Source organism: Shinella sp. GW821-FHT10F02 (assembly GCF_058809275.1).
This window is the reverse complement of sequence record NZ_JBXASL010000003.1, coordinates 279,655-726,001: the sequence shown is the minus strand read 5'-3', so window position 1 is coordinate 726,001 and position 446,347 is coordinate 279,655. Positions and strand designations below refer to the sequence as shown.

The window sequence follows — 446,347 nt, the reverse complement described above, 5'->3', positions numbered from 1 at the left end:
GCCTCCAGGCCGAAGCCGAAGCCATCCTTCGCAAGTCGAACTGGGTGGATCCGGAGCAGCGGCGCGCGGCCTATGCCAAGGGCGGCTGGACGCGCTTCGATGACACGCAGGAACCTTATGGTCCGGCCGAAATCGAGCAGGAACGTCTGCGCTACAGGCGTTAAAGCGATCCAGGAGGAGGCCGGCATTTGCCGGCCTTTTTCATTAAGTAAGGAGCTTAGGCTCCATTTGTGATTAGGGCGCCTCGACCAATGGGGGCACAATGATGTCAAAATGAGCCTGCACGGGAGCCTTAGCATCAGCGAGGTCGTTGCCGCACGGCTTGAATTTCGGGTTTTGTTTGCGCGCGAGCTTTGGAAGTTGGAGGTGGAGAAGGGAAGGTCCGAGGACAAGGCGCGATGCTCTTTAGGCCCAGACAAACATACCTGCCTCTTCGGCAGCCTTCAGGAACGCGGCCCGCGCGAATTCCGGTGCTTCCAATCCTTCTAAGACCGAAAGGCAAGCTGATTCGGCTGCTGTCAGGGCTTTGCCCCTCTTTCGCGGCCAATGCTCAAGCAGAAGCCGCGCCGCTTCGGCGGTTGACGATATCGTCAGACAACCGTCCGCTATATCTTGGTTGTCAACTCGATCGACCCGCGGCCGCCAACCCCGTGTGAACTCGGCTCCCGTCGCCCGGCTGGCAAGTTCTGGCTGCCAGCGCAGATATGCGCAATCAGCCAGCAGACGGCCACGACAGGCCCCGCTCGCACTTTCTCATCCAGGTGCGTTCGGGCAGGGGACGTGGACTTCTGCCAGTTCTGAAGTAACTTATTAGTCCGATCGGCGGTACGTAACAAAAACGGGTATTTCTCCACCCACACGACGCTAAATCAACTATTTGGCACCAATAGCTGCCTGCCACCTCTTCCGCCATCCCCCTGCTATTTTTCCCGACTTGTTGCTGACGCATTGTCATCCTAGAATTCCCGTGCAGCCAAAAGCGATTTGTCGGCTTGATGCGAGATAAGGGGAGGCAGCGATGGACGTGCTTCGAGACCCCACGCATATCGGCATGTTTGAACCGCAGGATCTCGATATCCTGAAAGGTGTTTTCACCCGGTTGACGGCAGCCAAGAGCCCCGGGCTCGACGAGGCGCGGGAGCGATCGCTGGCGCGCTCGATCATCACGCTGTACCGGCACGGCGTGCGCGATCCCGAACAGCTCTTCGACGTGTTGCATATCCAGACATCCTGAAGGTTTGAACCGCGTCGATGCGGCCAACGCTCGCTGACAGTAAAGCGGGCGTTTTAACCATATGGAAACCATAATTCATCGAAGCTGGCCGCGGGCTTCCTATCCATTCGCAATTTTGCCATGTTATTGGCATGATTAACGTACTGTTATTTACTGAGTGGCATTGACGGCCGGCTTGCAGGGGCAAGGCAGGTTGGCTGGCGCACCGTCGGGGACAATAGCGGCGTGGGACATAAAAACTTCGAGAAGAACGTGACCCGGTTTGGCATGGGCCTGCGGTTGCTGGCTATTCCGCTGGTCTGCGCGGGCCTTGCGGCCTGTGCCACGACGACACCGGCGCCCACCAAGAAGAAGGTGCGCGGCAAGGAATATTTCTCCGAATCCGAATATGGCGTGAAGGCGAGCCCGCGCGTCGTGGAGGACGGGCAGGCCGTGCCGAAGGGCGGCGGCCGCTACCAGCTCGGCAAGGCCTATCAGGTCCGCGGCAAGTGGTACAAGCCGCGCGAAGAGCCCGGCTACAACAAGACCGGCCTCGCATCCTGGTACGGCTCCGCCTTCCACGGCCGCCGGACGGCGAATGGCGAGGTCTACGACCGCTACCATCTTTCCGCTGCGCATCCGACATTCCCGCTGCCGAGTTATGCCCGTGTCACGAACATGGAGAACGGCACGTCGGTCGTCGTTCGCGTCAACGATCGCGGTCCGTTCCATGAAGGCCGGGTGATCGACGTTTCCTCGAAGACCGCCGACCTGCTCGACATGAAGCGCACCGGCACGGCCAAGGTGCGCGTGCAATATGTCGGCAAGGCGCCGCTCGAGGGCAACGACATGCCCTATCTGATGGCTTCTTATGTCACCAAGGGCTCGCGCGTGCCGGCGGTCGATCCGGGCGGGCAGATCGCGACGGGCGTCATGGTGGCTTCCGCCGACGACAGCGCGCTGCCGGGTGTGGGTGAGGGCACGCTTACCGTTCCCGAACAGAGCACGATGACGGCGCTCGCCAAGACGACGCCGACGACGGACGCCTTCCAGGCGATGGAACAGTTCGTCATGCTGCCGGAAATCGGCCCGCTGCCGATGGAACGGCCGAATTTCGTGCCCGACCTTTCGACCGAGCCGAGCTATGCCGCGGCTTACGCGGACGAGCGCGTGCGCGATGCCGCAGGCGCCTTCGACGCCATCCTGACGATCGACGGAAAACTCACGCCGCTCTCCGCACTCGCCGACAACGCGGGCTGATGGCCCGCGTCCCCAAAGCCGTTTGCGCAATGCAGGCGGCTGTGGGAGTGTGACGACATCCCGGAGTCGCCATGCATCGCCGCCTTTTCGCCGCCGTCGTTTTTTCCTTGTTCTTCATCAGCGTTGCGCACGCCCAGTCCGCGGCGCCGCAAGCCGGCTTCGACGTCAAGGCGAAGCAGGTCTATCTCATCGAGGCGCAAACCGGCACGGTGCTGTTCGCCCGCGCCGAGGACGATGCGGTCCCGGCCGCTTCGCTCGCCAAGCTTATGACCATGGCAACGGTGTTCAAGGCGCTTGCCGAGGGCGGAATCACGCTTGAGACGCAATATCCGGTGACCGAATATGCCTGGCGCACCGGCGGCGCGCCGTCGCGCACCTCCACCATGTTTGCGGCGCTGAAATCGAATGTGCGCGTGGAGGATCTGATCCGCGGCGTCACGGTGCAGTTCGCCAACGATGCCTGCATCATCCTGGGCGAGGGCATTGCCGGCTCGGAGAGCGCGTTCGCCGAACGCATGACGGAGGAGGCGCGGGCGCTCGGGCTGGTGAAATCGAACTTCGCCAATTCCACCGGCCTACCGAACCCGGAAAACCGGGTGACGATGCGCGAGATGGTGCTGCTCGCGCGCCACCTGCAGACGACCTACCCGCAGCACATGCGCTACTATCTCGAACCGGAATTCGAGTGGAACAAGATCAAGCAGCGCAACCGCAATCCGCTGCTGGCGCTGAATATCGGCGTGACGGGCTTCGTCACCGGCTTTTCGGAGGAGGGCGGATATTCGATCGTCGCGGCGGTGAACCGGGATGGCAAGCACCTGCTGCTCGCCATGGGCGGCCTGGAAAACGAAAAGACGCGCATCGAGGAATCCCGCCGCATCATCGAATGGGCGCTCTCTTCCTTTGAACGGCGCACGCTGTTCAAGGAGGGCGAGGCCATTGCGGATGCGAGCGTCTATGGCGGCGATGCCTCGACGGTGCCGCTGGTGGCCGGCGAGCAGGTGGACGTGTTTCTGCCGAAGGACAATTCGCAGCGCCTCGTCGCACGCGTCGTCTATAGCTGGCCGGTGCGTGCGCCGGTCACGCCGGGGCAGGCGGTCGGCACGCTGAAAATCTGGAACGACAAGCAGCTTTTACGCGAGGTGCCGGTGAAGACGGCGGGCACGGTGGGCGAGGGCACGTTGCGGGCGCGCGCGCTCGATGCGCTGATCGAACTCTTCTTCTTCTGGATTTGAAAGGGCGAAGCGGGGCGAAAAGCGTTTCGCCGGCCGGAAACATGGGTTAGTAGTGATCCCGAGTCATCCCGGCCTTTGCCGGATATTGCCAGGGAAATGGAAGTAGGATTTGTCTGCCGCACCGGGTTTGTTTGTCACGTTCGAAGGCGGCGAGGGCGCCGGAAAGTCGACGCAGATCCGGCTTCTGGCGGCAGCCTTGCGTGAACGCGGCCTCACCGTGCTGATGACGCGCGAGCCCGGCGGCTCCAAGGGGGCGGAGGCCGTGCGCCACGTTCTGCTTTCCGGGGCCGCTGAACCCTACGGCATCCGCATGGAAGCAGTGCTCTTTGCCGCCGCGCGCAGCGATCATGTCGAGCAGGTCATCCGCCCGGCGCTTGCGGCGGGCACGGTCGTGCTGTGCGACCGCTTCATGGATTCCTCCCGCGTATACCAGGGCATCACCGGCAATCTGGAGCAGCCCTTCGTCGAGGCGCTGGAGCGCGTGGCCATCAACGGCGTCGTGCCGGATTGCACGATCATATTCGACCTGCCGGCCACCATCGGCCTGGAACGCGCCCGCAAGCGCAGCACCGGGTCGGGCGAGAGCGCCGAGCCCGACCGCTTCGAGAAGGAAGAGCTGGAAACGCACGAAAAACGCCGCGAGGCCTTCCTCGACATCGCCGAGCGCGAGCCGCTGCGCTGCCGCGTGGTGGATGCGACGGAAACGCAGGAGGTGGTCGCAGCGCAGGTGCTTTCCATCGTCGAGACGCTGCTGCCGATCACGGCCGAGGGTCGTCCGGAGCATGTCTCGTGAGCGACGAGCGGCCGGGCATTCTCGATGGGGCGGTCCATCCCGCCGAGCAGACGAAGCTTTTCGGCCACGCCGAGGCCGAAGCCTTCCTGGCGCGCTCCTACCGCTCCGGCAAGGGGCACCATGCCATCCTGATCGAGGGACCGCAGGGTATCGGCAAGGCGACGCTCGCCTTCCGCTTCGCAAACCACGTTCTGCACCACCCGGAGCCCGCCGAGGCGCCGGAGACCATGGCAGACCCATCGCCCGCAGCCCCCATCACCCGTCAGCTGGCGGCCGGCGCTTCGCACAACCTGCTGCATCTCTCCCGCCCGGTCGATGAGAAAACCGGCAAGATGAAATCGGCGATCACGGTGGACGAGGTGCGCAAGGCCGGCAAATTCCTGGCGCAGACATCGGGAACCGGCAACTGGCGCATCATCATCATCGACCCGGCGGACGACCTGAACCGCAACGCCGCCAATGCAATCCTGAAAATCCTCGAAGAGCCGCCCAAACGCTCGCTCTTCCTCGTCTTGACCCACGCGCCGGGAAAGCTGCTGCCGACGATCCGCTCGCGCTGCCTGCCGCTGACGCTGTCGCCGCTTTCGGAAAACGACCTTGCTGCCGCGCTGGAAAGCCTCGGCGCTGCACCTTCGGGCCCGCGGGCAGGGGATGTGCTCTCCGCCGCCCGGGGCAGTGTTTCCGAGGCGCTGAAGCTGGTGAACTACGGCGGCTTCGACATCGTCGAGGCTTTTCACACCATCGTCGCGGCCCCCACCGAGCCGCCGCGCCGCGACGTGCACAAGCTCGCCGACGTGCTCTCGGCAAAGGACAGCGACACGGTTTTCTCCTTCTTCTGCCAGCACGCGACCGACTTCGTGACCGACGCCGCCCGCACCGCCGCCCTTACCGGCGACATTTCCCGTGCCGACCGCCTCGCCCAGCTCGCCTCGCTGCTCAACGAGCGCATCACCGTCGCGCAAGCCTATAATCTCGATCGAAAACAGACGATCATCAGCGTGCTCGACGACATCCGCGCCTCGCTTTAAGTCAACTTGCTGTTTCCCTCTCCGCCCGCATGGTCTAATACCTTGCGGCATTGCACAACCGAAGACAGAACGCACCCATGACCGACACGTCCCGTTTCTACATCACGACCGCCATTTCCTATCCGAACGGCAAGCCGCATATCGGCCATGCCTACGAGCTGATCGCGACGGATGCCATGGCGCGTTACCAGCGGCTCGACGGACGCGATGTGTTCTTCCTGACGGGAACGGACGAACACGGCCAGAAGATGCAGCAGACGGCGCGCAAGGAGGGCATTTCTCCGCGGGAGCTCGCTGATCGGAATTCGAAAGAATTCAAGGATATGGCCGTTCTTCTTAATGCATCGAACGATGACTTCATCCGCACCACCGAAGAGCGCCATTACGAGGCCTGCGCCGAGATCTGGCGCCGCATGGCCGCCAATGGCGACATCTACAAGGATAGCTATGCCGGCTGGTATTCCGTGCGCGACGAGGCCTATTACCAGGAAAACGAGACGGAGAAGCGCGACGATGGCGTGCGCTACGGACCCCAGGGCACGCCTGTCGAATGGGTGGAGGAGGAGAGCTATTTCTTCCGCCTCTCCGCCTACCAGGACAAGCTCCTCAAGCACTACGAGGACAAACCGGACTTCATCGGCCCGGCCGAACGCCGCAACGAGGTGATCTCCTTCGTGAAGTCCGGCCTCAAGGACCTCTCCATGTCGCGCACGACCTTCGACTGGGGCATCCCGGTGCCGGGCGATCCGGCGCATGTCATGTATGTCTGGGTCGACGCGCTAACCAACTATATCACCGCGACCGGCTACCTGACCGACCCGGAAGGCCCGCTGGCAAAATACTGGCCGGCGAACATCCACATCATCGGCAAGGACATCATCCGCTTCCACGCCGTCTATTGGCCGGCCTTCCTGATGTCGGCCGGCGTGCCGCTGCCCGAACGCGTCTTCGCGCATGGCTTCCTGCTCAACAAGGGCGAGAAGATGTCGAAGTCGCTCGGCAACGTGGTCGACCCGGTCAACCTGGTAAACCATTTCGGCCTCGACCCGATCCGCTACTTCTTCCTGCGCGAAGTCTCCTTCGGCCAGGACGGCAGCTATAGCGAGGAGGGCATTGCGACCCGCATCAATTCCGACCTCGCCAACGGCATCGGCAACCTCGCCAGCCGCTCGCTGTCGATGATCGTGAAGAACTGCGACGGCAAGGTGCCGGACTGCGGCGAACTCAGCGATGCCGACCGCGCGATGCTCGCCTCCGTCGATGCGCTCTATGCGCTGACCCGCGAGGAAATGGGCCGGCAGCAGATCCACAAGGCGCTGGCCGCGATCATCGCCATCGTCTCGGAGGCTGACCGCTATTTCGCCGGCGAGGCGCCCTGGGCGCTGAAGAAGACCGATCCGGTCCGCATGGGCACCGTGCTTTATGTGACGGCGGAAGTCGTGCGACAGATCGCGATCCTGCTGCAGCCGTTCATGCCGAAATCCAGCCGCAAGATGCTCGATCTCGTCGCGGCCCCCGTCGAAATGCGCGATTTCGCGGCGCTCGGCGAGGCCGGCCGTCTTGCCAGCGGCACGCCGCTGGAAGCGCCGACGCCGGTCTTCCCGCGCTACGTGGCGCCTGAGGCCTGACGCGGCGATGCTGATCGACACCCATTGCCATCTGGATTTTCCGGATTTCGAAGCGGAGCGCGACGACATCGTCGCGCGGGCGCACGCGGCCGGCGTGAAGCAGATGATCACGATTTCGACGCGGGTGCGGAAATTTCCGACGATCCTGGCGATCGCCGAAAAATACCCGTCGGTTTTCTGCTCGGTCGGGACGCATCCGCACAATGCGGACGAGGAGCTGGATGTCTCCGTGGCGGAGCTCGTCGAGCTCTCGAAGCATCCGCGTGTCGTGGCGATCGGCGAGGCGGGTCTCGACTATTTCTACGACAATGCCCCGCGCGACGCGCAGGCGACCGGCCTCGTCAACCACATCGCCGCCGCGCGCGAAACCGGCCTGCCGCTCGTCATCCACAGCCGTTCGGCGGATGAGGACATGGCGGCGATCCTGACGGCTGAAACGGGGAAGGGCGCCTTCCCCTTCCTGCTGCATTGTTTCTCTTCCGGCCCGGACCTGGCGCGCATCGGCGTCGAGCTCGGCGGCTATGTCTCTTTCTCCGGCATCCTGACCTTCCCTAAATCGGAAGAGCTGCGCGAGATCGCCAAGACCGTGCCGCTGGAGCGCATGCTCGTGGAAACCGATGCGCCCTATCTCGCACCAAAACCGTTCCGGGGAAAGCGCAACGAGCCGGCCTATGTGGCGCACACCGCCGCCGTGCTAGCCGAGACCATCGGCGTCAGCGCGGAAGAGATCGCCCGCATCACGACCGAAAACGCCTTCCGCGTCTTCTCGAAGATGCCGCGGGTGTAGCGGTGGTCTACCGGCGGCGCTTCACCATTCTCGGCTGCGGCTCGTCGCCCGGCGTGCCGCGCATCACCGGCGACTGGGGAGCCTGCGATCCCGCCAACCCGAAGAACCGCCGCACCCGCGCGGCCTTCCTCGTCGAGCAGTTCGGACCGCTCGGCTGCACCACGGTCGTCATCGATACGGGGCCGGATTTCCGCACGCAGATGATCGCGGCCGGCGTCGAAAACATCGATGCGGTGCTCTACACCCACGCCCACGCCGACCATATCCACGGCATCGACGATATCCGCGGTTTCGTGCTGCTCAATCGCAAGCAGGTGCCGATCTGGGCGGATGTCATCACGATGGAGCGCATCCGCGAGGGTTTCGGTTATTGCCTGAAGACGCCGGCGGGCAGCATGTATCCGCCGATCGTGACGGAAAACCTGATCGAGCCGATGGACGCGCCGGTGACGATAACGGGAGCAGGGGGCTCGATCGTGTTCCAGCCCCTGCTCCAGGTGCACGGCTCGATCCATTCGCTGGGCTTTCGCATCGGTGACATCGCCTATTGCAGCGATATCAGCGACTTTCCGGACGAGACGGTCCCACGGCTGCAAGGCCTCGACGTGCTGATCGTCGACGCGCTGCAATATCGCTTCCATTCGAGCCATCTGTCGCTCAGCCAGGCACTCGAATGGATCGAACGCCTGAAGCCGGCGCGCGCCATCCTGACTCATATGCATGTGCCGCTCGACTACGACACCGTGCAAAAGGAAACGCCGGCCCATGTGGAACCGGCGTTTGATGGCTTGAGTTTCGAGGTCGAACTCGCCGACGATCAGGCGAAGTAAGGCGCGAGATTTTTGCGGATACGGTCCAGCACGGTCGCGCCGGAGAGATCCGGCACAAACGTCTTTCCGGTAATCTGTTCAAAGGCCTGGATGTAGACCTTCGACGTCTGCTCGACCAGGTCGCGCGGGATTTCCGGGATCGGATCCTTGTAGGGATCGCAGCGCTCGGTGACCCAGGCGCGCACGAAATCCTTGTCGAAACTCGCCGGGCGGCCGCCCTTGGCAAAACTCTCTTCGTAGCTCTCGGCGATCCAGTAGCGGCTGGAATCCGGCGTGTGGATCTCGTCGGCCAGCACGATGCGGCCATCCTTGTCCGTGCCGAATTCGTATTTGGTGTCGACGAGGATCAGGCCGCGCTCGGCCGCGCGGGCCTGGCCGCGCGCAAAGAGCGACAGCGCATAACGCGACACCGTTTCCCATTGCTCGGCCGTCAGCAGGCCCTGGGCGAGGATTTCTTCGCCGGAAAGCGGCTCGTCATGCCCGCCGTCAAAGGCCTTGCTGGTGGGCGTGATGATCGGCGCGGGCAGTTTTTCGTTGTCGCGAAGACCGTCCGGCAGCGTGATGCCGTACATCTGGCGTTCGCCCTTGCGGTACTTCGTCAGGATCGAGGTGCTGGTGGTTCCAGCGAGATAACCGCGCACGACGACCTCGACCGGCAGGATATCGAGCCGCGTGCCGATGACGACGTTTGGGTCCGGATAGGCCAGAACATGGTTCGGGCAGATGTCGGCGGTTTCCTCGAACCAGTAGCGCGCCGTCTGCGTCAGAACCTGGCCCTTGAAGGGAATGGCCGTCAGGATGACGTCGAAGGCGCTGAGCCGATCCGTCGCGATGATGATGCGGCTGCCATCGGCCAGGTCGTAATTCTCGCGGACCTTGCCGTTGTAGCGGTTCGGCAGTTCCGGGATATGGGCGTCGGAGAGAATGCGCAACTCGCTCATCGGTGCAGGCTTTCGCTGTTGGTTCCGTCTGCCGTTTCGCTTAAGGCTGTGAGAGGTGCCGGGTCAAGGCGGAAACCGGATTTCCAGCGTCTTTGGGCATTTCGGCATATCATTTAGTTCCATAATCTATCTTATCCGACTTATGGATAGGGTCTTCTGGCAACCCACCATGCCCGCTCCCAGGCCACAATCCCACGTTTCAGATGTCGACTGTCCCACGCGTTCGAGAGTAGATTGCCTTCAGATTCGGCGCGCCGACCTTGAGCTTCTTCACCGCGATATCCAGATGCCCGACATTCCTCTGCTCGAAACCGATCGCCTCGTCTTGCGCGGCTTTCAAATTGACGACCTCGACGCGACGGCGGCGATGTGGGCCATGCCGGAGGTCGTGCGCTACATTGGCGGAACGCCCTTGTCGCGCGAGCAGTCCTGGGCCCGCATGCTTCGCCATATCGGCATGTGGAGCGTCATGGGCTTCGGGTTCTGGGCGATCACGGACAAGCTCTCCGGCCAGCTCATCGGAGAAGCCGGGTTCCATGAGATGCGCAGAGCCCTCACGCCCAGCATCGAGAACACCATGGAAGCCGGCTGGGGACTGATCCCCGACGTCCAGGGCCGCGGTTATGCCAGCGAAGCCCTCGATGCGATGTGGTCCTGGGCGAAAGTGAACAAGGCCGGCGTTCCCGTCACCTGCATCATCGACGCGCAGAATGCGGCCTCCATACGCCTTGCCGAGCGGCACGGGTTCCGGGCGTTTGCCCGGTCGACATATCAGGGGTCCGAAATCGTAATCTTCCACAAGGACGTGATTGCTTCATCAGAAAGCACTTAAAAGCCACCCTGCCCGCGCCGTCACGAATTAGTGATACTATATATTTACTTTAAGTAATAATACTATTATATTGCTTTTTAAAAGAAAAACTATATAAAATCTCCACGAAAAGCAGCCGCGCGCATCGCATGCGGCTCTTTGCAAGTTCCCGTGCTACTCTAGCTTTCGCCGAAAAGGAGTGTGCGCCATGAAATTGCCTGCCGCCGTGTTCCTTTGCGTTTCCCTCTGTCTCCTTCCGCTGGAAGCCGTGCGGGCCGACGAGCCTGTCGACACGGCGCAGACCGTTATCCAGAGCCAAATCACCGCCTTCCTAAACGACGATGCCAAGGCGGCCTATTCCTTCGCCTCGCCGACCATCCGGGGAAAATTCCCGAGCGAAGACGTCTTCTTCGACATGGTGAAGAAGGGTTATGCCCCGGTGTACCGGCCGGGCAATTTCGCCTTCGGCCGTTCCAAGGTGACCGGCGACATGGTGGTGCAGGAGGTGCTGATCTCCGCGCCGGATGGCAAGGACTGGACGGCGCTCTACCAGGTCGTGAAGCAGCCGGACGGCAGCTACAAGATCAATGGCGTGCACATGGTGCGTTCGGCGCCGGGGCCGGAAATCTAAGCCCGAAACATCAGAGCGGGGCGATATCGCCCCCCGCCCAGCCTTCCTGCGTTTCCGCCATGAAATCGGCGAAGCGGCCCTCCTCGATCGCCTTGCGGATGCCGGCCATCAGGTCCTGGTAATAGGCAAGGTTGTTCCAGGTCAGCAGCATGCCGCCGAGCGATTCATTGGCGCGCACGAGATGGTGCAGGTAGGCGCGCGAATAGTCGCGGGCGGCAGGGCAGTTCGATTCTTCGTCGAGCGGGCGCATGTCTTCGGCGTGGCGGGCGTTGCGCAGGTTGATGCGGCCGCGGCGGGTGAAGGCCAGGCCGTGGCGGCCGGAGCGGGTCGGCATCACGCAATCGAACATGTCGATGCCGCGGGCGACGGATTTCAGCATGTCGTCCGGCGTGCCAACGCCCATCAGGTAACGCGGCTTCTCGGTCGGCAGGTGCGGCACGGTCGTCTCGATCATGTCGAGCATGACCTCCTGCGGCTCACCAACCGCGAGGCCGCCGATGGCGTAGCCCTTGAGGCCGAGGCCGGACAAGGCGTCCGCCGAGCGCACGCGAAGCTCCGGGATGTCGCCGCCCTGCACGATGCCGAACATCGCCTTGCCGGGCTGGTCGCCGAACGCCACCTTGCAGCGCTCGGCCCAGCGCAGCGACATTTCCATGGCGCGCTCGATTTCCTTGGGCGACGCGGGCAGCGCCACGCATTCGTCGAGCTGCATCTGGATATCGCTACCGAGCAGGCCCTGGATCTCGATCGATCGTTCCGGCGACATGTGGTGCAGCGCGCCGTCGACATGGCTCTTGAAGGTGACGCCCTGCTCGTCGAGCTTGCGCAGGCCCGAGAGCGACATGACCTGGAAACCGCCGCTGTCGGTGAGGATCGGATATTGCCAGCGGATGAGTTCGTGCAGGCCGCCGAGGCGCGCGACGCGTTCGGCACCGGGGCGCAGCATCAGGTGGTAGGTGTTGCCGAGGATGATGTCGGCGCCGAGATCGCGCACCTGGTCGAGATACATCGCCTTGACGGTGCCGGCCGTGCCGACGGGCATGAAGGCCGGCGTGCGGATAGTGCCGCGCGGCATGGAGACCTCGCCGCGCCGCGCCTTGCCGTCGGTCGCCAGCAGTTTGAACTCAAAGTTTTCGGTCATCGGTCGTTCCGGAAAAGCAGGCTGGAGTCGCCGTAGGAATAGAAGCGGTAGCCGGTCGCGATCGCATGCGCATAGGCGCCGCGCATCGTCTCCAGGCCGGAAAAGGCGGAGACGAGCATGAACAGCGTCGACTTCGGCAGGTGGAAGTTGGTCATCAGCATGTCGGCGGTGCGAAAGCGGTAACCGGGCGTGATGAAGATGCCCGTGGCACCCGACCACGGCTTGATCGTGCCATCCGCATCCGCCGCACTTTCGAGGAGGCGCAGCGACGTCGTGCCGACGGAGACGATGCGCCCGCCCCTCGCCCTGACGGCGTTGAGCGCGGCGGCCGTCTCTTGCGAGACGTAGCCGATCTCCTCGTGCATGACGTGCTCGGTCGTGTCGTCGGCCTTGACCGGCAGGAAGGTGCCGGCGCCGACATGCAGCGTCACGAAATGGCGCTCGACGCCGAGCGCGTCGAGCTTTTCGAAGAGCGCGTCGGTGAAGTGGAGGCCGGCGGTCGGGGCGGCGACGGCGCCATCCTCGCGGGCATAGATCGTCTGGTAATCGCGGCGGTCCGCCTCGTCGTCCTCGCGCTTGGAAGCTATGTAGGGCGGCAGCGGGATATGGCCGACGGTGGCGATGGCGCGGTCGAGTTCGGGGCCGGAGGCCTCGAAATGCAGGGTGATATCCCCGCCCTCGCCCTTCGCCTCGACGATCGCCGCGAGACTGTCGCCGAATGTGATGCGGTCGCCCAGCTTGATGCGTTTTCCGGGCTTGGCAAAAGCCTTCCAGCGGTCGGCGGCGATGCGCATGTGCAGCGTCGCGGACACTTTCTGGCCGCCGGCGCCGTCGCGGTGGCGGATGCCTTCGAGCTGGGCGGGAATGACTCGGGTGTCGTTGAAGACCAGCGCGTCGCCGGCCCGCAGCAAGGAGGGGAGATCGCCGACGGTGCAGTCCTCGTAGGGAGCCTCGTTTGCCGGGCGCACGACGAGCAGCCGTGCGGCCTCGCGCGGGCTGACCGGGCGCAGCGCGATGTTGTCTTCCGGCAGATCGAAATCGAAGAGGTCGACGCGCATGGCAGGCCTCAGTACAAACGGATCATCAGCGCGCCGACGACCAAAAGCATGGCGCCGGCGATGCGGCCGACGGACAGTTCCCGCACTGCCATGCCGAGAAAGCCGATGCGGTCGAGCAGGATGCCGGCGAGAAGCTGGCCGGAGACGGCAAAGGCCATCACGGCGGCCGTCCCGATGCGCGGCGTCAGGAAAATCGCGGTCGTGACATAGACCGTGCCGAGCGCACCACCGGCGATATAGAGCCAGAAGGCCGGTCCGCGCCAGTCCGGCGCCCGTCCCTCAAACGATGAAGTGGCCAGCACCACGATGGCAAGGATGAGCGCGCCGGAGAGGAACGAGACGCAGGCCGCCGCAACCGGCATGCCGAGCCCGCGGCCGAGCAGCGCATTGATCGGAGCCTGGATAGCGATGCACGCGCCGGCCGCGATGCCGAGCAGCGCCCAGAGAAAAGCAGCCATGTCGGGTGTCTCTTGAAAAGCGCACAAAGAAAAACCGCGCCCGCCGGGGCGAGCGCGGTCGAAATCGATCGTTGTCTATCAGGCGGCCGCGTCGGCGGCAACCTTCATCGAAACGATGGTGTCGGGATCGCGCACGGGCTCGCCGCGCTTGATCTTGTCGATATTGTCCATGCCCTCGATGACCTGGCCCCAGACGGAATATTGCTTGTTGAGCCAGGGGGCATCCGTGAAGCAGATGAAGAACTGCGCGTTGGCGGAGTTCGGCATCTGGCTGCGGGCCATCGAGCACGTGCCGCGCACGTGGTTCGTGTTGGAGAATTCGGCCTTCAGGTCCGGCTTTTCCGAGCCACCCATGCCGGCGCGGGCCGGGTTGAAGTCCTTGCCGCCGGTCTTGCCGTACTGCACGTCGCCGGTCTGCGCCATGAAGTCCTCGATGACGCGGTGGAACACAACGCCGTCATAAGCGCCTTCGCGCGTCAGTTCCTTGATGCGCGCGACATGTCCCGGAGCGAGATCCGGAAGAAGCTGGATGACCACCTTGCCCTTGGTGGTTTCCATGATGATGGTGTTTTCCGGATCCTTGATCTCGGCCATGGTCTTTCTCCTTCAAAAGCGTGTTGCGCAAAAGTGTGAAGCGATTTTGCGATTACAACAGGCAGAAAATAAAAGGTGGGATTATTTGCCGACCGTAACCTTGACCATGCGGTCAGGGTCGGTCACGGAACCGTTGTTGGCGTCGTCGCCGCGCTTGATCTTGTCGACGTTTTCCATGCCCGAGACCACCTTGCCGACGACCGTATACTGGCCGTTCAGGAAGTCGCCGGGCGCGAACATGATGAAGAACTGCGAGTTGGCGGAGTTCGGGTCCTGCGACCGCGCCATGCCGACCGTGCCGCGCTCGAAGGGCACGTTGGAGAATTCCGCCGGCAGGTCCGCCTGGCTGGAGCCGCCCGTGCCGGCCGCCTGCGCCTGGTAGCCGTCAGCCAGATCGCCGTACTGCACGTCGCCGGTCTGCGCCATGAAGCCTTCGATCACGCGGTGGAAGGCGACGTTGTCGTATTCACCGGCGGCGGCGAGCGCCTTCATGCGCTCGACATGCTTCGGCGCGACCTGCGAATTGAGTTCGATGACGACCGGGCCGTCCTTCAGCTGGATCGTGAGGAAATCGGCGGCCTGGGCAAGGGTTGCGCCCGCGAGGAAAAGGGCTCCTGCAAAGGCGAGACGAAGGATTTTCATGATAGCTCCCTTGAGAGTTCAGGGTGATTGCGCTCAGCCCTTGCGGGCTTTCAGAGCCTGGAAGACGGGCACCGGCACGAAGGCACTGACATCGCCGCCCATGGCCGCGATCTGGCGGACCAATGTGGCGGTAATGGGCCGCGAGGCAACGCCCGCCGGCAGAAAGATCGTCTGCACGTCCGGCGCCATCTGGCGGTTCATGCCGGCCATCTGCATTTCATAATCGAGATCGGTGCCGTCGCGCAGGCCCCGGATCAACAGGTGCGCACCGTGCGTGCGCGCGGCATCGACGACGAGGTTCGAGAAGGAAACGACGCTGACATCCCCTGCCCGCGCCGGCATCGCCTCGGTGATCGACTGGCGGATGAGGTCCGAGCGCTCCTCGAAGGAGAAGATCGGCGTCTTGCCGGGGTGGATGCCGATCGCGACGATGACCTTGGGCGCCACGTTCAGCGCCTGCACCAGCACGTCGATATGGCCGTTCGTGATCGGATCGAAAGAGCCAGGGTAGAAGGCGACTGTCATCGGCAGGGTCCCGTTTGCCGCCTTTTGTCACGGACCGCCCGTTTTCGCAAGGGCGCAGCCCGTCGCATCCCGAACTGTCCCCTGCAAGAACGTGAACCCGGTATGAATTGCCCGTTCAAGACCATTTCAGGCAGAGCATGTTTAAATGACAGCATACGGGTCTGGAACAAAGGTCGCGCTCGCGCATTCTCCAGATCGAACACAGCGAAACAAGTAATGCGTTTCCTTAGGCTTGAAGGAACACAAAAATGGCACTCGCTCTACTCTGCATGACGATGTTCATCGCGCTCACCGCAGCGACGATCCACGCGCTGCGCGAAGAGGATCGCCCGGCCTCCGATAAGCTCGCCGCTCGCGGCAAGTGGCTGCGCTGAGGACCTGTGATGGCTGCGCTCACAATCCTTTCCACCATCTTCATCGCCACCGTCTTCACCTTCGATTTCGCCCGCACCATTCATGAACTGAAAAGGGATCGTGCGGAAATGAAGGCGGTGAAGGTGAAAACAGAAGCAGGCGGCTTTGGCGTCTAGCACGCCCCCCTATGGCGCCCGCGCGTTCGACGCGCACATGACGCCGTAGCACGTATGTCGCCGTAACGCGGGTGGCCTTCCCTCCGGGCCGCCCGCACCAAATGAAAAGCTGGACGGTCGTTCCCTGCCCGTCCGGCTTTTCCATTTCTACAAGGATGCGAGGGGCTTATTCCTCGCTGGGTGCTGACGCATCCCCGGCGTCGATTTCGCCTTCGACCTCAACATCAACCGCTTCCACATCATCCTCGCCTTCCGGCTCGCTGATGCGCTCGACCGACACAACCTTCTCGTCCTTGGCGGTCGAGAAGATCGTGACGCCCTTCGTCGCGCGGCTGGCGATGCGGATGCCATCGACCGGCACGCGGATGAGCTGGCCACCATCGGAGACGAGCATCAACTGGTCCTTGTCCTCGACCGGGAAGGCCGCGACAAGTTCGCCGATCTCGTTGGTCTTCGACGTGTCCGTGGCGCGAATGCCCTTGCCGCCGCGGCCAGAGGTGCGGAAGTCGTAGGAGGACGACCGCTTGCCAAAGCCCTTCTGCGAGATTGTGAGCACGAACTGTTCGCGGGCGCGGAGCTCCTGGTAGCGATCTTCCGGAAGATCGCCGACCTCGCCGACATCCTCGCCGACCAGCGCGATATCCTCCTCGTCGACGCCGCTCGCGCGGCGTTCGGCTGCGGAGCGCTTCAGATAGGCGGCGCGTTCCCACGGCTCGGCATTCACATGGCTGACGATCGTCATCGAGATGATCCGGTCGCCGGCGCCGAGCGAAATGCCGCGCACGCCGACCGAATTGCGGCCGGCGAAGACGCGCACGTCATCGACGGGGAAGCGGATGCACTGGCCGAGCGCGGTGGTCAGCAGCACGTCGTCGTTCTCGGTGCAGGTCTCGACGTTGAGAATCTCGTCGCCCTCTTCCTCGAGCTTCATCGCGATCTTGCCGTTCCGATTGACCTGGACGAAGTCCGACAGCTTGTTGCGGCGAACCGTGCCGCGGGTCGTCGTGAACATCACGTCGAGGTTTTCCCACGTCGTTTCGTCCTCGGGCAGCGGCATGATGGTCGTGATGCGTTCGCCGGACTCGATCGGCAGCATGTTGATGAGCGCCTTGCCCTTCGACTGCGGCGTACCGATCGGCAGGCGCCAGACCTTCTCCTTGTAGACGATTCCACGCGAGGAGAAGAACAGCACCGGTGTATGCGTGTTGGCGACGAACAGGCGGGTCGCGAAATCCTCGTCCTTCATGGCCATGCCGGAGCGGCCTTTGCCGCCGCGGCGCTGCGCACGGTAGGTGGCGAGCGGCACGCGCTTGACGTAACCGGCATGCGACACGGTCACCACCATGTCCTCGCGGGCTATGAGATCCTCGTCGTCCATGTCCGGACCGCCTTCGAGGATCTCGGTACGGCGCGGCGTGCCGAACTCGTCGCGCACGGAGGCGAGCTCGTTCTTGACGATGTCCATCATGCGCACGCGCGACGACAGGATATCGAGGTAGTCCTTGATCTCCTCGCCGATCTTGTTGAGTTCCTCGTCGATTTCCTCGCGGCCAAGCGCCGTCAGGCGGGCAAGGCGCAGTTCGAGGATCGCGCGGGCCTGCTCTTCCGAGAGATTGTAGGTGAGGTCCTCGTTGATGCGGTGGCGCGGGTCGTCGATGAGCTTGATCAGCACGTCGACGTCCTTGGCCGGCCAGCGGCGCTCCATCAACTGCTCGCGCGCCGTCTGCGGGTCGGGCGCGCGGCGGATGAGGCCGATCACCTCGTCGATATTGGCGACGGCGATGGCGAGGCCCACCAAGACATGGGCGCGGTCGCGCGCCTTGCGCAGCAGGTATTTCGTGCGGCGGCTGACGACTTCCTCGCGGAAAGAGACGAAGGCGCGCAGCATGTCGAGCAGCGTCATCAGCTCCGGCTTGCCGCCGTTCAGCGCCACCATGTTGCAGCCGAAGGAGGTCTGCAAAGGCGTGTAGCGGTAGAGCTGGTTGAGGATAACTTCGGCATTGGCATCGCGCTTCAGCTCGATGACGACGCGGTAGCCCTGGCGGTCGGATTCGTCACGAAGGTCCGAAATGCCCTCGATGCGCTTGTCGCGCACCAGTTCGGCCATCTTCTCGATCATCGACGACTTGTTCACCTGGAAGGGAACTTCCGTGACGATGATCTGCTCGCGGTCGCCGCGCATTGGCTCGATATGGGCACGGCCGCGCATGATGACAGAGCCGCGGCCGGTCTCGTAGGCCTGGCGGATGCCGGCGCGGCCGAGGATCAGAGCCCCCGTCGGGAAGTCCGGCCCGGGAATATGCTGCATCAGGTCGAGCAGTTCGATCGCCGGATTGTCGATCAGCGCGATACAGCCGTTGATGACTTCGGAGAGGTTGTGCGGCGGAATGTTCGTCGCCATGCCGACGGCGATGCCGCCTGCCCCGTTGACCAGCAGGTTCGGAAACTTTGCCGGCACGACGACCGGCTCGCTCATCGTGCCGTCGTAGTTGTCGCGGAAATTGACGGTTTCCTTGTCGAGGTCGTCGAGCAGCGAATGCGCTGCCTTTTCCAGGCGGCATTCCGTGTAACGCTGGGCTGCCGGCGGGTCGCCGTCGATGGAGCCGAAGTTGCCCTGGCCGTCGATCAGCGGCAGGCGGAGCGACCAGTCCTGCGCCATGCGGGCAAGGGCGTCGTAGATCGCCGAGTCGCCGTGCGGATGGTATTTACCCATCACGTCACCGGTGACGCGGGCCGACTTGACGTATTTCTTGTTCCAGTCGACGCCCATCTCGCTCATCGAGTAGAGGATACGCCGGTGCACGGGCTTCAGGCCGTCGCGCACATCGGGCAGCGCGCGCGACACGATCACGCTCATGGCGTAGTCGAGATACGACCGCTGCATTTCCTCGATGATGGAAATAGGCTCAATGCCGGGTGGGTTTTTGCCGCCGGGTGTCGATTGCTCTGTCAATTTTGATCACGATCGTTGTTCAGAATCAGTCTTGTTTTATAGCCTACCGGCGCCTGCCGCGCCAATTTTGCGGAGGGTTTTGAACAGGCTTTTGCGAGGTAAATCCGGTAATTTGCGCATTTTCGTGGCATCGCCGTCGCAAGGCTGCGACCACCCTTCCCTTGCGGGCCGCCCTCACCTAACAATAGGCCCACAAGGCCGGGAAAATCGGCCGCGAAACGGCGAGGGGAACGCCTTCATGCTCACTGTCGATCTTCTGGTCAATGCGATCACGACCCTGCTCGTGACCATCGACCCGCCGGGTCTCGCGCCGATCTTTCTGGGGCTGACCGTCGGCATGACGCGGCCGCAGCGCAAGCAGGTGGCGCTGCGCGGATCGCTCATTGCCTTCTGCATCCTCGCCGTCTTCGCGCTGACGGGGGCCGGCGTGCTGTCGCTGCTCGGCATCTCGATCGGCGCCTTCCGCATCGCAGGCGGCCTGCTCCTGTTCTGGATCGCCTTCGAGATGATCTTCGAGCGCCGCAACGAGCGCAAGGAAAAGACCAGCGAAGTGGCGATCACCCGCGACCACATCCACAACATCGCCGTCTTCCCGCTGGCGCTGCCGCTGATTGCCGGCCCCGGCGCCATCTCAGCGACGATCCTGCTCTCCGGCTCCTTCCCCTCCGCGCTCGAACGCACGGCACTGATCGGCGTGCTGGCGCTCTGTCTCGTCATCCTCTTCCTGTCGCTCGTCATCGCCGAACGCATCGACCGGTTCCTCGGCGCAACCGGCCGCGCGATCCTCACGCGCCTGCTCGGCGTGATCCTCGCGGCACTGGCGGTGCAGTTCGTGGTGGACGGCGTGAAATCGGCCTTCGCCGGGTAAAAGCCAGCCCTCTATTCACCAGCTTGGCTCAAGCGTCGCTGCCTAGCGTTGCGGCAACTTGAACCAGGGCCCTCCATATGATTCCCGCACCCCATGTGAATGCGTCTCCCATCACGATCGACCAGCTGACCTCCAGAACGTTCACCTTCCGTGCGGAGCCGAGGGGCGAGGAGATCAGCGACCGGTTCATCTTCCAGAAAAACGGCTTCATCGCCGGCTACAGCCATCCGAACGAATCCTTCTGGCGGCTGAACGGCGAGGCGGTGGAAATCGTCGACAAGCTCGGCAAGGCGACCTGCGTGATGCTTCCGGTGGCCGATGGCACCGGCCGGCTGGCCTTCTCCGGCAATTTCCTCAATCCGAACGGGGATTACGCCAAGACCGAGATCCTTCACACGCTGGAAGAAAACGCCTCCGACCTCCACACGCACATCCAGAGCTTCGACCTTTTCGATACGCTGGTCGCGCGCCGCTGCAACGATCCGCTGCAAGTCTTCCGCTCGGTCGAGGCGAAATGCGGCATTGCCGGCTTTGCGACGCGTCGCCATGCGGTCGAGATGGCCATGTTCGGCCGCCGCACCTACGGCCTGGACGACATCTACGCCGCGCTCATCGCCGAAGCGACGCTGACGGAGGCGCAGGCCGAAAGCACGCGCCTGCTGGAGCTCGAGGAAGAGTGGGACATGCTGTTCCCCATCCAGGAGGTCGTCGCGCGCGTCGATGCCCACGACATCATCATCTCCGACATGTACCTGCCCTACGCCTTCGTCAGCCGCATCCTCAAGGAGAAATGCGGCCTGGACAATAAGCTCTACCTCAGCAACTACGGCAAGCACCACCGCGTCATCTGGCCGAGCATCCTGGCGGAGCATACGATCCGCACGCATTTCGGCGACAACATCCACGCGGATATCGTCGGCGCCGCCGCCGCCGGCATCAACCCGACGCTCGTCAGCATTTCGAAATGGGACCGCACGGAAGAGATTTTGCACAGCGCGGGCCTTGCGCCCTACGCCCATGCGCTGCGGGAAACGCGGCTCAAGACCTTCCATCGCGATCCCGCCATCCACAACGTGCTGAAGGCGCAGGCGGCGGTCAACATTCCGCTCATGGTCGTCGGCGCCTTCTGGGCGCTGCATTGCGCCGAACGTTTCGGTGCGGACAAGATCCTGGCGGCATCGCGCGATTGCAACCTGTGGCACCAGATGCTGGCCTCGACCCATTTCGCGCGCGCCGGCATGCCGCCGGTTTCCTATTTCCAGGTGTCGCGCACGCTGTGCTACGACAAGTCCACCGAATACGAGGCCTATCTGCGTGGCCGCCTCGGCGCGCGGACCCTGCTGATCGACGTCGTGGGAACCGGCAATTCGCTGACCCATCTCATCGATCGCCTGGAGCTTCAGGACAGGCTGCGGCCCAGCATCCTCGTGACCGACCCGACCGTTTCGCCGGACGAGTCCAAATACGACACCCTGGTACGGCGGGATTTCTTCCAGTACCGCGTGTTCCTGGAGGGCCTGAACGCCTCGCTCGACGGCTCGGCCGTCGCCGCGCATGCCGAGAACGGCTCGGTCACGATCACCGCCCAGCCGAACGAATTCGACGTCGACATGCACCAGGCGATCATCGCGTCGCGCGCCGTCTTCGAGCAATTCCTGGGCAGCCTCGAGCGCTTCACGTCGCCGCGCGAAAAGCCGGCGCCCGCCATGCTGCAGGCGGCAGCAGAAGCGCTGATCGAACTCCTGCCGGCCCACGCGCCAAAACTGCAGACGATCCATCGCGAGCAACTGAGCAATCTCGCGCGCGGAAGCCTGCGCAACGTCGCAAGCTAAAAACGCGGACGGCGGCTTTTGGGTCTGCCCCAAAGCCGCCGCCATCATCTATCCGGTGTTCCCGGAACGGCCAGCGTTCTCAGAACGGAATGTCGTCATCCATGTCGCGCGAGAGCGGCGAACCGCTCGAACGGTTGCCGCCGGAGGCGCCGCTGCCACTGCCACCGCCCGAAGAGGGGCGCGAACCGTAATCGTCGTAGCTCTGTGCGCCGCCGAAGTCGCTGCCGCCCCGGCTTGCGCCGCCGCCTTCGCCGCGGCCGTCCAGCATGGTCAGCGTCGAGTTGAAGCCCTGCAGCACGATTTCCGTCGAATAGCGGTCGTTGCCGGTCTGGTCCTGCCACTTGCGGGTCTGCAGCGCGCCCTCGATATAGAGCTTGGCGCCCTTCTTCACATATTGTTCGATGACCTTGCAGAGCGGTTCGCTGAAGACGACGACCGTGTGCCATTCGGTCTTCTCGCGGCGCTCGCCGCTGTTGCGGTCCTTCCAGGATTCGGAGGTGGCGATGCGCAGGTTGGCGATCGGCCGACCGTCCTGCGTGCGCCGGATTTCCGGGTCCGCCCCGACGTTCCCGATCAAGATCACCTTGTTGACGCTTCCAGCCATACCCGTCTTTCCCGTTTCGCTCCGGGCCTCGGCCCGACATCACTTCACACCATGAATGCGGCATCTTACCGGCTGTCGTCTGCCAGCGCCGCCCCGCATAAGTGGTAATCCACAGATCAATTGCGAATTTTTGTTCTTTTTTTGTTCTAATAATTCCCTACACTCTTGTCAACCGAATCGGAAACGGGCACGGAATCTTCTGATCGCGCATGGACAGGCCCAAACCTATCCCTACATAGGGGCCAACCCCTATTAGAACGCGCAACGACTTCTGACGCTGGATACCATGAGCGAACTCAAGACAATTTCCATCCGCGGCGCACGCGAACACAATCTCAAGGGCATCGATCTCGACCTGCCCCGCAACAAGCTGATCGTCATGACCGGGCTTTCGGGCTCCGGAAAGTCGTCGCTCGCCTTCGACACGATCTATGCCGAGGGCCAGCGCCGGTATGTCGAGAGCCTCTCGGCCTATGCGCGCCAGTTCCTGGAGATGATGCAGAAGCCGGATGTCGACCAGATCGACGGGCTTTCGCCGGCCATCTCCATCGAGCAGAAGACGACCTCGAAGAACCCGCGCTCGACCGTCGGGACGGTCACAGAAATCTACGACTATATGCGCCTTCTGTTTGCGCGCGTCGGCATTCCCTATTCGCCGGCGACAGGGCTGCCGATCGAGAGCCAGACGGTCAGCCAGATGGTCGACCGCGTGCTGGAATTCGGCGAAGGCACGCGCCTCTACATCCTCGCGCCCGTCGTGCGCGGCCGCAAGGGCGAGTACAAGAAGGAACTCGCCGAGCTGATGAAGAAGGGTTTTCAGCGCGTCAAGGTCGACGGCCAGTTCTACGAGATCGCCGACGTGCCGGCGCTCGACAAGAAATACAAGCATGACATCGACGTTGTGGTCGACCGCGTCGTCGTGCGGCCGGACCTCGCCGCGCGTCTGGCGGACAGTCTCGAAACCAGCCTCAAGCTCGCCGACGGCCTTGCAATCGCAGAATTCGCCGACAAGCCGCTGCCGGTCGAGGAAACCTCCGCCGGCGGCTCCGCCAACAAGTCGCTGAACGAGACGCATGAGCGCGTGCTGTTTTCGGAAAAATTCGCCTGCCCGGTTTCCGGCTTCACCATCTCGGAAATCGAACCGCGGCTCTTCTCCTTCAACAATCCCTTCGGCGCCTGCCCCATCTGCGACGGCCTCGGCAGCCAGCAGAAGATCGACCCGGACCTGATCGTGCCGGAAACGGAGCGCACGCTGCGCGACGGCGCCGTGGCGCCTTGGGCAAAATCCTCCTCGCCCTACTACAACCAGACGCTGGAAGCACTCGGCGCCGCCTATGGCTTCAAGCTCTCCAACCGCTGGTCGGAACTTTCGGAGGAGGCGCAGGACGCCATCCTGCACGGCACGAAGGAGAAGATCGAGTTCAACTACAAGGACGGCGCGCGCTCCTACAAGACGGTAAAAACCTTCGAAGGCATCGTGCCGAACCTCGAACGCCGCTGGAAGGAGACGGATTCCGCTTGGTCGCGCGAAGAGATCGAGCGCTACATGTCCGCCGCCCCCTGCCCGGCCTGTAACGGTTTTCGCCTGAAGCCCGAGGCGCTGGCGGTGAAGATCAACAAGCTGCATATCGGCGAAGTGACGCAGATGTCGATCCGCGTCGCGCGCGACTGGTTCGACGTTTTGCCGGAAAACCTGAACACCAAGCAGAACGAAATCGCGGTGCGCATCCTCAAGGAGATCCGCGAGCGCCTGCGCTTCCTCAACGATGTCGGCCTCGAATATCTCTCGCTCTCGCGCAATTCCGGCACGCTGTCCGGCGGTGAGAGCCAGCGTATCCGGCTCGCTTCGCAGATCGGCTCGGGCCTCACGGGCGTGCTCTACGTGCTGGACGAGCCCTCGATCGGCCTGCACCAGCGCGACAATGCCCGCCTGCTCGATACGCTGCGGCATCTGCGCGATATCGGCAACACCGTCATCGTCGTCGAACACGACGAGGACGCGATCCTGACGGCCGACTACGTGGTCGATATCGGCCCCGCCGCCGGCATCCATGGTGGCGAAGTGATTGCCCAGGGCACGCCCGAGCAGGTGATCGCCAACCCCGCCTCGCTCACCGGCAAATATCTCTCCGGCGAGCTCTCGGTCGCCATTCCGGGCGAGCGTCGCAAGCCGAAGAAGAAAAAGGAAATCAAGGTCGTCGGCGCGAAGGCCAACAACCTGAAGAATGTCACGGCTGCCATTCCGCTCGGCGTCTTCACGGCGGTCACCGGTGTTTCCGGCGGCGGCAAGTCGACCTTCCTGATCGAGACGCTCTACAAATCCGCGGCGCGGCGCATCATGGGCGCGCGCGAAATCCCGGCAGAACACGAGCGCATCGACGGCTTCGAATTCATCGACAAGGTCATCGACATCGACCAGTCGCCGATCGGCCGCACGCCGCGCTCCAACCCCGCCACCTATACCGGCGCCTTCACGCCGATCCGTGACTGGTTTTCCGGCCTGCCGGAGGCGAAGGCGCGCGGCTACCAGCCGGGCCGCTTCTCCTTCAACGTCAAGGGCGGGCGCTGCGAGGCCTGCCAGGGCGATGGCGTCATCAAGATCGAGATGCACTTCCTGCCGGACGTCTACGTCACCTGCGACGTCTGCCACGGCAAGCGCTACAATCGCGAGACGCTCGACGTGACCTTCAAGGGCAAGTCGATCGCCGACGTGCTGGACATGACGGTGGAGGAAGGCGTCGAGTTCTTCGCAGCCGTGCCCGCCGTGCGCGACAAGCTGGTGACGCTGAACCAGGTCGGCCTCGGCTATATCAAGGTCGGCCAGCAGGCGAACACCTTGTCCGGCGGCGAGGCGCAGCGCGTCAAGCTCGCCAAGGAGCTTTCGAAACGCTCGACCGGCCGCACGCTCTACATCCTCGACGAACCGACCACTGGCCTGCACTTCCATGACGTGGCAAAGCTCTTGGAAGTGCTGCACGAACTGGTCAACCAGGGCAATTCGGTCGTGGTCATCGAGCACAATCTGGAAGTCATCAAGACCGCCGACTGGGTCATCGATTTCGGCCCCGAGGGCGGCGACGGCGGCGGAGAGGTGATCGCGGAAGGCACGCCGGAGGATATCGTCAAGGTGAAGCGCTCCTATACCGGCCATTTCCTCAAGGAACTGCTGGAGCGCCGGCCGATGAAAAAGGCGGCGGCGGAGTAACGGATGATCCTGATCGGCCAGTACGACTCGTCCTATGTACGCCGTGTGGGCATCGCCCTGCGGCTCTACGATCTGCCGTTCGAGCACCGGCCGTGGTCGGTGTTCAGCGAGGGCGAGAAGGTGCAGGCGCTCAACCCGCTGATGCGCGTGCCGACGCTGGTGCTCGACGACGGCGACGTGGTGGCCGACAGCAACTCCATCCTCGACCATCTCGACAGCCTCATGCCGCCGGAAAGACGCCTGCTGCAACAGGCGGGGCCGGAGCGGCGGCAGGTGCTGAAGGTCATGACCCTCGCCACCGGTTTCGCCGACAAGGGCGTCAGCCTGTTTTACGAGCTGCACCTGCACGAAACGCCGTCCGCCTATTTCGTCGAGCGCTGCCGCTCGCAGATCGCCACCGTGCTCGCCGCGCTGGAGGCTGAGCGTGCGGCGCGCCCGGGCGACTTCTGGTTCGGCCGCATCACCCATGCCGACATCGCTGTCGCCTGTGCCTGGCGGCATGTGAGCGAGGCCCATCCCGGCCTCATCGATCAGTCGGCCTATCCGGCGCTTTCCGCCCATTGCGCCGGCACGGAGGCCCTGCCGGTTTTCCAGGAAATTTCGCAAGCCTTCATCGCGCCCGCTTGAGGCGCGCCGCCATCCTGTCTGTCGAGGAGAGCATGACATGAGCACATCCGGCACCATTCGCACCGGCATCGGCGGCTGGACCTTCGATCCGTGGGAGGGCACCTTCTATCCGGAAAAGCTGACGAAGAAGCGGCAGCTCGAATTCGCCAGCCGTGAACTGAGGGCGATCGAGGTCAACGGCACCTATTACGGCTCGCAAAAGCCGGAAACCTTCGCCAAATGGGCCTCCGAAGTGCCGGACGGTTTTATCTTCTCGCTGAAGGCCAGCCGCTTCACGACCAACCGCAAGGTTTTGGCCGACGGCGGGGAGTCGGTCGAGAAATTCCTGACCCAGGGGCTCACCGAACTCGGCGATCATCTCGGCCCGATCCTCTGGCAATTCCCGCCGACGAAGAAATTCGAGCCGGAGGATTTCGAGGGCTTTTTGAAGCTCCTGCCGGAAAAGCTGGACGGGCTTACGCTCAAACATGCCTTGGAAGTGCGCAACGACACGTTCCTGGTGCCGGAATTCGCCGCACTTGCCCGCAAATACAAGACGGCGATCGTCTATGCGCAGCACGAGGACTATCCGGAGATCGCCGACGTGACGGCCGATTTCGTTTATGCGCGCCTGCAAAAAGGCTCCGACGACATCAAGACCTGCTATCCGCCGAAGGCGCTCGACGAATGGGCGGCAAGGCTGAAGGACTGGGCCGCCGGCGGCGAGCCGGGCGACTTGCCGAAGATCGACCCGGACACCAAGCCCGCCAAGAAAGCCCGCGACGTCTTCGCCTTCTTCATCACCTCCGGTAAGGTGAACGCACCAAACGGCGCGCGTGAACTTCAGAAGCTAACCGGCTGAGGTTTTTGCGTAATTTCATGTAGGCGGCGGTTTAATCGGTCCCGGTCGGAAAGTTCGAGTCTTCTCGACCGCACCAAAAGCCCTCAAGCAACCGGCCAAGGTTGAATGGCGTCGGGCAAATCCTCCGCCGTAAGCCCCTCGCCAGCAATGCGGCCCGCCTCGCCATGGCGCCAGACGGCGCTGGCGGCGGCTTCGAAGGCGGGCATGCCCTGGGTCAGGTGCGCACCGACCATGCCGGCGAGCACGTCGCCGGAACCCGCGGTCGCAAGCCAGGGCGGCGCGTTTTCGTTGACGAGCGCGCGGCCGTCGGGTGCGGCGATCACGGTGTCAGCGCCCTTGAGGACGACGGCGCCATTGCTGCGGCTTGCGGCCTTTTGGGCGCGCTCGATCTTCGACAGGGTCTTGTCCGCCGCGAGGTCCGGGAAAAGCCGGGCGAACTCGCCGTCATGCGGCGTCAGCACGAGCCTTGGCCGCCCGCCGGCGAAGAGGGAAAAGAGGACGGCCGGATCGTCGCGGAAGGCGCTGATGCCGTCGGCGTCCAGCACGAGATGGCGATCCCGTTCCGCAAGCAGTTTTACGTAGGCTCTTATCTTCCCGGCATCGCCGAAGCCGGGGCCGAGTACGAAGGTTTTCAGGCGCTCGTCGTCGAGCAATGCGGCGAGATCGGCCTCGTTGTCGATGGCCTTTAGCATCACCGCCGTCAGGTGCGCGGCGTTGGCTGGCAGCGCATCATGGGGCGAGAGCACCGTGACCAGACCCGCGCCGGCGCGGAGGCCGGCCATGGCGGAGAGGCGCGCGGCGCCTGTCGCCGTTGCCGGGCCGGAGAAGACGGCCAGGTGACCACGGACATATTTATGTGTGGCGCCGGTCTGCGCCGGCAGAGCGAGGCGCCAGATCGCGGGCGTGTTCACGCGCATATGGTCGGCATGCCGGGTAAGGATGCGCGTGGGGATGCCGATATCGAAGACCTCCAGCGCACCGGCCAGGGTTTTGCCGGGCAGAAGAAGGTGGCCGGGCTTGCGGCACATGAAGGTGACGGTGGCGGCGGCCTCGAAGGCCGCGCCCCTCACTTGCCCCGTCCGGCCATCGACGCCGGACGGCAGGTCCACCGCCAGCACGGGAAGCACGGCCCTGCGGACCGCCTCGATGGTTTTTGCGACCTCGTCCGGCACATCGCGCGCCAGGCCGGCGCCGAAGAGCGCGTCGATCACCACGTCGCCAGGCCGGGGCGCGTAACTCGCGAGCGGCGCGACCGGGCCGTGGAAGGCCGCGAAGGCGGTTGCAGCATCGCCTTTCAGGGCGCCAATGTCTCCAAGCGCATGAACCGCCAAAGAGGCGCCTGCTTCCTGCAAGGCGCGCGCCGCGACATAGCCGTCGCCACCATTGTTACCGGGGCCGCAGAGCACGGCGAAACGCAACGCGCCGGGAAAACGGCGAAGCGCCGTCGCGGCGACGGCCTGGCCGGCCCGCTCCATCAGGCCGTAGCTCGAAAGGCCCGAGGCAGCGGCGGCCTGGTCGATATGGCCCATATCGGCGGGCGTGATGATGAGCGTGTCGATTTCCTGGTGCATGCCCCACCATGCCCGCAAAGGCATGATCGAGACAAGCGGCACGCTCGATGCGGTGTAAAGCCTATTTTTTCATCATATGCATATTCGATATGCTCAAATTTGCAGCTTCGCGCCCCGAGACGGCAAGGCATGCCCCTCACGCGGGCTGAGCGGCACAGAAAGTGACAAATTTTAGGCAGAATTCGCTAGAACTTTTGCCCGGAAAGCCGCATCATCCCGGCGTGATGACGAGCGGGATTGCGAAAGAAACGGATTTCATCCGATTTGGCAGACATTCCGCATCAAGTTGGCATGCTACGTGCATTTGAAGTGGTCAGCAGGCGCAATCCTGCGCAAACGGGAGAAGCGGAGAGACATTTTCTCATGAAAAAGATCGAAGCGATCATCAAGCCTTTCAAGCTCGATGAGGTGAAGGAAGCCCTTCAGGAAGTTGGCCTGCAGGGGATTACCGTCACCGAGGCGAAAGGCTTTGGACGCCAAAAGGGGCACACGGAACTTTACCGTGGCGCCGAATACGTCGTCGATTTTCTGCCCAAGGTGAAGGTCGAAGTCGTGCTGGCGGACGAAAACGCGGAGGCCGTCATCGAGGCCATCCGCAATGCGGCCCAGACCGGCCGTATCGGCGATGGCAAGATCTTTGTCTCCAACGTCGAAGAAGTCATCCGCATCCGCACCGGTGAAACCGGCGTCGACGCCATCTAATCCCGCCTTGCCGTTCGGCCAAGGCTTCCACCTCGTCATCACACACAGGGACTATAAAAAATGACGACTGCCAATGATATCCTCAAGCAAATCAAGGAAAACGACGTCAAGTTTGTCGACCTGCGCTTTACCGATCCCAAGGGTAAGATGCATCACGTCACGATGGACGTCGGCGTCGTCGACGAAGACATGTTCGCCGATGGCGTCATGTTCGACGGCTCCTCGATCGGCGGCTGGAAGGCGATCAACGAGTCCGACATGGTGCTGATGCCGGATACGGCAACGGTTCACATGGACCCGTTCTTCGCGCAGTCCACCATGGTCATCATGTGCGACATCCTCGACCCGGTCTCGGGCGAATCCTACAACCGCGATCCGCGCGGCACGGCCAAGAAGGCCGAAGCCTACCTCAAGGCCTCGGGCATCGGCGACACCGTCTATGCCGGCCCGGAACCGGAATTCTTCGTGTTCGACGACGTCAAGTACAAGGCCGACCCGTACAACACGGGCTTCAAGCTCGACTCGTCCGAACTGCCGTCGAACGACGACACCGACTACGAGACCGGCAACCTCGGCCACCGCCCGCGCGTCAAGGGCGGCTATTTCCCGGTTCCCCCGGTCGATTCCTGCCAGGACATGCGTTCCGAAATGCTGACGGTGCTCACCGAGATGGGCGTCACCGTCGAAAAGCAGCACCATGAAGTGGCTGCCGCCCAGCACGAGCTCGGCGTCAAGTTCGACACGCTGGTTCGCAGCGCCGACAAGGTGCAGATCTACAAGTACGTCGTGCACCAGGTCGCCAATGCCTATGGCAAGACGGCAACCTTCATGCCGAAGCCGATCTTCGGCGACAACGGCTCGGGCATGCACGTCCACCTGTCGATCTGGAAGGACTCGAAGCCGCAGTTCGCCGGCGACGAATATGCCGGCCTGTCGGAATCCTGCCTTTACTTCATCGGCGGCATCATCAAGCATGCCAAGGCGATCAACGCCTTCACCAACCCGACGACGAACTCCTACAAGCGTCTCGTCCCGGGCTATGAAGCGCCGGTCCTGCTCGCCTACTCGGCCCGCAACCGTTCGGCTTCGTGCCGCATTCCGTTCGGCACCGGTCCGAAGTCCAAGCGCGTCGAAATCCGCTTCCCCGATCCGCTGGGCAACCCGTATCTCGGCTTCGCTTCCATGCTGATGGCCGGCCTCGACGGCATCAAGAACAAGATCCATCCCGGCAAGGCCATGGACAAGGATCTGTACGACCTGCCGCCGAAGGAACTTAAGAAGATCCCGACGGTCTGCGGCTCTCTGCGCGAAGCGCTGGAAAGCCTCGACAAGGATCGCAAGTTCCTGACCGCTGGCGGCGTGTTCGACGACGACCAGATCGATTCCTACATCGAACTGAAGATGGTCGAAGTCATGCGCTACGAAATGACGCCGCACCCGGTCGAGTTCGACATGTACTATTCCGCCTGATCGGCACAAGAATTCCTCCCGTCTTCGGACGGGAGGTTTTCAAATGAAAAACCCGGCCACTGGCCGGGTTTTTTTGTTGCCGTATCGTCGAAAAGTTACGGCTGGAGCCGCTGCTTGAGCAGGTTGAGATATTCTTCGTTGCTATCGTCGCCGCCGCTTGTGGAGGTTGCGGCACCCGCCTTGCAGGCGGGCTTGTAGTCCAGCGCCATGCCGGCCTTGACGCAGACGCCGACCTGCCAGCCCGGCGGCAGCGCCGTCAGGTCCACCGTCTTCCATTTCGGATGGCCGGTCGTCTTCAGCTTGTCGAGCCCGGAGACGATGAGGTTGGAAAAATCCGCCACCGTCTTGCAGCTGTCGCGGTGATAGGCGTTGCGCTTGGTGTCGTAGTCGTAGGTCATCATCACGGCCTTGACCGCGATCAGGTCGACCGGCTGGTCCTGAAAGGCATAGGTGCCGGCATCGATGCGCGAGGGCGTGTAGGTCGCCAGCAGTGGCGCTTCGGTGATCGGCACGAGGTGGAATTTCGCCTTGTCGATCGTGTTGCCGGAGAAGAGCGATGCGGGCGCGCCCGCCACGTAGAAGAAGGCGTCAATTTCGCCGGAAAGCAGCTTTGGCAACGCCTCCTCCGGGTTGATGTCCATGCGCTGGCCGGCCTTCACCTGCAGGATGTCCATGATCAGTGTCGCGGTGAGGAAGGTGCCGGAATCCTTCTTGCCGACGGCGACCTTCCGGCCGGCAAGATCCTTCATGCTGCCGATGTCCTTGCGGGCGAGCACGTGGATCTCTTCATTGTAGAGCGGGAACATGATGCGCACGCCCTTTACCGCCTTCTGCACCTCCGGATCGTTCGCTTCGAAGGTCTTCAGGTATTCGAGCACGTCGCTCTGCACGATGCCGAACTGCGTGTTGCGGCGGTTGCGTACCCCCACGAAATTTTCCAGCGAGCCGGCGCTTTCCACGACATTCAGCTTCAGTCCGCATTCCGCGCCGAGGGCCGCAATGTCGCGGCCGACCTTGATATAGGTGCCCTGCGCGCCGCCGGTCATGATGTTGCGTTCGAATTCCTGTGCCGAGGCCCCGCCCACGAAAAGTGCAAGGCCAAGCGCTGCCGCCAGAACGGATCGCTTCATCGAAAATCTCCTTCCCAAATCCGGCGGTCGAGCCGCCGCATGAATTTAGCAATCGCTGTCGAGGTCACGCATCAGGTTGCGCAGCGCCAGCACCGGCACGCGCTTCAGGGCGCTGTCGAGCGCCTTTGTCACGCACTCGCCGGAGACCAGCGTTTGTTCGAGCTGTTCGCGCTGGGTGCTGCTCAGGCGGTCGAGGCCGGGCGTGTTGTCGATCGCCAGCGCGACCAGCACGGCGCTGCGCGGATTGCGCACCTGCGTCGGCTTCTTGTTGTCGAGCACCGGCTTCTCGCCACCGTCATCCGGCTTGCCCGGAACAGTGACCGAGCGCGCGGCAGTCTCAAGCGCGCTGATCCGCGACGTCAGGGATGCGTTGCCTGCCTTCAGCGCCGCGATCTCCTTGTCCTTCCGGGCAATCTCGTCGCGCAGCGCCGGCAGGTCGGTTGTCTCGATCGCATCCTTGGCGCGCTGCGCCGCTTCGAGTTCACGGCGGAGTGCCGCTTCGGCCTCCTGGCGTTCTGTCTCGGCGCTCTTCGTCATGTTTTGCTCGCTACGAGCCTCGGCCAGCGCCTTCTCCAGCCGGGCAACCTCGTCGCGCAACGCCGGCAGGTCGGTGGTCTGGATCGTGTCCTTGGCGCGCTGGGCCTCTTCGAGCTCACGGCGGAGTGCCGCTTCGGCTTCCTGGCGTTGCGCCTCGGCACCTTGTGTCGTGCTCTGCTGGCTGCGGGCCTCGGCCAGCGCTTTTTCCAGCCGGGCGATATCGTCCCTGCGCAGCGAGAGCTGGCGGTCGCGATCGCGGACCGTTTCCTCCGCCCGCTTCTTCAGCGCCTCGGCATCGGCGACGAGTTGCGAGGCCAGTTCCAGCTGGTTCTTGAGTTCGGGCACTTCCTGGTTCAGCCGCACGTTTTCGGCCAGGGCCGCGGCGGCATCGGATGTGCCGGAATTCTTGCGCAGGGTCTCGATCTGGCGCTTGAGGCTGCCATTCTCCTCAGTGAGCGCCTGCGCCTTCTGGCTGCTGTCCTCGACCTGGGCGACGCGGGCGTCGAGTTCCCGGGCGAGGTCGCTAATGCGCTGGTCGCGCTGTTCGATTTCGTTCGTGGGAACGGCGCCGTCCATCGTCCGGAACGCGCCGTAACCGCCGGCCGCCCCCAATGCCAGGCTCACCACCGAGGCAAACAGGATGCCGCCTATGCCGCCGCCGCTTGCCGCCGTTCCGCCACTGCTCCTGCCCCATTGATTGTTCATGCCATCCGACCCGCCTGAGACGTTGACTTTCGAGGTACGCTGAAACGGCTGGAGGCGCAAGCGCCGCAAGCCTCTGCATGAAGGACGTATGACGAGGTCTAACTATTGATGTTTTGGCGTAATTACCCAAATATGGGGAGAAAGGTAGGTACGCCATGAAGATGCGTAACGCAAAATTTGCCATCGGCGATATCGTCCGCCACCGGGTCTTCCCTTTCCGTGGCGTGATCTTCGATGTCGACCCCGAATTCGCCAACACCGAAGAGTGGTGGAACGCCATTCCGGCTGAAATACGCCCGTCGCGCGATCAGCCCTTCTACCATCTGTTCGCGGAAAACGAGGATACGGAATACGTCGCCTATGTCTCCGAGCAGAACCTTGTGCCGGACGAAAGCGGCAAGCCGATCCGCCACCCGCAGGTCCGCGCCCTTATGGACGTGGAACAGGGGCATTATCGCTGGAAAGAGGAAAGCGGTATCTTCCACTAGCCGCTTGCCACCAGCATGAAAGCAATAAAAAACCCGGCCGATGGCCGGGTTTTTCGTATCTGATGAAGCGAAACGCTTACTGGCTCTTGGCAGCCTTCTGGGCGTCTTCGAGCTTCTTGCGGGCTTCCTCGGCCTTCTTCTGCATTTCTTCCTGCAGCAGGCGCTGGCGCTCTTCGAGCTGCGACTGTTCGATCGGCTCGCCGTCGAACACGCCGGTGAAGCCTTCGAGCGAGATCTTGATCGGGTTCGGCGCGCGCTGGAAGTTGACCGAGGTCAGGACCAGTTCGCCGCCCTTCTTGAGGCTAGCGATCATCTGGTCCGTCAGCGGCACTTCGGCGACGCACTTGTCGGGCATGCAGATGGCGTAGTCGAGCTTGAGGCCCTTGCCGCCGTCGATCTGCATCTGGACGCCCGGGATCACCAGGCGCGCGCTCGGCACGGAGACCTGCATGATCTTGCGGTTCGTCTTGCCGGCGACCGTGATGAGGCCGACGGCCGTGATGAGCTGACCGCTATTGGCCGTCAGCAGGTTCTGTACGATGCAGACGTCGTTGTCTTCCTGCTTGGTGCAGACCTTGAACCAGCCCTTCGGCGGCAGGGCCTGCTGCTGCGCAAGCGATGCGGACGGCACAGCCGCCACGGCAACGGAAGCAGCGAAGGCGGAAAGCACGGTCCGCTTGATGAGGTGCGATGTGAAGATCATAACGATTTCGGTCTCCTGAAAATCCGGTGCCGGAGCGAAAAAGCCCCTCCTGGACCCGTCGTGGGTCACTCTCGGGCGATTTGGTCAGCCGTGCGCTCTCCTGTCGGCGAATTGAGGCATTTGCATGACCCGCTTCGGGGAACCCTGTTACAATGGGCGGCGCCGGATATCCAGCTTTTCTTGCGAAAATCCTGCCTGCTTTCGATTTACAGCACCCGCCACGCTGCCGTCCCCATTTGCAGGAGTATAATGGGCGAGAATCATCCGTATCGCAACGAGGAGACACCCTTGCGACCACTCCTGATGGCCCTTGCGGCCTCGCTGCTCGGCCTCACCGCGCCCCTCGGCCACGCCGCCCCCCTGCACGGCATCGCCATGCACGGCGACCCTGCCCTTCCCCCGGACTACAAACATTTCAGTTATGTCAATCCGGACGTGAAGAAGGGTGGCCGCATCGCCTATGGCGTGGTCGGCACCTTCGATAGCCTGAACCCGTTCATTCTCAAGAGCATGCGCACGACGGCGCGCGGCATGTGGGATCCGGAATTCGGCAATCTCGTCTACGAATCGCTGATGGTGCGCTCGCGTGACGAGGCCTTCACCATGTACGGCCTGCTCGCCGAAAGCGTGGAATGGGACGACGACCGGAGCTTCATCGAATTCCACATCAATCCGAAGGCGCGCTGGGCGGATGGTCAGCCGGTCACGCCCGAGGACGTGATCTTTACCTTCGAGCTCATGCGCGACAAGGGCCGCGCGCCCTTCAGCATCCGCCTGAACACGGTAGAAAAGCTGGAAAAAACCGGCGAGCATAGCGTCCGCTTCACCTTCAACGACAAGGGTGACCGCGAGGCGCCCCTGCTGATCGCCTTCTCGCCGATCCTGCCGAAACACGCGATCGACGTGGAGACCTTCGACCGGTCGTCGCTCGCTCTGCCGCTCGGCTCCGGTCCCTACAAGGTAAAGGCTGTCAAACCCGGCGAACGCATCGTCTACGAGCGCGACCCGAACTACTGGGGCAAGGACATCCCCTCGAAGGTCGGCTTCGACAATTACGACGAGATCTCCGTCGAATATTTCCTGCAGGACAATTCGCTGTTCGAGGCCTTCAAGAAAGGCGTGATCGACGTCTATCAGGAAGGCAACCCGACGAAGTGGGCACGCGGCTACGATTTTCCCGCCGTGCAGTCCGGCACGGTCATCAAGGACGCCGTGAAATCGAAGCTTCCGCCGGTCATGTTCGGCTTCGTCTTCAACACACGCAGGCCCGTCTTCCAGAATGCGGAACTGCGCAAGGCGCTCTCGCTCGCCTTCGATTTCGAATGGGTCAACCGCACCCTGTTTGAAAACGCCTACACGCGCACGGAAAGTTTCTGGCAAAACTCCGAGCTGTCGTCGCTCAATGTGCCGATCGATGCGCGCGAGCGCGAGATCATCGGCGAGGCTGCGAGCCGAATCGATCCTGCCGTGCTCGCCGGAACCTACCGCCTGCCGGTAACCGACGGCTCGGGCCGCGACCGCGCGGTGCTCCGCCAGGCGATGGACCATTTCAAGAAGGCGGGTTATTCGATCCAGAACGGCCGCATGGTCGGCGCGTCCGGCGAGCCGCTCGCCTTTGAAATCATGACGCAGAACGCCGACCAGGAGAAGCTCGCGCTCGCCTACCAGCGCTTCCTTGCGGCTCTTGGCGTGCGTGTCAGCCTCCGGACCGTCGACGATTCGCAGTATCAGAGCCGCAGCCAGACCTTCGACTACGATGTGATCATGAAGGCGTTCCTGTCGTCCTTGTCGCCCGGTCTCGAACAGGTGCGGCGTTGGGGAACGGATGCGCGCGATCGCGAGGGCAGCGAGAATTTCGCCGGTGTCGCTGACCCCGACCTCGACCGTGTCATGACCGCAATCCTTTCCGCCCGCTCGGCGGAGGATTTCCGCTCGGCCGTGCGGCTGCAGGACAGGATGCTGCTTTCCGGCAACTATATCGTTCCGCTCTATCACCTCAGCGAGCAATGGATCGCCCGCAACAAGCACATCGGGCGGCCGCAGATGACGCCGCTCTGGGGCTTCCAGCTTCCCGCATGGTGGGACGAGAGGGCGCAATAAAGAGGGTATCCCCAGAATTGGGGTTACCTTGAGGTAAGCAGTTGAAAGCCGTGGCCGGTAAGCTTATCTCGGCGGTAACGTTGAAGTGACGACGCAGTGCCTTGAAAGGATTGCGTCGCAGCCGGAAGCTTCCGGCGTCTCGAAAGGAAACCCGGATGGAAGCGATCACGATCGACGTCGTCTCTGACGTCGTCTGCCCCTGGTGCTACCTCGGCAAGAAGCGGCTCGAACAGGCGATCGAGAACGTCAAGGACGAGCTTGCCGTCGCCGTGACGTTCCGTCCCTACCAACTCAATCCGGACCTGCCGCCCGAAGGCGTCGACCACAAGAAGCACCTCGCCGAAAAGCTCGGCGGGATCGACGCCGTCGACCGCGCGCATCAGATGCTGACGGACCTCGGCCATGCCGCCGGCATCGACTTCGATTTCCCCGCGGTGAAAATCAGCCCGAACACGCTCGATGCCCATCGCCTGCTGCGCTGGGCGATGATCGAAGGTCCGCTCGTGCAGGAGCGCGCGGCGATCGCGCTCTTCAAGGCCTATTTCGAGGAAGGCCGCAATGTCGGCGACCGCGCGGTGCTGCTCGATATCGCTGAGGCCTCCGGCATGGACCGCGCGGTGGTGACCGCCCTATTTTCCGCCGGCGCCGACGTCGATTCCGTCAAGGAAGAGATCGGCATGGCCCGCGACATGGGTGTCACCGGCGTGCCCTGCTTCATCATCGACAACAAATATGCCGTGATGGGCGCCCAGTCTCCCGACGTGCTGGTGAACGCCTTCCGCGAGATCGCGACGATGAAGGCGCAGGAGCGCAACGGCGCGGCGTAAGCCTTACTTTGCCAAGCCGGCAAGCTGCGTCATCACCTGCGCGGCGCCCGTCAGGCGCTTTTCCGGCGTGGGATAGTCGCGCGCGAGGAAGACGCTGTGGTCCGGCCGGATCTTCGCGAGCGTGCCCTGCTTCGCGATGTAGCCGACCAGGGCTGCCGGGTTCGGGAACTGCTTGTTGCGGAACTGCACCACGACACCCTTCGGGCCGGCATCGAGCTTCTCGACATTCGCCGTGCGGCAGAGCGACTTGATGTAGACGATCTTCAGCAGATGCTGCACCTCGATCGGGAGGGGACCGAAACGGTCGATCAGTTCCGCGCCGAAGGCGTCGATATCGCCGAGTTCGTTGATCTCGCCGAGGCGACGATAGAGGCCTAGGCGCAGATGCAGGTCCGGCACGTAATCGTCCGGGATCATGACCGGCGTGCCGACGGAGATCTGCGGCGACCAGCCGCTGTCTGCCACTTCCTCGTCACCCTTGATTTCGGCGACGGCCTCTTCCAGCATCTGCTGGTAGAGCTCGAAGCCGACTTCCTTGATATGGCCGGACTGTTCCTCGCCGAGCAGGTTGCCGGCGCCACGGATATCGAGGTCGTGGCTCGCAAGCTGGAAGCCCGCGCCGAGCGTGTCGAGCGATTGCAGCACCTTGAGGCGGCGTTCCGCCATGCCGGTCAGCGTGCGGTTGACCGGCAGCGTCAGAAGCGCGAAGGCGCGCACCTTCGACCGGCCGACACGGCCGCGCAACTGGTAGAGCTGGGCGAGGCCGAACATGTCGGCGCGATGGATGATCATCGTGTTCGCCGTCGGCACGTCGAGGCCGGATTCAACGATCGTCGTCGAGAGCAGCACGTCGTAGCGGCCCTCGTAGAAGGCGTTCATGATGTCTTCGAGTTCGGTGGCCGGCATCTGGCCATGTGCGACGGCGACCTTCAGCTCTGGCACGTCTTGGCGCAGGAAATCATGGATTTCCGAAAGGTCGCTGAGCCGCGGGCAGACGTAGAAACTCTGGCCACCGCGATAGTGCTCGCGCATCAGGGTCTCGCGGATGACCAAGGGATCGAAGGGCGAGATGAAGGTGCGCACGGCCATGCGGTCGACCGGCGGCGTGGTGATAAGCGAGAGTTCGCGCACGCCCGTCATGGCGAGCTGCAAGGTGCGCGGGATTGGCGTCGCCGAAAGCGTCAGTACATGCACGTCGCTCTTCAGCTCCTTCAACCGCTCCTTGTGCTTCACGCCGAAATGCTGCTCCTCGTCGATGATCAGCAAACCGAGATTGGCGAATTTGATCGACGAGCCAAGCAGCGCATGAGTGCCGACGACGATATCCGTCTTGCCCTCGGTCAGTTCCTTCTTCGTCAGCGCCAGCTCCTTCGAGCCGACGAGGCGGGAGGCCTGCTGCACGCGGATCGGCAGGCCGCGGAAACGGTCCGAAAACGTCTTGAAGTGCTGGCGGGACAGCAGCGTGGTCGGCACGACGACCGCGACCTGCACGCCGTTCATCGCCGCGATGAAGGCGGCGCGCAACGCCACCTCCGTCTTGCCGAAGCCGACGTCGCCGCAGACGAGGCGGTCCATCGGCCGGCCGGCGCCGAGATCCTCGCGCACGGCGTCGATGGCGGACGCCTGGTCGTCGGTCTCGTCATAGGGGAAGCGGGCGGCGAATTCGTCGTAGACGCCCTCGGGCGCCGCCAGCACCGGCGCATGGCGCACGAGGCGCGCGGCGGCGATCTGGATGAGGCCGTTCGCCATGTCGAGCAGGCGTTTTTTCAGCTTGGCCTTGCGCGCCTGCCAGGCAACGCCGCCGAGCTTGTCGAGCATCGCATCGCTGCCCTCGCCGCCATAGCGCGAGAGCAGGTCGATGTTTTCGACCGGCAGAAAGAGCTTTGCCTCGTCCGCATAGACGAGTTCGAGGCAGGCATGCGGCGCGCCGGCCGCCTCGATGGTGCGCAGGCCGACGAAACGGCCGATGCCGTGTTCGGCGTGCACGACGATCGAGCCTTCATCGAGACCGGCGACCTCGGTGATGAAATCCGCGCCGCGCTTGCGCCGCTTCGAGCGCCGCACCATGCGGTCGCCCAGAATGTCCTGCTCGCCGATGACGACGATGTCGCCGGTCTCGAAGCCGCTTTCGAGGCTGAGAACGGCAGACCCTGCCTCGCCCGGCTTCAGCTTGCCGAGATCGGCAAATTTCTCGACCGGCACGACATTGCCGAGCCCGTGTTCGGAAAGCACCTGCAACAGGCGGTCGAGCGAACCTTCCGACCAGCCCGTCACCAGCACCTTCGCGCCGGACGCCCGCTTGTCGGCAATGTGTTTCGTCGCCTGGTCGAAGACGTTGACGCGGGCACCCTCGGCATCCTCGCTGCCCGATGGCCGCGCCCAGCGCATGCCCGGCCGTGCCGCGATGCTCTCGACGTGACGCGCCTCGCCCTCATGTTCGTTGAAGGGCGACAGGCGGATGGCGTTGCGCGCATCTAGTTCCTGCGCGAAGCGCTCGCCATCGAGATAGAGCTGGCCCGGCGGCACCGGCTTGTAGGGCGTCGCCTGCGCCACCTGCCCCTTGCCGGGCGTCGCGGATGCCATGCGGGCATCGTAATAATCCCGCACCAGGCGCGCGCGCTCGATGGCCGATTCCCGCACCGTATGGTCCGTGACGATGCGAAACCCCTGCAGGTAGTCGAAGGCCGTTTCCAGCCCGTCGTAGAACAGCGCCAGCCAGTGCTCCATGCCGGGATAACGCCGGCCTTCGGAGACCGCCTGGTAGAGCGCGTCGTCGCGCGTCGCAGCGCCGAAGGCCGCGAGATAATGCTTGCGAAAATGCGAGATCGTCTCCGGCGTCAGCGTCACCTCGCTCATCGGGTTGAGGCTGAGGCTGCGCGCCTGGCCGGTCGTGCGCTGGCTGGCCGGGTCGAAGGAGCGGATGCTCTCCAGCGTATCGCCGAAGAAATCGAGGCGCAGCGGCTCGCCGCTGCCGGGCACGAAGACGTCGAGAATGCCGCCGCGCACGGCATATTCGCCGACCTCGCGCACCGTCGCGACCCGCTCGAAGCCGTTGCGCTCCAGCCGGGCGGCGACGTCGTCCATGCGGATCTGGTTGCCGGGCTTGGCCGAAAAGGCGAGGCTCTCGATGACGTCGCGCGGCGCCGTCTTCTGCAGCATGGCGTTGACGGTGACGAGCACGATCGCCGGATGCGGCTTCTTCTGGTGGGCGATCAGCGCCGACAGCGCGGACAGTCTTCGCGCTGACACTTCGGCGCTCGGCGAGACGCGGTCATAGGGCAGACAGTCCCAGCCGGGCAGCGTCAGCACAGGAATATCGGGCGCGACGAAGCCGAGCATCTGTTCGAGATCGGGAATGCGCTGGCCATCCGACAGCACGAAGGCGATGGGGCCGGTCTTGCGGGCGAGATCGGCGAGAATCAGCGGCTCGATGCCCGACGGCACGGCGCCGATCGTCAGCGGACGGCCGGCCGCCGCGATGCGTTCTGGGGAAAAACCGGGGATCATGCGCGGTCGTCTTTAAAGAGCGGCGAAAAATCGGGGCGATAGGCGGCGATGCGCGGGAAGAGGCCGTCGCGAAAGGCGTCCGGCACCGGCTTTTCGCCGGTCACCCACTTTACGAGGTCGTTGTCCTCCTCGGCCATGATGCGCTCCAGCTCGTCGAGCTCAGCCTCGTCGAGGGTCTCGATCTCCGCATCGGCGAAGCTGCCGAGCACCAGGTCCATCTCGCGGATGCCGCGATGCCAGCAGCGGAACAGGATGCGCTTGCGGCGCGGGTCGATCTCGGCGCTCGAGCGTGTCGTTCCCGTCATGATCGTCCTGCCTTTTCCAACAACCTCAACCATCCGGCGCTTCTATAGACCGGCAAAAGCCACTTGTCAGCCTTGCCAAAGCGTCCTTCTCCGGCGATTTTGCCGGTCATGCGCCCCGCCCTGCTCGATCCGCTCTTCGCACCCCTCTCCTCGCTTCCCGGCATCGGCCCGAAGCTCGGGGACCTGTTCGCGCGCCTGCTGAACCACGAAAGCATAGAGGATTGCCGGGTCATCGACCTGGTCTTCCACTTTCCGCACTCGATCGTCGACCGGCGCAACCAGCCGGGCATCGCCCATGCGCAGCCGGGCGTCATCGTCACGATCACCGGCCGGGTCGACCGCCACCAGCCGCCGCCGCCCGGCAAATCGAACCAGCCCTACCGCGTGTTCCTGCATGATGAGACCGGGGAACTGGCCCTGACCTTCTTCCGGGTCAAGGGCAACTGGCTGGAGAAGGCGCTGCCGGTGGACGAGACCGTCGTCGTCAGCGGCAAGGTCGACTGGTTCAACGGCCGTGCCTCGATGGTGCATCCAGACTACATGGTCCGGCTCGGCGAGGCGGACAATCTGCCGCTGGTGGAGCCGGTGCATGGGCTGACCGCCGGGCTCACGTCGCGCGTGCTGCGCAAGGTCGTCGAGGCGGCGATCGCGCGGGTGCCCCACCTGCCGGAATGGATCGAGGCGACGCTGTTGCAGCGGCAGGATTTCCCCTCCGCCTTCGATGCCTTCCACCGCCTGCACGACCCGCGCGACGAGACGGACCTCGACCCGCAGGCCCCGGCCCGCCGCCGGCTCGCCTATGACGAGTTCCTGGCGGGCCAGATTTCGCTGGCCCTGGTGCGCCAGCGCTTGCGCAAGGTCGCCGGCCGGCCGGTCGTTGCGACCGGAAAGCTCAGCCGCCCGGTCATCGACGCCCTGCCCTTTTCGCTGACCAACAGCCAGCAGGCGGCGATCGCCGAAGTGCTCAAGGACATGACCGCCGAACAGCGCATGCTGCGACTGCTGCAAGGCGATGTCGGCGCGGGCAAGACGGCGGTGGCGCTTATGGCCATGCTGGCTGCGGTCGAATCCGGCGGACAGGCGGTGCTAATGGCACCGACGGAAATCCTCGCCCGGCAGCATTTTGCCACGCTGTCGCGCATGGCAGCACCGGCGGGCGTCACCATCGATGTCCTGACCGGCCGCACGAAGGGACGCGAGCGCGAAGCCATTCTCGACCGTATAGCCTCCGGCGAAACGCAGATCGTCATCGGCACCCATGCGCTGTTCCAGGACAATGTCGCCTACAAGGACCTCGTGCTCGCCGTCGTCGACGAGCAGCACCGGTTCGGCGTGCATCAGCGCCTGCGGCTGACGGCGAAGGGTATCTCGCCGCATATGCTGGTGATGACGGCAACGCCGATCCCGCGCACGCTGGTGCTGGCCGCCTTCGGCGACATGGACGTCTCGAAGCTTACGGAAAAGCCGGCAGGCCGCAAGCCAATCCAGACCGTCGTGGTGGCGCAGGAGCGCGTTGGCGAAATCGTCGAGCGCCTGCGCGCCGCCCTTGCCGAGGGCAAGAAGGCCTATTGGATCTGCCCGCTGGTAGAGGAATCGGAGGAAAGCGACCTGATGTCCGTCGAGGAGCGGCACGCGACGCTCGCCAGCGTCTTCGGCCCGGCGGCAGGGCTGGTGCACGGGCGGATGAGCGGGCCGGACAAGGATGCCGCCATGCTCGCCTTCAAGAGTGGCGAAACGCGGCTGCTTGTCGCGACGACGGTGGTGGAGGTCGGCGTGGACGTGCCGGATGCATCCATCATGGTGATCGAGCATGCCGAACGATTCGGCCTCGCCCAGCTTCACCAGCTGCGCGGGCGCGTCGGGCGCGGCGAGGAAGCGTCGAGCTGCATCCTGCTCTACAAGGGTCCGCTCAGCGAAAACGGCCGCGCGCGACTGTCCATCCTGCGCGAGACGGAGGACGGTTTTCGCATTGCCGAGGAGGATTTGAAGCTGCGCGGCGAAGGCGAGCTCCTGGGCACCCGGCAATCCGGCACGCCGGGTTTCCTGGTGGCGAGCCTCGAAGCGCATGGCGACCTCCTGGAGATCGCCCGCAAGGACGCCGCCTACATGCTGGAGCGCGATCCGGAGCTGACGGGCGAACGCGGCGAAGCAATACGCACGCTGCTCTATCTCTACCGTCGCGACGAGGCGATCCGGTTCCTGCGCGCAGGGTGACCACAAAATCGTGATTTCGCCGAGACCGGCCGTGAAGGCATACTGGCCGTGCACCAGCGAAGAAGGAGAAATGCCATGAAGACAGTTCTCGTAGTCGCAGCAGCGTTTGGCCTTTCGGCATCCGCCGCCTTTGCGGATTGCGCCTATCACACCAAGGGCTCGGCCGAAGCGGACGTCGACAGGACGATCACGACGGCAAGCGTCAACACCATCGAAAAACAATCCCGCCTGCCGGCAGAAGCCGATGCGCTGATTCTGGAAGACCAGAAAGACGCGACCGCCGCGAAATAAGGTCGTCCATGACCTGTGCGCATGATCGCGCCGGTCAGGAGAATTCGACCAGTGCCAAGGCGAGGCTGCGCGTCAACCAGCTCGCCTTGGCATTCCCGTTGCCTAATGGCCGGCCCCTGGTATCACCTCCGGCGGGATGGGGCAGACATAGGGTTGGCCGTCCGTCTTTTCCGCCCATTCCGCCTTGGCGGCAGCCAGCAATTGCGGCGACGTCATCAATGAAAATCCGGTCGTGGCGATCACCTTGGCGGCATGCGCCATCGCCTTGTGGGCGGCCGGGCTCTTGCCCTGCGCGACCACCTGCCAGGTATGCGGGTTGGTGCCGATCGCCCAGGCGGGCGTCCAGCACTGGGCTGTCGGCGTCACCCAGCTGACGTCGCCGACATCGGTCGAGCCGGCGCGGAAATGCGACTGGCCTTCGAATTCCCGTAGGCCGAGATGCAGCGGTGTCGAACCATCGATCTTCGCATTGGAAAAGACGTCGCCCTTGATCTGGTAGAGGCGAAGGCTGCTCCGGATCGCCTCGTCCGTGAAAGTCTGCTGGATCGAGCGCGCGAAGGAAAGGTCGGCTTCGTCGAACGCGATCGGGCCGAGCGCCACCATGTTCTCGTGCATGGCGGTTTCCAGCGTGATGTTGGGCAGGAGATTGGTGGATGCCGTATCGAAGACGGTCTCCACCCGGGTTTCCGTCATCATGGCAGCCCCCTGCGCCACCTTCCCGACCCGCGCCGCAAGGTCGAGCGCCTGGCGCATTTCCGGCGCGCGGATGAGATACAGCACCTCCGCCTGTGCCTGCACGACATTCGCCGCCCGCCCGCCGGTATCGGTGATGGCATAGTGCACGCGGCAATCCTGCGGCATGTGTTCGCGCAGGAAATTGACGCCGACATTCATCAACTCGACGGCATCGAGCGCGGAGCGGCCGAGATGCGCGGCGTTTGCGGCATGGGCGGCGATGCCCTTGAAACGATAGTAATATTCGAGCACGGCGAGATTGTTGGTCGAGCGAACGCCGTTGAAGGGTGCGGGATGCCAGGTCAACGCCGCATCGACATCCGCAAACAGCCCTGCCCGCACCATGAAGGTCTTGCCGGAACCGCCCTCCTCGCCGGGGCAGCCATAGTAGCGCACCGTGCCCGGCAGGCCGCCGTCCTTCAGGTGCCGCGCGAGCGCAATGGCCGCCATGAGCGAACCCACGCCAAGCAGATTGTGGCCGCAGCCATGGCCCGTGCCGCCCGAGGCAAGCGGCCGCGGCTCGGCGAGGCCCGCAGCCTGGCTCATCCCGGCCAGCGCATCGAACTCGCCGAGAAACGCGATGACGGGCTTGCCGCTGCCGAACTCCCCGATGAACGCCGTGTCCATGCCCGCCACGCCGCGCCGCACGGCAAAGCCGTTGTCTTCGAGTGCCTTCGCCAGCAGAGCCGAAGAGCGCCGCTCCTCGAATTTCAGCTCGGCATGATCCCAGATGCTGTCGCTCAACGCCGCGAAATCCGGCCTCATGCTGTCGATTGCCGCGGCAATCTTCGTCAGGGCGTCGCTGTCCATGGCATGTCCTCGTTTATGCTTGCAGGCCCTCGAAGGGCACAGAAATCCTGCCGGCGTCGTGTCGCCGGGGTCGATGTTGATCGATGATGGAAAAGCCGCGCCGGGGTCCGCTGCCGGCGCGGCGTTGGTCCTCAGTCCTCGACGGACACTTCCCAGAGGCGCGTGTTCGACTGCCAGACCGGCTGGCCCTTCAGCTTCTTCGTGGCGCCCCAGACGTCGACCATGTCATAGAGGAAGATGCCGGGCATTTCCTTGAGCATCAGTTCATGAAACTCGTCGAAGATCTTCTGGCGCTTGGCAGAATCGGCTTCGACATAGGCGGCCTTCATCAGCTCGACGGCCTTGGGATCGTCCCACATCAGCGAGGCGTTCTTGTCCTTGTCACCGACATAGAAGGCGTACATCAGCGCCGGGTCGAGGCGCGGCGCGACCGACTGCGAGATCACCTGGTAATTGCCGGAACGGCGGCGGTCGACCTGCGTCGCATAGTCGAGCACCTCGATCTCCACGTTGAGACCGATCTGCTGCATCATCGCCTGCGCCATGACGGCGACCGGGAAGCTCGGCACGTTGCCGCGCTTGTTGGCGATGATCGAGATCGGCTCGCCATTATAGCCCGCATCCGCCAGTTCCTTCTTGGCGGCTTCGAGGTCGTAGGGCAGACGCTTCTTCTGGGTCTCGTCGAAATAGACGGAGTCCTGCGAGACCATCGAACCGTTCGCCTCGCCGGTGCCGTTGGAGGCGGCCGCGACGAGTTCGTCGAGATCGAGCGCCATCGCCATGGCGCGGCGCACGCCGGGCTTGCTCAGCACCTTGTCGCGGGTCTGGATGTAGAACAGGTTCTTGCCGTTGTTGCGCGAGACGATGAGCTGCGTCTTGTCGCTGGACTTGAATTCCGGAATGAGGTCCGGCGAAATTTCAGCCGTGTCGAGCACGCCCGACTGAAGGCCCGCCTTCACCGTCGAGGCGTCCGGGATGACCATGAACTTGATGCCGTCGGCGAGCGGCCGCTTGGAGCCGACCATGCCATCCGGCTTTCCATCATTCTCCGGCGACACGTAATCCGCGAACTTGGCGAGGTGGATGTATTCGCCCTTCTTCCACTCGTCCCACTGGAACGGGCCGGTGCCGATCGGCTTGTCGAAGCTGCCGTCGGCGGCAAGCGAATCGGGCGAGATCATGCCGGTATAGCCGCATTCAGGGCGCGACATCAGGCCGAGGAAAACGGCCGAGGGTTTGGCGAGCGTGATCGCGACCGTCGACGCATCCACCGCCTTGACGCCGGTGACGGCGGCGGCACCCCCTTCGGCGAAATCCGACAGGCAGGTCCATTTCGTTTCCGGCTTGAGGTAGCGCGTCCAGTTCCACACGACATCGTCCGCCGTCAACGGCTTGCCATTGTGGAACTTGACGTCGGTGCGCAGCTTGAACGTATAGGTGAGGCCGTCGGCCGAGGTCTCGAAGCTCTTGGCGAGCAGCGGCTTGACTTCGCCGCTGTTGTTGTACCCGACAAGTCCCTCGACGATGTGCAGGATCACGCCGTCGGTGTTGCCGTCGCGGTTGACGCCGGGATTGTTGCTGCGCAGGTCGGAGCTCTGCGCGACGGTGATGTCGCGCGCGGCGGCGGCATGGGCCAAGGCAAGCAGGGCGGTGCCTGCCAGAAGAAGCGTTTTCATTGTTCTACCCTCTTTTCTCTTGTTGATCATTGGGGCTGGAACTCGTCCCAGCAGGCGCGCGAGAGCCTGCCGATGGTTTCCAGCGATAGCGTGTAGCCCGGCGTGCCGTCGGGCATGGCCTGCGGCACTTCGTCGGTGAAGGCGCAGAGGATGTAGAAGGGGTTTGCGTCGCGGTAGACAATGCCGCAGTTCATGCGGCCGCGCTTGCCCGTGCCGCCCTTGTGCGCCACGACTGCGCCGAAAGGCAGCCTGGAGGGGATCGCGTAGCGCAGGATCTGGTTCTTCAGGGTTTGCAGCGCAAAGGCACAGAGCACCTGCGAACATCCAAGCACGCGCGCACTTTCCTCAGAAGTCTGCGCATCGAGGATCGCCTGCAGCAGGAACGCCTGATCGCGCGCCGTCGTGGTGGTAACGGAGGTCAGCGTGTGATCCGGCGAGAGCGCAAGCGGCGGAATGAGGAAGCGGTGGTGCGTGCCGACCATGCCGATCGCCTTGCAATAGCCGTCGACCTCTTCCAGCGTCAGCCGCTCGAACACCATCTTGGTGCAGACATTGTCGCTCAGCACCATCATGCCGGTGATCGCATCGCGCAGCGAAATGACGATGCCGGGCGTGAGGTAGCGGAACATGCCGCTCGCCACCTCCTCGGCATAGCGCGCCTCGTAGGTGATCTTTTCGTCGAGATCGAGCCGGCCGTCCTCGGCCGCCTTCAGCGCCGCCATCATGATCGACGTCTTGCGGGTGCTGGCGGACGGCGTCTCCTCGTCGGCACCGCGCTCATAGGTCTCGCCCGTCAGGAGGTTGCGCGCCAGGAAGCGCGTCACGAAGGGCTGGGCGTCGCAAATGGCGGTGAGCCGTTCGGCCGCGCCTCCAGAATTCATCAGCCTGTCCACGTCAGTTCTCCAGGCGCCATTTGAGGGACACGCCGCCCCGCGCGTTTTGGTCGAGGGCGGGAATGGCCGAGAGGAGACGGCGCGTATAGGCCTCCTTCGGGTTGTCGAAAATCGTGTCGCGGTCGCCCTCTTCGATGATGCGGCCGTCCTGCATGACGACGACGCGGTCGGCAACCTGCTCGACGACGCCGAGATCGTGGCTGATGAACAGGCACGAGAAGCCGTAGTGTTTCTGCAGGTCGGAAAAGAGCGCGAGCACCTGCGCCCGCACCGTCACATCGAGCGCGGAGACCGGCTCGTCGGCGATCAGGAAACGCGGCCGGCGCGCGATGGCGCGGGCGATCGCCACGCGCTGGCGCTGGCCGCCGGAGAGTTCATGCGGGTAGCGGCTGGCATAATCGGCGTTGAGGCCGACCTCCTCCAGCGTTTCCAGCGCGCGTTTGCGTTTTGCGGCTGCATCGAGGCCGGGCACCAGCCTTAACGCCTCCTCGACCAGCGCCAGGATCGTCATGCGCGGATCGAGCGAGGAATAGGGATCCTGGAACACCATCTGGCAATTCAGGCGGTAATCCTGCCAGTCCTCATCGCGCGAGCGTCCCTGGAACTGAATGCGGCCGCCGCTTTCCTTCACCAGGCCGGCAATGGTGCGGCCAAGCGTGGTCTTGCCGGAACCCGATCCGCCGACCAGCGCGACGACCTCACCCTCATGGATATCGATGCTGACGCCATGCAGCGCCCGTTTGGCCGCCGCTTTCTTCAACAGCGATTTACGGCCGGCATAATCGACGACGATGTCGCGGGCCGAGACCATCGGTGCCTTCGCCGTGTCGATCGACCGCGGCTCGCCGCGGAACGGCAGCGAGGAGAGAAGTTTTTTCGTATAGGGATGCTGCGGGGCCTCCAGCAGGTCTTCGGTGCGGCCCTGCTCGACGATCGCGCCCTTCTCCATCACGACGATGCGGCTCGTGTAACGCGCCACCATCGGCAGGTCGTGGCTGATCAGCAGGACGGCGGTGCCTTCGGCCCGCGTCAGTTCCACCATCAGTTCCATGACGTCGCGCTGGATGACTGCATCGAGTGCCGTCGTCGGCTCGTCCGCGATCAACAAGGCGGGCTTCAGCAGCATGACCGAGGCCAGCATGATGCGCTGGCGCATGCCGCCGGAAAACTCGTGCGGATAGCAGGCGAGCGCGCCTTCCGGATCGCGGATGCCGACCCGGCGCAGCATGTCGAGGATGCGCGCACGACGCTCGTCCGGCGACAGTTTCGTGTGGAGGATCAGGCCCTCCTCAAGCTGGCGGCCGATGGTCATAGACGGGTTGAGCGACGTCATCGGCTCCTGGAAAACGACGCCGACCTCCGCTCCGCGCAGGCGCCGCAGGTCTCTGTCCTTCATCGTCAGCACGTCGCGGCCCTTGTATCGGACCGCTCCGCCGACGACCTTGATGGCCGGAGGCAGCAGCGAGATGATCGCGCGCGTCGCGAGCGTCTTGCCCGATCCGCTTTCACCGACGATGCCGAAGATTTCGCCGGCGGCGATGTCGAAGGAGATGTCGTTGACCACCTTGTGGTTGGACCGGGCGACCTCCAGCGTGAGGCCGCGAACCGTCAGAAGCGTGTCCACCGTCATTTCAGACCTCTCATGCGCGGGTCGAGCCTGTCGCGAAGGGCATCGCCCAGAAGATTGATGCCGAGCAGCGTCAGCGCGATGCAGAGGCCGGGAAACAGGCCGAGCCAGACGGCTTGCTCGATGAACGGCCGGCCGGCGGCCAGCATGTTGCCCCAGGTGGGTGCTGGTGGCGGCACGCCGAGGCCGAGGAAGGAGAGCGCGCTTTCCGACAGGATCGCCCAGCCGAACATCGAGGTGGCAAGCACGGTGATCGGCGCCAGGCAATTCGGCAGGATGTGGCGGAACATGGTGAAGAGCTCGCCATTGCCCATCACCCGCGAGGCCTCGACGAATTCGCGTTCGCGCAACGACAGCACGGCGCCGCGTACCACGCGGGCCATGGAGGGCGTGTAAGCAATGCCGAGCGCGAAAATGATGCCGTACTGGTTGGCGCCGAAGACGGCGAGCAGGCCGAGCGCCAGCAGAATGCCCGGGAAGGCCAGCAGCGCATTGTTGACCGCCATGATGACGCCATCCACCCAGCCGCGGGCATAGCCGCTGACGAGGCCGATGAGCGTGCCGCAGATCGTCGCGAAACCGACGGTCAAGACGCCGATCCACACGCTGGCGCGGGCACCGATCATCAGGCGGCTGAGCACGTCGCGGCCGAATTCGTCGGTGCCGAGCAGGTGCGCGTCGCTCGGTGCGGCAAGCCTTGCCGTGAAGGACAGCTTCATCGGATCGAACGGCGTCCAGACGAGGCCGATGGCGGCGGTGATGAGCAGGATGGCGATCAGCGTGCCGCCGATGAGCCCGTTGAGAGAGACCTTTTTCATTCGGCAACAACCCGCGGATCAAAGAGGGGATACAGCAGGTCGACGACGAGGTTGACGAGCACGTAGGACAGCGACACGAACAGCAGGCAGCCCTGGATGACCGGGTAATCGCGGGCAAAGATGCTATCGACCATCAGCCGGCCGAGGCCCGGAATGGTGAACACCGTCTCGATGACAGCGATGCCGCCGAGGAGGTTGCCGAGGATCAGGCCGATCATCGTCCAGGTCGGGCCGAAGGCGTTCTTGAACGCATGCCGCCACAACACCGCGCTTTCCGAAAGGCCCTTGGCACGGGCATGGGTAATGTAGTCGAGGCGCAGCACTTCCAGCGTCGAGGCGCGCGCCATGCGGATGAGCACGCCCATTTCGTGGATGACGAGCGTCATCACCGGCAGCACGAGATAAAGCAGGCCGCCGACGACGTTGTCGCCGATCGAGACATAACCGAGCACCGGCAGCCAGCCGAGCTTGAGGCCGAAGAACAGCAGCAGAAGAAGACCGAGCCAGAAGGTCGGGATCGACAGAAGCACGGTCGCGGTGCCGACCAGCGCCAGGTCCGTCAAACTGTTCTGGCGCCAGGCGGCGATCACGCCGGCCGGCACGGCGATGAGGCTCGCGAGCAGCACGGCGACCACAACGATCTCGGCGCTGACCAGGAAGCGCGAGACCACCAGCGGCAGCACCGCCTCGTCGTTGACGATCGACCGGCCGAAATCACCATGCAGGACGTTGCCGGCCCAGATCAGGAACTGCTGCGGCATCGACTTGTCGAGGCCGAGCTCGACGCGCATGGCCGCGATCTGGTCGGGCTGCGCCATATCGCCCAGCATGAGGGCGGCGGGATCACCGGGAATGAAGCGGATCAGCGCGAAGACCGTGATCGACACGAGCACGATCGTCGGAAGCGCCATCACGAGGCGATTGAGGATAAAACGTAACATGGGTTCCCCACGATTGGCGGCCGGACTTGCATCCGCCGTCATCGGTTTCGTTGCGCAAGACTATGAGGGAATGAGCAAAGACGCGCAATATTATGCGTTTTCGTCATATGTTTATGCAGACTTCGGAAGGAATACCGGCGGGAAAAACGCCGGTTCCCGAAGCTCATGCGATTGATTTCACTCGCCTCTTTGGGAGAGCTGGATCTGTCTCTTCAAGGCGTCGCTCAGCCCTTGGGCCGCGATGGACAGCGGCACGCCGTCCGCACGCGCCAGGCCGAATTCCTGCGTCGCCGTCGGTATGAAGGGGCGCTGCACGAGGTTCAGGTGCCGGTAGAGATTCGCATAGAAGCTGCTGATGATCGTGATGCCCAGCCCGTGCGCGACGTAGGAGCAGGCCGAGCTGTTGGTATGGGTCTCGATCTTCACCATCTGCTTCACCCCTGCCCGCTTGAAGGCTTGGTCGAGCGCCATGCGGTTCGGCCTCTGCTTGCCGATCAGGATCAGCGGCACGTTCTTCAGATGCTTGATGGTGATTTCGTCGAGCTCTGCGAGCGGATGGTCCTTCGGAAGGACGCAGACGCTCTGGCCGCTCGCCACCTTGTCGACGACGATGCCCGGCCCCGTCTCGCCCTCCATGCGCAGGAAGCCGAGGTCGATAACCCGGTCGCCGACCAGCTTGCTGATCAGCGTTGTCGTCTCGAAGAAGGTCTCGATGCGCACGCCCGGAAAATCGCGCACATAGTCGATCAGCATGGCGGGCGCAAAGTTCTCCCACATGCTGCTCGGCAGCGCGATGCGGACGATTTCCGGGCCGGAGGCCCCGCTGCGCAGGTCTTCGGCGTGGCCGGACATGCGCTCGACGGCAAGCAACACGTTTTCGGCGTCGCGGCCAAGCACCACCGCCTCAGGCGTCGGGATCAGCCGCCCCTTGTCGCGGGCAAAAAGCGTGATGGCGAGATCGCTTTCGAGCTGTTGCAGCATCCGGCTCACGCCCGACTGGCTGAGGCCCATGGCCTTGGCGGTCGCAATCGTCGAGCCGGTCGCGAGCAGCGTGCGCAGGACTTCGAGCAAGCGGATGTTCATGGCAACGGCACCTTCGGCTTATGCATGGTCAGGCCGCCCAGCCGGCAATGTTTTGCAGGAAAAGGCCAGCCGTCTTGGGCAGCGGGTGTTTTTCGCCGCTGATAAGGCAATAGGTGACCGGCAGCTCCGGCTCAAGGTCGATGAAGCGCAGCGGCAGGTTGGCAAATTCCCGGGCGATCAGATCACCGACCAGCGCAATGCCGAGCCCTTCCGCGGCCAGCGCACAGGCACTCGCCACCGAATGGGCCTCCAGAAGCGGCCGCTGCCGAAGGCCATGCTGGTAGAACAGCGCTTCGAGCTGGTGGCGAACCGGTCGTTCCCGGTTGAGCACAATGAGATCCTGCCCCTTCAGATCCGCAATCGAAAGCGACGCGCGATCGGCAAAGGGATGATCCGTATGGAGCGCGCAGACGACGCGGGACGGCAGGAGCCTCTCCTGCCGCAAGGCGGGGGTTGCAAACGGCAGGCGTGCAAAGCCGATATCCGCTTCGCCATCGGCGACCATGCGTTCGATCGCCAGATAGCTTCCCGACGCGATCTCCACCCGCATCGGCCCATTGGCCGACAGGAAGGCGCGGATCATCTTCGGCACTGCCGTCGAGGACAGGCTGGCCGGAAAGGCGAGCCGCAGCAGCATGTCGCGCGAGCGGCCGTTTTCCAGCTCGATCGCCGCGGTCTTCAGCGCGCGCAGCCGGTCTGAAATGGCACGGATCTCAGGCCCAAGCTGCAAGCCTTCGCGCGTCGGCGACAGGCGGTTCTTGTCGCGGTCGAACAGGCGCACGCCGAGATAGTCTTCGAGCTGCTGGAGGAGGCGGCTGGCATTGGACTGCGAAATGCCGATCTCGGCCGCCGCCGCAATGGTCGAGCCGGTCGCGGCAATGGCGTCATAGGCTTCGATATGCTTCAGGCTGATCGCCGCATTCTCCGCTTTCGCCATGAAGACCCCCATTCCTCGGTAGACCTACCGCAAAACCGCATAAGATTGTGGCTTGCCGAAAAGTCGAACACTTTCGCCCGCGAACCAAGCCTAGCGAGAGACATTCGTCAATGACCAGCCTTCTTCCCGAAATCGCACGCCGCCTTTCCCTGCGAACTACATTTTCCGAGACCGCGATGGAGCGTGCCCGCGATGCCGTCATCGACACGCTCGGCTGCATGATTGCCGGCGCCCACGATCCGGCCGTGCAGGCCGTCGTCAATGCTTTTGGGGACGAACTGTCCAGCGGCGGCGATTGCTGGCTGGTCACCGGCGGCGCGGCACCGTCCTCGCTGGCCGCCCTGGTGAATGGGACGGCGGCGCATGCGCTGGACTTCGACGACAATTTCCACCCCGCCCGGGCGCACGCCTCCGCCGTCCTCGTCCCGGCCCTTCTTGCCGTAGCCAGCGCGGGCCGCGCAAGCGGTCGGCACTTTCTGGAAGCCTACCTGACCGGTCTGGAAGCGCAGGCGGCCGTCGGCGTCGGCGTCAACCCCTCGCATTACAACAGAGGTTGGCATGGCACATCGACCGTCGGCGCGATCGGCGCTGCTGCCGGCGTTGCCCGCCTGCTGGGCGCCGGCATCGCACAGACCGCGCAGGCGATGAGCCTTGCGACCTCCATGGCCTGCGGCCCAAAGGGCCAATTCGGCACGCCGGCCAAACCGCTTCATGCCGGCATCGCCGCGCGCAACGCCGTCGAGGCCGCCCGCCTTGCGCTTGCCGGAAGCGCCGGCCGGCTCGATATTCTGGAGAGACCGCAAGGTTTTCTCGATCTCTTCGGCGGCGACGAACCGCGAGGCTGGGCAGATTGGCCGATGGAGGACGCGCATGTCATCGAGACACGCGGCCTCGTCACCAAACGCCACCCTTGCTGCGCCTCGACCCATCGCGCGATCGATGCGCTTCTCGACCTGAAGCGCGAGCACGATCTGACAGCGGCGGACATCGTGCGTATCGAAACGAAGGTCGGACTCTCCGCCGTGCGAAACCTTGTTTATCGCGAACCGGAGAACGGCATGCAGGCCCGGTTCTCGATGCACTATTGCCTGGCGACGGCCTTGGTGAATGACGGGCTCAGCTTGAAGGATTTCGAACCCTCCGCCCTGCATCGCCCACAGATCCAGGCGCTCATGAGCCGGATTGAAATGACCTCCTACACGGCGGAAGAGGAGCGCGGCCACGAGCGCCTGCCCCACCACGTCACCGTCACCTTGAAAAATGGAAGCGTCCTGCGCCACGCGCGCCTGCATGCCAAAGGCTCGCGCGAGGATGCGCTGGACGCGGATCAAAGGCGGCGAAAGTTTGCCGACTGCCTGGAATGGGGCGGGTATCGTGCAGATGACCGTCTTTATGATCGGCTTCTTGCGCTTCCAAACCTGTCGTCGATGAGCGAGGCACTCCCGCCAATGTAACCAAAATTGGACATTCGTGCTGCCTCGCCGCTGTTGCCATGTCGCTAGCCGGCTCTATGTATCGCCCGACGCGATAGAGGAAGATGCATGGGCGAAAGCACACAAACAAAGGCACTTACGGGCGTTGAAGGACTTGATGATGTTCTGGCCGGCGGCCTGACGCGACGTCACGTTTTTCTTCTCGAAGGATCGCCCGGCACGGGCAAGACGACGATTGCGCTGCAATTTCTGCAGGAGGGCGCGGCGCGTGGAGAGAAGTGTCTCTACATCACGCTGTCCGAGACCGAAGAGGAGCTGCGCGACAGCGCGGCATCGCACGGCATGGTCATCGCGGATGCGATCAAGATCTTCGAGCTCGTGCCGCCGGAAAGCCTGCTGGACGAGGACCAGCGCCAGAGCCTGCTCTACTCCTCGGATCTGGAACTCGGCGAGACCACGAGGATGATCTTCGAGGCCTTCGAGACGCTGCAACCGAACCGGGTCGTGCTCGACAGCCTTTCCGAAATCAGGCTTCTGGCGCAAAGTTCGCTGCGCTATCGACGGCAGATCCTGGCCCTGAAACACTTCTTCTCGAAGACCGGTGCCACCGTCCTGCTGCTCGACGACATGACGTCGGACAACCTCGACAAGACGGTCCATAGCATCGTGCATGGCGTGATCCACCTGGAGCAGCTCGCGCCGAGCTACGGCTCCGAAAGGCGCCGTCTGCGGGTGACGAAATACCGTGGGCAGGCCTTTCGCGGCGGATACCATGACTTCGTCATCAAGACCGGCGGCGTGGCCGTTTTCCCGCGTCTGCGCGCCGTGGAACACCGGGCGAGCTTCGAGCGCGACACGCTGAAAAGCGGAATTCCCCAGTTCGACCAGTTGCTTGGCGGCGGCATCGAACGCGGATCGAGCACGCTCCTCATCGGGCCGGCCGGAACAGGCAAGAGCCTCTTTACGCTGCAATTCGTCAAGGCTGCGGTGCAACGGGGAGAAAAGGCGGCAATCTTCATCTTCGACGAAGAACTGGGACTGCTGTTTTCCCGCACGAAAGCCATGAACCTCGATCTGGAACAATACCAGCGGGATGGGCTCATCCATATCGAGCAGCTCGATGCCGCCGAGCTGTCACCCGGGGAATTCACCCAACGCGTCCGCGACCGCGTCGCGAGTTTTGATGCGAAGACGGTCGTCATCGACAGCGTCAATGGCTACCAGGCATCGATGCCGGAGGAAAACGCGCTCATTCTGCACATGCACGAGCTGCTGCAGTACCTCAATCGCCAGGGCACCAACACCTTCGTCACGGTCGCCCAACATGGTCTTGTCGGGGACATGAAATCGCCCGTAGATGTGACCTATCTTGCAGATACCGTTATTCTTTTGCGCTATTTCGAAGCGCTGGGAAAAGTCAGGCGCGCCGTCTCGGTCATCAAGAAGCGGACCGGCTGGCACGAAGATACCATCCGCGAATTCCGCATCGGCAATACCGGGCTGGTGTTGGGCGAACCGCTTTCCGGCTTCCAGGGCGTTTTGCGCGGCGTACCGACCTTCGTCGGCGAAAGACAGCCGTTGCTGACATCCGCAAACGAGGGCCAGGACGATTCCCAGTAGACACGCCTTCGCCCTTATCCACGCGCCGATGGGACGCGATGCCCAGATCGCCGCCTCGCTCCTGGCCGAAGCCGGGATCCCGTCGAAGACGGCTGGCGATCTCCAAACGTTCATTGACGCGCTCGATGAAGACATCGCCTTTGCGATCATCACCGAAGAGGCGCTTCGCTCCTCCGACCTTCGGCAGATTTCAAGCTGGATCGAGGCGCAGCCGAGCTGGTCCGACCTCCCCTTCATCATCCTCACGCATCGCGGCGGCGGACCGGAGCGTAACCCTGCCGCCGCAAGGGTTCTGGAGACGCTTGGCAATGTCAGCTTCATCGAGCGGCCGTTCCACGCCACGACATTCGTGAGCGTCGCGCGCTCGGCGCTGCGCGGTCGCAGGCGGCAATATGAAGCCCGGCTGCGCATCGAGGCCCTGGATGAAGGGGAACGACGGCTTCAGACGGCCCTGGAAGCGGGCCGGCTGGGTGCCTGGGAACTCGACCTCGCCACCAGTGCCTTGACGACATCACCGACCTGCCGCGCCGTCTTCGGGCACGATCCGGAGGACACGTTCACCTATGCGCAACTCCTCGCCAGCATTCATCCGGACGATCTGGAGCGAATGAAGGCCGCGGTAAAGGCGACCATCGAGACGGGAGCGGACTACGCGATCGAGTATCGCACGATCTGGCCGGATGGCTCCGCGCATTGGGCGGAAATCAGGGCGCAGCTCTACCGGGACCGAAGCGGCAAAGCCGTGAAAATGGTCGGCGTGTCCTCCGATATCACCGCCCGGATGCGATCGGAGGAGCATCAGCGCCAGCTCAACGAGGTGCTGGAGGAACGGGTGGCGGAGCGCACGGCCGAACTACACGAAGCCCATGCGGTCGTGATGGCGGAAGTGGCACAGCGCGAACATGCCGAGGAACAGCTCCGCCAGGCCCAGAAGATGGAGGCGATCGGCCAGCTCACAGGCGGCGTCGCGCATGACTTCAACAATCTGCTGATGGCCGTGCTGGCCAATCTGGAATTGCTGCGAAAACACGCCGGCGACAATCCGAACGCCATCAGGCTGATCGACGGCGCCCTCCAGGGCGCCCGGCGGGGCGCATCATTGACGCAGCGGCTTCTGGCCTTCGCCCGGCGCCAGGACCTTCACATCGGTTCGGTCGATCTTGCCGGACTGGTGCGGGAAATGGCCGACCTGATGAAGCGCTCCGTGGGTACCAGCGTCGTGATCGAAACCGCCATCCCCGACGACCTGGATCCGGTGCTCGCCGATTCCAACCAACTGGAACTGGCGCTGCTCAACCTCGTCGTCAATGCGCGCGATGCCATGCCGGACGGCGGCACGATCCGCATCGGCCTGACCGAGCAAGAGCTGGCGCACCGCGAAGACGAGCTCGCACCGGGGCGCTACGGCGTTCTTTCGGTGACCGACCAGGGCCATGGCATGGACGAGGAAACCTTGCAGAAGGCGATCGAGCCGTTCTTCTCGACGAAGGAACTCGGCAAGGGCACGGGGCTGGGATTGTCGATGATCCATGGCCTGGCGCTACAGCTGAAGGGCCGATTGCGGCTCATCAGTGCGCCTGGAAAAGGCACGACCGCCGAACTCTGGGTTCCCGTCTCGAAACAGGCGCCCGCCCAGCCCAGCGAACCGGCGCCCTCCCCGCAAGGCCGCAATTCCGGCCCCAAGCGCATCCTGCTGGTTGACGACGACTTCCTGATCGCGATGAGTTCGGTCGACATGCTGGCTGATCTCGGCCATGAGGTCGTCGAAGCGCATTCCGGCAGGGACGCGCTCGAACGCCTCAAGCAGGATGGCCCCATCGACCTCCTGATAACGGACTATTCCATGCCGGAAATGAATGGCGGCGAGCTCGCAAAGGCCGCCCGCGCGCTGTTCCCGGACCTGCCCATCCTGATCGCATCGGGATATTCCGAACTGCCGGCCGAACTCGGTTTCGAAGTCGCCCGCCTCGGCAAACCCTACACGCAGCAGCAGCTCGCGCTGGAAATCTCCAAGGTGCTCGATACCGCATAGGACAATGCCGAAGCGGCGCGAGCGTGCCCGGATGGGGCAGGCTCGCGCCGCTCGCAGGCGTGTTCGGGGCGCCGGTTATGTCAGCTCATTCTCCGGCAGGCTTGGCCACTGTTGCCAGGCTCTCGTCGCGCTGGTTGAGATATTGCTTGAGCGCGAAGATGCCGGCGATCATGCAATAGCCGTAGACCAGCGGCATGGCCTGGGCTTGCGCGATACCGACCGTGGGGGCGTGGATCACGCCCAGGAAGGTCAGCACGGCGCCGACCAGGGCCGCCAGCACGCCGGCCATCGGGCGGTCGGTGATGGCGAAGATCGCGATGCAGCCCCAGGTCATGCTGCTCAGCGGCGCGCCGTTGCCGAGGTTCGAAAGCCCCTGGTAGTAGACGCCTTTGTGCGCAAGTGCTTCCACGCCGACCGTCTTGGCATTGGTTCCGGCCGCCGCCAGCGTGTTGTTCAGAAGTGTCAACGCCCAGTTCGCGATCCATGGGAACATGGTGATGAAGATCACCGGCACTTCGTTCTTGGGCGATTCACGAACCACCTGGTTGCAGGTCACCACGCCGATATAGACGAGGATCGGCAGCACCGCGACCATCGGGATGACCGCCAGCAGGAAGGCGCCGAGCCCGAACAGCGTGATCAGGAACATGCTGATGCCGGTGAAGAGCGTATAGCCAGTGCTGGCGCCGATGGATTTCCAGCCGGCATGGCCGATATAGACCGTCACCGGGAACGGATTGCCGAACATGGCGCCGATCGTCGAGGACAGGCCGTTCGCCAGCATCACCTGGCGGGTCGGATAGGGATCGCCGGCGGCATGCGCGCTCTCGATATTCTCAAGGTCGAACACGTAGTTGGCGAGGCCCAGCGGCACGGCCGAGGCCAGATAGGGCAGCGCATGCGGCAGGCCCTGGAGGAAGCTGCCGACATGCAGCGTCGGCGGGTTGAAGCCGAAGGTGCCGAGCGATTCCGCCACCGACGCCGGGTTTTGCAGCCCGAAGGCCCAGGCCAGCACCGTGCCGGTTGCAAGCAGCAGGAAGCCGGTCGGAACCTTCGGCAGGAGCGGCTTCTTGCCGAACCAGTTGAGGAAGATCAGCACGAGGACGACGAAGGCGATGGTCGGCGTTTCGAAGGATTGCAGCATCGGGTTCATCGCCAGCAGCAGCAGGCCAAGCCCGGCAAGGCACGACAGCAGCACGGTGCGAGGAATGATCTGCCGGATCTTTTCGCCGAAGAAGGAGCCGCCGGCGAGGATCAGCGCCTCGACGACGCACCAGACCAAAGCAATCTGCAGGGCGAATTCAGCGTCCTTGGTCTGCAGGTAGACCGGCAGGATGACGAGGAACGTCACCGTGAAGATCGACGGCGAACTCGGCCCCGAAGGCAGCGCCGTGACATCCGTGCGCCCGGTGGATTTCACCAGACGATAGGCGAAATAGGTGTACCAGAGGCTTGCGGCGAGAATTGCCAGGCCGAAGGCCGGCGCGATCCGTCCGTAGACCATGTCCTTGGGAAAACCGACGACGAAGACCAGAAGCGCGATCATCGTCAGAAGATTGGTCAGGTTGTTGGCAAGAAGGCCGAAGTAGCCGCCCCAGTCTCCCTTGCGCCAAATGAAGTTTCTATCCATGTTTCTCCTCCCCATATGCGCAGGTATCCGGCAGCCATGCGGACATGGCCACGCAAACCCGTTCGCGCGGTGAATACGGCCGGTGCTCCCCCCAGAGCGCAGGCCAATGCCGATTTGTGGTGTCCTGCTGGCCTTAGCCGGCGAGGTCGATTTCCATGCCGACGCCCTTTTCGCGCGCCCTTGCGACAAGAAGCGCGCCAATCGCCAGGTCCTGGACGGCGAGGCCGACAGAGTTGAACAGGGTGATTTCCTCAGCCGAGGTTCGGCCAGAAGCAGCGCCTGTGATGACGTCGCCGATCTCGGTGGACGCCTGTTCCTTGGTGATCGCGCCCTCGGCGATGGCCATCAGCAGGTCGCCCGAATCGTGCATCGCCATGGACAGGCTGTCGAGGAAGACCCGCGCCCGCGCCATGCCGGCGGAATCGATCTCGCGATGGTCCGGCCGCGGCGGCGCGCCGACCGCGTTGATATGCTGGCCCGGCTTGAACCAGGCGCCCTCCACATGGGCCTCGCGCGACGGGGTCAGCGTGCAGACGATATCTGACTGCGCAAACACATCCTGCGGCGAGGCGGCGGCCTCCAGCACGAGATTGGGGAAATCCTTGCCGACCCGTTCGATGAAACCGGCAACGGTGGCGGCCGATCGCGACCACACCAGAACGCGCTCGATGGAGCGCACCTGACAGATGGCGCGCACATGCTCGACGGCAAGGGCGCCTGCGCCGATCAGCCCCAGCACGCGGCTATCGGGGCGCGACAGATGCCGCGTGGCGACGGCGCTCGCCGCCGCCGTCCGGATACGGGTCGGGATCTGGCCGTGGAAGATCGCCACCGGCGCGCCCGTCTCCTGCGACACCAGCAGGGCCACGGACCGCTGCATCGGCAGGCTGCGCGCCGTATTGTCGGGAATATCGGCCAGCAGCTTGACGACGGCGAGACCCTGGCGGTCAGCAAGCGCCGGCATCGCCAGGAAGACACCCGTGCCGGAAGGAAGCTTCATCGCGGTGGCCGCCGGCTGCGCGGCCGTGCCGTTGGACATATCGGCATGCGCGGCTTCCACCACTTCGATCACCTCGGCCATGGTCACCAATCCTTCGATTTCGGATCGGGACAACACGAGGGTCGTGCGTGGAGTGAGGTGACGGTCGGCTCTGATATCGACATCCATCGGCGTTCTCGCTGGCTTCGAGTTATGTTGGGAATTCGGATCGCCCCGAAGGATTTTCCAACCTTTGGGAATTTCAGGCTACGGCGTTTGTATGCAATGTCAAGAAATTTTGCTTACAAATTTTTGAATTTAAGCATACGATTATTGAGATCCAAAATCCGCAACACCCTCACGCACGCGCCGTTGCCGCGGCGCGCGTCGACACGCGATATTGTATACAGTCCGGATCATGAAACGGCCTGCGACACAGGGCACGCGCGTTAAAGCGTGTCGCGATGAATGGGAGGAAGAGAAAACGCGTTGCTTCTCTTCAGGCGGCCCCCATCCAGCTTACGGCGACCCAGAGATCGTCGATCGCCCGGCTTTCGGGATAGAGCCGAAGGGTCGTGATCGGGCTGTCCGGCAAAACGAGGCCGTCCTGGCCGCCGGTGAAACGACCCGCCGCCATGCGGCTCGGCTCGCGCACCAGCGTCTCGCGGCGCGATGGCACCGGGTTGCCATTGGCGTCGACCGTCTCGGCGCGGTCGTGGATCACGAGGTCGCCATTGCCGGGCGCACGCGCGATGAGGTCGATGCGCGCCATGGCGCCGAGTTTGCCCTGCGCCCAGTAGGGATAGTGGGTGGGCGTCAGTTCCAGCACGATTTCCGGCCGTTGTCCGTTGGCGAGCGGCCCGCTCTTGAAGGCCGCCCAGGCCGTCGGGAAATCCTGCCGCACCGACAGGAGCCGGACCATGGAGGCCGCCTCGCCCATGTCGATAGCCTCGCGCAGCGAGGACATCGCCGCCCGGCGCAGCACGTCGCCGCCCTCGCGCGCGGTGTAGCGCAGGTGCAGGATGACATCGCTGATCGACTGGTAGTCGAAGGCCGCCGGCTCGCCGTTCGCCGGATTGGCGGGCAGCGTGATCTGCCACTCGCTGACGGCGCCGGCATATTCGAAGGGCAGCACCCGCTCGGGATGGGCATTGACGTCGAATAGGCCGGCATCGGCCTGGCCGGACGAAGCGACGATCGATTGCGTCGAGCCAAAGATATCGCTGAAACGCCCATCTTCCGCGCCCTGCCGCGCATATCCCTCGCCAAGGGCCGGGGACCGGCGGATTGAGCTCTTCAGCAGCGTCAGCGTGCAGTTGACGCTGGAATAAGGCCCGGTCACGCAGGGCAGCGTCAGCGAAACGCTGCGCAGGCGTCGATAATAGTGGCCCGGCCCGTCGAGGTCGAAGACCTGTTCGGGGATTTTGACCGTGCAGCGGCCGGTGGCGCGCAGCTGGACGAGCGCCATCGGCGCGATCTGGAACAGGCTGATATGGCGCGTCAGCTCATATTCCTGGCGGTTGGCCTCGTGCCAGGCCATCTCCATGCGGCGCAGGTCGAAGACCAGCCGCTCGCCGGCCAGCAACCCTTCCTTGCCCGCCATGTAGCCGAGCTGCACGAAGCTTGCCGGGCGCTCCTCCGCCAATTCGCGCTGGAAGGCCCGTTCGGTCTTGCGGGCGATGTCGAAGGCGAACTGGAAGGCCTGGTTGTAGAGGCCGCGCGTCTCCCGCTTGAGCCAGGTATAGAGCGCCTTGTTGGAAACCTTGCCGTCCTTCGACACACCTTCGCCGTTGAGGAAGATCTCCACCTCCTCGGCCTGTTTCATCTGCGTGCGGTGGTTCTTCAGTTCGGCATCGGCGATCGCTTCGCGAAGCTGGGCGGCGCGCAGCTGCTTCAGGATCTGGTTGATCTCGGCCGCCGCCAGATTGCTCTGGAAGGCCCAGTCGAGTTCACGCCGCGCATAGGTATCGATGCGCAGTGCCCGGGCCGCCTCAAAGGAGAGCCGGCTTGCCAGCGCATTGGCAGCACCCGCCGAAGCGCCGAGCGCATTGGAGAGATTCTTGCCGCCGTAGCTGACCGATGCGCCGCCGCCCATCGGCTCGGCATTCGCCTCGAAATCCGGCACCTGGCTGACGCCCGCGCCGATGGCGCTCAGGATGTTGGCGACATCGGCCGAAACCTGCGCCATCTCCATAAAAAGGGTGGCGCGCACCTCGTTCGAGCTCTGGATATGGCCGCCGGAGAGAGCGCCGGAAACATCGGAGAAGACATCGGTGGCGATGTCGACTTCCAAGTCACGGCCGGCGACCTCGGGCTCCATCATGGCAAAAGCCTGGTTGGCGAGCGCCACACGATCCAGGTCGTCGATCGCTGGGATCGACGCGATGGCCTCGTCCTTCGAGCGGCCAAGCTGCTGCTCGAAGAATACGTAGCGCACGGCGGCTATCTGGAGGCTGGAAAGCAGCGCCTCGCGCGACTTGATGGCTTCCTGCAACTGCGCATAACGGACCTGCTCGGCCGCCTGCAATATCTTGCGTTCATGCCCCGCGCGAAGCAATGCCATCGCCTCGCCGTCTTCTTTTTCGATGGCCGACAACAGGTTGGAGCCGAGCGAGCGGGTCTCGCCTGCCGCATCCAGCGCCTTCTGGATGAGGAAGGTGAAGCGCAGGCCGGGCAGCGGCTGGTTCACGCCGTTCACCACCGAGGCGATATCGAGCCCGGCGGCAGCGGCGCGGGCGAGCGCGCCCGGATCGATCGGCGGCTCGAACAGCGCGAGTTGACGGAAGATGCCCTCGAAATTCAGGCTGTTGCGGATCTTGAAAAGCCGGTCGGCGACCGTATCCCAATAGCCGAGAAGCTGCGGATTGCCCGGCACGCAGAAATAGAGCCCTTGCCCGATCGAGCGCAGGCTCGCCATCTGGCTGGCGGCGGGCGAACCTTCTCCGGGGAACGGCATGAGGTCGAAGGGCAGTTCCGCCTCCACGTCGCGCAGCACCGTGCCGAACTCTTTGAGGTCAGCGCGCAGGTTGGCATAGGTCTGGGTGCGCACGCTCGCCTTGCGCGGCACGGCCTGCGGACGGGGGCCGAGAATGTTGGCGGCCAGCACATAGATCTGGAACGCCTCGTCGATCGCCTCGCCGGTATCCTGCCGAAAGAGCGAATCCCCCCAGGCGATCAGGTTGTCGAGATAGGCCATCACCGTCTTGAACATGTAGGCCTGCTGGCGGAAGCGTGCCACGGCATGCGGCCGGAACGGCGCGTCCTTCCAGGCCTCGATCGCCGCAACGGTCTCGCGGCGCAGCGTCTCGTCGGCGCCGGTGGCGAGGTTGGTGATGATCTCCTCCACCTGCCGCACCTCCAGCGTCTGGAACGGAAGGACCTTCCAGAACCGTTCCGGCGTCGGCCCGTCGCTGTCGTCGGTCGGGTCGAAGAGATAGTGGAACCAGCGCTGGGCCTCGGCATAGCGGCCATTGCGGCTGAGATGGACCGCCATCGTCATGGGGACGTGGAAGAAAAGCTCCCAGTTGTAAATCGAATAGGCGCCGCCGGAGGTGAAATCCAGCTCCAGCGCCGGATAGGGCAGCGAGACACGCGCCGAATCCGGCTGATACGCTGCCTCGAAAGGCTCAGCAAAGAGCGCCGGCTTCAGATTGCGCTTCAGCAGGGTGACCGAAAGGCCGGTCGGCAGTGTCAGTTTCAGGGCGGCGGCGAGCACCACGGCGGTGCCCGCCGGCAGGTCGGCTTGCACACCCGCCGGCGTACTGATGCCGGTCGCCTGCGAAAGCACGAAGCTCGTCACCGACAGGAGCCGCGCCGGCTTGGCGCCGGCCAGCGGAAAGACCGCACCGACCGCGGGCGCCGGCGTCATGCCGCCTTCCAGCACGGCCCTGGCGCCTTCGTTCAGCCTGCCGCCGGCGGCGGCCCTGAGCGTCACCTCCAGCCCGGCCGAAAGCGTCAGCGGCACGCCGCCGGCTTGCACCGTCAGCTCAATGGGCAATCTCAGACGCGTGCCCGCCGCAAGCGTGATCTGCGCTGCGGGCTCGATGGCGACGCGCAGGCTTCCCGCGAGAGCCGCGCCATCCCCCGTCGTCTCGGTGTCGGCGGCCTCCAGCCCCGCGGCGCCGCCCTTGAGCAGCCGGCGCGTCAGCGCGTCAACATAGGGATGCTGGTGCAGGAAGGCGCCGTAGGTCACCGTCCGGTCCTGAAGGATGGTGTGCTTGCGCACCACCTTGCGCGGGCCGATCAGCGTCGCGATCTCGGGGTGCAGGTCCATCGTGGCGTGAAAAGCGCCGGCTTTGAATATCAGGGCGTCCATGATCAATCCTCCACGATCAGAGGCCGGGGCCGCGAAGGCCCGCACCGGCGATGGTTTCCGTTAGGTTTGTCTTCAGGAGCCGGTTGAAACCGCCCGCCCCCACCACGTTGAGCCCGCCGATCCCGGCGGTGAGGCCGCTCGCAGCCAGCACCTCGACCTGCGCCGTGCTGCCGGGGCTTGCTGCAAGCGGGCCTTGCGCCAGCGCGCCGGGCACCGTCGTCGCGGCCTGGACAACCGCGGTGCCGAGCTGGCCCGCCGGGCCGAGCAGCGCGCCGTCGAACTCCACCGCTGTATGCGGATTGAGCAGCCAGTCGACGGGCCGCGGGTCGACGGTCGGGTCAACGAGCGCGAAGGGCCGCTCCAGGGCCTCCACCACCACCCAGGGTTCCTTCTTCTTCGGCAGCCCGTTCAAAAGCCCGCCATCGAATGTGTCGTCATCGGGCACGAAGATCGGCGGCTCGACCCATTCCTCCCATTCCTCGACCGTGGTCTCCGTCACCTCCGGGCGCAGGAAGAAGGTCATGCGGTCGTCCTGGTAGAAGACCGGCCGCGACAGGGCCATGATGTCCCTGAAGGATTCTTCGAGCTCGGCCGCCACGGCGGACGGGTTTTGCGCGCCGGAGGCGGCATAGTCCGGAACGCCCCAGGGGAGCAGCGTGCTGTTGAGCGGCAACAGGCTGTAGCCGCTCGGCGTTCGCCCGAAGATCGTCTCGACATTGTACTCGACGGTGGTGGCGCCATCGACCGTCTTGCGGTCGGGCACCACGACGCGCAGCGGCCCGCTGCCGACGAGGCGGCCGGCGAATTCGCTCGCGGCCGAGAACATGCTGACGGGTCGCGCCTCCCGCGCCACGACCGCGACGGGGCTGTTGCGCCCGGCGAGGTAGAAGGCGCGGTTGATCTCGCCGCCGACATGGATGAAGACGCCGCCTTCCCCCTCGGCAGTCAATTCGCGCGAAACATGCACGAAGGTGCGGATCGGCTGGAAGCTTGCGGAAACGCCGACCGTGATGCTCGATCCCGGCGGGCTGCCCTCCGGCTGGCTCCAGCTGCCGCTCGAAAACTCGGCCCAGTGCAGATCGACCGCCATCCGCCGCCGGCTGGCCGCCTGGGCCATGACATTGGCCATCACCTGCTTGACCTTGATCTCGCCGAGGGTCGATTCGCCGTTGGATGGCGCGGGGCCGGAGGAGCGGACATCCGCCTCCTCGCGAAACGTGATCCAGAAGAGATAGAGCCGGCCGCGCCAGACGACGGGCGCGAGATGATCGCCGGCAATATCCAGCGGCACCGGCTCCCAGGCGGTCCATGTTTCGTGCACGAAGCGCCGGTAGAAATAGGCATATGGCTGGCCATAGCTGCGGCCGATGACGTGCAGGATGCGTGCGGCCGGGTCGGCACCGTCCTCCAGATGCATGGCGACGATGTCGAGGCGGGCGATCTGGTCGAGCTTGCGCAGATAGGTGAGGAAGGCATCCTCGACCATGTCGGCGGAAACGTCGTCGGACAGCAGCGTTCCCTCCAGTTCGCGGAAAAGCGGGGTCTTGTCGTCGCGGAACTCTGGCTCCAGCCAGTTTTCCGGAAAGAGGAAGATTTTTCGATTGGCCTCCCAGACCCGGTAGCGCTTCATCCATTCCCATTGTTCGGCATCGATGGCCGAAGCCGGGACCTTCTTCTCCAGATTGAGCAGGCAGCGCTGGATGAACAGTTGCACTGAGGCGGAAGCCAGCCGGATGCGCGAGGTCTCGACCACCGGCTCCATGCCCGGATCGATGAGGAAATACTCGTAGATCTCCTCCATGCTGCGCAGCCCGAGCGCCTCCCCGACATGGCCGACCAGCGCGTCGCGCTGGCGCTGGCGCAGGCCGTCGAAGATCGGCTTGGCGAGGCGTTGCCAGCCCTCGGCGTCGAGCCGGGCGCGGATCGTCTCGCGCAGCCGGCGCGAGAGGTCGAAGCGGCGGGCGAAGGGCGCACCCCGGGCGATGATGCCCGTCCAGGCGACGAGATCGCCGGGCGCCGCACCCAGCAGGCGCACCGCCGAGAGTGCGCGCGCCAGGCGCAGGACCGGCACCTCGTTGCGGAAGGCGGGGGCCGTGAAGAGTGCACGCGCTGTCGCCTTCACCTCTTCCGGCTTGCGGCCAGTCAGCCGGGCGATCAGCGGATAGATCGTCTTGTCGAGCCGGTCGGGCGCACCTGCGTCCTCCGCCTCAAAGAGCGTGATGAGCGCGTCGGTGCCTCCCGCAATGTCGCGCTTTGCACGCGCATAGTCGACGAGGCGCAGGATGCGCTGGAGCCGTGCCGCCGCTGCCACACGTTCCGCCGGGCTGTCGTCGATGGGTGCGGTCGGCAGGTCGGACAAGGTGAGTCCGCCGAAATCGGCGGGATGGGTCAGGAGATGCGCAAGGTCGCGACGATCAAGGCCGAGCCGGGTGGCGAGACCTGCCGCCTTTTCAAGCAGGATCGTGGCAGAATCGGCCGCGGCCATGGCGGCGGCGGGGGTCAGCCGCAGGCGCTCGACCGGGCCGCGCGGTAGCAATTCGCCCTGGATGAGCAGTCGCGCCTCCCCGCCGCCAAGATCGGCGAGGTCGAGCACGACGCGATAGGTCCGGCCGGGTTGCAGGAAGACGAGTTCTCCCGGTGCCATGGCGAGCGTATCGCCATCGGCCGCAGCCGTGCCGGAGAGGATCACCGGCCGGGCGAGATCGGGCAGGAGAAGCTGCGCCCTGGCGCCGCCCTTGTCCAGCTCGACCATCAGGCGATAGGCGCCAAGAGAGGGGGCTTCGAGAAGACCTTCAAGCTTCACGGTGTCGCCGGCCGGCCGGAGTTTTGCCCCGTCCGGACCTTTCGCCCCCGTATCGCCGCCCGGCACGGTGACGGGCGCACCGCCATCGACGCTGAGGCTGAACCCCGAAAGGGCCACGCGCTCCAGCGCGGCGGCGATCGTCTGCGCGGGATCGGCGGCGAGAAGCCGCTTGTCGCCCACAAGCGCGAGGGTGAGCGCCGGATCGGCAGGGATCGCCGCAAGCAGCGTCTCCTCCACCGCCTGCCGGACCAGTCTCTCCTGCAGGAAGGGCAGGAAACTCGCCGCCAGCCGCGAGCGCCGTTGCAGGTCGCGCGCCGCGCGCTCGGCATCGCCGAGGGCGGGGTCCGGGCGCTGCGACAGGAGGGGGAAATCGGCCGAATCGAGAAAACCGGAAGCGACCGCCGGGTCGAGCGCGTTGCGTTCGAGATTTGCCTTGAAGAAGGTGTTCGCCTCCACCCGCCCCGCGGCCTGCACGGCGTCGAGCAGCGCGGCAAAGGTGGCCTTCGCCGGTGCGGGAAGGCGCGCCCCTTCCGTCGCCAGCAGGGCGGCTTTTTCCGCATCGGTGATGACGCCGCGCACCGTCAGGCGCTGTTCCTGGCGCAGGGCGTCATAGCCAAGCGCCGAGACGATGTCGCTGGCCGAGATCAAGGCCGGGTCGACCCGGTCGTCAGGTGCGACCGGCAGGACCGCGCTTACCTCCGCCGCGCCCGACAGCACGGCGAGAAACCGCCCGGCGACATTGGCCGGCAGCACCAGCCCGAGCTTTTCGGCCAGCACCGCATCCGTGAAGGCGGCTGGATCCTCCGGGATGGCGTGGTCGGCGCGGATGCGGGCGATGCGCAGCGATAGATCGCGCAGCATGGCGGCACGATCCTCGGCCGCGGCGCGCGCCCTCTCGGGCGCTTGCCTGTGCAGCAACAGCTCTTCCAGGTCCTCGCCATCGAGGCCAGCCGTCTTCAGCCGGCCGGCAACATCGAGGAAGGCCAACGTCGCGGAGAAAGGCGGGTCGGCGGCGAGGTCGGCGATCGGCTCGGGACCGAGGGCCGCGAAGGAATCGATACCGGAAAGCCGACGCAGCGTCAGCAGCTCCGCGACCGGCCGTTTCATCAGCCGCGCGAGCATGCGCGTCCGGTAGAGCAGCGACAGGGTGGCAAGCGACAGGGGAGCGTTTGCAGGGTCGAGCCCGGCCTCGGTGAGGATCGCGTCGACCTCGGCGGCCGTAAGCCCTAGAGCGCTCTGGATCGCCACCCGATGGCCGGCGACGAGGCCCCATGCGGCCGCCTCGGCGGCGATGCGGTCGAGCAGTGGTGCAAGCGCCGGCGAGGCCGACAGGGCTTCGATCGCCACCCGGTCGCCCGGCGTCATCAGGCCGCGGAAGCTCAGGTGCTGCACCTGCCCGAGCGCGTCGTATTCCGCGCCGATGCGGGGGTCCGTCGCAAACGCGGCCGGATCGAGCGCATCGGCGGCGGAAACCCCGGCCAGTTCGGCGGAGAAGACGTGGGATGCGCCATGGGCGGCGATCGACGCCGTCGAAAGATAGTCGCCGAGCGGCGCATCGAAGACCGGGTCGATGGCCAGCACCGACGGCGCGAGGAAGACCGCGGAATAGGGCGACGCCGCGCCCGTCAGCGCAAGATCGCTCCAGAAGGAGAGGATCGGCAGCCGGCCCAGTCGTCCGGGCTGGAGACGTTCGGCGATCTCGGCAAGATGGGCGATCTGGATGAGCACGCCGACGAGCGGGCGCTGTGCGAAATGCGCAGCATCATAGGGCGCGTTGGCTGGCAGGAAGGTGGTGAGCGCCCGATCGGTCTCCTCCAGCGTCCAGCCGAGCTTGCGCCACAGCCGCACGAGAAGGTTGATACGCAGGAAGTCGATATCGCCGGCCGCGCCGCCGTCGGCATGGCGCACAAGCGTGCGGTCGAAATTGCCGCCGGCATTGTCGTCGGCCAGCACCAGCACCTCGCCGAAGGGAATTGCCTCGACGGCCGCCGTGAGCGCATCGGCTGCCATGCCGTAACGCGCGGCGAGCGCCGCGATGCGGTCTGCGACAGCTTGGACGTCGGCCCGCACCAGCTTGTCGGCGGGCGACAGTGTGGCGGGATCGGCATCGAGCAGCGCCTTGCGGGTCACGTAGGTCCGCGCGTCGCCGATCGAGATGCCGAGCTTGTAGAGCAGCGCGAGCCGGCCAAGCGCGGGATTGACGAAACCCGTCTGGAGGACCTGCGTCAGTTCCTTGTAGGTCAGCTTCAGCCGGCGGGAGAGCGCCTTGGCCGAATTGAGGTCGATCCTCTGGCCGCTTTCGGCATCCTCGGCCTCGGTGACGGCGGCGTCGCGGTTGGCAAAACCGTAGAGCCGGAACCAGCTCGCCAGCGGATCGGGATTGGCATAGATCGCGACCTCGGCTGGCGAGAGCGCGAGGCGTTCCAGAAAGACGGCCGCCCGGTCATAGGCCGCCGCCGTGTCAAACAGCGCCTCGGTGGGACGGAAGATGTGGAGCAATTCGGCAAGCGGCAGGCCCATGCGGGAGAGGAACGCCCGCATCTGCTCCAGCGGCTGGTCGAACGGCAGGACGAGCGGATAGACCGCGTTGCGCAGCCGGGCATAGGCTTCGGAAAGCACATGCTGCGGCTCGGCCAGCAATGTCGCGCTGTCGAGGCCGCCGCCATCGTATGCCGCCGCCGCGTCGAGCCCGCCCTTGGCGACGAAATATTCCAATACCTCGTTGACCACGTCGACATAAGGCAGCGCCGTCGTGGTGTTTTCGCAGGACAGCGGCACATGCGGCAGGTCGGGCCGGCGCTCGATCAGCGCGTCATAGGGCGTCATCGCACGGCCGTCAGGCATCGTGTGCGGATAGGGCTTTCCGGTCCGCGCCTCCCATTGCGCGACGAAATTCGCCCATATGGCCGGGTCCTTGTCGACGAATTGCAGGAGGTCCACGAAATAGGCAGCTGGGCTCAGCACCGAGCCGCAATGCTCGCATTCGCTGAAATCGAGCGAGCCGAACAGCGATTCGAGTGTCGGCAGGTGGCGGATGAGTTCGTCGCGCGCCGCCTCGTGCACCGCCACGGGGCCGGATATGCCGGCAACCGCGGGCTGGGTGTTGATCTTCTGCGCCGTGGCGAAAAGCGAATAGACGATGGAGGAGACCTGCTGCGCCTTTCGATGGACGAGGCGCGGCAGATACCAGGTGATCTGCCCGCCATAGAGTTCGAGATGCTTGGCCTGGTAGGCCGTGACGAAGGCCGTCTCCGACATGGCCGTGACGTCCTGTGCCGAGGTCATGCCCATGGCGCGCAGCACCGGGATGGCATCGTCCTCCGGCGTGATCTGGTGAAGGCGCTGCAACGTCTTCATCTCCGTCGTGGCGACGGCGCGATCCGCCGGCTCCAGTTCGGCGACGAGATCCGGCTTGGCCTTGAGGAAGGTGGTGACGGGGGTCTTGCCCATGACGAAGCCGCTGTCACCCGCCGCCCGCAAGAGCTTCGCCACCGCGCCGGCGGCGGGTTGCGGGGTAAAACCTCCGATCTCCACCTTGCGCGCCAAAGTCTCGGTCGGATAGGCGATGCGGATGCGCCGTGCCATATCCTCGCTATAGGCTTCGAGCCGGGCGAGCGGCGTTTCCCCGGCATAGGAGGCCGGAACGACGGCGTCGATGCGCTTCAACGCTTCCGCGCCGGGCTGGTCGCGTTCGCCCGCCGGCACCTCGGCCGCGTCGAGGATGCGTGTGGACCAGGCGGCGGGTGCATGCAGGTCGCGCGCAACGAGTTCGCGGGGGCTGTCCTTCACCTCGCCCATCAGCCGGCCGACCAACGGTGCCGAATTGCCGGCGAGCAGGGCGAGCTTGCCCTGAAGCTGCAGCCGGCCGATCGCGGCATCGTCGAGGCCGGCGGTGCGGGCCGCCTGCCACAGGCCCTTGCCGCCCGGCGCGGCCAGGAAAGCATCGGCAAAGGCTTTCTGCGCCGTACCGTCGAGACCGGAGGCCTCGATCATGCTCTGGTAGCTTGACGCGCCGCCGGGGGCACGCACCGCCAGCCGCGCCTTGCGCGAGAAGATGGAAAAGCTGTCGAGCGCGACCTTGGCCTCATCGTCGCTCAAAGCCACGAGGCCCGCCTTGCGCGCGGCCGCAAGGGCCGTCTCCGCCTTTGCGACGGGAATGCGGGCGAGCGCCTCCCGATCACCGGGCAGGCCGGCGCGAAGCAGGGCGTAGAGCGGCTCTGCGCCGACGCCGACAGAAGGGTCGGCCGCCAGGCGCTGGGCGCGGGCGGCGGTGGCGAGCAGGCGCGCATCCCAGCCCGTCCCGCGGGCAAGCACCGTGAGATCGGCGCGCCCGCCATCCTCCCGCGCGCCGGCGAGTGCGGCGATATTGCCGATGCGCGGCGCGAGGTCCTCGGCGATGCGGCGATATTCCGGCGGGGCAGCGATCAGTGTTGAGGGTGCGATGAGGTCGACCCGCGCCCGATCGGCCTCGCTGAGCCCGCTCAGCGGGCGCGAAAGCTTGATCTCCTCGTCGCGCCCGACAAGGCCGCGCACTTCGAGCACCGGTTGGCCGGCGCCGCGATCATAGGTAAAGGCGTAGCGGCCCTCCGCACCGGAAACCGTTTCTGCCAGCCGGTCGTCCTTGCCGGCGAACCCTAGGCGGTAGAGCCGCATCGAGATGCCGGCCAGACCGTCGCCGTCGGCAGTCAGCAGCTGCCCGCCAAGCGTGTCACCCTCCAGCAGACGGACGACAAAGGGCTCGCGACGCGGACGCAGGTCGCGCACCACGCCGTCCTGCGCGCCCTCCACCTCATGGGCGAGCGACAGCCCGGCGCGACTCAGCCGCAGTGCGAGCACCAGGCCGGGCTCGCCCTGCCCTCCGTAGTCCGAGCGGCGGAACAGGATGGTGACACGCCCGCCGGCATCGGTGAGCGCGGGCTCGCCGAGTGGCAGGTCGGGCGCATCCGCCGGGCGGTGGAAGGCCTGCACCAGCACGCCCTCGACCGGCTCCTCATGCGGATCCTCAACGCGCAGGAGCAGCACCTGCCTGGCGTCGATGGCGGGCGTCGCCTCCTGCCCGTCGATGAGCCCGAGTTCCTCCAACAACGCGCTCAGGGCCGTCGCGGTCCTGGCATCCACCTCGCCCGAGGCCCCGATGCCGGCGCTGTCCTGGAAGATGGAGACCGCCTTGGTCGTGGCGTCGCCGTAACGGCTGAGCTCGCGTCGCACCAGCGCGAGGAATTCCCGGTTCTCGCCGGGCGATGGCAGGAGACGATCCCGCTCCATAAGCGCGATGAGCGCCTCTTGCAGGGTCCTGACCTGGCGCTCGGCGGACTGGCGGCCGATCGGCGGAATTATCTTCTCCATCTTCGTCTCCTCTGCTCGTGTCCCCGCGGGGCACGCCCTGGTGAAACCGGCCGGAGCGGCCTCCGGCTCACGTCAGGCGAACACGAAAGCTTTTCTCGGTTTCGTTCTCGCGGCCCTCGAAATGATCGAGCAACCGCTCCTCGACATGATGCGGATCCCACACCGCCGACCGCTCCAGCCCCACGCATTCCTCCGGCGCGGCGGCGCGGTAGAGGCCGGCAGTGTCGTAGATCGTGCATTTCTGGATGTTGTCGTCGTCCTGGGTGAAGAAGGTGACGGGCTCGGCCACCTCGCCTTCGAGCTTCGCCTTGCCCAGCGCCGGCCACCGGTCATGGCCACCCAGAAGCCGCACGGAAAGCCGGAACAGCAGCGGCCGTGCGCCCACCGCCTTGATGTCGGAAAGTGGTTCGGCGCTCCTCAGGTCGTAGAAGGCGACGTAGGGATATTGCAGCGCCCTCCCATAACCGAAGGTGCTGTCGCTAAGCGGTATGCGCATGAAGGTGCCGAGTGCGATCTTGGGTGCTTTTACCATCGTATGCCCTTGTTTTTCATGATGTTTACTGTCTCTGGGAACGAAAATTATTTCACGGGATCACCGGTGAACGGCCCTTTCTCGCCGAAAGCAAGATTGGACGCATCGTGGAAGAGCTTTCTCAAAGGATTGTCCTTCCCGATGCCGCGTACGCCGTTCTCGGTCAGTTGAGTACCGGGCCTCGTGTCGGAAATGGCGCCGCCCGAAAAACTCTTGATGCCGAGTTCATCGGCCTTCTGTTTACCGTGATAGTCGATCAATTGCTGCTCCCTGCCCCGGATGGCGAGATAACCGGCGTCGCGGTAACGCTGATCATAGTTGACGGCATAGCCCACGGCGAATTCATCCCGCTTGGCGGGGCCGAAATCGGGATCCTGGGGTTCGGGCTGCTCGTCGTCGATATGGTGGTTGCGGTCGCGCGCGGCGACGGCGGCGTCCGCCTGCGGCGCCCAAGGCTTGTTCAGGTCGATCACCATGCTGGTCCTGCCGGAATAGGTGCGCTTCGTCTTCTTGTTGTACTTGGTATAGGTCACGTAGATGCGGCCGGGGTTCGGCTTGCGCTCTTCCTTGTCCTTGTCCTTCGGGTTGGGCTCAGGGCCGGGCTTTGGCGCCGGCAGCGGCTGGGGCACCGGGAACGGCTGGTTGCGCATCTCCCGCGCGAGCCGCATGACGGGGAAGGCTGTGTCCGTGCGCGGCACGCCCCAGGGATTGCCGTAGCGCACGATGTTTGCCGAGCGCACCATGTAATTCTGCACCGCCAGCGCCAAAGCGGCGGCCGTGACAACTGCCGCGGCCGCAATCAGGGCAACGCCGGCCCCGGCCGCCGCGCCTGCTCCCGCGCCGGCAGCGGGCGCGGTGGCGCCCATCGCCCCCGCCGCCGTGGTGGTAAGGGCGGCCCCCGTGGTCCCGGCCGCCGCCGCGCCCTGCACGATGCTCGCCGCCTGCGCCAGCGCCGCAGCCGCCACAGCAATAGCTTGCGGATTGAAATCGCCGCCCGAAAGCGCGCCGTCCGGATCTGTAAAGGTCACCGGGTTGGCGCGGGCATAGACATAGGGGTTCGGCCCGTCCGCGAGGCCCGAGGGATCGGGCGATATCCAGCGCCCGAGCCGCGGCGCATAATAACGCGCGCCAAAATAGACGAGCCCGGTCTCCTCGTCCTTTTCCTTGGCGGCGTAGCGGTAGCGCCGGGGCAACTCCGTCAGGTTGCGGGCCGCCTGGTAGGTCGAGCCGCCATAGGGCGAATATTCCTCGTAGGAGATGATCCGCGCCGCCTCGTCGAGCTCGACCGCAACATTGCCCAGCCGGTCCCCCAACTGGTGACGGATCAATTGGCGGGGCGCGGGATCATTTCCGGCCGCATCGCGCCGGCGGGTCTCGACCAGAGATATAAGACGCGTACCATCCAGCACATGCAGCGTCTCCCGCTCCAGCACCGGATCGGCGGCGCCGATGGCTCCGGCATGCCGGCGGAAGATCTCGATCCCGCCGAGATAGATCCGCTCCTCGACGAGGTTGCCGCTCTTCTCCCAGACTTTTCGAACGCGCTCGCCGGACTGGTCGTAGGTGAAGAAGGCGCGCCCGCCGCCGCCAAGATCGGCTTCGGATAAGCATCCGTCCGGGTGCCAGAAGAGGTTGGCCTCCCCATCAGCGCCGCCCAGATGCGGCAGGCGGCGAACCTGCCCCTGGACGTCGTGCAGCAGCCGTTCTTCCACCTCGGCCCCGGCATCGGCAGCAATCGCGCTATGGCTGAGGCCGTTGCCGCGCGTCGCGGCATGGCCCGCGATGCGGCCCGGCTCCGCCATGACGAAACGGCGCGTCCAGCTTGCGGGCGTCGTGCCGAGTGTCCGGTGGACGATCTCGGAAAGGCCTCCGGTCGGGTCGAGCAGATAGCGTTCGACATAGGGCGACAGCGCCTGCCCGTCGCCGGGATGGGGCAGACGGAGCACGTCATTGCCGAAGGATGGCCCGCCGCCCTGGCCGAGATGTTCGCGCCCGCGCGCCTCGATCAGTCTGTAGAGCGCGTCATGGACGAAATCGCCGTCCGGCGTGACACGGCGATTGCGGAAGAAGACGGCCTGCTGGGCCTCGTCGCGCACATGGGTAACGTTGCCGATCGGATCGTAGGTATAGGTCAGGTCCTGCACGCCCCGCCCTGGCCAGTCCGGCGCGGGAGCGTCCTCCGCGAAGGCGGCGGGGCGGCGCGTGAACAGGCGCGCCAGGCGGAAGGTCAGCGGATCGTAGCGATATTCGGTCACCGCGCCATTGGCGAGATGGATCGCCTCGTGCTGGCTGCGAGCATTGTAGACGATGCCGCTGACGCCGGCCGCCGACGGGGCCTCGACCGAAGGATCGAGCCGGTCGTCCGGCACGGCATCCCGGTCGAGCCAGACATCGAGACGCGCGAGGCGATCGACGTCATCATAATTCATCTGGACGACGGTCAGCGGCGTGCCGGCGGCGGCAGCGCGCGGCGGCACGGACAGGACGGCGCGGTTAAGCGCATCGTAGCGATTGCGCGTCTCGTAGCGCTCCGGCGCGAGCGCAACCGGCTGCGACCAGTCCGGCAGGCCGCGGTAGTCGGCGACGAGTTGCCGCGTCGTGGCGAGGGCATTCCCCTTGAAATCAAAGGCCTCGACGGGTTCGCCACCAGGCCCGAGCCGCGCATGGTTGAAAACACCCGCGCCGTCGAAGCTGCGCCACGGCCGCGTGCGCAGGTTGAGCCGTTCCGCATCCGGCGCCGCCTCGCCATAATCCGTGCGCTCCAGCAGCACGGTGCGCCCGAGCGTGCGCGGATCGGCGAGCGCGCCTTCGCCGCTGACCTCCCGCGAGACAAGGCGGCGCAACGCGTCAAAACGCTCCGTGAAGGCATGGCCGCGCGCATCCCAGCTGCGGATCATGCCACCCGCGGCGTCGGGCAGTTGCCAGCGCGTGCCCGCGTCGAGGCTTTCCTGCCGCAACGGCCGCCCCAAGAGATCGAAGGCAGTGCGCAGGATGAGGCGGCCGTGCGGGGCATCCACACCGACGACCGGATCACGGGTTTCGAGCGCATTGCCCTCAATGTCGAGATCGGTGCGGGAAAACAGCACCTCCTCCGTGCCGTCGCGCGGGTGGCCGGCGCAGACGGTGCGATTGCGGCTGACAAGCAGGAAGGGGCGGCCGAGCACGTCGAAATGCTGCGTTCCGGGCGTATCGGCATGGGCCGAGGCCCTGGCGGCGGCAATGGCCTCGTCCGGCCCGAGCGCGCCGTCGCGGCGCATGTCGACCCAGCTCCGCCAGGGCGAACCGGCGGCGGCGAGCGCGGCGAGATAGGCGGCGACCTGGCCGGCCGTATCCGGATCGGTCCCCGGATGGCCGGTCTCAGCGCCACGCGCCGCGGCGGTGTCGTTCGTATCGTATTGCGTTTCCGACCAGGCGTCGAAGACGGCCTTGTCATAGGAGCCGTTCGGGTAAAGCGTGACGGTGTTGCGGCCCAGCGGATCGTAGAACAGGACAGGGCTCACCCCTATCGTCGCTGCGAACTGGAAGGCCTGCACGGCGCTGAAGAAGGGTTCGTAATGGCGGACGGGACGGCCTTTGTTGTCGAAGACGGTCCAGCCGCTCGTCAGCCAGCGCGGGTCGACGTCCGGCCCACCCTCCTCGACCGGCCCGGGGCCGACGCGGCTCTTGCGCTGCACCTCCTGGCCGAAACCGTCGCAGTAGGCGATGGCGAATTTGATACGGGTCGGCGGCGGCGCGCCGCCCGGCGCACGCGGGGCAGTATGCGTCTCCCGCTCCAGCACGCCGACCGCCGAGGGTTGCCAGGCGGCCGGGTCCAGCGGTGCGGCACCGCGGCTGCGTTCGAAACGGTCGAGGTCATGTAGCACCCGCGAGGTCGCCTTGCTGAGCAACTGCGCCGCCGCAGCCGGGCTTGCGGCGTCGAGAAAGCCCGATAGGTCGGCGTCCGGATCGAAGCCCTCCAGGCTGTCGCCCTCCACCAGCGCCGGTGCCGCCTTGCCCATGCGGGCCGTGCCCGTGACGCGGCCCAGCGCATCGAAGGCGGCCTCGCTGCGGTTGCCGTTCGCATCGCGCATGCGCCGCACGGAGAGCACGCGGTAGTCGTTAACTTCGGCGACGGTGCTGTTGCCCAGCGCATCGCGCCATTCGACCGGCAAGAGGTCATAGGCGTCATAGGTGACCGTGACGTCCTCGCCGAACGGATCGCGGATGCGGCGCGGCAGGAAGAAATGCGCCCGCGCCTCGGCCAGTTCCGCGGCCGACGTCGCGCCCGGATCGGGAGAGAAGAAGCTGCGGCTGTAGGGAAGCCACCATTGTCCGGGCGGTTCGCCCGGCGGCAAAAGTCCCGCCGCGACCAGCGCCTCACCGGAAACATAACCGCCGCGGTCGGCGCCCGCACCGTCGAGCACGGCGGCCGGATCGGGCACCAGCGCCACATCGCCGGCAGGCCCGGGACGCTGCAACACGGAGGCGATGAGGCCTGGCGTGAAGGTCAGCCGGTAGCCCTGCCCGGGCAGCGCCCGCATGCCGACCTCGCCCAGCGGCGACAGGCCGGACAGATCATCGGCGCGGTAGAGCGTTCGCAGCCATTCGATCGGCCGGCGGCAGGGGCCGGCCAGGGGCGATGCCTCATAGGCCACCGCAGCGCCGGGACGCAGCCGCAGGCGTGCGGGTGAAGCGGGATCCCGCTCCACCAGATCGCGGGCGAGATAGCGACCGCCGGGGCCAGTGGCGGCATATCCGGTCAGTTCCCAGGTGATGTTTTCGCAAGGTAGCGGTGTGCGATAGGTGTCGGCCGCCGCCGGCGGACTGGCGACGCGCATCTCGCTATAGGTCACGAGGGTCGTTGTCTGGCGCGCGCGGTCGCGCGGATCGAGCACGGCAAGCGCCGGGTTCGCCACCGTCCGCACCGCGCCGTCATCCTGGACGACCCGAAGCGTCGCGCGCCGGGCATAGCCGATCGTCGCTTCCTTCAGCACATTGCCATGGTCGTCGGCTTCCAGCACCATGCGGTGCGTGCAGCGCGGATCGGCCGGATCGCGCTCGTAAAGCCAGTCGATCGTCTCGGCCGGATGGACGAGGAAGGCGGCATGGCGATTGCCCGCCCGCGGCTGGAGGAGGCGCAGCGCAAAACCCTGCTCCGTCACGCTATAGGGCACGCGGGTGCGTGCCTGCCGCTCCGGCGCATCGGCGGGGCCTGCATCCTCCGCAAAAACCTCCTGCCGCAGCATGACGCCCTTCAGGGCGCGCATCGCCTCGCGCTTCTCCTCCGGCGACAGGCCGGGCGGCGGGATCGCCTGCACGGCAAACATGCCGGCCGCCTCCCCGTCGCTCAGTCCGGGCTCGCGAAAAGCCCCTGCCCGCCCGGCGTCCGCATCCTCGCCGAAGCCGCCGAGATGGAACCAACGCCGTGTCAGCACCGGCGGCACATGCGAGGCGGGATCGATATTAGCCGGCAGTCCGGCCTCATCCTCCAGCACGCCTGCCAGCGGCGCGCCGTCGGCGAGCACGGCGAACTCTTCCGTGTCCCACTGGTCGACGACGCCAAAACCGCGGAATTCCCGCTCAGCGCCGTCGAAATAGCCGTCATGATAGGCATAGCGGCTGATGAAGCGCGTGCGGCCGATATGGTCGAGATTCTCGACCCGCTCCACGACATGCACCGGAAAGGGCAGCTTATGCTGCCAATCGCGGCCGGCCTTGCGGTCTTCGAGATAGAAGCGGGTGGACGGGGCGTAGCTGATCCGCGTCTCGGCGCCCATATGGTTGGAGAGCCGCGTCAGGAGGTAGGGCTTGCCCTCCGCCATCAGCTTCACGTAGCGGATCGGGTGCTCCCGGTCGCCCGGCAGGGAGGACGACCAGACCAGGCAGCCGGTGCCGTTTCCCAGCAGGTCGACCACCGCGACCCGCGCCGGATCGACCGCCGGAACGGGAACCGACAGCGTGATCGGCTCGCTCCAGCCATTGCCGGACCGATTGAAGGCGAGCTTGACCCCTTCGCGATGCAGATAGACGAGGTCGGCCGTGCCGCTGCCGTCGATATCGGCGAGCCGCAGGCGGGCCGGATCGAACTGGTCGGTCTCGTCGAACGACGGCGCATCGCGCATGACGATTCGGGCGCCGAAGCGGCCGTAGCCGAGATTGGGCCAATAGGAAACCGCGCCATCCGAAAGCCAGACGAGGTCGGACAGGCCGTCGCCGTCCATGTCGGCGAAATGCAGGCTGCCCGTACCGCCGCCGGTGAACAGCTGCGGCGCGAGCTCAGCATCCGAGCCGAGGAAGACGCGCCGGGCGGGGCCGAAGCCCGCCTCGCCCAGCGATTCATGCCAGACCAGCGCATCGTTGTCGGCGAGCATGACATCCGCCAGCCCGTCGCCGGTGAGATCGACGAAACGCAGGCTGGGATCGGCAAGGTTGCGGCGCAGCGGCGCGGCGAAGGGCTGGAAGGGCGCCCAGCCCCCCGAACCGTCCTGCTCGTAAAAACCCTGGACGGGCGGATCGAGCAGCGCGAGGTCGGGTAGCCCGTCACCGGCGAGGTCGAGGAAACGCTCGCCCTCCCCCGCCACGGGCCGCGGCATCTCGTGAACCGGTTCGGCGTGGGCGAAATGGGCGGTGGGCTGAACGTCACCGTCGCGCGAGCCCGAGAGCGGGCTGAGATTACGCTGGTAGTACCAGCCCTGCCCGTCATCGTAGAGGCATCCGGAAAGACCTTCGCCAAAAAGATCGATCCACCGACCCTTGATGCCGGGCGCCGACACCGGCATGCCTTCCAGCTCCTGCGCGGACGGTTCCTCCACCCGCGCGCCGATCACCGCGCGGCTGTAGCGAAAGGTGACCGGCGGCAGGGCACGGGCGACGCGGCCGGCTGCGGCCCGGCGATAGCCGGTGATTTTCGCGGCCGCGAGGAGCGAATAGCCCGGCCCACCGGCCCCGCTGTCGCCCGCATAGGAAAAATCCATGGACCGCACGAGCGTCGGCGCGCCCATCTCGCCATCGCCCGGCATGTGATGGAAGCAGAGCACGCGCCGGCAGAGGCGTAGCGTGCGGACCTCGAAGCCCGACCGGCAGCCGGAGAAAGGATCGGGCCGGAGCGGCCAGGCGAACCGTGGCGTCCCATCGGCGTTGCGGGCCTCGTCATCGCGCGGCGCCGGGTCCGCCGGATCGTGGTCGCCATAATCAAAGACGATCTCGAACATCCACTGCGTCGCCGCAAGCTCGGCGACGCCAAGCCGTGAGGGGCGAGCGCCCTCGGCGTCGAGCAACGGGGTTCGGTTGCCGTAGCGGATACGCTTGAGGTAGCGGTTGACCCTGCGTGCTGGACCGGCGGCAGGCCCGCGATTGGCCTCCTCGGGGGCGGCAAGATCAAGTCCCTCCGCATCTTCCGCCCGATAGTCATAGAGGACAGCGTTGCCGCGATCGTCACGGCTTTCCGAGATCAGCCAGCGGAAGATACGGCGGGGATCAGCCGGATCGGCGATGCGCGAACGGGCGTCGGCACCGTAGAGCGACAGGATGTTGTCGCTGGAGATCGTCCGCCAGTGGATGTCGCCATCGCTGCGGGTCCAGCGCTCGATCCGGGAAAAATTGCCTTCGATGCGCGGACGATAGCGGCGCACCACATAGTCGGCCGGCCCCTCCGGCGTGTCGATCCGGCGCGGCGCCTCATGGATTGCGGAAACACTGTTCGCTTCGCTGGTGAGTTCCGGCACCAGGTCCTCGGCGCCGGAGAGCACGAAGACATCCGATTCCCCGCCGTCGTCATATTCCGGCAGGCCCTTGTCGGTCTTCCGGGCGATGGCGGCAAGGCCAAGCGACCAGCCGAAGCCGAACGGCCCGTTGCCGGCGCCGGAATCGTAGGAAAGCGCCAGCGCCGGCGTAAAACCCGCCCGGCCGGTGCTGGTCGGGATGTTGAGCGAAAGCGAGCCGGTGCCATTGGAAGAGTTGACCGAGAATTTTTCGTCGATACCGCGGATCGCCCCGCCCCCGCGCGGCAGCGAGATGCCCGGCAGAGCCGGCTGCCCGCCGGAACCCCCGCCACCTCCGCCTTCTGGGCGTGAAGGATCCCGTGAAGCATCTTTCACGACGAAACCTCCCGGCACATAAATGCCAGATCAAATTTTCAGATCATGAATGCACGAGGCCGCAATGCTGAAAGATAACACAGCATCTCTCAGGCGAAAATGGGATTATTCTAAAATATAACCGTGCTTTATATTGAATTAAGCGACAAGAAATGGGGAATGTAATTTCGGGATTACCAATAAATCGCATAAACGATAATTCAAATTAACCTCAACCATGAGTTACGTTGCCTTATTTATGCGAGTAATTAAACATGATATATTATATTCTCTCGACTCACTGACGGCTAGGACCTGTCATCCGACGATGGCCGAAGCCATGCTGGAAAATCCTCTTCGCCAGAATCAAATTTTCCGAAAGCCGCGAAAGCGCTTGACGTTTACAGAAATTGCATACGATAAAATATAATTATTGCGTACAATATGGCGCATTTCATGGAGAGGATAAAATGGATCGTTCACAATTCGGACTGTCGCGACGCGGTTTCATGGGAGGCGTTGGTGCGGGAAGCCTGGCGCTGGGGGTCGGTCTGCCGGGAAACGCCGGTGCCGCGGAAACGGTGTCGGCGATCGACGTCAGCGTCGTCACGACCCCGGTCATCGACGTGGAAAAGCTGCCGGACACCTACTATCTGCTCAACGTGCGTCTGGAGACCGGTTTCGTTGAGGAGAAGAAGCCGTGGCTCGATGCGCCGGTCATCACGCACACCAGCACCGAGCTGAAGACGCTGCACATCACCGGCGGCAAGATTGCCGGGATTCTCGACGCGAAGGCGGCAGTTCCTCCGGGTGCCGCGGCCTATGACGCGCAGGGCCAGCTGATGCTGCCGACCTTCCGCGACATGCACACCCATATCGACAAGACCTTCTACGGCGGCCCCTGGGAGGCGACGATCCCGACGCAGAACTTTCGGGTTGATCGTGTCGCGCAGGAGCGTGAGCTTCTGCTAAAACTCCTGCCGACTGCCGAGGAGCGCACGGCCGCGATCATCCGCCTGATGCATTCACGCGGCACCACCGTCTGCCGCACCCATTGCAACGTCGATCCCGTCAGCAAGCTGGCGAACCTTGAGCATCTCAAGACCTCGCTTGCGCGGTTCAAGGATACGCTCACGTCGGAGATCGCCATCTTCCCGCAGCATGGCCTCCTGGTTTCCGATAGCGTTGGCCTGATGCGCGAGGCGCTGCAATCGGGTGGTGTCAGCTATGTCGGCGGCGTCGACCCGGCCTCCTTCGACAACGACATGGAGAAATCGGTCGACACGACGGTTCAGCTCGCGATCGATTTCAACGTCGGCATCGACATCCATGTCCACGATCCGCGCGACACCGCCATTCCCACGTTCAACCGCATCATGGATCACATGGAGCAGAACAAGCAGTTGCAGGGCAACGTGACGTTCAGCCACGCCTACTCGCTGGCCGAGCTCTCCAAGCCGGAACTCAAGGATTTCGCCGCCCGCATGAAGGCCCTGGGCGTCACCTTCGCCACCGCGGTTCCGCTCGGTCGCTACGCCATGCCGATCCGCGACCTGCACGAGGCCGGCGTCGACGTCATCTGCGGCACGGACAGCGTGATCGACTGGTGGGATTCCTTCGGCAATTGCGACATGTTGCAAAAGGCCAACGAAATCGCCCGGATCGACTATTCCAGCGTGGAGTACGAGATCAACCGCACGCTGGGCTATGCGACCGGCTTCGTCACGCCGCTCAACGACAAGGGCGAGCAGGTGTGGCCGAAGACCGGCGATGACGCAAGCTTCAACCTCGTGCCCGCCAGTTGCTCGGCCGAGGCGGTCGCGCGCCTGCCCAACCGGAATGCCGTCGTCCACAAGGGCAAGCTCGCCTACGGCGCAATTCCCAAAGCCGGCTAACCTCGCGCAGAGTTGGCCTTGCGCCGGCTATCGGAATCCGCCCTTCAGATCGATTCGGTCTGAAGGGTCTCCCCCGGTGAAAATCCGTTGTTTCTCAATATTTCCTGTCCGTCCTGAGAAAGTACGAAATCTCGTAGCTGGCGGATGTTTTCCTCGGCGCCATGGCGCAACGCCAGGCCATATTCGATCTTCGGCGAGAATTCAGGCGGAATGTCCACGATGCTGAAGGCGGGATCGCTTTTCAGAAGACGGGCATTGGAGACGTAGCCGAGAAAGAGATCGGCGTCGCCATCGGCAATCAGGCAGGCGGTGCTCTTGTCGGTCGGCGAATGGCGGCCGCCGACCAGTTGGCGGGCGCGGAATTTCAGGGCCTCGCCGATGCCCGGATGTCTTGTCTCGATGTGCTCGAACATCTCGAAGGCGTAGTCGCCAGAAGGATCGTCGCCAGGTGTGGAGGTGCCGATCTTGACCGACGGGTCGGACAGGACGTCGACGAAATTGGTTGTCGTCAGCCCCAGGTCGGCGCGGGCGAGCGCGCAGAGCCGGTTGCGGGCAAAGCAGATGGGCTCTTCCGCCAGGCCGAGCGAAGCGAGACGTTTCGGATGCGCCATGTTGGCCGAGGCGAAGAGCTCGAAGGGTTCGCCCGCTTCGATCCGCTCGCGCAGAAGCCCGGCAGGCCCGAGCGACAGGGAAACCGCAATACCGGTCTCTCGCCCGAAAGCGGCGATGATTTCCGGAAATGCATGTCGCAAGCTGCCGGCGGACAGGACTTTGATGGGCTCAGCCATGGCTCGCTCCTCTGCGATCTCGTTGCCGGAAGAGCGGCACGAAGGCGGTGTCGTTGCTGAACCGTGTGGCACGCACCGGAATGCCGTAGAGCGCTTCGAGATTGGCTTCCGTCATCACGGCCTCCGTGGCGCCGAACAAGGTTTGCGCACCGTCCAGCATGAGCAGCACCTTGTCGGCCACCGCTGTGGCGTGGTTCGGCTGGTGGGTCGTGAAGGCGATGGCGAGTTTCTGGCTGTCGGCCAGCCGCCCGAGCAGGGAGAGCACGATATCCTGGTTCTTCAGGTCGAGCGCCGAGGCCGGTTCGTCGAGCAGCAGCACTGCATTTTCGCCGGCAAGTGCGCGGGCGATCAGCACGAGCTGGCGCTCGCCGCCGGACAGGGCCGAGATGCTGCGTGCCGCGTAACCGGCCATGCCGGTAGCATCGAGCGCCTCCATCGCCTTCTCGACATCCACCTTGCCCGGCGTGCCGAACAGCGCGACATGCCGGGCACGCCCCATCAGCACCACGTCCAGCACCGAATAGGGAAAAGAGCCGGAAAACTCTTGCGGCACGAAGCCGGTGCGCGGGTTGCTCTCGACGGTGCCGGCGGTCGGCTTCAACAGCCCGGCCAGCACGCGCAGCAGGGTGGATTTGCCGCGGCCGTTCGGGCCAAGGATGGCAGTGATCTCGCCTGCCCTGAGGTCGAAATCGAGCGCGCAAAATTGCCAGCGTTCGCCGTCATAAGACTGGCTCGCGCCTTTGAGGCGCAACATGGTTGGATCAGAGGCCATGCGCACCCCGCTGGGTTTGCCGCAGCACCAGCGCGAAGACCGGCGTGCCGATCAGCGCGGTCAGGATGCCGAGCGGGATTTCCGTGGCCGTAACGGTGCGGGCCACCGTGTCGATCACCAGCAGGTAGAGCGCGCCGATGATCAGCGAGGCCGGCATCATCACCCGGTGATCGGGACCGACGAGCATGCGCGCCATATGGGGCACGACGAGGCCGACCCAGCCGATGATGCCGCTGACCGCCACCTGCGCGGCGACGATGCAGGAGACGACCACGAGCACCAGCCAGCGCAATGGCTCGACGGTAACGCCCAGCGCGCGGGCATCCTCGTCGCCCATCGACAACAGGTTGACCCGCCAGCGCAGGCCGAGGAGCAGCAGGCTGCCGACCGCCACGGGCGCGGCGACCAGGAAGAGCTTGTCCCAGTTCGCGGTGGCGAAACTGCCGAGCAGCCAGAAGACCATGGCCGGCAGCTTGTCCTCCGTGTCGGCGAGATATTGCAGCAGACTCACCAGCGCGCTGAAAAAGCCGGTGACGACGACGCCGGCCAGCACCAGCGCCAGAATGTTGCGACGCGCGACGATGCCGTTCAGCGCATAGACGAGGATCAGCGCCGACAGCCCGAAGGCGAAGGCCGAACCGAGCAGGCCATAACGCGGCAGGCTCAGCAGGATCGCCAACGTGCCGCCGAACGCCGCGCCGGACGACACGCCGATGACCTGCGGCCCGACCAGCGGATTGCGGAACACGCCTTGCAGCGCCGCCCCCGACAGAGCGAGCCCCGCCCCCGTCAGGAGCGCCAGCAGGATGCGCGGCAGGCGCACCGTGAACACGACATTCGCCTCGCTCGGCGTGATCGCGACCAAAGGCGCACGCACGGGCGCCAGCAGGATATCGATCACCCGCACAAAGGGAATGTCGTAACGGCCGATGCCGAGGCTGGCGACCGCGACGACCGCCAACAGGGCCGCGAGCGCGGCGATGACCACCCGCGGCGAGCGGCGCGGAAGACCGTCGTCGCTCATTGCGCCGCGCGGTAATCGGTGCGGTAGAATTCCTTGTAATAGGCGTCCGCCTGGCTCTGCATGTCGATATCGGCAAAACGCTCGGGATAGAGCTCCTTCGCCATCCAGAGTTCGCCGAGCGCCATGGCTTCCGGCATCGGATAGCCCCAGGCCTTGGCATATTCCGGCATCAGGTAGATGCGGCCGTTCCTGACGGCGTCGATCGTCTGCCAGGAGGCGGTCGCCTTGATCTCGTCGACGACGGCCGGATAGCGCTCCTGCACGAAGATGACGGCGGGGTTCCAGGTCAGCACGTCCTCCATCGTCACCTGCTTGAAGCCGGAAATCGAATTGGCGACGTTGCGGGCGCCGGCGCGCTCCATCATCAGGCCGGTATATTTGCCGCGGCCATAGGTCGAAAGCTCCGGGTTGGCGATGTAGACCGCGACGCGCTTGTCTTCCGGAATATCGGCAAGGCGATCGGCGACGAGCTGGCGGGTCTTCTTGGTGACCGCGATCATCGCCTCGCCCTGCGCCTTGCGGTCGAGCACGTCGGCGATCAGCCGCACGCCCGTGGCGAACCCGGCATCGATCGCCGCCGGCTCGTCCTTGACGGACGGGTTCATCTTGACCGCCTCTTCCGGCGGCACGTCGAGCAGCGAGATGGCGATGACGGCAAGGCCGGCATCCTCGATCTGCTTGACCATGTCGGCCGGTGCGTAATTGGTGACGAACACAACATCGGGCTTCAGCGTCAGCAGTTCCTCGATGTTCACCTTGGTGAGGCCGCCCGGCATGGGGAGGTCCGGAAGCTGCGGCGCAAGCCGCACATAGCGCGCGCCAAGCTGCTTCTTCCATTCGTCCATCACGCCGACGACCTTGTCCATGGCGTCGAGCTGGACGGCGATGTTGAGGGTCTGGTGTTGCAGGATGACGACGCGGTTCACCTGATCGGGAACATGGACTTCGCGGCCGATCTGGTCGGTGACGACCCGGTCCGCCCAGGCGGGCGTGGCGAGCAGCAGGCCACTGACGGCCAGGGCGATCTTCGTGGCGAGGGCGAGACGTGCGAGCATGAAGGGGTCCTCCGTTTGTGGCCGACGGATAGCAGGAATACCGCGCCGGCAACAACGTTATATTTTTGAGAATATTTCGCTACCGGCCATGGTGATATCCGGCCCGGCTTTTTGCGCGAATGCCCTCAAATCCGGAAGCTGTTCTCCGGGTTTGCGCTATATTCTCACAGCAGCCCGCCGTGATATGGCGGGGCCTCGAACACATCCGCCAGGGAGAACTCAATGAAGATCAGCGCGCGCAACCGCCTCAAGGGCAAGATCGTCGAAGTGACGAAGGGGGCGACGACCGCCCATGTCCGCATCGAGGTCGCCGGCGGTGCCATCGTCACCGCCTCCATCACCAACGAGGCCGTGGACGAGCTCGGCCTTGCCGTCGGTGGCGAAGCCTATGCCGTCGTCAAGGCGTCCGACGTGATGGTCGCGATCGACTGAACCGCCTTTAGACATAGCCTGCCGCGACATGGTGCGCGGCAGGCGCCGTTCAGATCGACAGGATCTCGACGAGGTCGCCCTCCCCGATCTCGACCTCATCGGGATGAAGGATGATCATGACCTCGGCGAGCGCCAGCGTGCGAAGGCTGGCCGAGCCCTCATAGGGCAGCGGATCGACCATCGTGGGCCGGCCGGGCTCGGAGCGAAGCCGCCCCAGGAAAACCCGCGTTTCCCCCGGACGCTTGGAAAGCGGACGGGCGGCCGGAAGCAGCCAGGCCCGCCGCTCGGCCGGCCTTCCTTCGAGCCGGGCGATGATGGCGCGGCCCATCAGGGCGAAGCCGGCCGCCGCGGCGAGCGGGTTTCCGGGCAGGAGCAGCATCGGGCAATCGTCGATATCGCCGAAACCGATCGGCTTACCCGGCCGCATGGCCAGCTTCCAGAATTCGAGATAACCGCGGCGCGAGACGATCCGCGTCAGGTGATCGGCAAAACCGACGGAGGCGCCGCCGGAGGATATCAGCAGATCGTGATTGCCGGCGGCGTCGACGAGCCTTTTGAGGATCGTTTCCGGATCGTCGGCGGCAATGCCGAGATCCGTGACCTCGGCGCCCGCATCCTGGAGCATGCGCGACAGCATCGGCCTGTTCGTATCGTAGATCTGGCCGGCCTCCAGCGATCCGGGGCTCTGCACGAGTTCGTCTCCGGTTGAAAGCAGCGCCACCTTCGGCCGTGGTGCCACCAGAACAGACCGCAGGCCGAGGGCCGTCAGCAAGGCAAGCTGGCCGGGGCCGATGCGGGTGCCGGCCTCCAGTACGAGCGCACCGCGGGAAACGTCCTCGCCCACCCGGCGGATATGCGGCTTGGCGCCGGCTTGCGGGTTGAGAAAAACCGCGTCGCCGACGATCTCGGCCGCTTCCTGCACGACGACCCGGTCGGCGCCTGGCGGCAAGGGCGCGCCTGTCATGATGCGTGCCGCCTCGCCCGGCCGCAATTCGCGGACCGCCGTCCGGCCCGCGGTGATTGTCTGCGCGATCTTCAGGCTAGTAGGGCCGGTCGGCGGGATATCCTCGGATCGAATGGCAAAACCGTCCATCGCGGCATTGTCGAACCGCGGCAGGGAAACTGGCGCGGCGATATCTTCCGCCAGCACATGGCCGAGCGCCGCCGACAATGCCAGCCGCACCGGCGGCAACGGCGCCTCGACATAGCTGGTGATGAACGCCAGCGCGTCCCGAAGCGATGTGGGCGCCTGCTTTTTCATCGGCTCCTCTCCGCGATTCAGGCCTTCACGAATACCCAGGCGCGCCGGCCCGACTTCAGCAGGACCTCCACGCGCTTGTAATCCGACACCTCGTAGGCATCCGCAGCCGCCAGTTCCGGCGCGGTGATGCGAAATACCTTGCCCGGAACCTCGTCGCTTGGCCGGTCCGATGGCAGGACGAGCGGGTGAAAGCGCTGCCCGCTCTGGCTGATGACGTCGGGATCGGTGATCTCGATCATCTCGGTGCGATAGCCCGTCATCGCATCGTCCTCGCCGTCGAGCAGCCGGCCGAACGAGGACATCTGGACGCTTGCCAGTTGAAGCGTGCCATAGGAGAACAGCAGGATATCGGCGGGTTCGCTCATGCCGGGTCGTCACTCCTCTGCGGGTGTGGGGGCGTTGTATTGAATACGATATAGCGATGGCAATGCTTCGACAAACCGAATTCGACCCACAGCTTAGGCGGTCGCCCTGGTTTCCCAGCCGGAGACATTCAGAGCGGGTGATTTGCGCAGCGTGATCTTGACCGCCGATTTGCCGAAAAAATGATAACCCGAGCCGCCCTCGGCGATGACGGCGAGAAAGGCATCGGGATCGGTGACCTTGATGCCGCCGAGAATGTGGCAGCCCCGCTCGAAGAAGGCGTCGGGGATCATCGTAACGGTCGGACCGACGACGACGATGCGGGCCGACGGCTTTGCCAGGGCGATCAGTGAACCAAGGGTGTCGTTCGCCAGCGTCGTGCCGGTGATGATCAGCACGTCCGCCTCGGGAACCACGTCCGGCGCCCTTTCGGCTTCTTTGAAATAGGGCATCTCGTGTGGCTTGAGGGTGGACGGGTCCTTCTCCAGCACCCAGTGCCGTGCGCCGATCTTCCGCAGCTCGCGCAGGAACGGCACGAAAGCACCGACCACGACCACGGTCTCGTCCGCTCCGACCTCCGCGCCTGCGAAAGCGTCCAGCCCCTCGACGATCTCAAAACCCTGCGGCACGCGGTTCTCATTGACGATCTGCGCCAGCGCATTGAGCGTGGCGATGCCGACGCTGCGCCTGATTCCGACCTGTTCGACGGCCTCGTCGAGAAGATCTGCGGCGCGGCGGCCGCGCAGCTTGCCGGGAAACGGCATCGCCATCGCGGAACTGGGGCAGCAGACGGCCTCTGGCATGTCCTTGACCGGGGTGGCGCAAGCCCCCGCATGCCCGGTCGACAGCTTCACGCCGGTGAAGAACAGCCCGATGGCGACACGGTCGATGGTAATATCGTCGAGTACGGGGCCGAGGCTGCTACGCACGATCTCGACCGTTCTCCTGAGGATGGCATTCGCCATGCTGGCCTCCTGCATCGGACGGCCGCAAGTGAGGTCCGCCGTCGTCGTTATATCTCTGTATAACCAACGCAGTCGGATAGGAACAGGGTCCAGACCGCTCAGCGGCTCGCTGGTGCACGACCGTAAAGCAGCAGCATGAGGACGATCACCAGGCCGTAGATGATCTGGCGCCCCGCCTCCGGCATCTGCATGACCGAGAGGATCGATTGCAGCAGCGTGATGAGGATGACGCCGGCCACGGTGCCGAGATAGGTGCCTCGGCCGCCGAGGATCGAGGTTCCGCCCAAGACGACCGCGGCGATGGCCGGCAGCAGATAGACGTCGCCCATGGATTGCGCGGCTTTGGAGGCATAGCCGGCCAGCAACACGCCGCCGAAGGCCGAAAGGCCGCCCGAGACGGCAAAGGCGATCATGACGATGCGCCGGGTGTTGATGCCGGAGAGATAGGCGGCGCGCTCGCGGTTGCCGATGCCGTAGACGGCGCGGCCGAAGCCGGTACGGCCGAGCACGAAGACCATGGCCCCGCCGATCAGCGCCCAGATGAAGACGACGTTCGGGATGCCGGGGACGAGGCCGCCGGTGGCGAGGTAACGCATCGCCGCCGTGGCGGAATCCTGCGGCGAGAAGCCGCCCGTATAGACCACCATCACGCCCTGGGCGACGGCATTGGTGGCGAGCGTCACGATCATCGAGGGGATACGCAGATAGGCGACCCCGATGCCGTTGACGACGCCGATGGCGACGCCGCAGAGAATGCCGAACGGGATGGCGAGCGCCACGCCGAAGGGACCATAGGCGGCAGCCGCGCAGGCCATCATCGCGCCCGTCGCCACGGCCCAGGGAACGGAAAGGTCGATCTGCCCGAGCAGGATGACGAGCATCATGCCCGTGGCGATGACGCCGAGGAAGGACGCCACCTTCAACTGCTGCAACAGATAATCCGGCGACAGGAAGTTGCGGGAGTACAAGCTGCCCAGCACAAGAAGCAGGATGATGCAGCCGAAGGCCGTCAGGACCGCCGGATCGAAGCGGTGTATAAAGCCCGGCTTGCGCCCCGTTGCACGCGTCATTGCCGTCTCGCTCACAGGAACCACTCCAACCGATTGCGCACCCTAAACAGCGCGAAAGCCCCGAGGCTGACCGCCGCAAGCAGGATGAGACCCTGGAACAGCGGCTGCCAGAGCGGATCGAGATCGAACACGAACAGCAGGTCGCCGATCGTGCGGAACGCTAGCGCGCCGAAGACGGCGCCGATCGCGCTGCCCTTGCCGCCGAACAGCGACACACCGCCCAAAACCACGGCCGCAATCGAGAACAGCGTATAGGCGTTGCCGCTCGCATAGGCCGCGTCGCCGGTATAGGTGAAGAAGGTGAGGAATAGCCCGCCGATGGCCGCCACAAAGCCCGCGAGCGTATAGGCGAGGAACTTGCCGCGCCGGATCGGCATGCCGGACATGTAGGCCGCGGTTTCGGAAGAGCCGGCGGCATAGGCGGCGCGGCCATAGACCGACCGGCTGAACGGCACCCAGACCAGCACGACCACCGCCGCAAGCGCGACGAGGCTTGCCGGAACGCTGCCGAAGATCCGCCCCGTCAGGGCGTCTGCGAGGTCTTCGTTGACGGACCCGCCGGGGAACGGCCGCAGCAACAGCGCAATGCCGAAATAGACGGCACCTGTCGCGATCGTCGCCACGATGGGCTGGAGCCGGCCGTAGATGACGATCGCGCCGTTGATCGCCCCGCAGAGCGCGCCGACGGCCAACACGACGACCACGCCGAAGGCCGTCTCCAGCGGCGTGCCGACCACCAACCAGGAGGCCAGGCAATTGGTGAGCAGTAAGATCATGCCGATCGACAGGTCGATGCCGGCGGTAATGACCACCAGCGTCTGCGCCATGGCGATAAAGGCGAGGAGCACGCCCTTGTTGGCCGCGGTCTGCACGACATTGGCCGTAAAGCCCGCCGGGTGGTTCGCCGTATAGATCACGAACATCACCACGAAAATCGTGAGCGCCGTCAGCGTGCCGCGTTGCTCGGCCAGCCGGTATTGCCAGTCCTTCATGACGCGGCTCCCTCGTGCATGCTCTCGACGGAGCGGATGTTGAGCGCGCTGGCGATCAGGGCATGTTCGGTTATCTCCGCCCCAACGAGCTCCCGTTTCACGGCGCCGTCGTAGAGCACGAGGACGCGGTCGCAGCAGCCGATGAGTTCGGCATAGTCGGTCGAATAGAACAGGATCGCCGCGCCCTCGTCGGCCAGCCGGCGCAGGAGCTGGTAGATCTCCTGCTTGGTCCCGACGTCGATGCCGCGCGTCGGATCGTTGAGCAGGATGATGCGCGGCTGGCGCATCAGCCATTTCGCGATGACGACCTTCTGCTGGTTGCCGCCGGAAAGCGCGCCGACCGGCGCGTCGATGCTGCCGGCCTTGATGGCAAGCAGCGTCATCATGCGGTCGATGAAGTCCTGCTCCTTGGCGCTGTCGATGATGCCGCCGCTGGTCAAGCGGTCGAGAGAGGCGAAGGAAAGGTTGTCGCGCACCGTCATCGGCAGCATCAGGCCCTCGGTCTTGCGGTCCTCCGGAATAAGCGCCATGCCGATGCCCTGCGCGCGGGCCTGTGCCGGGCTGCCGATGCCGACCGGCTTGCCGTCCACATGCACCGTGCCGCGCAGCCCGCGCAGCACGCCGAACAGCGCCAGCAGAAGGTCGCGCTGCCCCTGCCCGTCCAGCCCGCCGAGGCCGAGGATTTCGCCGGCATGCAGGGAAAAGGAAATGTCCTGAAGACGGTCCGTCCAGGAAAGATTGCGCGCTTCCAGAACAGGCACCCCCTGCAGGGCGCGCTCCGGCTTCGGCGGATAGACGCTGTGATATTCGCGGCCGATCATCATTTCGATGACCTCCTCGTCGCTCTTCGAGCCCGCCGGATAGCTCGCGACCTTGCTGCCGTTGCGAAAGACCGTGCAGTCGTCGGCCAGCTCGGCGATCTCGTTCATGCGGTGCGAGATGTAGAGCAGCGCCAGCCCTTCCGCGCGCAGGCGCTTCAGCACCGCGAAGACCTTCGACACGTCGGCGGCCGTCAGCGCCGAGGTCGCCTCGTCGAGGATGAGGATGCGCGGCTTGCGCGCCAGCGCCTTGGCGATCTCCACCATCTGCCGGCGCGACAGCGGCAGGTCCTTGACCAGCGCGAGCGGATGGATGTCGGCAGCCCCGGCCCGCGCCAGCGCCTCTTCCGCCAGGCGCCGCTGCGCCTTGCGGTCGATCATGCCGAAGCGCGTCGGCGGATTGGAGATGATGATATTGTCGGCGACGCTGAGTTCCGGGATCAGCGACAGTTCCTGGAAGACGCAGACGATGCCGGCATCATTCGCGGCTGCCGGCGAGGCGAAATCCACCGCCCGGCCGTCGAGCATCATCTGCCCCTCGTCCGGCGCCACCACGCCCGCCATGATCTTGATCAGCGTCGATTTTCCCGCGCCGTTCTCGCCCAGGATGGCATGGATCGCCCCTGCCCTTACCGACAGGTCGGCCTTTTCAAGCGCCCGGACGCCGCCATAGCGTTTCGATATGCCTTCCATGCGAAAGAGCGGTGCGGCACTTTCCATTACTCTCCCCGAAAACCGTTTTGCCGAAGGGGGCATCGCGCGATTGCGCGATGCCCGATCTTGCCAAGGCCTACTGGTTTTCCTTGCTCTGCCCCATGATCTCCTGCGCGGTGAAATTGATGCCGCAGCTCGGGAAGGCATTGCCGACGAAGAAGTTGTCGGATTCCGCCGGGAAATAGTCCTGGCCGTCCTTGAAGTCCGGATCGGATGTGATGGCCAGCGGCAGCTTGACCTCCTGCGGCACGACCTGGCCTTCCAGTGCGGCGATCGCGGTCTTGATCGCAACCGCTACCTGCGCCGGGCCGGAGCCCGCCGAGGTGCATTTCAGCCCTTCGGCAGCGAACTTGGCGCAGAACTTGCGGAAACCGTTTTCCGTCTCGCCGCCAAAGGGCACGAAGGGATGCTTGGCATCGATCATCGCCTGCACGATGCCAGTATCGCCGCCCTGGCCGGTAATGCCATCGAACGGGCCGCTGGTCGCAATGGCGTCCGCCGTCACCTTCTGGGCGACGCCGTCATCCCACTTGCCCATGACCTCGGTGACGTCGAAGGTCTTGCCCGATGCCTTGAGCTTTTCATGGATGCCTTCATGCCGGTCGGTATCGACCGACGTGCCGGCGACGCCGCGCACCTCCAGCACCTTGCCGCCTTCCGGCAGGTGCTTGACCAGCCAGTCGCCCCACAGTTCGCCGAGACCCTTCTGGTCGACGTTGACGTTGATGGCGTCTTCGGTGTCCAGAATGTTGTCGAAGGCGACCAGCACGACGCCGGCTTCCTTCGCCCGCTTGATGACGGGCGCAAACGCGGTCGGGTTCTGGGCGTTGACGACGATGGCGTCGTAGCCGGAATCGATGAAGTTGTTGATCGCCGAGATCTGGGCGGGCACGTCCTCACCCGTCGAGACGACCTTGAACTCCTTCAGCTTGGCCGCGACATCGGATTGCGCGGCATAGGCCTTGGCGGTCTGCACCATCTGGATGCGCCAGGTGTTGGCGATGTAGCCGTTCGCCAAGGCTATGCGATAAGGCCCGTCCTTCTTCGGAAATTTGAGAAATTTGGTCTCCGCGGACCAGGGTGCAAAACACTCCGGCTCGGCGGACGGTCCCGTAACGATCTCGGGTTCGGCATAGGCCGCGGATCCGAGCATCAGGAATGCAGTAGCGGCAACGATGCCGCCAGCGAGTGACTTCACCATCGACATTTCCTCCCTTTTGGCGCGCGCCTTTTTCGGCCGTCGGTCCGAAGGCGGAAACAGCACGAATAGCACCGGCATCGGCACGCTGGATGCCCGGCTCAACCCTTGACGAAGCGTCCTGGTTCTCCTCCCGAAAACGCCGCTGTCCTTCATTTGGTTAGCGCTACCATGATAAATTGTAAAGGAATTTTTGTGGGTCGAAAAGCGTGGCGTATCGGCCATTATCAGTGAATATTCGCATTCAAATAGCGTAGGCGCAAAAAAGCTATTCACTTCCCATATGATAGCGCTATCATAAATCCATGAGGGGGAGATACCATGTCTGACGATTTCGAAATTCTGGACCGGCGCTTCGCCCGTCTGGTCAATCACAGCGCCCGGGTGGAGCAGCTTTACACCGGATGCCGCTGGGCCGAAGGCCCGGCCTACTTTGCCGCCGGGCGCTACGTCGTCTGGTCGGACATCCCCAACGACCGCATGCTGCGCTATGACGAGACCGACGGCCACGTCAGCGTCTTCCGCCAGCCGTCGAACTTCTCCAACGGCAACACCACGGACCGGCAGGGCCGGCTTTTGACCTGCGAGCACGGCGGGCGGCGCGTGAGCCGTACCGAGCATGACGGCAGCATCACCACGATCGCCGAGCGCTGGAACGGCAAGCGGTTGAATTCGCCCAACGACGTGGTCGTGCGCTCGGACGGCTCGATCTGGTTCACCGATCCCGCCTACGGCATCGAGACCGACTATGAAGGCCACAAGGCCGAAAGCGAGATCGGCGGCTGCCACGTCTACCGCGTCGACCCGGCGACCGGCGAGATCGCCGCGGTCATCACCGACATGGTGCGGCCGAACGGCCTTGCCTTCTCGCTCGATGAAAAACAGCTCTACGTCGTCGATACCGGCCGCACGCACGGCCCGGAAAACCCCGCGCATATGCGCGTCTTCGACGTCGACGCCGCCGGCACGGTTTCCGGCGGGCGCGTCTTTGCCGATTGCACCGTCGGCCTGTTCGACGGTTTCCGGCTGGATGACGAAGGCCGGATCTGGACCAGCGCCCGCGACGGCATCCATTGTTACGATCCCGACGGCACGCTGATCGGCAAGGTGCGGGTTCCCGAAATCACCGCCAACTGCGTCTTCGGCGGGCCCAAACGCAACATCCTCTACATCTGCGCGACGAGTTCGCTCTATGCGGTGCGGCTCATGGTCAACGGCGCAAAACTCTATTGAGGCGGGAGGCTCGCAATGCCATTTGTGCGCATCACCATCGTGCGCGAGACCCTCGCGGATGATCCTTCAGGCAAGAAAGCTGCGATCAGCAGCAAGGTCGCGGCGGCGATTGCCGAGGCAACCGGGCTTCCCGAGCGCGAGATCTCCATCGTCTTCGATGAGGTCGACGCCAGGAACTGGTATGTCGGCAGCACGGATGTCGAGACCATGCGTTTCCGAAGTTAGAGCCGTCAATGCGCAGCGGTTTTTTGTTCGGAATGGCGCAGAAACAAAGAGATAGAGCACTCTGCTAATCCTGTTTCACCGGGAGTGCTCTGGCAGGAGACGACGTGGCAGACGACATCATCTCCAAGGACCGGGGCCGCAGGGCGAGCCGGCGCGGCAGCGGCCGGCCGACCATCGCCGACGTCGCCAAGCTCGCCGGCGTCGCCGCGATCACGGTGTCGCGCGCGCTGCGCGATCCGTCGCTCGTCTCTGCCGAACTGCGCGCCCAGATCGACACCGCGGTCGTGCAGCTCGGATATGCGCCCGATCCCAATGCCCGCGCGCTCGCCTCCTCGCGCGCCGACGTGATCGGCGTCCTCGTGCCGTCGCTGACCAACATCGTCTTCGCCGATACGGTGCGCGGCATCTATGACGAGCTCGGCGAAAGCCCCCTGCAGATCCAGATGGGCAACACGCACTATTCTCCCCGGGAAGAGGAGCGCCTCGTCCGCATGTTCCTGAGCCAGCGGCCATCGGCGCTGATCGTGTCGGGCATCGACCAGACGCAGACCACGCGAAAGCTGCTGGAAACCGCCGGCTGCCCGGTCGTGCAGATCATGGAACATGGCGAGGATCCGGTCGATATGCTGATCGGCTTTTCCCATTTCGAGGGCGGCAAGATGGCGACCAACCATCTGCTGGAGGCTGGCTATCGCCGCATCGGCTTCATCGGCGCCCGCATGGACCCGCGCTCGCAGCGCCGCCTTGCCGGCTATCGCTGGGCGCTGGAGGAAGCGCAGCTCTTCGACCCCAGGCTGGTCACCACGACACTGACCCCGTCGAGCGTGTCGCTGGGCGGGCAGTTGCTGGCCGATGCGCTGGCCAAGGCCCACGACCTCGACGCCGTCTTCTGCAACAATGACGACCTGGCCATGGGCGTGCTGTTCGAATGCCAGCGGGCGGCGATCGCCGTGCCGCATCGCATGGGCATCTGCGGCTTCAACGACCTCGACATGATGCGCGTCGCCTATCCGCCGCTGACCAGCGTGCGCACGCCCCGCTACGAGATTGGCCGGCGCTCCGTGCAGATGGTGCTCGACCGCCTGGCAAACCGCCCGGTTTCCCCGTCGATCATCGACCTCGGCTTCGAGCTCCAGGTGCGCGAAAGCACGATGCGGTAGAATAGCCGCTCGCACGATCAGGCGAAGATGGCCGTTGCGCCGATGACGAACAGGATGGCGGATGCAACGACGATGATCACGACCTTCTTGCTCTTCGCCAAGGCGGCGGTGCAAAGCAGTGCATAATAGATCAGGTTCATGCTGGCCCAGATCGCGATGTCCGATAGTGGCCACGGCGTGGTGAATGCGGAGATCGCATTCGGGATTTGGGTTATCAGGTTGCTGGCCAGCACGCAGAAGACCACGACATGCCGGTGCTCCATGATGTGGTTGTCGAGCGTGTCCTTCTCCGTAGCCTTCGGAAAAACCTGGGTGGCGGCGAAATAGTAGAGCAACGCGACCAATGCGACGACATATGCCAACATATAGTTGACCTCGGCCAGCTCACGATAGGCCCAGGCATTCATCCAGAACGTGATCAAATCGAGGAGAAGAAGGATGCCGAAAAGGGGCGCGACGAAGCCCATTCCCCGGGTTTGGCGTTCGTCATAAGCGCGTGAAAAGCCGGACGCGACCTCGGCAACGGCGAGGCCGAGCAACAGGCCGTAAAAGCCGAACATGAAGGCGAATGCTTCGCTCACCGAATACTCCCGAGTAGGTCACAAGGCTTATAGCCGATCGATCGCGTCGACCTTTACAGGCGGGGAAATGCGTTGGAAAGTCCGTTTGGGGCCGCCAGGAAAGAGAGGGCGAGCCCCTTCAGGATAGATTTCTGATCCACGGCCGCAGATCGAAGCTCGATCCGCTGTCGAAACTCGACGGTGCAGTTCGTCCCTGTTTGCGGAACTCGGCGGGCGTCATTCCGAACCGGCGGCGGAAGACGCGGCTGAAATGGGACGGGTCGGTAAACCCGCAGGCGGCGGCGATGATGCCGATATGCCTAGTATCGTCCGCGTCTCCCAAAGCCTTGCGGGCATAGGCCAGACGGCGATCGAGGATGAAGCTGGTGATGCCCTGATAGGGTTCAAAAAGGCGATACAGCGTCGCGCGCGACAATGCCATGTCCGAGGCGAGCGTTTCTGCTCCCAGCTTTGTATCGCCGAGGCGATTTTCGATGATGCGGCGCGCGCGCTGGAACTGCGCGTCTTTGAAGGGCACCGGCGCCAGATCCCCCATTTCGTCCATCGGCTCAAGGGCTGCGTGGTAGAGCGCCAGCGTTGCATTGGCCACCGCGGCACCGATGGAGCGATGCATATCCGGCAGCCTGTCACGCAGGGACACAAGATGATCAACCATCAGCCCGCCGAGAATGGCGCCGCGTGGTCCCTGCGACATGTGCCCATGGGGTATGTCTCTCACCTTGAGCAGGTCGCGCGGGATCATGACCGTGATATTGTCCGACGCGACCGAAGCCGTGCGGGTTTCGCGCGCCATGTCGAGCGTCACGAGATCCCCGCGCCTCACCGTAATGGGACGATCGTCCAGCAGGCCGGTGTAGCCGCCCGCCGTGTAGACCTGAACCAGGGCATGATCGACGCCATCAGTCAGCGCCTTCTGGCGATCCCGCGTGAACAGGGTCGCATCGAAACTGCCGATGCCGATGAGAATGTCGCCGAGGTGATAGGTGTCGTACTTCGCCGCGAACTTGGCCGCCGGGTTCACAGGCGCGACATCGAACACAGGAGCGACCACCTGTTGCCATCCGGGAAAGGATTGCTGCGGATCCACTTCAGATGAATCGAAATGCTGGCGGAGCAGCAACGGTTCGTCCGTTTCAGTCATCTTGCAGTCCCGTATCCCCTACCCTAAAGCCTAGATGAGACAGCTATACCAGAGATGAGATCGTACGCTCATCACGAATGCGTCGGGCTGGGCTAAATACAGAGAATTCATTGACGATCTGGGATTCGGGAAACCACATGATGAAAACCTATGCGTTCTGGCGAACGGCGGTCAGTGTCTTGCCGTTCAGCCTGCTGGGCTTCATCACGAACGGCGCCTTTGCACAGAGCGCCTGGGAAACACAGGAATACAAGAACGGCTGGCAGCTGGACGCCGTCAATGCCGCTGACGCCTATGCACTCGGTTATACCGGACGTGGCGTCAATGTCGGCGTGCTCGATAGCGGCCTGGACACGCGGCACAAGGAATTCGACGGCCGGGTGCTGGACGGCTACGACTTCACCAACGACCAGAAAATCACCGGCAAGGCGAATTTCGATACCGACACCCATGGCACGCATGTCACCGGCATCATCGCCGCCGACCGGGACGGCGTCGGCATGCATGGCGTGGCGTTCGATGCGAAGATCACGCCGGCAATCGTAGACCAGAACACCAGGAACCAGGACGCCGTCTATGCCGGTTCGTGGCGCTTCCTGGCGGACCAGGGCGTATCCATCATCAACAACAGCCTTGGCATCAATGATTGCGCAGCGGTGAACACGCCGCCTTGCAACGTCACGGACTACAAGCCGGGCGAACTCGAAAGAAATTACGCAGACACCATCGCGGCCATGAAATATACGGCCGAAAAGGATATCCTGATGGTCTTCGCGACCGGCAACGAGGGGCAACCCTCGCCGGACGCACTGGGCGGAATGCCCTACTGGATTCCGGAACTGCGCGACAACTGGCTTGTCGTGGGCGCCGTCAATTCCGATGGCGAGCTTGCGGATTTCAGCAACCGATGCGGCGTCGCGGCCGAATGGTGCCTCGTCGCGCCTGGCGTGGATGTCTATTCGACCATGCCGCTCGGCACCGGTTGGGAGCTGGATCCCGACTATGCGCTGGAGGATGGCACGTCGATGGCGACACCCGTCGTTTCCGGCATCGCCGCCCTGGTCAAGGAGGCTTTTCCGTTCTTCAGCGCAAAGGATCTGCAGCAGACGCTGCTGACGACCGCGACCTATATGGGTGACCCGGAACTCTTCGGCTGGGGCATGGTCAACGCAGGGAAAGCGGTCAAGGGCTATGGCAGGTTCGTGTCCGACGTGGTCATCGATACGAAGGGATATGACGGCACGTTCGCAAACGATATCGACGGCGCGGGATCGCTCACGAAAACCGGTGACGGAATTCTGGCCCTGACCGGTAAGAACACCTACCTCGGCGGCACGCTCGTTCATGGCGGCACCCTGTCGGTCAACGGCACATTGAGTTCGCTGGTGGTCGTGGGTGTCGATGGAACACTGCGCGGTACGGGCACGATCGACGCGCCGCTAAGCGTTGCCGGCCTGCTGGCACCTGGCGATTCGCCGGGTACGCTGACGGTAAACGGTCCCGTGGGGCTACAGGAAACAGCCGTGTCCCGGTTCGACCTCGACGGCACGGGAACCGAAACGGGCGTCGGCAACTATTCCCGCCTCGTCACCACGGGCGACGCCGGCGTGATCGGCCTTGCAGGCAGGCTCGACCCGGTCCTGCGCGGAATTTCGGGCGATGCGACGAACACCTACGTGGCATCACTGGGCACACGCTTCAACATCATCCATTCGAGCGTCGGGATCATCGGCAGCTTTGACGCCTTCACGCAGCCCGGCACGGACGAACTGGCAAAGGGAACCCGCCTCGATATCCTCTACCAGACCACGGACGTTTCGCTGGCCGTGACGCCGCAGGCCTATGGCGATCTGGCATCGCACGGCCTCAGCACCACGCGCAACGCGAATGCCGTCGGCAGAGCGCTGGACGCGATCCGCCCCGACCCCGGCCCGCGCACAAACGCGCTGTTCGCAGGTCTTTACGGGACGGATGCAGACCGGCTCGCCAATGCGCTCGGCCAGCTCTCGGGTGAGGCGCACGCATCGGCAAACACATTGCATATCACCCATGCCAACGCGACGCAGGACGCGATAGCACAACGTATTCGCGTCGCCTTTGCAGCGGACGGACTCGATGATCGCGCGACGTTCTGGTCATCGGCCAACGGCGGTTGGGGCGCGGCAGATGGCGGGGACGCCGAAACATTCGACTGGGGAATGGCAAACATGCTGTACGGCCTGGATGCAGGCATTGGCGATATCGGCCGTTTTGGCCTTGCCGCCGGCTTGGGTCACAGCAACGGCGATGTCGGAAGCCAGAACGCCTCCGTCAAAGCCACCCATTACGACATCGTGACCTATGGTTCGACCGCGTTCGGGTCCTTCGACGCCAGCATTGGCGCGTCCTATACCTGGTCCGACGTGACGACCCAGCGCACGCCGGCATTCGGAGATTTTACCGAGACGCTGACGGCCTCCTACGACACCAGGACCGCGCAGGTTTTTGGCGAAATCGGTTACAGGGCAACGGTCGGAGAGTTTGATCTCAATCCCTTCGTTTCGGGTGCTTATCTGAGTGTAAAGGGGAGCAGCTTCAAGGAAAGCGGCGGTTCCGCAGCGCTCTCCGGAGCCGTCTCGTCGAGCGATATCGGCGTAACCCTCATCGGCACGCGCATCTCAACCGATTTCGAGGTCGACGCCGCCACGTTCTCGGCAAGCGCCCTGCTCGGCTGGCAACATCTTTATGGCGACGTGCAAGGCACGGCCGATGTTGGGTTCCCGGGTGCCACACCGTTCAAGGTTGTGGGTGCAGCCCTCGCGCGCGACGCCGCCCGTCTCGACCTCAATGTAGACTACATTCTGGACCCGAAAACGAAAGTGGGCCTCGGCTATCGCGGCGTGTTCGCGGACACATCGCATTTCTCATCGATCAAGGCTTATCTCAGCGTGGCATTCTAGCTTGCGTGCCCAGGGCCAGACACCCCGGGCACGATAGAGGTCAGAAGGACCGTGTCACCCGCACATAGCCGGACAAGACGCCGTCCATGCCGGCCACGTCGTCGTACTGGATTTCGGAACGGATCTCGAAATCGGTGACGGGCGTGAAGGCCACGGCAAGCTCGGCGCTCCAGCCGTCGATATTGGTGGCGGTGTCGCTGTTGGGGCGATAGAAGCCGCTGAAATACTGGGCCGCGATCGAGGCGCCGAAGGTCTCTGTTGCCTGATGGTAATAGGATGCGAGGATCGACCATTCGGCATTGCCGAGACCACCTGCAATATAGGTTGGTCCGCCTGTGCCGTAGGCATGATCGCCGTCCGCATAATAGCCGATAAGGCGGAACGAGGAGCCGTTCGAGCCTATATTGATGTGGCTTCCCGCCGACAGGCCGAAGCCGCGACGATCGGCACCGTAGCTGTCGTCATAGCCGGCCCGCAGCCAGAACGCGCCCCAATCCTGTTCGTAGCCGAGCAGGCCGACGGCGTCAGGCACACGTCCCTCGCCCGCTGAACCGTCATCCTCCAGCGATAGGGCGCCGAAGACGCCCGTCGCCTCGCCAAAATTATACTGGACGAGATCGCGCAGGTGGTAGCCGGTCCACATGCCGTTCCAGGAGTGCGAGCCGTAGCTCGACACTTCCTTGAAGGTTTCGGCCCAGGCGGATTCGGTATGGCCGACCCGGAACCCGCCCAGCCGGATATATCCCTGGTCGAGCACCGTCACGCCTTCGTAGCCAGATCCTGCATCCGTCTGGAGACGCGTATAGGTTCGAAGCGTGCCGAGCTCGGTTTCCGACCGCACATCGACGTTGATCTGCGCCCGGCTGGAACTGTTCCAGCGGCGCGCGAACCCGTTGTAGTTGCCGGCGTCCCCGAGGAATTTGTCGGCGCCACTGTCGTATGTGCCGGAGCCATCGTCGGTGGTCGAACCGGCCTGGAACCAGACATAACCCGAAACCTTCAGGCATGTCTGGGTGCCGGGAAGGTAGAAGAAGCCGGCACCGTACTCGTCGCAAACCCGCATATATTCAACGGGTTCCGCCTCGATCGTGCCGACTGCGTCGCCTCCCCACGCGTTGCTCACGGTCGCCAGAACGCCTGTCGTACCGATCAATAGTCCTTTCATGCTCATCCAAAGTCCCCCATTTTTGGAATTCCCCTCGTTGCAATCTGCTGCCCTTGGATGCCGGGCGGCCTATCCGGGCGGCATCAGTTCAACGGATCGTGTCCGGGCCGCTGCGACCGCATCGGCCAGAAGTTTTTTCAGCCGGTCGTCTTCGGTCAGGACTGCCAGCGCAGCGGCCGTGGTCCCGTTCGGGCTGGTGACCTGGCGGCGCAGTTCGCCGGGATCGGCTTGTGGTTCGGCGGCAAGGCAGGCGGCGCCGTAAACCGTCTGCCTGGCAAGCCGCATCGCGAGATCGGGCGGGAGGCCGAGATCCTTCCCGGCCGCCGCTAGGCACTCGATGAAATGGAACAGATAGGCCGGCCCGGAGCCTGACACCGCCGTGACGGCATCCATCAGACACTCGTCGTCGATCGCCTCGACCTTGCCGCCGGCAGAGAGCAGCCGGGCGACGAAGTCCTTGGATTTCGCGGAGACCCGGGCATTCGACGCCATCACCGTGATGCCCTTGCCGATTGCGGCAGGCATATTCGGCATGCAGCGAAGGATCGGCGCGGCACGCCCCAGCATGCTTTCGAGTGCGGCGAGCGGCACGCCGGCCGCGATGCTGAGGAACGTCGTTCCCCCTCCGGCAAAACCTTCATAGGAAGCAACCACCTCGCCGATCGATTGGGGCTTCACGGCAAGGACGATCAGTTCCGGATGGACGGCGTCGGCAATCTGGGCTGCACTCGGTACGGCGGCGACGCCGAGGTCTTCGGCATGCCGGCGCAGATCCGCAACCGGTTCGACGACCAGAACCTCGCGGGCATTCAGCATCCCCGACTTCAGCCAGCCCGACAGCATGGAAAACCCCATATTGCCGCAGCCGACCAGAATGACGTTCAGGCGCATGCGTCCTCCCATCCGCCCGCGTCGTGGACATGGCCGGTCGTTGAAATCTTCGTTTTTCGGGAGACGGCATCGGCAGGGGCCGATGCCGTCAGGACATGTCAGTCTTTAAATTCGGGCATGATGCCGCGCTCGCAGATCGTCTTGCCATCGAGCTGGATGGTGGGGCGCATCACGATGAAGTCCCAGTGCACGTCCGATACGACCGGCTCAAGCCCGGCGCCGTTCCACATCCGGGTCAGCAGGCTGCTGTCGCCGATGCCCATGGTGATGGTTCCGCGCAGCTTCTCGAATTCCGGGTGCTCGTTCAGGCGGGCCTTGGAATTGATGCCGAGGTTGAAATGCACGGGGCCAAAGCGGCCGGTATCGCCTTCGATGCCATCCAGCCAGCGGTTCAATCGTGACACCAGCAGGCGATCCTCGCCCCTGATGTCGACGATCTTGCCCTTCTCGAAGGTCAGGAAGACCGGGCTTTTCGGGAACTGATGCAGGTCCGAGTAGAGGAAGAAGCCATCGGCCGCCACAACGCCGTCCCCGCGGAATTTCGGCAGGACGATGCCGGGGGCGGCCGGCGGCAGGGCCGACCAGTCGAGGATCTTCGTCTGCGTGTCCGGATCCCACAGGAATTCGTGCGAGGCGATGCCCTTGAGGCCCTCGATGTTCATCGTGAAGTCCGTGCCCTCTTCGGAGGTCATCCGCACTTCGCTGGCGCTGGTGAACAGGCGCTCGATGGCGATCGCCTCCCTGCGCATCTGGTAGAGATCGACGTCGAGCATGGTTCGGATCAGCGATTCTTCGATATGGTGTCCGCCGGTTCCGTCACCGGGCGATATGATCTGCGCGCCCCGCTCGATCGCCTCCGCCATGAAGGACGCGTAGCCGACGGCGAGATCGACGATCAGGTCGGCCTCGCGGGAGGCGGCGACAACCATGGGGTTCCATTCGAAGCCGGGCTGGTCCGCCGGCGGCGGTGCCAGGAAATTCTCGGAGACCGAGACGACGGCCCCCATCGCCATCGCCATGCCCATGAACACCGTCACCACATGGCGGGGGGTGCGCGAGTCCGTTATGATCAATACCCTGGTGCCGGCCTGGAGGTTGCACATCTGGCGGTAGATCTTGTCGACGACGGCGATGAACTCCGGTTTCAGGCCGGTCGTGGTTTCAGGTACACTCAGCATGCATGCGCTCCATCAAGAATGCGGGAAGGAAAATTTGAGATGCGGTCCGTAGTCCGCCAATGGCATGGGCCCCTCGGCCGTGCCGCCGGCGGCATATGCGAGCCGGATCGCTTCTTGGTTGTCGGGATGGATGAAGCTTTGGATCGCCTCATCCGGGAAGGACGCTCGCACGCCGCCGAGCGCCAGTTGCACCGCCTGACCCGCCAGCCCGGCGGCATAGGCATGCGGCGTGAACCAGTAGACGAACTCGCGGCAGGGCCAGCCGAACGGCTCCCATAGCCCGACGCATCCCTGCGGCCTGCCGCTCTGCACGTCCTCCACGGCATAGACACCGAACCCGTTCAGGCTCCAGTGACCGATGAGGCTGGCGAGATGGCGCCAAGCCTTCTGCCTGTCGAGCACGCCGCCATAGAAACGCGCCGTGTCTTCGTTGCCGACAAAGCCTGCGTAGAATTCGAAGTCGGCCGCCTTCCATTGCCGCAGCAGAACCGCGTCGCGCTTGAGTTCGATGGGAAAGGTGCCGGTCATGCCGAGTGCTCGGAACGGGCGTGGCTGCCGGGAGCGCGGTAGCCGCGCAGTCTTGCCGAAAGCATGTAGATGCTGAGCAGCACCATGCTGATGGCAAGCAGGCCCAGCGTCGCGTTGATGGCAGCGGCGAAGGAATCGTCCCCCACCGTGTAGCCGAGCAGCAGCGGCCCCAGGGTAAAGCCCACCATCACCGCGATATTGCCGGAGACGACAGCCTTGGCCGGCTGGTAGATCCGGGCGAGCAGGATGAAATAGAACGGCGTCACGAACGTCGTCATGATGTTGATGAGCGAGATCGCCGAGACATAGACAGGCAGGCTTTGCGAAAAGTGCAGCATGACGACGCTCCCCGCCATCAGCAGGGTGCCGAGCACGATACCGCTGAACGGCCTGAGCTTAGTGGCCAGGACCGTCGCCAAAGCGACGCCGATCAGGGCAATGCCCGTGCCAAGGCCCACGACATTGGCGGCCGTCTGCGCATCGTGTCCCGAGACGACGCCGATCCGCTCGAAATAGAGCCACAGCCCGGAATTGGCGATGTATTGCAGGAGGAGTGCCACGACCACGACAAGCAGCGCCGGCAGGGACTGCCGCCCCGTCGCGGGGCTCTTTTCACCGGCTTCGACATGGCCGTTGGCATGCCGGGGAAAGTAGAAATAGGTGACCAGAGCAGCGGCGGCCAGCAGGCCCATGAGCCTGAACGAGGCATCGAATCCCCAATGGGCGAAGACGCTCGGCAGGAGAGGCTGCAGCACCGCGCCCGTGATATAGGCCGAGCCGTAGAAGACGGGAACAAGCCGGTTCGCATGCTTCTGCCCCGGAATGACGGCGGCGGAGATGACGTAGGTGATGCCGCTGCTGAAGCCGCAGACGAAGCGCAGCATCTCCAGCCATGTCGCATCATGCATGACGGTGGGCGTCAGGAAATTTCCCGCCGCGTAAACGGCAAGCGCGATGTAAGTGATCTTTCGAAGGTCGACCGTCGGTCGGTGGACGAAAAACAGGCCGGTGATCGTGGCGAGCGTCGCTCCGGAATATTCCGCCGACATGACCTGCCCGATCAGGGCGTCGCTCAGCCCAAGGTACTCGCTGAAACCGCCCCAAAAAATGGGCGATGCCGCGGTAAAGAGGTTGCCGAATATCGCGACGGCAAGGATCGCGCTCCATAATCCCCACGGGTTTGCGCCAGCGTCCTGCGCCGACGGCAATCCCCCTGTCGAGGTTTCGTTCTTCTGCATTCGTTTCCTCCCCCTATCCTTATCAATAGTCTTTTTCGGCGTGCACGATTTCGCCCTCTTTCATGACGAGCGCGATCCGGCTTCCTTTCCCCCAGAACAGGGACAGGTCCTCCAGCGGATTGCCGTCCACCACGATCAGGTCGGCGATCGCCCCTGCCCGGATGCAGCCGAGCTCGCCCTTTCGCTGGACGAGTTCGGCATTCACCGCGGTCGCCGAATGCAGCACTTCGAAAGGCGTGTTCACCTCGCCCCGCAGCCGGAATTCATGGGACTGGAAGTCATGCATCAGCCCGAAAAGATCGGTGCCGAAGCCAAGCTTCACGCCGGCCGCCCGGCAATGTTCGATCGCTTCCATGCCGTTTCGAAGCAGCGTCCTGAGCCCGCCCATTTCCGTGGCCGAGCTTTCGAGTTCGGACACATTGCCTTCGAGGTCGTCATAGGTGATGAGCGTCGGGACCACGAAGGCCTCCGCTTCCGCGATGAGCCGGGCCGTCTCGGCATCGATAAGGTTGCCGTGCTCAATGGAGCGCACGCCGCATTTCACCGCGCGCTCGATCGTATCGGCGCCATAGGCATGCGCCATGACATAACCGCGCCAGCGCGCCGCCTCGGCCACGACCGCCCGGATTTCCTCCTCGGTATACTGGGACATCCAGACGGGATCGGACGGAGAGGACAGGCCGCCCGACGCCATGATCTTGATGTGATGCGCGCCGCGGCGCATGATGTCCCGCGAGGCCTTTCGGACGGCCTCCACGCCGTCGGCCACCTGAACGAGGCTTCCGCGCGCGGCAATGCATCGACATCCACCCTCCAGATGCTGGGGCCGCACATCGCCGTGGCCGCCGGTCTGGCTCAGCGCCTTGTCGCCGAAGAACAGGCGCGGCGCGGCGAACTGGCGCTCCTCGATGGCGCGCCAGAGGCCATAGTCCGCGCCGGCCGCATCGCGCACGCTGGTAAAGCCGCGGCGCAGCGACGCCTTCAGCATGTTGCGCGCCCGATGCGCCAGATAAGTCAGCGGAAGCTGCTCGATCTCGGCGAAACTGCCGACGCCCGCATAGGCGTGATAGTGCGCGTCGATGAGCCCGGGCATCAGCATGCGGCCCTTCAGGTCGATCTCCCGGTCCGGCCTGACAGGCCAGGGCTCCTTCGAAAAATGTACGATGCGCCCTTGCGCTGTGCCGACGATGTGGTCCGCGATCGGCGCGGGGCTGTGGCCATCAAAGACGAGGCCGTTCTTGAAGCAGATGTTCATGGTCGAGTATCTCGCGACACCGCTTGAAGCGATGGTCTGTTGCAGGCATGGATGCGCGAGCGCGCCCGGCCGGCACGTTGCGTTCGAAACTGCGTTATTGGATGAGTGGTTGGCCTAGAGCCGGGCGGCTATCAGCGGATCCTGCTCTTTCGCCAGCATATAGTCGCGCGCGATCTTCCGCATTCTGTCCGCGCCAAAACTGCCGCAATGGCCGGGATGTACGATCTGGACAGGCAATTCCATGATCCTCGCCATCGTGGCCTGGTAAGAAACGGGATCCGAATCCGGCAAATCGTCCAGCAAGATGTCGTCGTAGATCGCATCGCCGCTGAAGAAGACGCCGTTCTTCTCGTCAAGCAGGCCGATCGAGCCGGGCGAATGCCCCGGCAGGTGCAACACGCGAAACTGGCGATCGCCCGTCTCCACGATGTCGCCCTCGGAAAGCTGCCAGGTCAGCGGCGCTGGACGCGGCCTGTAGCGTTCGACCGACCAGCCCGGCTCGGGCGCTTCCGACACCGGCTCTTCGCGCTGGCGGTAGAGGTCGGCATAGGTATAGCGGTCCTCCATGCATTCGAACGCGTGGGCTTCCACCTTCGGCCCCGCGCGGTCGGCAAATTCATGAAGGGAGCCGACATGGTCGGCATGCGCATGGGTGGCGATCGCCAGCACGGGTTTGCCGGGCGTCAGGTCGAGGCGAGCGGTCAGGTTCGCAAGGCCCATGCCGGTGTCGATGACCAGATCCCGGTCCCTGCCCTTCAGATGCCAGATATTGGCGCGGAAGAAATCGTCGACATAGGGCTCGATCAGCATCGTCAGATCGGACGCGACCTGCGATTTCGTGAACCAGTCATGTCTCTTGTCCAACACATATTCCTCCACAAACCCCTGCCGCCCCGTTCGGCAATCGCACTATGTCTCGGGACCGTGACCGTGTCAGTTGATTAATAATCACCTGACTTGGGAGGAATCATCATCTTGGAGCGGCGGGCGGCTAGGAGATTTTCATCTCCCGCTTATGGCGGCTGATTTCCGCGAGCAGCCATTCCCGAAACAGCCGGGCACCGAGCTTGCGCCGCCCGGCGCCCGGCTTCTGCCTCAGGTAATAGCCGGTGGCGATATGCTGGCGCCACGGGAAGGGGGTCGTCAGGAGCCCCCTCGCCAGGAGGTCCTGCGACGTGATCGTATCGGCGAGCGCCACCCCACCACCGTTCACCGCCTCGCGGATCACCAGAGTCGGATCGTGGAAGATGGCACCGCTTCTTGCGTTGATGTCGGTCAGCCCCTCGTGGGAAAACCACTCTTCCCACCAGGTCGTGGTGCTCTCGTGCAGAAGCCGATACTGCGCCAGATCCGCCGGTGTGTTGAGCGGCGGTCCCTTGGCCAGGAGCGACGGCGCGCAGACCGGCGCAATATGGACGGGTAGCAGCAATTCGAGCGACGGCTCGACGGGGTCTTCATCCCCGACCACGATGGAAAAATCGGCGCGCGGATTTTCGCCGGCAGCCTCGGTCGAAACGTCGAACTCGACATCGGGATGCAGCCGACGAAAATCCGACAGGCGATCGGCCAGCCACAAGCTCATGAAGGCCGGCTCGCTCGACAGCGTCACACGCTGCCCCTTGCCCTGCCGCACGATGCTTTCGACGGCCGTTTCCTCCGTGGCGGTTTCGATCACCCGGAACGCTTCGGAGAGGCGCCTCGCATAATAGGCGCCCCTTGGGCTCAGCGTGACTTCGCGGAACCCCCGCACGAACAATTGCGTGCCCAGGGCGTCTTCCAGCGAACGGATATGACGGCTGACCGCCGAGGGCGTCAGCCCCAGTTCCTCCGCGGCATCCTTCAAGCTCCCCAGCCGGGCAGCCGTCTCGAAGACGCGAATGGCATTGAGTGAGGGTAAGATCATCAACGAATACAATCGATCAGATGAGTTTTCGTCAAGTGAAGGGATTGTTACCGGTGATCTTTTCGCTTTCGGCTTTTGGGCTTGCGCAACACGGAAGGCTCACTATATACCTTTAGTAAGTTACCAAAGGTACATAGTGTGAAGTTTCACCTGCTGCCCGCGGTCACGCTGACGATATCGATATTCAGAGGATTTCCATGCACGCGCTCATCGTCGTTTCACACCCCAAACCGGGCTCCTTCACCCACGCCGTCGCAAACCAGGTCGCACAGGGCATTGCCGCCTCCGGCACGCATTCCTTCGAGATTGCGGACCTTGCCGCGGAGGGGTTCGACCCGCGTTTCTCCGCGCAGGATCACGGCTTTTTTGTCGGTGAAGGCAAGCTCCCCGCCGACATAGAAGCCGAACAGGCGCGGCTTGACCGGACCGATGCTCTGGTTCTGGTCTATCCGGTCTATTGGTGGTCCTTTCCCGGGTTGCTCAAGGGCTGGATCGACCGGGTTTTCACGAACGGCTGGGCCTATGTGGAAGAACCGGATGGCAAGATCGTGCGAAAACTCGGCCGGCTTCCGGTCCACCTGATCGCCGTCGCCGGAGCCAACATGCGGACCTATGCGCGGCATGGCTATTTCGGCGCGATGAAGACGCAGATCGACCATGGCATCTTCGACTATTGCGGCGCACCGGTCGCTAGGTCGGAACTGCTGGTGCCGGATGAGAGGTCCCCCGAAGCCCACCTCGATACGGTGCGCGCCATCGGCCGGACCCTTTTCGCGGGCTGAGGCCGGGCTTCTCAGCTCTTTTTCTTGCTCTTCGCCTTGGCCTTGCGCTGCTCCTCGCTCTCGATGAGTTGCAGCGTCTTTTCCGGTGGCGTGACGAGGCCGACGGAGATGATGAGCTTGGCGGCGTCCTCGGCGCTCATGTCGAGCGGCACCAGCTTTTCACGCGGCACATAGACAAGGAAACCGGCCGTCGGGAAGGGCGTCGGCGGCAGGAAGCAGGCGACCATGTCCTTGCCCATCGACTTGAATTTCGCGGCGATCTCGCCACGCGCATCTGTCGCCACGAAGACGATCGCCCAGAGGCCGGGGCTCGGATATTCGATCATCGCCGCCTTGTTGAAGGAGGTGCCCTTGTCCTTCAGCACGGTCTCGAAGATCTGCTTCAGGCTCTTGTGCACCGTGCGCACCAGCGGCGTGCGGTTGAACAGGGAATCGCCGAACTCGACGATCGTGCGGCCGATAAGGTTCTTGCCGAGGAAACCGACGAGCGTGATCAGGATCAGCGCGGTCAGCAGACCAAAGCCAGGAATGGCGAACTGGAGGTAGTTTTCCGGATTGTATTGCGCCGGAATATAGGGTTTCACCCAGCTGTCCGCCCAGCGGATGAAGGTCCAGGTCAGCCATATGGTGATGGCGATCGGCGCGCAGATCACGAGGCCGGTCAGGAAATTGTTGCGCAGCCGCGTGGCAAGCGACTGTCTCGGGACGAGTTCGGTCATCGGGTATCCAGGGTCTGGCAAGCGTGGGAGGGCGCTCAGCCGTAGAAACCCGGATGATAGGAAACGGTTCCGCCGCCGTAAACCGGTGAAAACGCCACACGCATGAAATACTCCGGGGGCACCCCGTCCAGCGTCAGTTTGGGGTCCGGCGCAAAACCGAAACGGCCGTAATAGGCGGGATTGCCCAAAAGCACGCAGCCGCTCGCCCCGAGCGCCTGCAATTGCGCGAGCCCTTCGCGCACCAGCTTGCTGCCGATACCCTCGCGCTGGCGGGTGGGATCGACGGAAATCGGGCCGAGGCCGTACCAGTCCGTACTACCATCGGAGACCGTGACCGGCGAGAAGGCGACATGGCCGACGACCACGCCATCCGCCTCCGCGACGAGCGAAAGCGTCAAAGCGCCGACCGCGCGCAGGCGATCGATGATGATATGTTCCGTGCCGTCGGCGTAGGGTGCGGTCTTGAAGGCGGTTTCCGTCAGCGTGCGGATCACATCCACATCATCGGGTCGTTCCGGGCGCAAGACAATCATTCGACCGTCACGGATTTTGCGAGGTTGCGCGGCTGGTCGACATCCGTGCCCATGAAGACGGCGGTGTGATAGGCGAGAAGCTGGATCGGCAGCGAGTAGATCATCGGCGCGATGATCTCGTCGACATTCGGCAGCACGATCGTCGCCATGGTTTCGAGCTTCGAGGCGGCCGCACCCTTCTCGTCGGTGATGAAGATGATCCGGCCGCCCCGCGCCGCCACTTCCTGCATGTTCGACACGGTCTTGTCGAAGAAGCGGTCGTGCGGCGCAATGACGATGACCGGCATGTTCTCGTCGATCAGCGCGATCGGCCCGTGCTTCAGCTCGCCGGCGGCATAACCTTCCGCGTGGATATAGGAAATTTCCTTGAGCTTCAGCGCGCCTTCCATCGCCAGCGGATAGCTGGTGCCGCGGCCGAGATAGAGCACGTCCTTGCACTTCGAAAGCTCGCGCGAAAGCTGCTCGATCGACGGTTGGATGGTGTTGAGCACGCCCGCCATGATACGCGGCATTTCGGCAAGGTTGCGCACCAGCGCTTTCTCCTCGGCCTCGCTGATCGTGCCGCGCGCCCTGCCCGCGCCGACGGCGAGTGCCGCCAGCACCGCAAGCTGGCAGGTGAAGGCCTTGGTGGAGGCGACGCCGATTTCAGGACCTGCGAGGATCGGGAAGACGGCATCCGATTCGCGGGCGATCGACGATTCGCGCGTGTTGACCACGGCGCCGATCTTCAGGCCGTTTTCCTTGCAGTAGCGCAGCGACGCCAGCGTATCTGCCGTTTCGCCGGACTGCGAGATGAAGAGCGCGGCCGAGGCCGGGTTCAGCGGGATCTCGCGATAGCGGAATTCCGAGGCGACGTCGATCTCGACCGGCAGGCGGGCATAGCGCTCGAACCAGTATTTGCCGACGAGGCCGGCGAGATAAGCCGTGCCGCAGGCGGAAATGGCGAGGCTCGGCACCTTGGCGAAATCGATCGCCGAGGCGATGGGGCGCACCGTATGCGCGAGGAAATCGACATAATGGCTGAGCGCGTGCGAAATCGCCTCCGGCTGTTCATGGATTTCCTTTTCCATGAAGTGCCGGTGGTTGCCCTTGTCGATGAGATAGGCGGCGGCGGAGGAAACCTGTCGCGGACGCTCGACGCGGTTGCCGTCGAGGCCGAAGATGTGCGCGCCGTCGCGGCCGATCACCGCCCAGTCGCCATCGACGAGATAGGTGATTTCGTTGGTGAAGGGCGCAAGCGCGATCGCGTCGGAGCCGAGGAACATCTCGCCCCGGCCATAGCCGATGGCGAGCGGCGGGCCGCTGCGGGCGGCCATGATGGTCGACGGGTCGTCTTCGAAGATCACGGCGAGCGCATAGGCGCCGGTGACGCGGCGCAGCATGGCATGCATCGCCTCGCGTCGGCCGAGACCATCGCGGCGGTATTTCGCCACGAGCTGCGCGACGACCTCTGTATCTGTCTGCGTGGCGAAGGTGGCGCCCTCGGTGATCAGTTCGTCCTTCAACTCGGAAAAATTCTCGATGATGCCATTGTGCACGACGGCGACGCCATCGACGAAATGCGGGTGGGCATTGGCTTCCGTCGGCGCACCGTGCGTCGCCCAGCGCGTGTGGGCGATGCCGAGGGTGCCGGCAAGCGGCTCCTCGGAAAGGCGCTTTTCCAGGTTGAAGAGTTTGCCTTCAGCGCGGCGGCGCGCGAGCTTGCCATCAACGATGGTGGCCACGCCGGCGGAATCGTAGCCGCGGTATTCAAGGCGCTTCAGCGCATCGACAAGCCGGCCGGCGACAGGCTGGTTTCCGACGATACCGACAATTCCGCACATGGCCCGCTCCGCGCTTTCGAAAAGTTTCTACTGCGTTCTTTTCGTAGTGGTTTTTTGCTGCGGCGCAACTCGCCGGCACTCACTTTCGATTGCAAGCGTTAATGCTGGTGGGGCCTATTCGGCGGCCTTCTTCTTGGCATCCTTGATCGCCTGGTTGCGCTCGCGGATGAGGACCGCCCGGCCCTCCTTGTTCTCCTGCCGGGCACGGGCAAAGGCGACGGCATCGTCCGGCACGTCCATGGTGACGACGCTGCCTGACGCGATATAGGCACCGTTGCCGATCGAAACCGGGGCGACGAGCGACGAGTTGGAGCCGATGAACGCATGGGCGCCGATCTGCGTCAGGTGCTTGTTGATGCCGTCATAGTTACACGTAATGGTGCCGGCGCCGATATTCGTCTTTTCGCCGATGATGGCATCACCGATATAGGTAAGGTGGTTGACCTTGGCGCCCCGGCCGATCTCCGCCTTCTTCACCTCGCAGAAATTGCCGACCTTCGAGCCTTCGCCGAGATTGGCGCCGGGCCTGAGGCGCGCATAGGGGCCGACTTCGGCATCCGCCGCGATATGCGCGCCCTCGATATGCGAGAAGGAATGGATGAGCGCGCCGCTTTCGATCGTCACGCCCGGGCCGAAGAAGACGTTCGGCTCGATCGTCACGTCGCGCTCGATCTTCGTGTCATAGGCGAGGAAGACGGTTTCGGGTGCGATCATCGACACGCCGTCCAGCATCATCTCCAGCCGGCGGCGCTGCTGCCAGAGGCGCTCGATGACGGCGAGTTCGGCGCGGGTGTTGCAGCCGGTCAGCTCCTCCTCGGGCGCCTCGACGGCGATGGCATGGCCGCCGGAGGCGCGCACCACCTCGACGATGTCCGTGAGATAATATTCGCCCTTGGCATTGTCGTTGCCGATGCGGTCGATGAGGTCGAGCGCCTTGCGACCGTCGATCGCCATCAGGCCGCCGTTGCAATAGGTGATGGCGCGCTCGGCCTCGCTCGCGTCCTTCTGCTCGCGGATCGCGACCAGCTCGCCATCTTCCACGATCAGGCGGCCGTAACCCGTGGGATCCGCCGTCTCGAAGCCGATGACGACGACGTCGATGCCCTTGGCAAGACCGTCGCGCGCGGCCTTCAGCGGTGTCTCGGTGATGAGCGGCGTATCGCCGAAGACGACGAGCACGTCGTCGTACCCTTTCGCGATCGCGTCGCGGGCCGCGAGCACGGCATGGGCCGTGCCGAGGCGTTCGGTCTGGATGTGCACGGAGTTTTTCACGGCGGCATTCTTCGCTGCCGCCTCGACCTTGTCCGCATCGCGGCCGAGCACCAGCGCGATATCGGAAATGCCGGCCTTCGCCAGCGCATCCACCACATGGGCGATCATCGGTCGGCCGGCGACGGGATGCAGCACCTTCGACCGCGAGGACTTCATCCGCGTGCTTTCGCCGGCGGCCAGGATCACGGCCAGGCAGTTGCGCTTCGTCCGGTCTGCAGTCATGGGAATCCCTCGTTCACGCCAAATCGTCGCCGATCCTTAGCAAAAAGCCTTGGGGGCAGACAAAGGGATTTAATTGGCGCTGCGCAGGCGGCTTTCCGTCAGCAGCCCGCTTTCGTCGAGGATCGGATAGGCGACGGAGACGAGATGCGCGTTGACACGCTTCAGGTCGCGCAGCATGTCGAGATGCAGCGAGCTCGTCTGGAGGCTGTCGAGCCGCCCGTCGCGCAGGCGCTCCAGGTGCCGCTCGGAGGACTGTTTCTCCATGCGCCGCACATCGACCTTCACCTCGACGAGCTGGCGCGCCAGCCCCTCGTCGCGCGTGACGAAGATCGTCTGGGCGATGCGCAGGTTCTCGATCGTCAGGTTGAACAGGTTGGAGAGCTCCTTGTAGCCGTCGTCGGAGAATTTCAGCCCGTTGACGATCTTCTTGCGCACCTGCTCCTGCAAGCCCTTCTCGATGATGTCGCCCACATGTTCGAGGTTGATCGCATAGTCGATGATGACGATGGAGCGCGCGGCACTTTCACCGGTGATACCCTGCCGACCGAGCCGGGAGAGGTAGATCTTCACCTCCTGCTGCAAGGCATCGACCTGCCGCTCCAGTTCGACGATCTCGCCGAGCGGCGCGAGATTGTTGTCGTTGAAGGCCCGCATCGAGCGGATCAGCATGGATTCGATGAGATCGCCGACGCGCAGCACCTCCCGCGTCGCGCCGGACAGCGCGATGAGCGGGGTGGAAAGCGCCGAATCGTCGAGATATTTCGGCCCCGTCTCCGGCTGCTTTTCCTCCGGAACGAGCTTTTCCATCAGCCGCGACACGAGCCCGGACAGCGGCCAGAGCACGAGCGCCACCACCAGGTTGAAGGCGAGATGTACGTCGACCGGCAGCTTGGAGGCCGGGATCGGCAGCAGCGCGAGCAGGTCGGCGACCTGCCCCGCGAAGGGCAGCACGGCGAGGCAACCGACGCCCCGCACGAGCAGATTGCCAAGCGTCACGCGCCGGGCGGAGGCCGCCGCCTTCAGCGTCGCGATGACCGGCGGCACGGCGCCGCCAAGATTGGCGCCGAGCACGAGGATAACCGTCAGCGCCGGCGACAGGATGCCCATCGCCGTCAACGACAGGATGAGCACGACCACCGCAAGACTAGACGATGCGATGATGGCCAGCACCGTCGAGAAGGCGAGCGCGACCGGCCAGGCGCCGTCGAGCAGCGTCAGGAAGGCGGCGAGTGCCGGCGACTGGCGCATCGGCTCGGTCGCAAGGCTCAGCAGATGCAGCGACAGCAGCATCAGCCCGATGCCGACCAGCGCGGAGCCGAGGCCCTGGCGCGCGGTCGAACCGCTCGACTTGTAGAGCACGACGCCGACGAGGATGACGAGCGGCGAGACCGATTCGATGCCCGTCGCCACCAGCCAGGCGGTGACGGCCGTGCCGACATTGGCGCCGAGCAGCACGATCTGCGCCATGCGGGCCTGCACGAGCTTGCGCTCGACGAAGGAGGCAGTCATCAGCGCTGTCGCCGTGGAGCTCTGGAGGGCGATCGTCGCGACGAAACCGGCGAAGAAAGAGCGGAACGGCCCGCGCGTGCCGAGCGCCAGCCCGGAGCGCAACCGCACGCCGAAAGCCCGCGTCATGCCGTCCTTCACCTGTGCGAGACCGAACAGGAGCAGCGCGACAGCGCCGAAAAGGTTGATCATGACAACAGTGGATTCCACGTCGGTGCACCTCTATCATACCGGTAAAACACCGGACTCACCGGCTTAATCCCGCATCCGATCACGAAGTCTCGCATTCGGATAGGGCAAAACAGCGAAATTCCGCCAATAATTTCAGAAAACTTTCGTTTGCCGGCAAAGGAAATCGGCAGCCACTGACACATTTGCGTCAGAGGCCGTTTTCCCATGCATTGCGAAGCGCCAGCATACTTCAATTCCCGCGAACTTTCCGATAAGAGACGGTTTCCGGCCGCATGGCCGCCGATATTGAGGAAATTTAGACGATGCTCGAAGCCCTGAGACGCTCCTCCCAGACCTGGGTGGCAAAAGCCCTGCTGATCCTGCTGGTCGGCTCCTTCGCTGTCTGGGGCGTTTCGAGCTCTCTGGTCACCGGCACGGCGAACTCCGTCGTGACCGTCGGCGATGTCAGCGTTTCGCCGACGGATTTCCGCCTCGCCTATGAGCGCCAGGTCGCCACCATGTCGCAGCGCTTCGGCATGCGGCTGAATGCCGAGCAGGCGCGCGCCTTCGGCATCGAGAACCAGGTCTTCGCCGAACTCGTCGCGGGCGCCGCCCTCGACCAGCTGTCGCGCGACATGAACCTCGGCCTGTCGGAAGGCCGCCTCGCCCAGCTGATCGCCGACGATCCGGCCTTCCGCGGCGTCAACGGCCAGTTCGATCGCCTCGCCTTCTCCTCGGTGCTGCGCAATGCGGGCCTGCGCGAAAACGACTATATCAATAACCGCAGCCAGGTGGCGATCCGCACCCAGGTCGTCGAGGCGGTTTCGGACGGCTACAAGGCGCCGGACGTGCTGACGGAGGCGCTGCGCCAATACCGCAACGAAGCGCGCACCATCGATTACCTCATCCTCAGCAACGCCAATATCGACCCGGTCAAGGCGCCGGGCGACGACGTGCTCGCCCCCTGGTTCGAACAGAACAAGGCGAGATACCGCGCGCCGGAATACCGCAAGGTCGTCTATGTCGCGCTGGAGCCGAAGGACATCATGGACGCGGCCGCGATCACCGACGAGGCGCTGCAGGCCGACTATGACAAGACCAAGGAAAAGTACCGCACGCCGGCAACGCGCACGATCGAGCAGCTGACCTTCCCCGACCGTGCCGCGGCCGATGCCGCCGCCGCCAAGCTCGCCTCCGGCACGACCTTCGACGCGCTCGTCGCCGAACAGGGCAAGACGGCGACCGACGTGCTGCTCGGCGACTTTACGCAGGCGAATGTGCCGGACCAGAAGTTCGCCGAACCCGCTTTCGCCGTTGCCACCGACGGCGGCACGACGCCGGTCATCGACGGCACCTTCGGCCCGATCATCCTGCGCGTGACCAACATCCGCCCGGAAAACCTGAAGACCTTCGACGAGGTGAAGGAAGAGCTGCGCAGCGAACTGGCACTGAGCGAAGCCGCCGACGGCATTCTCGCGGTGCATGACCGCATGGAAGACAGCCGCGCCGAGGGCCTTGGCCTTGCGGAGGCGGCCGCCAAGAACAACCTGAAGGCCGTGACAATCGACGGGATCGACGCCCAGGGCAACGACCAGAAGGGCGAAGAGGTCAACGGCCTGCCGGAGAAAGCCGCCCTTCTCGGCGAAATCTTCAAGACGGATGTCGGCACGGAAACCCAGCCGATCAATGTCGGCCGCGAGGGCTACGCCTGGTTCGAAGTGCTCGACGTGATCCCGGATCGCGACCGCACGCTCGACGAGGTGCGCGACCGCGTGGTGGCCGACTGGACCGCCGAGCAGCAGCGCCAGACGCTCGCCAAGAAGGCGGAAGAGCTGGCCGAGCGCGTGCGCAAGGGCGGCGATCTCGCCGCGATTGCCGGCGAACTCGGCATGGCGGTCGAAAACAAGGCGGGCCTGCACCGCAGCGCGCAGGACCCCGTGCTGAGCCCGGCCGCCGTTGCCGCCGCCTTCGCCGGCCCGGTCGGCCATGTCGCCAACACGCCTGGCGTGGATGGCGAGGGCCAGATCCTCCTGAAGGTCGCGGATGTCGCAACCGATTCGGCAACCGATGCGCTCTCCAACGAGGACCAGCAGATCGCTGCCGTCGCGCGCGCCAGCGGCGACGACATCCTCGACCAGATGGTGAGCTCGCTGCAGACCGCCTATGGCGTCTCGATCAACCGCACGCTCGCCGAACAGAGCATCGCTCGATAGAGGAAGACGGGAACCGCATGTCCGACCTGAAATCCTATATCGCCAAGGTCGCCGCCGGAAACGCGCTCGACCGCGAGGACGCCCGCGGCGCCTTCGAGATCATCATGTCGGGCGCCGCCACGCCCTCGCAGATCGGCGGCTTCCTGATGGCACTGCGCGTGCGCGGCGAGACCGTCGACGAGATCTACGGCGCCGTCGGGTCGATGCGCGCCCGCATGCTGCCGGTCACGGTGCCGGCGGATGCCATCGACATCGTCGGCACGGGCGGCGACGGCACGGGCACTTACAATATCTCGACGCTCGCCGCGATCATCACCGCCGGCGCCGGCGTGCCGGTCGCCAAGCATGGCAATCGGGCGCTGAGCTCCAAGGCGGGCACGGCGGATGCGCTCTCCTGCCTCGGCGTGAAGCTCGATATCGGGCCGACGGAAATCGCCCGCTGCGTGCACGATGCCGGCCTCGGCTTCATGTTCGCGCAACTGCACCACCCGGCGATGAAACATGTCGGCCCGTCACGCGTCGAACTCGGCACGCGCACCATCTTCAACCTGCTCGGGCCGCTCTCGAACCCCGGCGGCGTCAAGCGCCAGCTCCTCGGCGTCTTCGCGCCGCAATGGCTGGTGCCGCTCGCCGAAGTGTTGCGCGATCTCGGCTCCGAGAGCATCTGGGTCGTGCACGGCTCCGGCCTCGATGAAATCACCACGACCGGCACGACGCAGGTCGCGGCGCTGGAAGACGGCAAGATCCGCACCTTCGAGCTGACGCCCGCCGATTTCGGCCTTCCCCAGGTGACGCTCGACGATATCCGCGGCGGCGATGGCGCGCACAATGCCGCAGCCCTGCTTTCGGTGCTCGGCGGCGCGCACATGCCCTATCGCGACGTCTCGCTCGCCAATGCCGCGGCCGCTCTTCTCATCGCCGGCAAGGCGGAAACGCTGAAGGACGCCATGGCGAAGGCAACCGAAGCGTTGGAAAGCGGGCGCGCCCGCACGGTGCTCGAACGCCTCGTTTCGGTTTCCAACGAAGGCCATGCGGAGTAGGATTGGCCATGACCGATATCCTGAAGACGATCGAAGCGTACAAGCTGCAAGAAATTGCCGCCGCCAAGGCGCGCGTGGCCCCCGCCGAGCTTCGCGCCCAGATCCGCGACCAGGAGCCGCCGCGCGGCTTCTTCGCCAGCCTCAAGGCCAGAAAAGCCGCCGGCAATTTCGGCCTGATCGCCGAAATCAAGAAGGCAAGTCCCTCCAAAGGCCTCATCCGCCCGGATTTCGATCCGCCGGCGCTCGCCAAGGCCTATGAGGCCGGGGGCGCCGCCTGCCTCTCGGTGCTGACGGACACGCCGAGCTTCCAGGGCGCACCCGAATTCCTCACCGCCGCGCGCCAGGCCTGCGCGCTGCCGGCGCTGCGCAAGGATTTCATGTTCGACAGCTACCAGGTGCTGGAAGCCCGCGCCTGGGGCGCTGACTGCATCCTCATCATCATGGCCTCGCTCAGCGACGACGATGCGAAGATGCTGGAGGACGCCGCCTTTGCGCTCGGCATGGACGTGCTGATCGAAGTGCATGACGAGCCGGAAATGGAACGGGCGCTCAGGCTGAAATCCAAGCTCGTCGGCATCAACAACCGCAACCTGCGCACCTTCGAGGTCGACCTCGCGGTGTCGGAAAAGCTCGCCGGCATGGTGCCCGACGACCGCCTGCTCGTCGGCGAAAGCGGCATCTTCACCCATGCGGATTGTGAACGCCTCGCCGAGGTGGGCATCTCCACCTTCCTCGTCGGCGAGAGCCTGATGCGCAAGGACGACGTGGCCGCCGCCACCCGCGAATTGCTGACCGGCTCCGCCGGCATGCTGGCGGCCGAATGATGGCCGAAAAGGCCGCCATGCTGACCCATATCGATGCCTCCGGCGAAGCCAACATGGTGGATGTCGGCGACAAGGCGGAAACGGTGCGTATCGCCGTTGCCGAAGGTTTCATCCGCATGGCGCCTGCGACGCTCGACCTGATCCTCAAGGGCGACGCCAAGAAGGGCGACGTGATCGGCACGGCCCGCCTTGCCGGCATCATGGCCGCCAAGCAGACGTCGAGCCTCATTCCGCTCTGCCACCCGCTGATGCTGACCAAGGTCGCCGTCGAAATCCGCGAAGACCGCGCGCTGCCCGGCCTGCGCGTCGAGGCCATGGCGAAGCTCACCGGCCGCACCGGCGTGGAAATGGAGGCGCTCACCGCCGTCAGCGTCGCCTGCCTCACCATCTACGACATGGCGAAAGCCGCCGACCGCGAAATGGAGATCGGCGGCATCCGGCTCGTCGAAAAATCCGGCGGCCGCTCCGGCGATTACAAGCGGGCAAACGCCTGATGTCGCTCCTGCCCGTCGCCGACGCCCTCGACCGCCTGCTTTCCCGGGCCAAGCCGACACAGCGGACGGAGACGGTTTCCCTGCATGACGCGCAAGGCCGCGTTCTCGCCGAAGACATCGCCGCGCGCCTGACCCAGCCGCCCTTCACCAATTCCGCCATGGACGGCTACGCCGTCCGCCATGCGGACATCGCGACACTCGGCGCCGTCCTCAAGGTCGTCGGCCTCTCCTCCGCCGGCCATGCTTTCGAAGGCTCCGCTGGCCCCGGCGAGGCCGTGCGCATTTTCACCGGCGCGCCCTTGCCCTCCTTCGCCGATACCGTGCTTCTTCAGGAAGACGCGGAAAAGCTGGGTGACGGCCGTATCCGCACGACCTTCCTCACGCCGAAAGGCCGGCATGTGCGCCCGCGCGGGCAGGATTTTTCCGAAGGCGAGACCGTGCTGAAGGCCGGGGCGGTGCTCGACGCCGGCCGCCTGACCGTCGCCGCCGCGATGAACCACTCGACACTTGTCGTCTACGCCCGCCCCCGCATCGCGGTGCTTGCGACCGGCGACGAGCTCGTCCCGCCCGGAACGCCGCCCGGCGCCAGCCAGATCATCGCCTCCAACACCTACGGCGTCTCGGCGCTCGCGCGGGTGGCCGGCGCGGAGGTGATCGACCTCGGCATCGTCGGCGACGACAAGCAGGCGATCCTGGAGGCCGTGCGCAACGCGCTGGCGCTTGATATCGACGTGCTCGTGACGCTCGGCGGCGCCTCCGTCGGCGATTTCGACCTCGTGCAGCCGGTGCTCGGCGAGGCCGGCATGGAGCTCGATTTCTGGCGCATCGCCATGCGCCCGGGGAAACCGCTGATGGTCGGCCGGCTGGGAGATATCCAGGTGCTGGGCCTCCCCGGCAACCCGGTCTCCAGCCTCGTCTGCTCGCTGCTCTTCCTGGAGCCGTTGGTGCGCCGCCTCGCCCGCCTGCCCGCAAAAAACCGCCGGCACCCGGCCATCGCCGCCGTGCCGCTCAAGGAAAACGACCAGCGGCAGGACTATGTCCGCGCCCGCATCGTCCGGGGACCGGCCGGCGACCTGTACGTGACACCCTTCGGCAAGCAGGATTCCTCGATGATGAAGGTCTTCGCCGAATCGGAAGGCCTGCTCATCCGCCCGCCGCACGCCCCGGCCGTGCCCGAAGGCGATCCCTGCGAAGTACTCCTCCTGCGCGAACCCTCCGCCTGAACAATATTATTATTTCCAAGGCCTTGCGGAACACATATGGAACAGATAGTGTCTGTTCTGGATTTGTTTCACGATTCTGGATTGTTTCAAGATTCTCGGTGGAGGGGCCATGCTCACGCGGAAACAACAGGAACTTCTCCTGTTCATTCATGAACGGATGAAGGAGTCCGGTATTCCTCCCTCCTTCGACGAGATGAAGGATGCGCTCGATCTCGCGTCCAAGTCCGGCATCCACCGCCTCATCACCGCGCTGGAAGAGCGCGGCTTCATTCGCCGCCTGCCCAACCGGGCGCGGGCGCTGGAAGTGATCAAGCTTCCCGAAGCCTATTCGCCAAGCCTCCAGCCGCGTCGTGGTTTTTCGCCGGCCGTCATTGAGGGCAGCCGCGGCAAGCAGCCGGTGCCGGCCGCCCCCGTGCAGCGCACGCCGCAGGCGGACATGTCGTCTTCGGTCTCGGTACCGGTCATGGGACGCATCGCCGCCGGCGTGCCGATCTCCGCCATCCAGAACAACACCCATGAAATCATGGTACCGGCCGAGATGGTCGGCAACGGCGATCATTATGCCCTGGAGGTCAAGGGCGACTCGATGATCGAGGCCGGCATCCTCGACGGCGACACGGTGATCATCCGCAACGCCACCACCGCCAATCCGGGCGAGATCATCGTGGCGCTCGTCGACGACGAGGAGGCGACGCTGAAGCGCTTCCGCCGCAAGGGCGCCTCCATCGCGCTCGAAGCCGCAAACCCGGCCTACGAGACCCGCATCTTCGGCCCGGACCGCGTGAAGATTCAAGGCAAGCTCGTCGGCCTCATTCGCCGCTATCATTGAGCGCCGTCTCGGCCTCGAAGGTGCCGCTGCGCCAATCATAGGTGCGGTGGCGGGACCAGGGCCGGTCGAGGGTTTCGACGGCGGATGTGATCTCGGCTTCGGAAAGCGGTGGAGCGGCCTTTTCGGCGCCGGGCTGGATTTCCAGGGCGCCAGTACGCCGCAGATGGCGAGCCGTCATCAGCCGGGCACCGGAGCGGCATGTTTCCAGCCGCAGGGCCTGGGACACGACGACGAGGTCGGCGGCATCGCAGGCGGTTCCGAGGAAGGCGAGGTCTTCCAGCGTGACGATCCGCCAGCCGCTCGGCGAAACCGCGGCGCAGAATGCCTTTGTTTCGCAGATGAAGCCCGTACCCTTTCCCGCCGCCTCCAGGGCGGATACCATGGCGGCCTTCGCCCTCTGCCGATCCGCCTTGTGGCGCGGTTTCCTCTGCTTTTCAGTTCCTTCAGCGGGTGCGGCGGCATCTTCTACCGTCAGGCCTTCGCTCTTGCGCATCTCCGGCTTGACGAGATCGCCGAGCCGTAGCGCGCGCCGCCATTGCGCATAAATGAAATCCGGCGGCCTTGCGCGGTTGGTCGCAACGGTGTCGCCGCGCCGGATCGCCACGAGGCGGCCGTCTTCCGAGACCAGCACTTCCGGCGCACGGCGTTCGTCCGGCCAGCAGGCGATGATGATGCCAAGCGCGACGAGCAGCGTGCCGGCATGGCGCAGCCGGGTGCGCAAAATGCAGGCCAGGCCGCCGCCGAGGCCGACCAGCAGGAAGGCGGACTGCGGAATCTGACCGGTGACGATTTCGCCTTTCCAGCTCGCGACCCAGGTCGAAAGCGCGATCATCCATTCGATGCCCTTGCCCATGATCGCGAAGGGAATGGCGTCGAGGCCGAACGGCATCAGCAGCACGGCGATGAGGCCGAAGGGCATGACGATCGTGCTGATCACCGGCATCGCCAGAAGATTGCCGGCGAGGCCATAGGCGGGAATGCGGTGAAAGTGGCCGATGGAATAGATCAGCGTGGAAAAACCACCGATCAGCGAGGAGAGCATGAGCCCGCCGAAGAAACGGCCGAGCGAACCGCCGAACAGTTGCAACGGCCCTCCCCGGCTTTCCCGCCGCATCGGCCGCTCGCGCCAGGCCGCGTAGCCCGCGACAAGCCCGAGCGTTGCCGCATAGGACATCTGGAAGCCGGGATTGGTGACGGCGGATGGTGTCACCAGCAGGATGAGGATCGCCGAGAGCGCGACATTGCGCAGGCTGATGGCCGATCGCCCGAAGAGCACGGCCACAAGCATGACGCAGATCATGATCCACGATCGCACGGCAGAGAGCGCGCCGCCCGAGACGAGAATATAGAGCGTCACCATGATGAGCGCGCCGACGGCGGCAATCTTCTTGGCCGGATAGCGCTCGGAAAAGCCCGGAATCAGCGCCATCAGCATGCGCGCACCGACGAGAAAGGTGCCGGCGGCGAGCACCATGTTAAGCCCGGAAATGGCCAATACATGGGCAAGCCCCGCCTGCCGCAGCGCCTCGACCGTGTCCGCGCCGATCGCCCGCTGTTCCGCCGTTACCAGTGCCGCGGCGATCGCCCCGGCATCGCCGCCGATGCGCCCCCGAATATGCTCGGTCAGGTTGTTGCGCCAGCGCGCGATCTCCTGCCTGATCCGCCCTTCCAGCCCCGCCTCGCCGGTCACAACACCTTTGGGCGCGCTGTAAAAATAGCCGACGGCGCCGGTGCCGGCGAAATAGGCATCGAAGGCGAAATCGTTGAGGCCGGCCAAGGCCGGGCCGGACGGCGGCCCGAGGCGCGCGCGCCCCGTTATGCCCGCGCCGATCGCGATCGGTTCATGACGGCTGCGGGCAAGCAGCGTGACGATGCCGGGCGGGCGCTTCAGCACCGGATCGCGCGTCGCCTCCAGTGCGATACGGTAGCGGATCGCCCCGCGCTCGTCGCTTTCACGCGACAGTACCCGACCACTGATTTCCGTGGTGACCGGCGTATCCAGGATGACAGTATCGAGCCGGGCGCTTTCCATGGCTGCAAGCAGCATGCCCACGGGAACGAGAAAAGCGGCACCCGCGGCGAGCGCCACCCAGTCCTCCCGGTGCCGCAGCCGCCAGGCGGGCCAGAACGTAACGCAGGCGAGAAGCAGCAGGGCATAAATTGGCGGATCGGTAGCGGCGGCAAACCACAGGGCGGCGCCGATGCCAAGGAAGACCGGCACGAACAGGAAGAAGTGGCCGTGCGCCCGCTCCTCGGCGAAGGCGGCATCAATTCTCTGGCCGGCAAGGCTTTCTCGAAACCGGCCGACGGCGCGCGCATAGGCGGCAAGCGTGGCCCTGCGACGGCGCGCGGGCAAAGCCGGTATCGGCAGCGAATCGCCAGCCGGCGCGACGCCCCAGGCCTCTGCCTCGCGCGCCGCCTGCTTCTCCGCGATGTCGATCCTGGCCATGCACTCGGCCCCACCGGTTCCCCTGGCGATTATGCAACCCGGCGCGAGAATCTTCAATCAAAAGTAGGGTGAATTAATACTAAGCCAAACAGAAAGCATGCGCCCTCCGCAACGTGAAAACCACCCTCAGAAGTTGCTTGCAACTTGCCGGAAAGGGTAGATATTGCGTTGCCGGAAAGCCCGTTATCGCAATGCACAATTTGCCTTTGGTATCGCTTGGCAGCGCATCGTAAATGGGCTAGCAAAACGAGCATGTTCATGGTTGCGGCACGAAACTGTGCCACCATTTGAAACAACGGAGGATCGTTATGACAGGAACAATCGCGGATGTATCGTTCGGTGGCAAGTCGGTCGAGCTGCCGACGCGATCCGGCACGATCGGTCCCGATGTGATCGACATCGGCACGCTGTACAAGAATACCGGCGCCTTCACCTACGATCCCGGCTTCACCTCCACCGCCTCGTGCGAATCGAAGATCACCTATATCGACGGCGACGAAGGCGTGCTCCTGCACCGCGGCTACCCGATCGAACAGCTTGCCGAACACGGCGACTTCCTCGAAGTCTGCTACCTTCTGTTGTACGGCGAACTGCCGACCAAGACCCAGAAGGACGACTTCGACTACCGCGTCACGCACCACACCATGGTGCACGAACAGATGAGCCGCTTCTTCACCGGCTTCCGCCGCGATGCGCATCCGATGGCCGTCATGTGCGGCTGCGTCGGCGCGCTGTCGGCCTTCTACCACGACTCGACCGACATCACCGATCCGCACCAGCGCATGGTCGCCTCGCTGCGCATGATCGCCAAGATGCCGACAATCGCCGCCATGGCCTACAAGTACCATATCGGCCAGCCCTTCGTTTACCCGAAGAACGACCTCGACTACGCGTCGAACTTCCTGCGCATGTGTTTTGCCGTGCCCTGCGAGGACTATGTGGTGAACCCGGTTCTGGCCCGGGCCATGGACCGCATCTTCATCCTGCATGCCGACCATGAGCAGAATGCCTCGACCTCGACCGTTCGCCTCGCAGGCTCTTCGGGCGCCAACCCGTTCGCCTGCATCGCGGCCGGCATCGCCTGCCTCTGGGGCCCGGCGCACGGCGGCGCCAACGAAGCGGCGCTCAACATGCTGGCCGAAATCGGCTCGGTCGAACGCATTCCGGAATATGTCGCCAAGGCCAAGGACAAGAACGATCCGTTCCGCCTGATGGGCTTCGGCCACCGCGTCTACAAGAACTACGACCCGCGCGCGCGCATCATGCAGAAGACGACGCACGAGGTTCTCGGCGAGCTCGGCATCAAGGACGATCCGATGCTGGAAGTCGCGATGGAACTCGAGCGCATCGCGCTGACCGACGAATACTTCATCGAGAAGAAGCTCTATCCGAACATCGACTTCTACTCCGGCATCACGCTGAAGGCGCTGGGCTTCCCCACCACCATGTTCACCGTGCTTTTCGCGCTCGCCCGCACGGTCGGCTGGATCGCCCAGTGGAACGAGATGATCGAAGACCCGGAACAGCGCATCGGCCGCCCGCGCCAGCTCTATATCGGCGAACCGAAGCGCGATTACCTGCCGGTTTCCAAGCGCTGATTTTTCGGCAGAACGACATGAAAAAGCCCGGTCAGTTTCGACCGGGCTTTTTTGTTGCGAGGAGATCGAGGATGACGGCCGCGCCGGTCTCGCCGGGCGGGCGCTCGGTCTGCATGCGCTCGTAGACGAGGTCATATCCCTCCAGCATGGCGCGGCGCTCGATCGTGTCGGCGGAAAGCCGCTCGAACCAGCGCGTGAGCGCACCGGGGCGCACCATGTCGTTCAGGTATTCCGGCACGACGGCATAGTCGGCAATGATATTGGGGATCGCCGCGGTCCAGACCCGGATCCGGCCGAGATAGAGGTTCGCCAGCCAGTCGAGCCGATAGGTGGAGATGACCGGCACGCGGGCGAGCGCCAGCTCCAGGATGACCGTGCCGGACGCCGCAATCGCGGCATCGGCCTCGGCAAAGGCCTGCCATTTTTCGGCGGTGGAGAGTGTGATCTGCGGCTTCACCGGCCAGTCGGCCGTCAGCTTGCGCACGAGCGCCTCCTGCCGTGGCAGGGTCGGCAGCAGGAAACGCGTGCCAGGCCTGCGGGCGGTCAGCTCCCGGGCGGCCTCGCCGAAGGCCGGCAGCAGGCGGCTGATCTCGGTGCTGCGCGAGCCGGGAAGCAGCAGGCAGACGGGTACGCTTCGCTCCGGCCGGGCGAGCCTTGCAGCGCGCACGCGCTGGATATCGGGATCGCCGATCAGCCGATGGCCGACATAGGTGGTTGCGGGGCCGCCGAGGCGCGCCATCACGGCCGGCTCGAAAGGCAGCAGCGCGAGCACATGGTCGACATAGGCGCGCATGCGCGGCGCGCGCTCTTCCTTCCAGGCCCACACACTCGGGCAGACATAGTTGACGACCGGCAGGTCCGGCAGCGCCTTGCGCACGCGGCGCGCGACGCGGTGGGTGAAATCCGGGCTGTCGATGATGACGAGCACGTCCGGGCGCGCGGCGATGATGGCCTCCGCCGTCTGGCGGATGCGGCGCAGCAGCAACGGCAGGCGCTTCAGCACCTGCGAAATGCCCATGATGGAAAGTTCGGAGAAGTCGAACAGCGATTGAAGCCCCTGCCCCTGCAGCGCCTCGCCGCCGACACCGATGAGGTCGATTTCGCCGGCATGGGCCTTGCGCAGGGCCGCGATGAGGTCGCCGCCAAGCAGGTCGCCGGACACCTCGCCGGCGATGATGCCGATTTTCAAGGGCCTTTCCGTCATCGCCGCGCCTCCGTCCGTTCCGGCACGATGCCGGTGACGAAGAGGCCATGCGCATCCGCCTCGGCCACCAGCGCCGCGCGCTCCAGCACCAGCGAGCGCCCGGCCTCCACCGCAATGCCGGCAAGCCCGGCGGCATGGGCGCGGCGCAGGGTTTCGACGCCAATCGACGGCAGGTCGGCGCGCAGGTCCTGTTCCGGCTTGCAGAGCTTTACAAGCACACCCTTGCGGCGGGTGGAGATTCGGCCCGCGGCGCGAAGGCCAGCGACCCGCTCCAGCATCGCATCCGTGCCCTCCGCGCCCTCCAGCGCCACCACGCGGCCGCCAAGCGCGACGGCGCCCTGCCCCACATCGAGCCGACCAAGCGCGAGCGCGGCGGCAGCGGCGGCGGCAATGTCGGCTCCAGCGGCTTCGTCCGGCGCGACGGCCCCGAGCGGGCCTTCGCTGCCGAGAAGATCTGGTACAATGTCCTGCGCGCCGACGACACGTACACCCTCGGCCTCGATCAGGCGGATGACCATCTTCAGCACGGTATCGTCGCCGCCCTTCAGCAGCGTACGCACGACGGACGGCAGGGCTGTAAGCGCCTTCAGCGGCGCGCGGATATCGCGCCATTCCGGGCGGCGGCGCACGGAGCCGGACAGCACGGCGCGGCCGATGCCCTCAGCGCGGAAGGCCGCGCCGATGCCGGCATAGTTGCCGATCGAGATCACCTGATGGTCGAAGCCGGACCAGTCCTGCACGGACTCGTCGGTGAGGGCGAGAATGTAGGGATTTTCACCGCGCCCGCGCGCCGCGTCCGCGACGTAGCGCGGCAGCAGGCCGCCGCCGGCGATGATGGCCAGCCGGTCGCGCGCGAGGGGCCGGCCGTCCGCCATCTCGCTCAGCCCTTGCCGCGGTTCGGCGAGGAGAGCGCGCGATCGCTGTCGGCAGCAATGAAATCGAGGATGTGCATGACCGGCACGCAATCGGCATACTCATCGCGGATAGCGGCGGCATTGACGCGGATGGAACCCTCGCCGTCAAAAATCTGCTTGAAGGCGCGGCGGACCTGGTGGATCGTCGCCTTCTCCATGCCGGCGCGGCTCATGCCGACGACGTTGAGGCCGCCGAGCACGCCGGGATTGCCGTTCAGCATGCCGTAGGGAATGACGTCGTAAGAGACCGCCGAAAGGCCGCCGATGAAGGCCTGGCGGCCGATGCGGGTGAACTGGTGCACGGCCGAGCCGCCGCCGAGAATGACGCGATCCTCCACCGTCACATGGCCGGCGAGCATGACATTGTTCGACAGGATGATGTGGTTGCCGAGCTGGCAATCATGCGCGACATGCGAATTGGCGAGGAACAGGTTGTTGTCGCCGACGACCGTCCTGCCGCCGCCCTCGGTAGTGCCGGCATTCATCGTCACGCCTTCGCGGATGACGCAGTTCGCACCCACGGTCAGCGTCGTCTCGGCGCCGTCGTGGTGTATGCTCTGCGGATCACCGCCGACGACGGCATTGGCGAAGATGCGGGTGCCGCGGCCGATATCCGTGCGGCCGGTGACGACCACATGCGTCAGAAGCTCCACGTCATCGCCGAGAACGACCTTGGCCCCGACATGGCAGAAGGGGCCGACGACGACGTTCTCACCGACGACCGCCCCGTCCTCGATGACGGAGAGCGGATGGATCTTCGCGCTGGCGGCAATCATTTTCAGGCGTCTTCCTTCTTCACGATCATCGCGCCGATATCAGCTTCGGCGACAAGTTGCCCATCAACTTTTGCATCGCAATGAAACTTCCAGATATTGCCGCGCTGCTTCTGCTTCACGACATGGAACTCGACGCGGTCGCCGGGCACGACGGGCTTGCGGAAGCGGGCATTGTCGATGGTCATGAAGTAGACGAGGTTGGAGCCGGAGCGCGATTTGCGCGCGCAGATGGCGCCTGCGGTCTGCGCCATGCCTTCGATCAGCAGCACGCCGGGCATGATCGGATGATCGGGGAAGTGGCCCATGAAATGGGGCTCGTTCACCGTCACGTTCTTGATGCCGATCGCCCGTTCGTCGCCGTCGATCTCGATGATCTTGTCGACGAGGAGGAAGGGGTAGCGGTGAGGAAGTAGCGTCAGGATTTCACGCAGGTCAGCCACGCCAAGCGTTGCCTTGGTCTCTTCACTCATCATTGCCCCCCTTCTTCTGGACTCGAGTGCTGGAACGCATGGCGATCTCCGCCATGTCGCGTAGGAAGTCGCGCATCGGCCGAGCCGGAACGCCACCATATTTCTCGCCTGCCGGGATATCGGCAACGACGCCGCTCATCGCGGCGATCTGTGCGCCGTCACCGATGGTGATATGGCCGTTGATGCCGGCCGCCCCCCCGATCATCACGCCATCGCCGATGCGCGCGCTGCCGGCAATGCCGACGCCGCTGACGATGCCGCAATGGCGGCCGATGCGCACGTTGTGGCCGACCTGGACCTGGTTGTCGATCTTGGTCCCCTCGCCGATCACCGTATCGTCCATCGTGCCGCGGTCGATCGTGGTGTTCGCGCCGATCTCCACATTGTCCTGGATGATGACGCGGCCGATCTGCACGATCTTGATCATGCCGGGCTTCAGGCCCGGCGCATAGCCGAAACCATCCTGGCCGACGCGCACGCCGGGATGCAGGATGACATTGTTGCCGACGAGCGCGCACTGCACCGTGGTGCCGGCGGCAATCGAGCAATTGCGGCCGATCCGGACACCCGCACCGATGATCGCGCCGGGGCCGATATGCGTGCCCTCGCCGATCTCCGCGCCCTTGCCGATCACCGCCATCGGTTCGATGGACACGCCGGGCTCGATGCGCGCTTCAGGATCGACATAGGCGCCGGGCGCAATGCCCACCGCGGACGTCATCGGTTCCGGCCGCATGGCAGAGCCGTGCAGCAACTCGCCGGCGAGCGCGAAAGCGGTGTGCGGGCGCGTGGAAAGCAGGACAGCGACATGCGACGGAACGAGCGCCGCAAGCGATCGGTCGCAGAGGATGGCCGAGGCCGCACAGGTCGCGAGCTCGCCGCGGAATTTACGGGAGAGGATGTAACAGAGGTCGCCCTCTTTCGCCCGGTTGACGGGCGAAACGCTGCTCACGACGCGGTCGGCATGCGCAACATCGGCAAGTTCCGCCCCAAGCGTCGCCGCAAGATCACCCAGACGAATGCCGTCATGGGGCGGAAAAAACCAGTTATGCTCCATCGGCATGACTCCAGAACGTCCGTTTTCTCGCAGTTCTGGACTGCCTATATCAGAACTGCGTCGCGATGCCGAACTTGAAGCGCTGCACCTCGTCGAAGTTTTCCTTCTTGACCGGAACCGCGTAGTCGAGACGCAGCGGACCGAACGGCGAAGCCCAGATCACGCTAGCGCCGACAGAGGCGCGGATGCTCATGCTTTCGCCACGCACCCGGTCGGCTGCGACCGTCTTGACGTCGTTGCCGTAAAGCGTGCCGGCATCGGCAAAGAAGGCGCCGCGCAGGCCCGAATCCCGAGAGATGAACGGCAGCGGGAAGGATGCTTCGGCAGACGCCGTGAAGTAGGTCTTGCCGCCGAGAGCATCGTCCGTCGACGTCGCGCGCGGGCCGATGCCGCCCGATTCGAAGCCGCGAATGTCGCTGGCCGAAAGCGTGAACTGGTCGAACACCTTCGTGTCGCCGCGGCCCCACATGTGGCCACCGCTGACCGAGAGCGAGCCGATGACATCGGCATCTTCGAGCAGCATGTGGAAGTAACGTGCCTTGCCCGAAATCTTGTAGTAGTCCGAATCGCCGCCGAGGCCGGCAAATTCCTGGGTGATCTGGGCAAACATACCTTCACGCGGCAGCGTGCGGTCGTCGATCGTGTCATAGGTCACGCTGTGCGAAACCGAGGAGCGAACCCAAGGACCTTCGGTGACCACGTAACGGTAAGGCGACGACAGTTCGTCGAGATCGCCGGAATTGTAGTCGAGCTTCGTGTAGCTGTAGCGCAGCGACGTCGACAGGTCTTCCGTGATCGGCGCCGTCACGCGCAGCGTGAAGCCCTCCGTGTTGACGCTGTAGTAATCTTCGCTCTCGTCTTCGTTCTTGAAGACATCGAAGCCGGCAGCCAGGCGGTAGCCGAGGAAATAGGGCTCCGTGAACGACAAGCTGTAATCGCGCGAGTTCTCGCCGCCACCGGCAGCCACGCGGATATACTGGCCGCGACCGAGGAAGTTCTTTTCTTCGACCGACGCTTCAAGCTTGATGCCGCCGTTCTTGCCCGTTTCGTAACCGGCGCCGATACCGAACGAACCGGTCGACTGATCCTGAACATCGACCACCAGGACGACGCGGTCGGACTGGCTGCCCGGCGCGGTCGTGATGTTGACCGTAGAGAAGTAACCGAGAGCCTCCAGGCGGCGCTTTGCGCGCGTGATGACTTCCTGGTTGAAGGCGTCGCCTTCACCGATATCAAACTCGCGGCGAATGACGTAGTCGCGTGTGCGGGTGTTGCCGCGGATTTCGATGCGCTCGACATAGGCGCGCTCGCCCTGGTCGACGAGATAGTCGACGGCGATGGTGCCGTTGCCGAGGTCGCGGTTGCCGCGCGGCGTCACGCGGGCAAACGGATAGCCATTAGCCGCAACGCGCTTGGAGATTTCCGACATCGTGTCCTGCACGTCGCGGGCGCGGTAGGTGCTGCCAGGGCGCGATTCGACGAGGCCCTGAAGCTCCGCGCCATCGATGCCTTCGACCGTCGATTCGACGTTCACCTGACCGAAGTCGTAGCGCTGGCCTTCCTCGACCGTGAAGGTCACAACATATTCGTTGGAGGATTCGTCAAGCACGGCTTCCGACGAAATCACGCGGAAGTCGGCATAGCCGTTGTTGAAGTAGAACTGGCGCAGCGACTCCTCGTCAGCGCGCAGCTTGTCTTCGCTATAAACGTCCTTGCGGGTAAGGAAGGACAGAAAGTTCGACTTCTTGGTGACGATGACGGCGCGCAGACGGCTGTTGCTGTAGGCTTCGTTGCCGACGAAATTGATCTGCGAGATCTTCGTGCGGTCACCTTCGTCGACGATATAGGCGAGGTTCACGCGGCCGTTGCCGAGCGGGTAGACCTGCGTCGTGACGGTGGCGTCACTGCGGCCGATCGCGGCATAGGCATCGCGGATCGCCTGCTTGTCGGCTTCGACGGCGGTTTCGCTGTACGGACCGAGCGACTGCGAGCGCAGGACGCCCTGCAGCTTGTCGTCCTTGATTTTGCGGTTGCCGTTGATGACGACCTGGTTGATGAGCTGGTTTTCATCGACGACGACGACGAGCGTGCTGCCGGAAACCGAGATCTTCACATCGGAGAAGTAGCCGGTGGCAAACAGGCGGCGCACGGAGGCGTCGATATCGGCGTTGGAAAAGGCCTTGCCGGGCACAATGGTGACATTGGCCTTGACCGTATCGGCGCTGACGCGGTCAGCGCCATTCACCTGGATGCTGCGGATGACGGCGGCCTCGGCGGCCGTGGCGGAGACAAGCGTGGCAAAAGAGCCGCCCGTGACAACCATCGTGGCCGACAATGCAACGGCCGACACGGCGTTCAAAAATTTTGAACCAGCTTTCATCTTCACTACTTACCTTCGTTTCAACGTCCCGGCAGGCGCGTACGCCCGATTCCGGTCACGTTTGCCGTTTTAACCGCTTTTGCCATCTAAGCAAGGTCACGCGTTAATTTCTGTTTACTTCAATTCCAACCGTGGCCCGAAGGTCACTACATCCGTTTCATTACGGTAAACAGAGCGTTAGCACGACTGCGTCGGCGAGAGCGGCACCCCTTTTGATTCCCTGCCGGCAACGCCGGCATTCACTGCCGGTAGCCCGGCAAACCTCAGCCGAGAAGCATGGATATGTCGTTCCAGGTCGCAAAGACCATCAGCATGAGCACCAGCGCCATGCCGATGCGAAATGCGATCTCCTGCGCCCCGGGCCCGACAGGCCTGCCCCGGATAGCCTCCACCGCATAGAACATCAGATGGCCGCCATCAAGTACCGGAACCGGCATCAGGTTCAAAAGTCCAATGGAAACAGAGAGAACGGCAGCCAGCTGCAGCAGAGCGGCAACACCCAGCGTCGCCATCTGGCCGGAAGCCTGCGCCACGCGGATGGGCCCGCCGAGCTGATCGGCCTTCATGCGGCCGGTGACGAGGTTCGCGAGATAGTCGAACGTGCCCGTCACGATGTGCCAGCTTTGCAGCACGCCCTGCCCCACGGCCTCGACCGGGCCATATTCCACGACGCGGAAATTGCCGGTTTCCTGGTTGGTAACGATGCCGATCAGGCCGAGCTCGATCTTGTTGCCGAACTGATCGGTGATCTCGGTGCGCTTGGGCACCATCGGCAGGACGAGATCCTGGCCATCGCGGCGCACCGTGACGTTGATCGTCAGTTCCGGGCGCACGCTGACATAGCGGCGTACGTCGTCGAATGTGGTGACCGGATTGCCGTCAAGCGCCACGAGCAGGTCGCCGGGGAGCACGCCCGCCTCTGAGGCGGCGCTGTCCGGGCGCACTTCCGCGACGATCGGATCGGCGATCTGGCGGCCGTAGATGGTGAACATCACGGCGAAGATGGCGATGGCGAGCACGAAATTGGCGATCGGGCCGGCAGCGACCGTCACCGCCCTTTTCCACAGGGCAGCACCGAGGAACGTGCGCTTGCGCACCGCCTCCGGAAGTGCTGCGACCGCGTCATAGTCCGGAATGGAGGCCGGGTCGTCGTCACCGAGGAACTTGACATAGCCGCCGAGCGGGATGGCAGAAAGCTTCCAGCGCGTGCCGTGCCGGTCGTTGAACCCGAAAAGTTCCGGGCCGAAGCCGACGGAAAAGGCGGTGATGCCGATGCCGGACCAGCGGCCCGCCAGGTAGTGGCCCATCTCGTGCACGAAGACGATGAGCGTCAGCACGACCAGGAAGGGAATGATATAGCCCGTCACGAACCCAACGGAGCCAGCCAGCATTTCCATGAGCAATCCCCAATGTGTCGCGATTACGGGCCGAAAAGGAACACGCCGGCCGGCGTGTTCGCGGTGCCCGACACGATCGCATCGCCAAGGGCAATGAGGAACGCGGCGAAGCAGGCAAAAACAAGGCCGTCAACCCGGTCCATGACGCCGCCATGTCCCGGAATGAGACGGCTTGAGTCCTTCACGCCGAAACGGCGCTTGATGAAGGACTCGAAAAGATCACCAACCTGGCTGAAAACCGAGAGCACGAGCGCCATGACGGGCACCCAGAGACCGTTCAGCGAAAAGAACGCCATGTGAACCAGCGTGCCGGCGATGACGGCGGAAATCGCCCCGCCGATCGCCCCCGACCAGGTCTTTCCCGGCGAGATCGGCGGCGCGAGTTTTGGCCCGCCGATGGCGCGTCCCACGAAATAGGCGAGAATATCCGTCGCCCAGACGACGGCGAAGATGAACAGCATGGCGGCAAAGCCATGCGCGGTATCGCCGCGGATGGCGGCCAGCGAAATCGCCGTCAGGCCGGCATAGACGATGCCGCCGGCAAGCCAGCCGCTGCCCTGCAGGGCGAAGGCATAGACGATGCCGATCAGCGTCGCGCCGATCAGCGCGGGCATGGCGAATTCGTCGATGCCGAAGACCACCAGAAGCGCGATGACGCCGACCGACAGCCAGCCGAAGGCATTGGCGCGGAAATCCGTCTCCGGCAGGCGCGTGATCGTCGACCATTCATAATAGATGAGGAGCGCTATGGCCGAGGCGAGCACGCGGAAGGCGAAACCGCCGAGCCAGGTCGCGACGAGCACGACGATGGCCAGCACGATGCCGGAGAGGATGCGCAGACGCAGTTCACTCCGCATCAGGAGCCCACCGCAAGCGTCTTTGCGGCCTGCAAGCCGCCGAACCGGCGCTCGCGCATGGAATAGCGCGACAGCGCGGCAAGAAAGGTCTCGCGCGAAAAGTCGGGCCAGAAATCGGGAACGAACATCAGTTCGGCATAGGCCGCCTGCCAGAGCAGGAAATTCGACAGCCGCTCCTCGCCGCTGGTGCGGATGATGAGGTCGGGGTCGGGAATGCCGGCGGTATCGAGCGAGGCGCCGATGCGCTCCGAGGTGATCTCGGCCGGATCGAGACGGCCGGCGGCAACCTCGACGGCGAGCATGCGCACCGCCCGGGCGATCTCGTCGCGCGAGCCGTAGTTGAAGGCGATGACCAGCGTGATGCCGCTGTTCGCCCGCGTCGTGTCTTCCGCTTCCAGAAGCAGCGGCAGGATGTCGCTCGACAGGTTCGATTTGTCGCCGATGACGCGGATGCGCACGTTCTCCCGGTGCAGAACCGCAAGGTCGCGCCGGATGAAGGTCTTCAGGAGGCCCATGAGATCGGTGATCTCGCTCTCGGGCCGGCTCCAGTTTTCCGAGGAGAAGGCGAAGAGCGTGAGGTAGCGCACGCCGCTTTCGGCGGCCGTGCGCACAGCCTCACGCACGGATTCGACACCCTTGCGGTGTCCCATGGCACGCGGCAGGCCGCGCGCACTCGCCCAGCGTCCGTTGCCATCCATGATGATGGCGACGTGTGCCGGTACGGTGCTGGGCGAGAGTTGGTTCATGAGCGATCCGGAATGGAGAAAAGATGCGAGGCGGGCGCCTCAAACCTGCATGATTTCCTTTTCCTTCTCGGCAAGCAAGCGATCGACGTCCAAAATCGTCTCGTCGGTCATCTTCTGCACCCTTTCGGATTGGCTGCGGCTCAGATCCTGGCCGATATCGCCATCCTTTTCGGCTTTCTTGAGGTCGTCCATGCCGTCACGGCGCACATGGCGGATCGCGACCTTGGCCTTTTCGGCATAGTCATGCGCGACCTTCACAAGCGACTTGCGGCGCTCTTCGTTGAGCTCCGGCAGCGGGATGCGCAGGTTCTGGCCGTCGATGATCGGGTTGAGGCCGAGATTCGATTCGCGGATGCCGCGCTCGACGGCGCCGACCATGCTCTTGTCCCAGACGGAAACCGACAGCATGCGGGGTTCCGGAACGGAGATGTTGGCGACCTGGTTCAGCGGCACGCGCGAGCCGTAGGCTTCGACCTGCACCGGATCGAGCACGTTGGCCGAGGCGCGGCCGGTGCGCAGCGACGCAATGTCGTTCTTGTAAGCGGAAATCGCGCCATCCATGCGGCGTTTCAGTTCCTTCAGGTCAATACCTTCACTCATCGGAATACTCCCATTTTCACGGAACGGCTGCACGCATCGGGCGTGCTCGCCTCTTGAGAATCAGTTGTCGGTTACGATGGTACCGCGCCCGCCACCCGTCAATATTTCGGCGAAACCGCCCTTTTCATGGATGGAGAACACGATGATCGGGATGTGGTTTTCCCGCGCCAGCGCAACGGCGGCGACGTCCATGACGGCAAGGCCCCGTTCCAGCACTTCGCTGTGGGTCAGGCGGTCGAAGCGGGTGGCGTGCGGGTCCTTTTTCGGATCGGCGGAATAGATGCCGTCGACCTGCGTGCCCTTGAAGATCGCCTCGGCGCCCATTTCGGCGGCGCGGAGCGCTGCGGCAGAATCGGTCGTGAAGAACGGGTTGCCGGTGCCGCCGGCGAAGATCACCACGCGGCCGAGCGACAGATGATAGAGCGTGGCGCGCTGCGAAAAGCTCTCGCAGATTTCCGGCATGGCGATCGCCGAGAGAACGACGGTGTCGATATCGAGCTTGCGCAGCGAGGTCGCGAGCGCAAGCGCGTTGATGACGGTCGCCAGCATGCCCATGTGGTCGCCGGTCACCCGGTCGCCACCCTTGGAGGCCACCGCCACCCCGCGAAAGATATTGCCGCCGCCGACGACGACACCCACTTCCACGCCGAGCGCGCGGGCTTCGGCGATGTCGGAGGCGATGCGATCGGCGACCGCGACATCGATGCCGAAGCCTTGCGAGCCCATCAGGGCCTCGCCGGAGGCTTTCAGCAGAACACGTTTATAGATTGGGTTGGCCGTCATGGTCGCTCCTGAACTCGTGAACCTGCTCACCCGATCGGGCAGCCGGCCAGAACCGGGAGCGGTTCGGCACAGGGCAACCCTCGCCGCAGAAGAAAATTCGGGGCAGGCATTTCGGCAAGCCGGATACACGAAGGGCGCCGCGTTGTCACGCGGCGCCCTGTTCTTTTCCCGATTGGGATTAAGAAAATCAGCCCTTGGCCACAGCCGCGACTTCGGCAGCGAAGTCCGTCTCTTCCTTCTCGACGCCTTCGCCGAGCAGGAGACGGGCCATGCCGACGACTTCGATCGGCGCGCCGACGGTCTTTTCAGCTTCCTTGACGGCAGCGCCGACGGTGATGTCGGGGTTCATGACGAAGGCCTGCGACAGCAGGGCGACTTCTTCGAAGAACTTGCGCATGCGGCCTTCAACCATCTTCTCGATGATGTTGTCCGGCTTGCCGGAAGCGCGCGACTGCTCGATGAAGACGTTGCGTTCGCGTTCGGCGACGGCAGCATCGACTTCTTCGGCGCGGATGGCGAGCGGAGCCGTTGCGGCAACGTGCATGGCGACCTGGCGGCCGATGGCGTTGAGGGCTTCCTTGTCGCCGGTCGACTTCAGCGCCACGAGAACGCCGAGCTTGCCGAGACGGTCAGCGGCAGCGTTGTGGATGTAGGTCGCAACGACGCCGTCTTCGACCGACAGCAGGACCGAGCGGCGCAGGTTCATGTTCTCGCCGATGGTGGCGATGGCGTCCTTGATCGTGTCGGTGACCGACTTGCCGGTTGCCGGGTAGGTGGCGGCGCCAACGGCTTCAACGGTGCCGTCGGTGGTCAGCGCCACGTCGGCAACGCCGCGCACGATCGTCTGGAAGGCATCGTTGCGGGCAACGAAGTCGGTTTCCGAGTTGACTTCGACGACGACGGCCTTGGTGCCGGAGGTGGCGACGCCGATGAGGCCTTCAGCGGCGGTGCGGCCCGACTTCTTGTCGGCCTTGGCGATGCCCTTGGCGCGCAGCCAGTCGATTGCTGCTTCGATGTCGCCGTCGTTTTCAGCCAGCGCCTTCTTGCAGTCCATCATGCCTGCGCCGGACTTTTCGCGCAGTTCCTTCACCAGTGCAGCGGTGATTTCAGCCATTGTGAGCCTCTTGTCGGTTCTTGTTGCGTGCCGCCGAGAAACCCCGGCGAACTCAAGGTTTTGGGAACGAATGTACCCGGAAATATGACAGGGTGATGAAGATCACCTCCGACCTGCCGCCTTAACCACGACCCCGGGGATCGCCGGCAGACAGGGTCTTCAAACAAGCCGAGGCCAGGGATCGTCTCTCTGGCCTCGGTTATCTCAGATAAGCGGGAGCGAATGTTTCGCTCCGACCTCGGCCTTACGCTTCGGCTTCGAGTTCCGGCTCGACCGGAGCCTCGGCGGAGGCGCCGAGGTCACGGCCCGATGCACCCTGCTGGCGCGCGATGCCGTCGATGGCGGCGCGGGCGATCAGGTCGCAGTAAAGGGCGATGGCGCGCGAGGCGTCGTCGTTGCCGGGGATCGGGAAATCGATCGGGTCCGGATCGCAGTTGGAGTCGATAACGGCGACGACCGGGATGCCGAGACGCTTGGCTTCCTGGATCGCGATCGATTCCTTGTTGGTGTCGATGATGAACATCAGGTCCGGCGTGCCGCCCATGTCGCGGATACCGCCGAGGGCCTTTTCAAGCTTCTCGCGTTCGCGCTCGAGGGTCAGGCGCTCCTTCTTGGAATAGCCGGAGCCTTCCGAGTTCAGGATCTCGTCGAGCTTGCGCAGGCGCTGGATCGAGTTGGAGATCGTCTTCCAGTTCGTCAGCATGCCGCCGAGCCAGCGAGCGTTGACGTAGTACTGGGCCGAACGCTTGGCAGCGTCGGCGATGATGTCGGACGCCTGGCGCTTGGTGCCGACGAACAGAACGCGGCCGCCGCCGGCGACGGTGTCGGACACGACCTGAAGGGCGCGCGACAGGAGCGGAACGGTCTGTGCCAGGTCGATGATGTGAACGTTGTTACGATCGCCGAAGATGTACGGCTTCATCTTCGGGTTCCAGCGGTGGGTCTGGTGGCCGAAGTGAATACCAGCTTCGAGAAGCTGGCGCATAGAGAAATCGGGCAATGCCATGCCTTGTTATCCTTTTCCGGTTGAACCTCCGCAAGGCGAACAGCATCCCCTTGGGGAATGCCACCGGGCGGAACGGTCCGGATTTCTCCCGGACGATCCCATGCCTTACGTGTGGAATGGCTGCCCCATACCCTCAGTTTCCGGGCAAATCAAGGGCAGCGGGTTAAAAAATGCGATCGCGGGGCGCTTACTTGCACTCCTGCTGCTTGAACATCTCAAGCTTGGCGAGCTTTCCGGTCAGCGAGAACTCGCCATAATCCATGGTGAGGTCGCGGGTGATGCCGTTCTCGTAGAGCTTGAAGGACATGCGGTAGACCGGCAGCGCGTCGCCCTCGCTGGTGTCGTTGTAATAGGCGATCGACACCGGCCAGAACGCATCCTTGGAAAAATCGCCGGCCTTGGCGGCGTCGAGGTCGCCGGCCTTCGGCGTTTCCTTCTTGCCGACCACGGCAGTGGTCAGCAGCGTCTTGTCGCCCGCATCCGAGCCATCGTAGATGCGCGATTCGAAGAAGCGGTCGCCCTTCTTGGCGTGATCGATGACTTCCAGCATGTGTTCGGTCGGAAAGCGGCTGGCGGCGAGCTCCACCTGGCGGTTGTCGGGCGCCGTCAGGTCGACGCTGACGCCCTGCTTCTCCTCACGGGCGGAGCCGCGCACTTCCTTGTCCAGCTTCTCGTCGGTAAAGGAGCGGGTCAGGAAACGGAAGCTGCCGTTCTTCAGGTCCTCGTAGGTGGTCGTCTGCTGGTCGGTGAGGCGCGTCTCCTCGCCGGTATTGACCTGCGTGACGAAGCGGAAGCTCACGGTATAGCCGTCGCAGGGACTGCCGTTGAACTCGTAGACCATGCGGCCATACATGCCGGCGATGCCCGAGCGCTCGGTCGCATCCTTGAGCTGGAGGTCGTAGACGGCACGGTGCGGCGCAAGCCCGGTCGCCGGCGTGGCAAAGGCGCTCGAGACGCCGCTGCCGGCGAAGCATGCCCCGGCCATGGCGGCCGCGACAAAGGCTGAACGAAACATCCGTTTCCTCCTGTTGAAGTCGGTCGCGATGTTATAAGAACTCTTCCGGCAAAAGCGAGGCAATATCCGCGCGCTGCCCTATTCATTTCGATATCGCGCCGGCAGGCCCGAACGCGAGCAACGACGGAGACCGCAATGTCCGCTGAAATCGAGAATCGCGTCAAGGAACTGGGCTACGAAATCCCCGTGGCAGCGGCCCCCGCGGCCAATTATGTGCCCTTCGTCATCAGCGGCAACGTCCTCCACATTTCCGGCCAGTTGCCGATGCTCGACGGCAAGCTCGCCGTGACGGGCCATCTCGGCAAGAATGTGGATGTCGCGGGCGGCCAGAAAGCGGCGGAATTGTGCGCACTCGGCCTGCTCGCCCAGGCGAAGGCAGCCCTCGGCGACCTGTCGCGCATCAAGCGCATCATCAAGATCAACGGCTTCGTCGCCTCCGCCCCGGACTTCGTCGAGCAGCACCTCGTCATCAACGGCGCGTCCAACTTCCTCGTCGGCGCGCTGGGTGAGGCCGGCAAACATGCCCGCGCCGCCGTCGGCATGGCCGCGCTGCCGCTCAACGCCGCCGTCGAGATCGACGCCATCATGGAAATCGCCTGATGCATAAATTCAACTGGCTGACCGAGAGGCCGATCGCCCATCGCGGCTATCACGACCTCAACCGGGCCGTCTGGGAAAACACGCTTTCCGCATTTTCGCGCGCGGCCGATGCCGGTTTCGCCATCGAATGCGACCTGCAATATACCGCCGATGCCATTCCCGTGGTCTTCCATGACGACGACCTGAAGCGCCTGTGCGGCATCGAGGGCGACGTGCGGGCGCGCACCGCCGGCGAACTCGGCCTGCTGCCGGTCGGCGGTACGGCGGACCGCATTCCGACGCTCAACCAGTTGCTTCACCTCGTGAAGGGCCGCGTGCCGCTGGTGCTGGAACTCAAGGGCCGCAAGGGCGACGACGAAGGTTTCGCCATGGCGGTGCTCGACGCGCTGGAGGACTATGAAGCCCCCGTCGCGCTGATGAGCTTCGATCACTGGCTTTTGAAGGATCTCAAGGCTCTCGGCACCAGCCGCCCCGTCGGCCTCACGGCGGAAGGCGCGCGGCCGGAGAATTTTGCGGTGCACGAGGAGGCGATGCAGCTCGGTCTGGATTTCATATCCTATCATTACGGCCACCTGCCGAATGCCTTCATCAGCAAGGAGCGAGACCTCGGCAAGCAGATCATCACCTGGACCGTGCGCGACGACGAAGCGCGCACGATCACGGCGCTCAACGCGGACCAGATGACCTTCGAAGGTTTCGACCCGCGTGAGGCATTGACGGCCTGACATGGTCGAGCCCGTGCGCATCCGCGTCGAAACGAGCTTCGCCGATATTGCGGCGGACCAATGGGGGCGCCTTGCCGGCGCCTCCAGAGGCGCCGCGCACATGCCCTACAACCCCTTCGTCAGCCACGCTTTTCTGTCGTCGCTCGAAGAGTCCGGCTGCGCCACCGCCGAGACGGGCTGGCTCGGCCAGCATCTCCTGCTGGAAGGTGACGACGGCGCTATCCTCGGCGCCCTGCCCGCCTATCTCAAGAGCCACAGCCAGGGCGAATATGTCTTCGACCACGGCTGGGCCGATGCCTTCGAGCGCGCCGGCGGGCGCTATTATCCGAAGCTGCAGGCCGCGATCCCGTTTACGCCCGCGACCGGCCCGCGGCTGCTGCACCGCCCCGACCAGCCGCTGATCGAAACGCAATCCGGGCTCGCCGAAGGCCTGAAGGAGCTCGCCCGTCGGCACGGCGCCTCCTCCGCGCATGTCACCTTCGTGCCGGAACAGGAAATGCCGATCTTCGAGGCGGCGGGCTACCTGCACCGCACGGACCAGCAGTTCCACTTCCTCAATGCCGGCTACGGCTCGCATGACGATTTTCTGGAAACGCTCGCCTCACGCAAGCGCAAGGCGCTGAAGAAGGAGCGCCGGGCGGCGCTGGAGCATGGGATTTCGATCGACTGGCTGACCGGGGCCGACCTGACGGAAGAAATCTGGGACCAGTTCTTCACCTTCTATATGGATACCGGCAGCCGCAAATGGGGCCGGCCCTACCTCAACCGCGAATTCTACAGCCTGATCGGCGAGCGCATGGCCGACGATATCCTGCTCGTCATGGCGAAGCGCAACGGCCGCTACGTTGCCGGTGCGATCAATTTCATCGGCGGCGATGCGCTCTATGGCCGGCACTGGGGCTGCATCGAGGACCATCCCTTCCTGCATTTCGAGGTCTGCTACCACCAGGCGATCGATTTCGCGATCGAGAAGCGGCTGGCGCGGGTCGAGGCGGGCGCCCAGGGCGAACACAAGCTCGCGCGCGGCTATCTGCCGGCCATCACCCACTCGGCCCATTTCATCACCCATCCGGGCCTGCGCCGCGCCGTCGCCGACTATCTGGAACGCGAGCGCCGCGATGTGGAAATGATGGGCGAATATCTTGCCGAACACGGCCCCTTCCGCCACGGCGAAAACGAAAGCGACTAGAGCAATTCCAGCAAAAGTGCGTAGCGGTTTTGCGTGAAAACAAAGAGATAGAGCGTTTTCGTGCTTCGAAGAAAAGCGAAAATGCTCCAAGCATCATCGGGAGACGATCATGAGCGCCTACGACACCAACAACATCTTTGCCAAGATCCTGCGCGGCGAAATCCCCTCGCACCGCGTCTACGAGGATGAGCATACGGTCGCCTTCATGGATGTGATGCCGCAGGCGAACGGGCACACGCTCGTCATCCCCAAGGCGCCCTCGCGCAACATCCTCGATGCCGATCCTGAGACGCTTTCGCGGCTTTTCCCGGTCGTGCAGAAGGTTGCCGTGGCGGCCAAGGAGGCTTTCGAGGCGGACGGCGTGACGGTGATCCAGTTCAACGAGCCGGCCGCCGGCCAGACCGTCTACCACCTGCATGTGCACATCATCCCGCGCGTCGAGGGCGTGGCCCTGAAGCCGCATTCGGGCACGATGGAAGACCAGGGCGTGCTGGCGGCGAATGCCGAGAAGCTCCGGGTGGCGCTGGCGAAGGGCTGATCAGACCCCGAGAATGGCAAGACCCGCGGCCAGGAAACCGATGGCCGCGGCGATGCCGGCGATCTGGCGGAAGCGGCCGCCGACGAAGAAACACAGGCCACCGAACACCACGGAGCCCAGCCGCAGCCAGAGCGGCGAGGCCTCCAGCGTGCCGGTCGGGAAGAAGATCAGCTTGGCGATGACCGCGGCGACGAGCGCGGTCGCGACCGCCTTCACCCAGTTCAGCACCTCCGACTTCTCGTCGATGCGATTGCCGGCGAGAACACCCGCCCAGCGCCACAGATCGGTCGCAAGCCATCCGGCGACGGCGATGAAGACATAGGGCCAGAGGCCATCGAAACTCATGAACGCGCCTCCCGCTGGCGCAGCATCCGCTCACCCCACCAGGCGAGCGTGCCGCCGATCACGCCGGCAAGCAGGATATCGTATTCCGGCGCGACGATGGCGAAGAACCAGCCGAGCGCCAGCCCAATGCCGAGCGCCCAGTAGATCACCCGGTGGCGCGCGGAAATCCAGATCGAGGTCAAAAAATAGACCGGCGTCAGGAAGAACAGGCAGCCGGAGACGATCGGCGGAAATTCCGAGACCGCGCCGTAGACCAGCCCGACCAGCAGGATGTTGAGCAGCGTCAGCGTGATGCCGAAGCCGGCGAAGAAGGCGACGCGGCCGTCGCGCGGCACGCCGTTCACCCGCTCGATGGCGAAGACCCAGGCGGTGATGGCCACGAAATGCGAGAGGAACAGCAGCAGCCAGGTCGGCGTGCGGCTGGTCCGGATTTCCGGGATCAACGCCGCCACCATCGGCATCATGCGCACGGAGGAGAGCGTCACCGCGATGAAGGCGGTGAGAATGTGGGCGCCCGACAGCATGGAGCCGACGAGGATCACCTTGGCCGGCAGCGCCCAGACCATGCCGGTCATGAACATCACCTGCTCGACCGGAATTTTCGCCTCTGCCGTAAACGCCGCAAAGCCGACGAAGGACAGCATGAGGATGATCGCCGGCAGGCTGAAGATGCCGCGCATGCCAAGCAGGAACCAGTGGGTCTGGGATTGAGGGTCTGGCGCAGTCTCGGCCGTCATAAACGTCTCGGGTCTTCAACATAAAGAAAGCCGGGCAGTTACCTGCCCGGCTCATGGGATTTGTAAAGCCGTTATTTCTTGCGCGGCACCTTCGGCACGGCGCTGGAGGCCTTGCGCGGCGGCTCGTCCTTCGGCTCCTCGGCCTTGGGCTCAGCCGCCTTCCTGGACGACTTGGCCTTGGCGGGAGCAGCCTCGGCGGCAACCGTTTCCTTGGCCTTGCGCGGCTTGGCCTTCTTGGCCGCCGCTTCCTCGATTTCGGCCTTCGGCTTGATCGGCGCGGTTTCCGGCACGGCATCGAGGATCAGGCCGTTCGAGCCATCTTCCTTGGTGCCGACGGAGACGCGCACGACGCCGCCCTTCTTGAGCTTGCCGAAGAGGATTTCGTCGGCGAGCTTCTTCTTGATGTTTTCCTGGATGACGCGCGCCAGCGGCCGCGCACCCATCTTCTCGTCGTAACCCTTCTCCGCCAGCCAGGCGATTGCTTCCTGCTTGAGGTCGAAGGTGACGTTGCGTTCGGCAAGCTGCGTTTCGAGCTGCATGACGAACTTCTGCACGACCTGATGGATGACCGGCGTCGGCAGCGAGCCGAACGGGATGATCGCATCGAGACGGTTGCGGAATTCCGGCGTGAACAGGCGGTTGATCGCCTCCATGTCCTCGCCTTCGCGCTTCGACGAGCCAAAGCCAATGGCGGCCTTGGCCATGTCGGATGCGCCCGCATTGGTCGTCATGATCAGGATGACGTTGCGGAAGTCGATCTTCTTGCCGTTATGGTCGGTCAGCGAGCCGTGATCCATGACCTGCAACAGGATGTTGTAGAGGTCCGGATGCGCCTTCTCGATTTCGTCAAGCAGCAGCACGCAATGCGGATGCTGGTCGACGCCGTCGGTCAGGAGGCCGCCCTGATCGAAGCCGACATAGCCGGGAGGTGCACCGAGCAGACGGGAAACCGTGTGCCGCTCCATGTATTCCGACATGTCGAAGCGCAGCAGTTCCACGCCGAGCGAACCGGCGAGCTGCTTGGCCACTTCGGTCTTGCCGACGCCCGTGGGGCCGGAGAACAGGTAGCAGCCGATCGGCTTGTTCGGCTCGCGCAGGCCCGCACGGGCGAGCTTGATCGCCGACGCCAGAGCCTCGATCGCCAGATCCTGGCCGTAGACCACGGAACGCAGTTCCCGCTCCAGGTTGGCGAGCACCTGCTCGTCGTCCTTCGACACGGTCTTGGGTGGAATGCGGGCCATCGTCGCAACGGTCGCCTCGATCTCCTTCTCGGTGATCAGCTTGCGGCGCTTGCTAACGGGCAGCAGCATCTGGGCCGCACCGGTCTCGTCGATCACGTCGATCGCCTTGTCCGGCAGCTTGCGGTCGTTGATGTAGCGCGCCGACAGTTCCACGGCCGACTTGATCGCCTCGTTGGAATACCGGAGCTTGTGATATTCCTCGAAATAGGGCTTGAGGCCCTTCATGATCTCGATCGTGTCGTCGATGGTCGGCTCGTTGACGTCGATCTTCTGGAAGCGGCGCACGAGCGCCCGGTCCTTCTCGAAGAACTGGCGGTATTCCTTGTAGGTCGTCGAGCCGATGCAACGGATCGCGCCGGAGGAAAGCGCCGGCTTCAGGAGGTTCGATGCATCCATCGCGCCGCCGGACGTGGCGCCTGCACCGATCACCGTATGGATCTCGTCGATGAAAAGCACGGCGCCCGGATAGTCTTCCAGCTCCTTGACGACCTGCTTCAGTCGCTCTTCGAAATCACCGCGATAACGCGTGCCGGCAAGCAGCGTGCCCATGTCGAGCGAGAAGATAGTCGCGTCGGCGAGCGCTTCCGGCACCTTGCCTTCGACGATGCGCTTGGCGAGGCCTTCGGCGATGGCCGTCTTGCCGACGCCCGGATCGCCCACGTAAAGCGGGTTGTTCTTGGAGCGGCGGCAGAGCACCTGGATCGTGCGATTGACCTCGGCGTGGCGGCCGATCAGCGGATCGATCTTGCCGTTCTTGGCCTTCTCGTTGAGGTTGACGCAGTAGGCGGTGAGCGCGTCCTGCTTCTTGGCAGCCTCTTCCTGTTCGCCGCCGCCATTGCCGCGCTGCTGCTTCGGCTCGCTCTCGGCGTCATCCGAGCCGCGCACCGGGCGCTGCTCGGTGGAGCCGGGGCGCTTGCCGATGCCATGCGAGATGAAGTTGACGGCGTCGTACCGCGTCATCTCCTGCTCCTGCAGGAAATAGGCGGCATGGCTCTCGCGCTCGGCGAAGATCGCGACGAGCACGTTGGCGCCGGTCACTTCTTCGCGACCGGACGACTGGACATGGATCACCGCGCGCTGGATGACGCGCTGGAAGCCGGAGGTCGGCTTGGAATCTTCTTCGTAACCCGTCACCAGGTTGGCAAGGTCGTGGTCGACATAGTCGGTGACGGTCTTGCGCAGCACGTCGAGGTTTACATTGCAGGCACCCATCACGGCAGCCGCGTCGGCGTCGTCGATGAGGGCGAGCAGCAGGTGCTCGAGCGTCGCATATTCGTGGTGGCGCTCGTTCGCGTAGGTCAGTGCCTGGTGGAGCGCCTTTTCAAGGCTTGCAGAAAATGTTGGCACGTTCGTTCCTCATTTCTTTTCCATGACACATTGCAGGGGATGCTGGTGCTGGCGGGAGAAATCCATCACCTGTGTCACTTTGGTTTCGGCAACCTCGTAGGTGAACACGCCACACTCGCCTACGCCATGATTGTGCACATGCAGCATGATCCGCGTGGCCGCTTCGCGGTCCTTCTGGAAGAAACGTTCCAGAATGTGAATCACAAACTCCATGGGCGTATAATCATCGTTGAGAAGCAGGACGCGATAAAGGCTCGGCTTCTTCGTTTTAGGTTTCGTGCGGGTAATGACGGAGGTGCTGCGATCGGGAGTGTCGCCGCCGCCTTCCCCATCCTGCATTCGAACCCGTCTCACATCCATTCGTGTTCATTCCCTTGATTTCGGTCGCTTCCTTTGGGCGAACCGTTCAGCCGAGGCTGCCTTCTGGACCTGTTATCTAATGTCTCGTCACACGATTGTAAGAGCCTCGCTTCGCACTGCAATCATAATCGCCGGTCATCCGAAGGAAATAGCGAAATTTGCGCCCGCTCCATCAGCCTCGCGCAATCTCCGCAACGCGCAAAGGCCGGCTGCGGTTGCCCGCAGCCGGCCTCTAAACGCTATACGCGTACGCAGTACTGAAAAAATCAGGCGGCGACAGCGGCCTTGGCAGCAGCCGTGGTCTTGGCGACCGGCGCTTCGTAGGATTTGTAGGCGCCCTTGGCGAGGTCGGCGTACATTTCGGTGAGCTTCGTGGCTTCGGCGACGAAGCCTTCATAGGCGGACTTCACGAAGGCCGTCTGCAGTTCGAGAGCGGCTTCGACGCTCTTGACGCCCGAGAGCTTTTCGAAATGGGCGACGTTGTTTTCGAAGGACTTCTTCGAGTAGTCGGCCGTTTCGGTGGCAATCGCCTGGAAACCCTGCGCAACGGTCGTGTAGCTCTTTACGAACGTGTCCACGGCTTCCTTGCTCTTCTTGTTTGCGTCGTCGAGATTGAACATCGAAGTCTCCTTTGGATCCCGGTTTAGGCCCGAAATCTATATGCGCCGCACAAAAAAGTCAATAATCATGCTGCAATGCAATATTTCACAAACAAAGCAAGACCTTGCGCAATAGGTATGATCATTGGGACAGAAAAAGACGAATTTGTCGCAAAACGATAATAAAAAAGCCCGGCGCAGAGGCAGCCGGGCTTTTTTCTGAAAATAATACCGACGATCAGAGATCGATGTCGAGGATCGCCATGGAGAAGTTGTAGGAGAGCTCCCCATCTTCGTCATCGCGGAAGATGACGCCCAGGAATTCGTCCGCGAGATAGACTTCCGCCGATTCATCCTTGCGCGGACGGGCCTTCACGACAATCTCCTTGTTGATATTGCGCTTGAAGTAGGCCTCGAGCTTCCTGATTTCTTCCGGCTTCACGATATGTCTCCGTCGTCGATTGATTTGCCGCGCTTCTCGCACCTGCTCCGGGGCGTGTAAACCCTCGATTTCCACGAGAAAGCGACTTTCCCCGCGTTGGAGTCTTTCCCGCAACGCCGCATGCAAACCGCCTCGCGCTTTTGCCGGCGCCGCTTACAGATCGTAGTCGAAGGCCGCGAGAAGCTGGTCCATGGCGCGCGAGGGCTCGTTGCAACCGGCTTCGCCGATGACCTTGGCCGGCACGCCGGCGACCGTCGATTTCGGCGGCACGGGCTTCAGCACGACCGAGCCGGCGGCGATGCGCGAGCAATGGCCGATATGGATATTGCCGAGGATCTTTGCGCCGGCGCCGATCATCACGCCGTCGCCGATCTTCGGATGGCGGTCGCCGCCTTCCTTGCCGGTGCCGCCGAGCGTGACGTTGTGGAGGATCGAGACATTGTCGCCGATCGTCGCCGTCTCGCCGACGACAAAGCCGGTGGCATGATCGAGGAAGATGCCCTTGCCGATGCGCGCGGCCGGGTTGATGTCCGTCTGGAAGACGCTGGAGGAGCGGCTTTGCAGATAGAGCGCGAGATCGCGCCGGCCCTTGTTATAGAGCCAGTGCGCGACGCGATGGGTCTGGATGGCGTGGAAACCCTTGAAATAGAGCACGGCATCCAGGAACCGTAGGCATGCGGGGTCGCGGTCGTAGACGGCCTGGATGTCGACGCGCAGGATGCCGCCCCATTCCGGCCAGTCTTCCAGCATCTCGTCAAAGATCTGGTGCAGGAGGTTGGCCTGCAGGTCCGGATGGTCGAGGCGCTCGCAGACGCGGTGGATCACGCTTTCTTCCAGCGAGCGGTGGTTCAGCACCGTTGAATAGAGGAAGGCCGCCAGCAGCGGCTCGGCCTGGGCGGCAACGCGCGCTTCCTCGCGCAGGCTGTCCCAGATCGGATCCATGGCCTTGAGATTCTCGCCGGCCCGCAGTTCGTTCGTCGCGACCATCGCCGCACTCCTTATGGTCATTCCCGTCCATATATAAAGCAAAGGGCGCCGGAGCGAAATGGCCCGGCGGCCGTTGTCGTAAACGCCGCGTCAGCGGCCGTCGGTCTCCGCATAGAAATCCAGAACGGCGCGTTTGAAAACCTTGTCGCCGACGGCGAGCATATGGTCGCGGCCGAGGATGTCGAGCGCGCGCGCGTTCGGCATCAGGTCGGCCAGCGGCTGCGGCGCGCCCGCGATGTCGTCCTTCGTGCCGACGCCGATCAGCGCTGGCACGTCGATGCGACCCATATCCTGCGGCGTCAAAAGGTCACGCGAGGTCATGATACAGGCGGCGAGCGCCTGTCGGTCGGATTTCGTCTGGTCGGCGAAGGCGCGGAACATGCGGCCGCGCTCGTGGGTCACCACATCGAGCGACGGCGCAAGCAACGCGTCGGCGATCGGATCCCAGTCGCCTACCCCCGTCACCATGCCGATTCCGAGGCCGCCGAAGACCACGGAACGCACGCGGTGGGGATGCGCCAGCGCCATGAAGGCGGTGATGCGGGCGCCCATAGAATAACCGAAGACATGCGCCTCGGGGATGGCCAGGTGATCGAGCAGTGCTGCCGCATCGCCTGCCATCAGCGGCGGCGTGTAGACCGCCGGATCGTGCGGCTTGGCGCTTGCGCCATGGCCGCGGTTGTCGAGCGCGATGACGCGGTAGCCGGCGTCCCCCAGCGTCTTCAGCCAGCCGGGAAACACCCAGTTGACGTTGGCGCTGGAGGCAAAGCCGTGGATCAGCAGCACCGGATCGCCCGACGGGTCGCCCTCGTCGAAGAAGGCAAGCTCGAGGCCGTCATGCGCGAAACTGGAAAAAGACGGAGCATCGAGGTTCATCGCGGGCCTTCTTTCGTTTTCATGCCCTGCTCTTAATGCCGTTTGATCGTCGAGAAAACGGTGGCCACGCAGATTTCTCGCCGGGCGCGACGGTTTTGCATCTACACATTCGCCCGGAAGGCGATTATGGTCCGGCGCAGAAAACAGGCATTCCCACGGAGCATGACATGGCTGGACACGGCATTCCTCATTTCCAGAACGACGGCGGCCATCGCACGATCGAGATCGGCGTGAAGGAATTCATGTGCGTCGGCGCCTCCGTGCCCTACGACCATCCGCACGTCTTCCTCGACATGGGCGACGACAACGAGAAGGTCTGCCCGTACTGCTCGACGCTGTTCCGCTATAACGCGACCTTCAAGGCCACCCAGACCGACCCGGTCGGCTGCACCTTCACCAACCAGGTCGCGGCGTAACGGCCGAAAGGCCGGCACCAGCATGTCCTCGACAAAATCCGCAACCATCGTCGGTGCCGGCATTGCCGGCCTGACGGCGGCCCTGGCGCTCGCCCAGAAGGGCGTCGTCTCGAACATCCTGGAGCAGGCCCCCGCCCTCGAAGAGGTCGGCGCCGGCCTGCAAATCTCCCCGAACGCCTCCCGCATCCTTTCGGATCTCGGCTTGCTGGACGCGCTCAGCGCCCGCTGGAGCGAACCGGACCACATCCTGCTCTCCTCCGGAAGCTCGCTTTCCCCCCTCACCTCGGTTCCCGCCGGCAAGGCGGCGCGCACCAGCTGGCGCGCGCCTTACGGCGTGCTGCACCGTGCCTCGCTGCACGCCGTGCTGCTGGAGGCCGTGCGCCGCGAGCCGCTCTGCACGCTGACGACGGGCCAGCGGATGGAGACCGCGCAGGATGCTCTCGCCATAGCGCCCGCGGACGTGCTGATCGGCGCGGACGGCGTCTGGTCGCGCCTGCGGCAGGCGGTGCCCGGCGCCCTGCCCGCACACTATTCCGGCAATGTCGCCTGGCGCTTCCTCGTGCCCTACGCTATCGCCCCGCCCTTCCTCAACCCGCGCACCGTGACTGCCTTCCTCGGCCCGCAGGCGCACCTCGTCGCCTATCCGCTCACGCAAACCCAGTCATTCAACATCGTCGCCATTCATCAATCGGCCGAAGCGCCGCCGGAAGGCTGGTCGCGGACCGGCGATGCCGCCGCGCGAGCGCGCCTGCTCGGCGCCTTTTCCGGCTGGCACAAGGATATAAGACGCCTGCTGGACGACGCGCGCGAGCCGCTGATGTGGCCGCTCTTCGAATGCCCGGATGGCGCCTGGACGGATGGCCGAAAGACCGTGCTGATCGGCGATGCCGCGCACGCCATGACGCCCTTCGCGGCCCAGGGCGCCGCAATGGCCATCGAGGACGCCGCGCTGCTGGCAAACCGGCTCGCCGGCGCGACCGACGTCGGGCAGGCGCTCCGGCAATTCGAGACGACCCGCCGCGAACGCGTCGCCCGCGTGCGCAGCCGCGGCGCCTTCAACCGCTTCGCCTACCACGCGCGCGGACCGATCGCGCTTGGCCGCAATATCGTGCTTTCACTGCGCCGGCCCGAAAGCCTCGCCGCGGATCTCGACTGGCTCTACGGCTACCGCACGCCGGACTGAGCCGTTAAATCGCCCGCGCCGCGGCAAGCCCGCGTTCGATATCGGCCTTGATGTCCTTGACGTCCTCAAGGCCGATCTGCAGACGCAGCACCGGGCCTTCCTCCGGGGCCTTGGCGACGCGGCGGTCGTTGAGATTGACGTGCACCGCGAGGCATTCAAAACCGCCCCAGGAATAGCCGAGGCCGAAGATCCCCAGTGCATCGAGGAAAGCGTGCGCCTTGGCCTTGTATCGATCCGGCGAACCGCCGTTGAGGACGATCGAGAAAATGCCGCTGGATCCCTTGAAATCGCGCTTCCAGAGATCGTGGCCAGGAAAACTCGGCAGTGCTGGATGCAGCACGCGCGACACATTGTCGACGCCTTCCAGCCAGCGCGCCAGTTCCAAGGCGCTTTCCTGGTGGCGCTCCAGCCGCACGCCCATGGTGCGCAGGCCGCGCAGCACCTGATAGGCGTCGTCCGGCGAGGCACAGGTGCCGAGCGCAATCTGCGTGTCGTGCAGTTGCTCCCAATGGGCGGCATTGGCCGAAACGGTGCCGAACAGCACGTCCGAATGGCCGGCCGGATATTTCGTCGCCGCATGGATGGAGACGTCGACACCGAAATCCAGCGGGCGGAAATAGAGCGGCGTCGCCCAGGTATTGTCCATGGTCACGACCGCGCCGTGCTTGTGGACGACGGCGGAAATAGCTGGGATATCCTGCATTTCGAAGGTGTTGGAGCCAGGCGCCTCGGTGTGCACCAGCCTGGTGTTCGGCCGGATCAGCGTCTCGATGCCGGCGCCGATCATCGGATCGTAATATTCGACGGTGACGCCGAGGCGCTTCAGCATGGTGTCGCAGAAATGGCGGGTCGGGTGATAGACCGAATCGACGATCAGCGCGTGATCGCCGGACGACAGATAGGCGAGGAACGGCACGGTGACGGCCGCAAGGCCCGAGGGCAAGAGGATCGTGCCGGCCGAGCCTTCCAGCTCGTCGATCGCGGCACATAGCGCGTCGGTCGTCGGCGTGCCGCGCGTGCCATAGGTGTATTTCTGCGCGCGGCTTTCCATCGTCGCGGCATCGGGGAAGAGCACGGTGGAGGCATGCACGACGGGCGGATTGACGAAACCATAGTAGTCGGCCGGGTCGTTTCCGGCATGGGCAAGGCGCGTGTTCACGCCGGCGCCAGCGAGGATTTCGTCTCTGTTTTTCATGGATCTGTCCGAAGCAATGCGAGGGGTTTTGTGACGCTGACTTTTCGCCAGCGGGACCGGCAGGTCAACCCCCATACGAAAGGATGAGCAAGCGTCCAAAGCGCTTCAAGTCCTCATTGCGCGGAAATTTTGTGCGATTTACTGCACACGTCCACGGTTTTTTGCCCAAAAACCCGTCAACTGCCGACAAATTTAGGTTACCGAACGGAAAATGGTTCGGATCACTTGACCCTGCGAAATTTTGAGCATGAGATAAGCAACCTCGCGCCGGGAGGGTGGCGAGTTTTCGTGGGCGCGCCCGTCAGGGGTGCGGGGCCTGCGGACAAAACAAAGACAACAGAAAAAGGTTGTAAAAAAATGGCAAAAAAAATCATGGCTGCGCTCGTCGGCGCTGCCGTATTGGGGCTTGGCGCACATGCAGCACAGGCGGACACGCTGACTGACGTGAAGGCAAAGGGCTTCGTGCAGTGCGGCGTGAACGGCTCGAACCTCGCCGGTTTCGGCGCACAGGATTCGGCCGGCAACTGGTCCGGTCTCGACATCGACCTGTGCAAGGCCGTGGCCGCTGCCGTCTTTGGCGACGCCACCAAGGTGAAATACACGCCGCTCTCGGCCAAGGACCGCTTCCCGGCCCTGCAGTCCGGCGAAATCGACATTCTCGCCCGCAACACCACCTGGAGCATCAGCCGCGATTCGCAGCTCGGCTTCGATTTCCGCGCCGTGAACTATTATGACGGCCAGGGCTTCATGGTGAAGAAGGAGCTCGGCGTGAAGTCGGCGCTCGAACTGTCCGGCGCCTCCGTCTGCGTTCAGTCCGGCACGACGACCGAACTCAACCTCGCCGACTTCTTCCGCTCGAACAACATGGACTTCAAGCCGGTCGTCTTCGAAGCGCAGGATGAAGCCGACGCCGCCTACAATGCCGGCCGTTGCGACGTCTACACGACGGACGCCTCGGGCCTCTACTCGATCCGCCTGAAGATGGCCAACCCGGACGACCACATGGTTCTGCCGGAAATCATCTCCAAGGAGCCGCTCGGCCCGGCCGTTCGCCAGAACGACTCCAAGTGGTTCGACATCGTGACCTGGTCGCACTACGCGATGGTGGCCGCCGAAGAATTCGGCATCACCCAGGCGAATGTCGAAGAGATGAAGAAGTCGGCCAACCCGGACATCAAGCGCTTCCTCGGCGAAGAAGCTGACAGCACCATCGGCGCCGACCTCGGCGTGCCGAAGGACTGGGCCGTGCAGATCATCAAGGCGGTCGGCAACTATGGCGAATCCTTCGAGCGCAATGTCGGCGAAGGTTCCCCGCTCAAGATCGCCCGCGGCCTGAACGGCCTGTGGACGAAGGGCGGCCTGCAGTACGCACCGCCGGTTCGCTAAGCGATCATCCGCACCACTCCGGGAGGGCAAGCGATTGCCCTCCCTTTCAAACAAAACGCCCGGAAAACAGGGCGACAACAATGTCAGGGGAAATGCATGGCTCTTGCGGATGCCCGAACAGGGTCCGGCGAACCGCCGAAGGTATCTCTTCTCTACAATCCGGCGCTGAGAAGCACTGTCTACCAGGTCGTGACGATCATCGTGATCGTGTCCGCCGTCTGGTATGCGTGGAACAACGTCGTCCAGAACCTTGCCCGCGCCAACATGTCGGCGGGCTTCGGCTTTCTGAACAGCCGCGCCGGCTTCGACGTCGCGCAATCGTTGATCGCCTATAGCAGCGACTCGACCTATTTCCGCGCCCTTCAGGTCGGCCTTATCAACACGCTCGTCGTCGCCGCCGCCGGTATCGTCACCGCGACGATCGTCGGCCTGCTCGTCGGCATAGGGCGCCTGTCGCACAACTGGCTGATCGCGCGGCTTTGCACGATCTATGTGGAGATCTTCCGCAATATTCCGCCGCTGCTCGTCATCTTCTTCTGGTATCTCGGCGTTCTCGCCCTTCTGCCGTCGATCCGCACCATCTTCCAGCATGTGAAGGACAATCCGGACGCGATCTTCTTCATATCGAACCGCGGCATCTACATGCCGGCACCGGTCTTCGGCGAGGGATTTGGCGTGGTGCTGGTCGCCTTCCTGATCGGCGTCGCCGCGGCGATCGCCTTCACGGTCTGGGCCAATGCCCGCCAGCGCGCCACGGGCATCCGCCCGCCTGTGCTCTGGATCAATCTCGGGCTGATCTTGCTGTTCCCGCTGCTGGTCTTCATCGTGATGGGCAGCCCGCTTTCGCTCGATTATGCGGTGCCGGGCTCGTTCAACATGAACGGCGGCATGGTGATCGGGCCGGAATTCCTGGCGCTCTACCTCGCGCTTTCGCTCTATACGGCCTCGTTCATCGCCGAGATCGTACGCGCCGGCATCCGCGGCGTTTCGAAGGGCCAGTCGGAAGCCTCCTATGCGCTAGGGCTGCGCCCCGGCCAGGCGACGCGCCTCGTCGTGCTGCCGCAGGCGCTGCGCATCATCATTCCGCCGCTCACCTCGCAGTATCTCAACCTCATCAAGAATTCCTCGCTCGCGGTGGCCGTCGGTTATGCCGATCTCGTCGCGGTCGGCGGCACCATCCTCAACCAGTCTGGCAAGTCGATCGAGATCATCTCGATCTGGATGCTGATCTACGTCTCGATCAGCCTCATCACCTCGCTGTTCATGAACTGGTTCAACGCCAAGATGGCATTGGTGGAGCGCTGATATGGCTGAAAGCATTACCTACGTCCGCAGCCAGTTCCTTGAGCCGGAGAAGGCGCCGATGTCGGATTCCTCCGCCATCGGCTGGGTCCGCAAGAACCTCTTCGCCTCGTGGAAGGACAGCATCCTGTCCCTCGTCGCGCTGGCGGCCATCCTCTACTTCATACCGGGCCTCCTCAACTGGCTGTTCGTATCGGCCGTCTGGACCGGCGCAGACCGCACGGCGTGCCTCACCGTCGATCAGGGCGGCCAGCTTCCGGCCGGCTGGAACGGCGCCTGCTGGGCCTATGTCGGCGACCGCTTCGTCCAGTTCATGTTCGGCTCCTATCCGCGCGACGAACTCTGGCGGCCGCTCTTGGTCGTCGTCATGTTCGTTGGCCTGCTCATCCCCTTCCTCATTCCGAAGGTGCCGCGCAAGGGCCTGAACGCGCTCCTGCTCCTGATCGTGCTGCCGGTCGTCGCCTTCTTCCTGCTGCTTGGCGGCGTGTTCGGCCTGCGGCACGTCGAGACCTCGCTCTGGGGCGGGCTGATGGTGACGCTCATCATCTCCTTCGTCGGCATCGTCGTCTCGCTGCCGGCCGGCATCCTGCTGGCGCTCGGCCGCCGGTCGACCATGCCGGTGCTGAAGACGGCCTGCGTCGTCTTCATCGAGTTGATCCGCGGCGTCCCGCTGATCACGGTGCTTTTCATGGCGAGCGTGCTGCTGCCGCTGTTCCTCGAACCCGGCAACAACATCGACAAGTTCCTGCGCGCGCTGATCGGCGTTTCGATCTTCGCGTCCGCCTATATGGCGGAGGTTATTCGCGGCGGTCTCCAAGCCATTCCAAAAGGACAATATGAAGCAGCCGACGCTCTTGGTCTAAACTACTTCCACAAAATGACCTTCGTCGTGCTTCCGCAGGCCATCAAGCTCGTGATCCCCGGCATCGTGAACACCTTCATCGGCATGTTCAAGGATACCTCCCTCGTCACGATCATTTCGATGTACGATCTGCTCGGCATCGTGAAGGCAAGTTTTGGGGATTCGGCCTGGATCACGCCGGTCACGCCGCTGACGGGCCTGATCTTCGCCGGTTTCGTGTTCTGGATTTTCTGCTTCGGCATGTCGCGCTATTCGGCCTTCGTGGAACGCCGGCTCGACAAGGGCCACAAACGATAAAAGAGAGGAAACAAGAATGGCCAACCAAGCCCAGGCGCAAAAGCTGGCGGTCTCCACGACGGATGTCGCCGTCGAGATCACCAACATGAACAAGTGGTACGGCGATTTCCACGTGCTGCGCGACGTCAATCTCAAGGTCATGAAGGGCGAGCGCATCGTCATCGCCGGCCCCTCGGGCTCCGGCAAGTCGACGATGATCCGCTGCATCAACCGCCTTGAAGAGCACCAGAAGGGCCAGATCGTCGTCGACGGCATCGAGCTCACCAACGACCTCAAGAAGATCGACGAAGTGCGCCGCGAAGTCGGCATGGTGTTCCAGCACTTCAACCTCTTCCCGCACCTGACGATCCTGGAAAACTGCACGCTGGCGCCGATCTGGGTGCGCAAGATGCCGAAGAAGGACGCCGAGGAAGTGGCGATGCACTACCTGAAGCGCGTCAAGATCCCCGAACAGGCCCACAAATATCCGGGCCAGCTCTCCGGCGGCCAGCAGCAGCGCGTGGCGATCGCCCGCTCGCTCTGCATGAAGCCGAAGATCATGCTGTTCGACGAGCCGACCTCGGCGCTCGACCCGGAAATGGTCAAGGAAGTGCTCGACACCATGGTGTCGCTCGCCGAAGAAGGCATGACCATGCTGTGCGTGACGCACGAAATGGGCTTCGCCCGCCAGGTCGCCAACCGCGTCATCTTCATGGACCAGGGCCAGATCGTCGAGCAGAACTCGCCGGCCGAGTTCTTCGACAACCCGCAGCACGAGCGCACCAAACTCTTCCTCAGCCAGATCCTGCACTAAGCGGATCCGGGCGGCACAGCGAAAAGGCGGGCCAAAAGCCCGCCTTTTTCATTTGACGCGCAGCTCCGCCCTGAGCTTCAGCGGGCTTGCGCCAAAATGGTTGCGAAAGGCGCGCGAGAAGGCGGAAAGACTGTCGAAGCCGCTGCGCAGCGCCACATCCTGGATCGACAGCGGCGTATCGCGCACCATCCGCTGCGCGGCCGTCAGGCGCAGGCGCAGGTAATATTTTCCCGGCCCGATGCCGAGGCCCGTTGCGAACAGCGTCTCCAGCTTGCGCGTCGAAAAACCGAGCCGCCGGGCAAGTGCTGCGATCGTCAGCGGCCGGTCGATCGTACGCTCCATCAGCCGGATGGCGGCGGCCAGCTCCGGCTGGTGCTCCCCGAGCCGCCCGAGCGAGACGAGCGGCTGTGCGTCCGTCGCCGCATGGGTCTCGTCATAGACGAAGACGCTCGCCACATCGAGCGCCACCGCCGAGCCGAAACGCTCGCGCACCAGATGCAGCATCATGTCGAAGGTCGGCGAAGCGCCGCCGGACGTCCAGAGCGGCCCGTCGGTGACAAAGCGGTCGGCGCGCACATTGAGCGCCGGAAAAGCCGCCGCGAAATCCTCCAGTTCCTCCCAATGCGCCGTCGCATCGCGCCCGTCGAGCAGGCCCGACCGCGCCAGCAGCCAGCAGCCCGATTCGATGCCGGCGACCACCCCGAAGCGGCGTGCCACCTTCTTTAGCCGGGCAACGAAATTGCGGTCTGCATGGCGATCCTGGTTGAAGCCGGCGATCAGCAGCAGCGCGTCGCCGCTTGTGACATCGGCAAAATCCCCATCCACCCGGATCTCCACGCCGCAGGTCAACAGGACCGGCCTGCCCTGCGGCGACAGGATCGTCCAGCGGAACACCGGCTCCGGCACGACGCGGTTTGCCGCGCGCATCGGGTCGAGCACCGAGGCGAGCGACATGATGGACGACTCGGGCAGAAGGACGATCGTCACCTCGAGCGGCCCCTGCCGCAGCTCTTTCTTACGCATGTGGAAATTGTCAAAAAAGATGCGGGTTATGTCAATCGAGAAAAGCGCATTCGGGCATGATCCGCCTTACAGGAGATCTGGAGATGCAGCCGGATTGTGGTGAGAGCCCCTGTAACCCCGAACACCCTGATCCGCATTTTACCGGAACGGGTTGGCGAGCCGAATAGGCGGACCAACCCGTTTTTTTTTCATATGCGCCATGGCCTTTCGAGATGGCGCGGAACAACCGCGGCACTGTCGCGTTCCTCTGTCGATCAAGCACGAAAGGTTCTATCATGTTGAAGCTCAAGACCGGTTTTGCCGCGGGCGCATTGTCCATCGCCATTGCGCTCACCTCCATCGTCCCGGCCCAGGCCGTGACATTCGCGAGGGTTCCGGTTCCGGAAGCCTCGAATGTCGAGCAGGTCCAGTACCGCTACGAGCGCCGCCGCGACCGCTATGAACGCCGTGCGGAACGCCGCTGGCACGGCCACCGCGGCTATCGTGACCGCCGCGCAGGCTATCGCCGCCATTCCGACGGCTGGTGGTATCCGCTGGCGGCGTTCGGTGCGGGTGCCATCATCGGCGGCGCGATTTCCAACCAGCCGCAGGCCGGCAGCGGATCGCACACAAGCTGGTGCGCCAACCGCTACCGCTCTTACCGGTCCTACGACAACACGTTCCAGCCCTACGGCGGCCCGCGCCAGCAGTGCATTTCGCCCTATTCGTGATAGGTCGTTATTCCCAAACAAAAGGGCAGCCCATTGGCTGCCCTTTTTGTATGAAAAGGCTTGGCGACCCCTGCAGGGCTCGAACCTGCGACATTCTGCTTAGAAGGCAGATGCTCTATCCAGCTGAGCTAAGGGGCCGGGACTGGCGGCGCCAGTAGAACCTCAGTGGGTCCAGGGCTGCATGCGGTTGAAGCGGAAGTTATCCGGATAGGCGACGCGCTTGCGGGTCGCTTCCTTCGGCTCGATCACGCGATATTCGATGCCGTTGCGTTCCGCGTAAGCAATCGCCTCTTCGCTCGTCTCGAAGGTAAGCTTGACCTGCTGGTACATGTCGCCCGAGCTCGTAAAGCCCATGATGGGGTCGATCGTCCGTGGCTTTTCGGCATCGAATTCCAGAACCCAGAGGTGGGTCTTGGCCTTGCCGGATTGCATGGCGGTCTTGGCAGGACGATAGATCTTCGCGGTCATCGAAGCGGCTCCAGAATTCTCGCAGACAAGCACACCGTTCCGCCGGCGCGCGTTCGAGCATGCATAACCCAGATTCCGTAAAGGGGGAATGACCGGCCGCGCATTTGCTATCGAAACGCCCGCCGGAAGTGGTCGGAATGGAGAGATTCGAAATCACACATACCGTTGAACACCAACGATAATTTCCACTCGTTGCAACCTTGGCCAGCTTGCCTTTTGTCGCTAATTTTCTGTGTCCCTATAGCTGTGAAGAGAGCGGCTTGCAATATGCCGCGTCATAGCGCCTCAATGCTTGAGCACGCGTGCAAGGAAGGAACGGGCGCGGTCGTTCTTTGGGTTGTCGAAGAAGTCGTCCGGTTTGCCGATTTCGAGGATCGCGCCCTGGTCGATATAGACGATGCGGTCGGCGACTTCGCGGGCAAAACCCATTTCGTGGGTGACGATCATCATCGTCATGCCGTCGGCGGCGAGTTCGCGCATGACGTCGAGCACTTCGCCGATCATTTCGGGGTCGAGCGCCGAGGTTGGTTCGTCGAACAGCATGAGGTGCGGTTCCATGGCGAGCGAGCGGGCGATGGCGACGCGCTGCTGCTGGCCGCCGGAAAGCTGGCCCGGATATTTGTAGGCATGCGCCTTCAAGCCGACGCGCTCCAGGAGCTTCAATGCGGTCGCCTCGGCCTCGTCCTTTGATTTCTTTCGCACGCGCATCGGCGCGATGGTGATGTTTTCGACCACCGTCTTGTGCGGGAACAGGTTGAACTGCTGGAAAACCATGCCGACGCCCTTGCGGATGGCGACAAGCTCCTTCTCGCCGCCCAGCAGCCGATCCTCCTCGACAGGCATCTGGTAGCCGTCGACCAGCAGGCTGCCGTTCTGGTACATTTCAAGCCCGTTGACGCAGCGGATGAGCGTGGATTTGCCCGATCCGCTCGCGCCGATCACCACCACCACCTCGCCGCGCGCCACCGATAGGTCGACGTTCTTCAGAACGTGGTGGCTGCCGTAGAACTTGTTGAGGCTTTTCATGTCGACGATGGCGTTCATCGGAGCGGCTCCTGGAGAATTGGCGTCGGTCATCGGCTGCCTCGTGCGAGATGGGCCTCAAGCTTGCGGGCGACGAAGGTGATGAGCGAACCGACGAGGAAATAGGTGAAGAACAGGAACGAATAGACTTCGTAGGTGCGGTCGCCATATTGCGGATTAGCGAGGATCATCTGGCCGGCCCGCAGGAAATCCGTAAGGCCGATGATGAAGACCAGCGGCGCGGCGTTGAAGATATCGAGCACGTTGCCGACGAGCGGCGGCACGACGACGCGCAGCGCCTGCGGCAGGACGATCGACCGGTTGATGTCGAATTCGCTCATGCCGAGCGAACGGGCGGCTTCGGTCTGGCCGCGCGGCACGGCCTGTAAGCCGCTGCGCACATATTCGGCCACATAGGCGGAATAGAACAGGGTGAAGCCGACCATGCCGCGCACGACATCCGCCAGATTGAGTTTGGGCGTCAGCACCGGCATCAGAATCCAGATCCAGTAGACGACCAGGATCAGCGGAACCGAGCGCATCACCTCGATATAGGCCGTGCAGATCACGCGAAGGCTGGAGAAGCGGCTGCGCCGTCCGAAGGCGAGCAGGATGCCGATGGGTAGGGACAGGACTGCGGTCACCAGAGTGAGCAGGACGCTGAGCAGAAGGCCGCCCCAGAGCCCGGCGCCGGGCGGCGACATGACCGCGAAGATGGCGATCAGCCCGGTAAAACTCGCCGGTATCAGCACCCTGCGCGACATCGGCACATGCGACGTCAGGCTCCAGGCGCCGGCGAAGATGACCAGAATGAAGGCGAGCATTACAGGATTGCCCAGGCCCGTCATCGATACCAGGACGGCAAGAATCAGCGCCAGGAACCCGGCATGGCGGGTCCGGAAGGCGAAAACGCAACCAAGTGCGGCACCCAGCAGCGCCGCGATGATGGCAACCGCCACCCAGGACCGCCAGGCCTGGTCCGCCGGGAAAATCCCGATCATCAGCACACGAAGGCTCTGCGGGATGATATCCCACTGTGCCGTCGCCAAGGCCCAGGTCGCAGCCTGGTAGATCAGCCAGAGAGTGCCCGGAATGACCGTGAGGGACAGCAGTACATCGAAAGGCTTGCCGAAAAGGTTGTGGCGGGACCACGTCAGGGATCGTGCGATCATCGCATTGCTCCGGGATTGCTCAGGCGGCGGTCGGCCCAGCTGACGGCCGCGCTGATGATCCAGCTTAGGATCAGGTAGGACACCATGACGATGACGATGCCTTCGAGGCTGTGGCCCGTCTGGTTGGCGATGGTGCCGTAGATGTTGAACAGTTCCGGATAGCCGATCGCGATGCCGAGCGCCGTGTTCTTCGTGAGGCTGATATACTGGTTGCCGAAGGACGGCAGCACGACCCGGAAGACCTGCGGAAGGATGATGTCGTTGACGGTATCGCGCCGGCCAAGGCCGAGCGATGCCGCCGCCTCCCATTGGCCTTTCGGCAGGGCATCGATGGAGCCGCGCACGATCTCGGCAATATAGGACGCGCTGTTGAAGACGATCGCCAGAAGCAGCGCCGCCATTTCCGGGCTGATGCTCGTGCCGCCGCTCGCCTGGAATTTCGAGGCGACGGGGAAGTCCAGCGCCAGGATGCCGGTGGCGAACATCAAAGACGGAAGTGCGACGAGCGCGCCGAGACAAATCAAGCGGGTCGTCCTGTGCCTGTCGAAAACCAGCCCGAGCACGGCGACCCAGCAGGCGCTTGCAAGCGCAATCGCCACAGCAGAGCCCTCGCCCTGCCATGTGAGCGCCGGAACATAGAGGCCCTGCTGGCTGATGATGATGCCGTAGAATTTCGCGGCGGCGGCGATCGGCGGGAAATGCAGGACGACGGCGAAATACCAGAAGACGAGTTGGATGAGGAGCGGCGTGTTGCGGATGAACTCGACGCACCAGAAGGAGAGGTTGCGAACCACCCAATTGGTCGAGAGGCGGCCGACGCCGAGCAAGGTCCCGAGCACCGTGCTGAGCATGATCGCAAGCACCGCGACCTTGATCGTGTTCACGATGCCCGCGACGAAGGCCTGGGCGATCGAGCGGTCCGATGTGAAATCGCTGAAACCACGCCAGAACCCGCTATCGAAGACGAAGGTCTTGCCCTCGCTGATGTCGAAGCCGGCCGCATCCCAGAGGAACGAGAAGCTGAACTTGATACCATGCCGCGCCAGCCCCTCCTTGACCGCGACGGCGAAGAGCACGACCAGGGCCAGTGCCGCAGCAACCACGGCAAGCTGCGTGGCGTGATACCGGATCCGGTTGCGCCGCCGGCGCGCGACTGTGAGGTCACGCTCGACCGTCAGACCGGGCGCGTTCGTGTGTTCCAGGGTCATATCGCAGTTCCAGACGCTCGAAAGATAGCCGAGGCAGAAGAGGCCCCGCCTCGGCTCACGCGGCAAACTGATCAGTTCCAGAGGGGTGAATAGATGGCGCCGCCCTCGGTCCAGAGCGCGTTCGGCGTGCCCTTACGATCGAGGAACATCTTGGTGTCCGGGCCGAGATTGCGCGCGTAGATTTCGCCATAGTTTCCGACGGCTTTGATCGCCTGCGCCACGAAGTCGTCGGGCAGGCCGAAATCCTTGCCGTAACCGCCGCCCACGCCCAGGAATTTCTGGACGAAGGGGTCCTCGCTCTTCAGCTTCTCATCGAGATTGGCTTGCGAGATCCCGGATTCTTCCGCCTGGAACAGGCCGTAGGACGTCCAGCGCAGCGCGTTGCGCCACTTGGAATCATTCGCCACGACGAACCCGCCGAAGGGCGACTTGTCGAGCGTGTCGGGCAGGATCAGGTAATCGGCAGGCTTGAGCGAATTGCCGGCCCAGGCGGCGAGCGCCGACTTGTCCGTGCTCATGGCGTTGCAGCGGCCGGAATTCAGCGCGGCAAAAAGCTTTTCGAGGTTCTCGTAGGTCAGCACCTTGGAGGCCGTCCAGCCGCGCGCCTTGAAGGCGCTGGTCAGCACCGTCTCGGTCACCGAGCCCTGCGTCGTGCAGAAGGTGGCGCCGTCGAGGTCGTCGAATTTCGCGACGCCCGAGTCCGTCTTCACCATGACGCCAGTGCCGTCGTAGAAATTAATCGGCAGGAAATCGATGGCGATCGAGGATTCGCGGGCGGGCTTGATGGTCGTGTGGGCGAAGACGACATCGACCTGGTTGGTCAGAACTGCGTCGAAGCGGCTCTTGTCGGTCACCGTGACGAACTTGACCTTGGACGCGTCGCCGAGAACGGCGGCGGCGATCGCCTTGCAGAAATCGACGTCGAGCCCTTCCATCTGGCCCGTGGTGGTGTTGAGGTACCCGAAGCCGGGCGCCGTGTTGTCGGTGCCGCAATTCAGCGTCCCGCGCTGCTTGACGGTATCGAGCACGGAGGCCGAGGCGTGGCTCGCCAAGAGGGCTGCGCCGGCAAAGGTGCCGGCCATCAGTATGTGTTTGAAATTCATCGTATTCCCCTGTTCTATCGCGAGTTGGCCTGCGTGAACGCGCAGGACAGCCGGTGTTGCCGAGACGTGCTTGGGCGATAGGGCAACAGCGGCTCTTGCCGTTCTGAAGCTGATGTTCCGTCGTTGGCCTAAGGTCGCTGCGGCTATCCGATGCGCGGCCCATATCAATCGACAGGGGAACGATAGGAGGGGCGTTTATACAGGTCTACTTAATTCTACTTTACATACCACTTAGAAAAACTGTTGATTTATTCATGCTTCGGTGCCGTCAACCGCCCTCCCCATTCGCCGCTTGCTCCGCGACGGAGGTCGGCCGGCGGCGCCCGCCGACCCGCTGGTTGACCTCGGCGATGAAGGCCTGCACGGCCGGGCTTTTCTTCTCACCCTTCCGGAAAGCGAGAGAGATCTTGCGCCGGATTTCCGGCACCACCTTGCAGACCCAGACGTCCTCCAGGTCATAGCTTGCCCGCAGGCCGGGCAGGATGGAGATGCCGTATCCCTCGCGGATGAGCGCGATCGTCACCTCGAAGCCCTTGCAGCGCGCCACGATATTCGGCGTGAAACCCGCTTCCTGGCAGGCATCGGAAATCATCCGGTTGTAGGTCGACGACGCCGTGTCGAGCGCCCAGCGCTCGTCCCGCAGCTGGTGCAGCATGACGGTCGGCTGGTTGGCGAGCGCGTGCGTCTGGGAGACCATCACGTTGAAGACGTCCTCCATCAGCGGGATCGTTTCGATGTTGGGGTCCAGCGCGCCGGGGGGCACATTGAGATCGTCGATGAAGGCGAGATCGGTCTGCCAGCTGCGAAGGGCGGCCAGGCTTTCCGCGGGCTCCATTTCATCAAACTGCACGGTAAGGCGGGGGTGGAGACGGTGCAGGTCCTGGATCGCGCCCGCCACCAGCGCCGCCGCGATGGAGGGAAAGGCGGCAACGCGCAACTCACCGGCAATGACCTTCTTCAGCTCCGCAATATCGGCCCGCGCCGATTCCAGCTCGATGAGGATGCGCTCGGCCCGCTCGACGAGCTGCTTGCCGGCCGGCGTCAGCTCGACGCCGCGCCCGCGGCGTTCGATCAGGTCGATGCCGACCTCCTGTTCGAGGAGCGCGATCTGCTGCGACACGGCGGAGGGCGAGACGTAGAGCGCTTCGGCAACCGCGGCCATCGTCTTGCGGATCGACAATTCTCTGAGTGCGCGCAACCGAGCGAGGTCCATCATTCGTCTCCCTGACGTGAGATTAAATGATTAGCAAATCAGAACGTATGTGCAAATATTATTAACTTTTTCTGGAATGAGCGTCCGACTAGCTTTCCGGCGAACCCAATACAGCGGTATTCGCCCGGAGACAGGTCATGACCGAACAGACACAAGCCTATTTCAACGCCTCGGTTCACGAGCGCGACCCCCTCGTGGCCGAGGCGCTCGACAATGAGCGCCGGCGCCAGCAGGACCAGATCGAACTCATTGCTTCGGAAAACATCGTCAGCCGCGCCGTGCTCGACGCGCTGGCGCATGAAATGACCAACAAGACACTGGAAGGTTATCCGGGCAACCGCTTCCATGGCGGCGGCCAGTTCGTCGATGTCGTCGAGCAGGCGGCGATCGACCGCGCGAAAGAACTGTTCGGCTGCGCTTACGCAAACGTCCAGCCCCATTCCGGCACGCAGGCAAACCTCGCGGTGTTCTTCCTGCTGCTGAAGCCGGGCGACAAGGTTCTCTCGCTCGATCTCGCCGCCGGCGGCCACCTGTCGCATGGCATGAAGGGCAACCTGTCCGGCCGCTGGTTCGAATCGCACAATTACAATGTCGACCCGCAAACCGAAGTCATTGACTACGATGCGCTGGAGCGCATTGCCGAAAAAGTCCGCCCCACCCTCCTCATCACCGGCGGTTCGGCCTATCCGCGTGAACTGGATTTCGAGCGCATGGGCAGGATCGCCAGGAAGGTCGGCGCCTGGTTCCTCGTCGATATGGCCCATATCGCCGGCCTCGTCGCCGGCGGCGCGCACCCCTCGCCCTTCCCCCACGCCGACATCGTCACCTGCACGACGACCAAGACGCTGCGCGGCCCGCGCGGCGGCCTGATCCTCACCAACAACCCGGACTGGTTCAAGAAGCTGCAAGCCGCGGTGTTTCCCGGCGTCCAGGGCTCGCTGCACAGCAATGTGCTCGCCGCCAAGGCGATCTGCCTCGGCGAGGCGCTGCGCGACGACTTCAAGGTCTATGCCCAACAGGTGAAGGCCAATGCGCGCGCGCTTGCCGAAACCCTGATCGAGCGCGGCATCCGCATCGTCTCCGGCGGAACCGACACGCATATCGTCCTGGTCGATCTGTCGAGCAAGGCGCTCAACGGCAAGCAGGCGGAAGACCTGCTCGCGCGCGCCAACATCACGGCGAACAAGAACCCGATCCCGAACGACAGCCCGCGCCCGCCCGAATGGGTCGGCATGCGCCTCGGCGTCTCCGCCGCCACCACGCGCGGCATGAAGGAGGACGAGTTGCGCACGCTTGGCACCATCATCGCCGACCTCATCGAGGCGGAAGCCGCCGGCAAGGCCAATGACATCGTGCCCGGAGCCAAGGCGAAGGTCGCAGACCTGACCCGGGCCTTCCCGGTCTACGCCCACTGATCATCGGGGAACAATGATGGGAATGGACAGGATCGCCGGCACCGCCATCATCGATGGCAAACGGTTCGCTGCAGGGCTGCTCGAAGACATCAAGCTGCGGGTGGAAAACGCCAGGCAGAAGATCGGCAAGGTTCCGGGGCTCGCCGTCGTGCTCGTCGGTTCCGATCCCGCAAGTGCCGTCTATGTCGGCGCGAAGCATCGCCAGACGGTGGCTGCGGGCATGCATTCGTTCAAATACGAGCTGCCCGCCGACACCGGACAGGCCGAGCTGATGGCGTTGATCGGCAGGCTCAATGTCGATCCGGACGTGCACGGCATTCTGGTCCAGCTGCCGCTGCCGGCGCATCTCGATGCGGCGGCGGTCATCCAGGAGATAAACCCCGACAAGGATGTCGACGGCTTCCACATTTCCAATGCCGGCCGTCTCTCGACAGGTCAGCCCGCGCTGGTGCCCTGCACGCCGCTCGGCTGCCTGCTGCTGCTGAAGGATCGACTCGGTCCAAACCTTTCCGGCCTGCACGCCGTCGTCATCGGCAAGTCGAACATAGTCGGCAAGCCCATGGCACAGCTTCTCCTTGCGGAAAACTGCACCGTGACGATTGCCCATTCACGCACCAGAAATACGCCGGAGCTCTGCCGGACCGCCGATATCCTGGTCGTCGCGGTCGGACGCCCCGGCTTGGTTCGCGGCGACTGGATCAAGCCCGGCGCTGTAGTCATCGACGTCGGCATCAACCGCATCGAGGTGGACGGCAAAGCGCGCATCGTCGGCGACGTCGCTTTCGAGGAAGCCGGCCAGGCGGCCGCGATCACGCCCGTGCCCGGCGGCGTCGGCCCCATGACGATCGCCTGCCTGCTCTCCAACACCCTGACGGCCTTCTGCCGCCTGAACGCTATCAGCGCCGATTGACCGGCGCAGCCAGAGGATTTCCAGCCATGTCCACCCACCGATATGCGCTTCGTGTCGCCTGCCCTTCGATCCGGGGCGTGACGGCAGCGATCGCGAATTACCTTTCCACGAACGGCTGCAACATCTCCGATAGCGCCCAGTTCGACGACAAGAGCACCGGTCGGTATTTCATGCGCGTCAGCTTCCATTCGGAAGAAGGGCGCACGCTCGCGCAACTGCGCGAGGGTTTCGCGGAGATCGTCGAAAGATATGAGGCCGACGCCGAGTTCTTCGACGAGACTGCCAAGCGCAAGGTCGTGCTGATGGTCTCGCGCTTCGGCCATTGCCTGAACGACCTGCTCTATCGCTGGCGCATCGGCGCGCTGCCGATCGATATCGTCGGCGTCATCTCCAACCATACGGATTACCAGAAGCTTGTGGTGAACCACGATATTCCGTTCCACTGCATCAAGGTTACGAAGGACAACAAGCCCGTCGCCGAAGCCGAACAGATGCGGATCGTCGAGGAGTCTGGCGCGGAGCTCATCGTGCTCGCGCGCTACATGCAGGTCCTGTCCGACGAGATGTGCCGCAGCATGTCCGGCCGCATCATCAACATCCACCACTCCTTCCTGCCCTCGTTCAAGGGTGCCAATCCCTACAAGCAGGCCTTCGAGCGCGGCGTCAAACTCATTGGCGCAACGTCCCACTATGTCACCGCCGATCTCGACGAAGGCCCGATCATCGAGCAGGACACCGTTCGCGTCACACACGCGCAGAGCGCCGACGACTATGTCAGCCTCGGCCGCGACGTGGAGAGCCAGGTCTTGGCGCGCGCCATTCATGCCCATATCCATGGCCGGGTCTTCGTGAACGGCAACAAGACGATCGTCTTCCCGCCATCGCCGGGTTCCTATGTCTCCGAACGCATGGGCTGAGTCGGTAAGATCAGCCACTACGACTAAGCCGCAACCAGAATGGAAGCCGCGATGACATTTCAACTGCCGAACGACCCCGCCCGCGCGGATGTACTTGCCGCCCGCCCGACGCTCTGGACCAATTCGCTGTACCGCGACAACGCGATCGGCGACGCTTCCCTGCCGCTCAACCCCGACCAGGTCGACGAGGCGCAGGCGAACTGGATCCGGCTGGCACCGCTGCTTGAAACCCGCTTTCCCGAATTGAAGGCGACGGCGGGTGCAATCCGCTCGAACCTGATCGAGCTGGAGGCCCTTCGTGATGCCCTCGGCTATAGCGGCGCCGAATTCGGCCGCGTCTTCGTGAAGGCGGATAGCGCGCTGCCGGTCGCCGGGTCGATCAAGGCGCGCGGCGGCGTCTATGAGGTCTTCGTTTTCGCCGAGGCGCTCGCCAGGCGCGAAGGCCTCCTGACGGACGGTCAGGATATCCGCGACCTGGCCGGCGCCGCGGCGAAAGCTCTGTTCTCCCGCCACACGATCGCCGTCGGCAGCACGGGAAACCTCGGCCTTAGCGTCGGCGTCGCCGCCCGCGCCCTCGGCTTCAACGCCACTGTCCATATGTCGTCCGACGCCAAGACCTGGAAGGTGGAGCGGCTGCGGAGGCTCGGCGTGGAGGTCGTGCAGCACGAGGCGGACTACACCACCGCCGTCGAGAACGCCCGCCTCCTCGCGGAAAGCGACCCGTCCATCTATTTCGTCGACGACGAACAATCCCGGCAGCTGTTCCTCGGTTACAGCGTCGCGGCGCTGGAACTCGCAGAACAGCTCCGTGCGCAGGGCATCGTCGTCGATGCCGACCATCCGCTGTTTCTCTATCTACCATGCGGCATCGGCGGCGCGCCCGGCGGCGTCACCTATGGCGCCAAGAAAGTCTTCGGCGACTTTGTCCATTGTTTCTTCGTCGAGCCCGTCCAGTCGCCCTGCGCGCTCGTCCATATGATGAGCGGCTCGGACGACCTCGTCTCGGTCTACGATGTGGGCCTCAGCAACAGGACCGAAGCCGACGGCATGGCCGTCGCGCGCATGTCGGCCTTCGTGGCGCGCGTCATGCGCAACATGCTCGCCGGCGTCTTCACGGTCTATGACATATCGCTCTTTCGTTGGCTGCTTCTCGCCCATGAGACCCAGGGCTTGCGCTTGGAACCCTCTGCGACCGCAGGCTTCGCCGGGCCGGAATTCGTCGTGAAACATCCGCAGGGCCGTGCATTCTGCGAGCGACTGAACATCGCCGATCACCTGTCGCAGGCGACCCACATCGTCTGGACGACCGGCGGATCCTTCGTGCCGCAGGAACAGTTCGAGGCCTTTCTGGAAACCGCCAGAAAGCTCTGATCACCCGACCGCGCATCTGCGCCGGATCATTCCGGCGTGGAAATCCGCGCCGTGCAGGAGCCCTTCATCGTTGAAATCGTAGTTGGGATTGTGCAGCGGCGGCGACTCCCGGCCGTTGCCAAGGAAGACGAAGCAGCCAGGTACGTGGGCGAGGAAATGTGCAAAGTCCTCCGACCCCGTCATCGGCTCGGCCGCGAGCCGGACGTCATCCGGCCGCAGAATACTGCGTGCGACGGCGAAGGCTTCCTCAACGAGCGTGGTATCGTTCAAAAGCGGCACGAACTCCCTCGTATAGGCAACCGTCGCGGTGACGTTGTGCGCCAGCGCCGTGCCCTCCGCGATGACGCGCATCTGCTTTTCGATGGAAGCGCTCACCTCCGGCCGGAAGCTTCGGGCATCGCCCAGCACGCGCGCCAGGCCCGGAAGCGCGTTACGCGTGCCGTCGGTGATCAGTTCCGTGACCGAAACGACGCCCACATCCGTCGGGCTCAGCCGGCGCGAGACGATGGTCTGGAGACTGGTCACCAGCGCGCAGGCCGCGACGAGCACCTCGCTGCCCCAATGCGGCCGCGCCGCATGGCCGCCCACACCTTGAAGCACGATCTCGAAATTGTCTTCCGCGGACATGAAAGGGCCGGGCCGCGTCTCGAAATGCCCGACCGGCAGGCCCGGCATGTTATGAATGCCGTAAATCTCATCGAAGGGAAACCGCTGCATGAGGCCATCGTCGAGCATGGCGAGCGCGCCCTTGCCCCACTCCTCTGCCGGCTGGAAAATGAAGCGCACCGTGCCATCGAAACCGCCCTCCTCCGCCAGCATCTTCGCGGCGCCGAGCAGCATCGACGTGTGTCCATCATGACCGCAGGCATGCATGACGCCCGGGTTCTGCGAGCGATAGGCCCTGTCGCCCTGCTCGGGAATCCTCAGCGCATCCATATCCGCCCTGAGCGCGACGACGCGATTGCCCGCTCCGCACTTCAGCGTTCCGACGACACCCGTGCCTCCGACGCCTTCGACGACCTCGTCGAGGCCGAATTCGCGAAGCTTCGCCGCCACGAAGGCCGCGGTCCGTTTCTCCTCGAAGCCGAATTCGGGATGGGCGTGCAGGTCCTGCCGCCAGGCGATCATTTCTGCGTGAAGCGCGTTTCTGTCGATGGTCATGCCAATTCTCCTTCCGCGGCCAGGCGGCGAACGACATCGAGCAGGATGTTGGCCCCGGCGACAAGGTCGTCGTCTGCGGTATATTCCTTCGGATTGTGGCTGATGCCACCAGCGCTCGGCACGAAGATCATCGCAGCCGGTGCGATGCGGGCGATCATCTGCGCATCATGGCCGGCGCCGGATGTCATGCGCTTGCAGGAAAGGCCGCGCTCCCTCGCCGCCGCCTCGATGTGCTCGACAATCCCTCGGTCGAACGTGACCGGTTCGAACCGGGCCAGCCGCTCGACGCAAACCGAAACCCGCTCTTCCATCGCCAAGACGTCGAGGAATGCGGCAAGGGCCGCCTCCTCCTGCGTCAAACGCCCCTCGTCCGGATCGCGCAGGTCGACCGTGAAGGTCGCGCGCGACGGGATCACGTTGATGGCGTTGGGCTCGAAGCGCATGCAGCCGACGGTGGCGACGGTCGGCGTGTTGGCGGCCACCGCGCGCTCCCGCAGGAATGTGATGACGCGTGCGGCCGCATGGCCGGCATCGCGGCGCATCGACATCGGCGTGGTGCCGGCATGATTGGCGTCGCCGTCGATCGTCACCCGCTGCCAGGAAATCCCCTGCAGGTTCTCGACCGCACCGATCGAGACACCTTCGCGCTCCAGCACAGGGCCTTGTTCTATATGCAGTTCGACATAGGCATACGGCTTCAGGAAACCGGGTTCATAGCTGCCGGCGTAACCGATGCGGGCGAGTTCGTCGCCGAGCACCGTTCCATCCGTCCCGACCGAGGCGAGCGCCGCATCGACATCGAGCCCGCCCGCATAGACCAGCGAGCCCATCATGTCGGGCGCGTAACGCACACCTTCCTCGTTGGTGAAGGCAGCGACGACCACGGGGTACGATGGCCGAAAAGCCTCGGCTTTCAAGGTCTCGATCACCTCCAGCGCCGCAAGAACGCCGTAACATCCGTCATAGATGCCGGCATCGATGACCGTGTCGATATGGGAGCCGAGCATCAGCGGTGCCGCATCGTCCAGGCCTTCCGGCCGCCAGATGCCAAAAATGTTGCCGATGCGGTCCACGGCGACGTCGAGTCCCGCTCCCTCCAGCCAGGCCACGAACTGATCACGCCCCAGCTTTTCCGTATCGGAGACGGCAAGGCGAACAAGCCGCCCTTCGCCATCACGCCCGATGGAGCCAAGGGTCCGGATACGCCCGAGAAGTCGCCCCGCATTGATCGATGGATGGCTCATGCACCGGCGCCCTTATTGCTACGTGCCGCGACGACCGCAGGCGAAAACCCGACGATTTCCTCGTATTTGCCGGGGTCCGTGGCCCCCTCCGTGTTCACGAGGAAGATGCGCGAGCGGGCGTCGAGGCACAGCGCGGCCTTGACCGCCGGATCGGCGATCACACGCATCAGGCCCGCAAGCCCGACACCACCGCTTTCGCCCGCAACGATGGCGGGATCGCCGGCCACCGGATTGGCGAGTTGCCGCATGATCGCAACCGCATCCTCCTCGTCGACGGTCATAAACGCATCCGCGACGCGGGACAGGATACGCCAGGCGATGAGCGACGGCTCGTAACATTCGAGCATGGCCATGACGGTCGGCGCACCATGCGCGATCGTCACCGGATGGCCGGCCCGCGCCGTCTCGAAGAGGCAGGCGGCGCGGGCCGGATCGACGACGGTGAAGACCGGGCGGGCTTCGCCGAATTCGAGCGCGAGATGGCCGGCAACGGCAGCGGCGATGCCGCCCACGCCCGACTGGATGAAGACATGGGTCGGAGGCTCCGGCAGTTTCCGCAGCGCCTCGCGCACGAGCGCGGTATAGCCCTGCATCACCAGACCGGGAATGCGCTCATAGCCGGGCCAGGACGTGTCCGAGACGATGGTCCAGCCCCTTTCGGCCGCCACGCGCGCCGCCTGCCGCACGGAATCGTCATAGGTGCCCTCGACGCGGACCATCTCCGCACCGAAGCGGGCAATGGCGGCCACACGCTCATCGCTGACGCCGGAATGTACGAAGATCGCCGCCCGCGCACCCACGAGCTCGGCGCCCTGCGCAACCGAGCGGCCGTGATTGCCATCCGTCGCGCAAGCGACCGTCATGCTGCTCGCAACGGCCTGCACCTCCGGCGCATGAAGCTCGGATATGTCGATGACCCGGTCGAGCCGCCTGCTGGCCTCCTCCAGAACGAGCCGGATCACCGCATAGGCCCCGCCAAGCGCCTTGAAACTGCCGAGCCCCAGACGATGCCCTTCATCCTTGATGTGGACCGCATCGACACTGAATTTTTCCGCCAGCCCCGGCAAGGCGACGAGCGGCGTCTCCGCATGGTTGTCACGGAAGGAGAGATAACGTTCGACCTCTGCGGCGGCGGCGATGCCAAGGGTATCGGCATCGCGCGGATCGAGCGGAGCGCGATAGTCGACATGGGAATTCTTGAGAAACATGGGCGGCCTCCTTCGATGTGACTGCTGAAAGATATTGCAACCCCATCGAAATGAGCGCTGATATTCGGCCTCCGTTTTGCAAGTTTGTTTCGTCCGGAGACCCATTCGTGCGCCTTGATGCCTTCGACCGAAAAATCCTCGCGATCCTGCAAAAGGACAACACGACGCCGCAGCGCACCATCGGCGAGGCCGTCAATCTCTCCGCACCGGCCATCCAGCGCCGCATCAAGCGCATGACCGAAGAGGGCGTCATCCGGGCGAATGTCGCTATCGTCGATCCGGTCGCCGTCGGGCAATCCATCACCATTTTCGTGGAGGTGGAGGTGATCAGCGAGACGGCGGCGCAGATCGAGGCGGCCAAGCGCGAATTCGCCGCCGCCCCGGAAATCCAGCAATGCTACTACGTCACCGGCGAAGCCGATTTCATCCTCGTCGTCGTCGTTCCGGCGATGGCCGACTACGAAGCCCTGACCCACCGCCTCTTCTTCGGCAACAACAATGTCAAACGCTTCCGCACCTTCGTTGCGATGGATCGCGTGAAAGTGGGCCTGGGCGTCCCGGTCGAGGGCTAGGCGCCAGGCCGTATCTCATTGCCTTCATCAGGCCGCCCTTGCCGCCGGGCCTAGACGTCCGATGCGCGCATCAGGGGATCGCCGTGGATGGCTTCGGTCAGGAATTCCAGCACCGCCTTCGTGCGCAGCGGCATGTTGCGCCGTGACGGATAGACCACGCTGATCGGTAGCCGCGTGGGCCGGAAATCGGGCATGACCTCGACAAGCCTGCCGCTTTGCATGTCCGGCAGGGCGAGAATGTGGGAGAGCACCGAGAGGCCTGCGCCCGCGACGGTCGCGCGATGCACCGCGACGGCATTGTGCGCGATCAGCCGCGGCGTGATGCGAACCGCGACGTCGCACGCTCCATCGGAAAAAGACCAGGCGCGACTGTCGCCCGCCCGCTGGTAGCAGATGCAGGCGTGGTCGGTGAGGTCTTCGAGCGCGGTCGGGGGACAGCATGTCGCAAGATAAGCGGGAGAGGCGACGAGAAACGCCGTCGTCCATCCGATCCGCCGACAGATCAGGCCATTGTCCGACACCGGGCCGATCCGCACCTCAAGATCGATCCCGTCCTGCACGAGATCGGAGGCGTCCTCCTTGAAGATCAGCTCGACCGAAAGCCCGGGATGGCGCGCGAGCAGGCTTTCCACCCGGTCGGCGAGAAAAAGCCCGAGCGGCGCCGGGACGCTGAGCTTCACATTCCCCATCGCCGTTGCGGCATCCTGACCGAGGCTGTCGCCAAGGTCGTCCACGGCTTCCAGCACGCGCAGCGCCATCGGGATGATGCGCTCCCCCTCGGCCGTCAGTGCCAGAGCACTGGTCGTGCGGTGGAGAAGGCGGACGTTGAGACGCGCCTCCAGGGCGGAAATCTGCCGCGATACCGCCGGCTGCGTCAGGTGGAGATCCTGCGCGGCGGCCGAGAAGGAAGAGGTCTCCGCCACACGCAGGAACGTGCGCAACGCCGATACGATGTCCATCGCCCGCCTCATACTCTTCGACATAAGCCTTATGCGCGAAGCTTATGCCGTTTCGGCTTTACAGTCCAGCAATTAAGGATATCTTGTATCCATAAGGATATTAAACATCCTTAATTAAGGAGAGCGAATATGACCCAACGCCTGAACTACGCCCAGCAATCCCCCGAACTGTTCAAGAAGATTTCCGATCTGAGCATGGCGCTCGCGGGCAGCGTCATCGAACAGAAGATCCGCGACCTGGTGAACATCCGGGCCTCGCAGATGAATGGCTGCGCCTTCTGCCTCGACATGCATGTGAAGGAAGCCAAGATCCACGGCGAAAGCGAACTGCGCGTCCATCACGTCGCCATCTGGCGCGAATCGACCCTTTTCATCCCGCGTGAGCGCGCGGCGCTTGCCTGGACCGAAGCCCTGACGAAGCTGCCCGAGGGTGGCATTCCGGACGAGCTTTACGAGCGCGTGCGCGGTCAGCTTTCCGAGAAGGAAATTTCCGACCTCACCTTCGCGATCATGGCGATCAACGCCTGGAACCGCGCCAGCATCGCCTTCAAGTCCGTGCCGGGCTCGGCCGACAAGGTCTACGGCCTCGACAAGGCCGGCCTCAGCTAATCCGCAGCGATCATCACGAACACTGGAACCGTGGCGCTACCCAGCGCCGCGACGGGAGACCTATCATGAAAATCGTCATCATCGGCGGCACCGGCCTCATCGGCTCGAAGACCGTGGACCGTCTGCGCAAAAATGGCCACGAGGTCATTGCCGCCTCGCCCAACACCGGCGTCAACACGATCACCGGCGAAGGCCTGGCCGAGGCGCTTGCCGGCGCTGACGTCGTGCTCGACCTCGCAAACTCCCCCTCCTTCGCCGACGCGGATGTGATGGCGTTCTTCGAGACCTCCGGTCGCAACCTGCTGGCCGCCGAAAAGGTGGCGGGCGTGAAGCACCATATCGCGCTCTCCGTCGTCGGCACGGAGCGCTTGCAGGAAAGCGGCTATTTCCGCGCCAAGCTCGCACAGGAAAAGCTGATCAAGGCGTCCGGCATTCCCTACACGATCGTGCATTCGACGCAGTTCATGGAGTTTGTCAGCGGCATCGCGCAGTCGGGAACGATCGGCGATACCGTCCATCTCTCCGCCGCCTACGTCCAACCGATCGCCTCGGACGACGTCGCGGATGCGATGGCGGACGTGGCGCAGGCCGCGCCGATCAACGGCACGATCGAAATTGCCGGCCCGGAGCGCTTTCGGCTTCACGAACTGGTCGCGCTCTACCTCCAGGCCATGAACGATCCCCGCAAGGTCGCAGCCGATCCCGAAGCCCGCTATTTCGGCGCCCAGCTCGAAGACGGCTCGCTCGTCTCGGACGAAAACCCGCGCCTTGGCAAAAACACTTTCAAGCAGTGGTTCGCTACCGCCCCGCGCCGGTAACCGCGTGCCGCCATGGCGCGGCACTCCCTTCCTTCCCACCATAAAGAGCATCGACATGACCAGAACATCCCTCCTCTTCGCAGCACTCGCCGCCGCAATCGCCACCGCCAGCCCTTCGCTTGCCAGCGAGGCCGCGAAGGTGACGCTCGTCTACGAACACGAGCTGCCGAACGTACCGGGCAAGAGCATCCGCGGCGTGCTTGTCGAATATGGGCCGGGCGGCTTTTCCGAAGGCCATACCCACCCGACCTCGGCCTTCATCTACGCGACGGTCCTCGAAGGCGCGATCCGCAGCCAGGTCAATGATGGCCCGGTCAAGGTCTACAAGGCAGGCGAGAACTTTTCCGAACTGCCCGGCGACCGCCACGGCGTCAGCGCCAATGACAGCACGACGGACCCCGCCAAGCTGCTCGCGGTCTTCGTAGTCGATACGGCGGAGAAGGAACTCGTCTATCCGATGAAATAAGGTTTTCAGGCGGCGGCTCCACAAGGGAGGCCGCCGTCGGCCGCACACTCGACAATGCGGAGCACGCCGAAATCGTCTGCAATGAGCGAATCAACCAGATTCAACTGATTCGCGCGATCGGGGAACGAATTATGAACCCCGGCAGGGTACCGGGGTATTTTTTGAGTTGAGACTAAAAGCAGTAAAATATTTTGCTCGGCTATCTTACAATTACTCAATCAAAGGTTGCTTAAATTAACACACAGCAATCCTAAGAAAATCCTCAAGACATGCCAAAAAACTACAATCTTTCGCACATTTTTGCAACTTGGCGATCCACTAACTCGCCTTAGGTTGTATTTTTGATTTCTGGACAACCCAAAAATAGTGCCTACCCTTGCGAGCATGTCTCAAAGGGAGGAAATCATGAGGCGTGGGGGCAAACGGACAATCGGCGACAGGTGGAAAATTCATAGAGTGGAAACGGGCTGGCACTGGGAACATAGAGCGGCAAATGGGCACCTGATCGGGGCCTCCATCAAAGCCTATGCCAGCCGCCGCTCCTGCATTCAAAATGCGATCAGCAATGGGCTGCAAATGCACCACAGTATTGAAGGGTTAGTGGGAGAAATACACGACGTTCCGCAAAAGAGGCGATGCCCATCTGGTGCGCGGCGAAAGCCGCGGAATCGGCTGAAAGACATGCGGACGAATTGCGATTGGCTATACCCGGTTTATTGGCCCAAACCGAAACGGGAACGTCACACTTCGGGATTTCGGGAACCGTGCTATGCGTCTGGGTTCCATTCCAAACCTGCGCGACGGATCTGCGTCTATATTTTGGAATCGAGCCGCAACGGAGCGCTCTACGTTCGTGTCGCGCACGATCTGACGAGCCACGCTCTGGGATGGCCTGATAGTCGTATTTCCAAAGCCATGTCGGTCGACGGCGCGACAAGGGTCGTATGGTTCGAGTTTCACAACACGATTGAAAAAGCCGTCGCGCGCCAGGAATCGATCAGGAACTTGCCGCGTCAGTGCAAGGTAAATCTCATCGCGGCGGCGAATCCGAACTGGATGGATCTGTCGGGGCATGTGCGCAGAACGTGATGCGCAAGCACGATCCCAAGCCTCACGCGTCGAGCATTTCCCGCACTGCTTCCGCAAGTTGCTTCAACGAGAACGGTTTTGGCAGGAAGCCGAATTTGGCGTCGGCGGGGAGGTTGCGGGCGAAGGCGTCTTCGGCGTAGCCGGAGACGAAGATGAACTTCATGTCGGGATAGGTCTTGCGCAATTCGCGCAGCAGCGTCGGGCCGTCCATTTCCGGCATCACAACGTCGGAGACGACGATGTCGACGGCGCCGTTCAGCTCTTCCATGATGTCGAGCGCCTCGACGCCGGAGCCGGCCTCGTGCACGGTATAGCCGCGGGTTTCCAGCATGCGTTTTCCGCCGCGGCGCACCGCCTCCTCGTCCTCGACGAGCAGCACGACCGCCGAGCCGCCGGTAAGGTCGCGCGGTTCCTTCTCCACGGCCGGCACGGCGGCGACCGGCTGCTTTTCGCCGGCTTGCAGTACTGTCGCATCGACCGGCAACTCTTCCTCGGTGTGGCGCGGCATGAGGATGCGGAAGGTCGTGCCCTTGCCGACTTCGGAATCGAGATAGATGTAGCCGCCGGACTGTTTGACGATGCCGTAGACCATGGAAAGGCCGAGGCCCGTGCCCTTGCCGACTTCCTTGGTGGTGAAGAAGGGCTCGAAGATCTTGTCGATGATTTCCGGCGGGATACCGGTGCCCTGGTCGGCGACTTCGACTTCTACGTAGTCACCCTCCGGCAGGTCGCGCAGATTGCGGGCGGCGGCCTCCTCGGCCTCCACGTTGCGGGTGCGGAAGGTGATCGTGCCGCCCTCCGGCATCGCATCGCGCGCATTGACGGCGAGGTTGATCAGCACCTGCTCGAACTGGCCGAGATCGGTCTTCACCGCCCAGAGGTCGCGACCGTACTCGACCTCGATCTTGACGTTCGTGCCGGTCATGCGGTCGACGAGCATGCGCAGGTCGCCGATGACGTCGGTGAGGTTCAGGACGGTCGGGCGCATCGTCTGCTTGCGCGAGAAGGCGAGCAGTTGCCGTACGAGCACGGCGGCGCGGTTGGCGTTGCGCTTGATCTCCATGAGATCGGCAAAACTCGCGTCCGACGGGCGGGCGGAGAGCAGCAGGTGGTCAGAGGACAGCAGGATCGCCGTCAGCACGTTGTTGAAATCGTGCGCGATGCCGCCGGCGAGCGTGCCGACCGCATTCATCTTCTGCGTCTGCGCCATCTGGGTTTCGAGCGCCTTCTGCTCGGTGCTCTCGACGGCATAGACGATGGCCGCCTCCTCCGGCGCCTCGTCGCTCTGGTCGATGACGGCGTTCACGTAGAAGCGGAAATGCCGGGTGTCGTCGGCCGGGTGCAGCGAATCGAGCGGCGCGATGTCGCCCTGCCGGTCCTTCGCCGCATCGAGTGCGGATTGCAGCCGCAGCCGGTCCGTCTCGTGCACGATGGTTTCAAGCTTGGCGCCGTGGTCGATATCGTCGCGCGAGACGACGGTGGAAAAGAGTTTCAGGAACGGCGCGTTGGTGCGCAGGATCCGGCCGTTGCCATCGACGGAGGCGATCGCCATCGGCGTGTTGTTGAAGAAGCGCGTGAAGCGCATCGAGGCGATCGAGGCGGACTGGTCGCCCTCGCCGCCTTCTTCGCGGGCCAGAACGATGGTGCGGCTTTCGCCCGGCGCGCCATCACGCATCGAGGTAACGCGGTGCACGATGCGGACCGGAAGGCTCTGGCCATTGGTCTTGCGCAGGTCGAGGTCGAGCATCTCGGTGCGCTTCAGGCCGGGCTCGGCCTGCACGGACTGGATGAGGGCCAGCCCCTCGCCCGCCACGACATCGGCGATGGAGAGCGCGCCGGGATGGAATTTCGCGAGATCGATGCCGAGCCATTCGGCAAGCGTGGCGTTCAGGTAGACGATCTCGCCCTTGCGGCCAGCGGAGAAGAAGCCGGCCGGCGCATGGTCGAGATAGTCGATCGCGTTCTGCAATTCCTTGAAGAAGCGCTCCTGGTCGTCGCGCTCGGAGGTGATGTTGGAGACCTGCCAGATATAGAGCGGCTGCTTGGCCTTCTCGCGGTTCGGCAGCACGCGGGCCTTGAGGCGATACCACTGCGCGCCGGAACCGTTGGCGGCAGACGGGTTGAGCGGCTTCTGGACGCGGAATTCCTCCGCCCCCTCCTTGCCCTCGTGCAGGCCGTTCGTCAGGCGGTAGACGGCCTCGGTGGCGTCGCGGTTGCGCGACAGCAGCGTTTCGAGCGTCTGCACCTCCGCCTCGCCGTTTGCCCCCGTCAGCGCGCCATAGGCGGCGTTGGCATAGACGATGCGGCCCTTGCGATCGGTGATGACGGTGCCGTCCGGGTGCGAATCGAGGAAGGCGCGGGCAAGGTCGTCGGAGCGCGTGGCCTGCGGCATGATCTCGATGAAGCCGATCAGCGCCGAGACGACGAAGAAGATGCCGGCCATGGCGAGCACGCCGAGAACGCCGAGCACGAGCTCGTTGTCGAGTTGGTTCTTGAACACGATGAACGCGCCGGCGGATGCCGCGAGCACGATCGCCAGCAGCACGACGCGAAGCGCCACCGCCGGCCGCACACCGCGGTCCACGATCGGCAGATTGTCCTCGCCCGGCCGCTTCATCGTCGTCATCAGTCCCTCGTCTGCATCCGTCCGGCCTTGCGCTTGGCCGGGACCCGATGCGAGAATCATGTTTATCCGCACGAGGGAAGCGCAAAAAGCCATCGAGGGGAAGCAAGGCCGCGAATTCACAGGGAATATTCCCGGCTCAAACATCGCAATTTTCGTAACCTGCCATACTTACGCGACGATGACGACGGCATTCGGTGCTGGACAAGCGCGGCGAAGCGCTTGTAGGACCCCGTAAAAAGCCGTCAAATGCAGCAATCTGCCCAAAAAGGGCAAATGCCCGAAGGAGTGACCGCGCCATGTTCCAGGAGATTCTCGCAGAGAACGGCACGAAGTTCGTCATCGCCGCCGTGGTGGTGCTGCTCGGCCTGCTCTGCCTTGCACTGGTGCTGTGGATCATCCGGGGCCGTCCCTCCTCGCCCTTCATTCGCGGCGGGCGCAACCGCACGCCGCGGCTTGCCGTGCTCGATGCCGCGGCGATCGACACGCGCCGCCGCCTCGTGCTGGTGCGCCGCGACGACGTGGAACATCTCCTGATGATTGGCGGCCCGACCGACATCGTCATCGAAACCCGCATCGCAACCGCCTCGACCGAAACCGCCCAGCCCGTCGACAAGGCAACCCTGGCCGTCGAAAAGGCGACCCAGACCATCGAACGCGCCGAACCCGCGCCCGTCCTGCGCGAAACGCCGGTCAAGGCCGTCGAGACCGCCGCCGCCGCACGCTCGGCAGCGTCCTCCAGCTCCGCCACCACGACGGCAGGCGCCGTGGAACGCCGCGCGGTCGCGACGCCGGATGGCGTCTCTGCCATGGCCAAGGTGCTCTATGCCGGCGACGACGAGGGCGCCGCACGCGCCGTGCCGGTGCGCACCGTCACCCAGCCGGTGACGACAAACCAGCAGGCGCAGGTGAATGCCGAGCAGCGCTCGTCGGAACGCCGCATCGAGGACGTGCTGGAACAGAGCCGCCAGCGCGTGCTGAGCCCGCAATCCGTAACGACGACGAGTGCCCAATCCACCACCGGCCAGGTTGTACAGCGCCCGGTGACGACAGCGGTGCTCGCCAAGCCGACGACCAACATCGCCGACAATCCCGCGCTCGTCAGCGAATTCGAAAAGATCCTCGAAGCTGAAATGGCCAGCAACGCCGCAGCGAGCAGCGCTGCCCGCACCAGCGTCCAGCCCACCTCGAACCCCACGCAGACCGCGGCGATGAGCGGACAGGCGAGCGCCAAGAGCCGCGAAGAAACCGAAGCCGAAATGGCCCGCCTGCTCGGTGAAATCGCCGCCAACCGCAAGGCCTGAGTCGACTTACGTTGCGTGAGGACAGAAAAAAACCGTTGGAAGGGATGCTTCCAACGGCTTCAATTTTTGGCCCTCTCGATGCCGCGCAGTAAAAAAGCTGCCGGCACCGGAGATCTCCGGTGTTCGATCGTCGTCAACGCCGCCTGCGGGAATTCTGCAGAAAACGCTTACTCGTCGCGATACACCTTTTCCCGACGCTCATGGCGCTCCTGCGCCTCGATCGAAAGCGTGGCGATCGGTCGGGCGTCGAGACGCTTGAGGCCGATCGGTTCGCCCGTTTCCTCGCAATAGCCGTAGGTGCCTTCGTCTAGACGTTGCAGCGCCGCATCGATCTTGGAGATCAGCTTGCGCTGGCGGTCGCGTGCCCGAAGTTCAATGGCACGATCGGTTTCCGAAGAAGCCCGATCCGCGAGGTCCGGATGATTTGCGCTTTCTTCTGCCAGGTGGTCGAGGGTTTCGCGCGCTTCGCGCAGGATGTCGTTTTTCCAGGCGTTCAGCTTCGCTCGGAAGTAAGCCCGCTGGTTGGCACTCATGAATTCATCGTCCTCATTGAGGACGAGATTGCTAAGATCGATCTTCTCACTCAACGCGATTCTCCTGAAGAACATCTCAAGGCGCGCTGTATATCCCCACGGGTTGCGTGATTCAAGCCTGCCGGGACTTACCCACGGATTTTCGCGCCTGCCTTTGTTTTGAACCTTGCCAGACTAATATTTCATCAAGATTACAACGAGATGGCAAAACCGGCCGGTAAAGGCCCGCAAACCATTCCGCACTTAGGGGCCGCAATGGCCCGCCCGCCATGCCATCCTGCCGCAAATATAGGCACAAGCATTCGGTATGCGAGGAATAGTAGGAGAATTTTCTTTCGCGAAACTGTCTCGCCTGTGGATTCAGACTTATTTTAGCAACTCGTGCTTTTCTTCCCGTAAGGGCAGGAGCACGCATTGATGTTCAGCAGGGCAAAGGCCGTTCTCACGATCGAATCCGGCAATCCGGAACTCGTACAGGCGCAGCTTGCCGCTTTTACGAAGCAGGTGCCGCTGCTTTACTTCATGCTGGTCACCAATACCGTTGCCCTTACGGTCACGCATTTCCAGGCAGCGCCCGCCCTTCTCACCCTCTATATTCCGTCCATGCTGTATGCCGTCAGCGTGTTCCGCCTGGTGCACTGGTGGTTCAGCCGCAACCGGACCTATACGCATGAGGAAGCGACCGGCCGGCTGCGCTCGACCTATCGGCTCACCGCGCTGCTCGGCGCCGGCTTCTGCGCCTGGTCGCTGAGCCTGTTTTCCTACGGCGACGCCTACCAGCAGTCCCATGTCGCCTTCTACATCGCCAACACGGTGATCGGCTGCATCTTCTGCCTGATGCATCTGCGCGCCGCCGCCCTTGCGCTGACGGCGATCGTGCTCGGGCCGTTCACGATATTCTTCGGCACCTCGGGCAACCCGGTCTTCACGGCGCTGGCGCTCAACGTTGCGCTCGTCACCGTCGCCATGGTGTTCATCCTGCTGACCTATTACCGGGATTTCGGCGCGCTCATCCAGTCGCAGAAGGATTTGACCGAGCGCCAGGCGGAAACCCAAAGGCTCAGCGACGAAAACCATCGCCTCGCCAATCTCGACAGCCTGACCAACCTGCCGAACCGCCGCCAGTTCCGCGCCGAGCTGGAGAAGCGCATCGCCGAGGCGGAGAAGAACGGCGCCGGCCTCGCCCTCGGCCTCATCGACCTCGATGGCTTCAAGCCGGTCAACGACGCGTTCGGCCATGGCATCGGCGACAAGCTGTTGATCGAGGTCGGCGAGCGACTTTCCGGCTTTTCCGGCGAGGGCGTGTTTCCCGCCCGGCTCGGCGGCGATGAATTCGGCATCGTCTTCGAGGGCAGCCCCTGCCCCGACCGGCTGCACGGACTGGGCGAAGAAATCTGCGCGGCACTCCAGGAATCCTATGTCTTCAACGGCCAGACGGCGCGGGTTTCCGGCTCGCTCGGCATCTCGATCCTCGGCGACGCCGGCACGACGGCCGACCGGCTGTTCGACCGCGCCGATTTCGCCCTCTACCTCGCCAAGCAGAATTTCCGCGGCACGGCGGTGGTCTTCTCCGCAGAGCATGAGGCCGAGATCAACGAGCAGGGCCGCATCCAGCAGGCGCTACGCGCCGCCGACTTCGAGAGCGAAATGTACCTCGTCTTCCAGCCGATGGTCGATGCGGACACCAATGGCATCTCCGCCTATGAGGCGCTCGCGCGCTGGGAGAGCCCCACGCTCGGCCTCGTACCCCCGGCCGTCTTCATCCGCGCCGCCGAGCGCGCCGGCATCATCGGCCGCCTGACGGAGACCTTGATGCGCAAGGCGCTTGTGGCGGCGAAAAGCTGGCCGGACCACATCCGCCTCTCCGTCAACCTCTCGACCCGCGACGTCGTCTCCAACAAGACCGTCGACGCCCTGCTCGACATCATCGCCGAAAGCGGGGTCGATCCCGCCCGCCTCGACATCGAGGTGACGGAAACCGCCGTCATGCGCAATTTTGCGCTCGCCGCCGAAAACATCCGCCGCCTTGCCGAGCGCGGCATCGGCATTGCGCTCGATGATTTCGGCACGGGCCATTCCAGCCTCAGCTACGTGCACAAGCTGCCGCTCACCAAGATCAAGATCGACCGCGGCTTCATCGTCGACATCGCGACGAACGAACTCAGCCGCAGCATCGTCAAGACCATCGTCGACCTGTCGCGCAATATCGGCTGCGTCTGCGTCGTCGAGGGCATGGAAACCCACGAGCAGATGGTGGCGCTCCGGGCGCTCGGCTGCCGCATGATGCAGGGCTATTACTTCGCAAGGCCGCAGCGGCTGGAAGACACGCTCGCCTACCGGGCGGTTTCCGACACGATCGTGAATGCCCCCATTCGCAAAACCGGTTGATCTTTCCGGCGAGGAAAGACATGAAGTCGGAAGCGGCGCGGATCATCGGCCGCGAGGCGGATGGAGGACAGACTTGGCATCTCTTGGTACGCCGGCATTCCGGCTTTATCTGCTTCGCCACGCCCGCGCCGCCTGGGCCGAGCCCGGTCAGTCGGATTTCGACCGCTCGCTCGACGATGACGGCTTTGCCGAAGCCGAGGTCATCGCCGAGGAAGCCGCCGACCAGGGCTACAAGCCGTCCCTCATCTTTTCCTCCACCGCGGCGCGCTGCCGGCAGACCGCCGAACCGTTCCACCGCTCGGTCAGCCAGGATTTGACGATCGAGCATGTCGACCAGCTCTATTCCGGCACGATCGACGCCTATGCAGAGCTCGCCTTCGCCAGCCGTCAGGAAACATCCGTGATGATCGTCGGCCACAATCCGATGATCGAGGAATTCTTCCACCGCCTGGTCGGCAAGGAGATCGCGGAGGCCGCCGCCCCGTTCGGCTACCCGACCGCGGGCCTCGCCATCCTCGATTTCGACGAGCGGCCGAGCGAGGATGCCTATGCCGGAGCCTGCCTCGCCGGCTTCATGACGCCACGGCCGGCGCGCTGATCATAGGGCAACCTCTTTTCCCGCCGGATTTCGTTTCCTATATCGCCTTCGATGCTGGAAAGAGACCTTGCCCCCTAGCCTGACCACCCTCACCGACGAAGCCCTGCTCGCGCTCGACGCCTTGACGGGCCGCGCCACCAATCTCGTCAACCCGTCGATCCGCCTCGGCGTGACGGGTCTTTCGCGCGCCGGCAAGACGGTCTTCATCTCCTCCCTCGTGCACAATCTGCTGAATGGCGGCCGCCTGCCGCTGTTCGAGGCCGGCCGCTCGGGCCGCGTGTCGAAAATCCGGCTGGAGCCGCAGCCGGACGACGCGGTGCCGCGTTTCCAATACGAGGACCATATCCGCGCGCTCGTCGCCGATCGCGTCTGGCCGGATTCGACCCGCGCCATCTCGCAGCTTCGTATCACGCTCGATTATGAGAGCGCATCCGGCTGGGGCCGGCTGTTCTCGCCCGGCAAACTATCGATCGACATCGTCGACTATCCCGGCGAATGGCTGCTCGACCTGCCGCTGCTGGCGCAGGATTTTCGCGCCTTCAGCGAAAACACCGTGGCGCTCGCCGGCTCGGGCATCCGCGCGGAACTGGCGCGCGACTGGCTGGCGCTGTCCGCCACGGTCGATCCGGCCGCGAGCGGAGAAGAGGCAACCGCCCGCGCGCTCGCCGACGCTTTCACCGCCTATCTCAAGGCCTGCAAATCCGACGAACGCTCGCTCTCGACGCTGCCGCCCGGCCGCTTCCTGATGCCCGGTGATCTCGAAGGTTCGCCCGCGCTCACCTTCGCGCCACTGGCGAACCTTCCCAAGGGCAGCCCCGCCAAGGGCTCGCTGCATGCCATGATGGAACGGCGCTACGAGGCCTACAAGACGCATGTGGTGCGCCCTTTCTTCCGCGAGCATTTCGCCCGGCTCGACCGGCAGATCGTGCTGATCGACGCGCTGCAAGCGATCAACCGCGGTGCCGAGGCCGTGCATGACCTGGAGCGCGCGCTCGGCGACGTGCTCGACTGTTTTCGCGCCGGCTCCAACAACTTTCTCTCCTCCTTCGTGACGCGCCGCATCGACCGCATCGTGATCGCCGCCACCAAGGCAGACCACCTGCACCATGAGAGCCATGCGCGGCTCGAAGCGGTCACCCGCCGCCTGGTCGAGCGGGCGATCGAGCGCATCGGCATGAGCGGCGCCGGCATCGAGGTGATGGCGCTCGCCTCCGTGCGCGCCACCCGCGAGGCGACCGTGCCGCATGACGGACAGGTGCTGCCGGTCATCGTCGGCACGCCGATGGCGGGCGAGCGGATCAATGGCGAGGTCTTCGACGGCGAACGCAAAACAGCGATATTTCCCGGGGACTTGCCGGAGAATCCGGATTCACTTTTCAAAGCGCTTGATGCCGCTCCCGAAGGCGAGCCGCCGCATCTCCTGAACTTCGTGCGCTTCCGCCCGCCGCATATCGAGGAGACCGGCGGCGGCCTGAAATTGTCCGTGCCGCACATCCGGCTCGACCGGGCGCTGCAATATCTGATCGGAGACCGGCTCGCATGAACGACCGTCCGCGCAAGCCCGCCGCCTTCTCGCTGCCCGCCGATACCACGCCGGAACGCGCCAAACCCCGCGCACCCGCCGCCTTCGACGAAGCCGTCCGGCTGACGCCGGATGCCGAGGACCCCTTCATTGCAACGACGGCCGACGTGCCAGAACTGATCCCGCCGGTCGCCACCCCGCGCCGGCGCCGCCTGACGCTCGGCCGCATCGCCTTCGGCGCGCTCGGCCTGCTCGTCTCGCTTGCGATCGGCCTGTGGGTCGATTCGCTGATCCGCGATCTGTTCAGCCGCAATGACTGGCTCGGCTATCTGGCGATCGGTGCCGCGGCCGTCGCCGTCCTCGCCGTGCTCGGCCTCGTGCTGCGCGAACTGATCGGCCTGCGGCGGCTCGCGGCCGTACAGGATCTGAAGCGCGACGTCGTCGACGCCACCCTGTCGCCGACCCCGTCGGTCGGCCGCGCCATCGTTGCCCGGCTGGTGCATCTGCTCTCCGCCCGCCCGCAGACGGCGCGCGGCCGGGCACGGCTTGCCGAGACGGAGGGCGAGATCATCGACGCGGCCCATCTTGTCGACCTTGCCGAACGCGAACTGATGGCGCCGCTCGACCGCGAGGCGCGCGCGCTGATTCTCGGCGCCGCCAAACGCGTCTCCATCGTCACGGCGGTGAGCCCCCGCGCGCTGGTCGATCTCGGCTACGTCATCTACGAAAGCAGCCGGCTGGTGCGCGGCATGGCCGAACTCTACGGCGGAAGGCCCGGGAAGATCGGCATGCTGCGCCTGATGCGCGACGTCATCGCGCACCTCGCCGTCACCGGCTCCATCGCCATGGGCGACAGCCTGGTGCAGCAGGTGCTGGGCCATGGGCTTGCCTCAAAACTCTCCGCCCGGCTCGGTGAGGGCGTCATCAACGGCCTCATGACGGCACGAATCGGCATTGCCGCCATGGACCTCTGCCGCCCGATGCCCTTCCGCGCGCTGAAACGGCCCGGCATCGGCGATTTCATCGGCGATCTGACGCCGGGCACTGGGAGCAGCCGGCGCGACGAGGCGTGACCCTGCTGCAACAACCCGGTTTTCCGGGGGTGCGATCCGATCAAATGACGAAGGGCAAGGCGGTCGGAAACCGTCCATTAACCATTTTCACGCAAATCTCATCGCACAACAGCAGGCCAGATGGCCGTCGCCCATCAAGGATCGTTCATGTTTTCGCGCACCTCTTTGATCGCCCGCGCCTCCGTAGCGGCCTTCCTCGCAGCCACCACCGTCGCTCTGCCAGCATCCGCCGGATCGCGCGACAAGGCCTTCTTTGAACAGGTCACCGGCAACTGGCAGGGCAAGGGCGAAATCGTCGCCGGCAAGTACAAGGGCACAAAATTCTCCTGCGACCTGACGGGCGACACGGCACCCGCAAAGGGCGCCGGCATCCAGCTCGACGGCTTCTGCCGCGTCGGCGTCTTCAAGCAGCCGATGTCGGCGCTGATCAGCAAGGCGGGCAGCACCTACAAGGGCAAGTTCCTCGACGGCGCGGCCGGCAAGGGCCTCGACATCACCTCGGGCCAGGTCAACGGCAACAAGGTCGTCATGGGCATCAACCGCCAGAAGCTGAACGGCGCGATGATCGCGCGCCTCGAAAGCGACAACAAGCTGAACATCACCATCTCGGTGAAGGTCGAAAACAAGATGATCCCGGTCATCGGCGTCTCGCTCGACCGCAACCTCGACGACATCGCCGTCGGTTCGATCAAGTAATCTTCCACCAGTCGGCGGCGGCGCTCGCCGGCTCGATGCCCGCGACATCCGCATCCTTCAGCCAGGATTCGACCGTGCGCCCCTGCACCTCCAGCGTGGGTGCCACGTCGGCGAGCGGCATCAGCACGAAGCCGCGGCCCGTCATGCGCGGATGCGGCAGTTCCAGCCGCCCGCCGGTCTGCGCGACACCCTCAAAAGTCAGAACGTCGATATCGATGGTGCGCGGACCCCAGCGTTCCTTGCGCTCACGCTTCATGTCGCGCTCGATACCGAGGCAGGTATCGAGCAGCGGTTCGGGCTCCAGCAGCGTCTCGACCAGCGCGCAGGCGTTGAAGAACCAGTCCTGGTCCGTCTTGCCCCAGGGCGGCGTGCGGTAGAGCCTGGACACGGCCGTGACACGGCAATCGGGCCGCGCATCGAGCGCCTGGAGCGCTTGCGCCATCGCCCGCACCGGATCGCCTATATTGCCGCCGAGGCCGAGCGAGGCCTGGCGGAAGCGTTCAGACGGCATGGTCGACCGTGACCTGCACATAATCGAGCACGCCGGGCACCGGCGCATTCGGCTTGCGCACCGTGATGCGGGCGCGCGAAATCTGCGGGAAGCGGGCACAAAGCACGGTGGCGATCTCCTGCGCCAGGGCCTCGATGAGGTAGCGGCGCTGGCCGGTGACGATCTTCTCGATCTCCTGGAAGGCCACGCCATAGTCGACGGTCGATTCGATCGCGTCGTCGGAAAGCGGGCGCAGCGGCCGCACCTCCAGCTCCGCATCGACGAAGAAACGCTGGCCTAAAAATTCTTCCGCATCGTGCAGGCCGTGGCGGGCGAAGAAGGCGCAGTTCTTGAGCGTGATCGTGTAGGTGGTGGTCATGATCTTTCCTGTCTGGCCGGCTCTGCGGCGCGCGCCTCGCGCGCCTTCACCGTGCGCCCTGCGGCGAGCATAGCATCGGCAATGGCGAGCGCATCCCTGTTGATTGCGACATCGTGCACTCTGAAGACCGCAGCCCCTGCGACCCGCAGCAGCGCGGTCGTCGCGGCGGTGCCGACATCCCTATCGGCCGCATCGCGCCCCGTGACCGCGCCGACGAAGCGTTTTCGCGAGGTGCCGGCGAGAATAGGCAGCGCAAAACCGTAAAGCTCGCCGAAACGCGCCATCAGTTCGAGATTTTCGTCGGTATCCTTGGCAAAGCCGAAGCCCGGATCGAGCACCATCGCCTCGCGCGGCACGCCGGCCTCGCGGGCAATCTCCAGCGAACGGCCGAGGAAGAGATACTGGTCCTCCACCACATCCGGCCGTTTTTCGCGGTCGCGGCCCGTATGCATGATGCAGAGGCCGGCGCCGGTTTCCGCGGCCACCCGGGCAACGTCGGGCTCGCGCTGCAGGCCGTGCACGTCGTTGACGATATGCGCACCGGCGGCAATGGCGAGGCGGGCCGTCTCGGCGCGAAAGGTATCGACGGAGAGGATGGCGTCCGTCGTGCCGGCCAGCGCCTCGATGACCGGAAGGATGCGATCCTGCTCCTCGGCCGCCGTCACGGGGGCAGCACCCGGCCTCGTCGATTCGCCGCCGATATCGACGATTTCGGCGCCCTGTTCCAGACAGAGGATCGCCTGCGCCACCGCCGCATCCGCGCTGTCGAATTTTCCGCCGTCAGAAAAAGAATCGGGCGTCACGTTGACGATCGCCATCAGGATGCCGCGCGGGCCGAGCTCCAGAAACCGGCCATGGGCGAGCGCCCAGCGGAAGGGATCGAACGGCGAGAACATGGCGGTTTCCTTCCGCAATTAACCAGCGCCGGGGAAAGAGTGTTGCGCTTGCCGAGCCTATGCCCCAAGCTTAAGGGAAGTTCAACCGGCGCCGTCCGCCGGCACTGCATCGGGCACACCCGATGGCGAAAGGAATACGGAACCGAATGAAGACCATCGCTCGCCTGATGGCCGTTGCCGCCCTCACCTGCCTCGCTCTTCAGCCGGCCGCCGCCCAGACGATCACGTCGAAGACCTTCGCCTATTTCTCCGTCGGCGGCCACACCGCGGCGGAACTCGATGCGGAACTGTCGAAGCGCGGCCCGATGATGAAGCACAGCGGCGCGCGCCATCCCGGCGCCACCAAGATCAAATGGGGTGGCTCGGTCACCTATGTGCGCCGCGGCAGCCGCTGTGCAGTCGGCGAGGCGAAGGTGACGCTGTCCACCCAGATCATCCTGCCGCGCTGGAAGAACCGCAACCGCACGACCGCCTCGCTCGCCCTCATCTGGGATACGCTGGCAGGCGACATCCGCCGCCACGAGGAGCGCCATGCCGAGATCGCCCGCCAGCATGCCCGCGGCCTGGAGCGCGATCTGAAAAAGCTGCGCCCCGAATCCGATTGCGAGCGCATGCAGGCGCGGGTCGACCGGGTGACCGCCGATGCCGTGACAAAACACGATGCCGACCAGGCACGATTCGACCGCGTCGAATCGAAGAACTTCAACGACCGCATGATGCGCCTCCTGGTGCACCGGCTGAAGAACCGCGGCGAATAAAAGCCGGCGGCGCATGTATTTCTTGAAAGAGTTTTAATGGATTCGGACCGGGGCAAGGCCCGGGTGCCTGCGCATGCATGAAATTAATGGTTAGTTTTAGCGATAGCGCAAATCCGCAAATCACCGTATCTTCATTTCAACAGTGAACGGGAAGACGATTTTCCTTCCCGAAGTTGCATGAAACGGTTTGTAACAGGTTCTCCTGGCGCGTCCTTATCTTAGCAGCAGGTGTCTCCTCCCTCTCCTGTCTGCGATGCGCCCTCCTGGCCTCGCTCGTCCTTATCGACAGGCGAGGCTCTTTTTTTGTCCCTCTATTCTTGTCCGCCGGCAGAACAACCGATTCTCTTCTTCAAGTGTGTAGAAGACATCGCATAGTCGCGCGCCGTCCGCCTGCCGGATGGGCAGAGGCGCGAAAACAACTCCAGCGAAAATGGGAGATGTCAGGCCTGGCGTTCCGGGACGTGAACCACGAGCCCGTCAAACGCATCCGACATCTTGATCTGACAGGAGAGCCGCGAGGTCGGGCGGACGTCGTAGGCGAAGTCCAGCATGTCCTCTTCCATCGCTTCCGGCGGGCCGACGGTGCCGCTCCAGGCATCGTCGACATAGACATGACAGGTCGCGCAGGCGCAGGCGCCGCCGCATTCCGCCTCGATGCCGGGCACGGAGTTGCGCACGGCATTCTCCATGACCGTGGAGCCGTTGGCGACATCCAGTTCGTGGCGCGTGCCGTCGAAGGCGACGATGGTGAGTTTGCTCATGATGGGTCCGGATCCTGTAGGCTGCCCGAGAAGGCGAAAGACTGGCCGGCGAAGGGACGGTGCCGAACCGCCGGTTTTCCGGCGGTTGTTTCCAACAAAACCCCTTCCCAGTCAACATCGCGCGCCCGGCAGGGCCGTGGCAGGTCCGGACGCGCCATCGGCTTTGCCCACCGCGCCACGTCCGGGGCGGCGAGCCTGCGACGATCAGCGGCAGAGTTTGAGGATGAAATTTTCCGCTTCGACGACGGCGGCGGCGACGGCGGCAAGGGCGATCGCATCGGCCGGATCTGCCTCCAGCGCCTCGGCAGCCTTGCTGACGACGGTGGCGCCGACCGACTGGGCGGATCCCTTCAGGCGATGCGCGACGGCAGCGCGGGCCTCGCCTTCGGATGCGGCAAGCTCCTTCATGCTCTCGCGGGCAGCCCGCGCGAACATCTGCAAGACTTCCAGTTCCAGTGCCTTGTCGCCCATGGTCTGGCGCGCAAGGTGTATCAGATCGATCGGCCGTCCCCCGGAATGGGACATGCCGCCTGCATTGTCGGGCGCCTCGAATGCAATGTTGAGCGCTGCCATTTGCCAATATCCTTATATACGCTACGTACGCTTGTTTCGTTGTGATGCACGCAGATGTCGAAGCGGTCCGGGCGCCTGGCCTGCAACCGGCTGGGACATGGACCGCCATTCTGCGTGGCCGGCGCGCCTATCCGATTAAAACGCGGCGCAAAAGGGGCATGAATCGCAAACTATGGTTAACGGCTGAAAAATTGCCTTTTTCATAACTATTCCATCGCGATACAAATCTGTGGAATGTTAACTTCCTGTTAAGTTTCGACCTAAGGGAGATGGCAATGAATTGTGTGATACAGGCTAATGTGTCACTACGATACGACCGGATAGTGCCGGTGGATAAGCCGTGGGCGGAGATACACCGCTTCGCCTTTTCGGTCTATCGAGCGAATTGGAATGAACGGCGGTCCGGACGCTGCTTGCCATGAGGGTAAGCAGCAAGACCGGCCACCAACCGGACGGTTCGAATGCGCCTGAGCAGCGGCAGCGCGTATGAAGCCCGATCCCGGACATGGTAACGAGGCGTAACCGCATGGCGACGAACAAGTCCACCGAGTCGATCGACGACAAGGCCTTCCAGGCCCTCGAAGAGGCACTTAAAATCGACTTTGACGATCTAGCGCCGGAGACGCCCTCGAAGAAGGACGCTTCGGAGGCCCATGTGTCTGAACCAGCAAGTCGCATTCCGAACAAGACGCAGGAAAAGCCCGCCACGCGCCCGGCCTCCGGCGAGACGGCACGCAGCCTGACGCCCGATCCCGCACCGAAGACACCGACCTTCCAGCCGGCTAATGACGGTTCGCGCAAGACGCCCGCCGCGATTCTCAAGTCGCTCGACGTGCGCTCGGGCCGCACCTCGATCCGCATGGCCATCCTGATGTCCGTTCTCTGGGTCATCGGCGGCCTCGGCGTCGCGAACCTGCTTTATGCACCGCAGATCTGGCAGATCCGCTCGGTCGCCGATCTCGTGGCGCTGCCCGGCGCCATCGGCATGCTGGTCGCCATCGTCATGCCGATCATGCTGTTCTTCGCCTTCGCCATCATGATTTCGCGCGCCCATGAGCTGCGCAGTGCCGCCCGTTCCATGGCGGAAGTCGCCCTTCGCCTGTCCGAACCGGAAACCGTCGCCACCGACCGTATCATGACCGTCGGCCAGGCCGTGCGCCGCGAAGTCTCGGCCATGAACGAAGGCATCGAGCGCACCATCGCGCGCGCCACCGAACTCGAAACCCTCGTGCATTCCGAAGTGAACGCGCTGGAACGCAGCTATGCCGACAATGAAATGCGCGTGCGCACGCTCGTGCAGGAGCTCGGCTCCGAGCGCGAGGCGATCGTCAGCCATGCAGAACGCGTCCGTTCGTCGATTTCCGGCGCACACGAACAGTTGAAGGATGAACTGGCAAGCGCCGGCGAGAGCATCACGAACCGGCTTGCGACGTCGGGCGAAGCCTTCGCCTCCATGCTCGACACCCGCGCAGCCATGCTGATGGAAAAGTCCGACAGCGCGACGCAGACGATCGGCGCCATGCTTTCGGCCCGCACCGACAGCCTGCTGTCCACCCTCTCCTCCTCCGGCCTGGCGCTCGCCCAGGAGTTCGACACCCGCCTGGACCACCTGACCAAGAGCCTCGATTCGCGCGGCCGGGACCTGCTGAACCAGTTCGAGACCCGCGCCACCTCGCTCGACACCAACACGGAAAAGCTGAACGCAGCGCTGAACGAGCGCGCCAAGCAGCTCAACGAGACGCTGATCGCCCGCACCCGCGAGATCAGCGAAAGCCTGTCGATCGGCCAGCAGGCCGTTACCGGCGGCCTCGACCATGTCCTCGAATCGATGAACGCGGCCCTCGACGAAAAGGGCGCGCAGTTCCGCCAGAGCCTGAAGAACGCCGCCGACGACACGGTCATGGATCTCGACCTGCGCTCCGGCTTCTTCGACGAGCGCATGCAGGCGACCGTCGGCCAGATCGCCAGCGCCTTCGACCAGCGCGTCGAGGAATTCGCCACCGCCTTCGACCAGCGTGCCGGCTCGCTCGATTCCAAGCTGATGGAAAGCCTCGCCCGCATCAACGAGACGGTCGCCAGCGGCCATGAGGCGATCGACGGCATCCTCACCTCCAGCATCGACCGCCTCGGCAACACGCTGACCGACCAGTCCTTCGCGCTGGCGACGACGCTTGGCACCGGCCAGGAAGTCTTCGAAAGCGCCGTGACCGGCCACGCCGACGCCATTACGAATGCCGTCACCGGCGCGCATGAGCGCATGAACTCGGTGCTCTCCGAAAAGTCCGCAGCCCTGCTCGGGGGCCTCGCCGACGTGCAGAACCGCATCGAAACCGGTTTTGGCGCCCGCGCCGAGGCGCTTGCCGAGAGCGTTTCGGGCAGCGAGCGCCGCCTGACGGAAGCGCTCGACAGCCGCGGCACGGCCATCGCCACCGATATCGAGGCCGCCCAAGCCCGCATGGAAAATGCGCTCGGTGCGCGCGCCGAAGCGCTGGTCGAGAGCATTTCCAGCAGCGAACGCCGCCTGACGCAGGCGCTCGACAGCCGCGGCACGGCCATTGCCACTGATATCGAGGCCGCCCAGGCCCGCATGGAAGACGCGCTCGGTGCGCGCGCCGACCAGATCACCTCCACCATCGCCGCCAGCCACGGCCGCATCGACAACGCGCTTTCCGAGCGCACCGCCGCCCTCTCCTCCATGCTGAACGAGACCGGCAGCCAGCTCGAACAGTCGGTCGGCTCGGCCGCCAGCCGCGTCGAGAACGCGCTGACCGGCGCCGCCCGCCAGATCGACGAGGTCATCACCGGCCGCACGGCCAACCTCGCCTCGGTGCTCTCCAACAGCGCAGGCTCCATGCAGTCGTCGATCGACGCCGCAGCGAACCGTGTCGAAACCGTTCTGTCCGAAGGCACGCAGCAGCTCGGCGGCGTGTTGCACGGCCAGGCGGCCGAATTCGCCGAAGCCTTTTCCGGCCGCGCCGCCAATATCGCGGAAGCCTTGTCCGGCCGCGCCTCGGAGCTTGCCGGCTCGCTCGTCTCCACCCAGGAGCAGATCCGCGCGACGCTCGACGACCGCATCAACGCCATCAACCTCGCGATCACCGAGGGCCGCAACCAGCTGACCGAGACGCTGAACGACCAGGTCACCTCGATCGGCACCTCCATTGCCACCAGCGCCGGCATGCTGGAAATGTCGATGGAGCAGCTTTCCGGCCGCGCCTCGGAGCTGACGGGTTCGCTCGTCTCCACCCACGACCAGATCCGCGCGACGCTCGACGACCGCATCGACGCAATCAACGCCGCGATCACCGACGGCCGCAACCACCTCAACGAGACGCTGAACGACCAGGTCACCTCGATCGGCACCTCCATTGCCACCAGCGCCGGCATGTTGGAAATGTCGATGGAACAGCTTTCCGGCCGCGCCTCCGAGCTCGCCGGTTCGCTCACCTCCACCCATGAGGAGATTCGCGCGACGCTGGACGACCGCATCAACGCGATCAACCTTGCGATCACCGAGGGCCGCAACCACCTCACCGAGACACTGAACGACCAGGTCACCACGATCGGCACCTCGATCGCCACCAGCGCCGGCATGCTGGAACTGACGATGGAGCAGCACGAGGAAGCGCTGCGCCGCACCATCGACGGCAGCGCCGCCGTGCTCGACCAGCGCGTGCGCGAAAGCGCCGGTGTCGTCGCCGAGCGCCTCATTGAGAGCTCTTCGAAGATCGCCGAGGCAGCCGTCACCTTCGGCAACCGCATGGAGCAGACCGTCGACAGCGTCGCCACCCGCTTCGACACGACGGGCAGCCGGCTGGAGGAAAACCTCGGCAAGCTCGAAGCCCGCATCGAACACAGCGTCGACAACGTCTCCGGCATCGTCGACACGGCCGCGCTGCGCATCTCCGACACGCTGTCGGAGCGCCTTTCCGATCTCGACCGCGTCGGCAGCGATGTGTCGCTGCGCGTCTCCGACGCCCTCTCCCGCCCGATGGCTGAGGTCGACCGCATCGGCGACGAGACGACGGCGCGCATCGCCGCGACGCTTGCCGGCCGCGTTACCGACATCGAACGCGTCAGCGCTGATGCCGCATTGCGCATCGAAGGTGCGCTGTCGGGCCGCATCACGGATATCGAACGGGTGACCGGCGAAGCCGCCGACCGTATCGATGGTTCGCTCGCCAACCGTGCCGAACAGATCGCCCGCGTCACCGGCGAAGCCGCCGACCGCATCGACGGCACGCTTGCCAGCCGCGCCGAGCAGCTCACCCGCGTTGCCGGACAGGCAGCAGACCGCCTTGAGGAGACCCTCAACGGCCGTGCAGACCAGATTGAGCGCAGCGTCAACGAAGCTGCCGAACGCATGGATGGCGCCCTCGTCACCCGCGCCAGCGAAATCCAGCGCGCTGTCGGCGAGGCCACCTCGCTGATCGACGGCACGCTTGCCGCACGCGGCAGCGAGATCGCCCGCCTCGCCGGCGAAGCCGCCGAACGCATCGATGGAACGCTCGCCGAACGCACCAGCCAGATCGAGCGCGTCACGGATGAAGCCGCCACGCGCATCGGCGTCACCATCGACGAGAAGACCGGCCGCATCGAGGAACGCCTCGGCACCATGGACCGGGCGCTCACCATCGGTCTCGACAGCGTCAACCGCACGATCGACGGCAAGGCCGCAGGCCTCGCCCACACGCTGCGCGAGGCCGTCTCGCAGGCCGCGCAGGACATGGACGCCGAAGCAATCCGCTCGGCCCAGTCGCTCGCCAAGACCGGCGAGGAATTCGCCAGCCTCAGCTCGACGCTGCGCGGCGCGGTTTCCCGCGCGGCACAGGACATGGGTGCAGAAGCCCAGCGCGCCGCCGAAACCATCGCCCGCACGGGTGAGGAATTCGCCGGCAACCTCTCGGCCCGCAACGAAGCCTTCACGCGCGCCGTGGACGAAACCACCACGGCCGCCGTCGCCCGCTTCGCCGAGACCGAAAACCGCCTTGCCGGCCAGGCGCAGTCGCTGCGCACCGGCCTCGGCGAGGTCGAGAAGGCGCTGGAAGCCCGCGGCGCGTCGATCCGCTCGACGCTCGACGAGCGCACGCGCGAACTCAACTCCATGCTGGCCAGCCGCACGGAAGAACTGTCGCGCCTGATCAACGAGGAAGCCCGTCCGGTCATCGACGACTATGCCGCCGTCGGCCGCGAGGCTGCGGAAAGCATCACCGGTGTCGCCCGCGAGGCCGCCGAACGCTTGAGCGGCGTCGCGCAGGAGAGTGCAGAACGTCTGAGCGGTGTCACCCGCGAGGGTGCAGAGCGCCTAAGCGGCGTCGCCCGCGAAAGTGCCGACCGCATGCGCAACGAGAACGCCGCGCTGATCAACGCGATCTCCGCCCGCACCGCCGATACGCTTGCCGCCATCTCCAGCCGCACGGAAGAAGCCGCCGGCCAGATGCGCGAGATCGAAAGCGGCCTGCAGGCGAATGTCCTGAGCCTGATCGCCCGCCTCTCGGAAAGCAATGGTGCCATCGCCGGCCTCGTCGATGCCGCAAGCGAGACGCTCGGCGCCGTCGACCAGCAGCTGACCACGACCACCGAGCGCTTCTCCGCCTCCGCCGACCGCGCGGCCGACATGGTCTCCACCACGTCGCGCCTGCTCGAAGGCAAGGTCGATCGCCTTTCCGACATCTCCTCCGGCACGCTGTCGCAGATCGGCGGCATCGTCGGACGCTTCGAGGATCACTCGAAGATCCTGTCGCAGGCCTCCGATCTGCTCGCCGCCGCCCAGTCGAACCTCGTCTCGACGCTGGAAGAACGCCAGGACGCGCTACGCTCGCTCTCCGTCGGCCTCGTGCAGCGCTCCGAAGAGATCGAAAAGACCATGCAGTCGCTCGAAGGCATGGTCGAGGGCGTGTTCAGCCGCGCCGAGGAACGCTCCGGCCTCATTGCCAGCAACCTGCGCGGCGGCATCCAGAGTTCGTTTGCCGATGTCGGCCGCATTCTCGGCGAAACCGAAAAGCGCGCGGAAGCCACGGCCGCAGCACTGCGCGATTCGATGGTGAAGGCCGGCGAGGAAGCAAGCCAGTCGGTCGAGGGCGCATTCAACCGCGCCGAGGAACGCACCAAGGAAGTGGCGAACCGCCTGCGCGGCAGCGTCGGCGCTTCGCTCTCCGATGTCGATCGCCTGCTCACCGAATCCGGCAAGAAATCCGACGCCGCCACGACCGTCATGCGCGAAACGCTGCGCCAGGCCGTCGAGGAAGCCGTCGGCAAGTTCTCCGGCGCCACCGAGGAAATCCGCCGCGCCGCCACCGATATCCGCAAGGAACTCGACCAGACCCGCGGCGAACTGAAGCGCGGCGCGTTCGACCTGCCGGAAGAAGCCAAGGAAAACGCTGCGCAGATGCGCCGCGCCGTCAGCGAGCAGATCAAGGCGCTGCAGGACCTTTCCGACATCATCGGCAAGTCTTCGTCGGCGCTGGAAGTCTCGCGCCCGGCCGCGGTCCAGGCCAAGGCCGTGCAGCAGCCGGTGCAGGAAACCCGCGCAGAACCGCGCCGCGAGGAGAGCGTGCCGCTGCGCGGCAGCCTCGGCCTCGAGCGTGCGGCGACCGCCACCGTGCCGCAGCGCGCCCAGCCCCTGCCCGCCGCAGAGGCAGAAAACAAGACCGCCGGCGAAGGCGGCTGGATGCGCGACCTGCTGCGCGGCGCCGTCTCGCGCGAGGAAGCCCAGTTCGCCCAGCCGCGCGGTGACGCCCAGGCGGCCCGCCCGGCCGACACCCGCAACCCGCGCCACGTCGTCGAATCGCTGAACTCGCTCTCGGTCGATATCGCCCGCGCCATCGACCACGATGCCTCGGTCGACCTGTGGCGGCGCTACCAGCGCGGCGAGCGCGACGTCTTCACGCGCCGCCTCTACACGCTGAAGGGCCAGCAGACCTTCGACGAGATCAAGCGCAAATACGAGCGCGAGCCGGAATTCCGCACCGCGGTCGACCGCTACATCTCGGATTTTGAAAAGCTGCTCGCCGACGTCGCCCGCAACGACCGCGACAAGGTGATGACGCAGACCTATCTCACCTCCGACACCGGCAAGGTCTACACCATGCTGGCGCATGCGGCAGGCCGCTTCAGCTAAGCATTTCCGGCCGAAGCGCATCGCTTTGGCGAAAAATCGAACAGAGACGGCCGCCTCCGGGCGGCCGTCTCGTTTTTGTGAACGATCGCGGCGTCTTTTCGCGGCCAAAACCCTTAAATTCCGCGCTCTTACCCTCTATATGCGTTTCGACGCGCCGGTCGGCGCATGGGAAGAGAGACGGAAATGATCTTGATACAGGGCTTTGCACGGTTTCTGGCGACGATCGCAGTGGCGGTCATGGTGATGATGACGATGGTCGACTTTGCGGAAGCACGCCGCGCCGGCGGCGGTTTCGGCAGCCGCGGCACTCGCACCTTCCAGACCCCCTCGACGACGCGCACCGCGCCGCTGGATGCCCAGCCTATCGACCGCACCATGACGCGCCAGCAGTCCGCCCAGCCCTCGGCAAACCGCACCACGACGGCCAACGGCCAGCGCCCCGGCCTGTTCGGCGGCTTCGGCGGCTCGCTCATCGGCGGCCTGATGCTCGGCGGCCTCGTCGGCATGCTGCTCGGACAGGGACTCGGAGGCGGCATCGGCTTCCTCGGCCTGATCCTCCAGGTGCTCCTGATCGCCGGTGTCTTCTTGTTCCTGCGCCGAATGTTCGCGCAGAAGAGCGCCCCCGCCTATGCCGGCCCCGGCAATGCGCAGGCCCGCAACGCCTACCAGACCGGCGGTTCGGACTTCGAAATCCCGCGCATCGGCGGCGGCAATCGCCAGGCGGCAGCAGCGGCCGTACAGCCGAAAGCCGGCGGCGACGAGATCGGCGTCAAGCCGGAAGACCTCGAACAGTTCGAGGGCCTGCTGAAAGAACTGCAGGCGGCCTATGCCGCGGAAGATTTCCGCACGCTGCGCCAGATCACCACGCCGGAGGCCATGTCCTATCTCGCCGAAGAACTCAGCGACAACGCCACGCAGGGCCTGAAAAACGAGGTGCGCGACATTCATCTCGTGCAGGGCGACGTCGCGGAAGCCTGGAGCGAAGGCACGGATGATTATGCGACGGTCGCCATGCGCTACGAGAGCATCGACGTGATGCGCGACCGCGCGACCGGCACGCTCGTTTCCGGCGATCCCGACAACCTGACGGAAGCCGTCGAGATCTGGACCTTCGTGCGCCGCAACGGCGCCGAGTGGAAGGTCTCGGCCATCCAGGGCGTGCAGGGCGCCTGATGTGACAAGGCCGTGCGCTGCGATCCGCAGCGCACGGCCTTTTTGATTCTCACGTATGCCGGATCAAATCGCGGCGAGCGTCCAGCCGACGATATCTGCGGTGACCGTGGCGAAGGCCGCGTCGAGCGCCTTCACGAAGGCTGTATTTCCCGTCCCGCCAACCGGCACTGCCGCGCGAAAAACCTTTTGCGCCCGGACGGTGCCGTTGCGGTCATTGAGCAGCTTTGCGGAAATTTCCACCACGGCGGTATCCGCGCCGGCGGTATCCACCTCGAAGGTGCGAATGTCGGTCGCGACCTGATAATCGATCGCCAGGCCCTCGCCCGGCTTGCCGACACCGCCGACAAGGCCGGTATTTTCAAACGCCTGCACGAGCTTCGCCTGCACCATCTTGGTCAGGCTGTCGCTCCATTGCGCGCCGGCGAGATACTGGATTTCCGAGGCGGACGGGCGGATGACGATCTGCCCGCTGTCGAGCGCCTTCAGCGCGGACGGCTGCGGCACGAGGATCTGCCTGTTCTTCGCCGAAGGGCCTTCCACCGAGGCGGTGGAGGAGAGCGCGTAGGTATCGTTCTTGGCCTGTGTGCTGCCGCAGGCGGCAAGCGTGGCAGCCAGAACGGCGATCAGCGCGGCGCGCGCCGCAGTCCCGTTCCGCAACAAACCCATACCCGATACCGTCATGTCGTCCTCAAACCCTTACGCCACGAATCTGTATCAGGGGCATGGCACGCTGTCACGGTTGCGGAGGCGGACAAAATCGCGTCCGGCATCCGGCTGTTAACCATTGTGGAGATAGGGCCACACTTGCGGGCGAAATCAACGCCTTGTGCGGCCGTCATACTGCTTGACCGTCTCGCCGCCGAAGAGCAGGCGCTGCGGATCGCGCTCGAAACCGGAAATCGCGCTGTCGAGATTCTGGATCGTGCGCCGCGTATCGAGCACCAGCGCCTCGACGTCGCGCAGGCCGGAGCCGGAGAAGCGTTGCAGCCCGTCGGCGATCGGGCCGATACGGCCGTTCAGCGTATCCGCCGCCTGCTTGATCGATTGCAGCGTCGCCTTGGCTTCCGCGAAGAGCGATTCGGAATCGCCCTCGCCCAGGAAGCCATCGAGCTTGGCGAGCACGCCGTCGACGCGCGTGGAGGCGGCGTTCAGCTTGTTCGACATCTGCTGCACGTCGGTGATGATCTGGTCGATATCCTCTTTGCGCGCGCCGATGCGGTCGGCGACACCCGTCACAGAGGCGATGGCCTTGCGCGCATCCGCGGTCGCGACCGAGATATTGTCGATCGCGCCGCCGACCTTCTGCGGGTCGACCGCGGCGACCAGACCATCGACCTTGTCGAGCGTCGTCGTCGCCCGCTTGCCGAAGGCGTCGAAGGTCTCGGCCGTCTTGCGGAAGCCTTCGACGGTCGTCTTGATGTCGCCGGAGGCGTCCGCGATGTCCTTGCTGATCTTGTCGACATTGCCGACGAAGTCTTCGACCTTCTTGGGATCGACCGCCTTGATCAGGTCGTCGACGGAGGCGAGCGTCGAATCGAGCCGGGTCGAGAGATTGCGGAACGTGTCCGACAGGCCGCCGACGCTTTGCAGGAATTCGTCGATCTTCTCGCCGTTGCGGGCAAGCGAGCCAGAAAACTGCTCGGCATTGCGGATCGTCGTGGTGAGCGGCCCGCGCGCATCGGCGACGAAACCCTGGATATCGGTGATTGCCGTGTCGGCGCGTTTCAGGATCTTGTCGGCGGTCGACAGGATGTTCGTCACGCTCGACTGTTCGGCCTGCAAAACGGCAGCCGTTTCGGTGTCGAAGGCCTGGCGAAGGATGTTCTCGTCGCCGCCATTGCCGCCCGAAAGCTCGATGTAAGCCGCACCGGTCAGCCCCTGTACCTCCAGAACCGCCGTCGTGGACTTTTTGACCGGCGCGCTGGTCGAGACTTCCGTCATCGCGACGGAGAAACGCGGGTCTTCGGCATCGATCGCGAGGCTGCGCACGGAACCGACGGGAATACCGTTGAAGCGCACCGGGGAGCCGATGCTGAGGCCGTTCGCCGAGCCCGGAATGCGGATCGCAAGCTGCGCCATCTCGCCGCCGCGGCCATATTGCGACATCCAGTAGACGAAGGCGAAGGCGGCGGCCATGACGAGCACGGTGAAGAAACCGACAAGGGCGTAGTTGGCTTTCGTTTCCATGCGTTCCGGTTATCCTGCTCGCAAATCCATCCACCGGAGCGAAAAAGCCCCGGACACTCCTTCACGCATTGCGGACGATCGACCGCGCGCGTTTGCCCTGGAAATAGGACTGCACCCACGCATCGTCAAAGGCCAGCATGTCCTCGATCGTGCCTTCGACCATGACTTTCTTGTTCCCGAGAACAGCAATGCGGTCGCAGACCGAAAACAGGCTGTCGAGATCGTGAGTCACCATATACACGGTGAGGCCCAGGGTGTCGCGCAGTTTGGCGATCAGCTCATCGAATTCGGCCGCGCCGATCGGGTCGAGACCGGAGGTCGGCTCGTCGAGGAAAACGAGGGCCGGGTCGAGCGCCAGCGCGCGCGCCAGTGCCGCACGCTTGATCATGCCGCCGGAAAGTTCAGACGGATATTTGTCCGCCGCTTCCGGCGCGAGGCCCACCAGCTCGATCTTCAGCCGCGCCAGCTCGTCCATCATCGCCTGCGGCAGGTCGAGATATTCGCGCATCGGCACCTGGATATTCTCCTTGACCGTCAGCGCGGAAAACAGCGCACCATGCTGGAACAGCACGCCGAGCTTCATGTCGAGCTTCAGCCGCTCCTCTTCCGTCGCCTTGTCGAAATCCACGCCGAAGATGCGGATGGCGCCGGAGCGGCGCGGCAGCAGGCGCAGGACCGTGCGCATCAGCACCGACTTGCCGGTGCCGGACGCACCCACGAAGCCGAGGATCTCGCCGCGATAGATGTCGAGGTTGAGCTCGTCGAGCACGACATTGCTGCCGAAGCCGACGGTCAGATCCTTGACCGAGAGCACGACGTCGTCCTGTTTTGCCGAAACCTGATCCATCAGCGTCCTCAGAAGTCGATTGCGGCGTAGAACATGGCGAAGAGGCCGTCGACGAGGATGACCACGAAAATGGACTTCACCACGGCAGCCGTGACGTGGCGGCCGAGCGATTCGGCGCTGCCGCCGACCTTCAAGCCTTCCACGGAGGCGACGATGCCGATGATCAGCGCCATGAAGGGCGCCTTGATCATGCCGGAAACGATCGTCGAAAGGTCGATCGCCTCGCGCAGCCGCGACAGGAACGTATCGAAGGTGATGCCGGAATAGGACCAGGAGACGAAGGCGGCGCCGAGCAGTGCGGCGAAATTGGCGATGATGGTGAGGAGCGGCAGTGCGATCGTCAGCGCCACGAGCCGCGGGAAGACCAGCACGCCGATCGGGCTGAGGCCCATGACCTTCAGCGCGTCGATCTCTTCGCGCATCTTCATCGAGCCGATTTCGGCGGTGATCGCGCTGCCGGAGCGGCCGGCGATCATGATGGCGGTGAGCAGCACGCCGATTTCGCGCAACTGGAGAATGCCGACGAGGTCGACGACGAAGACTTCCGCGCCGAAATAGCGAAGCTGGAAGGCCCCCTGCTGCGCGATGATCGCGCCGATCAGGAAGGACATAAGCAGGATGATCGGCACGGCGCGAACGCCCATGCGGTCGATCTGGTGGACGATCGCCGCCGGCGACAGGCCGCTTTGCCGGCCGAGCTTCAGCTGCGCGCCGCGCACCGCCGAGCCGAGGATGAACATGGCGGCGACGGTGTCGTCCCAGACCTCCACCATGACGCGGCCGACGGGTTCGAAAACGCGCTCGAACAGCGTCTTGCGCTCGCCGTCACCGTCGCCGGGCTCGGCGAGCTTTTCCGGCAGGGCGGAGATCAGGTCGGCGTAGTTGGCGCCCTCGCGGTCGGTGAGGCTCACATCGGCGCCGCCGGCCTGCCGCTCGGTGATCGCGCGGCGCAGCAGCCAGGCGCCGGCGGTATCCATGGCCGCGACACCACTCAGGTCGATTTCCAGCGCGCCGCCCTGCCCGCGGCCGAGTTCCGCAAGCCGCTTGCTGGCGGCAACCGCGGACGCGTTCACCCATTCGCCGGTGAGACGCCAGATCTCCCCGCCATTGCCGGGCAGGCTTTCGGTCGCGATGTCGAGTGAGGTACGGGCAGCGGCGGTCAAGTCTCTTGCATCTTCCCGTGTGCTGGGGACAACATGCGCCTGTCTTATCGGCTCGCCGCCCCTCTGTCACCGAACGAACCGGCAAAAGCCGCGCCACGCCTCGATTTTTTCGGGGACCATGCCAGGATCGACACAATGCACCGCACCTTGCTCGCCACGCCGGAAACCTTCCCGATTGCCGGAACCTTCACCATTTCGCGTGGCGCGAAGACGATGGCAGAGGTGGTGACCTGCACGATCGGCGCTTCCGGCCTCCTCGGCCGGGGCGAATGCGTGCCCTATGCGCGTTACGGCGAATCGGTCGCCGGCGTGCTGGCGGCCATCGAAGAGATGCGTGGCGCAGTCGAGGACGGCGTCGGCCGCGAGGAACTTGCCCGGGTCATGCCAGCCGGCGCGGCGCGCAACGCGCTCGACTGCGCGCTCTGGGACCTCGAAGCCAAAATCTCCGGCGTGCCGACCTGGCAGGTGATCAACACGAGCGCCCCGCAAAAGCTCGTCACCGCCTATACGCTCTCGCTTGGCGAGCCCGACGCCATGCAGCGGCAGGCGGCGGAACAGGCCTGGCGGGCGCTGCTGAAGGTCAAGGTCGGGACAGTGGACGATGCCGCGCGCATCCGCGCCGTGCGCGCCGGTGCGCCCGAAAGCGCCATCATCCTCGATGCCAACGAGGGCTGGACGGCGGAAAACCTCGCCCATCATTTTTCGATCTGCGCCGAGGCGCGCATCGCCCTCGTGGAGCAGCCGCTTCCGGCCGGCGATGATTCGGCCCTGCGCGGCCTCGCCCGCCCCATTCCCGTCTGCGCCGACGAGAGCGTGCACCGCACCGAGGACGTGGCAAGCCTCGTCGACCGCTATGACGCGATCAACATCAAGCTCGACAAGGCGGGCGGGCTGACGGAGGCGCTGGCACTGCGCGAGGCGGCAAAGCGGCATGGCCTCAAGATCATGGTCGGCTGTATGGTCGGCACATCGCTCGGCATGGCGCCGGCCGTTCTCTTGGCGCAGGGCGCCGATTTCGTCGATCTCGACGGCCCCTTGCTGCTCGCGCGCGACCGGGAACCCGGCCTGCACTACGAGGGCTCCTCCGTCTATCCGCCGGAAGCGACGCTCTGGGGCTGAGCGCTTGGCGCGACCAGCCGACCGGCAATGACCGAGACGAGGCCGGCCGCCGCGACGACCGACATCAGGTAGAAACCCTGCACGCCATACCAGCTGAAGGCATAGCCAGACAGGAAGGTGGCGAGCGCCGTGAAGATGCCGGTGTAGAAGAAATAGAGCCCCTGCGCGGCCGCCTCCTGCTCCTCCGCCACGCGCTCCACCAGCCGGCTCTGCACGCTCATGTGTATGATCGCGTAGGTGAAGGCGTGCAGACATTGCAGCATGAAGTAGCCGGCGAAGGACATTTCCATCGGAAAGAGGATCCAGCGGGCGACGGCGACCGTGCTGCCGAAGATCATCATCGACCACAAATTGAAGCGCCGCCGGAGCTGGACGGCAAACAGGAAGAAAACCACCTCCGCCAGCACGCCGGCGCTCCACAGGATGCCGACATCCACGCCGCTGAAACCCATCTTCTGCCAGTAGATCGCCGAAAAGGCGAAGAGCATGGCGTGGCTGGCATTGACGAGGGAGACGCCGATCAGCATGAGCTGCACATCCCTTTGGCGCAGCGTGCTCGTTCGCGGCACTTCGGCAATCGCAGTGATGGGCGAAGGCCGGCGCGGCTTGCCGATCCTGGGCGCGATCACGGCGCCCATCACCGTCAGCACGAAGGCGGCCGCCATCGCCGGCAGCACCATGGCGCCGCCATGAAGGCCCGCAAGCCAGCCACCGATCATCGTCGCGACGATGAAGGCGAGCGAGCCCCAGAGCCGCATCTTGCCATAGTCGAAATTCCAGCGCCGCACGCCGGACAGCATGATCGCCTCGGTAATCGGCACATAGGGCGAATAGACGGCCCCTTGCAACGTGTAGAGCAACAGCACCGGCCAGAAGGAGCCGGTGGCAAAGAGCGCGATCGCGGTTGCGAGCGAAAGCAGCGCCGACCAGATGAGCACGATCGAGCGCTCGCCAATCCGGTCAGCGATGATACCGGCCACCGGCGCCGTGAAGACGCGCACGAACAAAGGCACGGCCAGCACGATGCCGATCTGGAAATCGCTCATCGACAGGGTTTCGAGCCAGACCGGAAAGAACGGCAGCGCAATGCCGTTGACCATCATCGGCGCACAGAAAACGAGGGCGATGCGCGCGGCGAAGAACGGCGGCGCGCCTGAGGTCACGGTAAACCCGGAAGGGGCAGTCATTGGCGGGAAACCTGCGTTGGGAGACGCTCCGGGCTCTAGCACGCCGATGTACGTACGCCAATCCGCTATTTCTACCGGACGCCATTGCCGCCGAAATCGGCGGCAATGTTCGAAGGCCGCGTCAGGCGGCCTCCGCCCCGGCAGGCTCGACGGCGCCGATGCTGCGCGACGCGAGCGCGACCGGCACAGTCGAGGTCGAAATCTTCTGCCAGGTGATCAGTTCCATCTCGCCGTCATGATGCTCGGCGATCGCCGTGCAGCTTTCCACCCAGTCGCCGCTGTTGATGTAGCGGATGCCGTCGATCTCGGTGATGACCGCATGGTGGATATGGCCGCAGATCACGCCGTCGGCATTGTTGCGCCGCGCCTCTTCGGCCACCACCTTCTGGAACTCGCCGATGAAGTTGACGGCTGATTTCACCTGCTGCTTGGCCCAGGAGGAGAACGACCAGTAGGGCAGCCCCAGCCTGCGGCGCACCGCGGCGAACACGACGTTGATGGCGATGGCGGCGTCATAGGCCCAGTCGCCGAGATAGGCGACGACGCGGGCATGGCGCACCACGACGTCGAACTCGTCGCCATGCAGCACGAGGTAGCGCTTGCCGTCAGCGCCTTCATGGATGATGCGCTGCGCCACCTCGACGCCGCCGAAATGCGTGCCGGGGAATTCGCGCAGGAATTCGTCGTGGTTGCCGGGAATATAGATGATGCGCGTGCCCTTGCGCGCCTTGCGCAGGAACTTCTGCGTGACGTCGTTGAAGGCCTGCGGCCAGTACCAGTTGCGCTTGAGGCGCCAGCCGTCGACGATGTCGCCGACGAGCACGATCGTCTCCGCTTCATGGTGACGCAGGAAATCGATCAGGAAATCCGCCTTGGCCGCTTTCGATCCCAGATGCACATCCGAGATGAACAGCGTGCGGAAATGACGGACATTCGGGTCGGCGAGGGTCGCAGTCATGCCTTGGTCTCCGGGTGGCCGGCCGCCGCAAACATCTTCATAACGGGCGGCTTTGGCTCCGTTGAAAACCAGACTCCTGTTTCAAATTGATGACACACCTATGCATTTCCGGTCCGCAAATAGGCATTGCACAGGTCGCTGATTGCGGCTTTATGGAATGTTCCGGAAACTTCACGTAGCGGCGGTTTCATGGCAGAAAGAGCCGCAACGAAAACAGCATATGACAGGGAGCACCATGAGTACGGGCGATAAATCGAGGACGCAGGACGGACCCGCAAGCGGCGATATCGATCAGCAGGCTCTCTTCTTCCACCGCCATCCCCGCCCCGGCAAGCTCGAGATCACCCCTACCAAGCCGCTCGGCAACCAGCGCGACCTCGCGCTCGCCTATTCGCCGGGCGTTGCCGCCCCCTGTCTCGCCATCCGCGACGACCCGAGCACCGCCGCCGACTATACGGCCCGCGCCAACCTCGTCGCCGTCGTCTCGAACGGCACGGCCGTGCTCGGCCTCGGCAATATCGGTCCGCTCGCCTCCAAGCCCGTGATGGAGGGCAAGGCTGTTCTCTTCAAGAAATTCGCCGGCATCGACGTCTTCGACATCGAGATCGACGCGCCGACCGTCGACGAGATGGTCAATGTCGTCTCGGCGCTTGAGCCGACCTTCGGCGGCATCAACCTGGAAGACATCAAGGCGCCGGAATGTTTCGAGGTCGAGCGCCAGTTGCGCGAGAAGATGGACATCCCGGTCTTCCACGACGACCAGCACGGCACGGCGATCATCGTCGCGGCCGCGGTGCTGAACGGCCTGGAGCTTGCGGGCAAATCCCTGCATGAGGCGAAGATCGTCGCCTCGGGTGCCGGCGCTGCCGCACTCGCCTGCCTCAACCAGCTCGTCGTGCTCGGCGCAAAGGTGGAAAACATCTGGGTGCACGACATCGAGGGCCTCGTCTACAAGGGCCGCGAAGCGCTGATGGACCAGTGGAAATCCGTCTACGCACAGGAGACGGACAAGCGCCAGCTCTCCGAATCGATCGACGGTGCCGACGTCTTCCTCGGCCTTTCCGCCGCTGGCGTGCTGAAGCCGGAACTGCTCGCCCGCATGGCCGAGCGCCCGCTCATCATGGCGCTCGCCAACCCGACGCCGGAAATCATGCCGGAAGAGGCGCGCGCCGCGCGTCCCGACGCGATGATCTGCACCGGCCGTTCGGACTTCCCCAACCAGGTCAACAACGTCCTCTGCTTCCCCTACATCTTCCGCGGCGCGCTCGATTGCGGCGCGCGTACGATCAACGAGGAAATGAAGATGGCGGCGGTGCGCGCCATCGCAGCGCTCGCCCGCGAGGAAGTGTCTGATGTCGCCGCGCGCGCCTATTCCGGCGACACGCCGAGTTTCGGCCCGAACTACCTGATCCCCTCGCCCTTCGACCAGCGCCTCATCCTGCGCATCGCGCCGGCCGTGGCGCGCGCGGCGGCGGAAACCGGCGTCGCGACACGCCCGATCACCGATTTCGACGCTTATCTCGACCAGCTCAACCGCTTCGTCTGGCGCTCCGGCTTCATCATGAAGCCGATCTTCGCCGCAGCAAAGAACGCCGCCAAGAAGCGCGTGATCTTCGCCGAAGGCGAGGACGAACGCGTGCTGCGCGCCGCCCAGGTGCTGCTGGAAGAGGAAATCGCCAAGCCGATCCTCATCGGCCGCCCGCACATCATCGAGACGCGCCTCAAGCGCTACGGCCTGCGCGTGCGCCCGCATGTGGATTTCGAAGTGGTGAACCCGGAAGACGATCCGCGGTTCCGTGACTATGTCGACGACTATTTCCGCATCGTCGGCCGCAAGGGCGTGATACCCGAAGCCGCCCGCACCATCGTACGCACGAACCAGACGGTCATCGGCGCGCTCGCCGTCAAGCGCGGCGAGGCCGATGCGCTGATCTGCGGCGTCGAAGGCCGTTATGCCCGCCACATGCGCGATGTCAGCCAGATCATCGGCAAGAAGGGCGGCGTGCTGAATTTCTCCGCCCTCAGCCTGCTGATCTCGCAGCGCGGCGCGACCTTCTTCACCGACACCTACGTCACCTGCGAGCCGACCGCCGCGGAAGTGGCGCAGATGACCGTGATGGCCGCGCAGGAAATCCGCCGCTTCGGCATCACGCCGCGCGCCGCCCTCGTCTCGCATTCGAATTTCGGTTCACGCGATTCGGAAAGCGCCTTCAAGATGCGCAAGGCGATGGCATTGGTGCGCGACATGGACCCGACGCTGGAGGCAGACGGCGAAATGCACGGCGATGCCGCGATCTCCGAGGCACTGCGCCAGCGCGTCATGCCGGATTCGACGCTGACCGGCGAAGCCAACCTGCTCGTCTTCCCGAACCTCGACGCCGCCAACATCGCGCTCGGCGTGGTCAAGACCATGACGGACTCACTGCATGTCGGCCCGATCCTGCTCGGCGCTGCGCTTCCCGCCCATATCCTGTCGCCGTCCGCCACCTCGCGCGGCGTCGTCAACATGGCGGCGCTTGCCGTGGTGGAAGCCTCCTACCCGGTCTGATCGGAAATCCTTGCGCTTTACGAAACGGCCGCCGCCTCGGCGGCCGTTTTCGTTTGCGCGGCCGGACGCGCCGCGTCGTGCGCCTCCCACCAGTCGCCCAGCGCATCGACCAGCGGCATCAGCGTGTGGCCGGCGGGCGTGAGGTCGTATTCGACACGCAGCGGATAGCCGTCGAAGACGGTGCGCTCGACGATTCCGGCCTGTTCCAGCTTGCGCAGTTCGAGCGTCAGGATGCGGTGCGAGACCGTGGGATTGTCGCGGCGCAGGTCGCTGAACCGCTTCGTGCCGTCCTTCAGATAGTAGATCAAGAGCGTCGGCCAGCGGCCGCCGAGCACCTGCATGACCTCCTCGATCGGGCAACGGGAAACGAGATCCTTCATGGCGGGCTCCGGCGTGGTGACAAAAATGTGCGTAATTTACATGGGGGCGGAGAGCGCTTAGGTCCAGTGTCGCTGCGCAGCGTGGTCAACAGAAATCACGGAGAACACCATTGGAACCGATCCTCATCTACGGCTTCCCCGCCGGAAGCTCCATGGGTCTCGTCTCGTCCCTCGAATGGCTCGGCAAGCCCTACAGGCTCTGCCGCGTCGACATGCTGGGCGAGATGCGCGACCCGTCCTATGCCAGCCTCAACGCCCGGCACGAGACGCCGGCGCTCGTCACCGACGACGGCCGGGTCATCACCGAAACCATGGCGATCGCCCACTGGTTCGCCGCCCGCGATACGGAACAGCGCATCAGCTTCGATCCCACGTCACCCGAGGCCGATCGCATGCACCAGTTGATGGCCTACCTCAACACCGGCTTCACCGGCGCCTTCAGCCCGCTCTGGTCGGCGCTCGAAATGGAGACGCCGGACCCGGTGTTGCAGCAATCGCTGCGCACATGGGGCCGCAAGGCCGTCATCGAGCGGCATGACAAGCTGGAAGCCATGCTCGGCGACACACCCTACCTCGTCGGCGACCGTCCAACGCTGGCGGATGGCGTGCTAATCGGCGTCGCCCGCTGGCTGGACTACCACGAGGTGGCACCGGCAAGCCGCTGGCCCCGCATCGAAGCCATCCGCCGCCGGCTGGAGGCAGACCCGGCGGTGCGCTTTGCAACGTCGCTGGAGGACGGCGAAACCCCGGCCAACTCCAGCGCGTTCAAGGGGCATGTGCCGCTCGCCGAGGTCATCGAACGCTTCGGCCGCGCCTGACGGTGGAGGGCCAGGTCGTGCACTCGGTTCAGATCGCCGCCGGAACCTCGCCCCACTCTCGACGTCATCCTCGGGCTCGACCCGAGGATCCAAGCGGCGCCCGCTGCGTGGATGGTCGGGTCAAGCTCGACCATGACGGAGGAGAGGTGCAATCAAAAGCTCCAGCCGCCGCGTGATGCCGATCGCCTCCAGGAACGGTTCGTCATGGCTGACGACCAGCAACGCGCCGTCATAGGCGCGCAGGCCCGCCTCCACCGCCTCGATCGCGTCGATGTCCAGATGGTTCGTCGGCTCGTCGAGGATGAGGAGCGGCGGCGGTGTGGCACCGCCGAGCACGCATGCGAGGCCGGCGCGCAGCAGTTGCCCGCCGCTGAGGCTGCCGACGTCCTGCAAGGCAGCGTCGGCGCGAAACATGAAGCGCGCCAGCGCCGCCCGGCAAGCGTTTTCATCGGCATCCGGGTTGATCCGGCGAAAATTGTCGCGGATCGACAGGGCCGGATCGAGCAGGCTGACGCGCTGGTCGAGCATGGCGAAGTCGGTGAAGCGGCGCACGCTTCCCTGCCATGGCTGGATGTCTCCGGTGACGAGCCCCAGTAAGGTCGTCTTGCCGGAACCGTTCGGCCCTGTCACGGCAACCCGCTCGGGGCCGGTCATGGCGAAGGAGAGGTCACGGATAACGGGCCGCTCCGGCAGATAGCCGGCCATGACGCCCTCCATCTTCAGCACGGCCTTGCCCGCGGCGAGATGGGTCGGCGGCACACTGACGGTGAGCGGCTGGAGGATTTCGATGCGCTCGCGCGCCGCCGCCACGGCCTCCGCCGCCTGCCCCTGCCGGCTTTCGGCAAGCCGGGCGTTCGCGCCGCTGGTCAGTTCGCTGCGCTCCTTCATCGCGCCCAGCATGATGCGCGGGATGTCGCCCCTCGCCTTCTTGCGGCGTCCGGCACTGTCCTTGCGCGCCTTGCGCTCGGCGATGGTCTGCATGGTGCGCGCCACCTCCGCGGCCTGCTTTTCCGCATCCGCGAGGTCGCGATGCGCGGCGGCAAGCTCCTGCGCCTTGCGGGCACGATAAGCGCTCCAGTTGCCGCCATAGCGGGTGGCGCCAAGCGTGGTGAGCTCGACGATTGCGTCCATGGTTTCGAGCAGCTCGCGGTCGTGGCTGACGACGATCGCGCCGGCCCGCCAGCCGGCCAGCATGTCGATGACCGCCCGCCGCCCGTCGCGATCGAGATTGTTCGTCGGCTCGTCGAGCAGCAGGAAATCCGGTTCCGCGAAGATGAGCGCGGCAAGTGCTGCCCGCGTGCGCTGCCCGCCGGAGAGCGACGCGAGCGGCGTTTCCGGCGCGGCCTCGAGCCCAACACGCGCCAGCGCCGCGCTGAGCCGCGTCTCCAGCGTCCAGTCGGCATCGGCGAGTTCATGCGCCTCCGCTTCGCCGCGCTCGGCGCGGGCGAGCAGATCGAGGGCATCGACGATGCCGAACAGGCTGGCGATGGTCTCGTTGGCAAAGACTTGCACGCTCTGGCGCAACAGGCCGAGCGTGCCATCGACGGTGACGGTGCCGGCCTGCGGGGCCAAATCGCCGGTAACGAGTTTCAGCAGCGTCGTCTTGCCGACGCCGTTGCGACCGATGAGGCCGGCGCGCTCGGCGCCGAAGGTCAGGTCAAGATCGGAAAGGAGGGTGTGGCCGTCAGGCGTGGACCAGGTGATTTTGGAAAGCGTGATGGAATGCGGCATGGATGGAAAATTCCCCGAGGACAAAACGACGTCGATTTGTGGTCGGGTTGAAATCCATGGTGCACCATCCGGTCGGCATTGACGATGCCGGATATTTAGGGCCGGACCGGCCGCCTTGCAAGGGCAGCACGGCCGATCCGGCAATTCGTGAGGGTCAGGCCGAAGGCTGCTTCAGCCGCTTCGACCATTCATCGGCCTTGCCCTTGCCGGCATCCTTCCAGGGCGAGCCCTTGAGGCCGAGCTTGGCGCGGAAACCCATCGCATTGATGATCAGCCGGTTCATGCCGGACGCGATGAAGGGCAGCGAGGCGATGTGCAGGCCGGTAAACGGCAGGAACGGATTGCGGCGCAGCGACCCGTAGATCTCGATGCGCGTCGTCGTCTTGTAGCTCGGGCTGCGGGCATGGAAACCATGCGTATCGGCAACGATCAGCGTGTTGGCCTTGACCGTCATCTTGACCGGCTGGACGTAACCCAGCGCCGAAAGCTCGTCCGGCATGATGCGCAGCGAGCCGCGGGCGGAATATTTGTTCTCGATCGAATCGGCGTTCTCGCTGATGCGGCGCTCCCACGCGAGGCGCTGCGGCGTCATCTCGTGCGAGCCCGGCACGTAGGAGAACGGGCCGTCCTCCTCGCCGACATCGCGCAGGAACAGCCAGGCCTTGGCGGTCGGCTGGAACGTATCGCTGTGCAGCGCGGTCTGCGGGTCCGTCGAGCCCTGCGTGATGACCGACGGCAGCGCCATGACCACCTGCACGACGAGCAGCGGCTGGCCGTCATGCGAAGAGACGTAGCGCAGGAGATTGGTGACGCGCGGATCGTTGCGCGCGGCCTTGAAGCCCGGCAGGCTTTCCAGGTCGCTGTCGTCGATGATGGCGCGGCGTGTGACGGTTTCGCCCTGCAGCATGTCGTAGCGCTCGAAATCACGCTCGGCGATCTCGCGGGTCACCGCGGCAAAAACCTCGGGCGACAAAAAGTCTTCGATTTTCACGAAGCCGTTTTCGGCATATTGCCGGCGATATTCCGGGGCGACGAGCTTTTCCAGCTTGGTGCGGCGCCAGGCGGCCATGCGCATGGCGAGCGAGACGCGCTTCTCGTGCAATCCCTTGCGGTTCAGCCACTTGCTGCCGATGACGGGATTGTCGGCGAAGGATTTTGCGCCGGATGCGAGCTGGAGCGCGTAGAAAGGGCTCAACAAAACTGACGAAATCCGCATGTTCACCTGCCTGTGACGGGCCGGTCTTCCGCCAAACGGCGGCTGCGCGGCGACGGGCGCATAACCGGCTGTTGTATGTGCGCAGAGTGCTACACCAAGCCCCCGGCGAGATCAATTGCGGGCAGCTGGCAAAAAGATGAATACGCAACTCATATTTTCCGCCGCGCATTAATCACAAATGCGGGAGCACGTTGCGCTTCCCTTCATGCAGCCTATGATAGGATATGCTTATGCGGCCGGACCACGGCCCCGACAGTTTCACAGGATCGATGATTTGAAAGGTTTGACCCGCCTTCTGTTTGCCGTTGCGACCGGCTTGCCGCTCCTGTTTTCGGGCGGCACGGCGGCAGCGGCGGTGTGCGAGCAGATCCAGGCGGAGCTTGCGAACCTGCCCAAGGTGGTGGTGGATACGGCAAGCGCGCGCAAATATGCCGGCGCCATCGCCCGCCAGAACATCCAGTTGCGCAAGGCCAAGAGCGACCAGCGCCGGCTCGGCTGCTCCGGCGGCAGCATCATCGTCGTCGGCGGCGCCAATGCGGCGGCCTGCGACACGCTCTCCACGGTCATCGGCAAGATGGCGCGCAACCTCGACATCCTCGACAAGAAACGCCGCGAATTCGCCGGCGGCACCTCGTCGCAGGGCAAGCGCACCCGCCTGACCGCGCTGCTCGCAAGCAACGGCTGCAATGACGAGGCGAAGGTGGTGCCGATCGCGGCGACCGAAACGCTGCGCACGCTCGATGAAAAACGCACGCTCCCGCTCGGCACCACGCCGGAGGGCAGCGAGCGCCTGCAACTGCGCTCGCTCGGCGGCGGCTCCGGCCATGGCAACCTGCGCACCGTCTGCGTGCGCACCTGCGACGGCGGCTTCTTCCCGATCTCGTCGGGCGCAACCCCGCTCGATTTCCGCCGCGACCAGCAAGTCTGCGCGATGATGTGCCCTGAGACGCAGACCGAACTTTTCTACCAGTCGATGACCAGCGGCCAGGAGACCGACCAGATGACCTCGACGGTCACCGGCCGGCCCTATTACGAAATGCCGAACGCCTTCTCCTACCGCACGCGCGACCTCTCCAAGCCCGGCGCCTGCGGCTGCAATCTCTCGGCCTATTACCAGGAGATGATCAAGCGCGAGAAGGCGCTGAAGGGCAGCGAGACGGCGAGCACCGGCAGGGATGATGACGTGGAAGGTGGCTCGATCACCACCATCCACACGCTGCCGAAGAAGGACGAGACGCCGGCCAAGCTGCCGGTGAAGGTCGAGGAACGCGACTACGACCCCGCGAAGAGCAAGGTGCGCACGGTCGGCCCGGTCTTCCTGCCGGCCAACGAATCCGCCATCGATCTCGGCCGCCCGGCCGATGCCGGCGTCAACTAACGCCCGCGTCCGGCCAGCGCTCCTCGAACACCAGGTCCTCCAGCGGCAGGCGCTGCCGCCACCCCTTCACCGCAAGCTCCGGCTCGGCATAGAGGCGATCGACAAGGCCGACGCAAAGCCAGGCAACGATCTCGACATGCTCGGGAATGCCGAGGACGTTCCGGATGTCGCTGTCGTGGAAGATGCTGACCCAGCCGACGCCCACCCCTTCCGCCCGCGCCGCAAGCCAGAGGTTCTGCACAGCACAGACCGTGGAATAGACATCCATGCGCGGATTGTGCGTGCGCCCCAGAACGACGGTCCCGCCGCGCGTCGGGTCGCAGGTGACGCAGATCGACAGCGGCGCCTTCAGGATGCCTTCGAGCTTCAGGGCGCGATACTGCGCCTGACGGTCGGCGTCGAACATCGCCGCCGCTTCCGCGTTCGCCTTGAGGAAGGCGGCATGCACCGCGCGCCGGGTCGCCTCGCTGCGCACCAGCAAAAAATTCCACGGCTGCATGAAGCCGACCGAGGGCGCGCTATGGGCGGCGTGCAGCAGGCGCCCCACGAGATCGTCCGGCAAGGGATCGGGCAGAAACTGGTCGCGCACGTCGCGGCGCGTTTCGATGGCATGATAGACGGCGGCCTTGTCCTCGCTGGAAAAGGCGCCCGCCTGGACCAGACGGTCGCACGGTTCGGCTCGCATCGTCATCTCCCCAACAATGCGTAAAACCTTCCGCCGTCCGCGCGGTTCGGTCTATCTTGCCAGGCCGGTCTTCTGACTTCGGGTCACGCGGCCCGCACCTGCCTTCCCGGTTGAACAACCAGTGGCAAAAGCCTGAATCGATTCAAGCTTTTACGATGCGATCCATCCCCGTCACAGCGCTGGGCACGTTCCGGACTTGAGGCTCTTGCCCGCACCGGATTCCCGATTCTCCTGCGAAACGCAGGCACCTGACGGAAACGATATGCGCATGGCTTGGCGGCGCGATCAAGCCTGCCCGCGCCGCGCATCGGCCTGTCAGCGCCTCAAAGCGGCGCGACCGGATGCGGCGAGCCGTCATAGGCACCCCAGATCGACTGGTCGAAGCAGATCACCGAGCCCGTCATCAGGCCGGACTCCTCCGAAGACAGATAGGCACAGGCACGCGCCACCTCCGCCGGATCGACCAGCCGGCCGAAGGGCTGGCTTGCCGCCGCCTTCGCCAGCCAGTCATCGGCCGCACCGTGGAATTCACGCTGGATGCGGTCTTCGCCCTCCGAGGCCATCCAGCCGATATTGAGGCCGTTAACGCGGATGCGGTTGCGAAGCACGGCATAGGCCGTGTTCTTGGTCAGCGTCTCCAGCGCACCCTTGGAGGCGCAATAGGCGGAGATGAACGGCTGGCCGGCCTTGGCGGACATCGAGCCTATATTGACGATGGTGCCCTCGGTCTTCTCACGCCGCATCACCGAAATCGCCTCCTGCATCAGGAAGAAGGGTGCGCGCACATTGACCGCGAACATGCGGTCGAACAGTTCCGGGCTGGTATCGAGGATCGTGCCGCGGTCGGTGATGGCGGCGGCGTTCACCAGCGCATCGATGCGGCCGAAGGCCTTGTCGCAGGCAGCGATCACCGCGCGCGCATCCTCGACCTTTTCGAGGTCCGCCTGCACATAGAGCGTCTTGACGCCCGTCGCGCCTGAAATTTCCTGCGCCTTCGCCTCGCCCTTGGCGGCGTTGCGGCCGCAGATGACCAGCCCCGCCGCACCCCGCTCGGCAAAAAGCCGGGCGATCGTCGCACCCAGCCCCTGCGTTCCGCCCGTCACGACGGCGATCCTGCCGTCCAGCCGTGCTCCATTGCTCATTTGCGCGCCTCCCAGAAAGATGTGACTCAATCTCTCAAAGAGTGCATCCAGCCGCTTGTTCCGCAAGCATTTTCGGCATGGTCAGGCCGCGCGGGCCTCGCCGGCCTCGATGATCATCTCCTGGCCGATATGATCCGCATGGACGGCGCGGTTGCGGCCGGCGTTCTTGGCGGCATAGAGCGCGGCATCCGCCATCACCATCACGTCGTGCACGGAGCCGCCATGCTGCGGGAACTGCGCGATGCCGGCACTACCGCCGATGACGAGCAACTGGCCATCATAGGCGATGGGCACCTGCGTATCGCGCACGAGGCTGCCGGCAAGCTCCAGCAGCGCCTCGCAACTCCGCTCGCCCGTGAGCAGCACCGAGAATTCGTCGCCGCCAAGACGGGCGACGCAGCCCTGCTTGCCGATGCGATCGGAAAAACGCCGAGCCACGGCCTGCAACACGGCGTCGCCTGCGGCATGGCCATGCCGGTCGTTGACCGCCTTGAACTTGTCGAGGTCGAGCGCGAGGATGGCGAAGGGCTTGTTCTCGCCCTTGCGGATGGCGCGGCGCACCTCCTCGTCGAAACCGCTGCGGTTCTTCAGCCCCGTCAGCGTATCGTGCCGTGCGAGGAAAGCGTTTTTCGCCTCGCTGCGCTGGAGCGCCTTGATAAGGGCGGAGAAGCGCAGCGTGACAAAGAGCATGACGCCGGCGAAGACCAGTACGAACATCGCGATCTGCGGCAGCGCCGAGCGCCAGACGAAGGAGCCCGGCATGTTCGGCCGCCAGGAGGCGACCATCGGATTGTAGGCATCGGCGCCAACCGGCGTCATCACCAGCCCCGGCTCCTGCGTCACGATGGGGGTAAAGCCGAGATCATGCACGCCGAGCCGCCGCTCGGTGTTCGCCAGCATCTTTTGCGAGACCGGCTTGACGGTGATGAGCAGCGTCGGCTCCAGCCGGTGGGCCGGGATATAGAGCGACTTCGGAACGACGGCCTGCACGACGACGATGCTCATCACGCGGTCGATGAGGCGCATGCCGGTGACGTGGATTTCGGGCAGCGCCGGCGTCAGGAGGTCGGGGTCCTCCTTGGCGCGCGCGACCTGCCAGCCGCCGCGATCCGGCGAGAGCGCCTCTCGGTACTTGCGCTCGGCCTTGTGGGTGAGGTCGCTCACCCAATGCAGCTTCTCGCGCGCCTTGCTCTCGGAAACCTTTTCCCCGCGATAGACGCCGAGCACCTTCTCGCCGTCCGGCGAGGCGAAGATCATCCAGGAAAAACCGAAGTCGGACCACATCCAGTCACGCAGCTGGTCGCGCACGAAGGCATCGCCCGGCATGCCGTCGGCAAGCTCGTTGAAGCTCTTGTCCCAGAAGGAAAGCTGGCTCTGGTACTGCACCACCTGGTCGATCTGGTGGCCGAACTCGTTGCGCACCAGCGTGCGCTCGGTCTCGGCGACGAAACTGTCGGCCCGCTCGATCGCGTAGTCGAGCACGAGGTAATTGGCGGCGCCGAACAGCAGCACGATCATCACGGCCGCCGTCCGGATCACCAAACCAACCCCGCGTCGCCGTGTCGCGCGGCTTTCTTCAGCCTTGCCCGTCATCTCTGCCCCTGCCTGTCCCCCGCCCGGTTTTCCGGACATTGTTGAACAAAGGCTACAGGGAAGACGGCAAAAATCGCTTAAGCGGGCTGGTGAGTGAAAACTTAACTTGCGCTCACCGGATATGGGGAGATCAGGCGGCCGGCGCGTAGCGCACGAAGGCGAATTTTTCGCCGTCCGGCGCCCAGTTCGGCACGTTCATCGTGCCCTGCCCGCCGAAGAGCGGAAAGAGTTCGCGCGCATTGCCGCCATCCATGTCCATCAGGCGCAAGCGCACGTTGAGATCGCGCGGATGGTCGAAGACATCGCCATCATAGGAGAGCACCAGCAGGTGCCGGCCATCGGGCGATGGATGCGGGAACCAGTCGCCATAGGGGCTGTCGGTGATGCGCATCGGCTCGCTGCCGTCCGGCCGCACCCGCCAGATCTGCATGCGGCCCGTGCGGCTGGAGTTGAAATAGATCCATTCGCCATCCGCCGAATAATCCGGCCCGTCATTGCGCCCCTCGCCAAAAGTCAGCCGCCGCTCCTCGCCGCCCGCGACCGGGATCGTGTAGATATCGAAGAGATCGCCGCGGATGCCGCAATAGGCGAATGTCGCCCCATCCGGCGACCAGCCATGCCAGTAGGACGGCAGGTTCGGCGTCACCAGCCGCGGCGCGCCGCCCTCCGCCGCCAGCACATAGATCGCCGACTTGCCGAACTCCACCTTGTCGCTGATTGCCAGCAACGTGCCGTCGGGCGAAAGCCCGTGGTCGTTGTTGCAGAGCGTCGCAAACCCCGTGTCGATCTGCACCAGCTCGCCGCCATCAAGCGACAAGCGATAGAGCAACCCATCACCGTTGATGACCAGGAAACGCCCATCCCGCGAAAAATTCGGCGCTTCGACCAATCGCTCCGTTTGCCAGACAATCCGCGTTTCGGCAGTGACAATGTTGTGGATCTCGACGGAACTGCGCATGGAAAATGCCTGCGGATTTTGACGACTCTGACTGTCTATCCGTTATCGACCACCTTCTGCAATGCCGGTGCCTTCAACCGCGCCTGCTTGTGATCCGCCGTCAGTTCGACGCCGGAAAAAGCAAGCAGCTTGTGGAACTGGCTATGTCCATAGGCTTTGACGCTGAAGGACGGCGCGCATGCCTGCAAGCCCTTCATGAGGACCGGCAACGCGACCCAGCCGCCCTGAGGCGACGCCGTGGCGAGCATGGCGCGCTGCAGCAGAACCGGCTCCAGCTTCCGCGTCCCCGGCACCTTTGCTGCGTCGCTTGCCGGTTTCTTTTGCGCCGGTGCCGCGACTGCCACAGGCTTCTTTTCGGGGTTTGCCGTCGGCAACGCCCTGAAAAGATCGCACACTTCGCGAAAACGGGCAGAGGCTGCGGCCCGGCCAATGCCCACGGCAATCTTGCCCCGCTGGCGTATGCGCATTGCCAGTTGTGTGAAGTCGCCATCGGACGTCGCCAGGCAGAACACATCCACACTATCGTCGCAGAGCATTTCCGTAGCGTCGATGACCAGCGCGATATCCGCACCATTCTTGCCGATTGCACCACCCGCCGTCTGAAACGGCGAAAGCGCATGACGCGGCAGGACACCGAGCCAAGGTGCTAGGGCCGGCAGGGAAAAATCGCCATATATGCGACGCTCGCTCAGTTTTCCGTGCCGCATGGCCTCTTCAACAATGATGGATGATGCCGATGCCGGCAGGTTTTCCGCATCGATGAAAAGCGCGACTCTTCGTTCCGTCATGGCCACCGCTCTCGCAAATCTGCGATAACAGTAGCAAAAGCCGGTCTCGCGGCAATCGCCGGGACCGACTTTTGCGTGCAGCGGTTAATGCAACACTACCCCCGATCCCGGAACCGGTTGGTGATCGGGTAGCGGCGGTCGCGGCCGAAGTTCTTTTTGGTGATCTTGACGCCCGGTGCCGACTGGCGGCGCTTGTATTCGGCGATGTAGAGCAGGTGCTCGATGCGATGCACCGTCGCCACGTCATGGCCGCGCGAAACGATCTCCTCAGTGCTCATCTCCTTTTCGACGAGGCATTCGAGGATGTCGTCGAGCACCGGATAGGGCGGCAGCGAATCCTGGTCCGTCTGGTTGGGGCGCAGTTCGGCGGACGGCGCCTTGTCGATGATGTTCTTCGGGATCACCTCGCCCGTCGGGCCGAGCGCGCCCGGGGGCGTATGCGCGTTGCGCCAACGCGACAGCGCGTAAACCTGCATCTTGTAGAGGTCCTTGATCGGGTTGAAGCCGCCGTTCATGTCGCCGTAGAGCGTGGCGTAACCGACCGACATTTCCGACTTGTTGCCGGTGGTGACGACCATCGAGCCGAACTTGTTGGAGACGGCCATCAGGATCGTGCCGCGCGTGCGGCTCTGCAGGTTTTCTTCCGTGATGCCCTCTTCCGTGCCTTCGAAAAGTTCCGAAAGCGAGGAGAGGAAGCCGCTCACCGGCGCCTCGATCGGCACGATGTCATAGCGGCAGCCGAGCAGCTTGGCGCAATCGGCCGCGTCCTTCAGCGAATCCTTCGAGGTATAGCGGTAGGGCAGCATGATGCAGCGCACCCGTTCCTCGCCCAGCGCATCCACGGCAATCGCCGCGCAGATCGCCGAATCGATGCCGCCGGACAGGCCGAGCACGACATTCTTGAAGCCGTTCTTGTTGACGTAGTCTCGGAAGCCGAGCAGGCAGGCGCGGTAATCCGCCTCCTCGTGCTCGGGAATGCGCGACATCGGCCCGCCGTCGCAGACCCAGCCGTCGCCGCGCTTCTTCCAGGTGGTGAGCGCGATCGTCTCCTCGAACTGGCTCATCTGGAAGGCGAGCGACTTGTCCGTGTTGAAGGCGAAGCTCGCGCCATCGAACACCAGCTCGTCCTGGCCGCCGAGCTGGTTGGCGTAGATGAGCGGCAGCCCGGTCTCGATGACCTGCTTCAGCACCACCTGGTGGCGCACGTCGACCTTGGCGCGATAATAGGGTGAACCGTTCGGCGACAGCAGGATTTCGGCGCCGCTTTCGGCCAGCGTCTCGCAGACGCCGAGCTCGCCCCAGATATCCTCGCAAATCGGAATACCGAGGCGCACGCCGCGGAAATTGACCGGTCCAGGCATGGCGCCCTGGTCGAAGACGCGCTTCTCGTCGAACTCGCCGTAGTTCGGCAGGTCGACCTTGTCGCGCACCGCGATCACCTTGCCGCCATCGAGCACGGCGACGGCGTTGTAGCGCCCGGTCTCGTCCTGCCGCGGGAAGCCAATGATGACGCCGGGGCCGCCGTCGGCGGTGTCGTTGGCGAGGTCGTCCACCGCGCGGCGGCAGGCCTTCAGGAAGGCGGGTTTCAGCACGAGGTCTTCCGGCGGATAGCCGGAAATGAACAGCTCCGTCAGAAGCAGCAGGTCGGCGCCCTGGCGGGCGGCGTCCTCGCGCGCGGCGCGCGCCTTGGCGAGATTGCCGGCAATGTCGCCGACGGTCGGGTTCAATTGCGCAATAGCGATGCGCAGCGTCGCCTTTTCAGTCTCGGAAGTCATGTCTGCGGACCCGTTTCCTCATGGTGTCCGATCCTGCGGCCGCGCCTCGCTGCCGCACTCTCGAACGGTCGACAAGCTCTTTAGAGCATGCCGAGCGCTTTGGGAATGAAGGGCGGTGGGGTTTGCGTGCGGTTTGCGCGCGCTTTCGGCGCAAGCCCCGGTTTTTCAGCGTCTCGCGCCGAACATTGCCGCAGTGCAACAGGGGGAACCAAAGCACTGGATGAACGTTGCAGAAACCGTTCATCTCCTGTTCAAGATGACATCCATATGACAATGGTACGAAAGTTTTATGAAGTTTGGAGATGGCCTTGGCCCTGTTCACTCCCACTGCCGTGGCTATCGAAGCCGCCGAAGGCCTTGCCGTTGAAGCAGGCTTTTTCGCGCGTCATATCAAGGCGCTGGCGGTCCTGCGTTCGCTCGCCGTCTCCCTGCTTCTCGCCCTCCTTACCGTCGTTGCCGTCGAGCTTATCACGCGCGGCTCCGTTGACCAGACCTGGCTTTATTTCACCAACCCCGAACAGCCCGCCTGGACCACCACGGGCGTGTTCTTCCTGCTCTACCTCGCCATCGATGCCCTGATCGGCCGGCAGCACAAGGCCGTGCTGCTCGTTTCGCCGCTCGTCGTGCTGATGGGTGTCATCTCGCAGCAGAAGCAGGTCTTTCTCACCGACCCGCTCTATCCGACCGACCTGCTCTTCGGGCGCCAAATCATGGAGCTGATGCCGGTGCTGGTGCAGGACCGGCCGTGGACGGCCGCAGCCCTTGCGCTCGCCGTCGTCGCATCCGTCGCCGCCCTCATCAGCCTGTGGGTCTTCGCCTGGCGCCGCTTCCGCCCGCTGACGAAGAAGGAGCGCCTGACGCGGCTCGCCGTCGCACTGCCGCTCATCGCCGGCTTCGTCTCCATCATGGACTACAACGAGTTCTCCTGGGTCCGCGATCGGCTGAAGGTCTTCCCGATCATGTGGGACCAGGCGGAGAACTATCGCCACAACGGCTTCGTCATGGCCTTCGCCATCAACCTGCCGATGGCCAACGTGCAGGCGCCTGCCGGCTACATGGTCGATGCGATCGACAAGATCCCGTCGAAGCCGCTGCCGGCCGGCACGACGCACCGCTCCAAGCCCGACGTCATCGTGGTGATGAGTGAATCGCTGTGGGATCCGACGCGCATCCAGAGCGTAAAGCTCTCGGCGGATCCGATGCCGGTGATCCGCGAAAGCCAGAGCGGCAACGTCTTCTCGCCGGAATTCGGCGGGCTCACCGCCAATGTCGAATTCGAGGCGCTGACCGGCTTTTCCAACGCCTTCCTTCCCACGGGCAGCATTCCCTACCAGCAATATGTGCGCAAGCCGATCCCCTCGCTTGCCACCTTCTTCCGGGCGGAAGGTTATACGGCGCGCGCCATCCATCCGTTCTCCGGCTGGTTCTGGAACCGCTCCAGCGTCTACAAGGCCTTCGGCTTCCAGACCTTCAAGGACGTCGATAAGATGCCGCCGCTGGCAAAACGCGGCAACTTCACCTCGGACGAGGCGCTGATCAAGGAAATCATCCGCCAGGCGGATGCGCAGGAAGACCCGTTCTTCTTCTTCACCGTCACGCTCCAGGGCCACGGCCCCTATGACGACGGGCGCTATGCGAAGACGGACATTGCCGTGGACGGCAAGCTCGATGCGCGCGACAACCGCATGCTCGCCAGCTACGCGCAGGGCGTGAAGGAAGCGGACCAGAGCCTGAAGATGCTGATGGACTGGGCGAAGACGCGCGACCGCGAGACGATCATCGTCGTCTTCGGCGATCACCTGCCGCCGCTCAACACGGTCTACCAGAACTCCGGCTACATGAAGGGCATCACCGCCTCGCGCAAGGGCTCGCCCGAGCAGATGCAGAAGGAGCACGAGACCCCGCTCGTCATCTGGTCGAACAAGACCGGCACGGAAAAGGAGATCGGCACGATCAGCCCGGCCTTCCTGTCCTACTACATCCTCAAGGAAGCCGGCTTCGAGCATCCCTACTATACCGGCTTCCTCGGCGCGGTGCACGACAAGCTGCGTGTCATCGACCGCTACATGCTGATCGACGCCAAGGGCAAGGGCACGGCCGGCTGGGCGCGCAAGAAGACGATCGACCCGCTGGTGCGCGACTTCCGCTTCCTGCAGCACGACATCATGTTCGGCAAGCAGTACGGTCTCGAGCGCTTCTTCAATTCCCACGCAGAACTGATGGCGGCGGGCTTCTAAACAGCGCTAGGCTAGGGCTCCGATTCCCTTCTCCGGAGCCCGGCCCATGAGACCCTTCGACGACGCAGCCCAGATCCTCTTCGGCAAAGCCGCCAGCGAACTCGACGAGACCGAGCGGGAAGTGCTGCTGCACTCCCGCGAAGGCCGCATCCTGTCGGAAGACAGGAACGTCGCCTATGAGGCCAAACAGTCGTTCGGCGAACGCATCGCCGACGACATCGCCCGCATCGGCGGTTCGTGGGGCTTCATCATCGGCTTTTTTATCTTCCTGGTTGTCTGGACGGTTTCCAATACGATCCTGCTCACGCGCGACGCCTTCGACCCCTACCCTTTCATCTTCCTGAACCTCGTTTTGTCCATGCTCGCGGCCATCCAGGCGCCAATCATCATGATGTCGCAGAACCGGCAGGCCGCCCGCGACCGCTTCGAGGCCTCCAAGGACTATGAGGTCAACCTCAAGGCGGAGATCGAGTTGATCGCTCTACACCACAAGATTGATACGCACTTCATCGAAGAGATCGCAGGGCTCAAGCGCGAAGTTCTGCGCTTGCACAACATATTAGAAGGGCGAAACTAAATAGCGCACAATCAAAAAGTGCTTCATAATAAAACAACGCAATTTAAAGGGGAACTTAAGATTCAGGGTGCACCATGACCTCAGCATCCATTGGTGGATGCGGACAGCCTCGTCACAATCCTAAGGAGGAGATGTCATGTATGCTCTGTCCCGCCTTTGCAAGGATCGCGCTGGCACGTCGGCAATCGAGTTTGCGATCATCGCGCCACTCTTCTTTCTCGTGCTCTTCACGATCATTGCCTACGGCATCTACCTGAGCGTCGCGAGTTCCGTGCAACAGATCGCCGCCGATGCAGCCCGTACGGCGGTCGCGGGTATTAATTCGACGGAACGGGTCACGCTGGTAAACCGCTATCTCGAAGCGTCGCGGTTTGATTACTCCTTTATAAATCGCTCGAAGATGCAGGTGGTGATTGGGGACGATCCTGGTAATTCGGATCAATTCACGGTCGTCATCTCCTACGATTCAAGCGATTTGCCCATCTGGGGCCTCTTCACCTTCGTGCTCCCCGGGAAAAAGATCGAGCGCTATGCCACTGTTCGCGTAGGAGGGCTTTGACGCATGAAGGCGCCCAAAACACTCCTCAAGGATCGCGCAGGCAACATCGGCACCCTCGCAGCCCTGAGCCTGCCCCTCCTGATTTTTTCGATCGCGCTCGGCGTTGACTATAGCTACCTCACGCTGCAACAGCGCCAATTGCAGACGGAAGCGGATCTTGCCGCCATCGCCGCCGCTGCAAGCGTCGGCGATGCCGAACAATCGGCCGCCACCTACTTTGCACTCAACAACCTGCCGATCTCCGTGACCGGTAAGGACGGCAAGGTCATCCCCGCGGTGATCACGCCCAGCAACGCCAAGTTGACGCAGGGAACGGCGCTTGTCGAGCGCGGGCGCTATATTGCTGACCCCGCTATCGCGCCGGAAGCGCGATTCAAGACTGCCACCACGGATGCGGACGCCGCCCGCGTGATGCTTTCAAGGAAAGCCGACCTCTTTGTCTCCTCGCTCTTCATGCAGAACTCGCTGAAGCTTTCGGCCACGGGCTCCGCCGCCCGCTCCAAGACAGCCTCCTTCTCCATCGGCACGCGTCTTGCCAGCCTCAATGGCGGCATCCTGAATGCGCTGCTCGGGAAACTCCTCGGCACGAACCTCTCACTCAACGTCATGGACTACCGGGCGCTGGTCGATACCGACATTTCGGTCCAGCCGTTCCTGAAGGCGATTGCGACGAACCTCAACCTGACGGCCGGCACCTATGAGGATGTGCTGAATGCCGGCGTAACCATGCCGCAACTTCTCACCTCGATGGGCGCCGTCGAGGGGCTTTCCGGCCCCGTACGGTCAGCCCTGCGGCTGCTGGAGCAGGCAACGGCCGGCAGCAAGGTGAAACTGCCGCTGTCGCGCATCCTTAACCTCGATCCGAAGAAAGGCCTAACGATTGGAACCGGCGGCGACTGGAAGATGTCGATCAACGCCTTGCAGATGATCTCTTCCGCGGCCGCGCTGGCGAATGGAACGAACCAGGTCGCCCTCGACCTCGGCACGGTTGTGCCCGGCCTTGGCGCCGTTACCGTGGACCTCGCAATCGGCGAACCGCCGGTGGAGACCCCGTCGAATAGGCTTGGCGCGCCGGGCACCGCGGTGCGCAGCGCCCAGACGCGGCTTGCGGTCGAGGTGAACATTGATGGCCTCGCAGTGCTTGCTGGCCTGCGTGTCAAGCTGCCGCTTTATATCGAGGTCGCCGCGTCGGAGGCAAAGCTTGCCGATATCCGCTGTCTTGGCGGTTCGGCCAGCAATGCCAGTGTGGCCATCGACGCAGTGGCGGGCGTTGCGGAAATCGCGCTTGGCAAGGTCAACCCCTCGGTGCTGTCGCATTTCTCCGATGAGCCCCGCGTGGAAAAGGCCCGCATTGTCGATTCGGCGCTTTTAAGCGTCGATGCGCGAGCACCCGGCGAGGCGATGAATCTGACAAAAACTCACCTCACCTATACATCGGCAGAAATCGCCGCCGGAACGACGAAATCCGTATCGACCCGCGACACGCTCTCCTCCACCATCCAGACCATGCTGGGGGACATGGAGCTGGAGATCAACGTGAAGCTGCTCGGCCTGCCGATCAACGCGTCGATCCTCACGTCGGCGCTCGCCACCACGCTCGGCACCGTGACGCCGGCGCTCGACCAGCTTCTCTACAACCTGCTGCTGGTCGCCGGCATCCGGATCGGCGAGGCCGACATCCGCGTCACCGGCGTCTCCTGCAAACGCCCAGCCCTCGTCCAGTAGCCCTCAGTGCCCCTGGGCGAAGCGTGGTGCGTCGTCGTTGATCTCGTAATAGTCGCCCTTGTCGGCGCAGAAGATATGCACGCCGATCCTGAGCCCGGTCGGCTGGTCGAAGGCGCCGGCCATGATCGATGTATAGTCGGAACCGTCGCCCTTCCAGAACAGGGCGGAACCGCAGACGCGGCAGAAGCCGCGGCTTGCCGTGTCGCTTGCCCTGTACCAGGTGACGTTCTCGCCGCCCTCTACGGCAAGCGCATCGTCGCGTACATTGGTCGCCGCATAAAAATGCCCGGTCTGCCGGCGGCACTGGCTGCAATGGCAGGCGACCACCTCGCGCAACGCGCCGTGCGTGCGAAAGCGCACTGCGCCGCACAGGCAATGCCCCGAATGTTCTTCGCTCATATGTCCTCCCAAACGAAACCGGGCCAGCTTTGCGAGCCGGCCCGGTTCCTGTCAAATTCACGTTTCTGAATGCATGCATCAGCCCCGCTAATTTACGGAGACGAAGCACGAACGAAAGGCGATCAGCCGTTCACGACCATGCGCTTTTCGTCCCGGCCGCCCTTCATGCGCTCGGCAAGAAGGAAGGCGAGCTCCAGTGCCTGGTCGGCATTGAGACGCGGATCGCAATGCGTGTGGTAGCGGTCGGCGAGGTCGTCGCCCGACAGCGCCCGCGCGCCACCCGTGCATTCCGTCACGTCGTTGCCGGTCATCTCGATATGGATGCCGCCCGGATGCGTGCCTTCCGCGCGGTGGATCTGGAAGAAGCTTTCGACTTCCGACAGGATCCGCTCGAACGGACGGGTCTTGTAGTTGTTGAGCGTGATCGTGTTGCCGTGCATCGGGTCGCAGGACCAGACGACCTTCTTGCCTTCCCGCTCGACGGCGCGGATGAGGCGCGGCAGGTTGTCGGCGACCTTGTCGTGGCCGAAGCGGCAGATCAGCGTCAGGCGGCCGGCCTCGTTTGCCGGGTTCAGGAGGTCGATCAGCTCCAGCAGGCCGTCGCTGGTCAGCGTCGGGCCGCACTTGAGGCCGAGCGGGTTCTTGATACCGCGGCAATATTCGACATGCGCATGGTCGGCCTGGCGCGTGCGGTCGCCGATCCAGATCATGTGGCCGGACGTCGCATACCAGTCGCCAGAGGTCGAATCGACGCGGGTGAGCGCCTGCTCGTAGCCGAGCAGCAGGGCCTCGTGGCTGGTGAAGAAATCGGTCTCGCGCAGGTTCGGATGGTTTTCCGAGGTGATGCCGATCGCCTTCATGAAGTCCATCGTCTCGGAAATCCGGTCGGCGAGCTTGCGGTAGCGCTCGGCCTGCGGGCTATCCTTGACGAAGCCGAGCATCCACTGGTTGACGTTCTCGAGATTGGCGTAACCGCCCATCGCGAAAGCGCGCAGCAGGTTCAGCGTCGCGGCCGACTGGCGGTAGGCCATCAGCTGGCGTTCCGGGTTCGGAATGCGCTCTTCCTCGGTGAACTCGATGCCGTTGATGATGTCGCCGCGGTAGGACGGCAGCGACACGTCACCCTGCTTCTCGATGCCCGAGGAGCGGGGCTTGGCGAACTGGCCGGCAATACGGCCGACTTTCACGACGGGCTGCTGGGCGCCAAAAGTCAGCACCACGGCCATCTGGAGGAAGGCGCGGAAGAAGTCGCGGATCGTATCGGCGCCGTGTTCGGCGAAGCTTTCGGCACAGTCGCCGCCCTGGAGCAGGAAGCCCTTGCCCTCGGAAACGTTGGCCAGCGCCGACTTCAGGCGGCGTGCCTCGCCGGCGAAAACGAGCGGCGGAAACTTCGCGAGGCGCTCTTCAGTCGCCGCCAATGCGGCGAGATCCGGATAATCCGGAACCTGCTGGATGGGCTTCTGCCGCCAGCTGGTCGGGGTCCAATTCTGTGCCATGATACTCACCTGTCCTGAAGCGCCCGCGAAAGCCTGCGAACGCCCCTCCGTTTTGAAGATGCGGGCTTATAAACCGTTAGATGGTTCTTGCATAGCCGAAGTTCCAGCCGAGGCTGGCCGATTTGCGTCACCGTGAGCGGCGGGCTTTCAGACCCGCTGGCCGCCGCGCACGCGATAGCTCGGCTGGTACATGGTGACGAGCTCTTCGGATGCCGTCGGGTGCACCGCCATCGTGCGGTCGAAGTCGTCCTTGGTGACGCCGGCCTTCAGCGAAATGCCGAGAAGCTGCGCCATCTCGCCTGCATCGTGGCCGAGGATATGGGCGCCCAGCACCTTGCGGTCGGCGGCGTTGACGACGAGCTTCATGATCGTCTTTTCCTGCCGGCCAGAGAGCGTCGCCTTCATCGGGCGGAATTCGGCACGGTAGATTTCGAGATCGTCGAAGGCCTTTGCCGCCTCCTCCTCGCTCATGCCGACGGTGCCGATCTCGGGCTGCGAGAACACGGCGGTGGCGATCATGTCATGGTCCGGCGAGACCGGGTTGCCGCGGAACTCCGTCTCGATGAAGCACATGGCCTCATGGATCGCGACAGGGGTAAGCTGCACGCGGTCCGTCACGTCGCCGAGCGCAAAAATGCTCTCGACATTGGTGCGCGAAAAATCGTCGACGATGATCGCGCCCTTCTCGTTCGTCGCCACGCCCGCCGTTTCCAATCCGAGACTGCCGGTGTTCGGCACGCGGCCGAGCGCCAGCATGACCTGGTCGACGACAAGCGTCTCGCCCGACTTGGTGGTGACGGAGCGGCGACCGTCGTCGGTCTCGGACACGTCGGTGATGATATCCTCGCAGATCACGCGGATGCCCTTGGCGATCATCGCGGATTGCAGGCCATGGCGCATGTCCTGGTCGAAGCGCGACAGGATCTGCTTGCCGCGGTAGATCAGCGTCGTCTCGACGCCGAGGCCATGGAAGATGTTGGCAAATTCGACCGCGATATAGCCGCCACCGGCGATCAGGATGGCTTTCGGCAGCGCCGGCAGGTCGAATGCCTCGTTCGAGGAGATGCACAGCTCGAAGCCGGGAAGCCCGGGATGCGGCGTCGGATGGCCGCCGACGGCGATCAGGATGCGCTCCGCCGTCACCAGCTCGTCGGTCGCGGTGAGCCGGATGGTGTTCGGCCCGACCAGCACGGCACGCGTCGCAAGGATCGTGGCGCCCGCATTGTCGAGCCCCTTGCGGTAAAGCCCTTCGAGGCGGGTGATTTCCTTCTCCTTGGCGGCAACGAGCGCCTGCCAGTCGAAGCGCGTCTCCCCGACCTGCCAGCCGAACCCGGCCGCATCCTCGAAATGCTCGTGGAACTGCGAGGCGTAGACGTAGAGCTTCTTCGGCACGCAGCCGCGGATGACGCAGGTGCCGCCGAAGCGGAATTCTTCCGCGATCGCCACCTTCTTGCCCATGCTGGCGGCCAGCCGCGCACTACGCACGCCGCCGGAACCTCCGCCGATGACGAAGAGGTCGTAGTCGAAAGTCGCCATGGGTAGATCTCCTGCGGGCAAGCGTGGCCGTCTGACGGGGCCGGCAGCGCGAATCCGTCACCGGGCCGAAGAACATATAGGAGCAGGTGGTGCAAAAGAAAAAGGCGGCTGACGCCGCCTTTTTTGGAAAATCGATTACTGCTGCGGCTGCTGCGCTTCGCCACCCTCGGTGGCCGCACCATCGGTGGCCGGCACGCTGCCGAGGATCGGGTTGAGTTTCTTGGCGCTTTCAGCCCGCAGGTCGCGATCGACGCCGACAGCCCAGATCTCGGCGGCCTTCATGACTTCGCGCGTGGCGATCGGGCCATCCGATAGCAGCTTCTTGCCGACCGGCGATGTATAGAAATCGGCGATCGCCTTCAGCTCATCCTGGGTGAAGGTCTTGGCGTAGATCGACGCGGCCTCGCGCTCCAGATCGGCGCGGCGCGGCGCAAGCGCAAGCGCCTGCTCGTCGACGGTTGCATTGATTTCCGATTCGTGGTTCGGCGAGGCCTGAACCAGCGTGCTCTTGATGCGCACGGCAAGGCCCGGCAGGATGTTGTCGAAACCGTTCGTCGCGCCGATGGCGTCGATGGCAGAGCGGGCGGTCTTGATCTGTTCGTCCGTGACGTCCTGCGCCGTGGCAGCGCCTGCAAGGCTTGCCGAAACGATAAGGGTCACCGCGAGGGTCCGGCCGAAACCAGCAAATTTGATCATATCGGTCTGTGCTCCTGTCTATTCTTTTGCCGTCAGCGTGCGCGCACCAGCGGGTCCCGCGATGATGGCCAGCGACGCCATATTGATGAAGAGTCCGTGTTCGACGACACCGGGTATGTCATTGAGGCTGCTTGCGAGCGCATCTGCATCAGGAATGCGGCCAAAAGATGCGTCGAGAATGTAGTGTCCACCGTCGGTCATGAAGGTGCCGTCGCCCGACGCACGCAGCACGATGGCGCCCGAAAGGCCAAGCCGGGCGGCCGCCTTCTCGATGGCAATGCGCGTGGCGGCAAGCCCGAACGGGTTGACCTCGATCGGCAGCTTGAAGGCGCCGAGCGTCTCGACCACCTTGCTCTCGTCGGCAATCACGATCATGCGCGTCGAGGCACTGGCGACGATCTTTTCGCGCAGCAGCGCACCGCCGCCGCCCTTGATGAGGCTCAGGCGGCCGTCGACTTCGTCGGCGCCGTCAATGGTGAGGTCGAGTTCCGGCAGCTCGTCGAGCGACTTCAGCGGCACGCCGAGTTCGACGCAGAGCCGCGCCGTGCGCTCGGATGTGGGCACGCCCTCGACCTTCAGGCCGCCAGCGACCCTCTCCGCCAGAAGCCGTACGAACTCTTCCGCAGTCGAGCCGGTGCCGATGCCGAGGCGCATGCCGTCTTCCACATGGGAAAGTGCAGCCTCGGCGGCCTTGATCTTCATTTCCCGGGCGTCCATGCCCCAAAACTCCCTGAATACGCGTCAGCCGGCGCCCGAAGCGGCCGGAATTCCGGTGAGACACTTACACGCCCTGAATGGCAAACGAAAGCCAAAATCGCCGCATCCCCCTGGGCGAGAAGCCGATTGCAAATGCCGACGCCATCGCATACCGGAGAGGCCTGCCCTCGCTCTCCTCACAAGGTTTCCCGCATGTCCGCATCTCTCGTTGTCTTCGATCTCGACGGAACGCTCATCGATACCGCGCACGACCTCGTGGCAAGCCTCAACCACACGATCGGTCTCGAAGGCCTGGACCCCATCACCTATGACGACCTCACCTATCTCGTCGGCCATGGCGGGACGGTGATGATCAAGCGCGCCTTCTCGCTGCGCGGCCGCGAGATCAGCGAGGAGGAGCTGGCCCGCATGCTCGGCGTCTTCGTCAACCATTATGCGGAAGCCATGCCCGGCGTCTCGGTGCCCTATCCGGGCCTCGTCGATGCGATGGACCGCCTTTCCGGCGCCGGCTACCGCCTCGCCGTCTGCACCAACAAGATGGAAGGCCTCGCCCGCCGCCTCGTCGACGGCCTCGGGCTGACCGCGCGTTTCGCGGCGATCACCGGCGGCGACACATTCGCGGTCCGCAAGCCGGATGCCGAACACCTGCTCGGCACGGTCCGCCTCGCCGAAGCCGATCCGCTGCGCACCGTGATGATCGGCGACAGCCTCAACGACATGCTCGTCGCGCGCAATGCCGGCGTCCCCTCGATCGGCGTGCCCTTCGGCTATTCCGACGTGCCGGTCGCCGAGTTGGAGCCGACCCATGTCATCGCCCATTTCGACGAATTGACGCCCGACCTCGTCGAGCGCCTCATCGCCCGCTGAGCGGCCCCATGGACTGGGCCGGGACGCTTCTGGATATCCGCGCCGGCTGGGTGCCGGCGCATCAAGGCGAATCCGGCGACCGGGTTTTTCGCAGCCCGGACGGGCGCAGCTACGCGAAGCTCGCGGCCGGACCGCGTGCTGCGGAACTTGCCGGCGAACGCGACAGGCTCGGCTGGCTGGCGGACAAGGGCATCGCCTGCCCCGCACTTCTGGATTGGTACGAGAACGAACAAGGCGCCTGCCTCGTCATGAGCGCCGTGACGGGCGTGCCGGCGGTGACGCTTTCGGGCGCCGACCTCCTCAAGGCCTGGCCGTCCATGGCGGAACAGCTCGCCGCGTTCCACGCCCTTCCGATCGAAAACTGCCCGTTCGAGAAAAACCTTGCCGGCATGTTCGCCCGCGCCGCCGATGTCGTGGCGCGCGACGCCGTCAATCCGGATTTTTTGCCCGATGAGGACAAGGAGCGGCCGGCAGGCGAGTTGCTCGCCCGCGTCGAGGCAGAACTGCCGCTGCGGCTGGCACAGGAACGGCAGGATCGCGTGGTCTGCCACGGCGATCCCTGCATGCCGAATTTCATGGTGGACCCGCAGACGTTGCGCTGCACGGGCCTGATCGATCTCGGCCGCCTCGGCACGGCGGATCGCTACGCCGACCTCACGCTCATGCTCGCCAATGCCGGGGAAAACTGGACGACGGAAGCGGAGGCCAAAAAAGCCTTCGACATCCTCTTCGCTGCCCTAAAAATCGAGGCGCCCGACCGGGAGCGCCTCGCCTTTTATCTGCGGCTAGACCCGCTGACCTGGGGCTGAACCGATCAGCCCTGGACCTGCCGCGCCTTCTGCGTCGCGGCAAAAGCCTTGCGCATATAGTCGTCACGGCCATAGACGTCGTCGAAGAATTCGACCACGCCGTCCTTGTTCGGCCAGGCGGTGAAATAGGCGATGTAGATCGGGATATCCGCTTTGACCGGCAGCGCCTTGTTGTGGCCGGCGGCGATCTCCTTGCCGACCTCGTCCTCGCTCACGCCGAGCACGGCGGCTGCCATCTTGCGCGGTTCGGCGAGGCGTACGCAGCCATGGCTGAGTGCGCGCATGTCCTTCTTGAAGAAGCTCTTCGACGGCGTGTCGTGCATGTAGATGGCGTGGCTGTTCGGGAACAGGATCTTGAGTTCGCCCAGCGCATTGTCGCCGCTCGGCGGCTGGCGCACGGAAACGCCCGAGGTCGAGCCGTACCAGTTGACCGACGAGGACGGCACCGCGCGGCCACCAACGGCGACCTCGTAGCCCATGCGGTCGAGATAGGACGGATCGCTGCGAAGCTTAGGCAGCATCTCGTTGATGATGATCGACTGCGGCACGCCCCAATAGGGGTTGACCTCGACGGTCTGCACCTTGTCCTCGAAGAAATAGGTCTGGTTCGACTTCGAGCCGACGACCGTGCGCATCGAGAACTTTTCCGCGCCGTCCTCGTAATAATAGACCTGGAAGGCCGGCTGGTTGATGAAGACGTGGCGGGCGCCGAGATCGACCGGCAGCCAGCGCGCCTGCTCCAGCGCCACCTCGACCTTGGCGACCTTGTCGGCGACGCTGTCGCCGCCCGTCATCTTGCGGATCGAGGCCTTGCCGACGACGCCGTCCGGCTTCAGGCCGTTTTCCTTCTGGAAGGCTTCCACGAGGGCGACCAGTTCCGGCGTATATTCGGGCGTGCCGGCATAGGTGGCGATCGTCACCGAATGATCGGTCTTCAGCGCGTCGGAACCGTGCTTGACGATGCCCTTGACGACATTAGCAAGTTCCGGATTGCTCTGACCGGGCTTCAACAGCGTGCCTTCGGCGATGACCACGCGGTCTTCGCCCGCGGTTTCAGCCTTCAGCTTGGCAAGCTCCGCCTTCAGTGCCTGGAAATCGGCGCTCGAAGGCGAGCGGCTCTCGAGATAGCCCTTGACGTTGCTGCTCATCGCCACGTTCTTCAGCGCCGCGACAAGATTGACGTCCTTGCGCTTGAAATCGTGGTAGCCGGAAATCTTGTTCGGATCGATGCGGCCGCGCACGGCGTCCTGCACATAGGTCGCGACGGCGGCCGAAAGTGCCACCTCGAAGGTCGCAAGCTCGCCGTAGCGCTTGTTCATGTCGGCGCTGTCGAAGGCGTCCGACGGGATCTTGACCGCATAGTCCCAGGGATCGAGGCCGACCGAAGCGGCATCGGCCAGCACCGCGATGGCGGTCTTCGCCTTCTCATTGATGCCCGTGCCGTCGATCCAGACGAATTTCTTCTGCTGGCCGTAAAAACTCTCGACCGCCTTGGCAGGCCCCTCGGTCGTGCGCACATCGACGGTGGCGAAAGCGGCGCGGATACCCGCATCGCCGGCCGGCTGGACGGAGGCAGAAATAGAGCTCGTGATGACGGGATCGGCCAGCTTGTCGACGGCGACGCGCTTCAGCGCATCGGCCTTGTAGGTATAGTAGCGCGGACCGGTGACGCGGGGCAGCGGCTTGGCTTCCTGCTTCGCCGTGGCGCCCGGCAGCGCAAAACCGGTGTCGACGCCTGGAAGCGGCTCGGCCTTCTGCTTTTTCTTGCCGTTCAGCCATTCCATGACGGTCAGGGCGTTGGCGGGCGTCGCGTTGAGCGAAACAGTGGCGCAGGAGAGAGCCAGCGCGGCGGCCAGCACGGCAGTCTTGGTAAGCTTCATTGTATTCCATTCCCCGATTGACCCGCGCGTGTCGCGGTCTCTGGTGGCGCCCGAACCAGCAGGCCGGTAAGTTATAGGAAAGGATGGTGAATGAAAAGGAAACGCCCCTCCCCGCCAGCCTTGCTAGACCTCACGAAACCGTCATTTCGGACCTCGGCAAGCGAGACGGATGGGGAGGCGTAAAAATTTGAATTGGCGTCGAATTTTCCCGCTGGAAACGAAAATTCCGCTTGGAACGCCAGCAAGACGCGAAAAACAAGCCGGCGATTGTGATGGAAAAAGCACAGCGTCGCGAGCGCTCTGCGCGCCCTCATCCTGCCCGTTCGCGGCCTAATCGATTTTAACCGAAAGTCTCGTCCCGCGCGGCCATTCCGCCCCTTGCAACCGGGTCGCAGATGAGCCAGAGATTTTCGCGATTTTTTCGCGCCAGCGCGGCCTTTCATGAAACGGCCCGCGCTCGCCCGGCCTGCCGCGCCCCATGCGGCGGCATCGCCGGCGGCAGGACGAAGCGCATGGGTTTTTAGCGGGAAGCACAATGACATCGACGCGCACGGAAACGGATACATTCGGCCCCATCGAAGTGGACAACAGCCGCTACTGGGGCGCGCAGGCCCAGCGCTCGCTCGGCAATTTCAAGATCGGCTGGGAAAAGCAGCCGCTTTCGGTCGTGCGTGCGCTCGGCATCGTCAAGCAGGCCGCCGCCCGAGCCAATGCCGAACTCGGCCGTCTCGACCCGGCACTCGCCAAGGCCATCACGGAAGCCGCGCAGGAAGTCATCGACGGCAAGCTCAACGACCATTTCCCGCTCGTCGTCTGGCAGACGGGCTCGGGCACTCAGTCGAACATGAACGCCAATGAGGTGATCTCCAACCGGGCAATCGAAATGCTCGGCGGCGTCATGGGCTCGAAGAAGCCGGTGCACCCGAACGACCACGTCAACATGAGCCAGTCGTCGAACGACACCTATCCGACGGCCATGCACATCGCCTGCGCCGAGCGCATCGTGCACGACCTGCTGCCGGCGCTGAAGCACCTGCACGCCGCCCTTGAAGCGAAGGTGAAGGCCTTCGACCACATCATCAAGATCGGCCGCACGCACACGCAGGACGCGACCCCACTGACGCTCGGCCAGGAATTTTCGGGCTACGCCGCGCAGGTCGCCTCCTCGATCAAGCGCATCGAGCTGACGCTGCCAGGCCTGTGCGAACTCGCCCAGGGCGGCACCGCCGTCGGCACGGGCCTCAACGCGCCGGTCGGCTTTGCCGAAAAGGTCGCCGACCACATTGCGCAGATCACCGGCATCGCCTTCAAGACCGCGCCGAACAAGTTCGAGGCGCTCGCCGCCCACGATTCGATGGTCTTCTCGCACGGCGCGATCAACGCGGCCGCCGCCGCGCTCTTCAAGATCGCCAACGACATCCGCTTCCTCGGCTCCGGCCCGCGCTCCGGCCTCGGCGAACTGGCGCTGCCGGAAAACGAGCCGGGCTCGTCCATCATGCCCGGCAAGGTCAACCCGACCCAGTGCGAGGCCCTCACCCAGGTCTGCGCCCAGGTCTTCGGCAACCATGCCTCTCTCACCTTCGCCGGCAGCCAGGGCCATTTCGAGCTCAACGTCTTCAACCCGCTGATGGCCTACAACTTCCTGCAATCGGTCCAGCTTCTTTCGGACGCCGCAATCTCGTTTACCGACAATTGCGTCACCGGCATCGAGGCGCGCGAGGACAACATCAAGGCGGCACTCGACCGCTCGCTGATGCTCGTCACAGCACTCGCCCCGAAGATCGGCTACGACAGTGCCGCAAAAATCGCGAAAACCGCCCATAAAAACGGGACGACGCTGCGCGAAGAAGCGGTCGGCGGCGGATACGTCACGAACGAAGAATTTGACGCGGTTGTACGCCCTGAGAAAATGATTATGCCGGGTTGATATAGAAAATTCGAATATTCTACCTGGAAAGGCCGTAGATCATTGGATTTGCGGCCTTTTTTGCTGCCAGGATTCCGTAAGGGGAGTTCACAACCGTTAATCATTCCCAAAGCATTTTCGCTTTATTTTGCGGGTCGGGAGCCAACCAACGAAATTCAGGAGCAGCCGACATGAACACGGCAGTTGCGCAGAAGGTCCAGGTGCCGGATATCGCGGCCCAGGTGACCTATGCCATGCGCATAATGGGCGTCGCGCCCATCCCGCGGAACTACGAGTTGTTCTACGAGGCCTATATCGGTTCCAATCCCAAGCTGACGCGCGAACTCGCCGCCCTCGGCAGCAAGGCCTCACAGGAAGAGCTGGACGAGATCGGCGCGAAGTATTTCGGCCATCACCACGGCGCGACCGCCATCGACGGCGCGCACACCAAGATCGTCGGCGAGCTGGAAGGGCTGCTGCGCCTGCTGAAGCAGGAGCAGACCTCGCTCGAAAGCTACAACAAGCTGCTCGACGAAACATTCGGGCGCATCACCGGCAAGAACGCCACCAGCGTCGAGATCATCAAGAGCGTCGTCGGCGTGCTGACGCAGGCGACCGGCGACACCATCAACCAGGGCAAGGAGATGGTGGAGAACGTCGCGCAGAAGTCGATCGAGATGGACAATGTGCGCAAGGAACTCGACGAGTACAAGCGCATCGCCAACACGGATTCGCTGACGCAGCTCTCCAACCGCCGCGCCTTCGACGACAAGCTCTCCGCCATCTACAATTCGACGATGTCGCGCGGCGTGACCGCGCTGATCCTCGCCGATATCGACCATTTCAAGAAGATCAACGACACCTACGGCCACCCGGTCGGCGACAAGATCCTCGCCTCCGTCGGCAGCCTGATCCGCGCAAATGTGCGCAAGGACATTCTCGTTGCCCGCACCGGCGGCGAGGAATTCGCGATGATCGTCGAGGGCAACACCGAGGAAGAGGCGATGGCGATCGCCGAGCGCATCCGCGTCGCGCTCGAGCACACGCCCTTCAAGAATTCCAAGACCGGCGTCAATTACGGCCCGATCACCATCTCGCTCGGCTTCTGCATGGCCTCCTGGGCGGAAGGCCCGGGCGAGCTCTACTCCAAGGCCGACATCGCCCTCTATTGCGCCAAGAACGGCGGCCGCAACCGCACCATGCCGTTCGAGGACGGCATGAAGAAGGATTTCGCCAAGAGCTGGCTGATCTACCGCAAATAAGCGGGCTACTACCCTCTTCGAAACGGCGCCTTCGGGCGCCGCTTTGCGTTTGGCACGAAATTTTTCCTCGCCCGCCAAATCCGGCGGAACCGCGGCGGGAGTCGCGCGTTTTTGCGGCACGGGAGGAACGTGCCATGCAAACCGGATTTTTCGAACTGACGATGATCGCCGCCCTGATGCTGAGCAGCCTCGTCTGGATCCAGCCCTTCTAGGGGCTTGGAAAAGCCGGCGGGAGGCCTGTTCCCGCCGGAACATCGTGGCGCGCGCCGCTGTCCTAGAAAGTCCCCATCAAAACAAAGCGCCGGGCATGAAGCCAACGGCCGCAAACAGGGACCAGGACAATGAAAAAGCTCGCCATCGCTCTTCTCGCAGGTCTTCTTTCCACCGCAGGCGCGGCCTTCGCCGCCGACAATGCCGTCGACCCGATCGAGGTCGCCTCGCTCTCCTCCTCGGCCCAGAAGACGGGCTGGCTGCAGGTGCTGTCGGGCGGCAAGCCGGTCAAGTCGGAAAGGAAGATCGCCGCCGTCTCCCGCGCGCCGATCGCCCGCGAACTCGTCGCCTTTAACGAGAAGGTCGCACCCGGCACAATCATCGTCGACAATTCCGAACGCCGCCTCTACCACGTCCTCGGTTCGGGCCTTGCCATGAAATATGCCGTCAGCGTCGGCCGCGAGGGGTTCATCTGGACGGGTGCGGAAAAGGTCACCCGCAAGACCGAATGGCCGACCTGGACGCCACCGGAAGACATGCGTGCCCGCGAAGCCAAGAAGGGCAAGATCCTGCCGGTCTCGATGAAGGGCGGCCTCGACAACCCGCTCGGCTCGCGCGCCATCTATCTCGGCTCGACCATCTACCGCATCCACGGCACCAACCAGCCGTCCTCGCTCGGCAAGGCGCAGTCCTCCGGCTGCATCCGCATGGCGAACGAAGACGTCGAACACCTCTATGCCCAGGTCACGGCGGGCGTGACGGTCATCGTTCGCGATTGATCAAAAAGCTGAAACCGATCAGCGGCAGACGGAAACGCCCTGCCGCCCCAACCACTCCGTCATCCTCGGGCTTGACCCGAGGATCCATTATTTTCAAAGGGTTATGGATCCTCGGGTCAAGCCCGAGGATGACGGAGGAGAGGTTTGGGGACTATTTCGTCTCAGCGGCAGGCGGCATCGCCTGCCGCTTTTGCTATGGCGATGAGATCGGGGCGATACTCGAAATGCATGGTGTCGTAGTGATACCAGCGTCCGCCCCAGACATAGCCGTGCCGCTCGAAGATATCGACGATCTCCAGCGGGTACTTGTTGGCATATTTCGGCACCTTGCCCGGCTTGCCGCCTGACCAGATCCAATAGTCCGCAAACTTGGTGTTGAGATCGATCGCCGCGCCGAAACTGTGCACCGACATGTTGGGCGCGCCGGAAACCTTGCGCCAGTTGAAGGTGCCGGCCGACGGCGCCAGGTAGCGCTTCAGCTCGGGTTTTGCCGCAAGCTCGTCGCGCACCTTCTCCAGAGCCGCAGCCGCGCCCTGCCGCTTGGTCACGCGCACCGTCGCGCCGAACCATTTGACCGGCACGAGATCGGCCTGCACCGCCTTCGCCGATTTTCCGTAAAGCCGCATCATCAGCGCGTCGCTGCGAATGCGGCCGGGATCGAAATTCACCACCGGTTTCACGTCGCAGGCGCCGAGCGGATAAATTTGCTGGAGGCTGTCCTCGACGTCGCCGGCGGCGAGCGCCGCCTGATGGTCCTTCGTCTTGCCGTCGTCGATTTCGAGCGGCGGTCCGCCGTCCTTGAAGACGAGGCTGTTGCCCTCGATGCCGGCGAGGCTTTCGGGATAGGCCGCGACGAGCAGTTTCAGGCGGGCCGCAAGATTGGGCTCCGCAGCGCCCGCCACTGAGGCGGCGAGCACGAAGAGCGCTGCACCCGCAAGCGCGTGCTTAGTCCACGGAAATGTTGATATAATCGCCTCCTCCGCCGCGCCAGATTTCGACGTGGATCTGCACGTCGCCGTTCAGCAGGCGGCGTGCGGCGCTGCCGTCTATGCGGCCGCTGCGGATCATGCGCTCGGCGAGCTCGCGATTGCGCGCCGAGGCGAAGAAGTTGTCGAAATCGTCGCCGGGCTGGCTGACGCCGAAGCGATGCACATTGGCGCGGTCCTGGCGGATGACCTGCCAGGGCTGCGTCAGGCGCTCGTTGCTGGAGTTGTAGAGATCGTCCTGGCCGATATAGGCGCCGTAGCTTTCGATCAGCTCATCCGCCTTGGCCGCTCCGGCCGAAGCCGCGAGCACTGCGGCGATCGCCGCCGCAAAAATTCCTATCCGCATTCCCAACTCCACCTGTCGGCCGTGGCCGCTTGCAATCGCTAACAAGACGGGTCGGGAGGGCAAGATATTCGCCGTCCCTCACCACATGGTCTTGGCGGCCCGGCCGGGCCATTCCCGATCATAGGCGGTGCCGTCGAAACCCTTCTTGGCCGAGGCGAGCATCTGGCCCACGGTCGGCAGGCAAGAGGTATCGCGGAATTTCTCCGGGTTCCAGAGGTCGGCGCGCAGAACGGCGCGCGCGCATTGCGAATAGACCTCTTCGATCGAGATCACGACGACGGAGCGGGGGTGTTTGCCATCCATCACGAAGCGCTCGGTGATCGCCTGGTCGATACGCACCACGGCGCGGCCGTTGAGGCGCATGGTCGTGTTGGAGCCGGGAATGAGGAACATCAGCGCCACGCGCGGATCGCGCACGATGTTGGAGAGCGAATCGATGCGGTTGTTGCCGCGCCAGTCCGGCAGCATCAGCGTGCGCTCGTCCTCGATGTGGATGACGGCGCCGGCATCGCCGCGCGGCGAGCAATCGAGCCCTTCCGGCCCGACGGTGGCGAGCGCCATGAAGGGCGAGGCCTCGATCATCGCGCGATATTCCGGCAGCAGGAAGTCCGTCACCTTGACGAGCGAGGCTTCGCCGGGTTCGCCGTAAAGCGCGTTCAACTGATCGACCGAGGTGACGATGGTCATGCTTGCCTCCTGTGCCGCGTGCCGTTTCCGGCGCATCGCACCCTGGCATGACAGGTTCATGACAAAAAGGCCGTCAGGCGGCGATGCGTTGTCCGTCCTCGGCAAGGAAGCGCACGATGCGGTCGATCACCGGCTCTGCGGAGACGATGCGGCGATGACCAAAGCCGTTCGCCCATTCGAGCGTGACATTCGGCCCCGAAGCGGCGTAGCGCCGGGCATGCAGCGCCGGCACCTCCTTGTCGTCTTCCGCATGCAGAACGAGCATCGGCACCTTCAGCCGCCCCGCCCCGTTCGCGGCGTCGAAGGCCGAAAGCGGCGCGCCGGCAATCTTTTCCACATGACTTTCCAGCGCCACCTGGGCCTTGGCCCCGAGCTTCAGGAACCGGCCGAGATCCTTGAACAGCCACGTCATTTCGCTGGGCGAGCCTATGGTGACCAGCCGGCGCGGCCGGTGCGCGGGAACCGACGGCACGAGGCCGCTCGCCGCGCAGGCAAGCGACGCCCCGCCAAAAGAATGGCCGCAAAAATAATCGAACCCGCCAAAACGCTGCCAGGCCGCGTCGATCGCCCGCACCGCCATCGGCAGCGTCAGCGTGCGCCCGCGCGAGACGCCGTGGCCCGGCAGGTCGAGCGCCACGACCTCGTGGCCAGCGGCGACCAGGGCCTCCGTCAGCGTCGAGAGATAGGCCGCGCGCGAGCCCCAGCCATGCACCACCAGCACCCGGCCGGAAAAGGCCTGGCAAGGCCGTGCGGCAAAGCGGTGCGCGACGGCAGTGCCGCCGGCAAAGGCAAGCGTCACGCGCTCAGCCTGCCGCATCCAACCCTCGGAGCGGGCGAAAAGTTCCTTCTCCTTCGCCGTGCGCGGCCGGCGGCCCGGCGTCGTCGCAAACAGCCGGAACGCCGCGCGGCCGGCAGCAGTGGGAGAGACGGCGGCAGCACCCTGGAGCGCCAGCCGGATGACCGTCAAGCCAAAGGATGCCATAGTGGGAATCCATAAAAAATGTTCAATGCTGAACAATAAAGTACAACGATGAACAAAAATCAAGCCTTCCCCTGGGATCATCCGCGCTTTCGCAGCTGGATCGGCGTGGCGCGCGCCTGCCAGCTCATGCAGCAGGCGGTGACAAGGGCGATCGCCGATCTCGGCATCAAGCCGCCGCATCTCGATATCCTGGTCAACCTCTACCGTTTCGACGGCATCTCCCAGCAGGAGCTGGCGCGAAAACTGCTCGTCGGCCGCTCGAACATGAGCATGCTGCTGCCGCAACTCGAAAAGCGCGACCTCATCCTGCGCAAGGCCGACGCCAAGGACAAGCGCGTGCTGCGCTTGTCGCTGACCCAGGCCGGCCGCAGCCTCACCGAACAGGCGATGATCATCCAGACCGGCCTGATCGACCGCATCCTGTCGCAGACCCCGGAAGACCGTTGCCTTCAGGTCGCCGAATCGATGGAGGACATCATCCGCATCCTCCAGACGATGGATGCGGACGAGGTGGCCGAAGGCGCCTAGGCCGGATCGACATTTGAGCGATGAACCCTTATCGGCGAGGCTGGACAGGACTCTGCTAGGTTTTCGTTGCCCCAGCTTCCGCTACGTACTCTGTGTAAGATTTTAAACAAGATATTCGCCTGTAGCAAAAGCTGTCCCCTCGATATGATAGACCGTCGGTTCTTCCGAAAAATACCGCTGCAAGCCCATCATGAACATCCGATGGTCTTCACTCGCTTCGAAGCCCGGCGTGTGATCCTCAAGGGACTTCCAGCGCACGATTAGGTGGAACAGTTCGGGTGTTTCGATCCCCTGTGCGAGAACGTGACCGCAATAACCCTCTGCGCGGCTGAGCAACGGAGCGACCTCGGCAAATGCGGCTCTGAACGTTTCAATTTGCGCTCTGTGGACGGGGAGTTGAGCGATTTCATAAATCATGGCGTTCCCATAAAGTGAGTTCAACGGTTAAAAGCCCGCACTTGCGAGATGAGCCGAAGGCCCGACTGCTATCGCGATTTTCCCTCGAACACCGTTGTTAGGGGTCTCCAGCCGGGCATGGGCGAGTGGAATGTCGGCAAGCGAGTAGACGGCGCCGACGTGTGGCCGCAACTGACCGCGCTCTATCAAAGCGCTCAACTCATCGAGCTTGCCGCGGTTTTGTCTCGTGAAAACGAAGTGATAACTCGCGTTCTTGCCCCAGGCCTGAACGACGTTTTGTGGCTGTGCAATGTCCACGATCGTGACAACGCGGCCAAGTTGTGCGAGCGCGTCGGGGCTGCGCGACAATGTGTTACCGCCGATGGTGTCGAACACGACATCGATTCCGCGGCCACTCGTTTCCCGCAGGACGGCGTCGACATAATCTTCCTTTTGGTAGTCGATGACCACATCGGCACCCAGACTATGTGCAAACTCAAAGTTTGCTTCACGCACGGTGGTGAACACTCTTGCTCCCATGGCCTTTGCGATTTGAATCGCCACATGACCGACCCCTCCCGCGCCGCCATGTACCAGAATGCTTTCCCCCACTCGCAGCCCCGCACGCACGACAAGTGCTTCCCACACCGTACCGCCAACCAGGGTCAAGCTTGCGGCCTCAAGGTGGCTCAGCGAGGGAGGCTTCTTCCCGATAATGCTTTCGGCAGCAACGTGGTACTCGGCATAACTTCCTGGCCCGTCAAATATTTGCGGGGTGTACCAAACTTCGTCTCCTGGCGAGAAGGCCGTCACACCCGGCCCGACCGCTTCGACAACGCCAGATACGTCGTGTCCGGTAATAGCCGGCAGTGGCACCAAATCGCGATAATCGCCACGTCGGACTTGGTAATCCAACGGATTGATGGAGGTTGCATGTACCTGGACCAACACCTGTCCGGCACGCGGCACTGGCTTGGGCACGTCGCTAAGCGCGAACGAATCCGGGCGTCCAAATGATTTGAGTGTCATCGCTTTCATTGCACATCCTCGTTTCGGTAAAAAGGAATATGGAGAATTCCCGATATTCTGAGGCAAAAAATCACAGTTCCTTCCCGATGATCTCGGCAAGAGCACTGATGGTGGCTTCGTTCCGCTTGTAGTAGGTCCACTGGCCGATGCGCCTGACTTCCACCAAGCCTGCTCGTTGCAGGGTTGCCAGATAATCAGACACCGTCGACTGCGACAGTCCCACGCCTTCTTGAATGCTACTGACGCAGACCCCTACCGTTAGAACGTCGCCTTCATCCTGCGGAGGGAAGTTCTTCGCGGGGTCCTTCAAACCTTTCAAGATTTCAAGGCGGGTCCGGTTTGAGAGGGCTTTGAATATTTCAAGCAATTCCATAGCCTGATAATATCGAGATTTACCGATATGTCAATACGGCCAATGGCGGTCGTGTTTGCAGCTTTTGTAACGGGATACCGGATGGCAGCGCAGCGACGGGCTGGCGTCGATGTCGTCCTCTGTGACGGCGCGGACGGCTGCCATCGGCCGGAACCAGCGAAAGGCAGGTCAACCTCCGCGGCGGTCGCGGGGACTGCGGCTCAGTTCAACCTAAATGTCGATCCGATCTAGACCTTGGCGACCGCATCCGCCCGCGTCGACTTCAGTGACTGGAACTCCCAGAGCGCCACGCCGAACAGCACTGCGGACGCCGCCATGAAGAGCTGGTAGGGCTCGACGAAGGGCACGGCAGCAGCGAGCGCGAGAAGCGCGCCGATGCCGGCGAGATGCGATAGCGGCGCCCGTCCGCGCACCGCCCGCTTGAACCAGGTATTGCCCGAGAGGAAGACGATCGGACCGCCGAGGATGGCGCTCGCGGTCTTGAAATCGACGTGCCCATGCGGATGGGCGAGCGCGAATTCCTCCGCCACGGCCGACAGGATGATGCCGCCGACGATCGGGATATGAGCATAGGTGAAGGCAAGCCGGGCGACGCGACCGGGCGTCGCCGAATGCTCGATCAGGTGCGCCGCCTCGCCATGGCCGAAGCGGAAGTAGATCCACCACATGGTGGCGGTCGAGAAGAAGGCGGTGGCGAGCAGGAGGATGGTGAAGCCGTCGAGCAGCTCCATGCCGGCGACCGTGCGGCCGGTAACGAGGATCGTCTCACCGAGGCAGATGATGACGAAGAGTGCGCAGCGCTCCGAAATATGCTCGCCGGAGACCTGCCAGTCGCTGACCGACGATCGCCCGATGCCGGGCGTGACGAAGCCGAGCGCCGGCGCGCTGTATTCGATGACGAGCGCCAGCAGCCAGAGCGCCAGCCGCGCCTCCTCCTCGACGAAGGCGCCGGCGATCCAGAACACGGCGGCAAAGGCCGACCAGGCGGTGATGCGGATGAAGTTGCGGCTGTTTTCCGGCCAGTCGCGCCGCATCACATAGGCGGTGAAGGCCGAGCGGCCGACCTGCATGGCGACATAGGTGAGCGCGAAGAGCAGGCCGCCGGTGCTAAAGGCGACCGGAATGGCGACCGACAGCATCAGGCCGAGGAACATCAGCACGAAGAGCAGGATGCGCACCGGCGCCTTGTCGGGATCGAGCCAGTTGGTCGCCCAGGTGGTGTAGATCCACACCCACCAGACCGCGAGCGTCAGCATCGCCGCTTCGACGAGGCCGAGCGCCGAATAATGCCCCGCCAGCGAATGGGAAAGCTGGATGATGGTCAGCACGAAGACGAGGTCGAAGAAGAGTTCAGCGAAGCCGACCTTGCCTTCCTGTGCTGTTCCCCGGGCACGCAGAAAGGCGGAATGGGCGAAGCGTTCGTCGTTCGTCGCCGTCATGCGGGCGGGTCCTTCTCCAAGTGTGATGTCCAAGTGTGGTCGAGCCGGGCGGCGTCGACCCCATGGGAAACCACCCGGCGCGCGAAGGCAAGCCCGATCCGCGGTCAGCCGGCCTCTTCCTGCTGTTCCCTTTCGCGGCGCTCGCGCTCCTCTTCCGCTGCCGCGCGCTCGCGGGCGGTGCGCGCCGCAACGAGATCGGCCGGCTGCGCATTGCCGCGCACGAGCTGGCGGCCGGCATAGATGCCGCCGACGGTTTCGAGCGCCAGGCGCTCGCGGTCGACATCGCGGAATTCCTCGACCACTTCGATGGCCAGATCCTCGTCCTCGCCGAGCACCTTCAGCGTCTCGCGGCTGAAGACCGTGGCAGATTCGAAGGTCTCGCGGATCTGGTAGTCGACGCCGGCATGGATGAGGTCGATCGCGTGGCCGCGGTCGTAGGCGCGCGCCAGAAGCGGCACCAGCGGAAACTCCTCGTGCACGATCTGCGCGATCTTCACCGCTGCTTCCTTGTCGTCGACGCAGATGAGGATCGCCTTGGCGGTCGCCGCACCCGCGGCATGCAGGATGTCGATGCGCGAGCCGTCGCCGTAATAGACCTTGAAGCCGAACTCCGCGGCATCGCGCACGAATTCCGCGTCCTTGTCGATCAGCGAGAGCGTATAGCCGCGGGCAAGCAGCGGCTGGCTGACGATCTGGCCGAAGCGGCCGAAACCGATCATCAGCACCGTGCCCTCGACATTCTCCGGCAGCGTCAGCCCCTCGGTGGAGGGCTGCTGCTTCGGCACGACGCGGTCGTGCAGGATGACCATCAGCGGCGTCAGCACCATCGAGATGATGATGGTCGCCGTCAGGATCGCATTGTCCTCGCCGTCGAAAATGCCGGCGGACACGGCGGCCGCATAGAGCACGAAGGCGAATTCGCCGCCCTGCGCCATCAGCACGGCGCGTTCCAGGCTTTCGGCGTGGCAGGTGCCGAGCACGCGGGCGACGAGATAGATGATCAGGATCTTGGCGATCATGTAGCCGACGACGCTTGCCACCACGAGCTGCCAGTTGGCCGCGATGACCGAAAGGTCGATCGCCATGCCGACGCCGAGGAAGAACAGGCCGAGCAGGATGCCGCGGAACGGCTCGATATCGGCTTCGAGCTGGTGGCGGAAGGACGATTCGGAGAGCAGCACGCCGGCGAGGAAGGCGCCCATCGCCATCGACAGCCCGGAGACCTGCATGGCGAGCGCCGAGCCGAGCACCACGAGAAGGGCTGCGGCCGTCATCACCTCGCGCGCACCGGACGCCGCCAGCACGCGAAACAGCGGATTGAGCAGGTAGCGCCCCGCCAGCACCAGCGCCACGATGGCGCCGATGGCGATGCCGACCGAAAGCCAGCGGTCGGAGGTATCCGTGGCCGCCCCGCCCGTGCCGAGCAGCACGACGATGGCGAGCAGCGGCACGATGGCGAGGTCCTCGAAGAGCAGGATCGCGATGATGCGCTGGCCCTTCAGCGTCGACATGGTGCCGCGCTCCTGCAGCATCTGCATGACGATGGCGGTCGAGGTCAGGACGAAGCCGGTGCCGGCGACGAAGGAGGGAATGAGCGGGAAACCGAAGGAAAGCCCGATGCAGGCCAGCGCCGCCATGGCGCCCATCACCTGGATGGCGCCGAGCCCGAAAATGTCCTTGCGCATGCCCCAGAGCCGCGAAGGCTGCATTTCGAGGCCGATGATGAAGAGGAACATCACCACGCCGAGTTCGGCGACATGGATGATCGCCTGCGGATCGGCGAAGAAACCGAGCCCGAAAGGACCGATCGCCAGCCCCGCCGCCAGATAGCCGAGCACGGAGCCGAGCCCGATCTTCTTGAAGACCGGCACCGCCGCCACGCCCGCCGCCAAGAGGACGACGACCTGGGTGAGATCATTTGCATTCGCTTCTGCCAAAAGGGCATCTCCCGTTGGTTGTCGGTGGACGCTACCTTCTTGGAGGCAGTCCGAAATGTTACCGCGGTTTCTCCGACATATCGCGGCTCATGCCTTTCTCCGCAAGGTCGCGTTCGTAGTCGGCGAAGAGCTCCGCGCCCTTTTCCCCGAGTTCGCGCAGATAGGACCACGTGAAGATACCAGTATCGTGAAGGTCGTCGAAGCCGATGCGCACGGCATAATTGCCGGTCGGGATCATGGAGATGATCGCCACGTTGCGCTTGCCCGGCACCGTCACCTTCTGGCCCGGCCCGTGGCCCTGCACTTCTGCAGACGGCGAGAGCACGCGCAAAAGCTCCGCCGAGAGGTCGAAACTCTGATTGTCGTTGAACGTCACGACGAGGCGCTGGCGGTCCTTGGAGACCCGCAGTTCCGTCGGCCACAGATCGCTCATGCCATTCCCTTTCCATCGCCTTTGCGCGAAGGACTATGCCGCAAGCCGGGGATGTGCAAGGCGGAAAATGCTGTCATAATCGCCGCACCGGCTTGACGGTGCGCCCCGCGCGCACGACATATCCGGGAACGGAGGCTGTGTTTTGAATTCGTTTGCAGGACCATGGGATGGCGCGGGCCGCATCGCGCAGTCCGACGCACCGATGATCGACCCCTTCGGGCGGGCGATCACCTATCTGCGTGTCTCGGTGACGGATCGCTGCGATTTCCGCTGTACCTATTGCATGGCGGAAAACATGACCTTCCTGCCGAAGAAGGACCTGCTGACGCTGGAAGAGCTCACCCGGCTCTGTTCCGCCTTCATCGCCAAGGGCGTGCGCAAGCTGCGGCTGACCGGCGGCGAGCCGCTGGTGCGCAAGAACATCATGCATCTCGTGCGCGAACTCGGCCACCAGGTGCAGGACGGCCGCCTCGACGAACTGACGCTGACCACCAACGGCTCCCAGCTCGCCAAACACGCGGCCGAGCTTGCCGATTGCGGCGTGCGCCGCATCAATGTATCGCTCGATACGCTCGATCCGCAGAAATTCAAGGCGATCACCCGCTGGGGCGAACTTTCGAAGGTCATGGACGGCATCGACGCGGCACAGGCTGCCGGCCTGAAGATCAAGATCAACGCCGTCGCGCTCAAGGATTTCAACGACCGCGAGATCCCCGAGCTGATGCGCTGGGCGCATGGCCGCGGCATGGACCTCACCCTCATCGAAACCATGCCGATGGGCGAGATCGAGGAAGACCGCACCGACCGCTACCTGCCGCTGTCCGAAATGCGCGAACGGCTCGCAGAGGAGTTCACGCTCACCGAAAACGCCTACCGCACCGGCGGGCCGGCGCGTTACGTCACCGTCGCCGAGACCGGTGGCCGCCTCGGCTTCATCACGCCGATGACGCATAATTTCTGCGAAAGCTGCAATCGGGTGCGCCTCACCTGCACGGGCACGCTCTATATGTGCCTCGGCCAGAACGATGCGGCCGACCTGCGCCTGCCGCTGCGCGCCTCCGAGGATGACGCCCTGCTCTCGCAGGCGATCGACGAGGCGATCGGCCGCAAGCCGAAGGGCCATGATTTCATCATCGACCGCCGCAACCGCCCGGCCGTCGCCCGCCACATGAGCGTCACCGGCGGCTGAGCGCTGCCCAACAGCGAGGTTTCGGTGAAAACCCTTCTGGCCGCCCTCCTCTGCGCCGCCCTTCCGTCCATGACCTTCGCCGCCGAACGCCCGGAAGGTCTCACCGCCGCGGAAGCCGTCGTGAAGGCCGCCTTCGGCACGGATTGCGACATGAACGGCATGACGGAAGTGCCGATGGCCGCGCCGGACGGCGAAGGCTTCGGCCATTCCGTCTACCGCTTCTCCTATCGCGCCAGCTACCAGTCGGCGGCTGATCCGGAAATCCAGGCGGAGCTCTACCAGTTGTTCTGCGGCTCCGGCGCCTACAATATCCGCCACGCCTTCGTGCTGAAGGTGAGCGACACGGAATCTCCAAAACTCGTCGCCTTCGCCACGCCCGATCTCGACTATGCCTATACCGACGACGAGATGGGCAAGCTCAAGGCCGACCCGAAAGTGCGCGGCTTCCGCGCCACGGGCCTGCTGGTGAACGCGACCTACGACGCGGAAAAACGCACCATCACCAGCCACACCGCCTGGCGCGGCATCGGCGATGCCTGGGACAGCGGCACCTGGACCTTCATCAACGGCGACTTCGTGCTGACCCGCTTCGAAGTCGACCCGACCTATGGCGAACAGGACCCGGCAGCGCCGGAGAGCTACGTCGTCTACGAAGCCGGCAAATAGGCGACCCGCTTGCCGTCGAATAACAGACAAAATGCCGTGCCCTCCTCCGTCATGGTCGGGCCCGACCCGACCATCCATGCTCCGAGCACGCCGCTGGATCCTCGGCTCAGGGCCGAGGATGACGTCGGGGGCGAGGTCGCGTTGTTAACAAACGAAAAAGGCCGGGCTTTCGCCCGGCCTTTTCAATTCCAGCTAAGCCGATGCTCAGGCCGCGTAATGCTGACGCCCGAAACCATCCCGGGTATCGAGATCGCGTGTCTTGAAGTGGTCGATCTTCTCGTTGAGGTTTTCGACGCGGCGGCGCAGGCCGTGGATTTCCGCGGTGTTTTCCTCCACCATCGCCGCGTTCTGCTGCGTGATGAGCTCGACCTGGTGCACCGCTTGATTCACCTCGTTAATGCCCTCGTACTGTGCCGCGGCGGCGGCCTCGATCTTGCCGACCAGCGTGTGGATCGACGAGATGTGCTCGTTGATAACAGTCAGCGCCTCGCCGGTCTCGGTGACGAGCGAGACCCCGTTCCTGACCTGCGCCGAGCTGTCGGAGATCAGGCCCTTGATCTCGCGGGCCGCACCCGCGCAACGCTGGGCAAGCTCGCGCACTTCCTGCGCGACGACCGCGAAGCCGCGGCCGGCCTCGCCGGCGCGCGCCGCTTCCACCCCGGCATTCAGCGCGAGCAGGTTGGTCTGGAAGGCGATCTCATCGATCACGCCGATGATCGTGCTGATCTTCTCCGAGGATTTCTTGATCTGGTCCATGGCGTCGACCGCCTTGGACACGACTTCGCCGGAGCGCTTGGCATAGCTGTGCGTTTCGTCGACCGAAACCGCCGTCTTCTGTGCGCTTTCGGCGGTGGAGCGGACGATTTCGGTCAGCTGGCGCAATGCCCGCGAGCTTTCCTCAAGCGCTGCCGCCTGCTGCTCGGTGCGGCGTGCAAGGTCGTCGGCAGAGGTGGCAAGGTTGCTGGTGCCGCCGTTGATCTCGACCGTCGTCGCACGAACGTCCGACAGCGTGACGCGCAGCGCCTCGACGGCATTGTTGTAGGTGCGGGCCATCGCGACATATTCGGCGGCAAGCGCCTCCGTCATGCTCTCTTCGAGATTGCCGGCGGCAAGCTGGCCGAGCACGTCGGACAGGGCAGTGAGCGCCTCTGTCTGGTCGGCTTCGATACGGGCCTGCTCGCTGGCGCGGCGCGCCTGCTCCTCGGCCGTCAGCTGGCGCTGGGTTTCCGCTTCCTGTTCGAGGCGCACGTTTTCGCGCGCGGCATCGCGGAAGACGGCGACCGAGCGCACCATGTCCCCGATCTCGTCGCCGCGGTTGCGGCCATCGATGCTGATGTCGAGATCGCCGCTCGCCAGCCGCGACATGGCTTCGTTGACGCGCCGCAGCGGTCCACGCAACGTTTCGACGAGCATCAGGCCGCCGATGATGGCGAGCAGCGTGCCGGCGACCATCGCGATGATCGAGACATTGGCCGAGCGCTGGCTGTCCTTCTTGCCGGCCTCCTGCGCGCTCGACACGAACTGTTCGAGCGTCTGGCTGGAATCCGCCACGGAAGCGGAGGCGGCGACACGCGCAGCCTGCCACTTCTCGCCGACAGAAATGAGATCCTGCGTGCCCTTCTCGATCTTGACGAGCGAGGGCGCGAGCTTGTCGGAGAGATCGCGCAGCGCCGCATTCTTCGTGCCGAGCTTTGCGAGTTCAGCGGCACTCGCGGCCACTGCCTTCACGTCCGCAAGCACGGCGTCGCGGCTCGGCTGGTCGAGCTTGCGGTGCAGTTCGCTGATATGCAGGCGGGTTTCGTCGATGCCCTTGAAGGTATCGCCCATCAGCGTAATCAACGTCTTGAGCAGCACGATCTCCGCATCCATGCCGACGAAGCGCTTGGCGGCGGTGTCGGAGTTCTTGCCGGCTTCCTTCAGGAAATCGGCATCGAACTTCGCGAGCTTGGACAGCACCGGCACAAACTTCGCCTTCTTGGCCTCGGCGTCGTCGGTGCCTGCAAGGATTGCCTGTACCGCGGCGACTTCCACCTCAAAGACCTTGATCTGTTCCAGCGCCTTCGGCGAGGCGATCGCCTTGGATTCGGCAAGTTGCTTGAGGAGCTGCGGCAGGTAGGTCTCGGCCGCCTTCACCTTGTCCTCCGGCTTCATCGCCAGCGCGACGGGCTTGCGGAACTTGCCGATGCGTTCGGCAAGGCCCTGATAGGCGGCAGCATCGAACAGCAGCGCCTTGGCGAAGGCTTCCTTCTCGCCCGATTCGCTGCGGATGACGCCGATCTGCTTTTCGGCAAAGGCGCCGTCCTTGGCCATCGCCGCAAGCGAGCCTTCGAGCTCCGCGGTCACGGCGTTGCGCTCCTGGTCGATCGCCCAGAGCGTCTCGGTCTGGGCGCGCATGGTGCCGGCCAGCGTCACGACGGAGGCGATCTTGGCCTTTTCGGCGGCATCGGGCAGCAGCGCGTCGAGATCGTGGATGCCGGCATCCTGCTCGTCGATCCGCGCGGAGAGCGCGTCGCGCGTCTCCTGGGCGGGCTTGTCGACGAAATCCTGCAATCCGCTGCGCAGGTTCTGGAAATGCGACAGGCTGTTGATCGTCTCGCGGGTGACCGTCATGTGGCCGTTCAGCGTGCTCGCGGTGAAATAACCGACAAGGCCGATACCGGCGATCAGCGCGACGAGAGGAATGACGAACAGCAGCACCTTTGTAACGATGCGGCGCTGCTGGAGCAGGCGGTCAATGAAGGACATGGGTTCCCCGACGTTTTTATGACGACCAAGATCCCGTCGGGTGTCTGTCAAAGCCGAAGGGGCCGCTCGGCTCACCATCGGGAGCGCGGCCGGCACTTCATGTCGGGGCATTCGGCCGATCTTCCACCAGGCGGCCTGCCCTCACCCGTCGCATCATGCGATCGTTCATTGGGATGACGCAACGATAGGTGGGGAAGCTTAATGAAATGCTTCGCCAAAGCAGCAGAAATTCAAGCTGTTGCGCCGAAATCGTCATCGTTTCCTGCCCAAAACACGCTCATTCGCCGCTTCCTTCGGCAACCATCCCGTTTGTTCCAGTGGATCTAGTGATGGCACCCGGCCGACAATGTGCCTATGAGGGAGAGACAATCGCCTGGAATCACCCGCATGAACTCCACCGCAAATGCCAAGGGCGCCCTCTTCATGGTGGTCGCCATGGCCGGCTTCACCTGCAACGACGCACTGGTCAAATCCGTCACCGATGCCATGAATGTCGGACAGATCATGTTCGTGCGCGGGCTGATGACGACCGTGCTCGTCGTCGCCATCGGCTGGTGGATGGGCGCGCTCGGCTCCTGGCGTGTCATGCTGCAGCCGGCGCTCCTGCTGCGGCTCGTCGCCGAAATCCTCGCCTCGCTCGCCTATATTTCCGCGCTCGGCGCCATGCCGCTCGCCAACACCGCCTCGATCCTCCAGGCGCTGCCGCTCGCCGTCACCCTCGGCGCCGCGCTCTTCCTCGGCGAACAGGTCGGCTGGCGGCGCTGGCTGGCCATCATCGCCGGTTTTGCCGGCGTGCTCATCGTCATCCGACCCGGCCCGGAAGGGTTTTCGATGGCGGCGGTCTATGTCATCGCCTCGGTCGTCGGCGCTGCCGCGCGCGATCTCGCAACCCGCCGCATCGACCCGAACGTTTCCACCCTCTTCATCAGCGTCATCACCGCAACCTCGATCACGGTCGTCGGCGGGGCGCTGATCGTGCCGATGGGCGGCTGGCAGCCGATGTCGGGCGATGTGCTTAGCCGGCTAGCGATTGCCAGCGTGCTGCTGCTCGTCGGCTACCAGGCCATCATCCTTGCCATGCGCACCGGCGAAATCTCCTTCATCGCCCCCTTTCGCTATACGAGCCTCATCTGGGCGATCGCCATCGGCTTCCTGTTCTTCGGCGAGATACCGGATATCTGGATGACAGTGGGCGTGGCTATCATCGTCGCCTCCGGCCTCTACACCTTCTATCGCGAGAACCGCCGCCAGGTGCCGGCCGTCGCACAGGAGTCGAAGCCGGAATCGCCCTGACAGGGTTGCGAGCCAGAGCCGCACCGACTAGATCGGATGGGAACCAACCTGCCGATGGGAGCGAGATGGCACCGGCACAAGCGATATTGGGCGTGATCCTCGCCGGCGGGCTTTCCTCCCGCATGGGGCAGGACAAGGCGCGCATCCGTCTCGGCGGCGCCGCGCTCATCGATCGCGCCGCCCGGCGGCTGCGCCCGCAGGTCTCCACCGTCGCCGTCAACGCCAATGGCCCCGTGCTGTTCGAACGCGGCGAGGAACTGCCGGTCTTTGCCGATCTCGACGCCGCGCGCGCCGGCCCGCTCGGCGGCGTGCTCGCCGCCCTCGACTATGCCAAGCGCCACCACCCGCAAGCGAGCCACGTCGCCACGGTGCCCACGGACAGCCCGTTCTTCCCGACCGACCTCGTCGCCCGGCTCGCCCGCGTCGTCGATACGCCGGAGCGCATGGCCGTCGCCCGCTCGGTCAGCGGCCTGCATCCCGTCTTCGCGCTATGGCCGGTGACACTCGCCACCGACCTCTCGGAATGGCTTGCCGGCGGCGGGGCGTTGCGGGTGCGCAGCTACCTCGAACGCCACCAGGCGCGCGACATCACCTTCCCGTTGATCGAGACGCCGCGCGGCGAGTTCGACCCGTTCTTCAACATCAACACGCCGGACGATCTCGACGAGGCGGAAAACTGGCTCTGGGTGCTGGAGCGATGACGCGTCCAAAAATCTTCGGCATTGCCGGATGGAAGAATTCCGGCAAGACCGGGCTTGCCGTGCGGCTGGTGACGGAACTCGTCGCCCGCGGCTACCTCGTCTCGACGATCAAACACGCCCACCACGATTTCGACATCGACAAGGTCGGCGCCGACAGCTACCGCCACCGCCAGGCCGGGGCGCATGAGGTGACCATCGTCTCCGGCACGCGCTATGCCATCATGCATGAGTTGCGCGGCGCGCCGGAACCGAGTTTCGAAGAAATCCTCGCCCGCCTCGCCCCCTGCGACCTCGTGCTGATCGAAGGCTACAAGCGCGAGCCGATCCCGAAAATCGAGGCCCGCCGGCTGGAAGCTGCCAACAGCATCCCGCTTGCACCGGAAGACCCGCATATCGCAGCCATCGCCGCCGATCACCCGGTCAACGACACCACGCTGCCCGTCTTCGATCTCGACGACACCAAAAGCATCGCCGATTTCGTGGTGGCAGTAACCGGCCTCGCAAGCCCCTCAACTGTCTGAAGCGAACCGCCGTCAGGCGGCAGACTGAACGTCCGCGAAGGCTTTGGCGATGCGCTGCGGCGCCTCGGGACGCGCATACATCCGCTCAAGATAGGCCTGGAGACCGGGACAACCGTCCAGAAGCTCGCATTCATTGGCCCAGTCGAGCACATAGGCGGTCACGCAATCGGCGACGCTCATCCGGTCGCCGACGATGAACGTGCGCCCCTCCATGTGGCGCTCCAGCACCTTCGCCATGGCCGTAAACTCTTCCCGGGCGAGCGCGATATCGCCGGGCAGGCGCTTGTCCTCATCATACAACATCGTGTGCTTGGTGATACGCCACACCGGCTGCTCCAGCTCGGTGACGGCGAACAAAGCCCAGCGATAGGCCTGCGCCCGCTCCTTCAGGTCGGCCGGCATCAGGCCCTTGGCGCCGTACTTCTCGGCGAGATAGAAGACGATCGCCGCGGATTCCGTCAGGACGAGATCGCCATCCACCAGGACCGGGATTTTCCCGGCCGGATTGAGGCGCAGGAAATCAGGCTGGTAGTTTTCGCCAGCCATGACGTTGACGGGTACGAATTCGAATTCGGCATCCAGCGTCTGAAGTGCCCACAGGGCGCGAAGCGAACGCGTCGGGCCAAATCCATAGAGTTTCATCATCGCGGTTCTCCTGCTTCTCACGGTTTCCAAAGGACGCCGGAAGAATGCCCGAGCCGACAGCCGGCGCCAGAAAAACTTTCCGCACCAAATAAGAAGGCCGCGGAATTTCTCCCGCGGCCTTCTTCATCTCATCGGCTAACGCCGATTATTCGGCCATCGCCACCGGCTTCACCAGCGGCGTGACGCGGCGGATGGTGACGCGGCGGTTGAGCTGTTCCGAAGCATCGGTGTCGATCTTCAGGAAGCGCTCGCCGTAGCCCTGCGTCGCCAGGTTCTCCGGCGCGATGTCGTAGACGTCGGTCAGGATGTTGGCGACGGCCTCGGCGCGTTCGTCGGAAAGCACGAGGTTCGATTCATCCGAACCGACGGCATCCGTATGGCCCTCGATCAGGAAGGTCTCGCCCGGATCCTTGTCAAGGATCTCGTTCATCGCGTCCGCCACCCGCTTCAGCGTCGAGGCCTGGTTCATCGAAATATCCGCCGAGCCGGTCGCAAAGGTGATCGTATCGAGGTCGATACGGCGCACCTTGTCGCGGATACGGGCGGAATATTTCACCTCATCGAGCGAGTAGACGCGCTCGACCGGCTCCACCGGCGGGCGATCGAGGAAGGCACGATAGTCCGTGTCGTCTTCCGCCGACGTGTCGATGATATATTCATCGACCGGGATCGTCAGGCGCATCGGCGGCAGGCGTTCGCCGGGATCGACGAAGGTCGGCCGGCTGTCGCGGTCGATTTCCGGGGCGTAGTACATGACATATTCGCGGCCACCGCCATCGATGCGCGAGCGCTGGATGATGTCGCCGTAGCGGTTGCGGATGGTGACGACGCGGTCGCCGTTCGGCCGCACGATGACCTCACGGGTGCGGCCGTTCGGCAGATCCTCGTAATAGGTCTCCGTGGCGCGGCGCGACAGGCGGCGCCCGTCGTCGGATCGCACGATGATGCCGCCGTCGAAATTGATCACGGTGCGATCATCGATTTCGCGCTCGACGCGCCAGCCGTCCCGGTCGTCGTAGCGCGGACGGCGGTCACGGCGCTCGCCGCGCTCGCGGTCACCCGATTCGTAGCGAACCCGGTCGCCTTCCCAGCCGACCTGCGCATCGCGGTCGGATTCGGGAACGCGCACGCGCACGTCACGGCGCTTTTCCTTGCGCTCGCGACGCAGCTCGTCGCGCGAGCGGTCGCGGCGGTTGTCCCAGTCCTTGTCACTGTCGAGCACGGCGGCACCGTCGGTGAACGGCAGCTCGATCGTGTCCGTCGTGCCGGACGGGTCGCGCGCGATGCGCTCGCGGTCCTTGTCGCGCTCGCGGCGCGGACGGCCGGCCGTCTCGTCCGGACGCTTGCCTTCCCGCTCGGCCTCGCGCTGCTTTTCGCGGCGTTCCTGGCGCGCCTTCTGGTCGTCCTGCTTCTGGTTGGCTTCCGCCTCGCGCTGCTTCTTGCGGCGTTCCTCGCGGGCACGCTGCTGGTCCGCATCCTGACGCTTCTGATCCGCCTCGGCATCACGCTGTTTCTGACGCCGCTCTTCACGGGTCTTCTGCGTGTTTTCCTGCTTTTGGCGATCGGCTTCCCGTTGACGCTGATCCTTGCGGTCCTCAGCGCGCCAGGTTCCCTGGTTTTGGTTTTGCTCCTGCTGCTGCTGATCCGCTTCGGCTTCACGCTGCTTCTTGCGGCGTTCCTGGCGATTTTCCTGCTGCTGCTGGTCCGCCTCGGCCTCGCGCTGCTTCTTGCGGCGCTCCTGGCGGTTCTCCTGCTGCTGCAGGTCGCCTTCAGCCTCACGCTGCTTCTTGCGACGCTCCTGGCGGTTTTCCTGCTGCTGCAGGTCGCCTTCAGCTTCGCGCTGCTTCTTGCGGCGTTCCTGGCGGTTCTCCTGCTGCTGCTGGTCACCTTCAGCTTCGCGCTGCTTCTTGCGGCGCTCCTGGCGGTTTTCCTGCTGCTGCTGGTCGCCCTCGGCCTCACGCTGCTTCTTGCGGCGCTCCTGGCGATTGTCCTGCTGTTGTTCAGCCTCGCGGTTGCGTTCGCGCTTGTTCTGGCCGCCGCCCTGCTCCTCGCGATTGCGCTTCTTGCGAATGATTTCCTCTTCTTCGCTCTGCACCGTCGTCACGTCGGATTTTTCGACTTGCGGCAGCACCGGCCGCACCATGGCCGCTTCGACCGGCTGCCAGACCAGCGAAAAGATGGGCAGGGCCACCGTCGCCAGAAGTGTTGTTCTCTTAGCCATTGGCGTTTCCTCGTTTGCCAGCGTTTGACGCACTTGCTTCAGGGTTTGGGGCGATTTTGTGTTTCAATGCAAGCCGCCACTGTTCAAAAAGACGCTAAATCATCGCAGATGAATCCGCGCTGAATGCGACATGGCCGCCGGCAATATACCGGCGGCCATGTTAGAACGCTTGAAAGCGCGATCAGTTCGCCCGCGCCATCGGGCGCACCAGTGTCGTCACCCGGCGGATGGTGACGCGGCGGTTCTGCTGCTCGGCAATGCTCGTCTTCACCTTCAGGAACCGCTCGCCATAACCCTGCGTCTGGAGATTTTCCGGCGGAATGCCGTAAACGTCCGTCAAGAGGCTCGCGACCGATTCGGCACGCTCGTCGGAGAGCACGAGGTTCGACTTGTCCGAACCCACCGCGTCGGTATGGCCCTCGATCAGGAAGGTCTCGCCCGGATCCTTGTCGAGCACCTTCTGCATCGCGTCGGCGACGCTGCGCAGCGTGCGGGCCTGGGACATCGGCACTTCCGCGCTCGCCGTGGCGAAGGTGATCGTGTCGAGGTCGATACGGCGGACCTTGTCGCGCAGGCGGGCCGAGTGCTTCACCTCGTCGATCGTGTAGACGCGCTCGACGCGCTCGACCGGCGGCTCGGACAGGAACTCGTAATAGTCACGGTCCGGATTGCTCGACGTGTCGATGATATAGTCGCTGACCGGAATGCGCAGGCGCATCGGCGGCAGCTCGTAGCCGACATCGACGAGGCCCGGACGCGGCGAATCGTCCTCCAGCTCCGGCGCATAGACGAGGATATATTCCCGCCCGTCCCGGCCGACGCGCGAGCGCTGGATGATATCGCCGTAACGATTGTAGATCGTCACGATCTGCACGCCGCCGGGGCGCACGATCGTCTCGCGCACGCGGCCGCGGGCGAGGTTGTCGTAATAGACCTCCTCCGAATCGCGGCGGAGGCGCGGCCGGTCGTCGCCGCGCACGATCAGCTGGTCGCCGACCTCCAGCACCGTGCGGTTCTCGACGCGCTCGATGACGTTGACCTGCGTGACGCTGTTGTCGATCGTCGTGTTGTTGTTGATGACCGTATTGTTGATCACGGTGTTGTTGATGATGTTGGTCGTCTCCGGCACCTCGAAGTCCGGCGCGCGCTTGACACGCCTGCCCTCTTCCCTGTTGCCGGCCTCGATCTTGCCCGAGACGGCCTCGCGAACCTCTTCGGAAATCGCCGTCTGGGCGGAATCGTCCGAATCGGGAACCGGGACCTCTTCTTCCTGGGCGCGCAGTTCCTCGCGCTGCTTGCGGCGCTGGTCGCGGCTCTTCTGGCCACCGGAATTGTCGGCGTCCTTGTCGCTGTCGAGCACGGCGGCACCGTTCTCAACCGGCAGTACGACGGTGTCGTCGCTCTTGCCCGGATCTTCGGCGATCTCCTGCTTCTGTTCTTCCGTCAGCGTGTCGACCACCTCCGGCACCGGCTCGGTGGCGGGCGTTTCGCCGGTCTCGGCCGTTGCCGGCTGCTCCGTACCGCTCTCGGCCGGGGTTTCCTCGCCGGCAACCGCGGGCTGCTCGCCCTCGCCGGTGGTCGGCTGCTGTTCGCTTTCGCCGGTCGTGGTCGCCGGCTGCTCGTCGCCCGTCGTCGTTTCGGCAGCGCTGCCATCCGGCTGTTCCACCGGCTGCTCGGCCTGCTGGTCCTCGGCCGGCTTCTGCTCTTCCGCGGCCTTCTGTTCTTCCGCCTGGCGCTGCTCCTCAGCCGCGCGCTGGGCCTCGTCCTCGGCGGCCTTCTGTTCGGAAGCAGCCTGCTGGGCCTCTTCAGCGGCTTTCTGCTCTTCGGCTTGGCGTTGCTGCTCTTCCGCGGCGGCACGCTGTGCTTCGTCTTCCGCAGCCTTCTGCTCGGAAGCAGCCTTTTCGGCCTCTTCGGCGGCCTGCTGTTGTTCCGCAGCGGCGCGCTGCGCTTCTTCCTCGGCAGCCTTCTGTTCGGCAGCGGCGCGCTCCACCTCCTCGGCGGCCTTCTGCTCGTCCGCAGCGGCGCGCTGGGCTTCCTCTTCGGCAGCCTTCTGCTCGGCGGCGGCGCGCTCGGCCTCTTCGGCAGCCTTCTGTTCCTCGGCCTGGCCCTGCTGTTCCTCTTCCGCCGCGGGCTGGCTATCCTGCTGTTGCTGCAGCAGTTCTTCCTCGCTCGGCTGGCCCTGGTCAGTGCTCTCCTGCGCAACCTCGAACGGCTTCATCAGCGCATCGGCGAGCGTCGGCGTAGCGATCAGCGCGCTCGACAGCACCGGCAGTGCCACGGTTGCGAATAGTCTGGAGCGGAAACTCATTTTTCTGTCCTCACGGTGTCCCGTCTGTTGCATCGAGAGGGGTGCATCCGGCTCTTTCGGCCGGTGGGTGAACCCGTCATGGTCTTCCAAAGGCCTAGCCATCGGCGCCTTAACCCTGCCTGAACGGCTTCGGTTGACGCAGGAGATAGGTCGCGCCGCCGGCCCGGCCAGTGGAGGGGCCGTGAAATTGTCGGGGAAACCGGGCGGAAAGACGGCGGAAAACCAGTTGATTTTTTGGCGAAAATTGGTCGATTATCCGACCCAAGCGGGCAGCCCTGCCCGCTTCACATCAAGGCCCGGACAACAAGAAGAACCCGAGAGCCTATAATAGAGAGGATCAAAATGCGTATTTCCAAACGTTTCACGCTTGCAGCTTCGGCTGCGGTCATCGCCCTCTTCGCCTCCTCCGCGATGGCTGAAGGCGAGAAGATCGTGATCGGAACGGAAGGCGCCTACCCGCCCTTCAACAACCTCGAATCCGACGGCACGCTGACCGGCTTCGACATCGATATCGCCAAGGCGATGTGCGAGGAAATGAAGGCCGAATGCACCTTCGTGACGCAGGACTGGGACGGCATCATTCCGGCACTCATCGCCAAGAAGTTCGACGCGATCATCGCCTCCATGTCGATCACCGAAGAGCGCAAGCAGCAGGTCGACTTCTCCAAGAAGTACTACAACACGCCGCCGGCCATCGTCGTGCCGAAGGATAGCGAGATCACGGAAGCCACCCCGGAAGCGCTCGCCGGCAAGCTGCTCGGCGCCCAGGGTTCGACGACCCATTCCAACTATGCCGAAGCGCATATGAAGGATTCCGAGGTCAAGCTCTATCCGACGGCTGACGAGTACAAGCTCGACATCGCCAACGGCCGCATCGACGCCGTGATCGACGACGTGGTCGTGCTTTCCGAATGGCTGAAGTCCGAGGATGGCGCCTGCTGCAAGCTGCTCGGCACGCTGCCGATCGACCCGGTCATCAATGGCGAAGGCGCAGGCGTGGCCGTTCGCAAGGGCGACACGGCGCTTGCCGACAAGTTCACGGCAGCGGTCGCGGCAATCCGCGCCAATGGCAAGTATCAGGAAATCAACGCCAAGTACTTCCCCTTCGACGTCTACGGCGACTGATCGCGGCACGTACTGCTTCATGCGGGTTTTTTCTGACCCCATCAGCAGAATGCACGGGCGGGAGGGCTTGCTCTCCCGCCCCTTTTGTTTGAGAACTTGTACATAAAGAAAAGACGGGCGCATAAGGCGCCTTAACAAGAAGCGCGAAGCGCGCATCGGGGGTTCTTCTGGCATGAGCGGGTTTTTCGCCGCCATCGTCGAGGCGGTATCCGCATTTCTCGGGATCATCGATCCCCTCTGCGGACCGATCGGCATCTTCAATCTATTCGCGGGCAATACGCTCCTGGCATGCGGCGACGCCGGCTGGGGCGACGAGATTGCGCTGGGCTTCCTGGTGACCGCCAGCCTCGCCATCGCGACCCTGCCCGTCGGCCTGTTCTTCGGCTTCTTCATCGCGCTGGCCAAACAATCGGAAGAACGCTCGCTGCGGCTTTCGGCAAACATCTACACCACGCTCTTCCGCGGCCTGCCGGAGCTTCTGACGCTCTTCATCGTCTATTACGGCCTGCAGATCCTCGTGCAGAACCTCATGGCCGCGGTCGGCTATGACGGCGCGGTGGAAATCAACGCCTTCTTCGCCGGCATGATCGCGCTCGGCGTGGTCTTCTCCGCCTATTGTTCGGAAGTTTTGCTGTCGGCCTTCAAGGCGATCCCGCGCGGCCAGTACGAGGCGGGGTATGCGCTCGGCTTGCACAAAGGCCGCACCATGCGCCTCATCGTCCTTCCACAGTTGATCCGCGTGGCCCTTCCCGGCCTCGGCAATCTCTGGATGGCGCTCCTGAAGGACACCGCGCTGGTCTCTGTAATCGGCCTGCCGGACATCCTGCGCCAGACGAGTGTGGCCGCACGCGTCACCAAGGAAGCCTTCGAGTTCTACGCCATCGCCTGCCTGCTCTTCCTGGTGCTCGCCTTCCTCTCCTCGCTGGTCTTTTCCTCGATCGAAAGCTGGGCCAAACGGTCGGAGGCCGCACGATGAGCTACGTCACCACCCTCATCCCGCCGCAGGCTCCGCCGCCGGCCCCGCCGAAAACCTTCACCGCCGGCCGCTTCTTCGGCAACATCTTCATGGGCGTCTGGCTGGCGCTGACCGTCGGCATCTTCCTGATGATCGTTGGCGGCTGGGATCCGGAAAAATTCACGAAATACGGCCCGAGCTACCTGTCTGGCCTCGGCGTCACGCTGCTGCTCGTGGCGCTTTCGGTGGTGCTTGGCGGCCTCATCTCGCTGCCGCTCGCCTTTGCGCGCATGTCGAAGAACCCGGTCTTCTCGTGGATCGCCTACGGCTACGTCTATTTCTTCCGCGGCACGCCGCTGCTCACCCAGCTCTTCCTCGTCTATTACGGCCTCGGCAGTTTCTCCGCCGAACTGAAGTCGCTCGGCCTCTGGTGGTTCTTCCGCGACGCCTGGAACTGCGCCCTCCTGACCTTCACGCTCAACACCGCCGCCTACCAGGCCGAAATCCTGCGCGGCGCCATCGAGAGCGTGGCGCGTGGCCAGCATGAGGGCGCCGCCGCCCTCGGCCTGCCCAAGAAGGTCGCCTTCTTCAAGGTGATCCTGCCGCAGGCGCTGATCGTCGCGCTGCGTCCCTATGGCAACGAGATCATTTTGATGATCAAGGGCTCGGCCATCGTCGCCATCGTCACGGTCTTCGACCTGATGGGCGAGACCCGCCGCGCCTTCTCGCGCACCTTCGACTACCAGGCCTATCTCTGGGCAGCACTTATGTATCTCCTGATCGTGGAGCTGCTGCGCAATCTCTGGGCCTGGCTGGAACTGCGCCTGACGCGCCACCTGAAGCGGTGAGACCCTTGGCAGCACTCGCAGGTGAGAGCTGCCAAGATCCTGTTTTCAAAGAAAAATTCTCACTATCCATCAAAAATCAATATTTCATTAACCCTGTAAGCGCTCAATCATAGGGACCATCATTCACCACGCAATGAGGTCCCTATGACGAACGACATGGCAATGCAGCTCAAGGGCTATGGCATGACCACGGCCCAGATCCTCTATCGCATGCCGGATCACCAGCAGTTCCTGCAGACCTATATCTGGCAGCACTACGATCTCGCCCCGGATTTCCCGGAGATGAAGCGCTTTCTCAAATTCTGGCAGGAGAAGCTGGACGGTCCGCTGCATTCGGTGCGCTACGTCCACCGCCGGCTGATCTCGGCCTCCGAATGGCGCGCACTGAAGGGCGAGTTCATCATTCACTGACGAACCTGCGCGGACGGCGATCGCCATTGCAAAAGTCCTGTGCGGACCGTAAGAGACCGCGCATGACCAAGATCGACGAAGACGCGCTCGCGGACGCCTACAACCGCGCCCTTTCGCTGGAAAAATCCGGCGATTTCGATGCCGCCGCCAAGGCCTATGCCGAAGTGCTGGCGCTCGACCCCGAGGACCATGGCGGGGCCGCCGTGCGGCTTGCCTCGATGGGCCGCGGCGAGACGCCGGAAAAGGCGCCCGACGCCTATGTCACCACCCTCTTCGATCAGCATGCCGAAGTCTTCGACAATGTGCTGGTCGAGCAACTCGGCTATTGCGTGCCGCTGCTCGTGCGCCAGCGGTTTCAGGCGCTCGGCCTCGGCCCTTTCAAGCGCGTGCTCGACCTCGGCTGCGGCACCGGCTTGACCGGCGGGGCGCTGCGCGACATGGCGGAAGACATCACCGGCGTCGACCTTTCGGAGAACATGGTCGAGATCGCGCATGACAAGGAGCTCTACGAAACGCTCTACGTCGCCGAAGCGATCGATTTTCTCGAAGACAACGACGACGAGCCCTTCGATCTCATCACCGCGACCGACGTGCTGCCCTATCTAGGCGCGCTCGAACCGCTGTTCTTCGGCGTTGGCGAAAACCTCGTTGCCGGCGGCCATTTCATCTTCTCCTCCGAGACGCTGCCGGAAGACACATTTGCCGGTCGCCCCTTCATGGTCGGCCCGCACCAGCGTTTCGCGCATGGCGCCGGCTATGTCCGCCAGCGCCTCGATGAGACCGGCTTCGACCTCGTCGAGATGACCGACATCACCGTTCGCATGGAGGAAGGCGAGCCCATCCCCGGCCATCTGGTGCTCGCCAAGTATCGCGGCTGACGAAACACTTTCGCTGAAATCAATGATCCGCTACACCTCCTGCCAAAGATTGCAGGAGGTTACGGCATGGCAAAGGTTGCATTCATCGGTCTCGGCGTCATGGGCTATCCCATGGCAGGCCACCTGAAGGTCAAGGGTGGGCATGAGGTGGCGGTCTACAACCGCACCTTTGCCAAGGCGGAAAAATGGGCAGCTGAGTTCGGCGGCCAGGCCTTCGCGACGCCGGCCGAGGCCGCCAAGGATGCCGATTTCGTCTTCACCTGCGTCGGCAACGACGACGACCTGCGTTCCGTCACGACGGCCAAGGACGGTGTGCTCGACGGCATGAAACCCGGCGCCATCCTCATCGACAACACCACCGCCTCGGCTGAAGTCGCCCGTGAACTCGACGCCGCCACCCGAGCCAAGGGTCTCGGCTTCGTCGATGCCCCCGTTTCCGGCGGCCAGGCCGGTGCGGAAAACGGCGTGCTCACCGTCATGTGCGGCGGCGAGGAAGCAACCTTCGAAAAGGCGAGACCGGTCATCGACGCCTATGCCCGCATGGTCGGCCTGATGGGCCCGGCCGGCGCCGGCCAGCTTGCCAAGATGGTCAACCAGATTTGCGTCGCCGGCGTCGTGCAGGGCCTTGCCGAAGGCATCCATTTCGGCAAGCAGGCCGGGCTCGACATGGAGAAGGTCATCGAGGTCATCTCCAAGGGCGCTGCCGGCTCCTGGCAGATGGACAACCGCCACAAGACGATGATCGCCGGCAAATATGATTTCGGCTTCGCCATCGACTGGATGCGCAAGGACCTCGGCATCGTGCTGTCCGAAGCCCGGCTCAACGGCGCCAAGCTCCCGGTCAGCGCCCTCATCGACCAGTTCTACGGCGACGTGCAGGACATGGGCGGCAACCGCTGGGACACGTCCTCCCTGCTCGCCCGACTGGAGAAGAAATAACATGGTGCGCCACCGCGCCATGATCGCCTTCGCGGCACTGGCGAGCATCGCTGCGCCGGCCCGGGCAGACGATGCCGCCGCGCTGGCGCTCGCCACCGCGCTGCACCAGAAGATCGCGCAATGCTGGAACGTCCCGGCGGACCTGCCCGCTCATGTGGATGCCGTCCGGGTGGGATTTTCGCTGACGGAAGCGGGCGAGCTCGACGGCTCGCCGAAGGTGGACGGCCCCGTCGCCGGCGATCCGGCGACGAAGACCTTCGTGGCGAGCGCCGTCCGCGCCGTCGTGCGCTGCGCGCCGTTCACGGGCCTCGAAAAGCTCGCGCCCTACGACACCTGGAAGTCGGTGTCGGTGACCTTCAGGCGGCCGGAGATGTAGGCGCCTTACTCTTCGCCGCTCTTCTGGTTGTCCACCATCATGTAGTCGAGCGGCAGCTCCGTCGTGTACTTGATCTGCTCCATCGCGAAGGCGGAGGAGACGTCGCGGATCTCGATGCGGGCGATCATGCGCTTGTAGAAGGCGTCGTAGGCGCCGATATCCGGCACGACGACGCGCAGCAGGTAATCCACCTCGCCGCTCATGCGGTAGAACTCGACGACCTCGGGAAACTCGACGATCACCTCGGAAAAGCGCTTCAGCCATTCCGTCGAGTGCGAATTGGTGCGGATCGAGACGAAGACCGTGACCTTGGTGTTGATCTTGATCGGATCGAGCAGCGCGACGCGCTTGCGGATCACGCCGTCCTCTTCCATCTTCTGGATGCGCCGCCAGCACGGCGTGGTCGACAGACCCACCTTCTTGGCGAGGTCCGCCACTGCCAGCGTGGAATCTTCCTGCAAAAGGCGCAGGATCTTGCGGTCCAGACGATCCATCGATTTCCCCTAACGAAATTTAATTCCCTCATATACCGTGATAGCGGCAAAATGAAAGAAATGCATTTCATTCCGTAAGAGTTTTCACCCGATTTCGCAACTCCGGAAGAACCTCTTGCTCAAACCACGGATTGCGTTTCAGCCAGCCGGTGTTGCGCCAGCTCGGATGCGGCAGCGGCAGCACCGCCGGTCCCTCGTTGCGACCGAGATGCCGCCGCCACTCGCGCATCGTCTCGGTCATGCTCGCGGCTTTCGCCGCCCCCAGGTGCCAGGCTTGCGCATATTGGCCGATCGCCAGCACCAGCTCGACCTGCGGCATGGCGCCGATCACCCGGGCACGCCAGAGCGGCGCGCATTCGCGCCGCGGCGGCAGGTCGCTGCCATGAGCGTCATAGCCAGGAAAACAGAAGCCCATCGGCACGATGGCGAATTTTGCCGGATCGTAGAAGTCCTCGCGCGTCATGCCGAGCCAAGTGCGCAGCCGATCGCCCGAGGCATCGTTGAACGGCAGGCCGCTGCCATGCACCCGCAGCCCCGGCGCCTGGCCGGCGATCAGGATGCGCGCGGTGCTGGAGATAACCGCGACCGGCCGCGGCTCGTGCGGCAGGCGATAGGCCGGTCCCCTCGCCGGCGCGTCGCGACAGAGCCGACAGGCCGCGATCGCGGCGCGAAGTTCTGCCAATCCCGCATCATCCATCGCGTCGTCCGTTCAAAGCAGTCCCAATGCGCCCAGAATGCTGCCGAGCACGCCCGGTTCCGCAGCGTGCACGTCTTCCTGCGGCCGCCCGTTCGTCCGGCGCCACTGCTGCGGCATGTCGAACTCGGAGCCCCAGAGCCCCTTGCGCTCGGCCTTGGCAAACTGTTCCTCGTCCTCGTAGCCGCCATAGGCAACCGCCAGCCCCTCCCGCACCATGCGCTCGCCGAGGTCGCCCTCCAGCGTCTCGCAGCGCGCGAGCCAGCGGTTGTACTTGTCGGTGCCCTCGGTGCGGCAGGTAATAGCACCGCCGCGCAGCAGCTCGGCGAGCCGCGAGCGCGCGGCAACGCCGCAGCGCCAGTCGGCGCCGTCGCGCTTGCAGACCTGCGTCAGTTCCGGCGTATCGATGCCGACGAGGCGGATGCGGTGGCCATCGAGCGTCAGCGTGTCGCCGTCCGCCGCCCGCGCCGCACCTGTGATCGTCTCGCCGGTTTCGCCGCTCACGCGCGCCACGACCAGCGCCGTCAGCGCCAGGATCGCCATCGCCACGCCGACATCACGCGCGCGCCTCGTAAGTCCCATGCAACCCCGTTCCTGTCCTAGAGTCCTGACGTTTCGTCATATGGCGGCGCGAGGCCCAATTCACGTTACGGAAAATGCCGGAATGGTTCGCAAATGGTTTATGCGCGGCAGCATCTTCTTAAGGATTCGACCCTAGAATTCAACGCTGTCCGTAACAGTTGCAAGTGTGATGAGTACCGGCGTCAGTACCTCGACCGACAAGATCATCGTCGACAAGTCGCGCAGCCACCGAAACAAGGCTGTCTCGCGGGCTGTCCGCACGACTCGCGAGCGGTTGCAGACGGCGACGGGGCTGGCGCCCGGCTTCGAGCGCGAAATGCTGCAACTCCACATCGCCTCGGCGGCACAGAGCGCGCTCGCCGTGCCCGTCGTCGTGGTGCTGATCGCGGCCGGCGGCATCTATCTCACGCAGGAAATCGGCCTGATCGCCTGGGCGATCCTGGCGCTCAGCGTGCATGCGCTCGGCATGATCGTGGCGCGCCGCGCCCGCAAGCAGGAAATCACCGCCGACAATACGCGCCGCTGGCAGCAGATCTTTCTCATTGCCCAGGTCTTCATGGGCCTCACCTGGGCCGCCTTCGCGTTGCAGACCTGCGGCCAGTGCTCGGGCGTCACCTTCGATTTCTACAAGGGTTCCTCCCTGCTCGTGGCGCTCGCCGTCACCGCCATCAGCACGCTGATGCTGCGCCATGCCGTGCTCTATGCCTTCCTGCCGACGGTCGGCGCGCTTTCGATTTCCGCCCTGCTGCGCCCGGATCCCGCAACGGTCGGCATGGCCGCGATCATCGCCGCCGCCATGATGTTCCTCGTCTTCATGACGCATCGCCTGCGCCATACGAGCGCGCAACTCCTCTCCTCGCAATCGGAAAAGGACGACCTGATCGCCGAGCTGGAAGTGGCGAAATCCATGTCCGACGAGGCCCGCCGCCGGGCGGAAGAGGCGAACCTCGCGAAATCCCGTTTCCTCGCATCCATGTCGCACGAGCTGCGCACGCCGCTCAACGCCATCCTCGGTTTCTCCGAGGTCATGTCCACGGAAGTGCTCGGGCCGCTCAACAACCCGGTCTACAAGGAATACACCTCCGATATCCACCGGTCCGGCCAGCATCTCCTTAACCTCATCAACGAGATCCTCGACCTGTCGCGCATCGAGGCCGGGAAATACGACCTGTCGGAGGATTCGGTGCACCTCGTCGACATTGCCGAGGATTGCATCGGCATGGTCCAGCTGCGCGCTCGCGCCAAGAACATCACCATTGCCGAGCAGGTCGAGGGCGACATGCCGGCGGTCTGGGCGGATGAGAAGGCGCTGCGCCAAGTCATCCTGAACCTTCTGTCCAATGCGGTGAAATTTACGCCCCAGGGCGGCGAAATCCTCGTCAAGGCCGGCTGGACGGCCGGCGGCGGGCAATATGTCTCGATCAAGGATAACGGCCCGGGCATTCCGGAAGAGGAAATCCCGGTCGTGCTTTCGGCCTTCGGCCAGGGCTCCATCGCCATCAAGAGCGCCGAACAGGGCACCGGCCTCGGCCTGCCGATCGTCCAGGCCATCCTTGCCAAGCACAATGGCGAGTTCATCCTGAAATCGAAGCTGCGCGAGGGCACCGAGGCGATCGCCATTCTGCCGGCAAAACGCGTGCTCCAGAGCCTGCCCGCCGTCACCGAGACGCAGGCCGTCGCCCCGCGCAAGAAGAGCTTTGCCTGAGTTCAGATGAACTTGGAGGCGACGACGTAGCCGGCGTAAACCGCATTCGAGATGATCAGGCAGAAGACGGCGAAGGAGCCGAGGTCCTTCGAATGTTTGCCCATCTCGGAAATTTCCGGCGAGACCCGGTCGACGATCTCCTCGATGGCGGTGTTGAGCGCCTCGAAGGCGACCATCAGCAGGAAGAGGATCGCCATTGCGACATATTGGAAGAAGGATGCACCGACGACGGTGAAGAGCACCATGGCGACGCCGAAAGCGATCAGCTCGTGGCGGAAGGCGGATTCGCTGAGCAGACGCCGCGCGCCATCGGCAGAATAGGTCGCAGCCGCGATGAGATGGCTGAAGCCCGTCTTTTTCTTGATTGGTGCCTGACCCATTCCAACATCCTGATTCTGCCGCGCCCATAAAGCATGCCCGTATGACGGGAATGCCCTGGGTCTCATTCATACCATTTGGGGCTTTTTGCCGACCGCGCTTTAGGAACGGTTACTGACGCCCGCCTGAACGAAAGTCGCCATGCCGGAATGGCAGGCCGCCGCCGCCTTGACGATGCCTGCGGCGAGCGCCGCGCCCGTGCCTTCGCCCAGCCGCATGCCGAGCGCCAGGAGCGGCGTCTTGCCGAGCTTCTCGATCGACTTCAGGTGGCCGGGCTCGGCCGAAACATGGCCGATCAGGCAATGATCGAGCGCCGAGGGATTGGCGGCGCGCAGGATGGCACCGGCGGCGGTCGCGACATAGCCGTCGAGGATGACCGGAATCTTCTGCATGCGCGCGGCAAGGATAGCGCCGGCCATCGCCGCGATTTCGCGGCCACCGAGGCGGCGCAGCACTTCGAGCGGATCGGACAGATGCGCGCGGTGCAGATCGACAGCCTTCTTGACGGCCGCAACCTTGCGCTTCAGCACCTCGCCTTCCGAACCCGTGCCGGGGCCGACCCATTCTTCCGCCGTGCCGCCGTAGAGCGCGAGGTTGATCGCCGCGGCGATCGTCGTGTTGCCGATGCCCATCTCGCCGATGCAGATGAGGTCCGTGCCGCCGGCAACCGCTTCCATGCCGAAGGCCATGGTGGCCGCGCAGTCGCGCTCGGAAAGCGCCGCCTCTTCGGTGATATCGGCGGTCGGGTAATCCAGCGCGAGGTCGAAAACCTTCAGGCCGAGGTCATAGGCGACGCAGATCTGGTTGATCGCCGCACCGCCGGCCGCAAAGTTTTCCACCATCTGCGCCGTCACCGAGGACGGATAGGGCGTGATGCCCTGCTTTGTGACGCCGTGATTGCCGGCGAAGATCGCGACGAGCGGGCGCGTCACGGCGGGCGGACGGCCGGTCCAGGCGGCGAGCCAGAAGGCGATTTCCTCCATGCGGCCGAGCGCGCCCGGCGGCTTGGTGAGCTGCTTGTCGCGTTCGCGCGCAGCCACGAGCGCTGCCGAATCGGGACCGGGCAGGTTGCGCAGCAAATCACGAAAATCATCGAACGGCAGGCCGCTGGCACTCATCTTGGGGAATTCCTTGCTTTGGGCTTTCGAAGGCGGGTTTGGTGGCGTCTGAAGCAATCAATTTTACGCAGTTCCGGCACGCAAAACGCTCACGCACTTTTGCTGGAACTGCTCTAATAGAGGCAGGGCGCGAATCCGACAACCGCATTTGCAGCGGCTTGCCTCGCCCTTTTGCCGGGAGGGGCTCTTCGACGTGGATATCCGGGATTTCATTGACGACACGGCTCGCTCGGTCGCCTTCCTGTCGCGCGTGCCGGTGCCGCAGCGCCATTTTGCCGGCCATGACGGGCGGCTGTCGCGCGCGGTGCGTGCCTTTCCCCTCGCCGGCCTGCTGGTGGTGCTGCCGTCCGCGGCACTCGCAGCCGTCCTTTCGGCAATCGACGCCCCGCCGCTCCTCCTCGCCTTCGCCACGCTGGCGCTCCAGGTGCTCGTCACCGGCGCGCTGCACGAGGACGGACTTTCCGACAGCGCCGACGGCATCGGCGGCGGGCGGGACCGGGAAAACGCGCTCGCCATCATGAAGGACAGCCGCGTCGGCTCCTATGGCGCCGTCGCCCTTGTGCTCTCCTTCGGGCTACGCGCCGCGGCGATTGCTGCCCTTGCCGCCGTGCTCACGCCCTCGGGCCTCGGCATGGTGCTGCTTGCCGTGGCCGCCGCCAGCCGCACTGCCATGGTCTGGCACTGGTCGCTTCTGCCGCCCGCGCGCCGCGACGGCGTCGCCGCATCTGTCGGCGAGCCGGACAAGGGTGCGACGACTATGGCGCTCGCCAGCGGCATCCTGCTCGCCGCCCTGCTGCTCCTGCCGCATGGCACGCTGCTCTCGCTCGTCCTTACCCTCATCGCCGCGGCCGCCGCCGTTTTGGTCTTCAACCGCATCGCGATGCGCAAGATCGGCGGGCATACGGGCGATACGATCGGCGCGACCGAGCAGCTCGCGGAAATGTCAGTGCTCTTCGCTCTTGCCCTCACGCTCTGACCCACCGATATAGGAGGGGCAAACACCCGGAGACGCGATGGAATCGCCCTGCATTCTCGTCTGTTCGATCGATATGGTGACCGGCTACTGTTTCGGCTGCGGCCGCACGCGTGACGAGATCGGCGCCTGGACGCTCTATAGCGCGGAGGAGCGGCGCGCCATCATGGCGGCGCTGCCGGCGCGGCTTGCCACCGTCGAACGCAAACCCCGGCGCGAAACGCGCCGCACCCGCATGGCCAGGGAGCGCGGCGACGCATGAGGTTCTATTTTCTTCTCGCCATCCTCGCCGTCGGCCTCGCCTTCCTGATTCTCAACCATGACAGCGGCCGCACGATGGGCATGGACAACAACGATTTCGGCCGTCTCGTCACGCTGTCGGCCATCGCCACGATGATGGCGGCGGGCATTCTGGCCGGCAGGCGGCAGATCGGCGAAAGCGTGCGCCAGGCCGGCATCTGGCTGCTGATCATCCTCATGCTCGTCGCCGGCTATCTCTACCGCTTCGACCTGCAGGACTTCGGCAATCGCCTGACCGCCGGCCTCATCCCCGGCCGCGCAATCCTGACGACGAGCGCCAGCGGCGAACAGATCATGGTGATCCACAAGGGCGTCTCCGGCCATTTCGAGGCCGACGTGTCGATCGACGGCACACCGCTGCGCATGCTGGTGGATACCGGCGCAAGCTCCGTCGTGCTCTCCTACGAGGATGCCATGCGCCTCGGCATCAATCCGGACAACCTGGTCTTCTCGATCGACGTCTCCACCGCCAACGGCCGCGCGCTCGCCGCCCCCGTGACGTTGCGCGAAGTCGCGATCGGCCCGATCCTGCGCGGCACCATCCGCGGTATGGTCACCGAACAGGGCCGCCTCGACCAGAGCCTGCTCGGCATGAGTTTCCTGGAAACGCTGGGCTCGATCGAGATCGCGCGCGACGAGCTGCGGCTGAAGGACTGAAGGGCTTAAAGCAGCGTGTGGCCGGCGGCCGTCAGCAGATCGCGCGCCTTCTCAAGATCGGCTGACTTCACCAGCAGATGATCCCCGTCGAAGGTGGAGACGACGAAAATCCCGATCCCGTTCTCGGAAAGCGGCCCGATCACGGAGAGCACGATTCCGGTCTCGTCGAAGGCGAACGGCCCCACGAGTTTGAAGCAGGACCAGTCGCCGTCCCGGCGCACATCGTGCGGCACGCGCTCCTCGCGGCAGACGATGGAAAGCTCGTCATCCGTCCGGCTGATGCTGACGAAGCCGGCGCCATCCGCCCAGGCCGGAATGGCATCGGACGCGTCAAGCCGTGCCACACTATAGGCGCCGTCCAGGCCCTTGAGTTTTACGCGTGCAGCCATGGCAACAGGACCCTTCTCAGTTCTTAAGCTTGTAGCCCGTCTTGAAGATCCACGCCGTGATCCCGAGGCAGACGACGAGGAAGCCGAGCACCGTGACGAGGCTGACGACCGGGTTCACGTCGGCGATCTCGTAAAAGCTCCATCGGAAACCGGAGACGAGGTAGAGAACGGGGTTGAAGTGGCTAACCGTCTGCCAGAAGGGCGGCAGCATGTCGATCGAGTAGAAGCTGCCGCCGAGGAAGACGAGCGGCGGCACAATGAGCATCGGGAACAGGTTCAACTGCTCGAAATCCTTCGCCCAGATGCCGATCATGAAACCGAACAGGCTGAAGCTGACGGCGGTCAGTACGAAGAACAGGATCATCATCAGCGGATGCTTGATGGAGATGTCGACGAAGAGCGAGGCGGTGATGAGGATGATCGTGCCGACGATCAGCCCCTTGGTCGCCGCCGCCCCGACATAGCCGATGACGATCTCGATCATCGAGACGGGCGCGGAGAGGATTTCGTAGATCGTGCCGGTGAATTTGGGGAAATAGATGCCGAAGGAACCGTTGCCGATACACTGGTTCAAGAGCGTCAGCATGATGAGGCCAGGCGCGATGAAGGCGCCGTAGGGCACGCCCTCCACCTCCTGCATGCGCGAGCCGATCGCGGCGCCGAAGACGATGAAATAGAGCGAGGTGGTGATGACGGGCGACACGACGCTTTGCAGCAGCGTGCGGCGCGTGCGCGCCATCTCGAAGGCATAGATGGATTTGATCGCCTCGAAGTTCATTTGCTTGCCCCCACCAGTTCCACGAAAATGTCTTCCAGCGAACTCTGCTCGGTGGAGATGTCCTTGACCCGGAGGCCGGCCTGCGACAGCGCGGAGAGCAGCGAGGAAATGCCCGTGCGCTCGCCGGATGTGTTGAATTCATAGGTAAGCCGCGTGCCCGCCTCGCCGAGCGTCAGCCCGAAGGGCGAAAGCGTGTCGGGAATGGCACCGACCGGCTCGCCAAGCTCCACGGTGAGCTGCTTGCGCCCGAGCTTCGCCATCAGCGCCTTCTTGTCCTCGACCAGCAGGATTTCCCCGTGGTTGATGACGCCGATGCGGTCGGCGATCTCTTCGGCCTCCTCGATATAGTGCGTCGTCAGGATGATGGTGACGCCGGCCGCGCGCAGCTTTTCCACGAGCAGCCACATGTCCTTGCGGAGATTCACGTCGACGCCCGCCGTCGGTTCGTCGAGGAACAGCACCTTCGGCTCGTAGGACAGCGCCTTGGCGATCAGCACGCGCCGCCGCATGCCGCCCGAAAGGTGGCGCAGCATCGTGTCCTTCTTGTCGAAGAGCGAGAGGTCGCGCAGGATGCGCTCGATCAGCGCCGGGTCCGGCGCACAGCCGTGCAGGCCGCGCGAGAAGGCGACGGTGTTCCACACCGTCTCGAAGGCGTCGAGCGTCAGCTCCTGCGGAACGAGGCCGATGATCGAGCGGGTCTGACGGTAGTCGCGCAGGATGTCGTGGCCGGCAACAGTGACGCTGCCGCCGCTCGGCGTGACGATGCCGCAGATGATCGAGATCATCGTCGTCTTGCCGGCGCCGTTCGGCCCGAGCAGCGCGAGGATCTCGCCCTCCTCGATATCGAGATCGACGCCTTTCAGCGCCTTGAACCCCGATGCGTAGCTCTTGGTGAGATTGCGAATGGAAACGATGGGCGCCATGAGATGGTCCGGAATGGAGGAAATTCATGCGGAAGGACACCCTATATGGCGTGTCCCTTGCCAAGTTTCACCCGTGCAGCGCAAAAAATTCGCTCAGCCATCGATGCTGACGAGTAAGCTCGGCAAGCAGTGCCAGCGCGAACGGGACAGGATCGGCAATGGGCGGCATGGCGGGCTCCGAGGGAGACCACCGTGGGGCGGCAGCAGGCGAAAATTTCGCTTGGGACGGGTGCCCAATTGTCATCAAACCGTGACCCATTTCAACCATCGTCTGCGCGAGGCCGACGGGGACGATCCTGCACCCCGCTCACCCCAACGTCCCCACTGCCCCTGGCAGCGGCCTTGCTCCCGGACCCTGAGGGAGCCCCATCGGCGGTCCCCATCCGCCCGCTTCCCCCGCGGAAGCCCCGCATGCATCCTCGCCGACGCACCGGCGCGGGTGATGGAATGTGACGTTCCAGGCAGGCGCCCTCCAAGCGTGCTGCCGCCCCTTTTCGACCGGCGCCCCGCCGGTCTTTTTTTGTCCGCTCGTCATCGAAAAGCGTTCTTCGGGAACTTGTCCGCGCCGCACCCATTTCGTCCCGCAGGAGCAACCACTTCGGGAGATGAGACGATGACGTTGCGCAAGGTCTATGCCCATCTGAGCTGTTCGGATCTCGACCAAAGCATCCGCTGGTTCTCCGCCATCTTCAACCGCGGACCGGATGCCCGTCCCATGGAGGGGCTCGCCGAGTGGCACCATCAGGATACGGCCGGTTTCCAACTCTTCCAGAATGCCAAGGATGCCGGTCACGGCACCCTCACCCTGATCGTGGGCGAGTTGGAGGCAGAACGGGAGCGGCTGGCCGGCGCCGGCCTCTCACCGGGCGATGTGGAGGCCGCCAGCTACGTCAAGCTGATCCGATTGCGAGACCCCGACAAGAACCTCGTCGTGCTTGCCCAGGAGACCGCGCAGCCGGAATCAGAGACTGCAATGCCGGTAGCCGGATTTGCGGGCCCGTAGGTCGAAGTGGAAATGGTCCTTGTGGTAGCGGTCGCTGCCCGGGCCGAGCACGGTGGAGAAATACTTGCAGCTATCGCTGCGAACCGATTTCAGCAGCCCTTTCTCGCGGAAGGCGAAGAAGCCCTTCTTCTCGATGGCGATCGCCTTGCCGTTCTTCAGCACGATCTTGCCGACGTCGATGGCGTTGCCTTTGGAATGTTCCGACATGGCGGCACCGCGCTGCGAATTCATGGTGCGGCAGGAATAGGACGACATCTGGTGGATGGCCGCGACGCCCGAAAGGTAGCGCGTGCGCGACGACGGGACGAGCTCCTGCTTCACCCAGCGCGCAAAGGCCTCGGTGATCTGGCAATTGACGTTCGCCGCCGGCTTGATCTGGATGCCGCCGGAAAGGCCCGACAGTTCGACCGGCCATGCGATGCCGCAGGAACGCCCCTTCGAAATCCGCGGCACGTCACGAAACTTCACGCCGAGTTTCTGCAGCCGCTGCCGGCAGGCCTTTTCCGAGGCCGGCATGCCGCCCATGGTTTCGGGTATCTGCATCGGATTGTTGAGCCGCGGCAGGAAGGCGACCTGCTGCTCTTCCTCTGCCGCTGGCATGCGGCGCGTCGAGCCCTTGGCCGGCACGCGCACATAATCGCCGCTCTCTGCCGGCGTTCCGAGCTCCATACCCGCTTCCGACATCGGCAGCGTCTCCGGCTCGCCGAGCTGCTGCGGCGTGTCCGTGCCGATGCCGTCAACGACGACCTGCGTGGCATTGCCCTCCGCGATCTCGTTGGCCTGCGCTTCCGCCAGCCCCTCGACGCGCTGGACGCCGAGCCCCTCGTCCATGTTGACGCCGCCTTCGGGAACCGTCAGCACACCCGAGGAGGCCTGGACGGGCTCGTTGATGCCCATGGCCTCATCGCTGTCGATCATCGGCAGGCGCTTCTTCTCGGCGACCGGTTCGGGCATGACCGTATCGGCCGCGCCAAAATCGTCGGCCGGATAGGAAGAGACGTCGTTGCCGGTATCGCCCATTTCCCGGGCCGGGCGCCGGTTGCCATTGTCCGCCGGCATGATCGCGCTGACACCGGCACCGTCGATATCGTCGGGCGGGGTCAGGCCGCCCGAACAGGCGGCGAGCATGGCCGGGATGAGGAGCAGGCCAAGTGTTCTGCGAAGACGAGCTACAAACGCAATACCCATTGTCACTTCCGCCTGGCAGCCGCCTCGCCCTATCGCGAAGTCCCGGTTGCGCACACCTTTGTCCGGTGATGGTGCAGGCCGCTTTTGTCCGCATTCCGGACGACGGGGCCTCAAACCGGACGCGCAGGCCGATCCGCCTGCATTTCCAGCCAATTTTGTCGCAACAGGGTAAAGGAACCGTTGTCAACCGACCCGCGACATTAACGGGTGCAACGAAAAACCCCGGCGCTTGTGGCGCCGGGGCAAGGTCGTCCGGAGATCGTCTTTTGCTTTATGCAGCGCGGCGCCTGTGGTCTGCCGCTCCGGCCGGGTTCAGCCGGAAGTTTCCGAGCAGCGTCTTCAGCTGCTCGCTTTCCTGGGTCAGCGTCTGGCCGGCGGCGTTGGTTTCCTCCACCATCGCGGCGTTCTGCTGGGTCATCTGGTCCATCTGGTTGACCGCGGTGTTGACCTCGGCAAGGCCGGTGGCCTGCTCGCGGGCGGCGGTCGCAATCGACGTCACCTGGTCGTTCACCTTGTTGACGAGCACCTCGATCTCGGTCAGCGCATCGCCCGTCGAGCGCACCAGCGCCACGCCGGTGCCGACTTCCGTGGCCGAGTTGCTGATGAGGCCTTTGATCTCCTTCGCCGCATTGGCCGAACGCTGGGCAAGTTCACGCACTTCCTGCGCCACGACTGCAAAACCGCGACCCGCCTCACCCGCACGCGCGGCCTCGACGCCGGCGTTCAGCGCCAGCAGGTTGGTCTGGAAGGCAATCTCGTCGATCACGCCGATGATCTGGCTGATACGGCTGGAGGCGTCCTCGATACGGCTCATCGCGGCGACGGCGTCGCGCACGATCGTGCCGGAGCGGCCGGTCGACTGCTTGGTCTCGGCCACCATGCGGCTGGCTTCCGCTGCACGTTCGGAGGCATTGCGCACCGTCGCGGTAATCTCGTCGAGCGCCGCTGCGGTTTCCTCCAACGAGGCCGCCTGCTGTTCCGTGCGGTGCGAAAGGTTGTTGGCCGCCTCCGCAATGCCGCCGGCGCTGCCGTGCACGATCTCGGTGGAATGCGCGATGGCATTGATGACGCTGGACAGCGCATCGACGGCGCGGTTGAAGTCGTCGCGCAGTTTCGCATATTCCGGTGCGATCGCGCCGATGGAGACAGTCAGGTCGCCATTGGCAAGGCGTTCCAGCGCACCGCCGACGACATGCATGGCATCCGCCTGGCTCTGGCTCACTTGGCGCTGGCGGCGCTCGCCCTCGCTGCGCTCCTCGTCGAGGCGAACCTGCTGCTCGCCCTCGCGGACCCGAAGCTGTGCGCGCTCGGCCACCGACTGGCGCAGCACCGAAACCACCTTCGCCATCTCGCCGATCTCGTCCTTGCGGTCGGTTTCCGGCACCTCGCCGGACACATCCTCGTCGGCAATCGCCTGCATCGACGCCTGGAGGCGGCGCACGGGGTTCGTCACGCTCTTCACGATGCCATAGGCCGCAAGCATGATGACGATGCCGCCGATGCCGAGGATCATCGCCGTCTCGATCGCGTTGCGGCGGAACATGGCGGCGAGGTCGTCTGCATAGACGCCCGTGCCGACGATCCAGCCCCAGGGCGCAAAGCCTGCGACATGCGAATATTTCAGCACAGGCTCCTCGAAGCCCGGCTTCGGCCAGTAATAGTCGACGAAATCCTGGCCGGTCGGGCTCGACTTCACGGCCTTCACGAATTCGGTGAAGATGTGCTTGCCGGTCGGGTCGGCCATGCCGGTCTGGTCGGTGCCGTCGAGTGCCGGCTTGATCGGATGCATGACGATCACGGCATTCATGTCGTTGATCCAGAAGTAGCCGCTGTCCTCGTAGCGAAGCGCGCGCACGGCGTCCTTCGCCCGGGTCTGGGCCTCTTCGCGCGTCAGCTTGCCGGCCGTCTCAAGCTCGTGGTAGTGCTTGAACAGCGTCAGCATGCTCTGGTCCATCGCCGCAAGTTTCGACTTGCGCTCCACGACCATCGCATCCTGATAGTGATAAAGGCTGTAGACGAGCGCCGCCGCGAAGATGGTCAAGGCAAGACCGACAAGCAATGAAAGACGCGTGGATATTCTGAAATTCTTCACCGGGCTCTCCTCGACATTCCAGGGCGCAATGCTCCTCATACCGAAACTCCGGGAAACCCTTTAAAATCATCTAAAATTGCAATCATCAATTCTTAGAGTCTGAGCATACTCGAAAATGCGCTTTCCCCGCTCCGACGCGACGCGCGTCCCTCTTTCTCCCTCGCGCGCATTCCGCTAGACCGGAGGAAAGTGGAGACGACCGATGACCCTGACGCCGAACGGACAGCTCACCCTTCGCACGCTCGCCATGCCGGGCGACGCCAATGCCGCGGGCGATATTTTCGGCGGCTGGGTCATGGCACAGATGGATTTGGCATCCGGCATCCGCGCCGCCGAGCGCGCGCAGGGCCGCGTCGTCACGGCCGCCGTCAAGGAAATGGCCTTCGACCTGCCGGTGAAGATCGGCGACACGCTCAGCATCTACACGCATATCGCCCGCGTCGGCCGCACCTCCATCACGCTGTCGGTGGAAGCCTGGGCACAGCGCTACCTCACCACGACGCTGGAAAAGGTGACGGGCGCCACCTTCGTCATGGTCGCGCTCGACAAGGACGGCCACCCGACCCCCGTTCCCATCGAATAAACGCCGCCCGGAGGCTGAGCATGGAGCACACGACCCCGGATCCCGCCATCTTCAGCCATGTGCGCGTCGTCATCGGCATGGTGGTCAGCCTCAGCCTCGCCCGCGTGCTGACGGGCGTCGCCCTCTTCATCCAGCATCCCGGCAAGATGAAGGTCTACCCCGTCCACCTCGCCTGGGCCGGCTTCCTGCTGATCTTCCTCCTGCATTTCTGGTGGTGGGAATTCCGCCTGCAGGCGCTGACGACGATCGGCTTCGGCGTCTATCTCTTCCTGATCAGCTATTGCTGCCTGTTCTTCATGCTCGCCGTACTGCTCTTCCCGACGACACTCGACGACTACGCCGGCTACGAGGACTATTTCTATTCCCGCCGCAAATGGTTCTTCGGCGTGCTGGCCCTGGTCTTCGCCGTCGACCTGCTCGATACGGCCTTGAAGGGCGAAGCCTATTTCGGGTCCTTCGGCTACGAATACCCGATCCGCAACATCACCTTCATTGCCCTCTGCCTCATCGCCGCCGGCACGCGCAACCGCACCTTCCACACAACCTTCGTTAGCCTCGGCATCATCTATCAACTAAGCTGGATCTTTCGCGCGTTCGATGTGCTGGAATGAGCTATCCGCGCAAGTAGGCCGCGGATTTGTCGAACGACAGGCCCGGAAAAACCGCGCTTTCCAGGTCGCGGGTGGACACGCCGAACTGCTGGCGCAGCATGGCGGCTGCGAGCTGGCGAAGATCCACGGTCGGCTTGAGGTCGCGGCCGTCCAGCAGGTCGCCATCGGAGAGCGACGGCCAGTTGCGATAGATCTTGCCACCCGCAACCGCACCGCCGGCAAGAATGGCAACGCCGCCCGTGCCATGGTCCGTGCCTTCAGAGCCGTTTTCGCGCGCCGTCCGCCCGAATTCGGTGATCGCGAGGATCGCCGTCCTGCGCCAGATCGCCGGAGACAGGTTCGCCTTCAGCGTCGTGATTGCGGTGGCGAGGTCCGTGACGGGCCGCTTGAAGGTCCGTGCCTGGCTCAGATGCGTGTCCCATCCGTTGATGGAGAAACTTGCAATGCGGTGGTCGGCCGACAGCATGCCCGCAGTCAGCTTCGCAACCGACCGGATGCCCGCGTTTCGCTTCTTGTCCGTGCCGTGGATCGTGTCCGACAGCATGTCCGTCGCCGCCGCCTCCCGCATTGCGGCCGCGAAGGCCGGATCGTTGCGATAAAGCCGCACGAAGAAGGCCTGCTCGTCCTCGGCCAGCGCCAGATCAGCGCGCGTCGACCAGACATCGACGGGGTTCGTGCCCGAAAGGATGAGCTCGGCAGTCGTGGTGATGTCGATTGCCTTGCGGTCGGCAGCCCGCGGGATGCTGGCAATGGCGCGGTTGAGCCAGCCCGTGCGCTCGTCCTTCACCGCGGCCCCGCCGCTTTCCAGCATGTCCTGCCCGTCGAAATGGCTGCGGCCGGCACGGTAGGGCGTCGAGGTCGCATGCACGAAGCCGAGTTCGCCGGCTGTCCAAAGCGGCATCAGGTCCCTCGCAAGCGGATGCAGGCCGAAGAAGCCATCGAGATCGATGAGGCCGTCCTCCGGTGTCAGCGCCAGCTTGGGCCGCAAAAGCGGCAGCGCCGGGTCGCCATAGGGCTGCACCAGCGCCAGCCCGTCCATCGCACCGCGCAATACGATGGTCACCAGCCGGTTTTCGCCCGGCATGGCGGCAAAACTGACGGGCGTCACGAGCGGCGATGCGGCGAGGCAGCAGGCGCCTGAGAGGAAAGTACGGCGGTTGATGTCGCTCGTCATCGCGTTCCTCCTAACGCCGGTTAAATTCAGGAGAGGCCAGCACCATTGCCAACCCCACCGCGCGGTTCGGCGCGCGCGAAACAGTCTCGATCGTGTCCGCCCGCGCCGCATCCGCCATCGTCGTTTCCAGCAGCATACGCGGATCGTCGCTGCCGCCGAAACGCGCGACAAGCCGGCGCGCCCAGGCGATGCGCTCGGTGAGCTGGCTTCCAGTGACCCAGGCCGAAAGGTTTTCCTCCCAGCCTGCCGGGCTCGGCGCCGACCAGATCGGCTGGCCGAGCCGGTCGATGATGCCAACAGAGAGCGGATTGGCCCCAAGCGCCGGCTTGCCCGCCGCAGTCATCATCGCAACATCCTGCAATGCCGCTACGTCGGTCGCAGGCCGCACCCCCGCCTTCTTCGCCCCCTCGCCCGGATCAAGCGCCTCCGCCGGCACGTTCATTGCCCGAAGCGCGGCAACGACGAAATCGAACGGCTGCCGGGCTTTCCGGCCCTCCTCTTCGAAACTCAGCGGATGCTCCAGCATCGCCCGGTAGACGTCGACCAGTTGCCCGCCGCTTCTGCCCCAGGCCTTCACCATCGCGTCCACCACCGGCTGCGGCGGATCATCGGCGATGAAATGCACGACGAGCTTGCGACAGATATGCTGGCGCGTCTCCTTGCGGTCGGCGAGATCGTCAAGCAGGGCGTAGACGTGCTCGATCTGCCGCGCCCGCCCGCCATAATTCTTCCCAAGCACTCGGTAGGTGCCGGGTTCGGCCGAGCGCGTGCGATAGACCGTCTCGTAGACCGGATTGCGGAACCAGAGCCCGGTCAACACGAAGGCCGTCGAGCGCACGTCCTTCTGGCTGTAGCCGCTCCCCGCCCCCATCGTGTGCAGTTCGATGAGTTCGCGCGCCAGGTTCTCGTTGAGCCCCCGCCCCGACTTCAGGCCAACCGGCGAATTGGGCCCGATGGAACGCGTCTGGTCGAGATAGGCAAGCATGGCCGGATGCAGTACCGCAGCCTTCAGCAGGTCCGAAAAAGATCCGCCGAGATTCGGCCTTATAGCCTCCGCCTCGTGCAGGCCTGCGAGAATGCGCATGGCACCGCCCTTGCGCGCATCGATCGCGAAATGATCGCACCAGAATGCCGCCAGCCGCTCGAAAAAACTGTTCGGCGAAAAGACCGCCTGGCGAACCTTCAAGTGCTGGTCGCGCCGGAAGGCGTTGGCCATGACGATGTTGTAGGGATTGACGCTTTGCTCGCCGACCATCACGAGCATGTTGGCATCGCGCGCCGCATTATAGGCTTGCTGAACCTCGCGAAAGGCGGAAAAGCGCGCCCGGCGCCCGGCAATGCCCTCGAAGGGGAAAAGACAGGTCTCGCGGGTTCCGCGCTCGACCTGCCGGATCAGCGTCTCGACGCTCTCCGGCGGCGTCTCGCCCGGCCGCCGGCCGTAACCGAAACGTATGGCGGCCATGGTAGAGAAAGATGTCGTCACGCGAACCTCATCTTATCCGTCTTCCATGCTTGCGCCCGATTGCGACCGTTTTGGGAACGTCTGCTCTATCCCTTGAACACGAAAGCCGCCCCCGCGGCGATCAGCACGAAGCCGATGGCGTGGTTCCAGGTGAGGCTTTCCTTCAGCCAGAACACCGAGAAGCCGGCGAAGACGATCAGCGTAATCACCTCCTGCATCGTCTTCAATTGCGCGGCGGAATAGACTGCGGAGCCGAAGCGGTTTGCCGGCACCGCCAGGCAATATTCAAAGAAGGCGATGCCCCAGCTTGCCAGAATCGCGATGAACAGCGGCGAGGATTTGAACTTCAGGTGGCCGTACCAGGCGAAGGTCATGAAGACGTTGGAGAGGCAAAGCAGCACGATCGGCCAGACGGCCGCGGGGGTGAGGCTGAAGGGCATCGACGAATCCTGAAACCGAGAGCATTTCCAGCCGAAGCGACATTGCTTCGGCGTTGGATAATGCGGCCAAACAAAAATCTAGAACATTTCCGGTGAATCAAAGTTCACCGGACATGGTCTAGGGCGATCTGCGACCGGCATAACCGAGCCGCCGCCGCCGTCAAGTCCGCGCCGTCATGGATTCTCGCGATCCCCTGTTAAGACAATCTTATGCCCACCACCACACCATCCGCTCGGACGGCACAGTTTTAAAACCGGGAACCCAAATGACGGATGCGACCCGGTTGATGCCGGTGGATGAACCGACTAGACGCCAGATCATGTCCGCACAGGCCCTGTCCGTGCTGGACAGCATCGTGCTGTCGCTCTCCGCCAACAGTTTTCTCGCCGCAACGACGGCGGCCGTGCTCTGGCTCGACGGGCCAAGTGTCGAAATCCTGTTGTGGCTCGCCGCCGTGCTGGCGATCAACCTGGCGCGTTATGTCGGCGTGCGCATCGTCAAGCGGCTGAACTGCGCGGTCGAACGGCCGCAGCGGGCGCTGAAGGTATTGTCGCTCGGAGCGCTCGGCGGCGGCATCGCCTGGAGCCTGCCGCCCTTCATCGGCGCCGTGCATGGGGCGAACGGCCTCAACCCCTATCTCATCTTCATCATCGGCGGCATCTGCGCGGGATCGCTGATGCAGAGCACCGCCTATTCCCGCACGGCGCTGTTCTTCGCCGGCCCGCCGCTCGCCTCCGCCTTCATATCGCTGCTCGTCTCCGGCACGACGGAGGCGCTCGTCATCGCCGCCGATGCGCTGCTGCTCGCCGTCATGATGGTGCGCGCCAGCCAGCTCAGCGAAGCGGGCTTCATCCGCAGCCAGATCGACCGGCTGAAGGCCGTTGCGCTCGCCTCGTCGCTCTCCGATGCCAATGCCGAAATCCGCCAGTCCTACCATCAGCTCGCCTCGCTCGCGAACCGCGACCCGCTGACTGGGCTGGGCAACCGCGCGCTCTTCAACCAGCGCCTGCGTGACCTGCTCGACAGCGGCGTGCCTTCGGGCACGCTCGCCCTGCTTGCCATCGACCTCGACCGCTTCAAGGCGATCAACGACACGATGGGCCACGGTGCGGGCGACGCCGTGCTCGTCGAGATCGCTGGCCGGCTGACCGGGCTCACTGGCCCCACCGACACGGTCGTGCGCCTCGGCGGCGACGAATTCGCCGTCATCATCGAGGGGGAAGAGGCGGAAATGCGCGGCCGGGAGATCGGAGAAGGCATCGTGCGGCTGGCCGGCGATCCCATCCATATCGACGACCGGCCCGTAACCGTCGGCGCCAGTGCGGGCCTGGCGCTCCATCCGCAGCACGGCGAAACGGCCGACCACCTTTTCGCCAGCGCCGATATCGCGCTCTACGCCGCCAAGGAAGGCGGACGCCGCCGGCTCGGCCTGTTCAATCCGGAGCTGAAGGCCCGCATCGAGCGGCAGCGCCTGATCGAGGCGACGCTGACCGAGGCGATCGACACGCGGCAATTGATGGTGGTCTTCCAGCCGCAGGTGGAGCTTGCCACCGGCCGCGTCACTGGTTTCGAGGCACTGCTGCGCTGGGCGCATCCCGAGCTTGGCCCCGTCAGCCCGCCGGATATCGTGCGCGCCGCCCATGCGCTGCATATTTCATCGGCACTGACCGGCTATGTCGCGACGCGTGCCGCCGAGCTGCTGCGCACCCTGCCCCGCCTCGGCCTGCCGGAAGCGGCCGTGGCAGTGAACGTGTCGCCGCGCGAATTTTCCGGCGACACGCTGTCGCGCCTGCTGATCGCCATCGCCAGCGAGCACGAGGTCTCTCCCGCGCTTATGGAGATCGAGATCACCGAAGAAGCGACGCTCGACACGCAGGCGGCTGGCGCGGAGCTCGCCCGGCTAGAGGCGGCCGGTTTCCGCCTCGCGGTCGACGATTTCGGCATGGGCCATTCCTCGCTCGCCTATCTCGTCAGCCTGCATATCGACCGGCTGAAGATCGACCGCAGCTTCGTCAAGGGCATCGCCACCAGCCGTGAGAACCAGGCGCTGATCGCCGCGCTCATCGGCATCGGCCGGGCGCTTTCCATCGATATCGTGGTGGAAGGCGTGGAGGAGGAAGAGGAAGCCGAGGTGCTGCGCATGCTCGGCTGCCGCCATGCCCAGGGCTACCATTTCGCCCGCCCCATGCCGGCGGCGGAAATTCCGCGCTGGCTGGATCAGCATGCCGTGCGCTTCGGCCGCAGCACGGCCGGCGCGCCGTAAGGTTTCATCACGCCGACCGCGCCCGCTTGCGCTCGACCTTCGCCACGAGGACGAGCGAGGCGACGAGCATCAGGCCGCCATTGAAGGGATGCAGCGCCTGCAACAGGCCGGAGCCAAAATTCTGGCCGCTGACGATCAGGACGACCTGGAGGACATAAAGCACCACCAGCAGCCCCGTCCACCAGCGCAAGGCCCGCGCCGGGCGTGCAAGCCATTCCGTCAAAGCCATCGCGGCAATCGGCAGGAAGAGGGCAAGGCCAAGCCCGCCGTGCCACGCCCAGAACAGGCCATCCTGGAAGAGCGCCAGCCCTGCCAGCAGATATTGCAGGAGAATACCGACCGGCACGGCGCGTGCAGCCTGTAAAAACCAGACCGGCACAACGGGCCGCGGCACCGCCGCAGAAACGATCGTCGTCATGACTCACCCCCACGCTTCCACGAGATAACGGCGGGGATCCTCCTGCGGCTCGCTCGCTTTACGCCATTCTTCGAGCAGGGCCATGTATTGCAGCCCGGCCCTGCGCAGCGACAGGTCGTCGAGCTTGTCCGCCCGGTAGGTGAGGTGCGGCGGCTGCCACGGCAGGCCGCAGCGGTGTGCGGTCGCCTCCAGCGGGCGCAGCAATTCGGCCATGGTGAACCTGTTGGCGCCGGCCGGAGCATAGGCTTCCGGCACATTGCCGGCCGTCGCGACCACGAGCAGCGGCTTGCCTTCCATGAGGCGGCCCTCGGTCTCGTAGGCCATGTAAAACATGCGGGTCAGCACGACATCCTGCCAGGCCTTCAGCAGCGGTGGCGTGGAGTACCACTGGATCGGGAACTGGAAGACGATGCGGTCGGCCGAAAGCAGCCGGGCCACTTCCTGGTCAGTGTCGATCTCGCCATCCGGATAGAGCGAATAGAGGTCGATGACCTCGACTTCCGGCAGGCGCAGGGCGGCGCCGGCGAGCGCGGCATTGGCGCGCGAACGGCCGAGATCGGGGTGGAAAAGAAGGATCAATGTCTTGCTCATCATGGCATCTCCGTGTTGACGCCCACAGAATGCCGAGAACAAAGAAATCACTCCAATGGATGATTTGTATATGATATTATCTGTGGCATGAATTTAAGATCGATCGACCTCAACCTTCTCGTCGTGCTCGACGCCCTGCTGGACGAGGCGCATGTTTCACGCGCCGCCGCCAAGCTGAACCTCTCGCAGCCGGCGACCTCCAGCGCGCTGGAGCGCTGCCGCCACCTCTTCGGCGATCCCCTGCTGGAGCGCGGCAAGGGCGGCATGCGGCTGACGCCGAAGGCGGAGGCGCTGCGCGATCCGTTGAAAAACCTGCTCGTCGGCATCGCCGCCGTCGTCGATGCGCCGGAAGAGCCGCTGCGCGAGATCCGGCAATGCGTGCGCGTCGTCACAGCGGATCATCCCGGCATCCTTATTACCGGCCCGCTGCATCGCGCACTCTCCCGCTCCGCCCCCGGCATCGATATCGTCATCCAGCCCTGGCACGGCGCGCCGGCGGCGCTCGAATCGCTGGCGCGCGGCGCGAGCGACATCGCCGTCTCGGTCTTCCCGAGCCTGGACGAAGCCGCCTTTCACTGCGAAACGCTGCTCGACGAAGACTATGTCGTGGCCATGCGCAACGACCATCCGGCCGCCGTCGGCTTCTCGCTCGATCGCTGGCTCGACTATCCGCACATCATCGTCTCCGGCCGCGGCGAGACGCGCAGCGGGCTCGACGACCAGCTCGCCGCGCTTGGAAAATTCCGCCGCGTCGGCATCGTCGTCCCCAGCTTCCTGATGGTGCCGCCGCTGCTGGAAGAGAGCGAGCTCATCGTCATGATGCCGCGCCATTGCCTGCCGCCGGATGCCGCAAGCCGCTTCCACATCGTGGAGCCGCCCATTCCCGTGCCGGGCTTTCCGCTGCACCTCGCCTGGCATCGCCGCGGGGACAAGGATCGCGCCGTGCAGCACGTCGCCGATCATCTGCGCGCTATTCTCACCAGCGCCATCTGAGCCGCGGCCTCATTCCTGGATCAGGCCGTCGCGCACCACGCGCAGATAGGTGCGGCCGACCTTGACCTCGCTTTCATCGCGCAGCACGACATGCAGCACGCCGAGCGGCCCGCGCTTCACCCGCGTCACCTGGTCCCGTCGCACGATCGCGCTGCGACTCACCCGCAAAAAGTCCTCGGCCGGCAGGCGCCGCTCCAGCCCGGCGAGGCTCTCATTGTAGAGAAACGTGCCCTGCTCGGCATGCAGCTGCACATAGTCGCCATCCGCCTGGAACCGCGTCACCTTTTCCGCCGGAATGCGGATCGTCTCGCGCCGTGACTTCACCCAGAACTGCGTCGGTCGGGCGGATTGCTCGCGCAGCGCCTTGCGAAGCGCCGCCACGGTCTCGCGCAGCTCCTCCACCGTGTCCCGGTTCTCGCGCGCCGCGATTGCCGCCTGCGCGCGGCCGAGCGCCTGGCGCAGGCGCTCCGGCGTCACCGGCTTGGTCAGGTAGTCCACCGCATTGCATTCGAAGGCACGGATGGCGTGGTGGTCGAAGGCGGTGACGAAGATCGGCAGCGGCGTCTGCGGTGCCATCTGCTCCAGCACGTCGAAGCCGCTGCCGCCGGGCATCTGGATGTCGAGCAGCAGCACATCCGGCGAAAGCGCCGCGATCTGCGCAATCGCCTGCGGCACGTCGCCCGCCTCACCGGCATGGATCACGCCGTCGATGGTTGCAAGCATACGGGCCATGCGACGGCGCGCGATGGGTTCGTCATCGATGATAAGAACGGAAATTTCGGTCATGCGGTCCTGAAAGGCATTGTCAACGTGACGCGGAAGCGGCCGTCGTCGGTGCGGCCATAATCCAGGCCGCTGACGCCCGGAAAGCGCCGCGACAGCCGCTCTCCGACATTCTTCAAGCCGATGCCGAAGCTCTCGTTGCCCGGCAGCGGATCGCCGCCCGCCATGTCGTTCTCGACGTCGAGCCGCAGCCGGCCCGCCTCCGCCCTGGCGCGGATGACGATCGCCACGCTGCCCGTCTTGCGGCCGGCACCATGCTTGACGGCATTTTCCACCAGCGGCTGGAGAATGAGGCTCGGCACCAGCACCTCGCGCAGCGCCTCCGGCACGTCGATCTCCACCCGCATGCGATCGGAAAAGCGCCGCCGCTCGATGGCGAGATAGCCGGCCTGCAACGCGATCTCCTCCTCCAGCAGCAGGTCCTGCAGCGGATCAAGCGCCAGCGTCGTGCGCAGATAGGCCGACAGCGACAGCACCATGTCCCGCGCATCGTCGCGCTCGCCCTCCTCGATCAGCCCGGCCATGGAATTCAGCGTGTTGAACAGGAAATGCGGGTTGAGCTGGTAGCGCAGCGCCCGCATCTGCGCCGCCATCGCCTCCTCCCGCATTTGCGCCAGCCGCCGCTCGCGATCGCGCAGCTCGAAACTGTAGGAAAGCGCGAGGAACAGGCAGCTCCAGCCGAAATAGACCGATGTTCCGTACACGAGATTATAGGCGTTGGCCGTGGTATCCCAAATCGCAGGCTCCGGATAAACGCAAAAAACATAGATCGCATGGTCGATGAGGCAGTAGAGCACGCCGCCGACAAGCGACAGCACGAAGCAGAGCACAGTCTTCATCGGCAAAGACAATGTCTTGAGCCGGATCAACAGGGCTGTCAGCAGGACCGCCACGATCGCGGCGCCGGATAGCAGGAAAACCTTGCCGCGCGCCGAGTCGATCGGGTCCGTGCCCGCCAGTCCCCACAGAAGGCTGGAACTCAGGAAGACGACAACAAGGTAAAGCCCGCCGAACCGCACGGCCGCCCGTTGCAGGTCCGAATCGGCACGCTCAATGTAGGGAAGGATCGGCGCGATGGTCATCCCATCGATAATCCGTTTTACGCTTGAGGTTGTCGAGTGCCGTTCGGCGACGAAAAACGGCGGTTCGTCGAAAGAGCAGCAGTTCGCCTGCCCCTAAAGCCGCTTCATCGCGCCCATGCTTCACAGATCACGACACGCGCGACCATTGATGTGAACCGGCTGGTCGCAGGACCGCCGTCTATTTCATGATACCGGAGACATTCTATGGCTACGTTAAAAGGCGACAACAAGAACAACTTTCTCCTCGCAGATCCGCTGAACAGCGACTCCGTCTACAAGATCTATGGCTACGGCGGAAACGACCAGATCTTCGGTAACGATCGCGCGCACAACATTATCGACGGCGGTACCGGCAACGACGAAATCTACGGCGGCGGCTTCAAGAACACCATCAACGGCGGCAAGGGTAACGACAAGATCAATGGTGGCGACGGTCGTGATGTGATCACCGGTGGTGCTGGCGCCGACAAGATGTGGGGCGGCGGAAGCGGTGACCGTTTCGTCTTCAAGAGCGCAGCCGAGATCGGCCGGTCCGAAGGACGCCGCGATGTGATCGAGCAGTTCAAGGCAGACAGCTTCGACGGCCGCGACAAGATCGACTTCTCCGCGATCGACGCCATCGCCGGCACGAAGAAGAACGACGCCTTCACCTGGGTCGCCAAGGAAGGCGCCGCCTTCAGCGGCAAGAAAGGCGAACTGACGTGGACGGAAACTGAACTCAGCAACGGCCACTACACGAAGCTCGTCATGGGCGACATCAACGGTGACAAGAAAGCCGACTTCATCCTGGAAGTCGAAGCATTCGGCAATCTCTACAAGGGCGACTTCATCCTCTAACCATCCTCCCAGGACGGACTCGAAGCGCCGGCCCTGCCGGCGTTTCGTTTGCTACCCGATCTTGCGCACCAGCTGCGCCGTCGCCAGCAACAGCACGAGATCGCGGATCATCGGCCTGATATGCCGCTCGAAGTCGATGGTCGTGTCCACGGACGGCAATTCGAAAAAGTCCTTCTTCGTCGGCACCAGCAGGTAACATTGCCTCTGGTTGAGGGCGATGCGCACCACGTCGTCCCGCCATTCGCTGGCGAGATAATCCAGCGCCTTGGCGAGCGTGCCCTGCACGAGGGGCGTGGCGGCCTCGGGCCGGTCGGTGCGGAATTCGTGCGAAGCGTCCACCTCCGGATTGCCGCTCGTGACGAGCGCGAGCGCGGTGCCGCCGAACAGGTTTCGCATGAAGCGGTGCACCGCGTTCGGCTTGCGCGCCGCCAGCAGCAGGCCGGGAAAGGCATCCTCGCGCTCGAAGTGGAAGATCACGCCCTTGAACGTCGTCTCGCGGCTTTTCCCGCTGCCGGTACTCAGCTCCGTTTCCGAGAGCGTGAAGGCGAGCCCGTCATGTTTTCCCGCGATCATGTCGCCGTGTTCGCTGCGGCTGCGCCTGACGAAATCCTTGTCCGGCATGCCGGAGAGGAAATGCGGCGTCGCGCCGTGCACATACTGCACCTGGTCGACGAAGCCGAAGACGATCGGCAGCATGCGGTCGCGCAGGTTCTGCTGGAACTCCCGGGCCGGCGCGAGGGCGAAGCGCCAGACGAAGCCACCCGCCACGAACAGCAGGCCGAGCACGATGCCCACGACATCCGACTCGATCTCCGTCACGGCCAGATAGCTGGCAAAGCCCGCGAACACCAGAAAGCCGCCGAAAATCAGCACCACGCGGATATACATGTGATGGGTCACCCCGCCCCGCGAGGCATTGTAGGCCGCCACCGCAGCGTGCAGGTCCTCCAGCGCCGCTTCCCTCGGCATCAGTGCCCCTTCATCCACCCTGTCCATGATCGCCCCCCGCCAACCTTGGAAGATAACGCACGGGGATGGCTGCAAATTCGTTTCCCTTTTGTACTCATGCCCTCTTTTCTTTCCGGATGACTCTCTCCATATTCCCCGCATGGCCAGATCACCGAAGAAACCCTCGCCCTCGAACCCCGGTTTCGAGGAAGCCCCGCAATCGCCTTTCGAGGGAGAACCCCTTTCGGGCAGCGTCTCCGATTGGGTGAAGCAGCTCGAAGCCGAGGCGGAAGCCGCGAGCATCGAGAGCCGGCGCGAGGTCGCCTCCAAGGCCGGCAAACACCGCAAGACCGTGGAGAACGCCGCGCGCCGCCACACGGAAAACGTGACTGTCTCCAAAACCTCCCGCGGCGTGTCGATCGGCGGCTCGTCCGATCCGAAGACGCGCGCCGCCGCCGGCCTCAACCCGGTCTCCGGCATGGACACCTCGCTGGAGGACGCTGTCTCTTCCAACGCCGGCACGGCCGTTACCGCGACGGTGGAAGCGCTCTCGGCGCTCATCGAGAGCGGCAACCCGCTGTTCAAGGACGGCAAGCTGTGGACGCCGCACCGCCCGGCCCGGCCGGAAAAGTCTGAGGGCGGCATCCCCATTCGCATGATCAGCGAATACCAGCCCGCCGGCGACCAGCCGACCGCCATCCGCGACCTCGTCGAAGGCCTCGATTCCGGCGAGCGCAGCCAGGTGCTGCTCGGCGTCACCGGCTCCGGCAAAACCTTCACCATGGCCAAGGTGATCGAGGCGACGCAGCGCCCCGCCGTCATCCTCGCGCCGAACAAGACGCTGGCCGCGCAGCTCTATTCCGAATTCAAGAACTTCTTCCCGGAAAACGCGGTCGAATATTTCGTCTCCTACTACGATTATTACCAGCCGGAAGCCTATGTGCCGCGCTCGGATACGTTCATCGAGAAGGAATCCTCGATCAACGAGCAGATCGACCGCATGCGCCACTCGGCCACCCGCTCGCTGATCGAGCGCGACGACTGCATCATCGTCGCCTCCGTCTCCTGCATCTACGGTATCGGCTCGGTCGAGACCTATACGGCGATGACCTTCCAGATGCAGGTCGGCGACCGGCTGGACCAGCGCCAGCTCCTCGCCGACCTTGTCGCCCAGCAATACAAGCGCCGCGAGATGGATTTTCAGCGCGGCAGTTTTCGCGTGCGCGGGGATACGATCGAGATCTTCCCCGCCCACCTTGAAGATGCCGCCTGGCGCATCTCGATGTTCGGCGACGAGATCGACGCGATCACCGAGTTCGACCCGCTGACCGGCCAGAAGACCGGCGACCTGAAGTCGGTGAAGATCTACGCCAATTCGCACTACGTCACCCCCCGCCCGACGCTGAACGGCGCCATCAAGGCGATCAAGGAGGAGCTGAAGCACCGCCTCGTCGAGCTGGAAAAGGCCGGCCGCCTGCTGGAAGCGCAGCGCCTCGAACAGCGCACGCGCTATGATATCGAGATGCTGGAGGCCACCGGCTCCTGCGCCGGCATCGAGAACTATTCGCGCTATCTCACGGGCCGCAAGCCCGGCGAGCCGCCGCCGACGCTCTTCGAATATATCCCGGACAACGCGCTGATCTTCATCGACGAAAGCCACGTCACCATCCCGCAGATCGGCGGCATGTATCGCGGCGACTTTCGACGCAAGGCGACGCTGGCCGAATACGGCTTCCGCCTGCCCTCCTGCATGGACAACCGCCCGCTGCGCTTCGAGGAATGGGACGCCATGCGCCCCGACACGATCGCCGTGTCCGCCACGCCGGGCGGATGGGAAATGGACCAGTCCGGCGGCGTCTTCGCCGAACAGGTCATCCGCCCGACCGGCCTCATCGACCCGCCGGTCGAGGTGCGTCCGGCGAAAAGCCAGGTGGACGACGTGCTGGGCGAAATCCGCGAGACCAGCCAGGCCGGTTACCGCACGCTCGTCACCGTGCTCACCAAGCGCATGGCGGAGGACCTGACCGAATACCTGCACGAACAGGGTGTTCGCGTGCGCTATATGCACTCGGATATCGACACGCTGGAGCGCATCGAGATCATCCGCGATCTTCGTCTGGGTGCTTTCGACGTGCTGGTCGGCATCAACCTGCTGCGTGAAGGCCTCGACATTCCGGAATGCGGCTTCGTCGCCATCCTCGACGCCGACAAGGAAGGCTTTTTGCGCTCCGAAACCTCCCTCGTCCAGACCATCGGCCGTGCGGCGCGTAACGTCGACGGCAAGGTCATCCTCTATGCCGACCAGATCACCGGCTCCATGCAGCGCGCCATGGAGGAGACGACCCGGCGCCGCGAAAAGCAGGTCGCCTACAACGAGGCTCATGGCATCACCCCGGAATCGGTGAAAGCAAAGATCTCCGACATCCTCGACTCGGTCTACGAGCGCGACCACGTCCGCGCCGACATTTCCGGCGTTTCCGGCAAGGGTTTTGCGGATGGCGGCAACCTCGTCGGCAACAACCTTCAGACCCATCTCAACGCGCTGGAAAAAGCCATGCGCGACGCCGCCGCCGATCTCGACTTCGAAAAGGCCGCGCGCCTGCGCGACGAGATCAAGCGCCTCAAGGCCGCCGAACTGGCCGTCATGGACGACCCGATGGCACGCGAAGAGGCGAAGGCCCAGGAAAAAGGCGGGGCAAAAACCCCATCATCCTCGGCCGCCACGCGCGCATCCAAGACCAAGGACGCCGCCGCCGGCAGCCTCTTCCAAAAACCCTCGCTCGACGACATGGGCCCGGGCACCGACACCGAACGCCCGCTCTTCCGCAAGCCCGAGCTGAATGAAATGGGCCGCGACATCGCCGAACCCGCCGGAAAATCGCTGTTCCGCAAGAACAGCCTCGACGAAATGACCGTCGGCCGCACCGAAAAACCCATCGCCGGCAGCACCCCCGCCCGCCCGGACGAAACCCTCGCCAGCAAGAAGCGCACCGGCCCCTTGCTGGAAGGCCAACCGGAACGCGTCAGCAGTGCGGAGGATGCCAAGCCCGTTCGCCGCGGGAAGATCGGCGCCGGAAGTTATGAGGATCCGGGTGAGGAGAAGCGCAAGGGGCGTACCAAGGGTAAAACGGGTCGGCCTGGACGGTGAAAAGATACAAACTCACTACATACCGAAGCTTTTCATTTCAGCATAAAGCTCGCTACGACGCCGATTAACCTGCTCCACAAGGTCATCAATATGCTTTGAAAGTTTCTCATGGTGATTTGACGCATCGTACGTAATAGAGACGAGCTTCCTTAAACGCTTATTAATATCTATAATTCTCTGGGATTTTCCGTCGGGCACAAATATATAATGCGGCCGTGCTTTTGAATATTTAAATGCGTAATTTTCCATTAACGACGTTATAGCCGGATCATCCATGGAAAATCCAACAAACAAAAATGTATAATTTAACAGAAGACTATCCAGAAAACCCAAATAAGCTGGGTTTGCGAAGGCAGATTTAACATACTGCGATCTGGAGAATACGACATTCTCCGCATCGTCTATGCTTCCGTGTATCTTTATTATATACTTTCTGCCATAGTCCTTCAGTATTCCAAAAGCTTTTTCCGGTATACCGGTAATAACAATTGGATAATGACTTGCACTTCCAAATTTATTCTCCCAAGCCACTTCTAGAATCTTATCAAAATTTGTTGTAAGAATAATCCTCTGATCAAGAAGAACCAACGCACGATGCAACGGCGATGGTTCAGCGCTTTGCCCATATTCGGCCATAATCAAGTTGGGCCATTCATCGGCGTGAGCTAGCTGAAGTATCTCACACGCCAAGAGATAATCTTTATCCAACACTAATTGCTTGACTTCTGCCGCAACACCCGGATCAATTCCTCGGCACGCATCGATCAGAAAAGTAGGCCACCCCTTCATACTCGGGCCTGCCCGGGTAGCAGCACTAGACGAGACTCCAGCCCCCAAAAACAAGACCACTTTTTGTCTAGCAAGATCATCAATTAGATCAGCATTGAACAACATTAATTTGATGCCACAATATTAGAGAGAAATTTCACTGCAATATTACGATATATCTCTCTGGCTTGCCTTCTTAGTTGGATGTACCCGCCTCCAACAGCGACATTAAATAAAGGCGCATTTTGGCTTTGCGAAGTCGGCGCAAGTCCACCAAGATGCCTAACTTCACCAAGATGCGGATCCAATTTTGAAACATCATAAAATGACGCCAAACTTTTCTTCACTTCGTCAGGTATAGTCTTATTAATTTCCTGATAAGCGAGGACGATCTTACGAGCAGGAGCGAGGTCAGTTCCGTCGGATTTATCTACGTCAGCGCCGCCAACTCTTTCCTTATGTTGCTGTGTAACATAACCTAGAAATTTAAGTTGTTGTCGTCTATCGAAATTCGGCAGTTCTGTGGGGTCCTCAGCGATATTTATTCCAGACCGCAAATCGCGTTGCCACACCGCTACGGTCTGTCCAATATTTCGGATCGCCCAGATCGAGAAGATATCTACCGCCATGGGAACAACGAAATAGTCTACCGCAAGTAATATCGATCTATTGATAGCACCCAATGCTGGACCCATATCGAAAAATACAAAATCATAATCTAGAGACTTTGCTTTACTAAGAAGATCCAAGAATACAAACGTAGTCTGGATACCTCTCATTCCGCCAGCTTTCGCATCACGCCAATCTTGAGCAAGCAAATCCTCCTGAAGGGCCAGTCTTGGATCCCCGATAACTAGGTCAAATCCGAATTTCTCTGGGCGCACTATTGGAAGACTCGAACTATATCCTTTCCCCAAAGCAAGGGGTTTTATTATACTATAAACCGAACTCGGATCGGAATTAGAATAAATATCAACAGACTTCTCATCCCCAAGCGTGTATTGAGTAAGGTTGCACTGAGGATCACAATCGACAATAAGTACTTTCGCGCCAAAGTTGAGAGATAATTCAGCGGCCAAATTTGCAACCAAAGTTGTTTTTCCGACTCCCCCCTTGTTGTTAAAAAAGCAAATCGCCTTTGGCCCCTTTCCTCTGGCTTCCTCAAAAAGATTTTTTTGCTCAACCGTTAACGGCAATCCAGCTGCAACGCTCCGCGATCTCTTAGCCATGTTCACTCCAAAATAATTCTCGGAACAGTTGCACAATGACAGATTCACGGCAACGCTAAATTCCTTAATTCTTCCGAGGCCCCGCCTAATCAATTTAAAACGGGCCTAAGCGTTTTCCTTGCCCCGCCCCCACGCCATACTCCCTTCATCACGCAGCGGGTACATCGCAAGGCGTTGCGACGAGGCGGGGCGGGGCGGGATGTAATTTTGCGTAAAAAAGGGCCTGCGGAGCGGCGGGGCGTCACTCGAAATCGATACCAAGCAAGGTGAGGTAGTTTTCGCTCAGAAATATTAATGGAGTGGAAACAGTGATAGCGTTGAGAACGCAGCGATCGCCGCGAGCCTTCCAACCAAAAAACGGCAAGAGCCCGGCTGTTGGGCCGGGCTGCTTGTCCGATGCACGTCGTATAGGGCCGAAGCCCCGTTCGACAGGTCTGTTACTTGCGCTTCTTGGTCGTCGGCAGGGGGGCGGGTTGGGCCGCCTCCTGCGCGATGCGCATCGCCCGCAACTTTTCCGTCTTCTTGTCGCGGGCGGCGGCTTCCTGCGCCACGATGGTCTTGGCGGCGGAATCGGTTTCCGCGGCCTTCGTCGCAGCGCTGACCTTCGTCGGCTTGAAAAACTGTTGTCGGGTCGCTGTCATCGCTTGCTCCTCTGCCGTCATCGTGACGTCGTGCCGATCAACCGGCTACGCGGCCCGGACCCGGGAGCGGCTTGCGCTTGGGACCAGGGATGAGGCCTTCGCGCTGGGCCTTCTTGCGGGCGAGCTTGCGGGCGCGCCGAACGGCTTCGGCCTTTTCGCGTGCGCGCTTTTCAGACGGCTTTTCATAGGCGCTGCGGGCCTTCATTTCGCGGAAGACGCCTTCGCGCTGCAGCTTCTTCTTCAGAACGCGGATGGCCTGTTCGATGTTGTTGTCGCGGACGAGTACCTGCAAAACATATCCTTTCCATCGCGGCCGTGCGGCCGCCGCTGATTGTGATTATTTGTTGACGCGAATGCTGGATGGCTTGAACCAGGGTTCGCTTCCCTTGGAGGAAGCGGACGCACTGCCGCCACTGCGTATTTCCACCGTATCCGTCGCTTCGATGTCGCTCGCGACGATCCGGCGTTCACACGTCTCGTTGCCGAGACGCACACGATATTGTGCCTCGCCGTGGTCGGACGGCAAGACCCCGACCACCCGGCAGACCCGTTCGCTGTCGGCCGATCGAAACAGATCGGCCTTGAGGGTGACCGTGTCGCCGATCGCAAATCGTTTCCGGCTCATGGACAACTCTCCGAACGTGATCAAAGGCGTGCATTCGAAACAAAAAGGCCGGGCTTTACCCCGACCTCTTCCTGTCGCTCGCCGTCTCGACTGCCGGTACATCCGTGGTCAGCCAAGAGGAACGACAATTCTTATGCGGCGCGCAGGTTGTCGGCCGAGCTCTTGCCCGACTTGCGGTCCTGAACGATGTCGTAGCTGACCTTCTGGCCTTCGGCGAGCGAGCGCAAGCCCGCACGTTCGACGGCGGAAATGTGAACGAACACGTCGTTGGCGCCATCATCAGGAGCGATAAAGCCAAAACCCTTGGTGCTGTTGAACCACTTCACAGTGCCTGAATTCATAACGATATCCTTTCAATCGTTGGAGAAAGCGACAAAACAGTCGCATGTAAATCGACGATGAGAGGAGATCTGACCGTGCCAAGAGGCGAGAGACAAAGGTCACAAGCAAAGTTCGATATGTGGGATGTAGGCTTTTATTCTGCCTTTCGCAAGGGAATTTTATCCGTTTAACCGGGCAAAGCACGGAAAATATTTGATAATCCCTCGTTTAATCAGGGAGATAGGCATCGAAATCATGGGCACGGAGTGCGGGTAAAGTGTCGGCCGCAACCGCCGTTCCGGCCACGATCACGCTACTCGGCCGCCTCCCCCTTGAGCGCCTCCACGGCGGTCGCGAGTTCGTAGGAATAGTCCTCCAGCATGGCATAGGCCTGCTCGATGGCGGCGATCTGGCCCTCGGCATTGCGAATCGCCTCGGCGATCGATTGCGAGCGGGCGCGCAGCATGGAGCCGAGGAAATCCGTGCCGGCCTTGCGGCCGAGCCGGTCGATGTGCTGGCGCACGCGGTTGCGGTGGCGTTCGAGCTCCAGGATGTGGAAGCGGCTCTTGACGATGTCGTCGGAGAGCTTGCGCCGCATGGCGGCCAGCGGATCGAAGCTGCCGGGCTCGCGCTCGTCGAGAATGACGTCGTTGACGAGCGGTTCCAAGAGCATCAGGCCCTTCAGGTCGCGCGGATCGGCGAGCTGCGGGTCGAAGCCGGTATCGTCGAAAACCTTGCGACGCACGGGATCGCGCAGCAGGTCGTAGCAGGCTTGGAGGCGGGAGAACTGGTCGGCATCGCCGCCCGAATCCGGGTGCACGCCCTTGGCGGCCCTGCGATAGGCGGTCTTGACCGCATTGTCGTCGGCATCGCGCTCTATACCGAGCATGGCGTAGGGATCGATCACGCGGCCACCTGTCCGTCTCTTAGCATTCGTCGTCTGTCCTAGTCCCGCATCCCTCGGCCATCAAGGGCGAAGCGGGAGGAAGTTTCCGACCCCGAGGGGACGAAATTGTGGTCGCGCCGGGGCGATGCACAGAAAGCGCTATTCCGCCGCCGCAGCCGTCGTCGCGCGGGCGGCGAGAACCGCGGAAAAGGCGGCCGAAATCACCTCCGGCCCCGCGCCCGGCTTGGTCGCATCGGTGGAAAGGATCTGCCGGTAACGCCGCACGCCCGGAAAACCCTGGAACAGGCCGACCATGTGGCGCGTCACATGCGCCACCCGCCCGCCATTTGCCACGACACGCGCGGCATAGGCCATCATCGCGTCGCGCACGGCTTCCCAATAGTCCGCCGGAAGGTCCTGCGGGCTGACAATCGTTTCAGAGGGCTGGTGGCCTTCCGGCGACAGCGGATGCGGGAAAAGCCCGTCCACGCCCGTCAGGACGCCACTGTCCTGATAGGCGGCGCGGCCAAGCATGACGCCGTCGAGGTTTTGCATCTCCTCGACGGCTTGATTCAATGTGTGAAGCCCGCCGTTGAGCCCGATGAAAAGATGCGGATTTTCCGCCTTCAGCCGGTGCACGAGACCATAGTCGAGTGGCGGAATATCGCGGTTCTCCTTCGGCGACAGGCCCTGCAACCAGGCTTTTCGCGCGTGGACCCAGACGGCATCCGTGCCGGCGTCCTGGATGCGCGAAACGAGGTCGCGCAGCGCCACCTCCGGGTCCTGGTCGTCGACGCCGATGCGGCACTTGACGGTGACGGGGATCGACACCGCCGCCTTCATCGCCGCCACGCAATCGGCGACGAGCTGCGGCTCGCGCATCAGGCAGGCGCCGAACGTGCCGGATTGCACCCGGTCCGAGGGGCAGCCGACATTGAGGTTGATCTCGGCATAACCGAACCCCTCGCCGATCCGCGCCGCCTCGGCGAGCTTTTGCGGATCGTTGCCACCGAGCTGGAGGGCGACGGGATGTTCTTGTGCATCGAAGCCGAGCAGCCGGTCGCGATTGCCGCGCAGGATCGCGTCGGCGACGATCATTTCGGTGTAGAGCAGCGCATTCTTCGTCATCTGCCGCGCGAACACGCGGTAGTGCCGGTCCGACCAGTCGATCATCGGCGCGGTGGCGAAAATCTTCGTCCCCGTGCTGACGGCCTGGTGGTACATCGTGCTGGCGCTGGCTCTTTCTGTCATGGCCGAGCTCATACTTCAAACGCGACGGAAAAACCACCCTCGGCCCTTTGCCTGCGCGGCCGGGCGGGTGCAGTATCGCCGGGAATCATCTTGGAGGAGAATGCCGATGCCGCTCTATGCCCTGGACGACGACCAGCCGACGCTGCCCGCGGGCGACCGCTACTGGGTGGCGCCGGATGCCAATGTCATCGGCAGGGTCGTTCTCGGCGAGGATGTCGGCATCTGGTTCGGCGCGACGCTGCGTGGCGACAACGAGCCGATCACGGTGGGCGCGCGCTCGAACATCCAGGAAGGCGTCGTCGTGCACACCGATCCCGGCAAGCCGGTGACGATCGGCGAAGGCTGCACGATCGGCCACAGCGCCATCATCCACGGCTGCACCATCGGCGACAATTCGCTGATCGGCATGGGCGCGACGGTGCTCAACGGCGCGGTGATCGGCAACAACTGCCTCGTCGGCGCCAATGCGCTGGTGACGGAGGGAAAGGTCTTTCCGGACAATTCGCTGATCGTCGGCGCGCCCGCCAAGGCGATCCGCACGCTGGACGAGGCGGCGCTTGCCGGCCTGAAGCGCTCCGCCGACAGCTATGTACGCAACTGGCAGCGCTTCAAGAAGGGGCTGAAGCCGGTCGGCTGAATAATCCGCCTTCCCCGACCGTCAGACGTGCAGCATGATAGGGTAGCCTCCGGGTTTTCAGGGGAGCATGGACATGCTTCTGCGCGCCGTCGTTTTCGTCCTTGCGGTCCTGCTGCTGGCGCCGGCACAGGCGGCGGTCAAGGTCGCGCTGCTCATCGGCAACGCGGCCTATGCCGACAGCGCATCGGCCCTTCGCAATCCGCCGAATGATGTCGCCGCGCTCAGAAGCGTGCTGGAAGCGGCGGATTTCGAGGTGACAGTGGTGGAGAATGCGGGGCGGGCCGCCATGTCGCGCGCGCTCTCCGAATTCTCGACAACTGCGGCGCAAGCGGAAATCGGCCTCATCTATTATTCCGGTCACGGCATCGAAATGAACGGCGAGAACTTTCTCATGCCCGTCGATGCGACGCTCGAATCCGATGTCGACGTGGAATATGAGACCGTGGCGCTCGGCAAGCTCGTTGATGCCCTTTCCGGCGTTAAAAAATTCAAGCTCGTGCTCGTGGATGCCTGCCGCGACAACCCGCTCTTCAGCAAGATGAAACGCCCCCTGACGAGGGGCGGCGCGACCAAGGGCCTCGCCCGGATCGAGAGCACGCAAAGCAACCTCCTCATCGGCTTTGCCACCTCGCCCGGCGAAATCGCGCTCGATGGCGAGGGAGACAGCAGTCCCTATGCCAGCGCGCTTGCCCGCCATCTCGTGACGCCGGGGCGCGAGGTCGAAGTGGTGCTGCGCTCCGTGGCCAAGGACGTCTTCGAAGCGACCAAGGGCAAGCAGCGCCCGTACATCACGGGCTCGCTCTTCGAAACGGTGATCCTCGGTCGTGAGGCCGAAGAGGCGCCGGCGGCCGTCGACCCCTGCCGCGACGCCGTGGTGCACTGGCAGGCGGTCAGTTCACGCGGCAACATGGCCCTGCTGGAAGAACATGTCCGGCTGTTTCCCTCCTGCGCGTTCGCGTCGCTGGCAAAGGTGGAGATCGAGGACCTCAAGAAATCCAGCGCAGACCAGGCAACGACTGAAAGCATCTCCATTGCGGCCGGCCTGACCGTGAAACAGGCCTTCGATCAACTGGCGCAGGATGCGCGGCTCAAAGGCAACCTGCCGGCGGAACTGCCGGCGGAGGGCGCGCTGATGCCCGGCACCTATGGGCTTGCGCGCGGCGCGACGCGCGCCGATGTCGTGCGGCAGATGCAGGCAGCGCAGGCCGAGCTCATCGGCCGGATATGGGCGGGTCGGCAGAAGGACCTGCCGCTCGAAAATTCCGAACAGCTCGTCATCCTCGCCTCGATCATCGAGCGGGAGACCGGCTTGCCGGCCGACATGCCGAAATTCGCCGCGGTCTTCGTCAACCGCCTCAACAAGGGTATGCGGCTGCAATCCGACGCGACGATGATCTATGGCCTCTTCGGCGGCGACGGAAAGCCCGTCGGCCGTGCGATCCGCCGGGCCGACCTCGAAACGAAGACGCCCTACAACACCTACCAGATCCCCGGCCTGCCGCCGACGCCGATCGCGCTTCCGGGGCAGGCCTCGCTTGAGGCGGCCGCACATCCCGCAGCGACGGATGATCTCTATTTCGTGCCGGACGGCAATGGCGGCCATGCTTTTGCGGCCACGCTGGCGGAGCATAACGTCAATGTCGGCCGCTGGCGCAAGCTTGCCGCCGAAACGCGGGTGAAGGCTGAATGAACCGGAGGCTCACGCGCAGCCGGCGCAGGTGCCGCGGATCTCGATCGTCGTCTTGCCGGTCTTGAAGTTGCGGTCCTTGGCAAACCCCTTCAGCCGGTCCTCGATCACATGGTCGTGGAATTCGTCGACCTTGCCGCAGGTCTCGCAGATCGTGAAAGCGGTAAGTCCGTGGGCGTGGCAGCCATCTTCCGGATGCGCGCAGGCGACGAAGGCATTGATGCTTTCGAGGCGATGCACGAGGCCGAATTCCAACAGCTTGTCGAGCGCGCGATAGACCTGCAAGGGCGCGCGAAAACCGCTGTCGCGCAGCTTGTCGAGGATCGAATAGGCGCTGAGCGGGCTGCCGGAATGCGAGAGCACATCGAAGACCAGGCCCTGGTTGCGCGTCAGTTGCTGTGTGGTCATGTGTTGCGTGGTCATGCCTGACCTCCCAGGCCCACGGCCGGCTGTTGGGTTGTGCCCGTCCTGGGCTTCGTCAGCAGGCTCAGGACGAACAGGCCGAGCGCTGCGACGACGATCGAGGGACCGGAGGGCGTATCGAATTTCAGGGAGCCGAACAGCCCGCCGACGACCGCAAGCGCGCCGATGACGGAGGCGAGCACGGCCATGATTTCCGGGCTGGTGGAAAAGCGGCGGGCGGTGGCGGCCGGGATGATCAGCAGCGAGGTGATCAGCAGGATGCCGACGATCTTCATGGCGATGGCGATGACCAGCGCCATCAGCAGCATGAAGGCGAGGCGCGCCCGTTCCGGCTGCAGGCCTTCGGCCTCCGCCAGTTCCGGGTTGACCGTCGAGGCGATCAGCGGGCGCCACATCCAGACGATGGCAAAGATGACGAGGATGCCGCCGCCCCAGACGAGGTCCACGTCGGCGCGCGTCACGGCCAGAATGTCGCCGAACAGGAAGCCGACGAGGTCGATGCGCACCCAGGTCATGAAGGAGACCAGGACGAGGCCGATCGCCAGCGTGGCATGCGACAGGATGCCGAGCAGCGCATCGGTGGAGAGCGTGCCGCGCTTCTGCAACAGCAGCATCAGCAGCGACACCGCCGCGGCGACGAGGAAGACGCTGATCAGCAGGTTGAAATCCAAGAGCAGCGACAGCGCAACGCCGAGCAGCGCCGAGTGCGCCATCGTATCGCCGAAATAGGCCATGCGCCGCCAGACGACGAAACAGCCGAGCGGCCCGGCGGTGATGGCAAGCCCCACGCCCGCGACCAGCGCGCGCACAAAGAAGTCGTCAAGCATCGCGGGCCTCCCCGGCCTGGCCAGAAGACGCCGGGCCGTGGTCGTGGCCGCAGCCGCAGTTCGGCCCGTGCGTGTGCACGATGCGCATCGGCCCCGCCTTGCCGCTCGGCAGAACTTGCGTGTGATGCCCGTCGCCCGGCCGGCAATCGTCGGTGATAGAGCCGTCGGCATGCTGCACGCGGCCGTCCGGCAGGTGCGTATGGTCGTGGTCGTGATTGTAGAAGGCGAGCGTCTGGCCGGCGCGGGCGCCGAAGAGGCGCAGATATTCCGGGCTCTGGCTGACGGCCTCCGGCGTGCCGCGGCAACAGACATGGCCATTCAGGCAGATGACGGTATCCGTCTCGGCCATCACGACATGCAGGTCGTGCGAGATCAGCAGGATGCCGCAGCCGGTCGTGTTGCGGATCGTCTTGATGAGATCGTAGAGGGCGATCTCGCCGGAAAAGTCGACGCCCTGCACCGGCTCGTCGAGAACCAGCAGGTCGGGCTTGCGGGCGATGGCGCGGGCGAGCAGCGCGCGCTGGAACTCACCGCCGGACAGGTGCTGCACCTCGGCGCGCACAAGATGGCGGATGCCGGTGGCGGAAAGCGCTGCGTCGATCTCGGCGCCCTTCAGCGGCGAGGTCAGCGTCATCAGCCGGTCGACGGTGAGCGGCATGGTCCAGTCGATCGCGAGTTTCTGCGGCACGTAGCCGACCTTCAGGCCGGCCTTGCGCTCCACCCTGCCCTCGTCGGCCTTCAAAACGCCGATCGCCGCCTTGGCGGTCGTCGACTTGCCGGAGCCGTTGGGGCCGATCAGCGTGACGATCTCGCCGGGTGCAATGGAAAATTCAACGCCGCGCACGAGCCAGCGGCCCTGGCGGCGCACGCCGACGCCGCCAAGCGAGACGAGCGGCGGGACGGTCTTGGTTGGGGTCTGCAGCATCACTTTTTTCCAAAGGCCTGTTGCCACCGGATATGGCACACGTTATAGCATAACGCAATTGATGTAATAACATTACATTCACAATCAAGACGGAGATCCCCATGCAAAAGGCCGTTCGCGCCCTCTTCCTCTCGACCGCGCTCCTCGCCGCCGGCCCCCTTGCCGCACGGGCGGAGGTGCCGAATGTGGTCGTGTCCATCAAGCCGATCCATTCGCTCGTCGCCGCGATCATGCAGGGGGTCGGCGAGCCGAACCTGATCGTCGAGGGGGCGGCCTCCCCGCATACCTATTCGCTAAAACCCTCCAACGCGGCGGCCTTGCAGGATGCGGACGTGGTCTTCTGGGTCGGCCACGGGCTGGAAGCCTTCCTGGAAAAGCCGCTGGAAGCGCTCGGCGGCAACGCGACGGTCGTCGAGCTGGAGGACGCACCGGGCCTCGAAAAGCTGCATTTTCGCGAAGGCGGGCCGTTCGAGGCGCATGAGGACGAGGGCGAGGAAGGCCACGAGCACGCCGCGGAAGGTCACGACCATAGCAAGGAGGCCGAAGAGGCGCATGCCCATGGCGAGGAAGCCGGGCACGAGGGCCATGAACATGGCGAATTCGACATGCATCTCTGGCTGAGCCCGGACAATGCCCGCGCCATCGCCGCGGAGACGGCAAAGGTGCTTTCCGAAAAGGACCCGGCCAATGCCGAGGCCTACAAGGCGAACCTCGCGAGCCTGAACGACAAGCTCGCCGCCCTCGACAAGGAGGTCGCCGAGACCGTGGCGCCGGTGAAGGACAAGCCCTTCATCGTCTTCCACGACGCCTACCAGTATTTCGAGCATCACTACGGCGTGCACGCCGCCGGCTCCATCACCGTCAGCCCGGAAACCCTGCCCGGCGCCGAGCGCCTGACGCAGATCCGCGACAAGGTAAAGACGCTGGGCGCAACCTGCGTCTTCGCCGAGCCGCAGTTCGAGCCGAAGCTCGTCAACGTGGTGATCGAGGGCACGCCGGCAAAGTCCGGCACGCTCGACCCGGAAGCCGCAACGCTGGAACCCGGCCCGGACCTCTATTTCACCCTGATGAGGAGCATCGCCACGTCTCTGCGCGATTGCCTCGGGCAGGCTAGCTGAGAGCGCGTTTGCAGGCCCTGAAACCGCGGGTTTCCAGGCTTTAGCTGGAGCGCAACGCCCGCCGCACTCTCCACGTCATCCTCGGGCTTGACCCGAGGATCCAGACGGCACACGCGGCGGTGGATGCTCGGGTCAAGCCCGAGCATGACGAAGGAGAGGCTGGCGGGCGTTGCCAAGCCCGGCAGTTTCTCTCCAGAAGAGCTACGGCGGGATCACCCCGCCTTTTTCAGCGCACCAAATGTAATAGTATAACATAAAAGGCAAACCGCATGGACAATCGCCTCCCCGTCACCGTGCTTTCCGGTTTTCTCGGCGCCGGCAAGACGACACTTCTCAACCATGTGCTCACCAACCGCAGCGGCCTGCGCGTCGCGGTCATCGTCAACGACATGAGCGAGGTCAACATCGACGCCGCCCTCATCCGCGATGGCGGGGCGGACCTGTCGCGCACCGGCGAACAGCTTGTCGAAATGACCAATGGCTGCATCTGTTGCACGCTGCGCGACGACCTGCTGAACGAGGTGCGCCGCCTCGCCGAGATGAACCGCTTCGACTACCTGCTGATCGAATCGAGCGGCATTTCCGAGCCGCTGCCCGTCGCCACCACGTTCGATTTCCGCGACGAGAACGGCCGAAGCCTGTCCGACGTCGCACGGCTCGACACCATGGTCACGGTGGTCGATGCGGCCAACCTGCTCAAGGACTACGGCTCGCAGGATTTTCTGGCAGAGCGCGGCGAGACGGCCGGCGAAGGCGACACGCGCACGCTGGTGGAACTGCTGGTCGAGCAGATCGAATTCGCCGACGTCGTCGTGCTCAACAAGGCCGGGGCGGCGAAACTCGACACCCTGCTCGCCGCCCGCCAGATCGTCGGCGGCCTCAATTCTTCGGCCCGCGTCATCGAGACGGATTTCGGCCGCGTCGAGCTTGCCGACATCCTCGGCACCGGCCGCTTCGACTTCGAGAAGGCGAGCGAACATCCGCTCTGGTTCAAGGAACTGCACGGTTTCAAGGACCATGTGCCGGAGACCGAAGAATACGGCATCCGCTCCTTCGTCTACCGCGCGAAAAAACCGTTCCACCCGGCCCGCTTCAAGACCTTCCTCGATGAAAGCTGGCCCGGCGTCATCCGCGCCAAGGGCTTTTTCTGGCTGGCGACACGCCCGCACCATGTCGGCGAGATGAGCCAGGCAGGCGCGCTGGTGCGCAGCGGCCGCCTCGGCCTCTGGTGGGCCGCCGTGCCTCAACAGCACTGGCCAGAGGACCAGGCGGCGCGCGAGGGTATCACCCGTGCCAGCGATCCGGTCTGGGGGGACCGCCGGCAGGAACTCGTCTTCATCGGCGCCGACCCGATGGATGAAGCCGCACTCCGCCGCAGGCTCGACGCCTGTCTCGTCGAGACCGAGACATTCGAGCCGGCGCGCTGGGCAAACCTGCCGGACCCCTTCCCCCTGTGGCTCCGGCAGGCCGGCTGATCAGGCGGCCACGCTCAGTCCCGTTCGGCCGATCTCGCCCAGAGATTGACGTCCGCCTCCCGGGCATGGACGTCGATCTCGGCCAGTTCCTCGGCCGTGAAATCCCGCTTTTCCAGCGCCTTGACGCAATCGACGATCTGCGACGAGCGGCTGGCGCCGATCAGCGCCGAGGTGATGCGCCCGCCGCGCAGCACCCAGGCAAGTGCCATCTGCGCCAGCGTCTGGCCGCGCCGTTCGGCGATCTCGTTCAGCTTGCGGATATTGTCGATGATCTCGGGACGGATGAAATCCTTCTTGAGGAAGTGGTTCAACGCCGCGCGGCTGTCGCCCGGAATACCGCCGAGATATTTCGTCGTCAGCATGCCCTGCGCCAAGGGCGAGAAGACGATCGAGCCGATGCCGAGTTCTTCCAGCGTGTCCACCAGCCCGTCGTCCTCGACCCAGCGGTTGAGCATGGAATAGCTCGGCTGGTGGATGATGCAGGGCGTGCCCAGATCCTTCAGGATCGCCGCCGCCTCGCGGGTTCGCTGCGAATTGTAGGAGGAGATGCCGACGTAAAGCGCGCGCCCGGAGCGCACGATATGGTCGAGCGCGCCGCAGGTCTCCTCCAGCGGTGTATCGGGATCGAAGCGGTGCGAATAGAAGATATCGACATAGTCGAGGCCCATGCGCTTCAGGCTCTGGTCGCAGGAGGCGATCAGGTACTTGCGGCTGCCCCACTCGCCATAGGGACCCGGCCACATATTGTAGCCGGCCTTCGACGAGATGATCAGCTCGTCGCGCAGATGCGCGAAATCGGTGCGCAGAATTTCGCCAAAGGCGGTTTCCGCCGTGCCGGCCGGCGGGCCGTAATTGTTGGCAAGGTCGAAATGGGTGATGCCGAGGTCGAAGGCCGTGCGGCACATGTCGACCTTGCGGTCATGCGGCGTGTCGTCGCCGAAATTGTGCCACAACCCCAGCGAAATCGCCGGCAGCTTCAGGCCGGAGCGCCCGACGCGGTTGTAGGTCATCGTATCGTAGCGGTTGTCCGCAGGCTGCCAGGCCATGGTACGTTCCTTTGCATGAATTGAGATGTGTGTCGTACCCCTGGCCGGGGCGCGTTCACAAGAGGCAAGGTCCCCATTTCCCCCAGACGGTGCCCCCATCGATCTCCCCCCTTGAGGGGGAGATGCCCGGCAGGGTAGAGGGGGGTAACGTTTCGGCAAAAGTCGCCGGTGCCAACTATGCCGCGCCGTCGCCACCCCCCTCTGTCGCTTCGCGACATCTCCCCCTCAAGGGGGGAGATCAACGGGAGCAAGCGGGACGGACAAAAAAATCCGTCTACCGCAGCAACGCCCGCGCCTCTTCGATACCCAGCGCCTCCGGCTGCGTGCAAGTCGTCACGATATCCACCGCCCCGCCCTCGTCGGCGGAGCGCAGGATCGCCGTTAGCACGTCGATCGTGTGCAGCGAGCGGTCGAGCGAGCAGCGATAGTCGCGGCCGGTCGTTACCGCTTCCATCATGTCGGCAAGACCGATGCCGCGGTAGTTGGCCTGTGTGCCCCAGTCGAACTGGTAGTTCTGGGCTGTCAGCGGGTGATCCCAGACCTCCACTTCCTTCGGCTCGCGGTCATTGCCCGCCACTTCCACCGTGCCGCCAAAAAAGTTCGGGTCCGGCACGAAGACGGCGCCGTCGGTGCCGTAGAGCTCCATGTTCTGATGGCGGTGCGCCCAGACATCCCAGCTCGACATCAGCGAGATCTGCGCCCCGCTGACGAATTCCAGGATGGCGTGGATGTTGGTCGCGACGACCACCGGCAACGCCTCGCCCAGACGCGGGCCATTGCCGATGATGCGCTCCTCGCGCGCCCTGTTGGCGAGCGCCACGACGCGCTTCACCGGCCCGACGAGGTTGACGAGGTTGTTGACGTAATACGGCCCCATGTCGAGGATCGGCCCGCCGCCGGGCGCGAAAAAGAAGTCCGGGTTCGGATGCCAGCTCTCCATGCCCGGCCCGAGCACATGCGCCGTGCCGGACATGATCTTTCCGACGCGCCCGCTATCGATGAGATGGCGCACGAACTGGTGCGAGCCGCCGAGATAGGTATCCGGCGCCGAGCCGACCTTGAGGCCCTTGGCATCGGCGATGCGGCGCAGGTCCTCGCCCTGTTCGAGCGACAGCACGAAGGGCTTTTCCGAATAGACATGTTTGCCGGCTTCGAGCACCTTCTTCGACACCGGATAATGCGCCTCCGGCACCGTCAGGTTGACGACGACGTCGACGGCGGGATTGGCGAGAAGCGCGTCAATCTCCTGCGCCTCCACGCCGAACTCCTCCGAGCGCGCCCGGGATGCGGCCGGGTTGATGTCGGCGCAGGCGACGAGCTTCAGGTTCCTGAAGGTCGGGATCAGTTTGAAATAGGCGCCCGAAATGTTGCCGCAGCCGATGATGCCGACTCCGTATTCCTTTGTCATATGCTCAGTCCTCAGAATGCCTTGATGGTGGCGATCGAGCGGGTGGCAAGCCGGGTAATGTCCTTCGGATTGTCATGCTCGACGATGAAATGTTTTACCGGCGTGCCGGCGAGCGCCTTGGCGAGATCGGTCCAGGCAACGGTGCCGTGGCCCACATCCGCCCAGCCGTCTTCATCGGCATTCTCGCCCTTCGGCGCGATGTCCTTAACGTGCACGGCGGTGATGCGGTCGCCGTATTTCTGGATCCAGGCGAAGGGATCGGCACCGCCGCGGATGATCCAGGCGATATCCGCCTCCCAGGTGAGGTCCGGCCCGCCGGCAAAGAGGTGATCCTGCGGCACGGTGCCGTCTTCAAGCGCGAAAAACTCGAAATCGTGGTTGTGCCAGCCGAAGGTAAGCCCCGCCTTGCGGATCGGTTCACCGGCCTTCTGCAGGCGTTCGCCGAGCGCGCGCCAGCCGGCGGCATCGGTCGGGCGGTGCTCCGGCAGGAGATAGGGGCAATAGACCGCCTCGATGCCGAGCGTGCGGCAGATCTCCAGCACGCGACCGGGCTCAGCCTCCAGCATGTCGAGGCTGAAATGGGCCGTCGGCATGGTGAGGCCGTTGCGGTCGAGATCGGCCTTCACCCGCTGGATCGCCGCATCGTCGAGCTCGGCATAGAGGGCGCTGTAACCCTCGACTTCCTTGTAGCCGGCATCGCCGAGAATGCGGAACACTTCGGCGAAGGGCTGGAAATTGCGGGCGCTGTAGAGCTGGAAGCTGACCGTCTGCATGAATGTCTCCTCGTATTATGCTTGAAGGGTCTGGCAGGAATGAAGATCGAGCCAGTGGAATTGGGGAACCGCGCCGCTTGTCGCCGGCGTGAAGATCACAGTCTTCTGTTCGCCCGCCGTGAGGTCGAAGGCATTGTCGGACCAGCGGCCGGCGACGTCCGCCTCGATCATGACGTGCAATGCAAGGCCGCTCGCCGATGCGGTGACGGCAAAGCGGCCGTCGTCGCGCGGCGACACGTCGAGCGTCAGGCCGGAGGCTTCGAGGTCGAGCGCCTTGTAGTTGACCGCGACGTGATGCCCCTCGCCCGTCATGCCGTTCGAGGCCGTGAAGGACCAGAAGAGCAGCGTGTCTTCCGGCAGGTCGGCGGCGAAGACGGAGAACAGCATTTCTGCCTTGTCCGGTCCGCATTGGCCTTCGGCGCGGCGATAGGGCCGGCGCTCGCCGGAAAGCGAGAGGAGCCAGGTATCGAGCGTCACCGTCACCGGCTCCGAGGTGTCGTTGACGACGGAAAAGCCGATGGTCTCGCCGTCCCTGGACGGGATCGCGGCGACCGCCACGGGCTGGAAGAAGCGGCGCACCATATAGTGCATCGCCTTCCAGCTGCCGCCATAATCGAGGCTCGACCAGGAGGCGACCGGCCAGGTGTCGTTGAGCTGCCAATAGAGCGTGCCCATGCAATGGGGTTTCAGCGAGCGCCAGTATTCGACAGCGGTGCGGATGGCGAGGCCCTGCTGGATCTGGCTCAGATAGACGAAGCTCGCGAAATCCTTCGGGAAGCGGAAGTAGCGGAACATGGTGCCGGCAATGCGCTCGTTGCCGCCGGCATTCTTCTGGTGGCTCTCCATCACCGGCGAGGCGATGTTCATGTCCTTGGGCTCCGCAAAGGTATTCATGACGGGCATGGAGGTGTAGGACTGGAAGCCGAATTCCGAGCAGAAGCGCGGGCGCACGGTGCGGTAATTGTCGAACGATTTATTCTCGTGCCAGACGGACCAGTAATGCATGTCGCCGGAACCGTCGGCATGCCAGGCGTCGCCGAAGTCGAGATAGCCCGATGCCGGGCTCGACGGCCACCAGAGGGCGCCGGGGGCGGCCTTCTTCATCGCCACTTCGATGGTGCGGTTGAGGCGATCGTAGGACACGAGGTAGCGGTCGCGGTTCTCGCGGCTGACATCGAACCAGGTGAGCGCACCGACGAGCTCGTTGTCTCCACACCACAGCACGATGGAGGGATGCGAGGCGAGCCGCTTGACCTGGTAATCCACCTCGGCCGTGACATTGTCGAGGAAATCGACGGTCGAGGGATAGAGGTTGCAGGCGAACATGAAGTCCTGCCAGACCATCAGGCCCATCTCGTCGCAAAGATCGTAGAACCAGTCCGGCTCATAGAACCCGCCGCCCCACACGCGCAGCATGTTCATGTTGGCGTCGACGGCCGATTGCAGCAGGTCGCGCACGCCGGCGGGCGTGATGCGCGAGGGTAGAGCGTCGGCGGGAATCCAGTTGGCGCCGCGGCAGAAGATTTCGCGGCCGTTGACCTTCAGCGCAAAGCGGCTGCCGGCCTCGTCCTTGTCGGTGATCAGCTCGACCTGCCGCAGGCCGACGCGGCGCACGACGGTCTCAGTGGGCGTCTCGACGCGCACCGCATAGATCGCCTGCTCGCCATGCCCCGCCGGCCACCAGAGCGCTGGCTTCTCGATACGGAACATGTGGGTGAGCTGCGTCTCGCCGGCGCTGATGCCGATATCGAGACGGACGCGCTCCTCGCCGAGCGCGAAATGCACCGGCAGGATGCCCGGCTCCTCGGCATGGAACGTGGCGGTCACGTAGAGGTCAACCGCGCCACCGGCATGGTGGAACTGCCGCGTCGTGACATGCTCGATGCGCGCCACCTCCAGCTTGCGCAAAAAAATCTCGCCGTAGATGCCGAGCGGCGCGATCGCGATGTTCCAGTCCCAGCCGAAATGGCTTTGCGGCTTCCGCAGCATGTTGCCGTTCGGGATCGGCGAATTGCCGGTCGACCAGGGAATGAAGAACGGCTGTTCCGCCTGCCGTGCGGCACCCGCCGTTATACTCGAATGGATGACCACCTTCAGCCTGTTCTCGCCGGCTTTCAACGCGTCGGTTACGTCTGGCCGGTAGCGGCGGAAGCAATTGTCGGTGTCCTGCACCAGCACCCCGTTGACGTAGACGGACGCGACCGTGTCGATGCTGCCGATATCGAGATACCAGCCGCCCTCCAGCATTTCGGGCGCGACCTCGAACGTGCGCTCGATCGCCCAGCCCTTCTCCGCCACCCACTGCACGTCCCGCTCGTTGCGGCCGGCATAGGGATCGGGGATCAGGCCGGCGGCCAGAAGCGCGCTGTGCACGTCGCCGGGGACACGCATCGGTGCTGCGTGTGCGGCGTCGGTGCTGGCGAGCTGCCAGGTGCCGGAGAGGTCGATGGCGGTGATGTCGGATGCTTGGGTCATCGTGTGTCTCTAGTGTCTGTCCTTGGGGTGCTACCCCCCTCTGGCCTGCCGGCCATCTCCCCCTCAAGGGGGGAGATTGGATGGGGTGAACGCCCCACTCCTCTCTAGCGTTGCACCGGGGATACCGCCCTGTCCTCCTGCCTATCTCCCCCCGGGGGAGATGGCCGGCAGGCCAGAGGGGGAGCCTCAAACGCAACGCCCTAAATCCGCTCCTCCGTCCCCGCATCGAACAGCGACGCTAGTCCCATGTCGAAGGACAGCGTCACCGCCGTGCCCGGCGCAAAACGCCGCGCCCCGCCAACGCGGACCGACATCGTGTGGCCGGCATGTTTCAGCCAGAGCAGGTTGTCGGCACCCATCGGCTCCTCGATGTCCACCGTCGCCTGATGGGTCTCGGCACCGGCGGCATCCTCGTTGACCTTCACATGCTCGGGCCGCACGCCGAGCACGACCTTGCGGCCCGGCTGGAGCCGCTCGGCCGCCTTGTAGCCATCGAGCGAGAAGTCAACGCCGTTCACCAGGAACACCGGCTTGCCGCCCCGCTCCGCGATCTCGCCGCGCAGAAAATTCATCGACGGCGAACCGATGAAGCCGGCGACGAACATGTTGCGCGGCTCGTTGTAGATCGTGTTCGGATCGGCAAGCTGCTGGATGACGCCGCTCTTCATGATGGCGATGCGGTCGGCAAGCGTCAGGGCCTCGATCTGGTCATGGGTGACGTAGATCATCGTGTTCTTCAGAGACTGATGCAGCCGCTTGATTTCCACGCGCAGCTCCGAGCGCAACTTGGCATCGAGGTTGGAGAGCGGCTCGTCGAACAGGAAAACATCGACGTCGCGCACCAGCGCCCGGCCGATCGCCACGCGCTGGCGCTGGCCGCCCGAGAGTTCCGAGGGTTTACGCTTCAAGAGCGGGCCGATCTGGAGGATTTCGGCAGCGCGGGCGATGCGCTTCTCGATCTCCGGCTTCGCCATCTTGGCGACCTGGAGGCCGAAGGAGAGGTTCTTCTCCACCGTCATCTGCGGATAGAGCGCGTAGGACTGGAACACCATGCCGATACCGCGGTCCTTCGGTTCCTCCCAGGTGACGTTCTTGTTCTTGATGAAGATCTGCCCGCCGGTCGGCTCCAGCAGGCCGGCAATGCAGTTGAGCAGGGTCGACTTCCCGCAGCCGGACGAGCCGAGCAGCACGAGGAACTCGCCGTCGCCGATATCGAGATTGAGGTTTTCGAGCACGTTGACCGCGCCGAAACTCAAAGACAGGTCCTTGATGGAGACTGATTTCTGCATGGCTTAACCCTTGACTGCGCCGGCGGCGATGCCGCGGACGAAGAGCCGTCCCGACACGAAATAAACGATGAGCGGAACCGCGCCGGTGAGCAGCGTTGCGGCCATGTTGACGTTGTATTCCTTCACCCCCTGGACGGAGTTGACGATGTTGTTGAGCTGCACGGTCATCGGGTAATATTCCGGCCGGGTGAACACGACGCCGAACAGGAAGTCGTTCCAGATGCCGGTGATCTGCAGGATCATCGCCACGACGAAGATCGGCAGCGACATGGGCAGCATGATACGGAAATAGATCTGCCAGAATCCTGCCCCATCGATGCGCGCCGCCTTGAACAGCTCTTCCGGCAGCGACGAGAAGTAGTTGCGGAAGAGCAGCGTCAGGATCGGCATGCCGAAGATGGTATGCACGATGACGAGTCCAGTCAGCGTGCCGTAGATGCCCATTTCGCGCAGCACGATGACGATCGGGTAGATCATCACCTGATAGGGAATGAATGCGCCGACGATGAGGATGGTGAAGAAGACATCCGCGCCCTTGAACTTCCAGTTGGCAAGCGCATAGCCGTTGACCGAGGCGACGAGGATCGAGATCAGCGTCGAGGGAATGGTGATGCGCACCGAATTCCAGAAGCCGCGCGAAAGGCCGTCGCAGTTGAGGCCCGTACAGGCACTCGCCCAGGCCTTGGCCCAGGGCTCGAAGGTGATTTCCAGCGGCGGCGAGAAGATGTTGCCGAGGCGGATTTCCGGCATGCCCTTCATCGAGGTGACGACCATCACGTAGAGCGGCAGCAGATAATAGAGCGCGGCAATGGTGAGCGTGCCGTACAGCATGATGTTGCGGCCCGAGAGCACGCGGCGGGGTTTTGCCCCGTAGGGTTCGATACCGGCCTTGGTGGCGGCGGCAAGCGCCGGGCCGGCCTTGAGAACAACGCTGTCAGACACGCTTGCGCCCTCCGAATTCGAGATAGGCCCAGGGCACGATGATGATGGCGACCGTGACGAGCATCATGGTGGAGGCGGCAAAGCCCTGCCCCAGGTTCTGCGCCTGGAACATGTAGTCGTAGACGTATTTTGCCGGCACTTCCGACGAGATACCCGGGCCGCCGCTCGTCTGCGCCACCACGAGGTCGTAGACCTTGACGATGCCGCTCGCGATGATGACGAGCGTGGTGATGAAGACGGGGCGCATCATCGGGATGATGATGAAGAGATAGGTCTTCCACATCGGGATGCCGTCGACGCGCGAGGCCTTCCAGATGTCCTCGTCGATGCCGCGAAGGCCCGCGAGCAGCAGGCACATGACGAGGCCCGTGCCCTGCCAGAGGCCGGCGATCAGCACGCCATAGATGACGATATCGGAATTGTAGAGCGGATCGAAGGCGAACGTCTCCCAGCCGAGCGAGCGCACGACCGACTGCACGCCGAATTCCGGGTTCAAGATCCACTGCCAGACGAGGCCGGTGACGATGAAGGACAGCGCGAAAGGATAGAGGAAGATCGTACGAAAGGTGTTTTCGAAGCGGATCTTCTGGTCCATCAGCGCGGCGAGCAAAAAGCCCATCACCAGGCTGAAGATGAGCGTCAGGACGCCATAGATCGCGAGATTCTGGATCGACATGATCCAGCGCGGCGCATCCCACAGGCGCTCGTACTGGTCGAGGCCGACGAAATTCGCCCGCGGCAGCAGCTTCGAATTGGTGAACGAATAGACGACCGTCCACACCGTGCCGCCGAGAAAGATGACGATGGCGGTGAGCACCATGGGAATGGAAGCAATCTTGGCACTGAGATTTCGCAGCAATTTACGGGGTCGACCGGTGTGTACCTGGCCCGTCATGGGTCACTCCTCCTTGGTCTTCGATCAGGGGTGAACGACGCCTGCCAACAGCAGGCGCCGGCGTCACGCGACCCTGGTCAATCCGCCGAAGCGATGATGTCGGCGAAACGCTTCTGGGCGTCTTCCGGCGTCATCGATGCATTGGCGAAGAATTCGGAGAAGAGGTCTTCCTTCTGCTTCTGGCTGTCAGCCGAAAGCAGCTGGTCGACCCATTCGACCACATTGCCCTTGGCAAGGATGTCGAGACCCTTCTTCATGCAGTCGTTGGCGGCGGCGAGGTCGACGTCGCCGCGCACCGGCAGCGAGCCCTTCTTCAGGTTGAAGGCGACCTGCGCCGTCGGGCTGACGAGCGTGGAGGCAAGCACCTCCTGCGCCTTCGATTTCTCCTCATCCTCAAGGACCGGGAAATAGAAGGCATCGCCACCCGTCGCGATCACTTCGTTCACGCCAAGGCCCGGAAGGCAGGAATAATCCTTGCCGGCAACCTTGCCCGCAAGCGCGAACTCGCCCTGCGCCCAGTCGCCCATGATCTGGCCGCCGGCCTTGCCGGTGATGACCATGTTGGTCGCCTGGTTCCAGTCCTGCACATTCGTGCCCTTGGACAGGCGACGAGCATCGTCGGCCGCCTTGAAGACCTTGGCCACATCCGCACCGGCCGCCACCTCGGCGTCCTTGTCCTTGTAGACCTTGTAGAACGTGTCCTTGCCGCCAAGCGCCAGCATCAGCACGTCGAAGGCGCCAGCCGCCTGCCATGCCTGACCGCCGACGGCGAGCGGAACGATCCCGGCCTTTTCAAGCGCCGGCCCAGCGGCGACGAACTCGTCCCAGTTCTTCGGAACGGCGACGCCGGCCGCCTCGAAGGCGCCGTTGGACAGCCACAGCCACTGCCAGGAATGGATGTTGACGGGCACGCAATAGATCTTGCCGTCGATCGTGCAGCTGTCGAGCAGGCCCGCCGGCTTGATGATATCCTTCCAGTTCTCGCGCGTCGCGACGTCGGTCAGGTCACGCATCAGGCCGGCTTCCACCAGCTCCTCGGCCTGGCGGCCGTGGTTGAACTGGGTTGCGGCCATCGGGTCGCCGCCGGTGATGCGGCTCACCATGATCGGACGCGCCGTGCCGCCGGCGCCGGCGATGGCGCCATCGACCCATTTGTTGCCCGTGGCGTCGAAGGCCTTGGCGAATTCAGCGACCGCCGCGGCCTCCCCGCCGGACGTCCACCAATGGGTCACTTCCAGATCGGTCGCATGGGCTGCGGCGAACGGCAGGATCACGGTTGCTGCCAGCATGGCAGCCAAAGAACGGATTTTCATGAGTCTCCTCCCTCACTGAAACGTTGCAGTAAAAACGTAACCCAATCGATTTAATCGCGCAACCGGGCAGCGATCACAAAAACAAGGTTTCTTGTGAAGCAGGGATTTTTGACTCCGAAGAGCATCATTTTGCTCTGCACAAACTGCCGCCTCGCAAAGCATCAATGCCAGATCAAATATTTGTTTTTATTTATATAATTCTAAAATCAAAGTAACGAACCAGGAGCGCAATTTCGCAACCGCATAAATTATCGCTTTGCGGCGCAACGCGGGCTCAAGCGCGGGTTGCCGACAGCCCGTCGAAAAAATCCCCTCGACAAAAGACCTGTATCGTTACAGTTTTACAGGCACTCCCGGTAAGGAGTGGCGGGGCGGGTTAAAAAATGTATAACCGGCCCACGGGGCACAGGCGTGGCAGGCAGGGGATGGACAGACGATGAGCGAGGGCCAGGCGACAGCGCTTCCGCCACCGAACGAACGGCCGACGCTGAAGACGATCGCCTTCATGACCGGCCTCGGCATCACCACCGTGTCGCGCGCGCTCAAGGATGCGCCTGATATCAGCGCCGAGACGAAGGAGCGCGTGCGCCTCGTCGCCCGCCAGATCGGCTACCAGCCGAACCGCGCCGGCGTGCGGCTTCGCACCGGCAAGACCAATGTCATCAGCCTGATCCTCAGCCTGGAAGAAGAGATCATGGGCCTGTCGAGCCCGATGGTCATCGGCATCTCGGAAATCCTTGCCACCACGCAGTACCATCTCGTGGTGACGCCCTACCGCGCACAGGGCAATGCGCTGGATCCCGTGCGCTACGTGCTGGAGACGGGGGCCGCGGACGGCGTGATCATCTCGCGCACCGAGCCGAAGGACCCGCGCGTCGCGCTGATGATGGAGCGCAACTTTCCCTTCGTCACCCATGGCCGCACGGAAATGGGGCTGACCCACCCCTACCACGATTTCGACAATGAACGCTTCGCCTACGAGGCCGTGCGAAAACTCGTGGAGCGCGGGCGCAAGCGCCTCGTGTTGCTGCAACCCCCGCCGTACCTGACCTTCTACCTGCACATGCGCGCCGGCTTCGAAAAGGGCATTCGCGATTTCGGCGCGACCGCGCTGCCGTTCAGCCAGGTGAACCTCGATACCAGCCTCGTCGACATCCGCAAGGCGGCGGAGACGATGCTCGACGGCCCCGACGCGCCGGACGGCATCGTGTCGGGCAGCGGCTCCGGTGCTGTCGCGCTCGTCGCAGCGCTGGAGGCGAGCGGCCGCAGGCTCGGCCACGACATAGACCTCGTCTCCAAGGAATCGCACATGCTGCTGCAATGGCTGCGGCCCGAGGTCGTGACCATGCGCGAAGACATCCGCCTCGCCGGTCGCGAACTGGCAAAAGCCGTGATCGCCCGCATCGAGGGCAAGCCGCCGGCCGAGCTCCAGACGCTGAGCTATCCGATCCCGACGGACGCGGCCTGACGCATCGTCATTTCTTGCTGTTGCGGATTGCCCGTTTTTTGGGCACCGCAAAGCCGTCGCTTGAATCGAAACGCTCGCGACTGGCAGACGAGGAGCGATGATGCCCGACGAAAAACAAAGATTGAACTACGTGCTGTTTCTCGTTGCAGGCGCCGGCCTTGTGAACGTCGCGAGAGCGATGACGCTCTCCTTCCTTGCCATAAAATTGCACCAGGCCTTCGGCCTTGGGCCGGCGATGATCGGCATGCTGCTGGGCATCGGCCCGCTCGTCGGGGCGGTTGCGGCTCCGTTTGCGGGATCGCTGTCGGATAAGGTGGGACGCAAGACCGTGCTGACGCTGACGCTGCTTTCCATGGCGCTTGCCTTGGTTGGCATGGGGCTCGCCGAGACGGTCATCGCCTTCTGTATCGCCCAGGTCGTCGCGGCCGTCGCCATTGCGATCAACGAGCCGATTTCCCGCGCGCTGATGAGCGACGTCTGCCCTGAACCGATGCGGCTCAAATATTTCTCCTGGCGCTACATGGCAATCAATTTCGGCTTTGCTGTCGGCCCGCTGATCGGCATTGCGGCCGGTGCTGCTTCTACGACGCTCTTCATTATTGCCGGCATTGTCTATGCGCTGTTCGCGCTTGCCCTGCACCTGCTGAACGTGCCGCTGCACCGCAGTGCAGCCGAGCAGGCTTCCTCGCAGAGAATATCGATACTTCAGAGCATCAAAACAGCGATCCGCGATCCACGCCTCGCCTTCTTCGTCGGTGGCGGTACGCTGTTGGTCGCCGTATACGGCCAATGGTCGGCAACGCTCGCTCCCTATCTTTCCGGCAGCATTCCGGGCGGCGTGGAGATCTTCGCCTATATCGTCTCCATCAACGGCGCGGTCGTCCTGATTGGAAACCCATTTGCCCGCCGATTCATCGAACGTGCCGGCGCACTCAATGCTCGCATTGTCGGCTGCCTGCTTTTTCTTGTCGGCGAGTTGGGCTTCCTCGCGTCAAGCGGCCTTTGGGGCCTCGCCATCGCAATGGTCATCTTCACGATAGGAGAAATTCTGGTCGTGCCATCCGAATACATGCTGGTCGACGGCATCTCGAACGACCACAACAGGGGCAGCTATTTCGGCGCCCATTCTTTCTCGACCGTTGGCAACTTCGTTGGCCCGACCTTCGGCGGCCTCATGCTCGGCGCTTTCGGCGGTCCCGGCATGTTCCTTCTTTTCGCAGGCTTCTCGATTGTGAGCGCCATCCTTTTTGCGATCGGCACGAGAATGCCGCCGCCCAAGGGCTCGGCCCAATCTACTTTGGCGGCCGCATCCGGCCTCGTAGTCGGACCCCGTCTTCGCGGCGTCTACGCCTGACGCCGTCAAAAAACACCCGTCACGCAAAAAGGCCCGGTCTCTCGACCGGGCCTTTTCTCATGCTTCCGTCAAATCTCAGCCGTTGAGGCCGGAGCCCCATGGGCCGTGGTGACTGTCGGCACCGTCGGTGCGGTCGAAGCCGTGGGCGCCGAAGAAGTCGCGCTGGGCCTGGATGACGTTTGCTGTGCCGCGGCCGCGGCGGTAGCTGTCGAAATAGCCAAGCGCGGAAGCGAGTGCGGGCGCCGGCTGGCCATGGAGGGCGGCGGCGGAGACGACGCGGCGCAGCGCACCGTCGGTGTCCTTGACCATCGTCGCGAAGGCGGGGGTGACGATCAGGTTGGCGGCATCCGGTGCCTTGGTGAAGGCGCTGGTGATTTCGTCGAGGAACTGCGAGCGGATGATGCAGCCGGCGCGCCAGATCTTGGCGATCGTCGGCATCGGCAGGTTCCAGCTATATTCCTTGGAGGCGGCGGACATCACCGCGAAACCCTGCGCATAGGCGCCGATCTTGCCGGCGAGCAGCGCGCTTTCGAGGTCCTTGAGGAAGGCGGCCTTGTCGGCGACGGTGAGCGCAGGCACGTCCGGCAGGCCGAGGATTTTTTCGGCGGCTTCACGCTCGGTCTTGAACGAGGAGATGGAGCGGGCGGCGACGGCTGCCTCGATGCCGGTTGCCGGCACGCCCATGTTCTGCGCCTCGATGGCGGACCATTTTCCGGTGCCCTTCTGGCCGGCCTTGTCGAGGATCATGTCGACGATCGGGTTGCCGCTGATCGGGTCCTTGGCGGCCAGCACCTTTGCCGAAATCTCGATGAGGTAGGATTCGAGGCGGCCCTTGTTCCACTCGGCAAAGACGTCGGCAATCTCGGGCGCGCTCATCTTCAGGCCGTCGCGCAGGATGCCGTAGATTTCGGCGATCATCTGCATGTCGGCATATTCGATGCCGTTGTGGATGGTCTTGACGAAGTGGCCGGCGCCGTTTTCGCCGAGCCAGGCGACGCAGGGATCGTCGTTGTATTTGGCGGCAATCGAGGTCAGCACCTTCTCGACGCGCTTCCACGAATCTTCCGTGCCGCCGACCATGATGGACGGGCCGTGGCGCGCGCCCTCTTCACCGCCGGAAACACCCATACCGATGAAGGTGAGGCCCGAATCCTTCAGCGCATCGAAGCGACGCATCGTGTCGCGGAAGTTCGCGTTGCCGGCATCGATCATGATGTCGTTCTTTTCGAGGTAGGGGCGCAGCAGTTCCATCTGCTGGTCCACCGCGGCACCCGCCTGGATCATGATGATGATCGGGCGCGGCGGGCGAATGGCGGCGACAAACTCTTCGATCGTGTCGCAGGGCACGATCTGGCCTTGGAGGTCGCCGGCCTCCTCGTAGAATTCCTTCGTGCGCGCCACCGTGCGGTTGAAAACCGCGATCTTGTTGCCTTTTTCGGCAATGTTGAGCGCGAGGTTCGACCCCATCACACCGAGACCGATAAGCCCGATTTCCGCCTGTGCCACGTTCATACCTCCGTAGGATGGCGCGGCGTGGGATTGGTCCGGACCCAGCCGGAAACGCCGCGCAGAAAGAGATTTTGGAGCTCCGCTCCAGCCGACGTGTTTTGGCATTCAAATCGATTTACGACAAGCAAATGTTTGGTGAAGCAACGCTTTTAGAACCAGTTGAAACTAGCCCGCAGGCCTGTCATCACCATCGTCCAGAACACGCCAGGCGGCGCCCTCCACGTCGTCATATTGCCCGCTCTTCAGCGACCAGAGAAAGGCGGCGAGCCCGAGCCCGCCAAGGAAAAGCGCGATGGGAATGAGGAAAACCAGCGTGTTCATGCGGCTTGCACCATGGGCTCGGCCGGGCGCGCCTCGCCGGCCGCCCGTGCCGCGAAAGCCGGCATCTTTCCGCGCAGCCGCAACGAGTTGACCACCACGATGATCGACGACGTGGACATGGCGATGGCGGCGATCAGCGGCGTGGCATGGCCGAGAATCGCAACCGGCACGGCAATGACATTGTAACCGATGGCGAGCGCGAAATTCTGGCGGATCAGGCAACCGGCGCGGCGGGCGGTCTCAAGGGCAAAGGGGACGGCTTCGAGGCTTTCATGCAGGAAGACGAAATCCGCCGCCTGCCGGCCGACATCCGCCGCCGTCGCGGGCGCCATGGAGACGTGGGCGGCGGCCAGTGCCGGCGCATCGTTGATGCCGTCGCCGACCATCAGCACACGATGGCCATCGGCCGCGCGTTCGGCCACGGCTTGCGTCTTTTCCCGCGGCGAAAGGGCGGCACGCCACCGGCCGACGCCGAGCGCCCCGGCAATGCGGGCGACGGCGGGCGCGCGGTCGCCGGAAAGGATGGCCATCTCGATTCCCTCCCGCTTCAGGGCGTGAATCGTTTCGGCGGCGCCGGCGCGCAGGGCATCCTCGAAACGGAAGGTTTCGAGCTCCGCGCCGTCGCGCGACAGCACGACCTCGGATAGCCCGTGCTCCTCCGCACCTGTCACCGCCTTGCCGCAGGCGAAGGCACGGTTGCCGAGGCGGAGCAGGCCCTGCCGTGTCGTGGCTTCGAGACCGCCGCCGGCAATCTCCGTTACCCCGTCGATGACGGGCATCGGGCCGGCATTGGCACCCGCAAGCGCCACCGAAAGCGGATGGCGCGAATGGGCGGCGAGCGCTGCGGCTAGGGCCAGATGGCTGCGGTTGACCTTGTCGCGATCGACGAGGCGCGGCTTGCCGAGCGTCAGCGTGCCGGTCTTGTCGAAGACGGCGGTGTCGATTTCGGCGAGGCGCTCCATGGCCGAGCCGTCCTTCACCATGACGCCACCGGCAAAGAGCCGCCCCGCCGCGACGACCTGCACGACAGGCACCGCAAGGCCGAGTGCGCAGGGGCAGGTGATTATCAGCACGGCGATGGCGACGAGCATGGCATGTTTCCAGTCGCCATCGTAAAGGCCCCAGCCGAGGAAGGCGGTGAGCGCCAGCAGATGCACCGCCGGCGAATAGATCTGCGCCGCACGATCCGCGATGCGGCGATAACGCGCCCTGCCCCCTTCGGCGGCCTCCATGAGGCCGATGACCTCAGACAGGAACGAGTTGCGCGCCGTGGCGACCGCCTCGACCGTGAGCGAACCCGTGAGGTTCATCGCGCCGGCTTCGAGCCGCGTACCGGGCGTGGCGGCGAGCGGATCGCTCTCGCCGTTGACGATCGAGCGGTCGACATCGCTGGCACCGGACAGCACGCGGCAATCGACGGGGATGCGCTCGCCGGCGGCAATCGAGAGGTGCTCGCCGATGGCGATCTCCTCAACCGGCCGATAGTCGCGTGTGCCATCCGCCCGCACCACCATGGCGCCGCGCGGCGAGAGACGCGCCAGCCCGGTGATCGCCGAGCGCGCACGGTCGCGCATGACATGGTCGAGCGTGCGGCCAATGAGCAGGAAGAACAGCAGGCTCACCGTCGCATCGAACCAGGCATGTTCCGCGCTGTGCAACGTTTCCCACAGCGAGACCACGTAGGAGAGCGTGATGGCAAGCGCGATCGGCACGTCCATGTTGGTGCGGCCGTGGCGCAGCGCCTTCCATGCCGACTGGTAGAAAAAGCGGCCGGCATAGACCAGCGTCGGGCCGGCGATGAAGGCGGAAATCCAATGGAACAGGTCGCGCGTCGCGGCCTCCGCACCTGCCCAGACGGAAACCGAGAGCAGCATGATGTTCGTCGCGGCAAACCCGGCGACGGCGACGGCGCGGATCAGCTGGTTGCGCAGATGGTCGTCGCCCTCGGCGGCAAGCGAGAAGAGATTCGCGTCATAGCCGGTAGCCTTGATCGCGGCGGCGATCGCCTGCGGATCGGTCCGCAGCCCCTCGACCTCCTCTTTCCAGACCACGGAAACACGGCGCGTGGACAGGTTCACGCGCGAGCGTTCCACTTCGGGCAGTGCATTCAGCGCGCCCTCGATGGTCGTGATGCAGGCGCCGCAAAACACGCCGGGCACGCTGAGATCGCTCTGGCGCAGTCCCTCGCCGACAGGGCGGCTGGCGAGCAACAACTCCTCCGAGGAGGGCAAAGCCGCACGCGCCGCCTCGACGGCGCCTTCCGTGCCGGGTGCACAGCAACTCATTGCACGCCCCCTCCGGCCACAGTGCGGAGCGTCTGGTGGAAGACCTTCGCGCCGCCGCGCTTCGTGCTGATATCGACGATCCATTGGCCGGCCGGCACGGCGTACTCCGCCACGAAAAGCCCCTGCCCGGCCGGCTGGAGATCGACGGAAAAGTCCTTGCGTTCGTCGACCGGCCGCTTGAACACGGCCAGAACGTCGTCGGCGATGATCGCCCCGCCCTTCGCATCGAGGACCTTGTAGGTGATGCGGTTGCCCTCGATCGCCAGGCTGCCATCGATACCGCTCGCCGCAAGCGCCTTGGCTTCCGCCACCTTGCCGTTGAACTGCTGGCTGGCGACATAGGTGTTCGGCACGACGAGGCCGCTCCAGCTGTGCGAGGCGTTCCAGGCCATAATCAGGTTGACGGTGATGATGGTGCCGAAGAACAGCACCATGACGCCGAGCATATGCCAGCCGGTGAAGACGAAACCTTGCTTGTGTTGCGTAGCCATCATTTCGCTCCCGGCGTGTTGAAATTGGCGGAATAGACGTCGCGTTCGTGGCCCTGCCGGTCCTCGGCGATGATGCGGAACCCATTGGCCGCCTCCGCGAGGCGATCCTTCGGCAGCGTCACGAAGACCCGGACGGCCGTGACCTTGTCCGGATCGGCGGGGATATCGACGCTCCTGCTATCGGCGCTGTCATGGCCCGCGACCTTCATCATGGCGCCCGGCATGCCCTCGATCGACACGGTGATGACGCGCGGCTCGGGGATCATGTTGAGCAGCTTCACGGCATAGCCGTTGCGCACCGAGCCATCCGATTCGAGCACGAATTGCGGGTTGCGGTCGTGGATGACGTTGAGATCCAGCCGGTCGCGCGACAGGAGCGCGAAGACCAGCGCAAGGCCGGCGAGCGACCAGATTCCGAAATAGAGCAGCGTGCGCGGGCGAAAGATGATGCGCCAGTCGAAATGGCGGATCTTGTCGCTGAAACGCCCTCTAGCGTCCCGCACGCGCCTGGGATCGATCGCCGTCGTGCCGCCCGCGGTGGCGAGCGCCATGTTGCTCGAATAGTCCGACAGCGTGGCATAGGCGATCAGGCCGCGTTCCCGGCCGAGCTTGTCCATCACATTGTCGCAGGCATCGATGCAGAGCGCACAGGTGATGCATTCCATCTGCTGGCCGTCGCGGATGTCGATGCCCATGGGACAGACGACGACGCAGGCATTGCAGTCCACGCAGTCGCCGACGCTCTCGCCGGCCGCGATCGCCTTCTTGGCATGGCGCGTGCGCGGCTCGCCGCGCCAATCGTTGTAGGTGACGACCAGCGAGCTTTCATCCAGCATTGCCGCCTGGATGCGCGGCCACGGGCACATATAGGTGCAGACCTGCTCGCGCATCAGCCCGCCGAAAATGTAGGTGGTGACCGTCAGGATGGCGACGGTCATGTAGGCGACGGGCGGCGCCTGGAGCGTCGCGAAATTGACGAGCAGGGTCGGCGCATCGGCGAAATAGAATATCCACGCGCCGCCGGTCGCGACCGCGATCACCAGCCAGATGGCGTGTTTGCTGACGCGTTTCCAGACCTTGTCCAGCGTCCACGGCCCGGTGTCGAGCTTGATGCGCGCATTGCGGTCGCCCTCGATCGCCCGTTCCACGACGAGGAAGAGATCGACCCAGACGGTCTGCGGACAGGCATAACCGCACCACGCACGCCCGACGGCGGAGGTGACGAGGAAGAGCCCGAAACCCGCCATGACGAGCAGCCCCGCCACGAAGAAGAATTCCTGCGGCCATATCTCGATGAAGAAGACGTAGAAGCGCCGGCCGGCGAGATCGACGAGCACGGCCTGGTCCGGCGCATGCGGGCCGCGATCCCAGCGGATCCAGGGCGTCAGGTAGTAGATGCCGAGCGTCACCAGCATGACCAGCCATTTGAACTGCCGGAACCGGCCCTCCGCACGCTTCGGGAAGATCTTCTTGCGCTTCTCGTAAAGCGGCTTGCGGACCTTCGCCGAATTGACGGGTTCGGCGTCGTGGCGCTCGACGGAATTGTAGATCGTGGTGGTATTCTGTTGCATGGCTTCTGCGGCACCTGTCGTTGTGCCACCACAATGACGCCAACAACCGCCGCCATCGTTGATGTAAGTCAAGTTTGCGGCGTGGCATGGCGTGGCGGGTTGCCGCACAGAAAGGACGCGATGACGGAGACGATCCTGGCGAAACGCTACGGCGATTACCGCGAATATGCCGCCGCCGGCGCGCTTTCGGCCGTGCTTCGCTGCGCCTGGATGCACCGGGCGCCGGAGGGAGAGCCGGCCCCGCGCGTCGCCGTCGTGCCGGATGGCTGCGTCGACCTGCTGTGGACGGAGCACGGCTTTCTCATCGCCGGACCCGACCGGACAGCCGCATTTCCGAGGCTGCGGCCGGGTGAGACGATCCTGGGCCTGCGCTTCTGGCCGGGCATCGCGCGCCACCTCCTGCGCTGCGATCTCGATGCCCTGACCGGCCAGATCGTGCCCTTCGCCGATATCCGCCCAGGCGGATTGAGCGCGCACCATGAGCGCCTGCTCGCGGCTGGCGATCCCCTGAAAAGGCTCCGGCTCCTGCAAGCGGTTTTTGCCTCGGAGATGCGGGACCTGCCCGCCATGCGGCCCGATGCCGCGGCGCTTCATGCGCTGAGCATGCGACTGCCGGCAGAATCGATCGCCGCCGAAATCGGCGTGACCGAACGCACCCTGCGGCGGCTGAGTGTGGCGGAATTCGGCTACGGCCCCAAGACGCTCGCCCGCATCCTGCGGCTGCAAAAGCTGCTCGACCGCATTGAAACCCCGGAAACATCGCTGGCCGGGCTCGCCGCCGATTCCGGCTTTGCCGACCAGGCGCATATGAACCGCGACGTGCTGGCGCTGACCAGCCTGACGCCGGGTGAAATCCTGCGACAGATGCGCGGCTGACTGTCCGTTTCGTTCAAGACTTCGCTCGCCGATCGCGTATGGTCGCGCCGAAGGAGACAACCGATGACGACCATGCCCGCCCGCATCATCCACCTGAGCATTCAGCGCGACTGGCGCGCCGTCTATGACTTTGCCGCCAAGCCGGAAAACATGCCGCTCTGGGCATCCGGCCTCGCCTCCGGCCTGACGCGCGACGGCGAGGAGTGGATCGCCGATGGCGGGCCGATCGGCAATGTATGCGTACGCTTTGCACCGCCGAACGATTTTGGCGTGGTCGACCACACGGTGACGCTCCCTAACGGGCTGGTGGTGGAAAACGCGCTGCGCATCGTGCCGAATGGCGATGGATGCGAAGTGATGTTCACGCTGCTGCGGCAGCCGGATATGGACGATGCAGCCTTCGAGTCGGACGCGGCGCATGTGACGCGCGACCTCGAAGCGCTCGCAAAACTCATGGAACAGGAGACGCCGCGATGAGCAGCAGGGGCGCAGATCGCAAGATCGACTATATTGAGTTCAACGTCGCGGATATCGCCCGGAGCAAGGCCTTCTATGGCGACGCCTTCGGCTGGACCTTCACCGATTACGGCCCGCAATATTGCGAGTTCCAGGACGGCCGCCTCACCGGCGGCTTCACGACGACGGCGCCGGTCAAGGCCAGTGGCGGCCCGCTGGTCATTCTCTTTGCGGATGATCTTCAAGCCATCTTCGGCCGTGTGGAAAAGGCGGGCGGCACGATCGTCAAGCCGATCTTCGACTTTCCCGGCGGCCGGCGTTTCCAGTTCACCGATCCGGATGGCTACGAGCTTGCGGTCTGGTCCGACCGCTAGAGTGCCTTCCCTTACGTCAATGTGATCGCCCGGAAGACTTTTATCGAAGCAATTCAGGCTTTTTCAATCAGACGCTCCTAGTGAGGAGCCCGCGATCAACAATCGGCGCGGGCTCCTCATGTACAAAATCCTGGGCAAGGCATTGGTGGTGGGCGTGCTCTCCACGCTGGCATCGCTGATGATCAGCTTCGCCTTCGTTCCCATGATGGGGGGCGAGGTGGCAGGCGCCGGGCTCGTCATGACGATCGTCTGCCCGATCGCCATCTCCATCCCGGCTTCGCTGGTGCATTTCTACCTGGCGGAAAAGGTGCGCTCGGCCAATGCCGCGCTGGCGCAGGCGAAAGACGAACTCGCCGACGCCTACGCCCGCCTGCAACACCAGGCACAGCGCGATGCCCTGACCGGCGTCTTCACCCGCGCGACCTTCATGGCAGCGCTCGATGAACGCAGCCGCGCCGGCGCGCATGGCGGCCTGCTCTTCCTCGATGTGGATCATTTCAAGTCGGTCAACGACCGTTTCGGCCATGCGGCCGGCGACGAGGCGCTCATCCGCATCGGTACCCTGCTGTCCCGGCTGGTCGCGGAAGACGATCTGGTCGGCCGGCTCGGCGGCGAGGAGTTCGCCGTCTTCCTGCACGCGGCCTCGCCGGGACGCATGCTCGACCGTTCCCAGGCGATCCGCGAGGCGGTGGAAGCCATCGACCTGCGCACCGCCTCGGGCGTACGGATCGCGCTCGGCATCAGCATCGGCGCCTTCCATTGCGCGCCGCGCTTCGATCCCGCCGAGGCGCTCGCCGCATCCGACCGCAATCTCTACCGCGCCAAATCCATGGGCCGGAACATGGTCGTCGCCTGAAGAAAAAGGCCGCGGACACCGCGGCCTTCGTGTTTGTGGCGCTTATTCGCCGCCACCGAGCGAATGCACGAAGACGGCGAGCTGCTTGACCGCGGGGTCGCCGAGGCGGGGCAGCCAGGCGGGCATGACGCCGTGTTTCGGCGACTTGACCTGCGCGGCGATGGCGGCCTCGCCCTCGCCCTTCAGCCAGATGGCGTCGGCAAGGTCGGGCGCGCCCATCTCGCGGTTGCCCTTGGCATCGTCGCCATGGCAGGCGGCGCAGTTGTCAGCGAAAATCTGCTTGCCGGGCTCGATCAGGCTCGCATTTGACGGCGTGCCTGTCAGGCTGACCACATAGGCCGCGACCTGCTTGATCTCGTCGGGCTGGAGGATGTCGCCATAGGCGGGCATTTCCGAGATGCGGGTGTCGTCGTCGCCCGGATGGCGGATGCCGTGGGCGATCGTCTGGTAGATGTCGTCCACCGTGCCACCCCAGACCCAGTCGTCGTCGTTGAGGTTCGGGAAGCCGGCGGCACCCGCCGCACCCGAGCCGTGGCACTGGGCACAGTTGACCTTGAAGGCCGAGGCGCCGCCGGCAATGGCGAATTGCGAGAGTTGGGGGTCGGCCAGGATTTCCTGCAAGGACGATTTTGCGATGCGGTCGACGAAGCCCGCCTGGGCTTCCTTGGCGCTCGCCAGTTCCGTCGCGATATTGGCGCGGCTCGACCAGCCGAGCATGCCCTTCGTCGTGTCGGAGATCAGCGGCCAGGCAGGGAAGGCGATCGTGTAGCCGATCGCCCAGAGGATCGTCGCGTAGAACGTCCAGACCCACCAGCGCGGCATCGGGTTGTTCAGTTCGCGAATACCGTCCCATTCGTGGCCGGTGGTTTCGACGCCCGAGATTTCGTCAATGTGTTTCTCGGCCATGATCAGTCCTCCTTGAGGGGGATTTCGGCGGCCCGTTCGGCGGCCTTGCGGGCGCCGGGGCGAAGGGTGAAGACGACGACGGCAAGGAAGAACAGCGTCATGGCGAGCAGCCCCCAGCTGTCGGCGAAGTGGCGCATGGCGGTATAGGCTTCCATGGCGGCCTCCTCAGCGGTAACCGGCGGCATCGTCATAGGTGGAGAAGTCCACCAGCGTGCCGAGCATTTGCAGATAGGCGACGAGCGCATCCATTTCGGTGAGCTTCTTAGGATCGCCGTCGAAATCGCCGAACTTCGCCTTCGGATAGCGGGCCTCGACGCCGGATGTATCGGCGTTCGGATCGGCCTGCGCCTTCAGGTCGGCCTCGGCGTTTTCCAGCATCTCGTCCGTATAGGGCACGCCGACGGCGCGGTTGGCCGAGAGGTGCATGGAGACGTTCTTCACCTCCAGCGGCGTTTCCTTGAGGAAGGCGTAGCTCGGCATCACCGATTCCGGCACGACCGAGCGTGGCTCGATCAGGTGCTGGACATGCCACTCGTTCGAGTAGCGATCGCCGACGCGGGCAAGGTCCGGCCCGGTGCGCTTCGAGCCCCATTGGAACGGATGGTCGTACATCGATTCCGCGGCCAGCGAATAATGCCCGTAGCGCTCGACCTCGTCGCGGAAGGGCCGGATCATCTGGCTATGACAGACGTAGCAGCCCTCGCGGACATAGATGTCGCGCCCGGCAAGCTCCAGCGGCGAATAGGGCCGCATGCCCTCCACCTTCTCGATGGTGTTTTCCAGGTAGAACAGCGGCGCGATCTCGACGATGCCGCCGATGGTGACCACGAGGAGCGAGCCGACGAGGAGAAGCGTCGCGTTGCGTTCGAGGATGGCGTGTTTATCAAGAATGGACATCGGATCCCTCCTATTCGGCCGGCTGGAGCGCGGGCGCAGCCCCCGGAATCGGGGCCTCGTCACGCTGGTAGCCGAGGATTGTCATGGTCACGTTGTAGGCCATGATGAGCGCACCCAAGAGGAACAGCCCACCGCCGACGGCGCGCAGCACATAGTAGGGGAACATGGCCGCCACCGTTTCGGCGAACGAGTAGACCAGGAACCCCTGCTCGTCGTATTCGCGCCACATCAGGCCCTGCTGGATGCCGGCGACCCACATGACGGCCGCGTAGACGACGATGCCGAGGGTGGCGAGCCAGAAGTGCCAGTTGACCATGCGGATCGAATAGAGCCGTTCGCGCTTCCACAGTTTCGGCACGAGGAAGTAGATCGCGCCGAAGGTGATGAGGCCGTTCCAGCCGAGGGCGCCGGAATGTACGTGGCCGATCGTCCAGTCCGTATAGTGGCTGAGCGAGTTGACCGACTTGATCGACATCATCGGGCCTTCGAAGGTCGCCATGCCGTAGAAGGCGACGGCCATGACCATCATGCGCACGATCGGGTCGGTGCGGATCTTGTCCCAGGCGCCCGACAGCGTCATCAGGCCGTTGATCATACCACCCCACGAGGGCATCCAGAGCATGATCGAGAAGACCATGCCGAGCGTCTGCGCCCAGTCGGGCAGCGCCGTGTAATGCAGGTGGTGGGGACCGGCCCAGATATACATGAAGATCAGCGCCCAGAAGTGGATGATCGACAGGCGGTAGGAATAGACCGGGCGGTTCACCTGCTTCGGGATGAAGTAGTACATCATGCCGAGGAAGCCGGCCGTCAGGAAGAAGCCCACGGCGTTGTGGCCGTACCACCATTGCGTCAGCGCATCCTGCACGCCGGAGAAGGCCGAGTAGCTCTTCACGCCGAGGAACGAGACGGGGACCGCCAGGTTGTTGACGATGTGCAGCATGGCGATCGTCACGATGAACGACAGGAAGAACCAGTTCGCCACGTAGATATGCGGTTCCTTGCGGGTCATGATCGTGCCCAGGAACGCGATGAGATAACAGACCCAGACGACGGTCAGCCACAGGTCGACATACCATTCCGGCTCGGCATATTCCCTGCCCTGCGTGACGCCGAGCAGATAGCCGGTGGCGGCCATCACGATGAAGAGCTGGTAACCCCAGAACACGAACCAGCCGAGATTGCCGCCGAACAGCCGGGCGCGCGAGGTGCGCTGCACGACATAGAAGGAGGTCGCGATCAGCGCATTACCGCCGAAGGCGAAGATGACCGCCGAGGTGTGCAGCGGGCGCGTGCGGCCGAAATTCAGCCAGGGCTCGATGTTGAGATCCGGAAAGGCCAGCTGCAGCGCCACGACGACGCCGACCAGGAAGCCGACGACACCCCAGAACACCGTTGCGATGACGCCGTACTTGATGACCTCGTCGAAATAGCCGTCGTCATCCGAAGACGACGTGGCGGCGACGGCGGGCGCAAAGGAAATGCGCTGCACCATGAAGAGCGTGCTGGCCAGCAGCACGAAGAAGAGGACCCACATATGGGCCTCGAAGAGCGTGTCCTGGGCAAAGGCCGCGCCGAGCAGCGCGATGAACGCTCCCACGGCCAGGACGATCGTTTCCGTCATGAATTTCATCGTTGGCATCCCCCAACCGGTCAATTTCCCGCTCAAGCCGGCTCCCTCGCGGAGCAGGCCCTTGCGCTCGATTGAGGCTTCGCAGATGCGCAGGCGAGCATCCTTGACATGGATCAAGGCAGCGGACGGAAGCCGGCGGCATCAAAGGGACAGGTTGACGCAGCCGCGCGCCGAATGCGCAGCGGCCCTTCCCAAACGAGGAAGCACGAGATGACGGATTACGCAGATATCGCCCGGCTGCTTTCGGACCGCCCGACGGACACGGTCTCGCTGGACTGGCTGAAGAAGGCCCACGACACGCAGCTGACGCTGTGCGAAGCACTCGAGGAGATCGCCGACAGCCTGCCGGCGAACATCAACCGGCAGAAATGCATGTATGCCGCGAAATCGCTGATTCCGCTGGTCAACGGCGTGCATCGCTATGAGGAGGAAGCAGTCTTCCCGCTCTTGGAGCAGGCGGCGACCGGCAACCGCGATCTCACCGAGACTATCGTCCGGCTGAAGTTCGAGCATGTCGAGGACGAGTGTTTCGCGGAGGAACTGACCGACACGCTGACGCGGCTTGGCAGCGGCGACGGCACCGTCAACGCGGAAGCCGCGGGCTACATGCTCCGCGGCTTCTTCGAATCGATCCGGCGCCACATCGCCTTCGAACAGCAGTTCATGCTGCGCGGCACCGGACTGGCGTCCTGAAACTCAGGCCGCGATCGGCCCGCGCGTCTCCAGCGTTTCCTGGAGCACGAGGATGGCGCCGAGCACGTTTCCGGCGGCCGACATGCAGGGTGTCATGCGGCAGCGCGTGATGGAATTGCCCCGCCGTGGCGAGATATAGTCGTACTCCACCACCTCGCCCGAAAAACAACGGTCCAGATGCCGCTTCACGCGGCCGTCGAAGCGCTGCATGCCGATGAACTCCACGATGTGGCGTCCCACGAGGTCGATGGGTTTCTCGCTGAAGCGCTGGGCGTTCAGCGGATTGGAATAGAGATAGCGGTAATCCGTCGTGATGACCGCCACGCGATCCGGCAGGCTGTCGAGGATCGCCTCGTTCAACAAGCCATCCTCCACCACCCGCGGCGCGGCGACAGGCCGCGCGACATCCTGCATGTCCACGCGGAAGGGCCTGGCGGCCTCGTCGGTGCCGAAATAACGATCCAGCAGGAGCTTGAAATTATGCGCCTGCCGGAGCACGCAGGCCCTGTCTTCGGATTCCTCGCGCAGGAGGTCCACCACGAACTGGAACTGGGAGCGGAGTTCGGAGACGTCGCTCGCCTCCCGCTGCAACACGGCCACCAGGGCCGGCTCGATTTCCTTGTCCAGCATGGAAACCAGTCGTTCGTTTCCGATCTTGACTGCATGCTGAAGTTGCGAATACTTAAACCAGAACAACTCTACAAGAGCTTTCAATTGTTGCTCCCTGAATTGCTGAAATCTACAGCAATTGCATCATTACACTACTTAAATTGTCCGGAAACAGGATATAGCTTTGATCTTTCCTCCCGCAAATATGCTGTCCAAAGCGCTTCTATTAGCAAAATGGTAACAGCGTACGGAAGGATGTCAAACCCTTAATTAGCCTAAAGTCGTATAATTCGGAATAATGAATACGTTCAGATTTAGAATAGAAAGAAAGAAATCGTAAGCACTCAAGTAATAAGGCTGCGCTTGATATTCCAGCGGTCGTGATACCACAGCCACTGGCCGGGATACTCCCGCACCCACTGCTCCACCTTGTCGTTCAGCATCTGCGCGGTCGCATCGACATCGACGGCGCCGTTCTCCTTGCGGGGCACCGCCATTGCCGGTTCCAGCTCCAGGCGGTAGCGGTTGCCGGGCAGGCGGATGCAGCGGGCGGGATAGACCTCGCAGTCGAACTGGCGGACGAGCTTTGCAAGGAGCGGGTTGGTCTGCACGTCGCGGCCGAAGAATTTGGTGTGCAGCCCCTTGTTGAACTTCTGGTCGACCAGCACGCCGACCGGGCCGCCGGAATCCAGCTTGCGGGCGAGCGTGAAGGACGAACCGGCATGGGACGGCACCAGGTGGCCCATGCGCTCGCGGCGGAATTCGAACACCTTTTCCGCGACATAGGGGTTGTTCGGCGGCCGGAAGAGCACCGTCACGTCGAGCCCGAAGGCAGCGCCCGCCACCGGCAGCAGCTCAAAATTGCCGGTATGCGCGGTGAAGACGATGAAGGGCCGCGGATTATCGCGCAGGTCCACGAACAGCGGAATGCCGGAAACCTCGATGCGGCCGGGCGTCGGGCGCGCGGGGTCGAAATCGAAAAGCCGGTCGAGGAAGACATATTCGGCGGCAAGCCGGCCCATATTGCCCCAGGCATCGAGCGCGATCGCCTCGATCTCCGCCTCCGGCTTTTCCGGAAAGGCGTTGCGCAGGTTGGTGAGCGTCAACTTGTGGCGGCTGGTCTTCGGGCCGATCCAGCGCGCGAAACGGTCGGCGAAGTTGATGGCGCCATCCGCCGGCAGCAGCTTCAGGAGGTTGAGCAGGCCGAAGGCGAACTGCGCCACCAGCCATTGCTTGGTGTTCCTTGCCGCGAGAACCAGGCGTGTGACGACCATCCGCACCGGCGTCAGTCCAGCCTCAGGACGATCTTGCCGAAGATCTGGCGCGATTCCATGCGTTCCAAAGCGGTCGCAATGCCGTCGAAGGTGATTTCGGTGTCGATGACCGGGTGCACGAGGCCGCGCGCCATCTTCTGCATGGCGTTCGCCATGTTCTCCATGCGGCAGCCGAAGGAGCCGAGCAGCTTCAACTGCTGCTGGAAGAGCATCATCAGGTTCATGTCGGTCGAGATGCCCGAGGTGGAGCCGCAGGTGACGAGACGCCCGCCGCGCTTCATGCAGAGCATCGAGCCCGCCCAGGTGTCCTTGCCGACATGTTCGAAGACGACGTCGACACCCTTCTTCTTGGTGAGCTTGCGCACCACGCCTTCAAAACGGTCTTCGCGGTAGTTGATGACGTGGTCGGCGCCGAGCGCCTTCGCCCGTTCGATCTTGTCGTTCGAGCCGACGGTGGTGATGACGGTGCAGCCGATCTTCTTGGCGAGCTGGATGGCGGCCGAGCCGATGCCGGAGCCGCCGGCATGCACGAGGATCGTCTCACCCGGTTCGAGCTTGGCATTGTCGAACAGCATGTGCTCGACCGTGCCGAAGGTGACGGGCGCAAGCGCGGCCGCGACCGCATCCACGCCGGGAGGAGCCGGCACGAGCAGGCGGGCGGGAAGGTTCACCTTTTCCTGCGCGAAACCGTCGAGGTGGAAGCCATGCACGCCGCCGACATGTTCGCAGAGATTGTCGCGGCCTTCGCGGCAGGATTTGCAAAGCCCGCAGGTCCGCGCGCCGTAAATCGAGACGAGCTGGCCGGGCAGCACGCTGGAGACGCCGGGGCCGAGCGTCTCGACGACGCCGGCGGCTTCCGCGCCGATGACGAGCGGCATCTTGCGCTTGGCAAACGCCATGCCGCGCCAGCCCCAGACGTCGATATGGTTGAGCGCTACGGCTTTCACGCGCAACGTGACCTCGCCGGGGCCGGGAGCATCCGGTTCCGGGATATCGGTCAGTTCGAGCTTGCGGTCGTCGAGAAGCTGCAGGGCGCGCATGGCAAAATTCCTATCAGGCCGGTTCGGCCGTCATGACGAGGCTGGCGTTCTGGCCGCCGAAGCCGAAGGAGTTGGAGAGAACCGCGGTGACGCGCGCATCGCGCTTCACGTTCGGCACGACGTCGAGAACGATCGCCGGGTCGGGGTTCGTGTAGTTGATGGTCGGCGGAAGCGTGCCGGTCAGCATGGTCTGGATGGAGAACACCGCCTCGACGGCACCCGCCGCCGTCAGCGTATGGCCGATCATCGACTTGTTGGAGGAGACTGGAATGCCCGCCAGCTTTTCGCCGAAGACGGTCGACATGGAGAGATATTCCATCTTGTCGTTTTCCGGCGTCGACGTGCCATGCGCATTGATATAGCCGATGCCGCTCTCGTCGATGCCGGCGTCTTCCAGCGCCGCGCGGATCGTCGCAATCGCCGGGCCGCCATCCGGCGAGGAGCGCGTGCGGTGGAAATGATCCGCCTTCTCGCCGCAGCCCTTGAGGATGCCGAGAACCTTCGCGCCGCGGGCGATGGCGGATTCCAGCGATTCCAGCACGAGCGTCGCAGCGCCCTCGGCGATGACGAAGCCGTCGCGATCTTTGCTGAAGGGTTTTGAGGCCCTGGTCGGCGGGTCGTTTTGCGTCGACAGCGCGGAAAGCAGCGCGAAGCGGATCAGCGCCTCGGCCGTTACCGAGCCATCGGTGCCGACGGTGAGCGCCCGGTCGGTGCGGCCCTGGCGGATGGCTTCGACGCCGAGCTGGATGGCGGTGGCGCCGGAGGCACATGCCGTGGAGAGCGTCACGGGCAGCCCGCGCGTGCCAAAACGATCGGCAAGGCGCTCGGAGATCGCGCCGAAAGCCCAGGCCTCGTGCAGGGCCGGTTCGGGCTTTGCGCGCAGCACGGCGAGGAAACGGTCATAGGCGTCACCCGGACGCTGCGACGGCGGCGCGCGGTCGGCGAGCGCGAAGCGGTCGCTCCAGTCCGGCTCGATCGGCGGCGCGGCCAGGAAGAGCGGGCCGCCGAAGTCGCCGGACAGGCCGGCCTGCGCCAAAGCCTCATCCGTCGTCTCGCGGGCATAGGCGAAGGAACGCTCGACCGGGTTTTCGACGGGAAGGTCGATGAAATCGACGGTGCCCGAAATGCGGGTGTTGAGCCCTTCGACGGGAAAACGCGTGATGCCGTGGATGCCGGACACGCCGCCGGTCAGCGCTGCCCAGTTGTCTTGGAGACCCTGCCCGAGCGAGGTGATGACGCCCATGCCGGTAATGGCGACGATCGGGCGACCGAGATGATCCCTGTAAGCGGCTTTCGTCATGGCCGTAACCTCACTTCTCTGCGACAAGAATTGCGACGCCCTCGCCGCGCGAATGCCCAACCGTCGTGACGACGGCAGCGCGCGCCGGCGCGCTCATCGCCGCCTCGGCCGCCGCATCGAACGGGGCGACCTTGAGACCGGCGCCAAGCGTCAGCGCGGCAAGCGCCAGGCCGAGCGGGAACTGCGCTTCGAGCGCCTGGCCGGTGACGGCGCTGAAGCCGCGCACCGGGCTGCCGGGAAAACGTTGGTCGAGCCAGGCCCGTTCCCGCGCCGTCGGGCCATGCTGGCCGGAAGCGCCGGAGAAGACGACCGTTGCCGTGGGTTCGACTTCCACCTCTTCCGTCAATCCGTCGAGGCGGGCTTCGAGCCGGCCCTCGTCGCGCGCGCCGCGGTCGCCGCCGATCGCGTCAATCGTCGCATAGATGCGCGCGTTGCGGGCCTCGGCATGCGCGCGGGATTCGAGGATCAGGAAGGCCGCCGCCGTGCCGGTGATGATGCCGCCGCCGGCATCCTCGTCGCGCGACCAGAGCGGCGCCCAACCGCCGGTCGCATGCGCACCGATCGCCTCATAGAGCAGGATGACGTCCTGCCGCTCGGCAACCAGTGCACTGCCGACGAGCGTATGCGTCGACTGGCCGGAGCGGATGCGGTGGAAGGCGGTCTCGACCGCGCTGATGCCGGCCGCCTCTTCGCCCATGAAGGTGCGCGACGAGCCGGTGACCTTGTGCACGATGGAAATATTGCCGGCGAGCAGGTTGGAAAGCTGGGCGAGGAACAGCGTCGGACGCAGCTCGGTGGTCAGCTTCTCGTTGAGCAGCCGCTCGCGATCGTTGCGCTTCAGGCCCTCGTCGACGATCAGGGAATCGACCGCGATGTCGCGCTCGCCGCCGCCAGCCGCGACGATCATGTCCATCGTGCCGCAGGCGTCCGCATCATCCTTGAAGCCGGCATCGTCCAGCGCGAGGCCGGCGGTGAAGACGCCGAGGCGCTGCCAGTTCTCCATCTGGCGCTGGTCGCCGCGCTTGGGGATCTGCTGGTTCCAGTCGATCTCCGGCATCGGATGCACCGGATAGGGCGCGAACCGTTCCGTCTCGATCTTCAGGTCCGGCGCCGTCGCGGCACCGAGGATCGCCACATGCGCCTCTGCCCCGACACCCTGACAGGTGACGATGCCGACGCCGGTGATCACCACATCGTTGTTCGCCATGCTCACTTTCCTTCCGCAGACGCCTCGAGCGCCTCGAACAAACCCACCTCGCCCGCGCGCTTGCGCACGATATCGCCGAGCGGCACCTCGGCAAACGGCACGGTGCGCAGCTTCAGCTGCGCGTCGCAGACCTTCTTGCCGGCCGAGGTGATCTTCGCCTTGGTCACGGCATAACCCGACCCGTCATGCTCCAGCACGGCCTCGATGTCGAGCACGGCATCGGGCTCGACGAAGGCGCGCATCTTGGCGCCGTCGACGGTCATCAGAAAGGGCATGGCGGCAAAATCCGTCGCCGCCAGCACCAGGAAGCCGGACGCCTGCGCCATCGTCTCGATGAGAAGCACGCCCGGAACGAGCGGCATGCCGGGGAAATGGCCTTCGAAGACGGGGCTTTGCGCGGGCACGACCGAGCGGGCCGTAAGCCTGCGGCGCGCGCCATCGACGGCTTCCACGCGATCGATCATCTGGAAATATTCGAGCAGCATCGGGATATCACCTACGGCGGGGTCCGGAAATCGAAAGGCCTGCCGAAGTCGGCAGGCCGCGAGCCAAAGGCACCGGGATCGTCCAGTCAATCCCGCCGAGGCGGGCGCCGTAACCTCAAGCCTTGGCGGCGCGAAGCTCGTCGATCTTGGCGCAGAGGTTCTTCAGGACGAAATACTCTTCCGTCGCGACCTTGCCTTCGTTGACTTCCTGCGTCCACTGTTCCAGCGGGATCTTGATGCCGAATTCCTTGTCAATCGCGAAGACGATGTCGAGGAAGTCCAGGCTGTCGATGCCGAGATCGTCGATCGTGTGGCTGTCAGGCGTGATCGTCTCGCGATCGATCTCGCTGGTCTCAGCAATGATGTCGGCAACCTTGTCGAATGTAGCAGTCACGCCCATACCTCATGAATCTATAGTCGCGCGATCCTATAGGGAAAACGGACGCAATTGCCAATGGGGTTTAATGAGGGACCAGCGCAGTCGGCGCTGCTGTGTTGCGCAAACAGCATGGCGCAACCGCCGGTCAGACAGCGATGGAATGCCGCCCGCGGCCGCTGGCGAGATGCGCGTCGAAGACGGCGGCGACCGTGCGGGCAAAGGGTCGGCCCGCTGGCGTCAGCAGGAAGCGCTCCTCCTCGATGCGGCAGAGGCTATCCCTGTCGGTGGCCGCAAAGCCGGTCGCCGCCGCGCGGATCGTGCGGCGAAACGCCGGCGGGACGTCCGCGAAGGAAAAGCCGAAATCACACATGACCCGCTCGATGACGAAGGCGCGGGCGCGATCCTCCGCCGTCAGCGCATAGCCCCGCACCGCCGCGAGACCACCCTCCTCTACCCGGCGCAGATATTCGCCCGTCGCCGGCATGTTCTGGATATAGCCCTGCGGCAGCTGGCCGATGGAGGAGGCGCCAAGCCCGATCAGCGCATCCGCCTGGTCGTCGGTATAGCCCTGGAAATTGCGCCGCAGCGTGCCTTGCCGCGCCGCAAGGGCAAGCCGGTCCGCCGGCAGCGCGAAGTGGTCGATGCCGATCGCCTCGTAGCCCGCCGCCGCCAGCATCTCCGCAGCCATCGTCATCTGATGGAACCGCGCGAGGATGCCCGGCAGGACCGCCTCGTCGATCATCGTCTGGTGCTTCTTCATCCACGGCACATGGGCATAGCCGAAGAGCGCGATACGATCGGGCGCCAGCGAGATGACCGCGCGCACCGTTTCCGCCAGCGTTTCCGTCGTCTGGTACGGCAACCCATAAAGAATGTCGCAATTGACCGAGCGCACGCCCCGCGCCCGCGCCGCCTCCACCACGCCGCGCGTCTGTTCGAAGGTCTGGATGCGGTTGATCGCTTTCTGCACCTTGGGATCGAAATCTTGGATGCCGAGGCTGGCACGCGTCATGCCGATTTCGGCAAGCGCGTCGTGGCGGGCCTCGTCGAGATCGTTCGGGTCCATCTCGACGGAGATTTCCGCATCGCTCGCGAAGGCGAAGTTTTGCGCCAGACAGTACTTGAGCGCGATCATGTCCTCGGGCCGCAGCAGGGTCGGCGAGCCGCCGCCGAAATGCAGCGCGGTGACGGGTGCATCGCGCGAAACTCGGGCGCCGACCGCGGCGATTTCGGCGTGGAGCCCCTTCAGATAGGCCTCGACCGGCTCGTAGCGCAGCGTCTGCTTCGTGTGGCAGGCACAGAACCAGCAGAGCCGGTCGCAATAGGGAATATGCATATAGAGCGACAGGCGATTGTCCCGCCCGAGCAGGCCGAGCCAGTCCGCATAGGCCTCCGTGCCGATACTATCGTTGAAATGCGGCGCGGTCGGATAGCTTGTATAACGCGGCACCGGCGACGAAAGGCGTTTCACGAGTTCGTCCTGCATGGTCATCTCCTTGCTCGCCAAGGCAAATAAACCTGAAATGACCGCCGCCATTTGATTTTGATCAAGTGAAAGCGGGAATGACTGGTCTAGGATTTGACAATAGTCAGGAAGCGCCATTTTGCCGCGAGGCGGCACGCTTTATGTTGCTGTCTGCGTGCGGTAGCACCGCGATATGCGCCGCAAGGCGAAAGGAAACCGATATGGAAATTCGCCGCCAAGATATCCATAATTCCGATATCCCGCTCGTCTGCCGCGCCTGCGAGGCGCGCCATGGCGGCGTGTGCGGCGTGCTGACCGCCGAGCAACTGACCGAGCTCAACAAGCACTCCTCCCGCCACCGGCTGGACAGCGGCGCCGAGGTGATCGGCCAGGGCGAGACGGTGGTGAACTATTCCAACATCATGCGCGGCGTGGTGAAGCTGACGAAGGTAATGGCGGACGGCCGCCAACAGATCGTCGGCCTGCAGTTCGCACCCGATTTCCTCGGCCGCCCGTTCCTCGCCGAAAGCGCGATATCCGCGGAAGCGGCGACCGAAAGCGAGATCTGCAATTTTCCGCGCAACGTGCTCGACCGGCTGGTCAAGAGGACGCCGGAGCTGGAGCACCGGCTGCACCAGCAGGCGCTGAAGGAGCTGGACGAGGCGCGCGACTGGATGCTGACGCTCGGCCGCAAGTCGGCGCAGGAGAAGGTCGCGAGCTTCCTCTACCTCATCGCCACCCATATCGACCCGGAAAGCGTCGACATGTCTTCGTTCGACCTGCCGCTGTCACGCGCCGACATCGCCGATTTCCTCGGGCTGACGATCGAGACCGTCAGCCGCCAGTTCACCAAGCTGCGCAAGGAAAACGTCATCCGCATCGAGAACAACCGCCACGTCACGGTTCCCGACATGGACCGGCTGATGCGCCACGCCGGCAACGATTAAGGCTTCCCCTCGCCTCAGCGCGTGATGACGATGCGCGTGTTCGAAAGCCCGCTGCGGTTCGCCATCTGGTAGAACGTCGCCGCATTGTCCGGCGAGAGCCGCACGCAGCCATGCGAGGCCGGCCGGCCCAGGCGCTTGGTCTCGTAGGTCGCGTGCACCGCATATCCCCCCTTGAAGAAGATCGCGAAGGGCATGGGCGCGTTGTTGTATTTGCGCGAACGGTGGTTGCGCGACGCCCATTTCGCGCTCCAGGCGCCCGTCGGCGTGCCATAGCCCTTGCGGCCGGTGGAGACGCGCCAGCGGTGCTTTACCACGCCGTTCTGAGTAACGGTCATGGTTTGCGAAGAAAGGCTGATCTGTGCGGTAATGTTGGCGGCAAGTGCGGTCTGGGTTTGAAACAGTACAAGAAGGAATGCGACTGCGGTCGCAAATAACTTACGCATGACTTCCCCTCAAAACGATTGGGCATGGCTTGAACGCCATGTCTCACAGCGAGACAGAATATAGACGTTTCAGCCTTCCGCAATATTGACGGGGGTGGCGAAAAGAAAACGAAGTTAGGCTGTAAAATTTTAGTGAAGTGCGGCCCGGCCACTCAAAGCAGAGCGGAAACAAGCGCCGCCAGCAATACAACGCTCGCAAGAGCAGCGCAGGCCGCGGAAAATATCCGCAAGGACAGATCGATATCCGCGATCGTCGCCACCGTGCGGCCGCTCGCATTCATCATCGGCTCGTCGACGCGCGTGCCGCCGTAGATGCGCGGGCCGGCGAGGCCGATGCCGAGCGCCCCGGCCATGGCGGCTTCCGGCCAGCCTGAATTCGGCGAGCGGTGCAGGCCGCTGTCGCGCAGCGCCGTGCCGATTGCCGCCCGCGCCGCCGCCCGGCTTTTGCGCAGCCATGCGCCGGCGGCGATGAAGGCGATCGACAGGCGTGCGGCTGGCCAGTTGGCGAGGTCGTCCAGCCGGGCGGAGGCCCAGCCGAAATCGAGATATTTTGCGTTCTTGTGGCCGATCATCGAATCGGCCGTGTTCAGCATCTTGTAGGCGAAGAGGCCCGGCAGGCCGAACAGCGCATACCAGAGGGCCGGCGCCACGACGCCGTCCGAAAAATTCTCCGCGAGGCTTTCGATGCCCGCCCGGCAGACCGCCGGTTCGTCGAGCGTCGCCGGATCGCGCCCGACGATCATCGACACCGCGTGCCGCCCGCCTTCCAGCCCGCCGCGCTTGAGGCCGCTGGAGACGGCGCGCACATGGTCGTAGAGGCTTTTCTGGGCGAGGAAGATCGCGACGACGACGATCTCAACGATGGCGCCGACGAGCCCGAGGGGGCCGAGAAGCCGATGCACGAGGACGCCGAGGAAGACGCTTGCCGCAAGCAGCACGGCAATCCCGACAGCGCCATTGAAACGCTTGGTATCGGCAGAGAGGCGTTTTCCGTTGAAGAGCTTGTCCATCAGCCCGATCGCGCGGCCGAACAGCACGACGGGATGCGGCACGCGCCGCCAGAGCTTTTCCGGGTCGCCGACAAGACGATCCAGCACGAGGGCGAAGAACAGCAGGAAAAGCGTCTCCGTCATCGACCGGCCATCCCCTCCGCCAGCGCCGCGGCAAGCCGGGCATCCCCTGCGGCATCGGTCGTCAGGCCGAAGCGCAGCCAGCGCGGATTGTAGTCGAACGGCCTGACAAGGATATGGCGGCGGCAGAGCGCTTCGTGGAGGGCTGTGGCGTCTGCATGTTCGACCAGCGAGAAGAGCCCGGTGCCGCCCACGACATCAAGGCCCGCGCCGGTCAGCACCGCGTCGAGCGCGGCCTTGCGCGCCGCAATGGAGCGGCCGATGACGGCGGTGTCGGGCCCCATCAGGCGGGTCGCGATGGTGAGCGCCGGGCCGGACACGGCCCAGGGACCGAGCCCGTCCTCGATACGCTCGACCACCGCCGTCTCGCCGATCACGAAGCCGAGGCGCAGGCCCGCGAGGCCGAAAAACTTGCCGAAAGAACGGAAGACGAGAAGACCGGGCCTGCCATCGCCGGCGAGCGGCGCGATGCAGCTTTCCGGGCACATGTCGCCAAAGGCCTCGTCGACCACCAGCAGACCGCCCTCGCCCGCGACGCGGACATGCAGGTCGAGCAGCGTCTCGCGCGAAAACAGGCGACCGTCCGGATTATTCGGGTTGACGACGATAACGACGCCGTGCGCGCCCGTCACCTCAGCGAGGCTTGCGACACGATCCACCGGCACGCCGGCATTGCCGAGCACGCGGGCATATTCGCCATAGGTCGGAGAAAACACAGCAGCGCGGCGGCCGACGGCGACAAGGCGCGGCAGCAGCTGAATGACGGATTGCGTGCCGGGAACGGGGAGCGGCAGCGCATTGGGCGTGCCGTAGTAGCGGGCGGCGGCGGCGCGGGTTTCGTCCTGCCGGTGGCGATCCGGCAGGCGATGCCAGGCGGCGACATCGACCTCGGGAAGCACGGCGGGAATGGGGTTGATGCCGGTGGAAAGGTCGAGCCAGTCCTCCGGCCGGCCACCGAAGCGTGCCGCCGCCGCGGCAATGCCGCCGCCGTGCACGATACGCGGCGCGGTCATGGCGCCTCCGACGCGAGGTCGATCAGGTGCATATAGGAGCCACTGACGGCGCCACGCCGCAGACCCGCTTCGCCGAGGTCGTCGCCCATCGCATCCGTCACGGCAAACAGGCGCTCCGCCTCCCCTTCATGCACGACAGTCGAATAATGGAATTCATGCGCCGTCATCGGCGCCGCAAACCCACTGCCTGCAAGCGGCGTGACGCGGCGATAGCCGAGATGGCGGCGGCGTTCGGCAAAGCTGGTGACGAGCGGCAACAGGCCGAGCATCTCGTAGCGCGCGCCATCCGCCGCAACCAGAGCCTCCCCCAATGCCATGTACCCCCCGCATTCACCATAGATCCGCGCGCCCCGCCGCGCGGCCGCCTGCATGCCTAGGCGGAAATGGCCGGCATTGGCAAGAGCCGGCCCATGCAGTTCCGGATAGCCGCCGGGCAGATAGACCGCATCCGCATCGGCGGCCGGCGCCTCTTCGGCCAGCGGCGAGAAGAAGGAGAGGCTTGCGCCGGCCCCGCGCCAGCCGATCAGCAGGTGCTCATAGGTGAAGGCGAAAGCGACGTCCTGGGCGATGGCGATGCGCTGGCCGAGCGGCGGCAGGCTTGAGACGGACGGCGCCGGAGCCTGCAAAGTACGGGTCGCCGCCACCGAAACCAGCCGGTCGAGATCGCAGCAGCGCGTTACCACGTCAGCCGCATGCGCGATAAAACTTTCGAGCCTGCCATGCTCGCCGGCCTGCACGAGGCCGAGATGGCGCTCCGGCAGGGCGAGCGCCGGATCGCGCTCCAGCACGCCGAAAATCTCGATGCCGCTCGCCTCCAGCGCGCCGCGCAGCATCGCCTCGTGCCTGATGCTGCCAACCTTGTTGAGGATGACGCCGGCAACGCGGATATCGCGGCGGAAATCCCGGTAGCCCAGCACCATAGCCGCGACGGACTGGGACAGGCGGCTGCAATCCACGACGAGCACGACCGGCAGGCCGAGCGTCGCCGCAAGGTCGGCCGGCGCGCCGGTGCCGTCGGCAGCGCCGTCGAAAAGGCCCATCATCGCCTCGATCAGCAGGAAATCGCCCGCGCCGGCCTGCGTGGCGGCATTGTCCCGGATCAGTTCCGGGCGCATTGCCCAGGGATCGTAGTTGAGGCAGGGCTTGCGGCTGGCGGCGGCGTGGAAGGCCGGGTCGATATAGTCCGGTCCCGCCTTGCCGGAGACGAGGCTGAGGCCGGCATCGGCCAGCGCGCGCGCCAGTCCCAGCGTCACCGTCGTCTTGCCGGAGCCGGACGCGGGCGCGGCGATGAGCAATCCGCTCATGCCTGGTCCTTCATCTCGTGCGAGCGAAACGGATCGGGCGCCAAATTGCGGCCCGCCGTCAGCGCGCCGAGCCAGTCGAGCGAGGGCCGCAGTCGCACGACCTCGCCGACGACGACGATGGCAGGTGGCTCGATGCCGGCAGCGGCGACATCGGCCTCGGCGCGGGCGAGCGTGGTTTCCAGCACCTGCTGCTCGGGGGTCGCGGCATTGCAGACAAAGGCGACCGGCTCGTCCGGCGCGCGTCCTCCGGAAATGAGGTTGGCAGCGATCTGGCCGATATGTTTCATCGCCATGTACATGACGATGACGGGAGAGCCCTTGGCGATGCCTTCCCAGTTGATGCGGTCCGGCACGAGGCCGGAGGAATCATGGCCGGTCAGGAAGGTGACGGCGTGGTTGACCTCCCGGTGGGTGACCGGGATGCCGGCATAGGCAAGCCCGCCGATGCCCGCCGTGATGCCCGGCACGATGCGGAAGGGAATGCCGTGTTCGACCAGCGTCAGCGCCTCCTCGCCACCACGCCCAAAGACGAAGGGATCGCCGCCCTTCAGCCGCAGCACACGGTGGCCGGCGCGGGCAAGCTCGACGAGCCGAAGAGAAATGTCCCGCTGCTTGTGCGAGGGTTTGCCCCCGCGTTTTCCGGCGAATTCCAGCACGGCGCCGGGGCGTGCGAGCGACAGGCACTCGGCATTGACCAGCGCATCATGCACGATGACATCCGCCTGCTGGAGCGCATTGGCGGCATGCAGCGTCAGCAGGCCCGGATCCCCCGGCCCGGCGCCGACGAGCCAGACGCTGCCTTTTTCCATCGACGGGAGGGCGGAAAACAGGGTCTGCATCAGGCGTGGTCCCGGCTTGAATCAAGGGAAGAGGAGACGGAATCACTTCGAGAAGAATCCCCCGCAAAGGATTGGAAAGATTCCGCAATCGCCACGGTCGCATGCGCCGATTTCGTTTTCTCCACGATCAGCCGGCCGCCTGCCCCGGCCTGCGCCAGCGCCGCCGCCTCGGCAACGCCGTGGCAGCCCGTATGGGCGAAGACGATCGTCGATGGATTGGCAAGCCGCGGCGTCTCTGCCTCAAGACGTGCGGCCGGGAAGGTCACGAGCGGCGCAAAAAAATGCCGGGCAACGGCGTGCATGGCCGGCTCATCAGCCCGCACATCCAGCGTCGCAACAAAGGCGACGTCCGAGGGGCGCGCGACGACCGACATGGCAAGATCGATGAGTTCGGCGGGGGGCGTGCCGCGTTCGCAGCCGAGGCCGAGCACGAGCGATCGTCGTCTGGCGTCCCGTGATGTGGCCTCTTGGCGCATTGGCGGTCTCTCGCAAAATTCCACGCGAAAGGGCCCGGCCATGCCGTCTCCGACAGTTCCGGATGAAGCCCCGTATTGGTCGGCCGCACCGGACACCGCTCGGCCCGCCAGGCGGGCACCGTCGCACCCTCCTTAGTACCGGAGGGCGCAAGGCCGGTCAAACCGGATTGCGCCAGCGACGATGCCGGATGCGGCATGCCTCAGATGGTTCGCAAGTTGGCGAGCACGATCTCCCGCCAGATGCGCGTCGGCGACACCCAGGCGTCCGGCGCGTTGTAATTGCCGGAGAAAATGACGCAGGCGAGATCCGCATCCGGCATCAGCCACAGCCGCTGGCCGCCATTGCCGAAGCCGGCCACCCAAGGCCGCACCTCGCCGAAGGCCGGCACGAATGCCGCGTCGGTGAACCAGAAGCGGCCATAACCGAGCCCGTCATCGGTCGAGACAGTCCGGGCACATGATTTCTCGATCCAGTCTCGCGAAACGATCTGCCGGCCGCCGGCAATACCATGGTCCAGCACCATCTGGCCGATCCGCAGCAGATCCCCCGGCCGCAGACGAAGGCCGGATGCGGGGGACGCAACGCCGTCCCGCCCGCTCATCCATTCGAAATCCAGGATGCCGAGCGGCGCAAACAGCGCGTCGCGGGCAAAATCCTCGATCCGGAGACCTGTCCAACGCTCGATAACCGCGCCCACCAGCGCCGTCGCGCCGCCCGAATAGACCCAGCGGGTGCCGGGCGCATGCAAAACCGGCTGCGCCAGCACGAAACGATAGCGGTCCGGCGCGTTTTCCATCGCGATCTCGCTGTTCAGCGGATCGGCATAGGAGCGGTACTCGTCCCATTCGAGCCCGAGCGTCATGGTCAATGCATGGTCGATCGTCAGGCCGGCGCGCGCCGGATCGGCTGCAAGGTCGGAATATTCCGGAAACTGCGCAAGAAGAGATGCCTCCGGCGGCGGAACGAGGCCGCGATCGAGCGCAATGCCGTAAAGCAGGCCGACGACGCTCTTCGTCACCGAACGCAGGTCATGCAGCGTCCCGGCATCGAAGGCAACGGTGCCGAGCGGCATGCCCCAGCTCTCATCCGGCGCCTCGCGATAATGCTCCAGCACCAGCTTGCCGCGGCGGCTGACCAGCACGGCATGCACATCGCGGATCAGGCCCGATTCGATGCCGGCCAGAAGTTTCCGCTCCAGCCCGGCGGAAAATCCGAGTTCTTCTGCCGCAGCGCTTTCCAACGCGCCCATCGATCCGTTCATATCCACCCTCTCTTTCGCCAAGCAGCAGTCTACGCACCCACCACCAGCATGTTTGATCCGCGTTGCGCGAAACGCACAAGAGGCCTGGCGACGGGAGGCTTTGCTTTTGCCGCGCAGTCTGACAGAAGACCAGCCACGTCTCTCCCTCGCGCCCACCGAGTCCCGTCTTGGCCGATATCGCCCCTCAGATCCTGTTCTTCCTGTTTCTTGCCGCCTTCCTCGCCGGCTTCATCGATTCCATTGCGGGCGGCGGCGGCATGATCACCATTCCCGCCATGCTGATCGCCGGCATTCCGCCGCTCGAATCGCTCGGCACGAACAAGCTGCAATCGCTGTTCGGCTCCGGCTCGGCGACGCTCGCCTATGCCCGCGCCGGCCATGTGCGGCTCAGCGAACAGTTGCCGATGGCGGCCCTTTCGGCGTTCGGCGCGGTCTTCGGTGCGCTGCTTGCCACGATCGTTCCCGGCGACGTGCTGAAGGCGGTGCTGCCCTTCCTGCTGGTGGCGATCGCCGTCTATTTCGGGCTGAAGCCGAATATCGGCGATGTCGACAAACACCGCCGCATGGGCGTCTTCCTGTTCACCGTCACCATCGTGCCGCTGATCGGCTTCTATGACGGCGTGTTCGGCCCGGGCACCGGCTCGTTCTTCATGCTGGCCTTCGTAACGCTCGCCGGCTTCGGCGTGCTGAAGGCGACCGCGCACACGAAACTCCTGAACTTCGGCTCGAATGTCGGTGCCTTCGTCGTCTTCCTGTTTTACGGCGTCGTGCTGTGGAAGGTCGGCCTCGTCATGGGTGCCGGCCAGTTCCTCGGCGCGCAGGTCGGCTCGCGCGTGGCGATGAAGGTCGGCGCGAAGGTCATCAAGCCCCTCCTCGTCGTTACCTCCGTGGCGCTCGCCATACGCCTCATGGCCGATCCAAGCCATCCGATCCGCGTCTGGCTCGGCTGGTAAGCGCTTAGTATTCCACGCCCTGCTGCGCCTTGATGCCCGAGCGGAAGGGGTGCTTCAGAAGCTCCATCTCGGTCGCAAGATCGGCGATCTCGATCAGCTCTTCCTTGGCGTTGCGGCCGGTCAGCACCACATGGGTCATATGCGGCTTTTCGGCCTGCAGGAACGCGATCACGTCCTTCACGTCGATATAGTCGTAGCGCAACGCGATGTTGATCTCGTCGAGCAGCACCATGGAGTTGCGCTCGTCGCGGATCAGCTCCTTCGCCTTCTCCCAGGCCTTTTCCGCCATCGCGATATCGCGGGCGCGGTCCTGCGTTTCCCAGGTAAAGCCTTCGCCGAGCGTGTAGAACTGGCAGATATCGGAGAAATGCGCCTCGATCAGGTCACGCTCGCCCGTCGCCCAGGCGCCCTTGATGAACTGCACGACGGCGCAGGGTTTCTTGTGCGCGATATGGCGGAAGATCATGCCGAAGCCGGCGGTCGACTTGCCCTTGCCCTTGCCGGTATGGACGATGACCAGGCCTTTCTCGTCCGTCTTCGTCGCCATGATCTTTTCGCGCGCGTGCTTCTTCTTCGCCATCTTCTCCGAGTGGCGGGCGAGTTCGGCTTCGCTCATGCCGGCGGTTTCGTCATGGTTCTCGGTCATAGCTCTTCCCTTTGCATCGATTGTCTTCACGAGGCCTTGCGCCGGCCCAGCCTGTCGAGATCATAGCGCGCCGAATTCGACCGCGGTGTCCAGAGCCGCCGGTCGATCGCCTCGGCAAAACGCGCCGCCATTTCGGCGAGCGCCGCCGGGTTCTTCTCCATCAGGAAATCGCGCACCCGCTCGTCGAGCACATAGGCCTGGTAGGCGGCCTCGAAATGATGGTCCTTCACGGCACCCGTCGTGGCAGCGAAGGCGAACATGAAATCGACCGTCGCGGCGATCTCGAAGGCACCCTTGTAGCCATGGCGCATGACGCCGTCGATCCATTTCGGATTGACCACGCGGGCGCGCACGACACGGCCGATCTCGTCTTCCAGCGTGCGCACCACCGGCTTTTCCGGCCGCGACAGGTCGTTGTGGTAGATCACGGGCTGCTTGCCGGAGAGATGCTCGGCGGCGGCGGCCATGCCGCCCTCGAACTGGTAATATTCGTCGCTGTCCAGCAGGTCGTGCTCGCGGCTGTCCTGGTTCTGCACGACGGCTTGCAGGCTCGTCATGCGCGCCTCCAGCCGCTCGCGCATCGGCACGCCGTCGCTTGTCCCGTCATAGGCATGCGCACCCCATTCGAGCCACGCCTCGGCAAGATCGCCCCGCTCGGTCCACAGGCCCTCGTCCATCATTGTCTGGAGCCCGGCGCCATAACCGCCGGATTTCGCGCCAAAAATGCGGAAACCCGCCTGCTTCATCGCCTCGGCCTCCGACGCACCCTTCGCCGCAAGGGCAGCCGCCTCGGTGCGCATGCGCGCGGCAATCGGATTGTCCGCATCGTCTTCGTCGAGCGCACCCACGGCCCGCACGGCCCGGTCGAACAACGCGATCTGCTCCGGGAAAGCATCGCGGAAGAAGCCAGAAATGCGCAGCGTCACATCGACGCGCGGATGACGCAGCATGGCAGGCGGGATGATCTCAAAGCCGGTGACGCGGCGCGAGGCCATGTCCCAGGTCGGCTTCACGCCGATCAGCGCCATGGCCTGCGCGATATCGTCGCCGCCGGTGCGCATGTTGGAGGTGCCCCAGGCGGTGATGCCGAAGGCCGTCGGCCATTCGCCATGGTCCTGCGCATAGCGGGTGACCAGCAGTTCTGCGGACTTTTTGCCGAGCTCCCAGGCCGCCGGCGTCGGCACGGCGCGGCTGTCGACCGAGTAGAAATTGCGCCCCGTCGGCAACACATCCGGCCGCCCGCGCGTCGGCGCGCCGGAAGGGCCGGGCTCGATGAAGCGGCCGTCGAGACCCCGCATCAGCGCCGTGATCTCCGCCGCGCCGCAGGCGGCGATGGCCGGGCCGATGGTGCTTTCGATCGTGTCGAGCACGGCGCGGGTGGCGTACCAATTTTCCGGGCAGGCCAGCGTGCCGTCCACGAGCTTCGCGGCGAGCAGCTCGATGCGCTCCACGGTGTCGCCCTTGCTGCGCCATGGAGCGTCGGATTGGGCTTCGAGGATTTGCGGGCGCGGGCCGGTCCACGGGTCGGAGGGGATGCAGTCGAGCGGGTCAAAGGCGTGCCGTGGGATACCCCCCTCTGCCCTGCCGGGCATCTCCCCCTCAAGGGGGGAGATCGATGGAGGAGGGGTCTCCTTCCCATCCGACGTAGGGGGGGCGGCAGATGCAGCCGGTGCTGAAGAAACAGGGCGTGGCTTCCAGCCGATCTCCCCCCTTGAGGGGGAGATGCCCGGCAGGGCAGAGGGGGGTATCGCAAATGCATCCGCCGCGATCGCCCGTTGCAGGCTCGCCTCGCCGCCTTCGCCCAGGCTACGCGGCACACGGGCGAGCGCCACCGTCAGGTCGGTGAGGAGCCGCCCCTCCGGCGAGACGCCGAAGACGTGCAGGCCGTCGCGGATCTGCATTTCCTTGAGGTCGCAGAGATAGGCGTCGAGTTTTTGCAGCGCCGCCTCTTCGCCGTCCGAGCGGGCGATGCCGGCGTCGCGGTCGAGGCCGATGTCGCGGACGAGGTCGAGGATCTGCTTGGTCAGCAGCTTGATGCGCCGCGGATCGCCCCCCGATGCCTCGTAATATTCGTCGACCAGCGCTTCGAGATCCTTCAGCGGGCCGTAGGTCTCGGCGCGGGTCAGCGGCGGCGTCAGGTGGTCGATGATGACGGCGGCGGAGCGGCGCTTGGCCTGCGTGCCCTCGCCCGGATCGTTGACGATGAAGGGATAGAGATGCGGCACGGGGCCGAGCACCGCTTCCGGATAGCAGCCTTCCGACAGCGCCAGCGCCTTGCCCGGCAGCCATTCGAGATTGCCATGTTTGCCCATGTGCACGATGGCATGTGCGCCATAGTGCTGGCGCAGGAACGCATAGAAGGCCAGATAGCCATGCGGCGGCACGAGATCCGGCGAATGATACGTGTCCTTCGGATCGATATTGTAGCCCCGCGCCGGCTGGATGCCGACAAGCGTCTCGCCGAAGCGGGCGAGCGGCAGGGCGAAGACGTCGCCGGTGACGAAGGGATCGTCTTCCGGCAGACCCCAGCGATCGGTCATCTCGGCTTGAATCTGCGCGGGAAGCGAGGCGAAGAACGCCTTGTATTGATTCAATGAAAGCGTTTCGCGGATTTCCCGGCCGTCGCTTGCCGCATTGGTCGGCCCGGCCATCAGGTGGGCGATCAGCGCGTCGCCATCGGTCGGCAGCTCGGCGATCGCATAACCCTCCGCCGCCATGGCGCGCAGCACTTCCATCGTGCCGGCGGGCGTATCGAGCCCGACGCCGTTGCCGAGGCGGCCGTCACGGTTCGGATAGTTGGCCATGACGATGGCGATGCGCCGCTCGGCCGGTTTCGCACGTCTCAGTCGCGCCCAGCCGGCGGCAAGCCGCGCAACGAAACGGATGCGATCCTCTACCGGATCAAGACTGACAATATTCGTTTCGACACGCTCGTCATACTGCGCTGCCGCCTTGAAGGAGACGGCGCGGCTGAGCACGCGGCCATCCACCTCCGGCAGCGAGACGTTCATGCCGAGATCCCGCGCCGTCAGCCCCTGCCCCGACGCCTCCCAGGCCGCCCGCGACGACCCGGAGAAAATGGCTTGCAGCACCGGCGCGCCGGTCTCGTCGAGCACCGTCGGCTTGCGCCCGGCGCCCGGCGCGGAGACGGCGAAGCTCGTGGCGTTCAGCACGACATCCGGCCGGATTTCGGCGAAGGCCGTGCGCACCGTCTCGATGGAGGCCGGCTCCTTGAGGCTGGAGACGAAGAGCGGCAAGGCGCGCACGCCCTCGGCCGCAAGCGCCTCGATCAGCATTTCGACGGGGCGTGTCTCGCCGCTCTGGACGTAGGCGCGGTAGAAGCTGATGGCGGCGGTCGAGGGTTCGAGTCCCTCCTCCGCTACCACCTTTCGGCCTGCCTCCTCACGCCATGTCTCGATATCAACGACACCCCGCCCCGGCCACCAGATACCGGCCTTTTCCAGCGGCGTCGCGACGTCCGGCTTCTCACCACCGAAGACCAGGGCATCGGCATAGGCGAGGAAGCGCTCGGCATTGTCCGCCCCGCCCTCATTCAGATAGGCCCAGAGATGTTGTCGGTCCGCGTCATCCACGCGGTTGAACGGCACGATGCCCTCGTCCGGCCGGTCGTCGCCAGGCAACGCAACGAGCTTGATGCCGTTGGCCACCGCCGTCGCCAGCAGGGCTTCGAGCACATAGCGAAAATAGCTGGCGCCGCCGAGGGCACGGATGACAATGAGCTTGGCGTGGCGTGCGGTGCGCTCGATATAGGTATCGACCGACATCGGATGCGAAAGCGTCGCAAGGCTCGCGAGGCGCAGCTGCGTTTGCGTATCCCGCCCGCGATGGGCGGCGGCGATGGCGGCGAGTTCGGTGTCGGCGGCGGAGAGGAAGAGGATGTCGCCCGGCGTCTGGCCGAGATCGATCGCCTCCTTGCCGTCGGCGATGGTTCCCTTCTGGGCTAGCAGGAGGTGCATGCGGCGCCTCCCGATTGCCGGCGTGCCGTGCCGATGGATCCTCGGGTCAAGCCCGAGGATGACGGAGGGTGTGGAGACGACATGCCCGAATGGAGACGTCTCTTCCGCAAGCACAGGGAACCATCCCTTGGAAGACGAGCCCCACGATTGGCCGAAACCCTCCCCTCCCCACCGTCATCCTCGGGCTTGACCCGAGGATCCACCGGCACGGCAAACCGCGCCCGAAGCGCCGAAGAGAGGGACTGCCGCATCGTCATGCCGAAATCACACCGCCGCGGCGATGGCGGCGCGCACGGCCTGTTCGTCCATGTCGTGCAGGCCGATGACCACGAAGCGGGTGCCGCGGTTTTCGCCCGGCGTCCAGGCGCGTTCGAAATAGCTGTCGATGCGGCTGCCGACGGCCTGGACGAGCAGGCGCAGCGGCTTGCCGGGCACGTCTGCAAAACCCTTGAGGCGCAGCACGTCGTGTTCGGCGATCACGCCCTTGAGGCGCTCGATGAAGGCGGCCGGGTCGGCGATGGCACCGAGTTCCACGACAAAACTGTCGAACTCGTCGTGGTCATGCTCCTCGCCGTTCTCGTGCTCCAGCTCGTGGTGCGACTTGCGGTTGGCGATGTCGTCTTCCGTGCCGACGCCGAGGCCGAGCAGCACGGCGGCGGCGACTTCGCCGTTCTTCGCCTCGATCATCGTCGGCTTGCGGACGGTGCGCGAGGCGACCTCGTCGCGCACGATCTTGAGGCCCGCGGCGTCGATCAGGTCCGTCTTGTTGAGAATGATAAGGTCGGCAGCCGTGAGCTGGTCCTCGAACAGTTCTTCCAGCGGGCTCTCGTGGTCGAGATTGTCGTCCTCGACGCGCAGAGCATCCACCTTGTCATGATCGTCGGCAAAGCGGCCGGCGGCGACGGCGGCGCTGTCCACCACGGTGATGACCCCGTCGACCGTCACCTGCGTCTTGATTTCCGGCCAGTTGAAGGCCGCGACAAGCGGCTGCGGCAAAGCGAGGCCGGAGGTCTCGATGACGATGTGGTCCGGGCGGTTTTCGCGCTCCAGCAGCTTCGACATGGTCGGGATGAAATCGTCCGCGACGGTGCAGCAGATGCAGCCATTGGTGAGCTCGATGATGTCGTCCTCGCTACAGGCTTCCGCACCGCAGCCCTTCAGCACGTCGCCATCGACGCCGAGATCGCCGAACTCGTTGATGATGAGCGCGATGCGCTTGCCGCCGGCATTCTGGAGCAGGTTGCGGATCAGCGTCGTCTTGCCCGCGCCGAGGAAGCCGGTGATGACGGTGGCGGGGATTTTCTGTTGCAGCATAGGCTCAACCCTTCATTTTCAGCGGCAGTCCGGCCGCGACGAAATAGACTTCTGGCACGAGGGCGGCGATCTGCTGATGCAGCCGCCCGGCATGGTCGCGGAATTCGCGCGCCATGCGGTTTTCCGGCACGATGCCGAGGCCGACCTCGTTGGAGACGAAGACCAGCCGGCCCGGCGCGCCCTCGATCGCATCCGCGAGGCCGGCAAATTCCGCGGCCATGTCGCGCTCCTCCAGCATCAGGTTGGTGACCCAGAGCGTCAGGCAATCGACGAGCACCGCCCGATCCTCGCGCGCGACATCTTTTATGCGCGCGGCGAGCGCAAGCGGCTCTTCATGGGTTTCCCATCCCTCGCCGCGATCCTCGCGGTGTTTGGCGATGCGCTGGCGCATCTCGTCGTCCCACGCTCGGCCGGTGGCAATGTAATGACGCGAAAGGCCGGTCTCGGCGACCAGCCTTTCGGCAAAAGCGGATTTTCCGGAACGCGCACCGCCCAGAACCAGGACGGCTCCGGGCGATGTCTGTGCCATATCAGGCGGCCTTGGCGATCTTCTCGTTGGCAAAACCCAGCGAGAGGCCGAGCACGATCCAGAAGAACAGCGTCGTGGCCAGCGCCGCGACGGCGAACTCCGCGCCGAGAACGGCCGGAACATTGCTGGAAATGTCGCCCGGCTGCGGCGCGCCGTAGACCTGCGGCGCCGCAATCAGCACGATGCCGGCAATCTTGGCGACGATGCCGTCCTTGAGGAAGAGCAGGTAGAGCCCTGCGGCCGAAAGCACGATGGTCGCGACCCACCAGACCTGACGATCGCCGAGATCGGCGGCCGGGAAGCCCGGAAGCTCAGGCGGCAGGCCGATGGCCGGCAGCATGTGCACGGCAAGCCAGCCGGCAGCACCCCACAGCGCGCCGTTCGCCACCGTGATCGGATGGCCGGAAACGAGGCTGAAGCCGGCGAGCAGCAGGGCAAAGCCCGAGCCGGTCACCAGGTTTGCGAGCAGCGTGCCGGAGAACCGGCTCATGCCGAACATGATGCCGCCCTCCTCGTGCTCTTCGCCCTCATGGGCGTAGGCAACGGAGATCGGCGAGAAGGACGAAGCCACATCCAGAAGGACGGCGCCGAGCGACGAATGCTCCTGCGTTTGCGTGGCGCCATCGGTGGAGGGCGTGGTGCCTTCGGTGGCCGGCGCGGTTTCGCCGCCGCCCTCGAATTCCTCCGCATGGAGAATGAGCGGCACGACTCGCGCCTCCTGGGCGGCTGTCATCAGCACGCCGGAGAACAGCCCGGCCACCAAGGCGGCCAGGAGATAACGAACGATCATGTCAAAAACTCCTTAGTGGCAGGGAAAGCCGTAGGAGTGACGGGTGTCGTGCGCCGTGTCGTGCAGCACGGCCGAATTCGCGAGGCCCGCGCCGAACACCAGGAAGGCGCCGATCAGAAGCGCGAAAACGCCGGCAACAAGGCGGTCGTTTGCGGAAAGGGTAACAGAAGACGTTGAAGAAACAGCCATGACAACCTCCGTGCAGGCGTTGGGGAAGCCCCTCCCCAGGTCGGGCGAAATGCCCTCATCGGCTGGCAGGTCTCCTGGCTCGCGGCGTCCGGCGTTTTTCAACGCCTGCGGAACATTCTCACCTTCCCGGGTAGACGCATCGCAAAAGGGTGGACGATTCGTAGACTAAGAGGCGTCCGGCCCCGGCTTATCGCAATGCCACCCAGTGGCTTTTCCGGCTGGTTTTCCCAGGCACGGCCTGAAGCACCATTGCTTCGTCCCGCACACAGATCCTGCCCTCCGGATGAACGTCCCTCGCCACTCTACAGTCGCGGGGTCGGCCGTGATTGCAGCGCCCTATTTGGGTCCGCCGCGTCACATTCCCATTTACTCCCCGATCCGTTTCCGGATCCGGGAACCATCCAATAATCCGGATGATTATGCTTCCGCATCGCGCAAGTCAATCGATCGGCAGCGCCATCGCCTGTGCTGAAACCGCCGTTGGCATCTCAATAGCCCGGAATGATCACCAGACCGCCGCCATCGTTGTAGTAGCTGTCGCCGCGGTACTCGCGCTCTTCGTAGTATCCGTCGACCGGGCCTTCGAGCACGTCGTAGTCCTGCTGGTAGCGGCGCTGGCGGTTCTGCCGGGCCTCGGCATATTGCGCAGCCTGGCGCAGCGCGCGGTATTGCGGACGCGACAGGTAGCCATCGGCGCGATAGCCGGAGGAACCCTGCCAGGCGGCGATCGCCGAGCGGGTGCGCGGACCGAAGACGCCGTCGACGCCGTAGGTATTGTAGCCGAGCGCGCTCAGGAAACGCTGGGCCTGCACGCGAAGCGACCGATCCATGTAGGCCTCGCGGGCATCGACGATCGGCCGCTCCTCGACGGCCTGGCGCTCGGTGTCGATGATGGCCGTCTCGGTTTCCTGCTTCGGCGTCACCGCCTCCTCGCGCTTGGTATCGGCCAGCGCTGCGAGCCGTTCGCGGGCATCCCCGACGAAACGACCATTCGGATATTCGTCGAGATAAGCCTGGAAGGATTCCTGCGTGCCGCCGAGCACGGCCTTCTCGAAGGTCTCTTCCTCGCGCTTCTTCGCGTCGTCTGCCCGCTCGATGGCGAGGCCGCGGTCCTTGCGCTCGGCATCCTGCGTCTCGGTTTCGCGGGTGGCGGTCGCTGCTTCGCCGGTGTCGGCCCCGTCGGTTTCGGCATTGTCGGTGTCCGCCTGCTTTGCGGCTTGCGCAGCCTCTTCGGCGCGTTTTTCAGCTTCTTCGGCAAAGCGGGCGGCTTCCGCTGCCTTGGCTTCGGCATCCGCCGCAGCGCGTGCTGCTTCGGCCTTCAGTTTCTCCACTTCGGCCGCCTTCTCTTCCGCGAGCTTGCGCGCGGCAGCGGCCTCTTCCTGGATGCGCGCCTTTTCTTCGGCGGCGGCCTTCTCGGTTTCGATGCGCTTGGCCTCGGCCTCGCGACGGGCGGCGGCTTCTTCTTCGGCCCGCGCCTTCTGCTCGGCCGCGGCCTCTTCGGCCTTCTGGCGTTCGGCTTCGGCCTTCAGGCGCGCCGTTTCTTCCGCCTTCGCCTTGTCCGCAGCCGCCTGGGCCTCTGCCTTGAGGCGCTCGGCCTCGGCGGCCTGTTCATCGGCCAGCTTGCGTGCAGCCGCTTCCTTCTGTTCCGCTTCCGCCTTCAGGCGGGCGTCCTCTTCGGTGCGGGCTTTTTCCGCGGCCGCGGCTTCCGCCTTTGCCTTCTCCTCGGCGGCGGCCTTTTCCGCGGCCAGCGCACGGGCGGCGGTTTCTTCTTCCGCCTTCTTCGCCTCGGCTTCCGCCTTCAGGCGGGCTTCTTCCGCAGCCTTGGCCTTCTCCGCCTCGGCAGCCTTCTGCGCTTCCTCTTCAGCCTTCTTGGCTTCGGCTTCGGCCTTCAGGCGTGCCGTTTCGGCCTCCGCCTTGGCTTTCTCGGCCTCGGCGGCCTTCTGTGCCTCTTCTTCAGCCTTCTTCGTCTCGGCCTCCGCCTTCAGGCGCGCCGCTTCCGCATCGGCCTTGGCCTTCTCGGCTTCCGCGGTTTTCCGGGCTTCTTCCTCGGCCTTGGCCTTTTCCGCAGCCGCCTGCTCTTCCGCCTTGGCCTTTTCGGCAGCGGCCGCCTGTTCCGCCTTGGCCTTGGCGTCCGCCTCGGCCTGCTCGGTGGAGGTGCCGCTCGCCTGCTTCACCTTGGCGGCGGCCTGCAATTCGGCGATGCGCAGGCGCGCCATCGAGGCGAAGGTGCCGTTCGGATATTGTTTCAGATAGGTTTCGTACTGCGTGAGGTCGCTGCCGGCAGAAACCTTTTGCCAGAGCGAAAATTCCTCTTCCCAGCGTTTTCCGGCACTTCCGGCTTCCTTGCCGGTTGTGGCCTGGGCGAAGGCGATTGCCGGCTGGCCTGCGAGCGTCAGCCCGACGAGGCTTGCAAGGCCGATCCTCACCAGAACGGATCGTGCGAGAGGTCCAGAACCCATAGTCGTCTCACCCTTTCGAAGGCGCTGCGCCCGGCAACCGGGCGGATTTCCATCTGTCCTCGCACCGAATTCTGGCGCAACTTTGGTGCGGCAGGCCGGTCGTCACAGGAACCCGATGGCTGAACGTTTCAGGGGCGCGATTTAATCAGCGCTGCCTAAAAGGCGGTCGAGCCAGGCCGGGTCGAGAACGGCCTCCAGCTCCGCCGCCACACCATCCAGCGCCACGTCGACGCCTGCCCGATAATCGAAGCCGCCACCCTCGATGCCGAAGTCGGCGAGCAGCCGCGCCCGGTAGGCGTCGCTCGAAAGCAGGCCGTGCAGATAGGTGCCCATCACCCGGCCATCCGGCGAGACCGCGCCGTCCGCCCGCCCGTCGATGCTGACGGCGGGCTTGAGCACATCCGGCCCGGTGGTGCGGCCGAGATGGATTTCGTAGCCCTCCAGCGGCACGTCATATTGCAGCGAGCGGGCCGTGCTGTTGCGCACGGTCTTTTCCGGCGCCATTTCCGTTTCGACCGCCAGCAGCCCGAGGCCTTCGACCTCGCGCTCGCTGCCCTCGATGCCGAGCGGATCGGTAACGCTCTGGCCCAGCATCTGGTAACCGCCGCAAATGCCGATAACGCGGCCGCCGCGGCGCATATGCATCGCGAGGTCCCTGTCCCAGCCGGCCGCGCGAAAATCGCCGAGGTCGGAAATGGTGGATTTCGAGCCGGGCAGCACGACCAGCCCGGCATCGGCCGGAAAACGCTCGCCCGGCCGCACGAACACGAGGTCGACCTGGGGCTCGGCCTTCAGCGGGTCTAGATCGTCGAAATTGGCAATGCGCGGCAGCACCGGCACAGCCACTTTCAAGGCCCCGCCACCGCCCTTGGCCAAGCGTTCCAGCACGACCGAATCCTCGGCCGGCAGGCGCGCGGCGTCCTTCAGCCACGGCACGACGCCGAAACAGCGCCAGCCGGTGAAGCGGCCGATCTCGGCGATCCCGTCGTCGAACAGCGTCACGTCCCCGCGGAACTTGTTGATGAGATAGCCGGTCACCATGCGCCGGTCCTCCTCCGGCAATATGGCATGCGTGCCGACCAGCGAGGCGATCACGCCGCCGCGGTCGATGTCGCCGACGAGCACGACGGGCACATTGGCGCGCGTCGCAAAGCCCATATTGGCGATGTCGCCGGCCCTGAGGTTGATTTCCGCCGGCGAGCCCGCGCCTTCGACGACGACGAGATCGGCACCGTCCGAAACGATCCCGAAACTTTCCAGCACCGCATCCATCAGCTTGGGTTTGAGCGCCTGGTAGTCCCGCCCCTTCGCCTGCCCGAACACTTTTCCCTGCACGATGATCTGGCTGCCGACGTCGGATTGCGGCTTCAGCAGCACCGGGTTCATATGCACAGAGGACGGTACGCGGGCGGCGAGCGATTGCAGCCATTGTGCGCGGCCGATCTCGCCGCCATCGGCGGAAACGGCGGCGTTGTTCGACATGTTCTGCGGCTTGAACGGGCGCACCTTGAGCCCGCGGTTTGCGGCGATGCGGCAGAGCCCCGCCACCAATACCGTTTTTCCGACATCGGAGCCGGTTCCCTGCAGCATGATCGTTCTTGTCATGCCTTCCCCCTAGCATTCCGCCCCGTCGCCGAAAAGCCCTGATTTACCGCAATTCTGCCCCAATTCCGGGGCGGCAGGAGATGCATTTCCGCAACAGAAAGTCATGCAATTGGAGCATGGCAGATCTGCTGTTCATTCTGCGACATTTTGCGCCGTGAACGATCGTGACTTTCGCCCCGGACATGCCTATATCAACGTCATCACACAGCCGAGGCGAGTGGCTTCGGGTTTCAAGGACAAAGACCATGCTGTTCATCTTCAGCAAGCCGAATTTCGTACAGATCGCCTGGAACGGCGAAGCCCCCCAGAGCCAGTCCCGCGTGCGCAACGTCGTCATGGACGCCCCGCTCGGTCCGCTTGGCTTCATCCGCACGCGCTCCGTCGGCTGATTGTTTCGAGCGCGACGTCAGGTCCGCTCGCATGGAACGTCGCCTCTCTCCGGGAGGCGGCGTTTTTTTATGGATTTTTGTTTTCTGAAGGTGCGCCGGAACGGCGAAAGCCGTGCATCCCGTTAAGTGATGCACGGCTTGCCAGATACGCATGGCGGCTTCCGACAAAAACGCATCGGAGCCCAAGGCACTCCGGTACGCTAGACCTTTCCGGAGCGGACGGCGGTGTCCCCCGCCATGTCCAAAGCAATAGCGGCACATCCTTACCGGACCGTTATCGGGAGCTTAAGCAAAGATGAATCGCGATTTTTTTTGAAAAATCGCGAAATATTTTTCGCGAGCGCAAAGCGGCGCATACGGAACAGGATATGTCCGCATTCAACGACCATCCTGCGCTGCCAGTCTATCGGCCCCGCGGACATTTGCCCCGATGCGAGCAAACGCCCATTTTTTCCACCGTATGGTTGCCGGTTTTTCAGCATCTTGCCCTCCCGCCTGGCCGCAACTGACAGAGGAAGGGCGCGCAGGAGGTTGATTTCTCAATGAGAACCCGTAGGCTACCCCTGTGACGTACGAGAAGACGACGCCGGTGACAGGGTTCCGCCGGCGGACCAGAAAAAAGCTCGGCGTCGTTGCAGCAGGGGGATTTGGCTCGCCTCACCTGGCATCGAACCTCCATGGCTGCCGTAAAACTTTCGGGCAGACGGGACAACGCAGTAGCCTGCGCTGCCTTCCGGGTTGATCGCTGCATCCAAGACTGGGAGGTCTTAAAACTCATGAAGAAGCTCCTTGCTTCCACTATCCTCGCTGCCGGCCTCTATGGCTTTGCCGGTGCCGCCCAGGCGGCCGACTGCGGTGAAGTCTCGATAGCCGAAATGAACTGGGCGTCTGCCGGCGTTGCCGCGCATGTCGACAAGCTCATTCTCGAAAACGGCTACGGCTGCACGGTCACGCTGGTGACCGGCGACACCATGCCGACCTTCACCTCGATGAACGAAAAGGGCGAGCCGGACGTCGCACCCGAAATGTGGGTGAACGCTGTGCGCACACCGCTCGACGCGGCCATCGCCGAAGGCCGGCTGATCCAGCTCGCTCCCCTTCTCTCGGAAGGCGGCGTGGAAGGCTGGTGGATTCCGAAATTCTTTGCCGACGCCCATCCGGACATCAAGACCGTTCAGGACGCGCTGAAGCATCCCGACCTCTTCCCGGCGCCGGAAGACGCCTCGAAGGGCGCCGTGCACAATTGCCCGTCGGGCTGGAACTGCCAGGTCTCGACCGCCAACCTCTACAAGGCGCTGAACGCCGATGCCGACGGCTTCGAGCTGGTCGACACGGGCTCGGCGGCCGGCCTCGACGGCTCGATCGCCAACGCCTTCGAAAAGCAGACCGGCTGGCTCGGCTACTACTGGGCGCCGACCGCCATTCTCGGCAAGTACGAGATGACGCGCCTGTCCTTCGGCGTCGAGCACAACAAGGCCGACTGGGACGCCTGCACGGCGGTTCCGGACTGCGCCGATCCGAAGGTAAACTCCTACCCGACCTCGGACGTCTTCACCGTCGTGACCAAGTCCTTCTCCGAGAAGGCCGGCGTCGCCATGGACTACATGAAGACCCGCCAGTGGGACAACGGCACCGTCGGCAAGGTTCTCGCCTGGATGACCGACAACCAGGGCACGAACGAGGATGCTGCGAAGTACTTCCTCGAAAACTATCCGGACATGTGGACCAAGTGGGTCGCCCCGGACGTCGCAGAGAAGGTCAAGGCCGCCCTCTGACGCACTCTCGCCGGCAGCCTTCCCCGGCTGCCGGCCTTTCGCGACCTGAAAGAGGACGCTGGCTTTTTGCCTGACGCCCGCCCAAGAAACTGCAGAGGTCGCAAACAGCACAGTATCAAGCGGCAGTTCGTGCGAAGACGAACTGCAAGCCGGGAACCAGAACAAGAATATCCCTGTGCGCACCGTTCCGTTCGCAATTGCAAACTCGTTTCTTTGCGATGCGGGACAATAACTTCCGGTAGAAAGAGGGGAAAAGGATGGCAGGCATATGCGAATTGTTGCCAGGCTTTCTATGCAAGTTTCCGGCCTTCAGTGACGCCAGCGTCCGCGCGGCACGAAAAGTCATCGACGACGGCTTCAAGGGCCTCGTCAGAGAATATGTGAACATCATCGATGCAATGGTGCAGCCATTGCAGTGGTTCCTGAACTATCTCGAACGGCTGTTTGTCAGTTCACCCTGGCCGATCATCCTGATCATCATGGTGGCGATCGTCTATTTCGGCAGCCGCAACATGAAGATTACCATCGGCACCGCACTCTCGATGCTCGCCATCGGCCTTCTCGGCCTGTGGAACGACACGATGGTGACGCTCGCCATGGTGACGGTCTGTACGATGATCGCGATCATCGTCGGCATACCGATCGGCATCGTCATGGCGCGCTCCGACCGGGTGCAGTCCTTCGTCAACCCCGTGCTCGACGTGATGCAGACGATGCCGAGCTTCGTCTATCTCATTCCCGTCGTCATGATCTTCGGCATTGGCAAGGTGCCCGGGCTGATCGCGGTCGTCATCTATGCGGTGCCGCCGATGATCCGCCTTACCAACCTGGGCATCCGGCTCGTCGACAAGGAAGTGCTGGAGGCGGCGGATGCCTTCGGTTCCTCCGGCTGGCAGAAGCTCAAGAACGTGCAGATGCCGCTCGCACTTCCCACCATCATGGCCGGCATCAACCAGACCATCATGATGTCGCTCGCCATGGTGGTCGTCGCCTCGATGGTCGGTGTGGGCGGTCTCGGCAAGAACGTGCTGCAGGCCATCAACAACCAGTTCTTCACGGTCGGGTTCCTCAACGGGTTCGCGCTCGTGGCCATCGCCATCATTTTCGACCGTACGAGCCAGGCCTATGGCAGACGGCTGCAGAAGCATTCGGAGGTAATTCATGGTTAGTCATGCAATCGAGGTCCGCAATCTCTACAAGATCTTCGGACCCCGCGGCGGCGACTATGTCGATGCAGTCAAGAAGGGTCTCGGCAAGGCGGAACTGAACCAGAAATACGGCCATGTGCTGGGCCTGCGCGACATCAACATCTCGATGCCTGCGGGCGGCATCATGGTGGTGATGGGCCTCTCCGGCTCCGGCAAGTCGACGCTGATCCGCCACATCAACCGGCTGATCGACCCGACCGCCGGCGAAGTGCTCTACGATGGCGTCGACGTCTGCAAGATGAGCGAGAACGATCTTCGCGAATTCCGCCGCCACAAGACGGCGATGGTGTTCCAGAAGTTCGCGCTGCTGCCGCACCGCACGGTTCTGGAAAACACCGTCTACGGCCTGGAAATCCAGGGCGTCGGCGCCGCGGATCGTGAAAAGCGTGCCAAGCAGTGGATCGAGCGCGTCGGCCTTGCCGGCTTCGAGAACCACTACCCGAACCAGCTTTCGGGCGGCATGCAGCAGCGCGTGGGCCTTGCCCGTGCGCTGACCAACGATGCCGACATCCTCCTGATGGACGAAGCCTATTCGGCGCTCGACCCTCTGATCCGCGTCGACATGCAGACCGTTCTTCTCGATCTCCAGAAGGAGCTTCGCAAGACCGTCGTCTTCATCACGCACGATCTCGACGAGGCGCTGCGCCTCGGCGACAAGATCGCCATCCTGCGCGACGGCCTGGTCGTGCAGCAGGGCACGGGCCAGGAAATTGTGCTGAACCCGGCCGACGAATACATCACCGCCTTCGTCAAGGAAGTGAATCGCGGCCGCGTGGTGAATGTCGAGACGATCATGGCGCCGCTGTCCGGCAACCCGGAAGGCATGCCGATCGTCAAGGGCACCGTGCTGGAAGTCGCGGCCCGCGCCATGACCGCCGTCAACCAGACGCTGGCCCATGTCGTCGACGAATCCGGCAAGCCGATCGGCGCCCTCAGCCTCAGCGCCATCATCTCCAGCATGGTGACGCCGACGAGCCACGAGGCGAAGGCGGCCTGAAGCACGCCCTCTCCTCCGTCATCCTCGGGCTTGACCCGAGGATCCACATCCGCGGCGTGCCGGTGGATGGATGGTCGGGTCAAGCCCGACCATGACGAGGGGAGGTATTGTTTTTTGAGCGCCCTCGCGGGCGCTCTTTTCTTTTACCGATGGCACACGATTGCAATCACATAAAGAAATCTTTATATGATGCGAGAAACAGAAGGATATGCCGATGACCGCGACGAACCCCCTTGCTGAGCTGCTTGCCGAAAAGCCCTTCCTGCTTGCCGATGGCGCAACCGGGACCTCGCTCTTCGCCATGGGCCTCGAAGCCGGGGAAGCGCCGGAGCTTTGGAACGAGGCGAAGCCGGAAAACATCACCAAGCTCCACCAGGACTTCGTCGATGCCGGCGCGGACATCATCCTCACCAACACGTTTGGCGGCACGCGCCATCGCCTGAAGCTGCACCATGCGCAGGACCGCGTCTTCGACCTCAACAAGAAGGCCGCCGAGATCGCCCGCGCCGTCGCCGACAAGGCCGATCGCAAGGTCATCGTCGCCGGCTCCGTCGGCCCGACGGGGGAACTGCTCGTGCCGCTCGGCGCGATGACCTATGACGACGCCGTCGCCGCCTTCGTCGAGCAGATCGAGGGCCTGAAGGCCGGCGGCGCCGATGTTGCCTGGATCGAGACGATGTCGTCGCCGGAAGAAATCCGTGCCGCTGCCGAAGGTGCCGCCAAGGTCGGCTTGCCCTTCGTCTATACCGGCTCGTTCGACACTGCCGGCAAGACCATGATGGGCCTGCACCCGCGGGACATCCACGGCGTTGCCGGCGATATCGGCGAAGGCCCGCTCGCGGTCGGCGCGAACTGCGGCGTCGGCGCGTCCGATATCCTCTCCTCGCTGCTCGACATGACCGGCGCCGACCCGTCGGCGACCGTGGTCGTCAAGGGCAATTGCGGCATCCCGGAATATCGCGGCGCGGAAATCTACTATTCCGGCACACCGCCGCTGATGGCCGAATATGCGCGCCTCGCCCGCGATGCAGGCGCGCGCATCATCGGCGGCTGCTGCGGCACCTCCTGCGAGCACCTCGCCGCCATGCGCGTGGCGCTCGACGCCCACGAGCCGCGCGAACGCCCGGCGCTTGCGACGATCATCGAGCGGATCGGCCCGCTGCGCAACAAGACCGCCGACGAAAGCGCCGCCCAGCCGGCCCGCGAACGCAGCAGCCGCCGCCGCGGCTGAGCCTTTTCGATGGATCCTGCATCAGCCGCCCCGGCCAGCGCCGCGGGCGGCTTTTTGTCGACATAGGGGCGGCCATTACCTGCAAGGTAATCGATCCGCCGCATCCGACCGCTTAGGTTGCCTGTCAACGAAACCCGTTCACAGGAGAAACCCGATGACCACCTACGCCCTCGCCCACCTGCACAATGTCACGATGGGTCCGCAGATTGTCGCCTATCTGGAGGCGATCGACGCCACGATGGCGCCCTTCGGCGGCAAGTTCGTGATCCATGGCGACGGCAACAAGCGCGTGCTGGAAGGCAGCTTCCCCGGCGACGTGATCATGCTGTCCTTCCCGACGCGCAAGGACGCCGAGGGCTGGTACGCCTCGGAGGCCTATCGCGCGATCCTGCCGCTGCGCACGCTGAATTCGGTCGGCGACGTGCTGCTGATCGACGGCGTCGACGATGATCATAAAGCGACTGACATTCTGAAGAAGGAACCCGCTTCCAGCAGCACAGCAATTGGTGAGGGAGAACCCCATTAATTCATAATGATGCTGGTTCCGTCGTCATAGGTGAAAGATCGATGACATACCCACGCCTCCAGCTCCTTGGCCGGAATCGCCAGGAGCCTCTCTCGATAGGCTCTGTGCTTTACCGCGATGCGGAGTTTTGTGGGGACCGTAGCGGTAATCGACTGGTTCGAAAGCGATATTCCGACACCGTAAACGCCGTCCTCGGGCAACGCAAATTGGAACGTGCCGTTGAATTGCGTTACCGCACCGGGCCGCACCTTCATATCCCGGACGAAGGAAGAATCCGGATTTATTGTCACCCAGACATCTGCATAGACTTGGCCGGAAGAATCCCTTCCAAGCACCTTGTCGACAATCCGCAGCACCGGCACATGGCGCCCGACGCCGCATCGCTTAAATTCCTTGGCTGACGCAGATGAGAGCAACCCCAAGAGCGCGAGCAAAACAATAGCTGATGAGAGGAAACATGCTTTTGTGGCCAATCCCTGCCTCCATTTGGGCTGTGGCGAAGCTTATCCTGCGGTAACTGCCGCACTCAAGCCCCCGCTAGAAACGCCCGCCAAGCGTCAAGCCCCGCATCGATGTTGCGCCGCCCGACGCCGACGCGAAAGCGATCCATCGGTACGGGCAGGAGGTCGGAGACGTAGAGGGTGGAGGGCAGGAGAAGCACACCCTTCTCTTCAACCAGCCTCCGGCAATGTTCCTCCACGCCGTCCTTGCCGAGATAACGCGGAAAGGCGACGCAGCCGCCGTCCGGCGCAGCCCAGTCGTAGAGATGCGGAAAATCGGCAAAGAAGGCGCCGATCTTGACCATGTTTTCCGCGCAGAGCGCGCGGTTGCGGGCGAAAATCGTCTTGCGCGCCTTGATCGCGATGCCGGCCAGCACCTCGGAAGGCCGCGCATTGCAGATAGAGAGGTAGTGTTTCATTTTCTCCATGCGCGACAGCAGCGCGTGATCGCGGCAGGCGATCCAGCCGATGCGCAGGCCCGGCAGGCCATAGGCCTTCGACATCACGTTGAGCGAAATGCCCTTGTCGAACAGGTCCGCCGCCTGCGGCAGGCGCTTTTCCGCATCGATCTCCAGCCCGCGATAGACCTCGTCGGAGAAGAGATGGATGCCGCGCTCGGCGCAGAGGTCGGCGAGGTCGCGGAAAATGTCCCGGTCGGCAATGGCGCCGGTGGGATTGTTCGGGAAATTGACGGCGATGAGCCTGGTTTCCGGCCTCAGCGCCGCCCGCACCTCGTCGAGATCGAGCTGCCAGCGGTTCTCCGGCCGCAGCGCCACGCCGGTGACATTGCCGGTGATCGTCACCGGCATGGTCTCCATCGACTGGTAGTTCGGCACGGTGACGATGGCGTGGTCGCCCGGCGAAAGCAAAGCCAGCATGGCACAGTAAAGCCCCTCCTCCGCCCCGGCGAAGGTCAGGATATCGGCGCCCGAAAGCGTATCGTAAGTGGTGGCGATGGTGTCGCGCAGCGCCGGTGCGCCCCAGGTCTCCGTATAACCGAGCGAGACGCGCTCCCACGCCTCTCGGTCTTCCGGGCCGGCGAGAGCCAGCAGTTCGGACATGGTCATCGTCTCGGCATCGCTCGCCGTCATGTGGTGGCGCGCCTTGAACTCCCAGCGCGAAAAATGGGTTTCGAGGCGGAAATCCGGCAGCGTGGTCATGGTGTCCTGTCTTTCTGGCTGCGCCGGGCATCGGCGAGATAATTGTAGATCGAGGCGCGCGAGGCGCCGAGGAGCGAGGCCAGGTGATCGACAGCGTTGCGCGTCTGGAACAGGCCGCGGCTGTCGAGGGCCGCGACGAGCGCCACGCGGTCGCCTTTCTTGAGCGCCGTCAGCGCCAGGCCGCGGGTGCGCAGCCAGTCGTGCAGCGCCGTGTTGATCTCCTCCCGCCAGTCGCCGGCAAAAAGCGAGGGCGGGCGTGGCGAGACGGCACCGGTGAAGGCGGCGAGAAGTTTTGCGGCCGCGTCGAAATGCGAAACATCCATGTTGATGCAGAGGAGGCCGATCGCCTGGCCGTGATCGTCCTTCAGCACGGCCGTCACCGATTTCAGCCGCCGCCCGTCCTCGCCGGTCTTTTCATAGGGGCCGTAGACGCCCGCTACCCCCGCCCCTTCCAGCGCGTCCTCGACGAGCGATTCCACGCCCGCCTTGCGGCCGGAAAAGGCATTCCAGATGCCGGCGATCAGGCCCGTTTCGAGATCGTGCAGCACGATCTCGGCATGCGGATAGAACAGGGTCGAGATGGCCGCAGCCGTGGCAGTGTGCTGGCGAAGCAGCGTATCGGCGTTTGATGATTCGAACATGGCGGCAAACAATCCGATCGTGGATATTTTGTCAATATTGGATTTTTCATCCAAACATACCCGACAGGCTTGCGACCGGTTTTTCGGCGGCCTATCCAGAGGCGACACGATTCTCTGGGGGATGACGATGAGCGCGGACCTTGCAGCCTTTCCGGACCGGCAGACCGTCGCCGACAAGCTTGCGGCGCTGGGCGAGGCCGACCAGGCCTATTTCCGCCTGCTGATGGAAAATGCCAAGCAGGACGAGAACCTGCTGGAAGGGCTGGCGCTGCATCTCGACCGCGCCGCAGACGCCCGTTTCCTCAATGCGCTGAAGCTGGAAAAGCTCGGCGAATGGCTTGGAACCGTAGCCCCGGCGCGCCTGCAAGTGCGGCTCACCGAAACCGCCCGCTCCAGCCAGCATGCCGCCTATGCCGCCTTCCGCGCCGGGCTCACCCGCTCCGGCGGCCTGGAACGGGCCTATCCGAAAGCCTGATCTGCCGCGGCCGCGACCGGACCGAAGGATTTGCGCAGCATATCCGCCATGCCGTCGATCGCCGGCCCGCCGCGCCGCGGATTGCGCTTCAGCACGACACGCGAGGAATCGATCTGCGGAAAGCCATCCACAATGGTGAGTTCGCGTGCGCCAGGCGGGATATTGCTGCGCGACAGCGGCGCGATGGTAAGGCCGCTCGCGACGGCGGAGCGCAGGCCCCCGCTCGTATCGCAGGTATAGGCGATGCGGTACGGGATCGTGTGGCGCTCCAACGAGCGGAGCGCAAAATCCCGGCACCAGCTCGACCGCCAGTAGACGGCGACCGGCACCGGGCGCTCCAGATGCCGGTTATGTGCCACCGCGCCCACCCAGACGGTCGGGTCGATCGCCAGAAGCTCGCCGGAAACCCCGTCGCACCAGTCGAAGATGATGGCGAGGTCGAGTTCGTCCGCCTCCAGCGCCGCCAGTTGCTGGGAGGTGTAGCCGCAGAGCACCGTCACCTCGATATTCGGGTGGATTTCCGCGAAGGCGGCGAGCGCATTGGGCAGGACCGTCTGGTTGTATTCTTCCGGTATGCCAACCCGCACCGGCCCGTCGAGCGGCGCCGTGCGCATCGCCGCCGTCGTCTCGTCGACCAGGCCGACGATGCGCCGCGCATAGGGCAACAGCCGCTTGCCCTCCATCGTCAGCGCAACACCGCGCGGGCCACGCTCGAAAAGCGTCGCGCCGACCGATTCCTCCAGCTTGCGCACCTGCATGCTGATGGCCGATTGCGTGCGCGCGAGCCGTTCGGCCGCATGGGTGACATTGCCGGCCTGGGCCACGGCGACGAAAATTCTGAGCAGATCGCTTTCGAGAGGAGGATACATGGCGCCATCGCTTTTTCTGATGCCAGCCATAATCGCTATTCGTTTGTGAAATGTCTACCGCTTTGCTTGGCTCTGTCCGGAAATGGAAGGGCAAGGGCGATGAGCATTTTCCGAAGATGGATGAAGACGCTGAGAATGGCGGTGGCGCGGCGACGTCAGGCCCGGGCGGAACGGGAGGCGTTCCAATTGATTCTCGCGCGCGGAGACGACCACCTGTTGCGTGACATTGGCTTGACGCTGCACGAGGCACAAACGATCGACCCTTCCCGCCTGGGGAAGGGTCGAAACGATACGGGGAACGGCCGGAGGGACTAAAGGCGGTCATTCCCCGCCATCGAGAGGAAGGACGTTATTGCGCCTTCTCCCCCGAAAGACCGCCGGCAAGCTGCACGAGCTTCAGGAATTCCGCCCGGTAACCGAACGGGTCTTCGCCCTTGGCCGCCTGCGCAAGCCCGAGGATCGAGCCGTAGGCGTAATCCTGGAGGGCGGAGACGCCCTTCAGCTTCTGCCCGAATGCCGCGACGGCGACCGAGAAGCGCACATCCGTGGTGGCCGCGTTCACATCGGCGACCGCATTGGCATCCGTCACCGGCATGGTGACGAGTTCACTCGTGTCGCTGTCCGGCTTCTTCCAGCGCATCTTGAGGAAGGCCAGCTCCGAACTGCCGGCGACCGGCGTCGCGGCCGCCTGCTCGTTGCCATAGCGCAGCGCATCGTTCAGCACGGCGGGGCTGCCCTTCGGCGTCACCTCGTAGATCGCGGTCACCCGGTGGCCGGAGCCGATATCGCCGGCATCCACCTTGTCGTTGTTGAAATCCTCGCGGTTGAGCACGCGGGTCTCGTAGCCGACCAGCCGATATTCGGCGATGCGCGCCGGGTTGAACTCGATCTGGAACTTGACGTCCTTGGCGATCGGGAAGAGCGAGGACCCCGCCTCCTCCACCAGCGTCTTCTGGGCTTCCGCGAGCGTGTCGATATAAGCGGCGGTGCCGTTGCCGTTCTGCGCCAGCGTCTGCATCATGCCGTCATTATAGTTGCCGTGGCCGAAACCCAGCACCGACAGGAAGATGCCGCTCTTGCGACGCTCCTCGATGATGCGCTTCAGGTCCTCGTCGCTCGCCGGGCCGACATTGAAGTCACCGTCCGTCGCCAGCATGACGCGGTTGACGCCATCCTTCTTGAAGGCCTTCTGCGCCAGCCGGTAGGCCGCCTCGATGCCCTCCGCGCCGGCCGTCGAGCCGCCCGGCTGGAGATTGTCGATGGCCGACAGGATCTTGTCGCGCTCCTTCGCCTCCGTCGGCTCCAGCACCACGCCGGCATTGCCGGCATAGGTGACGATCGAGACCGTATCCTTATCCTTCAGCTTGCCGACGAGCAGGCGGAAGGCGCTCTTCAGCAGCGGCAGCTTGTCGGCTTCGTCCATCGAGCCGGACACGTCGATGAGGAAGACGAGGTTGGCGGAAGGCTGCGCCGTCGCCACCGTCTCGAAGCCCTTGATACCGACATGGAGAAGCTGCGTGTCCTTGTTCCACGGCGTCGGCATGACGGTGACGGTGGCGTTGAACGGCTTGTCCGCCGTCTCCGGCCCCTTCCAGTCATAGGGGAAATAGTTGACCATCTCCTCGACGCGCACGGACTCCTGGTCCGGCAGGCTGCCGCCGAGCAGCGCGCTGCGCACATAGGAATAGGACGCCGTATCGACATCCGCCGAGAAGGTCGAGACCGGATCGGTCGCAACGCTCTTCACCGGGTTCGGATCGGCGGAGGCGAAGCGCTCGCGGTCTTCCGCCGGCATCGGCATGGCAATGCCATCCGCAACGATGGAGGGCTGCGCGATCGACCGGCTCAGCACGTCGACATTGGCGGCACCGCCGAGCGCGAAGGATTCCGGCGCGGCCGCTGCCGCCTCCTTCTCCTCGCGCAGTTCGGCGACCGGCGCCTGCTCGGTGGCGAGCGTGCTGGTGGCCTGGGCCGTGTCGGCAGCCGTGGCCGCGGCGCCGTTTTCTGCAGTGGCCTCAAGTTCACCCTGAACCTTCTTGGCTTCCTGCTTGCGAAGGCGCACGTCCTGATCCACGGGCTTTGCCGCAATCTCCGTCTCGGTGGTGAGCGGCACGGTGCCGTTGCGCACCATTTCATAGGTGACGAGGCCGGCGACGGGCACGACGAGAAGCGTGGCAAGGGCCGAGCCGGCGAGAAGTCTGCGGTTCATGATAGGGCTCCAAATTCGGTTGAACATGGAGCTTCGACGCCCGCCACCGGCAGAACCTTGGGGGGCGGTCACATTTTTTTCCGCATCGTCGAAAGCCTGCATGGCGGAGGCGAACGCGCGGGCGCGGGCCTCCGCATCCGGAGCCGGCGGTCTGCGGCGGGCGAGTTTGTCGAGGTCGAGGTCGGTCATCGTCTATCCTTCCGTCACGCAGCCGCATCGCGCAAAAGCACCTTCAGGCGCTTGCGGGCCTCGTGCACATGCCAGGAAATCGTCGTTTCGGCGCAGCCGAGCACGTCTGCCGCGGCGGCATGGCTCAATCCTTCGCCGTAGATCAGCAGCACGGCGTCGCGCTGCTTGTCGGGAAGCTGGCGCACGGCGTGCCATAGCTCTTCGCTGCCATCGTCGTCAGGCCGGCTGTCGAGTACCGCCTGTTCGCGCAGATAGGCCGCATCGCGCCATTCGGCCCGGCGGCGCTTGCGCATCTGGTCGCGCGCAGCATTCAGCGTCACCGTATAGAGCCAGGTGCCGAAGCGGCTGGCGCCCTTGAAACCGCGGATCGCGGCGGCGAGGCGTATGCACACCTCCTGCGCCACGTCCTCGGCATCCTGCCGGTCGCCGCACCATCGCCAGGCGACGGCATGGATGAAATCATAGCGGCCTTCGACAAGCGCGGCGAAAGCCTGCCTGTCGCCCAAAGCCGCCTTTTCGACGAGTTCTGTTTCCACGGGTCCATCCCGATTCCGGTGCACTATCCTTTCAGACGTGCGTCAAGCGGCAATCCTTGGGTGGCGGCGCAAGATTTTTTCTCAGCCCGGCAGATTTTTTACGACGGCGATGATCGTGCCCATCACGGCACGCCGGTCGTGACGCCGGATTTCCGGGGAATAGAGGCTGGAAATGCTGCCGTCGAGGAAGAGCGCATTCCTGCATTGCAGGCGATCGCGAAACAACGTCGCGAAATCGTGGAAGCGCACCGGATTCTTCGAAATCGCAAAGGCAACGCGGCCGTCCGGCAGGATGCCGACGCCGTTGCGGATCTGGAAACTCGTGCCGTCCGCCAGGAATTTCGGGTGGATATTCCCCTCCACCACCAGCATCGGCCCGGATTGCGTCGCCTCCTGCGGAGAAAGCCCGGCCTTCAGGTAAGCCTCCGTCTCCATCACGCCGGCCTTCCCCTCGCCCACCCAGAAAACGCCGTTCGGCTTCAGGAAGAAATTGCCGAAGGCATCGTCGCGATTCAGCGCACCGGTCTCACGGCCATGCTCCACCAGAAGCCCGACCGGCCCATAATCCGGATGATACATGCCGCCATTCATGGCGAAGCTCATGTGCTGCCGATTGCGCAGGAGATGCGTGTTCAGCTGGTCATAACTCGCCCCGCGCTTGCCGAGCGTCGCCGCGCCATAGAGGCGGATCGCCTCCTTGGCCGGGTCGAAGGTGCAGACGGTGTAGCGGCCGGAGAGGTGTTCGATCTCGGCGCATTTCGGCGGTTCGGCCATGGCGGTGCTCCGCAAGACGAAAGCGGCAAACAGGGTGAAAAGAAACAGAATTGCGCGCATAAGCTACTGGCTCGGATGGCAATGCGGCGAATTTAGCAGCGAACACTCAAAGCGACAGCGCCGCCATGTGGAAACGAAGCTGGGCGTCATCGTAACGGTAGCTAGCACCGACGGGACAGGCGGCGCGGGCGAGACAGCCGGAGACCATGCACCCGCCCTGTCCTTGCGGCGAGCGCAGATGGCTGCGGCAGGCCGGCACGTCAAAGGCCTCCGGCCGCACGGCGCCGGCGGGACAGGTTGTTAGACAAGGCTTGTCAGGACAGTGGTCGCAGGGATGCGGCGCCCTCGATGCCGGTACATCCTCGATCGGCTCCGCAAAACCGAACGCACCACGATAGCCATGCCAGAGGCCGTAGACGGGGTGGATGAGGATGCCGAGTGGCGAGGCCTTCAGGCCTTCCGCGCGCATCGCCCATTGCTGGAAGGGTTGCCAGGGTGGGTCGGAAGGGAACCAGCTGGTCGCATCGGCAGAATCGGCAACGTTGCGGATGACAGCCTTCGACCAGCTGTCGAGCGGGTCGTCGCCACCGCGGTCGGGCTGCTCCTCCCGCCAGCGGGAAAAGGCCAGCCAGATCGAGCTGCCGACATTGCCGACGAGTACGACGCTGGCAGCGGGGCGACCATCCATCAATGCCGGCGCCGCCTCGACTTCCCCGAAATTCACGACACCGCGCAAAAAAAGACCGTGCGGCGCAAGCGCCGCACGGATGGTGTCGAGATCGGGGCGACGCGCCCTCACCGGGTCACGTCCCCTTTAAGTTCATAATGCGGACGCCAGACCTCTTTTTGAATCATGTCGGCCACCCGCGTCGCTCCGCCTTGCTCCCTGGCGCGATCGGGACCCTTTCAGGTGAAGGCGTCCGGCATGGAGTTCTTGCGCTCGGCAACGTAGGCAAGCAACGCATCGTCGATCGCCGGGTCGAGATAGGGCGCCTCGTAGCTTTCGAGCCAGGTACGGCAAAGCGCGTTGGCCCGCTCCTCGATGCGCTTCTGGCCCTCGATTTCCCACTGCTCGAACGAATTGTTGTCGGCGAGCGGCGAGCGGTAGAAGGCGGTCTGGAAGTTGGCCTGGGTGTGGGCGCAGCCGAGATAGTGGCTGCCGGGACCGACTTCGCGGATGGCATCGAGCGCCTGCGCGTTTTCGGAAAGGTCCACGCCCTCGGCCAGCTTCTGCATCATGCCGAGCTGGTCCTGGTCGATCATGAACTTCTCATAGGACGAAACGAGGCCGCCCTCGAGCCAGCCCGCCGCATGCAGCACGAAATTCGTGCCGGCGAGCAGCGTCATGTTGATGGTGTTGGCCGATTCGTGCGCCGCCTGTGCATCCGGAACCTTGGAGCCGCAGAGCGAGCCGCCGGTGCGGAACGGAATGCCGAGACGGCGGGCAAGCTGGGCCGCACCGTAGGAAACCAGCGACGGCTCCGGCGAACCAAAGGTCGGCGCGCCCGACTGCATGGAGATCGAGGCCGCGAACGTGCCGAACAGCACCGGCGCGCCCTTGCGGATGAGCTGGGTGAAGGAGGCGCCGGCCAGAACTTCGGCAAGGATCTGCGTCAGCGTGCCGGCGACCGTGACCGGGCTCATGGCGCCCGACAGGATGAACGGCGAGACGACGCAGGCCTGATTGTGACGGGCATAGACCTTCAGCGCGCCCACCATGGTTTCGTCGAAAACCATCGGCGAGTTGGCATTGATAAGGTTCAGCGTGACGCAATTGTTCTCGACGAACTCGTCGCCGAAGACGAGCTTCGCCATGGCGATCGTGTCTTCCGCGCGCTCAGGCGCGGTGACCGAGCCCATGAACGGCTTGTCGGAATATTTGATATGGCTGTAGACCATGTCGAGGTGACGCTTGTTCACCGGCACGTCCACCGGCTCGCAGACCGTACCGCCCGACGAATGCATCGACGGCGCGAGATAGGCGAGCTTCACGAAGTTGCGGAAGTCCTCGATCGTCGCATAACGACGGTTGCCTTCGAGGTCGCGCACGAACGGAGGGCCGTAGACCGGCGCGAAGACGGTGGCCTTGCCGCCGATCTGGACATTGCGCTCGGGATTGCGGGCATGCCAGGTGAACTGCGACGGCGCGGTCTTCAGGAGCTCGCGGCAGAGGCCCTTGGGGAAATGCACGCGCTCGCCGCGCACGTCGGCGCCGGCTTCCTTCCACAGCGCCAGCGCTTCCGGGTCCTCGCGGAATTCGATGCCGATCTCTTCCAGCACGCGATCGGCATTGTTCTCGATCAGCTGCAGGCCTTCTTCGTCGAGGACCTCGTATTCCTTGATCTTGCGGGTGATGTAGGGCAGCGACGGGCCTGGACCGCCACCCGTGCGCGATGCACGCCGCGCGGCGGCACCACGTCCCTCACCACGCGAACGGCGGCCGCCGCCTTCGCTTGCGCCCTCGGCTGCCACCTGCTGGATTTCCTCGCTCATGATCCGTCTTTCCTTGTTATCGCGGCGCATCGCGACGCCTCTTTTCCTATGCTAGCAAGCCGCCGGGGCGGGACGGTTCTCAATGCGCCAAGCCGTGGCGCACGCTGGATACCGGCTTGGCGCGGACTATAGCGGGAATGCCACGGCGATCGTAGCGCCATTCGCTTGTTTGCGCTGTCAATTCACGGCTTTGCGGGCTATGGATGGAACAAGAGTTCGGCGGGTCGCTTTTCACTGTATGCGACGTCGCTTTCAATATCAGGTTCGCGCAACAGGCAGGATATTTCTGTGTAACGGGCCTGCTGCGTGGCAAGCGCCAATGGAGACGAGGAAACACCATGGCTGACGACGATATCATTCTCGCCGACCTTTCCGACGAAGAGCTCGTGCAGCAGATGCACGACGACCTCTACGACGGCCTGAAGGAGGAAATCGAAGAGGGCACGAACATCCTGCTCGAACGCGGCTGGGCACCCTACGACATCCTCACTCAGGCGCTCGTCGAAGGCATGCGCATCGTCGGCGTCGACTTCCGCGACGGCATCCTGTTCGTGCCGGAAGTGCTGCTCTCCGCCAATGCGATGAAGGCCGGCATGTTCATCCTGCGTCCGCTTCTCGCCGCCACCGGCGCGCCGAAGCAGGGCAAGATGGTCATCGGCACCGTCAAGGGCGACATCCACGACATCGGCAAGAACCTCGTCGGCATGATGATGGAAGGGGCTGGCTTCGACGTCGTCGACCTCGGCATCAACAACCCTGTCGAAAACTACCTGGAAGCCATCGAGCGCGAACAGCCGGACATCCTCGGCATGTCGGCGCTGTTGACGACCACCATGCCTTACATGAAGGTCGTCATCGACACGATGAAGGAAAAGGGCCTGCGCGACGACTACGTCGTTCTCGTCGGCGGCGCGCCGCTGAACGAGGAATTCGGCAAGGCCGTCGGTGCGGACGCCTATTGCCGCGACGCGGCCGTGGCGGTCGAAACGGCCAAGGAATTCATGAAGCGCAAGCACAACATGCTGGCTGGCGCCTGAAACCCGAATTGCGACGGCGCCGGTCTTGAATCGGCGCCATTCGCTCACGACGTTTAGTTTGCGGCGTTGTCGATGTCGTTGCCGGCGGCCTGCGTCGCATCCACGGCATTGGCCGTATCCCGTCCCATGCCGCGAATGGTGTTGCCGCAGGCGCTGAGTGCCAGGAGTGCGGCGAGAACGATGCTGATGCGGGTCAGGTGTGTCCCAGTCATGGTCGGAGTCCCTCTACATGGATGCGGTTGACGTAGAACTTCAGCTCGGAAGTCCGAGCGATGAACGCACGAAAGCCGAAAAGGTTCGCGTGATCGCCTGCGGCGCCATCGCGCGCGAAGTTCTGGCCATCCGCGATGCCAACGGGCTCGACCATATCGACCTTCTCTGTCTGCCAGCCATCTGGCATGCCCACCCCGAAAAAATCGCCCCCGGCGTCGAAAAGGCCGTCGAGGAAGCCCGCGCGGCCGGTTTCGAGCGCGTCTTCGTCGGTTATGCCGATTGCGGCACCGGCGGCCTGCTCGACAAAGTCTGTGAAAGGCTGGGCGTCGAGCGCATCGCCGGCCCGCACTGTTATTCCTTCTTCGCAGGCAACGAGGCCTTTGCGGCGGCGGAGGACGACGTCACCGCCTTCTTCCTCACGGACTTCCTCGCCCGCCAGTTCCGCGCCTTCGTCATCGAGCCGCTCGGGCTCGATCGCTATCCGCAGCTGAAGGACATGTATTTCGGCAATTACACCAAGCTCGTCTATCTCTCGCAGGTCGAGGACGAAGGCTTGCAGAAGAAGGCGCAGGAGGCCGCCGACTACCTCGGCCTAGCCTACGAATACCGCTTCACCGGCTATGGCGATCTCGGCGCCGAGTTACTGCGCGCCCGCTAACCAATCCTTAGCCCTGCCGGGCAAATCCGCCGCCGCGGTTACCGCTTCCTAAGCCCTCGCGAGGATGATGCCGCCCAAACGAAGGCGGGGCTTGGGCATGACGGAACGCGAAACACGGACGGAAGCGGTGGCGATGCTCATCCAGCCCGGTCCCAACCCGGAAATCGTCGTCAATTTCGTGAAGGCCGCCTTCCCGAACCTCGTGGTGATCGAGGAACAGCCTGAATCGAAAAAGCTCTTCATCCGCCGGCGTGCGAAAAAGCTCGGCTGGGTGCAGGCGCTCGGCCAGCTCGCCACCATGATGGTCTCCAAATTCGGCAAACGCTTCACCACCGCCCGCGCTCAGGAAATCCTTGAAGAGTTCGGTGTAAGCACGGCTATCGACTCGCGAATCCGCCGTGTCGCAGTTCCGTCTGCCAACAGCCCGGAACTCTTGAAGGCCGTCAGCGAGATCAAGCCGGCCGCATTGCTTCTCGTCAGCTGCCGCATGATGAAGGCGGAGACGCTTGCCGCCATTTCCTGCCCCGTGCTCAATTTCCATGCCGGAATCAACCCGCAATATCGCGGCCTGCAGGGCGGCTACTGGTCGCGCATCCAGTCCGACGAGGCGAATTTCGGGGCGACCGTGCACCTCGTCGATCCCGGCGTGGACACCGGCGACGTGCTCTACCAGCAGCGGACGAAACCTTCCAAACGCGACACGATGCACACCTATCCGCTGCTCCAGACCGCGGCCTCCACGGGCATCGTCGTGCAGGCATTGCACGACGCCGTCGCCGGCAAGCTCAAGCCTTTGAAAATAGCGGCGCCCTCGCGGCAATGGTATCATCCGCCGATCTGGACCTGGCTCTGGAACGGCGTGACCCGCGGCATCTGGTAAAACCTCTGGACAGTCGAATCCGACGTCGTTTTTGAGCATGGGGCAGTCGTGGCGAAAGAAGCCCGCGACGCGGCCAGACCGCATTGTCAGCGCTAGAGCAATCCGGGGAAAACTGTGCGACGGTTTTTCGTCCGGAGTTGCGAAAAATATGAGGAAGAGCGTTTTCGCGACCCGAAGAAACGCTCTGGGAGAATTTCGACATGGCAGACCGCATCATCGTCTACTGGCGCGACATCCCCGCCCAGGTCATCATCAAGAAGGGCCGCGCGACGGCCAAGCGCGAACTGTCGCTGCGCTTCACCGAGGCGATCGACATGTGCGCCATGCGCACCGGCGCCGCCGAGACCGACGATTACCTCGCCGAATGGCGCAAGGCCGATCCGGTGCCCGTCTCCGACGACCTCGAAGCCGAAGCCGACAAGGCCGCGGCCGAATTCGAGGAGGCCTATGACCGCGAGCGCCTCGTCGCGCTCGTCAAAGCCGGAGGCCGTGAAAATGGCTGAATCAAAGTCGGGGGCTGATCCAAAACCGGGGGCTGATCCGAAACCCGGCAACGCCGCGCCCGCCAAGAAGGCTGCCACCGGCGCCTTCACGCCGGCCGGCGTGTCGCCGAGCCGCCGTGCACGGCGCAAATACACGGTCCGCCTCTGGGCCGTGCGCAATTCCCGCTTCCTGGAATGGTTCTACCACCGCTTCGCCGATCTCTTCCTGCTGCTGCACCCGGTCTGGAAACTCTTCGGCTACCAGCGCGTTGAGCGTCCGATCACCTTCGTCGAAAAACATGTGAAGGGTTTCCTCTTCGACTGTCGCATGTGCGGCCAGTGCGCGCTGTCGTCTACAGGCATGTCCTGCCCGATGAACTGTCCCAAGCAGCTTCGCAACGGGCCGTGCGGCGGCGTTCGCGCCAATGGCAATTGCGAAGTGGAACCGGATATGCCCTGCGTCTGGGTCCAGGCGTGGAAGGGCTCGCAGAACATGGTGAAGGGGAATGCCATCATGAACGTGCAGAAGCCGGTGAACCAGTCGCTGCGCGAGACATCCTCGTGGCTGCGCGTCACCGCCGAAGCCGCCGCCGCCAAGGAAGCCGCTGCCGCAGCCGGAAAGGACGCCTGATCCATGGCGCATATCGACGAAAATCCGCTCGGCCCCCACCTGCCGCTCGATCCGCTGCCCGGCCACTCCTCGCTCGGTCGGCTGGAGCGCGTGCTGCGCCGCGGCGAATTCGCGGTCACCACCGAACTCAACCCGCCCGACAGCGCCAATCCGGAAGACGTCTATGAGCGCGCCGCGATCTTCGACGGCTGGGTGGACGGCATCAACGCGGTCGATGCGTCGGGCGCCAACTGCCACATGTCCTCCGTCGGCATCTGCGCGCTTTTGACCCGCATGGGCTATGCGCCGATCATGCAGATCGCCTGCCGCGACAAGAACCGCATCGCCATCCAGGGCGACGTCCTCGGCGGCGCCGCCATGGGGGTCACCAATATGATGTGCCTGACCGGCGACGGCGTGCAGGCCGGCGACCAGCCGGGCGCCAAGCCCGTCTTCGACCTCGATTGCATGTCGCTGCTCGAAACCGTGCGCATCATGCGCGACAACGGAAAATTCCTGTCCGGCCGCAAGCTGACGACGCCGCCGAAGGTTTTCCTGGGTGCTGCGATCAACCCCTTCGCCCCGCCCTACGATTTCCGCCCCTACCGGCTTGGCAAGAAGATCGAGGCGGGCGCGCAGTTCGTCCAGAGCCAGTATTGCTTCGACGTGCCGATGTTCCGGGAATACATGAAGAAGGTGCGCGATCTCGGCCTGCACGAAAAATGCTTCATCCTCGTCGGCGTCGGCCCGATGGCGTCGGCCAAGACCGCCAAGTGGATCCGCTCCAACGTGCCCGGCATCCATATTCCGGATTCCATCGTTGCACGGCTCGAAGGCGCACAGGACCAGAAGAAGGAAGGCAAGCAGCTCTGCATCGACATCATCAACGAGGTGAAGGAGATCGAGGGCGTTTCCGGCGTGCACGTCATGGCCTACCGCCAGGAAGAATATGTCGCAGAGATCGTGCATGATTCCGGCGTGCTGAAGGGCCGCCAGCCCTGGAAGCGCGAGCCGAACCCGGTCGACCAGATGGTGGCCGAGCGCATCGAGAGAACTCGCGAGGGCGTCGAACAGAACCAGCAGCAGATGGCGGAAATCGCCTCCCATCACCCCCATTGACCGCGGGCCGGTCGCCACCGGCCGGCACGCTTGTAACACGAAAAATCGCGCGCTAGACGTGGTCGAGCGCCCTGCCCCAGAGGATCCTATATGACACGCACCATCGTCGCCTCGGCCACCCGCGAAATCATCATCGGTTTCGACCAGCCCTTCTGCGTCATCGGCGAACGCATCAACCCGACGGGCCGCAAGAAGCTGGCCGCGGAAATGGCCGCCGGCAACTTCGAGACGGTCATCAAGGATGCGCTGGAACAGGTCGCTGCGGGCGCCACCATGCTCGACATCAATGCGGGCGTCACCTCCGTCAACCCGAACGAAACCGAGCCGGGCCTGCTGGTCCAGACGCTGGAAATCGTCCAGGGCCTCGTCGATATCCCGCTCGCAATCGACAGCTCCGTCACGGCCGCGATCGAAGCGGCGCTGAAGGTCGCCAAGGGCCGCCCGCTGGTGAACTCCGTCACCGGCGAGGAAGAAAAGCTCGAAGCCATCCTGCCGCTCGTTAAGAAGTACGACGTGCCGGTCGTCGCGATCTCGAACGACGAGACCGGCATCTCCATGGACCCGGACGTGCGCTTCGCCGTCGCCAAGAAGATCGTCGAGCGCGCCATGGACCACGGCATCAAGCCGCATGACATCGTCGTCGACCCGCTCGTCATGCCGATCGGCGCGCTGGGCGATGCCGGCCGCCAGGTCTTCCAGCTGCTCTATCGCCTGCGCAACGAACTGAAGGTCAACACGACCTGCGGCCTTTCCAACATCTCCTTCGGCCTGCCGCACCGCCACGGCATCAATGCCGGCTTTATCCCGATGGTCATCGGCGCCGGCATGACGTCGGCCATCATGAACCCCTGCCGTCCGCAGGAAATGGAAGCCGTGCGCGCCGCCAACGTGCTGAACGGCACCGACCCGAACTGCACCAACTGGATCATGACCTACCGCGACCACAAGCCGGCCGAAGGCGGCGCAGTGGCTGCCGCCGCTTCAGGCCAAGCCGCCGGTGGCCGCCGCGGCGGTCGTGCAGCCCGCGCCGGTGCCGGCGCGGTGCGTGAATAGGATGGCAGGCGGGCGCCAGTTTCGTCGCGATGCCTTCAGCCTCTGGCTGGAGGCGCCGCTCGTCATCGCCATGCGCTGCCACGAGATGGGCTTTGCGGCGCTGACGGGATCGACACAGAACACCGCGGAAATGACCAAGATGGTCACCGAAAAAATGGCTGCCACGGCGGAGAGCGTCGTGGCGGCCAATTTTGCTGTTGCAAAGGCCATGATGACGGCCGCGTCGCCCTCCGCCACGGCCCGCGCCGTCTCCGAGGCCGCGATAAAACCCTATGGCAAGCGGGTGCGGCGCAACGTAAAGCGCCTTGCCGCCAAGAAACGCTGACGGGCATTTTTTGCCCACAGGAAAGTACGACTGATGCGCTACGAAGGTGAGACCGAGACCAACATGACCGAAGCTTCGGCAAAAGAACCGCTGGTCCTCTTCATGCCCTCGGGCAAACGCGGCCGTTTCCCGGTCGGCACGCCCGTGCTCGAAGCCGCGCGCAAACTCGGCGTCTATGTCGAGAGCGTGTGCGGCGGGCGCGCGACCTGCGGGCGCTGTCAGATCGAGGTGCAGGAAGGCAATTTCGCCAAGCACAAGATCGTCTCCTCGCTCGACCACATTTCCGAAAAAGGGCCGAAGGAAGAGCGCTACGAAAAGATCCGCGGCCTGCCGGATGGCCGCCGCCTCTCCTGCTCCGCCCAGATCCTCGGCGACCTCGTCGTCGACGTGCCGCAGGACACGGTGATCAACGCACAGGTCGTGCGCAAGGCCGCCTCGGACCGAGTCATCGAGCGCAATGCCGCGATCCAGCTATGTTATGTCGAGGTGGACGAGCCCGACATGCACAAACCGCTCGGCGATCTCGACCGTCTCAAGGTGATGCTCGAAAAGGACTGGGGCTGGAAGGATCTCCTGATCGCGCCGCACCTCATTCCGCAGGTCCAGTCGATCCTGCGCAAGGGCAACTGGGGCGTCACCGCCGCCATCCACCGCGACATGGATTCATCGCGCCCCTTCATCGTCGGCCTGTGGCCGGGCCTCAAGAACGAGGCCTACGGTGTTGCCTGCGACATCGGCTCGACGACCATAGCCATGCATCTCGTCTCGCTGCTCTCCGGCCGCATCGTCGCCTCCTCCGGCACGTCCAACCCGCAGATCCGCTTCGGCGAAGACCTGATGAGCCGCGTCTCCTATGTCATGATGAACCCGGACGGCCGGGAAGCCATGACCAAGGCGGTGCGCGAAGCCGTCAACGGGCTGATCGGCAAGGTTTGCGCCGAGGGCGAGGTCGATCGGCACGACATCCTCGACATGGTTTTTGTCGCCAACCCCATCATGCACCACCTGTTCCTCGGCATCGACCCGACGGAACTCGGCCAGGCGCCCTTCGCGCTCGCCGTCTCGGGCGCCCTGCAATACTGGGCGCACGAGCTGGAGATCGACGTCAACCGCGGCGCCCGGCTCTACACGCTGCCCTGCATCGCCGGCCATGTCGGCGCGGATGCGGCGGGCGCGACGCTGGCCGAAGGTCCGTACCGGCAGGATCGCATGATGCTGCTCGTCGACGTCGGCACCAATGCGGAAATTGTGCTCGGCAACCGCCAGCGCGTCGTCGCCGCCTCTTCCCCGACAGGCCCTGCCTTCGAGGGCGCCGAAATCTCCTCCGGCCAGCGCGCCGCCCCCGGTGCGATCGAGCGCGTTCGCATCGACCCGCTGACACTGGAGCCGAAATTCCGCGTCATCGGCGTGGAAAAATGGTCGGACGAAGACGGTTTTGCCGAAGCCGCCGCCAGCGTCGGCGTCACCGGCATCTGCGGCTCGGCGATCATTGAGGTCGTGGCCGAAATGTACCTCTCCGGCCTCATCTCGGAAGACGGCGTGGTCGATGGGGCGATGGCGGAGAGGAGCCCCCGCATCCTCCAGAACGGCCGTACCTTCTCCTACCTGCTGCACGACGGCGAGCAGCGCATCACGGTGACGCAGAACGACATCCGCGCCATCCAACTCGCCAAGTCCGCGCTCTATGCCGGCATCAAGCTGCTGATGGAAAAGCAGGGCGTCGACCATGTCGATACGATCCGCTTCGCCGGCGCCTTCGGCTCCTTCATCGATCCGAAATACGCCATGGTGCTCGGCCTCATTCCCGATTGCGACCTCAACGAGGTAAAGGCGGTCGGCAATGCCGCCGGCACGGGCGCGCTCATGGCGCTGCTCAACCGCGACCATCGCCGCGAGATCGAGCAAACGGTCAACCGCATCGAGAAGATCGAGACCGCGCTGGAGCCGAACTTCCAGCAGCTCTTCGTCAATGCCATGGCGCTGCCGAACAAGGTCGATCCCTTCCCGGAACTCGCCAAGGTCGTGACGCTGCCCGAGCGCAAGGCGCCTGCCGACGATGGCGGCGGCGACGGTGGCGGACGCCGCAGGCGCCGCAGCCGCGAGTAAGGGGCGGCCGCAGTTACCATACGGATAAACCACCTCCAAAAAATTCCGTTTTGTTTTCTGCGGTTTATCGGCATGGTGGGAGAATAGGATGGGGTCGTGGCGCGTTGATGGTGCAGCGATCCGCGCGCCCCTCTGCTCCCCTCCCGCTCAAGAAAGTCCCGCCATGCTTTTTGCCCGCCTTGCAGCGCTCACCCTGATGCTTCTTTCCACCAGCGGCCTGACGGTGCACGCCCAGGAAGACTATCCCTTCACCGGCGAATGGGAATGCGACGGCGCGCCCTTCGTCTTCACCTCGACGACCTACAGCATCGGCGACGACACCTATAACGTCCAGGAGGTACAGGAGGGAACGGACGGCTCCTACTCGCTCTTCCTGTCGGACGAGGTCTATATCTACCTTTCCGGCATCACGGCGGACACGCTCGACTTCTCCTCCTCTGAAAGCGACCGCACGCTTAGCTGCCGCCGCTACTGATGTTGAAAGATATTTTGATGAACCGCGCCCGCATTCTCGCCTTCGCTCTTTCGTTCGCCATCACCTCACCCGCCCTCGCCGACACCTATGCGGCGATCAGCAAGACGGCGATGGCGATCACCGGCGACATCGAGTTCGACGACTTCGGCATCACCTTCGAAAACGGCAAGCAGATCGTGTTCGACGAGCTTGTCGGCGATACGTTCGTGGTGGGCGGAGAGACGGTGAATGGCTCGGTCTACAGCGTCTCCGAGCCGAAGGATCCGGTGCTGCTGAATGGCAACCGCCTGTGCGGCGCACCCGTCACCTATGTCGCCTCCTGGGGCGATGCCGACACGACGACGGTGGCCGTCTTCTCGACGCAGGACGTGCCGCAGAGCGACGCGGACATGTGCGCGTCCTATACCTACGAATAACGGGCAAGGCCGGGCTCACGCCCGGCCCGCCAAGCTTCAGCATGCGACCTGCAGAATCTCCATCGGCCGGCGCTCGATGCGGGCGAAGGCGGCGCGGATATAGTCCGCCACGGCCAAAGCCGGCGTATCGGCTTCCTCGTTGACGACGAGGCCGATCAGGTAATGGCCGAGATCCGGCAGGCCATCCTTCGGGCTGAGCGCCACCATGTCGTCGCCGACCAGAAAGCGTGCCAGCGGAGCCACGGCAAGGTCGGCACGGATCGCGGCACGCTGGCCCATATGGTGGGCGCAGAAATAGGCGACGCGGAAATCGCGGCCCGAACGGCTCAGTTCCTCCAGCGCCCGCTCGCGCCAGATGCAGCCCTCTTCCCAGACGGAGACCGGCAGCGGGTTCTTCAGATGCGCGTTGCCGCAGCTCTTGCCGGCCCAGACGAGCTGTTCCTTCAGGAGGATTTCGCCGGGGATCGGGATCGTGCCGTCGGTGGCGTTGAAGATTGCAAGGTCGAGCCGGCGCTCGGCGACGGCCCGGCGCAGGCGGCCGCTCGTCTCGATCGACACATTGACCGCGATCGACGGATAGGTCTCGGCAAAACGCTTCAGCACTTCCGGCAGGATGAGCTCGCCGACATCGTCGGGCGCGCCCAGCCGAACGACGCCGTTCATCTCCGGCATCATGAAACGTGACACGGCCTCGTTGCTGAGCGCGATCAGCCGGCGCGCATAGGACAGCAGCACCTCGCCATGATGCGTCAGCACGACCGAGCGCGCATCGCGCCGGAACAGCGAGCAGCCGAGCAGTTCTTCCAGCTTCTTGATCTGCATGGAGACGGCGGACGGCGTGCGGTGCACCGTCTCGGCCGCGGTGGTGAAGTTGCCGGTCTCGGCGATCGCCACGAAGGTCTTGAGAATGTCGAGCTCCAAGAGGGGGAGCGTCTGGCGCATCAGCAGGTTCATGCTTGCCTCCATGGATCAGAATTTCTGAAGCATAACGTCACTTCATTTCGTTTGATTGAAAACCGAGACGGGCGGATAGTCAACCTATCAGAACGGAGAACAGAAGGAAAAACGCCATGAAAACGCAGAAATCGTACGCTGACGGCGCCGATCTCGCCGTTCGTGCCCGCGGAAACGGATTTTACTATGCAATACGGCGCTTCGTAGGCGACGCCATCGAAGCCCGCCGCCGGCGCAACGTTGCCCGTCACACGGCCGATGAACTCGCCCAGTTGCCGGACTACCTGCAGCAGGACATCAACTGGCCTGGCATCATCAAACATGAAGAACGCTGATCTATCCAATCAAATATATTCGTTTGATTGATGCATAAGGTTGCGACATAGTCACGATCAAGGTCGCGACCTTTCGAAACCTCCCAAGCTCGAAAGGAACCCTGAAATGGCACTTGCATTGGAACATCGCCCGGTACGGCGCGCCTCTGGCGCCCATCACGCCGGCAGCCTGTCTTATACCCTACGCCACATCGCCGAACGGATCGTCTCCGCCTGGGAGCGTCACCGCGCCGAACGCGAACTGGAAAGCATGCCTTACGACCTGCGCAAGGACATCGGCTTCCGTTCGAAGAACACGCGATGATGAATGACTGTTGCGGCGCACCGCCGAAAGAAGACGACGCCAAAAGCCGCCGGAGCTGACCCTCAAAAGTCTCTCCGGCGGTTTTCGTTTATGCCCGGATGATCGGCACCACGGGAGCTGCGGTCTCCGGCAGGATGCCCGCCAGCCGCGGGTCGTCGAAAACCTCGACCTGGCGCTTCACCGGCGTGAAGCCCGAGCGGATGTAGAAATTCAGCGCCTGCGGCGAATCGAGCGTGCAGGTGTGCACCCAGAAGCGTTGCAATGCCTCCCGCGACCAGGCGCGCGCGATCGCCCTGTTCATCAGCCAGCGGCCCGTGCCCCCACCTATCGTCGTCGGCGTCAGGCCGAAGAAGGCGAGCTCGCAGACCCCCTCCTCGCGAAAATCGAGTTCCAGCAGCCCCTCGGCCCGGCCCTCTTTCATTACGCCATAGACCTCGACATCGGGATGATGGAGGACCGCCGTGAGATCGGCATCGGCCATGGCGAGGCGCGAGGCCCAGAGCCATTCGGTGCCGATGCGGCTGTAGAGGTCGCGATACCAGGCGAGATCAGGCGTCGCCATGCGGTCAAGCGTGACGCCGGGCTGCTCGGGATCGTCGCGCCGGGCCGGCGGCGCCCGCATTTCGAGACAGGTCACCACGGCGGCAAGTTTTCCCGCCGGTACATCCGAATATCCGTCTGGCAGCATCGATCATTCCCTCACAAATCCGCGACCGTATGTGGCCGGAGCGCGCCCGCTTGTCAAACCGGAACCGCCGGATTTCATGCCGCAAAAACCGCCTGTCGCAATCGGACAATGCTTTTGGCCGGGTCGCAAATGTGCAAGTGCGAAGGAAATGTCATAATTCCGCCGGAAGGCACTGACATTCCAGTGATGCGCGGCCTGTTTCAGTCGTAACCATCCTTTTCAGTGTCGCAAAAATGCTAGCATCGCCGCCACTCTCCCTGCGACCATTGCGACATTCCGCCCCCAGCATGGACACTCCGATGAACAAGCAGAACGTCAAGAAGCGCTCCCTCGTTTTCTTCCTCGTGCCCAACTTCTCCATGCTGCCCTTCTCGGCGGCAATCGAGACGCTCCGCATCGCCAACCGCATGCTCGGTTACGAGGCCTATACCTGGCGCCTCTCCTCGACGGACGGCCAGCAGGTGCTCTCCTCCAGCGGCATCGGCATCGAGGTGAACTCGTCGCTCGCCGACGAGCGCAAATATCTCGGCGGCGAGAACCGCCCTTCCATGGTGCTGGTCTGTTCCGGCATCTATGTCGAGGACTTTTCCAACAAGTCGGTCAATGCCTGGCTGCGCGAGGTCTATAACCGGGGCATCGCGGTCGGCTCGCTCTGTACCGGCGCCCATGTGCTCGCCCAGGCCGGCCTGCTCTCCGGCAAGCGCTGCGCCATCCACTGGGAGAACCTGCCCGGCTTCGCCGAGGCCTTCCCACAGGCCGATGTCTATGCCGATCTCTACGAAATCGACAGCAACATCTATACCTGCGCCGGCGGCACCGCCTCGCTCGACATGATGCTGAACCTGATCGACCAGGATTTCGGCGAGAACCTCGTCAACCGCGTCTGCGAACAGGCACTGACCGACCGCGTGCGCGGCCCGCACGACCGCCAGCGCTTGCCGCTGCGCGCGCGCCTCGGCGTGCAGAACGCAAAGGTGCTGTCGATCATCGAGTTGATGGAAGGCAACCTCTCCGAGCCGCTGTCGCTCTTGGAGATCGCCGATGGCGCCGACCTCTCGCGCCGCCAGATCGAACGGCTGTTCCGCCAGGAAATGGGCCGCTCGCCCGCCCGCTATTATCTCGAAATCCGGCTCGACCGGGCGCGCCACCTGCTTGTGCAGTCCTCCATGCCGGTGGTGGAAGTGGCCGTCGCCTGCGGCTTCGTCTCCGCCTCGCACTTCTCCAAGTGCTACCGCGAACTCTACAACCGCTCGCCCCAGCAGGAGCGCGCCGAACGCAAGCTGACGCTTTCGGCCATCGCGCGCTGATCAAATTCTGAGAGACGATGAAAATCCCCGTCCCTGTGGCGGGGATTTTTTAGCTCGCGAGCGCGCTCATCAGCGAAAGCTCTGAGAAGACCCGGTTCCGGCCGGCATGTTTGGCCATGTAGAGGAACTGGTCGGCGGCGTTCAGGTAGTTGTCGAAGGTTTCCCGGCCGGCAATGACCGCAAGGCCAACGGAGACCGTGACGGTCAGCGCCTCGCCGTCCGCGTCGATCGGCTGGGCGGCCAGTTCGCTGCGCAGCCGTTCGCAATAATCGAGCGCCTCGTCCAGCGAGAGACCGTTGAAGATGATGCCGAATTCCTCGCCGCCCAGGCGCGCGAGCAGGTGCTTGTCGTTGACCCGGTGTTTCAGCCGCCGGGAGATCGCCTTCAGCACCACGTCGCCGACCTCGTGGCCGTAGGTGTCGTTCAAGCGCTTGAAATGGTCGATATCGAGGATGGCGATCGACATCGGGTCGCCACGGCGCACCGCCTGGTCGACGAGCCGCGGGCCGGCCTCGAAAAAGTAACGGCGGTTGTAGATGTCGGTGAGATAATCCCGCGCCGCGATGCGGTGCAGCGACTGCACGCGCTTCTGGATCGCCGCAACGTGAAAGATGCGGCTGTTGAACTCTTCGACGAGGAAGGGCTTCTGGATATATTCGTCGCCGCCGGCGCGCAGGAAGCGGGCCGCGACCATGCGATCTTCCGAGGTCGAAAGGCCGACGACGCGCACCGCATCGTCGCCATGGCGCTGGCGGATTTCGTCGAGCAGCGCAAAACCGTCCATGTCGGCGAGGGCCAGATCGCAGACCACCATGTCGATGCCACCATGCGCATCGAGCGCGTCGAGGGCGGCGGTACCGCTTTCGACGGCGATGATCTGGAAACGCTGCTTGGCGATCAGGCTCACCTGGCGCTGCAGGCTCTCCGGGTCCGAATCGACGACAAGCACCTGGGTCTTGCCGCTCGTGAGGATGCGGTCGACGGCGAGCACGAGCTGTTGGATCGCTGCCGGATTGTCCTTGACGACATAGTCGAGCACGTTCTTGGCAAGGATCTGGTCGCGGGTGGCATCGCTGAAGGAGCCGGTGAAGACCAGCGGCGCAATGCCCTTGGAGATCACATAGTCGAGCGCCTCGCAGTTCGGCGCATCCGGCAGGTTGAGGTCGAGAACGGCAAGCGCGAATTCCGCCGCGTCGGACTGGAAGATCGCCCGCACCGCCGCCATGCTGGAACAATGGGTAACGATAAGGCCGAGTTCCTTCTCCAGCCGATACTTAAGGGCGGTGGAGAACATGCGAGAGTCTTCCACGAGCAAAACCTGCTGGCCGGAGTGGCGCAGAAATGCAGGCCCTCGTTGCGGATTTGAATCCACTCCCACGTCTTCCAGTACCCTCGATGATGTTCCCGTCTGGCACGCATTACAAACCACCGGTTTTACCAAGTGGTTAATCCGCCGAGAAATATCTCACGTTACGTAAGGGACATATCCGGGTGGATCGTGAAAATCGCTGAAAAGTCAGGCAGAAAGCCGTCGCTGCGCCGTCCTGATCTGGGTCAGCGTGTCGAGGTTCTGGTTAACACGGCAATAGAACTCCTCGTCGATGAACGGCCGCATGATGAAGTCGTTGCCGCCCGCCTTGAGGAAGCGCGCCGACAGCAGCCGGTCCGTCGAGGACGAGACGCCGATAATGCGCAGCTGGTGCGATCCGACCGTGCCGCGAATGCGCCGCGTCAGCTCGAAACCGTCGATATCAGGCATGTTGTAGTCGGTGATCATCAGCGCGATATCGGGGTTGGCCTTGAGGAGTTCGAGCGCGCTCCTGCCGTTCTCTGCAACGCTGACGCGGAAATTGTAGCGCTTGAGGCGGGTCGTGAGCAAAGCGCGCGCCGTCGCGCTGTCATCGACAATCAGGACATGGTGCTGGTGATTGGTCAAAAAGCGGCAGACAGACTCCGCCAGCATGTCGACCGCAAAAATATTGTCCTTCAGGATATAGTCGACGATTTCCTTGGAAAGAAGCTGGTCGCGCGTCGTCTGCTGGAAGGTTCCGGTGAAGACGATCGTCGGAATGCTGAGGTCGACGAGATAGTTCAACGCCTCGCCATTCTCGGCGCCGGGCAGGTTGATGTTGGAAATCGCCAGCGTGATCTTGTCGCTGGACTTGTCATAGGCAAGTTCCAGCTCCTCGAAACTCCGGCATATCTCGACATTGAGGTCGAAAAGCTCTTTCAGCCGCTTCGAAATCATGGAGGTGAAGACATTCGAGTCCTCGGCAACAAGAATACGGTGATGCGAGAGAGACGCGCCGGAATACTGCATTCCGGAAATGCCGATAAACGCCATGATCTGCCTTCGTTGAAAAGATGTTTCCCCAGCTTAATGGGTAACGGCAACCCTTTGCGAAAGCGTTAAATTTAGAAGGCATGAAAACGCGGTAGGCGCACGCAAAGAACAACGGCGCGGTTGTTCTTCCGCGCCGTCACAAATCCTCAACAGAAACTTACTTGACCGAGGCAGCGCCACCCTGGATTTCGACTTCCTCGCCGCCGTTGAGCGCGATGCGGTCGCCGTTCGGCAGGGTGACGAAGCAGCCGGAGGGGCAGATCGTCTCGGTGGAGCCGGGCTCCAGCGCGACCTCCATGCGGCTGCCGTCCTCGACGATGACGAGAACCTGGGTATCGCCGTCCTTGTTGGTGACGGAGGCAGCCATTGCCGGGGCGGACATCGCGACCGACACCAGCAGCATCATGATCATTCGCTTCATCTTCGCCCGGCGCCTGAACGCCGCCCCTCTTGCAAGCCCTGAGGAACACTATCGTTCCTCGATCGGATTTGCATCACGTTTTATGCGGGGACGGCTGAATGGAGCGTGAATGCGGCGTTCATGTGCCGCAAATCAGGCGGCGGGGTCGGCTTCGGGCGCCTCGTCGGCCGGCTTGCGACGCCGGCTGGTGGTCGGCGGGCGCAGTTTTTCCGTCGCCTGGTCGAGAAGCGCGGAGATGAGCTCCGCCCCTTCCGGCGAAATCTTGACCGGCACTTCGGGCGCCGCCGGCCCGCCGATGGCGATTTCCTCCTGGCGGAACCGTTCGAGGATGGCGGCCCGCAATTCCGATTTCACGGTCGTGCCGTTCAGGATATCGGCGAGGAAGGCGCGGATCTCGAAATCCAGCGACGAGGCCGAGAAGGCCAGGAAGACCACCATCGGCTCGGGATTGCGCAAGAGGCCCTGCTGCCCGCGCACGACCTCGACTAGCATCTCCTGCACCTGCCGCGGATCGTTGCTGCCATGCACGCTGATCGCGAGGTCGACGCGGCCGAGCTTGTTGCGGTGCGTCCAGTTGCCGACCTGGCCGTTGATCAGCAGGGAATTCGGCACGATCACGGTCTGTCGCTGGAAGGTCTCGATCTCGGTGGCGCGCACGGAGATGCGGCGCACGAAGCCTTCCGTCGTGCCGGCCACCACCCAGTCGCCCACCTTGAAGGGCCGCTCGGCGAGCAGGATGAGGCCGGAGACGAAATTCGACACGATGTTCTGGAGGCCGAAACCGATACCGAGCGAGAGGGCACCGGCGACAAGCGCGAGGCTGGAAAGGTTGATGCCCGCCGCCGATATGCCGACGAGGCCGGCAAGCGCCACGCCCGCATAACCCACCGCCGTGCGAACGGAATTGCGCACGCCCGCATCCACCTGGCTTCGCGCCAGAACGTTGCCGTCCACCCACTTCTGGAACCAGCGCGTGATGACGAGGCCGGCGGCAAAGAGCAGGATGCCCGCAAGGATGCCGACCAGCGAGATGGTGATGCTGCCGATGCGGATCTCGGTGAAGATGCGGTAGGCCCAGGATTCGATATCGGCGACCTGGAAACCCCATTGCAGCAGGATCAGCGGCACGAAGCAGACGAAGATCAGGAGATAGACGCCGAGCCCCGCCGCAAGCCCGACCTGGTCGAGCGCCACCTGGCCGAGGCCGAACCGCTCCTCCAGCCGCTTGCCGACCGTGGTTTCCGCAAAGGCATTCGGGGCCGAGACTGCGCGGCCGGAGAGGAAGCCGATATACATGGTCACCACGACGGCGCCAGTGACGACGATCTGCGTGGCGATGAAGCGCGCCATGCCGACATAACCGAGCAGCGAGGCGAAGACGAGGCCGAGCCCCGTCAGCACCAGCAGGATGAACACCGAGCGCGGCCAGGGACGCCCCTGCGTATCCGGCTTTTCGCCCTGGCGCAGCACAGGCTTGATGAAGGCGGTGACGACGAGCAGCGCGCCGATGATGATCGAGGCGATGAAGCTCTTCACCACGGTCAGCACCACCGGCGAACCCAGCACTTCACTGATCGTGCCGAGGAAATAGTCGCCGCCGTTGACGATCGCCATGCCGAAGATCAGCAGCCACAGAAGCTGCGCGCCACGATCGGACACCCGTACCAGCCGCCAGTGCCCGTCGACCGGCGACAGGACCGCATTGGCCAGCTGAGCGACGAAATAGATCGCCACCATCACGCCGAGCGCCACCGTGACGATGGGCGCAATATCGGCGCGCAGCACGTTGAACGTATCGAGGAAGAAATAGCTGGCGCCCGCAAAGGCCGCCGCCGCCATGGTGGGCAGGATCGTCGACCAGAAGGCCACGGACAGGCGCGTGATATAGTGCGGCTTCTCCTCCTGAACCCCACGCGTGATGAAGGGCGCGAAGAGGCGGTAGCTGCCGGTATGCAGAACGAGGGCTGCCAAAAGCGACAACCCGACGGCGCCCAGAAGCTGCATGCGCTTGAACTTCCAGACGAATTGCAGCCACGCCGCCACCGTGCGGTTCAGCGTCTGCGTCTCTTCGACAAGCGCGCCGGACGCCTCGGTGAAGAGCTCCGTGTTGATCTCGGTGCGTTTCAGGATGGCATCGCTGAAGAGCCGCCGGCGGATTTCCGTGATGCGGTTGGAGAGCTTCGTCGCCTCGATCGAGAGGTTTTCCGCCTCCCCCGTCAGCGCGTTGATCTCGTTGCGCTCCGTGGCAAGCTTCTTGCGCTCCTCGACGACGACGGCGGCCTCGGCCGGCGCACCTTCCGCCGGCGGGTCGCCGAGTTCGGTCTGGCGCGCCTTGATGGCCTCCAGCCGCGGCCGTGTGGCGACCGAAATGGACAGGATCGTCCGGTTCAGCGCCTCCGCCTCGACCTTCAGATCGACGAGGCGCGCGTCATCGTCCTTGTCGCGCTCCACGCGCTCGCGGATGGCGTTGAGCTGGCCGCTCGCGCGGTCGAGGTCGCTGTTGGCCTGTTCGAGCTGGGTGACGTCGGCGGTGGCCGGCACGGCCGCCGTCTGCGCCCGGACGGGCGGAGCCGCGACGAGAAGAAGGACCAGAAGGACGGGCAGAAGGCGGAAGATCGACAACAGGCCATCCTCGTTGAACAGAGACAGACGACGACGCATCGCAAACATGCGATTCCGCACCCCTTCTAGCCATGAATGCGGCCATTTTAAACCGGCATCGCCGTTCAGCTAGAGCATTTCCAGCCGAAGCGGCATCGCTTCGGCGTCGGACAATGCGGCAAAGACAAAAGGATTAGAGCATTTCCGGTTCACCGGAAATGCTCTAAAATCCGGCGCCGGGTTCGGCGAGATAGGCCTGCTCTTTCAGCGTCGAAACCCGGCCGAGAAAGACGTTGCGATGCGGGAATCGGCCGTAATCGACGATGACGTCGCGATGCCGCTGCGCATAACCAAGATACATTTCATCGTCATGCGCCTCAAAAAGCGAGACTGAGAGGTCCTGGTCGGCAAGATCCTCGGAATGTTCGAGCGGCATGTAGAAGAAATGGCGCCGGCCGTAATCGACCAGCTTGTCGGCGCCCGCGTCCAGCGCCAGGCGTGCCTCGCGCCGCGCAATCCAGTCCGTCGCGAAGGCCATAGGCGACGCGCGGTACATGTTGCGGGGGAACTGGTCGAGCACGATGATCGCCGCAAGCCGCGCCTCGGGGCTTGCGCGCCATTCCGGCGTGACGTCCTGCGACAGCGCGAAATGCGTCGCCGCGAATTGCTGGCGGATGCGGGCATCGAGCTCTGGCGTCGGCTGCCACCAGTCCCTGGCCGACAGCGTCTCGCACCAATAGGTGACGACCTCTTCCGGTGTCCTGATCCTGTCCTCGCTCATGCGCTCCCTCCATTCGTCTGAGCCGCAATATGGCGGGGTGCGACCGGGTTGCAAGGGGGACGTTAGCAAAGCTTTACCCCGCCTGCGCTAGGCTCTCCGCGATCGAGGGACATGCCATGCTGAAATTCACCGGACTGTCGACGTCAGCCTATCGCAAGACCGGTTTCGACCTGCTGCTCAACCTGGAGGGCTCGACGCGGCGCGCCTATCTTGACACCGCCGCCGACCCCGCCCCGACGATCGGCATCGGCTTCAATCTGCGCTACAATCTCGAACCCGTGCTGAAGGCGATCGCCGGCAGCGGCTGGAATGCGACGCTGCAAGCGCGGCTGAAGACGGTCATCGACGACAGCTATGCCAAGGGCGAGACAGCGCTGCTCAACAGCCGGCTGGACAAGGTGATGGCCGACTGGAACGCAACGCGCGATCCGAGCGTGCCGAAAACCTTCGGCTTCACCTCCGACACACAGATCCAGGCCGCCCTCACCGCCATATCGCCCCGCTACGAGGCGGTCATCGACAAATGGCTCTCCGGCATCCCGAACTCCACGGAACGCGCCGTGCTGTTCAGCATGGCCTATAACGCGCCCGCGCTGCTCGGCCCGAAGCTGAAGGCCGCGATCCTAGACGGCGACCGGGCGGAGGCCTGGTACGAAATCCGCTACAATTCCAACGGCAGCGGCCATGCCGGCATCGCCAACCGGCGTTATGTGGAAGCCGAACATTTCAAGCTCTTCGCCAAGGAGGGCACGGCGACGACGGCGGAAGCGCTGGATGCCGGCCTGATGTACACCGCGCACCGGGAAAAGATCCTGTCCTACGAAAGCCGCTTCGACGCCGACGATGCCGGCCGCATCAAGGGTTTTGCCGGCATCGATGCGATCTTCGAGGAATATGCCCCGGCCATCGCCCGCCTGAAGGCCGCCTACGGCATCAGCAAGGGAATGGTGCTGGAAGAACTCCAGGTCGCCTCCGCCACCACCCGCACTCTCACCGGGGACGGCACGGCGCATGATTCGAGCGAGAACGACGCGGACCTGCTCATTGGTTCGTCCCACGCCAACACGCTGTCCGGCGGTGCCGGCAATGACGCGCTTATTGGCCTTGCCGGCAAGGACAGGCTCAATGGCGGCGCGGGCAACGACTGGCTCGACGGCGGCAACGGCGCCGACATCCTGACCGGCGGCAGCGGCGCCGACACCTTCGTCTTCCGCAGCGCCGGCGACATTGGCCTAGCCGCCGGCACGCGCGACCGCATCACGGATTTCGAGCCCGGCCGCGACCGGATCGACCTCTCCGCCATCGACGCCAACGGCCCCGAGACCGGCCACAGCTTCACCCTTCTCGCCAAGGCGAAAGCCTTCACCGGCGATGCCGGCGATCTGCGCTGGTACACGACGACGACGAGCGGCAAGGCCATCACCGTGGTCGAGGGCGATATCGACGGCGACAAGGCGGCCGACTTCCGCCTGGAGCTGGACGGCAAGATGGCACTGAGCAAGGGCGACTTCTTGCTCTAGGCGCGCGGCTGTTCCCCAGGGAACAGCACGGGGTGGTTGGTTTATTAGAACAGCGGTTCGCCCCGCCGTTTGCATGGATCCCAGCCTCCGGCGGCATGACGATAACGCGCAACCGGCACCGTTCATTCGATGATCCATGACATTCTGACGATGGGGCTTCTGTTGTGCGGCGCGCACTGGCTGGCTGACTATCCCCTGCAACCGGACTTCCTGGTGAAAGCGAAGATCGAGGGTCCGCTACGCGTCTATCACCTGATCGCGCATGCCGGCATCCACGCCACCATGGTGCTGCTCATCACAAAAAGCCCCGTCCTCGCGTTTGCCGAGTGGGTGCTTCATGCCGTGATCGACGAAGGCAAAACGAAGGGAAAGATCAGCTTTGCCCAGGACCAGGCGCTGCATCTCCTGTGCAAACTTCTATGGCTGGTCGCAAGCTTCAGCATCCTGAAAACCTGACGGGGAAACGCCCTCGGCGCCCCGGCGACGCCGCCTGGCGTCGACCATCAAGTCTTTGTATAATCAGCGGAATTTAGGAAGGATTTGGTGGGTGATCACGGGCTCGAACCGTGGACCCGCTGATTAAGAGTCAGCTGCTCTACCAACTGAGCTAATCACCCACAAGACCGTTTGTGCGGTCTGGAGGGGCGTATAATGGCGTTCTCCGGGCTTGTCTATACCCGCCCCGAAAAAAGATGCTTTCCGGGGCGAATTTCTTTCGCAGCGCAAAATAAGCGTCACAAATCCAGCATTCCCGCAGCAAGCCGCACGGCCTGTCCACCGATGCGCGCGCGGGCGATGGCGCCGCCGGAAATATCGAGATGCAGGTGGATCGAGGACGGCCGGCCCATTTCGACGCCCTGCTCGATCAGGAACGGGTGGTGGCCATCCACCAGCTTGTCGAAGAAATGGATGGCGCCGGAGAGCGCTGCGACCGCCGCCCCCGTCGCCGGGTCTTCGGAAATACCCATGTCGGGCGCGAACATGCGGGTGTGGAAGCGCGCATTGTGGTTCACGCCGCCGCGGCAATAGAGATAGGCGGAGGCGAGCCGGCCCTCGGCGAAGGGCGCGCAGCGCTCCCAGAGCGTCGGGTCGAACTCCACCGCGGTCGCCGCCGCAACGTCATGCACCGGGATCATCACGAAGGCGACGCCGGCGCTCCACAACGAGGGCACGTGGTTCTCGAAGCCGACCTGACCGGGTTTCAGGCTGAAGGCATCGGCCAGCGCCTGCCGGTCGAAGGTCGCCTCCAGGCGCGCCGATTTGCGCGGCACGTCGAACTCGGCAAAGGCGGCCTCGCGCACGCCGAGCTTCACCGCACAGCGCACCGGGCCGACATTCTCCTCCAGCATGCTCACCAGGTCGCGCGGCTGTGTTGCGACATCCTCGGCCGCTTCGGCGATCGCAATCGCCGCTCCCACCGTGGGGTGGCCGGCGAAGGGCAGCTCGCGGCCCGGCGTGAAGATGCGCAGGCGCGCGGTATGCGCCGGGTTTTCCGGCCGCTTCACGAAGACCGTTTCGGAGAGATTGAACTCGCGGGCGATGCGCTGCATCGTGCCGTCGTCGAGACCATCGGCATCGAAGACGACGGCCAACGGATTGCCGGCGAGCCGCGTGTCGGTGAAGACGTCATAGATGGCATAGCGACGGGACAAGGTATTCTCCGTATTCAGCTTTTGCCTAAACCTGCCCGAGCGCTCCGCCGCGGGCAAGCGGAAATGAAACCGCCCACGTATTAGAGATCCAAGCTCATCACGACGGGGCAATGGTCGGAGGCCTTCGGCCGGTCCCAGCCGACACGCGGATAGCGCTCCACCTCCTGCCCCGGCGGAAAGATCGTGCGGAAAGGCTGGCCGGCGCGAATGATCTCCGGCACCTGATGGGCGTTGCGCTCGGCAAGCGAGGGCGACAGCCAGATATAGTCGAGCTGGCAGAGATGGCGCTCCTCAGGCCCGCGGCTGTGGTAGAGCGTCCAGCGGTCGTCGACCGGCCGGCGCAGCATCGGGTTGACCGCAAATCCATCCGCGCTGAACACGTCGAGCGCGCTCGCCGCCTCCTCCTGCGGCACGAAGCGATAGCCGGTGCGCCGGTCGCCCTCGATCGCCAGCTTCTCCTGGTAGTCGTTCATGTCGCCGCAGATGGCGAAGGCCTTGTTCGCCGTGCGGCCGACGCCGAAGCGGTTCTCGATGATCCGGCGCACCGCGCGCGCCTCGGCGGTGCGAACCGGCATGGTCGACTGGCGGCCGTCCATGCCTTCTCGCCCCGGCCCCATCGACTTGAAATGCACGACATAGAGCGTCAGCGGCCGCCCGCCGATGCGCAGGTCCATCTCCAGGCAATCGCGCTTGAAGACCCTGTCATCCGCCTTGAGGCCCTGGCCGAGATCCGGCGTGAAGAGGTCGAAGTCGCGATAGGTGACGGCGGCATGGCTGCGGATATCGACGCATTCGATGCGCTGGCCGTCGCGGGTCTCCTCGCGCATCAGCACCGAGACATCGATGCCGCGGCTGTCATTGCCCTCGATCAGGTACTTTTGGCGGTAGCCGTTGCCGACCATGCGGAAGAGATAGCCATATTCGAAGGCCTGCAGCGCCGCCATGTTGTCGGTCTCCTGCAGGCAGAGGATATCGGCATCGGCATCCGCGATGGCGAGCGCGGAATGCTGGCGGGCGTCGTCCGTATACGCGATGGCGCGCGCCTCCTCCAGCCGCTGGTATTCCGCCTCGTTGCGGATTTCGAAGAGGCGCAGCACGCGATCCTGGCGAACCTGGTTGCGAAAACCCGTGAAGTCGAAACGGGTCATGAGGTTTTCGATGTTGAACGTGGCGAGGCGCAGCGACATGGGGCACTTTCGGCAGGAATGCGTATGGGCAGGCGGAGTGTAACCGGCTGACCGGCAATGGAAAGCGCCTTTTCGCCATGCCCGCCGCCGCGACCGGAATAAACCGGCTTGCCATGCCGTTACCCACCACGGATGATAGGTGTTCCGAGGCGGGCGGAGGGATCGCTCATGGGATTTTTATCCGGTAGATGGCGGGCGTTTCTGGCGGCATGGCTGGCCTTGAGCTTCCTCGCCTGCGTGCCCGCCCGCGCCGCTGAAAGCTACATTACCAGCCCGGGCGAAGCCGCGCGGGCCGCCGGCCGCGTCAGCGAAGCGCTCGGCAGGACGCCGGAAGCGCACACAATCCGCATCACCGAGAAGGAGGTGAACCTCATCCTGCGCGGCGCGAAAGCGGGCGACGTGGACGAATGGCGGGTGCGCCAGGCGACCCGCCTGCTCTTCTTCGAATCGGAAGTCGTCAGCGGCCCCGCGGCGCGCTCCGCGCCGGCCATGGTCGCAGATATAACGAGCGGCCTCTTCCCGCTGGATGCGATCCCGCTGGCAAAGGTCGACCAGATCGCCACCCGCGCCATCGGCTATGCCCGGCTGGAAGGCGGCGGCACGGTGCAGTCGATCGAGATCTCCAAGCGCGTGAACCTGCTGCCAACGCCGTCCTACGGCCCGATCCGCTGGACGATCTACGTCGCCTCGCCGCGCGAAAGCGCCACCGTCTATGCGGATGCCGAGGGTACGATCATCGGCGGCGACCTTTCCAACACCGCCCGCGCGCGGCTGATGGATTTCTTCAAGGACGACGACTGGCCGAAGGAGCAGGCGCTGGAAAGCCTCACCTCCGTCATCGGCAGCAAGCCGATCATCCGCGACCTCACGGTCTATCCGAAATCCGTGCAGGTAAAGGCCGACCACCCCAGCATGGCGGAAACCACGGTCGGCTATTCCTGGGATATTTCCGGCGTCTCACGCTCGCCCATCACCTCGCCCATGTTCCCCGGCACGTCGGCGCTGCCCGGCTTTTCGCTCGCCGATGTCGATCTGTCGCGGCTTGCCATGATCCGCGACAAGGCGAAGGAAGCCTGGCAGAACGACAAGTCGACGATGAGCTACATGATGCTGAAGCTCTCCACCGACGGGCCGGGAAAACCGGAGCTGCGCTGGGTGGTGCATTTCACGGATCTCGGCGAGCCGGGGGAAATGACGCTGTTCACCGCCAGCGGAACCGTGGAAGTGACGACGGACGGCACGGTGCGCGTCGCCAACCTGCCCGATGCGCGCAAGCCGAAGCGCAACTGGCTCGATCCCGACATGACCGAGAAGACGCTGGGCGTCATGGCCGAGCAATTCGGCAAGAACGCCCGCTTCGCCGAAATCAGCGTCAGCCGGGATTCGATGCGCATCCTCGCCGAAGTGCCGGATACGCCCGGCACCATGCGCGACTACAATGTCAACGACCGCGGGGTCACGGCGTCGAGCATGATGATGCCCTGGGATTCGGAATTCCGGCCGGAACGGCTTTTCCGCATGAGCGACATCGCCTTCTTCTCCGCAGCCAAGCTCAACGAACTGACGGCGAGGACCTTCTCACGGCTTCAGGTCGGCTCGGAAATGCCGCTCTCGCGCTATACCTTCTCGATCGGCCAGTTGATGTCGCCCGACGGCAGCTTCATGGTGCCCTCGCCGGACGGCAAGGTGACGCTGGAGATCCGGCTGGAAAGCCCGGACGGCTGGAAGGGCGGCCGCGTCACCTATTCCTCGACGGGCGAGGAAATCGATATCGTGATGCCTTAGCTTAGAGCGTCGTCAGAAGCAGGCTCGTTTCGGATTTCGAAACACCATCCATGGCACGGATGCCGCGCAGCACCCGCTCGAATTCCACGAGGTTTTCCGTGTGGATTTCCGCGACGAGGTCCCAGGCGCCATTCGTCGTGTGCAGCGCCCGCACTTCCGGAATGCCGCGCAGGGTCTGGATCGCGGCGAGCGTCTTCTGGCCGGTGATCTCGATCATCGTGATGGCGCGCACGGCATGCGGGTCGTCGGCCTCCGTCACGCGCACGGAAAAGCCGGCGATGACGCCGTCGCGCGTCAGGCGCTCGATGCGGTTTTGCACCGTGCCGCGCGAGACCTTCAGCTCCGCCGCAAGCGCGGAAAGCGAGGCGCGGCCGTCCTTGCGCAGCAAGGCGAGAAGTTTGCGGTCGATCGTGTCCATGGCCCTGCCGAAATGTCAGTTTGTGATGACAAAATGGCAATCGGCCCTGCAATTTTCCCAAAAGATTGCCGTTTCGCTTGCCATCGTCCTTGGCTAGCCTTGCGCATCCTTCAACGCAACCGCTTTCGGCAGGCCCATGTCCCCTACGAATGAAATCTCCGCTCGACGCACCCGCGAACTTTCCCTGCTGATGACCCGCTGGCCGAGCGTGACGGGATCGCCGGACGAGGCGCACTTCTCCGAAAAACTCCGGGCGCATCTGGCCGAAACGCCCTATTTCCGCCAGCACCCCGACCAGCTTTTCACCGTGGACAGCCATGGCGAACCGATGACCGAGAACGTCGTGGCGCTGGTGCGCGGCGGTGGGCGCAGGACGATCGTGCTGGCCGGCCATTTCGACACCGTGTCCATCGCCAATTACGGCACGCTCGCGCCGCTCGCCTGCGATCCGGAACCGCTGACGGAGGCGCTGCTGAAGGAACTGCGCAGCCGTCCGCTGAACGCCGCGGAGACTAAAGCGCTGGCGGATTTCGAGAGCGGCGATTTCATTGCCGGCCGCGGCTTGCTCGACATGAAAAGCGGCCTTGCGGCGGGCATCGCGGTGCTGGAACGTTTTGCCGGGCTGGAGGCGCGGGAGGGCAACCTCCTCTTCGTCGCGACGCCGGACGAGGAAAACCGCTCGCGGGGCATGCGCAGCCTGCGCAACGCCCTGCCGGAGATCGCCCGCCGCTTCGACCTCGATATCGTCGGCGGCATCAATCTCGACGCATCGAGCTGCGAGCGCGACGGCGAAGAAGGCCGCGCGATCTATCTCGGCTCGATCGGCAAATTCGCCCCCTTCGCCTTCGTCATCGGCCGGCCGACCCATGCCGGTTATCCCTTCAACGGCACCAGCGCCCACCGCATCAGCGCCGAGATCACGCGGGCCATGGATACGGTGCCGGAACTCAGCGACGAAGCCTTCGGCGAGCGCTCCCCGCCGCCGGTCTGCCTGGAAGCCCGCGACATCCGCGACGGCTATGACGTGACAACGCCGGACCGCGTCTGGCTCTCCTTCAACTGGCTGACGCACAGCCGCAGCGCCAGCACCGTCCTCGGCGATTTCCGCACCATCGTCGCGGGCGCGCTGCAAACCGCGCTCGACACCCAGGAGGCGCACGCCGCTCGCTACCGCAAGCGCGATGCGGCGAAAACGCAGGGCACCGTCCTCACCTACGCGGAACTGCTCGCACGGCTCGATGCCGCGGCCCTTGCGCGGCTGGAGGCGCTGTACCGCTCGCTTTCGGGAGGCACGGACCCCTTGAAAGTCAGCCGCGAGATCGTTGCGGCAGCAGCGACCGAGGCGGGCATCGAAGGCCCGGCCGTGATCATCGGCTTCGGCAGCCTGCACTATCCGCTGGTGCATCTGGCGCAGGCAGAGGCCGGACGGCAGATGCAGGAGCGGCTGCAGCGCGTGATGGACGAGGCCGCAAACCGGCACGGCACGTCGATCAAGTTCAAGCAGATTTTCGCGGGGATTTCCGACATGAGCTTCTTCGGCCACCGGCCGGAAGCGGGCGAGACCGGTTTACTTGCCACCAACACGCCATCGGCAGCCTTCACCGACCATGCGCCGGAGGGCCTGCTGTCGTTCCCGACGGTCAATATCGGACCATGGGGGCGCGATTATCATCAGAAATGGGAGCGCGTGCACGCGCCCTATACGTTCGAGGTCTTGCCGGATCTGGTCTTCGAATCGGCTATGGCCTGCCTCGCCGAATAGGCGAATGGCCCCTCATCCGGCTGTCGCCACCTTCTCCCCGCAAGCGGGGCGAAGGGATATGCCGCACCGCTTTCCCAGACCGCGACCATTCTGCGGGGCAAGTCCCCTCTCCCCGCTTGCGGGGAGAGGGTTAGGGTGAGGGGCCAACCAATACGCCAATCAAGCCGCAAGGCGTTCCTTCCCGAGCAGGCGGCCGAGGCGGGAGATGCCTTCCTCGATCGTCGCGGCGTCGGCGCAGGAGAAGCTGAGGCGCAGCGTGTTGGCGCCGCTGCCATCGGCGTGAAACGCCTGGCCGGGCACGAAGGCGACCTTTTCGGTCTCGATGGAACGCGCGAGCAGCGCCGCGCCGTCCATGCCGGCCGGCAGCGTGACCCAGACGAACATGCCGCCCTCGGGCTTGGTCCAGCTGACACCTTCCGGCATGTATTTCTGAAGGGCGGCGAGCATGGCGTTGCGGCGCACGCTATAGGCGGCACGGATCTTTTCGACCTGGGCGTCGAAACCGCGCTCGGCGACATGGGCGATCGCCATCTGGTTGATGGTCGAGGAATGCAGGTCCGCCGCCTGCTTCATCAAGACAAGCTTGCGAATGACGGGCGCCGCCGCGACGATGTAGCCGACCCGCAGGCCGGGAGCCAGCGTCTTGGAAAAGCTGCCGCAATAGATGGTGCGGGCGGCGTCGATATCGCCCTTGGCGGCGATTTCCAGCGCCAGGATCGGCGGCACGGCCTCGCCGTCATAACGCAGCGACTGATAGGCGGCATCCTCGATGATCGGGATATCCAGCTCTTCGGCAAGCGTCAGCAGCTTTTCACGACCGGCACGGTCGACCGTTTCGCCGGTCGGGTTGGCGAAGTCGGCGGAGAGATAGGCGAATTTCACCCGCCCGCCGGCGTCCGCCGCCGTCGCGCGATAGGCATCCGGCGTGCGGTTGCCGGAAAGGTTCAGCCGGTCATAGGTCGGCTCATAGGCATTGAAGGCCTGGAGCGCGCCGAGATAGGTCGGCCAGGTGACGAGCGCCGTGTCGTTCGGCGACAGGAAGAGCTTTCCGAGATAATCGAGGCCCTGCTGCGAGCCGGAGACGATGAAGACATTGTCGGCCGAACAGGGAATGCCGAGCTTGCCCATTTCGCCGGCGAGCCAGTCGCGCAGCGGCCGGTAGCCTTCGCTGACGGAATATTGCAAGCCGGCCGCGGCCCCCTCGCCCGAAAGCACGTCCGTATAGGCGGCGGAGAACGCTTCTTTTGGGAACAGCGCCGGGTCCGGAATGCCGCCGGCGAACGAGATGATGTCGGGCCGTTCGAGCAGTTTCAGCAGCTCACGGATTTCGGACGCCTTCATGCGCGACGCACGCGTCGCGAAGGCCTGTTCCCATTTGAACATAGGGGTTTCCTCGGTCTGTTGTTTGAACGCACCTCATCACGGCGCCGTTTTTATGTCAATAATGCTGACCTAAATATTCGCACCAAGAAGACATGCGCACGCGACCGAGGTTTCGTGCGGATTTAATCTCGCCGGAGCGGCGTCACCCCGGCTGCCTTTTCACGCGCCGGACGCGCTCAGGTCGCCCGGTCGCTGTAGAGGCTGAGCAGCACCAGCGTGGCTATACTGCCCAGGATCAAGAGATCGAACCAAGCGAAGTATTGGATAATCGTGGTCATCGCACTATCCTCCTGACAGCGGAACGAAACACTACTGTATTTTGTTCCTGTTCGGCGCTTCGCGCAAGTTTATTACTTGCTGCACCGCAGCGTCACGGAAGGATGCACTGCATTATTTCAGTTCACCTGAAATAAAAAGGCCGGGCGGAGAACCGCCCGGCCTTGCGCGCCCGAACGGGCAAATGCGCTTAGTTGACGGCCTTGTCGACAAGCTTGTTCTTGCCGATCCACGGCATCATGCCGCGCAGCTTCGCGCCGACTTCTTCGATCTGGTGCGAGTCGTTGTTGCGGCGGATGCCCTTGAAGCGTGCGCCGCCGGCCTTCCATTCCTGCATCCACTCGGAGGTGAACTTGCCGGTCTGGATGTCCGTCAGGACGCGCTTCATCTCGGCCTTCGTTTCGGCAGTGATGATGCGCGGGCCGGAGACGTATTCGCCCCACTCGGCAGTGTTGGAGATCGAGTAGTTCATGTTGGCGATGCCGCCTTCATAGATCAGGTCGACGATCAGCTTCACTTCGTGCAGGCATTCGAAATAGGCCATTTCCGGCGCATAGCCGCCTTCGACCAGCGTTTCGAAACCGGCGCGGATGAGTTCGACGAGGCCGCCGCACAGAACGACCTGTTCGCCGAAGAGGTCGGTTTCGCACTCTTCCTTGAAGTTGGTCTCGATGATGCCCGAACGGCCGCCGCCGACGCCGCAGGCGTAGGAGAGCGCGAGGTCAAGCGCGTTGCCCGAAGCGTTCTGGTGAACGGCAACGAGGCAGGGAACGCCGCCGCCCTTCTGGTATTCGCCGCGAACCGTGTGGCCCGGGCCCTTCGGCGCGATCATGACGACGTCGACCGAGGACTTCGGCTCGATGAGGCCGAAATGCACGTTGAGGCCGTGCGCGAAGGCGATGGCAGCGCCGTCGCGGATGTTGCCGGCAATGTCGGCCTTGTAGATGTCGGCCTGGAGCTCGTCCGGCGTCGCCATCATCAGAAGGTCGCCCCACTTGGCGGCGTCGGCGACGGTCATGACCTTGAAGCCGTCGGCTTCGGCCTTCTTGACGGTCGGCGAACCGGCCTTGAGCGCGATCACGACGTTCTTGGCGCCGGAATCCTTGAGGTTGAGAGCGTGGGCGCGGCCCTGGGAGCCGTAGCCGACGATGACGACATTCTTCGCCTTGATGAGGTTGAGATCGGCATCACGATCGTAATAGACGCGCATCGATGTTTCCTTCCCTTGCTGTCTGTTAAATTGAACCGGCGGTTCGTCCGGCCGGTCTTACCCTTTCGCGCCGTAGAGCGTCAGGAAAGCATCCACCGCCTTCTCCGCGCGCGGCGAGAATTCCTTTTTCAATGCCCCGGCATCTTCCCCGAGCAGCATGCGCAGATGCATGTCGGAGACGATCAGCCCGTAGAGCGTGCCGTATGCCTCGTCTGCACTGTCGAAGGCAAGCAGCTTCGCCTTGCGGCCGGCTTCGAGCAGCGCTGCGGCGCGCTTGCCGATCTGCCGGCGGCCGCGCTCCTGCAACAGGCGGCCAAGCCCGGCGCCCTCGCGGCTCGCCTGGCCGATGGCGAGGCGGTTCAGCGCGAGAGACACATCGCCCGAAAGCACGTCGATCAGGTCGCAGGCAAAGGCGAAGAGATGCTTGCGCAGCGTCTCCGCCGTCAGCGCAGCGGCGCTCACCTCGACCGTGCGCACCTTGCCGGCCTGGTAGGTGATCATCGCGGAGATCAGCCCGTCGCGGTCGCCGAACCATTTATAGAGGCTTTCTTTCGAGCAATTCGCCGCCCGCGCCACACCGGCGGTCGTCAGCGCCCGCTCGCCGCCTTCGACCAGCAGGCCGAGCGCACGCTCCAGCACCGCGCCCTGACGTTCCGTCAGTCCCGCGGCGGCTGCGCCCGCTCTGCCCTGCTCCACGAAATGCACGATGATCCCCTGTCGAATTCTTGCGTACCGTACCGTACGGTTCGGCATCTTCTAGCGATCTCCGCCGGCCCGGTCAACACACTTCTTGCAAGGGAGGGAAAGCGGGTGATTTGCATGGCCAAATCCTGCTTCCCAAGCCTACTGCACCACGCGATAATCGCTGCAATGCACAACGATGAAGAAATTTTTATTCCGCTATGTCGCTGATTTGAAACAGAAGTCCTTCCAAATCGTTCAGGCACCACAGCCCGCACAAAATTTTTCGCTTCCCAAGACGTTTCCGATTGTTAAGATTTGTGAGACCTGCGGTGCAGCAGGCCGTTCTGGACAAGCACGGCCATGCCGGCATCGAGGCCTGAGTATCAGGAGTACGAAGCGAAACGCCCTTACGCCAAGGAGACAGAAAATGTTGAATTTCCTGCCAGACCTTCACGAAGGACATGCTCCCATCACTCTGCAGCAAGTGTTCGGCGACGCCCTGGAAGCCTTTGACGCCTGGGAAGACGAACGCGCCGAACCGATGGTGATCTACGAAGACCAGATCATTCCCATCGGCATCGTCTTCGAAAGCATGCGCGAGTGCACGGATATCCTGCCACGCACCATGGCGGAGATCGTTGCCGACACCCTTGCCCGCAATCCGGCAACCGCCGGCGCGGACATCCTCACCTTCGGCGATGCCGCCCGGCTGGCCGTGGCTCTCGTCGAACAGCGCCGCCTCTACGGCGAGGCTGCCATCGCCGCCTTCCTCGACCATCACCGCGTCGACAAGCGGCGTCCTGCCTGATCCAGAAAGAGTCCCGTTCCTGACGGGACTTTTTCTTTTCATCGCATGGGAATACGGGAATAAGGAACAGGCGCTACCCGTTATGGGAGTGCCTGCCCTCCTGCGACGGATTCCCGCTATGTTTCGCCTCGCCGCTGCCGCCCTTCTTCTCTCCGCCCTGCCCGCAATCGCCGCCGAGGAGCCGCCCTATGTCGGCACCTGGAATTGCGAGGTCGCGACCTTCACCTTCACCGCCGACACCTATGATTCGGGCGAAGGCCCCATGCCGATCGTCAAAAGCGAAAAGGACGGCGGCGCCTATACGCTGACCTTCGCCGACGACTACCGCATCGGCCTCGCCAACATCACCGACAGCGAGATGGACTGGGCCTCGGAAGCGAGCGGCGACATGTTTCACTGCAAGAAGATCGTGAAGTGAGGGTATGGCGATGAAAAGACTGGTTCTGGGTGCCCTCCTGATCGCTCTTGCCGGCACGGCCGCTGACGCCGCCGAAAACCGTTGCGGCTGGCTGCACAATCCCACACCGGCGAACTGGTGGCTGAATGACGCCGACGGAAGCTGGACATTGATGACGCAGGGTGGCGGCGAGGAGCCTGACGGCATCGACATCATCCCGGACATTTCCGCCGGCGACTATGTGCGCACCAACGGTAATTATGGTTATGCCTGCGCCTGCATGAGCGTGGACACCGACGATGCCGACGGCCGCATCCTTGCCATCCATTCCTTCCGCCAGTTGCCGATCGCGAAATGCGCGAACGATCCGGCCCTCTCACCGCCGGATTGATCAAGCACAAAAGCCGGCGCGCTCCTGTCTTGACCCGGGGCGTCGAAGCACTTATTTCTCCCGCATCGAGATTTGAACGTTGACTTCTGCATTTGCAGGCGTTCCCGCCTGCAGTACGAACCTACCCTTCAAATTCGACCTCCCATGGTCGCCAATCCGGCGACCGAAGATTGATTTGACGGCTTAGAAAGGTTTCGTCATGGCAACTGGTACCGTAAAGTGGTTCAACACGACCAAGGGCTACGGCTTCATTCAGCAGGACAGCGGTGAGCCGGACGTTTTCGTCCACATCTCCGCCGTTCAGCGCGCCGGCCTCACGGGTCTGGACGAAGGTCAGAAGGTCAGCTTCGAGCTGGTCCGCGACCGCAAGTCCGGCAAGATGTCGGCTGATCAGCTCGCCGCAGCCTGATCGCCGCCACGGCACTGAAATGGAAAGGCCGGTTTCGACCGGCCTTTCTTATGCCCGCTATTCGGCGTGATCGACCGGCAGGCGCGATCCGCTTTTCAGCACCTCCATCGAGATCGAGGCGGAAACGTCGAAAAGTTCGACCTTGCGCACGATGCGCTTGTAGACCACGTCGTAATGCTCGACGCGCGGCAGCACGATCTTCAGGATATAATCGTAGTTGCCCGTCAGCCGGTGCGCCTCGACGACCTCTGGAATATCGGCGATCGCCCGGGAAAACAGCGCGATCCAGTCGTCGCTGTGATGCGCCGTCTTGATCAGCGCAAAAACCGTCGTCGGCACGCCCATCTTCTCGCGGTCAAGCAGGGCCACCCGCCCCGCAATGTGCCCGCTCTCCTCCAGCCGCTGGATGCGGCGCGCGCAAGCCGAGAGCGACAGGTTCACCTTCTCCGCCAGCACGGCGACGGGCGCGCCCGCATCCTCCTGCAACAGCGCCAGCAATTTCCGGTCCCGCTCATCCAGCACGCCGAGATTCTCCGCTCAATTCAAAGATGGAGCAATGAAAGCGCGCAGATGAGCAATTTTGCAAGAATAATTGGCGCCAGCATACCAAATCGATCGAAACTTTGCGAACAATCGCCGCGAAGGGCGCGGCATTCTGGTCGTCATGGACATCACCAGCGGGAGACGAGCATGAAGACGATCGGCCTTATCGGCGGCATGAGCTTTGAGAGCACGGCGGTCTATTACCGCATGATCAACGAGGCGGTGCGTGCGCGGCTGGGCGGCCTGCATTCGGCGGACGTGCTGGTGCATTCGGTGGATTTCCAGTCGATCGTCGACCTTCAGAAGGCGGGCCGCTGGGATGCCGCCGGCGAGCGCCTCGGCGCCGTGGCCGCGGGCCTCGAAAAAGCCGGCGCGGACTGCGTGCTGATCTGCACCAACACCATGCATCTCGTCGCCGATGCGGTTCAGGCCGCCGTCAAGGCGCCGCTCCTCAACATCATCGACGAGACCGCACGCGAAATTTTCGCGGCCGGCAAGCGCCGCCCGCTGCTGCTCGCCACGCGCTACACGATGGAACACGGTTTTTACGCGGACCGCATGAAGGCGGCCGGCCTCGACGTGATGGTGCCGGACGACGCCGGCCGCACGTTGATCCACGACGTCATCTTCAACGAGCTCTGCCAGGGCAAGGTGCTTGAGAACTCCCGCGAGCGCGCGCTCGCCCTGATCGAGGCGGCGCGCGAACAAGGGGCGGACTGCGTCATCCTCGGCTGCACGGAAATCTGCCTGCTGCTCGATCCCGAAAACCTGCCGCTGCCGGGTTTCGATTCGACCGCGATCCATGCCAGGGCGGCCGTCGATTTCGCGCTTGGCCCGATCGTCGCCAGCAAGGCGGCCTGAGGCCGTTCAGGCCTCGCGAAGCGCCTTCTCCTGCCAGCGGCACTCTTCGAGACCGGCCCGTGCGAACGGGTCGGTGAGCGTGCCCGAGACGATCGCCGCCAGGATCTGCGGCGCCGGCGGTATTTTCGCGACGGTCGCGACCAGCCTGTCGCGCAGCCAGGCGATCGCCTGCGAATCCGACTGGTAGAATGGCGTGAAGACATAGGAGAGAAGCTGGAACAGCCGCACATGGCTGCGCCGGGCGGCCGCATAGGCCGCCAGCCCCTCCTCCAGCGATGCCGCCGACGATAGCGCATGCGCCAGCGCGGCCGCGTCGAGCAGCGCCATGTTCGCCCCCTGCCCGAGCTGCGGGCTCGTCGAATGGGCGCTGTCGCCGATGAACACGATGCCATCTGCATAGGGCGGCAGCGTGGTGCGGTGGGCGTAGCGGGCAAGCGTCAGCTGATCCCAATCCGTGATCTGGTCGAGGAAGGGCGCCGTCTCGGGCCAATAGCCGCGAATACCGGCCTTCCAGCGCTCAAGCCCCGCCTGTTTCACCGTTTCCGCCTCTGAAGTCTTGAGGCTCCAGAAGAAGGCGGCCTTGCGCCCCTCGCCCGCATGCGCCCGCCCGACAGGCAGCACGCCGATCATCACCTTCGCGGCGTCATAACGTTGCGCGAGCGCACGCGCATCATGCGCGATGCCGTCGCAATCGAGCGTCGCCCAGAAGGCGCCCCAGGGCAGCTCCCGCACATGCGGCGAGACGATCGAGGCCGCGACGAGCTGCGAGCGCGCGCCGGTCGCATCGATCACCAGGTCGTAATCGCCGACGATCTCGCCATCCGGATCGTGCAGCGCCGTGCGGGCCTGCCGGGTTTCGGCCTTGGCGAGCGTGATGCCGGTGCGGATGGGCAGCCCCTCGGCCACCACCGCATCATGCAGCACGGAAAACAGCGCCGCCCGGTGCACGGCAAGACCGTAACGGCCGCCGGAAAGCGCATCGTAGCGCACGTCGAGCACGGTCCGGCCGCTGCGGGCATCCGCGCCGTGCAGCCGGTCGATGCGGTTGCCGAGCGCGTGAATGGCCGGCGACAAGCCGAGAGCATCGAGCACGGTGAGCCCCGTCGGCTGCATCAGCAGGCCGGACCCAACGGGCGACGGCTGGTCGAAACGCTCGATGAGTTCCACCCGATGGCCGGCGCGCGCCAGAAAGAGCGCGGCCGCGAGCCCCGCAGGCCCTGCGCCGGCAATGCCGATATCCAGTCGCTTCATGCCGCCTTCCCCGGTGCGTCAGTCCTTCGCCGCGTCATAGACCAGGCGTGCAGCCCGGATCGCGCCGTGATTCTCCGTAGACCACTGCACGAGGGAGCGCAGAAGCGCAAGGAAGGAGTGGCCAAGCGGCGTCAGCCCATACTCGACGCTGGGCGGCTGGGTGGGATAGACGGTGCGCGTCAGGTAACCGTCACGCTGCAGGTCGCGCAGCGTCTGGGTCAGCATGCGCTGCGAAATGTCCGGAATGAGGCGGCGCAGCTGCGAAAAGCGGCGCGGCCCGTCGGCAAGGCCGAGGATCATCAGCGAGGTCCACTTGCCGCCGACGCTGTCCAGCACGTCGCGCACCGGACAATCGTCCATTGACATGGCGATGCCGTCGATCAGCATGACGCGTTCGCCCTCGGCGCGCTCGACGATCTTGTTCATAGAAGGTTCCCTCTAGGTAACCACCGCAGAAAAAACTGCCTCCTTTACAGGCTCTAGCAGATCACCAGATAAGAGCAAGTCTCAATAAGAGACCAACCCTCAGCAGGAACCGTAGGCGCCTCCCCGCCAGCCCTGCCAGAAAGGCCATAGACATGACCGACACAGTTCTCGTTACCGGCGCCTCCGGCCAGCTCGGCCGCCTCGTCCTCGACAAGCTCATCGCCTCCGGCAAGGTCGCGCCGGCCGATATCATCGCCACGACGCGCGACACCGCCAAGTTGGAGGCCTATGCCGCCAAGGGCGTCACGGTCCGCGCCGCCGATTTCGACGATGAAGCCTCACTCGACGCCGCCTTTGCCGGTGTCGGCAAGGTGCTGATCATCTCGACGGATGCGCTCGACAAGCCGGGCCGCCGCCTCGCCCAGCACAAGGCCGCGGTCGCCGCCGCAAAGAAGGCCGGCGCAAACCACATCCTCTACACATCCATGCCGCAGCCGGACGATTCGCTCGTCACCTTCGCCCCCGACCATCTCGGCACCGAACAGGCCATCAAGGCGACCGGCATCCCCTACACGATCCTGCGCGACGGCTGGTATGCGGAAAATCTCTTCATGTCGCTGCCCCACGCACTTGCAACCGGCTCCTGGTACACCGCGACCGGTGAGGGCAAGATCGCCCATATCACCCGCGACGACACCGCCGCCGCCATCACCGGCGCCGTGCTGAAGGCCGGCGACGAGAGCAAGACCTACACGCTGACCGGCCCGCAGACCCACACGGCGGAAGAGATCGCCGCCATCGTTTCCGAAGCGACCGGAAAGCCGCTCAACGTGGTGCATGTCACGGATGCCCAGCTTGCCGAGGGCCTGAAGGGCGCCGGACTGCCGGAAGGCTTCATCCCGACCATCGTCTCCTTCGACGCCAACACGCGCGAAGGCAAGATCGCGGTGGTGACGAGCGATGCCGAAACGCTGTCCGGCCGTCCGCTGACTTCGTTCGAGGATTTCGTCACCGCCAGCAAGGCAGCGTTTCTCGGCTGATGATTTTTTGGTGCGGCGCTCCTAAAGGGCGCCGCACTACGCGGTCAGACGTCCTGGCCGCAGGCGCGGCAGAAACGGCGCACCGATTCCGCCATGCCATATTCCAGCGCATCGGCGGTGAGGCCGTGGCCGATCGACACTTCGGCAAGGCGCGGAATGCGCGCCACCAGCATCGGCAGGTTGGCGACCGTCAGGTCATGGCCGGCATTGACGTCGAGGCCGAGGTCGAAGGCGATATCCGCCGTCTCGCCGAGCACCTCGGCAATGCGCTGGGCTTCCGCCGGATCGTCGTAGCAGCCGCCATAGGGACCGGTATAAAGCTCGATCCGGTCGGAGCCGACCTCTTTCGCGATCGTCAGCGCCTCGCGGTCCGGCGCGCCATCGGCGAAAACCGAGACACGAAGGCCGAGCTTCTTCAGCCGGCCGACGATGTTGCCGAGAAGATTGTGGCTCTTGCGGAAATCCCAGCCGTGGTCCGAGGTCGCCTGCGACGGATCGTCCGGCACCAGCGTTACCTGCTCGGGGCGGTGCTCCTCGACGAGGCGCATGAACCCCTCCTCCGGAAAGCCTTCGATGTTGAATTCCAGCCCGACAAATTCGCTGTCGATGAGGTTGCGGATCGGCGCGAGGTCGGAGAAGCGCACATGGCGCTGGTCGGGCCGCGGATGCACGGTAAGCCCGCTGGCGCCGGCCTGAAGGGCGATCCGGCCAAGGCTCGTGACGCTCGGCCAGGGCAGGTCCCGGCGGTTGCGCAGCATGGCGATGGCGTTGAGATTGACCGACAGTTTCGCAGGCATGACGAAGCGGGCTCCTGTTGCAGGACACAGGTCTAGCCTGTTGTTTCCACAAGGGCAATCGCCGCAAGAGCCGCAGGAACGGGGCGCACGCGCGATTTGCCCGGGAGGGATCGCCTCGCCCCTTGCCCATCATCAAGAATCACCGATAAACTCCCCCAGAATTTTGGGGATAGCGCGCTCCAGCGCCTCGATAGCGGAACGGGAAGGAAACCAGGCAGCGAAGATGGCCTCCTCTGTGGCAACACCATGAGCAGGACCGACAGGCCGGCGTGCGATCTCGTACGGCGCGCGCTCAACGCCGTCATCACCAGCGAGACCTTCGCCCGTTCCGAGCGGCTGCGCTCGTTCCTCTCCTACATCGTCGAGAACGAACTGTCCGGCAAGGCGGCCCAGCTGAAGGGCTACAGCATCGGCATCGACGTCTTCGCCCGTCCATCGGGTTTCGACGCCGGCAACGATCCGCTGGTGCGCGTGCAGGCCGGCAAGCTCAGGAAGCTTCTCGAACACTATTACGAGACGGAAGGTGCGACGGATCACCTGCGCATCCGCGTTCCGCTCGGCAGCTACGTTCCCGAATACAGCATCCTCAAGGACCGCCCGGAACCGGCCGCGCCCGTAGCGGCCATCGTGCGCCCGCTGGTGCGGCAGAAGCCTGCACCGCGCCGCTCCTGGCTGCCGGCGCCGATCTCCTCGCCGATCGCGCTGTTCTCGCTTTTGCCGCTGTTCTTCCTGGCGCCCTCCGTCTACCCGGAGGCGACCAATGCGGCGATCGCCAAGGCGCAGCTTGTACTCTCGGTGCAGAACCGGCTTGCCGGCCGCGCCCAGGCTCTGCCGAGCCTGCACATCGTGCAATGCTGGCCGTCGGGCGGCGAATGCAATGCGCTCGCCCGCGCCATCGCCGGTTCCGCCGGCTATCACCGGACCGTGCACCTCGTCGACAAGCGCGAGGCGGCCGACACGCATCCGCTCTCCTATTCGATCCGCATCGAGAATCGTTCGGACGGCCACGGCATCTACGCGCGCCTGATCCACGAACAATCCGGCGACACGGTCTATGCGCGGCATTTCTCCCCCGAGCAGCTGCGCAGCAAGGCGGGCATCGCCTACGAGGCCGTCAATTTCGCCGCCCGCACCCTGTCGGCGACCGGCCCGCTTTATCGCCACGCCATGCGCACGGGCACGGCAAGCGGCACGATGGAATGTCTTGCACACAGCGAACAAGGCCCGCCGCGCGGCACGCCGCCGCTCGGCCGGCCGTCCGCCTGCACGCTGCAACCCTCCGCGGCCCTTGCGGAAGCGCCGATTCCCGACGGAACGAGCTTCAGCCTGACCCGGTAGCACTCGCCTTTTCCTTGCAGCCCACGCGCCCGCGCCGCCAGAAAATACATCCCTAGATATAACGATAGGCACGCCCAAGCCTTGGGTTTATTTTACGATGCTGGGCGGATTGGTAATGTGTGCCGCTCGGGTTCATGATCCTGCACAATCGCGTCGCGAAACGGATCGGGAACCTTTGCGCGATCGTATACAGTTCCACCGGCCTGCACAGCCGGAGGAATGGTGGGCATTGTCCGCCGGCTCTAGATCCAGACTTCACGGGGAAGAGGATTTTTGCCGGCGACCGGGGGTTAAGCACATGACCAGATTTCTTATTTGCGGGCCGCTTTCATGATGACCAATGAGTCGAAGAAGGCCGACAGCCGGACGGGCGCGCGCAAATCCATTCGTTTCCTGCCCGTCGCACCCTTGCCGGAAAACCTGCCGGAAGGGCGGCTTGCCATCGCCGACATGGCGAACGCCTTCGGCGTGACCCATCGCACGCTGCATTTCTACGAGGAAAAGGGCTTGCTGACGGCGGCCCGCGTCGGCCCCATGCGGGTCTACGGCCCGGAAGAAATCCAGCAGATGGCGGTGGTCAACACCTGCCGCGAGACGGGCATGCCCGTCGCCGTGATCCAGGAACTGCTGGAACACCTCTCGGCGGCCGAAAGCCAGGAAGAGGCCGACGGGGTCTTCCGCAACGCCATGACCGCCCGCAAGCGCGAACTCGCCGCACAGCAATCGACGATCCGTCGGCAGATGCAGCAGATCAACGAGCTGCTCGATTTCAGCGCAGCGCACGAAAGCGAGACCAACGACAACACGCCGAGTGCGAGCCTCGCGGCGGCGGAGCTGCGTTGCCTCACCCTGATGGCGGAAGGTTATCCGACGAGCCGCATCGCCCGCGCACTCGAAATCGAGCCCGGCGAAGTGCAGGTGATGGAAAAGAACATCATCGCCAAGTTCAACAGCAACAACCGTTTCCAGGCCGTCGCCAAGGCGGTCATGCTCGGGATCGTCGGCCACTGAGGCCGACGCATGGGCCGGACATGACGACCGGCCCTTCTATCCGCTCCCTGATGGGCGGTCCGTCGTGCGGGGGCCTGGCTAACGGACGATGGTAAGCGTTTCCGCGGCGCGCGTGATGGCGGTGTAGAGCCAGCGTTCGCGCGTGTCGCGGAATGCGTAACTTTCATCGAACAGCACGACATTGTTCCATTGCGAACCCTGCGCCTTGTGCACGGTCAGCGCATAGCCGAAATCGAAGTCGTCGTAGCGCTTGCGCGTCGTCCAGGGAATTTCCTCGGTGACATTCTCGAAGGCGGCCTTCAGCAGCTTGATCTTGGCCGCGCCGCGATCCATGTCGTCGTCTTCCGGCCGGATCATCAGGTTAATACCGGGCTTCACAGTCTCCTTGGACGAGCTCATCACCTGCCAGAGCGAGCCGTTGAGCAGACCCTTGGCCGGGTCGTTGCGCAGGCACACCAGCTTGTCTCCGGATTGCGGGTATTCGGTCGTAAACCCCTTGAGTTCCCGGAGCCGCTGGTTGTAGCGCCGCCGCGTCTTGTTGGTGCCGACGAGCACTTGGTCGGCATCGAGCACCAGCGACTGGTCGACCTCGTTGCGCCCGATGACGCGCGCTGCGCCATAATCGCCGTAAGCGATATCGCCGCCCTCTCGGATCTGCATGGCGAGATGAAGGATCGGGTTATCTCGCGCCTGCCGATGAATATCCGTCAGCAGGTAGTCCGGCTCCTGGTTGGTAAAGTAGCCGCCGCCGGAGACCGGTGGAAGCTGGCCGGGATCGCCGAGCACGAGGATCGGCGTGCCGAAACTCATCAGGTCCTTGCCGAGCGCCTCGTCGACCATCGAGCATTCGTCCACGACGACGAGCGCGGCCTTGCTGACCGGGCTCTGGCGGTTGATCGTGAACATCGGCGAGATCGAGGTTTTGCCCGTCTCCTCGTCCGACACCTCTTCCTCGCCGCGCGAACGATAGATCAGCGAATGGATCGTGCGGGCATTGGTGGCGCCCTTCGAGCGCAGCACCTGGGCCGCCTTGCCGGTGAAGGCGGCGAACAGCACCTCGCCATCGACATTTTCGGCAAAGTGGCGCGCCAGCGTCGTCTTGCCCGTGCCGGCATAACCGAACAGCCGGAACAGCGGCGCGCGCCCTTCCTTCAGCCATCGTGCGACGGCCTTCAGCGCTTCATCCTGTTGGGGTGCAAATTCCATGCCCGGACTTGGCAGGATTCGCGCCCGCGAAGCAAGGGGCGGGACGCCGAGTTCACAAGAGTGCCGAAGGAATCGCCTACCCCCTGATTTGACCCTGTTCGCCGCGCGCGCTTGCCTGTATTGAGACGCGAACCTTCCGGAGCGATGATTTGCCCGCCTCCCGAAATCCGAATGACGAAACGAGCGCACCGAGCGGCGCCGGCCGGTTGCCGGCCTGGCTGCAATGGGGCCTTGTCGGCTGCCTGTCGCTCTTCACCACGGTGCCGCTGGAGATCGCCGGGTTTCCTGCCGCCCTCCTGATGGGGCCGATGCTCGCCGGCATCGTCGTGGCGCTTGCCGGCGGCACGATCCGCCTGCCGCGCATCTTCTTCTTTTTCGTGCAGGTCGTGCTGGCGCTGATGATCGCCACCATGGTGTCGCAGGATTTCGTCGGCACGTTTACGGAAAACTGGCTGCTGATGATGTTCGTCGTGCTCTCCGTCATCGGCATGAGCACGTTCTCCGGCTGGATGATCGCCCGCACCGGCCTCCTGCCCGGCACGACGGCGATCTGGGGATCGTCCCCCGGTGCCGCCTCCACCATGCTGATGATGGCGGAAGCCTATGGCGCGGATGCGCGGCTCGTCGCCTTCATGCAATATCTGCGCGTCGTCTTCGTCGCGAGCGTTGCGACACTCGTCGCCCATTTCGGCGGCCACGACGGCGCGGTGATACCGCCGCATGCCTGGTTCGAGCCGGTGCCGATGCTGCCGCTGGCCGCCATGCTGGTGATCGGCGTCACCACCGGCCTTCTCGGCCAGAAGCTGCGCATCCCGGCGGGCGCCTTCCTGCTGCCCTTCGCGCTCGCCGCGGTGCTGAATTCCTCCGGCACGGTGACGATAGAGCTGCCGCAATGGCTGCTGGTCATCGCCTTCACCCTGCTCGGCTGGAACATCGGCCTCGGCTTCACCCGCGCCATTCTCCTGCATGCGCGCCGCGCCCTGCTGCCCACCGTCGTCTCGATCCTGGCGCTGATCAGCTTTTCCGGCCTGCTCGCCGGCCTGCTGATCCTCGTCCTCGGCGTCGATCCGCTCACCGCCTATCTTTCGACCAGCCCCGGCGGGCTCGACTCGATTGCCGTCATCGCCGCATCGAGCAATGTCGACATCGCCTTCGTCATGACGCTGCAGACGGCGCGGCTGATTCTCGTCACGCTGATCGGGCCTTGGCTCGCCCGCTTCGTCGCCGACCGGTCTTAATCCGGCGCATTCTCCAGCAGGATCGGCTTGCCATGCGGCGTCGCCTCGGCGGCGCGCTCCCAGCGGTGGGACAGCGCGTCCTGCTCGGCCTCGCTCGCCACGCCACGCTCCGAAACGAGCGACGAAAGGGCGGCGACCCAGCAATCGAAATAATCGCTGCCATCGTCGGCGCGACCGGGACGATGCACCTCGCGCGACAACGCCGCCGCCCATTCCGCCCAGGTGAACATGCCCTGCTCATGAAGGCGCACCGTCATGGCGAAGGCCTGCGCCTGCCAGGGTTCTGCAAAAACCGGATCGCCCTCGGCGGATTTCGGCAGGCCGGGAGAATCGGCCGGCGTCTCACACCGGCTCAAGATAGCTCTCCCAGGCGTCGATCGAGACGGTAAGGCCCGGTGCGGCGCCCTCGCCCCAGATCTCACCGCCGTCGAAGACGACGGTATAGACCCATTGCGGATTTTCGCCCCGGCCATGCGCGTTGTCGTCCGGAAAGACAAAGGAGCCCTGTACGGTCTCGACCACGCCGACCTTGTCGCGCGCATAGCGCGGCAGGCGGGTATGCGTCGTCGGATTGAAGTTGCGCGTGCGCACCCGCTCACCGGCGGCAAAGCGCGGGGCGGTGGCGAGCGGACGGTCGCATGGCCCGCCCTTCGCCAGGACGGCAGCCACCATGTCGGCCTTCAGCACGCGCTTCGGCACCGCACCCTTTTCCAGCATCCGGCCCTCGGCGAGTTCCGCCGCGCTGACGAAATCGTGCCGCTGAAGCAGCACCTCCAGCGCGCGGATCCAGATCTCGTAATAGCTCGCCGCGAGATAGGTGGCGGGCGGGATGTTTTCGCGCGCGTGGCGGCTTTCATCGAGCGTCCAGGCACCGAAAGCGCCGCAGGAGATCGTCACACCCAGCGCCTGCCGCTCCCATTCGGCGTGGAAATACGGCTCGTTGGGCTCGGGCGCGACCGGCCCCATGCCATGCTGGCCGCCAAGGTCGTGCGGTCCGTTCATGGCCGCGCCTCCGGCGCAAGCGCCAGTCCGGTGCCGATCATGGCGTCGCGCGTCACGAGATCGGCAAGCGCTGCCTGGTCGAGCCCTTCCGTGCCCGTCGGCCGCTCGGGAATGACGAGGTAGCGCAATTCCGCCGTCGAATCCCAGACGCGGATTTTCTTGTCCTGCGAAAGCGTTACGCCGAATTCCTCCAGCACGCCGCGCGGATCGATGACCGCCCGAGAACGATAGGCCGGCGCCTTGTACCAGACGGGCGGCAGGCCGAGCACCGACCAGGGATAACAGGAGCAGAGCGTGCAGACGACGAGGTTGTGCGTCTGCGCATCGTTGAACACCGCCCGCATATGCTCGCCCTGCCGGCCGGTATAGCTGAGGCTGGCGATCGCTTCGGTTGCGTCCCGCTTCAGCCAGTCGGCGAAATCCGGTTCCACCCAGGCCTTGGCGACGACGCGGGCACCATTGCGCGGGCCGATCTTCGTCTCGTAGGTCTCGACGATGGCGTCGATCGCCTGCGGATCGATCAGCCCCTTCTGCGTCAGGATGGTTTCGAGCGCACGCACCCGCGCTTCCATCGGCGAAAAATGGTTGTCGTGGTGATGGTGGTCGTCATGATCATGAGACAAGGCGGTCCCTCCGGCTTGGCTTGTCCTTCATACGCTAGACCCTTTTGTGCTCGTTTGTCTTTCGGGAAAACCGGTTTCCACTTTTCCCTGACAAACTCTAGCGCAGCATCGGCCAGAGGCTGGCGACGAGCAGCAGCGCCATGGTGATGTTGAACCACTTGAGCCGCACGGGATCCGACAGCCATTGGCGCAGCGCCGAGCCGAAACCGGCCCAGGTGGAAACGCTCGGGAAATTGACCAACGCAAAGGCGACGCCGACGATGAGCACGCTCAGCGTATAGTTCGCCGCATTGGTATAGGTCGCCATGGCGGAGACGGCCATCACCCACGCTTTGGGGTTGACCCACTGGAAAGCGGCGGCCTGGAGAAAACTCATCGGCCGCGCCCCGGCCTTGCCTTCGGAGAGCGTGCGCGACATGGCGATCTTCCAGGCGATCCACAACAGATAGGCGCCGCCCGCGAATTTCAACACCGTGTAGACCAACGGCACGGCCTCCAGCAGCGCGCCGAGCCCGAAGCCGACGGCGAGCAGCAGCACGAGGAAACCGACGCCGATGCCGCACATATGCGGGATCGTGCGCACGAAACCGAAGTTCACGCCCGAGGCGAAGAGCATCATGTTGTTCGGGCCGGGGGTGATGGAGGTGGTGAAGGCGAAGACCAGCAGCGCCAGAAAGATTTCGATCTGCATGCAGGTTCTCGCATATTCCGGTTGTTTTTTGCGATTGATAGTCCATCTCTTTGCGACGACCAGCCAATTCTTGTCATGCATACAATTCGTATCGCTGATGCATGGCGCCTGAACGGAGTAGAAACATGAAAGCGGAACTTCCCGCAGTCACCTTCCCCGGCGGACGGCAGGTGCCGGCGCTCGGCCTCGGCACCTGGCACATGGGCGAGAGCGGGTCATCATCGGCCGAGGAAGCCGCAAGCCTGCGCGCCGGGCTCGACCTCGGCATGACGCTGATCGACACGGCGGAAATGTATGCCGACGGCGGCGCGGAGACGGTGGTCGGCGAAGCGATCAGGGGCCGCCGCGACGGGGTTTTCGTCGTCAGCAAGGTGCTGCCCTACAATGCCAGCCGCACCGGCACGATCGCCGCCTGCGAGGCGAGCCTCAAGCGCCTCGGCACCGACCATATCGAACTCTACCTGCTGCATTGGCGCGGCAACCATCCGCTCGCCGAGACTGTCGAGGCCTTCGAGACACTGAAGGCGCAAGGCAAGATCGGCGCGTGGGGTGTTTCCAATTTCGACCAGGCCGACATGGTGGAACTGCTCGACGTAGCCGAGCCGGCGCGCCCGCTCGCCAACCAGGTGCTCTACAACCTCGCCCGCCGCGGCATCGAATATGATCTGTTGCGCTGGAGCCAGGTGCAGGGCGTGCCGATCATGGCCTATTCGCCGCTCGACGAAGGCCGTCTCGTCGGCCATCCGGTGCTGGAGGAAATCGGCCGCATCCACCATGCGAGCTCCGCACAGGTCGCACTCGCCTTCCTGCTGACGAAGCCGGGCGTCATCGCCATCCCGAAATCCGGCTCGCCGGAGCGCGTGCGCGAAAACTTCCGTGCGTCCGAAATCCGCCTGACGTCGGAGGATCTGCGCCTCCTCAACGAAGCCTTCCCGCCACCGACCCGCAAGCGGCCGCTGGAGATGATCTAACCTACTGCTCCTTGCTGTCGAGGTCCTGCATCAGGCTCTTGGCAAAGTCGCAGGCGGCGAAATCCGGGTTGATCTCGCAGGATTGCAGATAATGCCGGCGTGCCGCGCCGGCATCCCGGCCGACGCCCTCGCCGATCTGGTAGGATTGCCCGAGCATGGTGCAGCCCCAGGCGTCGCCGTCGCCGCAGCTGATGGAAAATGTCCGGAAGTAGCAGGATGACAGCGCCTCGGGCGCGGCCTGCCCCATCGGGTCGCCGTCATATTGCCCGTTGCGAATGCCGGAAGCGCGGTTTGTGCAGCCGCCGCGGCTGCCGAGCGCGCAGGCCTCGGCAAACAGCATCTGCGCCAGATGCGGCGAGACGGCGGGTTTCGCATCCTCGAAGACGCGCCCGAGCGCGAAGCAGGCATTCTCGTTGCGCCATTCCATGCAGTCGCGGTGGCAGGCTTCGAGATCACGCCCGCAGCGTTCTTCCGACCAGTCGGCGCTCGCCCAAACGCCCTTCCAGAGCGGACGCGCCGTCTTGGCGATATCGGCGGGGCAGACCTTGTAATGCGACTGGATTTCTTGGCTGTCGCGAACCAGCGCACCAACAGCATCGTAGCTGCTGACAACAGGGGGCGCGGCATCGTCACCCTCCGCCCAGGCCGCCGGTGATGCAAGCATCACGACGATGGCCCCGGCGGCAAGCAGAAAATGCCGCGCCGCCACCAATTACATGCCCTGCGGGCCGCGGTTCATCGCCGCGATGCCGGTGCGGCAGACTTCGGAAAGGCCGAGCGGCTTCATGACGGCCACGAACTGGTCGACCTTGGAGGATTTGCCGGTGATCTCGAAGATGAAGTGATCGACCGTCGCATCGACCACCTTGGCGTGGAAGGCATCCGCCAGGCGCAGCGTTTCCGCACGCATCTCGCCGGAGCCGGTGACCTTGACCAGCGCCACTTCGCGCTCGATCGGCCGCTCCTGCCCCATGATCTTGGCGCGAACGGTGAGATCGACGACCCGGTGCACCGGCACGATGCGCTCCAGCTGCGACTTGATCTGCTCCAGCACGCCCGGCGTGCCGCGCGTCACGATGGTGATGCGCGACAGGTGCGATTCATGCTCGGTCTCGGAGACCGTGAGGCTTTCGATATTGTAGCCGCGGCCGGAAAACAGGCCGATGACGCGCGCAAGCACGCCCGGCTCGTTGTCGACGAGCACGGAGAGCGTGTGGCTCTCCGCGACCTGGGTTTCCTTGGCGATGAAATAGGCAGAGCCCGTGGGCTGTAGGTGTGCGTTCATAATCTTCTCTACCTTTTCATCAAACGAGCTGACGGCCCTTGGCGTCGATCGCGTTGGCGACCGCTTCGTCCGTGGCCTCGTCGGGAAGCAACATTTCGTTATGCGCCTTGCCGGACGGGATCATCGGGAAGCAATTGGCAAGGTTCGCGACACGGCAATCGAAGATGACAGGACGCTTGACGTCGATCATCTCCTGGATCGCGCCGTCGAGATCGCCCGGCTTGTCGCAGGAAATGCCGACGCCGCCATAGGCATCCGCAAGCTTGACGAAGTCCGGCATCGCTTCCGTGTAGGAATTCGACAGGCGGTTGCCGTGCAGGAGCTGCTGCCACTGGCGCACCATGCCCATGTACTGGTTGTTCAGGATGAAGATCTTGACCGGCAGGTTATACTGAACCGCACAGCTCATTTCCTGAATGCACATCTGGATCGAGGCGTCGCCGGCAATGTCGATAACGAGGCTGTCGCGATGCGCGACCTGCACGCCGATCGCTGCCGGGAAGCCGTAGCCCATCGTGCCGAGCCCGCCCGAGGTCATCCAGCGGTTCGGCTGCTCGAAGCCATAGAACTGCGCCGCCCACATCTGGTGCTGTCCGACTTCCGTCGTGATATAGGTGTCGCGGTCCTTGGTCAGCTCATAGAGCCGCTGGATCGCATATTGCGGCATGATGACGTCGTTGCTCTGCTTGTAGGCAAAGGAATTGCGCGCCCGCCACCGGGCGATCGACGACCACCAGTCGCCCTGGATCGCCTTGTCGTAATCCTTAGCGCCTGCGCGCCACAGCCGGACCATGTCTTCCAGGATATTGCCGACATCGCCGAGGATCGGAACGTCGACGCGGACATTCTTGTTGATCGAGGACGGGTCGATATCGATGTGGATCTTCTTCGAGTTCGGCGAAAACGCATTCAGGCGGCCGGTGATACGGTCGTCGAAGCGCGCGCCGATGCAGATCATGACGTCGCAATCATGCATCGCCATGTTCGCCTCGTAGGAACCGTGCATGCCGAGCATGCCCAGCCAGTTCTTGCCGGAATGCGGATAGGCGCCGAGGCCCATCAGCGTCGAGGTGATCGGGAAGCCGGTGATCTCGACCAGTTCGCGCAGCAGGCGCGAGGCCTCCGGGCCGGAATTGATGACGCCGCCGCCGGAATAGATGACCGGCCGGCGCGCCGTCTTCATCAGGTGGACGGCCGCCTCGATCTGGCGGGCATCGCCCTGCAGTTTCGGCTGGTAGCTCTTCTGGATCGGGGCAGCGGACGGCGGCGTATAGGTGCCGGTCGCAAACTGCACGTCCTTCGGGATATCGACGACGACCGGGCCGGGACGGCCTGACTGGGCGACGCGGAAGGCCTCGTGGATGATGCGGGCGAGATCGTTGACGTCCTTGACCAGCCAGTTGTGCTTGGTGCAGGGCCGCGTGATGCCGACCGTGTCGCATTCCTGGAAGGCATCCGAGCCGATGAGCGTGGTCGGGACCTGGCCGGTGAGGCAGACGAGCGGGATCGAATCCATCAGTGCGTCCTGCAGCGGCGTGACGGCGTTGGTCGCGCCCGGGCCGGAGGTGACGAGCATGACGCCGACCTTGCCGGTGGAGCGGGCATACCCTTCGGCCATGTGGCCGGCGCCCTGCTCGTGGCGCACGAGGATGTGCTCGATGTCGTCCTGCTGGAAGATCTCGTCATAGATCGGCAGGACGGCACCGCCCGGATAGCCGAAAATATGTTCTACGCCATTGTCCCGCAGCGCCTGCAAGACAATTTCCGCGCCCGTCATCTGGTTTTCTGTTCCGCTCATCGGATTCCCGTCCGTCTCTATTCGTATTTCGGGGTGACTATCGAATTTCTGGGCATAAAAAAAGGCCCCTTGGAGGAGCCTGCTTACCGCGCATGGGTGCTTTCGCCGGATGGTTACACCATCCTGCCCATGCGCGTTCCCACCACAAGAATGTTTGCCGTCAGATTTTTCATGGGGCGAAGTGTTAGCCACAAAGCCCACGCACGTCAACGCCCTTTCCATCTGTTTCGAAACGGCACGGATTCCCGCATATTTGGGAAATTACAACTAAAGGATGTATCACACCGAAACGTCTTATTAAGCGGCAGCCGATAAGGTCACTCTTTGATGGCAAGGAGTGCCGTGATTGCTGAACAATGATTTCCAAAATTCGATCGTCGCCGGCGAGCAGGAGCGCCGGGATGGCATGGTGGGCAACCGTCTGCTCGGGCGCATCGTCGCCTGCAACGGGTCCCGTGCCACGATCAGCGCTGTCGCCGAAGGCGGCCAGACGGCGCTCACGGAACTCTGGGCGGTCGGCCGCCTCATCTCCATCTCCGTCGGTCGCAACCGCGTCGTGGCGCTGGTCTATTCCATGTCCACCGACCAGCAGAGCTGGGTGGAGAACCACGACACGGTCTTCCGCATCGAGGTCGAGCTTCTCGGCGAAGTGAATGTCAGCGCGGACGGACGCGAGACCTTTTCCGCCGGCATCACGGACTATCCCCATCTCGGCGCGATCGCCCACCGCATCCGCGCCTCCGACCTCGCCAAGGTCTATGACACCGGCAAGAACGACGTCTGCACGATCGGCAAGCTGACGCAGGACGAGACCCTCGACGCGACGATCCACGTGCCCTCCATGCTTGAGAAACATTTCGCCATCGTCGGCACGACCGGCGTCGGCAAGTCCACATCCGTCACGCTGCTGCTGCACAAGGCGATCCAGGCCGATCCGCGCCTGCGCGTGCTGATCCTCGACCCGCACAACGAATTCGCCTCCGCCTTCGGCGACCTCGCCGTCGTCATCGATACGGATACGCTCGACCTGCCCTTCTGGCTGTTCCGGCTGGAGGAATTCGCCGAAGTCGTCTTCCGCGGCCGCCCGCCGGTGCCGGAAGAGATGGACATTCTCCGCGACCTGATCCCGGAAGCAAAACGCGCCTTCCGTGGCACGAGCGAAAACGGCCTGATGCGCCGCGCGACCGAAAAGAGCTCCGTGACGGCCGACACGCCGGTGCCGTTCCGCATCGCCGACCTGCTGGCGCTCGTCGACGAGCGCATCGGCAGGCTCGAAGGCCGGTCGGAAAAGCCGCACCTGCGCTCGCTCAAGGTCAAGATCATGTCGGCGATCAACGACCCGCGCTACCATTTCATGTTCTCCTCGAACACGATCACCGACACGATCCTCGACACGATCGCCCGCATCTTCCGCATTCCCGGCGACGGCAAGCCGGTGACGACCTTCCAGCTTGCCGGCATCCCGTCGGAAGTGGTCAATTCCGTCGCTTCCGTGCTCTGCCGCATGGCCTTCGAAATCGGCCTGTGGAGCAATGGCGGCGTGCATATGCTGGTGGTCTGCGAAGAGGCGCACCGCTACGTGCCGGCCGATCCCAAGCTCGGCTTCACGCCGACACGCCAGGCGATCGCCCGCATCGCCAAGGAAGGCCGCAAATACGGCGTCTCGCTCGGCATCATCACCCAGCGCCCCGGCGAACTCGACCCGACCATACTCTCGCAGTGCTCGACGATCTTCGCCATGCGCCTTGCCAACGAGCACGACCAGGAGATCATCCGCTCGGCGATCCCGAATTCCTCCTCCTCGACGACGAGCTTCATCTCCTCGATCGGCAATGGCGAGGCGATCGCCTTCGGCGAGGCCGTCGCGGTGCCGATGCGCATGCGCTTCACGCGCGTGGAGGCGGACCGCCTGCCGAAGACCAACGGCACCAGCGTCAAGGTCTCCGACGAAACACCGCAAAGCGTCGACCTGCGCTCCATCGTGTCGCGCATGCGCGCGATCTCCGGACCGGATATTTCCGGCTTCCAGAATTCCTATCTCGCCTCGCAGCCCCAGGGCGCGCTTCCGACCGGCTACGAGGATGCGCCCTACGAGGACGAGGAAGACTATATCGACACGCTCCAGGCCGCCGCCGCCGCATCGCGACCGGCAACGCCGCCCGTGCCGGAACCCTACCGCCCGGACATGCTGCCCGGCGCCCAGGGCGCCTATGAACCATCGACGCAGGAGCGCTTCGAGTCGATCCGCCGCGAGCTCACCTCCGAGCCGCCACGCCCGGCCGCCGATCCTTACCGCCAGCCGGCACGCCCTGCCCCGGCCTTCGGCGAGCAGCAGGAGCCGCGGCGTGAAGGATCTTCGATCCGCGAGCAGCTTCTGAAGAAGCCATTGAGCAGCCTGATCAGACGCTAGAGAATAGCGGATCGATCCGCTGCCAGCTTTCATCGAGTTGGTTGCGGAACCAGGTCATCTGGCGCTTGGCATATTGCCGGGTCGCTGCCGCGCCGCGTTCAATGACCTCGGCCTCGCTCATCTCACCCGCCAGCATCGCCGCGATCTGCGGCACTCCGATCGCCTTCATGACCGGCATGGCGGGCGACAGATCGAGCGCCAGCAGCGCCTTCACCTCCTCCACCGCGCCGGATGTCAGCATCGTGGCGAACCGTCGGTTGATGCGCTTGGCAAGCACGGCGCGGTCGGGCAGCACGACGATCTTCTCCGCCCGCTCCGGATCGATCACCGCCGGCCCCGCCGCCGCCTGGAACGTCGAAATCGACCGCCCCGTCGTCTCCAGCACCTCCAGCGCGCGAAGAATGCGCTGGCCATCGCCGGGTTTCAGGCGGGCTGCCGTCTGCGGGTCGCGCTCCTTGAGGTCCCGGTGCAGGGCCTCTGTCCCTTCAGCGGCAAGCCGGCCGCGAACGCGCTCGCGAACATCGTCGGGAATGACGGGCATATCCGCGAGCCCACCGGTCAGCGCACGAAAATAAAGGCCCGTGCCGCCGACGAAGACCGGCAGTTTGCCGCGCGCCCTGAGCTCGGCCACGAGGCCCGTCGCCTCACGCTGCCAGTCACCGGTGGAATAGGCGGCACCCGCCGGCACATGGCCGTAGAGGCGGTGGTCGATGCCACCCATATCCTCCGGCTGCGGCCGGGCGGTGAGGATGTTCAGCGTGTCGTAGACCTGCATGCTGTCGGCATTGACCACCACGCCATCATGCTCGCGCGCCAGCCGCACGGCGAGCGCGGACTTGCCGCTGGCCGTCGGGCCGGTTATCAGGATCGCGTCCTGCTTTCGATCAAGGTTTCTCATTATGGCTTTCGTTGCCACGCTTGTCGCCAATCCGTCAAATCCTGTCCTGACCCCAGCGCTCGCCGAAAAGGCCGCCGATCAGGTCAAGGCCTCCGGCCTCTACTGGCTCGCCGACGGCATCGCCTGCGACATCGCGCTGCGCGACGGCAGCGATATCGCGGCCGCGCGCGAAAAAATCCTCGCGGCGATCGGCAACGCGCCGATCGATCTCGCCATTCAAGAGGCGGAAACGCGGCGCAAGAAGCTCCTGATCGCCGACATGGATTCCACCATGATCGGCCAGGAATGCATCGACGAGCTCGCCGCCGAAGTCGGCCTCAAGGACCGGGTCGCCACCATCACCGCGCGCGCCATGAACGGCGAAATCGCCTTCGAGCCCGCCCTTCGCGAGCGTGTCGCGCTGCTGAAGGGCCTGCCCGTCTCCGTCATCGACGAAGTCATCGCCAAGCGCATCACGCTGACGCCCGGCGGGCGCGAACTGATCGCGACCATGAAGGCCAAGGGCTTTTACACCGCCCTCGTCTCCGGCGGTTTCACCGTGTTCACCAGCCGCATCGCCGCCATGCTCGGCTTCGACGAAAACCGCGCCAACCTGCTGCTCGATGCCGACGGCAAGCTCACCGGCGAAGTGGCCGAGCCGATCCTCGGCAAGCAGGCCAAGGTGGACGCCCTCATCGAGATTTCCGAGCGCCTCGGCATTTCGCCGGAAGAGGCGATGGCCGTCGGCGACGGCGCCAACGATCTCGGCATGCTGCACCTGTCGGGCGCCGGCGTCGCCCTGCACGCCAAGCCCGCGGTCGCGGCAGAGGCAAAAATCCGCATCGACCACGGCGACCTCACCGCGCTGCTCTATCTCCAAGGGTATCGCAAATCGGATTTCGTGACGACGTAAGCCGGTCGCGGAAAACCTCGCTCCGCACGCTCCGCCATCCTTGGGCACACACCTCTCCTCCGTCATCCTCGGGCTTGACCCGAGGACCCATGCCACGAGCTCAAGGCGAGCCGCGGGACGTGGATCCTCGGGTCAAGCCCGAGGATGACGGAGGAGAGGTGTGGCGGACTGGCCGCTGAAGCAATGCTCCAGCGACCCGATTCAATCCGGCAATTTTCGCCGGCAAGCTCCTGAACGGACTCGCCTTTAGTCGATGCGCACGGTGATGTAGCGCAGCGCGCCGGTGCGGTTGGCGATCATCAGGAGCGCGTTGCGCCGGTCTTCCGATTTCAGCTTGGCGACACGGGTCTTCACCTCTTCGGCCGTCGTCACGGCCTCCTGGCCGACTTCCACGATCACGTCGCCCGGCACGATTCCGCGCTCGGAGGCGGCCGATTCGGGCGTCACCTCGGTGATCACGACGCCCTTGACGCTTTCGACGATCTCGAAGGTCTTGCGCGCCTGCTCGTCGAGGTCGCTGATGCCCATGCCGAGAACCGTGTCGGCCTTGCTGGGCTGCACCTGTTCGCCGGTCTGCGGCGTCGTGCCGTCCTCGGTCGGGGTGTCCTCCTGGGTCACCGCGTCGTCGCCGGCTTCCTTCTCGCCGTCCTCAAGGCGGCCGAGGGTGACCTTGACGGTCATTTCCTTGCCGTCGCGCAGCAGCACGACGTCGACCGCCTTGCCGACGGGGCTCTCGGCCACGACGCGCGGCAGGTCGCGCATCTCGTCGACCTCCTTGCCGTCGAAGCGGATGATGACGTCGCCGGTTTCGATCGAACCGTTGTCGACCGGGCCGCCCTTGATGATGCCGGCAACGAGCGCGCCCTTCGCCTCGGCCATGCTGAGGCTTTCGGCGATGTCGTCGGTGACCGGCTGGATGCGCACGCCGAGCCAGCCGCGTCGGGTCTCGCCGAAATCACGAAGCTGCGTGAAGATGTTTTGCGCAAGCTCCGTCGGCACGGAGAAGCCGATGCCGATCGAGCCGCCCGACGGCGAGATGATCGCCGTGTTGATGCCGATGACCTCGCCCTTCATGTTGAACAGCGGGCCGCCGGAATTGCCGCGGTTGATCGCGGCGTCCGTCTGGATGAAATTGTCGTAGGGGCCGGCATTGATGTTGCGGCCGCGCGCGGAAATGATGCCGACTGTCACCGAGCCGCCAAGCCCGAACGGGTTGCCGATCGCCATCACCCAGTCGCCGATGCGCATGGTGCGGGAATCACCGAAGGGCACCGCCTTCAGCGGCGCCTTCGGCTCGACCTTCAGGAGCGCAAGGTCAGTCTTCGGGTCGGTGCCGACGAGCTTCGCCTTGAGCTTCGAGCCATTGGCGAAATTCACCTCGATATCGTCCGCGCCCTCGATGACGTGGTTGTTCGTGGCGATGAAGCCCGAAGGATCGATGACGAAGCCGGAGCCGAGCGAATTGACCGTCTGCCCCTGGTTGCCGCCCTCGCCGCCTTCACCCTTGAAGAACTCGTCGAAGAAATCCTGGAAGGGCGAACCTTCCGGCACCTGCGGCACGGGTGCCTTGTCGTCGCTCTTGACGTTCTGCGACGTGGAAATGTTCACCACCGCATCAAGCAAGCTTTCGGCAAGATCGGCGACCGAATCCGGGCCTGCCGCCGGCTTCACCTGTGCTAGCGCCGGCGCCACGAACGGCCCGCCCGCGACCAGCGAAAAACTCATCGCGAGCGCGAGTGCCGTTTGCGCTGCGCTGGACCTCATCTTCAAAGCCATATTCGGCATCCTCTTGTCCTGGCCATCGTGGCGAGTGTTTGCCGCGGATACGGCGAAAATCAGTCCGCCGCGTTGAATTTGATGTGAAGTCTTGCCCGTCTTCGCGGGCGGCTGCAAGCCGTCGCGTTCACCCGCCCCGAATGAACCAGACCATGACCACGCCGAGCGCCACGGCAACGAGGCCCGAGACGCGCAGCTGGCTTTCCGGAATCTGCGGCAGCATTTCCGCCATGCGCTTCAAAACCGAAGGGGCCAGTGCGTACACCAGCCCCTCGATGATCATGAAGAAGGCGATTCCCGTCAGGAAATCGGCCACGGCGTCAGTTTGCCGTCGTCGTCGGCGTCGTTGCCGTGCCGTTCGTCGTTCCCGTCGCAGCCCCCGAGGTGGTGGGCGTCGTGCCCGCCGCATCCTCGAAGTAGCGGAAGAATTCCGACTGCGGCGACAGCACCAGCGTGGTGTCGGACGACGTCATGGACGCACTGTAGGCGCTCATCGACCGGTAGAAGTCGAAGAAGGCAGGATCCTGCGAGAAGGCTTCGCCGAAGACGCGGTTGCGCTCGCCTTCACCCTCGCCTCGCAGGATTTCCGAATCACGCTGGGCCGCGGCGATGAACTCGACGACCTGGCGGTCGGCGATGGCGCGGCGGCGCTGGCCGGCTTCGTTACCGCGGGCGCGGATGAGTTCGGCTTCCGCCAGACGCTCTGCCTTCATGCGCTCGAAGGTCTGCTGCGAGACTTCCTGCGTGAGGTCCGTGCGACGGATACGCACATCCGAGATCGTGAGGCCGAGGTTCGAGGCGTCGTTCGTCAGTTCGCCGCGAACTTCGCGCATCATCGACGCACGCTCTTCCGAGAGCGCGGATTCGAAGCCACGCAGACCGTAGACCCGGCGAAGAGCCGCATCGAGACGGGTGCGCAGGCGCGATTCGGCCGATTCCCGGTCACCCGAGACGGCTTCGCGGAAGCGGCGCGCATCCGTGATCTTGTAGACCACGAAAGCATCGACTTCGTAGAACTTGCCGCCCGAGACCTGGACGCGAATGTCGTCGAGATCGAAGCGCAGGGCCTGGTCCTGGATATACTGCACGCTGTCGGCATCCATGAAGCCGAAGGGCAGCTTGAAGTAGAGGCCGGGCTCGGCCTTGACGTCCTGGATCTGGCCGAAGCGGATGACGATCGCCTGCTGGCGCTCGTTGACGACGAACACCGACGAATAAGCGATGAACAGGAGAACGCCGACGGCGATCAGAATGGCTGGTAGACGGTTGCCCATTACTGAGTGCCTCCCGTGCTCTGCTGTTGCTGGGTCGTTCCGCGGCCGAGTTCGTTCAGCGGCAGGAAGGGCACGACGCCCTGTCCGCCCTGCTTCTCGTCGATGATGACCTTCTTGGAGTTCTTCATCACGCCTTCCATCGTTTCGAGGAAGAGACGCTTGCGGGTCACGTCGGGGGCCAGCTTGTATTGCTCGTAGACCGAGAGGAAGCGCGACGCTTCACCTTCCGCCTCCTTGACGACGCGGTCCTTGTAGGCGGCAGCTTCTTCACGCAGCTGCGCCGACTGACCGCGGGCAAGGCCGAGCTTCTGGTTGGCATACTGGTTGGCTTCTTCGAGGAAACGGTCTTCGTCCTGCTCGGCGCGCTGCACTTCGTCGAAGGCGTCAGCCACTTCGCGCGGCGGGGCCGCATCCTCGATCGCGACGGTGTTGATCGAAATGCCGGCGCCATAGGCATCCATGGTCGCCTGGATCGTCGTCTTCACGCCTTCCGCAATCGCCTGGCGGTTGTCGCGGAAAATGTCCTGGGCGGGACGGCGGCCGACGACTTCGCGCATGGCGCTTTCGGAAACCTGCTGCAGCGTCTCTGCCGGATATTCGAGATTGAAGAGGTAGGCTTCCGGATCCGTGACCGAATAGAGCACCGAGAACTGAACGTTGACGATGTTCTGGTCGCCGGTCAGCATCAGGCCCGACGCATCCGAATTGGATGCTGCCGTGCGGCGGCCGATATTTTGCTGCTGCTCGGTGATCTTGACGAGTTCGACGGTTTCGAACGGCCACATGTGGAAGTGCAGGCCGGGCATGGAGATTTCCTGCTTCGGCTTGCCGAAGCGCAGTTCAACGCCGCGCTCGTCCGGCTGGACGGTATAGATGGAGTTCATCAGCCAGAAGACGCCGACGAGCAGCAGCGCGATGACGACCGCGCCACCATTGATGCCGCCGGGCATGACGCTCTTCAGCCGGTCCTGGCCGCGCCGGATGATATCCTCAAGGTCCGGCGGGCCGCCATTGCTGCCTCCGCCGCCACCGCGGGGACGGTTCGGTCCCTGCCCCCATGGCCCCTGATTGTTTCCGCCACCGCCGCCGCCGCCGCCCCAAGGGCCGCCGCCGCCGTTCTGATTACTCCAGGGCATCAATACCTCTTTCTCTCAAATCCCCATGAAGCATGTTCGCATTTCTCCGAAACACGAAAACACTCCATTTCTTGTTTATGCGCAGTTCCGGATGCAAAACCGCATCGCACTTTTGCCGGAACTGCTCCAGGCCGCATCTCGCGGAATGTTTCGCCGCGCTACGCAAGGTGAACCCGTTATAGGTATCCCTCCGGCACCTTTCAACAAATCCGCGTGACCTGACGGGTTTGTGCGGCAAAATAGTTCGTGATCGGCACGATTTACGGTTTACGCAGCCGTCTTCCGGCGCCAGGTGACGAAGCGCATGGCGTGGCTGTCCTTCTCGCCCTGCGGGATAGGCTCTTCGACGGTCTTTTCGAAAACGCCCCGATCGATCTCGGGAAAGCGCGTATCGCCCTCCACATCCGCCTCGACATGGGTGACATGCAGCACGTCCGCACGGTCGAAGACCTGCGCATAGATCTGCCCGCCGCCGATGACGCAGATTTCGTCCACGCCGAGGTCCTTTGCCTCACGCCGCGCGGCGACCAGTCCCTCATCGAGAGACGAGACGACTTCGGCGCCCGGCGCCACAAAACTGGCATCCCGGGTGATGACGATGTTCGGCCGGCCCGGCAGCGGCTTGCCGATCGAAGCCCAGGTCTTGCGCCCCATCAGCACCGGCTTGCCGAGCGTCAGCTGCTTGAAGCGCTTCAGGTCCGACGGCAGACGCCACGGCAGGTCGCCATCGCGGCCGATGACGCCGTTTCGCGCGACGGCCACGACGAGGACGATCTTGGCTTCGGTCATGCGGGTTCCTGAAAGTCAGACGGCGATCGGCGCCTTGATGGTTGAATCGGCTTCGTAGCCGATCAGGGTGAAGTCCTCGAATTTGAAGGAGAAAAGGTCCTTCACGTCCGGATTGAGCTTCATGAAGGGCAAGGGCTTCGGCCGGCGCGTCAATTGCGTGCGCGCCTGCTCGAAATGGTTGGCATAGATATGCGCGTCGCCCAGCGTGTGCACGAAATCGCCCGGCTGCAAACCGCTCACCTGCGCCACCATCATGGTGAGAAGCGCATAGGAGGCGATGTTGAAGGGCACGCCGAGGAAGATGTCGGCGGAGCGCTGGTAGAGCTGGCAGGAGAGCTTGCCGTCCGCAACATAGAACTGGAACAGGCAATGGCAGGGCGGCAGCGCCATTTCGTCGACAAGTGCCGGGTTCCAGGCCGAAACGATATGGCGGCGCGAATTCGGATTGCGCTTGATGCCGTCCAGCACCGCCACGATCTGGTCGAGATGCCTGCCGTCATGGGTCGGCCAGGAACGCCACTGATAGCCGTAGACCGGGCCGAGCTCGCCCTTCTCGTCGGCCCATTCGTCCCAGATGGTGACGCCGTTTTCGTGCAGGTAGGCGATGTTGGTGTCGCCCTTCAGGAACCACAGCAGCTCATGGATGATCGAGCGCAGGTGCAGCTTCTTGGTGGTCAGCACCGGAAAACCTTCGGAAAGGTCGAAGCGCATCTGGTGGCCGAAGACGCCGCGCGTGCCGGTGCCCGTCCGGTCCGGCCGGTCGGTGCCGTTTTCCATCACATGGGCGAGAAGATCGAGATATTGCTGCATGGGCGCCGCCGATTCGTTGTCCAGCGTGAGATACTAAAGCGAGAGCGGCGGCGACCATAGGGCGAAAAGGGATTTTCCCGGCTTTCCTTAGGCCCCAGTTTTACTCAGGCGAGAGCGCCGAGCGTTCCGAGTTCCTTGGCGGTGAGATAATAGAAGGTAACGCGTGATTTCGTGCGGTCGTCGGCCATGGCCTTGCAGACGGCCTCCACCGCCTTGTCGGCGGCCTCGCCGGTGATGCCGAACTTCTTGGCGCACCACTTTTCCTTGACGCGGTTCAGCTCGTCCGGATCGGAGCAGGAGACCAGCGAGGAGTCGCGGTTGCGCAGCGCGATGCCGAGATGGCTTACGATCTTCTTGACGATGGCCTCGTCCGCACCGCTGTCATATTTGCGGACATCTGCGAGATAGTCGGTCATGGGGTCTCCTCTCCGGTCACTCGGCCGCCGCCGTCATGGTGGTCCTGCCGATGACCATGTTTTTCACGCTGTGATGGCAAGTCAAGCGCTAATAAACGCCTGATCTGCGGCGCGTCCTGGCGCCTGCCCTCGCCTTCTGGTGGCATTTTTGTACTTTCTGAAGGAATTTCCGGTAGGGGTATCCGGATGGCCGGCCCGGTGGGCCAGGCCGCAACGAACGGTCGCCGCCCGTGAAACAGACTGAGGACTATTCACACCGTTTCCGGCTTGCCTATGGCATGGCCTCTCTTGCCGTGGGCGCGCTGACGATCGGCTGGGGCCTGGTTTTCGCCTATATGCAGGCGTGGTCGCTGGCGGCGATGGATGCGGCCGTGGTGATGACCGCGATTGCCAGCTTTGCGCTGGCGCGCGGCAACCAACTTTCGGCCGCCCTCATGTTCTCGCAGATCGCTTTTTTCGTCATCGTCGTCGTCTTCTGCCTGCTGTTCGACGTGCCGAGCGATGCCGCCCCGCGGGTCTGTCATCTCTTCCTGCTGGTGCTCGCTCTGCTCGGCTACATCAATTACCGGCGCGAACAGTCGGTGGCGCAGCTCGCGGTCATCGCGCTCTGCCTTGCCGCCTTCGTGGTCTTCGCCAGCACCGAGGCGGCGCTGCCCTTCGCGCAGCCGATCGCCGACGAATACCGGCTTTTCGGCGCCTGGGTGAACACGATCATCGCCGTCGTCATGCTGTGCGGCGGCGTCTACGTGATGCAGCTCGAATTCGCCCGAAACCTCGACCAGGCGCGCGAGATCCGCGTCGCACTCGCCAACCGCGAATTCGAACTCTTCTACCAGCCGCAGGTGGACGAGACCGGCCGGCTGATGGGCGCCGAGGCGCTGTTGCGCTGGAAAAAGGCCGACGGCAGCTATGCGCCGCCAATCGATTTCATCCCACTTGCCGAACAGGCCGGGCTGATGCCGGCGATCGGCGGATGGGTGGTGCTGGAAGCCTGCAAGACGCTCGCCCTCTGGCAGCAGGAGGACGGCGCGCGCGACCTCGTGCTGTCGATCAATGTCAGCGTCGACCAGTTCATGAAACCCGATTTCGTGGCCTCCGTGCTCAGCCGCATCGAGGCGCTCAAGGTCGATCCGGCCCGGCTGAAGCTGGAATTGACCGAAAGCCTGATGGCGACGGACATCGATACGATCGTGGAGAAGATGCGGGCGCTGCGTGCGGCCGGCCTTACCATCTCGCTCGACGATTTCGGTACCGGCTATTCCTCGCTCAGCTACCTGCGCCAGTTGCCTATCCACGAGATCAAGATCGACCGCTCCTTCGTGCAGGAGGCGCCGGAAAACCTGCGAAACCGCTTCCTGCTGAAAAGCATCTTCGATATCGCCCGCATGCTCGATCTCTCCGTCGTCGCCGAGGGCATCGAGACGAAGGAGCAGTTTGTTTTTCTGCAATCCTTCGGCTGCACCGAGTTCCAGGGCTACTATTTCGGCCGCCCGATGCCGCTTGCGGATTTCCAGAAACACTGGGCGCAGGACAGCGCCCCGCCGCTGGCCGAAACCGCCTGAGCCAAACTTCCACATATCCTTGTCATAAAACCCTTTTCTTGGCGCAAGAGAGCGCCTATATGTGGAGTGCTGCTTCGGCAGCTACGGCAATAAATGAGCGGTGTAATAAACCCATTGGACCCGGGGGCGGTACCCGGCGCCTCCACCAAAAACCGATCAACTTCGACCGACCGGCTTTTGATGGGGGCGAAATAGGATCGACAAGGGCGTAAAGATCGACTTTTTGCTCGGCATTGTACCACCGTTATCGGGCTAAACTTGTAGTTGCAAACGACAACTATGCGGAAGCTCGTCTCGCTGCTTAATCGCGGTGTGACACTTCACTCAAAGTCCTAAGGGGTCGCACTCTTAGGCGGGGTCCGAAGGCACCTGGCAACAGAAGCCTTCACCTTCTCCAATCCCTTGAAATGGTCTATAGCTGTGCCAGATGACTCGTGCCGGAAGGTATGAGAACGCGTTGCAATGCCTGATGACAAAGGCTGGAAGAAAGACAGGAACTGATGGCGCAAGACCACATTCGTTACGACATTCTCGCCCAGGACGCGCTGCGCAGCGTCATTCGCAAGGTTCTGTCCGAAGTTGCGGTCACGGGACACTTGCCCGGCGAGCACCATTTTTTCATCACCTTCCTGACCAATGCCCCCGGCGTGCGCATCTCGCAGCACCTGAAGGCGAAATATGCCGAGCAGATGACCATCGTCGTCCAGCACCAGTTCTGGGACCTGAAGGTCACCGAGAGCCTGTTCGAGATCGGCCTCTCCTTCTCCGATACGCCGGAAAAGCTCGTCATCCCGTTCAATGCGATCCGCGGCTTCTATGACCCGTCCGTCAGCTTCGAGCTGGAATTCGACGTGCCGGCCGTGGAAGAGGAAGAAGAACACTCCGCCGAGATCACCGCCTATCCCGCCTTCGCGGAAAAGGTCGAGGAGACCACCACGGAAGAGCCGACCCCGCCGACCGGGGGCGACGACAACAACAAGGGTGGCTCCGTCGTCTCGCTCGATTCCTTCCGCAAGAAGAACTGAGTTTCTCGCGATGAGCGGCGACGTCGTCAATCTCCGCCAGTTCCGCAAGCAGAAAGCCCGCTCCGACAAGGAAAAGCAGGCCGAGCAGAACCGCGCCGCCTTCGGTCGCACGAAGGCGGAGAAGACGCTGACGCGCGCGCTGAACGAAAAGGCGCAGAAGTCGCTCGACCAGGGCCGCATCGAGCGGTCCGACGACGACAAAGACTGACATTTCAAACGCTTGCCGGAAATACCGGATTCGATCTGCCAATCGCCTGATTCACTGCGTAAGGATGGGCATGATCCGCAAATACTCCACCACCCTGCACGGCCACCGCACGAGCTTCTCGCTCGAACCGGCCTTTCACGACGAGCTGCGCGCGATTGCCGACGCGCGCGGCATGCCCGTCGCGGCCCTCATCCGCGAGATCGACGACGGCCGCGGCGTCGACGGCAACCTTTCGTCGGCGCTGCGCCTGCATGTGCTGGGATGGCTGAAGGAAAAGGCCGGCGCCGTTAATTGAGGCCCGGCAGCGCGTCGAAGTTCAAGCTTTGCCCGCCCTCGAGCGGTGGCAGTTCACCGCCGCGCTCGACGCCTTCTTCCGGGTTTACCGGCAGGCGCCGCCGCGTAGCCTCGTCTTCCGCCTTGCGCGCCTCGGCCGCTGCTCGCTGCTCGGCCAGACGGCGGGCCTCCTCCTGTGCCTCCAGCAGGAGACGGGCGTCGTCCGCGGCCTTGCGGCGCGCGCGCTCGGCCTCTTGCGCGGCCTCCCTGGCGGTGCGCTCCTTCTCGGCGCGTTCACGCGCCTCCGCACGCCGCCGCGTCTCTTCCTCGACCTGCAGGCGCATCGCTTCGGCAAGTGCGGCGCGCGCATCCGCTCGCGAGCGATAAAGCGCCGCCTCGCGTCGCAAGCGCTGCTTTTCCAGCACGTTGGCCTGCAGCGTCTCCACGCGCCGGCGCTCCGTCTCGAAGCGTCGCAGCGACAGGTAGTTGGCGAGTGGCTGAACATCGAGCTCGAAGCCCGGCGCCTCGACGAGGCCGCGATAGGAAAGCGCTACTTCCGGCTCGGCACCGGCCAGCGCGTCCTCGCCCGCTTTGTAGGTGACGGAGAGGCGCCCCGTCATGGTGTCGCCGGCCAGATCGATATCCGCGTCGCCCGAAAGCCCCGCCTTACCGTCCTCGGCCGCAACGCTCTGGACGCGCAGCTTGCCGCCCGCCAGCGCGAAGGGGATGCGCACCGCACCCAGCGCCGCCTCGCCCTTCAGGATGGCATTCGACGCAAACCCGGCGACGCGTTCCTGCGTGATGTCGCCCTCGATGCGATCCGCTTCCGCCAGAAGCGACGGCAGCGCGCCGGTATCGAGCCCGCGCAGGACGAGATCGGACACCCGCACCTCGCCCGAGCCGCTGGCGCCCTCGACCATCGTGCGCACGCTCTTGCCCGAGGCATCCACGGCAAGCGTCACATCCGCCTTGCCCGTCGCAGCCGCGCCTTCCGGCCCGGCCCAGACGATCTTCGACAGGTCGACGCCGGCAAGTTCGGTGCGCGCCTCAAACAGGCCGTTCTCCTCGGCATTGGCCACCTTGACGCGGCCGGAGAGCTTGCCGCCGAGCCAGTCACCGGCCATGTCGGTCATGGTCAGCTCGCCGCCCTTCCAGACGAGGTTCGCCTTGAACCCTTCGACCGCGCCGTAAAGCCCTGGCCAGAACGCGCCGGCTTCGAGCGCCACGGAAATATCGGCCGCATCCTGGAGCGGCTGCACCAGCGCCGCCGCATTCAGCCCGCCTTCGAGAACATCGCTCACCGGTCCGGCAATCGCCTCCGCCAGGAAGGCAAAATCCACCGTATCGAAGCGCAGCGCACCGGCACCCTTCAGCGTGGCGGCCGTGCGATCGAGGGTCAGGTTGCCGGAAAAGGCGTTGCGATCGGCCTCGCCAGCTATCTCGGTGATCGCGATGGCCTGCGCATTGGTCGCAACCGACGCCTGCGCGGTCAGCGGCAGGCCGGCGCCGGCCTGCGGAACGGCGATGCCGTTCATCATCAGATAGGGTTCGATATCGTCGCTCTTGGCCGAAATCGCGAGCGTACCGGCGAGAAAATCCTCCGCGGAAAGTGCTGCGGTGCCCTTGGCGGAGATCGACGTGCTGCCCGCTTTGAACGCCGCCGAAACCGTCGCCGCGCCGTCTTCCGGCTGGGTCACGCGGAAGGTGACGCTACCGTCCGGATCGGCATCGAAGGGCAGCGGATCAAGTCCGACCTGACCGGCCAGCACGACGGATTGCGGGTTGAAGATGCTGCCGTCCAGCTCGAAATTACGCCCGCGCAGCAGATCGGCGGGCGTGGCGGTGGAAAGCTTGAACTCAACCCGCCCCTCGTTGACGGGGCCGGAAACGCTGATCGTCGCCGGGCTGCCCGCCTCGCCGGAGACGGCGGCGCGAACGGCGAGATCGGCATTGTCGTAGTAGCCGGCATTGGCGACGAAGCGCGACAGCAGCGGATGGGCCGGCAGATGCCGCGCCAGAAGGGCCGCGACCGGCTCCATCGCCGCCGCCTTCAGCCGGATTTCGAGGCCGGCGCTCGGTGCCACGAGCGAGCCGCCCAGCGTGCCGCTTGCCGAAAGCGTCGCCCCTTCGAGCGAGGCGACGTTGAGGCGGCTCAGCGTCAGGAGGCCGTCCTTCACGGAGAGCGCGGCAGACACATCCGTCGCACTTTCGCCGAAAGCAAGGAAGCGGTCCGCCGTCAGGTCGAG

General features: G+C 64.1%; 406 protein-coding genes, 2 tRNA genes, 1 other RNA gene, 1 pseudogene and 2 riboswitches (1 of these 412 cut by a window edge). Of the genes and pseudogenes, 162 read left to right on the top strand and 248 right to left on the bottom strand.

Annotation, left to right across the window (positions count from 1 at the left end; all coding sequences use genetic code 11):
- Positions 1–405 precede the first annotated feature (405 nt).
- Positions 406–588, bottom strand: coding sequence for a DUF982 domain-containing protein (locus AC1RWL_RS13140; RefSeq protein ID WP_493158370.1), 183 nt, complete (start codon positions 586–588; stop codon positions 406–408).
- Positions 589–1,018: 430 nt separating this feature from the next.
- On the opposite strand from AC1RWL_RS13140, the gene AC1RWL_RS13135 reads away from it, so the two are divergent.
- From AC1RWL_RS13135 to AC1RWL_RS13100, 8 genes are all read left to right on the top strand, one after another.
- Positions 1,019–1,234: a hypothetical protein gene (locus AC1RWL_RS13135; RefSeq protein ID WP_256115904.1), complete on the top strand. Its 216-nt coding sequence runs from the start codon at positions 1,019–1,021 to the stop codon at positions 1,232–1,234.
- Between the two features lie 267 nt (positions 1,235–1,501).
- Positions 1,502–2,473 carry a septal ring lytic transglycosylase RlpA family protein gene (locus AC1RWL_RS13130; RefSeq protein WP_439616905.1) on the top strand — a complete coding sequence of 324 codons (972 nt, stop codon included), beginning with the start codon at positions 1,502–1,504 and terminating at the stop codon, positions 2,471–2,473.
- 71 nt (positions 2,474–2,544) lie between these two features.
- Positions 2,545–3,708 carry a D-alanyl-D-alanine carboxypeptidase family protein gene (locus AC1RWL_RS13125; RefSeq protein ID WP_493094481.1) on the top strand — a complete coding sequence of 388 codons (1,164 nt, stop codon included), beginning with the start codon at positions 2,545–2,547 and terminating at the stop codon, positions 3,706–3,708.
- 109 nt (positions 3,709–3,817) lie between these two features.
- A complete protein-coding gene (gene tmk / locus AC1RWL_RS13120) occupies positions 3,818–4,501 on the top strand; it encodes a dTMP kinase (protein WP_493094482.1) in 684 nt (227 codons plus the stop codon).
- Complete coding sequence (locus AC1RWL_RS13115) at positions 4,498–5,529, top strand: DNA polymerase III subunit delta' (protein WP_493094483.1); 1,032 nt, start codon at positions 4,498–4,500, stop codon at positions 5,527–5,529. Before tmk ends, AC1RWL_RS13115 begins: the two co-directional genes overlap by 4 nt.
- Positions 5,530–5,606: 77 nt before the next feature.
- The gene (metG, locus tag AC1RWL_RS13110) at positions 5,607–7,157 is read left to right on the top strand and encodes a methionine--tRNA ligase (RefSeq protein WP_493094484.1); all 1,551 of its coding nucleotides are present in this window, start codon (positions 5,607–5,609) and stop codon (positions 7,155–7,157) included.
- A gap of 7 nt (positions 7,158–7,164) precedes the next feature.
- Entirely contained in the window at positions 7,165–7,944 is a 780-nt protein-coding gene (locus AC1RWL_RS13105; protein WP_493094485.1) for a TatD family hydrolase, read from the top strand.
- 2 nt (positions 7,945–7,946) lie between these two features.
- Positions 7,947–8,774 (top strand): MBL fold metallo-hydrolase, encoded by an 828-nt coding sequence (locus tag AC1RWL_RS13100; RefSeq protein ID WP_493094486.1) that lies wholly within the window; start codon positions 7,947–7,949, stop codon positions 8,772–8,774.
- Here the strand turns inward: AC1RWL_RS13100 and AC1RWL_RS13095 are convergent.
- Positions 8,762–9,706 carry a phosphoribosylaminoimidazolesuccinocarboxamide synthase gene (locus tag AC1RWL_RS13095; protein ID WP_493094939.1) on the bottom strand — a complete coding sequence of 315 codons (945 nt, stop codon included), beginning with the start codon at positions 9,704–9,706 and terminating at the stop codon, positions 8,762–8,764. The genes AC1RWL_RS13100 and AC1RWL_RS13095 overlap by 13 nt on opposite strands.
- A 295-nt stretch (positions 9,707–10,001) precedes the next feature.
- On the opposite strand from AC1RWL_RS13095, the gene AC1RWL_RS13090 reads away from it, so the two are divergent.
- Both AC1RWL_RS13090 and AC1RWL_RS13085 read left to right on the top strand, forming a co-directional pair.
- Entirely contained in the window at positions 10,002–10,547 is a 546-nt protein-coding gene (locus AC1RWL_RS13090; protein ID WP_493094487.1) for a GNAT family N-acetyltransferase, read from the top strand.
- 187 nt (positions 10,548–10,734) lie between these two features.
- The gene (locus AC1RWL_RS13085; protein ID WP_493094488.1) at positions 10,735–11,157 is read left to right on the top strand and encodes a DUF4864 domain-containing protein; all 423 of its coding nucleotides are present in this window, start codon (positions 10,735–10,737) and stop codon (positions 11,155–11,157) included.
- A 10-nt stretch (positions 11,158–11,167) separates the two neighbouring features.
- On the opposite strand, the gene tgt is transcribed toward AC1RWL_RS13085, so the two are convergent.
- From tgt to coaD, 6 genes are all read right to left on the bottom strand, one after another.
- Positions 11,168–12,298: a tRNA guanosine(34) transglycosylase Tgt gene (gene tgt / locus AC1RWL_RS13080; RefSeq protein ID WP_493094489.1), complete on the bottom strand. Its 1,131-nt coding sequence runs from the start codon at positions 12,296–12,298 to the stop codon at positions 11,168–11,170.
- Entirely contained in the window at positions 12,295–13,356 is a 1,062-nt protein-coding gene (gene queA / locus AC1RWL_RS13075) for a tRNA preQ1(34) S-adenosylmethionine ribosyltransferase-isomerase QueA (protein ID WP_493094490.1), read from the bottom strand. The genes tgt and queA overlap by 4 nt, the downstream gene beginning before the upstream one ends.
- An 8-nt stretch (positions 13,357–13,364) precedes the next feature.
- A complete protein-coding gene (locus tag AC1RWL_RS13070) occupies positions 13,365–13,814 on the bottom strand; it encodes a DMT family transporter (protein WP_493094491.1) in 450 nt (149 codons plus the stop codon).
- 78 nt (positions 13,815–13,892) lie between these two features.
- Entirely contained in the window at positions 13,893–14,408 is a 516-nt protein-coding gene (locus AC1RWL_RS13065; protein ID WP_492647219.1) for a peptidylprolyl isomerase, read from the bottom strand.
- 81 nt (positions 14,409–14,489) lie between these two features.
- Positions 14,490–15,050, bottom strand: a complete 561-nt coding sequence (locus AC1RWL_RS13060; RefSeq protein ID WP_256115917.1) for a peptidylprolyl isomerase — start codon at positions 15,048–15,050, stop codon at positions 14,490–14,492.
- 33 nt (positions 15,051–15,083) lie between these two features.
- Positions 15,084–15,575, bottom strand: a complete 492-nt coding sequence (gene coaD, locus AC1RWL_RS13055) for a pantetheine-phosphate adenylyltransferase (protein ID WP_256115918.1) — start codon at positions 15,573–15,575, stop codon at positions 15,084–15,086.
- 248 nt (positions 15,576–15,823) lie between these two features.
- On the opposite strand from coaD, the gene AC1RWL_RS13050 reads away from it, so the two are divergent.
- Together AC1RWL_RS13050 and AC1RWL_RS13045 are read left to right on the top strand one after the other, a co-directional pair.
- Positions 15,824–15,949: a hypothetical protein gene (locus tag AC1RWL_RS13050; protein ID WP_493094492.1), complete on the top strand. Its 126-nt coding sequence runs from the start codon at positions 15,824–15,826 to the stop codon at positions 15,947–15,949.
- 9 nt (positions 15,950–15,958) lie between these two features.
- A complete protein-coding gene (locus AC1RWL_RS13045; RefSeq protein ID WP_319323734.1) occupies positions 15,959–16,105 on the top strand; it encodes a hypothetical protein in 147 nt (48 codons plus the stop codon).
- 166 nt (positions 16,106–16,271) lie between these two features.
- On the opposite strand, the gene gyrA is transcribed toward AC1RWL_RS13045, so the two are convergent.
- Positions 16,272–19,058: a DNA gyrase subunit A gene (gene gyrA / locus AC1RWL_RS13040; protein ID WP_493094493.1), complete on the bottom strand. Its 2,787-nt coding sequence runs from the start codon at positions 19,056–19,058 to the stop codon at positions 16,272–16,274.
- A gap of 238 nt (positions 19,059–19,296) precedes the next feature.
- Here gyrA and AC1RWL_RS13035 point away from each other — a divergent pair, with 238 nt between their 5' ends.
- A complete protein-coding gene (locus AC1RWL_RS13035; RefSeq protein ID WP_256115922.1) occupies positions 19,297–19,926 on the top strand; it encodes a MarC family protein in 630 nt (209 codons plus the stop codon).
- 77 nt (positions 19,927–20,003) lie between these two features.
- The gene (locus tag AC1RWL_RS13030) at positions 20,004–21,758 is read left to right on the top strand and encodes a hypothetical protein (RefSeq protein WP_493094494.1); all 1,755 of its coding nucleotides are present in this window, start codon (positions 20,004–20,006) and stop codon (positions 21,756–21,758) included.
- Between the two features lie 79 nt (positions 21,759–21,837).
- On the opposite strand, the gene AC1RWL_RS13025 is transcribed toward AC1RWL_RS13030, so the two are convergent.
- Positions 21,838–22,362, bottom strand: coding sequence for a single-stranded DNA-binding protein (locus AC1RWL_RS13025; RefSeq protein ID WP_256115924.1), 525 nt, complete (start codon positions 22,360–22,362; stop codon positions 21,838–21,840).
- Positions 22,363–22,648: 286 nt separating this feature from the next.
- Between AC1RWL_RS13025 and uvrA the strand changes: the two genes are divergently transcribed.
- From uvrA to AC1RWL_RS13010, 3 genes are read left to right on the top strand one after another with little or no spacing between them, the layout of a single operon-like run.
- Positions 22,649–25,567, top strand: a complete 2,919-nt coding sequence (gene uvrA / locus AC1RWL_RS13020) for an excinuclease ABC subunit UvrA (protein WP_493094495.1) — start codon at positions 22,649–22,651, stop codon at positions 25,565–25,567.
- 3 nt (positions 25,568–25,570) lie between these two features.
- Positions 25,571–26,194, top strand: a complete 624-nt coding sequence (locus tag AC1RWL_RS13015) for a glutathione S-transferase family protein (RefSeq protein WP_493094496.1) — start codon at positions 25,571–25,573, stop codon at positions 26,192–26,194.
- 37 nt (positions 26,195–26,231) lie between these two features.
- A complete protein-coding gene (locus AC1RWL_RS13010) occupies positions 26,232–27,035 on the top strand; it encodes a DUF72 domain-containing protein (protein WP_493094497.1) in 804 nt (267 codons plus the stop codon).
- Positions 27,036–27,118: 83 nt separating this feature from the next.
- Here the strand turns inward: AC1RWL_RS13010 and AC1RWL_RS13005 are convergent, their stop codons facing one another.
- Positions 27,119–28,606: an NAD(P)H-hydrate dehydratase gene (locus tag AC1RWL_RS13005; RefSeq protein ID WP_493094498.1), complete on the bottom strand. Its 1,488-nt coding sequence runs from the start codon at positions 28,604–28,606 to the stop codon at positions 27,119–27,121.
- 363 nt (positions 28,607–28,969) lie between these two features.
- Between AC1RWL_RS13005 and AC1RWL_RS13000 the strand changes: the two genes are divergently transcribed.
- Together AC1RWL_RS13000 and glnA are read left to right on the top strand one after the other, a co-directional pair.
- The gene (locus tag AC1RWL_RS13000) at positions 28,970–29,308 is read left to right on the top strand and encodes a P-II family nitrogen regulator (RefSeq protein ID WP_003515720.1); all 339 of its coding nucleotides are present in this window, start codon (positions 28,970–28,972) and stop codon (positions 29,306–29,308) included.
- Positions 29,309–29,368: 60 nt separating this feature from the next.
- Entirely contained in the window at positions 29,369–30,778 is a 1,410-nt protein-coding gene (glnA, locus tag AC1RWL_RS12995; protein ID WP_256115929.1) for a type I glutamate--ammonia ligase, read from the top strand.
- 95 nt (positions 30,779–30,873) lie between these two features.
- Here glnA and AC1RWL_RS12990 read toward each other — a convergent pair whose 3' ends face one another.
- Complete coding sequence (locus AC1RWL_RS12990) at positions 30,874–31,908, bottom strand: TAXI family TRAP transporter solute-binding subunit (protein ID WP_435268484.1); 1,035 nt, start codon at positions 31,906–31,908, stop codon at positions 30,874–30,876.
- A 45-nt stretch (positions 31,909–31,953) separates the two neighbouring features.
- Positions 31,954–33,150 (bottom strand): hypothetical protein, encoded by a 1,197-nt coding sequence (locus AC1RWL_RS12985; protein ID WP_493094499.1) that lies wholly within the window; start codon positions 33,148–33,150, stop codon positions 31,954–31,956.
- A 155-nt stretch (positions 33,151–33,305) separates the two neighbouring features.
- Between AC1RWL_RS12985 and hspQ the strand changes: the two genes are divergently transcribed.
- The gene (hspQ, locus tag AC1RWL_RS12980; RefSeq protein WP_256115932.1) at positions 33,306–33,638 is read left to right on the top strand and encodes a heat shock protein HspQ; all 333 of its coding nucleotides are present in this window, start codon (positions 33,306–33,308) and stop codon (positions 33,636–33,638) included.
- Positions 33,639–33,714: 76 nt separating this feature from the next.
- On the opposite strand, the gene AC1RWL_RS12975 is transcribed toward hspQ, so the two are convergent.
- Positions 33,715–34,341: an invasion associated locus B family protein gene (locus tag AC1RWL_RS12975; RefSeq protein ID WP_256115933.1), complete on the bottom strand. Its 627-nt coding sequence runs from the start codon at positions 34,339–34,341 to the stop codon at positions 33,715–33,717.
- Between the two features lie 303 nt (positions 34,342–34,644).
- Here AC1RWL_RS12975 and AC1RWL_RS12970 point away from each other — a divergent pair, with 303 nt between their 5' ends.
- Entirely contained in the window at positions 34,645–36,441 is a 1,797-nt protein-coding gene (locus tag AC1RWL_RS12970) for an extracellular solute-binding protein (RefSeq protein WP_493094940.1), read from the top strand.
- 155 nt (positions 36,442–36,596) lie between these two features.
- The gene (locus AC1RWL_RS12965) at positions 36,597–37,268 is read left to right on the top strand and encodes a DsbA family oxidoreductase (protein WP_435268486.1); all 672 of its coding nucleotides are present in this window, start codon (positions 36,597–36,599) and stop codon (positions 37,266–37,268) included.
- Between the two features lie 3 nt (positions 37,269–37,271).
- Here the strand turns inward: AC1RWL_RS12965 and mfd are convergent, their stop codons facing one another.
- Complete coding sequence (gene mfd, locus AC1RWL_RS12960; RefSeq protein WP_493094500.1) at positions 37,272–40,775, bottom strand: transcription-repair coupling factor; 3,504 nt, start codon at positions 40,773–40,775, stop codon at positions 37,272–37,274.
- On the bottom strand, positions 40,772–41,080 hold the full coding sequence (locus AC1RWL_RS12955) for an FAD assembly factor SdhE (protein WP_256115936.1): 309 nt from the start codon (positions 41,078–41,080) through the stop codon (positions 40,772–40,774). Before AC1RWL_RS12955 ends, mfd begins: the two co-directional genes overlap by 4 nt.
- Positions 41,081–41,188: 108 nt before the next feature.
- Here AC1RWL_RS12955 and recG point away from each other — a divergent pair, with 108 nt between their 5' ends.
- Positions 41,189–43,294, top strand: a complete 2,106-nt coding sequence (recG, locus tag AC1RWL_RS12950) for an ATP-dependent DNA helicase RecG (protein WP_493094501.1) — start codon at positions 41,189–41,191, stop codon at positions 43,292–43,294.
- Between the two features lie 75 nt (positions 43,295–43,369).
- On the top strand, positions 43,370–43,585 hold the full coding sequence (locus tag AC1RWL_RS12945; RefSeq protein WP_493094502.1) for a hypothetical protein: 216 nt from the start codon (positions 43,370–43,372) through the stop codon (positions 43,583–43,585).
- A 102-nt stretch (positions 43,586–43,687) separates the two neighbouring features.
- Here the strand turns inward: AC1RWL_RS12945 and AC1RWL_RS12940 are convergent, their stop codons facing one another.
- The 8 genes from AC1RWL_RS12940 to AC1RWL_RS12905 all read right to left on the bottom strand — a co-directional run bounded on the left by AC1RWL_RS12940 (position 43,688) and on the right by AC1RWL_RS12905 (position 53,105).
- A complete protein-coding gene (locus tag AC1RWL_RS12940) occupies positions 43,688–45,130 on the bottom strand; it encodes a M20 family metallopeptidase (RefSeq protein WP_493094503.1) in 1,443 nt (480 codons plus the stop codon).
- Between the two features lie 131 nt (positions 45,131–45,261).
- On the bottom strand, positions 45,262–46,806 hold the full coding sequence (locus AC1RWL_RS12935; RefSeq protein WP_493094504.1) for an ABC transporter substrate-binding protein: 1,545 nt from the start codon (positions 46,804–46,806) through the stop codon (positions 45,262–45,264).
- A 26-nt stretch (positions 46,807–46,832) separates the two neighbouring features.
- Entirely contained in the window at positions 46,833–47,687 is an 855-nt protein-coding gene (locus AC1RWL_RS12930; protein ID WP_493094505.1) for a serine hydrolase, read from the bottom strand.
- A gap of 13 nt (positions 47,688–47,700) precedes the next feature.
- On the bottom strand, positions 47,701–49,329 hold the full coding sequence (locus tag AC1RWL_RS12925; RefSeq protein WP_493094506.1) for an ABC transporter ATP-binding protein: 1,629 nt from the start codon (positions 49,327–49,329) through the stop codon (positions 47,701–47,703).
- Positions 49,326–50,144 carry an ABC transporter permease gene (locus AC1RWL_RS12920; protein ID WP_256115943.1) on the bottom strand — a complete coding sequence of 273 codons (819 nt, stop codon included), beginning with the start codon at positions 50,142–50,144 and terminating at the stop codon, positions 49,326–49,328. The genes AC1RWL_RS12925 and AC1RWL_RS12920 overlap by 4 nt, the downstream gene beginning before the upstream one ends.
- Entirely contained in the window at positions 50,141–51,085 is a 945-nt protein-coding gene (locus AC1RWL_RS12915) for an ABC transporter permease (RefSeq protein WP_439628405.1), read from the bottom strand. The genes AC1RWL_RS12920 and AC1RWL_RS12915 overlap by 4 nt, the downstream gene beginning before the upstream one ends.
- A 177-nt stretch (positions 51,086–51,262) precedes the next feature.
- Entirely contained in the window at positions 51,263–52,168 is a 906-nt protein-coding gene (locus AC1RWL_RS12910; protein WP_256115945.1) for a LysR family transcriptional regulator, read from the bottom strand.
- A gap of 28 nt (positions 52,169–52,196) precedes the next feature.
- Positions 52,197–53,105: a LysR family transcriptional regulator gene (locus tag AC1RWL_RS12905; protein ID WP_493094507.1), complete on the bottom strand. Its 909-nt coding sequence runs from the start codon at positions 53,103–53,105 to the stop codon at positions 52,197–52,199.
- A 110-nt stretch (positions 53,106–53,215) separates the two neighbouring features.
- Here AC1RWL_RS12905 and AC1RWL_RS12900 point away from each other — a divergent pair, with 110 nt between their 5' ends.
- The 3 genes from AC1RWL_RS12900 to AC1RWL_RS12890 all read left to right on the top strand — a co-directional run bounded on the left by AC1RWL_RS12900 (position 53,216) and on the right by AC1RWL_RS12890 (position 58,190).
- Positions 53,216–54,559: an MmgE/PrpD family protein gene (locus AC1RWL_RS12900; RefSeq protein WP_493094508.1), complete on the top strand. Its 1,344-nt coding sequence runs from the start codon at positions 53,216–53,218 to the stop codon at positions 54,557–54,559.
- Positions 54,560–54,646: 87 nt separating this feature from the next.
- On the top strand, positions 54,647–56,158 hold the full coding sequence (locus AC1RWL_RS12895) for an ATPase domain-containing protein (protein WP_493094509.1): 1,512 nt from the start codon (positions 54,647–54,649) through the stop codon (positions 56,156–56,158).
- A gap of 28 nt (positions 56,159–56,186) precedes the next feature.
- Positions 56,187–58,190, top strand: coding sequence for an ATP-binding protein (locus AC1RWL_RS12890; RefSeq protein WP_439616743.1), 2,004 nt, complete (start codon positions 56,187–56,189; stop codon positions 58,188–58,190).
- An 85-nt stretch (positions 58,191–58,275) separates the two neighbouring features.
- On the opposite strand, the gene AC1RWL_RS12885 is transcribed toward AC1RWL_RS12890, so the two are convergent.
- From AC1RWL_RS12885 to AC1RWL_RS12860, 6 genes are all read right to left on the bottom strand, one after another.
- On the bottom strand, positions 58,276–59,820 hold the full coding sequence (locus AC1RWL_RS12885; protein WP_493094510.1) for a SulP family inorganic anion transporter: 1,545 nt from the start codon (positions 59,818–59,820) through the stop codon (positions 58,276–58,278).
- 133 nt (positions 59,821–59,953) lie between these two features.
- Positions 59,954–60,988: an ornithine cyclodeaminase family protein gene (locus tag AC1RWL_RS12880; RefSeq protein WP_493094511.1), complete on the bottom strand. Its 1,035-nt coding sequence runs from the start codon at positions 60,986–60,988 to the stop codon at positions 59,954–59,956.
- Positions 60,989–61,298: 310 nt separating this feature from the next.
- Positions 61,299–65,114, bottom strand: a complete 3,816-nt coding sequence (locus AC1RWL_RS12875; protein WP_493094512.1) for a Tc toxin subunit A-related protein — start codon at positions 65,112–65,114, stop codon at positions 61,299–61,301.
- A 16-nt stretch (positions 65,115–65,130) separates the two neighbouring features.
- Complete coding sequence (locus AC1RWL_RS12870) at positions 65,131–73,263, bottom strand: neuraminidase-like domain-containing protein (RefSeq protein ID WP_493094513.1); 8,133 nt, start codon at positions 73,261–73,263, stop codon at positions 65,131–65,133.
- 67 nt (positions 73,264–73,330) lie between these two features.
- On the bottom strand, positions 73,331–73,795 hold the full coding sequence (locus tag AC1RWL_RS12865) for an Imm26 family immunity protein (protein ID WP_493094514.1): 465 nt from the start codon (positions 73,793–73,795) through the stop codon (positions 73,331–73,333).
- Positions 73,796–73,842: 47 nt separating this feature from the next.
- Complete coding sequence (locus AC1RWL_RS12860) at positions 73,843–81,870, bottom strand: SpvB/TcaC N-terminal domain-containing protein (RefSeq protein ID WP_493094515.1); 8,028 nt, start codon at positions 81,868–81,870, stop codon at positions 73,843–73,845.
- 449 nt (positions 81,871–82,319) lie between these two features.
- Between AC1RWL_RS12860 and AC1RWL_RS12855 the strand changes: the two genes are divergently transcribed.
- Positions 82,320–83,744, top strand: a complete 1,425-nt coding sequence (locus AC1RWL_RS12855; RefSeq protein WP_493094516.1) for an amidohydrolase — start codon at positions 82,320–82,322, stop codon at positions 83,742–83,744.
- 44 nt (positions 83,745–83,788) lie between these two features.
- Here the strand turns inward: AC1RWL_RS12855 and AC1RWL_RS12850 are convergent, their stop codons facing one another.
- From AC1RWL_RS12850 to AC1RWL_RS12835, 4 genes are read right to left on the bottom strand one after another with little or no spacing between them, the layout of a single operon-like run.
- Entirely contained in the window at positions 83,789–84,532 is a 744-nt protein-coding gene (locus AC1RWL_RS12850; RefSeq protein WP_493094517.1) for a molybdate ABC transporter substrate-binding protein, read from the bottom strand.
- Complete coding sequence (locus AC1RWL_RS12845; protein WP_493094518.1) at positions 84,525–85,286, bottom strand: ABC transporter ATP-binding protein; 762 nt, start codon at positions 85,284–85,286, stop codon at positions 84,525–84,527. Before AC1RWL_RS12845 ends, AC1RWL_RS12850 begins: the two co-directional genes overlap by 8 nt.
- Positions 85,287–85,293: 7 nt before the next feature.
- Positions 85,294–86,328, bottom strand: coding sequence for a FecCD family ABC transporter permease (locus AC1RWL_RS12840; RefSeq protein WP_493094519.1), 1,035 nt, complete (start codon positions 86,326–86,328; stop codon positions 85,294–85,296).
- On the bottom strand, positions 86,325–87,383 hold the full coding sequence (locus AC1RWL_RS12835) for an ABC transporter substrate-binding protein (protein ID WP_493094520.1): 1,059 nt from the start codon (positions 87,381–87,383) through the stop codon (positions 86,325–86,327). The genes AC1RWL_RS12840 and AC1RWL_RS12835 overlap by 4 nt, the downstream gene beginning before the upstream one ends.
- Before the next feature lie 222 nt (positions 87,384–87,605).
- Here AC1RWL_RS12835 and AC1RWL_RS12830 point away from each other — a divergent pair, with 222 nt between their 5' ends.
- Positions 87,606–87,815: a TOBE domain-containing protein gene (locus tag AC1RWL_RS12830; RefSeq protein WP_493094521.1), complete on the top strand. Its 210-nt coding sequence runs from the start codon at positions 87,606–87,608 to the stop codon at positions 87,813–87,815.
- 49 nt (positions 87,816–87,864) lie between these two features.
- On the opposite strand, the gene AC1RWL_RS12825 is transcribed toward AC1RWL_RS12830, so the two are convergent.
- The 7 genes from AC1RWL_RS12825 to AC1RWL_RS12795 all read right to left on the bottom strand — a co-directional run bounded on the left by AC1RWL_RS12825 (position 87,865) and on the right by AC1RWL_RS12795 (position 95,199).
- Positions 87,865–89,076: a molybdopterin molybdotransferase MoeA gene (locus AC1RWL_RS12825; RefSeq protein ID WP_493094522.1), complete on the bottom strand. Its 1,212-nt coding sequence runs from the start codon at positions 89,074–89,076 to the stop codon at positions 87,865–87,867.
- 17 nt (positions 89,077–89,093) lie between these two features.
- Entirely contained in the window at positions 89,094–89,441 is a 348-nt protein-coding gene (locus tag AC1RWL_RS12820; RefSeq protein WP_493094523.1) for a gamma-glutamylcyclotransferase family protein, read from the bottom strand.
- Between the two features lie 93 nt (positions 89,442–89,534).
- Positions 89,535–90,404 (bottom strand): Rossmann-like domain-containing protein, encoded by an 870-nt coding sequence (locus tag AC1RWL_RS12815; protein WP_493094524.1) that lies wholly within the window; start codon positions 90,402–90,404, stop codon positions 89,535–89,537.
- A 98-nt stretch (positions 90,405–90,502) separates the two neighbouring features.
- Positions 90,503–91,474 (bottom strand): ABC transporter permease, encoded by a 972-nt coding sequence (locus AC1RWL_RS12810; RefSeq protein ID WP_493094525.1) that lies wholly within the window; start codon positions 91,472–91,474, stop codon positions 90,503–90,505.
- A gap of 11 nt (positions 91,475–91,485) precedes the next feature.
- On the bottom strand, positions 91,486–92,466 hold the full coding sequence (locus AC1RWL_RS12805) for an ABC transporter permease (protein WP_493094526.1): 981 nt from the start codon (positions 92,464–92,466) through the stop codon (positions 91,486–91,488).
- Positions 92,463–94,004 (bottom strand): sugar ABC transporter ATP-binding protein, encoded by a 1,542-nt coding sequence (locus AC1RWL_RS12800; protein ID WP_493094527.1) that lies wholly within the window; start codon positions 94,002–94,004, stop codon positions 92,463–92,465. Before AC1RWL_RS12800 ends, AC1RWL_RS12805 begins: the two co-directional genes overlap by 4 nt.
- Positions 94,005–94,074: 70 nt before the next feature.
- Complete coding sequence (locus AC1RWL_RS12795) at positions 94,075–95,199, bottom strand: sugar ABC transporter substrate-binding protein (protein WP_256115957.1); 1,125 nt, start codon at positions 95,197–95,199, stop codon at positions 94,075–94,077.
- A gap of 318 nt (positions 95,200–95,517) precedes the next feature.
- On the opposite strand from AC1RWL_RS12795, the gene AC1RWL_RS12790 reads away from it, so the two are divergent.
- From AC1RWL_RS12790 to gntR, 3 genes are all read left to right on the top strand, one after another.
- Positions 95,518–96,429 carry an SMP-30/gluconolactonase/LRE family protein gene (locus AC1RWL_RS12790; RefSeq protein WP_493094528.1) on the top strand — a complete coding sequence of 304 codons (912 nt, stop codon included), beginning with the start codon at positions 95,518–95,520 and terminating at the stop codon, positions 96,427–96,429.
- Positions 96,430–96,444: 15 nt separating this feature from the next.
- A complete protein-coding gene (locus AC1RWL_RS12785; RefSeq protein ID WP_493094529.1) occupies positions 96,445–96,654 on the top strand; it encodes a tautomerase family protein in 210 nt (69 codons plus the stop codon).
- Positions 96,655–96,758: 104 nt separating this feature from the next.
- Positions 96,759–97,814, top strand: coding sequence for an HTH-type transcriptional regulator GntR (gntR, locus tag AC1RWL_RS12780; protein ID WP_493094530.1), 1,056 nt, complete (start codon positions 96,759–96,761; stop codon positions 97,812–97,814).
- Between the two features lie 17 nt (positions 97,815–97,831).
- On the opposite strand, the gene AC1RWL_RS12775 is transcribed toward gntR, so the two are convergent.
- Together AC1RWL_RS12775 and AC1RWL_RS12770 are read right to left on the bottom strand one after the other, a co-directional pair.
- Positions 97,832–98,374, bottom strand: a complete 543-nt coding sequence (locus tag AC1RWL_RS12775; protein ID WP_493094531.1) for a hypothetical protein — start codon at positions 98,372–98,374, stop codon at positions 97,832–97,834.
- A 139-nt stretch (positions 98,375–98,513) separates the two neighbouring features.
- Entirely contained in the window at positions 98,514–99,536 is a 1,023-nt protein-coding gene (locus AC1RWL_RS12770) for a helix-turn-helix domain-containing protein (RefSeq protein WP_493094532.1), read from the bottom strand.
- A 137-nt stretch (positions 99,537–99,673) separates the two neighbouring features.
- Here AC1RWL_RS12770 and AC1RWL_RS12765 point away from each other — a divergent pair, with 137 nt between their 5' ends.
- Positions 99,674–102,475 (top strand): S8 family serine peptidase, encoded by a 2,802-nt coding sequence (locus AC1RWL_RS12765; RefSeq protein WP_493094533.1) that lies wholly within the window; start codon positions 99,674–99,676, stop codon positions 102,473–102,475.
- Positions 102,476–102,515: 40 nt separating this feature from the next.
- On the opposite strand, the gene AC1RWL_RS12760 is transcribed toward AC1RWL_RS12765, so the two are convergent.
- From AC1RWL_RS12760 to AC1RWL_RS12725, 8 genes are all read right to left on the bottom strand, one after another.
- A complete protein-coding gene (locus AC1RWL_RS12760) occupies positions 102,516–103,640 on the bottom strand; it encodes a porin (protein ID WP_493158364.1) in 1,125 nt (374 codons plus the stop codon).
- 69 nt (positions 103,641–103,709) lie between these two features.
- Positions 103,710–104,531 carry a pyrroline-5-carboxylate reductase gene (gene proC / locus AC1RWL_RS12755; RefSeq protein WP_493094535.1) on the bottom strand — a complete coding sequence of 274 codons (822 nt, stop codon included), beginning with the start codon at positions 104,529–104,531 and terminating at the stop codon, positions 103,710–103,712.
- A gap of 98 nt (positions 104,532–104,629) precedes the next feature.
- Positions 104,630–105,709, bottom strand: a complete 1,080-nt coding sequence (locus tag AC1RWL_RS12750; RefSeq protein ID WP_493094536.1) for a 2,5-dihydroxypyridine 5,6-dioxygenase NicX family protein — start codon at positions 105,707–105,709, stop codon at positions 104,630–104,632.
- A gap of 12 nt (positions 105,710–105,721) precedes the next feature.
- Complete coding sequence (locus AC1RWL_RS12745) at positions 105,722–106,237, bottom strand: GNAT family N-acetyltransferase (RefSeq protein WP_493094537.1); 516 nt, start codon at positions 106,235–106,237, stop codon at positions 105,722–105,724.
- Positions 106,234–107,475, bottom strand: coding sequence for an MFS transporter (locus AC1RWL_RS12740; RefSeq protein WP_493094538.1), 1,242 nt, complete (start codon positions 107,473–107,475; stop codon positions 106,234–106,236). The genes AC1RWL_RS12745 and AC1RWL_RS12740 overlap by 4 nt, the downstream gene beginning before the upstream one ends.
- Positions 107,476–107,497: 22 nt before the next feature.
- Positions 107,498–108,730, bottom strand: coding sequence for a metal-dependent hydrolase family protein (locus tag AC1RWL_RS12735; protein ID WP_493094539.1), 1,233 nt, complete (start codon positions 108,728–108,730; stop codon positions 107,498–107,500).
- 114 nt (positions 108,731–108,844) lie between these two features.
- Positions 108,845–109,594, bottom strand: a complete 750-nt coding sequence (locus tag AC1RWL_RS12730; RefSeq protein ID WP_493094540.1) for an MBL fold metallo-hydrolase — start codon at positions 109,592–109,594, stop codon at positions 108,845–108,847.
- A gap of 127 nt (positions 109,595–109,721) precedes the next feature.
- Positions 109,722–110,633 (bottom strand): LysR substrate-binding domain-containing protein, encoded by a 912-nt coding sequence (locus AC1RWL_RS12725; protein ID WP_493094541.1) that lies wholly within the window; start codon positions 110,631–110,633, stop codon positions 109,722–109,724.
- A 197-nt stretch (positions 110,634–110,830) separates the two neighbouring features.
- On the opposite strand from AC1RWL_RS12725, the gene AC1RWL_RS12720 reads away from it, so the two are divergent.
- Positions 110,831–111,415 (top strand): NAD(P)H-dependent oxidoreductase, encoded by a 585-nt coding sequence (locus AC1RWL_RS12720; protein WP_493094542.1) that lies wholly within the window; start codon positions 110,831–110,833, stop codon positions 111,413–111,415.
- Positions 111,416–111,426: 11 nt separating this feature from the next.
- Here AC1RWL_RS12720 and AC1RWL_RS12715 read toward each other — a convergent pair whose 3' ends face one another.
- From AC1RWL_RS12715 to AC1RWL_RS12695, 5 genes are all read right to left on the bottom strand, one after another.
- Entirely contained in the window at positions 111,427–112,134 is a 708-nt protein-coding gene (locus tag AC1RWL_RS12715; RefSeq protein WP_256115965.1) for a DUF502 domain-containing protein, read from the bottom strand.
- Between the two features lie 35 nt (positions 112,135–112,169).
- Positions 112,170–112,667, bottom strand: coding sequence for a GNAT family N-acetyltransferase (locus AC1RWL_RS12710; protein ID WP_493094543.1), 498 nt, complete (start codon positions 112,665–112,667; stop codon positions 112,170–112,172).
- On the bottom strand, positions 112,664–114,490 hold the full coding sequence (glmS, locus tag AC1RWL_RS12705; protein WP_493094544.1) for a glutamine--fructose-6-phosphate transaminase (isomerizing): 1,827 nt from the start codon (positions 114,488–114,490) through the stop codon (positions 112,664–112,666). Before glmS ends, AC1RWL_RS12710 begins: the two co-directional genes overlap by 4 nt.
- Positions 114,491–114,604: 114 nt before the next feature.
- The gene (glmU, locus tag AC1RWL_RS12700) at positions 114,605–115,984 is read right to left on the bottom strand and encodes a bifunctional UDP-N-acetylglucosamine diphosphorylase/glucosamine-1-phosphate N-acetyltransferase GlmU (RefSeq protein WP_493094545.1); all 1,380 of its coding nucleotides are present in this window, start codon (positions 115,982–115,984) and stop codon (positions 114,605–114,607) included.
- A gap of 69 nt (positions 115,985–116,053) precedes the next feature.
- Positions 116,054–117,700 (bottom strand): Na/Pi cotransporter family protein, encoded by a 1,647-nt coding sequence (locus tag AC1RWL_RS12695; RefSeq protein WP_493094546.1) that lies wholly within the window; start codon positions 117,698–117,700, stop codon positions 116,054–116,056.
- Between the two features lie 284 nt (positions 117,701–117,984).
- Here AC1RWL_RS12695 and AC1RWL_RS12690 point away from each other — a divergent pair, with 284 nt between their 5' ends.
- From AC1RWL_RS12690 to lexA, 6 genes are all read left to right on the top strand, one after another.
- The gene (locus tag AC1RWL_RS12690; RefSeq protein ID WP_493094547.1) at positions 117,985–119,874 is read left to right on the top strand and encodes a peptidylprolyl isomerase; all 1,890 of its coding nucleotides are present in this window, start codon (positions 117,985–117,987) and stop codon (positions 119,872–119,874) included.
- Between the two features lie 17 nt (positions 119,875–119,891).
- Positions 119,892–120,914, top strand: a complete 1,023-nt coding sequence (gene trpD, locus AC1RWL_RS12685) for an anthranilate phosphoribosyltransferase (RefSeq protein WP_493094548.1) — start codon at positions 119,892–119,894, stop codon at positions 120,912–120,914.
- Positions 120,915–120,922: 8 nt separating this feature from the next.
- Positions 120,923–121,738, top strand: a complete 816-nt coding sequence (gene trpC, locus AC1RWL_RS12680) for an indole-3-glycerol phosphate synthase TrpC (protein ID WP_493094549.1) — start codon at positions 120,923–120,925, stop codon at positions 121,736–121,738.
- Positions 121,738–122,232, top strand: a complete 495-nt coding sequence (moaC, locus tag AC1RWL_RS12675) for a cyclic pyranopterin monophosphate synthase MoaC (protein WP_493094941.1) — start codon at positions 121,738–121,740, stop codon at positions 122,230–122,232. The genes trpC and moaC overlap by 1 nt, the downstream gene beginning before the upstream one ends.
- The gene (locus AC1RWL_RS12670) at positions 122,232–123,455 is read left to right on the top strand and encodes a molybdopterin molybdotransferase MoeA (protein ID WP_493094550.1); all 1,224 of its coding nucleotides are present in this window, start codon (positions 122,232–122,234) and stop codon (positions 123,453–123,455) included. Before moaC ends, AC1RWL_RS12670 begins: the two co-directional genes overlap by 1 nt.
- A 109-nt stretch (positions 123,456–123,564) precedes the next feature.
- A complete protein-coding gene (lexA, locus tag AC1RWL_RS12665; RefSeq protein WP_435267174.1) occupies positions 123,565–124,284 on the top strand; it encodes a transcriptional repressor LexA in 720 nt (239 codons plus the stop codon).
- On the opposite strand, the gene AC1RWL_RS12660 is transcribed toward lexA, so the two are convergent.
- Positions 124,265–126,733 carry a ComEC/Rec2 family competence protein gene (locus AC1RWL_RS12660; protein WP_493094551.1) on the bottom strand — a complete coding sequence of 823 codons (2,469 nt, stop codon included), beginning with the start codon at positions 126,731–126,733 and terminating at the stop codon, positions 124,265–124,267. The two genes, lexA and AC1RWL_RS12660, sit on opposite strands and share 20 nt — an antisense overlap.
- A gap of 308 nt (positions 126,734–127,041) precedes the next feature.
- Here AC1RWL_RS12660 and gltA point away from each other — a divergent pair, with 308 nt between their 5' ends.
- Complete coding sequence (gene gltA, locus AC1RWL_RS12655; protein ID WP_256115978.1) at positions 127,042–128,331, top strand: citrate synthase; 1,290 nt, start codon at positions 127,042–127,044, stop codon at positions 128,329–128,331.
- Positions 128,332–128,362: 31 nt separating this feature from the next.
- Here the strand turns inward: gltA and lpxB are convergent, their stop codons facing one another.
- The 14 genes from lpxB to AC1RWL_RS12585 form a co-directional block, all read right to left on the bottom strand.
- Complete coding sequence (gene lpxB / locus AC1RWL_RS12650; protein WP_493094552.1) at positions 128,363–129,535, bottom strand: lipid-A-disaccharide synthase; 1,173 nt, start codon at positions 129,533–129,535, stop codon at positions 128,363–128,365.
- Complete coding sequence (locus AC1RWL_RS12645) at positions 129,532–130,410, bottom strand: LpxI family protein (protein WP_493094553.1); 879 nt, start codon at positions 130,408–130,410, stop codon at positions 129,532–129,534. The genes lpxB and AC1RWL_RS12645 overlap by 4 nt, the downstream gene beginning before the upstream one ends.
- A gap of 5 nt (positions 130,411–130,415) precedes the next feature.
- Positions 130,416–131,231 (bottom strand): acyl-ACP--UDP-N-acetylglucosamine O-acyltransferase, encoded by an 816-nt coding sequence (lpxA, locus tag AC1RWL_RS12640; RefSeq protein ID WP_256116188.1) that lies wholly within the window; start codon positions 131,229–131,231, stop codon positions 130,416–130,418.
- Entirely contained in the window at positions 131,228–131,695 is a 468-nt protein-coding gene (gene fabZ / locus AC1RWL_RS12635; RefSeq protein WP_256115982.1) for a 3-hydroxyacyl-ACP dehydratase FabZ, read from the bottom strand. The genes lpxA and fabZ overlap by 4 nt, the downstream gene beginning before the upstream one ends.
- Positions 131,688–132,752 (bottom strand): UDP-3-O-(3-hydroxymyristoyl)glucosamine N-acyltransferase, encoded by a 1,065-nt coding sequence (gene lpxD, locus AC1RWL_RS12630; protein ID WP_493094942.1) that lies wholly within the window; start codon positions 132,750–132,752, stop codon positions 131,688–131,690. Before lpxD ends, fabZ begins: the two co-directional genes overlap by 8 nt.
- Before the next feature lie 49 nt (positions 132,753–132,801).
- A complete protein-coding gene (bamA, locus tag AC1RWL_RS12625) occupies positions 132,802–135,132 on the bottom strand; it encodes an outer membrane protein assembly factor BamA (RefSeq protein ID WP_435267169.1) in 2,331 nt (776 codons plus the stop codon).
- A 263-nt stretch (positions 135,133–135,395) separates the two neighbouring features.
- Positions 135,396–136,529, bottom strand: a complete 1,134-nt coding sequence (gene rseP, locus AC1RWL_RS12620) for an RIP metalloprotease RseP (RefSeq protein ID WP_493094554.1) — start codon at positions 136,527–136,529, stop codon at positions 135,396–135,398.
- Between the two features lie 23 nt (positions 136,530–136,552).
- Complete coding sequence (locus tag AC1RWL_RS12615; RefSeq protein WP_493094555.1) at positions 136,553–137,386, bottom strand: phosphatidate cytidylyltransferase; 834 nt, start codon at positions 137,384–137,386, stop codon at positions 136,553–136,555.
- Positions 137,386–138,132, bottom strand: a complete 747-nt coding sequence (locus tag AC1RWL_RS12610; protein ID WP_493094556.1) for an isoprenyl transferase — start codon at positions 138,130–138,132, stop codon at positions 137,386–137,388. Before AC1RWL_RS12610 ends, AC1RWL_RS12615 begins: the two co-directional genes overlap by 1 nt.
- A 39-nt stretch (positions 138,133–138,171) precedes the next feature.
- Complete coding sequence (gene frr, locus AC1RWL_RS12605) at positions 138,172–138,732, bottom strand: ribosome recycling factor (protein ID WP_256115988.1); 561 nt, start codon at positions 138,730–138,732, stop codon at positions 138,172–138,174.
- Positions 138,733–138,792: 60 nt separating this feature from the next.
- Positions 138,793–139,515, bottom strand: coding sequence for a UMP kinase (pyrH, locus tag AC1RWL_RS12600; RefSeq protein WP_256115989.1), 723 nt, complete (start codon positions 139,513–139,515; stop codon positions 138,793–138,795).
- Between the two features lie 187 nt (positions 139,516–139,702).
- Complete coding sequence (gene tsf / locus AC1RWL_RS12595) at positions 139,703–140,629, bottom strand: translation elongation factor Ts (RefSeq protein ID WP_256115990.1); 927 nt, start codon at positions 140,627–140,629, stop codon at positions 139,703–139,705.
- A gap of 244 nt (positions 140,630–140,873) precedes the next feature.
- A complete protein-coding gene (gene rpsB / locus AC1RWL_RS12590; protein WP_256115991.1) occupies positions 140,874–141,635 on the bottom strand; it encodes a 30S ribosomal protein S2 in 762 nt (253 codons plus the stop codon).
- A gap of 187 nt (positions 141,636–141,822) precedes the next feature.
- Positions 141,823–142,650, bottom strand: coding sequence for a cell envelope integrity EipB family protein (locus tag AC1RWL_RS12585; protein WP_256115992.1), 828 nt, complete (start codon positions 142,648–142,650; stop codon positions 141,823–141,825).
- A 135-nt stretch (positions 142,651–142,785) separates the two neighbouring features.
- On the opposite strand from AC1RWL_RS12585, the gene AC1RWL_RS12580 reads away from it, so the two are divergent.
- The 4 genes from AC1RWL_RS12580 (at position 142,786) to AC1RWL_RS12565 (ending at position 145,702) form a co-directional block, all read left to right on the top strand.
- Positions 142,786–143,250, top strand: a complete 465-nt coding sequence (locus AC1RWL_RS12580; RefSeq protein WP_493094557.1) for a RidA family protein — start codon at positions 142,786–142,788, stop codon at positions 143,248–143,250.
- Positions 143,250–143,975, top strand: coding sequence for a glycerophosphodiester phosphodiesterase (locus tag AC1RWL_RS12575; RefSeq protein ID WP_493094558.1), 726 nt, complete (start codon positions 143,250–143,252; stop codon positions 143,973–143,975). The genes AC1RWL_RS12580 and AC1RWL_RS12575 overlap by 1 nt, the downstream gene beginning before the upstream one ends.
- Position 143,976: 1 nt before the next feature.
- A complete protein-coding gene (locus AC1RWL_RS12570) occupies positions 143,977–145,164 on the top strand; it encodes a GNAT family N-acetyltransferase (RefSeq protein WP_493094559.1) in 1,188 nt (395 codons plus the stop codon).
- Between the two features lie 109 nt (positions 145,165–145,273).
- Complete coding sequence (locus tag AC1RWL_RS12565) at positions 145,274–145,702, top strand: HIT family protein (RefSeq protein ID WP_493094560.1); 429 nt, start codon at positions 145,274–145,276, stop codon at positions 145,700–145,702.
- On the opposite strand, the gene AC1RWL_RS12560 is transcribed toward AC1RWL_RS12565, so the two are convergent.
- From AC1RWL_RS12560 to AC1RWL_RS12525, 8 genes are all read right to left on the bottom strand, one after another.
- The gene (locus tag AC1RWL_RS12560; RefSeq protein ID WP_493094561.1) at positions 145,703–146,047 is read right to left on the bottom strand and encodes an AzlD domain-containing protein; all 345 of its coding nucleotides are present in this window, start codon (positions 146,045–146,047) and stop codon (positions 145,703–145,705) included.
- Positions 146,044–146,784: an AzlC family ABC transporter permease gene (locus AC1RWL_RS12555; protein ID WP_435267163.1), complete on the bottom strand. Its 741-nt coding sequence runs from the start codon at positions 146,782–146,784 to the stop codon at positions 146,044–146,046. The genes AC1RWL_RS12560 and AC1RWL_RS12555 overlap by 4 nt, the downstream gene beginning before the upstream one ends.
- Positions 146,785–146,855: 71 nt before the next feature.
- The gene (gene clpA, locus AC1RWL_RS12550) at positions 146,856–149,372 is read right to left on the bottom strand and encodes an ATP-dependent Clp protease ATP-binding subunit ClpA (RefSeq protein WP_439616712.1); all 2,517 of its coding nucleotides are present in this window, start codon (positions 149,370–149,372) and stop codon (positions 146,856–146,858) included.
- 9 nt (positions 149,373–149,381) lie between these two features.
- Positions 149,382–149,732, bottom strand: a complete 351-nt coding sequence (gene clpS, locus AC1RWL_RS12545; protein ID WP_493094562.1) for an ATP-dependent Clp protease adapter ClpS — start codon at positions 149,730–149,732, stop codon at positions 149,382–149,384.
- A gap of 266 nt (positions 149,733–149,998) precedes the next feature.
- On the bottom strand, positions 149,999–150,352 hold the full coding sequence (locus AC1RWL_RS12540) for a phasin family protein (protein WP_435267161.1): 354 nt from the start codon (positions 150,350–150,352) through the stop codon (positions 149,999–150,001).
- A 217-nt stretch (positions 150,353–150,569) separates the two neighbouring features.
- Positions 150,570–150,773, bottom strand: coding sequence for a DUF3126 family protein (locus AC1RWL_RS12535; protein ID WP_134649125.1), 204 nt, complete (start codon positions 150,771–150,773; stop codon positions 150,570–150,572).
- 153 nt (positions 150,774–150,926) lie between these two features.
- Entirely contained in the window at positions 150,927–151,760 is an 834-nt protein-coding gene (cysE, locus tag AC1RWL_RS12530) for a serine O-acetyltransferase EpsC (protein ID WP_256116003.1), read from the bottom strand.
- A 90-nt stretch (positions 151,761–151,850) separates the two neighbouring features.
- The gene (locus AC1RWL_RS12525) at positions 151,851–152,636 is read right to left on the bottom strand and encodes an alpha/beta fold hydrolase (protein ID WP_493094564.1); all 786 of its coding nucleotides are present in this window, start codon (positions 152,634–152,636) and stop codon (positions 151,851–151,853) included.
- A 167-nt stretch (positions 152,637–152,803) separates the two neighbouring features.
- Between AC1RWL_RS12525 and AC1RWL_RS12520 the strand changes: the two genes are divergently transcribed.
- A complete protein-coding gene (locus tag AC1RWL_RS12520; RefSeq protein ID WP_493094565.1) occupies positions 152,804–153,052 on the top strand; it encodes a zinc-finger domain-containing protein in 249 nt (82 codons plus the stop codon).
- A gap of 22 nt (positions 153,053–153,074) precedes the next feature.
- Positions 153,075–154,235, top strand: coding sequence for an FAD-dependent monooxygenase (locus tag AC1RWL_RS12515; protein WP_493094566.1), 1,161 nt, complete (start codon positions 153,075–153,077; stop codon positions 154,233–154,235).
- Between the two features lie 4 nt (positions 154,236–154,239).
- Here AC1RWL_RS12515 and AC1RWL_RS12510 read toward each other — a convergent pair whose 3' ends face one another.
- On the bottom strand, positions 154,240–155,430 hold the full coding sequence (locus AC1RWL_RS12510; RefSeq protein WP_493094568.1) for a cystathionine beta-lyase: 1,191 nt from the start codon (positions 155,428–155,430) through the stop codon (positions 154,240–154,242).
- Between the two features lie 357 nt (positions 155,431–155,787).
- On the opposite strand from AC1RWL_RS12510, the gene AC1RWL_RS12505 reads away from it, so the two are divergent.
- The 4 genes from AC1RWL_RS12505 (at position 155,788) to AC1RWL_RS12490 (ending at position 160,070) form a co-directional block, all read left to right on the top strand.
- A complete protein-coding gene (locus AC1RWL_RS12505; RefSeq protein ID WP_492647170.1) occupies positions 155,788–156,816 on the top strand; it encodes an amino acid ABC transporter substrate-binding protein in 1,029 nt (342 codons plus the stop codon).
- Between the two features lie 96 nt (positions 156,817–156,912).
- A complete protein-coding gene (locus tag AC1RWL_RS12500) occupies positions 156,913–158,121 on the top strand; it encodes an amino acid ABC transporter permease (protein WP_493094569.1) in 1,209 nt (402 codons plus the stop codon).
- 1 nt (position 158,122) lies between these two features.
- Complete coding sequence (locus AC1RWL_RS12495; RefSeq protein ID WP_256116011.1) at positions 158,123–159,277, top strand: amino acid ABC transporter permease; 1,155 nt, start codon at positions 158,123–158,125, stop codon at positions 159,275–159,277.
- A gap of 16 nt (positions 159,278–159,293) precedes the next feature.
- A complete protein-coding gene (locus AC1RWL_RS12490; protein ID WP_256116012.1) occupies positions 159,294–160,070 on the top strand; it encodes an amino acid ABC transporter ATP-binding protein in 777 nt (258 codons plus the stop codon).
- 48 nt (positions 160,071–160,118) lie between these two features.
- Here the strand turns inward: AC1RWL_RS12490 and AC1RWL_RS12485 are convergent, their stop codons facing one another.
- Entirely contained in the window at positions 160,119–161,093 is a 975-nt protein-coding gene (locus AC1RWL_RS12485) for a GlxA family transcriptional regulator (RefSeq protein ID WP_256116014.1), read from the bottom strand.
- 275 nt (positions 161,094–161,368) lie between these two features.
- Here AC1RWL_RS12485 and AC1RWL_RS12480 point away from each other — a divergent pair, with 275 nt between their 5' ends.
- The gene (locus tag AC1RWL_RS12480) at positions 161,369–161,803 is read left to right on the top strand and encodes a BA14K family protein (protein ID WP_493094570.1); all 435 of its coding nucleotides are present in this window, start codon (positions 161,369–161,371) and stop codon (positions 161,801–161,803) included.
- 61 nt (positions 161,804–161,864) lie between these two features.
- On the opposite strand, the gene AC1RWL_RS12475 is transcribed toward AC1RWL_RS12480, so the two are convergent.
- The 7 genes from AC1RWL_RS12475 to AC1RWL_RS12445 form a co-directional block, all read right to left on the bottom strand.
- Positions 161,865–161,941, bottom strand: a tRNA-Arg gene (locus AC1RWL_RS12475).
- A 24-nt stretch (positions 161,942–161,965) separates the two neighbouring features.
- A complete protein-coding gene (locus AC1RWL_RS12470; RefSeq protein WP_493094571.1) occupies positions 161,966–162,271 on the bottom strand; it encodes an ETC complex I subunit in 306 nt (101 codons plus the stop codon).
- A 285-nt stretch (positions 162,272–162,556) separates the two neighbouring features.
- Positions 162,557–163,315, bottom strand: a complete 759-nt coding sequence (locus AC1RWL_RS12465; protein WP_493094572.1) for an amino acid ABC transporter ATP-binding protein — start codon at positions 163,313–163,315, stop codon at positions 162,557–162,559.
- Positions 163,316–163,344: 29 nt separating this feature from the next.
- Positions 163,345–164,466, bottom strand: coding sequence for an amino acid ABC transporter permease (locus AC1RWL_RS12460; protein ID WP_493094573.1), 1,122 nt, complete (start codon positions 164,464–164,466; stop codon positions 163,345–163,347).
- Complete coding sequence (locus tag AC1RWL_RS12455) at positions 164,463–165,674, bottom strand: ABC transporter permease subunit (RefSeq protein ID WP_493094574.1); 1,212 nt, start codon at positions 165,672–165,674, stop codon at positions 164,463–164,465. The genes AC1RWL_RS12460 and AC1RWL_RS12455 overlap by 4 nt, the downstream gene beginning before the upstream one ends.
- Positions 165,675–165,745: 71 nt before the next feature.
- The gene (locus tag AC1RWL_RS12450) at positions 165,746–166,777 is read right to left on the bottom strand and encodes a transporter substrate-binding domain-containing protein (protein ID WP_493094575.1); all 1,032 of its coding nucleotides are present in this window, start codon (positions 166,775–166,777) and stop codon (positions 165,746–165,748) included.
- 268 nt (positions 166,778–167,045) lie between these two features.
- Positions 167,046–167,990, bottom strand: coding sequence for a LysR family transcriptional regulator (locus tag AC1RWL_RS12445; protein ID WP_493158361.1), 945 nt, complete (start codon positions 167,988–167,990; stop codon positions 167,046–167,048).
- Between the two features lie 137 nt (positions 167,991–168,127).
- Here AC1RWL_RS12445 and AC1RWL_RS12440 point away from each other — a divergent pair, with 137 nt between their 5' ends.
- The 4 genes from AC1RWL_RS12440 to dsdA are packed head-to-tail and all read left to right on the top strand — an operon-like array spanning position 168,128 to position 172,603.
- Positions 168,128–169,405: a 2-methylserine hydroxymethyltransferase gene (locus AC1RWL_RS12440; protein ID WP_493094577.1), complete on the top strand. Its 1,278-nt coding sequence runs from the start codon at positions 168,128–168,130 to the stop codon at positions 169,403–169,405.
- 16 nt (positions 169,406–169,421) lie between these two features.
- Positions 169,422–170,315, top strand: a complete 894-nt coding sequence (folD, locus tag AC1RWL_RS12435) for a bifunctional methylenetetrahydrofolate dehydrogenase/methenyltetrahydrofolate cyclohydrolase FolD (protein ID WP_493094578.1) — start codon at positions 169,422–169,424, stop codon at positions 170,313–170,315.
- 26 nt (positions 170,316–170,341) lie between these two features.
- A complete protein-coding gene (gene purU / locus AC1RWL_RS12430) occupies positions 170,342–171,232 on the top strand; it encodes a formyltetrahydrofolate deformylase (RefSeq protein ID WP_493094579.1) in 891 nt (296 codons plus the stop codon).
- Positions 171,233–171,283: 51 nt separating this feature from the next.
- On the top strand, positions 171,284–172,603 hold the full coding sequence (dsdA, locus tag AC1RWL_RS12425) for a D-serine ammonia-lyase (protein ID WP_493094580.1): 1,320 nt from the start codon (positions 171,284–171,286) through the stop codon (positions 172,601–172,603).
- Here the strand turns inward: dsdA and AC1RWL_RS12420 are convergent, their stop codons facing one another.
- Genes AC1RWL_RS12420 through AC1RWL_RS12410 form a run of 3 tightly spaced genes read right to left on the bottom strand, consistent with a single transcriptional unit; the run spans position 172,604 to position 176,216 of the window.
- A complete protein-coding gene (locus tag AC1RWL_RS12420; protein ID WP_493094581.1) occupies positions 172,604–173,764 on the bottom strand; it encodes a M20 aminoacylase family protein in 1,161 nt (386 codons plus the stop codon). It lies immediately after the preceding gene.
- Positions 173,761–175,008, bottom strand: coding sequence for a Zn-dependent hydrolase (locus tag AC1RWL_RS12415; protein ID WP_493094582.1), 1,248 nt, complete (start codon positions 175,006–175,008; stop codon positions 173,761–173,763). Before AC1RWL_RS12415 ends, AC1RWL_RS12420 begins: the two co-directional genes overlap by 4 nt.
- Positions 175,005–176,216 carry a diaminopropionate ammonia-lyase gene (locus AC1RWL_RS12410; protein WP_493094583.1) on the bottom strand — a complete coding sequence of 404 codons (1,212 nt, stop codon included), beginning with the start codon at positions 176,214–176,216 and terminating at the stop codon, positions 175,005–175,007. Before AC1RWL_RS12410 ends, AC1RWL_RS12415 begins: the two co-directional genes overlap by 4 nt.
- A 107-nt stretch (positions 176,217–176,323) precedes the next feature.
- On the opposite strand from AC1RWL_RS12410, the gene AC1RWL_RS12405 reads away from it, so the two are divergent.
- A complete protein-coding gene (locus AC1RWL_RS12405) occupies positions 176,324–176,788 on the top strand; it encodes an Lrp/AsnC family transcriptional regulator (RefSeq protein ID WP_493094584.1) in 465 nt (154 codons plus the stop codon).
- A gap of 50 nt (positions 176,789–176,838) precedes the next feature.
- On the opposite strand, the gene AC1RWL_RS12400 is transcribed toward AC1RWL_RS12405, so the two are convergent.
- Positions 176,839–177,747 (bottom strand): LysR family transcriptional regulator, encoded by a 909-nt coding sequence (locus tag AC1RWL_RS12400; RefSeq protein WP_493094586.1) that lies wholly within the window; start codon positions 177,745–177,747, stop codon positions 176,839–176,841.
- Between the two features lie 129 nt (positions 177,748–177,876).
- On the opposite strand from AC1RWL_RS12400, the gene AC1RWL_RS12395 reads away from it, so the two are divergent.
- The 4 genes from AC1RWL_RS12395 to AC1RWL_RS12380 all read left to right on the top strand — a co-directional run bounded on the left by AC1RWL_RS12395 (position 177,877) and on the right by AC1RWL_RS12380 (position 180,729).
- Positions 177,877–178,356 (top strand): carboxymuconolactone decarboxylase family protein, encoded by a 480-nt coding sequence (locus tag AC1RWL_RS12395; RefSeq protein ID WP_256115667.1) that lies wholly within the window; start codon positions 177,877–177,879, stop codon positions 178,354–178,356.
- 65 nt (positions 178,357–178,421) lie between these two features.
- On the top strand, positions 178,422–179,174 hold the full coding sequence (locus AC1RWL_RS12390) for an SDR family oxidoreductase (RefSeq protein ID WP_493094587.1): 753 nt from the start codon (positions 178,422–178,424) through the stop codon (positions 179,172–179,174).
- 55 nt (positions 179,175–179,229) lie between these two features.
- Positions 179,230–179,640, top strand: coding sequence for a cupin domain-containing protein (locus AC1RWL_RS12385; RefSeq protein ID WP_319321752.1), 411 nt, complete (start codon positions 179,230–179,232; stop codon positions 179,638–179,640).
- Between the two features lie 456 nt (positions 179,641–180,096).
- Positions 180,097–180,729 (top strand): hypothetical protein, encoded by a 633-nt coding sequence (locus tag AC1RWL_RS12380; protein WP_493094588.1) that lies wholly within the window; start codon positions 180,097–180,099, stop codon positions 180,727–180,729.
- Positions 180,730–180,751: 22 nt separating this feature from the next.
- Here the strand turns inward: AC1RWL_RS12380 and cckA are convergent, their stop codons facing one another.
- Positions 180,752–183,355 carry a cell cycle histidine kinase CckA gene (gene cckA, locus AC1RWL_RS12375; protein WP_493094589.1) on the bottom strand — a complete coding sequence of 868 codons (2,604 nt, stop codon included), beginning with the start codon at positions 183,353–183,355 and terminating at the stop codon, positions 180,752–180,754.
- Positions 183,356–183,651: 296 nt separating this feature from the next.
- Between cckA and AC1RWL_RS12370 the strand changes: the two genes are divergently transcribed.
- Positions 183,652–184,656, top strand: coding sequence for a flagellar biosynthetic protein FliO (locus tag AC1RWL_RS12370; RefSeq protein ID WP_493094590.1), 1,005 nt, complete (start codon positions 183,652–183,654; stop codon positions 184,654–184,656).
- A gap of 167 nt (positions 184,657–184,823) precedes the next feature.
- Here AC1RWL_RS12370 and dksA read toward each other — a convergent pair whose 3' ends face one another.
- Positions 184,824–185,243: an RNA polymerase-binding protein DksA gene (gene dksA / locus AC1RWL_RS12365; protein ID WP_256115660.1), complete on the bottom strand. Its 420-nt coding sequence runs from the start codon at positions 185,241–185,243 to the stop codon at positions 184,824–184,826.
- 363 nt (positions 185,244–185,606) lie between these two features.
- On the opposite strand from dksA, the gene AC1RWL_RS12360 reads away from it, so the two are divergent.
- The 5 genes from AC1RWL_RS12360 to AC1RWL_RS12340 all read left to right on the top strand — a co-directional run bounded on the left by AC1RWL_RS12360 (position 185,607) and on the right by AC1RWL_RS12340 (position 191,466).
- Positions 185,607–187,577, top strand: coding sequence for a putative bifunctional diguanylate cyclase/phosphodiesterase (locus AC1RWL_RS12360; RefSeq protein ID WP_493094591.1), 1,971 nt, complete (start codon positions 185,607–185,609; stop codon positions 187,575–187,577).
- 73 nt (positions 187,578–187,650) lie between these two features.
- Entirely contained in the window at positions 187,651–188,175 is a 525-nt protein-coding gene (locus AC1RWL_RS12355; protein WP_493094592.1) for a SixA phosphatase family protein, read from the top strand.
- Positions 188,176–188,242: 67 nt separating this feature from the next.
- A complete protein-coding gene (locus AC1RWL_RS12350; RefSeq protein ID WP_493094593.1) occupies positions 188,243–189,718 on the top strand; it encodes a YcjX family GTP-binding protein in 1,476 nt (491 codons plus the stop codon).
- Entirely contained in the window at positions 189,715–190,770 is a 1,056-nt protein-coding gene (locus AC1RWL_RS12345; protein ID WP_493094594.1) for a YcjF family protein, read from the top strand. The genes AC1RWL_RS12350 and AC1RWL_RS12345 overlap by 4 nt, the downstream gene beginning before the upstream one ends.
- Before the next feature lie 147 nt (positions 190,771–190,917).
- On the top strand, positions 190,918–191,466 hold the full coding sequence (locus AC1RWL_RS12340; protein ID WP_493094595.1) for a hypothetical protein: 549 nt from the start codon (positions 190,918–190,920) through the stop codon (positions 191,464–191,466).
- Here AC1RWL_RS12340 and folK read toward each other — a convergent pair.
- Genes folK through folP form a run of 3 tightly spaced genes read right to left on the bottom strand, consistent with a single transcriptional unit; the run spans position 191,459 to position 193,231 of the window.
- On the bottom strand, positions 191,459–191,977 hold the full coding sequence (folK, locus tag AC1RWL_RS12335) for a 2-amino-4-hydroxy-6-hydroxymethyldihydropteridine diphosphokinase (protein ID WP_493094596.1): 519 nt from the start codon (positions 191,975–191,977) through the stop codon (positions 191,459–191,461). The genes AC1RWL_RS12340 and folK overlap by 8 nt on opposite strands.
- On the bottom strand, positions 191,967–192,335 hold the full coding sequence (gene folB / locus AC1RWL_RS12330; protein WP_023512200.1) for a dihydroneopterin aldolase: 369 nt from the start codon (positions 192,333–192,335) through the stop codon (positions 191,967–191,969). The genes folK and folB overlap by 11 nt, the downstream gene beginning before the upstream one ends.
- Positions 192,332–193,231: a dihydropteroate synthase gene (gene folP / locus AC1RWL_RS12325; protein ID WP_493094597.1), complete on the bottom strand. Its 900-nt coding sequence runs from the start codon at positions 193,229–193,231 to the stop codon at positions 192,332–192,334. The genes folB and folP overlap by 4 nt, the downstream gene beginning before the upstream one ends.
- A gap of 146 nt (positions 193,232–193,377) precedes the next feature.
- Here folP and AC1RWL_RS12320 point away from each other — a divergent pair, with 146 nt between their 5' ends.
- A complete protein-coding gene (locus AC1RWL_RS12320; RefSeq protein WP_493094598.1) occupies positions 193,378–193,989 on the top strand; it encodes a DUF922 domain-containing Zn-dependent protease in 612 nt (203 codons plus the stop codon).
- Between the two features lie 440 nt (positions 193,990–194,429).
- Here AC1RWL_RS12320 and AC1RWL_RS12315 read toward each other — a convergent pair whose 3' ends face one another.
- Positions 194,430–194,750, bottom strand: a complete 321-nt coding sequence (locus tag AC1RWL_RS12315) for a (2Fe-2S)-binding protein (protein ID WP_256115651.1) — start codon at positions 194,748–194,750, stop codon at positions 194,430–194,432.
- Positions 194,751–194,954: 204 nt separating this feature from the next.
- Positions 194,955–195,323 (bottom strand): Hpt domain-containing protein, encoded by a 369-nt coding sequence (locus AC1RWL_RS12310; protein ID WP_493094599.1) that lies wholly within the window; start codon positions 195,321–195,323, stop codon positions 194,955–194,957.
- A 526-nt stretch (positions 195,324–195,849) separates the two neighbouring features.
- Between AC1RWL_RS12310 and AC1RWL_RS12305 the strand changes: the two genes are divergently transcribed.
- Both AC1RWL_RS12305 and AC1RWL_RS12300 read left to right on the top strand, forming a co-directional pair.
- A complete protein-coding gene (locus AC1RWL_RS12305; RefSeq protein ID WP_493094600.1) occupies positions 195,850–202,443 on the top strand; it encodes an apolipoprotein A-IV repeat region-like domain-containing protein in 6,594 nt (2,197 codons plus the stop codon).
- A 183-nt stretch (positions 202,444–202,626) separates the two neighbouring features.
- Positions 202,627–203,616, top strand: coding sequence for a Tim44 domain-containing protein (locus AC1RWL_RS12300; protein WP_493094601.1), 990 nt, complete (start codon positions 202,627–202,629; stop codon positions 203,614–203,616).
- 63 nt (positions 203,617–203,679) lie between these two features.
- Here the strand turns inward: AC1RWL_RS12300 and AC1RWL_RS12295 are convergent, their stop codons facing one another.
- The 4 genes from AC1RWL_RS12295 to AC1RWL_RS12280 form a co-directional block, all read right to left on the bottom strand.
- The gene (locus tag AC1RWL_RS12295; RefSeq protein WP_493094602.1) at positions 203,680–204,297 is read right to left on the bottom strand and encodes an ABC-type transport auxiliary lipoprotein family protein; all 618 of its coding nucleotides are present in this window, start codon (positions 204,295–204,297) and stop codon (positions 203,680–203,682) included.
- Between the two features lie 135 nt (positions 204,298–204,432).
- Entirely contained in the window at positions 204,433–205,803 is a 1,371-nt protein-coding gene (locus AC1RWL_RS12290) for an MlaD family protein (RefSeq protein WP_439627350.1), read from the bottom strand.
- Positions 205,804–205,864: 61 nt separating this feature from the next.
- A complete protein-coding gene (locus AC1RWL_RS12285) occupies positions 205,865–206,650 on the bottom strand; it encodes an ABC transporter ATP-binding protein (RefSeq protein ID WP_493094603.1) in 786 nt (261 codons plus the stop codon).
- Positions 206,651–206,658: 8 nt separating this feature from the next.
- Positions 206,659–207,747, bottom strand: coding sequence for an ABC transporter permease (locus AC1RWL_RS12280; RefSeq protein ID WP_435267210.1), 1,089 nt, complete (start codon positions 207,745–207,747; stop codon positions 206,659–206,661).
- A 201-nt stretch (positions 207,748–207,948) separates the two neighbouring features.
- On the opposite strand from AC1RWL_RS12280, the gene dgcA reads away from it, so the two are divergent.
- Positions 207,949–208,932, top strand: coding sequence for an N-acetyl-D-Glu racemase DgcA (dgcA, locus tag AC1RWL_RS12275; RefSeq protein ID WP_493094604.1), 984 nt, complete (start codon positions 207,949–207,951; stop codon positions 208,930–208,932).
- Here dgcA and AC1RWL_RS12270 read toward each other — a convergent pair.
- Together AC1RWL_RS12270 and AC1RWL_RS12265 are read right to left on the bottom strand one after the other, a co-directional pair.
- A complete protein-coding gene (locus AC1RWL_RS12270) occupies positions 208,902–210,119 on the bottom strand; it encodes an MFS transporter (protein WP_493094605.1) in 1,218 nt (405 codons plus the stop codon). The genes dgcA and AC1RWL_RS12270 overlap by 31 nt on opposite strands.
- 121 nt (positions 210,120–210,240) lie before the next feature.
- Positions 210,241–211,077 carry a UDP-2,3-diacylglucosamine diphosphatase gene (locus tag AC1RWL_RS12265; RefSeq protein ID WP_493094606.1) on the bottom strand — a complete coding sequence of 279 codons (837 nt, stop codon included), beginning with the start codon at positions 211,075–211,077 and terminating at the stop codon, positions 210,241–210,243.
- Between the two features lie 235 nt (positions 211,078–211,312).
- On the opposite strand from AC1RWL_RS12265, the gene AC1RWL_RS12260 reads away from it, so the two are divergent.
- Complete coding sequence (locus AC1RWL_RS12260; RefSeq protein WP_256115642.1) at positions 211,313–213,625, top strand: NADP-dependent malic enzyme; 2,313 nt, start codon at positions 211,313–211,315, stop codon at positions 213,623–213,625.
- Positions 213,626–213,642: 17 nt separating this feature from the next.
- Here the strand turns inward: AC1RWL_RS12260 and AC1RWL_RS12255 are convergent, their stop codons facing one another.
- Positions 213,643–214,005 (bottom strand): winged helix-turn-helix transcriptional regulator, encoded by a 363-nt coding sequence (locus AC1RWL_RS12255; RefSeq protein ID WP_256115641.1) that lies wholly within the window; start codon positions 214,003–214,005, stop codon positions 213,643–213,645.
- A gap of 110 nt (positions 214,006–214,115) precedes the next feature.
- Here AC1RWL_RS12255 and AC1RWL_RS12250 point away from each other — a divergent pair, with 110 nt between their 5' ends.
- Positions 214,116–214,823: a glutathione S-transferase family protein gene (locus tag AC1RWL_RS12250; RefSeq protein ID WP_493094607.1), complete on the top strand. Its 708-nt coding sequence runs from the start codon at positions 214,116–214,118 to the stop codon at positions 214,821–214,823.
- A 120-nt stretch (positions 214,824–214,943) separates the two neighbouring features.
- Here the strand turns inward: AC1RWL_RS12250 and AC1RWL_RS12245 are convergent, their stop codons facing one another.
- Complete coding sequence (locus tag AC1RWL_RS12245; protein ID WP_493094608.1) at positions 214,944–216,554, bottom strand: ABC-F family ATP-binding cassette domain-containing protein; 1,611 nt, start codon at positions 216,552–216,554, stop codon at positions 214,944–214,946.
- A gap of 154 nt (positions 216,555–216,708) precedes the next feature.
- Complete coding sequence (locus AC1RWL_RS12240; RefSeq protein ID WP_439627339.1) at positions 216,709–217,749, bottom strand: phytanoyl-CoA dioxygenase family protein; 1,041 nt, start codon at positions 217,747–217,749, stop codon at positions 216,709–216,711.
- A gap of 295 nt (positions 217,750–218,044) precedes the next feature.
- Between AC1RWL_RS12240 and AC1RWL_RS12235 the strand changes: the two genes are divergently transcribed.
- Entirely contained in the window at positions 218,045–219,148 is a 1,104-nt protein-coding gene (locus tag AC1RWL_RS12235; protein ID WP_493094609.1) for a DUF2865 domain-containing protein, read from the top strand.
- Here AC1RWL_RS12235 and bluB read toward each other — a convergent pair.
- From bluB to AC1RWL_RS12205, 6 genes and pseudogenes are all read right to left on the bottom strand, one after another.
- Entirely contained in the window at positions 219,141–219,833 is a 693-nt protein-coding gene (bluB, locus tag AC1RWL_RS12230) for a 5,6-dimethylbenzimidazole synthase (RefSeq protein WP_439627335.1), read from the bottom strand. The genes AC1RWL_RS12235 and bluB overlap by 8 nt on opposite strands.
- A gap of 45 nt (positions 219,834–219,878) precedes the next feature.
- Positions 219,879–220,100: riboswitch (cobalamin riboswitch) on the bottom strand.
- Positions 220,101–220,156: 56 nt separating this feature from the next.
- Entirely contained in the window at positions 220,157–220,975 is an 819-nt protein-coding gene (locus tag AC1RWL_RS12225) for an SDR family oxidoreductase (protein WP_493094610.1), read from the bottom strand.
- Between the two features lie 81 nt (positions 220,976–221,056).
- Complete coding sequence (locus AC1RWL_RS12220; RefSeq protein WP_493158358.1) at positions 221,057–222,568, bottom strand: diguanylate cyclase domain-containing protein; 1,512 nt, start codon at positions 222,566–222,568, stop codon at positions 221,057–221,059.
- 130 nt (positions 222,569–222,698) lie between these two features.
- Positions 222,699–223,526 (bottom strand): TolB family protein, encoded by an 828-nt coding sequence (locus AC1RWL_RS12215; RefSeq protein ID WP_493094612.1) that lies wholly within the window; start codon positions 223,524–223,526, stop codon positions 222,699–222,701.
- 389 nt (positions 223,527–223,915) lie between these two features.
- A pseudogene (locus AC1RWL_RS12210) lies at positions 223,916–224,314 on the bottom strand (NYN domain-containing protein); the annotation flags it as partial.
- A 95-nt stretch (positions 224,315–224,409) separates the two neighbouring features.
- Entirely contained in the window at positions 224,410–226,089 is a 1,680-nt protein-coding gene (locus AC1RWL_RS12205) for an NAD+ synthase (RefSeq protein WP_493094613.1), read from the bottom strand.
- A 302-nt stretch (positions 226,090–226,391) separates the two neighbouring features.
- Here AC1RWL_RS12205 and AC1RWL_RS12200 point away from each other — a divergent pair, with 302 nt between their 5' ends.
- The 4 genes from AC1RWL_RS12200 (at position 226,392) to AC1RWL_RS12185 (ending at position 231,187) form a co-directional block, all read left to right on the top strand.
- Positions 226,392–228,326, top strand: a complete 1,935-nt coding sequence (locus tag AC1RWL_RS12200; RefSeq protein ID WP_493094614.1) for an LTA synthase family protein — start codon at positions 226,392–226,394, stop codon at positions 228,324–228,326.
- A gap of 46 nt (positions 228,327–228,372) precedes the next feature.
- The gene (locus AC1RWL_RS12195; RefSeq protein WP_493094615.1) at positions 228,373–228,903 is read left to right on the top strand and encodes a DUF1003 domain-containing protein; all 531 of its coding nucleotides are present in this window, start codon (positions 228,373–228,375) and stop codon (positions 228,901–228,903) included.
- Between the two features lie 136 nt (positions 228,904–229,039).
- The gene (locus AC1RWL_RS12190; RefSeq protein ID WP_256115628.1) at positions 229,040–229,462 is read left to right on the top strand and encodes a TadE/TadG family type IV pilus assembly protein; all 423 of its coding nucleotides are present in this window, start codon (positions 229,040–229,042) and stop codon (positions 229,460–229,462) included.
- 3 nt (positions 229,463–229,465) lie between these two features.
- Positions 229,466–231,187 (top strand): pilus assembly protein TadG-related protein, encoded by a 1,722-nt coding sequence (locus tag AC1RWL_RS12185; protein ID WP_493094616.1) that lies wholly within the window; start codon positions 229,466–229,468, stop codon positions 231,185–231,187.
- 3 nt (positions 231,188–231,190) lie between these two features.
- On the opposite strand, the gene AC1RWL_RS12180 is transcribed toward AC1RWL_RS12185, so the two are convergent.
- The 5 genes from AC1RWL_RS12180 to rpiA form a co-directional block, all read right to left on the bottom strand.
- Positions 231,191–231,586, bottom strand: a complete 396-nt coding sequence (locus tag AC1RWL_RS12180) for a GFA family protein (RefSeq protein ID WP_493094617.1) — start codon at positions 231,584–231,586, stop codon at positions 231,191–231,193.
- Between the two features lie 122 nt (positions 231,587–231,708).
- Positions 231,709–233,082, bottom strand: coding sequence for a class II 3-deoxy-7-phosphoheptulonate synthase (locus AC1RWL_RS12175; protein WP_439618498.1), 1,374 nt, complete (start codon positions 233,080–233,082; stop codon positions 231,709–231,711).
- Positions 233,083–233,229: 147 nt separating this feature from the next.
- Positions 233,230–234,618: a glutathione-disulfide reductase gene (gene gor, locus AC1RWL_RS12170; RefSeq protein ID WP_493094618.1), complete on the bottom strand. Its 1,389-nt coding sequence runs from the start codon at positions 234,616–234,618 to the stop codon at positions 233,230–233,232.
- Positions 234,619–234,753: 135 nt separating this feature from the next.
- The gene (locus AC1RWL_RS12165) at positions 234,754–235,314 is read right to left on the bottom strand and encodes a DUF2059 domain-containing protein (RefSeq protein WP_256115622.1); all 561 of its coding nucleotides are present in this window, start codon (positions 235,312–235,314) and stop codon (positions 234,754–234,756) included.
- Between the two features lie 18 nt (positions 235,315–235,332).
- The gene (rpiA, locus tag AC1RWL_RS12160) at positions 235,333–236,031 is read right to left on the bottom strand and encodes a ribose-5-phosphate isomerase RpiA (RefSeq protein WP_435267103.1); all 699 of its coding nucleotides are present in this window, start codon (positions 236,029–236,031) and stop codon (positions 235,333–235,335) included.
- Positions 236,032–236,223: 192 nt separating this feature from the next.
- Here rpiA and AC1RWL_RS12155 point away from each other — a divergent pair, with 192 nt between their 5' ends.
- Together AC1RWL_RS12155 and AC1RWL_RS12150 are read left to right on the top strand one after the other, a co-directional pair.
- Entirely contained in the window at positions 236,224–236,898 is a 675-nt protein-coding gene (locus AC1RWL_RS12155; RefSeq protein WP_493094619.1) for an HAD family hydrolase, read from the top strand.
- A gap of 8 nt (positions 236,899–236,906) precedes the next feature.
- Positions 236,907–237,707, top strand: a complete 801-nt coding sequence (locus tag AC1RWL_RS12150) for an APH(3'') family aminoglycoside O-phosphotransferase (protein ID WP_493094620.1) — start codon at positions 236,907–236,909, stop codon at positions 237,705–237,707.
- 5 nt (positions 237,708–237,712) lie between these two features.
- On the opposite strand, the gene AC1RWL_RS12145 is transcribed toward AC1RWL_RS12150, so the two are convergent.
- Positions 237,713–239,587, bottom strand: a complete 1,875-nt coding sequence (locus tag AC1RWL_RS12145; protein WP_493094621.1) for a L,D-transpeptidase family protein — start codon at positions 239,585–239,587, stop codon at positions 237,713–237,715.
- 478 nt (positions 239,588–240,065) lie between these two features.
- On the opposite strand from AC1RWL_RS12145, the gene fumC reads away from it, so the two are divergent.
- The 3 genes from fumC to AC1RWL_RS12130 all read left to right on the top strand — a co-directional run bounded on the left by fumC (position 240,066) and on the right by AC1RWL_RS12130 (position 243,744).
- Positions 240,066–241,514 (top strand): class II fumarate hydratase, encoded by a 1,449-nt coding sequence (gene fumC, locus AC1RWL_RS12140; protein ID WP_493094622.1) that lies wholly within the window; start codon positions 240,066–240,068, stop codon positions 241,512–241,514.
- A gap of 170 nt (positions 241,515–241,684) precedes the next feature.
- A complete protein-coding gene (locus AC1RWL_RS12135) occupies positions 241,685–242,755 on the top strand; it encodes a GGDEF domain-containing protein (RefSeq protein WP_439627307.1) in 1,071 nt (356 codons plus the stop codon).
- Positions 242,756–243,096: 341 nt separating this feature from the next.
- Positions 243,097–243,744 (top strand): L,D-transpeptidase, encoded by a 648-nt coding sequence (locus AC1RWL_RS12130; protein WP_493094623.1) that lies wholly within the window; start codon positions 243,097–243,099, stop codon positions 243,742–243,744.
- A gap of 161 nt (positions 243,745–243,905) precedes the next feature.
- On the opposite strand, the gene AC1RWL_RS12125 is transcribed toward AC1RWL_RS12130, so the two are convergent.
- From AC1RWL_RS12125 to AC1RWL_RS12110, 4 genes are all read right to left on the bottom strand, one after another.
- Positions 243,906–244,661, bottom strand: coding sequence for a M15 family metallopeptidase (locus AC1RWL_RS12125; protein WP_493094624.1), 756 nt, complete (start codon positions 244,659–244,661; stop codon positions 243,906–243,908).
- 28 nt (positions 244,662–244,689) lie between these two features.
- A complete protein-coding gene (locus AC1RWL_RS12120) occupies positions 244,690–245,076 on the bottom strand; it encodes a hypothetical protein (protein WP_256115612.1) in 387 nt (128 codons plus the stop codon).
- A gap of 78 nt (positions 245,077–245,154) precedes the next feature.
- Positions 245,155–245,763, bottom strand: a complete 609-nt coding sequence (locus AC1RWL_RS12115; protein WP_493094625.1) for a pyridoxamine 5'-phosphate oxidase family protein — start codon at positions 245,761–245,763, stop codon at positions 245,155–245,157.
- A 73-nt stretch (positions 245,764–245,836) separates the two neighbouring features.
- Positions 245,837–246,745 carry an alpha/beta hydrolase gene (locus AC1RWL_RS12110; RefSeq protein ID WP_493094626.1) on the bottom strand — a complete coding sequence of 303 codons (909 nt, stop codon included), beginning with the start codon at positions 246,743–246,745 and terminating at the stop codon, positions 245,837–245,839.
- A 48-nt stretch (positions 246,746–246,793) separates the two neighbouring features.
- On the opposite strand from AC1RWL_RS12110, the gene AC1RWL_RS12105 reads away from it, so the two are divergent.
- On the top strand, positions 246,794–247,273 hold the full coding sequence (locus AC1RWL_RS12105; protein WP_493094627.1) for a MarR family winged helix-turn-helix transcriptional regulator: 480 nt from the start codon (positions 246,794–246,796) through the stop codon (positions 247,271–247,273).
- A gap of 102 nt (positions 247,274–247,375) precedes the next feature.
- On the opposite strand, the gene AC1RWL_RS12100 is transcribed toward AC1RWL_RS12105, so the two are convergent.
- The 6 genes from AC1RWL_RS12100 to AC1RWL_RS12075 form a co-directional block, all read right to left on the bottom strand.
- On the bottom strand, positions 247,376–247,690 hold the full coding sequence (locus AC1RWL_RS12100; RefSeq protein ID WP_493094628.1) for an antibiotic biosynthesis monooxygenase family protein: 315 nt from the start codon (positions 247,688–247,690) through the stop codon (positions 247,376–247,378).
- Positions 247,691–247,717: 27 nt separating this feature from the next.
- Positions 247,718–248,707 carry a zinc-dependent alcohol dehydrogenase family protein gene (locus tag AC1RWL_RS12095; RefSeq protein ID WP_493094629.1) on the bottom strand — a complete coding sequence of 330 codons (990 nt, stop codon included), beginning with the start codon at positions 248,705–248,707 and terminating at the stop codon, positions 247,718–247,720.
- Positions 248,708–248,768: 61 nt separating this feature from the next.
- A complete protein-coding gene (locus AC1RWL_RS12090; protein ID WP_066658179.1) occupies positions 248,769–249,071 on the bottom strand; it encodes an ArsR/SmtB family transcription factor in 303 nt (100 codons plus the stop codon).
- A 227-nt stretch (positions 249,072–249,298) separates the two neighbouring features.
- Complete coding sequence (locus AC1RWL_RS12085; RefSeq protein WP_493094630.1) at positions 249,299–250,510, bottom strand: low temperature requirement protein A; 1,212 nt, start codon at positions 250,508–250,510, stop codon at positions 249,299–249,301.
- A 104-nt stretch (positions 250,511–250,614) separates the two neighbouring features.
- On the bottom strand, positions 250,615–252,447 hold the full coding sequence (locus AC1RWL_RS12080) for a monovalent cation:proton antiporter-2 (CPA2) family protein (RefSeq protein WP_493094631.1): 1,833 nt from the start codon (positions 252,445–252,447) through the stop codon (positions 250,615–250,617).
- 58 nt (positions 252,448–252,505) lie between these two features.
- Positions 252,506–252,880: a gamma-butyrobetaine hydroxylase family protein gene (locus AC1RWL_RS12075; protein WP_256115603.1), complete on the bottom strand. Its 375-nt coding sequence runs from the start codon at positions 252,878–252,880 to the stop codon at positions 252,506–252,508.
- A 202-nt stretch (positions 252,881–253,082) separates the two neighbouring features.
- Here AC1RWL_RS12075 and moaA point away from each other — a divergent pair, with 202 nt between their 5' ends.
- Together moaA and AC1RWL_RS12065 are read left to right on the top strand one after the other, a co-directional pair.
- Positions 253,083–254,069 carry a GTP 3',8-cyclase MoaA gene (moaA, locus tag AC1RWL_RS12070; protein WP_493094944.1) on the top strand — a complete coding sequence of 329 codons (987 nt, stop codon included), beginning with the start codon at positions 253,083–253,085 and terminating at the stop codon, positions 254,067–254,069.
- Between the two features lie 24 nt (positions 254,070–254,093).
- A complete protein-coding gene (locus tag AC1RWL_RS12065; RefSeq protein ID WP_493094632.1) occupies positions 254,094–254,735 on the top strand; it encodes a DUF1176 domain-containing protein in 642 nt (213 codons plus the stop codon).
- Positions 254,736–254,939: 204 nt separating this feature from the next.
- Here the strand turns inward: AC1RWL_RS12065 and AC1RWL_RS12060 are convergent, their stop codons facing one another.
- Positions 254,940–257,480: a methyl-accepting chemotaxis protein gene (locus AC1RWL_RS12060; RefSeq protein WP_493094633.1), complete on the bottom strand. Its 2,541-nt coding sequence runs from the start codon at positions 257,478–257,480 to the stop codon at positions 254,940–254,942.
- A 387-nt stretch (positions 257,481–257,867) separates the two neighbouring features.
- Between AC1RWL_RS12060 and AC1RWL_RS12055 the strand changes: the two genes are divergently transcribed.
- From AC1RWL_RS12055 to mobB, 3 genes are all read left to right on the top strand, one after another.
- A complete protein-coding gene (locus AC1RWL_RS12055; RefSeq protein WP_493094634.1) occupies positions 257,868–258,773 on the top strand; it encodes a DMT family transporter in 906 nt (301 codons plus the stop codon).
- A gap of 65 nt (positions 258,774–258,838) precedes the next feature.
- Entirely contained in the window at positions 258,839–259,474 is a 636-nt protein-coding gene (mobA, locus tag AC1RWL_RS12050; protein WP_493094635.1) for a molybdenum cofactor guanylyltransferase MobA, read from the top strand.
- Positions 259,471–259,995: a molybdopterin-guanine dinucleotide biosynthesis protein B gene (gene mobB / locus AC1RWL_RS12045; RefSeq protein WP_493094636.1), complete on the top strand. Its 525-nt coding sequence runs from the start codon at positions 259,471–259,473 to the stop codon at positions 259,993–259,995. Before mobA ends, mobB begins: the two co-directional genes overlap by 4 nt.
- 12 nt (positions 259,996–260,007) lie before the next feature.
- Here the strand turns inward: mobB and AC1RWL_RS12040 are convergent, their stop codons facing one another.
- The 3 genes from AC1RWL_RS12040 to AC1RWL_RS12030 form a co-directional block, all read right to left on the bottom strand.
- The gene (locus tag AC1RWL_RS12040; RefSeq protein WP_492647105.1) at positions 260,008–260,640 is read right to left on the bottom strand and encodes a glutathione S-transferase family protein; all 633 of its coding nucleotides are present in this window, start codon (positions 260,638–260,640) and stop codon (positions 260,008–260,010) included.
- Positions 260,641–260,785: 145 nt separating this feature from the next.
- Complete coding sequence (locus AC1RWL_RS12035; RefSeq protein WP_493094637.1) at positions 260,786–262,861, bottom strand: OmpA family protein; 2,076 nt, start codon at positions 262,859–262,861, stop codon at positions 260,786–260,788.
- 181 nt (positions 262,862–263,042) lie between these two features.
- Complete coding sequence (locus tag AC1RWL_RS12030; RefSeq protein WP_493094638.1) at positions 263,043–265,169, bottom strand: OmpA family protein; 2,127 nt, start codon at positions 265,167–265,169, stop codon at positions 263,043–263,045.
- A gap of 342 nt (positions 265,170–265,511) precedes the next feature.
- Between AC1RWL_RS12030 and AC1RWL_RS12025 the strand changes: the two genes are divergently transcribed.
- The 7 genes from AC1RWL_RS12025 to AC1RWL_RS11995 all read left to right on the top strand — a co-directional run bounded on the left by AC1RWL_RS12025 (position 265,512) and on the right by AC1RWL_RS11995 (position 270,701).
- Complete coding sequence (locus AC1RWL_RS12025; RefSeq protein WP_256115592.1) at positions 265,512–266,294, top strand: ABC transporter substrate-binding protein; 783 nt, start codon at positions 265,512–265,514, stop codon at positions 266,292–266,294.
- A 172-nt stretch (positions 266,295–266,466) separates the two neighbouring features.
- Positions 266,467–267,270 carry an ABC transporter permease gene (locus AC1RWL_RS12020; RefSeq protein ID WP_256115591.1) on the top strand — a complete coding sequence of 268 codons (804 nt, stop codon included), beginning with the start codon at positions 266,467–266,469 and terminating at the stop codon, positions 267,268–267,270.
- Positions 267,267–268,097, top strand: coding sequence for an ABC transporter permease (locus AC1RWL_RS12015; protein WP_256115590.1), 831 nt, complete (start codon positions 267,267–267,269; stop codon positions 268,095–268,097). The genes AC1RWL_RS12020 and AC1RWL_RS12015 overlap by 4 nt, the downstream gene beginning before the upstream one ends.
- 144 nt (positions 268,098–268,241) lie before the next feature.
- A complete protein-coding gene (locus AC1RWL_RS12010) occupies positions 268,242–268,508 on the top strand; it encodes an usg protein (RefSeq protein WP_256115589.1) in 267 nt (88 codons plus the stop codon).
- Between the two features lie 62 nt (positions 268,509–268,570).
- The gene (locus tag AC1RWL_RS12005; RefSeq protein ID WP_439618524.1) at positions 268,571–269,386 is read left to right on the top strand and encodes a class I SAM-dependent methyltransferase; all 816 of its coding nucleotides are present in this window, start codon (positions 268,571–268,573) and stop codon (positions 269,384–269,386) included.
- Positions 269,387–269,434: 48 nt separating this feature from the next.
- The gene (locus AC1RWL_RS12000) at positions 269,435–270,325 is read left to right on the top strand and encodes an NAD(P)-dependent oxidoreductase (protein ID WP_493094945.1); all 891 of its coding nucleotides are present in this window, start codon (positions 269,435–269,437) and stop codon (positions 270,323–270,325) included.
- Position 270,326: 1 nt separating this feature from the next.
- Entirely contained in the window at positions 270,327–270,701 is a 375-nt protein-coding gene (locus AC1RWL_RS11995) for a UCP034077 family protein (protein WP_493094639.1), read from the top strand.
- Between the two features lie 5 nt (positions 270,702–270,706).
- Here AC1RWL_RS11995 and AC1RWL_RS11990 read toward each other — a convergent pair whose 3' ends face one another.
- The 3 genes from AC1RWL_RS11990 to AC1RWL_RS11980 form a co-directional block, all read right to left on the bottom strand.
- The gene (locus AC1RWL_RS11990; RefSeq protein WP_256115585.1) at positions 270,707–271,195 is read right to left on the bottom strand and encodes an Lrp/AsnC family transcriptional regulator; all 489 of its coding nucleotides are present in this window, start codon (positions 271,193–271,195) and stop codon (positions 270,707–270,709) included.
- Positions 271,196–271,262: 67 nt separating this feature from the next.
- The gene (locus AC1RWL_RS11985) at positions 271,263–271,892 is read right to left on the bottom strand and encodes a uracil-DNA glycosylase family protein (protein WP_493094640.1); all 630 of its coding nucleotides are present in this window, start codon (positions 271,890–271,892) and stop codon (positions 271,263–271,265) included.
- Between the two features lie 12 nt (positions 271,893–271,904).
- A complete protein-coding gene (locus tag AC1RWL_RS11980) occupies positions 271,905–272,471 on the bottom strand; it encodes a thermonuclease family protein (RefSeq protein ID WP_493094641.1) in 567 nt (188 codons plus the stop codon).
- Between the two features lie 169 nt (positions 272,472–272,640).
- Between AC1RWL_RS11980 and AC1RWL_RS11975 the strand changes: the two genes are divergently transcribed.
- Positions 272,641–274,176 carry a sensor histidine kinase gene (locus AC1RWL_RS11975; protein WP_256115582.1) on the top strand — a complete coding sequence of 512 codons (1,536 nt, stop codon included), beginning with the start codon at positions 272,641–272,643 and terminating at the stop codon, positions 274,174–274,176.
- 2 nt (positions 274,177–274,178) lie between these two features.
- Here the strand turns inward: AC1RWL_RS11975 and AC1RWL_RS11970 are convergent, their stop codons facing one another.
- Together AC1RWL_RS11970 and cobT are read right to left on the bottom strand one after the other, a co-directional pair.
- Positions 274,179–274,556, bottom strand: coding sequence for a diacylglycerol kinase (locus AC1RWL_RS11970; RefSeq protein WP_256115580.1), 378 nt, complete (start codon positions 274,554–274,556; stop codon positions 274,179–274,181).
- 99 nt (positions 274,557–274,655) lie between these two features.
- Positions 274,656–275,672 (bottom strand): nicotinate-nucleotide--dimethylbenzimidazole phosphoribosyltransferase, encoded by a 1,017-nt coding sequence (gene cobT, locus AC1RWL_RS11965; RefSeq protein ID WP_439627266.1) that lies wholly within the window; start codon positions 275,670–275,672, stop codon positions 274,656–274,658.
- 148 nt (positions 275,673–275,820) lie between these two features.
- Here cobT and AC1RWL_RS11960 point away from each other — a divergent pair, with 148 nt between their 5' ends.
- The 3 genes from AC1RWL_RS11960 to AC1RWL_RS11950 are packed head-to-tail and all read left to right on the top strand — an operon-like array spanning position 275,821 to position 277,602.
- Positions 275,821–276,648 carry an adenosylcobinamide-GDP ribazoletransferase gene (locus tag AC1RWL_RS11960; protein WP_493158355.1) on the top strand — a complete coding sequence of 276 codons (828 nt, stop codon included), beginning with the start codon at positions 275,821–275,823 and terminating at the stop codon, positions 276,646–276,648.
- Between the two features lie 37 nt (positions 276,649–276,685).
- Positions 276,686–276,907 (top strand): DUF1289 domain-containing protein, encoded by a 222-nt coding sequence (locus tag AC1RWL_RS11955; protein ID WP_256115577.1) that lies wholly within the window; start codon positions 276,686–276,688, stop codon positions 276,905–276,907.
- A complete protein-coding gene (locus tag AC1RWL_RS11950) occupies positions 276,904–277,602 on the top strand; it encodes a retropepsin-like aspartic protease family protein (RefSeq protein WP_256115575.1) in 699 nt (232 codons plus the stop codon). The genes AC1RWL_RS11955 and AC1RWL_RS11950 overlap by 4 nt, the downstream gene beginning before the upstream one ends.
- Before the next feature lie 5 nt (positions 277,603–277,607).
- On the opposite strand, the gene AC1RWL_RS11945 is transcribed toward AC1RWL_RS11950, so the two are convergent.
- The 3 genes from AC1RWL_RS11945 to AC1RWL_RS11935 are packed head-to-tail and all read right to left on the bottom strand — an operon-like array spanning position 277,608 to position 279,692.
- On the bottom strand, positions 277,608–277,991 hold the full coding sequence (locus tag AC1RWL_RS11945) for an ACT domain-containing protein (protein WP_493094643.1): 384 nt from the start codon (positions 277,989–277,991) through the stop codon (positions 277,608–277,610).
- Positions 277,992–278,007: 16 nt separating this feature from the next.
- Positions 278,008–278,769 (bottom strand): ABC transporter permease, encoded by a 762-nt coding sequence (locus AC1RWL_RS11940; protein WP_435267068.1) that lies wholly within the window; start codon positions 278,767–278,769, stop codon positions 278,008–278,010.
- Positions 278,766–279,692, bottom strand: a complete 927-nt coding sequence (locus AC1RWL_RS11935; protein WP_493094644.1) for an ABC transporter ATP-binding protein — start codon at positions 279,690–279,692, stop codon at positions 278,766–278,768. Before AC1RWL_RS11935 ends, AC1RWL_RS11940 begins: the two co-directional genes overlap by 4 nt.
- Positions 279,693–280,305: 613 nt before the next feature.
- Here AC1RWL_RS11935 and AC1RWL_RS11930 point away from each other — a divergent pair.
- Complete coding sequence (locus tag AC1RWL_RS11930; protein ID WP_493094645.1) at positions 280,306–280,695, top strand: VOC family protein; 390 nt, start codon at positions 280,306–280,308, stop codon at positions 280,693–280,695.
- Here the strand turns inward: AC1RWL_RS11930 and AC1RWL_RS11925 are convergent.
- Positions 280,654–281,877 carry an extensin-like domain-containing protein gene (locus tag AC1RWL_RS11925; protein ID WP_493094946.1) on the bottom strand — a complete coding sequence of 408 codons (1,224 nt, stop codon included), beginning with the start codon at positions 281,875–281,877 and terminating at the stop codon, positions 280,654–280,656. The two genes, AC1RWL_RS11930 and AC1RWL_RS11925, sit on opposite strands and share 42 nt — an antisense overlap.
- Positions 281,878–282,154: 277 nt before the next feature.
- A complete protein-coding gene (locus tag AC1RWL_RS11920) occupies positions 282,155–283,975 on the bottom strand; it encodes a methyl-accepting chemotaxis protein (RefSeq protein ID WP_493094947.1) in 1,821 nt (606 codons plus the stop codon).
- A 202-nt stretch (positions 283,976–284,177) separates the two neighbouring features.
- On the opposite strand from AC1RWL_RS11920, the gene AC1RWL_RS11915 reads away from it, so the two are divergent.
- Both AC1RWL_RS11915 and AC1RWL_RS11910 read left to right on the top strand, forming a co-directional pair.
- Positions 284,178–284,558 carry an acyl-CoA thioesterase gene (locus AC1RWL_RS11915; protein WP_493094646.1) on the top strand — a complete coding sequence of 127 codons (381 nt, stop codon included), beginning with the start codon at positions 284,178–284,180 and terminating at the stop codon, positions 284,556–284,558.
- Between the two features lie 20 nt (positions 284,559–284,578).
- Positions 284,579–285,169: a hypothetical protein gene (locus AC1RWL_RS11910; RefSeq protein WP_492647088.1), complete on the top strand. Its 591-nt coding sequence runs from the start codon at positions 284,579–284,581 to the stop codon at positions 285,167–285,169.
- Between the two features lies 1 nt (position 285,170).
- On the opposite strand, the gene AC1RWL_RS11905 is transcribed toward AC1RWL_RS11910, so the two are convergent.
- The 3 genes from AC1RWL_RS11905 to AC1RWL_RS11895 all read right to left on the bottom strand — a co-directional run bounded on the left by AC1RWL_RS11905 (position 285,171) and on the right by AC1RWL_RS11895 (position 288,245).
- Positions 285,171–286,343, bottom strand: coding sequence for a DUF1501 domain-containing protein (locus AC1RWL_RS11905; protein ID WP_493094647.1), 1,173 nt, complete (start codon positions 286,341–286,343; stop codon positions 285,171–285,173).
- Between the two features lie 10 nt (positions 286,344–286,353).
- Positions 286,354–287,805, bottom strand: a complete 1,452-nt coding sequence (locus AC1RWL_RS11900; RefSeq protein WP_493158353.1) for a DUF1800 domain-containing protein — start codon at positions 287,803–287,805, stop codon at positions 286,354–286,356.
- Positions 287,806–287,891: 86 nt separating this feature from the next.
- Positions 287,892–288,245 carry a DMT family protein gene (locus tag AC1RWL_RS11895; protein ID WP_256115563.1) on the bottom strand — a complete coding sequence of 118 codons (354 nt, stop codon included), beginning with the start codon at positions 288,243–288,245 and terminating at the stop codon, positions 287,892–287,894.
- Positions 288,246–288,511: 266 nt separating this feature from the next.
- Here AC1RWL_RS11895 and AC1RWL_RS11890 point away from each other — a divergent pair, with 266 nt between their 5' ends.
- Entirely contained in the window at positions 288,512–290,509 is a 1,998-nt protein-coding gene (locus AC1RWL_RS11890) for a putative bifunctional diguanylate cyclase/phosphodiesterase (RefSeq protein WP_492647085.1), read from the top strand.
- A gap of 7 nt (positions 290,510–290,516) precedes the next feature.
- Here AC1RWL_RS11890 and AC1RWL_RS11885 read toward each other — a convergent pair whose 3' ends face one another.
- Positions 290,517–290,927: a DUF6220 domain-containing protein gene (locus AC1RWL_RS11885; RefSeq protein WP_493094649.1), complete on the bottom strand. Its 411-nt coding sequence runs from the start codon at positions 290,925–290,927 to the stop codon at positions 290,517–290,519.
- A gap of 3 nt (positions 290,928–290,930) precedes the next feature.
- Positions 290,931–291,518, bottom strand: a complete 588-nt coding sequence (locus AC1RWL_RS11880; RefSeq protein ID WP_493094650.1) for an NAD(P)H-dependent oxidoreductase — start codon at positions 291,516–291,518, stop codon at positions 290,931–290,933.
- Positions 291,519–291,605: 87 nt separating this feature from the next.
- Here AC1RWL_RS11880 and AC1RWL_RS11875 point away from each other — a divergent pair, with 87 nt between their 5' ends.
- Positions 291,606–292,511 (top strand): LysR family transcriptional regulator, encoded by a 906-nt coding sequence (locus AC1RWL_RS11875; RefSeq protein ID WP_493094651.1) that lies wholly within the window; start codon positions 291,606–291,608, stop codon positions 292,509–292,511.
- A gap of 9 nt (positions 292,512–292,520) precedes the next feature.
- Here the strand turns inward: AC1RWL_RS11875 and AC1RWL_RS11870 are convergent, their stop codons facing one another.
- Both AC1RWL_RS11870 and AC1RWL_RS11865 read right to left on the bottom strand, forming a co-directional pair.
- A complete protein-coding gene (locus AC1RWL_RS11870) occupies positions 292,521–293,297 on the bottom strand; it encodes a LytR/AlgR family response regulator transcription factor (protein ID WP_256115557.1) in 777 nt (258 codons plus the stop codon).
- A complete protein-coding gene (locus tag AC1RWL_RS11865; protein WP_493094652.1) occupies positions 293,294–294,376 on the bottom strand; it encodes a sensor histidine kinase in 1,083 nt (360 codons plus the stop codon). The genes AC1RWL_RS11870 and AC1RWL_RS11865 overlap by 4 nt, the downstream gene beginning before the upstream one ends.
- A 204-nt stretch (positions 294,377–294,580) precedes the next feature.
- On the opposite strand from AC1RWL_RS11865, the gene AC1RWL_RS11860 reads away from it, so the two are divergent.
- Positions 294,581–295,213, top strand: coding sequence for a calcium-binding protein (locus AC1RWL_RS11860; RefSeq protein ID WP_493094653.1), 633 nt, complete (start codon positions 294,581–294,583; stop codon positions 295,211–295,213).
- 51 nt (positions 295,214–295,264) lie between these two features.
- Here AC1RWL_RS11860 and AC1RWL_RS11855 read toward each other — a convergent pair whose 3' ends face one another.
- Positions 295,265–296,209: a DUF3137 domain-containing protein gene (locus AC1RWL_RS11855; RefSeq protein ID WP_493094654.1), complete on the bottom strand. Its 945-nt coding sequence runs from the start codon at positions 296,207–296,209 to the stop codon at positions 295,265–295,267.
- 112 nt (positions 296,210–296,321) lie between these two features.
- Between AC1RWL_RS11855 and uvrB the strand changes: the two genes are divergently transcribed.
- Positions 296,322–299,309, top strand: coding sequence for an excinuclease ABC subunit UvrB (gene uvrB, locus AC1RWL_RS11850; RefSeq protein WP_493094655.1), 2,988 nt, complete (start codon positions 296,322–296,324; stop codon positions 299,307–299,309).
- 15 nt (positions 299,310–299,324) lie between these two features.
- Here uvrB and AC1RWL_RS11845 read toward each other — a convergent pair whose 3' ends face one another.
- The 8 genes from AC1RWL_RS11845 to dusA form a co-directional block, all read right to left on the bottom strand.
- Positions 299,325–300,203 carry an SIR2 family protein gene (locus AC1RWL_RS11845; RefSeq protein WP_493094656.1) on the bottom strand — a complete coding sequence of 293 codons (879 nt, stop codon included), beginning with the start codon at positions 300,201–300,203 and terminating at the stop codon, positions 299,325–299,327.
- Entirely contained in the window at positions 300,203–301,306 is a 1,104-nt protein-coding gene (locus AC1RWL_RS11840) for a ParA family protein (RefSeq protein ID WP_493094657.1), read from the bottom strand. Before AC1RWL_RS11840 ends, AC1RWL_RS11845 begins: the two co-directional genes overlap by 1 nt.
- A 437-nt stretch (positions 301,307–301,743) precedes the next feature.
- Complete coding sequence (locus AC1RWL_RS11835) at positions 301,744–301,947, bottom strand: hypothetical protein (RefSeq protein ID WP_256115549.1); 204 nt, start codon at positions 301,945–301,947, stop codon at positions 301,744–301,746.
- Between the two features lie 37 nt (positions 301,948–301,984).
- Complete coding sequence (rpsU, locus tag AC1RWL_RS11830; protein WP_256115548.1) at positions 301,985–302,239, bottom strand: 30S ribosomal protein S21; 255 nt, start codon at positions 302,237–302,239, stop codon at positions 301,985–301,987.
- Between the two features lie 45 nt (positions 302,240–302,284).
- Positions 302,285–302,572, bottom strand: coding sequence for a cold-shock protein (locus AC1RWL_RS11825; RefSeq protein WP_256115547.1), 288 nt, complete (start codon positions 302,570–302,572; stop codon positions 302,285–302,287).
- A gap of 131 nt (positions 302,573–302,703) precedes the next feature.
- The gene (locus AC1RWL_RS11820) at positions 302,704–302,913 is read right to left on the bottom strand and encodes a cold-shock protein (RefSeq protein ID WP_256115546.1); all 210 of its coding nucleotides are present in this window, start codon (positions 302,911–302,913) and stop codon (positions 302,704–302,706) included.
- Positions 302,914–303,206: 293 nt separating this feature from the next.
- Positions 303,207–303,782 (bottom strand): J domain-containing protein, encoded by a 576-nt coding sequence (locus AC1RWL_RS11815; RefSeq protein ID WP_493094948.1) that lies wholly within the window; start codon positions 303,780–303,782, stop codon positions 303,207–303,209.
- A 156-nt stretch (positions 303,783–303,938) separates the two neighbouring features.
- Positions 303,939–305,003: a tRNA dihydrouridine(20/20a) synthase DusA gene (dusA, locus tag AC1RWL_RS11810; protein WP_493094949.1), complete on the bottom strand. Its 1,065-nt coding sequence runs from the start codon at positions 305,001–305,003 to the stop codon at positions 303,939–303,941.
- 133 nt (positions 305,004–305,136) lie between these two features.
- Here dusA and AC1RWL_RS11805 point away from each other — a divergent pair, with 133 nt between their 5' ends.
- Together AC1RWL_RS11805 and mltG are read left to right on the top strand one after the other, a co-directional pair.
- The gene (locus AC1RWL_RS11805) at positions 305,137–305,667 is read left to right on the top strand and encodes a gamma carbonic anhydrase family protein (protein WP_493094658.1); all 531 of its coding nucleotides are present in this window, start codon (positions 305,137–305,139) and stop codon (positions 305,665–305,667) included.
- A 67-nt stretch (positions 305,668–305,734) separates the two neighbouring features.
- Positions 305,735–307,357 carry an endolytic transglycosylase MltG gene (gene mltG / locus AC1RWL_RS11800; RefSeq protein ID WP_493094659.1) on the top strand — a complete coding sequence of 541 codons (1,623 nt, stop codon included), beginning with the start codon at positions 305,735–305,737 and terminating at the stop codon, positions 307,355–307,357.
- A 9-nt stretch (positions 307,358–307,366) separates the two neighbouring features.
- On the opposite strand, the gene AC1RWL_RS11795 is transcribed toward mltG, so the two are convergent.
- Genes AC1RWL_RS11795 through AC1RWL_RS11785 form a run of 3 tightly spaced genes read right to left on the bottom strand, consistent with a single transcriptional unit; the run spans position 307,367 to position 309,529 of the window.
- Entirely contained in the window at positions 307,367–307,762 is a 396-nt protein-coding gene (locus AC1RWL_RS11795) for a Fur family transcriptional regulator (protein ID WP_305110887.1), read from the bottom strand.
- 11 nt (positions 307,763–307,773) lie between these two features.
- The gene (locus tag AC1RWL_RS11790) at positions 307,774–308,604 is read right to left on the bottom strand and encodes a metal ABC transporter permease (RefSeq protein ID WP_493094660.1); all 831 of its coding nucleotides are present in this window, start codon (positions 308,602–308,604) and stop codon (positions 307,774–307,776) included.
- Positions 308,597–309,529, bottom strand: coding sequence for an ATP-binding cassette domain-containing protein (locus tag AC1RWL_RS11785; protein WP_493094661.1), 933 nt, complete (start codon positions 309,527–309,529; stop codon positions 308,597–308,599). Before AC1RWL_RS11785 ends, AC1RWL_RS11790 begins: the two co-directional genes overlap by 8 nt.
- Positions 309,530–309,630: 101 nt before the next feature.
- On the opposite strand from AC1RWL_RS11785, the gene znuA reads away from it, so the two are divergent.
- Positions 309,631–310,647 (top strand): zinc ABC transporter substrate-binding protein ZnuA, encoded by a 1,017-nt coding sequence (gene znuA, locus AC1RWL_RS11780; protein ID WP_493094662.1) that lies wholly within the window; start codon positions 309,631–309,633, stop codon positions 310,645–310,647.
- A gap of 269 nt (positions 310,648–310,916) precedes the next feature.
- The gene (gene zigA / locus AC1RWL_RS11775) at positions 310,917–312,122 is read left to right on the top strand and encodes a zinc metallochaperone GTPase ZigA (protein WP_493094663.1); all 1,206 of its coding nucleotides are present in this window, start codon (positions 310,917–310,919) and stop codon (positions 312,120–312,122) included.
- A 14-nt stretch (positions 312,123–312,136) separates the two neighbouring features.
- Here the strand turns inward: zigA and mgrA are convergent, their stop codons facing one another.
- The 8 genes from mgrA to AC1RWL_RS11735 form a co-directional block, all read right to left on the bottom strand.
- On the bottom strand, positions 312,137–313,168 hold the full coding sequence (gene mgrA / locus AC1RWL_RS11770; RefSeq protein ID WP_439627205.1) for an L-glyceraldehyde 3-phosphate reductase: 1,032 nt from the start codon (positions 313,166–313,168) through the stop codon (positions 312,137–312,139).
- A gap of 274 nt (positions 313,169–313,442) precedes the next feature.
- Positions 313,443–314,576, bottom strand: a complete 1,134-nt coding sequence (locus AC1RWL_RS11765; RefSeq protein WP_493094664.1) for a Gfo/Idh/MocA family protein — start codon at positions 314,574–314,576, stop codon at positions 313,443–313,445.
- A gap of 11 nt (positions 314,577–314,587) precedes the next feature.
- On the bottom strand, positions 314,588–315,349 hold the full coding sequence (locus tag AC1RWL_RS11760; RefSeq protein WP_493094665.1) for a sugar phosphate isomerase/epimerase family protein: 762 nt from the start codon (positions 315,347–315,349) through the stop codon (positions 314,588–314,590).
- 15 nt (positions 315,350–315,364) lie between these two features.
- Complete coding sequence (locus AC1RWL_RS11755) at positions 315,365–317,824, bottom strand: beta-mannosidase (protein WP_493094666.1); 2,460 nt, start codon at positions 317,822–317,824, stop codon at positions 315,365–315,367.
- Between the two features lie 200 nt (positions 317,825–318,024).
- Entirely contained in the window at positions 318,025–319,113 is a 1,089-nt protein-coding gene (locus tag AC1RWL_RS11750) for an ABC transporter ATP-binding protein (protein WP_493094667.1), read from the bottom strand.
- A gap of 3 nt (positions 319,114–319,116) precedes the next feature.
- Positions 319,117–319,995 carry a carbohydrate ABC transporter permease gene (locus tag AC1RWL_RS11745; RefSeq protein WP_439618990.1) on the bottom strand — a complete coding sequence of 293 codons (879 nt, stop codon included), beginning with the start codon at positions 319,993–319,995 and terminating at the stop codon, positions 319,117–319,119.
- 52 nt (positions 319,996–320,047) lie between these two features.
- On the bottom strand, positions 320,048–320,950 hold the full coding sequence (locus AC1RWL_RS11740) for a carbohydrate ABC transporter permease (protein ID WP_493094668.1): 903 nt from the start codon (positions 320,948–320,950) through the stop codon (positions 320,048–320,050).
- 77 nt (positions 320,951–321,027) lie between these two features.
- Positions 321,028–322,263 (bottom strand): ABC transporter substrate-binding protein, encoded by a 1,236-nt coding sequence (locus AC1RWL_RS11735; RefSeq protein WP_435267038.1) that lies wholly within the window; start codon positions 322,261–322,263, stop codon positions 321,028–321,030.
- A 436-nt stretch (positions 322,264–322,699) separates the two neighbouring features.
- Here AC1RWL_RS11735 and AC1RWL_RS11730 point away from each other — a divergent pair, with 436 nt between their 5' ends.
- Together AC1RWL_RS11730 and AC1RWL_RS11725 are read left to right on the top strand one after the other, a co-directional pair.
- Positions 322,700–323,731 carry a LacI family transcriptional regulator gene (locus tag AC1RWL_RS11730; RefSeq protein ID WP_493094669.1) on the top strand — a complete coding sequence of 344 codons (1,032 nt, stop codon included), beginning with the start codon at positions 322,700–322,702 and terminating at the stop codon, positions 323,729–323,731.
- A gap of 97 nt (positions 323,732–323,828) precedes the next feature.
- Positions 323,829–325,085, top strand: a complete 1,257-nt coding sequence (locus AC1RWL_RS11725) for an MFS transporter (protein ID WP_493158350.1) — start codon at positions 323,829–323,831, stop codon at positions 325,083–325,085.
- Positions 325,086–325,160: 75 nt separating this feature from the next.
- Here the strand turns inward: AC1RWL_RS11725 and gnd are convergent, their stop codons facing one another.
- The 5 genes from gnd to ccoG form a co-directional block, all read right to left on the bottom strand.
- Positions 325,161–326,591 carry an NADP-dependent phosphogluconate dehydrogenase gene (gene gnd, locus AC1RWL_RS11720; RefSeq protein WP_493094671.1) on the bottom strand — a complete coding sequence of 477 codons (1,431 nt, stop codon included), beginning with the start codon at positions 326,589–326,591 and terminating at the stop codon, positions 325,161–325,163.
- A 168-nt stretch (positions 326,592–326,759) separates the two neighbouring features.
- Positions 326,760–326,915 carry a cbb3-type cytochrome oxidase assembly protein CcoS gene (gene ccoS, locus AC1RWL_RS11715; protein WP_256115522.1) on the bottom strand — a complete coding sequence of 52 codons (156 nt, stop codon included), beginning with the start codon at positions 326,913–326,915 and terminating at the stop codon, positions 326,760–326,762.
- The gene (locus tag AC1RWL_RS11710; protein ID WP_493094672.1) at positions 326,912–329,200 is read right to left on the bottom strand and encodes a cation-translocating P-type ATPase; all 2,289 of its coding nucleotides are present in this window, start codon (positions 329,198–329,200) and stop codon (positions 326,912–326,914) included. Before AC1RWL_RS11710 ends, ccoS begins: the two co-directional genes overlap by 4 nt.
- On the bottom strand, positions 329,197–329,691 hold the full coding sequence (locus AC1RWL_RS11705; RefSeq protein ID WP_493094673.1) for a FixH family protein: 495 nt from the start codon (positions 329,689–329,691) through the stop codon (positions 329,197–329,199). The genes AC1RWL_RS11710 and AC1RWL_RS11705 overlap by 4 nt, the downstream gene beginning before the upstream one ends.
- Positions 329,691–331,262: a cytochrome c oxidase accessory protein CcoG gene (ccoG, locus tag AC1RWL_RS11700; protein WP_493094675.1), complete on the bottom strand. Its 1,572-nt coding sequence runs from the start codon at positions 331,260–331,262 to the stop codon at positions 329,691–329,693. Before ccoG ends, AC1RWL_RS11705 begins: the two co-directional genes overlap by 1 nt.
- 120 nt (positions 331,263–331,382) lie before the next feature.
- Here ccoG and AC1RWL_RS11695 point away from each other — a divergent pair, with 120 nt between their 5' ends.
- From AC1RWL_RS11695 to AC1RWL_RS11680, 4 genes are all read left to right on the top strand, one after another.
- Positions 331,383–332,138: a helix-turn-helix domain-containing protein gene (locus tag AC1RWL_RS11695; protein ID WP_493094676.1), complete on the top strand. Its 756-nt coding sequence runs from the start codon at positions 331,383–331,385 to the stop codon at positions 332,136–332,138.
- A gap of 63 nt (positions 332,139–332,201) precedes the next feature.
- On the top strand, positions 332,202–332,615 hold the full coding sequence (locus AC1RWL_RS11690) for an SRPBCC family protein (RefSeq protein WP_493094677.1): 414 nt from the start codon (positions 332,202–332,204) through the stop codon (positions 332,613–332,615).
- A complete protein-coding gene (locus tag AC1RWL_RS11685; protein ID WP_493094678.1) occupies positions 332,612–332,968 on the top strand; it encodes a VOC family protein in 357 nt (118 codons plus the stop codon). The genes AC1RWL_RS11690 and AC1RWL_RS11685 overlap by 4 nt, the downstream gene beginning before the upstream one ends.
- A 118-nt stretch (positions 332,969–333,086) precedes the next feature.
- Complete coding sequence (locus AC1RWL_RS11680; RefSeq protein WP_493094679.1) at positions 333,087–333,824, top strand: GGDEF domain-containing protein; 738 nt, start codon at positions 333,087–333,089, stop codon at positions 333,822–333,824.
- Positions 333,825–333,866: 42 nt separating this feature from the next.
- On the opposite strand, the gene ccoP is transcribed toward AC1RWL_RS11680, so the two are convergent.
- From ccoP to ccoN, 4 genes are read right to left on the bottom strand one after another with little or no spacing between them, the layout of a single operon-like run.
- Entirely contained in the window at positions 333,867–334,730 is an 864-nt protein-coding gene (gene ccoP, locus AC1RWL_RS11675; RefSeq protein ID WP_492647059.1) for a cytochrome-c oxidase, cbb3-type subunit III, read from the bottom strand.
- Between the two features lie 2 nt (positions 334,731–334,732).
- Positions 334,733–334,885, bottom strand: coding sequence for a cbb3-type cytochrome c oxidase subunit 3 (locus AC1RWL_RS11670; RefSeq protein ID WP_493094680.1), 153 nt, complete (start codon positions 334,883–334,885; stop codon positions 334,733–334,735).
- Between the two features lie 10 nt (positions 334,886–334,895).
- Positions 334,896–335,627 (bottom strand): cytochrome-c oxidase, cbb3-type subunit II, encoded by a 732-nt coding sequence (gene ccoO / locus AC1RWL_RS11665; protein ID WP_493094681.1) that lies wholly within the window; start codon positions 335,625–335,627, stop codon positions 334,896–334,898.
- Between the two features lie 10 nt (positions 335,628–335,637).
- Entirely contained in the window at positions 335,638–337,260 is a 1,623-nt protein-coding gene (ccoN, locus tag AC1RWL_RS11660; RefSeq protein ID WP_493094682.1) for a cytochrome-c oxidase, cbb3-type subunit I, read from the bottom strand.
- 210 nt (positions 337,261–337,470) lie between these two features.
- Between ccoN and AC1RWL_RS11655 the strand changes: the two genes are divergently transcribed.
- Positions 337,471–337,953: a hemerythrin domain-containing protein gene (locus AC1RWL_RS11655; RefSeq protein WP_256115509.1), complete on the top strand. Its 483-nt coding sequence runs from the start codon at positions 337,471–337,473 to the stop codon at positions 337,951–337,953.
- Between the two features lie 3 nt (positions 337,954–337,956).
- On the opposite strand, the gene AC1RWL_RS11650 is transcribed toward AC1RWL_RS11655, so the two are convergent.
- From AC1RWL_RS11650 to hemN, 8 genes are all read right to left on the bottom strand, one after another.
- On the bottom strand, positions 337,957–338,583 hold the full coding sequence (locus tag AC1RWL_RS11650) for a PAS domain-containing protein (RefSeq protein WP_256115508.1): 627 nt from the start codon (positions 338,581–338,583) through the stop codon (positions 337,957–337,959).
- Positions 338,584–338,906: 323 nt separating this feature from the next.
- Positions 338,907–339,836, bottom strand: a complete 930-nt coding sequence (locus AC1RWL_RS11645) for a lipid A biosynthesis lauroyl acyltransferase (RefSeq protein ID WP_493094950.1) — start codon at positions 339,834–339,836, stop codon at positions 338,907–338,909.
- 11 nt (positions 339,837–339,847) lie between these two features.
- Entirely contained in the window at positions 339,848–340,876 is a 1,029-nt protein-coding gene (locus AC1RWL_RS11640) for a zinc-binding dehydrogenase (RefSeq protein WP_493094683.1), read from the bottom strand.
- Positions 340,877–340,889: 13 nt separating this feature from the next.
- Positions 340,890–342,176, bottom strand: coding sequence for a beta-ketoacyl-ACP synthase (locus tag AC1RWL_RS11635; RefSeq protein WP_493094684.1), 1,287 nt, complete (start codon positions 342,174–342,176; stop codon positions 340,890–340,892).
- 10 nt (positions 342,177–342,186) lie between these two features.
- A complete protein-coding gene (locus AC1RWL_RS11630; protein ID WP_493094685.1) occupies positions 342,187–343,389 on the bottom strand; it encodes a beta-ketoacyl-ACP synthase in 1,203 nt (400 codons plus the stop codon).
- The gene (locus AC1RWL_RS11625; RefSeq protein WP_493094686.1) at positions 343,386–343,868 is read right to left on the bottom strand and encodes a 3-hydroxyacyl-ACP dehydratase FabZ family protein; all 483 of its coding nucleotides are present in this window, start codon (positions 343,866–343,868) and stop codon (positions 343,386–343,388) included. Before AC1RWL_RS11625 ends, AC1RWL_RS11630 begins: the two co-directional genes overlap by 4 nt.
- 115 nt (positions 343,869–343,983) lie before the next feature.
- A complete protein-coding gene (locus AC1RWL_RS11620) occupies positions 343,984–344,268 on the bottom strand; it encodes an acyl carrier protein (RefSeq protein ID WP_256115503.1) in 285 nt (94 codons plus the stop codon).
- 124 nt (positions 344,269–344,392) lie between these two features.
- On the bottom strand, positions 344,393–345,733 hold the full coding sequence (hemN, locus tag AC1RWL_RS11615; RefSeq protein WP_493094687.1) for an oxygen-independent coproporphyrinogen III oxidase: 1,341 nt from the start codon (positions 345,731–345,733) through the stop codon (positions 344,393–344,395).
- A 200-nt stretch (positions 345,734–345,933) separates the two neighbouring features.
- Between hemN and AC1RWL_RS11610 the strand changes: the two genes are divergently transcribed.
- The gene (locus AC1RWL_RS11610; RefSeq protein ID WP_256115501.1) at positions 345,934–346,659 is read left to right on the top strand and encodes a Crp/Fnr family transcriptional regulator; all 726 of its coding nucleotides are present in this window, start codon (positions 345,934–345,936) and stop codon (positions 346,657–346,659) included.
- A gap of 14 nt (positions 346,660–346,673) precedes the next feature.
- Here AC1RWL_RS11610 and AC1RWL_RS11605 read toward each other — a convergent pair whose 3' ends face one another.
- The 7 genes from AC1RWL_RS11605 to AC1RWL_RS11575 all read right to left on the bottom strand — a co-directional run bounded on the left by AC1RWL_RS11605 (position 346,674) and on the right by AC1RWL_RS11575 (position 353,126).
- Entirely contained in the window at positions 346,674–347,102 is a 429-nt protein-coding gene (locus AC1RWL_RS11605) for a L,D-transpeptidase (protein ID WP_256115500.1), read from the bottom strand.
- A gap of 152 nt (positions 347,103–347,254) precedes the next feature.
- Positions 347,255–348,235, bottom strand: a complete 981-nt coding sequence (cbiB, locus tag AC1RWL_RS11600) for an adenosylcobinamide-phosphate synthase CbiB (protein ID WP_493094688.1) — start codon at positions 348,233–348,235, stop codon at positions 347,255–347,257.
- Positions 348,232–349,245: a threonine-phosphate decarboxylase CobD gene (gene cobD / locus AC1RWL_RS11595; RefSeq protein ID WP_493094689.1), complete on the bottom strand. Its 1,014-nt coding sequence runs from the start codon at positions 349,243–349,245 to the stop codon at positions 348,232–348,234. Before cobD ends, cbiB begins: the two co-directional genes overlap by 4 nt.
- Positions 349,242–350,549 carry a cobyrinic acid a,c-diamide synthase CobB gene (locus AC1RWL_RS11590; protein ID WP_493094690.1) on the bottom strand — a complete coding sequence of 436 codons (1,308 nt, stop codon included), beginning with the start codon at positions 350,547–350,549 and terminating at the stop codon, positions 349,242–349,244. Before AC1RWL_RS11590 ends, cobD begins: the two co-directional genes overlap by 4 nt.
- Positions 350,546–351,388 carry a uroporphyrinogen-III C-methyltransferase gene (gene cobA / locus AC1RWL_RS11585; RefSeq protein WP_493094691.1) on the bottom strand — a complete coding sequence of 281 codons (843 nt, stop codon included), beginning with the start codon at positions 351,386–351,388 and terminating at the stop codon, positions 350,546–350,548. Before cobA ends, AC1RWL_RS11590 begins: the two co-directional genes overlap by 4 nt.
- A complete protein-coding gene (locus AC1RWL_RS11580; RefSeq protein WP_493094692.1) occupies positions 351,388–351,864 on the bottom strand; it encodes a cobalamin biosynthesis protein in 477 nt (158 codons plus the stop codon). Before AC1RWL_RS11580 ends, cobA begins: the two co-directional genes overlap by 1 nt.
- Before the next feature lie 200 nt (positions 351,865–352,064).
- Positions 352,065–353,126: a serine hydrolase domain-containing protein gene (locus AC1RWL_RS11575; protein ID WP_493094693.1), complete on the bottom strand. Its 1,062-nt coding sequence runs from the start codon at positions 353,124–353,126 to the stop codon at positions 352,065–352,067.
- 167 nt (positions 353,127–353,293) lie between these two features.
- Here AC1RWL_RS11575 and AC1RWL_RS11570 point away from each other — a divergent pair, with 167 nt between their 5' ends.
- A complete protein-coding gene (locus AC1RWL_RS11570) occupies positions 353,294–354,079 on the top strand; it encodes a TSUP family transporter (RefSeq protein WP_439618955.1) in 786 nt (261 codons plus the stop codon).
- Between the two features lie 4 nt (positions 354,080–354,083).
- On the opposite strand, the gene cobO is transcribed toward AC1RWL_RS11570, so the two are convergent.
- From cobO to AC1RWL_RS11530, 8 genes are all read right to left on the bottom strand, one after another.
- Positions 354,084–354,725: a cob(I)yrinic acid a,c-diamide adenosyltransferase gene (gene cobO / locus AC1RWL_RS11565; RefSeq protein WP_435267010.1), complete on the bottom strand. Its 642-nt coding sequence runs from the start codon at positions 354,723–354,725 to the stop codon at positions 354,084–354,086.
- A gap of 26 nt (positions 354,726–354,751) precedes the next feature.
- Entirely contained in the window at positions 354,752–358,702 is a 3,951-nt protein-coding gene (cobN, locus tag AC1RWL_RS11560; protein WP_493094694.1) for a cobaltochelatase subunit CobN, read from the bottom strand.
- 264 nt (positions 358,703–358,966) lie between these two features.
- Positions 358,967–360,016 (bottom strand): cobalamin biosynthesis protein CobW, encoded by a 1,050-nt coding sequence (gene cobW, locus AC1RWL_RS11555; RefSeq protein ID WP_493094695.1) that lies wholly within the window; start codon positions 360,014–360,016, stop codon positions 358,967–358,969.
- Positions 360,017–360,020: 4 nt separating this feature from the next.
- On the bottom strand, positions 360,021–360,545 hold the full coding sequence (cobU, locus tag AC1RWL_RS11550; protein ID WP_493094696.1) for a bifunctional adenosylcobinamide kinase/adenosylcobinamide-phosphate guanylyltransferase: 525 nt from the start codon (positions 360,543–360,545) through the stop codon (positions 360,021–360,023).
- Position 360,546: 1 nt separating this feature from the next.
- Positions 360,547–361,335 carry a CbtA family protein gene (locus AC1RWL_RS11545; protein ID WP_493094697.1) on the bottom strand — a complete coding sequence of 263 codons (789 nt, stop codon included), beginning with the start codon at positions 361,333–361,335 and terminating at the stop codon, positions 360,547–360,549.
- A 12-nt stretch (positions 361,336–361,347) separates the two neighbouring features.
- The gene (locus AC1RWL_RS11540) at positions 361,348–361,524 is read right to left on the bottom strand and encodes a CbtB domain-containing protein (RefSeq protein WP_256115483.1); all 177 of its coding nucleotides are present in this window, start codon (positions 361,522–361,524) and stop codon (positions 361,348–361,350) included.
- A 47-nt stretch (positions 361,525–361,571) separates the two neighbouring features.
- Positions 361,572–361,941: riboswitch (cobalamin riboswitch) on the bottom strand.
- A gap of 71 nt (positions 361,942–362,012) precedes the next feature.
- Positions 362,013–363,983 carry a peptidoglycan-binding domain-containing protein gene (locus tag AC1RWL_RS11535; protein WP_493094698.1) on the bottom strand — a complete coding sequence of 657 codons (1,971 nt, stop codon included), beginning with the start codon at positions 363,981–363,983 and terminating at the stop codon, positions 362,013–362,015.
- 141 nt (positions 363,984–364,124) lie between these two features.
- Positions 364,125–365,588 (bottom strand): cobyric acid synthase, encoded by a 1,464-nt coding sequence (locus AC1RWL_RS11530; protein ID WP_493094699.1) that lies wholly within the window; start codon positions 365,586–365,588, stop codon positions 364,125–364,127.
- Positions 365,589–365,833: 245 nt separating this feature from the next.
- Between AC1RWL_RS11530 and AC1RWL_RS11525 the strand changes: the two genes are divergently transcribed.
- The 6 genes from AC1RWL_RS11525 (at position 365,834) to AC1RWL_RS11500 (ending at position 371,714) form a co-directional block, all read left to right on the top strand.
- Positions 365,834–365,977, top strand: coding sequence for a hypothetical protein (locus AC1RWL_RS11525; RefSeq protein ID WP_256115480.1), 144 nt, complete (start codon positions 365,834–365,836; stop codon positions 365,975–365,977).
- A gap of 776 nt (positions 365,978–366,753) precedes the next feature.
- Positions 366,754–367,752 (top strand): ABC transporter substrate-binding protein, encoded by a 999-nt coding sequence (locus AC1RWL_RS11520; RefSeq protein ID WP_256115479.1) that lies wholly within the window; start codon positions 366,754–366,756, stop codon positions 367,750–367,752.
- A gap of 257 nt (positions 367,753–368,009) precedes the next feature.
- On the top strand, positions 368,010–368,921 hold the full coding sequence (locus tag AC1RWL_RS11515; RefSeq protein ID WP_256115478.1) for an ABC transporter permease: 912 nt from the start codon (positions 368,010–368,012) through the stop codon (positions 368,919–368,921).
- A complete protein-coding gene (locus AC1RWL_RS11510; protein ID WP_256115477.1) occupies positions 368,914–369,957 on the top strand; it encodes a quaternary amine ABC transporter ATP-binding protein in 1,044 nt (347 codons plus the stop codon). Before AC1RWL_RS11515 ends, AC1RWL_RS11510 begins: the two co-directional genes overlap by 8 nt.
- Before the next feature lie 214 nt (positions 369,958–370,171).
- Positions 370,172–371,188 carry a betaine--homocysteine S-methyltransferase gene (bmt, locus tag AC1RWL_RS11505; protein ID WP_439627650.1) on the top strand — a complete coding sequence of 339 codons (1,017 nt, stop codon included), beginning with the start codon at positions 370,172–370,174 and terminating at the stop codon, positions 371,186–371,188.
- A gap of 154 nt (positions 371,189–371,342) precedes the next feature.
- A complete protein-coding gene (locus AC1RWL_RS11500) occupies positions 371,343–371,714 on the top strand; it encodes a DUF1330 domain-containing protein (protein ID WP_493094700.1) in 372 nt (123 codons plus the stop codon).
- On the opposite strand, the gene AC1RWL_RS11495 is transcribed toward AC1RWL_RS11500, so the two are convergent.
- Genes AC1RWL_RS11495 through AC1RWL_RS11485 form a run of 3 tightly spaced genes read right to left on the bottom strand, consistent with a single transcriptional unit; the run spans position 371,711 to position 374,015 of the window.
- Positions 371,711–372,187 (bottom strand): hypothetical protein, encoded by a 477-nt coding sequence (locus AC1RWL_RS11495; protein WP_493094701.1) that lies wholly within the window; start codon positions 372,185–372,187, stop codon positions 371,711–371,713. The genes AC1RWL_RS11500 and AC1RWL_RS11495 overlap by 4 nt on opposite strands.
- A gap of 53 nt (positions 372,188–372,240) precedes the next feature.
- Positions 372,241–373,374, bottom strand: coding sequence for an aminotransferase class I/II-fold pyridoxal phosphate-dependent enzyme (locus AC1RWL_RS11490; RefSeq protein WP_493094702.1), 1,134 nt, complete (start codon positions 373,372–373,374; stop codon positions 372,241–372,243).
- On the bottom strand, positions 373,371–374,015 hold the full coding sequence (locus tag AC1RWL_RS11485) for a helix-turn-helix transcriptional regulator (RefSeq protein WP_493094703.1): 645 nt from the start codon (positions 374,013–374,015) through the stop codon (positions 373,371–373,373). The genes AC1RWL_RS11490 and AC1RWL_RS11485 overlap by 4 nt, the downstream gene beginning before the upstream one ends.
- Positions 374,016–374,142: 127 nt before the next feature.
- Here AC1RWL_RS11485 and AC1RWL_RS11480 point away from each other — a divergent pair, with 127 nt between their 5' ends.
- On the top strand, positions 374,143–374,490 hold the full coding sequence (locus AC1RWL_RS11480; RefSeq protein WP_493094704.1) for a hypothetical protein: 348 nt from the start codon (positions 374,143–374,145) through the stop codon (positions 374,488–374,490).
- On the opposite strand, the gene AC1RWL_RS11475 is transcribed toward AC1RWL_RS11480, so the two are convergent.
- The 6 genes from AC1RWL_RS11475 to AC1RWL_RS11450 form a co-directional block, all read right to left on the bottom strand.
- The gene (locus AC1RWL_RS11475; protein ID WP_493094951.1) at positions 374,475–375,359 is read right to left on the bottom strand and encodes a LysR family transcriptional regulator; all 885 of its coding nucleotides are present in this window, start codon (positions 375,357–375,359) and stop codon (positions 374,475–374,477) included. The two genes, AC1RWL_RS11480 and AC1RWL_RS11475, sit on opposite strands and share 16 nt — an antisense overlap.
- Before the next feature lie 349 nt (positions 375,360–375,708).
- Positions 375,709–377,757, bottom strand: a complete 2,049-nt coding sequence (locus AC1RWL_RS11470) for a vWA domain-containing protein (protein ID WP_493094705.1) — start codon at positions 377,755–377,757, stop codon at positions 375,709–375,711.
- A gap of 14 nt (positions 377,758–377,771) precedes the next feature.
- Entirely contained in the window at positions 377,772–378,293 is a 522-nt protein-coding gene (locus AC1RWL_RS11465) for an RNA polymerase sigma factor (RefSeq protein WP_439627666.1), read from the bottom strand.
- Between the two features lie 81 nt (positions 378,294–378,374).
- Complete coding sequence (locus AC1RWL_RS11460; RefSeq protein ID WP_493094706.1) at positions 378,375–379,067, bottom strand: phosphodiester glycosidase family protein; 693 nt, start codon at positions 379,065–379,067, stop codon at positions 378,375–378,377.
- 106 nt (positions 379,068–379,173) lie between these two features.
- On the bottom strand, positions 379,174–379,866 hold the full coding sequence (locus AC1RWL_RS11455) for a ferredoxin (RefSeq protein WP_493094707.1): 693 nt from the start codon (positions 379,864–379,866) through the stop codon (positions 379,174–379,176).
- 107 nt (positions 379,867–379,973) lie between these two features.
- Positions 379,974–381,560 (bottom strand): trimethylamine methyltransferase family protein, encoded by a 1,587-nt coding sequence (locus AC1RWL_RS11450; protein WP_439618973.1) that lies wholly within the window; start codon positions 381,558–381,560, stop codon positions 379,974–379,976.
- 338 nt (positions 381,561–381,898) lie between these two features.
- On the opposite strand from AC1RWL_RS11450, the gene AC1RWL_RS11445 reads away from it, so the two are divergent.
- Entirely contained in the window at positions 381,899–382,597 is a 699-nt protein-coding gene (locus AC1RWL_RS11445) for a corrinoid protein (protein ID WP_256115463.1), read from the top strand.
- 53 nt (positions 382,598–382,650) lie between these two features.
- On the opposite strand, the gene AC1RWL_RS11440 is transcribed toward AC1RWL_RS11445, so the two are convergent.
- Positions 382,651–382,809, bottom strand: a complete 159-nt coding sequence (locus tag AC1RWL_RS11440; RefSeq protein WP_256115462.1) for an entericidin domain-containing protein — start codon at positions 382,807–382,809, stop codon at positions 382,651–382,653.
- Positions 382,810–382,826: 17 nt separating this feature from the next.
- Here AC1RWL_RS11440 and AC1RWL_RS11435 point away from each other — a divergent pair, with 17 nt between their 5' ends.
- The 10 genes from AC1RWL_RS11435 to AC1RWL_RS11390 all read left to right on the top strand — a co-directional run bounded on the left by AC1RWL_RS11435 (position 382,827) and on the right by AC1RWL_RS11390 (position 390,934).
- Positions 382,827–383,468 (top strand): DUF1638 domain-containing protein, encoded by a 642-nt coding sequence (locus AC1RWL_RS11435; protein ID WP_493094708.1) that lies wholly within the window; start codon positions 382,827–382,829, stop codon positions 383,466–383,468.
- A gap of 97 nt (positions 383,469–383,565) precedes the next feature.
- Positions 383,566–384,348: a formyl transferase gene (locus AC1RWL_RS11430; RefSeq protein WP_493094709.1), complete on the top strand. Its 783-nt coding sequence runs from the start codon at positions 383,566–383,568 to the stop codon at positions 384,346–384,348.
- Positions 384,349–384,548: 200 nt separating this feature from the next.
- Positions 384,549–384,851 carry a virulence factor gene (locus AC1RWL_RS11425; protein WP_493094710.1) on the top strand — a complete coding sequence of 101 codons (303 nt, stop codon included), beginning with the start codon at positions 384,549–384,551 and terminating at the stop codon, positions 384,849–384,851.
- Complete coding sequence (locus AC1RWL_RS11420) at positions 384,844–385,461, top strand: methylenetetrahydrofolate reductase C-terminal domain-containing protein (RefSeq protein WP_493094711.1); 618 nt, start codon at positions 384,844–384,846, stop codon at positions 385,459–385,461. The genes AC1RWL_RS11425 and AC1RWL_RS11420 overlap by 8 nt, the downstream gene beginning before the upstream one ends.
- A 3-nt stretch (positions 385,462–385,464) precedes the next feature.
- On the top strand, positions 385,465–386,559 hold the full coding sequence (locus AC1RWL_RS11415) for a methylenetetrahydrofolate reductase (RefSeq protein ID WP_256115457.1): 1,095 nt from the start codon (positions 385,465–385,467) through the stop codon (positions 386,557–386,559).
- 90 nt (positions 386,560–386,649) lie between these two features.
- Positions 386,650–387,612 carry a methyltetrahydrofolate cobalamin methyltransferase gene (locus AC1RWL_RS11410; protein WP_256115456.1) on the top strand — a complete coding sequence of 321 codons (963 nt, stop codon included), beginning with the start codon at positions 386,650–386,652 and terminating at the stop codon, positions 387,610–387,612.
- A 1-nt stretch (position 387,613) separates the two neighbouring features.
- Positions 387,614–387,937, top strand: a complete 324-nt coding sequence (locus tag AC1RWL_RS11405; RefSeq protein ID WP_256116164.1) for a hypothetical protein — start codon at positions 387,614–387,616, stop codon at positions 387,935–387,937.
- A 33-nt stretch (positions 387,938–387,970) separates the two neighbouring features.
- Positions 387,971–390,043 carry an ASKHA domain-containing protein gene (locus AC1RWL_RS11400; protein WP_493094712.1) on the top strand — a complete coding sequence of 691 codons (2,073 nt, stop codon included), beginning with the start codon at positions 387,971–387,973 and terminating at the stop codon, positions 390,041–390,043.
- A gap of 163 nt (positions 390,044–390,206) precedes the next feature.
- Positions 390,207–390,518 carry a hypothetical protein gene (locus AC1RWL_RS11395; RefSeq protein ID WP_493094713.1) on the top strand — a complete coding sequence of 104 codons (312 nt, stop codon included), beginning with the start codon at positions 390,207–390,209 and terminating at the stop codon, positions 390,516–390,518.
- Between the two features lie 17 nt (positions 390,519–390,535).
- On the top strand, positions 390,536–390,934 hold the full coding sequence (locus AC1RWL_RS11390) for a hypothetical protein (protein ID WP_493094714.1): 399 nt from the start codon (positions 390,536–390,538) through the stop codon (positions 390,932–390,934).
- 36 nt (positions 390,935–390,970) lie between these two features.
- Here AC1RWL_RS11390 and AC1RWL_RS11385 read toward each other — a convergent pair whose 3' ends face one another.
- On the bottom strand, positions 390,971–391,888 hold the full coding sequence (locus AC1RWL_RS11385; RefSeq protein ID WP_256115450.1) for a LysR family transcriptional regulator: 918 nt from the start codon (positions 391,886–391,888) through the stop codon (positions 390,971–390,973).
- Positions 391,889–392,004: 116 nt separating this feature from the next.
- On the opposite strand from AC1RWL_RS11385, the gene AC1RWL_RS11380 reads away from it, so the two are divergent.
- Positions 392,005–392,223: a hypothetical protein gene (locus tag AC1RWL_RS11380; RefSeq protein ID WP_256115449.1), complete on the top strand. Its 219-nt coding sequence runs from the start codon at positions 392,005–392,007 to the stop codon at positions 392,221–392,223.
- Between the two features lie 106 nt (positions 392,224–392,329).
- Complete coding sequence (locus AC1RWL_RS11375; protein ID WP_256115448.1) at positions 392,330–392,527, top strand: hypothetical protein; 198 nt, start codon at positions 392,330–392,332, stop codon at positions 392,525–392,527.
- Between the two features lie 88 nt (positions 392,528–392,615).
- Here AC1RWL_RS11375 and AC1RWL_RS11370 read toward each other — a convergent pair whose 3' ends face one another.
- Positions 392,616–393,215, bottom strand: coding sequence for a GNAT family N-acetyltransferase (locus AC1RWL_RS11370; RefSeq protein ID WP_493094715.1), 600 nt, complete (start codon positions 393,213–393,215; stop codon positions 392,616–392,618).
- A 299-nt stretch (positions 393,216–393,514) separates the two neighbouring features.
- Here AC1RWL_RS11370 and AC1RWL_RS11365 point away from each other — a divergent pair, with 299 nt between their 5' ends.
- Positions 393,515–394,522, top strand: a complete 1,008-nt coding sequence (locus tag AC1RWL_RS11365) for a GlxA family transcriptional regulator (RefSeq protein ID WP_256115445.1) — start codon at positions 393,515–393,517, stop codon at positions 394,520–394,522.
- A gap of 49 nt (positions 394,523–394,571) precedes the next feature.
- Here the strand turns inward: AC1RWL_RS11365 and AC1RWL_RS11360 are convergent, their stop codons facing one another.
- The 5 genes from AC1RWL_RS11360 to AC1RWL_RS11340 all read right to left on the bottom strand — a co-directional run bounded on the left by AC1RWL_RS11360 (position 394,572) and on the right by AC1RWL_RS11340 (position 400,669).
- Positions 394,572–395,816 carry a GGDEF domain-containing response regulator gene (locus AC1RWL_RS11360; protein WP_493094716.1) on the bottom strand — a complete coding sequence of 415 codons (1,245 nt, stop codon included), beginning with the start codon at positions 395,814–395,816 and terminating at the stop codon, positions 394,572–394,574.
- A gap of 222 nt (positions 395,817–396,038) precedes the next feature.
- The gene (locus AC1RWL_RS11355) at positions 396,039–396,866 is read right to left on the bottom strand and encodes a response regulator (protein ID WP_256115443.1); all 828 of its coding nucleotides are present in this window, start codon (positions 396,864–396,866) and stop codon (positions 396,039–396,041) included.
- Positions 396,867–397,023: 157 nt separating this feature from the next.
- Positions 397,024–397,287: a hypothetical protein gene (locus AC1RWL_RS11350; RefSeq protein WP_256115442.1), complete on the bottom strand. Its 264-nt coding sequence runs from the start codon at positions 397,285–397,287 to the stop codon at positions 397,024–397,026.
- A gap of 132 nt (positions 397,288–397,419) precedes the next feature.
- Positions 397,420–399,957 carry a mechanosensitive ion channel family protein gene (locus tag AC1RWL_RS11345; protein WP_493094717.1) on the bottom strand — a complete coding sequence of 846 codons (2,538 nt, stop codon included), beginning with the start codon at positions 399,955–399,957 and terminating at the stop codon, positions 397,420–397,422.
- Positions 399,958–400,111: 154 nt separating this feature from the next.
- On the bottom strand, positions 400,112–400,669 hold the full coding sequence (locus AC1RWL_RS11340; RefSeq protein ID WP_493094718.1) for a DUF924 family protein: 558 nt from the start codon (positions 400,667–400,669) through the stop codon (positions 400,112–400,114).
- 116 nt (positions 400,670–400,785) lie between these two features.
- Here AC1RWL_RS11340 and AC1RWL_RS11335 point away from each other — a divergent pair, with 116 nt between their 5' ends.
- Together AC1RWL_RS11335 and AC1RWL_RS11330 are read left to right on the top strand one after the other, a co-directional pair.
- Positions 400,786–402,189, top strand: a complete 1,404-nt coding sequence (locus AC1RWL_RS11335; RefSeq protein ID WP_493094719.1) for a M10 family metallopeptidase C-terminal domain-containing protein — start codon at positions 400,786–400,788, stop codon at positions 402,187–402,189.
- A gap of 129 nt (positions 402,190–402,318) precedes the next feature.
- Positions 402,319–402,645: a DUF3307 domain-containing protein gene (locus AC1RWL_RS11330; RefSeq protein ID WP_493094720.1), complete on the top strand. Its 327-nt coding sequence runs from the start codon at positions 402,319–402,321 to the stop codon at positions 402,643–402,645.
- 85 nt (positions 402,646–402,730) lie between these two features.
- Here AC1RWL_RS11330 and AC1RWL_RS11325 read toward each other — a convergent pair.
- The 3 genes from AC1RWL_RS11325 to AC1RWL_RS11315 form a co-directional block, all read right to left on the bottom strand.
- Positions 402,731–402,806: transfer RNA gene (locus AC1RWL_RS11325), tRNA-Lys, on the bottom strand.
- 117 nt (positions 402,807–402,923) lie between these two features.
- Entirely contained in the window at positions 402,924–403,841 is a 918-nt protein-coding gene (locus AC1RWL_RS11320) for a PhzF family phenazine biosynthesis protein (protein WP_493094721.1), read from the bottom strand.
- A gap of 80 nt (positions 403,842–403,921) precedes the next feature.
- Positions 403,922–405,028: an endonuclease/exonuclease/phosphatase family protein gene (locus tag AC1RWL_RS11315; protein ID WP_493094722.1), complete on the bottom strand. Its 1,107-nt coding sequence runs from the start codon at positions 405,026–405,028 to the stop codon at positions 403,922–403,924.
- A 168-nt stretch (positions 405,029–405,196) separates the two neighbouring features.
- Here AC1RWL_RS11315 and AC1RWL_RS11310 point away from each other — a divergent pair, with 168 nt between their 5' ends.
- On the top strand, positions 405,197–406,813 hold the full coding sequence (locus tag AC1RWL_RS11310; RefSeq protein WP_493094723.1) for a hypothetical protein: 1,617 nt from the start codon (positions 405,197–405,199) through the stop codon (positions 406,811–406,813).
- Between the two features lies 1 nt (position 406,814).
- Here AC1RWL_RS11310 and AC1RWL_RS11305 read toward each other — a convergent pair whose 3' ends face one another.
- Positions 406,815–407,231 (bottom strand): Lrp/AsnC family transcriptional regulator, encoded by a 417-nt coding sequence (locus tag AC1RWL_RS11305; RefSeq protein WP_319317729.1) that lies wholly within the window; start codon positions 407,229–407,231, stop codon positions 406,815–406,817.
- 136 nt (positions 407,232–407,367) lie between these two features.
- Here AC1RWL_RS11305 and AC1RWL_RS11300 point away from each other — a divergent pair, with 136 nt between their 5' ends.
- On the top strand, positions 407,368–408,993 hold the full coding sequence (locus tag AC1RWL_RS11300; RefSeq protein ID WP_493094724.1) for a M20/M25/M40 family metallo-hydrolase: 1,626 nt from the start codon (positions 407,368–407,370) through the stop codon (positions 408,991–408,993).
- A 159-nt stretch (positions 408,994–409,152) separates the two neighbouring features.
- Here the strand turns inward: AC1RWL_RS11300 and AC1RWL_RS11295 are convergent, their stop codons facing one another.
- The 3 genes from AC1RWL_RS11295 to AC1RWL_RS11285 form a co-directional block, all read right to left on the bottom strand.
- Positions 409,153–410,376, bottom strand: coding sequence for an aminotransferase-like domain-containing protein (locus AC1RWL_RS11295; protein ID WP_493094725.1), 1,224 nt, complete (start codon positions 410,374–410,376; stop codon positions 409,153–409,155).
- A gap of 466 nt (positions 410,377–410,842) precedes the next feature.
- Positions 410,843–411,862: a ketol-acid reductoisomerase gene (ilvC, locus tag AC1RWL_RS11290; RefSeq protein ID WP_256117012.1), complete on the bottom strand. Its 1,020-nt coding sequence runs from the start codon at positions 411,860–411,862 to the stop codon at positions 410,843–410,845.
- A 57-nt stretch (positions 411,863–411,919) separates the two neighbouring features.
- Positions 411,920–412,567, bottom strand: a complete 648-nt coding sequence (locus AC1RWL_RS11285; protein WP_493094726.1) for a TetR/AcrR family transcriptional regulator C-terminal domain-containing protein — start codon at positions 412,565–412,567, stop codon at positions 411,920–411,922.
- Between the two features lie 406 nt (positions 412,568–412,973).
- Between AC1RWL_RS11285 and AC1RWL_RS11280 the strand changes: the two genes are divergently transcribed.
- The 4 genes from AC1RWL_RS11280 (at position 412,974) to AC1RWL_RS11265 (ending at position 414,551) form a co-directional block, all read left to right on the top strand.
- Entirely contained in the window at positions 412,974–413,354 is a 381-nt protein-coding gene (locus tag AC1RWL_RS11280) for a BRA0787 family protein (RefSeq protein WP_256117016.1), read from the top strand.
- Positions 413,355–413,472: 118 nt separating this feature from the next.
- Positions 413,473–413,772, top strand: coding sequence for a hypothetical protein (locus AC1RWL_RS11275; RefSeq protein ID WP_256117017.1), 300 nt, complete (start codon positions 413,473–413,475; stop codon positions 413,770–413,772).
- Positions 413,773–413,782: 10 nt separating this feature from the next.
- Positions 413,783–414,142, top strand: a complete 360-nt coding sequence (locus AC1RWL_RS11270) for a DUF4087 domain-containing protein (RefSeq protein ID WP_493094727.1) — start codon at positions 413,783–413,785, stop codon at positions 414,140–414,142.
- A 199-nt stretch (positions 414,143–414,341) separates the two neighbouring features.
- Positions 414,342–414,551 (top strand): cold-shock protein, encoded by a 210-nt coding sequence (locus tag AC1RWL_RS11265; protein ID WP_256117019.1) that lies wholly within the window; start codon positions 414,342–414,344, stop codon positions 414,549–414,551.
- Between the two features lie 57 nt (positions 414,552–414,608).
- On the opposite strand, the gene AC1RWL_RS11260 is transcribed toward AC1RWL_RS11265, so the two are convergent.
- Positions 414,609–415,073 (bottom strand): Lrp/AsnC family transcriptional regulator, encoded by a 465-nt coding sequence (locus AC1RWL_RS11260; RefSeq protein WP_493094728.1) that lies wholly within the window; start codon positions 415,071–415,073, stop codon positions 414,609–414,611.
- A gap of 168 nt (positions 415,074–415,241) precedes the next feature.
- Here AC1RWL_RS11260 and AC1RWL_RS11255 point away from each other — a divergent pair, with 168 nt between their 5' ends.
- Positions 415,242–415,955 carry an aspartate/glutamate racemase family protein gene (locus AC1RWL_RS11255; RefSeq protein ID WP_493094729.1) on the top strand — a complete coding sequence of 238 codons (714 nt, stop codon included), beginning with the start codon at positions 415,242–415,244 and terminating at the stop codon, positions 415,953–415,955.
- 6 nt (positions 415,956–415,961) lie between these two features.
- Here AC1RWL_RS11255 and AC1RWL_RS11250 read toward each other — a convergent pair whose 3' ends face one another.
- Both AC1RWL_RS11250 and AC1RWL_RS11245 read right to left on the bottom strand, forming a co-directional pair.
- Complete coding sequence (locus tag AC1RWL_RS11250) at positions 415,962–417,206, bottom strand: FAD-dependent oxidoreductase (protein WP_493094730.1); 1,245 nt, start codon at positions 417,204–417,206, stop codon at positions 415,962–415,964.
- An 18-nt stretch (positions 417,207–417,224) separates the two neighbouring features.
- Positions 417,225–417,632, bottom strand: coding sequence for a winged helix-turn-helix transcriptional regulator (locus AC1RWL_RS11245; protein WP_493094731.1), 408 nt, complete (start codon positions 417,630–417,632; stop codon positions 417,225–417,227).
- Positions 417,633–417,784: 152 nt separating this feature from the next.
- Between AC1RWL_RS11245 and AC1RWL_RS11240 the strand changes: the two genes are divergently transcribed.
- On the top strand, positions 417,785–418,672 hold the full coding sequence (locus AC1RWL_RS11240; RefSeq protein ID WP_493094732.1) for an SDR family oxidoreductase: 888 nt from the start codon (positions 417,785–417,787) through the stop codon (positions 418,670–418,672).
- A 44-nt stretch (positions 418,673–418,716) separates the two neighbouring features.
- Here the strand turns inward: AC1RWL_RS11240 and AC1RWL_RS11235 are convergent, their stop codons facing one another.
- Entirely contained in the window at positions 418,717–419,469 is a 753-nt protein-coding gene (locus AC1RWL_RS11235) for a pyridoxine 5'-phosphate synthase (RefSeq protein ID WP_493094733.1), read from the bottom strand.
- Between the two features lie 246 nt (positions 419,470–419,715).
- Between AC1RWL_RS11235 and AC1RWL_RS11230 the strand changes: the two genes are divergently transcribed.
- Positions 419,716–420,807: a hypothetical protein gene (locus AC1RWL_RS11230; protein WP_493094734.1), complete on the top strand. Its 1,092-nt coding sequence runs from the start codon at positions 419,716–419,718 to the stop codon at positions 420,805–420,807.
- Between the two features lie 333 nt (positions 420,808–421,140).
- Positions 421,141–421,818, top strand: coding sequence for a MerR family transcriptional regulator (locus AC1RWL_RS11225; RefSeq protein WP_435267202.1), 678 nt, complete (start codon positions 421,141–421,143; stop codon positions 421,816–421,818).
- 78 nt (positions 421,819–421,896) lie between these two features.
- On the opposite strand, the gene AC1RWL_RS11220 is transcribed toward AC1RWL_RS11225, so the two are convergent.
- Positions 421,897–423,024: an ATP-dependent DNA helicase gene (locus AC1RWL_RS11220; protein ID WP_256117029.1), complete on the bottom strand. Its 1,128-nt coding sequence runs from the start codon at positions 423,022–423,024 to the stop codon at positions 421,897–421,899.
- A gap of 149 nt (positions 423,025–423,173) precedes the next feature.
- Between AC1RWL_RS11220 and AC1RWL_RS11215 the strand changes: the two genes are divergently transcribed.
- Positions 423,174–424,262, top strand: coding sequence for an AbrB family transcriptional regulator (locus tag AC1RWL_RS11215; protein WP_493094735.1), 1,089 nt, complete (start codon positions 423,174–423,176; stop codon positions 424,260–424,262).
- Here the strand turns inward: AC1RWL_RS11215 and AC1RWL_RS11210 are convergent.
- The 4 genes from AC1RWL_RS11210 to AC1RWL_RS11195 all read right to left on the bottom strand — a co-directional run bounded on the left by AC1RWL_RS11210 (position 424,259) and on the right by AC1RWL_RS11195 (position 426,578).
- The gene (locus AC1RWL_RS11210; RefSeq protein WP_493094736.1) at positions 424,259–424,618 is read right to left on the bottom strand and encodes a nitrile hydratase accessory protein; all 360 of its coding nucleotides are present in this window, start codon (positions 424,616–424,618) and stop codon (positions 424,259–424,261) included. The two genes, AC1RWL_RS11215 and AC1RWL_RS11210, sit on opposite strands and share 4 nt — an antisense overlap.
- Entirely contained in the window at positions 424,605–425,264 is a 660-nt protein-coding gene (gene nthB, locus AC1RWL_RS11205) for a nitrile hydratase subunit beta (protein ID WP_493094737.1), read from the bottom strand. The genes AC1RWL_RS11210 and nthB overlap by 14 nt, the downstream gene beginning before the upstream one ends.
- A complete protein-coding gene (gene nthA / locus AC1RWL_RS11200) occupies positions 425,261–425,836 on the bottom strand; it encodes a nitrile hydratase subunit alpha (protein WP_493094952.1) in 576 nt (191 codons plus the stop codon). Before nthA ends, nthB begins: the two co-directional genes overlap by 4 nt.
- Before the next feature lie 148 nt (positions 425,837–425,984).
- The gene (locus tag AC1RWL_RS11195) at positions 425,985–426,578 is read right to left on the bottom strand and encodes a LysE family translocator (RefSeq protein ID WP_256117034.1); all 594 of its coding nucleotides are present in this window, start codon (positions 426,576–426,578) and stop codon (positions 425,985–425,987) included.
- Between the two features lie 125 nt (positions 426,579–426,703).
- On the opposite strand from AC1RWL_RS11195, the gene AC1RWL_RS11190 reads away from it, so the two are divergent.
- Positions 426,704–427,549 (top strand): aldo/keto reductase, encoded by an 846-nt coding sequence (locus tag AC1RWL_RS11190; protein ID WP_493094738.1) that lies wholly within the window; start codon positions 426,704–426,706, stop codon positions 427,547–427,549.
- Position 427,550: 1 nt separating this feature from the next.
- On the opposite strand, the gene AC1RWL_RS11185 is transcribed toward AC1RWL_RS11190, so the two are convergent.
- The 3 genes from AC1RWL_RS11185 to AC1RWL_RS11175 are packed head-to-tail and all read right to left on the bottom strand — an operon-like array spanning position 427,551 to position 430,632.
- Positions 427,551–428,216 carry an SEL1-like repeat protein gene (locus AC1RWL_RS11185; RefSeq protein ID WP_493094739.1) on the bottom strand — a complete coding sequence of 222 codons (666 nt, stop codon included), beginning with the start codon at positions 428,214–428,216 and terminating at the stop codon, positions 427,551–427,553.
- A 45-nt stretch (positions 428,217–428,261) separates the two neighbouring features.
- Entirely contained in the window at positions 428,262–428,834 is a 573-nt protein-coding gene (ilvN, locus tag AC1RWL_RS11180; RefSeq protein WP_256117038.1) for an acetolactate synthase small subunit, read from the bottom strand.
- 19 nt (positions 428,835–428,853) lie between these two features.
- Positions 428,854–430,632: an acetolactate synthase 3 large subunit gene (locus AC1RWL_RS11175; protein ID WP_435266960.1), complete on the bottom strand. Its 1,779-nt coding sequence runs from the start codon at positions 430,630–430,632 to the stop codon at positions 428,854–428,856.
- Between the two features lie 406 nt (positions 430,633–431,038).
- On the opposite strand from AC1RWL_RS11175, the gene AC1RWL_RS11170 reads away from it, so the two are divergent.
- On the top strand, positions 431,039–433,042 hold the full coding sequence (locus tag AC1RWL_RS11170; protein ID WP_493094953.1) for an ATP-binding protein: 2,004 nt from the start codon (positions 431,039–431,041) through the stop codon (positions 433,040–433,042).
- On the opposite strand, the gene miaA is transcribed toward AC1RWL_RS11170, so the two are convergent.
- Complete coding sequence (miaA, locus tag AC1RWL_RS11165; protein WP_493094954.1) at positions 433,032–433,943, bottom strand: tRNA (adenosine(37)-N6)-dimethylallyltransferase MiaA; 912 nt, start codon at positions 433,941–433,943, stop codon at positions 433,032–433,034. The two genes, AC1RWL_RS11170 and miaA, sit on opposite strands and share 11 nt — an antisense overlap.
- On the opposite strand from miaA, the gene serB reads away from it, so the two are divergent.
- Complete coding sequence (serB, locus tag AC1RWL_RS11160; RefSeq protein WP_493094740.1) at positions 433,942–434,832, top strand: phosphoserine phosphatase SerB; 891 nt, start codon at positions 433,942–433,944, stop codon at positions 434,830–434,832. The two genes, miaA and serB, sit on opposite strands and share 2 nt — an antisense overlap.
- 246 nt (positions 434,833–435,078) lie before the next feature.
- Here serB and AC1RWL_RS11155 read toward each other — a convergent pair whose 3' ends face one another.
- The 7 genes from AC1RWL_RS11155 to AC1RWL_RS11125 form a co-directional block, all read right to left on the bottom strand.
- The gene (locus AC1RWL_RS11155; RefSeq protein ID WP_493094955.1) at positions 435,079–436,557 is read right to left on the bottom strand and encodes a DegQ family serine endoprotease; all 1,479 of its coding nucleotides are present in this window, start codon (positions 436,555–436,557) and stop codon (positions 435,079–435,081) included.
- Between the two features lie 178 nt (positions 436,558–436,735).
- Entirely contained in the window at positions 436,736–436,924 is a 189-nt protein-coding gene (locus tag AC1RWL_RS11150) for a DUF2065 domain-containing protein (protein WP_327508263.1), read from the bottom strand.
- A gap of 4 nt (positions 436,925–436,928) precedes the next feature.
- Positions 436,929–437,882 carry a protease modulator HflC gene (gene hflC / locus AC1RWL_RS11145; protein WP_435266957.1) on the bottom strand — a complete coding sequence of 318 codons (954 nt, stop codon included), beginning with the start codon at positions 437,880–437,882 and terminating at the stop codon, positions 436,929–436,931.
- Positions 437,882–439,018, bottom strand: a complete 1,137-nt coding sequence (gene hflK, locus AC1RWL_RS11140) for an FtsH protease activity modulator HflK (RefSeq protein ID WP_256117045.1) — start codon at positions 439,016–439,018, stop codon at positions 437,882–437,884. Before hflK ends, hflC begins: the two co-directional genes overlap by 1 nt.
- 267 nt (positions 439,019–439,285) lie before the next feature.
- Positions 439,286–439,807 carry a dihydrofolate reductase gene (locus AC1RWL_RS11135; protein WP_493094741.1) on the bottom strand — a complete coding sequence of 174 codons (522 nt, stop codon included), beginning with the start codon at positions 439,805–439,807 and terminating at the stop codon, positions 439,286–439,288.
- 15 nt (positions 439,808–439,822) lie between these two features.
- Positions 439,823–440,617 carry a thymidylate synthase gene (locus tag AC1RWL_RS11130; RefSeq protein ID WP_493094742.1) on the bottom strand — a complete coding sequence of 265 codons (795 nt, stop codon included), beginning with the start codon at positions 440,615–440,617 and terminating at the stop codon, positions 439,823–439,825.
- Positions 440,618–440,721: 104 nt separating this feature from the next.
- The gene (locus tag AC1RWL_RS11125; RefSeq protein ID WP_256117049.1) at positions 440,722–441,033 is read right to left on the bottom strand and encodes a DUF2853 family protein; all 312 of its coding nucleotides are present in this window, start codon (positions 441,031–441,033) and stop codon (positions 440,722–440,724) included.
- 230 nt (positions 441,034–441,263) lie between these two features.
- On the opposite strand from AC1RWL_RS11125, the gene AC1RWL_RS11120 reads away from it, so the two are divergent.
- The 5 genes from AC1RWL_RS11120 (at position 441,264) to AC1RWL_RS11100 (ending at position 444,123) form a co-directional block, all read left to right on the top strand.
- Positions 441,264–442,595 carry a putative bifunctional diguanylate cyclase/phosphodiesterase gene (locus AC1RWL_RS11120; RefSeq protein WP_493094743.1) on the top strand — a complete coding sequence of 444 codons (1,332 nt, stop codon included), beginning with the start codon at positions 441,264–441,266 and terminating at the stop codon, positions 442,593–442,595.
- 29 nt (positions 442,596–442,624) lie between these two features.
- Positions 442,625–442,985: a transfer-messenger RNA gene (gene ssrA / locus AC1RWL_RS11115) on the top strand.
- 110 nt (positions 442,986–443,095) lie between these two features.
- The gene (locus AC1RWL_RS11110; protein ID WP_256117051.1) at positions 443,096–443,620 is read left to right on the top strand and encodes an SspB family protein; all 525 of its coding nucleotides are present in this window, start codon (positions 443,096–443,098) and stop codon (positions 443,618–443,620) included.
- Between the two features lie 10 nt (positions 443,621–443,630).
- Positions 443,631–443,828, top strand: a complete 198-nt coding sequence (locus AC1RWL_RS11105; RefSeq protein ID WP_493094744.1) for a DUF4169 family protein — start codon at positions 443,631–443,633, stop codon at positions 443,826–443,828.
- A 70-nt stretch (positions 443,829–443,898) separates the two neighbouring features.
- Complete coding sequence (locus AC1RWL_RS11100) at positions 443,899–444,123, top strand: ribbon-helix-helix domain-containing protein (RefSeq protein ID WP_493094745.1); 225 nt, start codon at positions 443,899–443,901, stop codon at positions 444,121–444,123.
- Here AC1RWL_RS11100 and AC1RWL_RS11095 read toward each other — a convergent pair.
- Positions 444,116–446,347 carry the 3' portion of an AsmA family protein gene (locus AC1RWL_RS11095; protein ID WP_493158346.1) on the bottom strand. It continues 1,569 nt past the right edge of the window, so 2,232 of the gene's 3,801 nt are visible here — the last part of the coding sequence; its start codon lies off the right edge, out of view; its stop codon occupies positions 444,116–444,118. The two genes, AC1RWL_RS11100 and AC1RWL_RS11095, sit on opposite strands and share 8 nt — an antisense overlap.

Bases quoted from the DNA above. Each gene is read 5' to 3' on its own strand.
- AC1RWL_RS13135 (WP_256115904.1), top strand. From the start codon at position 1,019: ATGGACGTGCTTCGAGACCCCACGCATATCGGCATGTTTGAACCGCAG.
- AC1RWL_RS13130 (WP_439616905.1), top strand. From the start codon at position 1,502: ATGGGCCTGCGGTTGCTGGCTATTCCGCTGGTCTGCGCGGGCCTTGCG.
- AC1RWL_RS13125 (WP_493094481.1), top strand. From the start codon at position 2,545: ATGCATCGCCGCCTTTTCGCCGCCGTCGTTTTTTCCTTGTTCTTCATC.
- metG (WP_493094484.1), top strand. From the start codon at position 5,607: ATGACCGACACGTCCCGTTTCTACATCACGACCGCCATTTCCTATCCG.
- AC1RWL_RS13105 (WP_493094485.1), top strand. From the start codon at position 7,165: ATGCTGATCGACACCCATTGCCATCTGGATTTTCCGGATTTCGAAGCG.
- AC1RWL_RS13090 (WP_493094487.1), top strand. From the start codon at position 10,002: ATGCCCGACATTCCTCTGCTCGAAACCGATCGCCTCGTCTTGCGCGGC.
- AC1RWL_RS13085 (WP_493094488.1), top strand. From the start codon at position 10,735: ATGAAATTGCCTGCCGCCGTGTTCCTTTGCGTTTCCCTCTGTCTCCTT.
- tgt (WP_493094489.1), bottom strand. From the start codon at position 12,298: ATGACCGAAAACTTTGAGTTCAAACTGCTGGCGACCGACGGCAAGGCG.
- queA (WP_493094490.1), bottom strand. From the start codon at position 13,356: ATGCGCGTCGACCTCTTCGATTTCGATCTGCCGGAAGACAACATCGCG.
- AC1RWL_RS13070 (WP_493094491.1), bottom strand. From the start codon at position 13,814: ATGGCTGCTTTTCTCTGGGCGCTGCTCGGCATCGCGGCCGGCGCGTGC.
- AC1RWL_RS13065 (WP_492647219.1), bottom strand. From the start codon at position 14,408: ATGGCCGAGATCAAGGATCCGGAAAACACCATCATCATGGAAACCACC.
- AC1RWL_RS13060 (WP_256115917.1), bottom strand. From the start codon at position 15,050: ATGAAAATCCTTCGTCTCGCCTTTGCAGGAGCCCTTTTCCTCGCGGGC.
- coaD (WP_256115918.1), bottom strand. From the start codon at position 15,575: ATGACAGTCGCCTTCTACCCTGGCTCTTTCGATCCGATCACGAACGGC.
- AC1RWL_RS13050 (WP_493094492.1), top strand. From the start codon at position 15,824: ATGGCACTCGCTCTACTCTGCATGACGATGTTCATCGCGCTCACCGCA.
- AC1RWL_RS13045 (WP_319323734.1), top strand. From the start codon at position 15,959: ATGGCTGCGCTCACAATCCTTTCCACCATCTTCATCGCCACCGTCTTC.
- AC1RWL_RS13035 (WP_256115922.1), top strand. From the start codon at position 19,297: ATGCTCACTGTCGATCTTCTGGTCAATGCGATCACGACCCTGCTCGTG.
- AC1RWL_RS13030 (WP_493094494.1), top strand. From the start codon at position 20,004: ATGATTCCCGCACCCCATGTGAATGCGTCTCCCATCACGATCGACCAG.
- AC1RWL_RS13025 (WP_256115924.1), bottom strand. From the start codon at position 22,362: ATGGCTGGAAGCGTCAACAAGGTGATCTTGATCGGGAACGTCGGGGCG.
- uvrA (WP_493094495.1), top strand. From the start codon at position 22,649: ATGAGCGAACTCAAGACAATTTCCATCCGCGGCGCACGCGAACACAAT.
- AC1RWL_RS13015 (WP_493094496.1), top strand. From the start codon at position 25,571: ATGATCCTGATCGGCCAGTACGACTCGTCCTATGTACGCCGTGTGGGC.
- AC1RWL_RS13010 (WP_493094497.1), top strand. From the start codon at position 26,232: ATGAGCACATCCGGCACCATTCGCACCGGCATCGGCGGCTGGACCTTC.
- AC1RWL_RS13005 (WP_493094498.1), bottom strand. From the start codon at position 28,606: ATGCACCAGGAAATCGACACGCTCATCATCACGCCCGCCGATATGGGC.
- AC1RWL_RS13000 (WP_003515720.1), top strand. From the start codon at position 28,970: ATGAAAAAGATCGAAGCGATCATCAAGCCTTTCAAGCTCGATGAGGTG.
- glnA (WP_256115929.1), top strand. From the start codon at position 29,369: ATGACGACTGCCAATGATATCCTCAAGCAAATCAAGGAAAACGACGTC.
- AC1RWL_RS12990 (WP_435268484.1), bottom strand. From the start codon at position 31,908: ATGAAGCGATCCGTTCTGGCGGCAGCGCTTGGCCTTGCACTTTTCGTG.
- AC1RWL_RS12985 (WP_493094499.1), bottom strand. From the start codon at position 33,150: ATGAACAATCAATGGGGCAGGAGCAGTGGCGGAACGGCGGCAAGCGGC.
- hspQ (WP_256115932.1), top strand. From the start codon at position 33,306: ATGAAGATGCGTAACGCAAAATTTGCCATCGGCGATATCGTCCGCCAC.
- AC1RWL_RS12975 (WP_256115933.1), bottom strand. From the start codon at position 34,341: ATGATCTTCACATCGCACCTCATCAAGCGGACCGTGCTTTCCGCCTTC.
- AC1RWL_RS12970 (WP_493094940.1), top strand. From the start codon at position 34,645: ATGGCCCTTGCGGCCTCGCTGCTCGGCCTCACCGCGCCCCTCGGCCAC.
- AC1RWL_RS12965 (WP_435268486.1), top strand. From the start codon at position 36,597: ATGGAAGCGATCACGATCGACGTCGTCTCTGACGTCGTCTGCCCCTGG.
- mfd (WP_493094500.1), bottom strand. From the start codon at position 40,775: ATGATCCCCGGTTTTTCCCCAGAACGCATCGCGGCGGCCGGCCGTCCG.
- AC1RWL_RS12955 (WP_256115936.1), bottom strand. From the start codon at position 41,080: ATGACGGGAACGACACGCTCGAGCGCCGAGATCGACCCGCGCCGCAAG.
- recG (WP_493094501.1), top strand. From the start codon at position 41,189: ATGCGCCCCGCCCTGCTCGATCCGCTCTTCGCACCCCTCTCCTCGCTT.
- AC1RWL_RS12945 (WP_493094502.1), top strand. From the start codon at position 43,370: ATGAAGACAGTTCTCGTAGTCGCAGCAGCGTTTGGCCTTTCGGCATCC.
- AC1RWL_RS12940 (WP_493094503.1), bottom strand. From the start codon at position 45,130: ATGGACAGCGACGCCCTGACGAAGATTGCCGCGGCAATCGACAGCATG.
- AC1RWL_RS12935 (WP_493094504.1), bottom strand. From the start codon at position 46,806: ATGAAAACGCTTCTTCTGGCAGGCACCGCCCTGCTTGCCTTGGCCCAT.
- AC1RWL_RS12930 (WP_493094505.1), bottom strand. From the start codon at position 47,687: ATGAATTCTGGAGGCGCGGCCGAACGGCTCACCGCCATTTGCGACGCC.
- AC1RWL_RS12925 (WP_493094506.1), bottom strand. From the start codon at position 49,329: ATGACGGTGGACACGCTTCTGACGGTTCGCGGCCTCACGCTGGAGGTC.
- AC1RWL_RS12920 (WP_256115943.1), bottom strand. From the start codon at position 50,144: ATGAAAAAGGTCTCTCTCAACGGGCTCATCGGCGGCACGCTGATCGCC.
- AC1RWL_RS12915 (WP_439628405.1), bottom strand. From the start codon at position 51,085: ATGTTACGTTTTATCCTCAATCGCCTCGTGATGGCGCTTCCGACGATC.
- AC1RWL_RS12910 (WP_256115945.1), bottom strand. From the start codon at position 52,168: ATGAACATCCGCTTGCTCGAAGTCCTGCGCACGCTGCTCGCGACCGGC.
- AC1RWL_RS12905 (WP_493094507.1), bottom strand. From the start codon at position 53,105: ATGGCGAAAGCGGAGAATGCGGCGATCAGCCTGAAGCATATCGAAGCC.
- AC1RWL_RS12900 (WP_493094508.1), top strand. From the start codon at position 53,216: ATGACCAGCCTTCTTCCCGAAATCGCACGCCGCCTTTCCCTGCGAACT.
- AC1RWL_RS12895 (WP_493094509.1), top strand. From the start codon at position 54,647: ATGGGCGAAAGCACACAAACAAAGGCACTTACGGGCGTTGAAGGACTT.
- AC1RWL_RS12890 (WP_439616743.1), top strand. From the start codon at position 56,187: ATGGGACGCGATGCCCAGATCGCCGCCTCGCTCCTGGCCGAAGCCGGG.
- AC1RWL_RS12885 (WP_493094510.1), bottom strand. From the start codon at position 59,820: ATGGATAGAAACTTCATTTGGCGCAAGGGAGACTGGGGCGGCTACTTC.
- AC1RWL_RS12880 (WP_493094511.1), bottom strand. From the start codon at position 60,988: ATGGATGTCGATATCAGAGCCGACCGTCACCTCACTCCACGCACGACC.
- AC1RWL_RS12875 (WP_493094512.1), bottom strand. From the start codon at position 65,114: ATGGACGCCCTGATATTCAAAGCCGGCGCTTTTCACGCCACGATGGAC.
- AC1RWL_RS12870 (WP_493094513.1), bottom strand. From the start codon at position 73,263: ATGGAGAAGATAATTCCGCCGATCGGCCGCCAGTCCGCCGAGCGCCAG.
- AC1RWL_RS12865 (WP_493094514.1), bottom strand. From the start codon at position 73,795: ATGGTAAAAGCACCCAAGATCGCACTCGGCACCTTCATGCGCATACCG.
- AC1RWL_RS12855 (WP_493094516.1), top strand. From the start codon at position 82,320: ATGGATCGTTCACAATTCGGACTGTCGCGACGCGGTTTCATGGGAGGC.
- AC1RWL_RS12850 (WP_493094517.1), bottom strand. From the start codon at position 84,532: ATGGCTGAGCCCATCAAAGTCCTGTCCGCCGGCAGCTTGCGACATGCA.
- AC1RWL_RS12845 (WP_493094518.1), bottom strand. From the start codon at position 85,286: ATGTTGCGCCTCAAAGGCGCGAGCCAGTCTTATGACGGCGAACGCTGG.
- AC1RWL_RS12840 (WP_493094519.1), bottom strand. From the start codon at position 86,328: ATGAGCGACGACGGTCTTCCGCGCCGCTCGCCGCGGGTGGTCATCGCC.
- AC1RWL_RS12835 (WP_493094520.1), bottom strand. From the start codon at position 87,383: ATGCTCGCACGTCTCGCCCTCGCCACGAAGATCGCCCTGGCCGTCAGT.
- AC1RWL_RS12830 (WP_493094521.1), top strand. From the start codon at position 87,606: ATGAAGATCAGCGCGCGCAACCGCCTCAAGGGCAAGATCGTCGAAGTG.
- AC1RWL_RS12825 (WP_493094522.1), bottom strand. From the start codon at position 89,076: ATGAAAAAGCAGGCGCCCACATCGCTTCGGGACGCGCTGGCGTTCATC.
- AC1RWL_RS12820 (WP_493094523.1), bottom strand. From the start codon at position 89,441: ATGAGCGAACCCGCCGATATCCTGCTGTTCTCCTATGGCACGCTTCAA.
- AC1RWL_RS12815 (WP_493094524.1), bottom strand. From the start codon at position 90,404: ATGGCGAATGCCATCCTCAGGAGAACGGTCGAGATCGTGCGTAGCAGC.
- AC1RWL_RS12810 (WP_493094525.1), bottom strand. From the start codon at position 91,474: ATGACGCGTGCAACGGGGCGCAAGCCGGGCTTTATACACCGCTTCGAT.
- AC1RWL_RS12805 (WP_493094526.1), bottom strand. From the start codon at position 92,466: ATGAAGGACTGGCAATACCGGCTGGCCGAGCAACGCGGCACGCTGACG.
- AC1RWL_RS12800 (WP_493094527.1), bottom strand. From the start codon at position 94,004: ATGGAAAGTGCCGCACCGCTCTTTCGCATGGAAGGCATATCGAAACGC.
- AC1RWL_RS12795 (WP_256115957.1), bottom strand. From the start codon at position 95,199: ATGGTGAAGTCACTCGCTGGCGGCATCGTTGCCGCTACTGCATTCCTG.
- AC1RWL_RS12790 (WP_493094528.1), top strand. From the start codon at position 95,518: ATGTCTGACGATTTCGAAATTCTGGACCGGCGCTTCGCCCGTCTGGTC.
- AC1RWL_RS12785 (WP_493094529.1), top strand. From the start codon at position 96,445: ATGCCATTTGTGCGCATCACCATCGTGCGCGAGACCCTCGCGGATGAT.
- AC1RWL_RS12775 (WP_493094531.1), bottom strand. From the start codon at position 98,374: ATGTTCGGCTTTTACGGCCTGTTGCTCGGCCTCGCCGTTGCCGAGGTC.
- AC1RWL_RS12770 (WP_493094532.1), bottom strand. From the start codon at position 99,536: ATGACTGAAACGGACGAACCGTTGCTGCTCCGCCAGCATTTCGATTCA.
- AC1RWL_RS12765 (WP_493094533.1), top strand. From the start codon at position 99,674: ATGATGAAAACCTATGCGTTCTGGCGAACGGCGGTCAGTGTCTTGCCG.
- AC1RWL_RS12760 (WP_493158364.1), bottom strand. From the start codon at position 103,640: ATGAAAGGACTATTGATCGGTACGACAGGCGTTCTGGCGACCGTGAGC.
- proC (WP_493094535.1), bottom strand. From the start codon at position 104,531: ATGCGCCTGAACGTCATTCTGGTCGGCTGCGGCAATATGGGGTTTTCC.
- AC1RWL_RS12750 (WP_493094536.1), bottom strand. From the start codon at position 105,709: ATGCTGAGTGTACCTGAAACCACGACCGGCCTGAAACCGGAGTTCATC.
- AC1RWL_RS12745 (WP_493094537.1), bottom strand. From the start codon at position 106,237: ATGACCGGCACCTTTCCCATCGAACTCAAGCGCGACGCGGTTCTGCTG.
- AC1RWL_RS12740 (WP_493094538.1), bottom strand. From the start codon at position 107,475: ATGCAGAAGAACGAAACCTCGACAGGGGGATTGCCGTCGGCGCAGGAC.
- AC1RWL_RS12735 (WP_493094539.1), bottom strand. From the start codon at position 108,730: ATGAACATCTGCTTCAAGAACGGCCTCGTCTTTGATGGCCACAGCCCC.
- AC1RWL_RS12725 (WP_493094541.1), bottom strand. From the start codon at position 110,633: ATGATCTTACCCTCACTCAATGCCATTCGCGTCTTCGAGACGGCTGCC.
- AC1RWL_RS12720 (WP_493094542.1), top strand. From the start codon at position 110,831: ATGCACGCGCTCATCGTCGTTTCACACCCCAAACCGGGCTCCTTCACC.
- AC1RWL_RS12715 (WP_256115965.1), bottom strand. From the start codon at position 112,134: ATGACCGAACTCGTCCCGAGACAGTCGCTTGCCACGCGGCTGCGCAAC.
- AC1RWL_RS12710 (WP_493094543.1), bottom strand. From the start codon at position 112,667: ATGATTGTCTTGCGCCCGGAACGACCCGATGATGTGGATGTGATCCGC.
- glmS (WP_493094544.1), bottom strand. From the start codon at position 114,490: ATGTGCGGAATTGTCGGTATCGTCGGAAACCAGCCTGTCGCCGGCCGG.
- glmU (WP_493094545.1), bottom strand. From the start codon at position 115,984: ATGACTGCAGACCGGACGAAGCGCAACTGCCTGGCCGTGATCCTGGCC.
- AC1RWL_RS12690 (WP_493094547.1), top strand. From the start codon at position 117,985: ATGCTCGAAGCCCTGAGACGCTCCTCCCAGACCTGGGTGGCAAAAGCC.
- trpD (WP_493094548.1), top strand. From the start codon at position 119,892: ATGTCCGACCTGAAATCCTATATCGCCAAGGTCGCCGCCGGAAACGCG.
- trpC (WP_493094549.1), top strand. From the start codon at position 120,923: ATGACCGATATCCTGAAGACGATCGAAGCGTACAAGCTGCAAGAAATT.
- moaC (WP_493094941.1), top strand. From the start codon at position 121,738: ATGGCCGAAAAGGCCGCCATGCTGACCCATATCGATGCCTCCGGCGAA.
- AC1RWL_RS12670 (WP_493094550.1), top strand. From the start codon at position 122,232: ATGTCGCTCCTGCCCGTCGCCGACGCCCTCGACCGCCTGCTTTCCCGG.
- lexA (WP_435267174.1), top strand. From the start codon at position 123,565: ATGCTCACGCGGAAACAACAGGAACTTCTCCTGTTCATTCATGAACGG.
- AC1RWL_RS12660 (WP_493094551.1), bottom strand. From the start codon at position 126,733: ATGGCCAGGATCGACATCGCGGAGAAGCAGGCGGCGCGCGAGGCAGAG.
- gltA (WP_256115978.1), top strand. From the start codon at position 127,042: ATGACAGGAACAATCGCGGATGTATCGTTCGGTGGCAAGTCGGTCGAG.
- lpxB (WP_493094552.1), bottom strand. From the start codon at position 129,535: ATGACGGAAAGGCCCTTGAAAATCGGCATCATCGCCGGCGAGGTGTCC.
- AC1RWL_RS12645 (WP_493094553.1), bottom strand. From the start codon at position 130,410: ATGGCGGACGGCCGGCCCCTCGCGCGCGACCGGCTGGCCATCATCGCC.
- fabZ (WP_256115982.1), bottom strand. From the start codon at position 131,695: ATGAGTGAAGAGACCAAGGCAACGCTTGGCGTGGCTGACCTGCGTGAA.
- lpxD (WP_493094942.1), bottom strand. From the start codon at position 132,752: ATGGAGCATAACTGGTTTTTTCCGCCCCATGACGGCATTCGTCTGGGT.
- bamA (WP_435267169.1), bottom strand. From the start codon at position 135,132: ATGAAAGCTGGTTCAAAATTTTTGAACGCCGTGTCGGCCGTTGCATTG.
- rseP (WP_493094554.1), bottom strand. From the start codon at position 136,529: ATGGAAATGCTGGCTGGCTCCGTTGGGTTCGTGACGGGCTATATCATT.
- AC1RWL_RS12615 (WP_493094555.1), bottom strand. From the start codon at position 137,386: ATGCGGAGTGAACTGCGTCTGCGCATCCTCTCCGGCATCGTGCTGGCC.
- AC1RWL_RS12610 (WP_493094556.1), bottom strand. From the start codon at position 138,132: ATGAACCAACTCTCGCCCAGCACCGTACCGGCACACGTCGCCATCATC.
- frr (WP_256115988.1), bottom strand. From the start codon at position 138,732: ATGAGTGAAGGTATTGACCTGAAGGAACTGAAACGCCGCATGGATGGC.
- pyrH (WP_256115989.1), bottom strand. From the start codon at position 139,515: ATGACGGCCAACCCAATCTATAAACGTGTTCTGCTGAAAGCCTCCGGC.
- tsf (WP_256115990.1), bottom strand. From the start codon at position 140,629: ATGGCTGAAATCACCGCTGCACTGGTGAAGGAACTGCGCGAAAAGTCC.
- rpsB (WP_256115991.1), bottom strand. From the start codon at position 141,635: ATGGCATTGCCCGATTTCTCTATGCGCCAGCTTCTCGAAGCTGGTATT.
- AC1RWL_RS12585 (WP_256115992.1), bottom strand. From the start codon at position 142,650: ATGTTTCGTTCAGCCTTTGTCGCGGCCGCCATGGCCGGGGCATGCTTC.
- AC1RWL_RS12580 (WP_493094557.1), top strand. From the start codon at position 142,786: ATGTCCGCTGAAATCGAGAATCGCGTCAAGGAACTGGGCTACGAAATC.
- AC1RWL_RS12575 (WP_493094558.1), top strand. From the start codon at position 143,250: ATGCATAAATTCAACTGGCTGACCGAGAGGCCGATCGCCCATCGCGGC.
- AC1RWL_RS12570 (WP_493094559.1), top strand. From the start codon at position 143,977: ATGGTCGAGCCCGTGCGCATCCGCGTCGAAACGAGCTTCGCCGATATT.
- AC1RWL_RS12565 (WP_493094560.1), top strand. From the start codon at position 145,274: ATGAGCGCCTACGACACCAACAACATCTTTGCCAAGATCCTGCGCGGC.
- AC1RWL_RS12560 (WP_493094561.1), bottom strand. From the start codon at position 146,047: ATGAGTTTCGATGGCCTCTGGCCCTATGTCTTCATCGCCGTCGCCGGA.
- AC1RWL_RS12555 (WP_435267163.1), bottom strand. From the start codon at position 146,784: ATGACGGCCGAGACTGCGCCAGACCCTCAATCCCAGACCCACTGGTTC.
- clpS (WP_493094562.1), bottom strand. From the start codon at position 149,732: ATGGATGTGAGACGGGTTCGAATGCAGGATGGGGAAGGCGGCGGCGAC.
- AC1RWL_RS12540 (WP_435267161.1), bottom strand. From the start codon at position 150,352: ATGTTCAATCTCGACGACGCAAACAAGAAGAGCAAGGAAGCCGTGGAC.
- cysE (WP_256116003.1), bottom strand. From the start codon at position 151,760: ATGGTCGCGACGAACGAACTGCGGGCCGGCGAGAATCTCAAGGCCATG.
- AC1RWL_RS12525 (WP_493094564.1), bottom strand. From the start codon at position 152,636: ATGAACCTCGATGCTCCGTCTTTTTCCAGTTTCGCGCATGACGGCCTC.
- AC1RWL_RS12520 (WP_493094565.1), top strand. From the start codon at position 152,804: ATGGCTGGACACGGCATTCCTCATTTCCAGAACGACGGCGGCCATCGC.
- AC1RWL_RS12515 (WP_493094566.1), top strand. From the start codon at position 153,075: ATGTCCTCGACAAAATCCGCAACCATCGTCGGTGCCGGCATTGCCGGC.
- AC1RWL_RS12510 (WP_493094568.1), bottom strand. From the start codon at position 155,430: ATGAAAAACAGAGACGAAATCCTCGCTGGCGCCGGCGTGAACACGCGC.
- AC1RWL_RS12505 (WP_492647170.1), top strand. From the start codon at position 155,788: ATGGCAAAAAAAATCATGGCTGCGCTCGTCGGCGCTGCCGTATTGGGG.
- AC1RWL_RS12500 (WP_493094569.1), top strand. From the start codon at position 156,913: ATGGCTCTTGCGGATGCCCGAACAGGGTCCGGCGAACCGCCGAAGGTA.
- AC1RWL_RS12495 (WP_256116011.1), top strand. From the start codon at position 158,123: ATGGCTGAAAGCATTACCTACGTCCGCAGCCAGTTCCTTGAGCCGGAG.
- AC1RWL_RS12490 (WP_256116012.1), top strand. From the start codon at position 159,294: ATGGCCAACCAAGCCCAGGCGCAAAAGCTGGCGGTCTCCACGACGGAT.
- AC1RWL_RS12485 (WP_256116014.1), bottom strand. From the start codon at position 161,093: ATGCGTAAGAAAGAGCTGCGGCAGGGGCCGCTCGAGGTGACGATCGTC.
- AC1RWL_RS12480 (WP_493094570.1), top strand. From the start codon at position 161,369: ATGTTGAAGCTCAAGACCGGTTTTGCCGCGGGCGCATTGTCCATCGCC.
- AC1RWL_RS12470 (WP_493094571.1), bottom strand. From the start codon at position 162,271: ATGACCGCGAAGATCTATCGTCCTGCCAAGACCGCCATGCAATCCGGC.
- AC1RWL_RS12465 (WP_493094572.1), bottom strand. From the start codon at position 163,315: ATGAACGCCATCGTCGACATGAAAAGCCTCAACAAGTTCTACGGCAGC.
- AC1RWL_RS12460 (WP_493094573.1), bottom strand. From the start codon at position 164,466: ATGATCGCACGATCCCTGACGTGGTCCCGCCACAACCTTTTCGGCAAG.
- AC1RWL_RS12455 (WP_493094574.1), bottom strand. From the start codon at position 165,674: ATGACCCTGGAACACACGAACGCGCCCGGTCTGACGGTCGAGCGTGAC.
- AC1RWL_RS12450 (WP_493094575.1), bottom strand. From the start codon at position 166,777: ATGAATTTCAAACACATACTGATGGCCGGCACCTTTGCCGGCGCAGCC.
- AC1RWL_RS12445 (WP_493158361.1), bottom strand. From the start codon at position 167,990: ATGGACCTCGCTCGGTTGCGCGCACTCAGAGAATTGTCGATCCGCAAG.
- AC1RWL_RS12440 (WP_493094577.1), top strand. From the start codon at position 168,128: ATGACCGAACAGACACAAGCCTATTTCAACGCCTCGGTTCACGAGCGC.
- folD (WP_493094578.1), top strand. From the start codon at position 169,422: ATGGGAATGGACAGGATCGCCGGCACCGCCATCATCGATGGCAAACGG.
- purU (WP_493094579.1), top strand. From the start codon at position 170,342: ATGTCCACCCACCGATATGCGCTTCGTGTCGCCTGCCCTTCGATCCGG.
- dsdA (WP_493094580.1), top strand. From the start codon at position 171,284: ATGACATTTCAACTGCCGAACGACCCCGCCCGCGCGGATGTACTTGCC.
- AC1RWL_RS12420 (WP_493094581.1), bottom strand. From the start codon at position 173,764: ATGACCATCGACAGAAACGCGCTTCACGCAGAAATGATCGCCTGGCGG.
- AC1RWL_RS12415 (WP_493094582.1), bottom strand. From the start codon at position 175,008: ATGAGCCATCCATCGATCAATGCGGGGCGACTTCTCGGGCGTATCCGG.
- AC1RWL_RS12410 (WP_493094583.1), bottom strand. From the start codon at position 176,216: ATGTTTCTCAAGAATTCCCATGTCGACTATCGCGCTCCGCTCGATCCG.
- AC1RWL_RS12400 (WP_493094586.1), bottom strand. From the start codon at position 177,747: ATGGACATCGTATCGGCGTTGCGCACGTTCCTGCGTGTGGCGGAGACC.
- AC1RWL_RS12395 (WP_256115667.1), top strand. From the start codon at position 177,877: ATGACCCAACGCCTGAACTACGCCCAGCAATCCCCCGAACTGTTCAAG.
- AC1RWL_RS12390 (WP_493094587.1), top strand. From the start codon at position 178,422: ATGAAAATCGTCATCATCGGCGGCACCGGCCTCATCGGCTCGAAGACC.
- AC1RWL_RS12385 (WP_319321752.1), top strand. From the start codon at position 179,230: ATGACCAGAACATCCCTCCTCTTCGCAGCACTCGCCGCCGCAATCGCC.
- cckA (WP_493094589.1), bottom strand. From the start codon at position 183,355: ATGACGACGATGAAGCGGCCGGGCGAGGACAATCTGCCGATCGTGGAC.
- AC1RWL_RS12370 (WP_493094590.1), top strand. From the start codon at position 183,652: ATGTTCCAGGAGATTCTCGCAGAGAACGGCACGAAGTTCGTCATCGCC.
- AC1RWL_RS12360 (WP_493094591.1), top strand. From the start codon at position 185,607: ATGTTCAGCAGGGCAAAGGCCGTTCTCACGATCGAATCCGGCAATCCG.
- AC1RWL_RS12345 (WP_493094594.1), top strand. From the start codon at position 189,715: ATGAACGACCGTCCGCGCAAGCCCGCCGCCTTCTCGCTGCCCGCCGAT.
- AC1RWL_RS12340 (WP_493094595.1), top strand. From the start codon at position 190,918: ATGTTTTCGCGCACCTCTTTGATCGCCCGCGCCTCCGTAGCGGCCTTC.
- folK (WP_493094596.1), bottom strand. From the start codon at position 191,977: ATGCCGTCTGAACGCTTCCGCCAGGCCTCGCTCGGCCTCGGCGGCAAT.
- folB (WP_023512200.1), bottom strand. From the start codon at position 192,335: ATGACCACCACCTACACGATCACGCTCAAGAACTGCGCCTTCTTCGCC.
- folP (WP_493094597.1), bottom strand. From the start codon at position 193,231: ATGTTCTCGCCGTTCGATCCCTTCCGCTGGGCGCTCGCCCATGGCCGG.
- AC1RWL_RS12320 (WP_493094598.1), top strand. From the start codon at position 193,378: ATGAAGACCATCGCTCGCCTGATGGCCGTTGCCGCCCTCACCTGCCTC.
- AC1RWL_RS12315 (WP_256115651.1), bottom strand. From the start codon at position 194,750: ATGAGCAAACTCACCATCGTCGCCTTCGACGGCACGCGCCACGAACTG.
- AC1RWL_RS12310 (WP_493094599.1), bottom strand. From the start codon at position 195,323: ATGGCAGCGCTCAACATTGCATTCGAGGCGCCCGACAATGCAGGCGGC.
- AC1RWL_RS12305 (WP_493094600.1), top strand. From the start codon at position 195,850: ATGGCGACGAACAAGTCCACCGAGTCGATCGACGACAAGGCCTTCCAG.
- AC1RWL_RS12300 (WP_493094601.1), top strand. From the start codon at position 202,627: ATGATCTTGATACAGGGCTTTGCACGGTTTCTGGCGACGATCGCAGTG.
- AC1RWL_RS12295 (WP_493094602.1), bottom strand. From the start codon at position 204,297: ATGACGGTATCGGGTATGGGTTTGTTGCGGAACGGGACTGCGGCGCGC.
- AC1RWL_RS12290 (WP_439627350.1), bottom strand. From the start codon at position 205,803: ATGGAAACGAAAGCCAACTACGCCCTTGTCGGTTTCTTCACCGTGCTC.
- AC1RWL_RS12285 (WP_493094603.1), bottom strand. From the start codon at position 206,650: ATGGATCAGGTTTCGGCAAAACAGGACGACGTCGTGCTCTCGGTCAAG.
- dgcA (WP_493094604.1), top strand. From the start codon at position 207,949: ATGCACCGCACCTTGCTCGCCACGCCGGAAACCTTCCCGATTGCCGGA.
- AC1RWL_RS12270 (WP_493094605.1), bottom strand. From the start codon at position 210,119: ATGACTGCCCCTTCCGGGTTTACCGTGACCTCAGGCGCGCCGCCGTTC.
- AC1RWL_RS12265 (WP_493094606.1), bottom strand. From the start codon at position 211,077: ATGACTGCGACCCTCGCCGACCCGAATGTCCGTCATTTCCGCACGCTG.
- AC1RWL_RS12260 (WP_256115642.1), top strand. From the start codon at position 211,313: ATGAGTACGGGCGATAAATCGAGGACGCAGGACGGACCCGCAAGCGGC.
- AC1RWL_RS12255 (WP_256115641.1), bottom strand. From the start codon at position 214,005: ATGAAGGATCTCGTTTCCCGTTGCCCGATCGAGGAGGTCATGCAGGTG.
- AC1RWL_RS12245 (WP_493094608.1), bottom strand. From the start codon at position 216,554: ATGCCGCATTCCATCACGCTTTCCAAAATCACCTGGTCCACGCCTGAC.
- bluB (WP_439627335.1), bottom strand. From the start codon at position 219,833: ATGCGAGCCGAACCGTGCGACCGTCTGGTCCAGGCGGGCGCCTTTTCC.
- AC1RWL_RS12225 (WP_493094610.1), bottom strand. From the start codon at position 220,975: ATGAGCAATGGAGCACGGCTGGACGGCAGGATCGCCGTCGTGACGGGC.
- AC1RWL_RS12220 (WP_493158358.1), bottom strand. From the start codon at position 222,568: ATGACGGGCAAGGCTGAAGAAAGCCGCGCGACACGGCGACGCGGGGTT.
- AC1RWL_RS12215 (WP_493094612.1), bottom strand. From the start codon at position 223,526: ATGCGCAGTTCCGTCGAGATCCACAACATTGTCACTGCCGAAACGCGG.
- AC1RWL_RS12205 (WP_493094613.1), bottom strand. From the start codon at position 226,089: ATGACTTCCGAGACTGAAAAGGCGACGCTGCGCATCGCTATTGCGCAA.
- AC1RWL_RS12200 (WP_493094614.1), top strand. From the start codon at position 226,392: ATGGCCTTGGCCCTGTTCACTCCCACTGCCGTGGCTATCGAAGCCGCC.
- AC1RWL_RS12195 (WP_493094615.1), top strand. From the start codon at position 228,373: ATGAGACCCTTCGACGACGCAGCCCAGATCCTCTTCGGCAAAGCCGCC.
- AC1RWL_RS12190 (WP_256115628.1), top strand. From the start codon at position 229,040: ATGTATGCTCTGTCCCGCCTTTGCAAGGATCGCGCTGGCACGTCGGCA.
- AC1RWL_RS12185 (WP_493094616.1), top strand. From the start codon at position 229,466: ATGAAGGCGCCCAAAACACTCCTCAAGGATCGCGCAGGCAACATCGGC.
- AC1RWL_RS12180 (WP_493094617.1), bottom strand. From the start codon at position 231,586: ATGAGCGAAGAACATTCGGGGCATTGCCTGTGCGGCGCAGTGCGCTTT.
- AC1RWL_RS12175 (WP_439618498.1), bottom strand. From the start codon at position 233,082: ATGGCACAGAATTGGACCCCGACCAGCTGGCGGCAGAAGCCCATCCAG.
- gor (WP_493094618.1), bottom strand. From the start codon at position 234,618: ATGGCGACTTTCGACTACGACCTCTTCGTCATCGGCGGAGGTTCCGGC.
- AC1RWL_RS12165 (WP_256115622.1), bottom strand. From the start codon at position 235,314: ATGATCAAATTTGCTGGTTTCGGCCGGACCCTCGCGGTGACCCTTATC.
- rpiA (WP_435267103.1), bottom strand. From the start codon at position 236,031: ATGGACGCCCGGGAAATGAAGATCAAGGCCGCCGAGGCTGCACTTTCC.
- AC1RWL_RS12155 (WP_493094619.1), top strand. From the start codon at position 236,224: ATGTCCGCATCTCTCGTTGTCTTCGATCTCGACGGAACGCTCATCGAT.
- AC1RWL_RS12150 (WP_493094620.1), top strand. From the start codon at position 236,907: ATGGACTGGGCCGGGACGCTTCTGGATATCCGCGCCGGCTGGGTGCCG.
- AC1RWL_RS12145 (WP_493094621.1), bottom strand. From the start codon at position 239,587: ATGAAGCTTACCAAGACTGCCGTGCTGGCCGCCGCGCTGGCTCTCTCC.
- fumC (WP_493094622.1), top strand. From the start codon at position 240,066: ATGCGGCGGCATCGCCGGCGGCAGGACGAAGCGCATGGGTTTTTAGCG.
- AC1RWL_RS12135 (WP_439627307.1), top strand. From the start codon at position 241,685: ATGAACACGGCAGTTGCGCAGAAGGTCCAGGTGCCGGATATCGCGGCC.
- AC1RWL_RS12130 (WP_493094623.1), top strand. From the start codon at position 243,097: ATGAAAAAGCTCGCCATCGCTCTTCTCGCAGGTCTTCTTTCCACCGCA.
- AC1RWL_RS12120 (WP_256115612.1), bottom strand. From the start codon at position 245,076: ATGCGGATAGGAATTTTTGCGGCGGCGATCGCCGCAGTGCTCGCGGCT.
- AC1RWL_RS12115 (WP_493094625.1), bottom strand. From the start codon at position 245,763: ATGACCATCGTCACCTCGGTCGATCAGTTGAACGCGCTTTACGGCGAA.
- AC1RWL_RS12110 (WP_493094626.1), bottom strand. From the start codon at position 246,745: ATGGCATCCTTTGGCTTGACGGTCATCCGGCTGGCGCTCCAGGGTGCT.
- AC1RWL_RS12105 (WP_493094627.1), top strand. From the start codon at position 246,794: ATGAACAAAAATCAAGCCTTCCCCTGGGATCATCCGCGCTTTCGCAGC.
- AC1RWL_RS12100 (WP_493094628.1), bottom strand. From the start codon at position 247,690: ATGATTTATGAAATCGCTCAACTCCCCGTCCACAGAGCGCAAATTGAA.
- AC1RWL_RS12095 (WP_493094629.1), bottom strand. From the start codon at position 248,707: ATGAAAGCGATGACACTCAAATCATTTGGACGCCCGGATTCGTTCGCG.
- AC1RWL_RS12090 (WP_066658179.1), bottom strand. From the start codon at position 249,071: ATGGAATTGCTTGAAATATTCAAAGCCCTCTCAAACCGGACCCGCCTT.
- AC1RWL_RS12085 (WP_493094630.1), bottom strand. From the start codon at position 250,510: ATGACGGCGACGAACGACGAACGCTTCGCCCATTCCGCCTTTCTGCGT.
- AC1RWL_RS12075 (WP_256115603.1), bottom strand. From the start codon at position 252,880: ATGAGCGATCTGTGGCCGACGGAACTGCGGGTCTCCAAGGACCGCCAG.
- moaA (WP_493094944.1), top strand. From the start codon at position 253,083: ATGATCGACCCCTTCGGGCGGGCGATCACCTATCTGCGTGTCTCGGTG.
- AC1RWL_RS12060 (WP_493094633.1), bottom strand. From the start codon at position 257,480: ATGTCCTTCATTGACCGCCTGCTCCAGCAGCGCCGCATCGTTACAAAG.
- AC1RWL_RS12055 (WP_493094634.1), top strand. From the start codon at position 257,868: ATGAACTCCACCGCAAATGCCAAGGGCGCCCTCTTCATGGTGGTCGCC.
- mobA (WP_493094635.1), top strand. From the start codon at position 258,839: ATGGCACCGGCACAAGCGATATTGGGCGTGATCCTCGCCGGCGGGCTT.
- mobB (WP_493094636.1), top strand. From the start codon at position 259,471: ATGACGCGTCCAAAAATCTTCGGCATTGCCGGATGGAAGAATTCCGGC.
- AC1RWL_RS12040 (WP_492647105.1), bottom strand. From the start codon at position 260,640: ATGATGAAACTCTATGGATTTGGCCCGACGCGTTCGCTTCGCGCCCTG.
- AC1RWL_RS12035 (WP_493094637.1), bottom strand. From the start codon at position 262,861: ATGGCTAAGAGAACAACACTTCTGGCGACGGTGGCCCTGCCCATCTTT.
- AC1RWL_RS12030 (WP_493094638.1), bottom strand. From the start codon at position 265,169: ATGAGTTTCCGCTCCAGACTATTCGCAACCGTGGCACTGCCGGTGCTG.
- AC1RWL_RS12025 (WP_256115592.1), top strand. From the start codon at position 265,512: ATGCGTATTTCCAAACGTTTCACGCTTGCAGCTTCGGCTGCGGTCATC.
- AC1RWL_RS12020 (WP_256115591.1), top strand. From the start codon at position 266,467: ATGAGCGGGTTTTTCGCCGCCATCGTCGAGGCGGTATCCGCATTTCTC.
- AC1RWL_RS12015 (WP_256115590.1), top strand. From the start codon at position 267,267: ATGAGCTACGTCACCACCCTCATCCCGCCGCAGGCTCCGCCGCCGGCC.
- AC1RWL_RS12010 (WP_256115589.1), top strand. From the start codon at position 268,242: ATGACGAACGACATGGCAATGCAGCTCAAGGGCTATGGCATGACCACG.
- AC1RWL_RS12005 (WP_439618524.1), top strand. From the start codon at position 268,571: ATGACCAAGATCGACGAAGACGCGCTCGCGGACGCCTACAACCGCGCC.
- AC1RWL_RS11995 (WP_493094639.1), top strand. From the start codon at position 270,327: ATGGTGCGCCACCGCGCCATGATCGCCTTCGCGGCACTGGCGAGCATC.
- AC1RWL_RS11990 (WP_256115585.1), bottom strand. From the start codon at position 271,195: ATGGATCGTCTGGACCGCAAGATCCTGCGCCTTTTGCAGGAAGATTCC.
- AC1RWL_RS11985 (WP_493094640.1), bottom strand. From the start codon at position 271,892: ATGGATGATGCGGGATTGGCAGAACTTCGCGCCGCGATCGCGGCCTGT.
- AC1RWL_RS11980 (WP_493094641.1), bottom strand. From the start codon at position 272,471: ATGGGACTTACGAGGCGCGCGCGTGATGTCGGCGTGGCGATGGCGATC.
- AC1RWL_RS11975 (WP_256115582.1), top strand. From the start codon at position 272,641: ATGAGTACCGGCGTCAGTACCTCGACCGACAAGATCATCGTCGACAAG.
- AC1RWL_RS11970 (WP_256115580.1), bottom strand. From the start codon at position 274,556: ATGGGTCAGGCACCAATCAAGAAAAAGACGGGCTTCAGCCATCTCATC.
- cobT (WP_439627266.1), bottom strand. From the start codon at position 275,672: ATGAGTGCCAGCGGCCTGCCGTTCGATGATTTTCGTGATTTGCTGCGC.
- AC1RWL_RS11955 (WP_256115577.1), top strand. From the start codon at position 276,686: ATGGAATCGCCCTGCATTCTCGTCTGTTCGATCGATATGGTGACCGGC.
- AC1RWL_RS11950 (WP_256115575.1), top strand. From the start codon at position 276,904: ATGAGGTTCTATTTTCTTCTCGCCATCCTCGCCGTCGGCCTCGCCTTC.
- AC1RWL_RS11945 (WP_493094643.1), bottom strand. From the start codon at position 277,991: ATGGCTGCACGCGTAAAACTCAAGGGCCTGGACGGCGCCTATAGTGTG.
- AC1RWL_RS11940 (WP_435267068.1), bottom strand. From the start codon at position 278,769: ATGAACTTCGAGGCGATCAAATCCATCTATGCCTTCGAGATGGCGCGC.
- AC1RWL_RS11935 (WP_493094644.1), bottom strand. From the start codon at position 279,692: ATGGCGCCCATCGTTTCCATTCGCAATCTCACCAAGAGCTACGCATCG.
- AC1RWL_RS11930 (WP_493094645.1), top strand. From the start codon at position 280,306: ATGACGTTGCGCAAGGTCTATGCCCATCTGAGCTGTTCGGATCTCGAC.
- AC1RWL_RS11915 (WP_493094646.1), top strand. From the start codon at position 284,178: ATGACCCTGACGCCGAACGGACAGCTCACCCTTCGCACGCTCGCCATG.
- AC1RWL_RS11910 (WP_492647088.1), top strand. From the start codon at position 284,579: ATGGAGCACACGACCCCGGATCCCGCCATCTTCAGCCATGTGCGCGTC.
- AC1RWL_RS11905 (WP_493094647.1), bottom strand. From the start codon at position 286,343: ATGACGAGCGACATCAACCGCCGTACTTTCCTCTCAGGCGCCTGCTGC.
- AC1RWL_RS11900 (WP_493158353.1), bottom strand. From the start codon at position 287,805: ATGGCCGCCATACGTTTCGGTTACGGCCGGCGGCCGGGCGAGACGCCG.
- AC1RWL_RS11895 (WP_256115563.1), bottom strand. From the start codon at position 288,245: ATGCCCTTCAGCCTCACCCCCGCGGCCGTCTGGCCGATCGTGCTGCTT.
- AC1RWL_RS11890 (WP_492647085.1), top strand. From the start codon at position 288,512: ATGACGGATGCGACCCGGTTGATGCCGGTGGATGAACCGACTAGACGC.
- AC1RWL_RS11885 (WP_493094649.1), bottom strand. From the start codon at position 290,927: ATGACGACGATCGTTTCTGCGGCGGTGCCGCGGCCCGTTGTGCCGGTC.
- AC1RWL_RS11880 (WP_493094650.1), bottom strand. From the start codon at position 291,518: ATGAGCAAGACATTGATCCTTCTTTTCCACCCCGATCTCGGCCGTTCG.
- AC1RWL_RS11875 (WP_493094651.1), top strand. From the start codon at position 291,606: ATGAATTTAAGATCGATCGACCTCAACCTTCTCGTCGTGCTCGACGCC.
- AC1RWL_RS11870 (WP_256115557.1), bottom strand. From the start codon at position 293,297: ATGACCGAAATTTCCGTTCTTATCATCGATGACGAACCCATCGCGCGC.
- AC1RWL_RS11865 (WP_493094652.1), bottom strand. From the start codon at position 294,376: ATGACCATCGCGCCGATCCTTCCCTACATTGAGCGTGCCGATTCGGAC.
- AC1RWL_RS11860 (WP_493094653.1), top strand. From the start codon at position 294,581: ATGGCTACGTTAAAAGGCGACAACAAGAACAACTTTCTCCTCGCAGAT.
- AC1RWL_RS11855 (WP_493094654.1), bottom strand. From the start codon at position 296,209: ATGGACAGGGTGGATGAAGGGGCACTGATGCCGAGGGAAGCGGCGCTG.
- uvrB (WP_493094655.1), top strand. From the start codon at position 296,322: ATGGCCAGATCACCGAAGAAACCCTCGCCCTCGAACCCCGGTTTCGAG.
- AC1RWL_RS11845 (WP_493094656.1), bottom strand. From the start codon at position 300,203: ATGTTGTTCAATGCTGATCTAATTGATGATCTTGCTAGACAAAAAGTG.
- AC1RWL_RS11840 (WP_493094657.1), bottom strand. From the start codon at position 301,306: ATGGCTAAGAGATCGCGGAGCGTTGCAGCTGGATTGCCGTTAACGGTT.
- AC1RWL_RS11835 (WP_256115549.1), bottom strand. From the start codon at position 301,947: ATGACAGCGACCCGACAACAGTTTTTCAAGCCGACGAAGGTCAGCGCT.
- AC1RWL_RS11825 (WP_256115547.1), bottom strand. From the start codon at position 302,572: ATGAGCCGGAAACGATTTGCGATCGGCGACACGGTCACCCTCAAGGCC.
- AC1RWL_RS11820 (WP_256115546.1), bottom strand. From the start codon at position 302,913: ATGAATTCAGGCACTGTGAAGTGGTTCAACAGCACCAAGGGTTTTGGC.
- AC1RWL_RS11815 (WP_493094948.1), bottom strand. From the start codon at position 303,782: ATGCTCGGTATAGAGCGCGATGCCGACGACAATGCGGTCAAGACCGCC.
- dusA (WP_493094949.1), bottom strand. From the start codon at position 305,003: ATGTACCACCAGGCCGTCAGCACGGGGACGAAGATTTTCGCCACCGCG.
- AC1RWL_RS11805 (WP_493094658.1), top strand. From the start codon at position 305,137: ATGCCGCTCTATGCCCTGGACGACGACCAGCCGACGCTGCCCGCGGGC.
- mltG (WP_493094659.1), top strand. From the start codon at position 305,735: ATGGACATGCTTCTGCGCGCCGTCGTTTTCGTCCTTGCGGTCCTGCTG.
- AC1RWL_RS11795 (WP_305110887.1), bottom strand. From the start codon at position 307,762: ATGACCACACAGCAACTGACGCGCAACCAGGGCCTGGTCTTCGATGTG.
- AC1RWL_RS11790 (WP_493094660.1), bottom strand. From the start codon at position 308,604: ATGCTTGACGACTTCTTTGTGCGCGCGCTGGTCGCGGGCGTGGGGCTT.
- AC1RWL_RS11785 (WP_493094661.1), bottom strand. From the start codon at position 309,529: ATGCTGCAGACCCCAACCAAGACCGTCCCGCCGCTCGTCTCGCTTGGC.
- znuA (WP_493094662.1), top strand. From the start codon at position 309,631: ATGCAAAAGGCCGTTCGCGCCCTCTTCCTCTCGACCGCGCTCCTCGCC.
- zigA (WP_493094663.1), top strand. From the start codon at position 310,917: ATGGACAATCGCCTCCCCGTCACCGTGCTTTCCGGTTTTCTCGGCGCC.
- mgrA (WP_439627205.1), bottom strand. From the start codon at position 313,168: ATGGCCTGGCAGCCTGCGGACAACCGCTACGATACGATGACCTACAAC.
- AC1RWL_RS11765 (WP_493094664.1), bottom strand. From the start codon at position 314,576: ATGACAAAGGAATACGGAGTCGGCATCATCGGCTGCGGCAACATTTCG.
- AC1RWL_RS11760 (WP_493094665.1), bottom strand. From the start codon at position 315,349: ATGCAGACGGTCAGCTTCCAGCTCTACAGCGCCCGCAATTTCCAGCCC.
- AC1RWL_RS11755 (WP_493094666.1), bottom strand. From the start codon at position 317,824: ATGACCCAAGCATCCGACATCACCGCCATCGACCTCTCCGGCACCTGG.
- AC1RWL_RS11750 (WP_493094667.1), bottom strand. From the start codon at position 319,113: ATGCAGAAATCAGTCTCCATCAAGGACCTGTCTTTGAGTTTCGGCGCG.
- AC1RWL_RS11740 (WP_493094668.1), bottom strand. From the start codon at position 320,950: ATGACGGGCCAGGTACACACCGGTCGACCCCGTAAATTGCTGCGAAAT.
- AC1RWL_RS11735 (WP_435267038.1), bottom strand. From the start codon at position 322,263: ATGAAAATCCGTTCTTTGGCTGCCATGCTGGCAGCAACCGTGATCCTG.
- AC1RWL_RS11730 (WP_493094669.1), top strand. From the start codon at position 322,700: ATGAGCGAGGGCCAGGCGACAGCGCTTCCGCCACCGAACGAACGGCCG.
- AC1RWL_RS11725 (WP_493158350.1), top strand. From the start codon at position 323,829: ATGATGCCCGACGAAAAACAAAGATTGAACTACGTGCTGTTTCTCGTT.
- ccoS (WP_256115522.1), bottom strand. From the start codon at position 326,915: ATGAACACGCTGGTTTTCCTCATTCCCATCGCGCTTTTCCTTGGCGGG.
- AC1RWL_RS11710 (WP_493094672.1), bottom strand. From the start codon at position 329,200: ATGAGTTGCTGTGCACCCGGCACGGAAGGCGCCGTCGAGGCGGCGCGT.
- AC1RWL_RS11705 (WP_493094673.1), bottom strand. From the start codon at position 329,691: ATGGCTACGCAACACAAGCAAGGTTTCGTCTTCACCGGCTGGCATATG.
- ccoG (WP_493094675.1), bottom strand. From the start codon at position 331,262: ATGCAACAGAATACCACCACGATCTACAATTCCGTCGAGCGCCACGAC.
- AC1RWL_RS11695 (WP_493094676.1), top strand. From the start codon at position 331,383: ATGACGGAGACGATCCTGGCGAAACGCTACGGCGATTACCGCGAATAT.
- AC1RWL_RS11690 (WP_493094677.1), top strand. From the start codon at position 332,202: ATGACGACCATGCCCGCCCGCATCATCCACCTGAGCATTCAGCGCGAC.
- AC1RWL_RS11685 (WP_493094678.1), top strand. From the start codon at position 332,612: ATGAGCAGCAGGGGCGCAGATCGCAAGATCGACTATATTGAGTTCAAC.
- AC1RWL_RS11680 (WP_493094679.1), top strand. From the start codon at position 333,087: ATGTACAAAATCCTGGGCAAGGCATTGGTGGTGGGCGTGCTCTCCACG.
- ccoP (WP_492647059.1), bottom strand. From the start codon at position 334,730: ATGGCCGAGAAACACATTGACGAAATCTCGGGCGTCGAAACCACCGGC.
- AC1RWL_RS11670 (WP_493094680.1), bottom strand. From the start codon at position 334,885: ATGGAAGCCTATACCGCCATGCGCCACTTCGCCGACAGCTGGGGGCTG.
- ccoO (WP_493094681.1), bottom strand. From the start codon at position 335,627: ATGTCCATTCTTGATAAACACGCCATCCTCGAACGCAACGCGACGCTT.
- ccoN (WP_493094682.1), bottom strand. From the start codon at position 337,260: ATGAAATTCATGACGGAAACGATCGTCCTGGCCGTGGGAGCGTTCATC.
- AC1RWL_RS11655 (WP_256115509.1), top strand. From the start codon at position 337,471: ATGACGGATTACGCAGATATCGCCCGGCTGCTTTCGGACCGCCCGACG.
- AC1RWL_RS11650 (WP_256115508.1), bottom strand. From the start codon at position 338,583: ATGCTGGACAAGGAAATCGAGCCGGCCCTGGTGGCCGTGTTGCAGCGG.
- AC1RWL_RS11645 (WP_493094950.1), bottom strand. From the start codon at position 339,836: ATGGTCGTCACACGCCTGGTTCTCGCGGCAAGGAACACCAAGCAATGG.
- AC1RWL_RS11640 (WP_493094683.1), bottom strand. From the start codon at position 340,876: ATGCGCGCCCTGCAGCTTCTCGACGACCGCAAGCTCGAACTGACCGAT.
- AC1RWL_RS11635 (WP_493094684.1), bottom strand. From the start codon at position 342,176: ATGACGAAAGCCGCTTACAGGGATCATCTCGGTCGCCCGATCGTCGCC.
- AC1RWL_RS11625 (WP_493094686.1), bottom strand. From the start codon at position 343,868: ATGCTGCTCGAATATTTCCAGATGATCGATCGCGTGGAAGCCGTCGAT.
- AC1RWL_RS11620 (WP_256115503.1), bottom strand. From the start codon at position 344,268: ATGGGCGTGACTGCTACATTCGACAAGGTTGCCGACATCATTGCTGAG.
- hemN (WP_493094687.1), bottom strand. From the start codon at position 345,733: ATGCAGGACGAACTCGTGAAACGCCTTTCGTCGCCGGTGCCGCGTTAT.
- AC1RWL_RS11610 (WP_256115501.1), top strand. From the start codon at position 345,934: ATGGAAATTCGCCGCCAAGATATCCATAATTCCGATATCCCGCTCGTC.
- AC1RWL_RS11605 (WP_256115500.1), bottom strand. From the start codon at position 347,102: ATGCGTAAGTTATTTGCGACCGCAGTCGCATTCCTTCTTGTACTGTTT.
- cbiB (WP_493094688.1), bottom strand. From the start codon at position 348,235: ATGACGGAGACGCTTTTCCTGCTGTTCTTCGCCCTCGTGCTGGATCGT.
- cobD (WP_493094689.1), bottom strand. From the start codon at position 349,245: ATGACCGCGCCGCGTATCGTGCACGGCGGCGGCATTGCCGCGGCGGCG.
- AC1RWL_RS11590 (WP_493094690.1), bottom strand. From the start codon at position 350,549: ATGAGCGGATTGCTCATCGCCGCGCCCGCGTCCGGCTCCGGCAAGACG.
- cobA (WP_493094691.1), bottom strand. From the start codon at position 351,388: ATGCAGACCCTGTTTTCCGCCCTCCCGTCGATGGAAAAAGGCAGCGTC.
- AC1RWL_RS11580 (WP_493094692.1), bottom strand. From the start codon at position 351,864: ATGCGCCAAGAGGCCACATCACGGGACGCCAGACGACGATCGCTCGTG.
- AC1RWL_RS11575 (WP_493094693.1), bottom strand. From the start codon at position 353,126: ATGAACGGATCGATGGGCGCGTTGGAAAGCGCTGCGGCAGAAGAACTC.
- cobO (WP_435267010.1), bottom strand. From the start codon at position 354,725: ATGACCGAGAACCATGACGAAACCGCCGGCATGAGCGAAGCCGAACTC.
- cobN (WP_493094694.1), bottom strand. From the start codon at position 358,702: ATGCACCTCCTGCTAGCCCAGAAGGGAACCATCGCCGACGGCAAGGAG.
- cobW (WP_493094695.1), bottom strand. From the start codon at position 360,016: ATGCTGCAACAGAAAATCCCCGCCACCGTCATCACCGGCTTCCTCGGC.
- cobU (WP_493094696.1), bottom strand. From the start codon at position 360,545: ATGGCACAGACATCGCCCGGAGCCGTCCTGGTTCTGGGCGGTGCGCGT.
- AC1RWL_RS11545 (WP_493094697.1), bottom strand. From the start codon at position 361,335: ATGATCGTTCGTTATCTCCTGGCCGCCTTGGTGGCCGGGCTGTTCTCC.
- AC1RWL_RS11540 (WP_256115483.1), bottom strand. From the start codon at position 361,524: ATGGCTGTTTCTTCAACGTCTTCTGTTACCCTTTCCGCAAACGACCGC.
- AC1RWL_RS11535 (WP_493094698.1), bottom strand. From the start codon at position 363,983: ATGGGTTCTGGACCTCTCGCACGATCCGTTCTGGTGAGGATCGGCCTT.
- AC1RWL_RS11530 (WP_493094699.1), bottom strand. From the start codon at position 365,588: ATGACAAGAACGATCATGCTGCAGGGAACCGGCTCCGATGTCGGAAAA.
- AC1RWL_RS11525 (WP_256115480.1), top strand. From the start codon at position 365,834: ATGCTGTTCATCTTCAGCAAGCCGAATTTCGTACAGATCGCCTGGAAC.
- AC1RWL_RS11520 (WP_256115479.1), top strand. From the start codon at position 366,754: ATGAAGAAGCTCCTTGCTTCCACTATCCTCGCTGCCGGCCTCTATGGC.
- AC1RWL_RS11515 (WP_256115478.1), top strand. From the start codon at position 368,010: ATGGCAGGCATATGCGAATTGTTGCCAGGCTTTCTATGCAAGTTTCCG.
- AC1RWL_RS11510 (WP_256115477.1), top strand. From the start codon at position 368,914: ATGGTTAGTCATGCAATCGAGGTCCGCAATCTCTACAAGATCTTCGGA.
- bmt (WP_439627650.1), top strand. From the start codon at position 370,172: ATGACCGCGACGAACCCCCTTGCTGAGCTGCTTGCCGAAAAGCCCTTC.
- AC1RWL_RS11500 (WP_493094700.1), top strand. From the start codon at position 371,343: ATGACCACCTACGCCCTCGCCCACCTGCACAATGTCACGATGGGTCCG.
- AC1RWL_RS11490 (WP_493094702.1), bottom strand. From the start codon at position 373,374: ATGACCACGCTGCCGGATTTCCGCCTCGAAACCCATTTTTCGCGCTGG.
- AC1RWL_RS11485 (WP_493094703.1), bottom strand. From the start codon at position 374,015: ATGTTCGAATCATCAAACGCCGATACGCTGCTTCGCCAGCACACTGCC.
- AC1RWL_RS11480 (WP_493094704.1), top strand. From the start codon at position 374,143: ATGAGCGCGGACCTTGCAGCCTTTCCGGACCGGCAGACCGTCGCCGAC.
- AC1RWL_RS11475 (WP_493094951.1), bottom strand. From the start codon at position 375,359: ATGTATCCTCCTCTCGAAAGCGATCTGCTCAGAATTTTCGTCGCCGTG.
- AC1RWL_RS11470 (WP_493094705.1), bottom strand. From the start codon at position 377,757: ATGACCGACCTCGACCTCGACAAACTCGCCCGCCGCAGACCGCCGGCT.
- AC1RWL_RS11460 (WP_493094706.1), bottom strand. From the start codon at position 379,067: ATGGCCGAACCGCCGAAATGCGCCGAGATCGAACACCTCTCCGGCCGC.
- AC1RWL_RS11450 (WP_439618973.1), bottom strand. From the start codon at position 381,560: ATGAGCGAGGAAATCCAGCAGGTGGCAGCCGAGGGCGCAAGCGAAGGC.
- AC1RWL_RS11445 (WP_256115463.1), top strand. From the start codon at position 381,899: ATGGCTGACGACGATATCATTCTCGCCGACCTTTCCGACGAAGAGCTC.
- AC1RWL_RS11440 (WP_256115462.1), bottom strand. From the start codon at position 382,809: ATGACTGGGACACACCTGACCCGCATCAGCATCGTTCTCGCCGCACTC.
- AC1RWL_RS11435 (WP_493094708.1), top strand. From the start codon at position 382,827: ATGGATGCGGTTGACGTAGAACTTCAGCTCGGAAGTCCGAGCGATGAA.
- AC1RWL_RS11430 (WP_493094709.1), top strand. From the start codon at position 383,566: ATGACGGAACGCGAAACACGGACGGAAGCGGTGGCGATGCTCATCCAG.
- AC1RWL_RS11425 (WP_493094710.1), top strand. From the start codon at position 384,549: ATGGCAGACCGCATCATCGTCTACTGGCGCGACATCCCCGCCCAGGTC.
- AC1RWL_RS11420 (WP_493094711.1), top strand. From the start codon at position 384,844: ATGGCTGAATCAAAGTCGGGGGCTGATCCAAAACCGGGGGCTGATCCG.
- AC1RWL_RS11415 (WP_256115457.1), top strand. From the start codon at position 385,465: ATGGCGCATATCGACGAAAATCCGCTCGGCCCCCACCTGCCGCTCGAT.
- AC1RWL_RS11410 (WP_256115456.1), top strand. From the start codon at position 386,650: ATGACACGCACCATCGTCGCCTCGGCCACCCGCGAAATCATCATCGGT.
- AC1RWL_RS11405 (WP_256116164.1), top strand. From the start codon at position 387,614: ATGGCAGGCGGGCGCCAGTTTCGTCGCGATGCCTTCAGCCTCTGGCTG.
- AC1RWL_RS11400 (WP_493094712.1), top strand. From the start codon at position 387,971: ATGCGCTACGAAGGTGAGACCGAGACCAACATGACCGAAGCTTCGGCA.
- AC1RWL_RS11395 (WP_493094713.1), top strand. From the start codon at position 390,207: ATGCTTTTTGCCCGCCTTGCAGCGCTCACCCTGATGCTTCTTTCCACC.
- AC1RWL_RS11390 (WP_493094714.1), top strand. From the start codon at position 390,536: ATGAACCGCGCCCGCATTCTCGCCTTCGCTCTTTCGTTCGCCATCACC.
- AC1RWL_RS11385 (WP_256115450.1), bottom strand. From the start codon at position 391,888: ATGAACCTGCTGATGCGCCAGACGCTCCCCCTCTTGGAGCTCGACATT.
- AC1RWL_RS11380 (WP_256115449.1), top strand. From the start codon at position 392,005: ATGAAAACGCAGAAATCGTACGCTGACGGCGCCGATCTCGCCGTTCGT.
- AC1RWL_RS11375 (WP_256115448.1), top strand. From the start codon at position 392,330: ATGGCACTTGCATTGGAACATCGCCCGGTACGGCGCGCCTCTGGCGCC.
- AC1RWL_RS11370 (WP_493094715.1), bottom strand. From the start codon at position 393,215: ATGCTGCCAGACGGATATTCGGATGTACCGGCGGGAAAACTTGCCGCC.
- AC1RWL_RS11365 (WP_256115445.1), top strand. From the start codon at position 393,515: ATGAACAAGCAGAACGTCAAGAAGCGCTCCCTCGTTTTCTTCCTCGTG.
- AC1RWL_RS11360 (WP_493094716.1), bottom strand. From the start codon at position 395,816: ATGTTCTCCACCGCCCTTAAGTATCGGCTGGAGAAGGAACTCGGCCTT.
- AC1RWL_RS11355 (WP_256115443.1), bottom strand. From the start codon at position 396,866: ATGGCGTTTATCGGCATTTCCGGAATGCAGTATTCCGGCGCGTCTCTC.
- AC1RWL_RS11350 (WP_256115442.1), bottom strand. From the start codon at position 397,287: ATGAAGCGAATGATCATGATGCTGCTGGTGTCGGTCGCGATGTCCGCC.
- AC1RWL_RS11345 (WP_493094717.1), bottom strand. From the start codon at position 399,957: ATGTTTGCGATGCGTCGTCGTCTGTCTCTGTTCAACGAGGATGGCCTG.
- AC1RWL_RS11340 (WP_493094718.1), bottom strand. From the start codon at position 400,669: ATGAGCGAGGACAGGATCAGGACACCGGAAGAGGTCGTCACCTATTGG.
- AC1RWL_RS11335 (WP_493094719.1), top strand. From the start codon at position 400,786: ATGCTGAAATTCACCGGACTGTCGACGTCAGCCTATCGCAAGACCGGT.
- AC1RWL_RS11330 (WP_493094720.1), top strand. From the start codon at position 402,319: ATGATCCATGACATTCTGACGATGGGGCTTCTGTTGTGCGGCGCGCAC.
- AC1RWL_RS11315 (WP_493094722.1), bottom strand. From the start codon at position 405,028: ATGTCGCTGCGCCTCGCCACGTTCAACATCGAAAACCTCATGACCCGT.
- AC1RWL_RS11310 (WP_493094723.1), top strand. From the start codon at position 405,197: ATGGGATTTTTATCCGGTAGATGGCGGGCGTTTCTGGCGGCATGGCTG.
- AC1RWL_RS11305 (WP_319317729.1), bottom strand. From the start codon at position 407,231: ATGGACACGATCGACCGCAAACTTCTCGCCTTGCTGCGCAAGGACGGC.
- AC1RWL_RS11300 (WP_493094724.1), top strand. From the start codon at position 407,368: ATGTCCCCTACGAATGAAATCTCCGCTCGACGCACCCGCGAACTTTCC.
- AC1RWL_RS11295 (WP_493094725.1), bottom strand. From the start codon at position 410,376: ATGTTCAAATGGGAACAGGCCTTCGCGACGCGTGCGTCGCGCATGAAG.
- ilvC (WP_256117012.1), bottom strand. From the start codon at position 411,862: ATGCGCGTCTATTACGATCGTGATGCCGATCTCAACCTCATCAAGGCG.
- AC1RWL_RS11280 (WP_256117016.1), top strand. From the start codon at position 412,974: ATGTTGAATTTCCTGCCAGACCTTCACGAAGGACATGCTCCCATCACT.
- AC1RWL_RS11275 (WP_256117017.1), top strand. From the start codon at position 413,473: ATGTTTCGCCTCGCCGCTGCCGCCCTTCTTCTCTCCGCCCTGCCCGCA.
- AC1RWL_RS11270 (WP_493094727.1), top strand. From the start codon at position 413,783: ATGAAAAGACTGGTTCTGGGTGCCCTCCTGATCGCTCTTGCCGGCACG.
- AC1RWL_RS11265 (WP_256117019.1), top strand. From the start codon at position 414,342: ATGGCAACTGGTACCGTAAAGTGGTTCAACACGACCAAGGGCTACGGC.
- AC1RWL_RS11255 (WP_493094729.1), top strand. From the start codon at position 415,242: ATGAAGACGATCGGCCTTATCGGCGGCATGAGCTTTGAGAGCACGGCG.
- AC1RWL_RS11250 (WP_493094730.1), bottom strand. From the start codon at position 417,206: ATGAAGCGACTGGATATCGGCATTGCCGGCGCAGGGCCTGCGGGGCTC.
- AC1RWL_RS11245 (WP_493094731.1), bottom strand. From the start codon at position 417,632: ATGAACAAGATCGTCGAGCGCGCCGAGGGCGAACGCGTCATGCTGATC.
- AC1RWL_RS11240 (WP_493094732.1), top strand. From the start codon at position 417,785: ATGACCGACACAGTTCTCGTTACCGGCGCCTCCGGCCAGCTCGGCCGC.
- AC1RWL_RS11235 (WP_493094733.1), bottom strand. From the start codon at position 419,469: ATGCCTGCGAAACTGTCGGTCAATCTCAACGCCATCGCCATGCTGCGC.
- AC1RWL_RS11230 (WP_493094734.1), top strand. From the start codon at position 419,716: ATGAGCAGGACCGACAGGCCGGCGTGCGATCTCGTACGGCGCGCGCTC.
- AC1RWL_RS11225 (WP_435267202.1), top strand. From the start codon at position 421,141: ATGACCAATGAGTCGAAGAAGGCCGACAGCCGGACGGGCGCGCGCAAA.
- AC1RWL_RS11220 (WP_256117029.1), bottom strand. From the start codon at position 423,024: ATGGAATTTGCACCCCAACAGGATGAAGCGCTGAAGGCCGTCGCACGA.
- nthB (WP_493094737.1), bottom strand. From the start codon at position 425,264: ATGAACGGACCGCACGACCTTGGCGGCCAGCATGGCATGGGGCCGGTC.
- nthA (WP_493094952.1), bottom strand. From the start codon at position 425,836: ATGGAAGCGCGGGTGCGTGCGCTCGAAACCATCCTGACGCAGAAGGGG.
- AC1RWL_RS11195 (WP_256117034.1), bottom strand. From the start codon at position 426,578: ATGCAGATCGAAATCTTTCTGGCGCTGCTGGTCTTCGCCTTCACCACC.
- AC1RWL_RS11190 (WP_493094738.1), top strand. From the start codon at position 426,704: ATGAAAGCGGAACTTCCCGCAGTCACCTTCCCCGGCGGACGGCAGGTG.
- ilvN (WP_256117038.1), bottom strand. From the start codon at position 428,834: ATGAACGCACACCTACAGCCCACGGGCTCTGCCTATTTCATCGCCAAG.
- AC1RWL_RS11175 (WP_435266960.1), bottom strand. From the start codon at position 430,632: ATGAGCGGAACAGAAAACCAGATGACGGGCGCGGAAATTGTCTTGCAG.
- AC1RWL_RS11170 (WP_493094953.1), top strand. From the start codon at position 431,039: ATGGTGGGCAACCGTCTGCTCGGGCGCATCGTCGCCTGCAACGGGTCC.
- serB (WP_493094740.1), top strand. From the start codon at position 433,942: ATGGCTTTCGTTGCCACGCTTGTCGCCAATCCGTCAAATCCTGTCCTG.
- AC1RWL_RS11155 (WP_493094955.1), bottom strand. From the start codon at position 436,557: ATGAGTTTTTCGCTGGTCGCGGGCGGGCCGTTCGTGGCGCCGGCGCTA.
- hflC (WP_435266957.1), bottom strand. From the start codon at position 437,882: ATGGGCAACCGTCTACCAGCCATTCTGATCGCCGTCGGCGTTCTCCTG.
- hflK (WP_256117045.1), bottom strand. From the start codon at position 439,018: ATGCCCTGGAGTAATCAGAACGGCGGCGGCGGCCCTTGGGGCGGCGGC.
- AC1RWL_RS11135 (WP_493094741.1), bottom strand. From the start codon at position 439,807: ATGACCGAAGCCAAGATCGTCCTCGTCGTGGCCGTCGCGCGAAACGGC.
- AC1RWL_RS11130 (WP_493094742.1), bottom strand. From the start codon at position 440,617: ATGCAGCAATATCTCGATCTTCTCGCCCATGTGATGGAAAACGGCACC.
- AC1RWL_RS11125 (WP_256117049.1), bottom strand. From the start codon at position 441,033: ATGACCGACTATCTCGCAGATGTCCGCAAATATGACAGCGGTGCGGAC.
- AC1RWL_RS11110 (WP_256117051.1), top strand. From the start codon at position 443,096: ATGGCGCAAGACCACATTCGTTACGACATTCTCGCCCAGGACGCGCTG.
- AC1RWL_RS11105 (WP_493094744.1), top strand. From the start codon at position 443,631: ATGAGCGGCGACGTCGTCAATCTCCGCCAGTTCCGCAAGCAGAAAGCC.
- AC1RWL_RS11100 (WP_493094745.1), top strand. From the start codon at position 443,899: ATGATCCGCAAATACTCCACCACCCTGCACGGCCACCGCACGAGCTTC.